This is a genomic window from Stenotrophomonas geniculata, assembly GCF_034508895.1.
Classification (GTDB): Bacteria; Pseudomonadota; Gammaproteobacteria; order Xanthomonadales; family Xanthomonadaceae; genus Stenotrophomonas; species Stenotrophomonas geniculata.
In genome coordinates this window covers 2,020,172-2,475,021 of record NZ_CP140571.1, presented here as the reverse complement: position 1 = coordinate 2,475,021, position 454,850 = coordinate 2,020,172, and the positions used below count along the sequence as shown (strand labels likewise).

The 454,850-nt window shown below is 66.9% G+C and carries 416 protein-coding genes, 5 tRNA genes, 1 pseudogene and 2 riboswitches (2 of these 424 running past the window's edge); of the genes and pseudogenes, 187 read left to right on the top strand and 235 right to left on the bottom strand.

Features of this window, described 5'->3' with window-relative positions; translation table 11 throughout:
- Positions 1–370, bottom strand: partial view of a helix-turn-helix transcriptional regulator gene (locus RI032_RS11470; protein ID WP_010481302.1) — the start only. 602 nt of this gene lie to the left of the window's left edge; the window shows 370 of its 972 coding nt (coding positions 1–370); the start codon lies at positions 368–370; its stop codon lies beyond the left edge, outside the window.
- 81 nt (positions 371–451) lie between these two features.
- Here RI032_RS11470 and RI032_RS11465 point away from each other — a divergent pair, with 81 nt between their 5' ends.
- Complete coding sequence (locus RI032_RS11465) at positions 452–1,054, top strand: LolA family protein (RefSeq protein WP_010481299.1); 603 nt, start codon at positions 452–454, stop codon at positions 1,052–1,054.
- Positions 1,055–1,161: 107 nt separating this feature from the next.
- The gene (locus RI032_RS11460; protein WP_010481298.1) at positions 1,162–1,938 is read left to right on the top strand and encodes a DUF481 domain-containing protein; all 777 of its coding nucleotides are present in this window, start codon (positions 1,162–1,164) and stop codon (positions 1,936–1,938) included.
- Positions 1,939–2,010: 72 nt separating this feature from the next.
- Here the strand turns inward: RI032_RS11460 and hemC are convergent, their stop codons facing one another.
- The 5 genes from hemC to mdoH form a co-directional block, all read right to left on the bottom strand.
- On the bottom strand, positions 2,011–2,922 hold the full coding sequence (hemC, locus tag RI032_RS11455; protein WP_197656861.1) for a hydroxymethylbilane synthase: 912 nt from the start codon (positions 2,920–2,922) through the stop codon (positions 2,011–2,013).
- Between the two features lie 577 nt (positions 2,923–3,499).
- Complete coding sequence (locus RI032_RS11450) at positions 3,500–4,231, bottom strand: LytR/AlgR family response regulator transcription factor (protein ID WP_010481294.1); 732 nt, start codon at positions 4,229–4,231, stop codon at positions 3,500–3,502.
- 10 nt (positions 4,232–4,241) lie between these two features.
- Positions 4,242–5,285: a sensor histidine kinase gene (locus RI032_RS11445; protein ID WP_053443558.1), complete on the bottom strand. Its 1,044-nt coding sequence runs from the start codon at positions 5,283–5,285 to the stop codon at positions 4,242–4,244.
- Positions 5,286–5,288: 3 nt separating this feature from the next.
- The gene (locus tag RI032_RS11440) at positions 5,289–5,948 is read right to left on the bottom strand and encodes an alpha/beta hydrolase (protein WP_099527326.1); all 660 of its coding nucleotides are present in this window, start codon (positions 5,946–5,948) and stop codon (positions 5,289–5,291) included.
- A 50-nt stretch (positions 5,949–5,998) separates the two neighbouring features.
- The gene (mdoH, locus tag RI032_RS11435; protein WP_197656522.1) at positions 5,999–7,924 is read right to left on the bottom strand and encodes a glucans biosynthesis glucosyltransferase MdoH; all 1,926 of its coding nucleotides are present in this window, start codon (positions 7,922–7,924) and stop codon (positions 5,999–6,001) included.
- A gap of 493 nt (positions 7,925–8,417) precedes the next feature.
- Here mdoH and RI032_RS11430 point away from each other — a divergent pair, with 493 nt between their 5' ends.
- Positions 8,418–10,463: a TonB-dependent receptor domain-containing protein gene (locus tag RI032_RS11430; RefSeq protein WP_197656521.1), complete on the top strand. Its 2,046-nt coding sequence runs from the start codon at positions 8,418–8,420 to the stop codon at positions 10,461–10,463.
- A 60-nt stretch (positions 10,464–10,523) separates the two neighbouring features.
- On the opposite strand, the gene RI032_RS11425 is transcribed toward RI032_RS11430, so the two are convergent.
- Positions 10,524–10,694, bottom strand: a complete 171-nt coding sequence (locus RI032_RS11425; protein WP_167345305.1) for a hypothetical protein — start codon at positions 10,692–10,694, stop codon at positions 10,524–10,526.
- Positions 10,695–10,907: 213 nt separating this feature from the next.
- On the opposite strand from RI032_RS11425, the gene RI032_RS11420 reads away from it, so the two are divergent.
- Entirely contained in the window at positions 10,908–11,294 is a 387-nt protein-coding gene (locus RI032_RS11420; RefSeq protein ID WP_010481288.1) for a DUF2628 domain-containing protein, read from the top strand.
- Positions 11,295–11,372: 78 nt separating this feature from the next.
- Here RI032_RS11420 and RI032_RS11415 read toward each other — a convergent pair whose 3' ends face one another.
- The 3 genes from RI032_RS11415 to RI032_RS11405 form a co-directional block, all read right to left on the bottom strand.
- Positions 11,373–13,904 carry a methyl-accepting chemotaxis protein gene (locus RI032_RS11415; RefSeq protein ID WP_049480184.1) on the bottom strand — a complete coding sequence of 844 codons (2,532 nt, stop codon included), beginning with the start codon at positions 13,902–13,904 and terminating at the stop codon, positions 11,373–11,375.
- A gap of 209 nt (positions 13,905–14,113) precedes the next feature.
- Positions 14,114–15,007 (bottom strand): NAD-dependent epimerase/dehydratase family protein, encoded by an 894-nt coding sequence (locus tag RI032_RS11410; RefSeq protein ID WP_049480185.1) that lies wholly within the window; start codon positions 15,005–15,007, stop codon positions 14,114–14,116.
- Positions 15,008–15,105: 98 nt separating this feature from the next.
- Entirely contained in the window at positions 15,106–16,017 is a 912-nt protein-coding gene (locus tag RI032_RS11405; protein WP_197656520.1) for a S41 family peptidase, read from the bottom strand.
- A 50-nt stretch (positions 16,018–16,067) separates the two neighbouring features.
- On the opposite strand from RI032_RS11405, the gene RI032_RS11400 reads away from it, so the two are divergent.
- Positions 16,068–16,532 (top strand): MarR family winged helix-turn-helix transcriptional regulator, encoded by a 465-nt coding sequence (locus tag RI032_RS11400; RefSeq protein WP_049452889.1) that lies wholly within the window; start codon positions 16,068–16,070, stop codon positions 16,530–16,532.
- A gap of 5 nt (positions 16,533–16,537) precedes the next feature.
- On the opposite strand, the gene RI032_RS11395 is transcribed toward RI032_RS11400, so the two are convergent.
- The gene (locus RI032_RS11395; RefSeq protein WP_322547027.1) at positions 16,538–18,022 is read right to left on the bottom strand and encodes a DUF4434 domain-containing protein; all 1,485 of its coding nucleotides are present in this window, start codon (positions 18,020–18,022) and stop codon (positions 16,538–16,540) included.
- 207 nt (positions 18,023–18,229) lie between these two features.
- On the opposite strand from RI032_RS11395, the gene RI032_RS11390 reads away from it, so the two are divergent.
- The 3 genes from RI032_RS11390 to RI032_RS11380 all read left to right on the top strand — a co-directional run bounded on the left by RI032_RS11390 (position 18,230) and on the right by RI032_RS11380 (position 20,594).
- Positions 18,230–19,486, top strand: a complete 1,257-nt coding sequence (locus tag RI032_RS11390; protein ID WP_010481275.1) for a M24 family metallopeptidase — start codon at positions 18,230–18,232, stop codon at positions 19,484–19,486.
- A complete protein-coding gene (locus RI032_RS11385; protein WP_010481273.1) occupies positions 19,479–20,153 on the top strand; it encodes a CerR family C-terminal domain-containing protein in 675 nt (224 codons plus the stop codon). Before RI032_RS11390 ends, RI032_RS11385 begins: the two co-directional genes overlap by 8 nt.
- 135 nt (positions 20,154–20,288) lie before the next feature.
- Positions 20,289–20,594, top strand: a complete 306-nt coding sequence (locus RI032_RS11380; protein WP_049480191.1) for a KGG domain-containing protein — start codon at positions 20,289–20,291, stop codon at positions 20,592–20,594.
- 10 nt (positions 20,595–20,604) lie between these two features.
- Here RI032_RS11380 and RI032_RS11375 read toward each other — a convergent pair whose 3' ends face one another.
- A complete protein-coding gene (locus tag RI032_RS11375) occupies positions 20,605–22,077 on the bottom strand; it encodes an MFS transporter (RefSeq protein ID WP_197656517.1) in 1,473 nt (490 codons plus the stop codon).
- A gap of 126 nt (positions 22,078–22,203) precedes the next feature.
- Between RI032_RS11375 and RI032_RS11370 the strand changes: the two genes are divergently transcribed.
- Entirely contained in the window at positions 22,204–22,824 is a 621-nt protein-coding gene (locus tag RI032_RS11370) for a TetR family transcriptional regulator (protein WP_197656516.1), read from the top strand.
- A 15-nt stretch (positions 22,825–22,839) separates the two neighbouring features.
- On the opposite strand, the gene RI032_RS11365 is transcribed toward RI032_RS11370, so the two are convergent.
- On the bottom strand, positions 22,840–23,190 hold the full coding sequence (locus RI032_RS11365) for a VOC family protein (RefSeq protein ID WP_010481265.1): 351 nt from the start codon (positions 23,188–23,190) through the stop codon (positions 22,840–22,842).
- Positions 23,191–23,314: 124 nt separating this feature from the next.
- Complete coding sequence (locus RI032_RS20655) at positions 23,315–23,515, bottom strand: hypothetical protein (protein ID WP_029550896.1); 201 nt, start codon at positions 23,513–23,515, stop codon at positions 23,315–23,317.
- Positions 23,516–23,703: 188 nt separating this feature from the next.
- Here RI032_RS20655 and RI032_RS11360 point away from each other — a divergent pair, with 188 nt between their 5' ends.
- Positions 23,704–27,060, top strand: coding sequence for an autotransporter domain-containing protein (locus RI032_RS11360; RefSeq protein WP_197656515.1), 3,357 nt, complete (start codon positions 23,704–23,706; stop codon positions 27,058–27,060).
- A gap of 66 nt (positions 27,061–27,126) precedes the next feature.
- On the opposite strand, the gene cml is transcribed toward RI032_RS11360, so the two are convergent.
- Positions 27,127–28,314, bottom strand: a complete 1,188-nt coding sequence (gene cml, locus RI032_RS11355) for a CmlA/FloR family chloramphenicol efflux MFS transporter (protein WP_099559933.1) — start codon at positions 28,312–28,314, stop codon at positions 27,127–27,129.
- 198 nt (positions 28,315–28,512) lie between these two features.
- A complete protein-coding gene (locus tag RI032_RS11350; protein ID WP_049413095.1) occupies positions 28,513–29,418 on the bottom strand; it encodes a LysR family transcriptional regulator in 906 nt (301 codons plus the stop codon).
- 106 nt (positions 29,419–29,524) lie between these two features.
- Here RI032_RS11350 and RI032_RS11345 point away from each other — a divergent pair, with 106 nt between their 5' ends.
- A complete protein-coding gene (locus tag RI032_RS11345; RefSeq protein ID WP_322547026.1) occupies positions 29,525–31,015 on the top strand; it encodes an MFS transporter in 1,491 nt (496 codons plus the stop codon).
- 85 nt (positions 31,016–31,100) lie between these two features.
- On the opposite strand, the gene RI032_RS11340 is transcribed toward RI032_RS11345, so the two are convergent.
- Positions 31,101–31,553, bottom strand: a complete 453-nt coding sequence (locus tag RI032_RS11340) for a PA2169 family four-helix-bundle protein (protein ID WP_197656514.1) — start codon at positions 31,551–31,553, stop codon at positions 31,101–31,103.
- Positions 31,554–32,107: 554 nt separating this feature from the next.
- Between RI032_RS11340 and RI032_RS11335 the strand changes: the two genes are divergently transcribed.
- Positions 32,108–34,942 (top strand): TonB-dependent receptor domain-containing protein, encoded by a 2,835-nt coding sequence (locus RI032_RS11335; RefSeq protein WP_049480196.1) that lies wholly within the window; start codon positions 32,108–32,110, stop codon positions 34,940–34,942.
- A gap of 258 nt (positions 34,943–35,200) precedes the next feature.
- On the top strand, positions 35,201–36,229 hold the full coding sequence (locus RI032_RS11330) for an IclR family transcriptional regulator (protein WP_049453022.1): 1,029 nt from the start codon (positions 35,201–35,203) through the stop codon (positions 36,227–36,229).
- Between the two features lie 8 nt (positions 36,230–36,237).
- Here the strand turns inward: RI032_RS11330 and RI032_RS11325 are convergent, their stop codons facing one another.
- Entirely contained in the window at positions 36,238–37,188 is a 951-nt protein-coding gene (locus tag RI032_RS11325; protein WP_197656513.1) for a DMT family transporter, read from the bottom strand.
- A 7-nt stretch (positions 37,189–37,195) separates the two neighbouring features.
- Between RI032_RS11325 and RI032_RS11320 the strand changes: the two genes are divergently transcribed.
- Positions 37,196–37,999: an AraC family transcriptional regulator gene (locus RI032_RS11320; protein ID WP_322547025.1), complete on the top strand. Its 804-nt coding sequence runs from the start codon at positions 37,196–37,198 to the stop codon at positions 37,997–37,999.
- Between the two features lie 7 nt (positions 38,000–38,006).
- On the opposite strand, the gene RI032_RS11315 is transcribed toward RI032_RS11320, so the two are convergent.
- Positions 38,007–38,423: a hypothetical protein gene (locus RI032_RS11315; RefSeq protein ID WP_322547024.1), complete on the bottom strand. Its 417-nt coding sequence runs from the start codon at positions 38,421–38,423 to the stop codon at positions 38,007–38,009.
- A gap of 127 nt (positions 38,424–38,550) precedes the next feature.
- Between RI032_RS11315 and RI032_RS11310 the strand changes: the two genes are divergently transcribed.
- Positions 38,551–39,219: a glutathione S-transferase family protein gene (locus RI032_RS11310; protein ID WP_010481249.1), complete on the top strand. Its 669-nt coding sequence runs from the start codon at positions 38,551–38,553 to the stop codon at positions 39,217–39,219.
- 131 nt (positions 39,220–39,350) lie between these two features.
- A complete protein-coding gene (locus RI032_RS11305) occupies positions 39,351–39,743 on the top strand; it encodes a DoxX family protein (protein ID WP_019336340.1) in 393 nt (130 codons plus the stop codon).
- A 24-nt stretch (positions 39,744–39,767) separates the two neighbouring features.
- On the opposite strand, the gene RI032_RS11300 is transcribed toward RI032_RS11305, so the two are convergent.
- From RI032_RS11300 to RI032_RS11280, 5 genes are all read right to left on the bottom strand, one after another.
- Positions 39,768–40,454, bottom strand: coding sequence for a hypothetical protein (locus tag RI032_RS11300; RefSeq protein ID WP_322548268.1), 687 nt, complete (start codon positions 40,452–40,454; stop codon positions 39,768–39,770).
- Entirely contained in the window at positions 40,454–40,879 is a 426-nt protein-coding gene (locus RI032_RS11295; RefSeq protein ID WP_322547023.1) for a hypothetical protein, read from the bottom strand. Before RI032_RS11295 ends, RI032_RS11300 begins: the two co-directional genes overlap by 1 nt.
- 79 nt (positions 40,880–40,958) lie before the next feature.
- On the bottom strand, positions 40,959–41,378 hold the full coding sequence (locus RI032_RS11290) for an H-NS histone family protein (protein ID WP_010481241.1): 420 nt from the start codon (positions 41,376–41,378) through the stop codon (positions 40,959–40,961).
- 68 nt (positions 41,379–41,446) lie between these two features.
- Positions 41,447–41,857 (bottom strand): hypothetical protein, encoded by a 411-nt coding sequence (locus RI032_RS11285; RefSeq protein ID WP_322547022.1) that lies wholly within the window; start codon positions 41,855–41,857, stop codon positions 41,447–41,449.
- A gap of 62 nt (positions 41,858–41,919) precedes the next feature.
- Complete coding sequence (locus tag RI032_RS11280) at positions 41,920–42,918, bottom strand: GlxA family transcriptional regulator (protein ID WP_322547021.1); 999 nt, start codon at positions 42,916–42,918, stop codon at positions 41,920–41,922.
- A gap of 200 nt (positions 42,919–43,118) precedes the next feature.
- Here RI032_RS11280 and RI032_RS11275 point away from each other — a divergent pair, with 200 nt between their 5' ends.
- Positions 43,119–43,949, top strand: coding sequence for an alpha/beta fold hydrolase (locus RI032_RS11275; RefSeq protein ID WP_049413071.1), 831 nt, complete (start codon positions 43,119–43,121; stop codon positions 43,947–43,949).
- Between the two features lie 23 nt (positions 43,950–43,972).
- Here RI032_RS11275 and RI032_RS11270 read toward each other — a convergent pair whose 3' ends face one another.
- The 4 genes from RI032_RS11270 to dtd all read right to left on the bottom strand — a co-directional run bounded on the left by RI032_RS11270 (position 43,973) and on the right by dtd (position 47,330).
- Positions 43,973–44,620 (bottom strand): hypothetical protein, encoded by a 648-nt coding sequence (locus RI032_RS11270; RefSeq protein WP_228354834.1) that lies wholly within the window; start codon positions 44,618–44,620, stop codon positions 43,973–43,975.
- A gap of 88 nt (positions 44,621–44,708) precedes the next feature.
- Positions 44,709–44,784, bottom strand: a tRNA-Ile gene (locus RI032_RS11265).
- Between the two features lie 161 nt (positions 44,785–44,945).
- Positions 44,946–46,799, bottom strand: a complete 1,854-nt coding sequence (gene rpoD / locus RI032_RS11260) for an RNA polymerase sigma factor RpoD (RefSeq protein WP_010481200.1) — start codon at positions 46,797–46,799, stop codon at positions 44,946–44,948.
- 90 nt (positions 46,800–46,889) lie between these two features.
- Positions 46,890–47,330 carry a D-aminoacyl-tRNA deacylase gene (gene dtd / locus RI032_RS11255; RefSeq protein ID WP_049436896.1) on the bottom strand — a complete coding sequence of 147 codons (441 nt, stop codon included), beginning with the start codon at positions 47,328–47,330 and terminating at the stop codon, positions 46,890–46,892.
- A gap of 62 nt (positions 47,331–47,392) precedes the next feature.
- On the opposite strand from dtd, the gene RI032_RS11250 reads away from it, so the two are divergent.
- The 4 genes from RI032_RS11250 to RI032_RS11235 all read left to right on the top strand — a co-directional run bounded on the left by RI032_RS11250 (position 47,393) and on the right by RI032_RS11235 (position 51,655).
- Positions 47,393–48,313 carry a lauroyl acyltransferase gene (locus RI032_RS11250; protein WP_071305909.1) on the top strand — a complete coding sequence of 307 codons (921 nt, stop codon included), beginning with the start codon at positions 47,393–47,395 and terminating at the stop codon, positions 48,311–48,313.
- Between the two features lie 85 nt (positions 48,314–48,398).
- Positions 48,399–49,535 (top strand): GTP cyclohydrolase II RibA, encoded by a 1,137-nt coding sequence (gene ribA / locus RI032_RS11245; RefSeq protein ID WP_057503141.1) that lies wholly within the window; start codon positions 48,399–48,401, stop codon positions 49,533–49,535.
- Between the two features lie 84 nt (positions 49,536–49,619).
- Complete coding sequence (locus RI032_RS11240; protein WP_043397520.1) at positions 49,620–50,120, top strand: PH domain-containing protein; 501 nt, start codon at positions 49,620–49,622, stop codon at positions 50,118–50,120.
- Positions 50,117–51,655 carry a PH domain-containing protein gene (locus RI032_RS11235; protein WP_057503139.1) on the top strand — a complete coding sequence of 513 codons (1,539 nt, stop codon included), beginning with the start codon at positions 50,117–50,119 and terminating at the stop codon, positions 51,653–51,655. Before RI032_RS11240 ends, RI032_RS11235 begins: the two co-directional genes overlap by 4 nt.
- A gap of 113 nt (positions 51,656–51,768) precedes the next feature.
- Here RI032_RS11235 and RI032_RS11230 read toward each other — a convergent pair whose 3' ends face one another.
- A complete protein-coding gene (locus tag RI032_RS11230; protein ID WP_043397515.1) occupies positions 51,769–52,827 on the bottom strand; it encodes a CDP-glycerol glycerophosphotransferase family protein in 1,059 nt (352 codons plus the stop codon).
- On the opposite strand from RI032_RS11230, the gene RI032_RS11225 reads away from it, so the two are divergent.
- The gene (locus tag RI032_RS11225) at positions 52,826–53,644 is read left to right on the top strand and encodes a glycosyltransferase family 2 protein (RefSeq protein WP_100446813.1); all 819 of its coding nucleotides are present in this window, start codon (positions 52,826–52,828) and stop codon (positions 53,642–53,644) included. The two genes, RI032_RS11230 and RI032_RS11225, sit on opposite strands and share 2 nt — an antisense overlap.
- A gap of 43 nt (positions 53,645–53,687) precedes the next feature.
- On the top strand, positions 53,688–54,809 hold the full coding sequence (locus RI032_RS11220; RefSeq protein WP_322547020.1) for a glycosyltransferase family 4 protein: 1,122 nt from the start codon (positions 53,688–53,690) through the stop codon (positions 54,807–54,809).
- 18 nt (positions 54,810–54,827) lie between these two features.
- Here the strand turns inward: RI032_RS11220 and RI032_RS11215 are convergent, their stop codons facing one another.
- From RI032_RS11215 to def, 4 genes are all read right to left on the bottom strand, one after another.
- Positions 54,828–56,549 (bottom strand): glycosyltransferase family 39 protein, encoded by a 1,722-nt coding sequence (locus RI032_RS11215; protein WP_043397509.1) that lies wholly within the window; start codon positions 56,547–56,549, stop codon positions 54,828–54,830.
- A gap of 23 nt (positions 56,550–56,572) precedes the next feature.
- Positions 56,573–57,904, bottom strand: a complete 1,332-nt coding sequence (rsmB, locus tag RI032_RS11210; RefSeq protein WP_322547019.1) for a 16S rRNA (cytosine(967)-C(5))-methyltransferase RsmB — start codon at positions 57,902–57,904, stop codon at positions 56,573–56,575.
- 3 nt (positions 57,905–57,907) lie between these two features.
- Positions 57,908–58,831, bottom strand: a complete 924-nt coding sequence (gene fmt, locus RI032_RS11205; RefSeq protein ID WP_322547018.1) for a methionyl-tRNA formyltransferase — start codon at positions 58,829–58,831, stop codon at positions 57,908–57,910.
- A gap of 120 nt (positions 58,832–58,951) precedes the next feature.
- Positions 58,952–59,464, bottom strand: a complete 513-nt coding sequence (gene def, locus RI032_RS11200) for a peptide deformylase (RefSeq protein WP_010481177.1) — start codon at positions 59,462–59,464, stop codon at positions 58,952–58,954.
- A 126-nt stretch (positions 59,465–59,590) separates the two neighbouring features.
- On the opposite strand from def, the gene RI032_RS11195 reads away from it, so the two are divergent.
- The 9 genes from RI032_RS11195 (at position 59,591) to RI032_RS11155 (ending at position 69,156) form a co-directional block, all read left to right on the top strand.
- Positions 59,591–60,724 carry a LysM peptidoglycan-binding domain-containing protein gene (locus RI032_RS11195; RefSeq protein WP_010481176.1) on the top strand — a complete coding sequence of 378 codons (1,134 nt, stop codon included), beginning with the start codon at positions 59,591–59,593 and terminating at the stop codon, positions 60,722–60,724.
- 130 nt (positions 60,725–60,854) lie between these two features.
- Complete coding sequence (gene dprA, locus RI032_RS11190) at positions 60,855–61,982, top strand: DNA-processing protein DprA (protein ID WP_322547017.1); 1,128 nt, start codon at positions 60,855–60,857, stop codon at positions 61,980–61,982.
- A 43-nt stretch (positions 61,983–62,025) separates the two neighbouring features.
- Entirely contained in the window at positions 62,026–62,499 is a 474-nt protein-coding gene (locus RI032_RS11185; protein ID WP_005411195.1) for a DUF494 family protein, read from the top strand.
- A gap of 39 nt (positions 62,500–62,538) precedes the next feature.
- Complete coding sequence (locus tag RI032_RS11180) at positions 62,539–63,297, top strand: pilin (protein WP_019338922.1); 759 nt, start codon at positions 62,539–62,541, stop codon at positions 63,295–63,297.
- 49 nt (positions 63,298–63,346) lie between these two features.
- Positions 63,347–64,279: an RDD family protein gene (locus RI032_RS11175; RefSeq protein WP_197656509.1), complete on the top strand. Its 933-nt coding sequence runs from the start codon at positions 63,347–63,349 to the stop codon at positions 64,277–64,279.
- Positions 64,280–64,472: 193 nt separating this feature from the next.
- Positions 64,473–66,959, top strand: a complete 2,487-nt coding sequence (locus RI032_RS11170) for a DNA topoisomerase I (RefSeq protein ID WP_019338924.1) — start codon at positions 64,473–64,475, stop codon at positions 66,957–66,959.
- Positions 66,960–67,056: 97 nt separating this feature from the next.
- Entirely contained in the window at positions 67,057–67,647 is a 591-nt protein-coding gene (gene tsaC / locus RI032_RS11165; RefSeq protein ID WP_019338925.1) for an L-threonylcarbamoyladenylate synthase type 1 TsaC, read from the top strand.
- 43 nt (positions 67,648–67,690) lie between these two features.
- Positions 67,691–68,374, top strand: a complete 684-nt coding sequence (locus tag RI032_RS11160) for a DUF4124 domain-containing protein (protein ID WP_049413061.1) — start codon at positions 67,691–67,693, stop codon at positions 68,372–68,374.
- Between the two features lie 35 nt (positions 68,375–68,409).
- Positions 68,410–69,156, top strand: coding sequence for a hypothetical protein (locus tag RI032_RS11155; protein WP_057504207.1), 747 nt, complete (start codon positions 68,410–68,412; stop codon positions 69,154–69,156).
- A 115-nt stretch (positions 69,157–69,271) separates the two neighbouring features.
- On the opposite strand, the gene RI032_RS11150 is transcribed toward RI032_RS11155, so the two are convergent.
- On the bottom strand, positions 69,272–70,048 hold the full coding sequence (locus tag RI032_RS11150) for an SDR family oxidoreductase (RefSeq protein ID WP_010481164.1): 777 nt from the start codon (positions 70,046–70,048) through the stop codon (positions 69,272–69,274).
- A 111-nt stretch (positions 70,049–70,159) separates the two neighbouring features.
- On the opposite strand from RI032_RS11150, the gene RI032_RS11145 reads away from it, so the two are divergent.
- The gene (locus tag RI032_RS11145; RefSeq protein ID WP_322547016.1) at positions 70,160–70,372 is read left to right on the top strand and encodes a hypothetical protein; all 213 of its coding nucleotides are present in this window, start codon (positions 70,160–70,162) and stop codon (positions 70,370–70,372) included.
- 73 nt (positions 70,373–70,445) lie between these two features.
- Here RI032_RS11145 and sppA read toward each other — a convergent pair whose 3' ends face one another.
- From sppA to RI032_RS11125, 4 genes are all read right to left on the bottom strand, one after another.
- On the bottom strand, positions 70,446–72,368 hold the full coding sequence (gene sppA / locus RI032_RS11140) for a signal peptide peptidase SppA (RefSeq protein ID WP_019338929.1): 1,923 nt from the start codon (positions 72,366–72,368) through the stop codon (positions 70,446–70,448).
- 116 nt (positions 72,369–72,484) lie between these two features.
- Entirely contained in the window at positions 72,485–73,849 is a 1,365-nt protein-coding gene (locus tag RI032_RS11135) for an MATE family efflux transporter (RefSeq protein WP_010481157.1), read from the bottom strand.
- 235 nt (positions 73,850–74,084) lie between these two features.
- Positions 74,085–74,669 carry a DUF3106 domain-containing protein gene (locus RI032_RS11130; RefSeq protein WP_322547015.1) on the bottom strand — a complete coding sequence of 195 codons (585 nt, stop codon included), beginning with the start codon at positions 74,667–74,669 and terminating at the stop codon, positions 74,085–74,087.
- Entirely contained in the window at positions 74,662–75,666 is a 1,005-nt protein-coding gene (locus RI032_RS11125) for a hypothetical protein (protein ID WP_010481153.1), read from the bottom strand. The genes RI032_RS11130 and RI032_RS11125 overlap by 8 nt, the downstream gene beginning before the upstream one ends.
- 412 nt (positions 75,667–76,078) lie before the next feature.
- On the opposite strand from RI032_RS11125, the gene RI032_RS11120 reads away from it, so the two are divergent.
- A complete protein-coding gene (locus RI032_RS11120; protein WP_134959049.1) occupies positions 76,079–78,256 on the top strand; it encodes a primosomal protein N' in 2,178 nt (725 codons plus the stop codon).
- 91 nt (positions 78,257–78,347) lie between these two features.
- Here RI032_RS11120 and RI032_RS11115 read toward each other — a convergent pair whose 3' ends face one another.
- On the bottom strand, positions 78,348–78,968 hold the full coding sequence (locus RI032_RS11115; protein ID WP_010481150.1) for a glutathione S-transferase family protein: 621 nt from the start codon (positions 78,966–78,968) through the stop codon (positions 78,348–78,350).
- Between the two features lie 111 nt (positions 78,969–79,079).
- Complete coding sequence (locus RI032_RS11110) at positions 79,080–79,859, bottom strand: NYN domain-containing protein (protein ID WP_010481148.1); 780 nt, start codon at positions 79,857–79,859, stop codon at positions 79,080–79,082.
- A gap of 123 nt (positions 79,860–79,982) precedes the next feature.
- On the opposite strand from RI032_RS11110, the gene RI032_RS11105 reads away from it, so the two are divergent.
- Positions 79,983–81,263 (top strand): NAD(P)/FAD-dependent oxidoreductase, encoded by a 1,281-nt coding sequence (locus RI032_RS11105; RefSeq protein WP_322547014.1) that lies wholly within the window; start codon positions 79,983–79,985, stop codon positions 81,261–81,263.
- A gap of 82 nt (positions 81,264–81,345) precedes the next feature.
- Here the strand turns inward: RI032_RS11105 and RI032_RS11100 are convergent.
- Positions 81,346–81,441 (bottom strand): annotated as a pseudogene (locus tag RI032_RS11100) (nuclear transport factor 2 family protein); the annotation flags it as partial.
- Positions 81,442–81,611: 170 nt separating this feature from the next.
- Positions 81,612–81,887, bottom strand: a complete 276-nt coding sequence (locus RI032_RS11095) for a GIY-YIG nuclease family protein (RefSeq protein ID WP_010481145.1) — start codon at positions 81,885–81,887, stop codon at positions 81,612–81,614.
- Between the two features lie 40 nt (positions 81,888–81,927).
- Positions 81,928–82,017: riboswitch (glycine riboswitch) on the top strand.
- Between the two features lie 13 nt (positions 82,018–82,030).
- A riboswitch (glycine riboswitch) is annotated at positions 82,031–82,134 on the top strand.
- Between the two features lie 84 nt (positions 82,135–82,218).
- Here RI032_RS11095 and RI032_RS11090 point away from each other — a divergent pair.
- Complete coding sequence (locus tag RI032_RS11090; RefSeq protein WP_019338935.1) at positions 82,219–82,836, top strand: trimeric intracellular cation channel family protein; 618 nt, start codon at positions 82,219–82,221, stop codon at positions 82,834–82,836.
- 197 nt (positions 82,837–83,033) lie between these two features.
- On the opposite strand, the gene RI032_RS11085 is transcribed toward RI032_RS11090, so the two are convergent.
- The 5 genes from RI032_RS11085 to RI032_RS11065 all read right to left on the bottom strand — a co-directional run bounded on the left by RI032_RS11085 (position 83,034) and on the right by RI032_RS11065 (position 86,404).
- Positions 83,034–84,107 (bottom strand): 3-deoxy-7-phosphoheptulonate synthase, encoded by a 1,074-nt coding sequence (locus tag RI032_RS11085; protein WP_010481143.1) that lies wholly within the window; start codon positions 84,105–84,107, stop codon positions 83,034–83,036.
- Between the two features lie 295 nt (positions 84,108–84,402).
- Positions 84,403–84,660: a hypothetical protein gene (locus RI032_RS11080; RefSeq protein WP_005411217.1), complete on the bottom strand. Its 258-nt coding sequence runs from the start codon at positions 84,658–84,660 to the stop codon at positions 84,403–84,405.
- Positions 84,661–84,772: 112 nt separating this feature from the next.
- Complete coding sequence (locus tag RI032_RS11075; RefSeq protein ID WP_010481139.1) at positions 84,773–85,111, bottom strand: DUF6616 family protein; 339 nt, start codon at positions 85,109–85,111, stop codon at positions 84,773–84,775.
- Between the two features lie 55 nt (positions 85,112–85,166).
- On the bottom strand, positions 85,167–85,907 hold the full coding sequence (locus RI032_RS11070; protein ID WP_322547013.1) for a DNA alkylation repair protein: 741 nt from the start codon (positions 85,905–85,907) through the stop codon (positions 85,167–85,169).
- The gene (locus RI032_RS11065) at positions 85,904–86,404 is read right to left on the bottom strand and encodes a MarR family winged helix-turn-helix transcriptional regulator (RefSeq protein WP_260363689.1); all 501 of its coding nucleotides are present in this window, start codon (positions 86,402–86,404) and stop codon (positions 85,904–85,906) included. Before RI032_RS11065 ends, RI032_RS11070 begins: the two co-directional genes overlap by 4 nt.
- Positions 86,405–86,570: 166 nt before the next feature.
- On the opposite strand from RI032_RS11065, the gene RI032_RS11060 reads away from it, so the two are divergent.
- Both RI032_RS11060 and RI032_RS11055 read left to right on the top strand, forming a co-directional pair.
- The gene (locus RI032_RS11060; protein ID WP_322547012.1) at positions 86,571–87,734 is read left to right on the top strand and encodes a serine hydrolase domain-containing protein; all 1,164 of its coding nucleotides are present in this window, start codon (positions 86,571–86,573) and stop codon (positions 87,732–87,734) included.
- Positions 87,735–87,807: 73 nt separating this feature from the next.
- A complete protein-coding gene (locus tag RI032_RS11055) occupies positions 87,808–88,074 on the top strand; it encodes a hypothetical protein (RefSeq protein WP_049413040.1) in 267 nt (88 codons plus the stop codon).
- Positions 88,075–88,190: 116 nt separating this feature from the next.
- Here the strand turns inward: RI032_RS11055 and groL are convergent, their stop codons facing one another.
- The gene (groL, locus tag RI032_RS11050; protein ID WP_005411226.1) at positions 88,191–89,840 is read right to left on the bottom strand and encodes a chaperonin GroEL; all 1,650 of its coding nucleotides are present in this window, start codon (positions 89,838–89,840) and stop codon (positions 88,191–88,193) included.
- A gap of 81 nt (positions 89,841–89,921) precedes the next feature.
- Positions 89,922–90,209: a co-chaperone GroES gene (locus RI032_RS11045; RefSeq protein WP_019338944.1), complete on the bottom strand. Its 288-nt coding sequence runs from the start codon at positions 90,207–90,209 to the stop codon at positions 89,922–89,924.
- Between the two features lie 351 nt (positions 90,210–90,560).
- On the opposite strand from RI032_RS11045, the gene RI032_RS11040 reads away from it, so the two are divergent.
- The 5 genes from RI032_RS11040 to RI032_RS11020 all read left to right on the top strand — a co-directional run bounded on the left by RI032_RS11040 (position 90,561) and on the right by RI032_RS11020 (position 98,800).
- Positions 90,561–92,351, top strand: a complete 1,791-nt coding sequence (locus RI032_RS11040) for an endonuclease (protein ID WP_322547011.1) — start codon at positions 90,561–90,563, stop codon at positions 92,349–92,351.
- A 68-nt stretch (positions 92,352–92,419) separates the two neighbouring features.
- Positions 92,420–92,758 (top strand): divalent-cation tolerance protein CutA, encoded by a 339-nt coding sequence (cutA, locus tag RI032_RS11035; protein ID WP_010481118.1) that lies wholly within the window; start codon positions 92,420–92,422, stop codon positions 92,756–92,758.
- Entirely contained in the window at positions 92,755–95,136 is a 2,382-nt protein-coding gene (locus RI032_RS11030; protein ID WP_322547010.1) for a protein-disulfide reductase DsbD domain-containing protein, read from the top strand. The genes cutA and RI032_RS11030 overlap by 4 nt, the downstream gene beginning before the upstream one ends.
- The gene (locus tag RI032_RS11025) at positions 95,133–95,696 is read left to right on the top strand and encodes a TlpA family protein disulfide reductase (protein WP_322547009.1); all 564 of its coding nucleotides are present in this window, start codon (positions 95,133–95,135) and stop codon (positions 95,694–95,696) included. The genes RI032_RS11030 and RI032_RS11025 overlap by 4 nt, the downstream gene beginning before the upstream one ends.
- Before the next feature lie 581 nt (positions 95,697–96,277).
- Complete coding sequence (locus tag RI032_RS11020; protein WP_049408957.1) at positions 96,278–98,800, top strand: PepSY domain-containing protein; 2,523 nt, start codon at positions 96,278–96,280, stop codon at positions 98,798–98,800.
- Between the two features lie 121 nt (positions 98,801–98,921).
- On the opposite strand, the gene RI032_RS11015 is transcribed toward RI032_RS11020, so the two are convergent.
- Positions 98,922–101,462, bottom strand: a complete 2,541-nt coding sequence (locus RI032_RS11015; RefSeq protein WP_322547008.1) for a methyl-accepting chemotaxis protein — start codon at positions 101,460–101,462, stop codon at positions 98,922–98,924.
- Positions 101,463–101,664: 202 nt separating this feature from the next.
- On the opposite strand from RI032_RS11015, the gene RI032_RS11010 reads away from it, so the two are divergent.
- Entirely contained in the window at positions 101,665–102,504 is an 840-nt protein-coding gene (locus tag RI032_RS11010) for an arylamine N-acetyltransferase family protein (RefSeq protein ID WP_019338949.1), read from the top strand.
- 64 nt (positions 102,505–102,568) lie between these two features.
- Here the strand turns inward: RI032_RS11010 and RI032_RS11005 are convergent, their stop codons facing one another.
- From RI032_RS11005 to RI032_RS10995, 3 genes are read right to left on the bottom strand one after another with little or no spacing between them, the layout of a single operon-like run.
- A complete protein-coding gene (locus tag RI032_RS11005) occupies positions 102,569–102,940 on the bottom strand; it encodes a VOC family protein (protein WP_019338950.1) in 372 nt (123 codons plus the stop codon).
- Between the two features lie 22 nt (positions 102,941–102,962).
- Positions 102,963–103,601: a response regulator transcription factor gene (locus RI032_RS11000; RefSeq protein ID WP_029550907.1), complete on the bottom strand. Its 639-nt coding sequence runs from the start codon at positions 103,599–103,601 to the stop codon at positions 102,963–102,965.
- On the bottom strand, positions 103,598–104,698 hold the full coding sequence (locus RI032_RS10995) for a sensor histidine kinase (RefSeq protein WP_322547007.1): 1,101 nt from the start codon (positions 104,696–104,698) through the stop codon (positions 103,598–103,600). Before RI032_RS10995 ends, RI032_RS11000 begins: the two co-directional genes overlap by 4 nt.
- A gap of 156 nt (positions 104,699–104,854) precedes the next feature.
- On the opposite strand from RI032_RS10995, the gene RI032_RS10990 reads away from it, so the two are divergent.
- The 3 genes from RI032_RS10990 to RI032_RS10980 all read left to right on the top strand — a co-directional run bounded on the left by RI032_RS10990 (position 104,855) and on the right by RI032_RS10980 (position 107,605).
- On the top strand, positions 104,855–105,277 hold the full coding sequence (locus RI032_RS10990) for a DUF2141 domain-containing protein (RefSeq protein ID WP_322547006.1): 423 nt from the start codon (positions 104,855–104,857) through the stop codon (positions 105,275–105,277).
- A 25-nt stretch (positions 105,278–105,302) separates the two neighbouring features.
- On the top strand, positions 105,303–106,826 hold the full coding sequence (locus tag RI032_RS10985) for a carotenoid oxygenase family protein (protein WP_322547005.1): 1,524 nt from the start codon (positions 105,303–105,305) through the stop codon (positions 106,824–106,826).
- 62 nt (positions 106,827–106,888) lie between these two features.
- The gene (locus RI032_RS10980) at positions 106,889–107,605 is read left to right on the top strand and encodes an ABC transporter substrate-binding protein (RefSeq protein WP_322547004.1); all 717 of its coding nucleotides are present in this window, start codon (positions 106,889–106,891) and stop codon (positions 107,603–107,605) included.
- A gap of 91 nt (positions 107,606–107,696) precedes the next feature.
- On the opposite strand, the gene RI032_RS10975 is transcribed toward RI032_RS10980, so the two are convergent.
- Positions 107,697–108,596: a LysR substrate-binding domain-containing protein gene (locus tag RI032_RS10975; RefSeq protein WP_010481100.1), complete on the bottom strand. Its 900-nt coding sequence runs from the start codon at positions 108,594–108,596 to the stop codon at positions 107,697–107,699.
- 98 nt (positions 108,597–108,694) lie between these two features.
- Between RI032_RS10975 and RI032_RS10970 the strand changes: the two genes are divergently transcribed.
- A complete protein-coding gene (locus RI032_RS10970) occupies positions 108,695–108,838 on the top strand; it encodes a hypothetical protein (RefSeq protein WP_010481098.1) in 144 nt (47 codons plus the stop codon).
- 7 nt (positions 108,839–108,845) lie between these two features.
- On the opposite strand, the gene RI032_RS10965 is transcribed toward RI032_RS10970, so the two are convergent.
- Both RI032_RS10965 and RI032_RS10960 read right to left on the bottom strand, forming a co-directional pair.
- On the bottom strand, positions 108,846–109,412 hold the full coding sequence (locus RI032_RS10965) for a GIY-YIG nuclease family protein (RefSeq protein ID WP_322547003.1): 567 nt from the start codon (positions 109,410–109,412) through the stop codon (positions 108,846–108,848).
- A 42-nt stretch (positions 109,413–109,454) separates the two neighbouring features.
- The gene (locus tag RI032_RS10960; protein WP_322547002.1) at positions 109,455–111,008 is read right to left on the bottom strand and encodes an alkaline phosphatase; all 1,554 of its coding nucleotides are present in this window, start codon (positions 111,006–111,008) and stop codon (positions 109,455–109,457) included.
- A 121-nt stretch (positions 111,009–111,129) separates the two neighbouring features.
- Here RI032_RS10960 and RI032_RS10955 point away from each other — a divergent pair, with 121 nt between their 5' ends.
- Positions 111,130–111,924 (top strand): D-alanyl-D-alanine carboxypeptidase family protein, encoded by a 795-nt coding sequence (locus tag RI032_RS10955; RefSeq protein WP_322547001.1) that lies wholly within the window; start codon positions 111,130–111,132, stop codon positions 111,922–111,924.
- Positions 111,925–111,937: 13 nt separating this feature from the next.
- On the opposite strand, the gene RI032_RS10950 is transcribed toward RI032_RS10955, so the two are convergent.
- Together RI032_RS10950 and RI032_RS10945 are read right to left on the bottom strand one after the other, a co-directional pair.
- Positions 111,938–112,531 carry a TetR/AcrR family transcriptional regulator gene (locus RI032_RS10950; protein ID WP_322547000.1) on the bottom strand — a complete coding sequence of 198 codons (594 nt, stop codon included), beginning with the start codon at positions 112,529–112,531 and terminating at the stop codon, positions 111,938–111,940.
- Positions 112,532–112,547: 16 nt separating this feature from the next.
- On the bottom strand, positions 112,548–113,144 hold the full coding sequence (locus RI032_RS10945) for an NAD(P)H-dependent oxidoreductase (protein WP_057502407.1): 597 nt from the start codon (positions 113,142–113,144) through the stop codon (positions 112,548–112,550).
- Between the two features lie 127 nt (positions 113,145–113,271).
- Here RI032_RS10945 and RI032_RS10940 point away from each other — a divergent pair, with 127 nt between their 5' ends.
- Positions 113,272–113,805, top strand: a complete 534-nt coding sequence (locus tag RI032_RS10940; RefSeq protein ID WP_010481085.1) for a hypothetical protein — start codon at positions 113,272–113,274, stop codon at positions 113,803–113,805.
- 69 nt (positions 113,806–113,874) lie between these two features.
- Here the strand turns inward: RI032_RS10940 and RI032_RS10935 are convergent, their stop codons facing one another.
- Entirely contained in the window at positions 113,875–114,702 is an 828-nt protein-coding gene (locus RI032_RS10935) for an isocitrate lyase/PEP mutase family protein (RefSeq protein WP_322546999.1), read from the bottom strand.
- A gap of 168 nt (positions 114,703–114,870) precedes the next feature.
- Between RI032_RS10935 and RI032_RS10930 the strand changes: the two genes are divergently transcribed.
- The 5 genes from RI032_RS10930 to accC all read left to right on the top strand — a co-directional run bounded on the left by RI032_RS10930 (position 114,871) and on the right by accC (position 118,885).
- Complete coding sequence (locus tag RI032_RS10930; protein WP_257471171.1) at positions 114,871–115,599, top strand: DOPA 4,5-dioxygenase family protein; 729 nt, start codon at positions 114,871–114,873, stop codon at positions 115,597–115,599.
- 503 nt (positions 115,600–116,102) lie between these two features.
- The gene (gene aroQ, locus RI032_RS10925; protein WP_010481082.1) at positions 116,103–116,552 is read left to right on the top strand and encodes a type II 3-dehydroquinate dehydratase; all 450 of its coding nucleotides are present in this window, start codon (positions 116,103–116,105) and stop codon (positions 116,550–116,552) included.
- The gene (locus tag RI032_RS10920) at positions 116,549–116,974 is read left to right on the top strand and encodes a lysozyme inhibitor LprI family protein (protein ID WP_322546998.1); all 426 of its coding nucleotides are present in this window, start codon (positions 116,549–116,551) and stop codon (positions 116,972–116,974) included. Before aroQ ends, RI032_RS10920 begins: the two co-directional genes overlap by 4 nt.
- 53 nt (positions 116,975–117,027) lie before the next feature.
- Positions 117,028–117,507, top strand: a complete 480-nt coding sequence (gene accB / locus RI032_RS10915) for an acetyl-CoA carboxylase biotin carboxyl carrier protein (protein WP_010481080.1) — start codon at positions 117,028–117,030, stop codon at positions 117,505–117,507.
- A gap of 10 nt (positions 117,508–117,517) precedes the next feature.
- Positions 117,518–118,885 carry an acetyl-CoA carboxylase biotin carboxylase subunit gene (gene accC / locus RI032_RS10910; RefSeq protein WP_010481079.1) on the top strand — a complete coding sequence of 456 codons (1,368 nt, stop codon included), beginning with the start codon at positions 117,518–117,520 and terminating at the stop codon, positions 118,883–118,885.
- Between the two features lie 129 nt (positions 118,886–119,014).
- Here the strand turns inward: accC and RI032_RS10905 are convergent, their stop codons facing one another.
- Positions 119,015–119,389 carry a hypothetical protein gene (locus tag RI032_RS10905; RefSeq protein WP_010481078.1) on the bottom strand — a complete coding sequence of 125 codons (375 nt, stop codon included), beginning with the start codon at positions 119,387–119,389 and terminating at the stop codon, positions 119,015–119,017.
- Positions 119,386–120,351, bottom strand: a complete 966-nt coding sequence (locus RI032_RS10900) for a hypothetical protein (protein WP_010481077.1) — start codon at positions 120,349–120,351, stop codon at positions 119,386–119,388. The genes RI032_RS10905 and RI032_RS10900 overlap by 4 nt, the downstream gene beginning before the upstream one ends.
- A gap of 163 nt (positions 120,352–120,514) precedes the next feature.
- Here RI032_RS10900 and prmA point away from each other — a divergent pair, with 163 nt between their 5' ends.
- From prmA to fis, 3 genes are all read left to right on the top strand, one after another.
- Positions 120,515–121,435: a 50S ribosomal protein L11 methyltransferase gene (gene prmA, locus RI032_RS10895; RefSeq protein ID WP_049452982.1), complete on the top strand. Its 921-nt coding sequence runs from the start codon at positions 120,515–120,517 to the stop codon at positions 121,433–121,435.
- 42 nt (positions 121,436–121,477) lie between these two features.
- Positions 121,478–122,248, top strand: a complete 771-nt coding sequence (locus RI032_RS10890; protein ID WP_010481072.1) for a DUF3426 domain-containing protein — start codon at positions 121,478–121,480, stop codon at positions 122,246–122,248.
- Between the two features lie 114 nt (positions 122,249–122,362).
- Entirely contained in the window at positions 122,363–122,638 is a 276-nt protein-coding gene (fis, locus tag RI032_RS10885) for a DNA-binding transcriptional regulator Fis (protein WP_005419706.1), read from the top strand.
- A gap of 148 nt (positions 122,639–122,786) precedes the next feature.
- On the opposite strand, the gene RI032_RS10880 is transcribed toward fis, so the two are convergent.
- Genes RI032_RS10880 through RI032_RS10855 form a run of 6 tightly spaced genes read right to left on the bottom strand, consistent with a single transcriptional unit; the run spans position 122,787 to position 128,587 of the window.
- The gene (locus RI032_RS10880; RefSeq protein WP_010481069.1) at positions 122,787–123,782 is read right to left on the bottom strand and encodes a phosphatidate cytidylyltransferase; all 996 of its coding nucleotides are present in this window, start codon (positions 123,780–123,782) and stop codon (positions 122,787–122,789) included.
- Complete coding sequence (locus RI032_RS10875; protein ID WP_010481067.1) at positions 123,779–124,408, bottom strand: lysophospholipid acyltransferase family protein; 630 nt, start codon at positions 124,406–124,408, stop codon at positions 123,779–123,781. The genes RI032_RS10880 and RI032_RS10875 overlap by 4 nt, the downstream gene beginning before the upstream one ends.
- A 13-nt stretch (positions 124,409–124,421) precedes the next feature.
- Positions 124,422–124,859 carry a hypothetical protein gene (locus RI032_RS10870; protein WP_010481064.1) on the bottom strand — a complete coding sequence of 146 codons (438 nt, stop codon included), beginning with the start codon at positions 124,857–124,859 and terminating at the stop codon, positions 124,422–124,424.
- Positions 124,856–126,184: a phosphatase PAP2/dual specificity phosphatase family protein gene (locus RI032_RS10865; protein WP_322546997.1), complete on the bottom strand. Its 1,329-nt coding sequence runs from the start codon at positions 126,182–126,184 to the stop codon at positions 124,856–124,858. The genes RI032_RS10870 and RI032_RS10865 overlap by 4 nt, the downstream gene beginning before the upstream one ends.
- Positions 126,184–127,935 (bottom strand): bifunctional alpha/beta hydrolase/class I SAM-dependent methyltransferase, encoded by a 1,752-nt coding sequence (locus RI032_RS10860; protein ID WP_322546996.1) that lies wholly within the window; start codon positions 127,933–127,935, stop codon positions 126,184–126,186. Before RI032_RS10860 ends, RI032_RS10865 begins: the two co-directional genes overlap by 1 nt.
- 34 nt (positions 127,936–127,969) lie before the next feature.
- Complete coding sequence (locus RI032_RS10855) at positions 127,970–128,587, bottom strand: CDP-alcohol phosphatidyltransferase family protein (protein ID WP_010481057.1); 618 nt, start codon at positions 128,585–128,587, stop codon at positions 127,970–127,972.
- 223 nt (positions 128,588–128,810) lie between these two features.
- On the opposite strand from RI032_RS10855, the gene purH reads away from it, so the two are divergent.
- The 3 genes from purH to purD are packed head-to-tail and all read left to right on the top strand — an operon-like array spanning position 128,811 to position 132,631.
- Entirely contained in the window at positions 128,811–130,394 is a 1,584-nt protein-coding gene (purH, locus tag RI032_RS10850; protein ID WP_010481055.1) for a bifunctional phosphoribosylaminoimidazolecarboxamide formyltransferase/IMP cyclohydrolase, read from the top strand.
- 16 nt (positions 130,395–130,410) lie between these two features.
- A complete protein-coding gene (locus RI032_RS10845) occupies positions 130,411–131,289 on the top strand; it encodes a hypothetical protein (RefSeq protein WP_322546995.1) in 879 nt (292 codons plus the stop codon).
- 58 nt (positions 131,290–131,347) lie between these two features.
- Positions 131,348–132,631, top strand: coding sequence for a phosphoribosylamine--glycine ligase (purD, locus tag RI032_RS10840; protein ID WP_010481051.1), 1,284 nt, complete (start codon positions 131,348–131,350; stop codon positions 132,629–132,631).
- A 76-nt stretch (positions 132,632–132,707) separates the two neighbouring features.
- Here purD and RI032_RS10835 read toward each other — a convergent pair whose 3' ends face one another.
- From RI032_RS10835 to rhlB, 8 genes are all read right to left on the bottom strand, one after another.
- Positions 132,708–133,040 carry a helix-turn-helix domain-containing protein gene (locus RI032_RS10835; protein WP_019338970.1) on the bottom strand — a complete coding sequence of 111 codons (333 nt, stop codon included), beginning with the start codon at positions 133,038–133,040 and terminating at the stop codon, positions 132,708–132,710.
- Positions 133,024–133,368 carry a type II toxin-antitoxin system RelE/ParE family toxin gene (locus RI032_RS10830; RefSeq protein WP_322546994.1) on the bottom strand — a complete coding sequence of 115 codons (345 nt, stop codon included), beginning with the start codon at positions 133,366–133,368 and terminating at the stop codon, positions 133,024–133,026. The genes RI032_RS10835 and RI032_RS10830 overlap by 17 nt, the downstream gene beginning before the upstream one ends.
- A gap of 210 nt (positions 133,369–133,578) precedes the next feature.
- The gene (gene rpoH, locus RI032_RS10825; RefSeq protein ID WP_006473441.1) at positions 133,579–134,454 is read right to left on the bottom strand and encodes an RNA polymerase sigma factor RpoH; all 876 of its coding nucleotides are present in this window, start codon (positions 134,452–134,454) and stop codon (positions 133,579–133,581) included.
- Between the two features lie 278 nt (positions 134,455–134,732).
- Positions 134,733–135,446: a uracil-DNA glycosylase gene (gene ung, locus RI032_RS10820; RefSeq protein WP_053443597.1), complete on the bottom strand. Its 714-nt coding sequence runs from the start codon at positions 135,444–135,446 to the stop codon at positions 134,733–134,735.
- Positions 135,443–136,285: a response regulator gene (locus RI032_RS10815; RefSeq protein WP_019338974.1), complete on the bottom strand. Its 843-nt coding sequence runs from the start codon at positions 136,283–136,285 to the stop codon at positions 135,443–135,445. Before RI032_RS10815 ends, ung begins: the two co-directional genes overlap by 4 nt.
- 7 nt (positions 136,286–136,292) lie before the next feature.
- Positions 136,293–137,240: a permease-like cell division protein FtsX gene (gene ftsX, locus RI032_RS10810; RefSeq protein ID WP_010481047.1), complete on the bottom strand. Its 948-nt coding sequence runs from the start codon at positions 137,238–137,240 to the stop codon at positions 136,293–136,295.
- 3 nt (positions 137,241–137,243) lie between these two features.
- Positions 137,244–137,930: a cell division ATP-binding protein FtsE gene (gene ftsE, locus RI032_RS10805; RefSeq protein ID WP_005419728.1), complete on the bottom strand. Its 687-nt coding sequence runs from the start codon at positions 137,928–137,930 to the stop codon at positions 137,244–137,246.
- Positions 137,931–138,099: 169 nt separating this feature from the next.
- The gene (rhlB, locus tag RI032_RS10800; protein ID WP_010481045.1) at positions 138,100–139,821 is read right to left on the bottom strand and encodes an ATP-dependent RNA helicase RhlB; all 1,722 of its coding nucleotides are present in this window, start codon (positions 139,819–139,821) and stop codon (positions 138,100–138,102) included.
- Positions 139,822–140,331: 510 nt separating this feature from the next.
- Here rhlB and trxA point away from each other — a divergent pair.
- From trxA to RI032_RS10785, 3 genes are all read left to right on the top strand, one after another.
- Positions 140,332–140,661 carry a thioredoxin gene (gene trxA / locus RI032_RS10795; RefSeq protein WP_005411275.1) on the top strand — a complete coding sequence of 110 codons (330 nt, stop codon included), beginning with the start codon at positions 140,332–140,334 and terminating at the stop codon, positions 140,659–140,661.
- A 229-nt stretch (positions 140,662–140,890) separates the two neighbouring features.
- Complete coding sequence (gene rho, locus RI032_RS10790) at positions 140,891–142,633, top strand: transcription termination factor Rho (RefSeq protein ID WP_322546993.1); 1,743 nt, start codon at positions 140,891–140,893, stop codon at positions 142,631–142,633.
- A gap of 209 nt (positions 142,634–142,842) precedes the next feature.
- Positions 142,843–144,417, top strand: coding sequence for a sensor domain-containing diguanylate cyclase (locus tag RI032_RS10785; protein ID WP_322546992.1), 1,575 nt, complete (start codon positions 142,843–142,845; stop codon positions 144,415–144,417).
- Positions 144,418–144,451: 34 nt separating this feature from the next.
- On the opposite strand, the gene RI032_RS10780 is transcribed toward RI032_RS10785, so the two are convergent.
- From RI032_RS10780 to RI032_RS10730, 11 genes are all read right to left on the bottom strand, one after another.
- Complete coding sequence (locus RI032_RS10780) at positions 144,452–145,342, bottom strand: energy transducer TonB (protein WP_322546991.1); 891 nt, start codon at positions 145,340–145,342, stop codon at positions 144,452–144,454.
- A gap of 61 nt (positions 145,343–145,403) precedes the next feature.
- The gene (gene aceK / locus RI032_RS10775) at positions 145,404–147,134 is read right to left on the bottom strand and encodes a bifunctional isocitrate dehydrogenase kinase/phosphatase (protein WP_322546990.1); all 1,731 of its coding nucleotides are present in this window, start codon (positions 147,132–147,134) and stop codon (positions 145,404–145,406) included.
- Positions 147,135–147,299: 165 nt separating this feature from the next.
- On the bottom strand, positions 147,300–147,659 hold the full coding sequence (locus RI032_RS10770; protein WP_005419760.1) for a hypothetical protein: 360 nt from the start codon (positions 147,657–147,659) through the stop codon (positions 147,300–147,302).
- 53 nt (positions 147,660–147,712) lie between these two features.
- Entirely contained in the window at positions 147,713–148,129 is a 417-nt protein-coding gene (locus tag RI032_RS10765; protein WP_057502417.1) for a roadblock/LC7 domain-containing protein, read from the bottom strand.
- Positions 148,122–148,670, bottom strand: coding sequence for a GTP-binding protein (locus RI032_RS10760; protein ID WP_010481027.1), 549 nt, complete (start codon positions 148,668–148,670; stop codon positions 148,122–148,124). Before RI032_RS10760 ends, RI032_RS10765 begins: the two co-directional genes overlap by 8 nt.
- On the bottom strand, positions 148,663–149,628 hold the full coding sequence (locus tag RI032_RS10755; protein ID WP_322546989.1) for a hypothetical protein: 966 nt from the start codon (positions 149,626–149,628) through the stop codon (positions 148,663–148,665). Before RI032_RS10755 ends, RI032_RS10760 begins: the two co-directional genes overlap by 8 nt.
- Before the next feature lie 277 nt (positions 149,629–149,905).
- Complete coding sequence (locus tag RI032_RS10750; RefSeq protein WP_322546988.1) at positions 149,906–152,128, bottom strand: NADP-dependent isocitrate dehydrogenase; 2,223 nt, start codon at positions 152,126–152,128, stop codon at positions 149,906–149,908.
- 342 nt (positions 152,129–152,470) lie between these two features.
- The gene (locus RI032_RS10745; protein ID WP_019336714.1) at positions 152,471–152,983 is read right to left on the bottom strand and encodes a hypothetical protein; all 513 of its coding nucleotides are present in this window, start codon (positions 152,981–152,983) and stop codon (positions 152,471–152,473) included.
- A 42-nt stretch (positions 152,984–153,025) separates the two neighbouring features.
- Complete coding sequence (locus tag RI032_RS10740) at positions 153,026–153,319, bottom strand: LysM peptidoglycan-binding domain-containing protein (RefSeq protein ID WP_005419771.1); 294 nt, start codon at positions 153,317–153,319, stop codon at positions 153,026–153,028.
- Between the two features lie 171 nt (positions 153,320–153,490).
- Positions 153,491–154,309, bottom strand: a complete 819-nt coding sequence (gene queF, locus RI032_RS10735) for an NADPH-dependent 7-cyano-7-deazaguanine reductase QueF (RefSeq protein ID WP_057502420.1) — start codon at positions 154,307–154,309, stop codon at positions 153,491–153,493.
- Positions 154,310–154,833: 524 nt separating this feature from the next.
- Positions 154,834–156,153: a M20 family metallopeptidase gene (locus RI032_RS10730; protein ID WP_053443604.1), complete on the bottom strand. Its 1,320-nt coding sequence runs from the start codon at positions 156,151–156,153 to the stop codon at positions 154,834–154,836.
- Positions 156,154–156,341: 188 nt separating this feature from the next.
- Here RI032_RS10730 and RI032_RS10725 point away from each other — a divergent pair, with 188 nt between their 5' ends.
- The 10 genes from RI032_RS10725 to RI032_RS10680 all read left to right on the top strand — a co-directional run bounded on the left by RI032_RS10725 (position 156,342) and on the right by RI032_RS10680 (position 172,803).
- Positions 156,342–157,583, top strand: a complete 1,242-nt coding sequence (locus RI032_RS10725; protein ID WP_010481017.1) for an efflux RND transporter periplasmic adaptor subunit — start codon at positions 156,342–156,344, stop codon at positions 157,581–157,583.
- 73 nt (positions 157,584–157,656) lie between these two features.
- Complete coding sequence (locus tag RI032_RS10720; protein WP_322546987.1) at positions 157,657–160,890, top strand: efflux RND transporter permease subunit; 3,234 nt, start codon at positions 157,657–157,659, stop codon at positions 160,888–160,890.
- Between the two features lie 31 nt (positions 160,891–160,921).
- Entirely contained in the window at positions 160,922–164,044 is a 3,123-nt protein-coding gene (locus tag RI032_RS10715; RefSeq protein ID WP_322546986.1) for an efflux RND transporter permease subunit, read from the top strand.
- Positions 164,045–164,294: 250 nt separating this feature from the next.
- Positions 164,295–166,355 carry a TonB-dependent siderophore receptor gene (locus RI032_RS10710; protein WP_322546985.1) on the top strand — a complete coding sequence of 687 codons (2,061 nt, stop codon included), beginning with the start codon at positions 164,295–164,297 and terminating at the stop codon, positions 166,353–166,355.
- Between the two features lie 95 nt (positions 166,356–166,450).
- On the top strand, positions 166,451–168,628 hold the full coding sequence (gene yccS, locus RI032_RS10705) for a YccS family putative transporter (RefSeq protein WP_043397338.1): 2,178 nt from the start codon (positions 166,451–166,453) through the stop codon (positions 168,626–168,628).
- 141 nt (positions 168,629–168,769) lie between these two features.
- Positions 168,770–169,564 (top strand): SDR family NAD(P)-dependent oxidoreductase, encoded by a 795-nt coding sequence (locus RI032_RS10700; protein WP_322546984.1) that lies wholly within the window; start codon positions 168,770–168,772, stop codon positions 169,562–169,564.
- Between the two features lie 97 nt (positions 169,565–169,661).
- A complete protein-coding gene (locus RI032_RS10695; RefSeq protein WP_019336617.1) occupies positions 169,662–171,551 on the top strand; it encodes an MFS transporter in 1,890 nt (629 codons plus the stop codon).
- A gap of 182 nt (positions 171,552–171,733) precedes the next feature.
- Positions 171,734–172,021 (top strand): CD225/dispanin family protein, encoded by a 288-nt coding sequence (locus tag RI032_RS10690; RefSeq protein WP_005419784.1) that lies wholly within the window; start codon positions 171,734–171,736, stop codon positions 172,019–172,021.
- Between the two features lie 34 nt (positions 172,022–172,055).
- Complete coding sequence (locus RI032_RS10685; RefSeq protein WP_010481000.1) at positions 172,056–172,334, top strand: CD225/dispanin family protein; 279 nt, start codon at positions 172,056–172,058, stop codon at positions 172,332–172,334.
- Positions 172,335–172,377: 43 nt separating this feature from the next.
- Positions 172,378–172,803 carry a DUF2752 domain-containing protein gene (locus tag RI032_RS10680; RefSeq protein WP_134958336.1) on the top strand — a complete coding sequence of 142 codons (426 nt, stop codon included), beginning with the start codon at positions 172,378–172,380 and terminating at the stop codon, positions 172,801–172,803.
- A gap of 202 nt (positions 172,804–173,005) precedes the next feature.
- Here the strand turns inward: RI032_RS10680 and RI032_RS10675 are convergent, their stop codons facing one another.
- The 6 genes from RI032_RS10675 to RI032_RS10650 all read right to left on the bottom strand — a co-directional run bounded on the left by RI032_RS10675 (position 173,006) and on the right by RI032_RS10650 (position 178,353).
- Positions 173,006–173,920 carry an IS110 family RNA-guided transposase gene (locus RI032_RS10675; protein WP_010480741.1) on the bottom strand — a complete coding sequence of 305 codons (915 nt, stop codon included), beginning with the start codon at positions 173,918–173,920 and terminating at the stop codon, positions 173,006–173,008.
- Between the two features lie 696 nt (positions 173,921–174,616).
- Positions 174,617–175,504: a regulatory signaling modulator protein AmpE gene (gene ampE / locus RI032_RS10670; protein ID WP_049411816.1), complete on the bottom strand. Its 888-nt coding sequence runs from the start codon at positions 175,502–175,504 to the stop codon at positions 174,617–174,619.
- A gap of 146 nt (positions 175,505–175,650) precedes the next feature.
- Positions 175,651–176,556: an NAD(+) diphosphatase gene (gene nudC, locus RI032_RS10665; RefSeq protein WP_019336614.1), complete on the bottom strand. Its 906-nt coding sequence runs from the start codon at positions 176,554–176,556 to the stop codon at positions 175,651–175,653.
- A gap of 160 nt (positions 176,557–176,716) precedes the next feature.
- Entirely contained in the window at positions 176,717–177,109 is a 393-nt protein-coding gene (gene erpA / locus RI032_RS10660) for an iron-sulfur cluster insertion protein ErpA (RefSeq protein ID WP_005419789.1), read from the bottom strand.
- Between the two features lie 31 nt (positions 177,110–177,140).
- On the bottom strand, positions 177,141–177,605 hold the full coding sequence (locus RI032_RS10655; protein ID WP_010482635.1) for a bactofilin family protein: 465 nt from the start codon (positions 177,603–177,605) through the stop codon (positions 177,141–177,143).
- Between the two features lie 4 nt (positions 177,606–177,609).
- A complete protein-coding gene (locus RI032_RS10650) occupies positions 177,610–178,353 on the bottom strand; it encodes a DUF6776 family protein (protein WP_019336613.1) in 744 nt (247 codons plus the stop codon).
- Between the two features lie 179 nt (positions 178,354–178,532).
- Here RI032_RS10650 and RI032_RS10645 point away from each other — a divergent pair, with 179 nt between their 5' ends.
- From RI032_RS10645 to RI032_RS10635, 3 genes are read left to right on the top strand one after another with little or no spacing between them, the layout of a single operon-like run.
- Positions 178,533–179,150, top strand: a complete 618-nt coding sequence (locus tag RI032_RS10645) for a DUF4126 domain-containing protein (protein WP_010482636.1) — start codon at positions 178,533–178,535, stop codon at positions 179,148–179,150.
- Positions 179,151–179,194: 44 nt separating this feature from the next.
- The gene (locus tag RI032_RS10640) at positions 179,195–181,081 is read left to right on the top strand and encodes an EAL domain-containing protein (RefSeq protein WP_322546983.1); all 1,887 of its coding nucleotides are present in this window, start codon (positions 179,195–179,197) and stop codon (positions 181,079–181,081) included.
- A 1-nt stretch (position 181,082) separates the two neighbouring features.
- The gene (locus RI032_RS10635) at positions 181,083–183,314 is read left to right on the top strand and encodes an ATP-binding protein (RefSeq protein WP_322546982.1); all 2,232 of its coding nucleotides are present in this window, start codon (positions 181,083–181,085) and stop codon (positions 183,312–183,314) included.
- A 1-nt stretch (position 183,315) separates the two neighbouring features.
- On the opposite strand, the gene bfr is transcribed toward RI032_RS10635, so the two are convergent.
- The 3 genes from bfr to RI032_RS10620 form a co-directional block, all read right to left on the bottom strand.
- Complete coding sequence (gene bfr / locus RI032_RS10630; RefSeq protein WP_005419804.1) at positions 183,316–183,786, bottom strand: bacterioferritin; 471 nt, start codon at positions 183,784–183,786, stop codon at positions 183,316–183,318.
- 142 nt (positions 183,787–183,928) lie between these two features.
- Positions 183,929–184,138 carry a (2Fe-2S)-binding protein gene (locus RI032_RS10625; RefSeq protein WP_005411309.1) on the bottom strand — a complete coding sequence of 70 codons (210 nt, stop codon included), beginning with the start codon at positions 184,136–184,138 and terminating at the stop codon, positions 183,929–183,931.
- 401 nt (positions 184,139–184,539) lie between these two features.
- On the bottom strand, positions 184,540–185,163 hold the full coding sequence (locus RI032_RS10620) for an RNA pyrophosphohydrolase (RefSeq protein WP_010482644.1): 624 nt from the start codon (positions 185,161–185,163) through the stop codon (positions 184,540–184,542).
- Positions 185,164–185,284: 121 nt separating this feature from the next.
- Between RI032_RS10620 and RI032_RS10615 the strand changes: the two genes are divergently transcribed.
- Together RI032_RS10615 and RI032_RS10610 are read left to right on the top strand one after the other, a co-directional pair.
- A tRNA-Met gene (locus tag RI032_RS10615) sits at positions 185,285–185,361 on the top strand.
- Positions 185,362–185,416: 55 nt separating this feature from the next.
- Positions 185,417–185,491 (top strand) — tRNA-Gln (locus RI032_RS10610).
- Positions 185,492–185,814: 323 nt separating this feature from the next.
- Here RI032_RS10610 and rpsI read toward each other — a convergent pair.
- Both rpsI and rplM read right to left on the bottom strand, forming a co-directional pair.
- Positions 185,815–186,207, bottom strand: coding sequence for a 30S ribosomal protein S9 (gene rpsI, locus RI032_RS10605; RefSeq protein WP_005411311.1), 393 nt, complete (start codon positions 186,205–186,207; stop codon positions 185,815–185,817).
- A 2-nt stretch (positions 186,208–186,209) separates the two neighbouring features.
- On the bottom strand, positions 186,210–186,638 hold the full coding sequence (gene rplM / locus RI032_RS10600) for a 50S ribosomal protein L13 (RefSeq protein ID WP_005414692.1): 429 nt from the start codon (positions 186,636–186,638) through the stop codon (positions 186,210–186,212).
- Between the two features lie 197 nt (positions 186,639–186,835).
- On the opposite strand from rplM, the gene coq7 reads away from it, so the two are divergent.
- Positions 186,836–187,480, top strand: a complete 645-nt coding sequence (coq7, locus tag RI032_RS10595) for a 2-polyprenyl-3-methyl-6-methoxy-1,4-benzoquinone monooxygenase (RefSeq protein ID WP_010482647.1) — start codon at positions 186,836–186,838, stop codon at positions 187,478–187,480.
- A gap of 84 nt (positions 187,481–187,564) precedes the next feature.
- On the opposite strand, the gene RI032_RS10590 is transcribed toward coq7, so the two are convergent.
- Together RI032_RS10590 and speD are read right to left on the bottom strand one after the other, a co-directional pair.
- The gene (locus RI032_RS10590; protein WP_005411314.1) at positions 187,565–187,885 is read right to left on the bottom strand and encodes a DMT family transporter; all 321 of its coding nucleotides are present in this window, start codon (positions 187,883–187,885) and stop codon (positions 187,565–187,567) included.
- 167 nt (positions 187,886–188,052) lie between these two features.
- Positions 188,053–188,847, bottom strand: coding sequence for an adenosylmethionine decarboxylase (gene speD / locus RI032_RS10585; protein ID WP_006473908.1), 795 nt, complete (start codon positions 188,845–188,847; stop codon positions 188,053–188,055).
- 149 nt (positions 188,848–188,996) lie between these two features.
- Here speD and crp point away from each other — a divergent pair, with 149 nt between their 5' ends.
- Entirely contained in the window at positions 188,997–189,686 is a 690-nt protein-coding gene (crp, locus tag RI032_RS10580) for a cAMP-activated global transcriptional regulator CRP (protein WP_010482649.1), read from the top strand.
- Between the two features lie 62 nt (positions 189,687–189,748).
- On the top strand, positions 189,749–190,510 hold the full coding sequence (locus RI032_RS10575) for a sulfite exporter TauE/SafE family protein (RefSeq protein WP_010482650.1): 762 nt from the start codon (positions 189,749–189,751) through the stop codon (positions 190,508–190,510).
- 97 nt (positions 190,511–190,607) lie between these two features.
- Here RI032_RS10575 and RI032_RS10570 read toward each other — a convergent pair whose 3' ends face one another.
- The 7 genes from RI032_RS10570 to RI032_RS10540 form a co-directional block, all read right to left on the bottom strand.
- The gene (locus RI032_RS10570) at positions 190,608–191,324 is read right to left on the bottom strand and encodes a haloacid dehalogenase-like hydrolase (protein WP_010482651.1); all 717 of its coding nucleotides are present in this window, start codon (positions 191,322–191,324) and stop codon (positions 190,608–190,610) included.
- Positions 191,321–192,115, bottom strand: a complete 795-nt coding sequence (gene trpC, locus RI032_RS10565; protein ID WP_322546981.1) for an indole-3-glycerol phosphate synthase TrpC — start codon at positions 192,113–192,115, stop codon at positions 191,321–191,323. The genes RI032_RS10570 and trpC overlap by 4 nt, the downstream gene beginning before the upstream one ends.
- A gap of 74 nt (positions 192,116–192,189) precedes the next feature.
- The gene (gene trpD, locus RI032_RS10560) at positions 192,190–193,221 is read right to left on the bottom strand and encodes an anthranilate phosphoribosyltransferase (protein ID WP_010482653.1); all 1,032 of its coding nucleotides are present in this window, start codon (positions 193,219–193,221) and stop codon (positions 192,190–192,192) included.
- Positions 193,222–193,237: 16 nt separating this feature from the next.
- Positions 193,238–193,825, bottom strand: a complete 588-nt coding sequence (locus RI032_RS10555; protein ID WP_010482655.1) for an anthranilate synthase component II — start codon at positions 193,823–193,825, stop codon at positions 193,238–193,240.
- Positions 193,826–193,827: 2 nt separating this feature from the next.
- Positions 193,828–194,607: an SIMPL domain-containing protein gene (locus tag RI032_RS10550; protein WP_164193358.1), complete on the bottom strand. Its 780-nt coding sequence runs from the start codon at positions 194,605–194,607 to the stop codon at positions 193,828–193,830.
- Between the two features lie 67 nt (positions 194,608–194,674).
- Positions 194,675–196,150 carry an anthranilate synthase component I gene (gene trpE, locus RI032_RS10545; protein WP_049411792.1) on the bottom strand — a complete coding sequence of 492 codons (1,476 nt, stop codon included), beginning with the start codon at positions 196,148–196,150 and terminating at the stop codon, positions 194,675–194,677.
- 178 nt (positions 196,151–196,328) lie between these two features.
- Complete coding sequence (locus RI032_RS10540; protein WP_322546980.1) at positions 196,329–198,686, bottom strand: Tle-like phospholipase domain-containing protein; 2,358 nt, start codon at positions 198,684–198,686, stop codon at positions 196,329–196,331.
- A gap of 105 nt (positions 198,687–198,791) precedes the next feature.
- Between RI032_RS10540 and RI032_RS10535 the strand changes: the two genes are divergently transcribed.
- Positions 198,792–199,655, top strand: coding sequence for an ankyrin repeat domain-containing protein (locus RI032_RS10535; protein WP_322546979.1), 864 nt, complete (start codon positions 198,792–198,794; stop codon positions 199,653–199,655).
- A gap of 15 nt (positions 199,656–199,670) precedes the next feature.
- Here RI032_RS10535 and yegS read toward each other — a convergent pair whose 3' ends face one another.
- From yegS to RI032_RS10515, 4 genes are all read right to left on the bottom strand, one after another.
- The gene (gene yegS / locus RI032_RS10530; protein WP_010482660.1) at positions 199,671–200,606 is read right to left on the bottom strand and encodes a lipid kinase YegS; all 936 of its coding nucleotides are present in this window, start codon (positions 200,604–200,606) and stop codon (positions 199,671–199,673) included.
- A 281-nt stretch (positions 200,607–200,887) separates the two neighbouring features.
- Entirely contained in the window at positions 200,888–201,370 is a 483-nt protein-coding gene (locus tag RI032_RS10525) for a GNAT family N-acetyltransferase (RefSeq protein ID WP_065178874.1), read from the bottom strand.
- A 12-nt stretch (positions 201,371–201,382) separates the two neighbouring features.
- Positions 201,383–202,060, bottom strand: coding sequence for a ribulose-phosphate 3-epimerase (gene rpe / locus RI032_RS10520; protein ID WP_010482664.1), 678 nt, complete (start codon positions 202,058–202,060; stop codon positions 201,383–201,385).
- A 57-nt stretch (positions 202,061–202,117) separates the two neighbouring features.
- Positions 202,118–202,447, bottom strand: a complete 330-nt coding sequence (locus RI032_RS10515; protein WP_005411327.1) for a J domain-containing protein — start codon at positions 202,445–202,447, stop codon at positions 202,118–202,120.
- Positions 202,448–202,588: 141 nt separating this feature from the next.
- Here RI032_RS10515 and RI032_RS10510 point away from each other — a divergent pair, with 141 nt between their 5' ends.
- From RI032_RS10510 to RI032_RS10475, 8 genes are all read left to right on the top strand, one after another.
- Positions 202,589–203,515, top strand: coding sequence for a phosphoribosylaminoimidazolesuccinocarboxamide synthase (locus RI032_RS10510; RefSeq protein ID WP_029379835.1), 927 nt, complete (start codon positions 202,589–202,591; stop codon positions 203,513–203,515).
- 136 nt (positions 203,516–203,651) lie between these two features.
- Positions 203,652–204,137, top strand: a complete 486-nt coding sequence (locus RI032_RS10505; protein WP_010482667.1) for an Mpo1 family 2-hydroxy fatty acid dioxygenase — start codon at positions 203,652–203,654, stop codon at positions 204,135–204,137.
- A gap of 332 nt (positions 204,138–204,469) precedes the next feature.
- A complete protein-coding gene (locus RI032_RS10500) occupies positions 204,470–207,301 on the top strand; it encodes a monovalent cation/H+ antiporter subunit A (RefSeq protein WP_228354869.1) in 2,832 nt (943 codons plus the stop codon).
- Positions 207,301–207,693 (top strand): Na+/H+ antiporter subunit C, encoded by a 393-nt coding sequence (locus tag RI032_RS10495; protein WP_010482669.1) that lies wholly within the window; start codon positions 207,301–207,303, stop codon positions 207,691–207,693. The genes RI032_RS10500 and RI032_RS10495 overlap by 1 nt, the downstream gene beginning before the upstream one ends.
- A complete protein-coding gene (locus RI032_RS10490) occupies positions 207,690–209,225 on the top strand; it encodes a monovalent cation/H+ antiporter subunit D (protein ID WP_010482670.1) in 1,536 nt (511 codons plus the stop codon). The genes RI032_RS10495 and RI032_RS10490 overlap by 4 nt, the downstream gene beginning before the upstream one ends.
- A complete protein-coding gene (locus tag RI032_RS10485; protein WP_010482671.1) occupies positions 209,222–209,728 on the top strand; it encodes a Na+/H+ antiporter subunit E in 507 nt (168 codons plus the stop codon). Before RI032_RS10490 ends, RI032_RS10485 begins: the two co-directional genes overlap by 4 nt.
- Entirely contained in the window at positions 209,725–210,009 is a 285-nt protein-coding gene (locus RI032_RS10480; protein ID WP_005411334.1) for a K+/H+ antiporter subunit F, read from the top strand. The genes RI032_RS10485 and RI032_RS10480 overlap by 4 nt, the downstream gene beginning before the upstream one ends.
- Positions 210,006–210,395: a Na+/H+ antiporter subunit G gene (locus RI032_RS10475; protein WP_010482673.1), complete on the top strand. Its 390-nt coding sequence runs from the start codon at positions 210,006–210,008 to the stop codon at positions 210,393–210,395. The genes RI032_RS10480 and RI032_RS10475 overlap by 4 nt, the downstream gene beginning before the upstream one ends.
- Positions 210,396–210,530: 135 nt before the next feature.
- On the opposite strand, the gene RI032_RS10470 is transcribed toward RI032_RS10475, so the two are convergent.
- A complete protein-coding gene (locus tag RI032_RS10470; protein WP_049480629.1) occupies positions 210,531–211,496 on the bottom strand; it encodes a sodium:calcium antiporter in 966 nt (321 codons plus the stop codon).
- Between the two features lie 74 nt (positions 211,497–211,570).
- Positions 211,571–212,227, bottom strand: coding sequence for a hypothetical protein (locus RI032_RS10465; protein ID WP_228354871.1), 657 nt, complete (start codon positions 212,225–212,227; stop codon positions 211,571–211,573).
- Between the two features lie 124 nt (positions 212,228–212,351).
- On the opposite strand from RI032_RS10465, the gene RI032_RS10460 reads away from it, so the two are divergent.
- Positions 212,352–212,888: a hypothetical protein gene (locus RI032_RS10460; RefSeq protein WP_049411771.1), complete on the top strand. Its 537-nt coding sequence runs from the start codon at positions 212,352–212,354 to the stop codon at positions 212,886–212,888.
- 128 nt (positions 212,889–213,016) lie between these two features.
- Here RI032_RS10460 and hmgA read toward each other — a convergent pair whose 3' ends face one another.
- Positions 213,017–214,324: a homogentisate 1,2-dioxygenase gene (gene hmgA, locus RI032_RS10455; RefSeq protein ID WP_125437413.1), complete on the bottom strand. Its 1,308-nt coding sequence runs from the start codon at positions 214,322–214,324 to the stop codon at positions 213,017–213,019.
- 102 nt (positions 214,325–214,426) lie between these two features.
- Positions 214,427–215,539: a 4-hydroxyphenylpyruvate dioxygenase gene (gene hppD / locus RI032_RS10450; RefSeq protein ID WP_181390027.1), complete on the bottom strand. Its 1,113-nt coding sequence runs from the start codon at positions 215,537–215,539 to the stop codon at positions 214,427–214,429.
- 129 nt (positions 215,540–215,668) lie between these two features.
- On the opposite strand from hppD, the gene RI032_RS10445 reads away from it, so the two are divergent.
- Positions 215,669–216,163 carry a MarR family winged helix-turn-helix transcriptional regulator gene (locus RI032_RS10445; RefSeq protein ID WP_010482680.1) on the top strand — a complete coding sequence of 165 codons (495 nt, stop codon included), beginning with the start codon at positions 215,669–215,671 and terminating at the stop codon, positions 216,161–216,163.
- A gap of 81 nt (positions 216,164–216,244) precedes the next feature.
- Here RI032_RS10445 and RI032_RS10440 read toward each other — a convergent pair whose 3' ends face one another.
- The 4 genes from RI032_RS10440 to RI032_RS10425 all read right to left on the bottom strand — a co-directional run bounded on the left by RI032_RS10440 (position 216,245) and on the right by RI032_RS10425 (position 220,768).
- A complete protein-coding gene (locus RI032_RS10440) occupies positions 216,245–217,384 on the bottom strand; it encodes a hypothetical protein (RefSeq protein ID WP_057503644.1) in 1,140 nt (379 codons plus the stop codon).
- A 202-nt stretch (positions 217,385–217,586) separates the two neighbouring features.
- The gene (locus RI032_RS10435; protein ID WP_057503643.1) at positions 217,587–218,192 is read right to left on the bottom strand and encodes a thioredoxin family protein; all 606 of its coding nucleotides are present in this window, start codon (positions 218,190–218,192) and stop codon (positions 217,587–217,589) included.
- Between the two features lie 19 nt (positions 218,193–218,211).
- Positions 218,212–219,711 (bottom strand): peptide MFS transporter, encoded by a 1,500-nt coding sequence (locus tag RI032_RS10430; protein WP_322546978.1) that lies wholly within the window; start codon positions 219,709–219,711, stop codon positions 218,212–218,214.
- A 181-nt stretch (positions 219,712–219,892) separates the two neighbouring features.
- Entirely contained in the window at positions 219,893–220,768 is an 876-nt protein-coding gene (locus RI032_RS10425; RefSeq protein ID WP_019338596.1) for a tryptophan 2,3-dioxygenase, read from the bottom strand.
- Positions 220,769–221,104: 336 nt separating this feature from the next.
- Between RI032_RS10425 and pdhA the strand changes: the two genes are divergently transcribed.
- From pdhA to RI032_RS10405, 4 genes are read left to right on the top strand one after another with little or no spacing between them, the layout of a single operon-like run.
- A complete protein-coding gene (pdhA, locus tag RI032_RS10420) occupies positions 221,105–222,187 on the top strand; it encodes a pyruvate dehydrogenase (acetyl-transferring) E1 component subunit alpha (protein ID WP_019338597.1) in 1,083 nt (360 codons plus the stop codon).
- A complete protein-coding gene (locus RI032_RS10415) occupies positions 222,180–223,247 on the top strand; it encodes an alpha-ketoacid dehydrogenase subunit beta (protein ID WP_010482686.1) in 1,068 nt (355 codons plus the stop codon). Before pdhA ends, RI032_RS10415 begins: the two co-directional genes overlap by 8 nt.
- Position 223,248: 1 nt before the next feature.
- On the top strand, positions 223,249–223,602 hold the full coding sequence (locus RI032_RS10410; RefSeq protein WP_005411349.1) for an SH3 domain-containing protein: 354 nt from the start codon (positions 223,249–223,251) through the stop codon (positions 223,600–223,602).
- Positions 223,599–224,990: a dihydrolipoamide acetyltransferase family protein gene (locus tag RI032_RS10405; protein WP_322546977.1), complete on the top strand. Its 1,392-nt coding sequence runs from the start codon at positions 223,599–223,601 to the stop codon at positions 224,988–224,990. The genes RI032_RS10410 and RI032_RS10405 overlap by 4 nt, the downstream gene beginning before the upstream one ends.
- Before the next feature lie 110 nt (positions 224,991–225,100).
- On the opposite strand, the gene RI032_RS10400 is transcribed toward RI032_RS10405, so the two are convergent.
- The 3 genes from RI032_RS10400 to RI032_RS10390 all read right to left on the bottom strand — a co-directional run bounded on the left by RI032_RS10400 (position 225,101) and on the right by RI032_RS10390 (position 227,020).
- Complete coding sequence (locus RI032_RS10400; RefSeq protein WP_322546976.1) at positions 225,101–225,487, bottom strand: VOC family protein; 387 nt, start codon at positions 225,485–225,487, stop codon at positions 225,101–225,103.
- 190 nt (positions 225,488–225,677) lie between these two features.
- Positions 225,678–226,385 (bottom strand): helix-turn-helix transcriptional regulator, encoded by a 708-nt coding sequence (locus tag RI032_RS10395; RefSeq protein WP_197618747.1) that lies wholly within the window; start codon positions 226,383–226,385, stop codon positions 225,678–225,680.
- Entirely contained in the window at positions 226,385–227,020 is a 636-nt protein-coding gene (locus RI032_RS10390) for a Rossmann-fold NAD(P)-binding domain-containing protein (protein ID WP_322546975.1), read from the bottom strand. The genes RI032_RS10395 and RI032_RS10390 overlap by 1 nt, the downstream gene beginning before the upstream one ends.
- 107 nt (positions 227,021–227,127) lie before the next feature.
- Here RI032_RS10390 and RI032_RS10385 point away from each other — a divergent pair, with 107 nt between their 5' ends.
- Positions 227,128–228,666, top strand: a complete 1,539-nt coding sequence (locus RI032_RS10385; RefSeq protein ID WP_049453972.1) for a GGDEF domain-containing protein — start codon at positions 227,128–227,130, stop codon at positions 228,664–228,666.
- A gap of 95 nt (positions 228,667–228,761) precedes the next feature.
- On the opposite strand, the gene RI032_RS10380 is transcribed toward RI032_RS10385, so the two are convergent.
- Entirely contained in the window at positions 228,762–229,688 is a 927-nt protein-coding gene (locus tag RI032_RS10380; protein WP_043399421.1) for a DUF808 domain-containing protein, read from the bottom strand.
- 209 nt (positions 229,689–229,897) lie between these two features.
- Here RI032_RS10380 and RI032_RS10375 point away from each other — a divergent pair, with 209 nt between their 5' ends.
- Entirely contained in the window at positions 229,898–231,541 is a 1,644-nt protein-coding gene (locus tag RI032_RS10375; protein ID WP_224329419.1) for an ABC1 kinase family protein, read from the top strand.
- A 240-nt stretch (positions 231,542–231,781) separates the two neighbouring features.
- Complete coding sequence (locus tag RI032_RS10370; protein WP_322548250.1) at positions 231,782–233,887, top strand: phosphoglycerol transferase I; 2,106 nt, start codon at positions 231,782–231,784, stop codon at positions 233,885–233,887.
- A 535-nt stretch (positions 233,888–234,422) separates the two neighbouring features.
- Here RI032_RS10370 and RI032_RS10365 read toward each other — a convergent pair.
- Together RI032_RS10365 and RI032_RS10360 are read right to left on the bottom strand one after the other, a co-directional pair.
- The gene (locus tag RI032_RS10365; RefSeq protein ID WP_322548249.1) at positions 234,423–236,792 is read right to left on the bottom strand and encodes a DUF3772 domain-containing protein; all 2,370 of its coding nucleotides are present in this window, start codon (positions 236,790–236,792) and stop codon (positions 234,423–234,425) included.
- Between the two features lie 141 nt (positions 236,793–236,933).
- The gene (locus RI032_RS10360) at positions 236,934–237,182 is read right to left on the bottom strand and encodes a hypothetical protein (RefSeq protein WP_006474562.1); all 249 of its coding nucleotides are present in this window, start codon (positions 237,180–237,182) and stop codon (positions 236,934–236,936) included.
- Between the two features lie 182 nt (positions 237,183–237,364).
- On the opposite strand from RI032_RS10360, the gene RI032_RS10355 reads away from it, so the two are divergent.
- The 3 genes from RI032_RS10355 (at position 237,365) to RI032_RS10345 (ending at position 239,690) form a co-directional block, all read left to right on the top strand.
- Complete coding sequence (locus RI032_RS10355) at positions 237,365–237,859, top strand: lipocalin family protein (RefSeq protein ID WP_010482059.1); 495 nt, start codon at positions 237,365–237,367, stop codon at positions 237,857–237,859.
- A 13-nt stretch (positions 237,860–237,872) separates the two neighbouring features.
- Positions 237,873–239,081, top strand: coding sequence for an FAD-dependent oxidoreductase (locus RI032_RS10350; protein ID WP_164191536.1), 1,209 nt, complete (start codon positions 237,873–237,875; stop codon positions 239,079–239,081).
- Between the two features lie 126 nt (positions 239,082–239,207).
- On the top strand, positions 239,208–239,690 hold the full coding sequence (locus RI032_RS10345) for a hypothetical protein (protein WP_019661543.1): 483 nt from the start codon (positions 239,208–239,210) through the stop codon (positions 239,688–239,690).
- 83 nt (positions 239,691–239,773) lie between these two features.
- Here the strand turns inward: RI032_RS10345 and RI032_RS10340 are convergent, their stop codons facing one another.
- Complete coding sequence (locus tag RI032_RS10340; RefSeq protein WP_043401290.1) at positions 239,774–240,208, bottom strand: PepSY domain-containing protein; 435 nt, start codon at positions 240,206–240,208, stop codon at positions 239,774–239,776.
- Positions 240,209–240,359: 151 nt separating this feature from the next.
- On the opposite strand from RI032_RS10340, the gene RI032_RS10335 reads away from it, so the two are divergent.
- Genes RI032_RS10335 through RI032_RS10325 form a run of 3 tightly spaced genes read left to right on the top strand, consistent with a single transcriptional unit; the run spans position 240,360 to position 242,625 of the window.
- Positions 240,360–240,650, top strand: a complete 291-nt coding sequence (locus RI032_RS10335; RefSeq protein WP_010482069.1) for a PepSY domain-containing protein — start codon at positions 240,360–240,362, stop codon at positions 240,648–240,650.
- On the top strand, positions 240,650–241,309 hold the full coding sequence (locus tag RI032_RS10330) for a response regulator transcription factor (RefSeq protein ID WP_322548248.1): 660 nt from the start codon (positions 240,650–240,652) through the stop codon (positions 241,307–241,309). Before RI032_RS10335 ends, RI032_RS10330 begins: the two co-directional genes overlap by 1 nt.
- Positions 241,306–242,625: a sensor histidine kinase gene (locus tag RI032_RS10325; protein ID WP_053443629.1), complete on the top strand. Its 1,320-nt coding sequence runs from the start codon at positions 241,306–241,308 to the stop codon at positions 242,623–242,625. Before RI032_RS10330 ends, RI032_RS10325 begins: the two co-directional genes overlap by 4 nt.
- A gap of 88 nt (positions 242,626–242,713) precedes the next feature.
- Here RI032_RS10325 and RI032_RS10320 read toward each other — a convergent pair whose 3' ends face one another.
- Positions 242,714–243,034, bottom strand: a complete 321-nt coding sequence (locus tag RI032_RS10320) for a DUF6122 family protein (RefSeq protein WP_005411369.1) — start codon at positions 243,032–243,034, stop codon at positions 242,714–242,716.
- A 36-nt stretch (positions 243,035–243,070) separates the two neighbouring features.
- Positions 243,071–244,960: an arginine decarboxylase gene (gene speA, locus RI032_RS10315; protein WP_005411370.1), complete on the bottom strand. Its 1,890-nt coding sequence runs from the start codon at positions 244,958–244,960 to the stop codon at positions 243,071–243,073.
- 191 nt (positions 244,961–245,151) lie between these two features.
- Between speA and speE the strand changes: the two genes are divergently transcribed.
- Positions 245,152–246,006, top strand: coding sequence for a polyamine aminopropyltransferase (gene speE, locus RI032_RS10310; RefSeq protein ID WP_010482074.1), 855 nt, complete (start codon positions 245,152–245,154; stop codon positions 246,004–246,006).
- A gap of 144 nt (positions 246,007–246,150) precedes the next feature.
- Here speE and RI032_RS10305 read toward each other — a convergent pair whose 3' ends face one another.
- Positions 246,151–247,056, bottom strand: coding sequence for an aspartyl/asparaginyl beta-hydroxylase domain-containing protein (locus RI032_RS10305; RefSeq protein ID WP_176433094.1), 906 nt, complete (start codon positions 247,054–247,056; stop codon positions 246,151–246,153).
- 436 nt (positions 247,057–247,492) lie between these two features.
- Here RI032_RS10305 and RI032_RS10300 point away from each other — a divergent pair, with 436 nt between their 5' ends.
- Complete coding sequence (locus RI032_RS10300) at positions 247,493–248,152, top strand: RIO1 family regulatory kinase/ATPase domain-containing protein (protein WP_322548247.1); 660 nt, start codon at positions 247,493–247,495, stop codon at positions 248,150–248,152.
- Between the two features lie 125 nt (positions 248,153–248,277).
- On the opposite strand, the gene RI032_RS10295 is transcribed toward RI032_RS10300, so the two are convergent.
- Positions 248,278–248,616 carry a P-II family nitrogen regulator gene (locus RI032_RS10295; protein ID WP_005411374.1) on the bottom strand — a complete coding sequence of 113 codons (339 nt, stop codon included), beginning with the start codon at positions 248,614–248,616 and terminating at the stop codon, positions 248,278–248,280.
- A gap of 155 nt (positions 248,617–248,771) precedes the next feature.
- On the opposite strand from RI032_RS10295, the gene ubiK reads away from it, so the two are divergent.
- Both ubiK and arr read left to right on the top strand, forming a co-directional pair.
- A complete protein-coding gene (ubiK, locus tag RI032_RS10290) occupies positions 248,772–249,023 on the top strand; it encodes a ubiquinone biosynthesis accessory factor UbiK (protein ID WP_005411375.1) in 252 nt (83 codons plus the stop codon).
- A 126-nt stretch (positions 249,024–249,149) separates the two neighbouring features.
- Positions 249,150–249,584, top strand: coding sequence for an NAD(+)--rifampin ADP-ribosyltransferase (gene arr, locus RI032_RS10285; protein WP_322548246.1), 435 nt, complete (start codon positions 249,150–249,152; stop codon positions 249,582–249,584).
- Between the two features lie 151 nt (positions 249,585–249,735).
- Here the strand turns inward: arr and RI032_RS10280 are convergent, their stop codons facing one another.
- Positions 249,736–250,101: a hypothetical protein gene (locus tag RI032_RS10280; protein WP_322548245.1), complete on the bottom strand. Its 366-nt coding sequence runs from the start codon at positions 250,099–250,101 to the stop codon at positions 249,736–249,738.
- 55 nt (positions 250,102–250,156) lie between these two features.
- Positions 250,157–250,759: a DUF998 domain-containing protein gene (locus tag RI032_RS10275; protein WP_322548244.1), complete on the bottom strand. Its 603-nt coding sequence runs from the start codon at positions 250,757–250,759 to the stop codon at positions 250,157–250,159.
- Positions 250,760–251,405: 646 nt separating this feature from the next.
- On the opposite strand from RI032_RS10275, the gene RI032_RS10270 reads away from it, so the two are divergent.
- Both RI032_RS10270 and RI032_RS10265 read left to right on the top strand, forming a co-directional pair.
- Positions 251,406–251,762, top strand: a complete 357-nt coding sequence (locus RI032_RS10270) for a hypothetical protein (protein ID WP_322548243.1) — start codon at positions 251,406–251,408, stop codon at positions 251,760–251,762.
- A 46-nt stretch (positions 251,763–251,808) separates the two neighbouring features.
- Positions 251,809–252,351, top strand: coding sequence for a cold-shock protein (locus tag RI032_RS10265; protein WP_322548242.1), 543 nt, complete (start codon positions 251,809–251,811; stop codon positions 252,349–252,351).
- A 378-nt stretch (positions 252,352–252,729) separates the two neighbouring features.
- On the opposite strand, the gene RI032_RS10260 is transcribed toward RI032_RS10265, so the two are convergent.
- Together RI032_RS10260 and RI032_RS10255 are read right to left on the bottom strand one after the other, a co-directional pair.
- Positions 252,730–253,503 (bottom strand): carbon-nitrogen hydrolase family protein, encoded by a 774-nt coding sequence (locus RI032_RS10260; protein ID WP_322548241.1) that lies wholly within the window; start codon positions 253,501–253,503, stop codon positions 252,730–252,732.
- Positions 253,504–253,680: 177 nt separating this feature from the next.
- A complete protein-coding gene (locus RI032_RS10255; protein ID WP_322548240.1) occupies positions 253,681–254,010 on the bottom strand; it encodes a serine hydrolase domain-containing protein in 330 nt (109 codons plus the stop codon).
- Between the two features lie 484 nt (positions 254,011–254,494).
- Between RI032_RS10255 and RI032_RS10250 the strand changes: the two genes are divergently transcribed.
- Positions 254,495–255,415 (top strand): hypothetical protein, encoded by a 921-nt coding sequence (locus RI032_RS10250; RefSeq protein WP_157999900.1) that lies wholly within the window; start codon positions 254,495–254,497, stop codon positions 255,413–255,415.
- 176 nt (positions 255,416–255,591) lie between these two features.
- On the opposite strand, the gene RI032_RS10245 is transcribed toward RI032_RS10250, so the two are convergent.
- Positions 255,592–256,380, bottom strand: coding sequence for a Fic family protein (locus tag RI032_RS10245; protein ID WP_171954928.1), 789 nt, complete (start codon positions 256,378–256,380; stop codon positions 255,592–255,594).
- A 940-nt stretch (positions 256,381–257,320) separates the two neighbouring features.
- On the opposite strand from RI032_RS10245, the gene RI032_RS10240 reads away from it, so the two are divergent.
- Entirely contained in the window at positions 257,321–259,480 is a 2,160-nt protein-coding gene (locus tag RI032_RS10240) for an ATP-binding cassette domain-containing protein (protein ID WP_019337324.1), read from the top strand.
- Here the strand turns inward: RI032_RS10240 and RI032_RS10235 are convergent.
- Positions 259,407–260,744: an HlyD family secretion protein gene (locus RI032_RS10235; RefSeq protein WP_322548239.1), complete on the bottom strand. Its 1,338-nt coding sequence runs from the start codon at positions 260,742–260,744 to the stop codon at positions 259,407–259,409. The two genes, RI032_RS10240 and RI032_RS10235, sit on opposite strands and share 74 nt — an antisense overlap.
- 274 nt (positions 260,745–261,018) lie before the next feature.
- Here RI032_RS10235 and RI032_RS10230 point away from each other — a divergent pair, with 274 nt between their 5' ends.
- On the top strand, positions 261,019–262,524 hold the full coding sequence (locus tag RI032_RS10230) for a YifB family Mg chelatase-like AAA ATPase (RefSeq protein ID WP_191850162.1): 1,506 nt from the start codon (positions 261,019–261,021) through the stop codon (positions 262,522–262,524).
- Between the two features lie 7 nt (positions 262,525–262,531).
- Here the strand turns inward: RI032_RS10230 and RI032_RS10225 are convergent, their stop codons facing one another.
- The 4 genes from RI032_RS10225 to yidA form a co-directional block, all read right to left on the bottom strand.
- Positions 262,532–262,828, bottom strand: coding sequence for a hypothetical protein (locus RI032_RS10225; RefSeq protein WP_031269210.1), 297 nt, complete (start codon positions 262,826–262,828; stop codon positions 262,532–262,534).
- A gap of 24 nt (positions 262,829–262,852) precedes the next feature.
- Positions 262,853–263,242, bottom strand: coding sequence for a hypothetical protein (locus RI032_RS10220; RefSeq protein ID WP_322548238.1), 390 nt, complete (start codon positions 263,240–263,242; stop codon positions 262,853–262,855).
- 95 nt (positions 263,243–263,337) lie between these two features.
- A complete protein-coding gene (locus RI032_RS10215; RefSeq protein WP_322548237.1) occupies positions 263,338–265,656 on the bottom strand; it encodes a TonB-dependent receptor in 2,319 nt (772 codons plus the stop codon).
- Between the two features lie 387 nt (positions 265,657–266,043).
- On the bottom strand, positions 266,044–266,877 hold the full coding sequence (gene yidA / locus RI032_RS10210) for a sugar-phosphatase (protein WP_322548236.1): 834 nt from the start codon (positions 266,875–266,877) through the stop codon (positions 266,044–266,046).
- A 150-nt stretch (positions 266,878–267,027) separates the two neighbouring features.
- Between yidA and RI032_RS10205 the strand changes: the two genes are divergently transcribed.
- Positions 267,028–267,690 carry an exopolysaccharide biosynthesis protein gene (locus RI032_RS10205; RefSeq protein WP_322548235.1) on the top strand — a complete coding sequence of 221 codons (663 nt, stop codon included), beginning with the start codon at positions 267,028–267,030 and terminating at the stop codon, positions 267,688–267,690.
- Positions 267,691–267,780: 90 nt separating this feature from the next.
- Here RI032_RS10205 and RI032_RS10200 read toward each other — a convergent pair whose 3' ends face one another.
- Positions 267,781–269,091 (bottom strand): PQQ-dependent sugar dehydrogenase, encoded by a 1,311-nt coding sequence (locus tag RI032_RS10200; protein WP_134958791.1) that lies wholly within the window; start codon positions 269,089–269,091, stop codon positions 267,781–267,783.
- The gene (locus tag RI032_RS10195) at positions 269,084–269,524 is read right to left on the bottom strand and encodes a DUF2231 domain-containing protein (RefSeq protein ID WP_100446963.1); all 441 of its coding nucleotides are present in this window, start codon (positions 269,522–269,524) and stop codon (positions 269,084–269,086) included. Before RI032_RS10195 ends, RI032_RS10200 begins: the two co-directional genes overlap by 8 nt.
- Positions 269,525–269,834: 310 nt before the next feature.
- Between RI032_RS10195 and RI032_RS10190 the strand changes: the two genes are divergently transcribed.
- On the top strand, positions 269,835–271,601 hold the full coding sequence (locus RI032_RS10190; RefSeq protein ID WP_010482107.1) for a S8 family serine peptidase: 1,767 nt from the start codon (positions 269,835–269,837) through the stop codon (positions 271,599–271,601).
- A complete protein-coding gene (locus RI032_RS10185; protein WP_010482108.1) occupies positions 271,601–272,194 on the top strand; it encodes a S8 family serine peptidase in 594 nt (197 codons plus the stop codon). Before RI032_RS10190 ends, RI032_RS10185 begins: the two co-directional genes overlap by 1 nt.
- Positions 272,195–272,329: 135 nt before the next feature.
- Here RI032_RS10185 and RI032_RS10180 read toward each other — a convergent pair whose 3' ends face one another.
- The 5 genes from RI032_RS10180 to cyoA form a co-directional block, all read right to left on the bottom strand.
- On the bottom strand, positions 272,330–273,001 hold the full coding sequence (locus tag RI032_RS10180; protein ID WP_010482109.1) for an SCO family protein: 672 nt from the start codon (positions 272,999–273,001) through the stop codon (positions 272,330–272,332).
- Between the two features lie 143 nt (positions 273,002–273,144).
- Positions 273,145–273,477 (bottom strand): cytochrome o ubiquinol oxidase subunit IV, encoded by a 333-nt coding sequence (gene cyoD / locus RI032_RS10175; RefSeq protein WP_005411473.1) that lies wholly within the window; start codon positions 273,475–273,477, stop codon positions 273,145–273,147.
- Position 273,478: 1 nt separating this feature from the next.
- A complete protein-coding gene (gene cyoC, locus RI032_RS10170; protein WP_010482111.1) occupies positions 273,479–274,114 on the bottom strand; it encodes a cytochrome o ubiquinol oxidase subunit III in 636 nt (211 codons plus the stop codon).
- Positions 274,111–276,087: a cytochrome o ubiquinol oxidase subunit I gene (cyoB, locus tag RI032_RS10165; RefSeq protein WP_010482112.1), complete on the bottom strand. Its 1,977-nt coding sequence runs from the start codon at positions 276,085–276,087 to the stop codon at positions 274,111–274,113. The genes cyoC and cyoB overlap by 4 nt, the downstream gene beginning before the upstream one ends.
- 5 nt (positions 276,088–276,092) lie before the next feature.
- Positions 276,093–276,998 carry a ubiquinol oxidase subunit II gene (gene cyoA, locus RI032_RS10160; protein ID WP_109814804.1) on the bottom strand — a complete coding sequence of 302 codons (906 nt, stop codon included), beginning with the start codon at positions 276,996–276,998 and terminating at the stop codon, positions 276,093–276,095.
- 183 nt (positions 276,999–277,181) lie between these two features.
- Between cyoA and RI032_RS10155 the strand changes: the two genes are divergently transcribed.
- From RI032_RS10155 to RI032_RS10140, 4 genes are read left to right on the top strand one after another with little or no spacing between them, the layout of a single operon-like run.
- A complete protein-coding gene (locus RI032_RS10155) occupies positions 277,182–278,597 on the top strand; it encodes an aminotransferase-like domain-containing protein (protein WP_322548234.1) in 1,416 nt (471 codons plus the stop codon).
- A 55-nt stretch (positions 278,598–278,652) separates the two neighbouring features.
- Positions 278,653–278,931: a hypothetical protein gene (locus RI032_RS10150; protein ID WP_019336318.1), complete on the top strand. Its 279-nt coding sequence runs from the start codon at positions 278,653–278,655 to the stop codon at positions 278,929–278,931.
- Positions 278,931–279,530 carry a DUF6436 domain-containing protein gene (locus tag RI032_RS10145; RefSeq protein WP_322548233.1) on the top strand — a complete coding sequence of 200 codons (600 nt, stop codon included), beginning with the start codon at positions 278,931–278,933 and terminating at the stop codon, positions 279,528–279,530. The genes RI032_RS10150 and RI032_RS10145 overlap by 1 nt, the downstream gene beginning before the upstream one ends.
- A gap of 9 nt (positions 279,531–279,539) precedes the next feature.
- Positions 279,540–281,054 (top strand): aminotransferase-like domain-containing protein, encoded by a 1,515-nt coding sequence (locus RI032_RS10140; RefSeq protein ID WP_322548232.1) that lies wholly within the window; start codon positions 279,540–279,542, stop codon positions 281,052–281,054.
- 222 nt (positions 281,055–281,276) lie between these two features.
- Here the strand turns inward: RI032_RS10140 and RI032_RS10135 are convergent, their stop codons facing one another.
- Together RI032_RS10135 and RI032_RS10130 are read right to left on the bottom strand one after the other, a co-directional pair.
- Positions 281,277–282,578, bottom strand: a complete 1,302-nt coding sequence (locus tag RI032_RS10135; RefSeq protein WP_322548231.1) for an aminotransferase class V-fold PLP-dependent enzyme — start codon at positions 282,576–282,578, stop codon at positions 281,277–281,279.
- Positions 282,578–284,980 carry a TonB-dependent receptor plug domain-containing protein gene (locus tag RI032_RS10130; RefSeq protein WP_322548230.1) on the bottom strand — a complete coding sequence of 801 codons (2,403 nt, stop codon included), beginning with the start codon at positions 284,978–284,980 and terminating at the stop codon, positions 282,578–282,580. The genes RI032_RS10135 and RI032_RS10130 overlap by 1 nt, the downstream gene beginning before the upstream one ends.
- Before the next feature lie 199 nt (positions 284,981–285,179).
- Here RI032_RS10130 and RI032_RS10125 point away from each other — a divergent pair, with 199 nt between their 5' ends.
- Genes RI032_RS10125 through RI032_RS10115 form a run of 3 tightly spaced genes read left to right on the top strand, consistent with a single transcriptional unit; the run spans position 285,180 to position 287,826 of the window.
- Complete coding sequence (locus tag RI032_RS10125) at positions 285,180–286,007, top strand: AraC family transcriptional regulator (protein WP_010482125.1); 828 nt, start codon at positions 285,180–285,182, stop codon at positions 286,005–286,007.
- Between the two features lie 13 nt (positions 286,008–286,020).
- Positions 286,021–287,100: an alpha/beta hydrolase family protein gene (locus tag RI032_RS10120; protein WP_322548229.1), complete on the top strand. Its 1,080-nt coding sequence runs from the start codon at positions 286,021–286,023 to the stop codon at positions 287,098–287,100.
- Between the two features lie 54 nt (positions 287,101–287,154).
- The gene (locus RI032_RS10115) at positions 287,155–287,826 is read left to right on the top strand and encodes a VOC family protein (RefSeq protein ID WP_322548228.1); all 672 of its coding nucleotides are present in this window, start codon (positions 287,155–287,157) and stop codon (positions 287,824–287,826) included.
- A gap of 1 nt (position 287,827) precedes the next feature.
- Here RI032_RS10115 and RI032_RS10110 read toward each other — a convergent pair whose 3' ends face one another.
- The 3 genes from RI032_RS10110 to RI032_RS10100 form a co-directional block, all read right to left on the bottom strand.
- The gene (locus tag RI032_RS10110) at positions 287,828–289,231 is read right to left on the bottom strand and encodes a TPM domain-containing protein (RefSeq protein ID WP_425603857.1); all 1,404 of its coding nucleotides are present in this window, start codon (positions 289,229–289,231) and stop codon (positions 287,828–287,830) included.
- A 2-nt stretch (positions 289,232–289,233) separates the two neighbouring features.
- The gene (locus RI032_RS10105) at positions 289,234–291,069 is read right to left on the bottom strand and encodes a M3 family metallopeptidase (RefSeq protein WP_322548226.1); all 1,836 of its coding nucleotides are present in this window, start codon (positions 291,067–291,069) and stop codon (positions 289,234–289,236) included.
- Between the two features lie 73 nt (positions 291,070–291,142).
- Positions 291,143–291,655 carry a hypothetical protein gene (locus RI032_RS10100; RefSeq protein ID WP_071305531.1) on the bottom strand — a complete coding sequence of 171 codons (513 nt, stop codon included), beginning with the start codon at positions 291,653–291,655 and terminating at the stop codon, positions 291,143–291,145.
- Positions 291,656–291,737: 82 nt separating this feature from the next.
- Between RI032_RS10100 and RI032_RS10095 the strand changes: the two genes are divergently transcribed.
- A complete protein-coding gene (locus RI032_RS10095; protein ID WP_322548225.1) occupies positions 291,738–292,364 on the top strand; it encodes a YiiX/YebB-like N1pC/P60 family cysteine hydrolase in 627 nt (208 codons plus the stop codon).
- Positions 292,365–292,418: 54 nt separating this feature from the next.
- On the opposite strand, the gene RI032_RS10090 is transcribed toward RI032_RS10095, so the two are convergent.
- From RI032_RS10090 to ubiA, 3 genes are all read right to left on the bottom strand, one after another.
- On the bottom strand, positions 292,419–292,580 hold the full coding sequence (locus RI032_RS10090; protein ID WP_010482135.1) for a hypothetical protein: 162 nt from the start codon (positions 292,578–292,580) through the stop codon (positions 292,419–292,421).
- A 273-nt stretch (positions 292,581–292,853) separates the two neighbouring features.
- Positions 292,854–294,278, bottom strand: a complete 1,425-nt coding sequence (locus RI032_RS10085) for a short-chain fatty acid transporter (protein WP_029379800.1) — start codon at positions 294,276–294,278, stop codon at positions 292,854–292,856.
- A 176-nt stretch (positions 294,279–294,454) separates the two neighbouring features.
- Positions 294,455–295,348, bottom strand: coding sequence for a 4-hydroxybenzoate octaprenyltransferase (gene ubiA / locus RI032_RS10080; protein WP_197575423.1), 894 nt, complete (start codon positions 295,346–295,348; stop codon positions 294,455–294,457).
- Between the two features lie 149 nt (positions 295,349–295,497).
- On the opposite strand from ubiA, the gene RI032_RS10075 reads away from it, so the two are divergent.
- A tRNA-Arg gene (locus tag RI032_RS10075) sits at positions 295,498–295,574 on the top strand.
- Positions 295,575–295,656: 82 nt separating this feature from the next.
- On the opposite strand, the gene RI032_RS10070 is transcribed toward RI032_RS10075, so the two are convergent.
- The 6 genes from RI032_RS10070 to RI032_RS10045 form a co-directional block, all read right to left on the bottom strand.
- Positions 295,657–296,094, bottom strand: coding sequence for an adhesin (locus RI032_RS10070; RefSeq protein WP_191863463.1), 438 nt, complete (start codon positions 296,092–296,094; stop codon positions 295,657–295,659).
- Positions 296,091–296,585, bottom strand: a complete 495-nt coding sequence (locus tag RI032_RS10065) for a hypothetical protein (RefSeq protein ID WP_322548224.1) — start codon at positions 296,583–296,585, stop codon at positions 296,091–296,093. Before RI032_RS10065 ends, RI032_RS10070 begins: the two co-directional genes overlap by 4 nt.
- 1,127 nt (positions 296,586–297,712) lie before the next feature.
- On the bottom strand, positions 297,713–302,419 hold the full coding sequence (locus RI032_RS10060; RefSeq protein ID WP_322548223.1) for an RHS repeat-associated core domain-containing protein: 4,707 nt from the start codon (positions 302,417–302,419) through the stop codon (positions 297,713–297,715).
- A gap of 313 nt (positions 302,420–302,732) precedes the next feature.
- Positions 302,733–304,088, bottom strand: coding sequence for a Gfo/Idh/MocA family protein (locus tag RI032_RS10055; protein ID WP_322548222.1), 1,356 nt, complete (start codon positions 304,086–304,088; stop codon positions 302,733–302,735).
- A gap of 65 nt (positions 304,089–304,153) precedes the next feature.
- Entirely contained in the window at positions 304,154–307,129 is a 2,976-nt protein-coding gene (locus RI032_RS10050) for a TonB-dependent receptor domain-containing protein (RefSeq protein WP_322548221.1), read from the bottom strand.
- Between the two features lie 133 nt (positions 307,130–307,262).
- Entirely contained in the window at positions 307,263–310,622 is a 3,360-nt protein-coding gene (locus tag RI032_RS10045; protein WP_322548220.1) for a TIM-barrel domain-containing protein, read from the bottom strand.
- A 322-nt stretch (positions 310,623–310,944) separates the two neighbouring features.
- Between RI032_RS10045 and RI032_RS10040 the strand changes: the two genes are divergently transcribed.
- The 6 genes from RI032_RS10040 (at position 310,945) to RI032_RS10015 (ending at position 318,275) form a co-directional block, all read left to right on the top strand.
- A complete protein-coding gene (locus RI032_RS10040; RefSeq protein ID WP_260363748.1) occupies positions 310,945–312,099 on the top strand; it encodes an SIS domain-containing protein in 1,155 nt (384 codons plus the stop codon).
- Positions 312,092–313,030 carry an ROK family protein gene (locus RI032_RS10035; protein ID WP_322548219.1) on the top strand — a complete coding sequence of 313 codons (939 nt, stop codon included), beginning with the start codon at positions 312,092–312,094 and terminating at the stop codon, positions 313,028–313,030. Before RI032_RS10040 ends, RI032_RS10035 begins: the two co-directional genes overlap by 8 nt.
- A 17-nt stretch (positions 313,031–313,047) precedes the next feature.
- Positions 313,048–314,382, top strand: coding sequence for a D-tagatose-bisphosphate aldolase, class II, non-catalytic subunit (locus RI032_RS10030; protein ID WP_057502358.1), 1,335 nt, complete (start codon positions 313,048–313,050; stop codon positions 314,380–314,382).
- Positions 314,383–314,415: 33 nt separating this feature from the next.
- Positions 314,416–315,192: a DeoR family transcriptional regulator gene (locus RI032_RS10025; RefSeq protein ID WP_010482152.1), complete on the top strand. Its 777-nt coding sequence runs from the start codon at positions 314,416–314,418 to the stop codon at positions 315,190–315,192.
- Entirely contained in the window at positions 315,189–316,304 is a 1,116-nt protein-coding gene (locus tag RI032_RS10020; RefSeq protein ID WP_322548218.1) for an N-acetylglucosamine-6-phosphate deacetylase, read from the top strand. The genes RI032_RS10025 and RI032_RS10020 overlap by 4 nt, the downstream gene beginning before the upstream one ends.
- A gap of 192 nt (positions 316,305–316,496) precedes the next feature.
- Positions 316,497–318,275: an MFS transporter gene (locus RI032_RS10015; protein WP_322548217.1), complete on the top strand. Its 1,779-nt coding sequence runs from the start codon at positions 316,497–316,499 to the stop codon at positions 318,273–318,275.
- A gap of 52 nt (positions 318,276–318,327) precedes the next feature.
- Here the strand turns inward: RI032_RS10015 and RI032_RS10010 are convergent, their stop codons facing one another.
- The 7 genes from RI032_RS10010 to RI032_RS09980 all read right to left on the bottom strand — a co-directional run bounded on the left by RI032_RS10010 (position 318,328) and on the right by RI032_RS09980 (position 323,291).
- The gene (locus RI032_RS10010) at positions 318,328–318,798 is read right to left on the bottom strand and encodes a SecDF P1 head subdomain-containing protein (RefSeq protein ID WP_126560473.1); all 471 of its coding nucleotides are present in this window, start codon (positions 318,796–318,798) and stop codon (positions 318,328–318,330) included.
- Entirely contained in the window at positions 318,795–319,346 is a 552-nt protein-coding gene (locus tag RI032_RS10005; protein ID WP_021203354.1) for an HdeD family acid-resistance protein, read from the bottom strand. Before RI032_RS10005 ends, RI032_RS10010 begins: the two co-directional genes overlap by 4 nt.
- 58 nt (positions 319,347–319,404) lie before the next feature.
- Positions 319,405–320,094 (bottom strand): ComF family protein, encoded by a 690-nt coding sequence (locus tag RI032_RS10000; RefSeq protein ID WP_322548216.1) that lies wholly within the window; start codon positions 320,092–320,094, stop codon positions 319,405–319,407.
- Positions 320,095–320,189: 95 nt separating this feature from the next.
- Positions 320,190–320,579, bottom strand: coding sequence for an SMP-30/gluconolactonase/LRE family protein (locus tag RI032_RS09995; protein ID WP_322548267.1), 390 nt, complete (start codon positions 320,577–320,579; stop codon positions 320,190–320,192).
- Positions 320,522–321,358 carry an L-dopachrome tautomerase-related protein gene (locus RI032_RS09990; protein ID WP_322548215.1) on the bottom strand — a complete coding sequence of 279 codons (837 nt, stop codon included), beginning with the start codon at positions 321,356–321,358 and terminating at the stop codon, positions 320,522–320,524. Before RI032_RS09990 ends, RI032_RS09995 begins: the two co-directional genes overlap by 58 nt.
- A gap of 147 nt (positions 321,359–321,505) precedes the next feature.
- On the bottom strand, positions 321,506–322,831 hold the full coding sequence (locus RI032_RS09985; protein WP_322548214.1) for a chloride channel protein: 1,326 nt from the start codon (positions 322,829–322,831) through the stop codon (positions 321,506–321,508).
- Between the two features lie 142 nt (positions 322,832–322,973).
- The gene (locus tag RI032_RS09980; RefSeq protein WP_109814779.1) at positions 322,974–323,291 is read right to left on the bottom strand and encodes a hypothetical protein; all 318 of its coding nucleotides are present in this window, start codon (positions 323,289–323,291) and stop codon (positions 322,974–322,976) included.
- Positions 323,292–323,589: 298 nt separating this feature from the next.
- Here RI032_RS09980 and bioB point away from each other — a divergent pair, with 298 nt between their 5' ends.
- From bioB to bioC, 5 genes are all read left to right on the top strand, one after another.
- On the top strand, positions 323,590–324,633 hold the full coding sequence (bioB, locus tag RI032_RS09975) for a biotin synthase BioB (RefSeq protein WP_049412416.1): 1,044 nt from the start codon (positions 323,590–323,592) through the stop codon (positions 324,631–324,633).
- 67 nt (positions 324,634–324,700) lie between these two features.
- On the top strand, positions 324,701–325,924 hold the full coding sequence (gene bioF / locus RI032_RS09970) for an 8-amino-7-oxononanoate synthase (RefSeq protein WP_109814778.1): 1,224 nt from the start codon (positions 324,701–324,703) through the stop codon (positions 325,922–325,924).
- A gap of 17 nt (positions 325,925–325,941) precedes the next feature.
- Positions 325,942–326,721 (top strand): pimeloyl-ACP methyl ester esterase BioH, encoded by a 780-nt coding sequence (gene bioH, locus RI032_RS09965; protein WP_010482172.1) that lies wholly within the window; start codon positions 325,942–325,944, stop codon positions 326,719–326,721.
- 29 nt (positions 326,722–326,750) lie between these two features.
- Entirely contained in the window at positions 326,751–327,530 is a 780-nt protein-coding gene (locus tag RI032_RS09960) for an SDR family oxidoreductase (protein WP_010482173.1), read from the top strand.
- A 12-nt stretch (positions 327,531–327,542) separates the two neighbouring features.
- A complete protein-coding gene (bioC, locus tag RI032_RS09955) occupies positions 327,543–328,427 on the top strand; it encodes a malonyl-ACP O-methyltransferase BioC (RefSeq protein WP_322548213.1) in 885 nt (294 codons plus the stop codon).
- Positions 328,428–328,591: 164 nt separating this feature from the next.
- Here the strand turns inward: bioC and RI032_RS09950 are convergent, their stop codons facing one another.
- Positions 328,592–329,236: a YdcF family protein gene (locus RI032_RS09950; protein ID WP_049480113.1), complete on the bottom strand. Its 645-nt coding sequence runs from the start codon at positions 329,234–329,236 to the stop codon at positions 328,592–328,594.
- Entirely contained in the window at positions 329,221–330,183 is a 963-nt protein-coding gene (locus RI032_RS09945) for a pyridoxal-phosphate dependent enzyme (RefSeq protein ID WP_322548212.1), read from the bottom strand. Before RI032_RS09945 ends, RI032_RS09950 begins: the two co-directional genes overlap by 16 nt.
- Before the next feature lie 159 nt (positions 330,184–330,342).
- On the opposite strand from RI032_RS09945, the gene RI032_RS09940 reads away from it, so the two are divergent.
- Positions 330,343–330,828 carry a hypothetical protein gene (locus tag RI032_RS09940; RefSeq protein ID WP_019337023.1) on the top strand — a complete coding sequence of 162 codons (486 nt, stop codon included), beginning with the start codon at positions 330,343–330,345 and terminating at the stop codon, positions 330,826–330,828.
- Between the two features lie 547 nt (positions 330,829–331,375).
- A complete protein-coding gene (gene mnmG, locus RI032_RS09935) occupies positions 331,376–333,265 on the top strand; it encodes a tRNA uridine-5-carboxymethylaminomethyl(34) synthesis enzyme MnmG (protein WP_134958957.1) in 1,890 nt (629 codons plus the stop codon).
- A 150-nt stretch (positions 333,266–333,415) separates the two neighbouring features.
- On the opposite strand, the gene smeC is transcribed toward mnmG, so the two are convergent.
- Genes smeC through smeA form a run of 3 tightly spaced genes read right to left on the bottom strand, consistent with a single transcriptional unit; the run spans position 333,416 to position 339,186 of the window.
- A complete protein-coding gene (gene smeC, locus RI032_RS09930) occupies positions 333,416–334,831 on the bottom strand; it encodes a multidrug efflux transporter outer membrane subunit SmeC (RefSeq protein ID WP_322548211.1) in 1,416 nt (471 codons plus the stop codon).
- Positions 334,828–337,977 carry a multidrug efflux RND transporter permease subunit SmeB gene (gene smeB, locus RI032_RS09925; protein ID WP_197602198.1) on the bottom strand — a complete coding sequence of 1,050 codons (3,150 nt, stop codon included), beginning with the start codon at positions 337,975–337,977 and terminating at the stop codon, positions 334,828–334,830. Before smeB ends, smeC begins: the two co-directional genes overlap by 4 nt.
- Positions 337,978–337,989: 12 nt before the next feature.
- Positions 337,990–339,186 (bottom strand): multidrug efflux RND transporter periplasmic adaptor subunit SmeA, encoded by a 1,197-nt coding sequence (gene smeA / locus RI032_RS09920; protein WP_322548210.1) that lies wholly within the window; start codon positions 339,184–339,186, stop codon positions 337,990–337,992.
- Positions 339,187–339,303: 117 nt separating this feature from the next.
- On the opposite strand from smeA, the gene baeS reads away from it, so the two are divergent.
- The 10 genes from baeS (at position 339,304) to RI032_RS09870 (ending at position 349,932) form a co-directional block, all read left to right on the top strand.
- Positions 339,304–340,707, top strand: coding sequence for a sensor histidine kinase efflux regulator BaeS (baeS, locus tag RI032_RS09915; RefSeq protein ID WP_019337018.1), 1,404 nt, complete (start codon positions 339,304–339,306; stop codon positions 340,705–340,707).
- Complete coding sequence (locus RI032_RS09910; protein ID WP_322548209.1) at positions 340,704–341,393, top strand: response regulator; 690 nt, start codon at positions 340,704–340,706, stop codon at positions 341,391–341,393. Before baeS ends, RI032_RS09910 begins: the two co-directional genes overlap by 4 nt.
- Before the next feature lie 149 nt (positions 341,394–341,542).
- The gene (locus RI032_RS09905) at positions 341,543–342,364 is read left to right on the top strand and encodes a nucleotidyltransferase domain-containing protein (protein ID WP_322548208.1); all 822 of its coding nucleotides are present in this window, start codon (positions 341,543–341,545) and stop codon (positions 342,362–342,364) included.
- 164 nt (positions 342,365–342,528) lie between these two features.
- Entirely contained in the window at positions 342,529–343,059 is a 531-nt protein-coding gene (locus RI032_RS09900; protein ID WP_010482194.1) for a gamma carbonic anhydrase family protein, read from the top strand.
- Between the two features lie 123 nt (positions 343,060–343,182).
- Positions 343,183–343,872 carry an RDD family protein gene (locus RI032_RS09895; RefSeq protein ID WP_010482196.1) on the top strand — a complete coding sequence of 230 codons (690 nt, stop codon included), beginning with the start codon at positions 343,183–343,185 and terminating at the stop codon, positions 343,870–343,872.
- Complete coding sequence (locus tag RI032_RS09890) at positions 343,869–344,861, top strand: stage II sporulation protein M (protein WP_019337015.1); 993 nt, start codon at positions 343,869–343,871, stop codon at positions 344,859–344,861. Before RI032_RS09895 ends, RI032_RS09890 begins: the two co-directional genes overlap by 4 nt.
- The gene (locus RI032_RS09885; protein WP_322548207.1) at positions 344,851–346,473 is read left to right on the top strand and encodes a DUF4129 domain-containing protein; all 1,623 of its coding nucleotides are present in this window, start codon (positions 344,851–344,853) and stop codon (positions 346,471–346,473) included. The genes RI032_RS09890 and RI032_RS09885 overlap by 11 nt, the downstream gene beginning before the upstream one ends.
- Positions 346,470–347,654 (top strand): DUF4350 domain-containing protein, encoded by a 1,185-nt coding sequence (locus RI032_RS09880; RefSeq protein ID WP_126560493.1) that lies wholly within the window; start codon positions 346,470–346,472, stop codon positions 347,652–347,654. The genes RI032_RS09885 and RI032_RS09880 overlap by 4 nt, the downstream gene beginning before the upstream one ends.
- Positions 347,651–348,637: an AAA family ATPase gene (locus RI032_RS09875; protein ID WP_322548206.1), complete on the top strand. Its 987-nt coding sequence runs from the start codon at positions 347,651–347,653 to the stop codon at positions 348,635–348,637. Before RI032_RS09880 ends, RI032_RS09875 begins: the two co-directional genes overlap by 4 nt.
- A complete protein-coding gene (locus RI032_RS09870) occupies positions 348,634–349,932 on the top strand; it encodes a DUF58 domain-containing protein (RefSeq protein WP_322548205.1) in 1,299 nt (432 codons plus the stop codon). The genes RI032_RS09875 and RI032_RS09870 overlap by 4 nt, the downstream gene beginning before the upstream one ends.
- A 71-nt stretch (positions 349,933–350,003) precedes the next feature.
- Here RI032_RS09870 and RI032_RS09865 read toward each other — a convergent pair whose 3' ends face one another.
- Genes RI032_RS09865 through RI032_RS09855 form a run of 3 tightly spaced genes read right to left on the bottom strand, consistent with a single transcriptional unit; the run spans position 350,004 to position 352,409 of the window.
- The gene (locus RI032_RS09865) at positions 350,004–350,651 is read right to left on the bottom strand and encodes a hypothetical protein (RefSeq protein WP_164191645.1); all 648 of its coding nucleotides are present in this window, start codon (positions 350,649–350,651) and stop codon (positions 350,004–350,006) included.
- Positions 350,651–351,829, bottom strand: a complete 1,179-nt coding sequence (locus tag RI032_RS09860) for a glutathionylspermidine synthase family protein (RefSeq protein ID WP_322548204.1) — start codon at positions 351,827–351,829, stop codon at positions 350,651–350,653. Before RI032_RS09860 ends, RI032_RS09865 begins: the two co-directional genes overlap by 1 nt.
- Before the next feature lie 7 nt (positions 351,830–351,836).
- Entirely contained in the window at positions 351,837–352,409 is a 573-nt protein-coding gene (locus RI032_RS09855; RefSeq protein WP_043402788.1) for a DUF1190 domain-containing protein, read from the bottom strand.
- A gap of 526 nt (positions 352,410–352,935) precedes the next feature.
- On the opposite strand from RI032_RS09855, the gene ilvD reads away from it, so the two are divergent.
- Entirely contained in the window at positions 352,936–354,774 is a 1,839-nt protein-coding gene (ilvD, locus tag RI032_RS09850) for a dihydroxy-acid dehydratase (RefSeq protein WP_191862686.1), read from the top strand.
- 145 nt (positions 354,775–354,919) lie between these two features.
- Positions 354,920–355,531, top strand: a complete 612-nt coding sequence (locus RI032_RS09845) for a hypothetical protein (RefSeq protein ID WP_322548203.1) — start codon at positions 354,920–354,922, stop codon at positions 355,529–355,531.
- 57 nt (positions 355,532–355,588) lie between these two features.
- Here RI032_RS09845 and dinG read toward each other — a convergent pair whose 3' ends face one another.
- From dinG to aroE, 3 genes are all read right to left on the bottom strand, one after another.
- Entirely contained in the window at positions 355,589–357,691 is a 2,103-nt protein-coding gene (dinG, locus tag RI032_RS09840; RefSeq protein ID WP_057504157.1) for an ATP-dependent DNA helicase DinG, read from the bottom strand.
- A 167-nt stretch (positions 357,692–357,858) separates the two neighbouring features.
- Entirely contained in the window at positions 357,859–358,212 is a 354-nt protein-coding gene (locus RI032_RS09835) for a hypothetical protein (RefSeq protein WP_029379808.1), read from the bottom strand.
- 3 nt (positions 358,213–358,215) lie between these two features.
- Positions 358,216–359,061, bottom strand: coding sequence for a shikimate dehydrogenase (aroE, locus tag RI032_RS09830; protein ID WP_010482212.1), 846 nt, complete (start codon positions 359,059–359,061; stop codon positions 358,216–358,218).
- A gap of 48 nt (positions 359,062–359,109) precedes the next feature.
- Between aroE and RI032_RS09825 the strand changes: the two genes are divergently transcribed.
- Positions 359,110–359,982, top strand: a complete 873-nt coding sequence (locus RI032_RS09825) for a PD40 domain-containing protein (protein WP_049480085.1) — start codon at positions 359,110–359,112, stop codon at positions 359,980–359,982.
- A gap of 55 nt (positions 359,983–360,037) precedes the next feature.
- On the opposite strand, the gene RI032_RS09820 is transcribed toward RI032_RS09825, so the two are convergent.
- The 4 genes from RI032_RS09820 to RI032_RS09805 all read right to left on the bottom strand — a co-directional run bounded on the left by RI032_RS09820 (position 360,038) and on the right by RI032_RS09805 (position 362,637).
- On the bottom strand, positions 360,038–360,307 hold the full coding sequence (locus RI032_RS09820) for a gas vesicle protein GvpG (RefSeq protein ID WP_010482214.1): 270 nt from the start codon (positions 360,305–360,307) through the stop codon (positions 360,038–360,040).
- Between the two features lie 32 nt (positions 360,308–360,339).
- Positions 360,340–361,329 (bottom strand): porphobilinogen synthase, encoded by a 990-nt coding sequence (gene hemB / locus RI032_RS09815; RefSeq protein WP_010482215.1) that lies wholly within the window; start codon positions 361,327–361,329, stop codon positions 360,340–360,342.
- Positions 361,330–361,348: 19 nt separating this feature from the next.
- Entirely contained in the window at positions 361,349–362,266 is a 918-nt protein-coding gene (locus RI032_RS09810) for a bestrophin family protein (RefSeq protein WP_010482217.1), read from the bottom strand.
- 122 nt (positions 362,267–362,388) lie between these two features.
- Positions 362,389–362,637: a hypothetical protein gene (locus tag RI032_RS09805; RefSeq protein WP_006475755.1), complete on the bottom strand. Its 249-nt coding sequence runs from the start codon at positions 362,635–362,637 to the stop codon at positions 362,389–362,391.
- 184 nt (positions 362,638–362,821) lie between these two features.
- Here RI032_RS09805 and RI032_RS09800 point away from each other — a divergent pair, with 184 nt between their 5' ends.
- Complete coding sequence (locus RI032_RS09800; RefSeq protein WP_010482223.1) at positions 362,822–363,280, top strand: hypothetical protein; 459 nt, start codon at positions 362,822–362,824, stop codon at positions 363,278–363,280.
- Between the two features lie 84 nt (positions 363,281–363,364).
- Here the strand turns inward: RI032_RS09800 and RI032_RS09795 are convergent, their stop codons facing one another.
- The 4 genes from RI032_RS09795 to RI032_RS09780 all read right to left on the bottom strand — a co-directional run bounded on the left by RI032_RS09795 (position 363,365) and on the right by RI032_RS09780 (position 368,845).
- Positions 363,365–365,167: a DUF885 domain-containing protein gene (locus tag RI032_RS09795; RefSeq protein ID WP_322548202.1), complete on the bottom strand. Its 1,803-nt coding sequence runs from the start codon at positions 365,165–365,167 to the stop codon at positions 363,365–363,367.
- A 67-nt stretch (positions 365,168–365,234) separates the two neighbouring features.
- Positions 365,235–365,750 (bottom strand): cytochrome c oxidase assembly factor Coa1 family protein, encoded by a 516-nt coding sequence (locus tag RI032_RS09790; RefSeq protein WP_322548201.1) that lies wholly within the window; start codon positions 365,748–365,750, stop codon positions 365,235–365,237.
- A gap of 25 nt (positions 365,751–365,775) precedes the next feature.
- Complete coding sequence (locus tag RI032_RS09785; protein WP_322548200.1) at positions 365,776–368,001, bottom strand: S9 family peptidase; 2,226 nt, start codon at positions 367,999–368,001, stop codon at positions 365,776–365,778.
- Positions 368,002–368,155: 154 nt separating this feature from the next.
- Entirely contained in the window at positions 368,156–368,845 is a 690-nt protein-coding gene (locus tag RI032_RS09780; protein WP_010482229.1) for a glutathione binding-like protein, read from the bottom strand.
- Positions 368,846–368,955: 110 nt separating this feature from the next.
- On the opposite strand from RI032_RS09780, the gene RI032_RS09775 reads away from it, so the two are divergent.
- Both RI032_RS09775 and RI032_RS09770 read left to right on the top strand, forming a co-directional pair.
- A complete protein-coding gene (locus tag RI032_RS09775; RefSeq protein ID WP_019661669.1) occupies positions 368,956–369,597 on the top strand; it encodes a TIGR00645 family protein in 642 nt (213 codons plus the stop codon).
- 200 nt (positions 369,598–369,797) lie between these two features.
- Complete coding sequence (locus tag RI032_RS09770) at positions 369,798–370,799, top strand: energy transducer TonB (RefSeq protein WP_322548199.1); 1,002 nt, start codon at positions 369,798–369,800, stop codon at positions 370,797–370,799.
- Positions 370,800–370,883: 84 nt separating this feature from the next.
- Here the strand turns inward: RI032_RS09770 and RI032_RS09765 are convergent, their stop codons facing one another.
- Entirely contained in the window at positions 370,884–371,138 is a 255-nt protein-coding gene (locus tag RI032_RS09765) for a hypothetical protein (RefSeq protein ID WP_010482232.1), read from the bottom strand.
- Positions 371,139–371,215: 77 nt separating this feature from the next.
- On the opposite strand from RI032_RS09765, the gene RI032_RS09760 reads away from it, so the two are divergent.
- The gene (locus tag RI032_RS09760) at positions 371,216–372,001 is read left to right on the top strand and encodes an AraC family transcriptional regulator (RefSeq protein WP_322548198.1); all 786 of its coding nucleotides are present in this window, start codon (positions 371,216–371,218) and stop codon (positions 371,999–372,001) included.
- A 67-nt stretch (positions 372,002–372,068) separates the two neighbouring features.
- Complete coding sequence (locus RI032_RS09755; RefSeq protein ID WP_322548197.1) at positions 372,069–372,497, top strand: DUF7832 domain-containing protein; 429 nt, start codon at positions 372,069–372,071, stop codon at positions 372,495–372,497.
- Between the two features lie 72 nt (positions 372,498–372,569).
- Here RI032_RS09755 and RI032_RS09750 read toward each other — a convergent pair whose 3' ends face one another.
- From RI032_RS09750 to RI032_RS09735, 4 genes are all read right to left on the bottom strand, one after another.
- Positions 372,570–373,754, bottom strand: coding sequence for an ABC transporter permease (locus tag RI032_RS09750; protein ID WP_019336744.1), 1,185 nt, complete (start codon positions 373,752–373,754; stop codon positions 372,570–372,572).
- On the bottom strand, positions 373,751–374,497 hold the full coding sequence (locus RI032_RS09745) for an ABC transporter ATP-binding protein (RefSeq protein WP_322548196.1): 747 nt from the start codon (positions 374,495–374,497) through the stop codon (positions 373,751–373,753). Before RI032_RS09745 ends, RI032_RS09750 begins: the two co-directional genes overlap by 4 nt.
- Complete coding sequence (locus tag RI032_RS09740) at positions 374,494–376,020, bottom strand: alpha/beta hydrolase (RefSeq protein ID WP_235652271.1); 1,527 nt, start codon at positions 376,018–376,020, stop codon at positions 374,494–374,496. Before RI032_RS09740 ends, RI032_RS09745 begins: the two co-directional genes overlap by 4 nt.
- Positions 376,021–376,088: 68 nt before the next feature.
- Positions 376,089–377,291, bottom strand: a complete 1,203-nt coding sequence (locus tag RI032_RS09735) for a GGDEF domain-containing protein (protein ID WP_279939578.1) — start codon at positions 377,289–377,291, stop codon at positions 376,089–376,091.
- A 153-nt stretch (positions 377,292–377,444) separates the two neighbouring features.
- Between RI032_RS09735 and RI032_RS09730 the strand changes: the two genes are divergently transcribed.
- Complete coding sequence (locus RI032_RS09730) at positions 377,445–377,930, top strand: DUF1203 domain-containing protein (protein ID WP_279939577.1); 486 nt, start codon at positions 377,445–377,447, stop codon at positions 377,928–377,930.
- 233 nt (positions 377,931–378,163) lie between these two features.
- Positions 378,164–379,336 (top strand): lytic polysaccharide monooxygenase, encoded by a 1,173-nt coding sequence (locus tag RI032_RS09725; protein WP_164191666.1) that lies wholly within the window; start codon positions 378,164–378,166, stop codon positions 379,334–379,336.
- A gap of 72 nt (positions 379,337–379,408) precedes the next feature.
- On the opposite strand, the gene RI032_RS09720 is transcribed toward RI032_RS09725, so the two are convergent.
- Entirely contained in the window at positions 379,409–380,158 is a 750-nt protein-coding gene (locus tag RI032_RS09720; RefSeq protein ID WP_100051388.1) for a ferredoxin--NADP reductase, read from the bottom strand.
- An 84-nt stretch (positions 380,159–380,242) separates the two neighbouring features.
- On the opposite strand from RI032_RS09720, the gene RI032_RS09715 reads away from it, so the two are divergent.
- The 6 genes from RI032_RS09715 to RI032_RS09690 all read left to right on the top strand — a co-directional run bounded on the left by RI032_RS09715 (position 380,243) and on the right by RI032_RS09690 (position 386,385).
- Positions 380,243–381,211 carry an ABC transporter ATP-binding protein gene (locus RI032_RS09715; protein ID WP_019336751.1) on the top strand — a complete coding sequence of 323 codons (969 nt, stop codon included), beginning with the start codon at positions 380,243–380,245 and terminating at the stop codon, positions 381,209–381,211.
- Positions 381,208–381,999, top strand: a complete 792-nt coding sequence (locus tag RI032_RS09710) for an ABC transporter permease (protein WP_019336752.1) — start codon at positions 381,208–381,210, stop codon at positions 381,997–381,999. The genes RI032_RS09715 and RI032_RS09710 overlap by 4 nt, the downstream gene beginning before the upstream one ends.
- Positions 382,000–382,319: 320 nt before the next feature.
- Positions 382,320–383,087: a hypothetical protein gene (locus RI032_RS09705; protein WP_322548195.1), complete on the top strand. Its 768-nt coding sequence runs from the start codon at positions 382,320–382,322 to the stop codon at positions 383,085–383,087.
- 187 nt (positions 383,088–383,274) lie between these two features.
- Positions 383,275–384,213, top strand: a complete 939-nt coding sequence (panE, locus tag RI032_RS09700) for a 2-dehydropantoate 2-reductase (RefSeq protein WP_191862672.1) — start codon at positions 383,275–383,277, stop codon at positions 384,211–384,213.
- Positions 384,210–385,136: an NAD-dependent epimerase/dehydratase family protein gene (locus tag RI032_RS09695; RefSeq protein WP_322548194.1), complete on the top strand. Its 927-nt coding sequence runs from the start codon at positions 384,210–384,212 to the stop codon at positions 385,134–385,136. The genes panE and RI032_RS09695 overlap by 4 nt, the downstream gene beginning before the upstream one ends.
- 286 nt (positions 385,137–385,422) lie before the next feature.
- Positions 385,423–386,385, top strand: a complete 963-nt coding sequence (locus RI032_RS09690) for an IS110 family transposase (protein ID WP_019336818.1) — start codon at positions 385,423–385,425, stop codon at positions 386,383–386,385.
- A gap of 29 nt (positions 386,386–386,414) precedes the next feature.
- On the opposite strand, the gene RI032_RS09685 is transcribed toward RI032_RS09690, so the two are convergent.
- Complete coding sequence (locus RI032_RS09685; protein WP_322548193.1) at positions 386,415–387,212, bottom strand: TatD family hydrolase; 798 nt, start codon at positions 387,210–387,212, stop codon at positions 386,415–386,417.
- 67 nt (positions 387,213–387,279) lie between these two features.
- Here RI032_RS09685 and hrpB point away from each other — a divergent pair, with 67 nt between their 5' ends.
- The gene (gene hrpB, locus RI032_RS09680) at positions 387,280–389,784 is read left to right on the top strand and encodes an ATP-dependent helicase HrpB (protein ID WP_322548192.1); all 2,505 of its coding nucleotides are present in this window, start codon (positions 387,280–387,282) and stop codon (positions 389,782–389,784) included.
- Positions 389,785–389,928: 144 nt separating this feature from the next.
- Positions 389,929–390,303 (top strand): hypothetical protein, encoded by a 375-nt coding sequence (locus tag RI032_RS09675; protein WP_049413103.1) that lies wholly within the window; start codon positions 389,929–389,931, stop codon positions 390,301–390,303.
- A gap of 60 nt (positions 390,304–390,363) precedes the next feature.
- On the opposite strand, the gene RI032_RS09670 is transcribed toward RI032_RS09675, so the two are convergent.
- The 3 genes from RI032_RS09670 to RI032_RS09660 form a co-directional block, all read right to left on the bottom strand.
- Positions 390,364–390,903 (bottom strand): pseudouridine synthase, encoded by a 540-nt coding sequence (locus tag RI032_RS09670; protein WP_164192964.1) that lies wholly within the window; start codon positions 390,901–390,903, stop codon positions 390,364–390,366.
- 88 nt (positions 390,904–390,991) lie between these two features.
- On the bottom strand, positions 390,992–391,243 hold the full coding sequence (locus RI032_RS09665; RefSeq protein ID WP_224329425.1) for a hypothetical protein: 252 nt from the start codon (positions 391,241–391,243) through the stop codon (positions 390,992–390,994).
- A 112-nt stretch (positions 391,244–391,355) separates the two neighbouring features.
- On the bottom strand, positions 391,356–392,213 hold the full coding sequence (locus tag RI032_RS09660) for a class I SAM-dependent methyltransferase (RefSeq protein ID WP_322548191.1): 858 nt from the start codon (positions 392,211–392,213) through the stop codon (positions 391,356–391,358).
- A 169-nt stretch (positions 392,214–392,382) separates the two neighbouring features.
- Between RI032_RS09660 and RI032_RS09655 the strand changes: the two genes are divergently transcribed.
- The 4 genes from RI032_RS09655 to RI032_RS09640 all read left to right on the top strand — a co-directional run bounded on the left by RI032_RS09655 (position 392,383) and on the right by RI032_RS09640 (position 396,816).
- Entirely contained in the window at positions 392,383–393,339 is a 957-nt protein-coding gene (locus tag RI032_RS09655) for an aldo/keto reductase (protein ID WP_057504411.1), read from the top strand.
- Between the two features lie 643 nt (positions 393,340–393,982).
- Positions 393,983–394,056 (top strand) — tRNA-Thr (locus RI032_RS09650).
- A 357-nt stretch (positions 394,057–394,413) separates the two neighbouring features.
- Positions 394,414–395,538, top strand: a complete 1,125-nt coding sequence (locus tag RI032_RS09645) for a slipin family protein (RefSeq protein ID WP_071305572.1) — start codon at positions 394,414–394,416, stop codon at positions 395,536–395,538.
- 57 nt (positions 395,539–395,595) lie between these two features.
- Positions 395,596–396,816: an RtcB family protein gene (locus RI032_RS09640; protein ID WP_322548190.1), complete on the top strand. Its 1,221-nt coding sequence runs from the start codon at positions 395,596–395,598 to the stop codon at positions 396,814–396,816.
- 41 nt (positions 396,817–396,857) lie between these two features.
- Here RI032_RS09640 and RI032_RS09635 read toward each other — a convergent pair whose 3' ends face one another.
- Together RI032_RS09635 and RI032_RS09630 are read right to left on the bottom strand one after the other, a co-directional pair.
- Positions 396,858–397,763: an NAD(P)/FAD-dependent oxidoreductase gene (locus RI032_RS09635; protein ID WP_228354928.1), complete on the bottom strand. Its 906-nt coding sequence runs from the start codon at positions 397,761–397,763 to the stop codon at positions 396,858–396,860.
- Positions 397,753–398,208, bottom strand: a complete 456-nt coding sequence (locus RI032_RS09630) for an Rrf2 family transcriptional regulator (RefSeq protein WP_322548189.1) — start codon at positions 398,206–398,208, stop codon at positions 397,753–397,755. Before RI032_RS09630 ends, RI032_RS09635 begins: the two co-directional genes overlap by 11 nt.
- A 183-nt stretch (positions 398,209–398,391) precedes the next feature.
- On the opposite strand from RI032_RS09630, the gene RI032_RS09625 reads away from it, so the two are divergent.
- On the top strand, positions 398,392–400,512 hold the full coding sequence (locus RI032_RS09625) for a methyl-accepting chemotaxis protein (protein ID WP_322548188.1): 2,121 nt from the start codon (positions 398,392–398,394) through the stop codon (positions 400,510–400,512).
- 102 nt (positions 400,513–400,614) lie between these two features.
- Here RI032_RS09625 and RI032_RS09620 read toward each other — a convergent pair whose 3' ends face one another.
- Positions 400,615–401,517, bottom strand: a complete 903-nt coding sequence (locus RI032_RS09620; protein WP_049454144.1) for a LysR family transcriptional regulator — start codon at positions 401,515–401,517, stop codon at positions 400,615–400,617.
- Between the two features lie 105 nt (positions 401,518–401,622).
- Between RI032_RS09620 and RI032_RS09615 the strand changes: the two genes are divergently transcribed.
- Both RI032_RS09615 and dkgB read left to right on the top strand, forming a co-directional pair.
- A complete protein-coding gene (locus tag RI032_RS09615) occupies positions 401,623–402,837 on the top strand; it encodes an MFS transporter (RefSeq protein ID WP_322548187.1) in 1,215 nt (404 codons plus the stop codon).
- A gap of 125 nt (positions 402,838–402,962) precedes the next feature.
- Positions 402,963–403,772: a 2,5-didehydrogluconate reductase DkgB gene (dkgB, locus tag RI032_RS09610; RefSeq protein ID WP_019336772.1), complete on the top strand. Its 810-nt coding sequence runs from the start codon at positions 402,963–402,965 to the stop codon at positions 403,770–403,772.
- Positions 403,773–403,878: 106 nt separating this feature from the next.
- On the opposite strand, the gene RI032_RS09605 is transcribed toward dkgB, so the two are convergent.
- Positions 403,879–404,586 (bottom strand): alpha/beta fold hydrolase, encoded by a 708-nt coding sequence (locus RI032_RS09605; RefSeq protein WP_197576867.1) that lies wholly within the window; start codon positions 404,584–404,586, stop codon positions 403,879–403,881.
- A gap of 98 nt (positions 404,587–404,684) precedes the next feature.
- Between RI032_RS09605 and RI032_RS09600 the strand changes: the two genes are divergently transcribed.
- On the top strand, positions 404,685–405,065 hold the full coding sequence (locus RI032_RS09600) for a YbjQ family protein (RefSeq protein ID WP_010482286.1): 381 nt from the start codon (positions 404,685–404,687) through the stop codon (positions 405,063–405,065).
- 73 nt (positions 405,066–405,138) lie between these two features.
- Here the strand turns inward: RI032_RS09600 and RI032_RS09595 are convergent, their stop codons facing one another.
- Complete coding sequence (locus tag RI032_RS09595) at positions 405,139–407,859, bottom strand: bifunctional acetate--CoA ligase family protein/GNAT family N-acetyltransferase (RefSeq protein WP_322548186.1); 2,721 nt, start codon at positions 407,857–407,859, stop codon at positions 405,139–405,141.
- Between the two features lie 134 nt (positions 407,860–407,993).
- On the bottom strand, positions 407,994–409,364 hold the full coding sequence (gene mgtE / locus RI032_RS09590; protein ID WP_010482288.1) for a magnesium transporter: 1,371 nt from the start codon (positions 409,362–409,364) through the stop codon (positions 407,994–407,996).
- A 346-nt stretch (positions 409,365–409,710) separates the two neighbouring features.
- Here mgtE and RI032_RS09585 point away from each other — a divergent pair, with 346 nt between their 5' ends.
- Positions 409,711–411,489, top strand: a complete 1,779-nt coding sequence (locus RI032_RS09585; RefSeq protein ID WP_019336775.1) for a monovalent cation:proton antiporter-2 (CPA2) family protein — start codon at positions 409,711–409,713, stop codon at positions 411,487–411,489.
- Between the two features lie 76 nt (positions 411,490–411,565).
- Here the strand turns inward: RI032_RS09585 and RI032_RS09580 are convergent, their stop codons facing one another.
- From RI032_RS09580 to RI032_RS09455, 26 genes are all read right to left on the bottom strand, one after another.
- Positions 411,566–414,904 (bottom strand): ankyrin repeat domain-containing protein, encoded by a 3,339-nt coding sequence (locus RI032_RS09580; protein ID WP_322548185.1) that lies wholly within the window; start codon positions 414,902–414,904, stop codon positions 411,566–411,568.
- On the bottom strand, positions 414,897–415,157 hold the full coding sequence (locus tag RI032_RS09575) for a YcgL domain-containing protein (RefSeq protein ID WP_010482302.1): 261 nt from the start codon (positions 415,155–415,157) through the stop codon (positions 414,897–414,899). The genes RI032_RS09580 and RI032_RS09575 overlap by 8 nt, the downstream gene beginning before the upstream one ends.
- A gap of 160 nt (positions 415,158–415,317) precedes the next feature.
- Positions 415,318–415,758: a hypothetical protein gene (locus RI032_RS09570; RefSeq protein ID WP_010482305.1), complete on the bottom strand. Its 441-nt coding sequence runs from the start codon at positions 415,756–415,758 to the stop codon at positions 415,318–415,320.
- A 62-nt stretch (positions 415,759–415,820) separates the two neighbouring features.
- The gene (locus RI032_RS09565; protein ID WP_049413131.1) at positions 415,821–417,059 is read right to left on the bottom strand and encodes a beta-ketoacyl-ACP synthase; all 1,239 of its coding nucleotides are present in this window, start codon (positions 417,057–417,059) and stop codon (positions 415,821–415,823) included.
- Positions 417,059–417,790 (bottom strand): 3-ketoacyl-ACP reductase FabG2, encoded by a 732-nt coding sequence (locus RI032_RS09560; protein WP_029379816.1) that lies wholly within the window; start codon positions 417,788–417,790, stop codon positions 417,059–417,061. The genes RI032_RS09565 and RI032_RS09560 overlap by 1 nt, the downstream gene beginning before the upstream one ends.
- Positions 417,787–418,242, bottom strand: a complete 456-nt coding sequence (locus RI032_RS09555; protein WP_010482310.1) for a hotdog family protein — start codon at positions 418,240–418,242, stop codon at positions 417,787–417,789. Before RI032_RS09555 ends, RI032_RS09560 begins: the two co-directional genes overlap by 4 nt.
- A complete protein-coding gene (locus tag RI032_RS09550; protein WP_019336778.1) occupies positions 418,239–419,423 on the bottom strand; it encodes a beta-ketoacyl-[acyl-carrier-protein] synthase family protein in 1,185 nt (394 codons plus the stop codon). Before RI032_RS09550 ends, RI032_RS09555 begins: the two co-directional genes overlap by 4 nt.
- Complete coding sequence (locus RI032_RS09545; RefSeq protein ID WP_134959301.1) at positions 419,420–419,977, bottom strand: DUF3261 domain-containing protein; 558 nt, start codon at positions 419,975–419,977, stop codon at positions 419,420–419,422. The genes RI032_RS09550 and RI032_RS09545 overlap by 4 nt, the downstream gene beginning before the upstream one ends.
- On the bottom strand, positions 419,965–421,215 hold the full coding sequence (locus RI032_RS09540; protein ID WP_019336780.1) for an NAD(P)/FAD-dependent oxidoreductase: 1,251 nt from the start codon (positions 421,213–421,215) through the stop codon (positions 419,965–419,967). Before RI032_RS09540 ends, RI032_RS09545 begins: the two co-directional genes overlap by 13 nt.
- Positions 421,216–421,268: 53 nt before the next feature.
- Positions 421,269–423,623: an MMPL family transporter gene (locus tag RI032_RS09535; protein WP_322548184.1), complete on the bottom strand. Its 2,355-nt coding sequence runs from the start codon at positions 423,621–423,623 to the stop codon at positions 421,269–421,271.
- Positions 423,616–424,239, bottom strand: a complete 624-nt coding sequence (locus RI032_RS09530) for a LolA family protein (RefSeq protein WP_322548266.1) — start codon at positions 424,237–424,239, stop codon at positions 423,616–423,618. The genes RI032_RS09535 and RI032_RS09530 overlap by 8 nt, the downstream gene beginning before the upstream one ends.
- Before the next feature lie 2 nt (positions 424,240–424,241).
- Positions 424,242–424,673: an acyl-CoA thioesterase gene (locus tag RI032_RS09525; RefSeq protein WP_019336783.1), complete on the bottom strand. Its 432-nt coding sequence runs from the start codon at positions 424,671–424,673 to the stop codon at positions 424,242–424,244.
- Positions 424,660–426,210, bottom strand: coding sequence for an HAL/PAL/TAL family ammonia-lyase (locus RI032_RS09520; protein ID WP_322548183.1), 1,551 nt, complete (start codon positions 426,208–426,210; stop codon positions 424,660–424,662). Before RI032_RS09520 ends, RI032_RS09525 begins: the two co-directional genes overlap by 14 nt.
- Positions 426,200–427,141, bottom strand: a complete 942-nt coding sequence (locus tag RI032_RS09515; RefSeq protein WP_322548182.1) for a lysophospholipid acyltransferase family protein — start codon at positions 427,139–427,141, stop codon at positions 426,200–426,202. Before RI032_RS09515 ends, RI032_RS09520 begins: the two co-directional genes overlap by 11 nt.
- A 1-nt stretch (position 427,142) precedes the next feature.
- Positions 427,143–427,913 (bottom strand): glycosyltransferase family 2 protein, encoded by a 771-nt coding sequence (locus RI032_RS09510; protein ID WP_043399560.1) that lies wholly within the window; start codon positions 427,911–427,913, stop codon positions 427,143–427,145.
- Positions 427,903–429,588: an ApeI family dehydratase gene (locus RI032_RS09505; RefSeq protein WP_322548181.1), complete on the bottom strand. Its 1,686-nt coding sequence runs from the start codon at positions 429,586–429,588 to the stop codon at positions 427,903–427,905. Before RI032_RS09505 ends, RI032_RS09510 begins: the two co-directional genes overlap by 11 nt.
- Positions 429,581–430,132, bottom strand: a complete 552-nt coding sequence (locus RI032_RS09500; RefSeq protein ID WP_010482325.1) for a COG4648 family protein — start codon at positions 430,130–430,132, stop codon at positions 429,581–429,583. Before RI032_RS09500 ends, RI032_RS09505 begins: the two co-directional genes overlap by 8 nt.
- Positions 430,133–430,154: 22 nt before the next feature.
- The gene (locus RI032_RS09495) at positions 430,155–430,412 is read right to left on the bottom strand and encodes an acyl carrier protein (protein WP_006402206.1); all 258 of its coding nucleotides are present in this window, start codon (positions 430,410–430,412) and stop codon (positions 430,155–430,157) included.
- Between the two features lie 17 nt (positions 430,413–430,429).
- Positions 430,430–430,687: a phosphopantetheine-binding protein gene (locus RI032_RS09490; protein ID WP_005411610.1), complete on the bottom strand. Its 258-nt coding sequence runs from the start codon at positions 430,685–430,687 to the stop codon at positions 430,430–430,432.
- Entirely contained in the window at positions 430,674–431,471 is a 798-nt protein-coding gene (locus RI032_RS09485) for a lysophospholipid acyltransferase family protein (protein WP_010482327.1), read from the bottom strand. The genes RI032_RS09490 and RI032_RS09485 overlap by 14 nt, the downstream gene beginning before the upstream one ends.
- Complete coding sequence (locus RI032_RS09480) at positions 431,464–432,207, bottom strand: beta-ketoacyl synthase chain length factor (protein WP_043399566.1); 744 nt, start codon at positions 432,205–432,207, stop codon at positions 431,464–431,466. The genes RI032_RS09485 and RI032_RS09480 overlap by 8 nt, the downstream gene beginning before the upstream one ends.
- 217 nt (positions 432,208–432,424) lie before the next feature.
- Positions 432,425–433,438: a cytochrome d ubiquinol oxidase subunit II gene (gene cydB / locus RI032_RS09475; protein WP_010482330.1), complete on the bottom strand. Its 1,014-nt coding sequence runs from the start codon at positions 433,436–433,438 to the stop codon at positions 432,425–432,427.
- A gap of 1 nt (position 433,439) precedes the next feature.
- A complete protein-coding gene (locus RI032_RS09470) occupies positions 433,440–434,837 on the bottom strand; it encodes a cytochrome ubiquinol oxidase subunit I (RefSeq protein ID WP_049413148.1) in 1,398 nt (465 codons plus the stop codon).
- A 250-nt stretch (positions 434,838–435,087) separates the two neighbouring features.
- Positions 435,088–435,303 carry a hypothetical protein gene (locus RI032_RS09465; protein WP_057502999.1) on the bottom strand — a complete coding sequence of 72 codons (216 nt, stop codon included), beginning with the start codon at positions 435,301–435,303 and terminating at the stop codon, positions 435,088–435,090.
- Positions 435,300–435,953, bottom strand: a complete 654-nt coding sequence (locus tag RI032_RS09460; protein ID WP_043399577.1) for an RNA polymerase sigma factor — start codon at positions 435,951–435,953, stop codon at positions 435,300–435,302. Before RI032_RS09460 ends, RI032_RS09465 begins: the two co-directional genes overlap by 4 nt.
- Positions 435,954–435,990: 37 nt before the next feature.
- Positions 435,991–436,320, bottom strand: a complete 330-nt coding sequence (locus RI032_RS09455) for a hypothetical protein (protein WP_010482336.1) — start codon at positions 436,318–436,320, stop codon at positions 435,991–435,993.
- Between the two features lie 167 nt (positions 436,321–436,487).
- Between RI032_RS09455 and RI032_RS09450 the strand changes: the two genes are divergently transcribed.
- The 7 genes from RI032_RS09450 to RI032_RS09420 all read left to right on the top strand — a co-directional run bounded on the left by RI032_RS09450 (position 436,488) and on the right by RI032_RS09420 (position 445,239).
- A complete protein-coding gene (locus RI032_RS09450; protein ID WP_010482338.1) occupies positions 436,488–438,857 on the top strand; it encodes a S9 family peptidase in 2,370 nt (789 codons plus the stop codon).
- Positions 438,854–439,273: an NUDIX hydrolase gene (locus RI032_RS09445; RefSeq protein WP_228354935.1), complete on the top strand. Its 420-nt coding sequence runs from the start codon at positions 438,854–438,856 to the stop codon at positions 439,271–439,273. The genes RI032_RS09450 and RI032_RS09445 overlap by 4 nt, the downstream gene beginning before the upstream one ends.
- Positions 439,274–439,303: 30 nt before the next feature.
- Complete coding sequence (locus RI032_RS09440; RefSeq protein WP_019661728.1) at positions 439,304–439,864, top strand: hypothetical protein; 561 nt, start codon at positions 439,304–439,306, stop codon at positions 439,862–439,864.
- A 32-nt stretch (positions 439,865–439,896) separates the two neighbouring features.
- On the top strand, positions 439,897–441,015 hold the full coding sequence (locus RI032_RS09435; protein ID WP_322548180.1) for a hypothetical protein: 1,119 nt from the start codon (positions 439,897–439,899) through the stop codon (positions 441,013–441,015).
- 37 nt (positions 441,016–441,052) lie between these two features.
- A complete protein-coding gene (locus tag RI032_RS09430; protein ID WP_322548179.1) occupies positions 441,053–442,669 on the top strand; it encodes a hypothetical protein in 1,617 nt (538 codons plus the stop codon).
- Between the two features lie 54 nt (positions 442,670–442,723).
- Entirely contained in the window at positions 442,724–443,620 is an 897-nt protein-coding gene (gene hemF, locus RI032_RS09425) for an oxygen-dependent coproporphyrinogen oxidase (protein WP_107433471.1), read from the top strand.
- Between the two features lie 98 nt (positions 443,621–443,718).
- The gene (locus RI032_RS09420) at positions 443,719–445,239 is read left to right on the top strand and encodes a hypothetical protein (RefSeq protein WP_322548178.1); all 1,521 of its coding nucleotides are present in this window, start codon (positions 443,719–443,721) and stop codon (positions 445,237–445,239) included.
- A 78-nt stretch (positions 445,240–445,317) separates the two neighbouring features.
- Here RI032_RS09420 and RI032_RS09415 read toward each other — a convergent pair whose 3' ends face one another.
- Positions 445,318–445,797: a DUF421 domain-containing protein gene (locus RI032_RS09415; RefSeq protein WP_010482347.1), complete on the bottom strand. Its 480-nt coding sequence runs from the start codon at positions 445,795–445,797 to the stop codon at positions 445,318–445,320.
- A 328-nt stretch (positions 445,798–446,125) separates the two neighbouring features.
- Positions 446,126–448,900: a DNA polymerase I gene (polA, locus tag RI032_RS09410; protein WP_279938688.1), complete on the bottom strand. Its 2,775-nt coding sequence runs from the start codon at positions 448,898–448,900 to the stop codon at positions 446,126–446,128.
- A gap of 98 nt (positions 448,901–448,998) precedes the next feature.
- Here polA and RI032_RS09405 point away from each other — a divergent pair, with 98 nt between their 5' ends.
- Positions 448,999–449,283, top strand: coding sequence for a DUF2782 domain-containing protein (locus tag RI032_RS09405; protein ID WP_005411628.1), 285 nt, complete (start codon positions 448,999–449,001; stop codon positions 449,281–449,283).
- A 133-nt stretch (positions 449,284–449,416) separates the two neighbouring features.
- Here the strand turns inward: RI032_RS09405 and RI032_RS09400 are convergent, their stop codons facing one another.
- Positions 449,417–449,863: a universal stress protein gene (locus RI032_RS09400; RefSeq protein ID WP_005411629.1), complete on the bottom strand. Its 447-nt coding sequence runs from the start codon at positions 449,861–449,863 to the stop codon at positions 449,417–449,419.
- Between the two features lie 185 nt (positions 449,864–450,048).
- Here RI032_RS09400 and RI032_RS09395 point away from each other — a divergent pair, with 185 nt between their 5' ends.
- Positions 450,049–450,195 (top strand): hypothetical protein, encoded by a 147-nt coding sequence (locus RI032_RS09395; RefSeq protein ID WP_010482354.1) that lies wholly within the window; start codon positions 450,049–450,051, stop codon positions 450,193–450,195.
- An 81-nt stretch (positions 450,196–450,276) separates the two neighbouring features.
- On the opposite strand, the gene RI032_RS09390 is transcribed toward RI032_RS09395, so the two are convergent.
- On the bottom strand, positions 450,277–450,831 hold the full coding sequence (locus RI032_RS09390; protein ID WP_053443736.1) for a hypothetical protein: 555 nt from the start codon (positions 450,829–450,831) through the stop codon (positions 450,277–450,279).
- A 106-nt stretch (positions 450,832–450,937) separates the two neighbouring features.
- The gene (locus RI032_RS09385; RefSeq protein ID WP_164192960.1) at positions 450,938–451,264 is read right to left on the bottom strand and encodes a low molecular weight protein tyrosine phosphatase family protein; all 327 of its coding nucleotides are present in this window, start codon (positions 451,262–451,264) and stop codon (positions 450,938–450,940) included.
- A gap of 138 nt (positions 451,265–451,402) precedes the next feature.
- Between RI032_RS09385 and RI032_RS09380 the strand changes: the two genes are divergently transcribed.
- Entirely contained in the window at positions 451,403–452,113 is a 711-nt protein-coding gene (locus RI032_RS09380; protein ID WP_279914242.1) for a hypothetical protein, read from the top strand.
- A 108-nt stretch (positions 452,114–452,221) separates the two neighbouring features.
- Here the strand turns inward: RI032_RS09380 and uvrD are convergent, their stop codons facing one another.
- Positions 452,222–454,414: a DNA helicase II gene (gene uvrD, locus RI032_RS09375; RefSeq protein ID WP_134959033.1), complete on the bottom strand. Its 2,193-nt coding sequence runs from the start codon at positions 454,412–454,414 to the stop codon at positions 452,222–452,224.
- A gap of 10 nt (positions 454,415–454,424) precedes the next feature.
- A protein-coding gene (locus tag RI032_RS09370) for an FAD/NAD(P)-binding protein (protein ID WP_322548177.1) crosses the window boundary here: on the bottom strand, positions 454,425–454,850 show its end. 999 nt of this gene lie beyond the right edge of the window; only the last 426 of its 1,425 coding nucleotides appear in the window; its start codon lies off the right edge, out of view; it ends in the stop codon at positions 454,425–454,427.

The following is a 454,850-nucleotide window of genomic DNA, read 5'->3' as shown; positions in this document are numbered from 1 at the left end:
AGCTGGAAACACCAGCCTGGGCTGCCAGCAGGCTCTCGATGCGCTGCTGCAGAGGTGCCAGCACCGAGGACAGCACGCCGCCGCCGGTCCGCGCCAGCAGGTGCTGCGAGGCCAGCAGGGCATGCAGTTCCTCCGAGCTCAGCCACAGGCCGGGCAGCTCGAAGCGGTCGCTCTCGTCGGCCTGGTAACGGAAGCCGGCCTCGCCGTCGCCCTCGATCGGTGCCATCAGCGCGTCGCGCAGGAAGGCCAGATCGCGGTAGACGGTGGCACGGGAGCAACCGAGCTTGTCCTGCAGGGTCGCCACCGTCACCGGATAGCGTGCGGACTTGAGCAGACGATGCAGGGCGGTGATGCGTTCGTATCGGTCCATACCCCCGATTATGTCCGAGTCGCGGGTCTTGTGTGGGACGTTTGGGCTATCGTGGTCGCCCCCACCCCTCTGGAACACCCGATGCGCCGGTTGCCTGCCCTGTCCCTGCTGGCCTGCCTGCTGCTGGCCGCCTGTGATCGCGCGCCCGCGCCGGCCAGCACCGACGCGCCCGTGCCTGCGGCGGATCCGGCGCAGGCGGTACTGGGCGCCAGCCAGCGCTTCTCGGCCCTGCGCAGCTTCCACGCCGAACTGGAGGTGCTGGGTGCACCGCAGCCGGTGCGCAGCGCCATGGACTTCGTCGCCCCCGACCGCTTCCGGGTGCAGACCCCGGCCGGTCCGCAGACGATCATCGGCGACACCATGTTCCTGCAGGCCGACGACGCGATCCGGCAGGTGCCGACCCCACCGGGCCTGCTCGAGCAATGGCGCAACCCGCTGCCGGCCGATGCCCTGCCCGCCGATCTGCAGGCCGAAGACCTAGGCAGCCAGTCGCTGGACGGGGTCGAGACGCGTCACTACCGCCTGCGTGGCGCGCAGCCCGGCGAACGCCTGGAGTACTGGGTGGACGCGCAGGGCCTGCCGCGGCAGATCGTCCGCAGCGGCAGCAGCAATGGCCGCAGCTTCCAGCTGCGCCTGCGCTATTCGCGCTTCAACGACCCGGCATTGCGCGTCGATCTGCCCTGAATAGGCGATCGCGGCAACGTCTGCTGAAGAAACCGTTTGGATCGATTCGGACCGCCATCACGCTTCCAGTATCATCACCGGCTGTCAACCGCTTCGGAGAAGCCCCGATGTCCCTGCGCGTGTCCCTGCTGATCCCCCTGCTGCTGTGCGCACCGCTCGCGTATGCGCAGGATGCCTCCGAACTGGCGGCGATGTCCTCGCCGTGGAGCGGCAGTGGCGGCGAGCTCGGCTTCGCTTCGGCACGCGGCAACAGCAGCACCGAGAGCTTCAACGGCCGCCTGCGCCTGCGCTACACCGATGGCGACTGGGTGCACAGCATGGACTTGGCCGGCCTGCGTTCCAGCTCCAAGGTGATCGAGACCCGCGACGACGGCTCCACCAGCCGCCGCAACAACACCACCGCCAACCGCTACACCGGCAGTGCCGGCAGCGCGCTGCAGCTGGGCGAGCACCGCCAGCTGACGGCCACGGTGCGTACCGAGCGCGATGACTTCGCCACCTACGACCGCCAGAGCTCGTTCGGTCTGGGTTACGGCACCCGCCTGTGGAACACCGAGCGTTTCTCGTTCGACGCACAGATCGGCCCCGGTGTGCGCCGCACCCACAGCACCGAGGACGACCGCACCCGCACCGGCATGATCGGCCGCGGCCTGTTCGACATGAAGTACTCGCTGACCGACAACACCGACCTGGTCAACACCCTGCTGGTCGAATCGGGTTCCTACAACACCTTCGGCCAGAACGACTTCGGGGTTTCGGTGAGCATGAACGAGCATCTGGCGCTGAAGGCCGGCTGGCAGGCGCGTTACAACAGTGACGTGGCCGAGGACAAGCGCAAGACCGATACGCTGACCACGATGAACGTGGTCTACAAGTTCAAATAAGCAGAACGGGCGCCGAGGGCGCCCGTTCTCTTTCGGTAGTGCCGGCCAGCGGCCGGCACTACCTGCGATGGTTTAGACGTTCAGCAGTTCGCCGGCACCGGCATCCAGCAGCATGTTCGCCACGCGCCGGCCCAGCGCTTCCGGGGCATTGGCCGGGCCCACCGCCTCGGCACGCACCGCACGGCCATCGCTGGCGCTGCCAACCAGCCCCTGCAGGTGCAGGTCGTCGCGCTGCCACTGCGCGATGGCCGCAACCGGTACATGGCAACTGCCATGCAACGCACGGTTCATCGCCCGCTCGGCTTCCACGCAGGCACGCGTGGCCGTGTCATCAAGCGGGGCGAACAACGCCATCAGGCGCGCATTGCCGCCATCGCACTCCACTGCCACCGCGCCCTGCGCCGGGGCCGGCAGCCACTGCGGCGGTTGCAGGCGCGCGACGATGCGCCCGCCCAGGCCCAGACGCTCCAGGCCGGCCACGGCCAGCACGATGGCGTCGTAGCCGCCGTTGTCGAGCTTGGCCAGGCGGGTGTTGACGTTGCCGCGCAGGTCCAGCAGCTCCAGGTCCGGGCGCAGCGCGCGCAGCTGGGCCTGACGACGCAGCGACGAGGTACCGACCCGCGCGCCGATCGGCAGCGCGTCCAGCGAGGCGTACAGATTGGAGACGAAGCCATCGGCGGGATCGTGGCGGGTCAGCATTGCCGGCAACGCGAACGGCGCGTCCAGTTCCATCGGCACATCCTTCAGCGAATGCACGGCGCAGTCGGCCTCGCCACGCAGCATGGCCAGCTCCAGTTCCTTCAGGAACAGGCCCTTGCCACCAATCGCGGCCAGCGAACGGTCGAGCACCTCGTCGCCGCGGGTGCTCATCGGCACCAGTTCCACATGCAGGCCGGGGTGGGCCTGGCGCAGGCGGTCGGCGACGTGTTCGCTCTGCCAGAGGGCGAGCGGGCTCTTGCGAGTGGCGATGCGGACGGTTTCCATCCGGTCATTATCGCGCCTATCGGCGGGATACGGCCAACGGCGGAGCCCCTCGTGGCTTGAAGCAGCAGCTGGGCTTGGCCGGTCGGGGTGGGCTGCGCAGGGGTCGCTGCAAGTACGTCCATGTAAGCTCGGTCGCCGCATCCATGCGGCTCACGCCCCTGCGCAGCCCACCCCGACCGGCCTCTGACAGTTTCCGTGTGCGTCAGCCACGGAAGATCAAAAGAAAAAAGAAAAAAGCAGGAGCAGAAGCAGAAGCAACAGCCGTCGGCTTCCGGGGTCAGATCCCTTTTCCGCAGGAAAAGGGATCTGACCCCTCTTCCCCCCACCCGATAACAACAATGCCTTTGCCGTCCGACACGGGAAAAGCGAGAGGGTTGGGCCGGGGTGGGGTGGCGGGACCGTTGGCGCCATGGATGGCGCCATCGAGCTTACAGGGATGTACTTGCAGCGTGTCCCGCCACCCCACCCCGGCCCGACCCCGCACGTAGAAACACCGAGCCATGACCCGCTGTTGCTGTTACCGTTGCTGTTGCTGTTGATCTCGAAGCAGTCGCGGCCGCAGGCCGCGCGGGAACACTCACAGATGCCGCAATTCCTGCTTCAACGTCGCCACGCAGCGGCGGCTGACTTCCAGCGGCTGCTTGCCATGGCGCAGCATCGCCTGCACCTGGCCGCCCGTGCCTCGTCGCAGCTCCACCAGCTCATGGCGTGCCACCAGGCAGTTGCGATGGATGCGGATGAAGCGGCTGGCGAACTCCTCCTCCAGCGACTTCAGCGACTCCTCGATCAGGTCTTCGCCGCGTGCGTGGTGCACCACCACGTACTTCTCTTCGGCCTGCAGGTAGTGGATGTCGTCCAGCGGAATCAGGCGCAGGCTGCCGCGCAGGCGCGCGCACAGCATGCTGCGGGCCTGCTGCCCGCGGTGGTCCTGCGGCTGGCCGTCGCGGCCGGCCAGGAACGTGCGTGCGCGTGCGATCGCTGCAGCCAGGCGCTCGGCACGCACCGGCTTCATCAGGTAATCGATCGCTGCCGCTTCGAAGGCCGACAGTGCATGCGCGTCGTAGGCAGTGCAGAACACCACCGCCGGGCGTGGCTCGAAGCTGGCCAGGTGGCGGGCCGCTTCCAGGCCATCCAGCCCGGGCATGGCGATATCCAGCAGGACCAGGTCCGGCTGCAGCTCCGCGCACGCGTGCAGGGCCTGCTCGCCGTTGCCGGCCTCGGCCACCACATCCACGCCGTCCTGCGCGGCCAACAGGCTGCGCAGGCGCTCGCGCGCCAGCGGTTCGTCATCGGCGATGACTACCCTCACGATCGCTCCCTCACTGGATCGGCACTGTCACCTGGCAGGCATAGTAGCCCTCGCTCCAGCCAGCCGTCATCCGCGCGGCGCTGCCGAAGCGCCAGGCCAGCCGATGGCCGATGCTGTGCTGGGCATGGCCGGCACCGCGCGCCAGGGCCAGCCCGGGGGCCTGCGGATCGGGCGCCGGATTACGCACGCGGATCTGCAGCTCATTGCCCTCGCGCGCCAGCTGCAGCTCGATGGTGCCACCCTCGGGCAGCCGCGAGATGCCATGCAGCACGGCGTTCTCCACCAGCGGCTGCAGTACCAGGCGAGGCAGGGGAAGATCCCAGGGCAGTGGCTCGTCGCGCTGCCAGCGCACCTGCAGGCGCTCACCCAGTCGAAGTGATTCGATCGACAGATAGCGCTCGGCCAGCTCGCATTCGTCACGCAGGGTGGAATCGCCCTCGCCCGCCCCCAGCGCGGCACGGAACAGATCGGACAGGTCCAGCACCGCCCGCTCGGCCACCACCGGGTCGCGATGCAGCAGGCTGGCGATCAGGTTCATGCTGTTGAACAGGAAATGCGGGCGGATCCGCGCCTGCAGCGCGTCGGCCTGTGCGCGTGCGTTGGCCTGCACCTGCGCGGCCCAGCGATCACTCACATAGAAGTAGCGCAGTGCCAACGCCGTGATCAGCGCCGTCGTCGCGGCGCTGCCCAGCGTGAAGCGCCAGAAGCTGATGCCGCGGGCGAAGTTGTCGCCAAGCACCGCGTACAGGGCATGCACGATGCCCGCGCAGACCACCGCGATCAGCGTCGCCAGTGCGATGGCCGAGACTGCCCCCAGGACCTGGGGCAACCGCGACAACGCGTTCCGCAGCAGGCACAGGCTGGCCGTCACGGCCAGCGCCAGCCACAGCGCGAAACCACTGGCCGACAGCAGTTCGCCCACGGTCCAGTGGCGGCTGCCATCCGGGGCCAGGGCCAGCACCACCACCACCAGTTCGGCCAGGCCGAGCATCGCCGCCAGCCGCGGCAGGCGGCACAGTTCCGGCATCCAGGGCGGGGCGCTGGCCGGTGACATGGCTCAGGCGGCGCCCAGGCGTTCCTGCAACCAGTCACCCAGCGCCTGGATCTCTTCGGCGCAGACCTGGTGGGCCATCGGGTAGCTGTGCCATTCCACCTCCAGGCCCATCGCCTGCAGGGCCTGCGCGCTGTGTACGGCCACCGCCTGCGGAATCACCGGGTCGCTGCTGCCATGGGCCATGAACACCGGCACCTGCACCGCTCCGTCAACGCGCTTGGCGCTCTCGGCTTCCGGCAGGTAGGTGGACAGTGCGATCAGGCCAGCCAGTGGCGCGGTGCGCGACAGCGCGGCGGTCAGGATGATCGCGCCCCCCTGCGAGAAGCCGGCCAGGAAGATCTTCTCCGGTGCGATGCCGCGCTCGATCTCGCGCGCGATCAGCGCATCCAGCTGCACCACCGATTCCTGCACGCCAGCCATGTCGGCGCGCGAACGGAAGTCCATGCCGACGATGTCGTACCAGCCACGCATTGGTACGCCGTTGTTGATCGTGATCGGCCGCACCGGCGCATGCGGGAACACGAAGCGCAGCGCCGGCCAATGCGGGCGCACCAGCTCCGGCACGATCGGCGCGAAGTCATGGCCGTCGGCGCCGAGGCCGTGCAGCCAGATCACCGACCACTGCGGCGAGACGCCGGTTTCCTGTTCCACCGTTTGCAGCATGATGCGGCTCCTTCAAGTTCGAGCCGCATTATGCCGCTGCCGCGGGACGATCAGTACAGCGGCGGTTGTTCGGCGGCTTCCCGGCGCAGCTGCGCAGCACGTACCAGCACCGGCGGCGGAATGTTCTCCTCGGGAATGTCGAGCAGGCCGAGGCGATGCAGGAAGGCACCCGGGCCGCGCGAAGACGTCAGCGCCACCACCGGTACCGCCAGCACCATGCCGATCACCACCGGCGCCATCCACGCGGCCAGCGAGGGCGATACCGCCCAGGCCAGCAAGCCCATGAAGGCACCGAACACGCCCAGGCCGCCGTAGCCGCGGATCAGCGCCAACCACGAGATGCCGCCATCGTCGCGCTGCTGTGCGTCCCAGCCGGAATCGCGGCCGGACAGCACTTCGGCCACGCCGCGCGACTGCACGTACATCACCACCGGTGCCATCAGTGCCGCCAATACGGTTTCCACCAGCATCGAGACGAACGCGCGCAGCGCGCCGCCACACCCGCGGCGGTCGACCGGGTCCAGCAGCATCGCCAGGTAACCCAGCACCTTGGGCAGCAGCAGCACCGCCATGGTCGCCGCGAACAGGCGCACCACCTGTTCCTCGTCCTGGGCCCGCCAGTACACGCTCGGCGACAGGTGCAGCAGGGCGTTGAAATCGATGCCTTCCTGGAACAGCGGGATGGCGATGCCGATCAGCATCAGCATCGCCCACATCGGCGCGGTGAAGTAATGACCGATGCCGATCAGCATGTGCATGCGGCTGATCCAGTGCAGGCCGCGGCTGCCGACCACCTTGCCGTGCTGCAGGTTGCCCTGGCACCAGCGGCGGTCGCGCACCAGCAGATCGGTCAGCGTCGGCGGACCTTCTTCATAGCTGCCCCCCAGGTACGGCACCATGTGCGCGGCCCAGCCGCCACGACGCATCAGCGCCGCTTCGACGAAGTCATGGCTGAGGACGTGGCCACCGAACGGCTTGCGCCCCGGCAGCGCCGGCAGCCCGGCCTGATCGGCAAAGGCGCGGGTGCGGATGATGGCGTTGTGGCCCCAGTAATTGCTCTCGGCACCGTGCCACCAGGCCACGCCGCGGGCGATCACCGGACCGTACACGCGGCCGCCGAACTGCTGCATGCGCGCGAACAGGGTGCGCCCACCGATCACCGACGGCAGGGTCTGGATCAGGCCGACATCGGCGTTGTGTTCCATGCCCGCGACCAGGCGCACGATGCTGTCACCGGTCATCAGGCTGTCGGCGTCGAGGATCAGCATCTGCGGGTAGGCGCCGCCGAAGCGGCGGACCCAGTCGGCGATGTTGCCGGCCTTGCGCCCGCTGTTGTCGCCACGGCGGCGGTAGAACAGCCGCGCCGGGCCATCGGGCACGCGCTCGCGCAGTTCGGCGAACACCTGCTCCTCGGCGCGTGCGATGTCTTCGCGGCGGGTATCACTGAGCACGAAGAAGTCGAACCGGTCGAGCTGGCCGGTGGCGGCCACCGACTCGTAGATCGCCTGCAGGCCGGCCAGCAGCCGGCGCGGGTCTTCGTTGTAGGTCGGCATCAGCAGCGCGGTGCGGCTGTGCACCGCCGGCAGCGGCTTGTCCGGGTCGATGCCGAGGCGGTAACCCCGGTCGAACACGGCAGTCAGGAAGCCGGCCACTGCACTGGCGAAAGACAGCGCGATCCAGGCAAACAGGCCGACAAACAGGACCAGCAGGCAGGCTTCGAGCACGCTGATGCCATTGGCCGACAGCACCCGCCACATCATCCGGGTGGCGATGGCGGTCATCGCCAGCGTGCCGCCGAAGATGTAGAACCGGCGCAGGCCGATCAGTCGCGGCGAGGTGCGGTGGCGGCGAACCTTCAGTTGGCCTTCGCGCAGGGTCTGCTCGGGCATCTGCAACGGCGATTCGGCCGGCAGCAGCGTCCAGCCGGCATCACGCCGGGACGTATCTGCTTCCGCATGGATGGTCTGCACCCCCATTGCCGCCTACTCCGCGCAGTCGGCACGGCCGGCCATCCCGGCCGGGCTGCATGCACCAAGGTTCCCGGCGCGCTTTCCCGGCGCCCGCACTTGTCCTGGCTGCGTCGGCCTCACGCCACGCAGTCGCTGTCTGTCACTACCGGAACCCACACGATCTCCAACGGGGCGGAATCGAAAATGCGGCTCAGTCTAGGGCGCCGGATGTAAGCCGAGTGCGAAGGTCTACGCCGGGATTTATCCCCATTCAGCAAACAGCAGGCGAGTGCCGGGGCATGGGTACGTATGTCACTTGGTCGCCCCAGGTACTGGATCGTAACAAACGCGAACGGTTATCATTTCATTAACCAGGCAGGTCACCGTCTTCCGCACGGCCGAGACCCACCCAGCTGCGCCGGTTCCAACCCAGCGCCCAACGACCCATGGAAGGGGGCTGCCTGCTGTCTGCGTGCGCCTGCTGCTTCCACCGGGTCCCCCTCCTCCGATGGAAGCCGTCATGTCCCTGCCGTTCCGTACCCGTTCCGCGCGCCTGCCGCGCACCCGCCTGTCCCGCGCTCTGGCCACCGCCTGCCTGCTTGCCCTGCCCGGCCTGGCCGCTGCAGAGGCCAGCGCCGATGCCTCCACCAAGGATCTGGATACCGTGGTGGTCACCGCCTCGGGCAACCAGCAATGGATCAAGGACGCGCCGGCCAGTATCAGCGTGATCAGCCGCGAGGACATCGAGCGCCAGCCGGTGCACGACCTGGCCACCCTGCTCAGCCGCGTGCCGGGCGTGACCGGTGGCCTCAGTGCGGTCGGCGAGCAGTCCAAGATCAAGCTGCGCGGCATGCCGTCCAATTACACGCTGGTGCTGGTGGACGGCAAGCGCATGGGCAGCTCGGCCTCGACCAACTACCGCCCCGACCTCGGCCGCCAGGATCTGAACTGGATCTCGCCCGACCAGATCGAACGCATCGAGGTGGTGCGCGGACCGATGTCATCGCTTTACGGCTCCGATGCCATGGGCGGCGTGATCAACATCATCACCAAGCGCATCGGTGATGACTGGAACGGCAGTGCCACGCACAGCTATACCCGCCCGGGCGATGGCAAGCGCGGTGATACCCAGCAGATCGGTGCGACCTTCTCCGGCCCGCTCGGCGAGCGCTTCGGCCTGCGCATCGGTGCCAACAGCATGCGCCGCGACTCGGACCGCTCCAACGGCGGTGTCTACGGCAACGCCTACGCCGGCGAGAAGGACCGCAACGTCGACGCGCTGCTGCAGTGGAAGCTCAGCGATGCGCAGGAACTGTCGCTGGAAGCCGGCCATGGCGTGCAGCAGGCCTTCATCGATGCCTCTCTGGAGAAGCAGGACGAAGGCGCCTGGGGTGCCAGCGAACTCAAGCGCAGTTCGCTGGCGCTCAACCACGACGGCAAGTGGAGCTTCGGCAACTCGAAGATCAGTGCGTACTGGACCGAGTACAAGAACGACATCGGTGCCACAGGCCGCTCCGAAGCCACCGATACGATCATCGAGGGCAGCCTGACCACGCCCTTCACCCTGGGGGTTGAACACCAGTTCGCCGTGGGCGGCCAATGGAAGCGCCAGGAACTGACCAACACCGACACCATCGGCCGCGCGCCGATCGACTATGCCGGCAATGCCGTCAGCGGCTCCGATCTGGAAGTGGATACCTGGGCCCTGTTCGTCGAAGACGAACTGAAGCTGCACCGCACCTTGGCGCTGACCCTCGGCGCACGTCTGGATCACCATGAGAAGTTCGGCGGCCACGTCAGCCCGCGTGCCTACCTGGTCTGGCATCCGGCCGAGCAATGGACCATCCGCGGTGGCGTTTCCAAAGGCTTCCGCGCACCCAGCCTGACCGAGAATTCGGCCACCGCCGCCACCCAGTCCGGCGGCCGAGGCTGCACCTCGCTGATCCCGCTGGGCTATACCCGCGGCGGCTGCTACATGGCCGGCAACCCGGACCTGGACCCGGAAACCAGCACCAACCGCGAGATCGGCATCAGCTTCGACAACGACCTGGTCGATGCGGGCCTGACCTACTTCCATACCGACTTCAGGAACAAGATCGAGTACGCACCGCTGGGCAGGTTCAACGGCATCTGGTGGACGCGCATGAGCAACGTGCAGCGCGCACGCACCAGCGGCATGGAAGGCAACCTCAATTTCCGCTTCGGCGAGCACTGGCGCTGGCGCACCTCGGCGACCTGGATGAAGGAAGCCAAGAACCTGACCACCGGCCGCAACCTGATCGATACTCCGGAATTCTCTGGCTATTCGTCGCTGGACTGGACGCCCAGTACGGTGTTTTCCAGCAGCCTGTCGGCGCAGTACACCGGCAAGCAGACCGGCACGGCGACGACCTTCCTCAAGGCCTACACGTTGTATGACCTGACCGCGGCCTGGAACGTCAACGAGGTACTGACCCTGCGTGGCGGCGTCAGCAACCTGGCCGACAAGAAGCTGTATGCCGAAGGCTCCACCGACTACTTCGTGGCCGGGCGCAGCTACTTCATGAGCATGACCGCGCGGTTCTGACCGGCCGCGCGCGCCGCGATCGCGCTGGCAGCACGCCAGCGCGATCGGCGGTGTTGCGGATTACTCGCTTTCCAGCGCGGCCGCGGCCGCGTTCTGCGTAGCGGCCGTGCGTGCACGGTCCATCGCTACCGCCAGTTGCTGGCGTGCGAGCAGTTGTTGTGCCTGCACCACTTCAGGTGTCGGCAGGAGCACCGGTCCCGGTGCGTTTTCCGGTGTAGCAGGTGTGGTCATGCAACCTCCATGGACATCCCGCCGCCACCCGGGTTCAGCTGGGGCAGCAGCGGAACTGCGCACCCTATCCTAAAAACAAGGCGGATGGGTGACGGTGCGGCGCCCCGCCGCACCACAAGGAACAAGGCGGGCGTCACATTTTTGACGCCGAAGCTTGGATCCTGAATAGGACTTGTCCTATCATGAAAACGTTTTCCAACAGGGATGTTTCCCATGAATACCACTGACCTGTCCCAGTTCAGCCCGAAGTGGCAGTTCCGCTTCAACTTCTTCCGCCAGCACGGCGCCCCCAAGAATCCCGGCTTCAAGCAGGCCTGGAAGGCGCTGTCCTTCGGTGACCGCCTGAAGATCAACCTGAACTTCTTTGCGTTGTTCTTCGGCGCCATCTACCTGTTGATCCTGGGCATGTGGCGCAAGGCACTGGTGTTGATCGGCATCAACATCGTGCTCGCCATCATCACCATGTTCCTTCCGGACGTGGTGGGGCGCATGCTGTTCATCGCCATGAACCTGCTCGTCGCCTCCAGCACCAACTACAGCTACTACCTGGAGAAGGTGGAAGGACGCACCAGCTGGAACCCGTTTGAAGGCATGTTCTGAGCCCTCAGAACTGCGCAGGGATGCGCGGCAAGGATGCAATCGACGCCCGGCCCCCGCCGGGCGTCTTCGTTTGCGGGATCAGGCCGCGCGGCGAGCCGTGGCCACCGGCTCGGCCTGCAGGCGGAAGCGCGAGACCGCCACCGCCAGTTGCTCGGCCTGTTCTTCCATCGCACGCGCGGCGGCACTGGCTTCCTCCACCAGCGCGGCGTTCTGCTGGGTGGTCTCGTCCATCTGCACCACGGTCTGGTTGACCTGCTCGATGCCCGCCGACTGCTCGCGAGAGGCCGCCGAGATCTCGGCCATGATCTCGTTCACTCGACCGACCTGGCCGACGATTTCCTGCATGGTGCGGCCCGCGCCGTGCACCAGCTGCGCACCGGCACCGACCTGCGCCACCGAGGCGTCGATCAGCTCCTTGATCTCCTTCGCCGCACCTGCCGAGCGCTGGGCCAGCGCGCGCACTTCGCTGGCGACCACGGCGAATCCACGCCCCTGTTCGCCGGCACGCGCCGCTTCCACCGCCGCGTTCAACGCCAGGATGTTGGTCTGGAACGCGATGCCGTCGATCACCGAAATGATCTCCGCAATGCGCTGCGACGAGGCTTCGATCTGCTCCATGGTCTGCACCACCTGGCTGACCACCTGCCCGCCTTCGCTGGCCACACCCGCTGCGGAGCCGGCCAGGGTGTTGGCCTGCAGCGCGTGGTCGGCATTCTGGCGCACCGTGGAGGTCAGCTCCTCCATCGAGGCCGCGGTCTCTTCCAGGTTCGCTGCCTGCTGCTCGGTACGGCGCGACAGGTCACTGTTGCCCGCGGCAATCTCACCCGCCGCCAGGCGGATGCTGGCCGCCGACTGCTGGATCTGGCCGACGATCTGGGTCAGCTGCTGCACGGTGCTGTTGGCATCGTCGCGCATCACCGCGAACACACCGTGGAAGTCGCCGTGCATGCGCGCGCTGAGATCGCCTGCGGCGATCGCGCGCAGCAGCGTCGACAGCTCGGCCAGGTTGTGGTCGCTGACCTGCATCATGGTGTTGAGGGTTTCCACCATGCGGCGGAAGTCGTGGTCGAAGCGCAGCGTGTCGCCGCGCACCGCGAAGTCGCCGGCGGCGGCGGCGGCGGCCAGCTGCTGGATCTGATCGTTGATCGCCGCCAGGTTGCTCTTGGTGGTGGCCATCGCAGCGGTGAACACCGCCTTCTCGCCCGGCAGCGCTTCCATGTCCACGCTCAGGTCACCCACCGCATAACGCTGCATCACCTCGACCAGGCGCTGGGTGACGGCGTTGCTGGAGGCCACCAGCTGATTGCTGTCGGCCACCATCCGGCCGTACTCGCCCGGGAACGCCGCGGCGTCCATGCGGTAGCTGAGTTCGCCGGCGTCATGGCGACGCGCCATCTCCGCCTGCGCCGCCATCACCGACTGCAGCTGACCCCGCATGCCCTGCATCGCATCCAGCAGGCGGCCCACTTCGTCGTTGCTGCGTGCCGGCAGGGTGCTGTCCAGCTTGCCTGCGGCGACGTCGCCGGCCACGCGCACGGCTTCGGCCAGTGGGCGGATCGCCAACCGGCGCAGCAGCACATAGACACCCACACTCAGCGTCAGCGCGGCCACCACACCAACCAGCAGGGTCAGCCACAGCAGCTGGCGCGCCTCGGCCACGATCACCGCGTGTGGCATCACCACGCCCAGCGCGAAGCGCTGCGGCGCATCGCCCACGCGCAGCGGCACGTACACGCGCACGTTGCCTGCCGCATCCGGAGTGAAGGCTTCGAACCGGCGGTCGGCGGCGATGTCGGCCAGCATGCTGCGGGTCAATGCGTCGTTGCGCGGCTTGCCGATCTCGGCGGCGTTCGCCGACGCCAGCACCACGCCGTTCGGCGAGAGCAGTTCAACGCGCCCGGCGCCCATCGGCTTCAGCGTGGCCAGGTGCTTCTGCAGCGCCGCCAGCGAGAAGTCCACGGTGAACACACCGAGGAACGTGCCGTTTTCGATGATCGGCGTGCTCAGCGTGCTCATCAGCACCTGCTGGCCGGCGATGTCGTAGGCATAAGGTTCACTGACCTTGGGCAGCTTGTCGCGGCTGGGCACCACGTACCAGTCGGCCGAGCCGTCAGCGGCTTCGGTGTAGTCGGTCATGGTCGACTGCTGTGGCTTGCCGTCATGCCAGGCCCAGTAGCTCATGTAGCGGCCGCTGGCATCGTGCATCTCGGCATTGGCGAACTCGGCATCCTTGCCATCGAAGGCGTCGGCTTCCCACATGGTGCTCTTGCCCAGCCATTCTGGATGGCTGCGCAGCTGCTCGCCCAGCACGGCCGCCAGGCTGGCGCGATCAGGCGCGTCACCCCGCGCACGCTGGGCGAGCACGGCCTCGACCATGGCGTCGTTGCTTGCAAAGGCGGTGCCCAGATCCGCCGCGACCTGGCGGGCTTCGGCGGTGGCTTCGCTGGCCATGGTCTGGCGCGAGGCATCGATCAGGCTGGCGCTGGCCTGGCGGTAGATCAGGAACGCGGTCAGGCCGAAGCACAGCAGCGCGATCGCAGCGGTGCCCAGCATCAGCTTGTGGGCGATGCTGCCCGGGCGGCGGGCAGCGGCGGAACGGGGAGAATGCATGGAAGGGTCCGCAAGGCAGTTCAGGACGACCGGCACCGCGAGGGCACCGCGCAGGTGCGCGATCCGTCGCGCAGGCCACCTGCCGCCGGGACCCGCCCGGCGCAGGAAGCGCACCGGGTTAGCGGCCGCCTGCGAACGAGGTTGAGGCGCTCCGCCTGCACATTCCTGAACCTGCTCAGGGTCGGGTCAGGAACCCGCCCCGTTCCGTCCTATTCGGCAACCCGATCCTTGATCCACTGCGCCCGAGGCAGCACCTCGATGCTGCCAGCCGCGTACTGCTGCAGCACGTCGTCCGGGCCGAAGCGCGGCTGCCAGCCCAGTGTGCTGCGCATCAGCGCACTGTCGTAGACGCGGTCGATGCTCAACGGCAGCGGCCAGCCGCGGCGCTCGAACTCGGCCAGCAGCAGCGGGGCGCGGCGGGCCAGCACCCGGCGGGGCTGGGTCGCCAGTTCCAGGCAATCCTCGCGCAGGAACGGTGTCGGTGCGCAGGCAATATAGCGTGCGAAGGCAGCGCCCTCATCGTGCAGCAGCGCGGCATGTGCACTGGCCACGTCGCGCGCGTCGATGCCGCGGTGCAGGCGGAACATCGCCATCCGCTCCGGTGGCTCGGGGAAGCAGCGGGCCATGCGCAGCACGCGCACGCTGAAGCCCGGTGCCGCAGCGGCTTCGGCCAACGCCTCTGCCTGCAGCTTGCTGCGATGGTAGATCGTGCGCGGCAACGGCTCGGTATCTTCATCGATCCAGCGGCATCCGCCCGCCACTACCGCATGGCCATACAGCGCCGTGGTGCTGGTCAGCACGAAGCGGCGTGCACCGGCCTCGCGGGCAGCCTGCAACAGGTGTGCGGTCGCCTCCACATTGATCTGCTGGAATACCGCATCCGGCACCAGGCCGACATGAGGTGCGTGCAGGGCGGCGGTATGGATCACCGCATCGACCCCCTGCACCGCCCGCGTCACGGCCTGACGATCGGTGACATCGGCAATGATGCGGGTGGTGGCAAATGGGCTGCGATCCAGCCCCACCACTTCGTGGGCCGCCGCCAGCGCGCCGAAGATCGCACGCCCGATCCGCCCGGAACTGCCGGTCAACAGAATCTTCATTGAGTCCATTCACTCGAAGCGCCCGGGAACTACCGGGATGCTTCGATTCTAGGCACGCTGCATGTCGTCTGCGATAGGGCGCGGTTGCAATTGTGCGTTCATTCTGGCGATGCCGATCGGGCCAGCAGCTGCCGGGCGACGAACAGCGGATCGTCACCGCCTGCCGCATCAGGCGTGACCCCGGTACGTTCCCAGTTGGTTCCGGTACGAAGGTTGATCGGCTGCCGGTCGGGAATGCTTATCTGATAGCCATCCGGCAGCAGCACAGGATCATCGAACATATGTGCCGCGCCGCCACTTCGACTCCCAACGACACGTGCCCGCCCCTGCGCCTGCAGCGAGTACGCGACGAATTCGGCGGCCGAGCCGGTGCGGCGGTCGATCAGCACCACCAGCGGCTTCAGGTACAGCCCCAGGCTCGCCGGTGGCAACGGTACCGGACTGCGTTGGCCACGTTGTTGCAGTGACTGCACCTGGTTGATCTCCGCCGCCAGCAGGGTCCGCACCAGCAGGTCCGCACTGCCGTCATCACCTCCCCCGTTCTGGCGCAGATCGAGCACCAGGCCATCGGTGTCGGCCAGCAGGGTGAAGGCCGCGGCCAGCTTCGGCCGGGCCAGATCGAGCGGATAGAAGGTGCTCAGGCGCAGGTAGCCGATGTTGCCTTCCAGCACCCGCACCTCGCGCACGCCCGCACCATTGCTGCGTGCATCCGCGCGCCAGGCCATCAGCCAGTCGTCCTGGCCGGCGCTGGCATCCACCCGCTCGACATGGAAGTGGCCATCGAACACGTCCAGGTCCTGGTTCAGGCGTGCGCTGAACACCTTCGGGTCCGCGCAGCTGTCCGCATAGCGCTGCTGGGCGGACCAGCCGCGCACCACCTCGGCAATGCGCGCGCCTTCGGCCACGTCCAGGTACTGCGCCTGTATCGCCGTGGCCGCCGCCTGCAGCACCGCGTCCTGGGCCGGGCAGGACGCCGCCAGCAGCGCGCCCAGCATCCACGAAACCACCATGACCGCACTCCACGTTGATGATATGTAATTGCTTATATATCATCGCGACCATGGATCTCCAACATGCCTCCCTGGGAACGCTGCTGCGGGCCCTGCTCGACCAGCTCGACCCGGCGGTCGAGCAGGCCTACCGCGACCTGAAGCTGGACTACCGGCCGCGCTACACCCCGGTGCTGCGCACGCTGATGGCGCAGGGCCCCTGCCGCATCAAGGACCTCGCACTGGCCTGCGGGCTCAGCCATTCGGCACTCAGCCAGACGGTTTCAGCGATGGTGCGCGACGGTTGGCTGCACGCTGCGGTCGGTGAAGACAGCCGTGAGCGCATCCTGCAGTTGAGCCCGCGCGCACTGCAGGCGCTGCCGGCGCTGCAGACGCAGTGGCAGGCCACGGCTCGCGCGGCGCGCAGCCTCGATGCCGATCTTGGACAGTCGTTGGAGCAGGTGCTGCGCGACGCACTGCAGGCGCTTGAGCAGCGGCCGTTCGCGCAGCGACTGCGCGACACACCCCAGCGCTGAGGCACCTACTGTTCGGCTGCCATCTCGATTTCACTGAGGAAGGTCCAGCTGCCATTGGCCAACCGCAGCTCGAGCGTGCGGCACTGCGCGGCCAGCGGCGCGGCATTGCCCAGCACGTATTCCTCTTCGGTCGAACCGCTCAGCCCGGCCTGGGTGAATGGCGCCGACAGCACGCCGATGCGGGTTGCGGCAGAGCCCGGCTCAGCGCACATCACCTCCACCGACGTCGGCGTGACGATACCCCAGGCCGGGCGGGTCATCGTGTGCAGGCCGATCCAGTCCACCCGCCGGCGCTGGCCGAGGTCGATGGTGATGCTGACATTGCCGTGCACGCCCACCCAGCCGGCATCCATCGGGTTGCGCGGATCCCCCACCCGGCGATCGAACAGTTCATGCCCGGTGCTGTCGGGATAGTTTGCGTCCGGCGCCGTGCTGTAGCTGTAGGTGGTCTGCACCGGATCGACACTGTAGGACGCACCGAGGCCATACAACCCGCGATAGGTGTTCATCAGCCGCGGCGATTCGCCATACCCCTGGCCGGGGCCGACCACCTCGGACATGTGGTACTGGTTGAGCCAGGCAACGCGCTTGCCGGCCGAACGCGCACTCCACAACTGCTGGTTGATGCGCTGCACCGACGCGGAGCGATAGGCACCGGACAGCCCGTTGCCGGTCTCCAGGAACAAGGGGCTGCCATGGTTGAACAGTTCGATGTCGGCCCACAGGCCGCTGGCACCCAGCGCCGCCGACAGCGCCTCGTAGTACGCCTCGGTGGAATGACCCGCGCGATCCCACTGGAACAATCGGGCATGCGAGGCAGCACCGATGCCGTCCTGCCAGATCTGCACGTCCACGCCGGTGGCTGTACGGAACTGTGCAGCAGCCCGGCCCACGCTGGCCGGATCCACGCTGGATGACGCCAGGTAGGGTGCCACCATCACCGGCCGCGAGGGTGTACTGCCTTTGAGCGCCGTCACGATCGCGCGATAGAACGACGCGCGATCAATCGGCACCTGTGCCGGCTCGTCGGTGATGTACCAGCCGGCGAACGCCGGATGCGATCCGTACTGCTGGCCAAGCTGCGCCAGCGACTGCGCCGCATCCTGTGCCACGGCCGTTGCATTCTGGCCCTGCCAGAAGGTGGCGCACTGCCCCGAACTGTAGGTGATGCCCACCACGACCTTCATGCCGCGCGCGGCTGCCGCATCGAGCACGGTGCCGAGCTTGCCGGGAAAGCCGGCAATCCATTCGAAATCCTGCACACCGCTGGCGCATCCCACGCCGGCACGGGTGGCACGCACCTGACCGAGGATGATCGTGTCGTTGCCGAGGTCCTGCAGTTCATCCAGGAACAGCGGCAATTGCGCGGCTGGCAGCTGTTCGTCGGTGGCCGAATAGCCGACGTGAACAAAGCTGCCGGACAACAGGGGGCTGGCTGCATGGACGGGGGCGATACAGGCCAGCAATGCGATCACTCCAATCCTGTTCATGTTCTACGTCCCTGTGGTGGCCAGGCAAGTGGCGTTGTCGCGCATGCTATCAACAGCGGCGGTGGCCCCATCACCATCATCGGCAGCGCTGCGCGATCGCCGACATCAGCTGCCGCTGCAGCAGCGCACATGCAAAGTCGATTCAAGTGGTTGATTCATTCATCTGCGTGATCGAGCCTGCGCGCTCCTTCCCCTGGAGTACCTCTCATGCGCACGCCGCCCGCACCGCTCAGCCTGATGGAACGCGACCGCCGCTGGGCGCTGGCCCGCGACATCATGGCCGGTGAGTGCCTCGATGCCCTGGTTGTACATGGCGACCGGGAAGCCGCCGCGCCCGCCGGCTTCTCGCCAGACTGCTACTTCACCAATGACCGGCCCGGCTCGATCGTGGTGTTCGTCGGCGACCAGCCCCCCCGGGTGTTCACCTTTGCCTCGCTGATGATTGCCGACCACCTGCAGGCCGGCCTGCGCGGCGATCTGCAATGGATCGCACCCGAACAGCTGTGGGTGGGCAAATCCGGGCAGGAGGTGGGCCGCTGGCTGCAGCAGTGTGGCCTGCACTCGGCACGTATCGGCGTGCTGGGGCTGGAGCCGTATCCGCCGTTCTACTTCGACGGCGCGATGCCTGCGCGCACCCTGCAGGGCATGCAGGCGGCAGTGCCGGGCGCGGAATTCGTACCGGTGTATCGTGCGTTCTTCCAGCGCGCCTCGGTCAAGAGTCAGGAGGAACTGGCGCTGATCGCGCATGCCGCCTGGATCGGTGAATCCATGAGCGAGGCGCTGCGTGCCACCGCTCGCCCCGGTGTTTCCGAAGCCGAACTGGTTGCCGCAGTGACCGCCACTTGTTTCTCGCTGGGAGGCTATACCGCCGAGGTGCTGCTCGGCTCGGGTCCCGAGTATGTAGGCTGGGGACCGCCCGCCTGGCAGTACCGTGCACAGCCGCCGCGCATTCTGCGCGATGGTGACCTGGTGTTGTCGGAGATCTTCGCACTGTACGGGCTGATGGAAACACAGCATCAGGCCGCGGTTGCCATCGGCGAGGTACACGACGACATCCATCGCGCCGCCGCTGTCGCCCGCAGCAGCTACGAAGCGGGCCTGTCTGCACTGCGCGTGGGCAATACCTTCGGCGACGTCGTCGACGCGATGGAAGCGCCCCTGCTGGAGGCGGGGGGTTGGCACGTGCATCCGTTGGTCCACAGCCTCAACCCCTATGGACCGGTTGGCTTTGGCCGTGCGCCGGGCATCGAAGCGCTGCCGGAGGCCGCGCGCTATGCGCACATCGCGCCGCTGCCGACTGTCGGGCGCGAACTGCCCCTGCAGGCCGGCATGTGCTTCGCCTTCGAACCGAACTGTGCATTCGGCCGGCACATGGCCAACATCGGCGGTACGGTCATCGTCGGCACGGATGCGGGTACCGCGCTGAATGAAAACTCGACACGGTTGATGCAGGCCGATGCCTGAGTTCATCGCCCACCTGCAGACACCGGCACGGCGGCGCGCGGCCGAGACGCGCAGCGGGCAGACCCGAGCCCGACTGCTGCACGCGGGGCTGCAGCTGTTCAGCGCGTTCGGCGTGGAGGGCGTGCGTACCCGCCAGCTGGTGGACATGGCTGGCTGCAGCCAATCGGCCATCCCATATCACTTCGGCGGCAAGCAGGAACTGTATGCCGCAGTGCTGCAGCGCTGTGCCCAATCCATTGCCGAACGACTGCCGCTGCCGGCAGCACCGCCGACTGGCGTGCGGCAGGCCGCGCAGCAGCTGCAGCAATTGATGCAGGTATTTGTCCATGCCTTGCTGTCGGCACCGGATGCGGGGCCACGCACGCTGCTGTTGGCGCGCGAACAGATCCAACCGACGGCCGCGTTCGCCAGCGCCCACCGTACGCTGTTCGAACCCCTGCACACCACGTTGGCCGCGTGCGTGGCGTGCCTGCGTGGCAGCGAACCAACCAGCGTCGAGACGCTGCTGCGTACCCACGCCCTGCTCGGTCAGGCGATCGTCTTCGCCGTCTCCCATGGGGCTCTGCAGGCCAGATTGAACCAGGGAGCCCCCTTGGCAGACGTAGAGACGATCGCGGCGGTGGTCGGTGGCATGGCATTGGCTGCAGCGAAGGCAGCGCCCACCTGAATGGCTGCGTGATCGGTCCCGTGCGCAGGGCGCGTGAAAACCGTGGCGAAGATGGCGACCTGGACTTAGCGTGCGATGGCCAAGCATGGAGGCCGTCGTCTACGAAGGCGGCGTCCACACTGCAGGAGATTTCACATGACTGAGCAGAACCCGCGCAGCTCCAACCGGGGCTTCGCATCAATGGACCAGGACAAGCAGCGCGCGATCGCTGCCAAGGGCGGGCGGGCCGCGCACGCCTCCGGCAACGCGCACGAATTCAGTCCGGCCGAAGCACGTGTCGCAGGCCGCAAGGGCGGCGAGGCGATCAGCCGCAACCGCCAGCACATGGCCGCGATCGGTCGTGAAGGTGGACACGCTCGCCACGCCAATGCGCGCCAGCAGCAACAGCAGCCACACGAGATCGAACGCACGGCAGAGGGCCCGCAACGCCAGCAGGGCTGACCGCTGCGCGTCAGGCCGGTGCGCGCTGGCGATACAGACCCAGCGCAGCAAGCAGGACCAGCGCACCGGCCACAGCCATCGCCCAGCCGAAACCACTGGCCATCGCACTGCGATACCACGCCAGTGTCTGCGGCGTGGCGTGCATCGAGCTTGGTTGCAGGATCAGTTCGCGCGCCTGTGCCACCAGCCCCCGCTGCCCGGCCGCCTGCGCGGAAACGGCGAAGTGCTGCACGGCGCGCTGGCCCATCAAGCTGCCCAGCAGCGCGATGCCCAGGCTCATGCCTGCCTGGCGTAACGCGTTCATCGTGGCTGAGGCGATACCCGCGCGCTCGACCGGCGCGCTGGCCATGACCGCCATGCCGGTTGCCGGCACTGCCAGCCCCATGCCAATGCCAAGCAGCACCAGCACAGCGCTGGCAAAAGCACGCGACGTAGCCGGTTCGAACGTGGCCATCGCGCACAGCGCTATTCCGGCCAGGGCGTAGCCCAGCACCAGCGCGGCATGCAGCCCGAGGTGGGCGACCAGACGACCGAACAACAGCGAGACGACCCCCATCAACAGGAACTGCGGGGCCAGCTGGGAGCCGGCCTGCGCAGCGCTGTGGCCCTGCGCCTGCTGGAAGAACAGCGACAGGAAGAACAGGCTGGCATAGGCAGTGAAGCCCAGCACGAACGATGCCAGGTTGAACATGCCGAAGCGGCGGTCGGCAAACAGGTCCAGCGGCAGCAATGGGCGTACAACCCGGCGTTCAACGATGCCGAACAGGATCAGTCCGGCGGCTGCGACGCCCAGCGCCAGCAGGGTCACCGGCGCCAGCAGGCCATGCTCGCCGATCGCGATCAGGCCATAGCTCAGCGCACCCAGCGCGACGATGCTGAGCAGCTGCCCGGCGGGGTCCAGTGCGGCGTGCTGCGGATGCCGCCGCTCCGGAATTCCCCAGGCGCCCAGTGCCAACGCGAGCAGGCCCAGCGGCAGGTTGATCAGGAAGATGCTGGGCCATCCGGCACGCTGCACCAGCACGCCGCCCAGCAGCGGGCCCAGCACCAGGGCCAGCGCACTGAACGCGGACCAGCCACCGATCGCACGTGCACGTTGGCGCGCATCGGGGAAGGCGTGGCTGAGGATCGGCATGGCGCTGGGAATCAACAATGCGCCCGCGATGCCCTGCACTGCGCGTCCAGCCACCAGGGTCGCAAGAGTGTTGGCACAGGCGCACAGCAGGGACCCCAGCGTGAAGGTGGCGACGCTGAGCAGCCACATCCGCCGATGACCGTAACGATCCCCAAGCGGCCCCGCCGACAGCATCAACGCCGACAACGCGATCGCGTAGGCGTTGATCACCCATTGCAGGCCGGCCATGTCGGTGTGCAACGCCTGCTGCAGGGCCGGCAGGGCGACGTTGACGATGCTGATGTCCAGCGAGGCGAGGAATGTGCCGAGGTAGGCGGCCAACACCAGGGCCGGACGTTGGAAACGCTGCATGTGTGGATCCCGGGGGAGGACGTGCGCGCATCGTAGCCACTGACTGACCGTCGGTCAATGACCGACGGTCAGTCAATGCCGAAGGACAGCTAGAATGGCCACCGTCGCACCCGGACCTTGCCCACCATGCAGACCCCAGCTGTCGCCAGGCCTCGCACCAAGCCTGCGGAAACCCGCCAGGAAGAACTGATGGACGCCGCGCAGGCACTGTTCCTGTCAAAGGGAGTGGACGCCACCACCATCAGCGACATCGTCGCCGCGGCTGATGTGGCCAAGGGCACCTTCTATACCTACTTCGCCTCGCGCACCGAGATCCTGCAGGCGCTGGCGCAGCGCTACACGCGGCAGTTCATGGAAGCGGTTGACCAGGCCGTGCAGCAGCACCCCGTCGGCGATGGCGTAGCACGCTTGCGCGCCTGGATCCGCGCCAACATCGAACTTTACGTGCGCACCCATGCACTGCACGACGTGGTCTACGCCAACCATCATCACCACCAGCGCGGCAACGCCGAACGCAATGCAATCCAGCAGCAGCTGCTGGGCATCCTCGAAGCGGGCAACGCCGCCGGTCTGTGGCAGCTTTCGGCGCCGCAGGTTACCGCCTCGTTGATCTACGCCGGCGTGCACGGCGCTACCGACGACCTGATCGCCACACCGGCACAGGATGCCGATGCGTTCATCGAAGCCGTGCAGGCCGATTGCCTGCGCATGGTCGGCGTGCCACCGGCCGGTGCCAAGCGGCGCTGACGAACCGTCTGTCGCTCAGGTATGGGCGAGGATGTTCAACAACCGCCCGAACGGGTCACGGACGAAGAAGCGACGCACGCCCCAGGGCTCATCGGCCGGGCCATATTCCAGCGGGATGCCGGCCGCGCGCATGCGCTCCAGTACCTGCTGCAGATTGTCCACTTCGATCGACAGATCCGGCACTGCGGTGCCGGACCCCCCTTCACTGGCAAAGCTGACCTGCGCCAGCGCGCTGCCCTCGCCGCCGTGGGTGACGATCCAGCCGTGGTCCATCACCACCGGCATGCCCAGCAGCTCGCCATAGAACACTGCGGCACGCGCAGGATCAGGCGTGGCGATGTTGGCGACGACACGTTTGACGGCCATGTGCAGCGGCTCCGATGCGATTCCCCATCCTCGCCGCTGCGTGCATGGCCTGCAAGCGGGCTGCGCTGAAACAGAAGAGCCCCGTCGGTGACGGGGCTCGTCATCAGTCCTGCATTGCCACTGCTTACACAGCGCCGCAGCGATCCATGACGCAACGATCGTATTCGTACTGGCATTCCATCGCATCACCGCCACCGGACAAACAGGCCTGGTAAGCCTTCCAACAGGGAAGATCGCATGGCGGAATCGGCCCGGCCACAGCAACCGAACCGCTGCAGGCCAAGGCGAACACGGCACCTACGATCATTTTCCTGAAAGTACGCATCGACATCACTCCTTGATAAGCCTGGTGAGCCCAGGCCGGGCCACGGTAGCGGGGTTTCCCGGAGATGGAGTGAACACGCGCGTCACGAAACATTAACCTGTTCATTAAATTTCCTTCACACCACTGGGGGTGATCGGCTCGCTGCGGGGTTAACGGCCTTGTTGTCCGTCAATCAAGGAAGTTGTCCGATGAATCACCCGCTGCACGGCCGGTCGTCCCGCTCCCGTTCTCCGATGCACAGCCGCCTCGCACTGGCGGTCACCAGCACATTGCTGCTTGCCAGCACGTTGCCCGCGATGGCCAACGACTCATTCGAGGTCTGGCAACAACAGCGCCAACTGCAGGCGGCGTGGGCGCAACCAGGCGTCGGCGCGTCCGCAGCACCGACGGCCACCACGCCAGCGGCGGCCAACACGTCCGTGCTCGGCAACCCCGGCGATGCAGCCAGTTGGCGCAGCGATGAATTCAACGCTGACTGGGGGCTGGGTGCGATGGGGGCCGATTACGCCTATGCACGTGGACTGACCGGCCAGGGCGTACGTCTTGCCCTGTTCGATTCGGGCTCGGCACTGGCCCATCAGGAATTTGCGGGGCGCAATACGTCCAGCATCACCATCGGCGCGGACTGCGCCACGCCAGGCGTGGTGGCCGGTACCGGTGCCTGCGAACAAACCCGTGGCGAGCAGCCAGGCTACAACTACTACGGCCTTGGCCCCGGCGTTCCCGCCGCACTGGCCGCACGCCTGATCGCGGCAGGCCAGCCCTATGGCTTCAGCTACGCCGACCACGGCACCCACGTGCTGGGTACCATCGGTGCCAACCGCGATGGCAAAGGCATGCATGGCGTAGCATTCGGTTCGAACCTGACCGCAGCCCGTGTGTTTGGTGATACCTACTATGAGTGGCGCCTGGATCCGGACAACTTCTATCGTCCGCGCGCGCTATATCGCACCGATCCCGATGACACCGCTACCTTGGATATGTATGCGCAGATCCAGGCGCAGGGCGTGCGCGCCATCAACCACAGCTGGGGTATCTCTACCCGCAACATGACTGCTGCCGCGCTGGATGCACAGTATGCAGCGATCGGTGACGGCTACGGCGTGTATGGCAGCATCTACGCCAACGATGGCGATGCCCCCTCCTCCACCCTCATCCAGGTGTGGTCGGCTGGTAACGGCAGTGGCGCCGTCGCCGGAATCACGGCCGCCATGCCGCGCTGGAAGCCGGAACTTGAACCGTACTGGCTGGCCGTGGCCAACGTCCGCCGGCCCAACGCTGCTGCGGGCGAAACCGACTACGTGATCGATGGCAGTTCCAGCATCTGCGGCGTTGCCGCCAACTGGTGCATCTCGGCACCCGGCACCGACATCCTGAGCACCATTGTGTCCGGTGATATCCAGGGTCGCGTCGAGAACACTTCCGCCTATGTCCGCCTGATCATCGACAGCGAGAACACCCAGTACGTCTATGGCACCAAGACGGGCACGTCGATGGCGGCGCCACACATCACCGGTGCGCTCGGCCTGCTGATGGAGCGCTTCCCCTATCTGGACAACGCCCAGGTCCGCGACGTGTTGCTGACCACCGCACGCGACCTGGGTGCAGCAGGCATCGATCCGATCTACGGCTGGGGCATGGTCGACCTGCGCAAGGCCATCGAAGGCTACGGCTCGCTGCGCGTGGATACCAACGTGGTGATGAACCAGAAGGCCGGTGGCCTGAAGGTCTGGGAAGGCGATGCCTGGGACGACTGGACCAACGACATCGGTGGCCCCGGCAAGCTGACCAAGTCCGGCATCGGCTGGCTGCGCCTGAGCGGTGACAACACTTTCAACGGCGCGGTACTGCAGGACGGTACGCTGGAATTGAATGGCGCCAACACGCTCACGTCTGCGGTCGAGGTCCAGGGTGGCCAGTTCCTGCTCAATGGCAGCCTGGTCTCCACCGCGCTGAACACCACCGGGGGCGTGAGCACGGTCAGCAGCAGCGGCCTGCTGAAGGACAGCAACCTGACCGTCAACGGTGGCGTGGTGTCCTTCAACGGCACGCAGACCGGCGGCACCACCACGGTCGGTGCCAACGGCCTGCTGAAGGGTGTCGGTACGCTCGGCAGCACCCACGTCGACGGCATCATCGCGCCCGGCAATTCGATCGGCACGCTGACCATCAACGGCAACTACGTACAGGGTGCAACCGGCGTCTATGCCGCCGAACTTGCTCCGGGCGGCCGCAGTGACCAGTTGCACGTGACCGGCACCGCCACCCTCGGCGGCACCCTGGTCGCACTGCCGGAGCCGGGCACCTACTACCTCGGCGAGCAGTTCAATTTCATCCGCGCCGACGGCGGTGTCAGCGGCCAGTTCGCGAAAACCGACTTCAGCGCGTTCTCGCCGTTCCTCCAGTTCAGCCTGGCTTACGGTGCCAATGGCACCCGCATCGACGTGGCCCGGGGTGCGTCGCTCGCCAGTGCCGCCACCACGCCGAACCAGCGTGCGGCCGCAGCGGCTGCCGATGGACTGGCGATCAACCAGGGCCTGCCCAAGCCGCTGACCCAACTGTTCCCGCAGCAGGTCGGTGGCGTGCTCGATGGCCTCAGCGGCGAGCTGCATCCGGCCACGGCGCTGGCCCTGGTCGAGGGCAGCCGCCATGTGCGCGATGCCGCACTGTCACGCCGTGCCGGTGCAGCCGCACCGGGATCCGATACGGGTGATGCCACCGGTGCCTGGGTGCAGGCGCTGGGCGGCAACAGCAAGCTGGATGGCAACAGCAACACCGCGCGCACTGACGCCAACAGCAATGGCCTGCTGGTCGGCATCGACCGCGAGTTCGGTGGCTGGCAGATCGGCGTGCTGGCCGGTACCGGCCGCACCGACGTGAAGCAGCAGGAGCGTCGTGCCAAGTCGAAGATCGACAACACGCACTTCGGCGCCTACGCCAGCCACACCTGGGGCGGGTTCGGCCTGCGCGGTGGCGTGGCATGGAGCCGCAATGAAGTGAAGAGCACGCGTGATGTTGCCTTCGCAGGCTTCAGCGACAGCCTGAGCGCGCGCTACAACGCACATACACGCCAGGCCTTCATCGAAGCGGGCTACCGTTTCGGCAATGCGGAAGGTGGGCTGGAGCCGTACCTGCAGGTCGCCCGCGTGGAAGTGGACCTGAAGCAGATCAACGAGCGTGGCGGCGCGGCGGCACTGCACGGCAAGGTGGACGACACCGGCACCACCATCGCCACCGCTGGTCTCCGCTTCGACAAGGGTCTGAAGGCATCGTTCCAGCAGGACAGCTGGTTGCACCTGCGTGGCGGTGTCGGCTACCGCCGTGCCTCCGGCGACCGCAGCCAGGTGGCCAACCTCGCCTTTGCCAACAGCAGCACCACGTTCGCGGTCGAGGGTGCTCCGATTGCCGACAACGCCGTCGTGGCCGAGCTGGGCCTGGCGGCGTGGCTGACCCCGCGGCAGCAGCTGGAGCTGGGCTACAGCGGTCAGTTCGGCAGTGAAAGCCGCGACCATGGCGCCACTGCACGCTGGTCCGTCCGCTTCTAAACACGTGTTCTCTTGACGGGTTGGGGCGGCCTCGCGGCCGCCCCTTTTTTTGCCCGCCATCCAGCGCTATGTGCGGTGCCGCAGCGCGGCGGTACCTGCCAGGCTGGCAAGTGGCAGCAGCAACCCGTAGGCCACCAGCGGCCACACGGTGTCGCCGGGCAGCACCAGGGTAACCAGCGTGCCGATGCCTGCCACGATCAGGCTCTGCACCGCGTAGTACAGAGCCACCGCCGTACCCGACGCATCGGCGAAATCACGCAGCGCGCCGCTTGCGGCCACCGAAACCACCATCACCAGCCCCACCGCGATGCCCCACATGGGCAGCACCACCGCGATGAACGAGGGAGGCCACGCTGCGGCCAACGCCATCAGCAGCACCCCGGCCACCATCACCCACAGGCCGCGCAGGAAGGTACCGCGCACGTTCCAGCGGGCAATGCACACGTGCGCCATCCGCGCCGTGACGATCATCACCAGCGCCACCGTGGCGAAGGCAAGGCTGAACGACAGGGGCGAGTACTGCATGCGCCCGACCAGCAGCCGGGGCGCGACCGAGAAGAACACGAAGAACGTGCCCATGCCCGCACTGAAGCCCAGCGTGTAGACCCAGAACGCGCCGCTGCCGAGGATGCGTCGTACCGCCGGTCGCGACGCGTCATGGCACCGCGGGCGGGTTTCCTGCCAATGCCGTACCGCGCGCATGCCGGCGATCATGCCCAGTGCGCCGAGCAGAACGAAGATCGCGCGCCAGCCAACCGCGCCTGCCAGCAGTGCGCCGAGGATCGGTCCCAGTGCCGGCACGAAGGCCAGCATCGAGGCGAACAGCCCATACAGCGACGCACCTTCGGGTGTATCGGCATACACGTCACGGACCGTGGCAAAGGTCGCCACCAATGCCGCCGACGCCCCCACCGCCTGTACGGTTCGCCAGGCCAGGAATGCTGCGCCGCTGCTGGACATGGCCAGCGCAAATGACGAAAGCGCGAACAGCAACGCCCCCAGCAACAGGACCGGCCGCCGCCCGATGCGGTCGGACAACGGGCCGAACAGCAACTGGCCCAGGCCGAGCACCAGCAGGTAGATGCTCAACGTCAGCTGCACCACCGTCGGTGATGTCTGCAGTGCCCGCGGCATCACCGGCACCACAGGAAGATAGATATCCATGGCCAGCGAGGCCAGGAGGTCGAACGGCGCCATCAGCACAATGGCCGATGGCAGCGGGTGGGCCCAACGCGGGGCCTGTCGATTGAACATGGGGAGTCTCCGCCCAGAGTGAATCCGGCGGTGATCCATCCACTTCGCGTGCATCGCAGGGATGATCACCGCAACAACGTCTGCATCGTTGTTGCGGCTCAGCGAACTGTCTGCGGACCGTTCCCGTTGTTCATGATGTCCATCGAATGCAAATGCAGGTGGCGCAAGTGTAGCAATCGTCCACCTGCCGCGCGGCGCTCAGGCCAGGGGCAACATGTCGATGCGCCGGCACGGCGTCTCCTTCACCTGCTCGATCAGCCGTCGCACCACAGGCGAGGTCTCCGCCCGCCGGTACTGCACAGCGATGGTCGAGACGATGGTGGGGCCGGCCAGTGGCAGATAGATCATTCCGGGCAGCACCAGCGTGCGTTGCAGTACCGATGGCACGATCGCCACCGAACCAACGCCGACCGACACCTCGGCCAACACCGCCGCCAGATGCCCGGGCTGGGAACGGATACGTGGAATGAACCCGCCGCGGCGCCCGACTTCCATTGCGCCCACCGGCTGCTCCGGCATGACGAAGCTTTCCCGGGCCAATGACGCCGGCTGTACCGGCGCGCGGGCCTGCGCCAGCGGATGGGTTTCCGGCAGGGCCACGCAGAACTGGTCTTCGACCAGGGTGTGTTCGCCGAAACTGTCGGGTACATCCATCGGAGGCCGGCAGAACACCACATCCACCCGGCCTTCCTGCAGCAGCTGCGGGAGCTCGCCCATCGGCCATTCGCTCACCTGCAGTTCCACGCCCGGGTAGCGGCTGCGGAACCGGCTGAGCTGATCCTGCAACGCACCGGCATACAGCGCCGAGCCGACGTAGCCGATCTCGATCTTGCCGATCTCACCCCGCCCGGCGCGCCGCCCCAGGGTTTCGGCCTGTTCGAACCGGCGCAGCACATCGCGGGCTTCCGCCAGGAACACCTCGCCTGCGGAGGTCAGCAGCACTTCGCGCCGGCCGCGGTCGAACAGGCGCGTGCCGAGGCGACGCTCGATGTCCTGGATCTGCACGCTCAGCGTGGGAGTGGCGATCCCCAGCCGCAGGGCCGCGCGACCGAAGTGCAGTTCCTCGGCCAAGGTGACGAAGTACTCCAGGTGACGGCGTTCCATGGGCGGCATTTCGTTAGGTTCAAGCTAACGTAACCAGAAAACACCGAGAATGAAACAAACACCGATCATTGCTGGAATGGCGGTCCTCCCTTCCTGCGAGTGACCGGTGCCGCCCTCCCCTCCCTCTTCGCCTGCACGGCACACGCTGCCTGACGCGATCCTGCTGGTGGCCTCGCTGGGCTGCACGATGACCGTGCTGGAGACCAATGCCGTCGCGGTCGCACTGCCCAGCATCGCGCGTGACCTTCACGCCGGATTCGCCGATATCGAGTGGGTGATCAGTGCCTACATCCTGTCCTTCACCTCACTGCTGCTGCCCGCCGGTGCTGTCGCCGACCGCTACGGCCGCCGCCGGGTGCTGCTGATCGGCATCAGCCTGTTCGCCCTCACTTCTCTGCTCTGTGCACTGGCGCCCGGTGCCACCCTGCTCTACCTGGCGCGGGCACTGCAGGGCATCGGTGCTGCTTTCCTGCTGGCGCCCTCGCTGTCGATCATCGGCCACACCTACCACCAGGGGGCCGCCAAAGACACTGCATGGGCGTTCTGGGGCACAGCCATGGGCGTGATGATGGTGCTCTCGCCACTGATCGGCGGCCTGCTGTCCGCGCTCTGGGGCTGGCGCGCGGTGTTCATTGCGATCCTGCCGTTCCTGGGCCTGCTCGGCTACGGCACGCTGCGCTGGATACCCGAGTCGTCCGACAGCGCGGTCCGCCCGCTCGACCCGCCCGGCATCATCACCTTCAGCGTTGCCATCTTCGGCATCGTGTTCTTCCTGGTCGAAGGACTGGCAAAAGGATGGTCATCGGCGCCGGCGCTGGGCGGGCTGGGCCTGGCCATCATCATGGCCGCCGCCTTCGTCCTCGTTGAACGGGCACGGTCACATCCCATGGTCGATCTCGGGCTGCTGGCCAGTCCACGTTTCGTCGGCGCACTCATTGCCATGGTCGGCTATTCGGTCAGCGCACAGGTGATGGCGTCGATGCTGCCGCAGTACCTGCAGAACGGCATCGGCCTGGGCGTACTGGCTGCGGGTGCCGGCATGCTCCCGTTCGCTGCGGCGATGCTGCTGTTTCCCAGCGTGGGCCGCCGGCTCGGTCGCCATCTGAACAGTCCAGCGGTGCTGGCGATCGGGCTGTCGATCACGGCCGCGGGCAATGCCGTGGCCGGACTGGCCGCGTCGCAGCATCTCCCCTGGCTGGCATTCGTCGCAATGGTGGTGATCGGTGCCGGCGGCGGCATCCTCAATGGCGAGACATCCAAAGCCATCATCGGCGCAGCACCGCGCGAGCGGGCCGGCATGGCCTCCGGCATCAGCGCGACCACGCGCTTTGTCGGCATCCTGCTCGGATTCACCGTGCTGTCCAGCGCCTTGAGCCTGGGCATCCGCAACGCACTGTCGGCTGTGGGTCCCGCGCGCGATGTACTGTCGATGGCCGATGCGATCGCTACCGGCACCTTCACCGGTGCGCGCAACATGGCCTTCGCACAGGCGATCTACAGCCACGGATTTGCCAGTGCACTGTGGACATCGGCCATTGCCGCGCTGCTGGCCAGCCTTGCGGTGTTGCTGCTGGGCCGTAGTCCCGCACAGCGATGACGCTGGAGCGCGGATTACGAAGTTGGCCGGGGCAGCCACGCTGCCCCGACCGTGGCGGCCCCGGGGAGAAGGCCGCCGATGATCGTCAGGCCGCCTTCATGGCGTGCTTGCGCGCCCGCATCACGTTGTGGCATTCCTGCACTTCGGGCAGCAGCTGGGTGACTTCCTGGCGCACGGCCGGCGGCAGTTCGTTGTCCTTCAGCACGTCCTTGAACGCGCCAAGCAGCCGGTCTTCCGACTCTTCCAGTTCGGCCACGTAACCATAGTTGGTGTCGCCGAATGCAGCGCGCACCTTGCCGTAGAACTGCTGCATCGACCCGACCATGGTGCCGTGCTCGGCGGGCTTGCCGCCGCTGGCGGTGACCGAACTGCTCAACGCGGCGACGATGCGGCCCTTGACGCCGGCAATGCGGGTGAACAGGGCCGACAGTTCGGCATCCTTCACCTTGGTCGCAGCTTCTTCGTAGAACGACTTTCCGTCCCGGGCAATCTCGATCAGGTCGTTGAGGCGATGTTCGATGGTGGACTGGGTGCTCATGGAATCGCTCCTGTGTGCTCGATGGTCTATTGAGAATGACAGCGCGAGTGCGTTGCCTTCGGGATCACTGTGGAGGTTTGAATGTGCCGGTTGGGTGAGTACGAATTGATGCATGCATCACCACCCTCAACGCGTCCTGACTCCTTCATCCCATCGCATTTCCGCGTTCACGGCATCTGAGCAGAACGCCCACGATTCACCAGGGCGCGATGACGATGATCAGCGCCACCAGCAGTGCGATGGCAAGCACCAGCAACAGCACATGCCACTGCTTCCACGTGGGTTTTGGTTTACCGGGGGTATTCATCGGATGTCTCCTGGAGTCTGTCATCGGCCCGCAGCCAGACTGAAGCAGGGCACCCCCCGTGCGCGTCGCGGTTTCGTGCATGGCTTGTGCATGAACGCTGTATCCAGCGCGCGACGATAACGCGTCCATAACGTAATCGAGTTGTAAACGGAATGTTAGGTTCCTTCCGATTCCGCACAGCGGAGTTTCAGATCGGTTTCCACGCAGCTATGCGGAAACCCATTCAACTGGATTTGGAGAGAGCCAAATGCATTACAAGTACACCCTGCTTTCCCTGGCAGTGGGCACGGCCCTGGCCGCCGCCTGGTCACCGGCCGCGCATGCGCAGGACGACGGCGACAAGACGCCGAAGAACCTCGATCGCATCCAGGTTACCGGCTCTGCCATCCGCAGCGTGGATATCGAAACGCAGCAGCCGATCATCGCCATCACCCGCACGATGATCGAGCAGCAGGGCTTCACCACGATCGCCGACCTGCTGCAGAACCTGACGTCTACGGGCGCGCCGGCGATCTCCCGCGCACGCGCATTGTCGTCCGGTGAAAATGTCGGCGGTTACTACGTCGACATCCGTAATCTGGGCGCCACGCGCACGCTGGTGCTGGTCAATGGCAAGCGCCTCGGTGCGACCACCAGCGGCCTGCAGGATCTCAGCCAGATTCCGATGAGCGCGGTGGAACGCATCGATGTCCTGAAGGACGGCGCCTCCTCGCTGTACGGTTCGGATGCGATCGCTGGCGTGGTCAACATCATCACCCGCAAGAACTACGAAGGGCTGGAAGTGTCCATGCAGCACGGGCAGTTCAGCCAGGGCGATGGCAAGGACAGCACGTTCTCGCTGGTGACCGGCGCCCGTGGAGAACGTGGCGGATACACCCTCGCACTGGAATACCAGAAGTCGGATCCGGTATTTGCCCGCGACCGCGAGTTCTCCCGGTACGGCGGCGCCGGCCCCAATTACCCGGGCGCGGACTGGAGCAACATCAGCCAGAACGGTTCGTGGTGCGACCCGGCGCTCTACAAGTGCAACACCGGTGACGCGGTGTTCAAGACGCTCAACCGTGGCGGCGACCCGAAGAATCCGAACGACTACCACCCGATCACGCCGGCCGAGTTCGCCAACGGCAACGACCAGATGCACCTGCAGACCGGCATCGAGCGTCGCTCGCTGTTCCTCAGCACGGACTACGCGCTGAGCGACCAGATCAAGTTCGCCGCCGACATCGGCTACAACGAGCGCACCACCGACCAGCAGATCGCGGGCTACCCGTACCAGTCGACCAAGTTCGGCACGCCCCTGGACGCAGCCAGCGTATTCAATCCGCTCGACCACGGCATCGCGTTCAATCGCCGCCTGTGGGAAGTGCCGCGCACGACCGAAAGCAAGCTGAAGTCGCTGCGCATTGCACCAAGCCTGTCCGGCTACTTCGAACTGGGCGCCAAGACGTACGACTGGGAAGTCGGTGCGCTGTTCAACCGCAATGAAGTCACAAAAACAGGCCGTGGCGACATGAGCCTGATCGCTTCCCGGCAGGCATTGGGGCCCTCCTACCTCGATGCCAACGGTGTGGCCCGGTGTGGCACGGCGGCATCGCCGGTCACGGGCTGCCTGGCCTGGAATCCTTTGCTGCCATACGGTGTCGCGGGGGCTGGCTCTCTCTCCGATCCCGAACTGCAGCGCTTCTTGTTCCCGACGTTCAACGATACCGGCATCACCAAGACCCGCAGCTATTTCGCCAATATTTCCGGGCCAGTGATCGAACTGCCTGCCGGTGACCTGTCCGTCGCTCTGGGTTACCAATACCGCAAGGAAGAAGGCCGCTTCGTGCCCGACGCCTTTGCCCAGTCGCGCCAGAGCACGGCGCTGGGCGCGTCCACCACCTCGGGTGAGTACAGCCTCAATGAGTTCTTCGCCGAAGTGAACGTGCCGGTGCTGCGTGACCTGCCGTTCGCCAAGGAACTGACCGTGAACCTGGCCACGCGCTATTCCGACTACAGCAATTTCGGCAATACCACCAATTCCAAGGCCAGCTTCGCCTGGCGCCCGATCGAGGAATTGATGATCCGCGGCACCTTCGCCGAAGGCTTCCGCGCACCGAGCATCTCCGACCTGTATGGTGGAATGGGGACCAGCTTCGAAACCTATGTCGATCCCTGCGGCACCGGCGCCACCAACAGCGTCAACGGCAACGCTGCCTGCAACGCTGCCGGCGTCCCGCTGGGCTACCAGCAGCTGAACCAGAGCCTGAAGCCCTGTGCCAGCTATCCGTGTGCCACGCCCGACGAATTCACCACCGGCTCCAACGCGAAGCTGCGACCGGAAGAGTCCAAGAGCAAGACCGTGGGCGTGGTCTGGAGCCCGCGCTGGGTCGATGGCCTGGACATCAACCTCGACTGGTACAGCTACAAGATCACCAACATGATCATCGAGGACAGCGTCGACCGCATCCTGCGTGACTGCTACGTGCTGGGCAATTCCTCGCGCTGTGGCAGCATCAAGCGCGCTGGCGATGGCCACATCACCAGCATGTTCTACGGCCTGGCCAACCTGGGCTCGATGGAAACCGAAGGCTGGGACCTGGGCATCCACTACCGCCTGCCCGAGTTCTCGTTCGGCCGCTTCACCATCGACCTGCAGAACAGCTATGTCTCCAAGTACGACGAGGAGAACCAGAACTCGGCCGGCGACACCATCATGATGGGCCGGATCGGCCGGCCGGGCATCTTCCGCCTGCGCTCGAACCTGGGTGTGAACTGGCAGCTTGGCAACTTCAGCACGCAGTACACGGTGCGCTACTACTCCGGCATGGCCGAAAGCTGCGTGCCGAACCGACCGTGCTCGCTGCCCGATCGCTACGCCTACGGAGAACCGGATGCCCTGCGCAAGGTGGGCTCCAATGCCTTCCATGACATCCAGGTCAGCTACAAGCTGCCGTGGGACGGTACCGTGGCGCTGGGTTCGAACAACGTGTTCAACCACCAGGGCCCGATCATGTTCTCCAAGCCGTCCAGCTCCTTCCCCTACTACGGCGGCTTCGATATCGGCCGCACCGTGTACGTGAAGTACTCCCAGCGCTTCTGACGGGCATGTCCGTGCTCGTGGCCGGCGGAAGGGGAGTCCGCCGGCCACGATGCACACCACCTCCACCCAATCTCCATCGTTTTTCGACGGAATCTCCAAGGTTCCCGGCAACACTTGATGTCATGACGGCTAAGGAGCAGGACCGCATGGATCGCCACGCGCCCCGACGCTGCACACCCGTCTCCAGGTTCACCACTGAATGTGGCGATGTGGCCGGGTTCCGACCCTCCGGACGTGCCGCCGCAAGGGAAGTACGAGATGACGACGGCAGTTCGCACCGGCCTGACCGACCTGGTCGCTGACGCGCAGCGGTACCTGCGCAGGATTCTCCCCGGGCTGGCCTCGGCAGTGCATCCACTTGCTTCATTGCACGCCATTCCCCACGCAATGGCATCGCGCTACCACCTCGCCGGACTGATGCTGTACGGGGAAACCCCCGCCATGCTCGCCGTGGCCCGCGAGCCCGGCGAATCCAGCACCCGTGTGATCCAGGATGTACGCTGCCTGCGCTCTGCTGCGAATGCACTGGTGCTGTACGTCTCGCCCTATCTCACGCCGACCCAGCGCCGCTTCCTGGTCGAGAACCACATCGACTTCGTCGTCCCGCACACCCAGTTGTTCGCGCCCAGCCTGGCCATTGAGTTCCGCGACGACCCTGATCATGAGAAGAAGGCCATCTCGCTGCTGCCTTCGGCGCAGGCCGTGCTGATCCACGTGCTGCTGAGCGGCCAGTCGCGCTGGTGGTCGCCGCGCGAGATCAGTGCTGCCGCCGGCTACACCTCGATGACGGCGTCGCGCCTGTCTGCCGAACTGGTTGGTCGCGGCCTGGTTGAACGCTCCACCGGTGGCCGCGAGCGCTTCCTGAAGCTGGCCGGCAACCGCGACGAGGTCTGGGCCAGGGCGCAGCCGTTCCTGCGTTCCCCCATCCTGAAGGAAGTGGATGTCTGCTGGGGCCCGACCGCCGAGGCGCTCCGCGATGCCGGGCACCCGGCGCCGACGGCGGGCCTCGATGCGCTTGCTGACACGTCACCGCCCGCGATCGGCGGCACCCGCGCGCTGCACATCGATGCGTGGCGGTTGCTGGGTGCACTTCCCATGCCCGGCCCGGACTGCGTCCAGAGCGCACGGCTGCAGATCTGGGCCTATCCGCCGGCATTCACCAGCATCGGCGATGTGGTTGACCCGCTTTCGCTGTATCTCAGCCTGCAGGGCAAACGCGGCCATGATGCAGACGCGCTGGAACAGCGGGTGGAACAGGCGCTGAGCGGGAACACATACCCCGCATGACCGAAGCCCTAGGCGGGCTGCTCGCTCGGCACCGCAGCAGCGCGCCTGGCGCTGTACTCGGCGAATACCACGCCGGACACCGCCAGCAGGCCACCGCCCAGTACCCAGCCACTGAGCGATTCGCCCAACAGCAGCACGGCCAGCGCGGCGGTCACGATCGGCACCAGGTTGAAGAAGCCAGAGACGCGCGCAGCGCCCAGACGTGAAAGTCCGGTCATCCAGGTCAGCGGCGCCAGGATCGAGGCACAGACCGCCGCGAAGCCGATGCAACCGACGGCGGTCAGATTGCTCACCCCGGTACCGACCAGCAACTGCAGTGGCAGCAGGATCAGCGAGGCCGCCGTGGCCTGCAGGAACAGCGACTCCAGCACCGACAGCGGAATCTTCCAGCGCTGCATCAGCACGTTGTAGGCGGCGAAGGCCAATGCGCCGATCAGCATGATCGCGTCTCCGCGGTTCAGGCCCTGCGCCGCCAACCGTGCCAGGTCGCCCTGCGATACCACCGCCACTACGCCGGCGGTGGAGATCACCGCGCCAAGAATGGAAGTACCACGCACCGGATGGCCCATGAACACGCGTGACAGCGCCAGCGCGATCAACGGAATCAGCGCCTGGATCACCCCCATGTTGATGGCCGAGGTGAAGTGCGCCGCATGGTAGGCCAGGCACTGGTACATCACCCCACCCAGGCAGCCCAGCACCAGGAAGCGCCCGAGGTTGGCGCGCACGGTCGGCAGATTGCCGCGCAGCCGCGGCAACGCGAATGGCAGCAGGACCACCGCCGCGACCAGCCAGCGGAAGAAGCCGATATCGATGGGACCGACCGAGCCCGAAGCAAGCTTGGTCACGATGGTGTTCGCGCCCCACAGCAGGCAGGCGAAGATCGGGAAGAGATAGTTCACGCGTGCAGGTGTACGTGTGGGAATGGCCAGCGTACGCTTGGCGTATATTGAGGACATCCCGAAAATGCGCCACCCCGACCACGGCTTGCGGCAATCGATGGAGCCGATCCCCACCTTCCGCCAGCTGCCCGGCCCGATCTACTTCCGGCAGGGCGCGATGGAGCCCACGGACTGGGGCACGCACAGCCATCCGTGGGGTCAGTTCAACTTCGTCGCGCAGGGGGTGATGGAGATGAAGATCGACGGCGAGTGGATGGTGTCGCCGCCGCACTACGCGATCTGGATTCCACCAGGAATGGCGCACTATTCACGCAACCGCTCGCAGCTGGCCTACCGCTCGGCCTATCTGTCGGCGGCGCTTTCACGCCGGCTGCCCACGCGTTGCAGTGCGCTGGAAGTCAGCCCGCTGCTGCGCGAACTGCTGCATGAACTGGCACGACAGGGCGTGACCGATCCGCAGACACCGGTCCAGCGGCGCATGGCCGCCGTGGTGATCGACCAGATCGTCAATGCCGCTGTGCTGCCCAGTTTCCTTCCGATCGCCAGCAGCGATGCCTTGAAGCAGGTGATGGCGTACATGGAGGAACACCTGTCGGCGGCCGAATCGGTTGCCGAGATCGCGCGGCGGCACCACATGAGCGTGCGCAAGCTGGAGCGCCTGGCACGCAGCGAACTGGGCATGTCGCTGGGCGACTGGCGTGGGCGGGTGAAGTTCGTGCGCGCCACCGAGGCGCTGTGTACACGCCGGCCGATCAGCCGGATCGCCGAAGAGCTGGGCTATTCCGGCGTCAGCGCCTTCGCCGAAATGTTCAAGCGGCACGCGCAGTGCACGCCGGATCAGTACAGGAAGCTGCATCGGGCGGGGTGAGCGCGGCCTAGAGAGCGACCAGCAGGTCCACAAGCAGCCCCGGCAGGAACAAGGCGGCCAGAACGCTGGCCAACAGGATCAGCAGGACCTTCGCCGTCAAGGGGCGACGGCGCGGATTGCTGAAGTACAGGTGCAGATCGCGCAGTTCATCTTCCCGCTCCTTCCGCACGCCTGCGCTCTGTGCACCGGGTTCGAGCAGCTGTCGCTCAAGCGCCTTCAGGCGCTTCATCAGTTCACGCGGCGGTGTAGCCCGCAGGATCAGCTGATTGAGCTCCTGGAGCCGGTGCGCCTGCGGCATCAGCGCTGCCACGAGATCATCCGGCGCAAGCCGTGAGACCCGTCGCTGGGCGTCCGCATCCATCTCAGCCTGCAGCACATCGCGTTGCCGCTGCAGTTCGGCCAGGGAGGTGCGGCGCTGCCACATGAGGAGGCACAGGATTGATGGGTGGCGGGCAGTGTATCGCCCGGCGCCCCGGGAAGGTTGTCGATTTCCCGCCCCATCGTTCGTCGGAGAAGGAAAGGCGGGTCTTTCAGCCTGCAGGAGTGCCCCGATGTGCCCGATCCTCACCGCCTTCGCCACCTCTCCCGACCGCGGCCAGGGCCTGGCCCGTGACATGCGCGTACGCTGGGCGCTGGAGGAACTGGCCGTGCCCTATGACGTGCAGCTGCTCAGCTTTGCCGAGCTGAAGCAGCCCGTCCACCTGGCGCGCAACCCCTTCGGGCAGATCCCCACCTGGCAGGACGGCGACCAGGTCCTGTTCGAATCCGGCGCAATCGTCCTGCACCTGGCCGAACAGCATGCCGGCCTGCTCCCCGCTGATCCGGACGCACGCATGCGCGCGATCATGTGGGTTTTCGCTGCGTTGAACACGGTGGAACCGCCCATCGTGGAACGCTCGATGGCCTGGGTGCTGGAACGCGAACTGCCTTGGTATTCACAGCGGCTGGTGATGCTGGACGAGCGCGTGCGGATGCGTCTCTCGCAGCTGTCTGCGTGGTTGGGCACGGCGGCGTGGCTGGATGGCGACTTCAGCGTGGGCGACCTGATGATGGTCTCGGTGCTGCTGCGCCTGAAGAGCAGCGGCCTCCTCGACGAATACCCGAAGGTGGCTGCCTATGTGGGCCGTGCAACGCAACGCCCCGCCTACCAGCGTGCGTTTGCCGCGCAGCTGCAGGTGTTCCGGCAAAGCACAGACGCACCATCACCAAAGGATGACTGAGGCAGCCTCCTTCGGCATTCGAAGGTCCCCCGGCCGCGCGGGAAACCGGAAGGCAGCCGTGTCGTGTATACACGGGCTTCACTGCCTGTGGGCTCCGATCGCGGGGGTCGGACACCCTCAAGGACTTCACTGTGAGCACTTCCTCGCACTCGCTTGCTTTCCTGCTTGCGCGCATCCTGCTGATGGCACTGTTCCTCGTCTCCGGCCTGGGCAAGCTTGGCGACCTCAGTGGTACCCAGGGCTACATGGAAGCAATGGGAGTGCCCGGCATCCTGCTGTGGCCGACCATCGCCTTCGAGATCGGCAGCGGCCTGTGCATCCTGCTCGGCTTCCAGACCCGGCTGGTATCGATCGTCCTGGTGGGCTTCAGCCTGGTCACCGCCTTCATCTTCCACCACAACTTCGGCGACCAGACCCAGCAGATCATGTTCCTGAAGAATCTGGGCCTGGCCGGTGGCTTCCTGTTGCTGGCCTGCACTGGAGCCGGGCGCTACAGCATCGACGGCCGGGGACGCGGCGCATAGGTACCGGCCAGCAGGCTCGCCACGCTAGCGACGGAGCTCCGCCTCCGGCGCCAGCGTGTGGACCACCTTGCCCTGCGCATCGAGGAACTCGATTGCCCCGTAGCCCTCCGGCGTGACGGTCAACCGCAGTCGCGGCCGATCCGCCTTGTCATTCAGTGCGATGGCCGGCGTTCCATCGGCGCCGACCACCAGGCCGATGCGGGTCGGCGCCTGCACACCGGGAATCAACGCATTCCCGAGCGCGGGTTCGCGTATCAGCTTCGGTGCCTGGTTGATCGAGAAGCTCACTTGGCCATCGGGAGACACCCGCCATCCGATCGCATCCATCGCCGGATGATCCAGCGCCAGCACCGCCATGCCGCCGTCGACATCAGCGGTGCCGAAACCACCGCGCTCGCTGCCCTTGTCGTCGTACAGCACCATGCCGGCCACGTTGAAGGCGCGCTTGTACTGGATGCCATCGATGATCGGCGCCGGCGTCTTCCCGGACAGCGTCATGCGGATCACGCCCTGGTCATCGACGATATCGATGCGACGCGCGGTGATGCGCTCGTTGTCGGGCGTCCCGATCTGCGTCTGCGGAGCCTTGTCCACGATCAGGCGCTGCAGGGTTTCCACCGAAGGCCGCTTGGGCGCTCCGGCATCTTCGGCCGCACGCGCCGGAATGCTGTGGAATGCAATCAGCAGGACCAGCGCGCAGGCAGGGCGCATCATGCGGCCTCCAGAGCGGCGTGCACCGGGCGCCGGCAGGCGGCCTGCACCAGCATCAGCTGTGCCACCAGGATCAGCATCGCGCAGCCGGACAGCAGCCATGGGTCGATGTACCACTGGGCATTGAAGCTGAATTCGCCGGCGGAGATTCGCTTCCAGCCGTTGAAGTGCTGCATCGCCGCGACCACGAACGCGAAACCACCCATCGCGTTCGAAAGCCACGGCACGACGATGCCACCCGACCGTGCAGACATCATCAGTAGACCCAGCACGCCGATGACGGTGCGCTGCACGCGGCAGTAAGGGCAGACATAGGCCAGCCCACTCCATTCCACCGACCAGGCCAACAGGCTGATCAGCACCGCTGCCGCCCCCGCGACGTACAGGACCCTCGGCGCGATCGCCGTGCTGCCGTTATGTGCCATTGCGTGCCTCCCTCCAGTGCGGACCCATGCAGGGTAGCGTGAAGCGGACACGGGCGCGGCAGGCGTCGCCCTGCGGGCCTCAGTCCTTCTTGAACACGGTGCGCTGGCCGATCGGGCTTCCCTTGCGGGCGGTTGGACGGGCCAGGCCGGGAATCAGGAAATCCGTCACCTTGTGGCCCTTCTGGACCTTGGCGGCCAGCCAGCGCGGCATGCGCCCGCGGCCGGACCAGGTCAGGCGCTTGTATTCCGGGTCGCGGTATTTGGCAGCAACCTTGCCGGCTTTGCGGCGGCTGGATTTCCGCGGCGTCGCGGGTTCTTCGACGGACGCATCGCCAAAGAGTTCTTCGAGCGTATAGCCCGCTTCGGCGGCCGCCGCCTTCAGCATGCGGCGCACCGCACTGGCCGGACGACGGCTGGAAATGAGCTGCCTGCGCTGTTCAGCGGCAACCACCAAGGCGCCCAGCTCCCGCAGGCTGAGCGATTCGATATCGATAGTCATGCCGGGAAAGGTCCACTCCGGCAGGGTGGTCTGTCAAGAGCAATGAGCGCGCGGGTGGCAAGCCGCCATTATCGTGTCAGGTCCTTCAGCAGCTGATTCATGTGTGTTGACCAGTGCGTTGCAGACGCAACTTCATCGAGCAGTTTGTTGCGCAACTCAATCAGGTGCATTGGAAGATCCATTACTGGAATCCTGAGATCCTCCTGTAGGAGTTCTTCCGAAAATGCGCCAGCCTGTTCATTCCAAAACAGGATGGTCTCGCGCGCCTGCTCGATTTTCTCATCATACGTGTGAGATGCCTTCATCCAGATTCGCGCTATCAGCACACCCTGCGCCAATGCTCCCGAAATAACTCTAAAATGCCTCCATCTCGTCGCGAGCAGCCTTGTTCGCACGCTTGGCTTCATCAATCCAGCTCGCAATATCTCTTTCCAGACACTTTCCAGGTGCGAAACGTGTAGTGGCAGTTGAAATGCCAAGCGCCACCTCCTGAAAGTGCCGGAAACTGACAAGAGACACATTGCACCAACACTGGCGTGACTCAGCGTTGCCCGCCCCGCCTGATCCGGAAGTGATCGCGATACGCGGACGGTGACATGCCGACAACGCTCTGGAATGCCTTGCGGAATGAAGCCGCGTCGTCATAACCCAGGCGCGAGGCCACCTGTGCGATGGGAAGATCGCCGAGCTGCAGCGCATCCTTGGCCTTGGCCATCCTGGCCTGACGGATGTAGTCGGCGGGATTGCGTTCCGTGGCCTTCTGGAAGCGCCGGATGAATGTTCGTTCGGTCAAATGGGCACGTTGGGCAAGCCCGGCCACGGTGTGGCGCAGCCCAGGTTCTGCAAGGATCAGATGCTGGGTCGCCAGGATGGCGGCATCATCGTGATCGAGCCGGGGCAGGAATCCCTGCAAGGGACGCTGGTCCTGCCGGATGCCGTCACTGAGCATGAAGCGGGCCGTGGCCAGCATGACACTGGAACCCATGACGCGATCGACGATCAGCAGGCCGAGATCATTCCACGCGAGGATCGCCCCGGAGGTAATGACGTCACCGTCATCGATGACGACATTCTCGGTCGTCACCTGGACATCGGGATGCGCGCTGGCGAGCAGCCCTGCAAAGGCCCAGTGGGTGGTAACCCGCCGTCGCGCAAGCAGGCCGGTCTGGGCGAGCACGAACGCCCCTGCGCAGACCGAGCACATGATTGCGCCACCGGCATGGAGTTCCTTGAGCCACTGCGCCTCACGCGGCATCGCCGACATCCGCTCGGGCATCGCGACGCTGGGCGGCGAGATCACGAACGCGGGGGCGTTCACCTCGCCTAGATCGCTGTCCCAGCAACATTCCATTTGCGCCGACACCGGGTCCAGCTGCCAATGCGTTACCCGCAGGGAACACCGCCGGTCATCTTCGTGGGGATACGCCGCCCACTCATTTGCAATCCGGAACAGATCCGTCAGGCCATGGATCGCCGCCATCTGGCAATCCGGATAGATCAGCAGGGCCACTTCGATCCGCTTGTCAGTTTCGATACCCATGAATGTCACCTCCGCCAATTTCAATTGATGCAGCGCTTCCTAGAATGGATTCGGACGGAGTGATGGCCGCCTCAGGATAGAAGGAAATGCCGCCCTGGGGCCACTTCTGCAACACGCACTGACAGCGTCCTTCCTCCTGCACCGATGCAAGGTTGCCGGTAGGCAGGACGCCCCCAACCCCAACTGCGAGGAACCCGGAAATGGCTACGGTTACTACGAAAGACGGCGTCGAAATCTTCTACAAGGATTGGGGCCCGCGCGACGCCAAGGTCATTCATTTCCATCATGGCTGGCCCCTCAGCGCCGACGACTGGGACGCGCAGATGCTGTTCTTCGTCAACAAGGGCTATCGCGTGGTTGCCCACGACCGCCGCGGGCATGGCCGCTCCAGCCAGGTGTGGGACGGCCACGACATGGACCACTACGCGGACGATGTTGCGGCGGTAGTCGAGCAGCTGGGTACCCACGGCGCGATGCACGTGGGTCATTCCACCGGCGGTGGACAGGTGGTCCGCTACATCGCTCGCCACGGCGAGAAGAACGTGTCCAAAGCGGTGCTGATCAGCTCGGTGCCGCCGCTGATGGTCAAGACCGCGGCAAACCCGCAGGGCACGCCCAAGGAGGTCTTCGACGATTTCCAGGCGCAGCTGGCGGCCAACCGCGCGCAGTTCTACCACGACGTGCCCGCAGGTCCCTTCTACGGTTACAACCGGCCCGGCGCGCAGCCTTCAGATGCGGTCATCTGGAACTGGTGGCGGCAGGGCATGCAGGGTTCGGCCAAGGCGCACTACGATGGCATCGTGGCGTTCTCCCAGACCGACTTCACCGAAGACCTGAAGGGCATTTCCATTCCTGTGCTGGTGATCCATGGCGATGACGACCAGGTGGTCCCGTATGCCGACTCGGGCGTCCTTTCCGCGAAGCTGGTAAAGAACGGCACGCTGATCACCTACGAAGGTGCGCCGCACGGCATTCCGACCACGCATGCCGACCGGATCAACGCCGACCTTCTGGCGTTCCTGGAAAGCTGATCGTGAAGGATCCGGGAAGTGCCTCAGGCACTTCCCGGACCACCCGGCAGGCGAATTCCATTTGCGGCAACGAATGCACGCGACGCATGCCAATAGGCCTGTGGTGGCGTATGCAGCTCCGGCTGCGACCAGTAGTCATCGAGGTGCAGCGCACCCATCACGCCGCCCCATGCAGCACGCGCATCGTGGACGCGCATCCGCCAACGATGATGCGGCGGAAAGTAGGCGTAGTGTTCGAGCGCCTGCTGCTGCGCCTGCTCTTCAGCAATGCCTGCCTGATGGATCAGCGTCCACGCATGCATATGGCGGGCGTGGGCAAGCGCACCGAGATACTCATTCTCATCCAGCAAGGGAACCGACTCACCGCGAGCCAGGCACAACGCATCCGACTCGGTGTCGTACGCCAGCGACGGCTGCGCCAGTTCCGGGTTCTGGTGCCAGTACCCTTCACCCAACACGTGCAGCATCGCCCAGTGCCAAGGCTCGTCGTGGAAGATCAGTGCATGCTCGTACTCGCAGCCGGGAGCCTGGTCGGGATAGCGTTGGCGTGCCTGTTCGATTGCCAGCGCTTCAGGAACCTGGCCGTAGCGCACCAGGCACCAGGCGAACAGATGCCGGCTGTCTTCGATTTCAGTGGCGAAGTCTTCCACCGGGGCGTGGGTGCCGGGCATGTTTGATCCTTGCGTTCGGACCAGATGTTGCCCTAAAGGGCAAACGCGCGGGGAGGAGGAGACCGGCAGTCGATCATGCGAACTGGGTTGGTGGGCCCACCAGGATTCGAACCTGGAACCAAGGGATTATGAGTCCCCTGCTCTAACCGTTGAGCTATAGGCCCGGCGCAGCGTCACAGTGTAGTAGAGCCTGTGCTTGATCGGCTACCCGGTAATCGCAAACGGCAGCCGAGCATGGTTCGGCTCTACAGAAAGCACACACACCCCAAAAAGAAAAACCCCGCCTAAGCGGGGTTTCTCTCAACGCTTCAACAGCCGCTGGAAATCAATCGATATCCAGGAAGCTGCGCAGCTGCTCCGAGCGGCTCGGGTGACGCAGCTTGCGCAGGGCCTTCGCTTCGATCTGGCGGATGCGCTCGCGGGTCACGTCGAACTGCTTGCCGACTTCCTCAAGGGTGTGGTCGGTGTTCATGTCGATGCCGAAGCGCATGCGCAGCACCTTGGCTTCCCTCGGGGTGAGGCCGGCCAGCACGTCGCGCACGGTTTCAGACAAGTTGATGTTGGTGGTGTTCTCGATCGGGGACTCCACGTTGGTGTCCTCGATGAAGTCGCCCAGATGGGAATCCTCGTCGTCGCCGATCGGGGTTTCCATCGAGATCGGCTCCTTGGCGATCTTCATCACCTTGCGGATCTTGTCTTCCGGCATGTCCATTTCCTTGGCCAGCTCCTCCGGCGTAGCCTCGCGGCCGTACTGCTGGAGCATCTGGCGGGAAATGCGGTTCAACTTGTTGATCGTCTCGATCATGTGCACCGGAATACGGATGGTGCGCGCCTGGTCGGCAATCGAGCGGGTGATCGCCTGGCGGATCCACCAGGTGGCGTAGGTCGAGAACTTGTAACCGCGGCGGTACTCGAACTTGTCCACGGCCTTCATCAGGCCGATGTTGCCTTCCTGGATCAGGTCCAGGAACTGCAGGCCGCGGTTGGTGTACTTCTTGGCGATCGAGATCACCAGGCGCAGGTTGGCCTCGACCATTTCCTTCTTGGCCTTGCGCGCCTTGGCTTCACCGTAGGCCATGGCACGGCTGATTTCCTTCAGCTCTTCCAGGTCCAGCTGGGTCAGCTTCTCGATGTCGATCGTCGCCTGCTGTTCGGCGATGATCTGGTCCTTCACTTCGCGCAGGGCCGACGACCACTTCTGCTTGCGCTTCAGTGCGTCTTCCACCCACTCCAGGTTGGTCTGGTTGCCTTCCCAGGAACGGATGAAGTCCTTGCGCGGCATGCGTGCAGTGACGGTGGCCAGGTTCAGCACGCGGCGCTCATGGGCCTTGATCGACGCCATGGTGTCGCGCAGCTGCTTGGTCAGCACATCGGTCAGCGGCAGCGGCAGCTTCAGGGTGACGAACACCGCCGACATTTCTTCGCGCAGGCGCGGCAGGTTCTTCTTGTCGCCCTTGGTCGCGGCCTTCTTGAAAGCGTTGAAGGCATCGCTCAGCGCCTGCATGCGCGCGGCGACTTCCTCCGGATCCGGACCGGTCGGTGCGGCTTCTTCATCGCCACCGTCGACATCGTCGTCCTCGTCCTCGTCGCCTTCGGCGTCGGCATCGGCGCTGTCATCGGCAGCGGCCGCCGGCGGTGCCGGCTCTTCATCGGTCAGATCGTTGAAGCCGACGATCACTTCGGCCAGGCGCTTCTTGCCTTCCTTGTGGGCTTCGTAGTCGGTCAGCAGCGACTCGACCGAGACCGGGAACTGGCCCAGGGCCGCCTGGACCTGCGAAAGGCCTTCCTCGATGCGCTTGGCGATGGCGATTTCGCCTTCGCGGGTCAGCAGCTCGACGGTGCCCATTTCGCGCATGTACATGCGCACCGGGTCGGTGGTACGGCCACCTTCGGTGTCGAGCGCGCTCAGTGCGGCGGCGGCTTCTTCGGCCGCGGTGTCATCGACTTCGCGGTTACCGGTGTTGCCGTCGTTGAGAAGCAGGGTTTCCACATCCGGCGCAACTTCATGGACATCGATGCCCATGCCGTTGATCATGCCGATGATGTCTTCGATCTGTTCCGGGTCGACCATGTCGTCCGGCAGATGGTCATTGACTTCGGCGTAGGTCAGGTAGCCCTGTTCCAGGCCCTTGCTGATCAGTTGCTTGATTTCGGATTGGGCAGGACGTTCGTTGGCCATGTAGTGCTCGCGCCACCGGCTAGGGAGAAATAGGGAACGTAGCATTATACCAGCCCGGGGCCCGGCCTGCCGGGCGGTGGTCCCGGCGGCCTAGGGCCTGAGAAGGAAGGTCACGGGACCGTCATTGACCAGGCTGACGACCATATGGGCACCAAATCGGCCCGTTTCCACCCCTGGCGCGTGATTTTCACGACAGATCTCGACAAATCGATTGAACCCGCGTTCAGCCTCGGCCGGCGGCGCGGCGCTGGTGAAGCTGGGCCGCATGCCCGACCGGGTGTCGGCGGCTAGGGTGAACTGGCTGACCAGCAGCAGGCCGCCGCCGGTGTCGCGCAGCGAACGGTTCATCTTCCCGGCCTCGTCGGCGAACACCCGGTAGCCCAGCAGGCGCTCGGCCATTCGCTGCAGCTGGGCCTCGCTGTCGCCCGGCTCCATGCCGACCAGCGCCAGCAGGCCGGGGCCGATCTGCCCCACCGCTTCGCCCTCGACGTGGACGGCGGCCTGGCTGACGCGCTGGATCAGGACGAGCATGCGGGGGCTTCCAATGAACACGGCCGGCCACGATAGCAGCGCCCTTGGCTAAACTGGCGCCGATGAATCCGCAACGCAAAGCCCGGCTGGTCTACCGCGCCACCACCCTGTTCGCCCGCCTGCCCTGGCCGCTGCTGCGGGGAGTCGCCCGTGCCCTGTCCTGGACCTGGATCAGTCTCAACGCCCGTGAGAGCCGCGTCACCCGGCGCAACCTGGAGCTGGCCTACCCGGACCTGGAGGGCGCCGCGCGCGACCGCCTGCACCGGGAGCTGCTGCGCTCCACCGCCCTGCAGGCCATCGAAACCCTGCGACTGTGGAGCCAGGCGCCGGCCGACAACCTGCGCCTGCACCTGAAGCAGCGCCACGGCGAGGCCCTGTACGACGCGGCGCTGGCCAGCGGCAAGGGCGTGATCGTGGCGGCGCCGCACTTCGGCAACTGGGAGCTGCTGAACCAGTGGCTGGCCTCGCGCGGGCAGATCGCCATCGTCTACAAGCCACCGGAGGACGAGGCCAGCGATGCCTTCCTGCAGCTGGTGCGGGGCGGCCAGAACGTACAGCAGGTGCGTGCCGAAGGCCCGGCCGTGCGCCAGCTGTTCAAGGTGCTCAAGGACGGCGGTGCCACCGGCATCCTGCCCGACCAGCAGCCCAAGGCCGGCGATGGGGTGTTCGTGCCGTTCTTCGGCGTGCAGGCGCTGACCATGACCCTGGTCAACCGGCTGGCCGAGCGTACCGGCGCCACCGTGCTGTATGGCTGGTGCGAGCGCATCGGGCCGGACATGGAGTTCGCCCTGCACATCGAACCGACCGACCCCGCCGTGGCCGACCCGGACCCGCTGGTGGCCGCTACCGCGCTCAATGCAGGCATCGAGCGCATCGCCCGCCGCGACCCTGCGCAGTACCAGTGGACCTACAAGCGCTATACGCTGCGACCATCGGGCAGTGGCGAGGAAGACCCCTACGCGACCGAGGAACACCCGCACTGACGGCCGCTCCACTCAGGCCACCGCCCCCTGCGACCGGCGGCCGCACCACGTTGAATACGACGCCGGCGCCCCCATAGAGACTGCGATGTCCGCCTCCCCCGGTCCTGCCATGCCTGCTGCTTCTTCCCTGTTCGGCGATCCGGCCGCGATCCGCTGCGAGCGCGCGGTTTCCGAACTGCGTGCCGGTCGCCCGGTGCTGCTCCACGATGGCCAGGGCCAGCGCCTGGCGGTGATCGCGCTGGACAGCGCCACGGCCAGCAGCTTCGCTGCCTTCGCCAATGCCGCCCACGAGCGGCATTACCTGTTCCTGACCGCCACCCGCGCCCGCGTGCTTGGCGTGGAGGCCCCGCAAGGTGCGCGCCTGCCGCTGGCCGGTGTTGCCTTCGACGCCCTGCCCTCGCTGGGCTATCTGCGCGAACCGGGCCCGATGCCGCACGGCTGGAGTGCCGGTGACGCATTCGATGCAGGCGCCGTGGAACTGGCCCGCCTTGGCCTGTTGCTGCCGGCCATGGTGGCGGTGCGCTTGGACGCCGAAGACCGCACCTTCGATGGCGCTTCCGAGGTGGCGCTGTGCGACCTCGCCGAAGGCGCAGCACATGCGGCCCACGACTACGAACTGGTGGCGCGTTCACCGGTGCCGTTGCGCGACGTCGGCATGACCACGTTCGCGGTGTTCCGCGGCGGCGTCGCCCAGCGTGACCAGGTCGCGATCATCGTCGGCGAACCCGACCTGTCGGCGGTGGTGCCGGTGCGCGTGCACTCCTCGTGCCTGACCGGTGACCTGTTCGGCTCGCTCAAGTGCGACTGCGGCGACCAGCTGCGGCGCGGCCTGCGCAAGCTGAAGGAACTGGGGGGCGGCGTGCTGCTGTACCTGGACCAGGAAGGCCGTGGCACCGGCATCGCGGCCAAGATGCGCGCCTACGGCTACCAGCACGACGGCCTGGACACCATCGACGCCGACGCACAGCTGGGCTTCGGTGCCGACGAGCGCCGCTACGGCAGCGCGGTGGCCATGCTGCGTGGCCTGGGCATTTCGCGCGTGGCCCTGCTCAGCAACAACCCGACCAAGGCGCAGCGCCTGCGCAATGCCGGCATCGAAGTGCTGGACTGCATTCCGGTCACCGGCGAAATCACCGCCGAGAACGAACACTACCTGCGCACCAAGGCCGATCGTGCCGGCCACCTGCTGGATGTGGACGCGCTGATCCAGGCTGCCCAGTAACGCAGCCGACCTGCTACCGTCTGCGCGGTGCGGCCACGGCGGCCACGGCCGCCACCGCCCGCCCTGCCACCTGACGGAGCCCGCGTGACCGACGTTCCCCTTACTGCTCCGCCCACCGATGCCTGGCAGTCGCTGCCGCGCCGCGCCTCGCGGCTGGCCGCACTGGAAGGTGCCTTCGGTGGCCTGTTTGTGCCAGGCCTGCCGCTGGCCGCTGCATGGTGGTTCTTCGATCTGCCCGGTGGCGTATGGGTCGCAGCCCTCGGGCTGCTGGTGGGGGCTGCATGTGGTGCGTGGCTCGGCCACCGCCGCCTGGTCCGCACCCGTTGGCGGCTGGACGCACAGGGCCTGGGCCTGCGACGAGACCTGATGTGGCAGCTGGAAACGCGCATTCCCCTGTCGCGCGTGCAGCACCTGGACCTGCGCCGCGGGCCACTGGAACGCCGCGCCGGTCTGGCCACGCTGATCGTGCACACCGCCGGCACCCGCATGAGCGCGGTGACCGTGAGCGGCCTGGACGAGGCGGATGCCGAGCGCCTGCGCGACACCCTGTCCCATCAGCTCGACCAGGACGCCGACGCCCTGTGAGCCTGCCACCGCCTCTGCCTGCAGCACTGCCCGCCGGTGGCGAGGACCACCGCCTGCATCCGTGGTCATGGTTGTTCGTACTGTTGATGCAGCTGCGCCATTACTTCCTGCCGCTGGTCGCGCTGCTGGTGTTCGGCCAGCGGGGTGACCGCGACCCGATGTGGGCGCAGCTGATTCCGCTGACGGCAATTGCCGCACTGGTACTGGTGTCGGTGCTGCAGTACCTCAGCTACCGCTACCGTATCGGCGGTGATGCGATTACCGTGCGCAGCGGTCTGCTGGCGCGCAACCGGCGCGAGATTCCGTTTGCGCGCATCCACAACGTGGAGGTCCGGCAGAACCCGCTGCACCGCCTGTTCGGTGTGGCCGAGCTGCGCCTGGAATCGGCCGGCGGCGTGCGTCCAGAAGCCGAAATGCGGGTGCTGCAGCTGGACCAGGCGCTGGCGCTGGAACGACTGGTGCGCCAGCGCGGGCAGGCGCCGCAGGCCGCCGACGTTGTCGCCGCCGCCTCGATCACCGAGGCCGACACCGAACAGGTACTGCTGCGCCTGTCGAGCTGGGACGTGGTGCGCATGGGGCTGCTCTCCAACCGTGGCTGGGCGCTGGCGATCGCCGCGTTCGGTGTCCTGTTCCAGACCGTGCCGCGGCCGGTGATGGACGATGCCCTCCAGCGCGGTGGCCGCGAGGCATTCGGCTACGCCAGCCACCTGCACCCCGGCGTGGCCGGCGCGTTCCTGCTGCTGGCTGCGGCTCTGTTGCTGGGCTGGCTGGCGCTGCGCGTGTTGTCGGTGGTGCTGACCCTGCTGCGCTACCACGGCTTCACCCTCAGCGAGCAGGATCGCCGCCTGACCGTTTCGGCTGGCCTGCTCAGCCGCACCCGCAGCAGCGTGGCGCGCCGGCGCATCCAGGCCTGGACGCTGCGCGAAGGTACGTTGCAGCGCTGGTTCGGACTGCGCCAGCTGCGCATCGACAGCGCCGCCGGTGGCCCTGCGCGCGATGAGGACCGCGCCCTGCGCGAACTGGCACCGCTGGCGTCAAGTACGCGCTGCGAGCAGCTGGTGCAGCACCTGCTGCCACAGTTGCAGTGGCCACCCGCGCAGTGGCAGTCCATTCCGCAGCGCGGCTGGTGGCGGCTGTGCCTGGGCGCGCTGCTGCTGGTGCCGCTGCTGGCTGCGGCTGCGTACTGGCGCTGGGGCCCATGGGGCCTGCTGGTGCTTGCGTGGCTGCCGGTGGCGCTGCTGGTCGCGCACCGGCAGATGGCGCGCATGGGCTGGTACCTGGACGAGCACTATGTGGCGGTGCGCGGCGGCTGGTGGAAGCGCTGGTGGCGCTGGGCCGAGCTGGACAAGGTGCAGGGCCTGCGCCTGCAGCGCTCGCCGCTGGACAGGCTGCTGGGCACCAGCAGCCTGCAGCTGGATACCGCCGGCGCGCATGGCGATGTGGCGCTGACCCTGCACCATCTGCCGCAGGCACAGGCGCAACAGGTGATGGAGCAGCTGGCCGCAGCACTCGCGCGGCGCAAGCTGCGCTGGTGACGGCGGGGCCGGATCCCGGCCGCGCATCCACGCATGGCGTGGATCTACTGTAGCGCCGAGCCCACGCTCGGCTTGACGCAGCCGAGCATGGGCTCGGCGCTACATCACCCCCGCTACCGCTGCGAGGGGCCCCAATAGCCCAGGTCCTTGCGGATCTGCAGATCGCGCACCCAGCTGCCGAACGGCTTGCGCCGCAGCGCGCCCATTTCACCCGACAGGAAATCCTCGGTGGCCGCGATCACGCGCTCGCTGGACAGGCCATCGCGGTACGGGTGGATGGCATCGGCGTAGCGCACGATTTCCGCCTGCAGCGCCGCGTCCGGGTGCAGCGCGCGCTGCAGCATCGCCTGCAGCTGCGCAGGATCATCGAAGTCGATCATGTGCGGCTTGGGCACGCGGTTGCGGAAAGTCACCACTGGCTTGTGCTGGACAATGAACTCCGAAACGATCGACGAGGTATCCGATACCAGCACATCGGCGGCGCGCTGCGCGGCCATCACCTGCTCGGGCTCGATGAAGCGGGCATTGGCACCGGCCAGCGCGCGGTAGCGTTCGAACAGTTCCGGCGGGCACTTCGGGTGCAGGGTCAGCAGCCAGTAGTGATCACCGGCAGCGATATCGGCGGCGATCTGCGCGTGCAGGTGCGGGGCCGCGCTCAACCGTTCAGTGAAGGTCGAGCCGAACAGGATCACCGGGCGCTCGCCGGCCGGAGCACGCAACGCGGCGCTCTCGCCACCGTCATCGCGGAACAGCGGGTCCAGCTTCGGCCAGCCGGTCTCTGCCACCGCGAAATGGCCCTGCAGGGCAGCGATCTCGCGGAACGGCGCAGTGGTGGCCGGCCCCTGCGTGCAGTACAGGTCGAACATGCCGCGCACCCGGAAGTGGCCGCGCGCACTGTCGCGCTTTTCCACGTTGAAGCCATGGAACAGCTGCACCTTGGCCCCCGAAAGGAACGTCGGCACCCAGTTGGCCGCGCTGAATACCGCCCGCGGACGCATTGCCAGGGCCTGCTTCAGGCCCAGGTTGGGCACCCCCGGCAGGCTGCTGCCGGCCGCGCCATCCTCGAACCAGGCTGCTACCTCCTGCCCGGACGCGTGCAAGGCCTGCGCCAACGGGGCGAGAATAGGCAGCGCATAGCGCTCCGTCGCAAACAACAGGTACCCGGCCATCATGTCCTCCACGACCGCTCCCATCGAACGGCCTTGCATCTCGGCGTGCATTATCGCGTTCAACGAGGCCGGGCGCATCGGCGACTGCCTGGCCTCGCTGGCCTTCTGCGATGAGATTGTGGTGGTGGACTCGCAGTCCACTGACGCCACCGTAGCCATCGCCGAGGCCGCCGGTGCCCGCGTGCTGCAGCGCCGGTTCGAGGGTTTCCGCAGCCAGAAGGCGTTCTGCGTCGAGCAGGCCAGCCATGACTGGGTGCTGTGCCTGGATGCCGATGAACGGATCAGCCCGGAACTGCGCGCGGCCATCGAACAGGCCCGCGACGGCGGCTTCAGCGGCCACGCCGGCTACCGATTCGCCCGCCTCTCGGAGTATTTCGGCAGGTTCCTGCGCCACGGCAACGCCTATCCGGACCGGGTGATGCGGCTGTTCGACCGCCGCCAGGGCGGCTGGCGCGGCAAGCGCGAGATCCACGAGGCGGCCAGCGTCGACGGCAGCGTCGGTACGCTGCGCGGCGACCTGATCCACTACCCGTACCGGTCATTGCAGCAGCAGCTGGCCAAGACCGAGAAGTATGCGCGGATGATGGCCGAGCACGAGTTCGCACGGGGCAAGCGGGCCACCCTGGGCAAGCTGGTACTGGCGCCGGCCTGGCGGTTCTGGCGCGGCTTCCTGTTCCGTGGCGGCTTCCGCGATGGCTGGCATGGCCTGGTCTACGCCTACGTACGCGCCAACTACGTGCGGCAGAAGACCATCATGCTGTGGATGCTGGGCAATGGACAGGCGGTGGCCGACCCGGCGCCTTCCGCGGACCGGCCGTGACCACGCTGTGTCACACTTCGCGGGCGTTGCCTGAAGATCCCCCATGAAAATCCTGTACACCAACTTCCACTATGGCGACGGTGGCGGCCACACCACGTACATCGTCTCGTTGGCGCGTGCGTTGCACGGCCAGCACACGCTCCATGTCGCCGCGCCGGCCGACAGCCGGCTGCTGCGGACCATGGCCGATGAAGGCCTTGCCCGCACACTGCCGATTGCGTTCGGCAGCGGCCTGCCAACGCTACCCCGGCAGCTGGCCGAACAGCGTGCGCTGCGCAGGCTGGTGCGCGATGAAGGCATCGACCTGATCCACGTCAACGGTGCGCGCGACCACCGCTTCGTGATGCAGGGGCTGCTTGGCATGCGCCGCCCGCCGATCGTGCTGACCAAGCACAACAGCAAACCCACCGACACCTTCGGCAATGTGCTGCGCGCGCGCTGGGCCACCGATCGGCTGATCGCAGTCTCGGCCGACACCAAGCGCCTGCTGGAACAGGGCCCATACCGTCGCTGCCCGATCGACGTGGTCCGCAACGGCGTGGACCTGGAGCGCTACTCGCCACAGCCGGCCGGCACCGGCAGCGCGCTGCGGCAGCAATGGACGCAGGATCCACAGGCGCTGGTGCTGGTCAGCAATGCCGGCACCGACGATTACAAGGGCTGGATCGACCTGGCCCAGGCCATCGCGCGGCTGCCCGATGCGGTACGCCCGCACGTGCACATGGCCGTGGCCGGCCACCTGCCCACCGCGCAGCAGCGCGAACAGGTGCAGGCGCTGGGCGAGGTGGCCGCGCAGGTGCACTTCACCGGCCTGCTGGCCGATACCCGCATACTGATCGCGGCCGGCGATGCTGGCTTCGTGCTGTCCCATGACGTCGAGACGATCTCCTTCGCCTGCCGCGAGATGATGGCCAGCGCCAAGCCGATGCTGGTCAGCGATTACGCGGGCCTGCCGGAAAACATCGAACAAGGCGTCGATGGCTGGGTCGTTGCCACCCGCGACATCGACGCCATCGCCGCACAGGTGCAGGCGCTGTACGCACAGCGCGATGCGCTGCCGGAACATGGCCGGGCAGCACGCCGCCATGCACAGCGGGAGTTCGGCCTGCAGACATTCGCCGACGCCACGCTGGCCAGCTACCACGCCGCCCTGGCCAGCCCCTGAGCCAGGTTGCCCGAACGCTCAATCGGTGATGCCGGGCCCCTGCAGGCGGCGCTCGTGCTCGAGTTCCGCCGCCGACGGCCGGCAGGTGCCGGCGACCGCGTCGGCAGGCACCAGCCACCAGCGGCGACGATTGGAAATGCCCGCCATTTCGGCCTGCGCACGATCAATGCAGGCCTGCATCGCATCTTCGTTCACCAGCAGCCAGCGGTGCTGCGGAACCAGCCGCTGCCAGCGCACGGCTGCCTGCAGCTGTTGATGCCAACGCGCTTCGAATCCAAAGGTGGCCGCAGGACGATCGGCCATCAGCAGGTTCTGCTCTTTCCATGCCACCAGTCCCAGCTCGGCCTGCGGGCCGATGCGTGCGCTGACCTCGCGCATCAGGCCACGGGCCGAGCTGGAATCGTTCAACACCGGATAACCGACCAGGCTGTACAGCACCCAGACCCCGGCCAGAGTAGCGACCAGGGCAACGTGCCTGCGCCGGCGCCCGCACACCCACAGGCTCAAGGCCGACCAGACCGCCATCGCCAGCGCCGCCCAGGCCAGCGCATCGGTGGCACCGGGAAGCAACCCGCGGCCATGGGTAAGGCGCACTTCGAAATCCGGATCACCCAGCAGCGCAAGCGCACCGACCAGGCCCAGCGCCAGTGCCAGCAACGCGGTGAATGCGCCCAGCACACGCTGCACATCGCGCCGCCTCAGCAGCCCCGGCAGCAACGGCGCCAACGCCAGGCAGAACATCGGCAATGCCGGCAGGATGTAGACGTCGCGCTTGCCGTGCGGAATGGAGAAGAACAGCACGACCAGCAGCCACCAGGCCAACGGCAGCAGGTAGCGCGCATCGCGCCGGCGCAGCCGCCGGAACCAGGCCGGAAGCGCCCACGGCAGCAGCAGGAACGCGGGGATCCACATCGACGGCATGATCGCCAGGAAGTACCACCACGGCTGGTGATGGTCCCAGGACTGCGTATAGCGCCGTGCGGTCTGCCGGAACAGGATGTCGTCCATGTAGGCGCGATACGGCTCCGAGCCGGTGGCCAGGCCGGCCAGCAGCATCGGCACCAGCCACAACGACACCGCCAGCAGGAAGGCCAGCGGTGCCAGCCAGAAGCGCAGGTCACGCACGTGCAGGCTCACCCGCGGCCAATGCAGCATGGATGCGACTGCGGCCGGCACGATCATCATCAGCGCCAGCACGCCTACGCCCTTGGTGATCACCCCGATGCCGGCGAAGAACCAGCCCATCCACCACCAGCGCCAGGCCGGGCCCAGCAGCAGATGGCGCAGCAGGCCGTAGTTGGCCAGGGTGATGAACAGCACCACCAGCGGATCGATCTGCGCCTTCTTCGCCTGGAAGGTGAAGTGCAGCGCGAACAGCAGTGCCCAACCCGCGTACAGCCCCACCTGCCGCGTCCACAGGCGGCGGCCGAGATCGACCACGCACCACAGCGTGCCCAGCGCGGCCAGCAGCGAGGGCAGCAGGAACGCCACCCGCCAGTGGCCGACCAGGCTGTACAGCGCGGCCTGCCACCACATCAGCATCGGTGGCTTGTCCGAATACAGTTCGGGGCCGCGATGCGGGAACAACCAGTAACCACTGTCGACCATCTGCTTGGCCACCAGCGCGAAACGTGGCTCATCCGATGGCCACGGATCTCGGAGGCCCAGGCCGGCCCCCAGCACCAGCAGGGCCATCACCACCAACAACCACGTCTGGCGCGACGCGTGGGTTTTCAGCATGGGACTCGAAACGGCAGCGGGGGTCAGGCTGCTTTTAACAGACGCGCGTAGAAGAAACCGTCAGCATCGTTTTCACCCGGCAGCCGCTGGCGTGCCACCCCTTCGCAATCGACGCCGAACGCGTCGCCCAGTGGCTGCGCAACGGCATCCGGATGCCACTTCAGGAACGCGCGCACCTGATCGATGTTCTCGGCGCGCAGGATCGAACAGGTGGCATACAGCAGCACGCCACCCGGGCGCAGCATCGACCAGCAGGCTTCCAGCAGGCGCGCCTGCACGCCAACCAGTGCATCGATATCTTCAGCGCGACGGTGGAACATCACATCCGGCTGGCGGCGGATCACGCCAGTCGCCGAGCACGGCGCATCCAGCAGGATCGCGTCGAACGGCACGCCATCCCACCAGGCACCGGGATCACTGGCATCGGCAGCCAGGGTCTGCGCATGTTCGCCCACGCCGGTGCGGCTGTAGGTATCGCGTGCGCGGGCCAGGCGGCGCGCGTCGATATCCAGCGCCAGCAGGCGCAGGCTGGGGTCGCGCTCCAGCAGGTGCGCCGACTTGCCGCCGGGTGCCGCGCAGGCGTCCAGCACGCGGGCACCGGCCACCGGGGCCAGCGCATCGGCCGCACACTGCGCCGACACGTCCTGCACCGAGATCGCACCCTCGGCGAAGCCGGGCAGCTGATTCACGGCAACCGGAGAGGCCAGGCGCAACGCGTCGGCGCTGAGCGGACTGGCTTCCGCGGCGATGCCGGCTTCGGCCAGCGCTGCCAGTGCCTTGTCACGGCCGCCCTGCTGGCGGTTGGCGCGCAACCACAGTGGCGCCGGTTGCAGGCTGGCGCTGAAGATCGCGTCGGCCTGCGCCGGCCAATCGCGTTCCACTGCATCGGCCAGCCATTCCGGGAAGGCATCGCGCGCGGGCTGTTCCGGGAAACCTTCGCGCTGCGCGCGGCGCAGGATCGCATTGACCAGGCCTGCCTGGCGCTCACGGCCCAGTGCACGCGCGGCATCGACCGTGGCCGACAGCGCCGCGTGCGCCGGCAGCTCGAGCACGTCCAGCTGGGCGAACCCGACCATCAGCAGCGTGCGCAGGTCGGCATCACGCGCCGACAGCGGCTTCTGCATCCACGACTGCAGCGCCGCGTCATAGGTGCTGCGACGACGCAGGACGGCAAAACACAGGGCTTCCAGCAGCGCGCGGTCGCGGCTGTCGGCCAGCTTCGGCAGCGCCCAGGCCAGCTCGGCCTTCAGCGAACGGCCACGGGTGAACACCTGTGCCAGCACACGTGCGGCCAGCATGCGCGTGGCCGCGCCCGGCGCCGCCTTGGCGACGGAGAAATCGTTCTGCTTCGACACCGCTTATGCCCCCACGCGCAGATCGCGGCGGGCGTTGAGGTAGTCGGCCGCAGTAATCGCCTTGCCACCTTCCCGCTGCAGCACTCGCAGGCGCAGCGCGCCCTGGCCACAGGCGATGTCGATGCCATCGCGGCTGGCGGCCAGTACGGTGCCCGGTGCCTGGCCGTGGTCCGCCTCCAACGCCACCGCACCATGGATGCGCACGCGTTCACCGGCCAGCGTCGCCTCGGCGATCGGCCACGGATTGAACGCGCGCACGGTACGCGCCAGCGCGCCGGCGTCCTGCGCCCAATCCAGCTTCGCTTCGGCCTTGTCCAGCTTGTGCGCGTAGGTCACGCCCTGCTCCGGCTGCGGCCGCGCGATCGGCTTGATGCCGGCACGCAGCAGGCCCAGGCCATCGGACAGCACCTGTGCGCCCAGCTCGGCCAGCTTGTCATGCATCTGGCCACCGGTATCGGTGGCCGCGATCGGCAGTTCCTGGTGCAGCAGCACCGGGCCGGTATCCAGGCCGGCCTCCATCTGCATCAGGCAGACGCCGGTCTTGGCGTCGCCGGCCTGGATCGCGCGCTGGATCGGCGCGGCACCGCGCCAGCGCGGCAGCAGCGAGGCATGCACGTTCCAGCAGCCGTGGGTCGGAATGGCCAGCACCGCCTTGGGCAGGATCAGGCCATAGGCCACTACCACCATCAGATCCGGCTGCAGGTCGCGCAGCTGCTGCTGGGCGGCCGCGTCCTTCAGCGACTCCGGCTGGTAGACCGGAATGCCACGGGCCACGGCTTCCAGCTTGACCGGCGACGGCGCCAGGCCACGGCCACGGCCGGCCGGACGATCAGGCTGGGTGTAGACGGCCACGACCTCATGATGGCGCGCAGCCGCGCGCAGCGATGACACCGCGAATTCCGGCGTACCGGCAAAGACAATCCTCATGGCTACCCCACTTGCAGGATGGATTCGTGCAGGAAAGAAAACGGCGCCGTCGGCCGGCGCCGTACAGCCCGCGCGTGCCGCGCAGGCGCGGGCCACCCGAAGGGTGGCCCGGATTGGCGATCACGCCACGTGCTTGCGCTGCTTGGCCAGCTTCTTGCGCACCATCTCGCGCTTGAGCGGCGACAGATAGTCGATGAACAGCTTGCCGTCCAGGTGATCCATCTCATGCTGGATGCAGGTGGCCAGCACTTCGCCGGCTTCCATCTGCTGTTCCTGGCCGTTGCGGTCCAGGTACTTCACGGTGATGGTATCGGCACGGGTGACGTCAGCGAAGATGCCCGGAACCGACAGGCAGCCTTCCTGGTACACCCGGCCCCCGTCCTTGGCGACGATTTCCGGGTTGATGAACACATGCGGTTCATTCTTTTCTTCGCTGACGTCGATGACCATGAAGCGCTTGTGCACGTCCACCTGGGTGGCGGCCAGGCCGATGCCCGGGGCGTCGTACATGGTCAGGAACATGTTGTCGATCAGTTCCTGGAAGGCCGGCGTGGTGACTTCGGCGGCTTCGATCAACGCAGCCTTGGTACGCAGGCGCGGATCGGGGAACTCGAGAATGGGGAGAAGGGCCATGGCTGTTTCCGGATAGGGGGCCGGCACGCCGGCATACGTCGCAGATTCTAGCTCCAACGCTTGCCTTGCGCCCCGGTTTCTGGACTATAGTGCGCGAACCTGTTGGGGAATCAGGGCTTCACACCTATGTTGCTTCGTTTTCGTACGGTCGTCGCCGCGGCGATGCTGACCGTGGCTGCCTATGCTACCGCCGTGGAAGTGAATGGCGGGCACCCGGACACCTATGTGGTCCGAAAAGGGGATACGTTGTGGGATATCGCCGCACGTTTCCTGCAGAAGCCGTGGCTGTGGCCGGAGATCTGGCAGGCCAATCCGCAGATCGCCAATCCGCACCTGATCTATCCCGGTGACGTGCTCAGCCTGGCCTATCTGGACCGGGTGACCGTCGCTGCCAAGCCCGGCCCGCGCCAGGAAGCCCCGATCGATGCCATTCCGCTGGCCCAGGTCGAGCCGTTCCTGAAGCAGCTGAGCGTGGTCGACAGCATCGAGCAGCTGCCCTACGTGGCCGGCCTGGAGGAAGAACGCCTGCGCGTCACCAGCGGCAGCGCGGTGTACGTACGCCTGGCCGACGCCCAGCTGGGCCAGCGCTGGGCCGTGGTCCGCCCGACCGTGCGCTATGCCCAGCCCAAGCCGACCGAGGACCTGACCGCCAACGGCGACGTCACCCCGGGCAGCGGCAACCTGTGGCGGGCCTACAACGCCCCCAACCACCGCCGCGGCGTGCTCGGCTATGAGCTGGCCCAGGTCGCCACCGGCACCATCACCCATGTCGCCGGCGGCAAGGTCGAGGCGTCCACCCTGGTGCTGGACAAGAACGAGGGCGGCCGCGAGGTGCGTGCCGGCGACCGCCTGGTCCCGGTCGAGGCCAAGCCGTACGACCTGCAGTTCATTCCCCATGTCCCGGCCGCCGGTGTGGAGGGCGTCGACGTGCGCGTGCTGGCCGTCACCGACATGTTCACCGCCGCCGGCCCGCGCGATGTGATCGCGATCTCGGCAGGCCGCGCGCAGGGCGTGGACAACGGCACCGTGTTCTCGTTGTGGCGCCCAGGCCGCCACGTGGCGCACCGCATGAAGTACCCGACCTCGTCGCGCATGGACGATTCGCTCAGCACCGGCGCAGGCCGGGTCTCGCTGCCGGACGAATACGCCGCGCACGCCATGGTGTTCCGTACCTTCGACAACGTCAGCTACGCGCTGGTGATGCAGGGCGTGAAGCCGGTGCGCGTGGGGTTCAACGCACTGCACCCGGACGCGAAGTAGCCATCGCCAGGCGGCCCGGCCACTGCGTGTAGTGCCGGCCTCTGGCGGGCAGGCACCTCCGGCAAAGTCTGACAGCCACATGCGAAGGCGCCCTAGGGCGCCTTTGTTGTATGCGCTCGATAGTGGGGGGATGACCAACCCAACTGACGAGGCGCTGCTGCGCCTGTTGATGGCAGGCGGCGCGCTGGCACCACGTCGGGCGCTGCTGGAGGCCGCAGGCAATGCGGAAATCGCGATCGCGCAGGGCACCGCGAACTGGCGCGCCCACGGCTGCACGCCAGAGCAGTGCGTCGCACTGGAACGCCCGGACGCCCGGGCCTCGGCCGTGGCACGGCGCTGGCTGGAAGACGACAACCAGCACCTGCTGGCCTTCACCGATCCGGCATTCCCCCCGGCCCTGCTGGATGTCCCCAACCCACCCCTTGCGCTGTTCATCGCCGGTGACCCCAGCCTGGCCTGGCGCCCGTCGGTGGCGCTGGTCGGCAGCCGCTCGCCAACGCCGGGCGGACGCGCGCTGGCAGCCCGCTTTGCCGGCTGTTTCGTCGAAGCCGGACTGACGGTGACCAGCGGCCTGGCGGCGGGCATCGACGCCGCCGCCCACCAGGCGACACTCGACGCCGGTGGTTGCACCGTGGCGGTCATCGGCACCGGCCCGGACCGGGCCTACCCGGACAGCCACGCCCGCCTGCAGGCCCGGATCGCTACCGAAGGCGCGGTGCTCAGCGAGTACCTGCCAGGCACGCCGGCACGCCCCGGCCACTTTCCCGCCCGCAACCGGCTGGTGGCCGGGCTGGCACTGGCGACGGTGGTGGTCGAGGCCGCCCAGCGCTCCGGCGCCCTGATCACCGCACGCCTGGCCGCCGAAGCCGGCCGCGAGGTCTGCGCCCTGCCCGGCTCGGTGCTCAATCCACGCGCGGCGGGCTGCCATCGGCTGATCCGTGAGGGTGCTGCATTGGTCGAGCGCCCGGAGGAGGTCCTGGAACTGCTGGCCCCCGCCCTCCGCCAGCAGCTGCCGGGCTTGCAATCACGGTTGGCCACCCCCACTGAACAGGCACCGCCGGTACTCCTGCCGGCGCGCTGGGCCGACGACCCTGACTACCAGTGCTTGTGGCGGGCCCTGGACCACAACCCAAGCAGTATGGATTCACTGATCACGCGCTGTGGATTGACGGCGCCCCAGGTGTCCTCCATGCTGCTGGCCATGGAACTGGCGGGAATCGTGGTGTGCGTACACGGCCGCTACTGTCGAACTCCCTAGTTTCTTCACCTCCACAGCGTCGCGCGACGCAGGCCGAGGGGCAATGAAAGAGAGCATCCTGGACGTACTGCTGTACCTGTTTGAACACTATTTCAGCGAAGATGCGGACCTGATCCGTGACCGCGATTCGCTCCAGAACGGCCTGATCCAGGCCGGTTTCAGCCCAACCGAGATCAACAAGGCATTCGACTGGCTCGATGCCCTGGCCGCGCAGCGGCCGAGCGTGGCCCAGGCACGGGTCGATGGCCCCGTGCGCGTCTACCACGGTCCCGAGCTGGACAAGCTGGACGTGGAATGCCGCGGCTTCCTGCTGTACCTGGAACAGCACGGCATCCTCGACGCCGACCAGCGCGAGCTGGTGCTGGACCGGGCGATGGCCCTGGACCAGGACGAACTGGACCTGGACGACCTGAAGTGGGTCGTACTGATGGTGCTGTTCAACCAGCCTGGCTCCGAGGCGGCGTATGCCTGGATGGAGACGCAGATGTTCATGGACGAGCCAGAACCCCTGCACTGACCGTACACTTGGGGGCATAGCGCATTCAGGAGCGTCCCCGTGAGCGAGTGGTTCCATGCAGAAGGCAACCGGCAGCAGGGTCCGCTGCCAGCGGAACAGTTGGTCGAGTTGTTCCGCAACAACCAGATCTCCCTGGACACCCTGGTCTGGCGCGACGGCCTGCCGCAATGGCAGCCGTTGCGCACCGTGGTCGACGAACTCGGCCTGATCGTGCCGGCGCTGGACGCTGCCACGCCACCCGTGGAACCCGAGCCCGAACCGGAACCGGTGGCACCGCCTCCGCCGCAGCCGCCGGTACTGCCGCCGTCCACCCCCTACACCACCAGTGCATCGGCCACCGCCCTGCCAGCGCCGAAGAAGAAGCTGTCCGGTTGCGCACTGACCGCCATCATCGGCGGCGGCCTGCTGCTGGTGCTGGTACCGATCGTGGCCATCCTGGCCGCCATCGCGCTGCCTGCCTACAACGACTACACCGTGCGCGCCAAGGTCGCCGGCGCAGTGACCGCACTGCAGCCGTTGAAGGACCAGGTGCAGCATTTCGCCGATGACGAAGGCCGTTGCCCCGGTGCCAACGACGCCGGCTTCCCGGCCCCGGGTGACTTCGCCCATGCAGGGCTGTCGGCGGTGAACATCGGTCGCTTCAACAATGGCCACTGTGGCATCGAAGCCACCCTGGCGCTGCCCGGCAAGAGCCTCGATGGCGACCTGCTGTGGCTGGAATACGATCGCGACAGCGGCCGCTGGGAATGCAGTGGCGAAAGCAACGACAAGTACCTGCCGCCGTCGTGCCGCGGCTGAGCCACGCGCACGCCAGCACCTCCAAGGATGATTCAACAGGGAACATGCAATGACTGAGTGGTACTACGCCGAAGGACAGCAACGCCAGGGCCCGCTGCCGGTCCAGGAGATCCGCCAGCGCTTCCAGCGTGGCCAGCTCAACCTGGACACCCTGGTCTGGCGCGAGGGCATGGCCCAGTGGGCTGCACTGCGCCAGGTGGTCGACGAGCTCGGCCTGCAGACGCTGGCCGATGCCAGCACTGCCACCAGCAGCGGCGGCTTCGACCTGCGTGGCGACTATGCCGCCATCGACAACGGCAGCGCCCCGCTGCCCGGCACCGGCGCACTCAGCAGCTCGCCATACAGCGCTCCAGCCGCCGCCGGCAGCGGTGGCCACGCACAGCCGGTGGTTGGCGGTGAAGTGGTCTACGCAGGCTTCTGGAAGCGTGTGGCGGCCTACATGATCGACTACTTCGTGCTGGTCATCCCCGGCAGCATCATCGGTGCCATCCTCGGTGCGATCCTCGGCGCCAGCATGGGCGCGGTGGGCAGTGGCGAATCGGCCATCGAGATCGTGGCGCAGCTGGCCAGTGCCCTGATCAACCTCTGCATCGGCATGGCCTACTACACCTGGTTCCACGCCTCGCAGGGCGGCGCCACGCTGGGCAAGATGGCGGTCGGCATCAAGGTCGTGCGTGGCAACGGCGAGCGCCTGACCAAGGCGCGCGCATTTGGCCGCTACTGGGCCATGCTGCTGAGCAGCTTCACCCTCGGCATCGGTTTCCTGATGGCGGCCTTCACCGAGCGCAAGCAGGGCCTGCACGACATGATCTGCGACACCCTGGTGGTCGACCGCTGGGCCTACACCGACCAGCCGCAGCTGCAGCGCCGCGAGCTGGGCACGGTGACCGTGCTGGTGCTCGTGCTGACCGGCCTGCTGTCGCTGGCGGGCGTGGTCCTGCTGGTGTTCGCGGTCGGCTTCATCGCCAAGATGGCCTCATGAACGGCCATCCTCACGCCTGGCTGCTTGACATGGGCTGGCCGGGCGTGATTCCTCTAATAAGGTGAAACCTGAACGCCCGGCACATTACCGGGCGTTCAGTTTATGGATTTGCCCGTGGCCGCTTCACTAATGCGGCCGTTTGCTCCACCCTAGCGGCCCCTCTCCCCCGGTCCGCCCACAGACCTTTCCTGACATGCCCAAGCACCTGCTCATCGTCGAATCGCCGGCCAAGGCCAAGACGATCAACAAATACCTCGGCAAGGACTACACGGTCCTGGCCTCGTATGGGCACGTGCGCGACCTGATCCCGAAGGAAGGCGCGGTCGACCCGGACAACGGGTTCGCCATGCACTACGACGTGATCGACAAGAACGAGAAGCACGTCGATGCGATCGCCAAGGCCGCCAAGGGCGCCGACGACATCCTGCTGGCCACCGACCCGGATCGCGAGGGTGAGGCGATCAGCTGGCACATCGCCGAAATCCTGAAGGAACGCGGGCTGGTCAAGGACAAGCCGATGCAGCGCGTGGTGTTCACCGAGATCACGCCGCGCGCCATCAAGGAGGCCATCAGCCAGCCGCGCGCGATTGCCAGCGATCTGGTCGATGCCCAGCAGGCGCGCCGCGCGCTGGACTACCTGGTCGGCTTCAACCTGTCGCCGGTGCTGTGGCGCAAGGTCCAGCGTGGCCTGTCCGCCGGCCGCGTGCAGAGCCCGGCGCTGCGCATGATCGTCGAGCGCGAGGAAGAGATCGAAGCCTTCATCGCCCGCGAATACTGGTCGATCGCCGCCGAGTGCGCACACCCGTCGCAGCACTTCAACGCCAAGCTGATCAAGCTGGACGGGCAGAAGTTCGAGCAGTTCACCATCACCGATGGCGACACCGCTGAAGCAGCGCGCATGCGCATCCAGCAGGCCGCGCAGGGCTCGCTGCATGTCACCGATGTGGCCAGCAAGGAGCGCAAGCGCCGCCCGGCGCCGCCGTTCACCACCTCCACCCTGCAGCAGGAAGCCTCACGCAAGCTCGGCTTCACCACCCGCAAGACCATGCAGGTGGCGCAGAAGTTGTATGAAGGCGTGGCCATCGGCGACGAAGGCACCGTCGGCCTGATCTCGTACATGCGTACCGACTCGGTGAACCTGTCGCAGGACGCGCTGGCCGAGATCCGCGATGTGATCGCCCGCGACTACGGCATCGCCTCGCTGCCGGACCAGCCGAACACCTACCAGACCAAGTCCAAGAACGCCCAGGAAGCGCACGAAGCGGTGCGCCCGACCTCGGCGCTGCGCACGCCGGCCCAGGTCGCACGCTTCCTCACCGACGACGAGCGCCGCCTGTACGAACTGATCTGGAAGCGCGCCGTCGCCTGCCAGATGATCCCGGCCACGCTCAATACCGTCAGCGTCGACCTCTCGGCCGGCAGCGAGCACGTGTTCCGTGCCAGCGGTACCACCGTGGTGGTGCCCGGCTTCCTGGCCGTGTACGAAGAAGGCAAGGACAACAAGAGCGCCGAGGACGAGGACGAAGGCCGCAAGCTGCCGGCGATGAAGCCCGGCGACCGCGTGCCGCTGGAACGCATCCAGGCCGAACAGCATTTCACCCAGCCGCCGCCGCGCTACACCGAAGCGGCGCTGGTGAAGGCGCTGGAAGAGTACGGCATCGGCCGTCCCTCGACCTACGCTTCGATCATCCAGACCCTGCTGTTCCGCAAGTACGTGGAAATGGAAGGCCGCAGCTTCCGCCCGTCCGACGTCGGCCGCGCAGTGTCCAAGTTCCTGTCCAGCCACTTCACCCGGTACGTGGACTACGACTTCACCGCCAAGCTCGAAGACGAGCTCGACGCCGTCTCGCGTGGCGAAGAAGAGTGGATCCCGCTGATGGCCCGCTTCTGGGAGCCGTTCAAGGAGCTGGTGGAAGACAAGAAGGAATCGGTCGACCGTGCCGAGGCCAGTGGCGCGCGCGAGCTCGGCACCGACCCGAAGACCGGCAAGCCGGTCAGCGTGCGCCTGGGCCGCTTCGGGCCATACGCCGCCATCGGCAGCACCGCCGAAGATGCCGAAGAAAAGCCCAAGTTCGCCTCGCTGCGCCCCGGCCAGTCGATGCACACCATCTCCCTGGAAGACGCGCTGGAGCTGTTCCTGATGCCGCGCGCGCTGGGTGAGGACAAGGGCGAGCCGGTCAGCGTCGGCATCGGCCGCTTCGGCCCGTTTGCCAAGCGCGGCAGCACCTATGCCTCGCTGAAGAAGGAAGACGACCCGTACACCATCGACCTGGCCCGCGCCGTGTTCCTGATCGAAGAGAAGGAAGAGATCGCGCGCAACCGGATCATCAAGGAGTTCGAGGGCAGCGACATCCAGGTGCTGAACGGCCGTTTCGGCCCGTACATCAGCGACGGCAAGATGAACGGCAAGATCCCCAAGGATCGCGAGCCGGCATCGCTGACCCTGGCCGAAGTGCAGCAGCTGATGGAAGAAACCGGCAAGCCGGTGCGCAAGGGCTTTGGCGCCAAGAAGGCCGCCGCGAAGAAGGCCCCGGCCAAGAAAGCAGCGGTGAAGAAGGAAGCGGCGCCAAAGAAGGCCGCTGCAAAGAAAGCGCCTGCCAAGAAGGCCCCGGCCAAGAAAGCGGTAAAGAAGGCCGCCGCCAAGAAGGCCCCGGCGAAGAAGGCCGCTGCAAAGAAGTAGATCCACGCCATGCGTGGATGAGGGGCAAGGTGTGCGGACCAGCGGTCCGCACCTACCGTCCGCGCCGACCACCCCTTCTGCACGCAGCCGGGGGATAATGAAGGCCCACGCCGGGCCGGTCGCCGCCATGAAAGAACTCACCCTGGACTCTGCTGTCGCCACGCTCCGCGCGGGCGGCGTGATCGCCTACCCGACCGAAGCGGTCTGGGGCCTGGGCTGTGATCCCTCGCACGAAGCTGCGGTGCACATGGTGCTGCGGCTGAAGCAGCGCCCGATCGAAAAAGGCATGATCCTGGTCGCGGCCGAGCTGGCGCAGCTGGAAGGCTGGGTGCGCCTGCAGGCGCTGCCCGACGCCCGCCAGCGCGCAGTACTGGCCAGCTGGCCCGGCGCCAACACCTGGATCCTGCCCGCCGGCCCGCGCGCGCAGCCCTGGGTCACCGGCGAACACAGCGGGATTGCGGTGCGCATCAGCGCACACCCGCTGGTGGCCGAACTCTGCCGCGCCTGGGGTGGCCCGCTGGTCTCCACCAGCGCCAATCTGGCCGGCGAACCACCGGCGCGCAGCCGCGAAGAGCTGGATCCGCGCCTGCTGCGCCTGCTCGACGGCATCCTTGACGGACAGACCGGTGGCCTGGCCCAACCCACCCCCATACGCGACGCGCTCAGCGGCAACGTGCTGCGCTCCTGAGCTGCCGATTGCACTGCCGCGGACAATCACGCACGCTGCCGCCATGAGCCTGCTGCGCGCCACCTTCAGCCTGTGCCTGCTGCTGCCGTGGACGGCGTCCGCCGCCGGGGCCGAGGACGTGCGGGTGTACCGCTGCGTTGCCAGCAACGGCGCCGTTGCCCTGCAGGACACGCCCTGCAACAGCGGCCGCCAGCAGGTACGCGACCTGCAGCGCCCGCGCGATCCCGCTCCACGGGTGGTACGCAGTGATGCCACGCCTCCGCCGCCCAGCGAACCCCCGGTCATCCGCGAGCGCGAAGTCCGCCACGTCTACATCCAGCCGCCGCAACCGATGTACGAATGCGTGAGCGAGGATGGACGCCGCTATACCAGCGACAACAACGAAGGCAATCCGCGCTGGGTGCCGCTGTGGACCAGTGTCTGGCTGCCACACGGCCATCGGGGCCCGGCCTACCCGGGTCCGCGCCCGGCCATCGGCACGCCGATCGGCGAAGGCGCGGGTTATCGCCCTCCCTCGATCGGCATGGGCGTGCAGGTCCCGGCCGGCAGCGTGCTGGTTCGCGACAGCTGCCATGCGTTGCCGCCGCAGGAAGTCTGCGCGCGACTGAGTGACCGCCGCTGGGAGCTGGATCGCCGTTACAACAGCGCACTGCAGAGTGAACGCACCGCCATCAGCAACGAACAGCGCGGCATCGATGCGCGCCTGTCGCGCGATTGCGAACGCTGAGCGCAGCAGGCCGTCGCAGCCTGTACGCTGTGCGCATGAACCGAGTGATCTGGCTGCTTCTGGTGCTGCTGCCTGGAAGCGCGTTGGCCGAAGAGGGCGTGATCTACCGCTGTACCTCCAGCAGCAGTGACGTCCCTACCCTGCAGCGCACGCCGTGCCCCACCGGCAGCAAGCAGCAGGTGCTGCGCATACCCGACCCGGCCAACTCGCAGCCGGCCGCCGCTGCACCTGTGGCGGCCGAACCTGCACCCGCCCCTGTCGAAACACCCGCGCCGGTGCCGGCCGGAGCGGCCGTTGCCCCTGCGGCCCCAGCGAAACCACGACGCGCGGATGAAGGACGCACGATCATGGAAGCAGGCATGGTCGAACACGAAGGAGACGACCAGATCCTCGACAGCGCGACGCTGCGCCGCGATGCCGAGGCCCGCGCCGCCGCAGGTGATGGTCCACCGAAGCCGCCACTTCCTCCGATCTTCCAGTGCACCGACAGCCAGGGCGGCGGCTACCTGTACGAGTACGAGGCCGCGCCCGGCCGCTGCGAGCTGATGACGGTACAGGGCCTTGGCGGAGTGACGCCGGTGAACGCCGCCAGCTGTGAAGTGGTGCGCGACCACTGCGAAGCGCTTCCCGAAGCGCAGCGCTGCGGTGGTTGGCAGCAGCGCTTCCGCGATGCCCGCGGCCGTGAGCGCTTCGCCGCGCCGGAGAACCGCGATACCGCGCGCGGTGAACGCAAGCGGCTGCAGGACGTGCTGGAAGCCAGCAACTGCCCGGTACCGGGGTGACAGCGGCGGCATGGCCGCACCTGCCCATGGGGTGGATCTGTTGTAGAGCCGAGCCATGCTCGGCTGCCGTTGGCGGAGTGCAGCCGAGCAAGGGCTCGGCTCTACAGCAGAGCGATCAGAACCCGTAGCGCAGGAATCCACCATCCACCGCGATGCACTCGCCGGTGACATAGCTGGCCGCCGGCAGGCACAGGAAGCCCACGGCTGCAGCCACTTCCTCCGGCTCGCCGATGCGGCGCATGGGCGTGCGGTTGATCACTTCCTCGTAGTAGTCCGGGTCCGCCAACGGCCCGGACGTGCGCCGCGTGCGGATGTACCACGGCGCCACCGCGTTGACCCGGATGCCATCCTCGGCCCACTCGACGGCCAGGTTGCGGGTCATCTGGTGCATCGCCGCCTTGGTCATGCCGTAGACCACGCCGCTGCGCACATGGGTCAGGCCGGACACGCTGCCGACGTTGACGATGGACGACGACGCGTGGCGGGCCAGCAACGGATGCGCGTAGCGCGACAGCTCGAATGCCGAGAACAGGTTGGTCTCGAAGATCTTCCGCCATTCATCCTCGGAATACTCGGTGGCCGCCTTGGTGACGTTGCCGCCGGCGTTGTTGACCAGGATGTGCAGGCCATCGCTGTGGTCCTCCACCCAGTCCAGGATCTGGCGGCGGTCCTCGTCGTCGGAGACATCGGCAGCCAGTGCATGCACTTGCATCTGCGGATACACGTCCAGCAGTTCGTCACGCGCCGTCTCCAGCATGTCGATATCACGGCCGACGATCATCAGATCGGCGCCGAAGCCGGCCAGTTCATGCGCGATGGCAAGGCCGATGCCGGCGCTGGCGCCGGTGATCAGGGCGGTCTGGCCGTCCAGGCGCCACCGTTGCTGGGTCATGTGCTCTCCGGGGCCGCGCCCGCTGTGTTTCGATGCGGCAAGGATACGCGCTCACGGCCGCCCCCTGCCGAGGATGCGACACTGCCCGCACGCCCATCACGGAGTGCCGCCATGCGCATCCTGATCCTGTCCACGTCCCTGCTGGTCACCGTGCTGCTGTCCGCTTGCCAGCGCCCGCCCACGCCGAATCCGGAGAAGCCGCCGGAACCGCAGGCCATGGCCCGTGCGATCCAGCAGCCACTGGACCGCGCCAAGCGCGTGCAGAAAACCGTCGATGACGCCGCTGCGAGCGAGCGCAAGGCCGAGGCTGACGCCACGCAGTAACCCCGCAAACGAAAACGCCCGGCCAAGGCCGGGCGTTTCCAGTAGATCCACGCCATGCGTGGATGGCTTCTGGTCAGAACCCGCAGAAGCAGTACGCCAGCGCCTTCACCGGCGTGCCGTTGCCCTTCTCGCGGGCCGCGTTCTCGACAAAGCGCAGCTGCGTATCCACTTCCGGCATCGTGCGCGCCAGCACCATCCGTGCCATGCCCGAGTCGGACAGCATCCAGGCACCGGCACGGCTGCCGGCGAAACCGCTGACGAACTGCGCGAACGGCGTTGCCGCCTTCTCGATGTAGCGCACGCGATAGGCATCGGCCTTGCCCAGCTTGGCGCGGCTGGCGGCATCGGCCACGGCATCCTTCAAGCCACCGAAGGCATCGACCAGGCCTCGTTCCTTTGCCTGCGCACCGCTCCACACGCGGCCACGGGCCACTTCGTCGACGGCCTCGACCGGCTTCTTGCGGGCGTCGGCGACGCGACCGGTGAAGTCGGCGTAACCCTTGTTGATTACCGACTGGATGACCTGGCCCACAGCCGGATCCATCGGGCGGGTGACATCGAACGCCCCGGCGAAACGGGTGGTGCCGACACCATCGGTGTGCACGCCGATCTTGTCCAGCGCGCGGCTGAAGTTCGGCACCATGCCGAAGATGCCGATCGAACCGGTGATGGTCGACGGATCGGCATAGATGCGATCGGCGTTCATGCTGATCCAGTAGCCACCGGAGGCGGCCAGGTCGCCCATCGACACCACCACCGGCTTGCCGGCGGCCTGCAGGGCCACCACTTCACGGCGGATCTGCTCGGAGGCGAACACTTCACCACCCGGCGAATTGACACGCAGCACCACGGACTTCACGTTCTCATCGTCACGCGCGGCACGCAGCAGCGCCGAGGTCGATTCGCCACCGATGCGGCCGGCCGGGAGATCGCCGCCGCTGATTTCGCCGGCGGCCACCACCACCGCCACCTGCGGACGGTTGTCGACCGGGTTGCGGCGCGCATCGAGCTGGCCCAGGTAGGTGCCGAAGTCGACGTTGCGGAAACCACCGTCGGCATCGTCGTCGGCCACGCCGCGCTCGATCATCAGATCCTCGAATTCCTCGCGGGTCTTCAGTGAAGTCACCAGCTTCTGCTGCAGGGCGAACTTGGCCAGGTCACCACCGGCAGCGGCGATGCCTTCCGGCAGCGTGTCGATGCCGGCGGCCAGCTGTGCCGGGTCCAGGCGACGGGCCTTGGCGATGTCGCCCAGGTAGCGCTGCCACACGTCGTTCATCCAGAACAGGTCGGCTTCCTTGGAGGCCGGCGACGCAGCATCGAGCACGTACGGCTCGGCCGCGGACTTGTACTCGCCCACCTTGAACAGGTGCACGTCCACGCCGAGCTTGTCCTGCAGGCCGGAGCGGAAATACTGCCGGTAGCGGCCCAGGCCCTCGAGCACCACCGACCCCATCGGATCCAGGTAGACCTCGTCGGCCTGCGCGGCCAGCAGGTACTGCGACTGGCCCATGCTCTCGCTGTAAGCCACCAGCTGCTTGCCGGAGGCGCGCAGGTCCTGCAGTGCGGCGGCGACTTCACGCAGCGAGGCGAAGCCCGACGGCTGCAGCTTGTCCAGCTCCAGCACCACGCGTTCGATCTTCTTGTCTTCCTTGGCCGACTCGATCACCCGCAGCAGGTCGCGCAGCTGGATCTCTTCGGCACCGTTGTCGCCCACCGCCTTGGCCAGCGCACGGCTGACCGGATCAGCGCTGAACTGCTCGACCAGGCGGCCTTCCGGCGCGATCACCAGGGTGGTGCGGTCCTGCAGCGATTTGCTGGCACCGGCGCCCATGCCGGCAGCGATGACGAACATCACCAGCAGCAGGAACAGCAGGCCGAAGAACACCAGGTTGAGGATCAACCGGCGGGTGAAGTTCATGACGTCCCACAGCCCGATGAAGAAACTGGCGACGGGGTTGCGACGCGCCGGGGGCAACGGGGGCACGGGTTGATTCATGGAACGCTCCGGATGGCTTCTTGCCGTGGTGCCAGCATAGCCGGTGCCGCGTGATGCGGCATCGGACACAAGTCAGGGGATCGCCCGCCACGGGTCATCGCGGCGGGCGGGGCAAATCAGGACAGTACGGACTGGCCGATGCGCAGGCTGCTGCGCCGCAGGCGCCAGCCCATCAGGATGGCGGCGGCGGTCAGGCCGACGATCAGGCCGATCCACATGCCCTGCGGGCCCATGCCCAGCCCCAGGCCGAGCCCGGCGCCGAGCGGCATGCCCAGGCCCCAGTACGCGAACATGGCGATGAACATCGGCACGCGGGTGTCCTTCAGGCCGCGCAGTGCGCCGGCGGACAGTACCTGGATGCCATCCGGGAACTGGAAGGTGGCCGCGTACAGCAGCAGGGTGGAGGCCAGGCCGGCCACCGCCAGGTCGTTGGTGTAGACACCGACGATGGCATCGTGGCCGAACAGCAGCACCGCCGCCGACAACGTCTGCGTGCCCATGATGATCGCGTAGCCAGCCCACGCCGCACGGCGCACGCCGAAGCCATCGCCACGGCCGACTGCATGGCCGACCCGCACGGTGGTGGCTTCGGCCACGCCCATCGGGATCATGAAGCACAGCTGCGCCACGTTGATCGCGATCTGGTGCGCGGCCGCTTCATTGGCACCGAGGCGGCCGATCAGCAGCGCGGTGACGATGAACAGGCCGCCCTCCATCAGCACGGTGATGCCGATCGGCAGGCCGGTGCGCAGCAGATCCCAGATCGCCTTCCAGCGCGGCCCTTCGAAGTGCGAGAACAGCTGCAGGTGGGCGAAGCGCTTGGTGAACCACAGGTAGGTGGCGAAGGCGATCGCCTGCAGCCACATCATCACCGCCGAGGCGATGCCCAGGCCCTCGGCACCCATTTCCGGGAAGCCCAGCTTGCCGTTGGCCAGCACGTAGCCCATCGGCGCCAGCACCAGCAGGCCGCCGAAGCCGAGCAGCATGGTCGGCAACGTCCAGTGCATGCCCTCGCTCAGATAGCGCATGCAGAAATACAGGGTCAGCGCCGGGCCGCCCCAACGCACCGCATGCAGGAACGCGGTGGCGCCCGGCACGATGTCCGGCGCGATGCCGAAGGCCGGCAGCAGCGGCGGCACCACGGTGAGGAAGGTGAACATGATCAGGCCCAGGCCCAACGCCAGCCACAGTGCCTGGCGGAACAGCGGGCCGATCTCGCGCTCGCGGCCGGCGCCATGCAGCTGCGACACCGAGGCCGTGAGCGAGATCAGGGTGCCGATCGGGATCAGCATCGGCAGCCACAACAGCGCCGTGCCGATGGTCACCGCGGCCAGGGTCGCGGTGGCGTGGTGGCCGGCAATGACGTTGTCGACGAAGGAGATCAGACCGGTGGATACATGCCCGAGCACAAGCGGCAGGGCGAGCAGACCGGTGGCGCCGACTTCCTTGCTGAAGCGCGGCGTGGAGGTTGCAGTAGACATAAGGTGCTTGACGCGAACTGCGGTTGCGCGCGAAGGGCACAGGCACCGGGTTGCGGCCGGTCATCTTACGCGTGCAGCGCGCGCATTCCCATGACATGGCGTGGATGCTGGGTTCCGGCAGGCCCCAGCATCACGCGTTGCGATCGCGTTACGAACAGGAAAGGGGACGGAGGGGATTAAGTCGTTTCCAGCCCGACTGTGCCGAACACGACTTAATCCCCTCCGTCCCCTTTGTTTACTGACCCGCCTGGCGCTTGAGCCAGGTGTCGCGCTCGGCGGCCGGCACCGCGAGGAACGCGCTGCGAACCGTGTCGCGCTCCTGCGGCGGCGTGCGCTGCGCGACCAGGGTGAGCTGGGCCAGCTGCGCCGGGCTGAGCTGGCGCAGCACGGCCAGCGCGGCCTCACGCTGTTGCGGCGGCACGAACCCGAACAGGCCGTGCAGCTTGGGGAACTCCAGGCCCAGCTGCGGGCCCAACCGCCAGCCTTCGCGGAACGCCTGGTCCTGCGCCTGGAACTGCTGGCGCAGGCGCTGCTGCTGGTCGGCTGGCAGTGCATTGAATCGCGCAGCGGCCTGACGGATCCGCTCGCGCTCGCCCTCCGGCAGGGCGCGCCAGGCCGCGTAATCGGCCCGACGCTGGCGCTGCTGCGGGGCGTCAAGCTGGGCGAACGCGGCGGGTGTCGTGCTTGTGATGGCCGGGGCCGTAGCCGCCGGTGAACTGCCAGGCACTGGCGGCGGCAGCGGCACGTTCAAGGTCTGCGGCGCGGCGGACAGCGACAACGGCAGGGCCAGCAGCAGGCTGGCGAGCAGGGTCTTATTCATCGGCGGCAGCGGTTTCCAGCGTGGCACTGGCCGGCTCGGGCCGGCTCGGCTTGGATTGTGATTCGTCCACCGGCAACGGGCCGCCAGCAGCGGTCCACGCATACAGATCAGCATCGGCCACCAGCGGATAGTCGCGGTCGGCCAGCATGGTGGCGTCGTCCGTAGCCTGCGCAGGGGTCGCGTCCGGCGTGGCGTTGACCTTGCTTGGCGGCAGTGCTTCCACCGTGACGGGGCCCGCCTCACCGACCACGCCTTCCGGCAGCGGTGCGTCGCTGCCAGACGAATGGCCCTGCCAATAGCGCCAGCCCAGCGCGGCTGCCAACAGCACAACCACGGTCACCAGCAGGATCAATGGACCGCGCCAGCGCGGCTTTGCGTTCGAACGGCGGCGCTTGCCATTGGCAGCCGTGCGATCTTCACGCTGCGGCGCACGCCAGCCGGAGGTCGGGGCTTCATTGTTGGCCGCCGGCGCGGCCGGCTGCTGCAGCTGCTGCAGGCGTTTGGCGGGCAGGTCGCGGATGCGCAACTGCACCTGTTCGGCCAGCTGGCGCCAGGCCGAGGCATCGGGTTGGCCGTGCGCGTCACGCGGGCAGGCCTCGGCCAGCAGGTGCTGGTAGCCGGCTTCATCCTGGTCAAGCACGCGCATGGCGATACCTTCATCCAGGCTGCCGCCCACCCGCAGCAACAGCGCCAGGCGCGGCAACGGTCCCATCTCGCCCAGCGCGGCCAGCGGCGGTTCCCACTGGCCGCCCACCGGCTCGCGCAGCGCCTGGCGCTGGCCCAGCAGGGTCCAGAAGCGGGTCGGCCACTGCGCCATCGGCAGGTCACTGGCGACCGCGGCAAAGGCACGCATCACCGCCACCAGGGTCTGCTCGGCACGCGCGGCATCGCCGCACTGCAGCTCAGCCACCACCAAGGCGCGGCGCTCGACGCCACGCAGGAACGCCGACAGCGCGCCGGCCGCGGTCGAGGAAACAGGGGCGGGCACAGCCGTCATCGGTCACTCCAAAGGTCTGGGGGAATGATAGCGGCAGGCAATCGACGCCCGTAGGACTTGCGCCCACGGATACTTCGTGCTGCAGGTTGTGCACAGCACCACGCTCCCGGCGCGGGAAACTGCGGCATGCAGCTGAATTCACTCTGTTTCAGCAATGTTTCACACTTAAGCCCTTGATTTTGAATTCTTTTTAAGTATGGCGATTTTTTGACCAACCCAAGCGTGAGCTCGTCGCCATCGGCCTCCTGCGTTCCCGTCGACCGGTAACGCACAACGTTATCCACAGAACATGTGGATAAGCCTGAATCTCCAATGGACACCGATATTTAGGTGACATTTATGATTCAACGGGCGCCGCTCCGCCGTCTCCCACCCCGCCATTCGCGCGCGCATGGCCCGGTACACTGGCCCGATGCTTTCACCGATTCCGACCCTGCAGGTCGCCCTGCCCGTCCCCCTGCCCCGCCTGTTCGACTACCTGTCGCCGGAGGGCGATGGCCCCACGGTTGCGGTCGGCTGCCGCCTGAAGGTGCCGTTCGGCAACCGCGAGCTGGTCGGGGTGGTGGTGGGGCACGGCCAGACCGACGACGGCCAGGGACTGCGCCAGGCGTTGGCCTGGTGCGACCCGCAGCCGCTGCTGCAGGGGGAGCTGTGGCAGAGCCTGCAATGGCTGGCGCGTTACACCCACGCACCGCTGGGCGAAGTCCTCAGCACCGCCCTGCCCGGCCCACTGCGCCATGGCGACACCCTGCCTGACACCCATCACTGGGGCTGGCAGCTGACCCCCGAAGGCCATGCCCAGCGCGGGAAGCTGCGCGCCGGCAGCCGCCCGCGACAGTTGGCAGAACTGCTGGCCGAAGCCGTCGTGGACGAGGACGTGCTGGGCGAACGCATGGAGGACTGGCGGACCGCCGCGCGCAGCCTGGCCAAGCGTGCGCTGGCCGAGCGCGTGGCGATGACGGTGGCACCGCAGCATGCGCAGCCACTGCCCGGCCCCACGCTCAACCCGGACCAGGCCGAGGCCGTGGCCGCGATCAACGCTGCCGAAGGCTTCCAACCCTTCCTGCTGGATGGCGTGACCGGCAGCGGCAAGACCGAGGTCTACCTGCAGGCCATCATCCACTGCCTGGCACAGGGCAGGCAGGCGCTGGTGCTGGTGCCGGAAATTGGCCTGACCCCGCAGACCCTGGCACGCTTCCGCGGCCGCCTCGGCATCGCCGTGCATGCACTGCATTCGGGGTTGAACGACAACGAGCGCGCGCGCGTCTGGGCTGCGGCTTCGCGTGGCGAGGCACGGGTCATCGTCGGCACCCGCTCGGCGGTGTTCACGCCATTGCCGCAGGCCGGGCTGCTGATCATCGACGAGGAACACGACGGCAGCTACAAGCAGCAGGACGGCATCCGCTATCACGCGCGCGATTTCGCTCTGGTGCGCGCCAAGGCGCTGGGCATTCCGGTGCTGCTCGGCAGTGCCACCCCTTCGCTGGAAACGCTGCACAACGCCTATGCCGGGCGCTACACCCACCTGCGCCTGAAGCAGCGTGCCGGTGATGCGCGGCCACCGCGCGTGCGCATCCTCGATGTGCGCAAGCGGCCGCTCCACGATGGCCTCTCGGCTGATGTGCTGGCCGGCATCGGCGAGCACCTGCAGCGCGGCCAGCAGGTGCTGGTGTTCAAGAACCGCCGTGGCTACGCGCCGGTACTGCTGTGCCACGACTGCGGCTGGACCGCGCCGTGCAACCGCTGCGATGCACCGATGACCGTGCATGGCGGCGGCCGTCGCCTGCAGTGCCATCACTGCGGCGCGCGGCAACCGGCGCCGCTGGCATGCCCGGCCTGCGGCAGCCTGGCGCTGCAGCCGCAGGGCATCGGTACCGAACGCCTGGAAGAGCATCTCACCGCGGCCTTCGCCGATTTCCCGGTGGTGCGCATCGACCGCGGTACCACGTCGCGACGTGACGCGCTGGAACAGCAGCTGGCGAAGCTGGGCGACCAGCCCGGCATCCTGGTCGGCACGCAGATCCTGGCCAAGGGCCACGACCTGCCGAAGCTGACCCTGGTAGTGGTGGTCGGCATCGACGAGGGCCTGTTCTCGGCCGATTTCCGCGCCAGCGAGAAGCTGGCGCAGCAGCTGATCCAGGTGGCGGGCCGTGCGGGCCGTGCACGTGATCCCGGCGAGGTCTGGCTGCAGACCCATCACCCCGGGCACCCGTTGCTGGAAACCCTGGTGAGTGGTGGCTACCACCCGTTCGCGCAGGCCGAGTTGAACCAGCGACAGGCCGCCGGATTCCCGCCGTTCGCGCATCTGGCGCTGATGCGTGCCGAGGCGCAGCAGGTGGAGCATGCCAATGCATTCCTGCTGGCAGCGCGGCAGCTGCTAGGCGAGCAGGACGTGGTGGAGGCGTATGGGCCGATGCCGGCGCCGATGCCGCGCCGGGCCGGTTACCAGCGCACGCAACTGCTGCTGTCTGCCGTGCAGCGACCGCCATTGCACGGCGTGCTCGGGCAACTGGTTCCGCAGCTGTATGCGCTGCCGGAAGCACGCAAAGTGCGCTGGTCGCTGGATGTGGATCCGACGGACCTGTATTGATCCGGTAGGTGCTGCCGGGCACGGCTCGGCACTACGGTAGAGCCGAGCCATGCTCGGCTGCTTCTCTTTCCAGGAAAAGACCCGTCCCCGCTTACGTCAGCGGCGACATCACGCCGCGCTGGTAGGCCGGCCGCTCGCGCAGGCGCGCATACCAGTCGGCCAGGTGCGGCAGTTCCGGGCGCTGGATCGGCAGTTCGAACCAGGCATAGATCAGCGAGCCCAGCGGGATGTCACCCATCGCGAATTTCTCACCCGACAGCCACGGCTGTTTGGCCAGCGTGGCATCGGCCATCGCCAGGTAGTCACCGGCACGCACGATGGCGGCATTGATGCGCGATTCGTCACGGTCGGCCGGGGCGGTGCGCATGATGCCCCAGATCAGGTCGGTGTACAGCGGCGCCATCCGCGAGGTGCTCCAGTCCATCCACTTCTCGGCCTGGGCACGCTCCATCGGGTCTTCGGCGTACAGGGTGCCCAGCGCGTAGCGGGCGCTCAGGTAGCGCACGATGGCGTTCGATTCCCACAGCGGCAGGCCGTGGTCTTCGATCACCGGCACCAGGCTGTTGGGATTCATCGCCTGGTACTCCGGCGTCTGCGTGCCGCCGTGGCTGCCACCGACTTCGATGGATTCATACGGCAGGCCGATCTCCTCGGCGCACCACAGCACCTTGCGGACGTTACTGGAATTGCGGCGGCCCCAGATCTTCAACATGCGGATTTTCCTTGCTGGCAATGCGAGCGGCAACGATACGCCTGATCGGGTGGGGTGTGTGCGTGCCGGATGCGGGATCTTGCATCCGGCGTTGCCGGCCAGCGGCCGGCACTACCGGTTCTTCTTCGGCAGCGCGCGCACGTAGGATGACTTGCCGTCCTTCTTCAGCTCGAACAGCCCGATCGCTGCCAGCAGGTCACTGAGCTTGCCGTAACCGTAGTTGCGCGGATCGAACGAAGCCTGGTTGCCGATCTGGCTGCCAACCGGCCCCAGGTGCGACCAGCCATCCTCGCCCTCGGCCGAGGACACCGCGCGGCGCAGCATCTTCACCAGCCGCGTGTCGCTGCGCATTTCCGCACCGCTCTTGCGCGGCCGCGCATCGTCGTTGGCTACCGGCTCGTTCGAGGCCTGTTCGCTGGAGGCCTGTTCGGTATCCGGCACGCTGGCGTGGGTCTGGCCCAGCGCTTCCAGGTAGGTGAACTTCGAGCACGCGTTGACGAATGGCTCGGGCGTCTTCTTCTCGCCGAAGCCATACACCTTCACGCCGTCGGTCAGCAGGCGCATCACCATCGGAGTGAAGTCGGCATCACTGGAGACGATGGCGAAACCATCGAGGTTGCGCGCGTACAGCAGATCCATGGCGTCGATCACCATCGCCATGTCCGAGGCATTCTTGCCCTTGCTGTAGGCGAACTGCTGGATCGGACGGATCGCGTACTCGTGCAGCACCGCCTCCCAGCCCTTCAACCGCGGACTCTTCCAGTTGCCATAGGCGCGGCGCACGTTGGCCACACCGTAGCGGGCGACTTCGGCCAGGACCTCGTCGATCTTCGAGGCCGGCGCGTTGTCGGCGTCGATCAACAGGGCGATGCGCTTTTCCGGTTCGCTCATGGGCTCCTCACGGGCCGTTGCCTGAACCCGAGTATCGCCGATTCACGCGGGCGCTGACGTGACAGGGGGCCATCATGCGAAGATGCCAAGCGCTTCCCCCAATGCCCCCACTGGAGTGAGTCGATGAGTCGCGAGCGCGTTCCCCACCTGGTTGTTGTCGGCGGCGGTTTTGCCGGTCTCTGGGCCACCCGCGCCCTGGCCCGCGAGCGCATACGCATCACCCTGGTCGACCGCCGCAACCATCACCTCTTCCAGCCGCTGCTGTACCAGGTGGCCACCGCCGGCCTGTCCGCCCCGGATATCGCCGCACCGCTGCGCCACATCCTCGGCCACCAGCGCAATGTGGAAGTCCGTCTGGGCGAAGTGGTGGCCATCGACAAGCAGGCCCGGCAGATACGCATGGCCGACGGCAGCACGCTGGACTACGACAGCCTGCTGCTGGCCACCGGCGCCACCCACGCCTACTTCGGCAACGATCAGTGGGCCGATGACGCGCCCGGCCTGAAGACACTGGACGATGCCATCGCGCTGCGCCGCAAGCTGCTGCTGGCCTTCGAACGCGCCGAGGCCGAACCGGACCCGGCAAAGAAGGCGGCGTGGCTGAGTTTCGCCATCGTCGGCGGCGGCCCTACCGGCGTCGAGCTGGCCGGCACCCTGGCTGAAATCGCGCGGCATACGCTGCGCAATGAATTCCGCCACATCGACCCGGCCAGTGCCAAGGTGCGGCTGGTCGAAGCCGGTCCGCGCGTACTGTCCTCGTTCCCGGAAGTGCTTTCGCTGAAGGCGCGCCGGCAGCTGGAAAAGCTGGGCGTGGAAGTGCTGACCGGCACTCCGGTGAGCGACATCGACAGCCAAGGCTTCAGGCTCGGCGATCAGTTCGTGCCGGCACGCACGGTGGTGTGGGCCGCCGGTGTGGCCGCTTCACCGCTGGCGCGCACGCTGGAGGTGCCGCTGGACCGCGCCGGGCGCGTGCAGGTGCAACCCGACCTCACCCTGTCTGGCCACCCGGAACTGTTCGTGGCTGGCGATCTGGCCGTATTGAACCAGGCCAACGGCAAGCCGGTGCCTGGCGTGGCGCCCGCGGCCAAGCAGATGGGCAAGTACGTGGCCGAGGTGATCCGCGCGCGCCTGCACGGCAAGCCCGAACCCGGCCCGTTCAAGTACGCAGACTTCGGCAACCTGGCCACGATCGGCCGCATGGCTGCGATCGTGCACCTGGGCCGGCTGCAGCTGTCCGGTGTGCTGGCGTGGTGGTTCTGGCTGGCCGCGCACGTGTTCTTCCTGATCGGCTTCCGCAACCGCATCGTGGTGCTGCTGAACTGGGCCGTGGCGTACTGGAGCTACCAGCGCAGCGCGCGCATCATCTTCGGTGATGACCAGGACGACCGGCGACCGAAGCGCTAGGGCCGCACGCATGCTCCTGTAGCGCCGAGCCATGCTCGGCTGCACTTCGCGCGGTTTGCAGAAGCCGAGCATGGGCTCGGCTCTACGGCGCCTTCGGTTTCGGGTACCACAGTGCGTTGACGATTACCCAGCGCTGGTCGAAGCGCCCCATGTGGAAGTAGTCGACAAACCACGGCGTTTAGCGAACAGCAGGGCGATCGTGGACATCCGGGTCTCCAGCGCTGAGGGCTGGGCGATCATGGCATGTGCGAGCCGCATCCACGCATGGCGTGGATCTACTGTAGAACCGGGCCCATGCTCGGCTTCACCATCAGGCAGCAGCAACAACAGCCGAGCGTGGGCTCGGCTCTACAGAAGCGCGGGATCCGGCGCCTGCAGCCAGGCCAGCTTGCGTTCGCGCGGCTGCTGCTTGAGCTGCCATTCGGCCCGTGACGCGGCGGCCCGGTCCGGGTACTCGCGCACGGCCAGCACGCGCAGCGGTGGCCGCGCCCGGGTGTAGCGCGCGCCCTTGCCGGCCTGGTGGGCAGCGAAACGCGCGCCCACGTCGGTGCTGATGCCGGCGTAATAGCTGCCATCCCGGCATTCGAGCAGGTACAGGAACCAGGGGCGGAGGGACGGGGCCATGCCCGGATTATGCCGTGCTGCACTGCAGCGGATATACTGGCGGCCGAATGCAGGAGAGAGGCGCCGCGCTGGCGCCCGCCGAAGGCGCAGGCTCCCATGATCGCTCAGGCCGGTGGGCTGGAATCCCACCAACCATGCATTCGACTCGCCGAGCTGGAGAGAGGTCACCGGGCACGCCCGGGACGATCCGCCGAAGGGGCACGCGGCCCATGCCGCTGAACTCTCAGGCAAAAGGACAGCGGGAGCGGCACCGGTCATCGTCATCCCGTCATTGCGCAGGCAGTGGCGGTAGTCGCGCATGGCCGGCCCCACCGCGCCCGGAGCCTGTCCCATGCTGCTGTCCGTCATCTACCTGATCGCCATTTCCGCCGAAGCCATGACCGGCGCACTGTCCGCCGGCCGCCGCCGCATGGACCTGTTCGGCGTGGTCATGATCGCCTGCGTCACTGCCCTCGGTGGTGGTTCACTGCGCGACATCCTGCTCGGCCACTATCCGCTGGGCTGGGTGAAGCATCCCGAGTACCTGGGCTTCACCGTATGCGCGGCGCTGATCGCCACCTGGGTCGCACGTTGGATGCACCACTTCCGCCGCACCTTCCTGGTACTCGACGGCCTGGGCCTGATCGCCTTCACCCTGATCGGCTGCTCGATCGCGCGCGAAGCCGGCCATGCGATGCCCATCGTGCTGATTGCCGGCATGCTGACCGGCGCGTTCGGCGGCGTGCTGCGCGACATCCTCTGCAACGAGGTACCACTCATCTTCCAGAAGGAGCTGTACGCGATCATCGCGCTGCTGACCGGCGCGGCCTACCTGTTGCTGCTGCACTGGGGCGTGGCCGATGCCACCGCAATCCTGTGCTGCCTCGGCGGCGGCTTCGCGCTGCGCCTGCTGGCGATCCACTACCGCTGGGAAATGCCGAAGTTCGTGTACCACGACGAAGTGCATTGAACGATAGCGTGTTCGCCGGGCATGGCCCGGCGCTACCCTTCGCACCCTGCACCACCCCGGCGATGTACCTGGCGCTGTCGCTCATGCGCAGCGCCAGGCGCATCGCCGGTGCAGATGGGCCGGACTCCAACTCCGACCGGCCCTGATCGCGGCCGCACCCCCGCAGGCGCTGGCCGCCATCCACACACGTGCCGCACTCAAGCGGCTTCGGACACCTTTACGTCGCGACGGGCGCGCACGGCCGCGGCCAGTCGCTCCAGCACCGTCACCGTGGTATCCCAGTCGATGCAGCCATCGGTAATGCTCTGACCGTAGACCAGCGGCTGGCCTTCCACCAGTTCCTGGCGGCCACCGACCAGATGGCTCTCGATCATCACGCCAACGATGCGCTGTTCGCCGTCTTCCAGCTGAACCGCGATGTCGTCGATCACCTTCGGCTGGTTCTCCGGGTTCTTCAGGCTGTTGGCATGGCTGGCGTCGATCATCAGGCGCGCCGGCAGCTTGGCCTTGGCCAGCACCTGGCAGGCCTCGGCAACACTGCCTGCGTCGTAGTTCGGCTGCTTGCCGCCGCGCAGGATCACATGGCAGTCGGGGTTGCCGGTGGTCGACACGATGGCGGTGCCGCCCTGCTTGGTGACCGACAGGAAGTGATGCGGATTGGACGCAGCACCCACCGCGTCAGCGGCGATCTTCACGTTGCCATCGGTGCCATTCTTGAAGCCGACGGGGCACGACAACCCCGAGGCCAGCTCGCGATGCACCTGGCTTTCAGTGGTGCGTGCGCCGATCGCGCCCCATGCCACCAGGTCGGCGATGTACTGCGGCGAGATCACGTCAAGGAACTCGACACCGGCCGGCAGGCCCAGCTTGTTGATGTCGCGCAGCAGGCCGCGTGCGATGCGCAGGCCCTTGTCGATCCTGAAGCTGCCGTCCAGGTCCGGATCGTTGATCAGGCCCTTCCAGCCCACCGTGGTGCGCGGCTTCTCGAAGTACACGCGCATGACGATTTCCAGTTCACCGGCCAGCGCGTCGCGCAGCGGCTTCAGGCGCTGGGCGTACTCGATGGCGGCCTTCGGGTCGTGGATCGAGCACGGGCCTACCACCACTGCCAGGCGGTCGTCGCGGCCATGCAGGATCTGGTGCAGGGCCGCGCGCGAGGCGCTGACGGTGTCGGAGGCTTCATCGTCACAGGGCAGCATCGCCAGCAGCTGGGCAGGCGGTGTCAGCGGTTCGATGGTGCGGATACGCAGGTCGTCGGTGTGCGGGGGCATTGCGGGAGATCTCCGGAACGTTGGGGGTCCCCAGCGTGGCGGCATGAAAAAAGCCGCCAGGTTCGCTGGCGGCTTTCGGGAATGCGTCTGAAGCTTTCTTCAGGGTGAGCGCAATCCTTCCTCCGCCGGTGGCTTCGGAAAGTAATACCAGTAAAAGCTGGTGGGGGCTGCGTTCATGGGATCTATTGATAGCACAGCTTTTGCGCAGTGCAAAATGTTTCATACGCAACTGGGGACGCGGTTCAGCGAGATGCGCGCCAGCCCGGCCTACGCGGCGGTAACCACGCAACGTCGCTCATTTGCCATGCACTTCCACGTCCAGCAGCAGGCCCTCATGGATGTCGGCCCAGCGTTCCAGCACGCGATCCAGTTCCTGCCGGGCCTCGTCCAGCTGCTCGGGGTTGAGCAGGGAACGCGCGGTGTAGAGGTCGGAAACCAACCGCCGCAGGGCCGATTCCTGGATGGCCACCGACGGCCCCTCCAGCCCCGGCAACTGCAACGCCGGGCTGTCGCCAAGAGGGCCGAACAGCGTGACCTGGAGCGTGCTCTGCATGATCGACTTCCCTGCGGATGGACATGGGCAATGTCCTGTTTACCGCGTCCGGGTGACAGGCGCATGTGCCACCCATGCCGAGGACCGGGATCTGCCGGCGTCTGCCGCCCCGCTACAAGGCGGCCAGGTCGGCCAAGTGCTGGGCCATGCTGTCCATCGCGCCCACCGCATGGGTGGTGGTGAAGTACTCATGCCAGCCGGTAGCGGCAATGCCAGCCACCAGCGCATCGACCTCCTCGCGGCTCGCGCAGCGCCAGACCGCATAGAACTGTTCATCGCTGCTATGCGGTACGTCCCTGGCAATGCGGCCCATCGCCAGCGGCGTGATGCGGGCTGGATCGAACTGCTGCATGCCGGCGCCAATACGGGCGAAGAAGGCATTCCGCTGCTCGGGCGGCAGTGTGGTCCAGGCCGGCGTGGCGGTATAGAGCTCGATGAAGGTGTGCGACATGGTGGTTCTTCCTTGAGGTTGACGGGGTTGCGGGTTTGTCGGCCAGCATCCGGCACTACCGGAGCGAGCGCAGTGCGCGTTTGCGGATGTAGGCGTTGGCGTCGCTGCGGCGCTCGTGCTGCCAACGCGTGCACAGCACGCGCAGCCACTTCGGCTGAGTCTTGCCGGCATCATTGAGCCAGTTGCCGACCGAATCCTGCACGTAGCGTTCCGGGTCGTCAGCCAGTGCTTCCAGCATCGGCAATGCATGTTCAGGGTGCTGCTTGAACAGCGCGATATGTGTGGCCCAGACACCGCGCGGACGCATTGCTTCGCAGGCGAAGCGGCGCAGGTACGGCGAAGTTTCCTGTGTCCACGGTTGCAGGTACTCAAGCGCCTGCATCGGCGCGGCAACGATGTCCGTGCGTAGTGCCAGCCACGCCCATTCGCGCACACCGAAGTGTGGATCGTCGGCCAGCGTGCGCATCTGCTGCAGCTTCTCTGCCAACGTCGCGCGGGCATCGCTGCCGATCAGGTAGCAGGCCCACCCGCGCACGGTGTCGGACGCATGGTCCTGCCATTGCACGGGATCGCCCTGCCCCGCCTCACGCAGCAGTTGCGCAGCCAAGGCCATGCGCAGTGTGATGCCCTTGCCTGAAGCATCCTGCATGCGTTGCAGCGCTTCCGGTGCAAGCGCAGGCGCTACCACCTGCAGCAGCGCGGCGAAATCCACCGCCAGGCATTCAGCCAGATGGCTGGCGGCGACGCTGCCAGTGTTGAGGGCATGCAGCCGTTCCGCCGCAATCGCCGGGCTCATGCTGCAGGCTCTCGTCCGGCATCGGTGTGCTGCCAGACCTTGTGCAGCAATCGCGACAGGTGCTGCTGTTCATCGGAGTCCAGAGCATTGAACAGGCCACCGATCCACTGCGTGTGCTGGTCGAACAGCGTCTCGGCCAAGCGCTTACCCGGTCCCGTCAGTACGATCTGCAGGCGGCGGCCATCCTCGGCATCGCAGCGACGCTGCAGCAGTCCTTCGCGCTGCAGGCCATCCAACAGGCCGCTGATGGTGGCGCGGGTCACGCCTGCGCGCTCGGCCAGCACGTGGGGCGGCAACGTGCCGCCAGCCCCATGCAACAGGAACAGCACGATGAAGCGACCCTCACTGAGCCCGTGTGGTGCCAGCCGGGCGGCGCAGTCGCGATCGATTGTCGAGGACAGCGACAGCAACTGGAAGCACAGATGCAGCTGGGCGACATTGGCGTGGCCGCGCCGCCGGGCCTCGTCCAGAAGGGCGCCATGCTTTGCCTCGAGCATCATGATTTCCGTTATGTTTAGGCGCCTAATCATATTCACGCCACAACAGAATGCAAGACTGGCCGGGCCAGCCGCCGATCCACGCAGGGTGCGCTCCTGGCACAAGGGGCTGGAAGCAGCCGAAGCTGCGGTAGCATCGCGCCACGTCCCACCAGGAGGTTCACGCATGCGCCGTGCTGCCCTGTTGTTGCTGACGCTGTTCCCGCTGGCCGTGCTGGCCGCGCCGCCCCCGTTACCCACCCCGGCCCACATCGACGCCGAAGCCCAGCGCTTGATGCATGCCGCCCACGCGCGCGGCATGGCGCTGGCGGTGATCGATGGCGGCAAGGTGGTGCATGTGGCCGCCTACGGCGAGCGAAATGCCGCAGGCGAGCCGCTGCGCACCGACACCGTGATGTACGCTGCGTCACTGACCAAGATGGCTTTCGGCCACCTGGTCGCACAGCTGGCGCAGGACGCGCGGATCGATCTGGATGCGAGCATCGCTACCGCCCTGGACAAACCGCTGCCGGACTATCCACCGGAACCGAAGAAGTACGCCGACTACAGCGTGCTGGCCGGCGATGCCCGCTGGCGCCAGCTCACCCCACGCCTGCTGCTCAACCATTCCAGTGGCTTTGCCAACTTCGGCTTCCTGGAGCCCGATGGGCGCCTGAAGTTCCACTTTGATCCGGGTAGTCGATATGGGTATTCCGGGGAGGGACTGATCCTGCTGCAGTTCGTGATCGAACGCGGGCGGCTGGGCGAGGATGTGGGCGCGTTGATGCAGCAGCGGGTGTTCGACCGCTTCGGCATGACCCGCACCAGCATGATGTGGCGCGAGGATTTCGCCGCCAACCTGGCCGATGGCTGGACGGCGGAAGGTGTGGCCGAACCGCATGATGAGCGCAGCCGCGTACGTGCGGCAGGGTCCATGGATACCACCATTGCCGACATGACCCGCTTCGCCGCCGGTTACGTGCGTGGCGACGGGCTATCCGCACCGATGCGCAGGGAGCTGGTGCGGCCGCAGCTGCCCATCACCACGGCCAGCCAGTTCCCCACCCTGCAACCGGAGTTGCCGAAGGCGCAGCAACGCAAGGACCTGGCGGCAGGTCTGGGCGTGGTGACGTTTCTCGGCCCGCAGGGCGCAGGCTTCTACAAGGGCGGCCACGACGATGCAGTGGGCAACACGCTGGTATGCGTGGAGCAGCACCAGCGCTGCGTGGTGATCCTGGGCAACGATGTGCGGGCAGAGGCGGCCTTCCCGGCCCTGGTAGCGTTTGTGCTGGGCGACACCGGCGTGCCGTGGCAGTGGGAGTACGGCGCGGCGAAGGCGTTCGTCAGATGATCGAAGCGTTGCCGTTGCACACAGGTCCCGCAGTCGTGCAGCATGCAGACACGGACGCAATGCAGGAGACAGGATGAATCGCCCAGAGATCGATGCCATTGCCGAAGCGGTGTTGCAGCCGGATGCACGGCGCCTGCGCATCGCCGCACGCCATCGCCAGGCTGCACATCGGCAGCGGCGGCAGCGGGTGGGCGCCGGCGCCAGCCTGATCGGCATGGCGGCGGGCCTGCTGCTTGCGCCGATCACGGAGCTGCCGTGGGTACAGGGCATGATCGCGGGTGGCGCGCTGGCCCTGCTGGCGGCCCACCTGTGGCTGCAGCGGCGCGAGGGCCGCGCGTAGATACCCGCCTGGGAGCGGTATCCACGCATGGCGTGGATCTGATTCGATTCCGACCGGCCCCCAAAAAAAACCCCGCCTTCCGGCGGGGTTTTTCATTGCATCGGTAACGCGGGGACTTAGAAGTCCATGCCGCCCATGCCACCCATGCCGCCCATGCCACCGGCGCCGCCCATGGCCGGCTCGTCCTTCTTCGGAGCTTCGGCAACCATGGCTTCGGTCGTGATCATCAGGCCAGCGATCGAGGCTGCGTTCTGCAGCGCCGAACGGGTCACCTTGGTCGGGTCCAGGATGCCGAACTGCAGCATGTCGCCGAACTCGCCGGTGGCGGCGTTGTAGCCGAAGCTGCCGGTGCCTTCCTTGACCTTGTTGATGATGACCGACGGCTCGTCACCGGCGTTGGCAACGATCTCGCGCAGCGGGGCTTCCATCGCACGCAGGGCGATCTGGATGCCGTGGTTCTGGTCTTCGTTGGCGCCCTTCAGGCCGGCCAGCGCGGTGATCGCGCGGACCAGCGCAACGCCGCCGCCCGGAACCACGCCTTCTTCAACGGCCGCACGGGTGGCGTGCAGGGCGTCGTCGACGCGATCCTTCTTTTCCTTCATTTCGATTTCGGTCGAGGCGCCGACCTTGATCACGGCAACACCGCCGGCCAGCTTGGCCACGCGTTCCTGCAGCTTCTCGCGGTCGTAATCCGAGGAGGTGTCCTGGATCTGGGTCTTGATCTGCGCCACGCGTGCATCAACGTTGGCCTTGTCGCCGACGCCGTCGATGATGGTGGTGTTCTCCTTGGAGACCTGCACCTTCTTGGCGCGGCCCAGGTCCTTGATGGTGGCCTTCTCGAGCGACAGGCCGACTTCTTCGGAGATCACGGTGCCGCCGGTCAGCACGGCCATGTCTTCCAGCATCGCCTTGCGACGGTCGCCGAAGCCCGGCGCCTTGACGGCCACGACCTTGACGATGCCACGGATGGTGTTGACGACCAGGGTGGCCAGCGCTTCGCCTTCAACTTCCTCGGCCACGATCAGCAGCGGCTTGCCGGCCTTGGCGACGCCTTCCAGCACCGGCAGCAGGTCGCGGACGTTGGAGATCTTCTTGTCGTGCAGCAGGATGAACGGGTCATCCAGGTCAGCGGTCTGCGACTGCTGGTTGTTGATGAAGTAAGGCGACAGGTAGCCGCGGTCGAACTGCATGCCCTTGACCACGTCCAGCTCGTTGTCCAGGCCCGAGCCTTCTTCAACGGTGATGACGCCTTCCTTGCCGACTTCCTTCATCGCGTCAGCGATGATCTGGCCGATCGACTCGTCCGAGTTGGCCGAGATGGTACCGACCTGGGCGATCGCCTTGTCGTCGGCGGTCGGCTTGGAGATGTTCTTCAGCTCGGCCACGGCGGCCGAAACGGCCTTGTCGATACCGCGCTTGAGGTCCATCGGGTTCATGCCGGCGGCCACAGCCTTGGCGCCTTCGCGGATCAGGGCCTGGGCCAGCACGGTGGCGGTGGTGGTGCCGTCGCCCGCGTCGTCGTTGGTGCGGGAAGCAACTTCCTTCACCATCTGCGCGCCCATGTTTTCGAACTTGTCAGCCAGTTCGATTTCCTTGGCGACGGAGACGCCGTCCTTGGTGATGGTCGGCGCGCCGAAGCTCTTTTCCAGCACGACGTTGCGGCCCTTCGGGCCCAGGGTGGCCTTGACGGCATTGGCGAGAACGTTGACGCCGCGCACCATGCGCGAACGGGCGTCTTCACCGAAACGAATATCCTTGGCAGCCATTGCGATTACCTCGATGTTTGCGCCGGGCCGGGCCCGGCGACGAAAAGGGATGTCTTACAGAAAAGCAGGTCGCGCCGAGGCTCAGCCGATGATGGCGAGCACGTCGTCTTCGCGCAGGACCTTGTACTCGACGCCTTCGCTCTTGTACGAGCTGCCGGCGTACTGGCCGTAGATGACCTTGTCGCCAACCTTCAGCGACGGCGCGCGCACGTTGCCGTTGTCCAGCGGCTTGCCCGGGCCGACGGCCACAACTTCACCCTTGGTGGACTTTTCCTTGGCCGAGTCGGGGATGACGATGCCACCGGCGGAGATTTCGTCGGCTTCGATCGGCTTGACCACAACGCGGTCGTGCAGCGGCTTGATGCTCATGAGAGACCTCTTAAGTTATTGATTGGTCTGAAAAAGTCCGGCGATGTTAGCAGTCACACCAGGCGAGTGCCAGCAACGCGCGTGAAAAAGCCCGACAAGTCGGGAGCACGACAGAGATGGAGACCTCCACAGGCCTTTCAAGGGCCGATCCCGAAATTTTTCTCGGGACCGGGAAACCTGCCTCCCTGCGTGGACGCCTGTATAGGGATGCAGTGCGGCAAGCCAAGGGGGCAAGGGGTGCTATTTAGTGATAGATGTCCCACTGTCAGATATCTGACGTTCATTTACGACAAAGTGTCACTGGATCGGCCTTAGGCTCGGCCGCGCATTCCCAATCACAAGGAGTAGTCGATGCGATTGCTGTCCCCGCTTGCCGCCGCCTGCCTGCTGGCGCTGGCCGCCGCGCCGGCCCAGGCCGAGGTCTTCATCAACGAACTGCATTACGACGACAGCACCGCCGCCGGTGACGTCGGCGAAGCCATCGAAGTGGTCGCTACCGCGGGCGAGGACCTGTCCGGCTACCGCCTCTACCTCTACAACGGCAGCAATCCTTCGGCGGCCACGGCCTACGCCAACAACCCGGTCCCGGCCGGCACCGCCGCTGGCTGCGGCAGCGCCAGAATCGCCGTGGTCAACTACCCGACCAACGGCCTCCAGAACGGCCCGAACGACGGCATCGCCCTGGTCGATGCCAGCGGCAAGGTGGTCCAGTTCCTCAGCTACGAGGGCGCCATCACCGCCTCCGGTGGCCCTGCCGCCGGCATGACCAGCCAGAACATCCCGGTGGCCGAGACCAACAGCACCGCGCCGGGCACCTCGCTGCAGCTGACCGGCAGCGGCAGCCAATACGCCCACTTCACCTGGGCCGAATCGGCCGGGCAGACGTTTGGCAGCTGCAACAACGGCCAGACCTTCAGCGGCGGCGGCACCCCGGGCCCGAACACGCCGCCGTCGGTCTCCACCACCACCCCGGCACAGGGCAGCAGCACCTTCCCGGCCGCGGCCGATCTCGAAGTGGTGTTCAGCGAAACCGTGAACCTGGCCAGTGGCGCATTCGCGCTGAGCTGCGGCACCTCCGGCAGCGTGCCGCTGACCTTCCCGGCCAGCGGCCGCAGCGTGAAACTGTCCACCAACACCGCGCTGGTGGCCGGTGAAGCCTGCCGCTTCGATATCCGCGCCGCGCGCATCACCGACCTGCAGGGCGCGCATCCGGCGGCCGACAGCCGCATCGCGTTCACCGTGGCCAGCACCGGCGGCAACCCCGACCCGGGCAATCCGGGTGTACCGGCCGGCTATTACTCAAAGGTCAACACCAGCAGCCCCAGCCAGCTGCGCTGCTCGCTGCACGCCACCATAAAGGGCCATACCGCCTATCCGTACAGCGGCTCGGGCACCAGCACTTGGACCATCCTGGAAATCGCCGACGAGGATCCGAACAATTCCGGCAGGATCCTGGATGCGTATCGCAACCGCAGCTACGCCAAGGTGACCGACCGCGCCGGCAGCGGCAGTGGCCTGAAGTACAACCGCGAGCACACCTGGCCGAACTCGCTGGGCTTTGCCACCACCACCGGTGACAAGGGCCTGCCGTACGCGCCGTATACCGACACCCACATGCTGTACCTGACCGACGCGCAGTGGAACGCCGACCGTGGCAACAAGCCGTTCGGCAAGTGCGACGCCAACTGCGGCGAGCGCGCCACCGAGGCCAACAACGGCCAGGGCGGCGGCAGCGGCGGTTACCCGGGCAACTCCAACTGGGTACGCACGCCGGACGGCAACACCGGCACCTTCGAGGTGTGGGGCAAGCGCAAGGGCGACATGGCGCGTGCGGTGCTGTACATGGCCATCCGCTACGAGGGCGGCAAGGATGCGGCGACCGGCCAGTCCGAGCCGGACCTGGAGCTGACCGACGACCGCAGCAAGATCGTCAAGACCAGCAGTTCGCCGGCCTACATGGGCCTGCTGTCCACGCTGATCGACTGGCACCTGTCCGATCCGCCGGATGATGCCGAACGTGCGCGCAATGACGTGATCTACAGCTTCCAGGGCAACCGCAATCCGTTCATCGACCACCCCGAGTGGGCGACCCCGGGCCTGTTCACCTCGGCCAAGCCGGCTACCTGCCAGCTGGCCAACTGACCGCGCAACGCAGCGGTCCACTGCCGCCGCCGGGCCCTGACCCGGCGGCGGCCCTATACTCGACGGTCATGTCGACCGTCGATCCCGTCCTGCTGCTGTTGACCACCTGCCCGGACCGGGCCAGTGCCGAGCGCATCGCGCACGCGCTGGTCGGCGAGCGCCTGGCCGCGTGCGTGACCCGCCTCGATGGCGCGCAGTCGACCTACCGCTGGCAGGGCGAGGTGACCACCGACGCCGAGCTGCAACTGCTGGTGAAGACCACCGCAAGCCGCGTCGATGACGCGATTGCCCGGATCGTCGAACTGCATCCGTATGAACTCCCGGAGTGCATCGCGGTCGAAACCCGGGCCGGCCTGCCGGCGTATCTGGACTGGATCCGGGCACAGACCCGGGAGGACACTGATTGAAGACTCTGTTTGCGCGTGGCGCCGCCTTGTGCGCCCTGATGTGGCTCTCGCTGCCCGCCTTCGCCCTGGATGAGAAGGACCTGCTGCCGGTGGACCAGGCGTTCGCGCTGACCGCCACCGCCCCCGAACGCGGCCAGGTGCAACTGCAGTTCAAGATCGCACCCGGCTACTACCTGTATCGCCACCGCACCAGCGTCAAGGCTGATCCGGCGTTCAACGCCGGCGCGCTGCAGATGCCCAAGGGCGACAAGCACCACGACGATTTCTTCGGCGAAGTCGAAACCTATCGCGAACGCCTGCAGGCCACCCTGCCCGGCACGCCGACCGACGCCGCCGGCACCATCAGCCTGGAAGTGCGTTACCAGGGCTGCGCCGATGCCGGTGTCTGCTACCCGCCGCAGAAGCGCGTGGTGCAGGTCACCCTGCCCGGTAGCGGCGCACAGGCCGCGGCGCCGGCCACGCGTGCCGGCGCCACCAGCCCGTTCAACAACCCGCTGGCCGGTGCCGGCAACAGCGGTGGGCTGCGCCTGCCGGGTGCCGCCAGCAACAGCCAGGCGCTGCCGCTTCCTTCGGAGCAGGCGTTCGGCTTCGATGCCATCGCCAGTGACGGCAACACCCTGCTGCTGCGCTTCAGCCCGGCGCCGGGCTACTACCTGTATCGCGACCGCACTTCGGTGAAGCTGGACGGCAGCACCGGCGTGCTGGCCGACAAGCTGCGCTGGCCGGCCGCACAGTCGCATCGCGACGAGCATTTCGGCGATGTCTCGGTCTACTTCAACCAGGTGGAAGTGCCGCTGCCGCTGCGCCGCGCCGTCGCCGATGCGGTCGACAGCACCCTGGTGGTGACGTTCCAGGGCTGCCAGACCGATGGCATCTGCTACCCGCCGATGACCCGCCGGGTGAAGCTGTCGATCCCGGCCGGCAAGATCAACGCCAGCACCGATCAGTCGCCGCCGCGCAACGAGGTGATCAGTCCGCTGCCTACCGCCAGCGGCGCACCACGCGAAGCCGCCAACGGCGCCCCGTTGCGCCTGCTGCCGACGGTGCCCAATACGGATGCCAGCACCCCGGCCGTTGCAGGCGCCGAAAACGGCGATGAGTTCGCTGCCGATGCGCGCGGTGACAACGCCCTGCGCACGCGCCCACCGGCGACCACGCAGAATCCGGACCGTTCGTTCGTTTGGGTGCTGCTGCTGGCCCTGGCCGGTGGCCTGGTACTGAACCTGATGCCCTGCGTGCTGCCGATCCTCTCGCTGAAGGTGCTGAGCCTGGCGCAGAGTGGCGAAAGCCCGCAGCGCGCGCGCAGCCACGCCCTCTGGTACACGTTGGGCGTACTGGTCGCGTTCGCGGTGATCGGCGCGTTGATGGTCGGCCTGCGCGCGATCGGCAACGCCGTCGGCATCGGCTTCCAGCTGCAGCACCCGGGCGTGGTGGCGGTGCTGGCCTACATCATGTTCGCGGTGGGCCTGAGCCTGTCCGGCGTATTCACCCTCGGCGGTGGTATCGGCAACCTGGGCCAGTCGCTGGCCAGCCGCAGTGGCCCGGCCGGTGACTTCTTCACCGGTGCGCTGGCCTGCGTGGTCGGCAGTGCCTGCGTCGGCCCGTTCATGGGCGGCGCGATCGCCTACGCGTTCATTGCCCCGCCGCTGAAGGCGATGACCGTGTTCCTGTTCCTCGGCCTGGGCCTGGCGCTGCCGTTCCTGCTGATCGGCTTCGTGCCGGCACTGGCGCGCCGCCTGCCCAAGCCGGGCCCGTGGATGGAGACGCTCAAGCACGTGCTGGCCTTCCCGATGTACGCCACCGCGCTGTGGCTGATGTGGGTGCTGGGCAAGCAGCGTGGCGTGGACGGCATGGCGCTGGTGCTGGGTGGCCTGCTGCTGCTGGCCTTCGGCCTGTGGCTATTCGAGCGCAACCGCTGGACTGGTTCGCGTGCAGTGACCCTGCTCGGCGTGCTGCTGGCGATCGGTGCACTGGTTCCCGCCTGGGGCGTGACCCAGCTGGCACCGCCGGCACGCGCCGCACAGGCCGCCAGCGACAACGTGGTCGAGTACTCGCCGCAGTTGCTGGACCGCCTGCGCGCCGACAACCGCGTGGTGTTCGTGAACATGACCGCCGACTGGTGCGTGAGCTGCAAGGCCAACGAGCGCGCCGTGCTGTCGCGGCCGGAGTTCAAGGAACTGCTCAAGCGCACCAACGCGGTGTACATGCGCGGGGACTACACCAACGTCGATCCGCAGATCACCACGTTCCTGGAAGAGCACAAGGCCGTGGGCGTGCCGCTGTACGTGGTGTACGGCCCGGGCGCACCGCCGACCGTGCTGCCGACCCTGCTGACCCAGGCGGTGGTCGAGGAAGCGCTGCTGCGCACCGCACGATGAAGTGGCAACGGCCAGCGCTGCTGTGGACAGCGGTGCTGGCCGCCGGCCTTGGACTGTGGGCCGGGCATCGATTGGCTCCTGCGCCGGCTGCGCCTGAGGCCATGCCAGCGGCGCCCGCCGTTGCGGCTGCGGCACCCGCCTTGCAGGTTGGCGACAGCCTGCCCGCATTGTCGCTGCCCGATCTTGATGGACGGCCGCTGGACCTGCGCCAGCACGCTGCCGGTCGCCCGCTGTTGATCAATGTCTGGGCCAGCTGGTGCGCTCCGTGCGTGGAAGAAATGCCGGAGCTTGCCCGCTTCGCCCATGCCCAGGGCGACAACGGCGTGCAGGTGCTGGGCCTGGCACTGGATACCCCGGAAGACGTGCGCGGTTTCCTGCAGCGTGTCCCGGTGGATTACCCGATCGTGATCGAGACCCCGGGGCCGCGCGATGCCAGCGTGCAGCTGGGCAATACACAGGGCCTGCTTCCCCACAGCGTGCTGTTCGATGCACAAGGGCGGCTGGTGAAGGCAAAGCTGGGACCATTCGCCCACGGCGAGATCGACAGCTGGGTGAAGTGAGGGGGGTTTTTGCAGGGCTTGCAGCCCTGCACCCGGCTCAATGCAACGCCAACAGCCAAAGCGGGCGTTCCGCGGGTTGGCGGGGCGATGTCGGAGTGCGGGGACGCTGCAAGTACGTCCCTGTAAGCTTGGCAGCCGCATCCATGCGGCTGACACCCCGCACTCCGACACCGCCCCACCTCTGACAGATCTTCGCGGCTGTTGGTAGGTGTCGACCTTGGTCGACACATCTGTCAGATATCGATATTCAGAACGGAGTCAGACCCCGTTCCGACAGATCGCGGAAAACTGTCGAAGGCGGGGTGGGTCCGGTTGCGGGGGTGTCCGCGGCATGGATGCCGTGGCCAAGGCTACAGGGACGTACTTGCGCCGTCCCCCTCAACCGGACCCACCCCGCCAACCCACGGAAAGCCAGCTTTTGACGTTGACGTTGCTCCGGCTTGTAGCGGGTGCAGGGCTGCAAAGCCCTGCAACAAAACCCTCCTTGACCGTAGCCCGTCCGCCACGGAGAATTCCGCGACTAATTCTCATTTGCTGTTGCGCAGGATGCGGGCGGCAGCCTTCCTGGCCCTCCTCCTTCGATGTTCAAGAACGTCCTGTTCCAACTGCACTGGCTGCTGGGCATCACCGCCGGCGCCGTACTGGCCGTGATGGGCCTCAGCGGCGCCGTGCTGTCCTTCGAGGATGAACTGCTGCGGGCGGCCAATCCCGGTTTCGCCGAGATTGCCGAGCACCATGCCGACGGTCAGCTTCCGCTTGAACTGAGCGAGCTGGTGCCGCTGCTGCAGGCCGACAGTAATCGCCCCCTGCAGCGCCTGCGCGTGGATGCCACCGGGCTGCGGCCCTCGGTGGCACGCTTCGCCGGTGGCAAGGAACACTGGGTCTACTTCGATCCGTACAGCGGCGAGCGATTCAGCGCCCTGCGCGGGCAGGCGTTCTTCGATTTCGTCGAGGACCTGCATCGCCACCTCGCCGCCGGCGAGCGCGGCAAATGGATCACCGGCAGCTGTGCGATCGCCCTGCTGTTCTTCACCCTGTCCGGCCTCTATCTGCGCTGGCCGCGGCGCTGGTGGCACTGGCGCAGCTGGTTGGCGGTGGAATGGAAGCGCAGCGGCCGTGGCTTCCTGTGGAGCCTGCACTCGGTGGTCGGCACGTGGGTGCTGCTGATCTACCTGATGAGTGCGCTGACCGGCCTGTGGTGGTCCTTCGACTGGTATCGCAGCGCCGCCAACACCCTGCTTGGCGTCGCACCGGCCGCCAAGCACAAGATCGCCACCGGCGCCGCCCTGAACCTGGAACGCGTCGAAGCCACGCTGTACGCACTGCCCGGCGTGCGCACCGGCTACATCGACCTGCGCCTGCCGGAGAAGCCCGGGCAGGCACTGAATGTACGCGTGATGGCCGGTGATCCGTCGCAGCGCGGCGGCCAGCATGACCGCGCGCATGATCTGCTGCAGCTCGACCCAGGCACGGGTGCCACGCTCGATGCCCGCCCCTATGCACGCCAGGGCGTCGGCGCGCAGCTGGCCACCAGCGTGTTCGCGCTCCACTCGGGCAGCTACTTCGGCGTGCCCGGGCGTGTCGTGGTGATGCTCAGCAGTTTGGGCATGAGCCTGTTCTTCATCACCGGCTGGATGCTCTATCTGGACCGCCGACGCAGCCAGCGCGCTGCGCGTGGCCTGCGCCAGTCGCTGCCAGCAACGCCTGCCGATGGCGGTGGCACGCCGTGGCTGGTGGTGCATGCCAGCCAGAGCGGACTGGGCGAACAACTCGCATGGCGCGCAGCCGCGCAGCTGCAGGCATCCGGTCATGCGGTGCAGGTGCTGCCGCTGGCCCGCGTCGATGCCGTGCAGCTGGCACGCACCGCGCAGGCGCTGTTGGTACTGAGCACCTTCGGCGATGGCGAACCACCGGATGCGGCGCGAGGTGCTGCACGACGGCTGATGGCACAGACACTCGACCTGTCAGGCCTGCAGTTTGGACTGCTGGCGCTGGGTGATCGACAGTACCCGCACTACTGCGGCTTCGGCCGCCAGGTTGATGGCTGGCTGCTCGGCAACGGCGCGCGCCCGTTGTTCGACCGCATCGAAGTCGATGCCGCCTCGGTCGCGGCGCTGCGCCAATGGCAGCTGCAGCTGGGCGCGCTGACCGGCATCGCCACCGATGACAGCGTGCTGCCGGCGGCCACGCAGATGCATGAGTGGCGGCTGCTCGGCCGCGACCGGCTCAACCCGGGCAGCGTGGGCGGCGCCATCTGGCGCATCTGTCTTGCGCCACCGGCCGAGGTGCAGTGGCAGGCGGGCGACATCCTGCATATCGCGCCCCGGCACAACGCGCGGCATGCCAGCGCGGTGTTGAAGGCACAGGGGCTGGATCCGCTACAGCCGCTGCTGGTGGACGGCCACCCACGCACCCTGCTGGCGCTGGCCAGTGAACGCGAGCTGCCCGAGGCCGACGCCGCGCTGGCGGTGCAGGATCCGTGCCTATGGCTGGCCGGCCTGCCGATGCTGCCCGGACGCGAATATTCAATCGCCTCGTGCACCGAGGATGGCGCGGTGGAACTGGTGGTACGACTGGTGCACGACGACACGGGCCGCGCCGGGCTCGGCTCGGGCTGGCTGTCGCTGCATGCACCGATCGGTGCCAGTCTCGTCGCCCGCGTGCACCGCAATCCCGGGTTCCACCGCGTCGCCGGTGCACCGATGGTGCTGATCGGCAACGGCACCGGCATCGCGGGCCTGCGCAGCCTGTTGCGCGAAGCCGCGCATGCGGGCGAGCACGGGCACTGGCTGCTGTTCGGCGAACGCCAGCGCGCGCATGACTTCCTGTTCGCCGACGAGATCGAGGCCTGGCAGGCCAATGGTCATCTTGCGCGGGTGGACCTGGCGTTCTCGCGCGATGGCGACGGTGGCTATGTACAGGATCGCCTGCGTGCGGCGGCCGATGCCCTGCGCAACTGGATGCAGCGTGGTGCAGTCATCCACGTGTGCGGTTCGCTGCAGGGCATGGCCGAAGGCGTGGACCAGGTGCTGCGTGAAGCACTCGGTGATGAGGCGGTGGAAACACTGCTGGAGAACGGCCGCTACCGTCGCGACGTGTATTGATTCCTGCCAGCGCGCATTGGCCTGAGCCGAGCATGGGCTCGGCTCTACAGTGTGCCTGCAGCCGATGTAGAGCCGAGCCGACGCTCGGCTGATTCCCGGCCAGCCGACAAGGAACCGCAGGCTAGGCCGCCGCAGCGCGCGCCTGTGGCATCGACTGCAGACGGAACGCGCCCACCGCTTCCGCCAGCGCATGCACCTGCGCCTGCATCTGCGCTGTCGAAGCACCCGCCTCTTCCACCAGGCTGGCGTTGCGCTGGGTACTGGCTTCCATCTGCACGATGGTCTGGTTCACCTGGGCGATGCCGGCATGCTGGTCCTGCGACGCGCTGCGGATACCGGCCAGCAGATCCGCCAGTTGCTGCACGCTGCCGACAATCTCGCCCATCGTGGTGCCGGCCTGTTCGGCCTGCTGGTTGCCCTGGCCCACACGCGCCACCGAATCCTCGATCAGGCCCTTGATCTGTTTGGCCGCCTCCGCGCTGCGTTGTGCCAGCAGGCGCACTTCTGCGGCCACCACGGCGAAGCTGCGGCCCTGCTCACCCGCGCGCGCGGCTTCCACCGCAGCATTCAACGCGAGGATGTTGGTCTGGAAAGCGATGCCATCGATCAGCTGGGTGATGTCGCCGATCCGTCGCGAGGCCTCGCTGATGCCCTGCATGGTCGCGACCACCTGGCCAACGGCCTCGCCACCGCGCTGGGCCACTGCCGCCGCGCCCTTGACCAGCACGTCGGCACGGCCCGCGGCATCAGCATTGCGGCCAACGGTATCGGTCAGCTCGTGCATCGACGCCGCCGTCTCTTCCAGGTTGGCCGCCTGCTGTTCGGTACGCTGCGACAGGTCATGGTGACCGGCAACGATCTCGCCAACGCCGGCATCCAGGCTGGACGTGGCGTGCTGGATGCGGGTGACGATGCGGCCCAGTTGCGCGACGGTGGCGTTGGCATCGTCGCGCATGCGTGCGAACACGCCCTGCAGCTCACCTTCCATGCGCACGCTGAGGTCGCCGCGGGCCAGCGCGGCCAGAAGCGCCTGCAGATCGCCGAGGTTGGTCTCGAAGGTGGTCAACAGGCGATTGATGCTGGTCGACAACGTACGCACAAAGCCCTGCTTTCCCTCCAGCGCGATGCGCCCGTGCAGGTCGCCGTGCGCGGCGGCGTCGACCAGTGCGGCCACTTCGGTTTCCAACAGGGTTTCCAGCGCACGGCTGCGCCACTCCACCGCCACACCAAGGAAGTGACCTTCGTCGATGATGGCGTTGGCAATCAGCTGGTAGCGCACCCCTGCATGGCCGATCTCGCGCTCCTCGCGCTGGCGCACACCGGCCAGGCTGGCCAGTGCCGGATGCAGGCGCACCGCATCGCTCGCCACCAGATCTTCAACCTGGAGGTCAAGCTGCTCCAGCAGCGCCGGATTGGCGTAGGCGACCTGCCCTTCCGCATCAATCACCATCAGCCCGGTCTGCGCGCTGTCCAATGCCTGGCGCACCCGGGTATTGCCGCGCGCCACGGCACGCTCAGTCTCGATGCGCGCACGCAGGCGCTGCTGCATGTCGACCAGGCGCTGGGCCAGCTGGCCGATCTCATCATTGGCGTTGTAGACGCGCAGGGTGGTGTCGAGGCGGTCGTCAGCGATATCGCTGGCGAAACGCAGGGTGTCCTGGATCGGCTGGCGCACCGCACGCAGCACCAGCATCAGGCTGGTGATCAGCACGCCGGCCACCAGCAGCAGGGTCAGTGCGAACAGCACGCTCATCGTGCGTGCGCCGGCCTGCTGGCGCGCCTGCGCCGTGGCCAGCGCCGCCACCTGCGCCTGCTGGAAGGCGGCCAGCGCCGGTGCTACGCCCGCGGCGGTATCCAGCAGCGACTGCGCTTCCACATCCAGGCCGACGCGGGCAGCGGTATACCCCAGCAATGCGGCCTGATACGCCTCCATCCCGGTGCGCAGGGTGTCCTGCGCATCTGCGGGAAGGCCCGCCAGCGCGAGGTCGAACGGCAGCTTTTCCTCGCTGGCGCGGTCGGCGTGAGTGGAGTCACCGTCGACCAGCAGCAGTGCCTCCTGCCTTCGCATCTTCTGCAGTGACAACGCCAACGACGGCCGCTGCAGCGCATCCACCTGTACCTGCAGGGTATCGGCGGCCTGCTGCAGCTGCGCGGCGAGGCCGGCATCACCACGACCCATCTCGTCGACACGTTCGAACAGGGCGGCCACACCCTGCGAGAACGCGTCGGCGGCTTCGGTCAGCGCCTGCAGGGCCTTGCGCCGGCCAGTATCCATCGGCGTCGCGCGCAGCGCCTGCAGATCGACCTGCAGTGCCTTCTGCGTGGCCAGCAGCTGCGCGCGGTCGGCATCATCGAAACTGCGTGCATACTGGGTCTGCAGGCGACGCGCTTCGGCCACCCGCGTGGACAGGCTGGCGGCCAGATCGCTGCCGCGCTGGTAGCTGGCCTGGCTGCGCGCAGCCAGTGCGTTGGCATGGCCGGTCCAGGCGTAGACAGCGGCGATCGCGACCAGGCCCAGGCCACAGACCCACAGGGTCGCCTTGAGCTTGTTGGCCACGCTGAGCCGATGCGGCTGCAGCCAGCGCAGCAGGCCGGGGGACGCCGAGTGCAACGCGGCAAGGCGCGTGCGCAGGGACCGGAGGTGGGGGACAACGGCCGACATGACAGACTCCAGGCGGAAAGACGCACCTGTATCGGCCGGATTCAGGGCAACTTTAGCGCCTTCTTCGTCCGGGTCCCCCCGTCGCGGGTGGACGCGGCCTTTGTACAGGGTGCAAGCGACGGGGGCATGACGCGGGCGCCGCGCTTGACCTCAACCCCGGTTGGGGGAGCACAGTGGACGTTCCTCCCCGCCCGGTGCCTCCATGACGACGCTCGATGTCCCCCGCTACCTGCAACGCCTGCAGCTGGATGCGCCGCCACCGCGGACCCTGGCCGGCCTGACCCTGCTGCAGCAGCGCCACAACGCACTGCTGCCCTTCGAGACCCTCAGCTGCCTGCTGCGCGACGCGGTGCCGATCGACCTGGACAGCGTGCAACGCAAGCTGCTTGACGACCGCCGCGGTGGGTACTGCTTCGAACTCAATGGCGGCCTGCTGGCCCTGCTGCAGGCACTGGGCTTTGATGCGCAGCCGCTGAGTGCGCGCGTGCTGCTGGCAGCGCATGACGGCGAACTGACCGCGCGTACCCATCTGCTGCTGCGCGTGCATGTGGATGGGGACGACTGGCTGGTGGATGCCGGTTTCGGCAGCCTGACCCCGACCGTGCCGCTGCGGCTGCACGATGCGCAGCCGCAGGCCACGCCGCATGAGCGCTATCTGCTGCAGCGTCTGCCTGACGAGGGCGACTTCGTGCTGTCAGCCGAATCCAGCGACGGCTGGCGGGCGATGTACCGCTTCGATCTGCAGGCGCCTGCACCGATCGACAACGTGGTGGGCAACTGGTACGTATGCACCCACCCCGATTCCAGCTTCCCGGGCCAGCTACGCGTGTCGCTGACCGGACCGGACTGGCGCCGCACCATCGGCAGCGGCAACTACACCGAGTACCGCCCCGGGCAGGCGCCGGACAAGCGCCCGCTGCATGATGTGGGTGATGTGCGTGACGTGCTGCAGCAGCGCTTCGGCATGCAGCTGCCGGACGACCCGCGACTGGACCCGGCCATCAATGACTGGCTGCAGCGCTCGCGCGCCGCGACCTTGTAGGGCCGAGCCCATGCTCGGCTGAGCTGGAGCGGCTGGGCCAACAGCAGCCGAGCGTGGGCGGGCTCTACAGAGCTGCGCGTGCCTGCAGCGCAATGCGGTTGCCTTCGCTGTCGCGGATCTCGGCCACACGCCAGTCACCCGCGTCGGCCGGGCCGAAGCGCAGCTCAGCTCCCGATTGCAGTGCACGGTCGAGGCTCGCATCCAGGTCATCGACGCCGATGTAGATGCGGGCGCCCTGCTCGGAGGGCCGGTAGTCCGCGCCGTGCACCAGCGCAATGCTGGCACCGGCGGCGTCATCGGAGAACGGCAGGTAGGCCATCCGGCAGTCGTGCAGCACGATAGGTTCGTCCACCGCGACCTGCAGCCACCGCTGGTAGAACGTGATGGCCCGGTCCAGGTCACTGGCCGGGATTTCCACATGCAGGATCGGGTTCACTGGCACGCCTTGCTCGGTCCACTCAGATGATGCGCAGGGTAATCGCCTTCAGCACTGCACGGGTGCGATCGCGGGTGCCCAGCTTGTCGAGTATGGCCGACACGTAGTTCTTCACCGTGCCTTCGGCCAGGAACAGGCTGCGCGCGATTTCCTTGTTGCTGTATCCACCAGCCAGCAGGCGCAGAATCGCCACTTCGCGTTCCCCGAAGGTATCGGTGGGCGGTGCTTCGTCGTGGAAGCGGTAACGGGCGCGCACCGGCTCGGTGCTGACCGGCAACAGCAGGGTTTCACCCGCGGCGACGCGCTCGATCGCTTCACGCAGGTCTGCGGGCACGGCGTCCTTGAGCAGGAAGCCCTGTGCGCCGGCCTCGCTGGCACGCAGCAGCAGATCACTTTCATCGAAGGTGGTCAGCAGCAGGCACGGCGTGGCATCACCGCGCGCGCGCAGCTGGCGCAGTGCCTCGATGCCGTCCATCCCGGGCATGCGGATGTCACTGAGCACCACATCCACGCGCTGGGCAGCCAACGCGTCCAGCAGCGCCTGGCCCTCTTCGGCCTCCAGCACCACGTCTACCCCCAGGCCCTGCAGCAGCGCGCGCAGACCCGCACGCACCAGCGCCTGGTCATCGGCCAGGGCAACGCGGATCGCGGCGCCACTCATGCCGGCAACCATGCGGTCAGGTGCATGCCGCCCTGTGCGGTTCGCGCCAGCTCCAATCGCCCCTGTACGGCCGCCAGGCGCTCGCGCATGCCGGCGATGCCATTGCCCTCGCGGATGCGTTCGGCGCGCTGGCCGTCATCGCGGATATCGATACGCAACCGGGAATCCTCTTCACTGATCGTCAGCCAGACGGTGTCTGCATTGCCGTGGCGGGCGGCGTTGGTCAGGGCTTCCTGCACCAGCCGCAGCACGGTCTCGGCCATCAACGGGTCAGCCACGCGCACCCCGTCGCCGATCTGCAGCTGCAGCTTTGGTCGTGGGAAGGGTGCGGCCAGCGCATGCAGTGCGGTGGCCAGATCGAGGCCGCGATCATCGCGCATCGATTGCACCACCTGGCGGATGTCGGCCAGCAACTCGCCGGACAACCGTTCCACCAGCACCAGTCCCTCGCGGCCGGCCAGTGCTGGGTCAGCGGCCAGGGCGCGCAGGTTGAGCCGCATCGCGGTGAGCTTGTGCCCAGCCACATCGTGCAGCTCACGCGCCAGGCGCAGGCGCTCGGCATCGCGTGCGCTGTCGGCCAGCAGCGCGCGGGTAGCCAGCAGGTCGGCGTTGACCCGGGCCAGGTCATCGCGGGCCAGCGCCGTGCTGCGGGCATAGTGGGCGGTCAGTGCGGCGAAGGCCTGGAAGCCGCCATAGAGCAGAACGACCAGCAGCGGCTGGCTGAAGCCGCTGTGGCGCAGCGCGGCATACACCGCCAGGTTGGCCAGCAGCGCAACGCCCAGCACGAAGCGCGGCGACCAGTGCTCGGCCAGCTGTGCGACCAGCACCACCAGCAGCACCGGAGCAGTTCCGGTACGCGGCTGCAGCGCAACCAGCGCAACCGCCAGCAGCGCCTGCAACACCGCAGCGACGGCGCGCACGCGGGATGGCATCGACGCCCAGCCGTGCACCACGAACAGCAACAGGAACACGGCAAGCAGCAGCAGGCTCAGCCCGGCACCGTTGCGCTGTACAGCGAACGACAGGCCCACCGCCAGCACGGTAACCAGGCCGGCAAGGCTGAGAGGACGCAAGAGATGGCGGAACAGGCTGGGCATGGCCAGATGCTGACCGCCGCACACGCCGGCGGCAATGGGTCCGGCGCAGAAAGTGACTTCTGGCACGTCGAATCGATGACCACTGGCCCTGAACCCCGTGCACCGCGCCACGCAGACTGGCGCCACACCGCCACACACACTTCCGGAGCCACTGCCATGATCCGCACCGCCCTGCTCAGCACCGCCCTGACTGCACTGGCCCTGGCCGCCAGTGCCCACGCCGCCGACCTGTCCGTGACCGTGCACGACGTCCGCGTGCAGACCGGTACCCTGCGCGTTGCGCTGGTCGACAGCGCTGCCGCCTGGGACGGCAAGGCCAAGCCCGTGCAGGCCCAGCAGGCGGCGCCCAGCGGCGACAGCGCTCACTTCACGTTCAAGGGTATACCGGCCGGCAGCTATGCCGTGCTGCTCACCCACGACGAGAACGACAACGGCAAGCTCGACACCAACCTGGTCGGCATGCCGGTGGAAGGCTACGGCTTCAGCAACAACCCGCAGGTGATGCGCAAGCCGACCTTCGACGAAGCACGCGTCAACGTGCCAGCCGCTGGCGCCGCCATCGACATCACCCTGCGCTGATTCCGCATCCAGACCCGAGGCCACCATGGACCGTCGCCGCTTCCTTCGTACCTTGCTCAGCAGCAGTGCCTGCCTGGCCCTGGGCGCCACCGCGCTGCGCAGCGCTCCCGCCTTCGCCGGCGACCCGGCGCGGTTCGCGCAGGGTATGCAGGAACACCCCTGGCTGCTCGGCTGGCGCAGCGTCGGCAGCGAAAGCCTCGGCCCGGCCACCGTGCAGCTGCAGGGAAAGCTGCCGTCAGGCCTGGCCGGTACGCTGTACCGCAACGGCCCGGCGTGGACCGAGCGCGATGGCTTCCGCTACGACCACTGGTTCGACGGCGACGGCATGGTGCATGGCTGGCGTTTCAATGGTGATGGCAGCCTGACCCATCACGGGCGCATGGTCGCCACGCCGAAATTCACCCGTGAACAGAAGGCCGGCCGCTTCCAGTATCCGGCTGCCGGCACCAGCGTTCCCGGTGCGCTGGCGGTACGCAACAACGATGATGCCAACGTGGCCAACACCTCGGTGACGATGATCAATGGCCGCCTGTTCGCGCTGTGCGAATCCGGTTCTGCGTTCGAAGTGGACCCCGATTCGCTGCAGACGCTCGGCCCGGTCACCTGGCGCCCGGACCTGGCCGCGCTGCCGTTCTCGGCGCACCCGCTGACCGATCGCGACGGCAGCCTCTGGAACTTCGGCTCGATCAGCCTGATGGGGGGCCATGGCCTGCTGGTCTGGCACATCGGTGCGGACGGCCAGCTGCGCAGCGCCAATGTGATCGAAACACCCGAGCATGGCTACCTGCATGCCTTCGCGATGACCGACCAGCACCTGGTGTTCGTGATGATGCCGTTCGATTTCACCGGCGCAGGTGGCAGCTTCTTCGAGCGCATGCAGTTCGCACCGCAGCGTCCTGTGCGTATCGCGGTGGTCGCCAAGGATGCGCCGGACAAGGCGCAATGGTTCGAGGCCCCGTTCGCGGCGATCTATCACTTCGGCGACGCGTTCACCCGCGATGGCGGCATCGTGCTGCGCGCAGTACGCCATGACGACATCAACGAGGCGCGCTCGCCGATGAAGGAAGCGATGGCCGGTGACGGTGCACATGCGGCCAACAGTGGCGCCAGCCTGGTCGAGCTGCATCTGGACCTGCGTCGTGGACAGGCCCGCTGGGAGACGTTGGGCATCAGCGCGGTGGAGTTCCCGTTGTTCGACCCGCGCTCGACGAACACACGTGGCGCACGGCTGTATGCGCCGACCATCGACGGCCCGGCCACCGCACCGTACTTCAACGCCGTGGCTGCGTTCGACATCGATCGCGGGCGCCGCCAGCGGTGGAACTACGGGCCGGACATCATGGCCGAAGAGCATGTGTTCGTACCGCGCCCGGGCAGCCGCGACGCTGATGATGGCTGGCTGATCGGCACCCTGCTTGACCCGGTCAACAAGCGCAGTGGCCTGGCGGTGCTGGATGCGCGCCATGTGGATGACGGCCCGCTGGCACAGGCCTGGCTGCCGTATGCGGTGCCACTGGGCTTCCACGGCACTTTCGCCGCGCACGGCTGAGTCCACGCTACGCGGACACCGTTGTTGGCATGCTGGGTCTCCCCTGCCCCGTGGAGTCCTGCATGTCCTTGGCCGACCATCGAAGTACGCTGGCACCGCACGGTTTCCTGCGCGTGGCGATCAACCTGGGCAACCCGGTGCTGGCACAGGGCGATGCGCGCTCACCGCGCGGCCCCTCGCTGGAACTGGCTACCGCATTGGCGCAACGGATGGGGGTGCAGGCACGCTTCACCTGCCACGATGCCGCAGCCTCGGTGGTTGCCGCAGCGGGCGAAGACGGCTGGGACCTGGCTTTCCTGGCCATCGATCCGGCACGCACCGACCGCATCGCCTTCAGTGCCCCGTACGTGGAGATCGAAGGCACCTATCTGGTTCGCGAGGACAGCCCTGCGCGGCAGGTGGCCGACCTCGACCGCGAGGGGCTGCGCATCGCGGTGGGGCGTGGCGCGGCCTATGACCTGTTCCTGAGCCGTGAACTGCGCAACGCCACGATCGAGCGGGCGGAGACCTCGGCGGCGGCCATCACCCTGTTCGATCAGCAGCGTCTGGATGCCGCCGCCGGCGTGCGCCAGCCGCTGGAGGCCTGGGCACAGGCGCATCCCGGCCATCGCGTGCTGGCCGACCGTTTCACCGCGATCCAGCAGGCCGTGGCGGCGCCAGCGTCGCGCCCAGCCGAGGCACTGCAGACGCTGTTCGACGAGGTGGAAGCGATCAAGACCGGTCCCTTGCTGGGCGAAGCGTTCGCCCGTGCAGGGCAGGCAGTCACGCTGGTGCGGTGACTGTAGAGTCGGGCCATGCTCGACTGCTTCTTCGAAAGACCAGTCGAGCATGGTTCGACTCTACAGATGCGAGATCAAGCACCGCGCCACGCTACAGATGCGCGTCTGCCATGTGCCGCACGTGCTCGGCGGCCTGCGCATGCAGCCAGTCGCGGAACGCGAGGAAGCCACGATGGCTGGCCGAGCGCTGCGGGTACACCAGCCAATGTGGCCAGTCGGTCTTCAGGCGCTGGCTGGACAGCGCGACCAACTGGCCCGAATCCAGCAGCAGCCGCGCCCGCGTCACCCGCCCGAGGGCCACGCCCACGCCATCCAGAGCGGCGCGATGGTGCGCCTCCGAATCATCCAGCACCGCCACGAAGCGCGACGGCGGGCTCTGCCCGCTCAACGCGAACCAGGCGCCCCATGCCCCGTCCGGATCACCCAGCAGCGGCCACTGGGTCAACGGCACACGGTCGACGCCTCCCATGCGTTCGATCAGCGCCGGGCTCGCCATTGGCAGCAGCCATTCGTCGAACAGCGGCTCCACCACCAGACCTGGCCATTGCCCGCTGCCCAGCCGCAGCGCGGCGTCGAACTGGCGCTGCCGCTCGAAATCAATCAGGCGTTCACTCGACTGCAGGTTGATCTCGATCTGCGGGTGCTCTGCCACGAAGTGACCCAGGCGCGGCACCAGCCAGGCCGAGGCCATCGACGGTACTGCGCTGATCGTCAGCACGTGCTCGGCACGTGCGGCATAGGGCTGGAAGGCTTCGTTGATCGCATCCAGATGCGGACCCACCTGGTCGAGCAGGCGCTGGCCCTCCAGGGTGAGGGTGACACCACGCGGCTGGCGGATCAGCAGCGGCTGCCCGAGCCGTTCTTCCAGCTGCCGCATCTGATGGCTGAGCGCGCTGACGGTCAGGTTCATCGACGCCGCCGCGCGCGACAGGTTGCCGAGCCGGGCGGCGGCCACGAAACCCTGCAGGGCATGGAGCGGTGGGCGGGACATCAGGCTTGAATTCCTCTCAAGGCACGCTTGCGGAAATGTCGCTTTTTGCCCGCCCATGCTGCCCGTATCGTGCAATCCACTCAAGTGGAGGCACGCTCATGAACATCTTCGGCGGCTTGTTGTTCCTGCAGGGCCACGTGGCCAGCACCGAGCTGGCACGCCAGCTGGCCAGCCCTTCCACACCTGCCCCGCAGTGCGCGCAGCAACCGGCTGCGCCTGTTCAGCCGCCGAGAACCCGTTGAACGCTCCTCACCCTGCGTACCAGCGTTGGACGTGTTCAGGCAGCCACGGGATCGGATCGATATCCAATGCCCGACAACCGTCGAGGGTGTCACGCAGCGCGCGCTCGCCGGGGCCACTGGGCAGCCGCAGGCCTTCCTCCTCCGGAAGTTGCACCGCAGCCCAGTCGTGCAGCTGGTCCATGCGCAGGCACAGGGCGGCCCGCAGCCACGCCTTCAGTGGATAGCAGCGATAGCCTTGTTCGCCCAACGCGATAATTGCACGCGACAAGGCCTGGTTGGCACCACGTACCCATTCGGTGCGACCTCCAGCCTTGTCCTGGACCGTCATCGGCGCCGGCGCGCGGTGCGCCTTGAACGGCGAACGCAGCTGCAGCTCCAGATCTCGCGCATCGCGCTCGCTTTCCGCTTCCACCAGTGCACCGGCGTCGAGGTCGAAGAACTCGAACCAATGCCGGTGCAATGCGCTGATGCGTCCGAGCGGATCACGTGAGAAACCGATCTTCGCGTAGTCTTCCCACGCACAGGGGAAGACGTAGGCGAAGACACGACCGTCGATGCGGATATCCGACTGCATGTGCGCAGGCTGCCTCGACAACAGCCCGGGTGCAACCGGGCGTTACCGTGGACGCTGCAGCGCCTCCTGCACCGCCGCAGCCACGTCGGTGTTGTCGATGTAACTGCCGTCGTTCCAGCGCACGTGCTGACGGTAGCCGGCATCAACGCCGCGCACGCGCTTGCCCAGCAGTTCCGACCCCGCGCCCTTGGCCCACAATGGCACCAGTGCATTGGAATGGTTGCCGGTGGGACGGAAACTGATCCCGGGCATGCGGCCGCGGCCGTTGTTGCGTACCGGAGAGAAGGCAACGGCCTGTGCATCCGGGCCCATCGGCATGCTGTTGTCGTGGTCGGTGGTAACGATCAGCAGGTTGCGCTCCCAGCCACCGTTACGCTCGATCCAGTCGACCACCGCCGTCACCGCGTTATTGAACTCCATGGTCTCTTCGATCAACCGGCCATACTGCGGCTGATCGCTGCACTGGCCGTAATGCCATTCGGTGCCGCAGGCACTGGTGTGTGCGGCCCAGTCGGTGGCGCCACCTTCCACCATCAGGTACAGCCCCTTGGACGAGCGCTGCTGCAGGAACTGCAGCGCGCCGCGGGTCATGGTCGCCAGATCGGGGACGCTGTCGATCTTCCTCACTCCCGAAGGCGTGGCTGCATCCTTGCCCAGCACCTGCAGGCGGCGCGCCTGCTGCAGGGTGTTGGCCACGCGCGGTACACCGATCAGCGGCCTGTCGGCCGGCAACCGTCCCTGCGCCAGTGCGGCGAACGCTTCCTTGCTGCGGATCAGGCGCCACGGTCCCGCCGGATTGCCGGCGATGGTGCTGCCCGCTTCCAGCTGCTGCCAATCCTGCTGCGACACCCACTCCCATGGATTCGCGCAGCCCTCTGCGTTTGCGGCGTCCGTGCCTTCGTTGCAGGCGCGGCCGTCGACGCTGTAGCCCGGGCCTCCGGTGCCCATCACCAGGTCCATGTGGCCCTGCGCCAGCATCTGGTGCGCAATGGCGTGATAGCTGCTACGCGATTCGTTCTGCGCTGCGAATGCGGCCGGTGTGGCGTGCGCGAACGGTACCGAAGTCACTACACCGGTCGCCATGCCCAGGCGCTTGGCGCGCAGCGTATTGAACTCGACCGGCTGGCCATCGTTGTTGTAGTTGATGGCGTTGTTGTAGGTCTTGATGCCCGAGGACAACGCGGTGCCCGCCGCCGCACTGTCGGTAGCCACCGCGGCCAGGTACTGGTAGCCGGCAAACGGCAGGTCCTGCGCAGGAACCGGCGTGTCATCCCAAGCCTTGCCCGGGTCGTAGCCAAGCGTCTGTGCGTTGTCGCGGGTCGGCTGGCTGCTGGCATTCAACGGGAAGCTGGTTACCGCCAGGCGCAGCGGGAAATCCGCATAGGGTGCGCCTTCGCGGCGGCCATACTGCCAGTAGGCCGCCGCGTCCCAGGTACCCCAGCCGGCACCGTCGTTGATCATCACGATCACATTGAGCGGACCGGCTTCGGCGGAGGAAACAGCCTCGGTGCGCAGGTTGGGCTGGCAGCCTCCAAGTGCGGCCAGCGCGAGCAGCAACGAAGAATGAAGCCAGTGGCGTGGAATGCGTGCAGTCATCGGATGTCCCGTCGGGCCATCGGCGGCCCGCAATGATGCTACGTTATATCGTTGCAATATTTCAGCTTCGTGCAGCCGCCGCACACTATCCTCCAGGGCCCCCACTGTCATCGTCGTTTCCATGCCGCTTCCTGCTCCTGCGCGTGCACCGCTGTCGTCCATCACCCTCGATGCGGCAACCTTCGCAGTGATTCACCAGCACAACGCGGACATCGCCAGGCAACCGGCCTCGCTGACCAAGCTGATGACCGCCTACGCGGCTTACGAGTGTGTCGAGGAGCGCGGGCGCTCGTGGGAGGACGAAGTCACCATCGCCGCCGACGACGTGCATGCGGTCGCCGACGATGAAACGCGCATGGGCCTGGTGCCCGGCGAAACGGTCACTCTCGCGCGCCTGCTGGAAGGCTTGATGATCGTCTCCGGCAATGACGCGGCGCTGGCGGTCGCGCGCCACCTGGACGGATCGCAGCCTGCGTTCCTGGAGCGCATGAACCGGCACGCGCGCCAGCTCGGCCTGCGTAGCACCTGGTTCGCCAGCGTCTCCGGCATCACCACGCCGCATCATGCGTCCAGCGCGCGCGACATGGCGGTGCTGGCCGCGTGCCTGTTGAACGATCATCCGCAGATCCTGGCGGTCACCGCGCAGCGCGCGTTCGCGCACGGCAGCTTCAACCGCAACAACCAGAACGCCCTGCTTGGCGATGACGGCGTGGATGGCTTGAAGACCGGCTACACCCAGGCCGCAGGCTTCTGCCTGGCCGCCACCGCATGCCGGGTGGTACACGGGCGGGACGAGCCGATACGCCTGATCACCGTGGTATTGGGTTCTGAGAGCCGCGACGCGCGCGACGCATGGGTGCGCGATCAGCTGGCGGCAGGATTCGCCACGCTGGCCGGCAGTACCGCCGGGGCCTGACCTTCGAAGCGGCTCAGCGACGCTTGACCGTCGCCACGATCAGCCGCTGCAGCTCGGCCTCGGCGTCGGTCTTGTCCAGCGCGCCCGCGGCCACACCCTCGGACAGGATTTCAGCCGCACCCAGGATCGCCCAGCGTCCCGCCAGCGGCACCGAGCCGTCGCTGGCGAACGGGCCCAGCCAGGCGTCGCAGTTGTCGATGAAGTCCTGCTGGTAACGCCGCCGCACCTCGTGCAGTTCCGGCGCACCCACCAGCGCGGCGAGGATGCCCTGCACTTCACTGCCCTGGCTGAGGATGCAGTCGATGTAGCCGGAGGCGATGGCTGCCGCACGGTCGGCCAGCTGCGCCCGGGCGCGGCCGATACGCTCGTGGAAGACCACCGTCTGCCGCCCGTCATAGTCATCGTAGAGCGCGGCCAGCAGGCCGTTGCGGGTCACGAAGTGATCGTAGGCCACCGGCTTGGTCACGCCCGCCGCCTCGGCCAGCCGTCCCAGCGTCAACGCGTCGGTGCCCTCTTCGCCAACCAGCGCCCAGGCCACGTCCAGCAACTGGCGGGCGCGTTGCTCGCGGGTCAATCGGCGGCGCGTGGGAGCGGCGTTGGCAGGCATCGGCGGAACACGGTGATCAACTCATCGGAGTACCGATTTTACGGCCGATTTCCATGGCGGTCTGCAGATGCGCCTGCGCGGCACCGCTGTCGGCGTCGAGCAGCAGTTCGGACGACAGCACGCGCGCGCCACAGTAGTCGAAGATGCCCATGTCGATCTGGGTCTTCATCGCCGTGCCATAGCCGCGCCGTTCGATCATTTCCGCGCCCGCACCGCCAACGCCGACCAGATGCACGCGCAGGCGCTGCAGCTTCTTCTGCACCTTGCCATCGGCACCGTCCTGGTACGCCCAGCCCTGGGTGAACACGCGATCGATCCATCCCTTCAGCAAGGCAGGGAACGACCACCAGTACAGCGGGTAGACCAGCACCAGCGTATCGATGGCGTCCAGCCGCGCATGCTCGGCCGCCACATCGGGCGGAACCGGGCCGGTCCCGCGGAACAGTGCCTGGTCATCGCGGTTGAAGCGCGGATCGAAGCCTTCGGCGACCAGGTCGGCGTGGGTTACGGTGTTGCCGGCGCCGATGGCCCGGATGGCGTCGCCGATGCGCTGGGCGATGGCATGGGTGAGCGATCCGGTTTCCGGGTGGGTGGTGACGATGAGACTGTGCATGGGTGAATCTCCAGAAATCATTACCTACCAATGGTAAGTAATGATTCCCGGATCACCAGCGCCACCGATGGGACGCTGTTTTTGCGTTCACCGTATAGTGCGCCGCATCCCGTGGAGGTCTCCGACGATGCACCGACGCCTGCTTGCTCCCCTGCTGTTCCTGCTGCTGGCCACGATGGCGCCGACGGCCGTAGCCGGCGAGCTCACCCCATCCGAATCGGCCGCCCTGCGCCAGGACGTGCAGGGGATGCTGGCCGCGTTCGCCCGCGGCGATGCCGAGCTGATCATCGCCCGCACGCATCCCAGCCTGAAACGCCTGGCCGGCGGTGATGAGGTATACGCCCGATCAACCCGCGACACGGTCAAGGCGCTGCACGAGGCCGGCGTCACCATCATCAGCGACGAAGCTGGGGTACCGACCCGTACCTATGCCGCCGGCGACGAGGAGGTCTGCTTCGTCCCGCGCTACTCGTTGCTGCGCGTACGTGAATCCCCGATCCGCAGCACCTCGTTCATGGTCGCCGTGCGCCGCGTCGGCGCCGCGCAATGGAGCTATCTGGATGGCGCGGGGTTGCTCGACAACCCTGAGCTGCTCTGGCAACTGCTGCCAGCGCTGGAGCCTGGCGTGACGCTGCCCAGGGGTGGAGTGGAAACGCTGTAGCGCGATTGCTGGGCGTCGGTACGCTCCGGCGCATCCATCTTCGCATGGCATGGATCTACCGGCTGTCCGTTAGCGGAACAACGCGTTCAACGCGGCCCCCGAAGCCGCCTGCTGCAGCCCATCGAAACGCCCCTCCTGCACGATCGGCTGTGTGGCCTGTATCAGCCCACCCCATGCCGCACGCGCAAGCGCACCGCCCAGGCTGACCCGGCGAACGCCAAGTGCTGCGATGTCCTGCAGGCTCAGCGGTGTCGGTCCACCAACCAGCAGGTTCACCGGTTTTGACCCTGCAGCGGCAACCACCGCGCTGATCTGCTCGCGCGTGCTGATGCCAGGCGCATACAGCACATCGGCACCGGCCTCGGCATAGGCCCGCAGGCGCTGCAGGGTGTCCTGCAGATCCGGCACGCCGACGAAGAAATTCTCCGCACGCCCGACCAGCAGCACGTCACCGCCTGCGCGGTCGATGGCTGCACGGGCAGCGCGCAGGCGCTCGACCGCCTGGTCGATCGAACGCAGCGGTGCATCGGCGACGCCGCTGGCATCCTCGATCGACAACGCCGCGATGCCGGTGTCGATCGCTGCAGCCACCGCCTCCTCCACCGCCTGCGGCGTCGCGCCGAAACCATCACCGAAGTCGGCATTCAACGGCAACGAGGTCGCCGCCGCCATCAGGCGCAGATGCGCCAGCGTGGCCGGCAACGAAACCGCGCCATCCGGCCGCCCTTCGCTCCAGGCGCAGCCGGCACTGGTGGTGGCCAACGCCAGGAAGCCTTGCCGCTGCAGGTAGCGCGCACTGCCCACGTCCCACGGGTTGGGCAGCACGAAGCACCCCTGCGCGTGCAGTTGGCGGAAAGACGCGCGCTTGTGCTGTGTGTCGGCATCGGGCGAGGTCATGGCAGGGCTCCGGGGCGGCAGACCTGCACCCTAGCCCGCCGTGCGGTCGCGCTCAATGGCATCGAAGCCGGCCATGCATGAAGTGATGCCCCCTGCTTATTGGACGCCACCGGCAGCCCTGCCCGAGCGTACGTGGTTGTCCACACCAGTGCCGCCACGGAGCCCTTCATGCAGCCTGACCCGCAGCCCCTCATCGACGCCGGCGATGATGACGCCCAGTGGGCCGACCTGCTCTCGCCGGCACGGCGCCGCCTGATCGCTTCGGCGGGTCTGGCCGCCGGTGGCCTGGCCAGTGCGTCGACCGGCACCGCAGCACCGCGCGGCAACGACGCGGTGAATACCACCGAGCCTGGCCGCCCCGGCTTCCGTGTCATCGTGCCGCCAGCGCCGGAAGGGCGCAGCCCCTGGGGCCAGGCCACAGCCAGCGAACCGACCCTGCGCCCGGCCAGCGTGCGTCCCGGCGAAGCCACCCTGCCCGCGACCCCACGCGCCTACACCGACATCAAGAGCTATCACGCGCATATCTACTTCGACGAGGACAGCTTCGAGAAGGCTGCGCTGCTGCGGCGCTGGGCGGCCGAGCGCTTCCCGGTGGAGCTGGGCAACTGGAACCTGGAGCCACGCGGACCACACGTCACCCCGTCGTTCTATTTCGGCTTCACCAACGACCTGCTGCCGGTGCTGGTGCCCTGGCTGCAGCTCAACAGCCTGGGCCTGACCATCCTGATCCACCCCAATACCGGTGATGGCCGTGCCGACCACCTGTATTACGCGTTGTGGGTGAACCGCGCGCAGCCGGTGAACGCCTACAACTGGCCGGCACCGAAGCCGGGGGAACGGGAGCCGCTGGAGGAGGTGTTCCCGAACGTGGTGCCGACGGTGCCGCTGGAGACCTGACCCGCCTTTCCGGTGGGTGCGTAGCTTGCTGCGCACCTTGGGACGCCCTTCGGTGGGTGCGTAGCTTGCTGCGCACCTTGAGCCCCCCTCCGGTGGGTGCGTAGCTTGCTGCGCACCTTGGGCTGCCTCTCGGTGGGTGTGTAGCTTGCTGCGCACCTTGGGCTGCGTCTCGGTGGGTGCGTAGCTTGCTGCGCACCGAACTTCCCTCATCCACGCATGGCGTGGATCTACTGATCGGTGGCCTCATCCGCGCATGGCGTGGATCTACCGCATCACCGCCCATGGCAGCATCAGCCCTGCCCCTGCCTGCCGCTATCGTCGCCCTACGTGCACGCATCCCCCGCCCGCACGGCGTTCAGCGCGCCTTGATCCGCCGCCCCGCGTAGGGCCGCAAGCGCTTCGGCAGGTTTCAAACAAACGATTGAAACGCGGCAAACTTCGCCGAACTGGACAGCATCCGCCGGTTCCGCCAGACTGCCGCCCTTTCCCGTCTTCCGGATCCCATGGCGAAGCTGCTGGTCCTGCACGGCCCCAACCTCAACCTGCTCGGCACCCGCGAGCCGGAGGTCTACGGCCACACCACGCTGGCCGACATCGACCAGGCGCTGGCGGCCCAGGCCTCGGCCGCCGGGCACGCGATGGAGAGCCTGCAGTCCAATGCCGAGCACGTACTGGTGGACCGCGTGCAGGCCGCGCGCGACGACGGAACCGCTTTCATCCTGATCAACCCCGCCGCCTTCACCCATACCTCGGTGGCCCTGCGCGATGCGCTGGCGGCGGTGGCGGTGCCGTTCATCGAGATCCACCTGTCCAATCCGCATACCCGCGAACCGTTCCGCCAGCACAGCTACTTCAGTGACAAGGCCGTGGGCGTGGTCTGCGGCTTCGGCGCCGACAGCTACCGCTACGCGATGGACGCGGCGCTGCTGCGCGTGCAGGCGGCCCGCGCGTGAACGTGCTGCCGCGCGTGCTTGCCGGCGTTCTGGCGTGGGCCGGTCTCTGCGGTGCGGCCACGGCGTTCGACCGCGAGGACGAAGGCATCGACTGCGCACGTCCGACCACCACGATGGAGAGCGACCTGTGCGCCTCGGACGTGGCCGCAGCCGCTGATGTCGAACTCAATGCGGTGTATGCACAAGCCCGGCGCCAGCTGCGCACACCCGCCAACGGTGGCGGCTGCAGCTATTGCGGCGATGCCGAGCAGCAGCTGGTCCTGGCCCAGCGTGCCTGGATGCAGCTGCGCGACCACGACTGCAACGCCGTCTATGCCCTCAATTCCGATGGCACGGCGCGCAACGGCGCACAGATGCGCTGTCTGATCACCCTCGCGCGCGACCGCACACGGCAGCTGCGCGAGTTCTACGAACTGCTTTGACCCGAGCGCGATGCGCTTCCCACCACACTGACATCAAGAGCAAAGAGGCCACCATGGATCTCCGCAAAATCAAGAAGCTGATCGACCTGCTGGAAGAGTCGAACCTGGCTGAAATCGAAATCAAGGAAGGCGAAGAGTCGGTGCGCCTGTCGCGCGCCCCGGTGGCCGGCTATGCCGCCCCGGTCGCCGCCCCGGTGTATGCCGCTCCGGCTGCTCCGGCGCCGCAGGCGATGCCGATGCAGTCGCCGACCGAAGCTTCCACCGGCGGCACCGCCAAGCCGGGCCCGGCACTGCCGGAAGGCCACGTGCTGCGCTCGCCGATGGTCGGCACCTTCTACGCCTCGTCCGCTCCGGACAAGCCGGCCTTCGTCACCGTGGGCCAGCAGGTCAAGGAAGGCGAGACCCTGGCCATCATCGAAGCGATGAAGATGTTCAACCCGATCGAAGCCGACAAGTCCGGCACCATCGTCGCCATCCTCGGCGAGAACGGCCAGCCGGTGGAATTCGACCAGCCGCTGTTCGTGATCGGCTGAGGGGCACGCCATGCTCGACAAAGTCGTCATCGCCAACCGAGGGGAAATCGCGCTGCGCATCCTGCGCGCGTGCCACACCCTCGGCATCCGCACGGTGGCCGTGCACTCCACGGTCGACCGCAACCTCAAGCACGTGGCCATGGCCGACGAGTCGGTCTGCATCGGCCCGGCGCCGTCGCCGCAGAGCTACCTCAACATCCCGGCACTGATCGCCGCAGCGGAAGTCACCGACGCCCAGGCCATCCACCCGGGCTACGGCTTCCTGTCGGAGAACGCCGACTTCGCCGAGCGGGTGGAAGAGTCCGGCTTCATCTTCATCGGCCCCAAGGCCGACACCATCCGCATGATGGGTGACAAGGTCGAAGCCATCCGCGCGATGAAGTCCGCCGGCGTGCCGTGCGTGCCCGGCTCGGGCGGCCCGCTGGGCGAGGACATCGTCGCCAACACCAAGATCGCCCGTGAGATCGGCTACCCGGTCATCATCAAGGCAGCCGGTGGCGGCGGTGGCCGCGGCATGCGCGTGGTGCACGCCGAAGCCTCGCTGAAGACCTCGATCGAAACCACCAAGAGCGAGGCCAAGGCCGCGTTCGGCAATGGCGAGGTCTACATGGAGAAGTTCCTGGAGAATCCGCGCCACGTGGAGATCCAGGTGCTGGCCGACGGCCAGGGCAACGCCATCCACCTGGGTGAGCGCGACTGCTCGATGCAGCGCCGCCACCAGAAGGTGGTGGAAGAAGCGCCGGCGCCGGGCATCACCGCCGAGCAGCGCGAGCAGATCGGCAAGGTGTGCGTGGAAGCCTGCATCCGCATTGGTTATCGCGGCGCCGGCACTTTCGAGTTCCTGTACGAGGACGGCCGCTTCTACTTCATCGAAATGAACACCCGCATCCAGGTGGAACATCCGGTCACCGAAATGGTCACCGGCATCGACCTGGTGGCCGAGCAGCTGAAGATCGCCGCCGGCCAGAAGCTGTCGATCAAGCAGAGTGACGTGGTGCTGACCGGCCATGCCATCGAATGCCGCATCAACGCCGAAGATGCAGAAACGTTCGTGCCGAGCCCGGGCACCATCACCGGCTTCCATCCGCCGGGCGGCCCCGGCGTGCGCGTGGACACCCACATCTACAGTGGCTACCGCGTGCCGTCGAACTACGACTCGATGATCGGCAAGCTGATCGTGCACGGCCCGGACCGCGAAACCGCCATTGCCCGCATGCGCGTGGCACTGAGCGAAATGGTGGTCGATGGCATCAAGACCAACGTCGCCCTGCAGCAGCGGATCATGCGCGACAAGGGCTTCCAGGCCGGTGGCCAGAACATCCACTACCTGGAAAAGCGTTTGGCCGAACGCAAGAACAAGCCGATCGCGCTGACCTGATCGGTGCCCGGTGCTGGACATGAAAAGGGCGGGGATATTCCCGCCCTTTTCTGTTGCTGCAGGGCCGAGTCCCTGCCCGGCTTGCCAGAAGCCCGGCCGAGCGTGGGCTCGGGCTCTACAGCAGACGCATCAGCGCTTGTCGGCCGCTTCGGCCGGAATCTGCGAGTTCGCCAGCGGACGCACGCCATTGGGCGAGGTCGGGTCGACGATCACCATGGTCTCGGTCGAACCATCCGGCCACACCACCTGGAAGGTGCTGCCCGCCGGCAGCGACGCGAACGGCATGCCGCTCTGCGCGCGATAGACCGCGGCCACCTGGCTGGCACCGGCACGGCGCACGTCTTCCTGCGCCTTCACCGTGGTCAGTTCCACCTTCGACAGATGCCGGTAGCGATCTTCATAGGTATCGATCATCAACAGGCCAACCGCGCCGGCCGAGTAGGCCACGAACAGGGCCACCCAGAACCAGAACTTGGCCCCGTGCAGGAATCGGCGGTAGTTCATTGCTCGTTCCTCTTTCCAACCAATCGCTTGATCCATTCCTTCATCTTCCCAGCGCCCTGCCGCGATACCGCAGCGTCATACACGAAATCCCGGAAATCCTGCGTACCATCCTGCGAACAGATCCCTCCGTTCGCACAAAAACTGTTGACCAGCACACTGTCTGCCCCACACGGTAGACCGAGTTCGCAGGCCGCAAGCCGCCAAGCGAGTTCACTGAGCTGCTCGCCCGCCACCAGGCCGTTGAGCGCACGGTCCCCCGAGGCGCGCACGCCCATGCCCGGTGCGATCGCCATGAAGGCCTCCGGGTCGCGCGAGGTGCGCACCCGTTCAACCAGGTCACGGCGGTACTCGGGGCTGTCCTGCAGCGGCTCTCCCTCGGCGAACAACGCAGCCTCTGCAGCCAGATTGCCTTGTGCGGCCGCCTTGCGACGTTCGGACAGCACCAGGGCCGTGCCCAGCTTGTCGCCCGGCACGAAACCACCACAACGCTGCGCGACGCGTTCGCGCGCCTGCACCATCGCCGGCGCGGCGGTCAGGCCCAGCCCGGCCAGCACGTTGTTGTCCAGGCGGTAGCCACCCGGATCGACCGCGTACTGCGCGCAATAGTCATAGACACGGCTGAGCATCCAGCGCGCCTCGTGGTTGCCTTCGTCCGCCTGCACACGCAACCGCTGTGCATAGGCATACAGGTCGGTGGCGTCTTCGATATCGGCGCGGAGATCCAGGGGCAGCCCGGACGGCAATGCATTGCCACGCTCGAAGGGTGCCAGGCGGCGCGCGAGCGCCTCCGGCATCACCGGCAGCGGCGCCGCACTGTCAGTGGCTGCCACCCCACCTGCCAGATCCGCCGACGCCAGCGAAGAGGTCGCGGCATGGCCGCTGGCCCGATAACCGGCCACGCCCAGCACGGCCACGGCCGGCAGTACGAGCAACCAGGTTTTCAGGGTCGGAGCGAAGGCCATCGGCGGCGGTGAGCGATGCGGCGGACAGGAAAGCACGAAGTTTAGCAAGGCCCGACGGGCCTGTCTGAACGGGCTTCGTTCATCTCGGAGCGGCATCTCAGGCGATACGGAGACGCCCCGATGGTCTAGCATGGCCCCCTTTCCCGCGATTGCCCCCACCGCCATGCCGTTTCTGGAACTGACCCTGCGTTGCACCGAAGCTACCCAGCCCCGCTATGAGAATGCGCTGGAGGACGTCGGCGCACTGGCCGTCACGCTGCTTGATGCCGAGGCCGATACCAGTAACGAACAGGCCATCCTCGAGCCGGGCGTGGGCGAGACCCCGCTGTGGGACACGCTGGTGCTGAGCGCGCTGTTCCCCGCCGACAGCAACGCGCTGTTGCTGCTGGCCGCACTGGAATCCTTCGATCCGGAACTGGACTGGAGCAGCGGCAGCTTCCGCGCGGTCGAGGATGAAGACTGGGAACGCGCCTGGATCGACCAGTTCCAGCCGATGGACTTCGGCAGCCGTACCTGGATCGTGCCGTGGAACCATGAACTGCCCGATGCCGCACAGGCCGCCGATGCCGCCGTGGTGCGGCTGGACCCGGGCCTGGCGTTCGGTTCGGGCACCCACCCGACCACCGCACTGTGCCTGCGCTGGCTGGACCAGTTGGCAGGCGATGGCCTGCTGCAGGGCCAGCGCGTGCTCGACTTCGGTTGCGGCTCGGGCATCCTCGCACTGGCCGCGCTGAAGCTGGGCGCCGCTGAAGCCATCGGCGTGGACAACGATCCGCAGGCCCTGGTCGCCACCGCCGACAATGCCGAACGCAACGGCGAACAGGCCCGCATGCACGTGTACCTGCCGCAGGACGAACCGGTCGCGACCTATCCGATCGTGGTCGCCAACATCCTCGCCTCGGCGCTGGATGCGCTGGCCGAACTGCTGGCCGCGCGCGTCGCTGCCGGTGGCCGCATCGCCCTGTCCGGCATCCTGCATGGCCAGGAAGGTGAACTGCTGCAGCGCTATGCGGCCTGGTTCGACGATCTGCAGGCCACCCAGGATGGCGACTGGATGCGCATCACCGGCGTGCGCCGCGCCTGATCGTGGTTGAATGACCGCTGGATCCGAGCCCGCGCCCTGAGCATGTCCGAGCCGAACCCACCGCGCCGTCCCCTGGCCACCTTCCTGCGCACCGCGCCGGAAGGTGAGCCCGCGCCTGCGACTGATGCGCGCACGCAGGACGAAGCCGGGCACACAGCGCCTGTGGAGCAGATGCCCGTCGAGCCCATCGACCTGGCCCCCCCCTCGGCGACAGGGATGCGACACGACGATGACGTTGTCATCGTTGATGAAGCAGCGGCCATCGAACCGGCGCCGCTCGCGGTGCAGGCAGCAGCGGCCGCCAGTGATGCCCCCAGCTTCCTGGGCAGCACGCGCGCACGCACGCTGCCAGCACCCCGTTGGCACTGGCTGCTGGTCGCAGGGCTGGCATTGCTGCTGCTACTGCAGAGCGTGCTGGCCGACCGCGCGCGGCTGGCCGCCGACGCCGGCAACCGCGCGTGGCTGGGCACGCTGTGCGGCGTACTGCACTGCAGCCTGCCGGCCTGGCACGAACCCACCGCCTTTACCATGACCAGCCGCGAGATCCGGCCGCTGCCCGGGCAGGCCGGCGTGCTGCAGGTGCAGGCCAGCATCCGTAACGACGCACGTTGGGCACAGGCGTGGCCAGACCTGCGCCTCTCACTGTCCGATGCCGATGGCCGGGTGATCGGCAGCGGCGTGTTCACGCCCGCGCAGTACCTGGGTGAGAACCCCGGCGCAGCCCTGCTGGAACCGGGCCAGAGCGCGCGCGTCGCGTTCCGGGTACAGGAGCCTGCTGCATCCACCGTCGCATTCACCTTCGACTTCCTCTGACCGGGGTGAGGCGACCAGCCGTGGCAGGCCGGGCACGCTCGCGCTAGACTGGCCGCCACCACCTCGTCCGGCCGCGCGCTCCGCGCGCACGGGCCAACCGAATCGGGAACCCCCTTGAACGCTGTCCTTTCTCGTCCTGACAACAGTCGTGGCGCTCCCCGGCCACCGCTGCGTGAACACGTCGCCCAGTCCGTGCGCCGCTACCTGCGTGACCTTGATGGCTGCGATGCGGACGATGTCTACGAGATCGTGCTGCGCGAGATGGAGATCCCGCTGTTCGTGGAAGTGCTCAACCACTGCGAAGGCAACCAGAGCCGCGCCGCGGCGATGCTGGGCATCCACCGTGCCACCCTGCGCAAGAAGCTGAAGGAATACGGCATCAGCGCCTGAGCGCACCGATGTGTAGAGTCGAGCCATGCTCGACTGCTCCTGCGCCGGGCAACACGTGAAAGGCAGTCGAGCATGGCTCGACGCTACAGAAGCGGGTCAATGCCGTTCCAGTAGAGCCACGCCATGCGTGGGTGGACGCCCGGCGGAATCAGCCACCCCCGCCCGCCTTCCAGTAATACCGCACCACGTGGAAGAACACCGGCGCGGCGAAGCACACCGAATCCAGCCGGTCGAGCATGCCACCATGGCCCTCGATCATGTGGCCCCAGTCCTTGATGCCACGATCACGCTTGATCGCCGACATCACCAGGCCGCCCCAGAACCCCATCAGGTTGATCAGCAGCGACAGGCCGAACGCCTGCAGCGGCGTGAACGGGGTGATCCACCACAGCGCCGCACCCAGCGCGCTGGCACTCAGCACGCCGCCCACGAAGCCCTCCACCGTCTTCGACGGCGACAGCTTCGGCGCGATCAGGTGCTTGCCCAGCAGCTTGCCCCAGATGTACTGCAGCACGTCCGAGGACTGCACCACGATCACCAGGAAGGCGAACAGCAACACGTTGCGCGACGGATCATGGCCGGGCACGTGCAGGTTCAGCAGCAGCGGCACATGCGAGATGCAGAACACGCAGATCATCAGCCCCCACTGGACCTTCGCGGTCCGCTCCAGGTAATGCGTGGTATCACCACCGATGGTCGACAGGATCGGCAGGAACAGGAACGCATAGACCGGAATCAGCAGCGTGTACATGCCGTACCAGTCGATCCACACCAGGTAGTACTGCCACGGCAGGACGATGTAGAACGCGGCCAGCAGCGCGTAGTAGTCGCCCGAGCGGGTCGGCGCCAGGGTGATGAACTCGCGCAACGCGAACAGGGAGATGATCGCGAACAGCACGATCACCCCGGCACGTCCAAAGAACAGCGCCAGCCCGACCACGATCGCCATCACCCACCAGGCGCGGATGCGTGACACCAGGTTGGCGATGACTGCACTGGGCTGGCCGCGCTGGCGCCAGCGCAGGGTCTCGGCCACCAGCGTGGCCAGTACCAGCACCGCGCCGACACCAGCAAACAGCAGGCCGGTCTGCTGGCCGACACTCTGCGTTGCCAGATCGCCAGATACATCCAACACGAAACTCATGCACGACCTCCATTCGGCGCCAGGTCCAGCAGCGCCTGCCGGCTGCGGGCCAGGAAGGCGGCCTTGTCCTCGTCGGCCTGCAGTCGCAACGGCGTACCGAAGGTAGCCGTGCACAACAAGGGCAGCGGCAGGAAGCGGCCCTTGGGCATCACCCGCTTCAGGTTGTCGATCCACACCGGCACGAACTCCAGTTCCGGCCGCTGCCGCGCCAGATGGTAGATGCCGCTCTTGAACGGCAGCAGCGGCTCGTCGCCGACATTGCGCGTGCCTTCCGGGAACAGGATCAGCGAACAGCCTTCATCGACCGCTTCGCGCAGCACCTGCAACGGGTCCTGCTGGCGATGCCCGGCCTCGCGCTCGACCAGCACGCCGTTGAACACCGCGTCGATCAGGTAGCGGCGCAGGCCGTCGCGCTGCCAGTACTCCGCCGCCGCCACCGGACGCACCTGGCGGCGCAGGGCCAGTGGCATCGACGACCAGATCAGCACGAAGTCACCGTGGCTGGCGTGGTTGCCGTAGTAGACGCGGTGCTCGCTGGACGGCGCGCAGCCGATCCACAGCGCGCGCGCGCCGGTCACCACATGGATCGCGCCACTGCAGGCGCGGGCAATCAGTTCGGCGAACATCCATCCCTCCCGTTCACGTCTGCGGCCACAGCACGGCCAGCAGCACCAGCACCAGCTGCACCGCCGTCAGCAGGTACTGACGCAGCAGCAGGCGGCGCATGCCGGCCCATCGCAGATCCCATCCCCGCGACGGTTCCGCGCCCGGTGTGCGGCGCAGGCCACTGTCATGCAGCAGCCGGTCGATGCGTTGCGCCGCGGCCTCATCATTCAAGCCTTCATCGCGCAGCAGCTGCAGCAGGCTGGCATCGAGTGCCACCCGCCACGCGTGATAGGCCTGGGCGACGCCTGCCACCACGCTGAGCAGCATCAGTCCGGCGGCAAGCATCGCCAGCCCGGGCTCGATGCCGAGCAGCAGCAACGCCACCAGCAGCAGCCCCAGCGACAGGCCTGCCGGCCAACGCCCCTGCCGCAGCAGCAGCTGCATGGTCGAAATATCAGGCGTGGTGCTCATGCAGGGTCTCCGGCGGCAACGGTGATCGCACGCAGGTGCGCCTTGCCCAGCACGATGCCCGGACGCGCGGCACGCACGATCGCCACCGCCGCATCGGCACCCGCCGCACGACCGCTGTGCAGCAGCCAGGTCGCCACGCTGGCCGCACTGCGCGAGTAACCCAGCGCGCAGCACACCAGCACCGGCCCGTGCGTGCGAAGGCGCTCGATGGCCTCGGCTGCCTCGCGCAGCTGCTCCGGTTCTGGCACCACCAGGTCCAGCATCGGCACACCGGCGTACGCCGCATCCGGCGCGCAGCAGGACAGCTCGGCACAGGCATCGACCACGCCCACCAAAGGTGTCGGCAATGCCGTGCAGGGAATCCGGCCCAGCCACACGCCGTCCAGCACCGGCAACGGCTGCGGCACGCGTCGCGTCCACAACCGCGAATTGATCCAGGCCGCGCCCAGGTACGGCGCCAGCAGCCAGCGTGCCGCCATGGTCAGGCGACCATCGGCACGCTTCTGGAACACCGCCGTACCCAGCCCGGCATAGGCCAGCGCCACCAGCAGCAACGACACCCCCGGCCACAGCAGCCACAACGCCGCGCCACGCAGAAGCACCACCGGCACCAGCAATACGGCGGCCGCCAGCAGGTACAGCGCGGCCAATCGCCAACGTTTGGCATCACCCGCAGTACGCCAGGCGCGCAGCGGCGGCGTGCCCTGCTCCGGCCACAGCCATACGCACAGCCAGCCGGCCAGCAGCCCGGTCGGGATGTCGATGAAATGGTGCTGGAACGTGGTCAGCACCGAGACACCGATCAGCAGTGCCCACACATGCAGCACCCAACGCCACACGCCGTGCAGGTACTGCGCGAACTTCACCCACAGCACGATCAGCAGCACGATGTGCAGCGATGGCGCCTGGTTGAACGGCTTGTCGAAGCCCAGCAGCACATCGAACAGCCAACCGAACACGCCGCCGATCTCCGGCCGCTCGAAACTGAAGCGCAGCGGCCACAGCAGGAAGCAGGTGACCGCGATCAGCTGTGCACTGAACAGCCGCAGCGCATGCCGGTCCAGTTCCAGACGTTGCCGGCACAGGAAGAAGGAGACCGCGTAGAACAGGTCGATCGACCAGTACGGCACGATCGTCCACGGCACGAAGGGAATGCGCGTCTCCCAGGCGAACGCCATCACCGGCAGTTCGGGATGGCGACCAGCCATCCAGTTGGCGAAGCCGTAGCTGGCGAAGAAGAACGGACCCAGCAGGGCCAGCCACAGCAGGGCGCGCCGCCAGGGGCGCCCTTCCGCGGCCAGTGGGGTTGCGGCCAGCGTCGCCATCACGCGGTCCGGCGCGCCAGCGACACGGTGAAGATGCCGAAGTCATCGATACGCTGCGCCACCTTCTCGAACCCGGCCAGGCGCACCAGCTCATCCATCTCCTGCTGGGTACGGCGGCGCATCACCCACGCGGCGCCGCCTCGATGGCTGGTCAGCGCGCGGGCGATGAATTCCAGCTGCGGGTGCCAGGGCTGGCCGGTGTAGGCTAGGTAGCCGCCCACCGGTACGGTTGCGGCGATGCCCTGCAGCGAGCGCAGCACGGCGTCGTTGTCGGGGAATAGTTCGTACAGGCCCGATACCACCGCCAGCGTAGGCGCCGGGTCCACCGCCGCCAGTTGCGCGGGATCGAACGCATCGCCCTGCTCGAAGTGGGCGATGTCGGCTGCGCCGAGGCGCTCGATCAAGGCCTGGCCCTGGGTCACGTTCAGATCGCTGAAATCACGCAGCACGATGCGGTCGGCGCGCTGTTCGCCCTGGCCCAGCGCTTCCAGCACATAGCGGCCATGGCCAGCGGCCACGTCCAGTACGCGCACCGGCCTGCCCTGCCCGCGCAGGCGCTGGGCGGCGTCACGCAGCAGTTCCTGCAGGTGCTGGCCGCGCACGCGGATGCCACGCCAGCCGATCGCATCCAGATAGTTGCGATCGACCATGCGGCCCAATGGGCCCTTGCCGCGCGCTTGGTCGCGATAGATGTAGTCCAGCGTGCTGCCGGAATCGAAACCGGTCTGCAGGCCCAGCGCGATGCCTTCGGACAACGTGCCACCGAAACGCAGGCCGCCACGCACCACGCGCCAGCGCAGGTCGGCCAGGCTGTTGCGTTCCGGTGGCCAGGCCAGGATCTCCGATTCCTCGAAGGTCGGACCATGCCGGTGTGCGTCACGACGCGACAACTCGCGCAGGGGTTCGGCGAAGCGCGCCTGGATGAAACTGCGGATGCGCGCCAGTGCCGGCGCGCGATCACGTTCGCCCAGCGTGTCGTGGAAGAAGCCCGGCAGGTGCACGCGCTCCTTGATCGGGCTGGACAGGCGCTCGTAGAAGCGGTCCTGCGGGCCACGATGCACGACGAAGTCCGAGCCGGACACCAACAGCTGCACCGGCACGCTGATCGCCTGCGCATCGGCGACGATGCGGTCGGCCGCTTCGTACAGGCCCAGCAGCACGCGCACCGAGATCGGGCGGGTGATCAGCGGATCGGTACGATAGCTTTCCACCCGTGCCGGGTCGTGGGTCAGCCACTGCGGCTTGACGTAGCTGTTGACGAAGAAATTGCCGCGCAGCTTCTGCATCAGCGCCAACCCAGCGCGTGCGAACGGCACGTACAGCTTCACCTTGAAGGCGGGCGAAGCCATCACCAGCGCACGCAGGCGCGGCGCGTAATCGTGCACCCAGGTCGCGGCGACCACCGCCCCCACGCTCTGCGCGATCACCACGATGTCTTCCACCGCGATACCGTGCTCGGCGCCGATGTGGGCAATGAAGCTGTCCAGGTCACGCACCAGCGCCGGGAAGCCCGGTGCATCGCCACGTGCGCCCGGCGAACGGCCATTGCCGCGCGCATCCCAGGCGAAGAAGGCGGTGTCGGGCAGGTCCAGCTCATCGACCAGGTGGGTGACCCGGCCGGAGTGCTCGTGGCCGCGGTGCAGCAGCACGATGGCCTTGGTGGCCGGGGTTGCGGTGGTGCCCGCCCAGTACCGGTAGAACAGCGGTACCTGGTCGAAGCTGTGGAATTCCCGTTCCTGCGCCTGACGCATGCAATCTCCTGATTGTCTTTTTGTATCTGCTTGATTAATTCGGCGAAACCGCCGCTTCCCGCAGTCCGCGACGGACGCGGTTGATCATCGTCAGCACGCACAACACTGCCATGGCTGCAGCCACGCCGCTGACCGTCAGTGCACCGCCCCAGCCGAAGGCCAGCAGCAAGCCCAGCGCACCGATCACGAAGGCGCGGTCGCTCTTGCCCATCGGGCCGTCATAGCGGCGGCTGGCACCGACCATCAGCCCCAGCACGCCGGCGTACTCGCTCAGCGCCGCCGTCCAGGCCAGCAGCCACAGCGCCTCCGGGCGCACGCCGGGTACGCTGAGCAGGCTCAGGTACAGCGCCGCATCGGCGATCACATCGCACAATTCGTTCAGATAGGCGCCCAGCCGCGATTGCTGGCCGAATTCGCGCGCCAGCATGCCGTCCACCGCGTTGAGCGCCATGCGCAGCAGCATCCACAACGGCAGCAGCAGGTACAGCAGAGGCTGGGCAGGCGCGCAGCACCACACGGCCGCGGCCACCAGCAGCGAGACCACGGCAGCGGCCACGGTCACCGTATTGGCAGTGATCCCCATGCGGAACAGACCGCGTACGGCTGGACGCAACAGGTCCTGGAAACGTCCCTTCAATGCATAGATCGACATGATCCGTACCCGCTGATCCTTGGCAGTGCGGGCACAGCCTACCCCATCGTTGGCAGATTCCGACAACCCGGCTCTGGTCCGCAGCCCAGACTCCGGATCGGGCCGGATCGGTGTGCCCGACCCGGCCTTACGCCGATTGCCACGGCAAATTACCCCTTCCAGCGCCCGCCACGGGCCCCCACCGCCTACAATATCGACCCCGCTCCGCTGCCGATTCTGTCCCATGACTGCTGATCTGTTGCCCGTCCGCCGGGCCCTCCTCTCCGTTTCCGACAAGACCGGTCTGGTCGAGCTGGCCACTGCGCTGGCGGCACGCGGCGTGGAGCTGCTGTCCACCGGCGGCACCGCCAAGGCGATCCGCGATGCGGGCCTGGCCGTGAAGGACGTGGCCGAGGTCACCGGTTTCCCGGAAATGATGGACGGCCGCGTCAAGACCCTGCACCCGATGGTGCACGGTGGCCTGCTGGGCCGTTCGGGCCTGGATGATGCGGTGATGGCCGAGCATGGCATCGGCGCCATCGACCTGCTGGTGCTGAACCTGTACCCGTTCGAGTCGGTCACCGCCAAGGCCGACTGCACCCTGGCCGACGCGGTCGAGAACATCGACATCGGCGGCCCGGCCATGCTGCGCTCGGCGGCCAAGAACTTCGCCCGCGTGGCGGTGGCCACCGATCCGTCGCAGTACGCCGAACTGCTGGCCTCGCTGGCGGCCAACGACGGCCAGCTGTCGGCCGCCACCCGCTTCGCGTTCTCGGTGGCCGCGTTCAACCGCGTCGCCCAGTACGACGCGGCGATCAGCAACTACCTGTCGGCGGTCACCGCCACCGACGCCGCCGTGCCGGCCCGTGCCGAGTACCCGGCGCAGATGAACTCCACCTTCGTGAAGGTGATGGACCTGCGCTACGGCGAGAACCCGCACCAGAGCGGCGCGTTCTACCGAGACCTGTACCCGGTGCCGGGCACCCTGGCCACGTTCCAGCAGCTGCAGGGCAAGGAACTGAGCTACAACAACCTGGCCGACGCCGATGCGGCGTGGGAGTGCGTGCGCCAGTTCGACGCGCCGGCCTGCGTCATCGTCAAGCACGCCAACCCGTGCGGCGTGGCCGTCGGTGCCGGCAACGGCGATGCCTACGAGCTGGCCTACGCCACCGACCCGACCAGCGCCTTCGGCGGCATCATCGCCTTCAACACGCCGCTGGACGCTGCCACCGCCAAGGTCATCCTGGACCGCCAGTTCGTGGAAGTGCTGATCGCCCCGGATTACGAGCCGGCCGCGCTGGAATACGCGCAGAAGAAGGCCAACGTGCGCGTGCTGCGCATCCCGCATGGTGATGGCCTGAACAACTTCGACAGCAAGCGCGTCGGCTCGGGCCTCCTGCTGCAGTCCTCGGACAACCGCGGCATGACCCGCGACGAGCTGAAGGTGGTCAGCAAGCTGGCACCGACCGACAAGCAGTTCGCCGACCTGCTGTTTGCCTGGAAGGTGGCCAAGTTCGTGAAGTCCAACGCGATCGTCTATGCGAAGGACAACCGCACCATCGGTGTCGGCGCCGGCCAGATGAGCCGCGTGTACTCGGCGCGCATCGCCGGCATCAAGGCCGCCGATGCAAACCTGGTGGTCGAGGGTTCGGTGATGGCTTCCGATGCGTTCTTCCCGTTCCGCGACGGCATCGATGCCGCTGCTGCCGCCGGCATCAAGGCGGTCATCCAGCCGGGCGGTTCGATGCGCGATGCCGAAGTGATCGCCGCCGCCGACGAACACGGCCTGGCCATGGTGTTCACCGGCGTGCGCCACTTCCGCCACTGATACTGGAGCGACACGGATGTCCGCAGTCTCACTGAAATCGCTGGCCTTGCTCGCCCTCGCAGGCGCGGCCGCGCTGGCCGGCTGCAAGCCTGCGGCCGCCCCGGTGCCTGCGTCGTCGCCGCAGGCCGCCACGTCGGCCCCTGCCGAGCCGACGGCGCACGTGAGCCGCACCGCGCGACTGCAGGCCTTCCTGGTCCAGCGCTACGGCAAGAACGCCAGGCTCTCCGGTGAATGGCACGGCAGCTGGAACGACGACGGCGAAACCCGCCCGATGGACTGGCACGTCTGCGCCGAGCAACCGGTGGTGAGCGGTGACAGCTGGCAGCAGTTGCTGGCGGTCTGCGGTGCTTTGTCCGAAGGCGCGCACATCGACGCAGGCATGATCGACTTCTTCGTGCTGCATCCGAAGGGCGAGGGCTTCGACGTGACCAGTGAACTGACTGGCGAACGCTTTGGCAGCGGCGGCCAGCCCGGCACCGCCAGCATCATCCGCGCAGGCAGCGACTTCTATGGTTTCCGCGTCGAGGACGGCTGGTTCGGGCAGGGCTTCTCGCTGCTCTCGCAGTCGCTGATCCTGCCAGGCCCGAACGGCCTGGTGTCCAGTGGCAGCGTGCGCAGCCATATCGACAATGACGCCCAGTACGAGTGCGACAACCTGGGCGCCAGCAGCGACCCGGAGACTGTCGAGGACTGCCGTACCCGTCGCTTCAGCATCGATTTCGCCCTGCGTTTCGACGACAGCGATCGCAGCGCGCGCATCTGGCCGCTGCTGATCGAGGAAACCGGCACCACCTGTGGTGGCAAGCAGGTCCGGCAGGAACACCGCTTTACCCTGGACCCGAAGACCTGGGCCTATTCCTTCCCCGAATCACTGCAACGCGAAGGCTGCGAGTGAGCCACGCGCGCCGCCGGGGATATCGATCTTCCCTTCCCACGCAATCTGGAATCTCGTGATGAACGTACTTGTCATCGGCTCTGGCGGCCGCGAACACGCCCTGGCATGGAAGCTGGCCCAGTCCTCCCGTGTCACCGAAGTGATCGTTGCGCCCGGCAACGCCGGCACCGCCAGCGAAGACAAGTGCCGCAACGTGGCGGTGAAAGTGACCGACATCGACGGCCTGCTGGCGCTGGCCCAGGCCGAAGGCGTGGCGCTGACCGTGGTCGGCCCGGAAGTACCGCTGGTGGCCGGCGTGGTCGACCGCTTCCGCGCCGCCGGCCTGCGCATCTTCGGGCCGACTGCCGCCGCCGCGCAGCTGGAAGGCAGCAAGGCCTACGCCAAGGACTTCCTGGCCCGCCACAACATCCCCACCGCGTTCTATGCCGTGCACACCGAGGTGGATGCCGCCCTGGCCTACATCCGCGAGAAGGGCGCGCCGATCGTGGTCAAGGCCGATGGTCTGGCCGCCGGCAAGGGCGTGATCGTGGCGATGACCCTGGCCGAAGCCGAAGATGCCGTGCGTGACATGCTGTCGGGCAACGCGTTCGGCGATGCCGGTGCGCGCGTGGTGATCGAAGAGTTCCTCGATGGTGAGGAAGCCAGCTTCATTTCGATGGTGGACGGCGTGCATGCGCTGCCGATGGCCACATCGCAGGACCACAAGCGCGTCGGCGACGGCGACACCGGCCCGAACACCGGTGGCATGGGCGCCTACTCGCCCGCGCCGGTAGTGACGCCGGAGGTGCATGCACGCGTGATGCGCGAGGTGGTGAACCCGACCGTGCAGGGCATGATCGCCGACGGTATCCCGTTCACTGGTTTCCTCTACGCGGGCCTGATGATCGACGCCAGCGGCGCGCCGAAGGTGATCGAATTCAACGTGCGCTTCGGCGACCCGGAAACCCAGCCGGTGATGTTGCGCCTGCAGTCGGATCTGGTCGAGCTGGTGGAAGCCGCCATCGATGGCCGCCTGGACCAGGTGCAGGCGCAGTGGGACGCACGCCCGTCGCTGGGCGTGGTGCTGGCCGCGAAGCCCTACCCGGAAGCGCCGATCACCGGTGACGTGATTTCCGGCCTGGACGACGTGCCGGCCAGTGCCAAGGTGTTCCATGCGGGGACTGCATTGGACGCGCAGGGCCAGGTGGTCAGCGCCGGCGGCCGCGTGCTGTGCGTGGCGGCGCTGGGTGACAGCGTGCGCGACGCGCAGGCCAACGCCTATGCCGGCGTGGCCAAGGTGACCTGGGCCAACGAATTCCACCGCAACGACATTGGTTGGCGCGCGATCGCACGCGAGGGGTGAGGCTCCCCCGCTCCCATGCATGGCGCGGATTGAATACCACGGTAAAGCAAAGGCCCGGCATTGCCGGGCCTTTGCTTTACAGGACTGCTTCGAGACCCTTCCGATCAATCAGGTTAAGCAACTTCAGTGACGGTCCGCTGGGTTTCTTTTCGCCCTGCTCCCAGCTGCGTACGGTGGAAACGCTGGTATTGAGAACCCCCGCAAAGACCGGCTGACTGAGCTGCAGTGACGTACGCAGGGCACGGATCTGGGCACTGCTGTACTCAGGGACCGGCTCAAGGCAAAGTGCTTCGTAGCTGCTCAACCGACGTTTATCGATGAAGCCATGCGCGTGCAGACTCACAGCAGCATCATGCACCGCTTCAAGAAGCGCACTTTTCGCGCGCCGTCGCTCAGGGGTCTTCGTCATGGCCGATCTCCTGTAGATCCCCGTACTCCACGGCGCGATTCATCTGCGCCGTACTCATTCTCAGGAACTCCGATGCGTACAACTGCAGCGCATCCCGTTCCGCATTCGTGATCGCAGCACGTTCATTCTTCTCGTAGCCGAAAAGGAAGAACCAATGCCCGCCTCGCTGTGTGGCGACGATGATTCGAACGCTCCCACGCTTTCCTCGCCCCGGCAACGGAACGCGCTTCTTGAAGATTCCGCCGCCAAGATCAGCATCCACCAGACCCGCTTCCATTTCACGTACCGACCGGTACAGCGCAGCGTCGGACAGGGTGGTCCTACGCATACTGCGAAACTTCGTGTGCGGAAGACGCGTGGCATGATCATACCGTGCCACTGCGTGGTATGGCGTGAACATCAGCATCCAGCACATGACCCGGTCGGCACAATCACCGCTCTGGCGTCAGAGTAGAGCCACGCCATGCGTGGCTAAACCCCACAAACGAAAAAGGCCCGGCAGTGCCGGGCCTTTTGATTGCTTCAACGCCATCCCGCCTTACGCGGTGAACAGCGCCTTCATCTTCTTCAGCGCGTTCGCCTCGACCTGGCGGATGCGCTCAGCCGACACGCCGTACTCGTCGGCCAGTTCCTGCAGCGTCACCTTGCTGTCGGCATCCAGCCAGCGGCGGCGGATGATGTCGCGCGAACGCGCATCCAGCTCGGCCAGGCCTTCGCGCAGCAGCTGCATCTGGTTGTCTTCGCTGTCGGCACGTTCGTAGGCCATCGACGGATCTTCGTCGTTGGCAACCAGGAACGCGGCCGGCGACGGCGGCGCGTGTTCGTTGTCCTCGTCGGTCGGTGCATCGAAACCGATATCGCGACCGGACAGGCGCGATTCCATTTCCATGACCTCGCGCTCGGACACGTTCAGGTCCTTGGCGACGGCGCTGACTTCCGCCGCGTTCATCCAGCCCAGGCGCGTCTTCGACTTGCGCAGGTTGAAGAACAGCTTGCGCTGCGCCTTGGTGGTGGCGACCTTCACGATGCGCCAGTTCTTCAGGATGAACTCGTGCATCTCGGCACGGATCCAGTGCACGGCGAAGGAGACCAGGCGCACGCCCATATCCGGGTCGAAGCGCTTGACCGCCTTCATCAGGCCGATGTTGCCTTCCTGGATCAGGTCGCCCAGTGCAAGGCCGTAGCCGTTGTAGCCGCGGGCCACGTGCACCACGAAGCGCAGGTGCGAATGCACCAGCTCGCGGGCGGCGTCCAGATCGTTGCCGTCGCGGAAGCGACGGGCCAGGTCCTGTTCGTCATCGACCGACAGCACCGGGATCTGGTGCACGGCACCGATGTAGGCGTCCAGCGAACCGAGCGCACTGGGAATCGGGAGATTGTTTGCCACAAGGGCAGTAGAGGTGTTCTGGCTCATAGGCACCCATCTTAGCAGTCCGGGATTTGGACTGCTAAAGGAGGAAAAAGTTCCAGCATCCTATTGATGCAACACTGGTCCCAAACAGAGCCCTACCGTAGCGCGATTTGATGACAGTGGCGAGCGCGCTTTTCGGGATTCACAATCCCTTGGAATTCAAGCAATTACCTGCCGGAAACCGGCCGATTCCGGTCAAGGTTAGCTGAACAGGCCGTCCCCGGACGCCCATTCAGGCCGGAAACGTTGCCCGGCGTTCAGCCCCGGACCGGCACCGCCGCTCAGAGCGCCGAATGGGGCGGCAGCGACCAGTCGACCGGGGCCTGGCCGCGACGCTGCAGGTACTCGTTGGCCATCGAGAAATGCCGGCAACCCAGGAAGCCACGGTGGGCCGACAACGGCGACGGGTGCGGCGACTTCAGCACGCGATGGCGACGGGTATCGATGACCTTGCCCTTCTGCTGCGCATAGGCGCCCCAGAGCATGAACACCAGGCCTTCGCGCTCGCGGTTGAGCACGTCCACCACGTGGTCGGTGAAGCCCTCCCAGCCACGGCCCTGGTGCGCACCGGCCTTGCCCTCTTCCACGGTCAGCACGGCATTGAGCAGCAGCACGCCGCGCTGCGCCCACGGGATCAGGCAGCCGTGGTCCGGGCGCGGGATACCGAGATCGCTCTCGATTTCCTTGTAGATGTTCAGCAGCGACGGCGGCACCGGCACGCCCGGCGGCACCGAGAAACTCAGGCCATGCGCCTGGCCACGGCCGTGGTACGGGTCCTGGCCGAGGATCACCACCTTCACCTGCTCGAATGGCGTGGCATCGAACGCGGCGAAGATCTGCGGACCGGGCGGGAACACCGCCGCACCACTGGCCTTGCGCTGGCGCAGGAAGCTGGACAGCTCACGCATCTGCGGCTGCATCAGGTAATCGCCGACATGCTGTTTCCAGCTCGGTTCCAGCTGGATCGTCGGGGTGCCGGCTACTTCATCCATCATCGAATCAGGGGTCCATCGTTCAATCGGGCCAGGCGCAGCTGGAACAGCACCTTGGTGACCAGCAGCCGTTCTTCAATCGGCTTGAGCACCAGGTCGTTGGCGCCGGACTGCAGCAGCCCGGTCTGGTTGTGCGGGTTGCCATCGCCGGTCATCACCAGCACCGGCAGGCGGCGCTTGCCGTAGCCGAAGTCCACGCGCACGCGCTGCACCACGTCGCGGCCGCTCAGCTCGCCCTTCAGGGTGACGTCGGTCAGCACCAGGTCGATGCGATGGCGGCTGCGGCCCAGCGACTCGGCGGTGAGCAGGGTGAACGCCTCTTCGGCGCTGACCACGTGCAGCACGTTCAACTGCTGTCGCTCAAGCATGCGCTTGGTGGCCTCGGCGACCACGCGGCTGTCCTCGATATAGAGGATGGTGGCGCCGGGAATGGTCTGCGGCTGCACATAGCCACGGACGAAGGTCGCCAGTGCCTCGTGGCCCAGCGCCTTGTCGAAATAGTCGGTGACGTACTCGGTGAAGCGGCGCTGCTCCAGGTGCTGCTGAGCATCGCCGGAGACCACGATCACCGGCACATAGGCCTGGCCCGCCGCTTCGCGCACCATCCGCGCCAGCGCCAGGCCGTCGCCATCGCGCAGGGTCAGCGAGGTCGTCACCAGGTCGACCGGGCCCTGCGCCAGCGCCTGCTGCGCGTCTTCGATGCTGTCGCAGCCGATCACCTCCACGCCAGGCAGGTCACGCTGCAGGACGTCGGCGATCAGCTTGCGGACCAGCTTCGACCCGTCGACCACCATCACCCGCGTCGCGGGCCCTTCAAGGTGCTTCAGCGCTTGCGGTTGCATGCCGGTCTCAGGTGTCGGTCGGGCGGGTCTGGCGCAGGAAATGGCCGGTCACCAGCCACGCGCCCAGCCAACCCAGCAGCAGCGTGCCGAGCAGGACCAGGCTGCCATGCAGCAGGTCCAGGCCATGCAGCACGAACGGGCTGCCGTAGCTGCGCGAGAGTTCGGCCAGCGGCACGCGCAGGGCGGCGCCGGCCGCAGCAATCAGGGCCAGCGCCACCGCGCCGGCACCCAGTCCATACCACGCGCCCAGGTACAGGAACGGGCGGCGAATGAAGCCATCACTGGCGCCGAGCAGCTGCAGCACGCCGATCTCTTCGCGACGCGCCTGGATATCCAGGCGCACGGTGTTGCCGACCACCAGCGCGGCGCCCACGCCGAGCAGTACCGACAGCACCTGCACCAGCCGTGCGCCGAACGCCAGCCAGGCATCCAGACGCTGGCGCCACAGTGCGTCGTGCTGCACCAGGTCGGCCTCGGGCAGGCTCTCCAGCGCGCGCGCCAGGCGTGCGTCGTCCTTGCCCTGGCCCGGGGTGATCACCAGCAGCGAGGGCAATGGATTGTCGTTGAGTGCGTCGATCGCCTCACCGAGGCCGGCATCGCGCAGTTCCTGCAGGCCCTGCTCGGGCGTGCGCACGTTCACTTCGGCCACGTCGTCGCGGTCGCGCAGCTGGCCGGCCAGGCGCAGTGCGCCGGGACCATCGACGTTGCCCTTCAGGAACACGTTGATGTCGCGCGACTGCTGCACGCTGCCGGCGAACTGCTTGAGGTTGTCCAGCGCGATCGACAGGCCAAGCGGCAGGGCCAGTGCCAGCGCCATGACCATCACCGTCAGCAGGGTCGCCCACGGCTTGCGGCAGGCGCGGCCAAGGCTGAACACCACGCTGTGCACGTGGTGCTGGAACCAGACGCCCACGCGCGAGGGCGCGGCGGCTTCGCTGTTTTCGTTCTTCGCCATGCGTTACTCCGCCAGGTCCTGCGGCGAGATGTCATCCACCAGCCGGCCGTGGTCGAGGATCAGCACGCGCTTGCGCATGCGACGCAGCAGCGGCAGATCGTGGCTGACCACCAGCACGCTGGTGCCGCGCGAGGGCAGCTCGGCGAACAGGGCCATGATCTCCGCGGCCAGGGTCGGGTCGAGGTTGCCGGTCGGCTCATCGGCCACCAGCAGCTTGGGTTCGCCGACGATGGCGCGGGCGATGCCGACGCGCTGCTGCTCGCCGGCCGACAGCTGCGAGGGCAGCGCCTTCTCGCGATGGCCCAGGCCCATCCGCTCCAGCACCGAGCGCACGCGCTTGTTGATGTCGCCACGGCGGGTGCCGCGCAGGATCAGCGGCAACGCCACGTTCTCGGCGATCGAGCGGTCCATCAGCAGGCGATGGTCCTGGTAGACCGCACCCACCGCGCGACGGTGGCGGGGCACGTCGCCGCCACGCACCTTCAGCAGGTTGCGCTCGTCGAACACCACCGCACCGCGGCTGGGCCGCTCGTCCAGGTGGATCAACTTGAGCAGGGTGCTTTTGCCCGCACCGGAATGGCCGGTGACGAACAGCATCTCGCCCGGCGCGACCTCGAAGCTGACATCGGTCAGTGCCTCGTGGCCACCGGCGTACTGTTTGCTGACATTGTCGAAGCGCAGGACACTCATGCCCCGATTATGCAGGACCGGCGCGACGTCGTGGAGATGGTGGCGCGATTGGTGATAGCCGCGGGAGCAGCCGAGCGTAGGCTCGGCTCTACAGGGCGGCATGGGGGCTGTAGAGCCGAGCCCATGCTCGGCTCAGTGCGGACCAAGGTCCGCACCCACCATCGGCGGCTTAGTTGCCCGACAGCATCCGGCGGATCTTGCGGCCAATGCGGGTCAGGAACGAATCACCGGTATCAGCGGCGGTACGCACCGGCTTGGCCACCACCTGCACCGGGGTGACCGGGCTGGCGCCATTGCCGGCAGCGCTCTGCACGCCCTCGGCACCTTCGACCGGACGGCCGTGGCGACGACGACGGCGCTTGCGCGGCTTGTGCTCGCCGTCCACCGCACCTTCCGGTGCGCCTTCGGCGCGCGGCGGGCGCGGCGGACGCGGGGCCTGGGCAACGGCGCCTTCGGCACCGGCGGCCGGGGCGGCAGCGCCCTGTTCGCCCTCCACGCGCGGCTTGCGCGGGCCACGCGAACGGCGCTCGCCGCTGCGCTCACCGTCGCGACCACCACGGCCACCACCGCCTGAACGGCCGCCACTACGGCCACCGCCCCGACGCTCTTCCTCGGCGGCGCGGGCTTCGCGCGCTTCGCGGAAGATCTGGCCGACGCTTTCGTTGTCCTCGCCTTCCTCGCCTGCTGCGGGGGCCGGGCGTTCCGGGCGCGGCAGCGGGGTCAACAGTTCCTTGGTCACCGGCTCGGACGGAATCTTCTGCTCGATATAGGCCTCGATGTCCGGCAGGCCCATTGCATAGCGCTCACAGGCGAAGCTGATCGCATCACCCTCTTCGCCCAGGCGCGCGGTGCGGCCGATGCGGTGCACGTAGTCTTCGGCATCGAACGGCAGGTCGTAGTTGTAGACGTACTTGATGCCGTCGATGTGCAGGCCGCGCGCAGCCACGTCGGTGGCCACCAGGATTTCCAGCTGGCCCTTCTGGAAGCGGTTGAGCAGGCTCTCACGCTTCTTCTGCGGCACGTCGCCGGACAGCACGCCCACGCGGTAGCCGGCCTTTTCCAGCGAACGCGCCACACGCTCGACGAACACCTTGGTGTTGACGAAGACCATGGTGCGCGCGCCTTCGCTGCGCGACAGCAGGCCCAGCAGCAGCGGGATCTTCTCGTCGTCGGCCGGGAAGTAGATGCGCTGGCGCACGCGCGCGGCGGTGATGGTCTCGGCTTCGACCACCAGCTTCTGCGGCTCGTTCATGTGCTCGTAGGCCAGCTCCAGCACGCGATGGCTGAGGGTGGCACTGAACAGCAGGGTCTGGCGGGTGGTGCGCTCGGGCATGCGGCGCAGCAGGAAGCGGATGTCCTTGATGAAGCCCAGGTCGAACATGCGGTCGGCTTCGTCCAGCACGCAGATCTCGCAGGCGTGCAGCGACACCACCTTGTGCTGTTTCACGTAGTCGATCAGGCGGCCCGGGGTGGCGATGATCACGTCCACGCCCTGCTGCAGCAGTTCGCGCTGCTTGTCGTAATCCACGCCGCCGTAGACCAGCGCGAAACGCAGGCCCAGATCGGAACCGAACTTGACCGCATCCTTGTGGATCTGGATGGCCAGTTCGCGGGTCGGGGCGAGGATCAGCGCGCGCGGATCTTCCGGCTTGCGGTCGGCCAGGGCCGGACGCGTCAGCAGGCGGTTCACGACAGCGACCAGGAAGGCCAGGGTCTTGCCGGTGCCGGTCTGAGCCTGGCCGGCAACATCACCACCGGGCAGCGCGACGGGCAGGGTCAGCGCCTGGATCGGGGTGCAACGGGTGAATCCGGCTCCTTCAAGACCGGCCTGCAGGGCCGGGTGCAGCTCGAAGGAGGAAAAGGTCAAATCGGTCAGCGGTTTGTCGCTCATGAGTCCGTCTTGGTATGGCCGCCGGCCCGTGGGGCGGCTGGCACTTCAGCGTCTAGGGGCACCGTCGCAAACTGCGGCCCCTGCGGCGGGTTGGCAGGCTGGGACCACCCGGTCCGTGCGCCGCACAATGCCCCAGTTTAACGCACTCGGGCCAGCAAACCGGAATGACCTGTCTCATAAAGTCAAGAGACGACGCCCTTCACCCAGCCACACCGGACTTGAACGGCCCTGCCAGGCCCGCTGGTGTCGCCCACTGCCAGCCCCATGTACAGGAAGACAGTGAAATCCGACACATACCAGGCATCGAAGCGATCACGATACGCTGGGTTCCAGCCGGCGCCTGTCCCTGCCCTGCGATAGGGGTACACTGCCGGCCGTGAGCGTCCAGGCATCCCGCCGAACGCACCGCGGCAGTGCGCCGCGAGGCAACGACGAGGGTCGCGCCACCGGGCATGGCCCAGTTCACCCACCTCCGGCATGGCCGGGTGCAATCCAAGACGAGAAACCAAGATGAGCGACAAGGTTGTACATGTCGGCGACGCCGACTTTGATAGTGCAGTGCTGAATTCCAAGGAACCGGTGCTGGTCGATTTCTGGGCCGAGTGGTGTGGCCCGTGCAAGATGATCGCCCCGGCGCTGGACGAGCTGGCCGATGCCTACCAGGGCCGCGCCAAGATCGCCAAGGTCAACGTCGACCACAACCGTGCGCTGGCCGCCAAGTACCACGTGCGTTCGATTCCGTACCTGGTCGTGTTCAAGGACGGCGAGAAGGTTGGCGAGCAGATCGGTGCGGTGGGCAAGGCCCAGCTGGCCGGCCTGCTGGACAAGGCCCTGGCCTGATTCCTGCTGTTCTCCGGCAGCCGCCGACCGCGGCTGCCGGCGGGCGTCCCGCGCCCATGATGAATGCTGTTCCCGGCAGCCCTTGCACGGCGCCGCAGGCCGATGATAGTGTCGGCATATCCGGCCGCGTTCGCGTGCCGCACCCTCTGGACGCAGTTTCCTCCAGACCCATTCCCAACGTTCGCCGCCCCAGCCGGGCGCTCGCACCTTCAAGCGAGGAATAACGCTCTTGTCCGATAACACTTCCGAAACCGGCAGCGCCGATGCGCCCGCCGAAAAGCGCGTGCGCAAGCCCCGCGTGAGCAAGGCCGCCGCCCCGGCAGCCGCCGAAACCAGCGCCGCTCCGGCGCAGCCGACCCTGCCGCTGGCCGCCGCGCCCGAGGCACCGGCTGCTGCCCCCGCACCGAGCGCGCCCGCCGCCGAGGCCCCTGCCAGCAGTGGCGGCGGCGAAGGCGGTGAGGGTCGCGAATTCGGCCAGCCGCGCCAGCAGAACCACCAGGGGGGCGGCCAGAACCAGGGCCAGAACCCGTACAACCAGAACGGCCAGCAGGGCCAGGGGCAAGGCCAGGGCAACCGCCGCGACCGCTTCCGCAACCGCCGCGACCGTGACCGCAACAACCGCTTCCGCGACGATGGCCTGCCCAACGACGGCGGCGAGCAGCAGCCGTTCGTGCCGCGCCCGCACGCCAACGTGCCCGAGGGCTTCCCGGTCTACTCGCTGAGCGACCTCAAGCGCATGCCGGCACAGAAGCTGCTGGAAATCGCCGAGCAGCTGCAGATCTCCGAAGGCGTGGCCCGCGCCCGCAAGCAGGATGTGATCTTCGCCCTGCTGAAGGTGCTGACCCGCCACGGTGACGGCGTCGCCGCCGACGGCGTGCTGGAAATCCTGCCGGACGGCTTCGGCTTCCTGCGCGCGGCCGAAGCCAGCTACCTGGCCGGCCCGGACGACACCTACATCTCGCCCAGCCAGATCCGCCGCTTCAACCTGCGCACCGGCGACCACATCTCCGGCCGCATCCGCTTCCCGAAGGACGGCGAGCGCTACTTCGCGCTGAACATCGTCGACACCATCAACGGTGAGCCGATCGAAGCGTCGAAGAACAAGGTGCTGTTCGAGAACCTGACCGCCCTGTTCCCGCGCCGCCGCTTCACCCTGGAGCGTGGCAACGGTTCGTCGGAAGACATCACCGGCCGCATCCTCGACCTGATGGCCCCGCAGGGCAAGGGCCAGCGCTCGCTCATCGTGTCGCAGCCGAAGGCCGGCAAGACCATGATGATGCAGCAGGTCGCTACTGCCATCACCACCAACCACCCGGACGTGCACCTGATCGTGCTGCTGATCGACGAGCGCCCGGAAGAAGTGACCGAAATGCAGCGCACCGTGCGCGGCGAGGTCATCAGCTCGACCTTCGACGAGCCGGCCGCGCGCCACGTGCAGGTGGCCGAAATGGTCATCGAGCGCGCCAAGCGCCTGGTCGAGCACAAGAAGGACGTGGTGATCCTGCTCGACTCGATCACCCGCCTGGCCCGTGCCTACAACAACGTGGTGCCGAGCTCGGGCAAGGTGCTGACCGGTGGCGTGGACGCCAACGCCCTGCACCGCCCGAAGCGCTTCTTCGGTGCCGCGCGTAACGTGGAAGAAGGCGGCAGCCTGACCATCATCGCCACCGCGCTGGTCGACACCGGCTCGAAGATGGACGAGGTGATCTACGAAGAGTTCAAGGGCACCGGCAACAGCGAAGTGCACCTGAGCCGCCGTATCGCTGAAAAGCGCGTGTTCCCGGCCATCGACATCAACCGTTCGGGCACCCGCCGCGAAGACCTGCTGATCGAGCCGGAACTGCTGCAGAAGATCTGGATCCTGCGCAAGCTGCTGCATCCGATGGATGAAATGGCTGCGATGGAGTTCCTGCTCGACAAGATGAAGAACACCAAGTCCAACGACGAGTTCTTCGGTTCGATGAAGCGCTGATCCACGGCGCTGCATCGGAAGAAACCTGCCGCTCGCTGCGGCAGGTTTTTTTTTTTGCCTGCAGGGCGACGCACTTCACTTCGCCGCCGCCCACTTTTGGCGATAATCCGCCGGCCCCTGCCCGGCCCTGACGGCCTGGCCACCGATTCCCGCTGTCGCCCCTTCCGGAGAACCGGTCGGGTCCAGCCTCCTGCCGGATCCGTCGACGCATGCGAACGCTGTCTCCCCGCCTCAACCTGGGCAAGCTGATCCTCGCCCTGGCCCTGCTCAGTGCCATCATCGCCCTGGCCAACACCCTGCTGGCCAGCTACCGGGTGCAGCGCGACCAGCTGGTCGGCAACACCCTGGAAGCCAACCGCGTCTATGCCACCAAGCTGGCCGAGACCACCCAGAACTTCCTGCTGGCTGCGCAGCAGCAGCTGGCCTATGCCGCGACCCGCCTGGGCGAGCACGACCTCGATCCGAAGCAGGCCCAGGATGAAGCCAGCCGCCTGCAACTGCAGTCCAGCAGCTTCAACTCCTCGCTGGTGGTGGACGCCGACGGCCTGGTGATCGCCACCTCGCCGCAGACCCTGCAGCTGCAGGGTGAGGTGCTGCACAGTGTCGGCAACAACGCGGCACTGGCGGCGCGCCAGCCGATGATCAGCGATCCCTACCAGTCGGCCACGGGCAAGCTGCTGGTGTCGCTGTCGCACCCGATCTTCGACCGCCAGGGTCGCTATCGCGGCTATGTAAGCGGCACCCTGTACCTGCGCCAGCGCAGCGCACTGCACACGCTGCTGGGCAAGCACTACTACCGCGACGGCTCCTACCTGTACGTGGTGGACCGCAATGGCCGCCTGCTGTACCACGCCGATGGCAAGCGGGTGGGTGACTACGTGGTCGGCAACCCGGCGGTGAAGGCCGTGGTGCGCGGGGAGCGTGGCGCACAGCAGGTACGCAACAACCGTGGTGTGTCGATGCTGGCCGGCTATGCGCCGGTGGCGGCCACTGGCTGGGGCATCATTGCCCAGCGCCCGACCGAGGCCACCCTGCAGCCGCTGTCACGGTTGATGACCGCGGTGATCTGGAATGCGATTCCGCTCGGCCTGCTGTCGCTGCTGGTTACCTGGTGGTTTGCGCGCCGCATTTCGATGCCGCTGTGGCAGCTGGCGCGCAATGTGCAGGGCGGCGAGGACACCGGCAATGCGATCAACCATGTCAGCGGCATCCGCGCCTGGTACTTCGAGGTCGCCCAGCTCAAGCAGGCCGTGCTGCACAGCTTCAATGCCCTGCAGGATCGTATCGGCACGCTCAACCGTGCCAGCCGCACCGACCCGCTGACCGGCCTGCTCAACCGCCGCGGGCTGCAGCAGGCGCTGGACGCGCTGCAGGTGCAGGGCATTCCGTTTGCGATCCTGGCGCTGGACATCGATTGCTTCAAGTCGATCAACGACAGTTACGGGCATGACGTCGGCGACAACGCCATCGTCCACATCGCCGACCAGATGCGCCGCTACTCGCGCGACAGCGATATCCTCTGCCGCGCTGGTGGCGAGGAATTCCTGCTGCTGCTGCCGGGCATCAGTACTGAATCGGCCCGTCAGGCCGGTGAACGCCTGCGCCAGCACATCGCCGACCATCGGTTCGAACCGGTCGGCACCATCACCGTATCGCTGGGCGTGGCCCACTTCCCCAGCTTCCATGTCGACGCCGAGCAGGCATTGCGGCTGGCCGACAAGGCGCTGTACATGGCCAAGGAACAGGGCCGCAACCGGGTGGTGGTCTACCCGTACGCCGACTGACGCGGAGCCGGGCTGCCCGGCTCCGCAGCGGGTCTCAGCTCTGTTGCAGCGGGGTCAGCAGGCGCAGGCCGCGCTTGGCGCCGTCCACCATGTAGACGCCGCCTTCCGGCAGCAGATCGCTGCCGGCCTGCTCGACCGGGTCGGCCTCGTGCCACGGCACGCTCTGCCGCGGCCCCGGAATGAAAGCGCGCCAGCGGCCATAGCGTTCCGCCTCTGCATTGGGATCATGGTTCAGGGCGAAGTTCACCGGGATGCGAACCGTCCAGCTGTCCCGGGTGCTGTCCTCGCCGGTGGTCGGTGGCTTGAAGGTCCAGGTGCGGGCGGTGCTGACGCTGGCTCTGGCCAGGATGTCGCGCATCTTGGCCAGGGTCCGCTCGGACGCGACCACAGCCATGTTCACCTGCTCGGCGGCCACGTCGGCCACTGTTCCGTCACGCGCCACCTTGACCAGCAGCAGCACCTCACCCTGGCCACCGTTACGGTAGGCCGCCTCCGGGTAGCGCGGCGGTGTCATGTGCAGCGGGGTCACCGAACCAGTGGCCTTCGGATCGTACTCGCTGAAGTCGACACTGGTCATGCTGATTTCATAACCGCCGTCGGCCGCAGCCTTGCCGCGCAGGCGAACGCGCAAAGGGGCCCGCGTGGCCACCGCCTGGCCATCACGCAGCGTGGGCTCGAAGCGCCAGCCACCGATGGTGCCTTCGACGAAGGAGGCGATGCCCGGGGCGACCATGGCTTTCTGGTCCAGCACCAGCGAACTGACCGCGCCCTCCGGCGTGACCTCGATATGACCGGACAGCACCATGCTCATTTCCGCAGTCGCACGTACAGCGCGTGCGGTCTGCGCAGTGGCGTCACCTGCAAGCAGGGGGGCGCCGGCACCGACGGCCAGCGCGAGGGCGAGAAACAGTGGGGAACGCATCATTGCCGGATCCTTGGTGATGAACAGCGAGCGTACCTCAGTCCCAATACCCATGACAGCCGGCTCAGGCCAGCCGGTGTGCACCCGCATAGGGCGGCGTATCCGGATAGTCCCCTCGTGCGAAGCGTTCCTGCAGGCCCTGCCACCAGCCCAGGTCGAACAGGTGCCGGTAGTGCTCGCGCACGGCTGCCAGCTCCGCAGCCGGCAGGCCCATGAACGGACCGAAGCGCTCGGGAAACACATCGCGCGGGCCAACATGGAACCAGGGCTCGTCGGCCATGGCCTCCTCCGGCGTACGCGGCTGCGGCCACGCACGGAACACGCAGTCGCTGACCAGGCACAGCTCGTCATAGTCGTAGAACACGGCCCGGCCGTGCCGTGATACACCGAAGTTCTTCGGCAGCATGTCACCGGGGAAGATGTTGTTGCGCGCCATGTCGGTGATCGCCTGCGCGTAGTCGAGCACCGCTGCACGTACCGCCTCCCCGCCCTGCTCGCGCAGGTACAGGTTCAATGGACGGAAACGGCGCTGCACGTAGCACAGTGCGATCTCCACCTCATCGCCATCAACGCGTACGCTCTGCGCGCACTGCTGCAGCAGTTCGTCCAGCAGGGCCGGCGCGAAACGCGCGCGCGGAAAGCGCAGATGACGATAGGGCTGCGCATCGAGCAGGCGGCCGACACGATCGAGATTGAACACCAGCGCGTACTTCTCTTCCACCTGCTGCCGCGACATCGCCTTGGGCCACGCGAAACGGTCGCGGATCAGCTTGAACACCAGCGGATAGCTGGGCAGGGTGAACACCGCCATGACCATGCCCGGCGTGCCTTCGGCATGCACCAGCCGCTCCTGCGGGTGCTCGTTGAAGTGGCGGAAGAACGTGCGGTAGCGCTCGGTCTTGCCCTGCTTGGCACGTCCCAGCACCGTGTAGATCTCATCGATGGGCTTGCCCGGCAGCAGGCTGCGCAGGAACACCACGGCATCGCCCACCGTACCCAGATCGGCCTGGAAGTAGCTGCGCGATACGCCAAACAGATGGGCAACATCACGGCGCCGGGTCAGCACCGCATCGGCACGCAGGCCGCGCGCGTCGTTGACCAGGGCAATCACGCAGGGTGAGAAGCGGTGCTCGCCGAATACACGTCCAACCAGATAGGCGCGGCGCTCGCGGTAGAACACGGTATCGAGCAGCTCGATGCTGCGCACCGGCGTGTCACCCCAGTGGGCCAGATCATCCTGCAGGCGCACGGCGATGGCCGCCGCGCAGCGCAGCTGGTGCGCGTACGGAATGTCGAAACGATAGTCGGCCAACACGCGTTGCAGGGCCTCCACCGGCCGCGTCGGCGAGACGGCATAGGTATGCCGCGCGACGGGATGGGTGATCGCATCGGACGGCTCGACGTCGAAAGCAATGAATTCCAGCGCCGGGTCCACGCCGCGGGTAGCGAACAGGCGCCGCGACAGCGTGTTGTAGAAGGTCTTGTACAGCTCGGCGTCGATCAGGCCCTGCAGTAACGCGCTGTAGCCGGCGTGCACCTGCAGCCACAGCGCGCGCTCGCCGATCGCGTCACCGGCGAGGCGGCGCAACGCATCCATCTGCTCGGCGATGCACAGATCGTAGAGGGCGATGCGCTCAACCGCATCCTGTCGCGCACCGGCCCAGTCGCGCTGCTCGAAGCGCTGCCGCGCCCGCGCGGTGATCGCCGCGAAGCGGGCATGGTACTGCTCGAAACCATCGCGGATGGCACCGGCGATACGCGGCGCCAGCTCGGTAGCGATGTCAGGCTTGGACATGCATGGCTCACCCGGGAAGACCGGCTTTACCATACGCTGGCGTGGGGTTGCTTGTGTAGAGCCGAGCCCATGCTCGGCTGATCCAGGCAGAAGCAGCCGAGCATGGCTCGGCTCTACAGTTGCAAAGAGCAGTCGGGCGGGCTCGACTCTACCGAAGCCAATGGCTCAGATCGCCAGTTCGGCCTCCACGTCCTGCACCTTGCGCCGGGCCAGCGCCAGGTTGGACTTGGTACGGTCCAGCACGATGTAGAAGAACAAGCCCTTCTTCTTCGCCACCGGGCGCATGATGTGGTACGCCTTGCCCAGCGAGATCAGGATGTCCTCGATGCTGTCGTTGAGGTTCAGCGACGCGGCGGTCTTCATCTTGGCGCGGATCACTTCGGTGTTGCCGGCGGCGGCCACTTCCATGTCCATGCCGGCACCGGCCTCGCCCAGCAGCATGCCGCTTTCGTAGTCGACCAGCGCCACTGCCTGCGCGCCGTCGATGCCCATCAGTGCGTTCAACGATTCATTCAATCCAGCCACGTCGCACCCCTTGTCGATGTTGGTTCGAGCCCCTCGTTCCCCTGCGGCCGGGCTCACGATCCGCCGAGTTCGGCCAGGATCGCCTGGCCACATTCCCTGCTCTGCCACAGCACCTGGCCGATCACGCTGCGCTGGTCGCAGGCCGCCATCAGCAGCAGCGGTGCACGTCCCTCGGCCTGGATCGCCAGCATCAGCACCTTGCCGCCGGCCGCCTCCAGCATCAGCGTCTGCAGATCCCCCAGCAGCAGTTCGCGCCCGACCGCCGCGGCCAGCGCCAGCATCGCGCTGGTCATTGCCGCCAGCCGTTCGCCGCGCCCTTCGGCACCAGCGCTGACCAGGGCAAAGCCATCGACACTGGCCAGCACTACCGTGCGCACGCCTTCCACCCGCTGCTGCAGGTCCTGCAGCAGCGGCTGCAGGCGCGCACGCTGGCCGGCATCGGGCAGCACCGCCATCTGCCCGTCAGCCATGCGCGGCCACCAGTGCGTGCGCTTCCATTTCGCTCATCAGTACATCCATCAGCAGCAATCCCTGTTCGCGGTCGCGGGCATCCACCGCCAGCAAAGGCAGCGGTTGATCATCCAGGCTGGCGCGTGCAGCCCAGTCGTCCAGCGCAGCGTGCGGCGCCTGGTCGAGATGGGTGACCGCCACCACCAGCGCCAATGACGCTGCGAACGGCTGCAGCACCTGCAGGTAGTCCTCCAGCTCGCCGGCCAACCCGGCACGGCGCGCGTCCAGCAGCAGCACCGCACCACGTGCACCCTGCAGCAGGATCGGCCACAGGAAATCAAAGCGCTGCTGGCCGGGTGTCCCGTAGAGCCGCAGGCGTTCGCCGTTGGGCAGGTCGATGTCTGCGTAGTCCAGCGCGACGGTGGTGGAGGCCTTGTCGGCACCGAGGCGATCACTGTTGGCCACATCGGTGTCGATCACCGCCCCGGCCGCGATGCTGCGCACGAGTGTCGACTTGCCGCTGCCCATGCCACCGAGCACGACCACCTTGTGCTCACGCATTGCGCTCGCTCCCACGCAGGTGGCGCCACAGGCGGGCAAGCAGGCCGTTGTCGGTGCCATTGCCGCGTAGTGCCGTCATCGGTGCCGCCGGGGCGCTCTGCAACTGTGCGTAACCGCAGAGATAGGCGGCATGGATGAAATCACGCACCGCCGCAGCCGGCAACTCGAGCAGCATCGCGCATTCTTCAACCGTGCACGCGCGCTTGAGCAGCAGCGAACACAGGCGGAAGCCATCGTGGTCGTGACCCAGCACGCGGAAATCCGGCCAGCGCAGCACCTTCACCGAGGCGCCACGCAGGCGTTCGTCCAGTGCCTGCCAATGTCGGCTGCGCTGTGCCCACTGCCACAGCAGGGGCCGCAGTGGCTGGCGCGGCCGCTCACCGGCCAGGGCCTGCAGGCGAGCCGGCGTGAGCGCATCCAGCTGCAGGCGCTCGAAGGCATCGGCCAAACGCTCCACCAGCGCGCTCGCGGGCTCCTGCAGCAGCACGGCCTGGTCATGCTCGAGGTCCATCAGCAGGACGGGGTCACCCGCGTCACTCAGCAGTGCCTTCCCCTGTCGCAGCGGCAGCCGCTCGCGCAGCAGACGGGTGATGGCATGCGCACCATCAGCCAGGCGGATCGGTGCGGGTGCGTGCATGGTCAGGGGCTCCACTGCCAACTGCATCCCGCGCAGGGCGCGGCCGATGGCACCGTCATCAAGTATGTCCTGATGGCCATCGCCGTCGCGCAGCTGGCCCCCCAGATCCTCGATCCAGCACTGCAGTCGCGGGCGTTGCTGGCGCATGCGCAAGGCCGCGTTGCGCAGTGCCGGCGTATCGCGGATGACCAGCAGGTCGCAATCGTCCAGATCCTGGCTGCGGCGGATCTGGCCGTCCGGCAGCGCCGATGCTACGCGTAGCCGCTGCAGCAGGGCCTGCTCGCCCTGGATGTCGGTTCCCACTACCAGCACGCGTGCCATCCGTGTTCCCCGTGCGGCCACCTCCCCGGTGGCCTCGCGTCGCCAAGGCTAGGACATCGCCAGCGGCAGCCGTCGTGATCGACTGCTCAGATCGGAAGCGGTTGCAGACGGTGTCCGATCGGTTCTGCGACAGCCATCGCGGGCAAGTTTCATGCCGCTTTGACGGCATTCCGACAGCCAACGGATGTCACGATTCTGGACGCGGGTCGAATGGGGCCGCCAAAAAGAAACCCGCGCCGAAGCGCGGGTTCCGGGGTCACGACCGAACGGCGACGGATCAGCCGCGCAGCTGCTCCAGCGCGGCGTTGAAGGTCGCGCTCGGGCGCATCGCCTTGCTGGCCTTGGCCACGTCCGGGCGGTAGTAGCCGCCGATGTCCACGGCCTTGCCCTGCACCGCGATCAGCTCTTCAACGATCTTCTGCTCGTTGTCGGTCAGTGCCTTGGCCAGCGGAGCGAAGCGCGCCTTCAGTGCAGCATCTTCGTCCTGCGCGGCCAGGGCCTGGGCCCAGTACAGCGCGATGTAGAAGTGGCTGCCACGGTTGTCGATGCCACCCAGCTTGCGCGACGGCGACTTGTCGTTGTCCAGGAACTGGCCGTTGGCTTCGTCCAGCGCCTTGGCCAGCACACGGGCGGCAGCGTTGTCGTAGCGGTTGCCCAGGTGTTCCAGCGAGGCGGCCAGGGCCAGGAACTCACCCAGCGAATCCCAGCGCAGGTAGTCCTCTTCGACGAACTGCTGCACGTGCTTCGGCGCCGAACCACCGGCACCGGTCTCGAACAGGCCACCACCGGCCATCAGCGGCACGATCGACAGCATCTTGGCGCTGGTGCCCAGCTCCATGATCGGGAACAGGTCGGTGAGGTAGTCGCGCAGCACGTTGCCCGTCACCGAGATGGTGTCCTCGCCCTTGCGGATGCGGGCCAGCGAGAACGAGGTCGCTTCCACCGGTGGCAGAATGCGGATGTCCAGGCCGTTGGTGTCGTGGTTCTTCAGGTACTGCTCGACCTTGGCGATGACCTGCGCGTCGTGGGCGCGGGCGGCATCCAGCCAGAACACGGCCGGGGTGCTGCTCAGGCGGGCGCGCTCGACGGCCAGCTTGACCCAGTCCTGGATCGGCGCGTCCTTGGTCTGGCACATGCGCCAGATGTCACCGGCTTCCACAGCGTGCTCGAACACCACGGTGCCAGCGTCGTCGGTGACCTTGACCACGCCATCGGCGGCGATCTGGAAGGTCTTGTCGTGCGAGCCGTACTCTTCGGCCTTCTGCGCCATCAGGCCGACGTTCGGCACCGAGCCCATGGTGGCCGGGTCGAAGGCCCCGTGCGCCTTGCAGTCGTCGATGACGGCCTGGTACATGCCGGCATAGCAGCGGTCCGGAATGACGGCCTTGGTGTCCTGCAGCTTGCCTTCGGCATTCCACATCTTGCCGGAGTCGCGGATCATCGCCGGCATCGAGGCGTCGACGATCACGTCGCTCGGCACGTGCAGGTTGGTGATGCCCTTGTCCGAGTTGACCATGGCCACGCCCGGACGCTGTGCGTACTCGGCAGCCAGGTCGGCTTCGATCGCAGCGCGGGTGGCTTCGGGCAGCGACGGCAGGCGCGCAGCCAGGTCACCGATGCCGTTGTTGGCATCGAAACCGGCCTGCTTCAGCACGTCGGCATGCTTGGCCAGGACGTCCTTGTAGAACTCGTTGACCGCCACGCCGAACATGATCGGGTCGGAGACCTTCATCATGGTCGCCTTCAGGTGCAGCGAGAACAGCACGCCCTGGGCCTTGGCATCGGCGATCTGCTCAGCGATGAACGCGGCCAGCGCCTTGCGGCTCATCACCGCGGCATCAACGATCTCGCCGGCCTTGACCGCGGTCTTTTCCTTCAGCACGACGGTGCTGCCGTCCTTGCCGTGGAAAGTGATCTTCAGCGCACCGGCGTTGGCCAGGGTGGCCGACTTCTCGCTGCCGTAGAAATCACCGGCGGCCATGTGCGCGACGTGCGACTTCGAATCCGACGCCCAGGCGCCCATGCGGTGCGGATGCTTGCGCGCGTAGTTCTTCACCGACAGCGGTGCGCGGCGGTCGGAGTTGCCTTCGCGCAGCACCGGGTTCACCGCACTGCCCTTGACCTTGTCGTAGCGCGCCTTGTAGTCGCGCTGCTGGTCGTCGGCCGGGGTTTCCGGGTAATCCGGCAGCGGATAGCCCTGGTCCTGCAGTTCCTTGATGGCCGCCTTCAGCTGCGGCACCGAGGCGGAGATGTTCGGCAGCTTGATGATGTTGGCGTCCGGGGTGGTCGCCAGCTGGCCCAGCTCGGCCAGGTCGTCGCTGACCTTCTGCGCGTTACTGAGCAGTTCCGGGAACAGCGACAGGATGCGGCCGGACAGCGAGATGTCACGGGTTTCCACCACGATGCCTGCGGTGGCGGTGTAGGCGCCGACGATCGGCAGCAGCGACTGGGTGGCCAGGAACGGGGCTTCGTCGGTCAGCGTGTAGAGGATCTTGGACATGGGGGACTTGGACTCTGTAGCAATGCTCAGGGGAAGGCCGGCGCCAGCGCCGGGCCACGTGCAACCGTGTCGCTTTCCCCCGTCGCCGTCAGGGTGGGCGCGCGGCGGGGAAACCCCTGCATTGTCGCGTTTTCAGCCGCGCGGGGCAAAGCCGCGCCATACGCAGTGGTACTGCATGCCGGCAACGCTGTGATCCATCCGCACACCGTGTGGATGAAGCGCGGCCCGGTTGTCAGTAGCTCCACGCCATGCGTGGATGGGGCCAATCGTCGCCCAATAAAAAAGGACGCAGCCTCGCGGCTGCGTCCATCGTGAGCCCTGCCGGGAGAGAGTCGGCAGGACTTACTTGACCTCGAACTCCTGCGGCGTTCCGGCCGCCTTGCCATCGACGGTGACCTCGGCGCGGTACTTGCCGGCCGGCCAGCCCTTTGCATTCTTGAACGTGACGTTGGTGGTTTCCGCACCGCTGGTGTTCAGGGTGGCGTTCTGTTCGCCGGCCACCTGGCCGTCCTGGTAGGTCAGCTTCGCGCCAACGGTGACGTTGTTGGCGGCACCGTCGGTCTTGACCGAAACGATGATGTCGTCCTTCGGTGCGAACAACGCCGTGGTCGCAACCGACTTGTCGGCGGCTGCGGTCTTGCCGACGGTGACCGCCGAGACGCTCACTGCAGCAGCTTCGGCCATCGGCGGCGGCGCGCCGGTCATCGGTGCGGGTGCTGCCGGTTCGGCCGGAGCGGTCGCTGCCGGAGCGGCATTGTTGTCGGTCGACTCTTCTTTCTTCTTGCAACCGACCAAGGCGACGCTGCCCAGCAGGGCGGCGATCAGGGCGGTCTGGAGCGGGGTGGTCTTGATCATTCGGGGTTCCTCCCAGGGATTGTCGGACGACGTTCGGCCGGCTTACTTCGGCGGCAATTTCAGGGTCTGGCCCGGGAAGATCTTGTCCGGGTCATCAAGCACATCGCGGTTGGCTTCGAAGATCTTCTTCCAGGCATTGGCGTCGCCCAGATGCTGCTTGGCGATCTTCGACAGCGAGTCCCCCTTCTGCACGGTATAGGTGCCGCCGCTGACAACGTCTGCGGTGCTGTCCACCGAGGCGCTGACGCCGGAGAAGTCCGCCTTCGGCACCTGCTCGGCGGTACTGTCGACGCTGCCACTGACGCCGGAGAAATCGGCTTTCTTCTCGGTACTCATCCACAACTCCCGTCTGCATGACTACGTGGTTCGCACGGTGCCATGGAGGTTGTTAAATGGGGATGGTGCAGATGTGAAGCCGCCCCCGGGGGCGGCTGAACAATCGGGGCGGAAGGTGGCCGCTGCGCTCGCCGGGCGTGGCCCGGCGCTACCCGTAACCGCCTGCGACGGTTACTGGCGCAGTTCGCGGTAGGTCGCAGCCGGGGCGGCGATGCCGGGACTGGCGCGCCAGGGATTGATGTCCAGGCCACCACGGCGGGTATAGCGGGCCTCCACTTCCAGCCACTGCGGCTGGCAGCGCGAAGTCACCTCGCTGAAGATCCGCTCAACGCACTGCTCGTGGAACTCGGCGTGCTCGCGGTAGCTGACCAGATAGCGCAGCAGGCCGGCACGGTCGATCTTCGGCCCGCGGTAACGCAGGCTGACCGTGGCCCAGTCCGGCTGGCCGGTGACCGGGCAGTTGGACTTCAGCAGCGACGAGACCAGGGTCTCTTCCACCACCTCACCCGCATCGGCGGCGAGGAAGTCCGCCTGCGGTGGACCGTAGCAGTCGATCTCCACGTCCAGTCCGTCGATGGATTCACCGAGCGGCGTCTCACGCAGGCCCGGCAGGCCGAACTCGACCTGGACCGGCGCACCGGCGCAGGCCGACAGATCCGCCACGATGCGCGCGCGCAGAGCCTCGGCGCTGTCGATGCGGGTGCTGTTGAGGGAATTGAGGTACAGCTTGAACGACTTCGATTCGATCAACCGCGGCGAGGTGCATGGCACCTGCACGGTGGCGACGGCGACCTGCGGCTTGCCACGCGGGTCGAGCCAGCTCAGCTCGAAGGCGTGCCAGCGGTCGTGGCCGACGAACGGCAGCGCGGCGTCATCGAGGCCGATCTCGGCGCGGGCGCCGCTGCGGGGGATGGGGAACAGCAGGCCGGGATCGTACTGCGACGGGTAACTGACCTCGCGACCGAGGCTGGAATCCTGTGGGGTGTTCATGGGCGTCATTGTATCGCGCGGACGGCGGGCCTTCGGCCGGGCCGGCCAACGGCGGAGCCCCTCCGTGGTGGTTCAGGGCAGGATCTCGGGGTCGGCCGGGAGGGTGGGTTGGCTGGGGGCCGCTGCAAGTACGTCCATGTAAGCTCGGTCGCCGCATCCATGCGGCTCACGCCCCCAGCCAACCCACCCTCCCGGCCACGGACAGTTTCCTGCGCCACCACGGGAAGGATCAGAAAAATCAAAATCAAAAGCCGATCCTTCAGACGTTCATGACGTCCACCGTGTCGACCAAGGTCGACACCTACCAAAGCAGGATGTCGTTCTGACAGCAGCAGGAAACTGTCGAAGGCGGGGTGGGTCCGGTTGAGGGGGTGTCCGCGGCATGGATGCCGCGGCCAAGCCCCCAGGGACGGGTTTACGGCGTCCCCCTCAACCGGACCCACCCCGCCATCCCACGGAATGCACGCTTTTGACGTTGACGTTGATTTGAGCGGGTGCAGGGCTGCAAGCCCTGCCGGTAACCCTTACCCCGCCGGAGTGCCGGTACCGTGCAGGTAATCCAGGCTCACCTGCAGCAACGCGCGCAATCCCACATCCAGCGCCTTCTCATCCAGCAGGAACTTCGGCGAATGATTGGCCGGCGCCGTCGCCGGGTCGATGCCCACGCTGGTGGACCCGACGAAGAAGAACATGCCCGGCACTTCCTTCGCGTACAGCGAGAAATCCTCCGCACCCATCTGCAGCGGCGGCTCGTACACGTTGTCCTTGCCCACCACCGCCTGCAGGCTCGGCAGCATCTTCGCGGTCAGTGCCGGGTCGTTCACCGTGGCCGGGTTGCCCTCCGATTCGTAGATGTCGGTCACCGCCTTGGCGCCATGCGCGGCCGCCGTGTGTTCGGCCACGTTGCGCAGATCGGCGAAGATCTGCTGGCGCATGCCTTCGTCGAAGGTGCGGATGGTGCCGACCATCTCCACTTCGTCGGGAATGATGTTGTAGCGGATGCCGCCGTTGATCGCGCCGAAGGTCAGCACGGCAGGCTGCTTGGACAGGTTGGCGCGGCGGCTGACGATGGTCTGCGCGGTCCCCACCAGGTCGGCGGTGGCGACGATCGGATCAACCCCGTTCCACGGCGCCGAGCCGTGCGTCTGGCGGCCGATCACCTTGATGCCGAAACGGTCCGAGGCCGCCATCAGCGGGCCACCGCGCACCGCGATCTGTCCGGCCTGCACACTGGAGAACACGTGCAGGCCGAATACCGCCTCCGGCTTGAAGTCGGCGAACAGGCCTTCCTTCAGCATCAGTGCGGCACCGCCCTCTTCCGGCGGCGGCGCGCCTTCTTCGGCCGGCTGGAAGATCAGCATCACCTGACCCGGCAGGTCCTTCTTCATCGCGACCAATGCTTCGGCCACGCCCAGCAGGGTGGCGGTGTGCGCGTCATGGCCGCAGGCATGCATCACGCCCACGGTCTGCCCGCGGTACTGGTCGGTGGCCTTGGAGGCGAACGGCAGGCCGGTCTGTTCGGTCACCGGCAGCGCGTCCATGTCCGCGCGCAGGGCGATCTTCGGGCCGGGCTTGCCGCCTTCGATGATCGCCACCACGCCGTGGTGGGCGATGCCGGTCTTCGGCTTCAGGCCCATCGCACGCAGGCGCTTGGCGACCTCGGCCGAGGTTCGCACCTCGCGGTTGGACAGCTCCGGGTGCTGATGGAAGTCACGGCGCCATTCGACCACCTTGGCCTGCAGGCGCTGGGCGGCGGCGGTCACTTCGGGGCGTTGCCCGTCCTGGGCATGGGCAAGGACCGGCAGGGCCAGCAGCAGGGCGGACAGCAGCAGCGAACGGCGCATCGCAATCTCCACGGCAAAGGGGGTTCCAGCTGAATGTAGGGCAACGCCGCCGCCACGGGAACCTCCGCGGCCAGATCCGGTCATAGCGCCCGTCCCATCCGTCATGCAGGAAACGTGATGTGGCGCAGGTATGCTTTGCGCATTGCCCACCGGGGCCGCGCCCCGTCCAGCCCTCTTGGAGTCCTTGAATGTCACGTGTTTGGAAGATCGTGCTGCTGGTCGTGGCGGTACTGGTGCTGGCCGTGGTCGGCCTGCGCGTACTTGGCGGCGGCAAGGAAAAGGCCGGTGGCGCGGCAGCAGCTGCGCGCCAGGGCGGTGAAGACCCGGATGCCGGCCCGGTGCCGGTCACCGTGGTGGATGCGGCACGCCAGGACGTGCCGGTCTATGCCAGCGCGCTGGGCACGGTGACGGCAATGAACACCGTCACCGTCAGCCCGCAGGTGGGCGGACAGCTGATGAGCCTGAACTTCCGCGAAGGCCAGGAAGTGAAGAAGGGCGATGTGCTGGCGGTGATCGACCCGCGCACCGCCCAGGCCAGCTATGACCAGGCGGTGGCATCCAAGCGCCAGAACGAGGCGCTGCTGGCCACCGCGCGTTCCAACTACCAGCGCTCGAACGCGCCGGAGTATCGCCAGTTCGTCGCCAAGACCGATCTGGATACACAGCGAAACCAAGTGGCACAGTACGAAAGCGCAGTCGCGGCGAACGAGGCCAGCATGCGCTCGGCGCAGGTGCAGCTGCAGTACACCAAGGTCACCGCGCCGATCACCGGCATCGCCGGCATCCGTGCGGTCGACGCCGGCAACGTGGTCAACGCCGGCACCGCGCTGGTCACCCTGACCCAGATCCATCCGATCCACGTGCTGTTCAACCTGCCCGAGCGCCAGCTCGGCGACGTGCGCCAGGCACAGGCCGCCGGTGCGGTGCCGGTGGCAGCGCTGGACCGCGCCGATTCGCACGTGCTGTCCGGTGACGGCAAGCTGGACGTGGTCGACAACCTGATCAGTGCCGACAGCGGCACGTTCAAGGCACGCGCGATCTTCGACAATACCGACAACGGCCTGTGGCCGGGCCAGTTCGTCAACGTGCGCATGCAGCTGCGCACGATTGCCGGCGGCGTGGTCATTCCGACCCAGGCCGTACTGCGCGGGCCGGATGGCGAGTACGTCTATGTCGTGCAGGGCGACAACACGGTGAAGATGCAGACCGTGCGCAGCGGCGTGGAAGTGGGTGACAGCCAGGTGCAGATCGCCGAAGGCCTGAAGGGCGGCGAGCGCGTGGTCAGCGAAGGCCAGTTCCGCCTGAAGCCGGGCAGCAAGGTCACCGCGCTGAAGCCGGGCGAGACCCCGGTCGCACCGACCGAGGCCGAACTGAAGGCCGCCGAGCAGAAGAACGGCGGCGGTGGCCGTCGCGGTGGTGGCCCGCGCTGAGCGCAGGCTACTGACCTTCCCGCGCCGGCAAGCCTGCCGGCGCTGCCATTGAAGTGCCAGCAAGGATCAGTCCGTGGGCTTTTCGACGATCTTCATCCGCCGCCCCATCGCCACCTCGCTGTTGATGGCGGGCCTGTTGCTGCTGGGCATCCTCGGTTACCGCAAGCTGCCGGTGTCGGCGCTGCCGGAAATCGATGCGCCCAGCCTGGTGGTCACCACCCAGTACCCTGGCGCCAACGCCACCACCATGGCCTCGCTGGTCACCACGCCGCTGGAGCGCCAGTTCGGTCAGATCTCCGGGCTGGAGCTGATGACCTCCGACTCGTCGGCCGGGTTGTCCACGATCATCCTGCAGTTCTCGATGGACCGGAACATCGACATCGCCGCGCAGGACGTACAGGCGGCGATCCGCCAGGCCACCCTGCCCTCGTCGCTGCCCTACCAGCCGGTCTACAACCGGGTGAACCCGGCCGACGCGGCCATCGTCACCCTCAAGCTGACCTCCGATACGCGGCCGCTGCGCGACGTCAACAACTACGCTGACTCGATCCTCGCCCAGCGCCTGTCGCAGGTACAGGGCGTGGGCCTGGTCTCGATCGCCGGCAACGTGCGTCCGGCCGTGCGCATCCAGGTCAATCCGGCGCAGCTGTCGAACATGGGCCTGACCCTGGAAGAGCTGCGCAGCGCGCTGACCCAGGCCAACGTCAATGCACCCAAGGGTTCACTGAACGGCAAGACCCAGTCCTACAGCATCGGTACCAACGACCAGCTCACCAGTGCCGCCGAGTACCGCGACACCATCATCAGCTACAAGAACGGCCGTCCGGTGCGTTTGTCCGACGTGGCCGAAGTGGTTGATGGCGTGGAGAACGACCAGCTGGCCGCCTGGGCCGATGGCAAGCCGGCGGTGCTGCTGGAAGTGCGGCGCCAGCCCGGCGCCAACATCGTGCAGACCGTCGAGCGCATCCGCGCGATCCTGCCGCAGCTGCAGGGCGTGCTGCCAGCCGACGTGCACCTGGAGATCTTCAACGACCGTACCGAGACCATCCGCGCCTCGGTGCATGAAGTGCAGTTCACCCTGATCCTCACCATCGGCCTGGTGGTCGCAGTGATCTTCGTGTTCCTGCGCCGGCTGTGGGCCACGATCATTCCCTCGGTGGCCGTGCCACTGTCATTGGCGGGCACTTTCGCGGTGATGGCCTTCACCGGCATGTCGCTGGACAACCTCTCGCTGATGGCGCTGGTGGTGGCCACCGGCTTCGTGGTCGACGATGCGATCGTGATGATCGAGAACATCGTGCGTTACATCGAGCAGGGCAAGAGTGGCAAGGAAGCGGCCGAGATCGGTGCGCGCCAGATCGGCTTCACTGTGCTGTCGCTGACCGTGTCGCTGGTGGCAGTGTTCCTGCCGCTGCTGCTGATGCCCGGCGTCACCGGCCGCCTGTTCCATGAGTTCGCGTGGGTGCTGAGCATCGCCGTCGTCCTGTCGATGCTGATCTCGCTGACGCTGACCCCGATGATGTGCGCCTACCTGCTCAAGCCCGACGCCCTGCCCGAGGGCGAGGACGCGCATGAGCGTGCGGCGGCGGCCGGCACGCAGAACCTGTGGACGCGCACCGTCGGCCTGTACGAGCGCAGCCTGGACTGGGTGCTGGGCCACCAGCGCCTGACCCTGGCCGTGGCCGGCGGCGCACTGGTGCTGACCGTGCTGCTGTACGTGCTGATTCCCAAGGGCCTGCTGCCCGAACAGGACACCGGCCTGATCACCGGCGTGGTGCAGGCCGACCAGAACATCGCCTTCCCGCAGATGGAGCAGCGCACCAGGCAGGTCGCCGAAGCGCTGCGCCAGGATCCGGATGTGACCGGCGTGTCGGCCTTCATTGGCGCGGGCAGCATGAATCCCACGCTCAACCAGGGCCAGCTGTCGATCGTGCTGAAGGAACGCGGCGAGCGCGATGGCCTGGATGAGATCCTGCCGCGCCTGCAGAAGGCGGTGGCCGGTGTTCCGGGCGTGGCGCTGTACCTGAAGCCGGTACAGGACGTAACCCTGGACACCCGCGTGGCCGCCACCGAGTACCAGTACTCGTTGTCGGACGTCGATCCGGCGACGGTGGCCACCCAGGCCACGCGCCTGACCGAAGCGCTGCGCAAGCGCCCGGAACTGGCTGACGTCGACAACAACCTGTCCAACCAGGGCCGCGCCCTCGAGCTGAACATCGACCGCGACAAGGCCAGCGTGCTGGGCGTGCCGATGCAGACCATCGACGACACGCTCTACGATGCGTTCGGCCAGCGCCAGATCTCGACCATCTTCACCGAACTCAACCAGTATCGGGTTGTACTGGAAGTGGCGCCGGAGTTCCGCACCAGCACCGCGCTGATGGAACAGCTGGCCGTTGCCTCCAATGGTGCCGGTGCGCTGACCGGTACCAATGCCACCAGCTTCGGCCAGGTCACCTCGTCGAATTCATCGACGGCTACCGGCATCGGCGCGCAGAACACCGGCATCACCGTCGGCGCCGGCAGCATCATTCCGCTCTCGGCACTGGCCGAAGGCAAGGTCAGCAGTGCGCCGCTGGTGGTCAGCCACCAGCAGCAGCTGCCAGCGGTGACGGTCTCGTTCAACGTGGCGCCGGGCTATTCGCTGTCCGACGCCGTGCGTGCGATCCAGGAGACCAAGGACAGCCTGGACATGCCGGCACACCTGCATGCCGAATTCATCGGCAAGGCCGCCGAATTCACCGGCAGCCAGACCGATGTGGTGTGGCTGCTGCTGGCCTCGCTGGTGGTGATCTACATCGTGCTGGGCGTGCTCTACGAGAGCTACATCCACCCGATCACGATCATCTCCACGCTGCCGCCGGCCGGTGTCGGCGCGCTGCTGGCGCTGATGCTGTGCGGGTTGAGCCTGTCGGTGGATGGCATCGTCGGCATCGTGCTGCTGATCGGCATCGTCAAGAAGAACGGCATCATGATGGTGGACTTCGCGATCGAGGCGCGCCGCGCCGGTGCCAATGCGCATGAAGCGATCCGCCGGGCCTGCCTGCTGCGCTTCCGTCCGATCATGATGACCACCGCCGCGGCAATGCTCGGCGCGCTGCCGCTGGCGCTGGGCACCGGCATCGGCTCGGAGCTGCGCCGCCCGCTGGGCATCGCCATCGTCGGCGGCCTGCTGCTGTCGCAGCTGGTGACCCTGTACACCACGCCGGTGATCTACCTGTACATGGAGCGCTTCTCCGAATGGCTTGCCCGCCGCCGCGAGCAGCGCGCACTGCGCGACGGATCGCTTCAGGAGCCGCAGGCATGATCCACGCCCCGCTGCCGCGGGGGGCCGCACGATGAACCTGTCCGGCCCCTTCATCCGCCGCCCGATCGGCACCGCGCTGCTGGCCATCGGCCTGTTCATGGTCGGCCTGATCTGCTACCTGCGCCTGGGCGTGTCGGCACTGCCGAACATCGAGATTCCGGTGATCTTCGTGCACGCCAGCCAATCTGGTGCCGATGCGGCAACCATGGCGTCCACGGTCACCGCGCCGCTGGAACGCCATCTCGGCCAGCTGCCGGGCATCGACCGCATGCGCTCGTCGAGCTCGGAAGGCAGCTCGTTGGTGTTCATGATCTTCCAGAGCGGCCACGACATCGATTCGGCCGCGCTGGACGTACAGACCGCGATCAACTCGGCACAGGCCGACCTGCCCTCGGGCATGGGATCGCCGATGTACCAGAAGGCGAACCCGAACGACGACCCGGTCATCGCCATCGCACTGACCTCGCAGACGCAGTCGGCCGATGAGCTGTACAACGTCGCCGACTCGCTGCTGGCGCAGCGCATCCGCCAGATCAGCGGCGTTGCCTCGGTCGACATTGCCGGTGCTTCGACGCCGGCGGTACGCGTGGACGTCAACCTGCGCCTGATGAACGCGCTGGGCCTGACTGCCGATGATCTGCGCAACGCCGTACGCGCGGCCAACGTGACCTCGCCCACCGGCTTCCTCAGCGATGGAAATACCACCACCGCGATCATCGCCAACGATTCGGTCGCGCGTGCGGCCGACTTCGCCGACCTGGTGGTGAAGACCCAGGGCGATGGCCGGGTGATCCGCCTGAAGGACATCGCCAACGTCTACGACGGCCAGCAGGATGCCTACCAGGCCGCGTGGTTCGACCACAAACCCGCCGTGGTGATGTACGTGTTCACCCGCGCCGGCGCCAACATCGTGGAAACCGTGGACCGGGTGAAGGCGCAGATTCCCGCGCTGCGCGACTACCTGCAGCCCGGCACCACGATGACGCCGTACTTCGACCGTACACCGACCATCCGCTCGTCGCTGCATGAAGTGCAGATCACCCTGCTGATCAGCCTGGCAATGGTGGTGCTGACCATGGCGCTGTTCCTGCGCCGGCTGGCGCCGACGCTGATCGCCGCCGTAACCGTGCCGCTGTCGCTGGCCGGTGCCGCGCTGGTGATGTACGTGATGGGCTTCACCCTGAACAACCTGAGCCTGCTGGCGCTGGTGATCGCGATCGGCTTCGTGGTCGACGATGCGATCGTGGTGATCGAGAACATCATGCGTCACCTCGACGAAGGCATGCCGCGGATGCAGGCGGCACTGACCGGCGCGCGCGAGATCGGCTTCACCATCGTCTCGATCACTGCCTCGCTGGTGGCGGTGTTCATTCCGCTGCTGTTCGCCAGCGGCATGATGGGCGCGTTCTTCCGCGAGTTCACCGTCACCCTGGTGGCAGCGATCGTGGTCTCGATGATCGTCTCGCTGACGCTGACCCCGGCGCTGTGCAGCCGCTTCCTCAGCGCCCACGACCACACGGCGCCGCCGTCACGCTTCGGCCGCTGGCTGGACGCCGGCCACGAGCGCATGCTGCGCATCTACACCATGTTCCTGGACTTCTCGCTGCGCCATGCGCTGCTGCTGTCGCTGACACCGCTGCTGCTGATCGGTGCAACCATCTTCCTGTTCGGTGCAGTGAAGAAGGGCGCGTTCCCGCCGCAGGACACCGGCCTGATCTGGGGCCGCGCCAACTCCAGCGCTACGGTCTCCTTCGAGGACATGGTCAGCCGCCAGCGCCGCATCACCGACATGCTGATGGCCGACCCGGCGGTGAAGACCGTGGGCGTGCGCCTGGGCAGCGGCCGCCAGGGCTCCAGCGCACAGTTCAACGTCGAGCTGAAGTCGCGAAAGGAAGGCCGCCGCGAAACCACCGCGCATGTCCTGGCGCGTCTGAGTGCGAAGGCCGACCGCTACCCCGACCTGCAACTGCGCCTGCGCGCGATCCAGGATCTGCCCAGCAACGATGGCGGTGGCTCCAGCCAGGGCGCGCAGTACCGCATCTCGCTGCAGGGCAATGACCTGGCGTCACTGCAGGAATGGCTGCCCAAACTGCAGGCGGAGCTGAAGAAGAACCCGAAGCTGCGCGACGTCGGCACCGACGTGGACAATGCCGGCCTGCGCCAGAACATCGAGATCGACCGTGCCAAGGCAGCCCGCCTGGGTGTCTCGGTCGGCGCCATCGACGGCGCCCTGTACGGCGCGTTCGGCCAGCGCCAGATCTCGACCATCTATTCAGACATCAACCAGTACAGCGTGGTGGTCAACGCCCTGCCTTCGCAGACCGCTACGCCGGCGGCGCTCGACGAGGTGCATGTGCGTGCGCGCAACGGCGACATGGTGCCGCTCACTGCGGTGGCCAAGCAGGTGCCGGGGCTGGCGCCTTCGCAGATCACCCATGAGAACCAGTACACGACGATGGACCTCAGCTACAACCTGGCGCCGAACGTGAGCATGGGCGAAGCCAAGGCGATCATCGACGCCACCGTGGCCGGCATGCGCATGCCCGGCGACATCCGCCTGGCCGATGATGCGGGGTTCGGGTTCAACTCCGATCCCAGCGACATGCTGATCCTGGTGTTTGCCGCGATCCTGACCGTGTACCTGGTGCTGGGCATGCTCTACGAGAGCCTGATCCATCCGGTCACCATCCTGTCCACGCTGCCGGCGGCGGGCGTGGGTGCGCTGCTGGCGTTGTTCGGCACCAACACCGAACTGTCGGTGATCTCGATGATCGCGCTGGTGCTGTTGATCGGCATCGTCAAGAAGAACGCGATCATGATGATCGACTTCGCGCTGGTGGCGCAGCGAGAGCATGGACTGGCACCGCGCGAGGCTGCACGCGAGGCCAGCATCGTACGCTTCCGTCCGATCATGATGACCACGATGGTGGCGATCCTGGCGGCGGTTCCGCTGGCGATCGGCCTGGGCGAAGGGTCCGAGCTGCGTCGTCCGCTGGGTATCGCGATGATCGGCGGCCTGCTGTTCTCGCAGAGCCTGACCCTGCTCAGCACCCCGGCGCTGTACGTGATCTTCTCCTGCCTGGCCGAGCGCTGGCGGGCACGTCGCGCGCGCAGGCGCGAAGCGAAGCTGCTCAAGCGCGCGCAGCGGGTGTAGAAGGGCCCATCCACGCACGGCGTGGATCTACTGCAACACCTGCCTCTGGTGGGTGCGGACCGTTGGTCCGCACGCCGCTTTGGATTTGACGTGCCGTAACGAAAAGAGAACAATTCTCATCCAGCCATGGTCCTGCGCCCCTTCGCGGCGCCCCGCTGCCATCTCCGGCCAGCCTGCGTGATCCCAGCCACTGCCCCTTCCCCCACCCGTGGGCGGATGGCCTGTGGCCGTCCGTCGAGGATCACCATCGATGCTGCCTTCCCGTCTCCCCCGCCTGGCCCTGCTGGCCTCCGCCCTGTCCGCCGCCTGCGCTGCCCATGCCGAAGCGCCGGCCGTCAGCCGTAATGCCATCGATCTGGATGCGGTGAAGGTCACCGCCGAACGCACCCATACCGACGCCGGCGCACTGGGCGACCGCGCCCTGCGCGACACTCCGTTTGCGATCACCGCTGTTGGCCGCGAGCAGATCGAGCAGCGCCAGGTGGTCTCGCTGGGCGAAGCCTTCCTGCTCGACCCCTCGGTCACCACCCAGGTCAGCGCCTACGCCAGCGGCTGGAGCTCGCCCATCCGCAATCGCGGTATCGAACTGAATTTCGACAGCTATCGCGTCAATGGCCTGCAGGTCTCTTCCTGGGGTACCGAATGGCCGCTGGAAGTGATGGAACAGGTCGATCTGCTGAAAGGCCCGGGCGGTTTCCTGTACGGGTTCGGTGCACCCGGCGGCATCGTCAACTACATCACCAGGAAGCCGACGGACACGCCCACCTTCTCCGCCCAGCTGGGCTGGCGTGAACAGGGCATCGTCAGCGGCGGCATCGACGTTGGCGGACGTTTCGGCAACGAGCAGATGTTCGGCTACCGTTTCAACGCCTTCCAGGAAAAGGGCGAGACCTTCAATGGTGGGCACGTCGATCGCAAGGTTGGCGCACTGTCGCTGGATGCGCGCCTGAGCGATGTACTGACCTGGACCTTCGACGGCGTGTTCCAGTCACGCGATCTGCGCGAAGAGTCGCCGCAGTACTACTTCCGTGGCCTGACATCGCTGCCGCGACCGATTGCCGGGGATACCGACAACAGCGTACCCGGCACCTACTACGACACCCGATCCAGCCTGCTGTCGACCGGCTTGAACTGGCAGATCAACAGCAACTGGAAAGCCAGCCTGAGTTACGGCGTCACCACCTCGTGGAATGACGTCAACAAGATCTTCGCCTACATCGACAGTCCCAACGGCGACTACGACGTCAACGTCTACGAACTGGGTGGCAAGAGCGAGTGGAAGCTGGCCCAGGCGATGCTGCAGGGCAGCTTCCGCACCGGCCCCCTGCAGCATCAGGTGGTGGCGGGCATCAGCCACCAGACCGGGCTGGGCTGGGACCGCCCCTACGAATGGAGCCTGATCGGCCGCGCCAACCTGTACCAGCGCCACGCGATCCGCCATGACGCCGTGGGTTTACGGGTGATGACCCGCGGCGACGAGACCGTGCAGCAGGCGGTGTTCGCGAGCGATACCGTCGATCTCGGCAGCGGCTGGTCGGTCCTGGCGGGCTGGCGCTACAATGACTACGAGACCAAGGGCCGCTACCACACCTACCCGGTCACACCGACCTACGCCGTGATGTTCAAGCCCAGCGAGGCGGTCACACTCTACGCCAGCTACATCGAATCGCTGGAAGCGGGCAGCCGCGTGGGCAACAGCTACGCCAACGCCGGCGACGTGCTCGACCCGACCATCAGCAAGCAGTACGAGATCGGCGCGAAGGTCGACGCGGCACGCTGGAATGCGAATCTGGCGGCGTTCCGGCTGGAACGTGGCGCCAACATCGACCAGCTGATCGCCGGCAGCCTGCCTCGCCTGGTGCAGGACGGCATCACGCTGTACGAAGGCATCGAAGCCAATGGCGACCTGCACGTGACAGACGCGCTGACGGTGGGGGGCGGCGTGACCTGGCTGGACCCGACCTACGACAAGTTGTCTCCGGGCAGCGCCTCGCAGGAAGGCAAGCGCACCGCAGGTGCTGCGCGCTGGAGCGGAGTACTGCATGCCACCTACCAGCTGCCATGGGTGGATGGGCTGGAGACCTACGCCGCCGTGCGCTATTACGGCGATGTCTGGTACGACGCCGACAACACCCTGAAGCTGCCCGACTACACGCTGGTCAATGCAGGCATCGGCTATCGCCTGCTCGCCTCCGGCCACCCGGTGACCGTGCGCGCCAGCGTCGAGAACCTGGCCAACCGGAAATACTGGTCCAACGCCGGCGTCGGCCTGCCGCGTACGTTCGCTGTGAGCGTGCGGTTCGACATGTAAGGCCCGGCACCGCCGGGGGTGCGGACCGTTGGTCCGCACTCCATATTTCACGCGCAGCCCGCAATAATGGTGGGAGACCCTTCCACCGAGCCTGCATGTCCGCCCGCGAATCCCGCCTCAGCCGCCTGTGGGCCCACGAAAAGGCCAGCTACGGCCTGCGCGTGTTCATCGCCCTGACCGCAGCGCTTGCCGTGTGCTGGCAACTGGATGCGCTCACCGCCCTGCCCGGCGTGTTCCTCGGCATCATCGCCAGCGCCATCGCCGAGACCGATGACAACTGGTGGGGACGTACCAAGGCGGTACTGCTGTCGCTGCTGTGCTTCTGCCTTGCCGCCGCGTCGGTGATCTGGCTGTTCCCCTGGCCATGGATCTTCATCGGGGCGCTGGCGCTGTCCACGTTCGGGCTGACCCTGCTGGGTGCGCTCGGCGAACGCTACGCGTCGATCGCCCAAGCCACGGTAACGCTGGCGATCTACACCATGATCGGCCTGGAACAACACGGTGCCAGCGACCTGCACAGCGCGTTGGAAGCGGTCAGCCACCTGCTGGCCGGTGCGGTCTGGTACGGCCTGCTGTCGATCCTGTGGACCGCGCTGTTCGCCAACCGTCCGGTCCGCGAACGCGTGGCGCGCCTGTACGTTGAACTGGGCCGCTACCTGCAGTTGAAGGCAACACTGTTCGAGCCGGTGCGCGAGGCCGACCTGCAACGTCGCCAGCTCGACCTGGCCGAGCAGAACCGGCGCGTGGTCGGTGCGTTGAACGAGGCCAAGACCGCGATCCTCGCCCGCTTCGGCCGTTCCGGGCGGCCAGGCGTGAACTCCGGCCTGTACCTGCGCCTCTATTACATGGCACAGGATTTCCACGAGCGCGCCAGTTCCTCGCACTACCCGTACGGTGCGCTGGTCGATGCTTTCTTCCATAGCGATGTGCTGTACCGCTGCCAGCGCCTGCTCGACCTGCAGGGGCAGGCCTGCGCGCGGCTGGGCGAGGCGATCCGCCTGCGCCGTCCATTCGTGTATGGCGAAAGCAACCAGCAGGCCGGACGCGATCTGGCCGATGCGCTGGCCTACCTGCGCGACCAGCAGCGGCCGCAGTGGCAGCGACTGCTCGGCTCGCTCGACCTGCTCGTGCACAACCTGCGCAGCATCGAGCGCCGCCTGCTGGATGCGGAGCGTTCCGAGGCCAGCCTGGACAACGTCGATACCCGCCTGCGCGACAGCAACCCGCACACCCTTCGCGAGATGGGCGTGCGCGTGCGCCAGCAGCTCACGCCCGGTTCGGTCCTGTTCCGCCACGGCCTGCGCATGGCATTGGCACTGATCGCCGGTTTCGCAGCGATCCGCCTGTTCAATGCCCAGAACGGCTCATGGGTGCTGCTGACCATCGTGTTCGTATGCCGCCCCAACTTCGGTGCCACCCGCCAGCGCCTGGCGCAACGCATCGTCGGCACCGTGGCCGGCCTGGTGCTGACCTGGGCGCTGCTGCAGCTGTTCCCGCAGCTGCACGTGCAGCTGCTGATCGCGCTGCTGTCGGCGCTGTTGTTCTTCTTCACCCGCACCGACCGCTACCTGGTGGCATCGGCGGCGATCACGGTGATGGCCCTGACCTGCTTCAACCTGATCGGCGATGGCTTCGTGCTGATCGTGCCGCGCATGGTCGATACGCTGCTGGGCTGCGCAATTGCCGCCGCCGCCGCGTTCCTGATCCTGCCCGACTGGCAGGGCCGCCAACTGCACCTCGTGCTGGCGCGCGTGCTGGACACCGCCGCACGCTACCTGGATTCGGTACTGGGCCAGTACCGCAGCGGCATGCGCGATGACCTGGCCTACCGCATCGCCCGCCGCGACATGCACAACGCCGATGCCGCGCTGTCCACCGCGCTGTCGAACATGCTGCGCGAGCCGGGCCACGTGCGCCGCAACCTCGATGCCGGTTTCCATTTCCTGGCGTTGTCCAACATGCTGCTCGGCCATCTCTCGGCGCTGGGTGCGCACCGCGACCAGGTGGACAGTTACGCCGGTGATCCGCTGGCGCTGGCCGCCGGTGAGCGCGTGCGAAAGGCGCTGCAGCAGCTGTCCTCGGCCTTGGCCGCACGGCAGCCGGTCAGCGAGGACGACAATGACGCCGACCGCGCGGTGGCCGCCGAGCTGGAGCAGATCGATGAAGCGATGCCGCCGAAGCTGCAGCTGATCCGCACGCAGATGGCGCTGGTGCTGCGGATGCTGCCGAAGGTGCGGGCGGCGGCGAATGAGGCGGTAACCAGCCTGACCTGATCCCTCATCGCTGGTCGGACATCCCATCCACGCGTGGCGTGGATCTACTGCACCGTGAGCAACCGTGTGTTGCGCCTTGCGATGCATCCCGATCACGTTTCCGCGCGGATACTGGGTGATCCCCTGGTCCTGGACTCCCCCATGAAGATCGAACTCGCCGGCCGTACCGCGCTGGTTACCGCCTCCACCGCCGGCATCGGCCTGGCGATCGCCCAGGGCCTGGCCACAGCGGGTGCGCGGGTCATTCTCAACGGCCGCAGCACCGACAGCGTCGAACGCGCCCGCCAGCGCCTGCTCGCCGCCGTTCCGGGTGCCGACGTGCTCGGCGTGGCCGCCGACCTCTCCGATGCGGCCGGCGTCGACACGCTGCTGGCGGGCCTGCCCAAGGTCGACATCCTGGTCAACAATGCCGGCATTTTCGGCCCCGAGGACTTCTTCGAGACCGAAGACGCCACCTGGGAGCGTTACTGGCAGACCAACGTGATGTCCGGCGTGCGCCTGTCGCGGGCACTGCTGCCGGCGATGGTCGATGCCGGCTGGGGTCGCGTGCTGTTCATCTCCTCCGAATCGGCACGCAACATTCCCGCCGACATGATCCATTACGGGGTCAGCAAGACCGCGCAGCTGTCGCTGTCGCGCGGCCTGGCCAAGCGTGTAGCCGGCAGCGGCGTCACCGTCAACGCAGTGCTGCCCGGCCCGACCCTGTCCGACGGCTTCGCGGCGATGTTCGAAGGTGAACGCCAGCGCAGTGGCAAGCCACTGGAGCAGATCGGCCGCGAGTTCGTGATGGCACAGCGGCCGTCTTCGGTGATCCAGCGCACCGCCACGGTCGAGGAAGTGGCCAACATGGTGGTGTACCTGGCCTCGCCGCAGGCCTCCGCCACCTCCGGTGCGGCACTGCGCGTGGATGGCGGCGTGGTCGACGATATCGTCTGAGATCTTTCAAAGTGTGCGGACCAACGGTCCGCACCCACAGGTCCGCACCCACAGCGGATGGGCAGGAATGCTAGGCTGCGCCGGTCAAGGAGGCTCCATGTCCGGTCACAACCAGTTCGCCCTGCTGCGCCAGCGCCGTTTCCTGCCGTTCTTCGTCGTCCAGGCGCTCGGAGCGTTCAACGACAACGTGTACCGGCAGGCGATCATCAGCATGTTGCTGTTCATGGCCGTACCGGAGGAAGAACTGGGGCTGTATGCCACGCTGGCACCTGCCATCTTCATCCTGCCGTACTTCCTGTTCTCGGCACTGGCCGGGCAGATCGCCGACAAACTGGAAAAATCGCGACTGATCGTGATCACCACCACCATGGAGATCGTGATCATGTCGCTGGCGGCCACGGGCTTCCTCACCCAGAGCCTGCCGGTACTGCTGGTCGCGCTGTTCTGTACCGGCATGCAGTCAACCCTGTTCGGACCGGTGAAGTACTCGGTACTGCCCTCGGTACTCAAGCCCGAAGAGTTGACCGGTGGCAACGGTCTGGTTGAAATGGGCACCTCGATGTCGATCCTGTCCGGCATGATCGTCGGCGGCCTGGTGTTCACCGTGGCCGGCAGCCACGGCACCGTAGTGGCAGCGTGCGCGATCATCGCGCTGGCCATCTGCGGCAACATCGCCGCGCGCCTGATTCCCAAGGTCGATGCCGGCGACCCGAACCTGAAGATCAACTGGAACCCGCTGCCGGAGTCGCTTGCGGTGCTGCGCATGGCGCGCCAGCAGAAGGCGGTGCGCAATTCGATCCTGGGTGTGTCCTGGTTCTGGTTCGTCGGCACCGTGCTGACCTCGCAGCTGCCGGCCTATGCCGTGACCAACCTCGGCGGTGAGCCGACCCTGTACATCTTCGCGCTGGCCCTGTTCTCGGTCGGCACCGGCATCGGCTCGCTGCTGTGCGAGAAGCTGTCGGCACGCACGGTGGAAATCGGCCTGGTGCCGCTGGGTGCGTTCGGCATGACCGCGTTCCTGCTCGACCTGTACTTCGCCCGCAGTGGCGAAGCAACGGTGCACGGGCTGACCATCGGGACGTTCCTGCAGCAGCCGGGCAGCATCCGCATCGTCATCGACCTGATCGGCATCGGCCTGTTCACCGGCATCTTCGTGGTGCCACTGTTCGCGCTGATCCAGAGCCGCACACCGAAGGCCCAGATGTCGCGCGTGTTCGCCGCGCTGAACATCCAGAATTCCGGCTTCATCGTCGGCGCAGCCCTGCTGTCGCTGGCCGCGCACAAGCTGCTGCACTGGACCATTCCGCAGCAGTTCCTGGCGCTGGCCATCGCCAACGCGCTGGTGGCGATCTACATCTTCACCATCGTCCCCGAATTCCTGATGCGCTTCCTCAGCTGGCTGATGGTGCGCACCCTGTACCGGCTGCGCCCGCACGGCATCGAAGCGAACGTGCCCGACGAAGGCGCCGCGCTGCTGGTCTGCAACCATGTCAGCTACATGGACGCGCTGATCCTGTCGGCGACGATTCCGCGCCCGGTGCGCTTCGTCATGTACTACAGGATCTTCAACATCCCGGTGATGCGCTGGATCTTCCGCACCGCCAAGGCGATCCCGATTGCCGGCGCGCGCGAAGACCCGGCGCTGATGCAGCGCGCGTTCGATGACATAGACGCCGCGCTGGCCGAAGGCGAGCTGGTCTGCATCTTCCCCGAAGGTGCGTTGACCAAGGATGGTGCGATGGCGCCGTTCAAGTCCGGCGTCGAGAAGATCCTCGAACGGCGGCCGGTGCCGGTGGTGCCGATGGCGCTGCGCGGCATGTGGTCGAGCATGTGGAGCCGTCGCGACAGCCGCCTTGGCCGGATGCGCGTGCCACGCCGTTTCCGTGCCACCGTCGAGGTGGTGGCCGCACCGGCCGTGGATGGCCACAGCACCAGCGCACCGGTGTTGGAGGCCCAGGTGCGGGCCTTGCGCGGCGATCACGCCTGACGGTACCGGCCCGCCAGTCGGGCCCGGCGACCTCCCCCACATACGTCACCGTCCAGTGGCGTACGCGACATGTCGTGACTGTAAACGCATACATGCAACGTCGGTTGCGGTAGATTACGCACCCACAGGGGGGAGGTCCGGTCGATACATCACGGCCGGCCACCAAGGAATGGAGTCTTGCTTTGAATCAACCACCACCGCTCAGCCGTCCGGTCTACATCCCCAACCATCTGGTCTGGGCGATCCTGACGACGCTGTTCTGCTGCCTGCCGTTGGGCGTGGTGTCGATCGTCTATGCCTCCCAGGTCGATGGCCGCCGCGCGGCCGGCGACCTGCCGGGGGCCTACAGCGCGTCGCGCAAGGCGGGCTGGTGGGCGGTGGCTTCGGCCGTGGCCCTGCCAGTCCTGTTGCTGTTGTGGTTCGGGCTGTTCGGCGGCTTGGCCGTACTGGGCGCTCTTTCCGACCAATGATTCACCACCACCACCCATCAAGGAGCTTGAACCCATGAATACCGCTACTCCGCAGGTCCCGAACAACCTGGTCTGGGCGATCCTGACCACCCTGTTCTGCTGCCTGCCGGCCGGCATCGTGTCGATCGTCTACGCCGCCCAGGTCAATGGCAAGCTGGCCGCTGGCGACATCGCCGGCGCCCAGGATTCGGCTGCCAAGGCCAAGAAGTGGGCCATCTGGTCGGCCATCGCCTGGGTCGTCGTGGTCGTGCTGTACGTGCTGTTCTTCGTTGTGCTCGGCGGCATGGGCGCGATGAGCAACAGCAGCTACTGATACGCCTGGACGGATCCGGCGCCTGCGCCGGATCCGTTGTTGCATGTCCGCGCTTCCCGCTCCTTCCCGACTCGCCCGCTGGGCACCGCTGCTGGTTTCCGCCGGCCTGGCCGTGGGTGCCACGGTGGTCCTGCGCAACGTCAATCCGTATGTCGCCGGCAATCCGTTGCCGAGCTGCCCGCTCTACGCCCTGACCGGCCTGTACTGCCCGGGCTGTGGCAGCACGCGCTGCCTGTATTCCCTGGTCCACTTCGACCTGCCCGGCGCGATGGCGATGAACCCGCTGCTGGTCATCAGCCTGCCGTTCCTGTTGCTGATGCTGCTGAACATCGCCGGCATCCGCCCACGCGCGCTCGACCCGCTGATGCGGGTACTGGCCAATCCCGTGTTCTGGCTCTGGGTGCTGCCCGGGTATGCGCTGCTGCGCAACCTGCCGTGGGCACCGTTCACTGCACTGGCACCGGTCTAGATTTCCAGCCAACGGCGCAGCCCCTCGTGGTGGGCGGCGTTCGTCGATCATGGGGTTGGCCGGGCGGGATGGGTTTGCGGGGGACGCCGTGAATCCGTCCGTGGAGCAACTGTGTTGATGGAGGAGCTTGGCCCCTCCATGAGACGGGCACGGTAGTGCCGGCCGCTGGCCGGCAGCCTTTGGTCTTGCGCCCTGCCTGGCCTTAGGCTGGGACCAACCCGTTTTCAGCGTCGCGCACCCGGGCGTTGAGGATCACCAGCATCTTCCGCATCACCGCCACGATGGCTACTTTTCCTTCTTTGCCTCGGGCTCGCAGCGACTGGTAGAAATCGCGCAGTTGAGGTTCATGCCGCATGGCCGACATGCTGGCCATGTAGAGCACCTGGCGGATCTCGGCTCTGCCGCCATGGATGCTGCGTTTCCCTCGCATGGTTCCGCTGTCGTGGGACATCGGAGCCACACCGACGAGGCTGGCGATGGCCTTGCCGCTGATCTTTCCCAACTCGGGAAGATAGCTTGCCAATACCGCCTGCAGGCCAGGGCCAACGCCCTTCATCGACTTCAGGACAGCCAGTTGAGGCTGCTGGGTGACCTGCTCGGCAATTTGCTTTCCCAGACGTTCAACCAGCGTCTGCAAGCGGGTGATGTTGGCCTGCAGTAGCCGGCGCAATTCACGATCACCGACCATTTCCAGCTGCTGCCGCGCGATGGTCAGCGCGTGCATCGCCTGTCGACGTGCCCGCACGAATTCCCGCATTTTCTGCTGCCAAGGCTCCAGCGGTTGGTAGGCCGGAAGTTTCACCAAGGCCGCCATCTGCGCCAATGCATAGGCATCCAACCGGTCGGTCTTGGCCATCTGCCCCATCCCCTGAGCCAGCCTGCGGGCCCGCAGGGCATTGGCGCGGACCACCGGATGGCCCACTGCGTGCAGAAAATCCAGCACCGGTCGTTCGTAGCCGCCGGTGGCTTCCAGCACGATCTGGCTGACCGGACGCTTCTTCAGCCAAACATCCAATTCAGAAAAGCCGGAGCGGTTATTGCAGACCTGCAGGGTCTCTCCGTCCGTCGTGCCGACATCCAGTTGGCGCTTGCTGACATCAATCCCGATCCCGTTCATCACCGGACTCCGTATAGTCTGGAAGGGTCGAGAGCTCCCCCGCTTGCCCAGTCTTATCACTGCGAGTGTCAGCTCCAGCAACTGTTCGGGCGGATCAAGGGAGATTCCGGCGTGGGCGCCAAGCTCCAAGGCGATCGTCGAGATCCAGGCTTACACGGCGGCCCACGCCGGCTCTCGGCACCTACGCTGCCAGATTTCCATCAGATAAGGCTTGGCCGCGGCTTGCTCGTGTGCGCTGTCCTGCGCGCACGGCAAGACCAGGGTTGGGCGTCCTGCCCAACCCGCCCGAGGCATGCCTCGGACCCATGCCGCGGACACCCCCGCAAACCCATCCCGCCCGGCCACGGACAGTTTCCGTGTCCGTCCACCACGGAAAAGAAAGAGAAGATCAAAAGCGGATCGCTTCGCTCCGCATCCACGCATGGCGTGGATCTACCGTGTCGACCAAGGTCGACACCCACCGGCAGTCGCAGTTGACCCACCGTCACCGGGAACTGTCGGGGGTGGGGCGGTGTGGGGCTGCAGGACCGTTGGCGCCATGGATGGCGCCATCGAGCCCCCAGGGACGGGTTTACGGCGTGTCCTGCAGCCCCACACCGCCCCGCCCAACCCTCAGCAACCCAGAGCCGCTTTGGCTTTGGCTTTGGCTTTGGCGTTGGCCTCTGCAGGTGCAGGGCTGCAAGCCCTGCAAAGCAACTACGTCACCCAGCCTGCAATCACCAGCAGGGCGAGGATCGCCAGCCACAGCAGCAGCATCCGCCACACCAGGCTCATCGCATCACGCAGGTCCGGCAACCGCTGCCACACCGGCAACAGCCCCGCCTCGGTGTAATCGTGCGCGTCCTCGCGCAGTTCGGCGTTGACGCTGGCCCGCGCCACCGCGCCCAGGAACCCGATGTTGCCGGCCAAGCGCTCGCCATGGGCCTGGCGCCAGGCCTTCCACGCCGTATCGAAGTTGCCCACCAGCGCCATCGAGAACGCCATCAACTGCGCCACCGGCCATTCGATCCAGCCCAGCAGGCGCTGCGCCAGCGCCAGCGGCTCCACCGGCACGCGGGCACGCATCGGGCTTTCCGCCATCAATGCCAGCAGGCGATAGCCCAGCGCACCGGCCGGGCCCAGCAGCAGGAACCAGAACAGCACCGCGAACCAGCGCCGCAGTGCATTGAGCACGGTCGCCTCGACCAGCGAGGGCACGTCCTCCCGCAGGCTGCCCCCGGCCGACTGCAGGTTGCGCACGGCCGCCTGTCGTGTCGCCGCATCATCCGCGTCGATGATCGCTTCGATATCCCGATCCAGGTCGCGTGGCCCCCAGCACCAGGCCAGCACGCCCACGCCCAGCAACAGCGACGGCAGACCGAACAGCACCCCGCGCAGCAACCACGCCAGCAGCACCATCAGCAGCAGCGGCGGCAGCAATGCCAGGGCCACGCCTGCCGGACCCTGCCAGGCCTTGCCGCCGCGCGCGTCCAGCCAGCCCAGCCAGCGCCGGAAGCCGTCGAAACGGCGCAGCGAGGCGGCAGCGGCCGGGGCAACATGGCCCAGGGCCAGTGCCACCAGCACGGCGGCCAGAGTGGTGAACATGGCAGGTCTCCCTACGAAACAGAACGCTCGGCGCCGCTACCTTACCTGTCGCAGCGGCGCCCTCAGCGGTGAACCGGACTGTAACCCGGGCCGTGTTCAGGTGGCGGCAATACAGCTGCCACGACCGGACCGGCAGAGGATCGGGTTCAGCCCTTCTGCTGGCGGTACCAGTGTTCGATCAGGCCGCGCGAAATCGAGATCGGCGGCGACAGGCGGATGCCCTGGCCATCGTCCTCCACATCGCGTGCCAGTGCCGCGCCCACCTCGTCGGCACTGAACCAGCGCGCGTCTTCCAGCTCGCCATCCACCGTCGGCAGGTCATCCTGCGCCTGTGCACGGAAGCCGATCATCAGCGCGCCCGGGAACGGCCACGGCTGCGAGCCGAGGTACTGGCACGCGGTCACCCGCACCTTGCTCTCCTCATGCACTTCACGCACCACGGTCTGCTCGAAGGTCTCGCCGGGTTCGACGAAGCCGGCCAGCACCGAGTAACGCCGCGGTGCCCAGTTGGACTGCCGGCCCAGCAGCAGCCGGCCCTGGTTTTCCACGGCGACGATCACGGCGGGGTCGACGCGCGGGTAGTGCTCGGTGGAACACTGCGCGCAACGACCGACGAAGCCGCCGCGGGCAAACGCCACGGCGCCGCCACACACACCGCAGAAGCGGGTGCGCGAGTGCCAGTAGGACATGCCGCGGGCATAGCTGAAGGCGGTCGCATCGGCCATCGACCACAGCAGAGCGGCCTGGCGCAGGTCGAGGCGACGTGGTGCGGTGACGGTGACGCTGGCGGCTTCAACCGAGAACCACGCTTGTTCCCCGCGCAGGCCGAGGAAGATCGCGGAGCCGGGACCACCCCCGATGTCGGCGCCGGTCAGCGCCAGCGGCTGGTCGTCATCGCCGGTGAAGGCGCTGCCGTCCTGATCGAGCACGAGAATGCGCGCGCCCGGCCACAGGCGCGCCAGTGCATCGGCATCGTCGCGCAGGGCATCGGCGCGCTCCAGCGGTTCGCCAACGAAGGCAAAACCGGAAAGCGGCGAAGAAGTATTGGGCATCCGGCAAGCGTGCCGCCAATCGATGCGGGTGGCAAGGTCGGCGCTGTGCGCAATCTGCTGTTGTGGGCTGGAGGGCGCAGAGCATCCACGCATGGCGTGGATCTACGGATCCGCTCTGGCAGGTGCCAACCTTGGTTGGCACATCCTGGCCACAGGGCTCTTACATGCTGAAGCTGCTGCCGCAGCCGCAGGTGGTCTTTGCGTTCGGGTTGCGGATCACGAACTGCGCACCGGTCAGGCTCTCGGTGTAATCCACCTCGGCGCCCATCAGGTACTGCAGGCTCAGCGGGTCGACCAGCAGGGTCACCCCGCTGGTCTGTACCGCCAGGTCGTCCTCGGCACGGTTCTCGTCGAACTCGAACCCGTACTGGAAGCCCGAACAGCCACCGCCTTCGATGTACACGCGCAGGGCCAGGTCGGGGTTGCCCTCTTCCTGGATCAGGGATTTGACCTTGGCGGCCGCCGACTCGGTGAAGTTCAGCGGGCGCTCCAGCGACTGGTAATCGGGCGCGGCAACCGGGGTGGCGCCGGGCAGGGAGACTAGCGTACTCATGCCGTCAGCATGGGGGTGCCGACGATGGCTTTCAAGCCATCGCCTCGGCCAGCTTGCGGCGTGCGGCGGTGTCACCCTTGCCACCATTGGCCTCTTCGCCTTCCGGAGCCGGCAGGGCGGCCATCGGGGCGCTGGCATGGATCAGGCGACCGTTCAGCTGGGCGCCCGCATTCATCTCCACCACCTGGTAATGGACGTTGCCATTGACCCGTGCGCTCGGGGTCAGTTCGACCTTCTCGGTGGCATGCACGTCGCCGTCCAGGCGGCCACTGATGACCACCACCTGGGCACGGATCTCGCCCTCGATCACGCCATGCTCGGCGACCGTCAGGGTCGCGCCACTGGCGCCTTCGGCGGCGATCACCTTGCCATGGATGCGACCTTCCACATACAGGCCCCCACTGAATTCCACATCACCGCGGATCACCACCTGGTTGCCGATCAGGGCATCCACCACCAGCTGGCCTTCACGGTTGGATTTGCTGCTTCCGAACATCTGCCTACTCCCCTTTGGCGGCCGGCGCACCGGCCTGTTTCCAGTCGAATACCTGGGTGGTACCCCCCGTACCACTCCCCAATGTCACCCGCACGCGTTGCGGGGTGAAGTCAGCCGGCAGCATCACGCTGCCGGTGAGCTGCTGGAAGTACCGGAACGAGTAATCCTGTCCCGGCACCTTGCTGCGCTGGTGCAGATCATCCCAGCTGATCGTGGCCAGCTTGCCGTTCTTGACGCCTTCCACGGTGAAGCGCATCTGCCCCTGACTGATGGCGCCACGGTTGAGGTTCTGGGTCAGCACCGCGGTGTACTGCCAGGTGCCGGCCGCTTCCGGGCTGAACTCGATCGAATGGGTGTTCAGGCCCTTGCGCTGGCTGGTGGAGCCCACCAGGCGCTCATAGAAGGCGACGTCGGCACGCAGGCCGGCGATTTCCTCATCGCGCTCGGCCAGCGAGGACTGCACCTCGGTGTTGGCGGCGCGGCTGATGCGGTCGGAGGCTTCCAGCGTGGCCTGCTTCTGGCGCAATTCGGTCAGCTGCGCCTGCAACGTCTCGGCACGCTTCTCGGCAGCCTGCAGGCGCTGGCCCTGGGCGTCGCGCGGCGTGGCCATCCAGCAGCCACCCAGCACGGCCAGTACCAGGCTGAGCAGCCAGATGCCGCCGATCACCAGCAGGCGGCGACGGTCGGCCGGCGGTTGTGGCGCGCCGGGCAGGCGGACCTGCACGCGCATGGGAGGACGGTTGGTCATGGGTGGATTCCGGGGCATCGCGAGGGCGACACCGGTACGGCCCCTGTGGCAAACGACGCGCTAGTGTATGACAGGACGGGTGGGTTTCCTGCGCAGTGGCGAGCCACGGTCTGTGGCGTTCAGGCATGCCATCGTCGATAGTGTGGTCCCCTGCACAGTTCCGTCGCCGGAGCATCGCCATGACCGAAGCCCACCTGTTCGTGATCGGCATCCTGCTGGCCTGGCTGGCCGGCATCCGCGTCTACCTCACGGTGTTCGGTGTCGGCCTGGCCGGCCTGCTCGGCTGGGTCGACCTGCCGCCGGCCCTGCAGGCCACTGAATCGTGGTGGGTGCTGGGCACCTCGGCGGCGCTGGCGGTGACCGAATTCTTCGCCGACAAGATTCCCGGCGTCGACTCGGCGTGGGATCTGGTGCAGACCCTGGCACGTGTGCCAGCGGGGGCTTTCCTCGCCGCCGCCACGCTGTCGCCGGATGGGCAGCTGGGCACCGGTGCGCTTGCCGCCGGCGCCGGTGTGGCGCTGGCCAGTCATGGCCTGAAGGCCGGCACCCGCGCTCTGCTCAATACCTCGCCCGAGCCTGCCAGCAACTGGGTGGCCTCCGCCGCCGAGGACACCGTGGTGGTCGGTGGCCTGGCCCTGGCCCTGGCACACCCGTGGATCGCGCTGATCGTGGTGCTGGCCTGCAGCCTGGCCGGTGCGCTGCTGGTGTGGCTGGTCTGGCGCGCACTGTGGAAGGGCGTGCGCTGGCTGGCACGCGGTGCGTCGCCCGACAGTCCACGCCAGCCCGGTACCGGTTGATCGCCGGGCTTGTCGCATAATGGACGCGAACACCAGGAGCACCGATGGCCGCAAACGAATCCCCCGCGGGCGCCCGCCCGGGACGCGCTGAATCCCCTCCGGCCGATCATTGGCAACGCTGGACGGCTGAATCGGCGAGCGCCGTCGCCGCAGCGCCGGCAGCAGTTCCGCCGCTGGCAGCCTCCGACGCACCCGCATCGATCGGCAGCGCACCACCGCCGCTGCCGGGTCCGGGCATGCTGGCCGAGGCTGGCAACAACGACCAGGCACCGCCGACCTCCGATTCGCCCTACCGCGTGCTGATCGTCGAGGACGACCGCGCGCAGGCCCTGTTCGCACAGAGCGTGCTGCATGGCGCCGGCATGCAGGCCATCGTGCACAGCGATGCCGATGGTGCGCTGCAGGCGATCAAGGAGCATCGCCCCGACCTGATCCTGATGGACCTGCACCTGCCCGGCCTGGACGGCATGCGCCTGACCGCGCTGATCCGCCAGCAGCCTGGCCTGCAGTTGCTGCCGATCGTGTTCCTGAGCGGCGATCCGGACCCGGAGCGCCAGTTCGAAGTGCTCGACAGCGGCGCCGACGATTACCTGAGCAAGCCGATCCGGCCGCGCCACCTGATCGCCGCCGTGGCCAACCGCATCCGTCGCGCACGTGCGCAGGCAGCAACCCTGCCCGGTGCAACCGGCGCACCGGCCACCAGCAATCCGGAAACCGGCCTGCCGACGCGTCACCACGTGCTGCAGCAGCTCAATGCCGCCCTCGCCCATGGCGACCGGGGTGGCGTGTTCTTCGTTGAAGTGGCCAGCGCGCTGGGCCTGCGCGAACGCTATGGCTACGCCGCCTTCGAGCGCCTGATGGTGCAGGCCGGGCAGCGCCTGGCCGAGGCCGGCCATCCGCACCTGCTGGCACGCCTGAACGACAACAGCTTCCTGCTGCTGGCCCGCAATACTGATGAAGACAGCCTGGAAAGCATCGCCGCGACCCTGCGTGAGCAGCTCTCGGCACGCGCCTTCGTGATCCGCGACGATGAATCGGTGCACCTGCGCGGCGTGGTGGGTTACGCGCCGCTGTCGCCGGGCTTCGACGATGCCAACGCTGCACTGGAAGCGGTCGAGCGCACCACCCTGCAGGCACGCCTGCTCAGCGCCGGCGTGGCGGGCCACGTGCACCGCCAGGCCGTCACCGAACAGGAACACCTGGCACTGCTGGAAGGCCAGCTGGAGCTGGCCTATCAGCCGATCGTCGCCGTCGCCGGTGGCAACACCGCGCAGTACCAGCTGCTGCTGCGCCTGCGCCAGGCCGATGGCACGGTGCTGGCGGCCGGCCAGGTGATTCCCGCCGCCGAGGCGGCAGGCCGCATCGCCGACCTCGACCAGCAGGTGATGGACCATGCGCTGGGCCTGCTGGACCTGTACCGGCACGCAACGCAGCCGCTGAACCTGTTCGTCTCGCAGTCGCTGCGCACGCTGCAGCGCGATGCTTTTGGCGACTGGCTGCTGGAATCACTGCAGCAGCGTGACCTGCCCGGCAGTGCGCTGGTGATCGACGTGCGCCTGCCCGACGCGCTGATCCACACCGTGCCGCTGCAGCAGTTCTGCCAGCGCATGGCCGGCGCCGGCGTGCGCTTCTGCCTGAGCCAGTTCGAGCCCAGCGGCGAAGCCGATGCACTGCTGACCCAGCTGCCGCTGTCATTCGTGCGCATGGCCGCGCGCTTCTCCAGCAGCCATTCCAACCCAGCCACGCGCGAGGAACTGCGCAAGGCGATCGAACAGGCGCATGCGGCCGGGCTGCAGATCATCGGCCAGCAGATCGAAGACCCGCAGGCCGCGGCCGCGATGTGGGTCGGCGGCGTCGATTACATCCAGGGCAACATGGTGCAGTCGGCCGGCAGCGACCTGAACTTCGACTTCCACAACGCGGTGCTCTGACGTGCCGCTGTGGGGCGTGCTGCTGGTTGCCCTTGCCGCGGCCGCCATGGCGCTGCTGTTGGGCCTGCGCCTGCGCACGCGCAGCCGGGCACTGGCCCGGCTGCAGCGCGAGCACAGCGCGCTGGCCGCCGACCGCGACCAGCTGCGCCATACCACCGAACGCCAGGGCCAGCTGGAACAGCAGCTGCTGCAGGCCAAGCAGGCCGCCGAAGCGGCCGTGCTGGCCAAGGGCGAGTTCCTGGCCACGATGAGCCACGAGATCCGCACCCCGCTCAACGGCATCCTGCCGATGCTGGAGCTGATCGCGCGCGGGCCGCTGGGCGAGGACCAGCGGCAGATGCTGGCCACCGCTTCGGCCAGTTCACAGCAGCTGCTGCGCATCGTCGACGACATCCTCGACTACTCCCGGCTGGAAGCACAGGCGCTGGAACTGGAGATCACCAGCTTCAACCTGCGCGACCTGCTCGATGGCGTGGTGCAGCTGATGCAGCGCGCCGCCGACGCCAAGGGCCTGGCCCTGGGCCTGCAACTGGATCCTTCGGTGCGCCTGCCGGTGCGCGGCGACCCGGTGCGCCTGCGCCAGGTGCTGAGCAACCTGCTGGCCAACGCAATCAAGTTCACAGCCCGTGGCCAGGTGCAGCTGCGCGTGCTGCGGCTGGGCGAAGGTGCCGCGCAGCACCAGCTGCGCTTCGAGATCATCGATACCGGCATCGGCATCGACGACACGCTGCAGGCACGCCTGTTCCAGTCCTTCAGCCAAGCCGACGCATCCACCACCCGCATCTACGGCGGCACCGGCCTGGGCCTGGCCATCTGCAAGCGCATCATCGACCTGATGCACGGGCAGATCGGCGTGCAGTCCACGCCTGGCCAGGGCGCTACGTTCTGGTTCGAGATCCCGCTGCTGAAGGTTCCTGGCGACCTGCCGGCGATGGCGCGCGCGCCAGCACCGCTGCTGCTGTTCAGTGCCGATGCAACGCTGCAGGCACGCATCGAGCGCATCGCGGCCCATCATGGCCTGCTGGTGCACGCCATGGCGCAGCTCGATGCCGTGGTCGAGCGCCTGCGCGCGGTGCCGAGGCCGGGGCAACCGGCGCCGGCCTGGCTGCTGGTCGATGCACGTGCGCGCCGCATCGGTGAAGCGACGCTGCAACAGGCGTTGGCCGAACGTGGCGAGGACGATGCCCTGCAGGTGCTGTGGCTGCAGGACGATACCCTTCCGGCACGCCCGCACCAGCGGCAGCTACCCTCGCATTTCGACGACGCTGCGCTGCATGCACTGCTGGCTGCACCGGTCGCGCATGCGCGCCCTGCCGCGCTGCTGGCCAACGCCGAACAGGGGCAGCCCACGCCCACGCTGCCGCCGTTGCACCTGCGCGTGCTGCTGGTGGAAGACAACACGGTCAACCGGATGGTGGCCGAGCATCTGCTGCGCGTATTCCAGTGCGAGGTGCGCAATGCCGCCGATGGCGAGCAGGCGCTGGCCGCCCTTCGCGAAGGCGGCGTGGACGTGGTGCTGATGGATTGCCAGATGCCGGTGCTGGACGGCTACGCCGCCACGCGCCACTGGCGTGCGGAAGAAGCGGAAACCGGGCGCACGCGGTTGCCGATCATCGCGATGACGGCCAACGCCATGGCCGGTGATCGCGAGCGCTGCCTGCAGGCCGGCATGGACGACTACCTGTCCAAGCCGATCGCACGTGCCACGCTGCATGCGCTGTTGCAGCGCTGGGGTGGCGGGAAAGCTGCATCACCTGGACAGCCTTCCGTAGAGCCGAGCCATGCTCGGCTGACGGCCAATTGCAGTCGCACGCCGTCAGCCGAGCATGGCTCGGCGCTACAAAATCCGGAAAAGCAGGTGGCGCCAGCACCGCAACCGGTACTGGACCGCGACGTGCTGGACGAACTGCACGCGGTAATCGGCGATACCGCCCTCCAGATCGTCTCGGTGTTCCTGGAGGATGCGCCGGCGATGGTGCAGCAGCTGCAGCAGGCCGCGCAGAACGGCGACGAGCCCCGCCTGCAGGCGGTCGCGCACAGCCTGAAATCATCAAGCGCGAACGTGGGGGCCTTGTCGCTGTCGGCGGTGGCGCAGCGGATCGAACATGAGGCCCGCAGCGGCAGCCTGCAGCGCCCCGCCGTAGCGGTAGCGCTGCTGGTTGCCGAATTCGCCCGTGCGCGCGTGGCACTGACGGGCTACCTGGCACAGCATCGCGCCGGCCAGGCCGGCTGAGTCACTCTTCCAGCTTGCTCAGCAGGTACTTCGGCTCGCCGATGCGCTCGATCAGGTCGAGCTGGGTTTCCAGCCAGTCGATGTGCTCCTCTTCCGAGTCGAGGATCTTCACGAACAGCTGGCGGCTGACGTAGTCACCCACCGAATCGGAATAGGCCACGGCCTCGCGCAGGGTGACCACGCCATCGCGTTCCAGCGACAGGTCGCACTGCAGGATCTCGGTCGGGTTCTCGCCGATGCGCAGCTTGCCCAGCGCCTGGAAGTTCGGCAGGCCTTCAAGGAACAGGATGCGGTCGGCGAGCATGTCGGCATGCTTCATCTCGTCGATCGATTCCTTGTACTCATGTTCGGCCAGTTCCTTGATGCCCCAGTTCTTCAGCATCTTGGCGTGCAGGAAGTACTGGTTGATCGCGGTCAGCTCGTTGTAGAGGACCTTGTTGAGGAATTCGATGACCTTGGTGTCGCCCTTCATGGGGATGCTCCTGCACGCTGAAAACGCACGCACTCTAACGCCTTGCGTGCGGTCGTGAAGGAACGCGAATCGTGCGCATTGGCCTATGCGGCCACGCGTGAAGGATCCGGAAGCGCGGCGTCAACGCGCCGCGAAAGAGACGTCAGGCGACCTGGGCCAGACCGAGGACCGGCAGCGGCAGATCGTGGGTGGCACGTGCCTTGGCCAGCAGGTCGCCGGCCATGTCCAGGCAGGAACCGCAGGTCGCGCCACAACCGGTACGCATGGTCAGCTCGGCCACCGTGCTGACGCCATGGCTGGCGGCTTCGCGGATCTGGTGGTCGGTGACTCCGTTGCAGATGCAGACGTACACAGGCGTGAACCGGGCTGACAGGCCAAGAGTGGCCTGTTGGCTATTCCAATGGAAACGAGAATGGTTGTCAATCAGAGACCTGAACCATTCTCGATACGGTTCAGAGTGCGATCGAATACAACAGGGCCAGCACCGGCGTACTGAAGAACATGGTCAGCCAGTGCAGGCCACCGCCTGCGCCCTCAGGCGCAGCAGGTAGTCCGCCAGATACAGGGCACCGGCACAGTTCACCAGGATGAGGACCATGCCCAGCCCAAGCGGGATCGTTGCGCTGCCGCCAAGCACCACCACGCCCAACGCCATCCAGGGCAGGCTGGCCAGCCGGACAACCAGGCCCTGCTGGAGATACCCGGCGGGGACGCGTTGTGACGGATCGACCCGCGGCCTGCGCGGCCTCCCCATCAAACCGCCCCCGGCTCACCCTTGGCCTTGCGCGGCCAGTAGCCACCGCGCTTGGGCGTGCGCTTGCGGGGCCTGTCGTGGCCGGCAGCGTGACCCGGCATCCAGGCCTCCGCAGCGCTCTTGGGCATGGCGGTGACGCCCTGCCCGGCCACCCCGCGCGCCAACGGCGCCAGATGTCGCAGAGCGCGCGCATAGACGCCACGCTTGAACATCACCACGTGCTCCACCGGGTACCAGAAGTCCACCCAGCGCCAGTGGTCGAACTCGGGCGAATCGGTATGGTCCAGCTGCACATGCGATTCGTCGCCAGTCAGGCGCAGCAGGAACCAGACCTGCTTCTGGCCGATGCAGACCTGCCGCTCATTGCGGCGGATGGCCCGCGCCGGCAGCTTGTAGCGCAGCCAGCCGGGCGTCGCCCCGAGCACTTCCACGTGCTCAGGTAGCAGGCCGGTCTCTTCCTGCAGTTCACGATACATGGCCTCGACAGGCGTCTCGTCGGTGTTCATGCCACCCTGCGGGAACTGCCAGCCGTCCCGGCGCACACGTCGTGCCCAGAACACCTGGCCGTCCTGCCGCATCAGCACAATGCCGACGTTCGGTCGATAGCCGTCCGGATCGATCACGATGCGGACTCCTAAGAAAATCTACTGGTCGGGACTATCCCATGCCCTCTGTCGACCCACAAGCACGACACAAAAGTGTTGACAGGGTCGATACACATCCGCAGAATAGCGGGCTCACCAAGGCTATGTAGCTCAGCCGGTTAGAGCACAGCACTCATAATGCTGGGGTCGGTGGTTCGAGTCCACCCATAGCCACCACACTGAAAATCAAGTTGTTTTTCAGTGTGAAAAGTGAGAAAATAGTTGCACGTTTTGCCCCGTCGCCAAGCGGTAAGGCACCTGACTCTGACTCAGGCATTCGGTGGTTCGAATCCATCCGGGGCAGCCAAATTAAAAGCAAAAGGCCAGATCGAAAGATCTGGCCTTTTGCTTTTAATTTGGTCGCGCATTCCACCTGATCCCCGCGCCTGTCGGCGCGCCCCCTTGAACATCAAGGGGGCTCTCCTCCAGAGAGGGGTCCGGGGTCGGATCCTTTTCAGAGAAAAGGGCTCCGACCCCACCCCCTTCTGACATGTGAAGCCACGGGTAGTACCGACCGCTGGCCGGCAACCCGGGAATGCATGACACCGAAACGACAAAAGCCCGGCCGAAGCCGGGCTTTTGCTTTTCCATCCAGCGGGCTCCCGAAGGAGCCCAACCAGGCGCGGTAGATCAGCGCTTGGAGAACTGGGTGGCGCGGCGGGCCTTGTGCAGACCGACCTTCTTACGCTCGACTTCACGGGCGTCACGGGTCATGAAGCCGGCCTTGCGCAGCTCGGACTTCAGGGTTTCGTCGTACTCGACCAGAGCACGGGCGATGCCCAGACGGATCGCACCGGCCTGGCCGGTGGTGCCGCCGCCAGCGGCGGTGACCAGGATGTCGAAGCTTTCGGTGTTCTTGGTCAGCTCGAGCGGCTGGCGCACGATCATGCGCGCAGTCTCACGACCGAAGAACTCGTCCAGCGGACGGCCGTTGACGGTGATGTTGCCCGAACCCTTGCGCAGGAACACGCGAGCGGTGGAGGACTTGCGGCGGCCAGTGCCGTAGTTTTGAGTGATAGCCATGATTAGATATCCAGAACCTGCGGCTGCTGTGCGGCGTGCGGATGCTCAGTGCCGGCGTAGACCTTGAGCTTGCGGTACATCTGGCGACCCAGCGGGCCCTTCGGCAGCATGCCCTTCACGGCGATCTCGATCACGCGCTCCGGGTGGCGCTCCAGCGCCTGTGCCAGGGATTCGGTCTTCAGGTTGCCGATGTAACCGGTGAAACGGTGATACATCTTGTCCTGCAGCTTCTTGCCGGTGACGGCAATCTTTTCTGCATTGATGACGACCAGGTAGTCGCCGGTATCAACGTGCGGGGTGTAGACCGGCTTGTGCTTGCCGCGCAGACGGCGGGCCAGCTCGGTGGCGAGACGGCCCAGGGTCTTGCCCTCGGCGTCGACGAGGTACCAGTCGCGCTGGACGGTCTCGTTCTTGGCAGTGAAAGTGCTCATGAAGAACTCTAGGTTAGGTCGGGCTCATTGCGGCGAAAGGCTCACCGGAACTCTGCCACGCGTTGTGAAAAGGTGAAGCGTAAGAGGCGGGATTGTACGCAGGTCAGACCCCCGTTGCAAGCCGGCCCCTGACCGGGTTGGCAGGGGGACGGGGCCGGGCGAGAATCGCGGGGTCTTCCGCCCCACCGTGTACCGCCATGACCGTGCTCCGCCAGATCACCCCGCTGGACCACCTGCTGACCGAGGCGCAGCGCGCCCTGGACACGGTGTTCGGCAACCCGCCGGCGGCCCGTCCCTACCCGGCTGCGGACACCGACGAGCCGGGCATGGACAGCACTGAACGCCGCCATGCGGCCGGGCTGATGCGGATCAACCATGTCGGCGAGGTCTGCGCGCAGGGCCTGTACTTCGGCCAGGCCGCCGTGGCCCGCGACCCGGCCACGCGTGAACACCTGCTGGAAGCGGCCCAGGAAGAGACCGACCACCTGGCCTGGTGCGCCACCCGCCTGGGCGAACTGGACAGCCGTCCGAGCCTGTTCAACCCGCTCTGGTATGCCGGCAGCTACACCATCGGCACCCTGGCCGGGCTGCGTGGCGACGGCTGGAACCTGGGCTTCGTGGTCGAAACCGAGCGCCAGGTGGAAGCCCATCTGGACGAGCACCTGGTCGACCTGCCGGCCAGCGACCTGCGCAGCCGCGCGGTCATCCAGGTGATGAAGGAAGACGAGGCCCGCCATGCGGAGCACGCCGAGCAGGCCGGCGCACGGCGCCTGCCGTTCCCGATCCCGGGCGCGATGGCGCTGGCCTCCAGGGTGATGAAGACCATCGCCTACCGCATCTGAAGGGTTGTCCGCACCAACGGCGTGGGCCTACCAAGAGGTGCGGCGGGGCCTGACGGTGGGCCCGACCGTTGGTCGGGCCATCAATCAGTTCGGCGACACCAGCTTCAGGCCGATCACACCGGCCACGATCAGGCCCACGCAGGCCAGGCGGGCCGGCGATGCGCTGTCGTTGAACAGGTAGATGCCCAGCACCGCCACGCCCATGGCGCCGATACCGGTCCAGATCGCGTAGGCCGTGCCGACCGGGATGCTCTTCATCGCCTGGCTCATCAGGTACAGGCTGATCAGCGCGGACACGACCGTGGCAGCAGTGGGAAGGGGTTTGCTGAAGCCTTCGGAGTACTTCATCCCGAGGGCGAAACCGATCTCGAACAGGCCGGCCAGCAGCAGGTAGATCCAGGGCATGGGTGGGGGCTCCTTACCTTTTTGAGAAAAACGAAACGGCCCGGTGTTTTCACACCGGGCCGTGGGTCGGTACATCACCGTGGAACCACGTCGCTTGCGCGACACCAGTTCCACGGGGCGGGTCGTCCCGCCTGGGCGGCGATGCCTGCGGGCATCGCGCATGGGGCTTACTCGGACAGGTTCCGGCCGTGGAACAGCTCTTCGATCTCGCGCTTGAGCAGCGCTTCGATCTTCATGCGTTCCTTGAACGACAGGTTCTTGGCCTTTTCCTCGAACAGGTACTGGTCCAGGTCGAAGTCCTTCAGGTGCATCTTCGTGTGGAAGATGTTTTCCTGGTAGACGTTGACGTCGAACATCTCGTAACGCGACTTGATGTTCTTGGCCAGGAAGTTCTGGATCGAGTTGATCTTGTGATCGATGTAGTGCTTCTTGCCCTTCACATCGCGGGTGAAGCCACGGACGCGGTAGTCCATGATCACGATGTCCGACTCGAGGCTTTCGATCAGGTAGTTCAACGCCTTCAACGGCGAAATGACGCCGCAGGTGGCCACGTCGATGTCGGCGCGGAAGGTGGCGATACCTTCCTGCGGGTGCGTTTCCGGATAGGTGTGCACGGTGATGTGCGACTTGTCCATGTGCGCGACCACGGCGTCGGAGATCAGCTCCTTGCCGGCCTGCTTCTTGTCGATCACCGGTTCTTCGGAGATCAGGATGGTCACCGAGGCACCCTGCGGGTCGTAGTCCTGGCGGGCCACGTTCAGGATGTTGGCGCCGATGATTTCGGCGACATCGGTCAAGATTTGAGTCAGCCTGTCGGCGTTGTACTCTTCATCGATGTATTCAATGTAACGCTGACGCTCCTCTTCGGTGCGCGCGTAACACACGTCATAGATGTTGAAGCTCAGCGCCTTGGTGAGGTTGTTGAAACCCTGCAGCCTCAGGCGAGGCAACGGCTTGACCACGGCGGTCGATTCCTGTGTAAGAAGGGAAAGGGGGAATTATGGGGCAAACTGTCCCCGGGGGGAACGTGAAGATCGCTCACATCTGGCACACTGTTTGCCCTTAACAATTGCGCTGGTTAAGCTCCGCTATCGACCCCGTGAATCCGTTCATGCGCAGAGGGAGCGCTCCTATCGTGTCAACCGTGCGCCTAGCTAGCAGTCCACTGGCCCTGGATATCGCCACAATCGATCGTTTCCTGGCGCACAGCCACAGGCGGCGATACCCCACCCGTACCGACGTCTTCCGACCCGGTGACCCGGCGGGAACCCTGTATTACGTCATCAGCGGCTCGGTTTCGATCATGGCCGAGGAAGATGACGATCGCGAGCTCGTGCTGGGCTACTTCGGTGCTGGCGAGTTCGTCGGCGAGATGGGCCTGTTCGTTGAATCGGACCGCCGCGAGGTGATCCTGCGGACCCGCACCGCCTGTGAGCTGGCCGAAATCAGCTACGAGCGCCTGCATCAGCTGTTCCTCGGCCCGCTGTCGGCCGATGCCCCGCGCCTGCTGTACGCGCTGGGCCAGCAGATCTCCAAGCGCCTGCTCGACACCAGCCGCAAGGCCAGCCGACTGGCATTCCTGGACGTCACCGACCGGATCGTGCGCACCCTGCACGACCTGGCGCAGGAACCGGAAGCAATGAGCCACCCGCAGGGCAGCCAGCTGCGCGTCTCGCGCCAGGAACTGGCGCGCCTGGTCGGCTGTTCGCGCGAAATGGCCGGCCGCGTGCTGAAGAAGCTGCAGACCGACGGCCTGCTGCATGCCCGCGGCAAGACCGTGGTGCTGTACGGCACCCGTTGACCGTTGAGCACCCGGTGGGTGCGGACCTTGGTCCGCACTCCTTCGCGCGCTAGGCTCGGGGCATGGAGCTGAGCAGCGAATTCTGGTGGTTCATCCTCATCGGCCTCGGCGCGCAGCTGGTCGACGGCGCGCTGGGCATGGCTTTCGGCCTGGTCTCATCGTCGGTGATGCTGAGCATGGGCCTGCCGCCGGCGCAGGTCAGCGCCAGCATCCACACCGCGGAAGTGTTCACCACCGGCGCCTCGGGTGTGTCGCACCTCGCCGCCGGGAATGTCGATAAACGCCTGTTCCTGCGCCTGGCCCTGCCCGGCGCGGTGGGCGGCGCGGTGGGCGCCTACGTGCTCACCCAGATCCCGGGCGAGATCATCCGGCCACTGATCTACCTGTACCTGCTGGTGCTGGCGATCATCATCCTGGCCCGCGCGGCCGGACGCTGGATGCCCAAAGGCGAAATCCGCCGGGTACCGGTGCTGGGCTTCTTCGCGGGCCTGCTCGACGCCAGCGGCGGTGGCGGCTGGGGGCCGATCGCCACGTCCACCCTGCTCGCTCGTGGTGGCCAGGCGCGCACCACCATCGGTACGGTCAATGCGGCGGAGTTCGTGGTCACGCTGACGGTGTCGGCGACCTTCCTGCTGTCGATGGGGGTGCAGCACCTGCAGATCGTCGCCGGCCTGCTGATCGGCGGCATGATGGCCGCGCCGGTGGCGGCGATCCTGGTCAAGCGGGTGAAGGAGCGCTGGGTGCTGGTGGCCGTTGGCGTGCTGGTGCTGGGCATCAGCCTGTTCCAGATCGGCCACGCGGTGTACGGGCACCTGTATCGCTGAGGCATTCCCTGTAGAGCCGGGCCATGCTCGGCTGATCGCGCACGGATACCGCAACGAAGAGCAGCCGAGCATGGCTCGGCTCTACAACAGGCTCGGATCAGGCCTTGTCGCCACCACGGTCCACGCAGCCCCAGTTGAGGATGCGGGTGCCGGCCGGCAGCACGCGGCGGAAGAAGTCCACCCTGCCCGGCTTCGGGTTCACCACCACCGGCGCCTTGGCCGCCAGCAGCAATGGCAGGTCGGCGGTGCTGTCGGAGTAGGCGATATCGATATCGCCGTAGCCGCGCTCGCGCAGCATGCGCATCTTCTCTTCGTTGTGGCAGTGGCGGGTCGGGCCGACGCCGCCCAGCCGTGGGCCAACCTCGGTGCCGATCACCGGTACGTCCTGGTGGGCGACGAAGGCCAGGATCGCCCGTGCCAGCTCTGGCGGCGCGCCGGTGGCAACCACCACGCGGTCGCCCTTGGCGCGGTGCGCGGCGAACACCTCCAGCGCCTGCGGCAGCAGCTTGGCGCGCATCTGCGCCTCGTTGCGCAGCACATAGGCGTCGATGACCTTGTTGAAATCGCGCGCACGGTGCAGGCCGAAGCTGCCGATCCACACATAGACCGAAATACCGGCACGACGGGTCGGCAGCAGCGCCACCATCGGCCCGGCGATCGGCGTGACCAGCAGCGCCGCCAGCATCCGCAACGGGTTGCGCTTGATCAGCGAGGCGAACAGGTGGGTGCCCGAATCGCCGTCGTAGAGGGTGTGGTCGAAATCGAAGACCACCAGCGGCGCATCGTCGCGCGGCGTCGGATAGTGCGTTTTCATGCCGCGAAGAATAGCTGACGCAGGCCCTCGCCCGGCTCTTCCACGCGCATGAAGGCCTCGCCGACCAGGAACGCATGGATGCCGGCATCGCGCATCAGCGCCACGTCCTGTGGGCCCAGGATGCCGCTCTCGGTCACCAGCAGGCGGTCACGCGGCACCGCCTTCTGCATGTCCAGCGTGGTCTGCAGCGACACTTCGAAGGTGCGCAGGTTGCGGTTGTTGATGCCGATCATCGGTGCCGGCACCTGCAGCGCACGCTCCAGTTCGTCGATGTCATGCACTTCCACCAGCACGTCCATGCCCAGCGACAGTGCCAGTTCGGACAGGGTGGCCAGCTGGGTGTCGTCCAGCGCGGCGACGATCAGCAGGATGCAGTCGGCGCCCAGCACGCGCGCCTCGTACACCTGGTAGGCGTCAATCACGAAGTCCTTGCGCAGCACCGGCAGCGTGCAGGCCTCGCGGGCCTGCTGCAGGTAGGCGTCGGCACCCTGGAAGAAATCCGCGTCGGTCAGCACCGACAGGCAACTGGCGCCACCGAACTCGTAGCTGACGGCGATATCGGCCGGGCGGAAATCCGGGCGGATCACGCCCTTGGACGGGCTGGCCTTCTTCACCTCGGCGATGACTGCGGGGTCGCCATTGGCCGCCGCCGCCTGCAGCGCGCGCACGAAGCCACGTACTGGCGGGGCGCTGGCCAGGGCGGCCTGAAGCGCCTCGAGCGGGCGCTGGGCGCGGCGCTGGGCCACTTCTTCGGCCTTGCGGGCCAGGATCGTCTGCAGGATGTCGCTCATCGTCGTCGGTTCGGTGCGGGGGCGGTGAGGACGGCCATTATCGGCCATCGAGAGGGTCAGGCTGAACCGCGCGCTCAGGCAACCAGCGCGCGGGTGGTCTCCACATACTGCTGCAGGCGCTGGCGGGCGCTGCCGTTGGCGATGGCGGCACGTGCGCGGGCCAGGCCATCGCCGATGTCGCTGGCCACGCCGGCCACGTACAGGGCGGCGCCGGCGTTCAGCGCGACGATGTCCAGTGCCGGGCCCGGCTCGTTGTCCAGCACGGCGCGCAGCATCTGGATGGACTGCTCCGGGCTGTCCACGCGCAGGTTGCGGCTGGCCGACATGGCGATGCCGAAGTCCTCCGGGTGGATCTCGTACTCGCGCACCTTGCCGTCGCGCAGCTCGCCCACCAGGGTGCCGGCGCCCAGCGAGATCTCATCCATGTTGTCGCGGCCCCAGACCACCATGGCGCGCTCGGTACCCAGCTCGCGCAGCACGCGCGCCTGGATGCCCACCAGATCGGGGTGGAACACGCCCATCAGCACCGACGGCGCGCTGGCCGGGTTGGTCAGCGGGCCGAGGATGTTGAAGATGGTGCGCACGCCCATCTCGCGGCGGACCGGCGCGACCACCTTCATCGACGGATGATGGATCGGCGCGAACATGAAGCCGATGCCGGTCTGCTCGATGGCCGCGGCCACTTGGGCCGGCTGCAGCTCGATGGCCGCACCCAGTGCTTCGACCGCATCGGCGCTGCCGGACTTGGACGACACGCTGCGGTTGCCATGCTTGGCCACGCGCGCACCGGCTGCGGCCGCCACGAACATCGCGCAGGTGGAGATGTTGAAGGTATGCGAGCCATCGCCACCGGTACCGACGATGTCGACCAGGTGGGTGGTATCGGCCACCGGCACCGCCAGCGCGAATTCGCGCATGACCGTGGCCGCGGCCGCGATCTCGTCGATGGTTTCCTTCTTCACCCGCAGGCCGGTGAGGATGGCGGCGGTCATCATCGGCGAGACATCGCCGCGCATGATCTGCCGCATCAGGTCGACCATTTCGTCGAAGAAGATTTCGCGGTGCTCGATGGTGCGTTGCAGGGCTTCCTGGGGGGAGAAGCTCATGGGAATGCTCCTTGGATCAGGCCGCCGGGCGCTGCAGGAAATTGCGCAGCAGGGCGTGGCCGTGTTCGGTGAGGATGGATTCGGGGTGGAACTGCACGCCCTCCACCGGGAACTGGCGGTGACGCAGGCCCATGATCTCTTCGATCGAGCCGTCCTCGTTCTCGGTCCAGGCGGTCACTTCCAGCACATCGGGCAGGCTGTGCTTGTCCACCACCAGCGAGTGGTAGCGGGTGGCCTGGTAACGATCCGGCAGGCCGGCGAACACGCCCTTGCCTTCATGGCGGATGGGCGAGGTCTTGCCGTGCATGATGTTGCCCGCGCGGATGACCGTGCCACCGTAGACCTGGCCGATGCCCTGGTGGCCCAGGCAGACGCCGAGGATGGGCGTGGTCGGGCCGAGGCGCTCGATCAGTTCCAGCGACACGCCCGCCTCGTTGGGCGTGCACGGGCCGGGCGAGATGACGATGCGCTCGGGTTTCTGCGCGGCGATCTCGTCCACGCTCATCGCATCGTTGCGCACCACCTTCACTTCGGCGCCCAGCGTCTGCAGGTACTGCACGAGGTTGTAGGTGAAGCTGTCGTAGTTGTCGATCATCCACAACATGGTCAGGTTCCGTCGCTTATCAGGAAAATGGCGTATACGTTTTCGGTGTAGGTGATGGGGCCGGCTTCAATGGACTCCGGTGCACCGGGCGCAGGTGCCGAGGCCGGTGCATAGCTGCCGGTCACCGAGATCCTGTCCAGATACTCACCATCCTCGCCCGGCTGCGGCCATTGCCCGGCCTGGATGCCGTAGGCGAAGTCCGGCGCCACGTCGGAGATGCTGTACAGGCCACGCACTTTCGTTCCATAGGCCTTGGCCAGGCCCTGCGCGGACTCGCGGGTCTTGGCCGCTGCTTCGCCCTTGAGTTCGCGTCGCAGCGCCACTTCGCCCGAGTAGGTCGGGGCCACGCTGCTGACCTGCACGTTCTCGTTGGCCTTCAGCGCACCCAGCACGTCCTGCATCGCCTTCACGCTGGCGAAGCTGGCACGCAGCTGGCGCGACACGCGGGTGCCAATGAAGACCTGCCGGTTCTGCTCATAGCGCGTCGCCGGACCGATACGCAGGTTGTCCGCGCGCACGCTGCCTTCCACCGCCTTGTGCTGCTTGAACAGCGCCAGCACGCGCGCGACGTTGTCCTGCACGCGGTGGCGCGCGGCGTCGGCATCCATGTCGGCCTCTTCGATGTTCAACTGCAGGCCGAACCGGTCCGGCATCACCACGCGGCGCGCCTCGCCCTTCACCAGCAGGTGCGGCTGCGAGGGAATGGTATTGGCCTGCGCCCACGCAGACGGGGCCATCGTGGCCAGCAGTGACGACCACAGCAATGCGCTCAGCAGCTTCATGCGGTACTCCTTGTCTTGAACGGGAACAGCGGAACGACCACGGCGCAACGGCCGTGGCGAGGCAGGCTTACAGGCCCTTGGCAGCCTGGGCGACGGCGCGGAACAGCGCGCGGCCCTTGTTCATCGTCTCGTCCCATTCCTTGTCCGGGTCCGAGTCGTAGACGATGCCGGCGCCGGCCTGCACGTACAGGCGGCCGTCCTTGATCACCGCGGTGCGGATCGCGATCGCGGTATCTGCATCGCCGTGCCAGCCGATGTAGCCGATGCTGCCGGCATAGACATTGCGCTTGATCGGTTCCAGCTCGCGGATCACCTCCAGCGCGCGGATCTTCGGCGCGCCGCTGACCGTGCCGGCCGGGAAGGTGGCGCGCAGCACATCGGCATAGCTCAGCCCCGGCTGCAGCTGCCCGGTCACTTCGCTGACGATGTGCATGACGTGGCTGTAGCGTTCGATCACGAACTGCTCGCCCACTTCCACGGTGCCGGCCTTGGACACGCGACCGGCATCGTTGCGGCCGAGGTCGATCAGCATCAGGTGCTCGGCGCGTTCCTTCGGATCGGCCAGCAGTTCGGCTTCCAGCGCCAGATCCTGCTCGACGGTGGCACCGCGCGGACGGGTACCGGCGATCGGGCGCACGGTGACTTCGCCATCCTGCAGACGCACCAGGATTTCCGGCGACGAGCCGACCACCTGCAGGTCGCCGACATCCAGGAAGTACATGTACGGCGACGGGTTCAGTGCACGCAGCGCGCGGTACACATCCACCGGGCGCGCCTTGAACGGCACGCTCAGGCGCTGGCTGAGCACCACCTGGAAGATGTCACCGGCGCGGATGTATTCCTTGCTGCGCTGGACCGCATCGACGAAGCCTTCGCGGGTAAAACCGGAGACGAAATCGGACTCGTCCAGCACATCACTGTTGAGCGGGGCGGGATAACCGGCGCCCGGTGCGCGCAGCTTGGCGGTCAGGGCATCCAGGCGGGCCTGGGCCTGCTCGAAGGCGCCCTCGACCCGGGGGTCGGCATGCACGATCAGGTACAGCCGGCCCTTGAGATTGTCGAACACCGCCAGCTCATTGGAATCCAGCAGCAGGATGTCCGGGGTGCCCAGTTCATCACGGCCGGCCGGCGGCGCCAGGCGCGGTTCGATGTAGCCGATGCATTCGAAACCGAACCAGCCGACCAGGCCACCGGTGAAGCCCGGCAGGCCGTCCAGCTTGGGCACCGAGTGAGCGCTGCGCAGCGCCTCGACCTCGGCGAACGGGTCGGCCACCTCGCGGGTTTCCACCATCTGGCCGTCTTCGCGCACGGTCAGCGTATGGCCGTGGAAGGCGTACACGCGGCGCGCCGGCAGGCCGATGATCGAGTAACGACCAAAGCGCTCGCCGCCTTCGACGGATTCAAACAGGTAGGTATTGGGGCCGTCGGCGAGCTTCAGATAGACCGAAAGCGGCGTGTCCAGGTCGGACAGCACTTCACGGACGACGGGAATATGGGTGTGGCCTTCAGCGGCCTGCTGCTGAAACTGAGCGTGCGAGTTCAAGACGACTTTCCTTCCGGGACACAGCGTTATGGGGGCGGACGACGGCAACGGGCCACCATCGCCACCAACGGCGTGCGGAAGAAAGGGTATGCGGGGTCGTCAGGCTGGACACCCCTTGACTGTATCGCAGCCGGGGCGGGAGGGGAACCCCGCCGCCGCGGCGCGGTTCATTCGGCCATTAGCCCATCCGCCGGGCGTTCTCCTGGGCCTCCAGCCCCTGTTGCTGGGCCAGTCCAGCCGCCGTCGCCTGTTCGCGACCGGTGTTCAGGGCGTCAACCTGCGCCGTGCTCACGGCCAGCGGCTGGGCCATGCCGGCCGCCACGTCCACGTGCGCATGTCGGCGGTGGGCCGCCTGCAGATCCGGGGTGTCGACCGCGAATGCCCGCGTGCGGTCGTCACTGAGCAGCACATGGGAAATGGCCTGCAGCCCATCGCGCTTGGCCTGCGCAGCCAACGCCCCGGCCAGCTGGTCGCTCTGCAGGTTCGGGATGCGGCCATGTGCCACATCGAGGCCGTGCACGCCGGTCTGCGCGCCCTTGAACAGATGGAAGTCGATGTGCCCCGGATCGTTCAGCGCTGGCATCTTCGCGGCCCCCTCCTGCAGCTGCGCATGCGGCCGTCCAAGCAGCTTGCGCGCGGCCGCCTCCTGGCTCGCGATTGCCGCGTCGAGACTGGGGTTCATCGTCTCGCTCATGCCATGCCGGTCCACCGACTCCCCCATGGTCGCACTGCCGCGCCCGATCACCCACGACGTCTTGGCAAGGTTGACCAGGTTCTGCGGCAGTGCCGGCGTGGGCAGGTGCGTGGCAATGCCCTTGTTGGCCATCGCACCCAGCCCGACGGTGCCGGCCAGCACGGCCGGCGCCTGCGAGGTCAGCCCGGTGATCTGATGGCTGCTCCAGTTCATGCCCATGTGGAAAGTCGCGCCGTACACGGCATAGCCATTGCGCAGCCCATTGGCCACGCCATGCACGCCCTGCTGCAGCTGGCCGCCCAGATGATGGCCGCCGGCGCGGATGCGGCCGGCATCCGCCGCTGCTTCACGGGTGGCTTCACGGGCCTTGGTTTCGTGTTGATTGCGGGCCGCGTCACCGTGCTCGCGCATCTGCCTGGCCATGTCGTCGGCACCGAGCGCACCCAGCACGCTGGCCCCGATGTTCCAGCCGTAACTGCCCTTGGCCTGCACGCGGTGGCTGACCGATTCGACCAGGCCCTGCAGCTCGCGTCCCTTGGCAATGACCGTCGCACCGCCTTCGATGCCGACCCGCATGCTCTTTCCACCGTAGTCGACCACGGTGCCGATCGCATTTCCCTGCAGGGTCGACGCACGCTCGACGGCCACGCCGGACAGGCTCATGCCCCGGCCCGCCAGCGCGCCGACCTGCTCGACATGTTCACCGGCAACCCGTCCGGCACGCATGCCACGCGCACCTGCGATCAGCACCTCGGCCAACGGGCCACCGTATTCGGCAAGCTGGCTTGGCGCTTCTCGATGGCGGCGGTCCACCACCTTTCCATTCACTTCGGTCTTGGCATCCAGCAACAGTTCCATCCTGCCCGCGGCCACCGGAACATTGCGCAATGCCTCCGCCCCGGATTTCGACGCCAGCTGGTCAACCAGCTGGGCGGTGGCCGTCTGCGCACCGGCCGGCATCATCTCCTGCAGCTTGCGGGTAACCATCTGCTGCACGCCGGGCTGGCGCAGCAGCTGGCTGGTCTCGCTGGCCAGCAGGCCAAAGCCCTGCCGGTGATGCTCGTTGAGCCGCTTCAATCCGTTCTGCACATCGTTGAGCACTTCACCCGAGGTCTGGTAGGTGTGCACCGTGTCGCGCGTGTTGAACACCGGCAATCCGTGGGATTTCGCGTAGCGATCGGCGGTGGCCGGATGCAGGCCCGCCGAATTGAAGGTGGTCGCACGTACACCGGTCACCGCCGAAGCGGCAGAGGCCATGCCGCCGCCAAGCGAATGACCGGCGAGTTCAAAGTGGGTACCGGAGGTCTTCAAGCGACTCGCCAGTGCCATGGCCCGATCGTAGTAGTCACTCTGCATGCCCATGCCCTGGCGTCCGTTGTTGAGGAAATCCTCGCCTCCGGACTCACGCCGCCCGCCTTTCGCCCGGGGATCGATGATTTCGCCCGTGGATCCCTTGAACACCAGCACCGGCTTGGCGTCATCACCGAACACCCTTTTGTCCGGAATGTAGATCTCTGCGCGGAAACCCGAGTCGTTCGGCCGCATCAGCTTCTTCAGGTCGGCTGCCCCCAGGCTGATGCCCGCTGCTTTGAGCGTGTCCGGGTCGGTCACGGCACTGGCTCGCGTCCACCCGACCGGCGGCTCTCCTTTGCCCTTTGCCGAGGCATACACATCATCAGCAAGCGAACCCAGCTCGCGGGCGTGATAGGTCTCGCGCAGGCGCGCCGCTTCGGTGGCGTGTCCGCCGCCCTGCAGTTGCTCGACCAGGTGCTGCTGCGCCTGGACGCTCCTGGCGCGGGCCTGCAGCAGGCGCTCCTGCTGCTCGGGATCGTGACCGCTCATGGCAGACTCCATTGCTCATCAGTGAAGACGTGGTCATCCAGGACCTGCTGGAATGACCACGGCCAACGCTATCATCCCCCGAACGCGTCCATGTCAAGGAATCACATGCACCGTCACCCTCACAGTTCCTTTACGCCATTCTCCTGGCTGGCGCTGATGCTGCTGATACTGCTGAGCGCCTGCGCGCGCACGTCTTCACATGACGCGGAGCGCTATTTCGAAGGCAAAGCCCTGGAGCTGGCCATTGCCGCCGAACAGGGAGATGCGGCGACGATCACGCGCCTGATCAAGACCGAAGGCGTGAACCCCGACAAGGAGTTCTCGAAGCAGGATGGCATTCCGCTCATCGCGTGGCCGTTGCGCGCGCGGAACCTGGAAGGCCTGCGCGCGATGCTCGACAACGGCGCCAATCCGAATGCACGGCGTATTGAAACGCTGGACGGCGAGACGTTCCGCCACAACAACGCCATGGTCTATGCCGCGAAGATGGACGATCCGCGCTACCTGGCCCTCCTGCTGGATCATGGCGGCGACCCGGACACGCGCACCTCCAATACCGAAACGCTGCTGTTCCAGGCCTTCATTTCCGGCAACCTGTGGAAGAACATCCAGCTGCTGGTGGAGCGCGGCGCACACGTCAACGAATCCAACATCGGCCAGGCCGATACGGTCCTGAGCTGGTACACCGGCCGTGGCGGCTTCGAGCAGGCCTACTGGCTGCTTGAACATGGTGCGGACCCCACGATTGCATCGCCGTCATCGGCGCAATCGGGCGCGCCCGATCGGATGGCCATGGTCGAAGCGATCTACTGGGAAATCACCACACCGGACCTGCTGCCGTGGCAGAAGAAGTGCCAGCAGTGGCTGATCGATCACGGCATTGCCCGGCCGCCGCTGCCGCAGTACATCCGCGAGAAGCGTGAAGCATTCGGGTTCCCGGCGAAGGAGCAGGACATACCGCCGTTGTAGGACTTCCGGTCCGGCTCAGCGCGGCTCGGACAACAGTGCACAGCCCACGGGCAGGTGCATCCGCACCCTGCCCGGCACGCACGCGATGCGGAACTGGCGCGCCTGTACCGGTTCACCGTCCAGGTTGAGCGTCAGCGGGCGCTCGGACTCCACCTGCAACCATGGCAGCCGCGCGCGCGTTGCCAGCTGTTCCAGCGCGGCCTGGGTGCCGGACTTCAGCATCTGGCCGAGCGTGGCGGTGACTTCCCCCTCCAGCTCCGGAAGCACCGTCACGTCCAGCTGCCCATCATCGATCAGTGCCTGCGGGCACAATTGCTGGCCACCGCCTGCCTGGCGGCCATTGCCGATGCCGAGCGCGATGAAGTCGCCTTCCCACGCGAAGTCCGGGCCGGACAGCCGCGCGGTGATCGGCTCGATGCGACCCAGCTTGGCGATGCCGGTGATCACGTAGGCCAGCCCGCCCAGCATCTTCTTCAAGCCGGCATCGGTCTCCACCGTTACCTGCGTGCCAAAACCACCGCTGGCAAGGTTGGCGCACCACCAGTGGGTGCCATCGGCGTCCACGCGCAGGAGATCGATCGCATGCGGCGTCGCCTGCCCGATCAAGCCGAAGGCCTCCTTCGGCTCGGTGGGAATGCCGGCAGCAGTCGCGAAGTCGTTGGCGGTCCCCATCGGAATCAGCGCCAGTGATGGCAGCGCATCCGCCGGTTCCTCACGGTGGGCCAGGGTCTCGGCCACCGCGCTGAGCGTGCCATCGCCACCGGCGGCCACGATCACGTCCACACCATGATCGATCGCCTCGGCCACGTAGCGTTCGGCGTCACCGTCCTCCCAGGTCACCCGCACTTCCAGCTGCACGCCCTGCCCGCGCCAATGGCCGACGGCGTCGCGCAACTCATCGTTGCCAGCGGATTTGCCATTGAGGATCAGGCGCCAGCGCGGTGCGGCCATGTGGTGCTTCCAGGACGGGGGCGCACAGGCTAGCAATGCGCTGTTTGTCCGCGGTGAATGTCACGCAGATGTCATTCAGCAACCGGAGAATGGAAGGCCATAGCAGGGACGACGGATGGAGGCAGGATCAGCCTCCCACGCATGCAGCGAGGCCACGCCAGTGATTGGCGTGGCTTTTTTTTCGGCGTTCGCAGGGAGTGCGAACCAAGGTTCGCACCTACCTGGTTGCGGTTCGCCCCATCGGGTTGGTAGATCCACGCCATGCGTGGATGCATTTCATTTCAACCGTTGGCGAAATCGTGCAGCGCCTGGCCCTGCAGCCGATACACGGTCCACTCGTCCTGGGGCTTGGCACCAGCGGCGGTGTAGAACTCGATGGCCGGGGTGTTCCAGTCCAGCACCGACCATTCGAAACGTCCGCAGCCCTCGGCCACGGCCTGGCGTGCGATGTACTTCAGCAGCGCTTTGCCGGCGCCTGCCCCGCGCTTTTCCTGGCTGACGTACAGGTCTTCCAGGTAGATGCCCTTGCGGCCCAGCCAGGTGGAGTAGTTGTAGAAGTACACCGCATAGCCGATCGCTTCGCCGTCGGCTTCGCAGATCAGCGCACGCGCCGTGGCGTCGGCACCGAACAGGCTCTCGGCGATGCCGATCTCATCGGTCTGCACCGAATGCTCGGCCTTCTCGTAGATGGCCAGCTCACGGATGAAGTGCAGGATCAGGCCGGCATCGGCCACGGTGGCCGGACGGATGTTCAACACGGCCACTGTACCCATGGCTCAGCCCCTTGCCGCAGCAACGTTCGCGCGCATCTGCGCGATCACGTCCTGGTAGCTGGTCTTGGCGTTGAAGATGGCCGAGCCGGCGACGAAGGTGTCAGCGCCAGCGGCGGCGATCTCACCGATGTTGTCGGCCTTCACGCCACCGTCGATCTCCAGGCGGATGTCCTTGCCGCTGGCGTCGATCATCTTGCGCACCACGCGCAGCTTGTCCAGCGCCGAGGGGATGAAGGCCTGGCCACCGAAACCCGGGTTGACCGACATCAGCAGCACCAGGTCCAGGTCATCCAGCACCCAGTCGAGGATGTCCACCGGGGTGGCCGGATTGAGCACAATGCCCGGCTTGCAGCCCAGCGAGCGGATCAGCTGGATGGTGCGGTGCACGTGGCGACTGGCCTCCGGGTGGAAGCTGATGTAGGTGGCACCGGCTTCGGCGAAGTCCGGGATGATGCGGTCCACCGGCTCAACCATCAGGTGCACGTCGATCGGCGCGGTGACGCCGTGCTTGCGCAAGGCCTGGCAGACCATCGGGCCGATGGTCAGGTTCGGCACGTAGTGGTTGTCCATCACGTCGAAGTGAACCCAGTCCGCACCGGCGGCGAGGACGTTGTCGACTTCCTCGCCGAGGCGGGCGAAGTTGGCGGAGAGAATGGACGGGGCGATGAGGCAGTTGGACATGGCCGGGGCCTTCGGAACGGGGAAAGGATTCTCCCGCCCGCAGGCGGGACTGTCGGGTCAGCGCTTGCGCAGGGTCTTGATGCGGTCGTAGGCGGCGTTGATCCGCCGCGACTTCTGCTCGGCCTGCTGCTGCAGCTCGGGGGCGGCACCGCCCAGCTTGTCGGGGTGGTACTGCGAGATCAGCTTGCGATAGGCGCGCTCTACCTCGGCATCGGTGGCCTCGGAGGTCAGCCCCAGCTCCCGGTACGGGTTCTCCTTGTTCAGGCGGAACCAGTCCGAGTCGAAGGCATGGCCGATCAACAGGCCGACCACCGCGCCAAACAGCGGATTGGGCCGGAACAGCAGGGCGCCGGCGATGAATCCGAGCAGTTTTCCGTACCAGCGCATGGCGCTCCGGGGTCGACCGACGAAATGGACGCTCATTTTACGTCACAGCGGGCCCGGACGGCTTTACACTAGGCCGCCCGCTGGTCAGCGGGCCCGCCGGGTCCGTTGGGCAGCCGTATCGACAACGCCCCAGGAGTGCCCGTGCCAACCACGCTGTTGCAATCCGATCTCCCCGGCCTGCCCTTGCGCCATCGCGGCAAGGTGCGTGATGTGTTCGATATCCCGCGCGAGCGGCTGCCTGCAGGGACCCCGCCGGGCGACTACCTGCTGATGGTGGCCACCGATCGCCTGTCGGCGTTCGACGTGGTCCTGCCCGACCCGATCCCGGGCAAGGGCGAGATGCTCTGCCAGGTGTCCAACTTCTGGTTCGCCAAGACCGCGCACCTGATGCCCAACCACCTGACCGGCATCGACGTGGCCAGCGTGCTGCCCGAGGGCGTGGATCCGGCCCTGTACGCCAAGCGTGCGGTGGTCACCCGCAAGCTGAAGCCGGTGCCGGTGGAAGCGATCGCCCGCGGCTACCTGATCGGCAGCGGCTGGAAGGACTACCAGCGCACCGGGAAGGTCAGCGGCATCGACCTGCCCGATGGCCTGCGCCAGGCCGAGCAGCTGCCGGAGCCGATCTTCACCCCGTCCACCAAGGCCGCCGTCGGCGACCATGACGAGAACATCGATTTCGATGCGATGGTGAAGCAGGTCGGTGCGGACCTGGCCGAGCGCGTGCGCGACGCCACCCTGCGCATCTACAAGTTCGCCGCCGACTACGCCCGCGAGCGCGGCATCATCCTGGCCGATACCAAATTCGAGTTCGGTACCGACGCCGATGGCCGCCTGTACATCATGGACGAGATGCTGACGCCGGATTCCTCGCGTTACTGGCCGGCCGACGAGTACGAAGTGGGTACCAGCCCGCCGAGCTACGACAAGCAATTCGTGCGCGATTACCTGGAGACGCTGGACTGGGGCAAGACCGCCCCGGGACCGACCATCCCGGCCGAGATCATCGAGCGCACCCGCGCCAAGTACGCCGAGGCGCTGCAGCGCCTGGCCGGGATCAGCGTCGACTGATCCGCCTGCGCCCCCGGCCGGAAAGGCGGGGGCACTCTGAAGGGGTAGTGCCGGCCGCTGGCCGGCAACCTCGGCGAATCCGCAGCCAGGCATGGCCTGGCTCTACTGTCGGCTCTGGCGGGAGTATGCTGGCCGCATGCAGACATCCACCGAGCTTGCGCGGCCGATCGACCGCTATTTCGCCAGCTACTCCGACGACCACCGCAATGTGATCAACCAGCGCATCCACGTGGTGGCGGTACCGGCGATCCTGTGGTCGGTGGTGGCCCTGCTGTGGTGCCTGCCGCCGCTGATCACCTGGTTCCAGTACGGCATCTGGTCGGCGTTCGCGATGTTCAGCGCCTGGTGCTTCTACAACAAGCTGTCGCGCCCGCTGGGCATCGGCATGCTCATCCAGTTCTTCGTGTTCGGCTGCCTGTGCCGCCTGCTGGAAGCCGAAATCGGCCTGCAGGCCCTGCGCTGGCTGGCGGTGGGGGTGTTCGTGGTGGCCTGGATTGCGCAGTTCATCGGCCACACGTTCGAGGGCCGCAAGCCCAGCTTCCTGACTGACCTGACCTACCTGCTGATCGGCCCGGCCTGGGTGATGGCCAAGTTCTACCGCAAGCTCGACTGGCGCTATTGAACTGCGGGCGGCCGACGGCGGCCGTCGTTTCCTGAACGGGCAGATTCCGTCACCCACACTCCACGACAGCCCTGCCAGCCTGCCCCGGTGACTCGCTCCCCACTTCCCGCCCGTCGACGGCAGCCCCTGTGCGACAGGGCCTGCGGTCTCCCTGCGTGGGCGTAGGGTGTCCCCGAGGGCAACCGGGGAAGGACTGCAGGAACGTGATGCTGCACCGCAGAAAAAATGAATCAGCGAACGTTACATGCAATTGATCGCTGTTCGATGGGTTTCGGCGACATTTCGCGGCCTGTTATCCTCCCTGACCTGCTCGTGAATCATGGATTCCCTGCATGCTCCCCAGCCTGCCCCTGCTGCTGGCCCTGCCGTTCCTGATGGCAGCGGCTGTTGCGGCCTTCCCCCGTAGTTCGCGCTCGACTGCTGCCTGGCTGGCGGCGCTGGCGCCGTTGGGCGGGCTGGCCATCCTCGGCTGGCTGACCCCGTCCGTACTCGGCGGCCAGGTGATGCGGACGATGGTCCCTTGGCTGCCTCAGATCGGCCTGGACTTCACCCTGCGCCTGGACGGGCTGGCCTGGATGTTCGCCGGGCTGGTGCTGGGCATCGGCGCGCTGGTGGTGCTGTATGCGCGCTACTACCTGAGCCAGCAGGACAACGCGCACCGCTTCTACTCCTACCTGCTGCTGTTCATGGGCGCCATGCTGGGCATGGTGCTGTCGGGCAACCTGCTGTTGCTGATGATCTTCTGGGAAATGACCAGCATCAGCTCGTTCCTGCTGATCGGCTTCTGGTCGCACCGCCAGGACGCCCGCGAAGGCGCGCGCATGGCGCTGGTGATCACCGGCGGCGGCGGCCTGGCCCTGCTCGGCGGCGTGCTGCTGATCGGCCGCATCGTCGGCAGCTTCGACCTGGACGTGGTACTGGCCGCCGGCGAGCAGATCCGCGCCAGCGCGCTGTATCCGTATGCCCTGTTCCTGATGCTGGCCGGCATCTTCACCAAGAGCGCGCAGTTCCCGTTCCACTTCTGGCTGCCGCACGCGATGGCGGCGCCGACCCCGGTCTCGGCCTACCTGCACTCGGCCACCATGGTGAAGGCCGGCGTGTTCCTGCTGGCGCGGCTGCATCCGGCGCTGGCCGGCAGCGACCTGTTCTTCTACACGGTCAGCGGCATCGGCGCGATCACCCTGTTGATCGGGGCCTGGAACGCGATCTTCCAGCACGACCTGAAGGGCCTGCTTGCGTACTCCACGATCTCGCATCTGGGCCTGATCACCCTGCTGTTCGGCCTGTCCACGCCAATGGCGGTGGTGGCCGGCGTGTTCCACATCCTCAACCACGCCACCTTCAAGGCCTCGCTGTTCATGGCCGCCGGCATCATCGACCACGAAACCGGCACCCGTGACATGCGCAAGCTCGGAGGCCTGCGTAAGCTGATGCCGTTCACCAGCGCGCTGGCGATCATCGCCTCGCTGGCGATGGCCGGCATCCCGCTGCTCAACGGCTTCCTGTCCAAGGAAATGCTGTTCGCCGAGGCACTGACCGCCGGTGGCGGCCCGGGCGCGATGCGCACGGCGGTGTCGATCGCCGCGCTGCTGGCCGGCGTGCTGGGCGTGGCCTACAGCCTGCGCTTCGTGCACGACACTTTCTTCGGCCCCGGCCCGCACGACCTGGACCGCGTGCCGCATGAACCGCCGCGCTGGATGAAGGTGCCGGTGGAACTGCTGGTGGTGATCTGCGTGGCGGTAGGCATCGCCCCGGCACTGACCGTGGCGCCGGTGCTGCATGCTGCTGCGGCCTCGATCCTCGGCAACGCCATGCCCGAGTACAGCCTGGCGGTGTGGCACGGTTTCAACCTGCCGCTGGCGATGAGCGCGATCGGCGTAGTCGGTGGCGTGGCGCTGTACTTCGGCCTGCGCAGGCTGATCAACCTGCACGGCGTGGAAACCCGCACCACCGGGCGCAACGTGTTCCATGCACAGCTGGATGCGATCTCCGCGCTGGCCATGCGCCTGACCAACGGCATCGCCAATGGCAGCCTGCAGCGCATGCTGCTGGGCCTGGTGCTGGTGGCCATCACCGTGGCCGCCGCGCCCTACATCGCCAACCCGGCCTCGCCGAACTGGACCAAACCGCAGCCGATCCCGCTGCTGGGCTGGGCGCTGTGGCTGGTGATGATGGCCTGTGCGGTGGCCACCCTGCGTGTCTACAAGCAGCGCCTGCTGGCGGTGCTGCTGGTGGGCGGTGTCGGCCTGATGGTGGCGCTGACCTTCGTGTTCCTGTCCGCGCCCGACCTGGCCCTCACCCAGCTGCTGGTGGAGATGGTGACCCTGGTGCTGATGCTGCTGGGCATGAACTACCTGCCCGCGCAGTCCGGACCGGAGCGGCCGCGCTGGCGCAAGCGGCGCGATGCGGTGATCGCCATCATCGCCGGTGCCGGGCTTGGCGCGCTGGCCTATTCGGCGATGACCCTGCCGCCCAACACCATGGCCGGCGAGCTGCTCGCCCGCGCCCTGCCCGAGGCGTACGGCCAGAACGTGGTCAACGTGATCCTGGTCGACTTCCGCGGCTTCGATACCTTCGGCGAGATCACCGTGTTCGGCATCGCCGCACTGGTGGTACATGCCCTGCTGCGGCGCACACGGATGGCGCCGGAACAGATCATGCCTGGCCCGCCGATCAAGCTGCCGGTGCCGGCTGACCTGGCGCAGATCATGTTCCCGCTGACCCTGACCGTATCGATCTTCCTGTTCCTGCGGGGCCACAACGCGCCGGGCGGTGGCTTCATCGCCGGCCTGGTGCTGGCGGTACCGCTGCTGATCCAGTACGTGATCCAGGGCACCGCGTCGGTGGAATCGCGCTTCGGCTTCGACTACATCCGCTGTATCGGCATGGGCCTGCTGATCGCCCTGCTCAGCGGCAGTGCCTCGATGCTGTTCGGCGTACCGTTCCTGACCAGCGGGCACCTGGACCTGCACCTGCCGCTGATCGGCGACGTGCCACTGGCCAGTGCCATCGGCTTCGACATCGGCGTCTACCTGGTGGTGTTCGGCGGCGCCATGCTGATGCTGTCGATGATGGGCACGATCAAGCCGTCGCGTACCCGCACTGCCCGCAAGGGTGAGATCGACCTGCAACGCCGTTCGGCCCGCACCGGGGAGATGCACTGATGGAACTGGCCCTGGCTACCGCGATCGGCGTGCTGACCGCCATCGGCATCTACCTGCTGCTGCGTGCGCGCAGCTTCGATGTGATCCTCGGCATGACCTTCCTGTCCTACGCCACCAACCTGCTGATCTTTGCCGGTGGCCGCGTGGTGCTGGGCAAGGCGCCGGTGCTGCAGGAGGGTGTGGACAGCCATCTCGGCAACTACACCGACCCGTTGCCGCAGGCACTGGTGCTGACCGCGATCGTGATCGCCTTCGCGATGACTGCCGTGAGCATCGTGCTGGCCATGCGCAGCCGCAGCGACAACCACAGCGACCACGTGGACGCCCACGAACCGGATGACGACCTGCAGGATGAGCGCGTGCCGCCGCGCCAGGACGAGGACCGCGCATGAATCATCTGGTGATCCTGCCTATCCTGATTCCGCTGCTGGGTGCTGCACTGTCGCTGTTCGTCGAACACCGCCGCTATGGCCCCAGAGTGCAGCGCGCGGTGGCCTGGACCGCGCTGTCGGCGCTGGCCCTGGCGGTGGGCCTGCTGTTTGCCAGCACGGCCAGCGGTGACATCAACGTCTACCTGCTGGGAGACTGGCCGTCGCGGCTGGGCATCGCGCTGGTGGCCGACCGGCTGTCGGCGTGGATGCTGCTGACCACCCTGCTGCTGGCCATTCCCTGCCTGCTGCATGCCTGCTCGGGCTGGGACCGCCGCGCACCGCACTTCCATGCACTGTTCCAGTTCCAGCTGGTGGGCCTCAACGGTGCGTTCCTGACCGGCGACATCTTCAACCTGTTCGTGTTCTTCGAGGTGATGCTGATCGCCTCCTACGGCCTGCTGCTCAGCGGTGGCCGCGGCCTGCGCATGCGCATCGGCCTGCACTACGTGGTGTTCAACGTCACCGCCTCGACCCTGTTCCTTATCGCGCTGGGCCTGCTGTACGCCTCGCTGGGCTCGCTGAACATGGCCGAGCTGTCGCAGCGCATCGCCGAGGTGCCAGCGGCGCAGCTGACCCTGGTGAAGGCGACGATGGGCCTGTTGCTGCTGGTGTTCTGCGCCAAGGCCGCACTGATGCCGCTGTACCTGTGGCTGCCGGAAGCCTATTCGCGCGCGCCGGCCGCTGTGGCTGCGCTGTTCGCGATCATGACCAAGGTCGGCCTGTACTCGGTGCTGCGCATCCAGATGCTGTGGTTCGGCGACGATGCCGGCGCGATGACCGGCTATGGCCGCGACTGGCTGCTGTGGGCCGGCGTGGCAACGCTGGTGCTCGGTGGCCTGGGTGCGCTGGCCGCAACCCGCCTGCGCGTGCTGATCTCCTACCTGGTGATCGTGTCGGCAGCCACGCTGTTCATCGCCTTCTCGGTAGGCACGCCGCAGGTGCTGTCAGCCGGCCTGTACTACTTGCCACACAGCAGCTTCGTCGCCGCCGCGCTGTTCCTGATTGCCGACCTGATCCGCCGCCGACGTGGTGGCGCCAGCGACCGCAAGGAAGTGGTGGCACCGATGCCGGGCAAGGAAACCCCAGCGGTGCTGTTCCTGATCGGCGCGGTATCGGTGGCCGGCCTGCCGCCGCTGTCCGGCTTCCTGGCCAAGGCCGCGCTGCTGGCTGGCATGCCGGCACAGTACACCGCCCCCGTCTGGACCGCGGTGCTGGTCAGCAGCCTGCTGGTGATCATGGGCCTGACCCGCGGCGGCATCCGCCTGTTCTGGCGCGTGCCACCGGTCGATCCCGAGGCACCGAAGCCGCGCAAGGCACGCCTGCGCCGGGTCGAGCTCTACGCCGCCTGCCTGCTGCTGGGTTACGGCATCGGCATGACCCTGGCCGCCGCCCCACTGATGCGCTACACCGACGCCACCGCCGCACAGCTGCTGCACCCCAGCGAGTACGTGCAGCAGCTGCGCGCGACCACGCCGGAGATCCGCCAGCCATGACCGCCCAGCGCTCCCTGTTCCGCCGCGTCATTCCCTCGCCGATGCTCAGCATCATGGTGGTGGCATTCTGGCTGCTGATGTCCGACAGCTTCACCCTCGGCCAGATCGTGCTGGGGCTGGTGCTGGGCGTGGTGGTGCCGCTGTTCGCCGCGCGCCTGGATCGCGAGTTCGCTCGCATCGGCACTCTGCGCCCGTTGCCGAAACTGCTGTGCGTGACCCTGTGGGACATCCTGATGTCCAACATCCGCGTTGCCCTGCAGGTGCTGGGCCCGGAGAAGAACATCCACCCGGGTTTCATCTGGTTGCCGCTGGACATCGCCAACATCCACGGCATCGCCGCGCTGACCAGCATGATCACTCTGACCCCGGGCACGGTCTCGGCCGCGCTCAGCGACGACCGCAAGTTCCTGCTGGTGCATGTGCTGCACCTGGAGGACCCACAGGACCTGATCGATACGATCAAGCGCCGTTACGAGGCGCCGTTGATGGAGATCTTCCCATGACCGGTTTTGAAGTCATCCAGACCACCCTGGTGGTGTGCATGCACGTGGTCGGCCTGGCGATGCTGCTGGCCACCTGGCGCCTGCTGCGCGGGCCGACCGTGCCCGACCGCATCCTCGCGCTGGACACCCTGTCGGTGACCGCGATCGCCGAGCTGATGCTGTTCGGCATGTACCTCAACTCGCCGATCTATTTCGAGGCCGCGCTGATCATCGCCATGCTCGGCTTCGGCAGCACCGTGGTGCTGAGCAAGTTCGTGCTGCGCCGGGACATCGTCGAATGATCACCGCGATCCAGATCGGCCTGTCGATCCTGCTGCTGTTCGGCTGCTTCTTCATCCTGGTCGGCGCACTGGGCCTGGTGAAGCTGTCCACCTTCTTCAAGCGCCTGCACGCACCGACCAAGGCCAGCACGCTGGGCGTGGGCTGCGTGCTGGTGTGCTCGGTCTGCTACCACATCTTCCTGGGCCAGGACCCGCAGCCGCGCGAGCTGCTGATCACCGTGTTCCTGTTCATCACCGCGCCGATCAGCGCACACATGATGGCCAAGGCCGCGCTGTCGCTGCTGATGGAAACCCGCCCCAGCCTGCCGGGCAACGAGCCGGCCGCCGAAGAGCAGCTGCCGCCGCCGGAACCGGTGCGGGAAGAAGAGACCACGCAGGGCCGGTAAATCCGGTAGCGGCCGACCTTGGTCGGCGCATTGTTTGCGCGAGTGCCAACCAAGGTTGGCACCCACCGGGTGATCGGTGGTGGGTGCCGACCGTTGGTCGGCACGAAATCAACCGCATCCACGCATGGCGTGGATCTACAACGCTGGTGCGCCCACCAGCAGCAGCTCCAGCACGAGCCAGCCGACGAACGCGACCAGCAGGATCACGCCTTCGCCACGGCTGATCTTCAGATCGCCACGCAGCATCGGGTACAGCACCAGCGCGAACGCCAGCAGCGCCGGCAGCTCCAGGCGCACGAACGAGGCCGGCAACGCCAGCGGCTGCAGCACTGCCATCGCACCAATCACCAGCAGCAGGTTGACCACGCTGGAACCCAGCACGTGGCCCAGCACCATGTCGCCATGCCCGCGACGCGCGGCGGCGATGGCGGTGGCCACCTCCGGCAGTGCGGTGCCGATTGCCACCGGCAGCAGGCCGACCAGCAGGGGCGTCCAGCCCAGGGCTACGCCGAAGTCCGCGGCGGCGCCCACCACCAGGCGCGCGCCCCAGTACAGGGCCAGCACGGCGATCAGCACCCGCAGCACGTTCAACGGCAGGCTGGTGCGGCTCAGTGCGGATTCGGCGATGGCCGCCTGCACCTCGGCGCTCTCGCTACGGCCACGGCGCAGCAGCAGCACCTGCACCACGATGAAGCCGGCCAGCAGTATGCCGCCCTCCCAACGTGCGAGGCCGCCATCAAGCCCGAACAGGATCAGCAGCACACCCGCCGCCAGCAGCGACCACCACAGCACCGTCTGCAGGCGGGCGCGCAGCAGCAGGGGCGCAGCCATGGCCGCCACGGCGAGGGTCAGGCCCAGGTTGACGATGCTGCTGCCCACCGCGTTGCCCAGGGCCAGCTCCGGTTGGCCCACCGCCAGCGCGCGCGCATTGACCGCCAGTTCCGGCAACGAGGTGGTTACCCCGAGCAGCAGCAGCCCGGCAGTGAACGGGCTGGCCCCGAAACGTTGGGCCAGGCCGGACACGGCCTTGACGATGGAGTCCCCGCCCAGCGCCAGCAGCAGCAGGCCGAGCAGGAACCAGGCAATGGCAATGGCGATCATCGAGCACTCCCCCCAGCAGTGGTGGCGCGATTCTACGCTTGGCCCGCACGTGCGGCTGGGCCGTGGATCAAGGATCAGCCACACCCTTCCGCATAATCGACCTGCGGGGTCTGCCCGACGCGCCAGGCACCCACCCGGCCATCGGCACCGAGCGCGAAGTCGATCACCGCCCCGCCCTCCTGCGCCGGGCGAACGCGCAGGTGCTGGGCCTTCTCGTCGTACTTGTCAGGGCCGACATCGGCCCGCTCCGGGTACAGCACCTGCAGCTCACCGAGGGTCATGCCGACCTTGCCGCCGCCTGGTGCGGTGATGGCGGCGCTGCGCACGTCGTAGCGCACCAGCTTGCGGCCTTCGATCATCAGGCGCGGGCCCTCGGCATCCTGCGGGCGCAGGAAGTAACAGCCATCGTTGCCATCGTCAGCCGGCAGCGGCTTGCCGGCGGCATCGGTGCCCAGCCCCTGCAGCGGCGTGCCGAAGCCGGCGCGCACGTCGGCGATGCCGGCCCCCAGCTTCGCACCAGCGAAGCCGTCCAGGCGGGCTGGACTGTCCTTGCGAAGGTCGTTCGCCGGGCGGGCCGCCAGATCAGGATCCGTCGACTGGGCGGGGCCGGTCGCCGAGGCGGTTTCCGCCGGAGTGTCGCTGCCGCTGCCGGCCGCCCCCTGCTTGTCGGGGCCGCCACTGCAGGCGGCGAGCGAAAGGAGCAACAGACCAGCAATCGGGAGGTGCTTCATCGGTGCGGTTCCCTGGCACGAAGATGGCTGCACGCTAGCCCATCCGGTGTGCAGGCGCTGCATTGTCATCGCGGTTTCATCGCCTTCGTTCAGGCTCGGCGAGCACCGACATGCCGTCCCTTCCATGCAACCGCGCAAGACCGATCTCGCCCGAACCGCGCTGCAGGCCCACCGCGCGCCGCTGGACATGCGCCAGCGCCGGCTGCTGATCCTGTGCGACGGCCAGCGCACCGTTGCTGACCTGACCGGTCTGCTCGGCCAGGAAGCACCGGCGATGGTCATCCAGCTGGTACAGGCGGGGTACCTGAGCACCGGCACGGGCGCCACGACCCCGGCACCGTCGACCGCAGCCGCAGCAACGCCGGTGCCCACGCCGCCGGCAGCCACACCTGCTGCCCCCGCGATCGAACGTCGCCGCTCGCTGGTGGCCGCGCGCATCTACGTGCTGGGCATATTGGAGATGCAGCGCCACCCGCAGGCGGCAGCACTGTTCCGTGACCTGCAGCAGGCGCGTGCGGAAGAAGAGGTGCTGCAGCGGCTGCAGTCAGCGATGCAGATGCTGCCCGGGCTGACCTCGGAGGGCTATTGCCAACGCGTGCGACAGCGCCTGCTGGAGGCGTTGCCGCTGGAGCATTGCGAGGCGTTCGCCGAAGTGGCGTAAGCGCAAGTTCCGGCGGAGAGCATCCACGCATGGCGTGGACCTACTGCATCACGACCGCCTTTCGCTAGATCCACGCCATGCGTGGATGCGATCAGGATCCGTGCCGACCAAGGTCGGCACCCACCACGCTAGCGGGACGACCGGAAGTTGTTACGCAGGCCGTTCCAGCACTGCTGGTAATCGCCCTGGCGGTGGCCGGCGGCCAGCGCCTGTGCGGTCGGGCGGATCACCGCACGGGTCTCGAACATGAAGGCCATCGTGTCCTTGATCACATCGGCCTTGGACAGATCGGCATTGGACGCCTTGTCAAAGGTCGGCGCGTCCGGGCCGTGACCGCTCATGCAGTTGTGCAGCGACGCGCCACCCGGCACGAAGCCTTCGGCCTTGGCATCGTAGGCGCCATGCACCAGGCCCATGAATTCGCTGGCGATGTTGCGGTGGAACCACGGCGGGCGGAACGTGTTCTGCGCCACCAGCCAACGCGGCGGGAAGATCGCGAAGTCCATGTTGCTGGTTCCCGGCGTGTCGCTGGGCGAATGCAGCACCAGGAAGATCGACGGGTCCGGGTGGTCGTAGCTGATCGATCCGATGGTGTTGAAGCGACGCAGGTCATAGCGGTACGGCGCGTAATTGCCGTGCCAGGCCACCACGTCCAGCGGCGAATGGTCGATCGGCGCACGCCACAGGCGGCCTTCGAACTTGGCGATCAGTTCGAAGTCGCCATCCACATCCTCGAACGCCGCATGCGGGGTCTCGAAGTCGCGCGGATTGGCCAGGCCGTTGGAACCGATCGGTCCCAGGTCGGGCAGCTTCAGCAGCGCACCGTAGTTCTCGCAGATGTAGCCGCGGCTCGGGCCATCGGGCAGTTCGACGCGGAAGCGCACGCCGCGCGGGATCACCGCGATCTGCTGCGGCTCGATCTCGATCACGCCCAGCTCGGTCAGCAGGCGCAACGCGCCCAGCTGCGGCACGATCAGCAGCTCGCCGTCGGCGTTGTAGAAGTAGCGGCCGACCATGTCGCGGTTCGCGGCGTAGAGGTGGATGCCAACACCCGCGTGTGCATCGGGCGAGCCGTTGCCGCCCATCGTGTACAGGCCCTCGACGAAGTCGGTCGGCAGTTCCGGCAGCGGCAGCGGGCTCCAGCGCAGCTGGTTCGGCGAGGCCGGCTGTGCGCCGAAATCACACTGCAACTGCGACTGCGCGAACGGAGTGAACTCGCCATGGGTCACCGCCGGGCGGATCCGGTACAGCCAGCTGCGGCGATTGCTGCCACGCGGCGCGGTGAAGGCGGTGCCGGTCAACTGTTCGGCGTACAGGCCGTGGGCCACCTTCTGGGGCGAGTTCTGCCCGACCGGCAGCGCGCCGGCGACGGCCTCGGTGGCGAATTCGTTGCCGAAGCCGGACTGGTAGCCGCGGGCGGTGATGGCGGGGGACATGGGGGCTCCTGGGTACGGCGAGACCGGAACGGAAAGCAGCCGAGCATGGCCCGGCTCTACAGATGGGCAGGCGCCGGGACTGGCCCGGCGCTACCGATGACCTTACAGCACGCCGCGGCGGATCTGGTCGCGTTCGATGCTCTCGAACAGCGCGGTGAAGTTGCCTTCGCCGAAGCCTTCGTTGCCCTTGCGCTGGATGATCTCGAAGAAGATCGGGCCGATGCAGTTCTGGGTGAAGATCTGCAGCAGCTTGCGCTGGTGGGTTTCCGGATCGGCATCGATGAGGATCTTGTTCTTCGCCAGGCGCGGCACGTCTTCACCGTGGTTCGGCACGCGCTGGTCGATCACATCGAAGTAGGTCTCCGGCGTGTCGAGGAAATCCACGCCCTGCGCGCGCATCGCTTCGACGGTCTCGTAGATGTTCTCGGTGAAGCAGGCGATGTGCTGGATGCCTTCGCCCTTGTACGCGTCCAGGTACTCGTTGATCTGGCTCTTCGGGTCGGACGATTCGTTCAGCGGAATGCGCACGATGCCGTCCGGCGCGGTCATCGCCTTGGACACCAGGCCGGTCTTCAGGCCCTTGATGTCGAAGTAGCGGATCTCGCGGAAGTTGAACAGGCGCTCGTAGTAGTCCGACCACTGCTGCATGTTGCCGAAGTACAGGTTGTGGGTCAGGTGGTCGATGAAGGTCAGGCCGAAGCCCACCGGGTGCAGGTCGGCACCGGCGATCGGCTCGTAGTCGCCGTCGTAGATGCTGCCGGCCGCGCCGTAGCGGTCGACCAGATACAGCATGCAATCGCCGATGCCCTTGATGACCGGGGCGCTGACCGCCTTGCTGTCCGGCTTGAAGGCGATGGCTTCGGCACCGTTGCCCAGCGCGGTCTGGTAGACCTCCTGGCCCGGCTTCTTGAAGCGGATGGCGAAGCCGCAGGCGCACGGACCGTGCTTCTCGGCGAAGTCGGCGGCGAACGAATCGGGGTCTTCATTGACCAGGAAGTTGACGTCGCCCTGACGATAGACGGTAATCGAACGCTGCTTGTGCTTGAGCACCGCGCTGAAGCCCATCTTCCGGAAGTACTCGTGCAGCTCCTGGCCACGGCCGGCCGGGGCGGCGAATTCGACGAACTCGAAGCCGTCGATGCCCATCGGGTTCTCGAAGGTGGTGACCTGCATGCCGGGGTTGGGGTGCGAGGCGGTCGGGACTGCGGTATTCATGGCGTGGCTCCGAATCGGTACCGCATCGGTACAAACCAGGTGCGGGCAGGTAGGGACCCGGCGAGAATGCAGGGTCTGGACCTACCCCTTATAGTTACACTTGAAACCACCAGCAAGGTGCACCGCAACATGAGCCCCGCCGATCCCGCCTCGACCCGCCTGCGTGCCTCGCACGTCCTGCTCGACCTGGAACAGTTCCTGCCGTACCGGCTGAGCGTGCTGTCCAACCGGGTCAGCGGCAACATCGCCAAGCTATACGGTGATCGTTACGGTCTGGCGATTCCCGAATGGCGGGTCATCACCATCCTGGCGCTGTACCCGGGCTCCTCGGCCAGCGAGGTCTCCGACCGCACGGCGATGGACAAGGTGGCGGTCAGCCGCGCCGTGGCCCGCCTGCTGGAGCGCGGCTTCATCAAGCGCGAGACCCACGGCGACGACCGCCGCCGCTCGGTGCTGGCGCTGTCCGCAGCCGGCTTCGAGGTCTACGAGACCATCGCGCCGATGGTGATCGAGATCACCCGCAAGCTGATGTCGGTGCTGAGCGAGGAGGAGGAGCAGCTGCTGGAAAAGCTGATCCTGCGCCTGGCCGGTGACGGCCTGGAGCGGATGGGCGAAGGGGTCTGAAAGAAAAAGGGGACGGAGGGGATTAAGTCGTTTCAGGCACACGAGTGCTGATTACGGCTTAATCCCCTCCGTCCCCTTATTTCAGCTCAGATGCTTGCGGCGCGCATGGATCCACGGCACCGCCAGTGCGGCAATGGCACCGCCGGCGAAGCCGAGCGAGGCGGCAACCGTAGCCGCTTCGACCGCCCCCGGCAGCGCCAGCGCGGCAGCTACAAGCAGCAGCGACGGCAGGCCGACGAAGGTGCCCAGGAAGAAATGCCAGCGCGGCGACCAGGTGTTGAGCTGCAGCAGGCTGACCGGCTGCCAGGCGTCGGATGCGGCATCTTCGGCGATCTTCGCCACCGCCTTGGCCAGGTCCACTTCCGGCAGCGCGCGCCCCAGGCGAGCGGTCGCCAGCAGTTCGGCCACGGCCTCCACCGGCGGGAAGCTGGACGGCCACGCCACCGGCGCCGGCACGCCATAGGCGGTCAGCAGCGGCACGCTCAACCACGGCGCCACCAGCGGACGCATGCGGCGGCGGCCCTGCACGCACCAGATCTGCGGCTGGCCGTGCGCGGTGACGCTGTACAGCGCCAGTTCGTTGGCCGGCGGATAGCCGAGCATGGTCACCCGTGCCGCCAGGCTGTCCTGGCCCATCGCGCGCAGGAAACCGGGGCGGCTGCGCCCTTCCTGCATCCACGCCAAGCCGAGTGCACCCACCAGATAGGCCTCGGCCACGTCCTTGCTGCCGGCGGAGGCGCGTTCGTCGCTGGCCAGGTACCAGGCCAGCGATTTCGGTTCGGACACATCGTCCAGGCCCCAACGGCTGTCGTCCCCCAGCACATGGCGCACTGGCAGGCGCGCGGGCGCGGTTTCGCCACGCTCGCCTGGCTGCAGGAACGGCAGCACGCCCTGGATGAAGGTGGACAGTTCGATCGCACGCACGCCATGGCCCTGCCATTCCGGCGGCAGCAACCCGGCCAGCTGGCCGTCGGCGGCCAATGCATCGAGCCGGGACTTCTGCTCGACCAGCTTCTGCACCGCGCCCTTCAGCACCACGTTGTCGGGCAACGCGATCTGCGGCAGGCGGTGGCGTGGCGGCGCCAGTTCAACACTGTCCTCGCCGGTACCAGCGTCATCCAGCAGCGCCTCCTGCGGCGGCAGGGTCACGCCCTCGCCTGCTTCGCCTTCGACCAGAGTGCTGGCAGGTTCAGGCAGTCGTTCGGCGTGGTCGCTGTGCATGGGCGTTCCGGTAGGTTGCATCGACGGGGCGTCGACTGAGGTCCTTGCCGGTAACGGCGAGCGCGTTGCGATATTGAGATGCCGATTCCGGGAATGTGACCGCAACCACAGTAGATCCACGCCATGCGTGGATGCGACCCGACATCAGTGCCGGCCAACGGTCGGCACCTGCCGAGCATGCCGGCCAGCAACCGGCACTACCCTATTCCGGTTTGTCAGGTGCCCACTGCTTGAGGAACGCGGTCACGCGCGCGGGCTGGAAGGCTTCGCCCTTGCGCAGCTCGCCGGTGGCCTGCGACACCAGCAGTCCGCCATCGGCATCGAGCACCAGCAGGTACGGGTAGTCGCGCTCCATCATCGGGAACTGGGCGAAGAAAGCGGTATTGGGTTGTTCGTCGCTGGCGTTGACCTTTACCCACACGTAGTGGGCATCGCGGAAGCGGCGCAGATCACCGTTACCTTCCACCAGCTCGTCCAGCGCCCGGCAGCGATCGCAGGCGGCATTGCCGACCTCGAGCAGGATGCGCTTCTTGCCGCGCTGGGCTTCCACCTTGGCAGTGGCCAGATCGTCGGCGGGGTTGCGGGCCGGGTCGAACTGCGCGCCGAGCCCGGCGATGGCGGCAATATCCGCCGCCACCGGGGTGTTGCCCGAGGCCACCGGTTCGCTGGGGTCAGCGACCGGTGGCTCGGTGGGTCGGGTATCCAGCGGCTGCGTAGGCTCGGCGACGGCAGGCGGTTGCGGTTGGGAACAGGCGCCGATCAGCGCCGCACAGACCACCACTACCGCAGTACCGAGCTTGCTACGCATGCCTTCTACCCTCTCATCATTACTTGACGCCGTGCATCAGCTTGTTGATCAGCGGGGCGATCAGGAACAGCACCACGCCGGAGCCGATCAGGGCCCAGAACCCGAAGGTATACCCCTTCAGGGCCGACTCGACCGTCATGCCGCCTTCACCACTGACCACGCCGGCGAAGATGCCCGACAGGTTGTTGCCGATGCCGGTGGACAGGAACCAGCCACCCATGCCGAAGCCGACCAGGCGCACCGGGGCCAGCTTGGTCACCATCGACAGGCCGATCGGCGACAGGCACAGCTCACCCACGGACTGGATGACGTAGACCATGAACAGGGTCCAGAACGGGATCTTGCCGTCCACGACCATCTGCGACAGCGCGTACATCAGCAGGGCGAAGGCGGCGCCATTGAACAGCAGGCCCAGGCCGAACTTGCGCGGGATGGACGGATTGGCGCGGCCCATGGCCACCCAGATCCAGGCGATGATCGGGGCCAGGGTGATGATGGCCACCGAGTTGACCGACTGGAACCACGCGGTCGGGAACGTCCATTCACCGAACTGGCGGTTGACGATGTTCTCGGCCAGGAAGGTAAACGAGCTGCCGGCCTGTTCGAAGAACATCCAGAACATCACGTTGAAGGCGAAGATGATCAGCATGGCGATCACGCGGTCGCGCTGCACCTTGCCCCCGCGGATGCCCTCGACCAGCAGCAGGATGGCCAGCGCGGTGAACATCGCACCCAGGATCCAGGCCAGCGCGGTGGCGCCGGTGGCCAGCAGGAAGTACGCGACCGGGATGGCGACCACGGCACCGGCCAGCACCATGATGATGCGGCCGAAGCCTTCAGCGCCGGCCGGCGGTGCACCGATGCCCTTCAGGCCGGCGCGACCGATGTAGAACCACACCAGCGAGATCAGCATGCCCACGCCTGAAGCGATGAACACGACCTTGTAGGACGGCATGGCATCGGTACCGAAGACCTTGCGGGCCAGGTACTCGGTCAGCACCGGGGCGATCATCGCGCCAATGTTGATGCCCATGTAGAAGATGGTGAAGCCCGAATCGCGGCGCTCGTCCTTCAGGCCGTACAGCTTGCCGACCATGGTCGAGATGTTCGGCTTGAACAGGCCATTGCCGACGATGATCGTGGCCAGGCCGAGCTTGAAGATGTGCTCCTGCGGCAGCGAGATCATGAACAGGCCGGCGGCCATGATGATCGCGCCGGTCAGGATCGATCGCTGATAGCCCAGTACCCGGTCAGCCACGTAGCCACCGAAGATGGCTGCGGCATACACCAGGGCCAGGTAGGCCCCGTAGATGCGGCTGGCGTCGCCTTCACCGGCAGCGCTGCCGTTGTAGAACTGGGCAACGATGTACAGCACCAAGGCCCAGCGGATGCCATAGAACGCAAAGCGTTCCCAGAACTCGGTCATGAACAGCATCCACAACGGGCGCGGGTGGCCCAGCGTGGTCTTGAAGTCCGGCAGCGCCGGCTCTGGGGTGTTCGCAGTGGCGTTTACGCTCATGCGGGTTTCCTGGTTCGGTGGATGACGAGCACGTCCGCTGTGCAGTTGGAGCAACGCGCGAGGATCACCGACTTCTGGCGTTCACGTCAAATACACGCCGTTTGAGGCAGGTGCCAGCCTGCTCGCTGAACTTGCATCTGAAACGATCCAGCCAGTGGCCGGGATCCAAGCTGAATACGGATCAGCCCTGCGCTGACGGGGGCCCGGCCTGCAGGCTGGTGCGCACCTGGAACAGCTCGGGGAAGAAGGTCAGTTCCAGCGCCTTGGCCAGGAAGCCCACCCCGGACGAGCCGCCGGTGCCGCGCTTGAAGCCGATCACCCGCATCACGGTGCGCATGTGTCGGAATCGCCATAGCTGGAAGGCGGTCTCCAGGTCCACCAGGTCCTCGCACAGCGCGTACTCGCGCCAGTAGCGGTCGGTGTCCTGGTAGATGCGTTCGAAGACCGGCTGCAGTGCGTCGTCGGCCACATGCGGCTGGGTCCAGTCGTGGTTTTCATACACGGCCGGTACGGCGTGGCCGAAGCGGGCCAGGTACTTCAGGAACTCCTCGTACAGGCTGGGCGCCTCCAGCACGGTGCGCAGCTGCGCCTGTCCGGCCGCATCGTGCTCGAACACCTGCAGCATCTGCGCGTTCTTGTTGCCCAGCAGGAACTCGATGTAGCGGTACTGCAGCGACTGGAAACCCGACGACGGGCCCAGCACGTCGCGGAAGCCCATGTATTCGGACGGGGTCAGCGTTTCCAGCACCGACCACTGCTCGGTCAGCTGGCGCAGCACCTGCTTGCTGCGCGCCAGTACCTTGCGGCACTGCCAGACTTCATCGCGCTGCAGGAAGCCGATTGCGGCGCGCAGCTCATGGCCCAGCAGCTTCAGCCACAGCTCCGAGGTCTGGTGCTGGATGATGAAGAGCATCTCGTCATGGTGCGGCGGGTTGGACAGCGGCTGCTGCGCGCTGAGCAGCTGGTCCAGCCGCAGGTAGCCGCCGTAGGTCAGGCGCCCCTGCAGGTCGGTGTGGATGCCGGCTTCGAGATCGCGTTGGTTGTTGTCGACGGACATGGGTGCGGCCAGATCGGGGGCGGCAAGGGTAGCGCGTTGCCAGCCGCGCGGGCAGCCGCGCCGTCCATACCGGGGCGTGCGGTGCCCCGTGGAGCATTGGCCAATGCGGGGCCTGCGCGTGGAACCGATCGGGTCGTTGCGCCAGCAGTCAGCCAGAGGCGTATTCTGATGCTTTGCAGCAACGACTGAATACGTTGTTGTTATTGGCCCCCCACCCGCCGGCAGGGGTAAAACAGGGCGTTGCCGTGTTGCGGCGCAGGAAGGCTATTCCGTACGCGTTCCTTAACATGGCGATTCATATCATTTGTAACTTCTCTGTCGAAGGTGCAGTACGCAATGACGGTTGCCGCTGAATTCAAGATCGAATACCTGCAGTACCTGGACGCGGACGGCAAGCTCGTCCGCGATGACCTGCCCGCGTCGCTGCGCGACCCCAAGGTCCTGGTACCGCTGTTCAAGCAGATGCTGTTCGTACGTACGTTCGACAGCAAATCCATCGCGCTGCAGCGCACCGGCAAGCTGGGCACCTATGCCGCCTGCCTGGGCCACGAAGCGGCGCACGTGGGCATCGGCGCAGCGATGCAGAAGGACGACGTATTCGCGCCTTCGTACCGCGAGTATGGCGCGATGTTCATGCGTGGCGTGCGCCCGCACGACGTGCTGATGTACTGGGGCGGCGACGAACGCGGCAACGATTACGGCGGCAACGCGGCCAAGGACTTCCCGTTCTGCGTGCCGATCTCCACCCAGTGCCTGCATGCCGCCGGTGCCGCGCTGAAGTTCAAGCTCAACAAGGAACCGCAGATCGCGGTGGCCGTGTGCGGCGACGGTGGCAGCTCCAAGACCGACTTCTACGCGGCACTGAATTCGGCCGGCGCCTACAAGCTGCCGCTGATCCTGTGCATCGTCAACAACGGCTGGGCCATCTCGGTCCCGCGTTCGGCCCAGACCGGTGCCGAAACGCTGGCGCAGAAGGGCCTGGCCGGCGGCCTGCACTGCCTGCAGGTGGACGGCAACGACCTGATCGCCGTGCTGGCGGCGATGGAGCAGGCACGCGAGCGTGCGCTGGCCGGCGACGGTGGCACCGTGCTGGAACTGATGACCTACCGCCTGTCCGACCACACCACCGCCGATGACGCGCGCCGCTACCGCGACGACGCCGAGGTGAAGGATGCCTGGCAGCGCGAGCCGATGCTGCGCCTGCGCAAGTACCTGATCAACGCCGGTGTGTGGAGCGAAGAAGAGGAAACCGCCTGGGTTGCCGAGTGCGGCACGCGCGTGGACGAGGAAGTGAACCTGTACCTCAACACGCCGGTGCAGCCGGTCGAGGCGATGTTCGACTTCCTGTATGCCGATCCGCCGCCGGACCTGCTGGCCCAGCGTGCCCAGGCGATCGCCCTGGAGAAGCGCCATGGATGAGATCAAGAACGGCGCGCCCGGCGCGCACACCAACGCCGCCGACAGCGCTGCTATCGCGCGCGGAGAAGAGAGCATGACCACCACGCCGATCACCCTCATCGAAGCCATCACCCAGGCGCTGGCCTGGGAGCTGGAGCACGACCCGTCGGTGTTGGTGCTGGGCGAGGACGTGGGCGTCAACGGCGGCGTGTTCCGCGCCACCGCCGGCCTGCAGCAGCGCTTCGGTTCCGAACGCATCCTCGACACCCCGCTGGATGAAACCACCATCGCCGGCCTGACCATTGGCCTGGCCGCGCAGGGTATGAAGCCGGTGGCAGAAGCCCAGTTCGATGGCTTCATGTACCCGATGGTCGACCATATCGTCTGCCACGCCGCACGCCTGCGCTACCGTACCCGTGGCCGCCTGCACTGCCCGATGGTGCTGCGCGTGCCGTGGGGCGGTGGCATCCGCGCGCCGGAACACCACAGCGAAGCCAACGAGGCGATCTTCACCAACGTGCCGGGCCTGCGCGTGGTGCTGCCGTCGTCGCCGCAGCGTGCGTACGGCCTGCTGCTGGCCGCGATCCGCGAACCGGATCCGGTGATCTACATGGAGCCCAAACGCATCTACCGCCAGTACAAGGAAGTGGTCGTCAACGACGGCGAAGCCTTGCCGCTGGACGTCTGCTTCGTGCTGCGCGATGGCACCGACGTGACCCTGGTGACCTGGGGTGCGCAGGTGAAGGAAGCACTGGAAGCGGCTGACAAGCTGGCCGGCGAAGGCATCAGTGCCGAAGTCATCGACGTGGCCACGCTGCGCCCGCTGGACTTCGCCACCATCGCCGAATCGGTGGCCAAGACCGGCCGCTGCGTGATCGTGCAGGAGGCCCCTAAGACCGCGGGCTTCGGCGCCGAGATCGCCGCGCGCCTGGCCGAGGAATCGATCTACGACCTGCTGGCGCCGGTCGAACGCGTCACTGGCTACGACACCCACATTCCGCTGTTCCGCCTCGAAATGAAGTACCTGCCGAGCGTTGAGCGGATCGTGGCTGCAGCCAAGCGCGCGGTGGCGGCCGGCTGACATGCGGGCCCGCCTTTTGGGGGCTTACCGCAGCCAGTATCCCAACCCGCTCCGGTTCCATACCGGCCAGATCGTCGAAGTAGGTGTCCGTGACGAGGAATGGCCGGCGTTTGCCTGGGTACGCACCAACGATGGGCGCGCTGGATGGGCGCCCATCGCCTGGTTGCAGCTGCTGGACGAGGGTCGCGCCGAAGCCCTGTGCGACTACGACGCCCGCGAGCTGGATGTGGAAAGCGGCGAGATGGTGAAGCTTCATCACGAACACGGTGGGTGGTGGTGGTCCGAGCGCGCCAATGGCGCGACGGGCTGGCTGCCGGCCCGCGAACTGGAACTGCTGGAAGAGAACTGCAAATGAGCCAGACCAAGAACTTCAACCTGCCCGACCTGGGCGAAGGCCTGCCGGACGCGACCATCGTCGAGTGGTTCGTCAAGGAAGGCGATGTGATCAAGCTGGACGAGCCGCTGGTGTCGATGGAGACCGCCAAGGCCGTGGTGGAAGTGCCCTCGCCGTTCTCCGGCAAGGTGCTGAAACTGTCCGGCGGCGCCGGCGACATCATCCCGACCGGCTCGGTGCTGGCCAGCTTCGAACTGGACCCGAACCTGCCGCAGCGCGCCGATGGCCAGGACACCGGCCACAGCCATGGCCACGCTGCACCGGCCGCGCCGGCTGCCGCGCCGACCCCGCCGCCGCTGCCGGCTGCACCGGTCGTTGCGGAAGAAGCCAAGCCCGCCGCTGCCGAGCGTGATGACGCCGGTACCGTGGTCGGCGCGATGCAGAGCTCCAACACCGTGCATGCCGAACAGGCGCTGGCCGTCGGCGGCGTCAAGGCCGTGCCGGCCGTGCGTGCGATGGCGCGCAAGCTGGGCGTGGACCTGAGCCGCGTGGCCGCTACCGGCACCGATGGCGCCGTGACCATGGCCGACGTCAAGCAGGCCGCAGCCAACGGCACCGCCAAGCTCGGCGCTGCTCCGGCACCGGTGGCTGCCGCCGCGTATGCCGCGCCAGCCCCGGCGCAGGTGTCTGCCCCGGTGCAGAGCGAAGCCCGCACCCCGCTGTCCGCCGCCGGCAAGCCGATGCGCACCCAGCCGCCGGGCGTGGTCGCCAAGGGCCAGCCGGAACCGCTGAAGGGCGTGCGCCGCAACATGGCGCGCGTCATGGCCGACGCGCACAGCAAGGTCGTGCCGACCACGCTGAACGATGACGCCGACATCCACGCCTGGCTGCCGGGCAACGACGTCACCGCGCGCCTGGTGCGTTCGATCGTGGTCGCCGCGCAGAAGGTGCCGGCGATGAACGCCTGGTTCGATGGCGAAGCGCTGACCCGTACCCTGCACGCGCAGGTGGACATCGGCATTGCCGTAGACACCGACGACGGCCTGTTCGTGCCGGCCCTGCGCAATGCCGACATGCTCGACGCGCGTGGCATCCGCGAGGGCGTCAACCGCCTGCGCGAGCAGGTGGAATCGCGTTCGATCGCCGCCTCGGAACTGAGCGGCTACACCATCTCGCTGTCCAACTTCGGCATGTTCGCCGGCCGCTATGCGACCCCGGTCGTGGTGCCGCCGTGCGTGGCCATCGTCGGTGCCGGCCGTGCCCGCCACCAGATGACCCCGGTGATGGGCGGTGTGGAAGCGCACAAGGTGATCCCGCTGTCGGTCACCTTCGACCACCGCGCAGCCACGGGTGGTGAAGCCGCCCGCTTCCTGCGCGCGATGATGGACGACCTGGCGCTGGCCAGCTGATCGGTGGGTGCCAACCTTGGTTGGCACATGAATTGGAGAAACGCCGGGCACTGCCCGGCGTTTTTTTTGCCCGCATCCACGCATGGCGTGGATCTACCAAATGCGTGCGATCAATCGCGCGCGACCATACCCTCGGCACGGCTGTACACACGCAGGCGATGGCCATCCGGATCCGCACCGACGAAGGTGTGGCCAAACTCCAGCGTCACCGGCGCCTGCAGAATCTGCACGCCGAGCGCGCGCCACGCATCATGCGTCTGCTGCACCGTCTCGGGGTCGGCGACCACCATCGCCAGTTCCGCGGCGCCGGCCTGCGCGGACACCGGCGGTTGCACGTCGTCGCGCTGCCACAGGCCCAGTGCAGCGCCATCGCTGAGCAGGAACAGCGCAAAGCCGGGCGACTGCTCGACCGGCGGCTTGCCGAGGATGCCGCTGTAGAAGGTGGCGCTGGTGGCGACGTCGCGCACGTACTGCAGCAGGGTGCTGGGCTTGAACATGGGGAGGCTCCGTTGTTGGGAGCAATCATGGTGGTACGGGCCTGCTGACAGATTCTGTCAGCAGATTCGTCTGTCGGTAGAGTCGACTGTCAGTCGACTGCTCTTCCTTCAGCCTGCTTGCCCCCCGCTGCGCGCGATAGTCGACTAACAGTCGACTCTCCCCCCCGCCCGCTTCCCGCTGTTGCTGTGGTTATGAGCGGTCCAACCAGTCCGGTGCGATGCCCTGTGCCTTCTGCCACCGCCGCAGCAGGGTGGCGCGTGGCACGAGGTAGTGATCCTCCAGCACACGCACCTGGCGGATGCGGTCCAGCCGGAAATGACGGAAATCCTCGCGGCGCTCACACCACGCCGCCAGCATCGGCACTTCATCGAAGTAGCCCAGCGCGAATGGCCAGACGGTGCGCTCGGTACGCTGGCCCTGCGCGTCCTCGTAGCCGAACTTCAATCGCTGCTGCGAACCCACAGCTTCACGCACGGCCTGCAGGCGCGCGGGGGGAACCTTGCTCCCAGCGCGCGAAGGGCCCACGCGCAGGCCACTGTCACGCAAGGCCTCGCGGCGCGCCGCAGGCAACACATGGGCGATACGCGCCAGGGCGTCACGTGCTGCCTCGGCCAGCGCAGGCTCGGTGCGGGCCGCGACCCAGCGCAGGCCCAGCACCAGCGCATCGATCTCGGCCGGTGGCAGGGTCATCGGCGGCAGGGTATCGCTCGGCGCCAGCTGGTAGCCGACGCCGGCCTCGCCACGCAGGTCGGCGCCCTGCTCGCGCAGGGTCTCGATATCGCGGTACAGCGTGCGCAGGCTGATACCCAGCGCATCGGCCAGCACCTGCCCCGCGACCGGCCGTCGATGACGACGCAGCAGCTGCAGCAGCTGGGTCAGGCGCAGCGCTCGCGACATCAGCCGACCAGCGCGCGCGACGCCACCACGTGCTCGCCCGGTTGCGGGGCCAGCGCGGCCTCGACCAGTGCCTTGGCGATCTCGCTGGCCGGGTTGATCCGCCACGCCCGCGGCAGTACCGGCCCCAACGCGCCGAGTACCGTCAGTGCGAAACGCTCGCCGCGACGCACCTCGTTGCGCTCGCCCCCGATCAGGCCGGGACGGACCAGGGTCAACGAGTTGAAGCCCAGCGCGCGCAGGTCACGCTCCAGCTCGCCCTTCACCCGGCTGTAGAAGATCGACGACTGCGGGTTGGCGCCGGCCGCGGAATTCAGCACATAGGTACTGGCCCCCTGTGCCTGTGCGAGCCGTGCGAACGCCAGCGGATAGTCGTGGTCAATGCGATGGAAGGCCTCGCGGCTGCCGGCCTGGGCAATGGTGCTGCCCAGCGCGCAGATGACCGCGTCCACGCGCGCCCATTCGGGCGAAGCGGGCAACGCATCGAAGGCCAGCACCGGGTTCTCCAGCTTCCCGTGAGCTACACCCAACGGGCGGCGGGTGGGCGCCACCACGGCGCTGCAGCGCGGGTCGTCCAGCAGCCTGGGCAGGGTCAGCCCACCGACCAGGCCGGTCGCCCCCAGCAACATCACGCGCATCAGCACCTCCACTGCGGCATCCTGTCGCCCATCCTAGCCGTTCAAGCCGTCGGCGGCCGCGCCGATATGCTGGAACCAGTCCCTGCCAGCCCCCCAGGATTCGCTCCATGACGGACCAGCCCGACCACCGCCCTGCCCCCGGTACCGCCCTTGGGCCGCCGGCACGCGTGCGCGCGGTGGTGGACGATGGGCTGGGTGACCGCGTGGTGCTGCAGGGCGGCGGTGGCGTGGCCCTGCAGCAGCTGTTCGCAGGCGCCGACGCGCCGGAACCGCTGCTGGCGGCGTTCGCCAACGGCATGGCCACCCTGCCGGGCGAGCTGGGCGACATGGGCGACCGCCTGCAGTCGGCGCAGGCCAGCGCCGATTGGCCGCGCTACGGCCGCGCGATGCGGCAACTGATCGACAAGTACATCCGCACCATCGAACAGCATTCGCCGGACGGGCAGCCGGAAAGCCTGCGCCTGTCCGAGCAGCTGCGGCTGCTGCTGGGCGGTGCGGTGGTGGCCCTGCTGCAGCACGACCCGGATCTGCGCGAACAGGCGCAAGCTCTGGCCACGCGCCTCCGCCAGTGGCAGCCGGGTACCGCACTGGAGCCGATCGAACAAGGAGTGCGCGAACTCGGCCACCAGGTCGGCGTGCGCGCCGAGAGCTGGCAGGAGCAACAGGCGCTGCTGCTGGAGCTGTTCGCCTTGCTGCTGGAGAACGTGAGCGAGCTGCTGGATGACCGCAGCTGGCTGCAGGGCCAGATCGCGGCAGTGCGCCAGTTGCTGGACGGTCCGTTGGAAGCCGAAGCGGTCGAGCGCACCCGCGCCGAGTTGCGCGAAGTGATCTACAAGCAGGGCCTGCTGCGCCAGGGCATTGATGATTCGAAGGCCGCGATGCGCGGACTGATGGGCGAGTTCATCGAGCGCATGGATGGCATGGCCACCAGCACCGGTGAATACCACGACCGCATCGGCAGCTACGCCCTGCAGCTGCGCGAGGCACGCAGCATCGCCGACCTCAACCAGCTGCTGCAGGAGGTGATGCGCGATACCGGCAAGGTGCAGCAGCAGGCTGCGCAGGCCCGCGATCACCTGGCCAGCGCGCGGCAGGAAGTGGAACGCGCAGAGCAGCGCATTGCCGAGCTGGAGCAGGAACTGCGTGCTGCCGGTGACCTGGCGCGTATCGATCCGCTGACCCAGGCACTGAATCGCCGCGGCCTGGACGAACTGCTGCAGCGTGAACTGGCGCGTGCCATGCGCAACAACTCGCCGCTGGGCGTGGCGGTGATCGATCTGGATGATTTCCACCTGACCAACGAGGCGCACGGTCACGCTGGTGGCGATGCTTTGCTGCAGCACCTGGTGGCCGTGTGCAAGCTGCTGCTGCGCGCCACCGACGGCATCGCACGGTTGGGCGGCGACGAGTTCGTTCTGGTACTGCCGGAAACCCAGGGCGCAGACAGCATGGCCACCGTGCAGCGCCTGCAACGTTCACTGGCGCACCGCGTGCTGACCGTGCAGGACCGGCGCGTGCCGGTGCATTTCAGCGCCGGGCTGGCGCAATGGCAGCCCGGTGACGATACCGAGACCCTGTTGCGCCGCGCCGATGACGCGCTGTATGCGGCCAAGCGGCAAGGCAAGAACCGGGTGCAGGCGGGCTGATGATCCAGCGTGCAGACGCTGTAGCGCCCGAGCCCATGCTCGGGCGGCGGCGCGCAGCGCCGTAGAGCAGCCGAGCGTGGGCTCGGCTCTACAGATCATTTCCCGCGCAGCTTCTGGAACCCGGTCACCGCCGCCAGCACGATGGCACCGGCGATGATGCCGACCACCATGTTGGCCGCAGCACTGATCAGCCAGCCCCACTGCCCTTCACCGCCCAGCGCCTGCACCGCGTGGTGCAGCGCCGGCACGTTGTGCACCAGGATGCCGCCGCCGACCAGGAACATGGCGATGGTGCCAGCCACCGACAGGAACTTCATCAGCCACGGCGCCGACGCCACCAGACCGCGACCGAAAGCGGCAATGGCTCCGCCCTTGCGCGACAGGTACAGGCCGACGTCATCAAGCTTCACGATGCCCGCGACCAGCCCATAGACGAACACCGTCATCGCCAATGCAACCACGGCCAGCGTGACCACCTGGTTGGTGAACGGCGCGGTGGCCACCACGCCCAGGGTCAGCACGATGATCTCGGCCGAGAGGATGAAGTCGGTGCGGATCGCGCCCTTCACCTTGTCCTTCTCCCACGCCACCATGTCCACCTGCGTATCGGCCAGCGCCTTGCGCCGTTCGGCCTGATGCTCGGCGTCGTCCTCGGCTGAGTGCAGGAAGCGGTGCGCCAGCTTCTCCACGCCTTCGAAACAGAGGAAGGCACCACCGATCATCATCAGCGGCACGATCAGCGGCACGTTCCAGCCGCGGCTGTGCAGCCAGGCCTCCAGGGCGCTGATCGCCAGTGCTGCCGGTACCAGGATCACCTTGTTGACCAGCGAGCCCTTGGCCACCGCCCACACCACAGGCAGCTCGCGGTTGGCGTTGACCCCGGTCACCTGCTGCGCGTTCAGCGCCAGGTCGTCGCCCAGCACACCGGCGGTTTTCTTCGCCGCGACCTTGGTCAGGACCGAGACATCGTCGAGGAGGGTGGCGATATCGTCGAGCAGGGCGAACAGGCTGGCACCGGCCATGGGAAGTCCAGAGAGGGAATGAGCGGATTCTGACCGATACCGGGGCGGCTGCGGAAGCGGTCGGATTCACCGCGTGCCTACCGCCCCCCGGCGACACTGCGGAATCCGGACATTGCTGGCCAGCGGCCGGCACGACCGTCTTTGCCGCATGGGAGTTCCGCTTGAGCAATCCGCCCACCGCCAATGGCAATCCCCCGCTGGTCAAAGGCATGAACCGGCGCAGCCAGATCCTGCGCCTGTTGATGCGCTACCGCCATTCAGGCGTATTTTCCGGCATGAACCTGGATGCCGCGGGCAATCCGGCCGACGTACCGGCAGATGGCAACCCGGAACAGTTCGTCAGTGACCTGGAAGCCTTGGGGCCCACCTTCGTCAAGCTGGGCCAGATGCTCTCTACCCGCCCGGACATGGTGCCGGTGGAGTTCGCCACGGCGCTGGAGCGCATGCAGGAGAAGGTGGCCGAGATTCCGGTCGAGCGCATCCATGCCATCGTCGAGCAGGAACTGGGCGCCCCGGTGAACAAGCTGTTCGCTGCGTTCGATCCCGAGCCACTGGGCTGCGCGTCAATCGCGCAGGTGCACCGCGCGGTGCTGCACGATGGCCGCCAGGTAGCAGTGAAGGTGCAGAAGCCTGAAGTCGCCGCGCAGCTGCGCTCGGACCTGGAGGCGCTGCGCAGCTTCGCGCTGGCCGCCGACCATCTGACCCAGGTGGGCCGCCGCGTGCGCCTGCGGGATTGGCTCAACGAGTTCGCCAAGACCCTGATGCAGGAGCTGGACTACCACGCCGAGGCCGAGAACCTGGCCCGCTTCGGCCGGCACCTGAAGCCGTTCCGCCGCCTGTGGATACCGCAGCCGCTGTGGGACTACAGCAGCCAGCGCGTGCTGACCATGGAACTGGCCACCGGCGTGCGCGTGGATGCGATCCCCGATGTGCGCCGCACCGAACAATCGATGGACCCGTTGGCGGCGGCGCTGATCCGCGGCTACCTCGACCAGATCTTCGTGCACGGCGAGATCCACGCCGACCCGCACCCCGGCAACCTGCGGGTGATGCCCGATGGCCGGCTGGCGATCTTCGACCTGGGCATGGTCGCGCACATGCCGCCGCGCCTGCGCGAGCGCCTGCTGAAGATCCTGTTCGCCGCGGTCGACGGCCGTGGCGAGGAAGTGGCCGACGACCTGATCAGCATCAGCACGCGGCTGGAGGCGTTCGACGAGGAACGTTATCTGCGCGAGACCGGCCAGTTGATCGCGCGTTACGCCGCCAGCGGCACGTTCTCCGAAGGCCGCGTGGTGCTGGACATGGTGCGCATCGCCACCGCCTGCGGGCTGCGCACGCCGCCGGAACTGAGCCTGCTGGGCAAGGCACTGCTCAACCTGGAAACCGTGTGCCGGCTGCTGGCACCAGAGCTGGAAACACGTCGCATCGTCGAGCGCCAGCTGCAGCACGTGATGCGCGCACGCCTGAAGAAATCGCTGTCTGCCGCCAACCTCGCCAGCGAGGCGATGGAGCTGCAGCAGCTGCTGCGCGATGGGCCGCGCAAGCTGTCGGACATCATGGCCCTGCTGGCCGAAAACCGCCTGCAGATGAAGGTGACCGGCCTGGAAGAATCGCGGTTGATGGAGAACCTGCAGAAGATCGCCAACCGCGTCGCGGCCGGCATCATCAGCGCCGCGTTGATCATGGCCGCCGCGATGATGATGAAGATCGACACCGGCTGGCATCTGTTCGGCTACCCGCTGATTGCGCTGATTCTGTTGTTCATCGGCGTGGTGCTCGGCCTTGGCATCGTGACCAGTGCATTGCTGTTCGACCGTCGCGCACGGGCACGCGAAGAACGCGGGCATCGCTAGCACATCAACGAAAACGCCGTATTCATGCGGCTTTTAATGCAATCCAACGTAGCCTTTCACGCTCGTTTTACCTTCTGAGCGCGATTTCGCGCGCGTCATTCCAACAAACATTTCAGTCAGGTTCGTGCATGCACTATCGGGTCATCGGCCTGTCATGTGCATGTGCTTGCGACAGCGCCGGTCGGATGGACACGCGTCGGTACGACGTCCATCAACATCCCGTCACTGCCGAAGCTGCCTATGCTCTGGATACTGTTGTTGTCGTTGTTGCTGCTGTGCTGGCTGTTCCTCGCGTCCGACAAGTGGGTGTGGTGGAAGGCCAGCGCATTCTCGCTGCTGCTGCTCATGCTCAGCGCATGGTGGCTGATCGACAAGCTGTCCGGTGATGGACTCAACGCTGCAACCCTGTACCACCTCGGCGCCGACATGGAAGGCGCCGGTGTCTCCGACTTCAAGGGCTACATCGCCGGCTTCATCGTGCTGGCGCTGGTCTCGCTGCTGCCGCTGTTCGCCACGCGTGTGAAGCGCTGGCGCCGGCCCGGCCACGGTGGCGCGTTGTTCGCCGGTTTCGCGGCCGTGTGGGTGGCCACGATCATGATCAGCCCACTGGCCCGCGACGGCCAGCGCCTCTACCAGCAGCTGCGCCCGGTCGACTTCGCGCGCATCGCCCCCGAGTACCAGGTTCCGACGAAGCCGCTGCAGCGCCCGCGCAACATCGTCTGGATCTACGGCGAAAGCCTGGAGCGCACCTACCTGGATGAGAACGTGTTCCCGGGCCTGATGCCCAATCTCAACCGGCTGGCCACAAAGTCGCTGGACGTGCGCGGGCTGGCCTCGGCCGAAGGCAGCGGCTGGACCATCGCCGGCCTGGTGTCGTCGATGTGCGGCGTGCCGTTGACCACCTCGCAGGGCGATGAGAACAGCATGGACCGCATGGGCAGCTTCCTGCCCAAGGCGGTATGCCTGGGCGACTACCTGAAGCAGCAGGGCTACACCAACCACTATCTGGGCGGTGCCAACGGCCAGTTCGCCGGCAAGGGCCAGTTCCTGGCCAGCCACGGTTTCGATGAAGTGCATGACCTGGCCTGGTTCAAGCAGCAGAAGAAGATCGGCCGCATCCACTACTCGGCCTGGGGCGTGCACGACGACGTGCTGCTGGACACCGCCTACCAGCGCTTCGAGCAGCTCTCGCGCGCCGGCTCGCCGTTCATGCTGACCACGCTGACCATGGATACCCATCACCCAGCCGGCCATCTGCCGGTGTCGTGCAAGGGCGAGCGCTACCAGAGCCAGTACGGCAACATCAACATGCTCAACGCGCTCAAGTGCAGTGACCGGCTGATCTCGCAGCTGGTGCAGCGCATCCAGGCCAGCCCCTACGGCAAGGACACACTGATCGTGATCGCCTCCGATCACCTGGCGATGCCCAACGATCTGACCCACATTCTGACCCGGCAGAAACGCGAGAACCTGCTGCTGTTCCTGGGCGATGGCATTGCCCCGCAGCAGCTCAGCGCCGACGCCGGCACCACCCTGGATTCGGGTGCGACCCTGCTCAGCCTGCTGGACCCGAACCTGAAGACGATGGGCTTTGGCCGTTCGCTGATCGATACCCAGCGCGCGCCCAGCGCCAGCGTGGCCACCCAGCGCGATGGCGGCCGCGACTACCCGCAGTATCTGGCCTTCGCCCGTTCACTGTGGCTGGGTGAACCGACCCGCGAGCTGAAGATCGACGGCGACGACCAGGTGGTGGTCGGCCTGCAGCACGTGCAGCCACCGGTGCTGCTGGAGTACGACAAGGACTGGGGTTTGAAGTCCGTGTATCTGGAAAACACCTCGCGCCAGTTCGATGATGCCAACCCGGACAACACCCTGGCCTATGTCGACCGTTGCACCGCGTTCGAGGACGGCTCGGCCGACGGTGACTGGTGCGCCCTGCTCGTCAACCGCGACAACGGCATCAAGCTGTACCGCGACAACGACCTGCGTGGCGGCATTGCCGTGGATGCGCCGCTGGACGCCTTCCAGGGCCCGCGCCCGAGCGTGCGCCAGGCACACATGATCACCCAGAAGGGCCGCCGTACCCGCGCCGGCCAGTACATGCTGCAGCTGGTGGCGAGTACGCGCCCGGATCGTGGTTTCTGGATCGAAGCGGTGTCGTCGCAGCGCAAGGTGGTGCTGGCCCAGCAGTGGGTGCAGCCCGATGCTGACGGCAAGATCAACGTGTCGTTCGGGCTGGATCACGAAGTGGACGATCTGGAGATCCGCGCGTGGTTGAACCACGCCGAGAAGCTGGCGGTGGATACGTTCGCACTGGTGCCCTCGCGCAGCCGACCGCGGGGGTAGGGTTCTTTGCAGGGCTGCGCCCTGCACCCGCTACAAACCGGGGCAACGGCAACAGCAACAGCGTGCATTCCGTGGGATGGCGGGGCGGTGTCGGAGTGCGGGGACGCCGTAAATCCGTCCCTGGAGGCTTGGCAGCCGCATCCATGCGGCTGACACCCCGCACTCCGGCACCGCCCCACCTCTGACAGATTCCTGCGGCTGTCGGTAGGTGTCGACCTTGGTCGACACTTCTGTCAGATATCGAAATCAATCTGGGGTCAGATCCGTTTTCCGGAGGAAAACGGATCTGACCCCAATAGTATTTCCAACAGATCGCGGAAAACTGTCGAAGGCGGGGTGGGTCCGGTTGCGGGAGTGTCCGCGGCATGGATGCCGCGGCCAAGCCCCCATGGATGGGTTTACGGCGTCTCCCGCAACCGGACCCACCCCGCCATCCCACGGAATGCACGCTGTTGCTGTTGCCGTTGCTGTTGCTTCGGCTGTTGCTTCGGCCGTTACTTCGGCGGGTGCAGGGCGCAGCCCTGCAAATAAACCCCTACTCCTGCGGATCGCGGGTGATGTGGATATCCGTCGGGGTCGACAGCGGAATGTTCCGCTCCGCCAGGATCTGCAGCAGGCTGAAGTACAGATCGCTGCGGGTCGCATACACCTGCCGCGGGCTGGCCACGTACGCGAAGCTGTTGATGGTGATCTGGCCACCGGCAATGCTGTCGATGTAGACCGTCGGTGCCGGCTGATTCAGCACGTTGGTGTGCGCGGTGTACGCATCCAGCAGCGCCTGCCGCAGGTTGCCGACATCGGTGCTGGGCGGCACCGCGAACTGGATCTGGATGCGGCCCTGGTTGTTGCCCATCGTCATGTTGCGCACGGTCTTGGTGACCAGCTCGGAGTTGGGCACGATCAGGGTCGATTTGTCCCCCACCTGGATCTCGGTCGAACGCAGGCTGATGCGGCGGATGTCGCCTTCCTGATCACCCAGCTTCACCCAGTCACCGATCTTCACCGGGCGCTCGGCCAGCAGGATCAGGCCGGAGACGAAGTTCTGGGTGATCACCTGCAGGCCGAAACCAATACCCACCGACAGCGCGCTGACCAGCAGTGCCAGCTTGCTCAGCTGCAGTCCCATCGCGCTCAGGGCCCAGATCACCGCGATGATGATGCCCACATAGCGGGCAACGGTACTCACCGAATTGCGCGCGCCCAGATCCAGCTCGGTCTTGGGCAGGTAGGTGTCGGTCAGCCAGCGCTGTACCAGCTGGGTAACGGCCAGGCCAGCCAGCAGCACCAGCACCGCCAGCACGATGCGCACCGGCTCCAGCTTGGTCCCGCCAATGTCGAATCCAGACGTGAACAGCGAGGAGAAGCGCTCCACCACCGCGCCGATGTTGCCGAACGGTGCCACCAGCGCCAGCAGCGCGATCAGTACGACGATGGTGCGCAACGCCGCCGACAGCAGCACGCCCGCCTGTTCCAGCCGCGATACGCTCAGGCCGGTGCTGAGCAGGATGGTCTGGCCCACCTTGCTGTCCGCGTTGAGCATCCACGTGCTCAGGTCATCAACGAACTTGAACAGCAGGGTCGCTGCCAGCACCACGATGCTGCCGCCGATCAGCTGCTGGTTCACGAACTTGGCGAAGTTCAGGTAGCCCAGCAACGTCGCGACGATGGCGGCCACCACCGCGACGTTGCCCGCCACGCGTGCCAATACCAGCCAGCTGCTGCGGCGCACCGGCGTGGCCGCGCCCACGCCATCGGCCTGTGCCTCCAGCTTGGCCTCGGCCTCGGCGGTCTGCCGGCGATGCAGGCGTGCCAGGGTCACCAACATGGCCATGATCAGGCCCAGGTAGGTCAGGGCAATCAGGCCATCCAGCGCCACCGTGGTGACATCGCTGGTGCGCGTGGCCTGGTCGAGGGCCATCAGCACCGTGCTCAGCCAGGCCAGCGCCGCAGCGCCCCACGCGTACTTGCGCAGCTTCAGCGCGGCGGTGTCGTCCAGGTTCAACAGCCGCCATGACGGGCGCTTGGGCACCAGCATGCAGGCGCTGAGTGCAGCGATGAAGGCGGCGCGGAAGGTGGCCGTCTCCAGGCCGTCGGCCACCACCTGCAGGCGCGGCGCGATGGCATCGATGGCGTCCAGCGCCGCCATCAGCACCACCACGGCATAGCCGGGCAGCAACGTGCCGACCAGCAACAACCACATGGCCAGGCCGGAACGGCGCAGGCGACCATCGGGCGCACGCTCCGACGCCGCAAAGCGCCGCCCCAGCCTACGCAGCCACAGCCGTAGCGGGAACATCATCACCAGCGCGGCGATCAGGCCCAGCAACGGCGTGCCCCAGCCATTGGCCCGGACGCCGGCAACGAACGTATCGCGCCCCTGCTCGGCCAACGGCGCGACGCGTGCGATATCGATCGGCAGGCGCTCGGCCACCTTGCTCCACAACGCAGGCGACAACGGCGAGGCGACCTTCTGGCCCAGTTCTTCGGTGCGTTGTGCGGTGCGCTGCTGCTCGATGTCCGCCGCCAGCTGCTGCGCACGCACGGCACTGGTCTTGGCCTGCGCCACCGATGCGGCCAGGCCGTCGCGCTGCTTGTTGATCGTGCGCCGTTGCGCCGCCAGTTCGGGCGGCTCGGTGGTGCCCTCGGCAGGCGTGCCCAGCTGCGCCAGCTGTTCGTCGAGGCGGTCCTTTTGCGGCTGCAGCGCCTTTTCCAGCGCCTCGGCGTCACGCCGTACCTGCGAGGCATTCTCCGACAGCATCGCCAGCGTCTCGATGGCTTCAGCATCGCCACGCTTGCGATCGATCTCCTTCAGGCTGGACTCGATCTGCGCCAGCTGCTGCTTTGGCGTAGGGTCTTCATCCTGTGCCAGCACCGGCACGGACAGCAGGAGGGCGGTGCACAGCATCAGGACCCACCAGGGGCCCCGTGCACGGATCGATCGCAGGAAAGAAGACACGCCAGCCACACCGGTTCGCGCGGACCACCGCGCCTGCGCGCGACTATACGGCACAGGCGGTAAAGGGCGGATGGGCGACGCGCAGCAGTATCAGTACTTCAGGCGCAGCTCTTCCACGGTCGGCTGCTGCAGCGCGTACCAGTCCTGGAACTCTTCCTCGGTGATCTCATCGGGCGCGTACACCGCCACCGGATGCCAGTCGTGGTCGGTCGGCAGCGGCTGGCGCGGGCCGGCACGCAGGCTGTAGCTGACGCCCTCGTAGTCGACCAGGTCATCGACCTGCGGCCACTGTTCGCGTGCGAACGCGGATTCACTCTTCAACAGGATCACCTGGTACATCGGCACCTCCACTTCGGTTGGATCAGGAAAACACGGCGCTGGCGGCAGCATACCGCCGCACCGGTGACAACGGGCACGCCGCAGCAGCGACGGAACGTTCTGGACACGGCCATCGCCCAGGCTTCACCCGCCCATGGCAAGCCCATCGGCATCGTGGAGGTCCCCCCCTGCCACGACCGCCGATGACCGAGCACCCGCCGCTGAAGACCGTTGCCGACCTCAAGCTGCCCCGCTACCTGGGCACCTGGTACGAGATCGCGCGCCTGCCGATGCGCCATGAACCGGAAGGCTGCACCGACGTGTCGGCGCACTACACCCTGCTCGACAACGGCAACGTCGGCGTCACCAACCGCTGCCGCATGGACGGCGAGGTCGAGGAAGCCACCGGCGAGGCCTGTGCCGTCGACAACGACAGCGCGCGCCTGGAGGTCAGCTTCCTGCCCAAGGGCCTGCGCTGGCTGCCGTTCGCCAAGGGCGACTACTGGGTGATCCAGGTCGCCCCGGACTACAGCGTGTCACTGGTCGGCAGCCCCGATCGCAAGTACCTGTGGCTGCTGGCGCGAGAGCCGCGTCTGGACGCCACCGTGCAGGACCATTATCTGGCGGCCGCGCGCCTGCAGGGCTTCGATCTGTCCGAACTGATCCAGACCCCGCATACCGGCCATCCCACGGCCTGAGCCGCACACAACCATGGACCTGAAAAGTGGCTACCCGTGGTGGGCGGTTCGCAACGGCCTGATCCACGCCTTCCCGCCGCTGCAGCAGGACCTGCGCTGCGACGTACTGGTGGTGGGCGGCGGCATCACCGGCGCGCTGATTGCCGACGAGCTGTCCCGGCATGGCCACGACGTGGCGGTGATCGAGCAGCGCGACATCGGCTGGGGCAGCACCGCTGCCAGCACCGCGCTGCTGCAGTACGAGATCGATACCCATCTGCTGGAACTGGCCCAGCGCTACGGCCAGGACGCCGCCGCGCTTGCCTACCGTGCGTGTGCCGAGGCCATTCCGGCCCTGGGCGACGTGGCGCGCGGGTTGAAGGATGTGGATTTCCAGCGCATGGACAGCCTCTATCTGGCCAGCCGCCACCGCGACGTGCCGCGCCTGATGGCCGAGGGCGATGCCCGTCGCGGCATCGGCCTGGATGCCCGCTGGCTGGGCCCGGAGGCACTGCGGGAACGTTTCGACGTTGAGGCCGGCGGCGCCCTGCTGACCCGGCAGGCGGCCCGGGTTGATCCGTATCGGCTGACCTATGCGCTACTGCAGCGCGTGCGTCGGCGCGGCGGCCATGTGCATGACCGCACCGTACTGCACAGCCTCGATGCTACCGCGCGCGGGGTGGCCGCCCGTACCGAAGCCGGTGCCACCATCCGCGCACGCCACGTGGTGCTGGCCATGGGCTATGCCAACCAACGCTGGCTCAAGCAACGGGTCGCACGCAACCGCAGCAGCTACGCCTTCATCACCGATCCCATCGATGCGGACGTGCTCGGCCGGCTGCGCACCACGATGGTCTGGGAGAGCGCCCGCCCCTACCTGTACCTGCGCGCCACCGGCGACCGTCGCCTGCTGGTCGGCGGGCTGGACGACGCCATCGACATCCCCGCCCGCCGCGACCGGCGCGTTCAGAGCAAGGCCGACCAGCTGATGAAGCAGCTGCGGCGCTGGTTCCCACGGCTGGACCCGGTGCCGGCGTTCTCCTGGGGCGGCACCTTCGCCGAGACCGCTGATGGCCTGCCGTTCTTCGGCCCGCACGAACAATGGGGCCCGCGGGTGCACTTCGCCATGGCCTACGGTGGCAACGGCATCACCTATTCGATGATCGGCGCGCAGCTGCTGCGCGCCCGGATCGAGCGGCGCACGCATGCGCTGGAGGGGCTGTTCGGGTTCGGCCGGTTGTAGCCTGCAGCCAGGCATGGCCTGGCTCTACCGTAAGCGGGCGCCGACAGGCATCATTCAAGCAACCCCTGCTAGCGTCGGCCTGTACCGCCGCGTGTTGCGTGGCCACCTGTCCGCTGGAGCGCCGTCATGATCCGCCCCCTGACCCTGCTGCTGTGCCTGGCCCTGCCGGGAACCGTGCTGGCCCAGTCCGCCGCAGGTGCCACCGCGCCGCAGGCGGCCGGCCTGGACCTGACGCTGCCGCAGGCGCCGATGCGCTACCTCAACGACCCGGCCCTGCAGCAGGACCCGCCGGGCACGTACTACGGCGACAAGAGCGGCCCGCGCGTGCACGACGACGCGAAGATCGCCGACGTGACCGACGACAAGGTCAAGGTGTCCGGCAGCTTCACCACCGGCATCGGCTATTCCAAGAACGGTGGCAACAGCCACTACAACGCCGCCACGCTGAACCTGAGCAAGAACTACACCACCGATGAAGGCAAGACCCACGGGGTCAACGTCAACATCCACGTGAGCGAAGGCAAGGGACCGGGCTTCTTCGGTCCGTATGGCGGCTATTACGGCCGCGGCCCGGGCTATTGGGACTACCCGCCGCCGTACGGCTGGTAAGCCAGCTCCTGTAGAGCCGAGCCCATGCTCGGCTACGGTTGGCCGCAAAGCCGAGCATGGGCTCGGCTCTACATGGGCAAACGTCAATCCAGCCAGCCATCGCGCTCGCTGTGCAGGATGCGGCCGTCATAACCGCTCAGGCGCACGTCCACCTTCTGGTTGCGTGCATTGCGGGCCTCCAGCGACCAGGTCGCACCATCGCGTTCCAGCGAATGGATCTCGCGCAGGCCATGCGCCTGTGCCCGTGCCAGCACCTGCTCGGTGGTCAGCAGCGCGCGGCCGCTGTGCTCGTCGAAGATCTCGCCGGTCTTCGGGTCCACGTAGACCTCGCTGAAGCGGCCATCGGCGCGGCTCACGTCGGCCTCCCACAGGCCATCATCGCGTTCGATCTCGTGGATCTGGGTGTAGCCGGCCTTGCGCAGGGTCTGTTCAACCTGGGCCATGCCCAGCGGCGCGGCCTGTACGGCCGGCGCGACGGTCAGCAGGGCAACAGTGGCGAGGGTGAGCGACTTCAACATGGGGGTTCTCCTGTTCGTGTTCGTGGCCGGACCATCCCGGCAACGCCACAATGCACCCCGTGGTTAACAGCGCCTTAGCCGGCACTGTTAGCCAGCTGTTAGTCACCCCCGGCACACTCACGCCTGTTCCTACAGCCCTCCCTGCGCCCCGATGCTCTCCACCCTGCCCCTGCTGCTGGCCCTGGCCAACGCTCCTACCGCCGCCGCGCCCGTCCAGGACCCGGCACAGCAGGTCGCGCGCCGTGCCGTGCAGCAGGGCCGCTACGTGCCATTGGAAAGCGTGGTGCGCGATGCACTCAAGCGCTTTCCGGGGCAGCTGCTGGAAGTGGAGCTGGACGATGGTGTCTACGAAGTGGAGATCCTGCGCGGCGACGGCGTGGTGGTGGAGCTGGACTATGATGCGCGCAGCGGAAAGCTGCTGAAGACGGAGCTCGACGACTGATGCGCATCCTGTTGGCCGAAGACGATGCCGCACTGGCACAGCGCCTGGTGCCCCTGCTGGAGCAGGCCGGCTACGTGGTGCATGTGGTTGCCGATGGCCGCCAGGCCGAGGAGATCGGCCAGATCGAGGACCTGCAGGCGGCCATCGTTGATCTGGGCCTGCCCGGGCTTGACGGATTGAGCGTGATCGAGCGCTGGCGCGGCAATGGCCGCAGCTTTCCGGTGCTGGTGCTGACCGCACGCGGGCGCTGGCACGACAAGCTGGCCGGCTTTGATGCCGGTGCCGACGACTACCTGACCAAACCGTTCCAGGCCGACGAACTGGTGCTGCGCATGCGCGCCCTGATCCGCCGCAGCCATGGCCATGCCAGCCCGCGCCTGCACTGCGGGCCGCTGCAGCTGGACGTCAACGCCGGCCGCTTCGAACTGGACGGACAGCCGCTGGCGCTGAGCCCGCAGGAGTTCCGCCTGCTCAGTTACTTCATCCACCACAGCGGCCAGGTGATCGGCCGTGATCGTCTGGGCGAGCAGGTGTTCGAAGGCGGCCACGACCCGGACTCCAACGCGCTGGACGTGCTGCTGGGTCGGGTCCGCCGCAAGCTCGGCATCGATCTGATCCAGACCGTGCGCGGCCAGGGCTGGCGGCTGGCCGCACCGTGAGCCGGCAATCCTCGCTGCGGCGGCGCCTGCTGCTGGCTGGCGGCGTCGGCCTGCTGCTGGTTTCGCTGCTGGCCAGCGCACTACTGGGCGAACTGTTCAAGCGCAGCGCGCGTGATCGGCTGGACCACGAACTGCAGCAGGACATGCTGACCCTGCTGGCGCAGGCCGAAGTGAACCCCGAAGGACAGCTGCGCCTGCGCCAGCAACCGAATGACGCGCGCTTCCAGCGGGTGTTCTCCGGTTCCTACTGGCAGATCGCCGGTGCCGATGGCCGCGTGCTGCTGCAGTCACGCTCGTTGTGGGATGAAACGCTTCCCACCACCGTCACTGGCCCGGCCACGCGCAACCTGGCCGGGCCGCTGCAGCAATCCTTGCGCGCACGTGTGCAGCAGGTGCGCCTGCCACGTGCCAGTGAACCGTTCGTGGCCGTGGTCGCCACCGACCGCAGCGCGCTGGATGCCGATGTTGCCGCATTCCGGCAGCGCACCGCCATCGCGTTGGGTGTACTGGTCGCAGCGTGGCTGGCGGTGCTGGCCAGCCAGGTGCACTTCGGCCTGCGTCCGCTACACCGCCTCGGTGCACAGCTGGAACGGGTGCGGCGCGGCGACGCGCAACGCATCGACACGCAGGGACTGGGGGCAGAGGTCGCGCCACTGGGCGAAGAACTCAACGCGCTGCTGGAGCACCAGCAACGCATGGTCGCGCGCGCGCGCACCAGTGCACAGGACCTGGCGCATGCATTGAAAACCCCATTGAGCGTGCTGGCCACCGAGGCTGACGGCGACGGCGCGGACTGGCGGACCACCGTGCGCGAGCAGAGCGCCCGCATGCAGGCCAGTGTTGACCGTTACCTGGCGGCAGGGTTGGCCGCAGACCATCGCCAGCGCAGCGACGTTGCGACTGTCGCGCAGGCGCTATGCCGGTTGATGGCACGCGTGCATGGCGAACGCGGCATTGCGTTCACGGCCGCAGGTATCGATCCAGCGTTGCAGTTCGCCGGTGCCAGTGCGGATCTGGAAGAGATGCTGGGCAACCTGCTGGACAACGCCGGGCGGTGGGCGCGACAGCAGGTAGACATCACTGCGGACATCAGCGACGGACAGCTACGCATCGAAGTACGCGACGACGGCCCGGGCTTGGCCGCGGAGTCACTGTCACAGGTCACCCAGCGCGGTGTGCGGCTGGATGAGCGCGAGGGCAGCAGCGGGCTGGGCCTGGCAATCGTGGGCGATATCGCCGCCAGTTATGGCGGGCGCGTGGCGCTGGAGAATGCGCAGCCGGGGTTGCGTGCGACGTTGTGGTTGCCCGTGGCGTGACGCACCGCTGCGCTCGCCAGGCGCCGCCCGGCGCTACCGGTTCACCCGCACCCGGTAGGTGTCGACCTTGGTCGACACGCATCAAGCATCAACGGTGGTGCATCCACCAGCAATCAATCGCGTCCAGCACGATGTGGATGATCAAACCGATGCCGAACAACCTGGTCTTCTTCGGCACGCACAGCCCAGCATAGACGGCGATGGCCGGGGCCGTATGCAGCGGGTGGAAACCGATGCTGCAGCGGTTCGGTGCGTAGATCGGGTCGGCTAGCAGGTGGTCCAGATCGATGATCCAGCCCAGCAGCATCAGCAACCACGCCGAGGCGAAGCGCTTGCGCCAGAACAGCCATGCCAGCAGGGCTGGCACGGCGGCATGCAGGAACAGGTGGAAGATCGCGCGCGCGCTCATCGCAACGGTAGCGCCGGGCAAGCCCGGCGCTGTCCATCAGACCAGAGGTTCGTCGGACAGGTAGGTGTAACCGGTCAGGCCGGCTTCCAGTGCCTCCGACAGCTCCTGCGCGCGTTCCGGCGACAGCTGGGCCTCGGCCACGCGCTGCGCGTAGGTCGCGCGCAGCTCATCCAGGCGGTAGCCCACGTAGTCCAGCATCACGTCGGTGGTGTCGCCGCGGCGCTGCTGGGTGATGGCGTAGCCATCGGCGTCGGCCAGCACTTCCACCGCGTCGGTATCGCCGAACAGGTTGTGGATGTCGCCCAGGATTTCCTGGTAGGCGCCGACCATGAAGAAGCCGATGCGGTAGCTCTCACCCGGCTTCATCTTGTGCAGCGGCAGCGAGCTGTCCAGGCTCTCGTTCTCGACATAGGTTTCCACCATGCCGTCCGAGTCGCAGGTCATGTCGGCGATGATGCCGCGGCGGTCCGGGGTTTCGTCCAGGCGCTCGATCGGCACGATCGGGAACACCTGGTCGATCGCCCACACGTCCGGGATCGATTCGAACACGCTGAAGTTGACGAAGTACTTGTCGACCAGGCGCTCGTTCAGTTCGTCCAGCACCGGGCGATGGCTCTTCTCGTCATAGCTCAGGCGCGCACGCACGCCGTGGGCAATGGCGTAGAACAGATCGTCGATGCGCGCACGCTGCGGCAGGTCGATCTGGCCCAGCGCGTAGCTGGCCAGGCCTTCGGCATGGAAATGCTGCGCTTCCTGGAACAGCTCCACCGCCGGGCGCACGTCCAGTTCGTCGTGGATCTCGCGCAGGTGGCGGATCGCCGCCGGCTCGTCATCGTGCTGGTCCGGCACGCGGCCTTCCTGCGCCTCTTCCACTTCCGACACGTTGGCGATCAGCACCGCGTGGTGCGCGGTCATCGCGCGGCCGCACTCGGTCACGATGCGCGGCGGGGTCAGGCCGAACTCTTCGCAGGCATTGGCCAGCGGCTGCACGATGTTGCTGGCGTAGGAATGCAGGCCGTAGTTGATCGAGCAGAAGCTGCGCGAGCGGGTGCCTTCATAGTCCACGCCCAGGCCACCACCCACGTCGACGTGGGTGATCTTCGCGCCCAGGCGCGACAGCTCCACGAAGTAGCGGGTGGCTTCGCGCATGCCGTTGGCGATGTCGCGCACGTTGGAGATCTGCGAGCCCATATGGAAGTGCAGCAGGTTCAGGCAGTCGGCGTACTCGGTGTCACGCAGCGACTTCCACAGGTCCAGCAGCTGGCGCGGCGACAGGCCGAACTTGGCCTTGTCGCCACCGCTGTTCTGCCACTTGCCGGCGCCCAGCGAGGCCAGGCGCATGCGCACGCCCAGGCCCGGCTTCACGTCCAGCGCCTTGGACTCTTCCAGCACCAGCTTCAGCTCGGACGGCTTCTCGATGACGATGAAGGTCTGCAGGCCCAGCTTGCGGCCAATCAGGGCCAGGCGGATGTACTCGCGGTCCTTGTAGCCATTGCAGACGATCAGGCCACCCGGACGCGACAGCGCCAGCACGGCCATCAGCTCGGGCTTGCTGCCCGCTTCCAGGCCGAAGCCCTCGCCGTGGTGGCTGGCCAAGGTGCCGGCCACGCCGCGGGTCTGGTTGACCTTGATCGGGTACACGGCGGTGTAGCCGCCGCTGTACTCCCAGTCCTGCTGGGCCTGGGCGAAGGCCGCCTGCAGCTTGCCCAGGCGCTGGCCGAGGATGTCCGGGAAGCGCACCAGCAGCGGCAGCTTGGCACCGGCCGCGCGCGCCGCATCGACCACCTTGGGCAGCGACACCACCGGGCCGTCCGCCCCGGTCGGTCTCACCACCATGTGCCCGGCCTGATCCACGTCGAAGTAACCGTCCGCCCAATGCGGGATCGAGTAGGTCTTGCGGGCTTGGTCGAGGGACCAATCGGTCATTTCAGTCGGCCTTGTTGGCAATAAAAGGGGGGGCATGATAACGCCTATATGCCCACAGGTTCGTTATCATGCGCGCCCGCGCCCGTGACAGGTTTCAACCTGAACGGGCCGATCCGTCCGGATGTGGCATCTGTGCCACGCGGCCCCGCCCGCCAGCCCGGCTCCACCCCTCCGAACAGGACTGTTTTCCAATGACTGACAGCAACAACTGGTACATCGAACACTTCGAGCGCACCGGCTCGGCCATCGGCTACCGCATCACCGGCAAGCTGGACGAGGTGCAGTCGCCGTTCCAGAAGATCGAGATCTTCCAGACCACCGACTGGGGCAACCTGATGACCATCGACGGGGCCATCATGCTGACCAGCAAGGACAACTTCTTCTACCACGAGATGATCAGCCACCCGGTGCTGTTCACCCACGCCGCGCCCAAGCGCGTGGTGATCATCGGTGGCGGCGACTGCGGCACCCTGCGCGAAGTGCTCAAGCACACCGGCGTGGAGAGCGTGACCCAGTGCGATATCGACGAGCAGGTCACCGTGATGGCGCGCAAGCACTTCCCGGAACTGTGCGACTCCAACGACGACGCCCGCGCCGAGCTGCTGTTCGACGACGGCGTGGCCTACATGGCCAACTGCCCGGCCGGCAGCGTGGACGTGGTGATCGTGGACTCGACCGACCCGGTCGGCCCCGGCGAAGGCCTGTTCAACAAGGCCTTCTACGAGAGCTGCTTCAAGGCCCTGAAGGACGACGGCATCCTGGTGCAGCAGTCCGAGTCGCCGCTGATGCAGCTCGAGCTGATCAACGAAATGCGCACCGAGATGGGCAAGGCCGGCTTCGGTTCGTTCAAGACCCTGCCGTTCCCGCAGCCGTGCTACCCCACCGGCTGGTGGAGCGTGACCATGGCGCGCAAGGGCGACAGCAGCTTCGACTTCCGCCAGGCCGACTCGGCCGCCAAGACCTTCAACACCCTGTACTACACCGCCGCGCTGCACACCGGCGTGCTGGTGACCCCGCCGTTCGTGCAGGCGGCACTGAAAGGTTGATCCAAACAAAAACCCGCGCTGTCGCCAGCGCGGGTTTTTGCTTTCTGTAGAGCCGGGCCATGCTCGGCTGCATTTCGCGCAGAAGCAGCCGAGCATGGGCTCGGCTCTACAACATCCCCCGCGCGCGACCCGGCCGCGGTTCGCTCACAGCGCCCAGATACCCGCGATCACCGCCACCACCAGGCCCCACTTGATCAGCTGGTAGGCCACCACGCTGCGCTCGCGCAGTGCCTTGGCCTTCAGGCGCACCTTGTAGACGCTGCCAAAGGCCTTGTTGACGCCACCGGTCGGGTCACCCGGCAGGTTCGGCGAGGCACCACCGGCCAGCAGCGTGGCCGCCACCGCGCGGTTGAACAGGCCCGGCAGGCCGAAGCGCAGCGGGCGGGCGATGTCGCAGAACAGGATCACGCGGTCATCGGGCGTCTCGTTGTGCGCATGGTGGATGTAGGTCTCGTCGAACATCATCCACTCGCCGTCGCGCCAGCTCTTCTTGATGCCGTCCACTTCGATGTAGCAGCCGTCGTTGTTCGGCGTCGCCAGGCCCAGGTGCAGGCGCAGCGAACCGGCGAACGGGTCGCGGTGCGGACGCAGCTCGCTGCCCGACGGCAGCTGCGCGAACATCGCCGCACGCACGTCCGGCAGCGACTCCAGCAACGCCGTGGTCTTGGGGCACATCGCCTTCGCCGACGGGTGCGACGGGCCGTACCACTTAAGGTAGAAGCGCTTCCAGCCACGGCGGAAGAACGAATTGAAGCCGGCATCGTTGAACGTGCTGGAGGCGGCGATCGCCTGCGCATCACGCAGCGCCAGCGCCTCGTCGCGGATCATCTGCCAGTTCTGGCGCAGCGGCTCCAGCTGCGGGAACTCCTTGGCCGGGTCCAGGAACGGCGTGGTCGGCACCTTCGAGAACATGTACATGACCACGTTGATCGGGGCCATGAAACTGGAATGGTCCAGCAGCTGGCGCGACCAGCGCGCGCGCACCTTGCCACGGAAGTGGATGTACAGCACGCAGGCGACGAACAGCGCTGCAATGACGATTTTGATGATCAAAACACTTTCCTCCAGCCGCAGCCGGAACGGGAAACAGGGCGATGCACGGCCAAGCGGCCAGCACCGGTGGGGACCGCGGCAGGGAACGGGGACGTGCCAGGAAGGGGCGGCCGCCGATGTCGCGAATTAACAGCTTATGGTCGGCAGGCCGTGCGTCGGGGTCAAGCCGGACGTGCGTGACGTTCAGCGGGCCGCGGATGAACGAGGCGATGCGACGCCCAACCTATTGATTCTGAAAGAACCAAAGACGAAGTGAGACGGAATTGTCCGATCGGGTGCGACGAACTGTTCCAGCCACGACCCCGACATTTCTCCGACAAATCGTGGAATAGCGAACTGGCGAGTACTAAAATTAACGAAAACTTAGTAACTCCCTGTAACACCGGTTCGCTTGACGCTTTGCGCCACCCACCGGGTCGACCGAGACCCCGACATGCATCTCCCTGCCCTGCCCCCCTCCCCCTGCGGCGAAGACGCCGCCACCCCGCTGCTGCTCAAGCGCGGCGAACGCTTCCTGGCCCCCGACGTCTATCGCACCTGCCTGGACGGGCGCGAGGCGGTCATCAAGGACTACTCCCGCTACCGCGGCACCCCCGTTTCACTGATCGCGCGGCTGATGGTGCGCCGTGAGGCCCGCATGCTGCAGCGCCTGGGCGGCTGGAAGCATGCCCCCGCGCTGCTTGGCACCCTGGGTGGCCTGGCACTGGGCATGGAGTTCATTCCCGGCCAGACCCTGAGCACCGCGCAGGCCGTGGGCAATGAAGTGTTCGAGCAGCTGCAGCACGCGCTCAGCCGTTTGCATGCCGCCGGCATCACCCACAACGACCTGCATGGCACCAACGTGGTGGTCAGCGGCGGCGTGCCGGTGCTGCTGGACTTCACCTCCGCCTGGCGCGCCCCGCGCTGGCTGCGCCGCAACCCGCTCAGCCGGCAGATGCGCCGCAGCGACATGAAGAACCTGCTGAAGATCCGCCAGCGCATGACCGGCCAGGCCCCGAGTGCCGCGCAGGCCGCACTGGTGGCCGACCCGGGCTGGGTCGCCGCCGTGCGCCAGGGCTGGAAGCGGTTCTACACGTGGGCGAAGCGGCGGTAGGGGTCGAGCTCGCTCGACCGCTTTACCGCTCTTTGTAGAGCCGAGCCCGCGCTCGGCTGCTGTTCCTGCATCGCGCGAAATGCAGCCGAGCATAGGCTCGGCTCTACAACATCCCGCCGAACGGGTTACAACGCGTCCGCGTCCAACTCACCGGTACGGATACGCACCACGCTGCCCAGGTCGTACACGAACACCTTGCCGTCGCCAATCTTGCCGGTGCCGGCGGCCTTAACTATGGCCTCAACCACGGCCTCCACTTGGTCATCGGTCACCGCCACTTCCAGCTTCACCTTTGGCAGGAAATCGACCACATACTCGGCACCGCGGTACAGCTCGGTATGGCCCTTCTGGCGACCAAAGCCCTTCACTTCCGTCACCGTGATGCCGGTAACCCCACGCTCGGCCAGCGCTTCGCGCACGTCGTCGAGCTTGAACGGCTTGATCACCGCCATGACCATCTTCATCGTCTATCTCCTGTCTTCCGGCGTGGAGGATAGCGCCTGAACGTGGCCCGTGCGAAGCCGCTGCGGCCTGTCCGGGCAATGGGTGCCGGCAGTATCCTTGTGCCCGATCGGCCTGCCCGCGCCGGATGCACGGGCCCTACCCCACGGAGCACCCCATGATCGACCTGAATCAAATCGATGACCTCGCCCGTCGCCTCAGCGACCTGGTGCCGCCGGGCCTGCGCGAATCGCGCGAGGAACTGCAGGCCACCTTCAAGAGCGCGTTGCAGGCGGGTCTGGCCAAGCTGGACCTGGTCACCCGCGAGGAGTTCGAAGTGCAGCGCGCCGTGCTGCTGAAGACCCGCGAAAAGCTGGATGCGCTGGAAACGGCCGTGCGCGAGCTGGAAGGGCGCGGCGCCGCAGAATGAAAAAAGGAGGCGCACTGCGCCTCCCGTTTACAGATTATTTCCCGGATGGGGCCTTGCAGCAAGGCCCACCGGGCGCCCTAGACTCGCCGGCCTGTCGATCCGGCAGGACACGCAGGGGCAGTGCCGATGGCGCAGGACACCGAATGGACACCCGTTTCGCATGACACCTGCGACCAGGTCGCCGGGCCGTTCTATCACGGCACCCGCGCTGATCTGGCGGTGGGCGATCTGCTGAGTGCGGGCTTCCGCTCCAACTATCGCGACAGCGTGGTGATGAACCACATCTACTTCACCACGATTGCCAAGGGCGCTGGGCTGGCTGCGGAGATGGCCCGCGGTGAGGGGCGGCCGCGCGTGTATGTGGTGGAGCCGACCGGGCCGTTTGAGGACGATCCGAATGTGACCAACAAGAAGTTTCCCGGGAACCCGACGCGGTCGTATCGGAGTGCGCAGCCGTTGCGGATTGTGGGGGAGATTGTGGAGTGGGAGCTGTATGACGCGGAGTTCGTCCGGCAGTTGAAGGCGTTTGTTGCTTCGGGGAGTGGGGAGATCATCAATTGAGGGAAGGAGAGACACGTGCTTTGGCCGACGGAGGATCAACGCAGCAGGTCGTCGAACGATGTCCGCTCCCGGCCAAGAGCGGACTCTCGCAGTACCTTGAACAGACCCAACCACGAATTTGCCTGGCCTGGAACGAAGTATCGGGCCGGCACTACTTGAACATCTCCAACAGATCCTTGTCTTCATGCCGCTGCTCCCACGTGGAGAGAAAACAGAAGCTCACACCACTTCGCATGGCAGCCTTCTGGAACCCGGCCAGTTCTTCCTTCGTGACCGGGTACTCAACCGGATCAAAGTGCAGAATCCCCCACGGCTTGACGAGAGAGAATCCAGGCATGAGTTCCGCGAAGATCGCCTTGAGCAGGGGCCGGATACTCGAAAAGTCCTTGATCGGGCCCGCGCGATTGCCAAGGGCATGACACTGACGACGGATGGTCCTGTCTCCACCCACCACGCGCGCAATGAAGTGGTCCTGGTGCACTCGAACGTAGATCAGCTGACGGCGAAAAATCCTCATCCCCTTCTCAGCCCCACACACTCAATGGTCGCCCATGTGCCTGCACGCCCGCCCATCAATACGTCGGCTCCGCCTTCAGCACGCTTGAATCCCTTCGCAGCAGATACAGCGCAACCAGGAATGGCCACAGCGAGTTGATCGACGAGAACACGCGCTGGGTCAGCCCCCGGTAACCCTCCGGGTCCGCGCCCACCACGTTCAACCATAGATAGACGATGCTCGCGATGCTCACCATAGCGGTCACGGCGTACGTCCTTCGGTTGGCAGACCACGCACTCAGTTCGATGTGCGACATCGCCGGTGCAATGATGTTTGCGATGCCGATGGTATAGAAGCCGTGCATCGGATGGCCCATGGGCCAGAGACCGTTGGTCAGCATGGAGATGCCAAAGATCATCCAGCAGATCGCGCCTACGGCAATCCGGCGGCCGGACTCCCGCCATACCCCGATGGCAAACGCCACGAAGCCCACGCCGCAGCCGATGGGGGCAATCCTGGCGCAGATGCTTGCAAGCGTTGGTGCCTGCAGCAGTTCGCTGGCGTGCTGTGCAAGCGGGTTGTAGCCCGGCGCGAACAGGGCGGCAACGCTGGTCCAGAACAGGAACCACGGAAGCGGGACCAGACCCGCAGACAGAAGAAGTCGATTGCGGCGTAACACGTACAGTGATCCTTGTATTGGCCTGCGCCAGTGGGTGAAATCCGTTCAAACGCTACAAGACCGTCCTGCTGCGGGCAGGGCAGCCCCGCGTGACTACAGCGGTAGTCAGATTGCGTGCGGCACTCGGTAGGTTCAATAGGCAAGAAGTCATTTAAACCATCCAGCCGGTGTCGCAGCGGTTCGGTTGCATGAGCGATCACACATGCCCGATGGGCGAGTGCTGTCGCATTTGCCGCGCCTTACATCTCTGGCAGAAGGTTCTGACGACTCCGTTCCAGAAGCGCCGCTGCGCCAAGCACGCCAAGGCTCTCGCCGCTTTCCTCGCTATGCGACAATGCCAAAAGCGTCTCGGGTTTTGGCGGCATTGACCCCATCCCCTTGGCATTCCCAACTACATCAGGCAACTCTGGTATCGCCACCGAAAACGGGTGGCCGGGCCTCGAAAACCCGTTTTGCTAGATGTAGTTTGCGCTTGCCAGCCGGCATCACCTCGCGTGATGCCGGCTGGCAATCCGTCTGCCGGCTATGGCGGGCGGGGCGTGGGGGTCTTGTACCCGCCGGCTTTGTCTAGCAACCGGTTTTCGAGCCACGCTCTGCCCGCCACCTTTATCGGTGGCGGCTTCCGCCTGCATGCACGGAGCCAGCCATGACCACACCGCACTCCCCTCCCCCGCGCCCCATCCAGGAAGCGCCGTTATCCGCGCCTGCCCTTGACCCCAACAGCCTCATCGCCATCCTGCACGCCATCGGCGCGGGCGCTGCGGCCGACGGCCAGCCCTGGCCCGAGCGGCACCATCTACGCAGCCGGCAGATGGCGTTGTCCGACGCCGACTGCGCGCTCACCGGCCAGCGCATCGTGCAGGAGATCCTGCTGGCGGCCGAGCGCACGCGCCAGAACGGCGAGCCGGAGCAGTACGTGGGCGACCGGGTGATGGAGGGGCTGGTGATGGCCGATCTGGCGCTGACCGCCTTCATCCACGAGCGGATGCGACCCAAGGACTGAGCGCGCTTATGGCGCTGGGTTTTCTGCCTGTGTGCGGGGGTGACGAATGAAGATGCACGGCCTGGCCGCTGCGGTGTGCATCGCGGTGATGGCTGCAGTGTGGGCCGCGTGGCCCGAGCCAGCGGGTGATCAGGTCTGGGCCTACCAGAAGCTGCAACCGGCCAACTACCGGCTGCTGTACAGCGATGCGCTCGGCTTCGTGAGCGCGAAGGCGCACGAAGGCTTTGAACTGCATGCGCGCCATGCCGGGGCGACGTCCTTCGAGATTCGATGCAAGGGCGTGCCGGTGATGGATGTGGAGAACGCGCCCTCGCGCGTGCTGATCCGCATGCCTGCCGATGCCCGCTGGCGTTCGCCGGGTATCGAACGGCTGCGTATCAGCTTCGAGCGGTGGCTGCTTGTCCAGCAGATCGAGGGGCGGTTGCTGGTGGAGCGAGCGGGGCCATCGTGGGTTGAGGCGCGGTTTGGGCGCTTCGACAGGTCCGCACTTGATGAGCAGCGCTGTGTATTCAAGGACCCAGGCCACCCTTGGCCGAAATCTCCCTCGTCGCTTCGTCCACCCAGCAAGCCATTGCAGGCAGTCGAATGAATCGCAGCACCCTCTTCTGCGTTGCTCCGAACCTTCCCAAGATACACGCGATTCGAGCGCCCCAGGCAACGCCTCGGCGCAACCCGAGCATTCCCGCCTGGTCATGTACCCGAGAAGGGCGTCCCACGCGATCTGGAAGAGCTCGCTGGCATATGAATTGTGTTGGAGCTGTTGAAACAGCTGTTTGAGCAGATGGACACCGAGGCCTTTGCTTCTCTGGCGTACTGTTGCGCGATGTAGCCGACATCCAAGGCAGGCTCGTTCAAACGGATTCTTGAACGAAGTCGCGCGCATGGCCGGCACACCAGTTCCTCAGGGACGCCATCTGATCGAACAGACTCTGTTCGAACAAGGCCAGCTGCAGAAGTCGCTTGCCAGTCAAGTTTCCCCGGCGTTGGCCTGTGCTCCCGCCATGCTCATTACCGGGACTGCCACGGTACTACCGCTCTGTTCTGCGAGGTCATACACCACCAATGCCTCGTCTCCAGTTCCGGCGCTGCACCTGAGCGCACCACTGTTGTCCCAGGCTGCAGACCCTCCCGTCATCTCGAATCCATCGGCATTGCCCACGCCATTGCATGCCAACACGATCATCCCAAGCTCCCGCGCGACTGTTGCGTAGTGGCGGTGAGCGCGCTCCATACCAATCATGTTCTTTGCAACACTGGCAACGTAGACCGTTGCTCCCACGTCCTTGGCCCGCAATGCACTTTCCATCTTTAGCGATTCGAAGCAGATGGCGGGGACCAAAATTTCCTCTCCAAGGGTTACTGACAGGGGCGTGGTTCCTGCCTTGAAATAAGGCAGTTCGTCGGCGTGCAGCATCTGCTTGGTGTAGACAGCCAGTGCCTGACCGCTGCGGAAGACGAACATGCCGATCTCCGGACCATCTTTGCCGCGATATGGCCCGCCGACTGCGACCAGAATCTGGTGCCGTTCGCTCAGAGACTGGAACACCTTCAGGCGTGCATCATCTGCCGTCATTGCCAGCTGTTCGGCCAACCGCGGCTCATAGCCGGTGAGCGACATCTCTGGAAAGAAGACCGCTGCACCGCCACATGAGGCGGCCCGTTCAATGAAGTGCACGTGCCGTTCGATATTGCCATCGATGTCGCCAGGAGCTGATTGCATCTGTGCTGCAACTATCTTCATTCCCATCCTCTCTGCTCAGACGCAAGCCGAAGCAAGAACCGCCTCGTACGCCGATTATGCAGCCGCCTGCTGGGTGCATCCAGCAGGCTCCATTGATCCAATATCCGGTTGCTCCGTGGGGCAGTCAGCGCGATCGAGGGAAAAGGATCTCCCCTGACCAGAGTCCCCTTAGCCGTTTCACCCGCAATGACCGATGGCGCCCTGCGGAACGCCTGCCGGAGCAGTCCTCGAAGTGGTTGCCTGCTCATCGCGCATCGGCAGATCCAACATGAACCGGCTCCAGTCGCTGATCTGCCTCATCTGCGAGAGGGTTGCTTCGCCCTGGCTGGCGTCGAGATCCAGCGCGGAAGTCATACTCAGCAGATGCTCGATGGTCAGCTTCCTCTTCCGTTCGTCCATGTTCGCGATGCCCTTGGGAGCGAAGACGGGCATCGAGGACTGGTGCAGCTCCAATTCGCGCCTGCCGATGGCGATGCCGGCGAGCGTGGAGGTGACACTACTGGTCACTGACGCAACATCGTGGAACTGCCTTCTGGAACGGCCAATTGTAGGCATCCACCACGACATAGCCGTTGCAAACGATGGTCAGGCTATGGATGGGCGTCTTGTGTTCGCGCACGTAGTCGAACGTGTGGGCCAGCATTGCTGAATCCATCTCTTGGGCTTCCTAGGAGGGTTAGCGCCATCCGAGTTCCCACTTGGCTGAACAAGAGGTCTGCACGCGAGCAGCCAGCATCTGAAGCTGCACGACTGAAGACCCAAACGAACTGCTCCGACTCAGTGTTTTTCCTCCGAAATCGGTCAGCGCGCATTCTGAGGTCTGCCCAGAACCGCCTGGCAACTATCTCGAAAGCTGGAACTGCCATCCCTAACGACACTCGAGCGGTTGCGCTCTCAGAGGGTACTGTTGACTTCAGTTCAAGCTGCTCCCAACATCGTCCGCCGCGCTTCGCATCGCGCTGGATAAACGAACGAATTGAAAGGAAGAAACATGGCAACAGGAATGCGTGCCGTACGCGAACTCACCGCCGAAGAACTGCTGCTGGTTTCAGGCGGCAGTCAGACGGATTTCCAAGCAGCCTCAAGCGGCCTTTGGGACGGGGAGATCGACCAAGGAATGGTAGGGCACTACTTTGACGAGAGTCACTGGGATGGACCGGAGAACGTCCAATTTGATATCAGCGCTACTGGCATGTACGCGCTCGCTGCAACGAGCAAGTTCTCTTCGGGCATATCAAGTGAGCTGGATGAAGTCCTTAGTAACGTACCCAATGTGCAGCAGTCGCTGAAGAACTATATGGACAGCGGAAGGTCTATTCAGTTCCGCGAGTTGGGTTCGGCCAACGGATACGTTGAGCTCGGCTCCATCTACTTGAACCCTAACATCAAGGGTGATGCTCTGCAGATGGCGAGGACCATCGCCCATGAGTTGGCCCACGTGGAGAATCGGGTGACTTGGGACCACAAACCAACCAGGGAAGAGTACCTCGCCACCTATCTCAAGGAAGAGGGGCGCGGAGTGCTCGCAGCAATGGATGCCAACGCTGCCCTGGCAGCAAAATACCCGGAAGCTGCCAACTACACCTGGGACTCTCGATTCATCGAGATAAGGAACCAGATTGGGTCTGGGTACACGGTCGAACAGGCAATCAAGGCTATGGGCGACATCTACGGCAGCATGAAGCATCCCTCCGATCCGAATAAGACCCAGGCTGACTATCTGGCCGAGCCGTGGGACGAAACATTCGGCGCGAAGGGCGGCTCAGGCCACGGAAGCTGGGGAGGCACCGGGGGAACCGGGGGCGTTCCTTGGACCGCTGGCAGTTGGACGTGGGGTAGCGGTGGCTGGACCATTGGCATGGGCGGCACCGGCGGCAGTAACGGAGGCCGTGAAACATGGGAAGAAGAGTGACCTCATCAACCCTTTGACACACGTGGTCGCTACGTTTCGGCAAAGCTGACGATCAAGCCAGAGACAATGGCGCTCCTCCTGAAGGCCAGCCAGAAGATCAGGTGGAATACACCGCCTGATCTTCCTGTCGATTCTCAGATCGAAGCGCTCGATCAAGCCCTGTTGCTTCCAACATCCTACTGCGCTCGTGGAAATTGCATACGAAGCATCAATGCATTCAACTGAGCACTCAGGAGATTGTGTAGAAATCTAATGATGTCTGACCAGTCATTTCCGTTGGCCGCTCGACGCAGACAGATTTCCAAGCTTGAGCCTAGAGAGTCGCTGGCCTCATGGATTGGAAGATAGACATCTTCGCGCTGCCAGAGCAATGCGTTGAAAAGCACCCTGGCGACCCGACCATTTCCATCTCGAAGTGGGTGGCAGTTGAGTAGTCCGACATAGAACCAGGTCGCACGTACGAAGGGTGGCCAGCCCTTATCAAAGGCACAAGCAACCAGCCAGTCAAGCCTCTTGGCAAGCAGTGTGTGTGGCATGTAGCCCCAACGATTCCCGGCTTCATCGGCCGACGTGACATTGGGACCATCGCGCAGCCCCCCATCCAGCCCCAGACGATCCGCAATCAACTTGATAACCGACTGCAAAGCCGCTGGCGCTGGATTACCCAGAAGTGCCCTGCACTGGGCAGCCACCTCGCAGAGCGCGGCGTGTTCGACACTCGAGCTGTGAGGGCGTTTCAGCACCTGTCGGAGCGTGACATGTTCTGAAAGTGGATGAACGAGCTCGGATTCGTGTGCCCCCCAGAACTGCAGCAATCCGTGGCATAGATCATGCGTGTTGAGGCATGATCCAAGTTGTAGAAGTGCCGATCGCTTTTCCTCGACTGCAACAATGTCCCGAGCATGGTTGGCCATTCCCGCAACGAACGTACTGAACGATACCGGCGGGACCAGATGGATCGCCATGGATTTCCTTGACTTTCATTCGGCACATGACGAACATTCCAACCCGACCTTACAGGCCGGCTTAGTTCTAGATCAAGCGCAAGGAGATCGGATGTCGAATGGAGTTCGCGTACCCAATTCTGGAAGGCATACCATTGCCGCCGCGTGCGCTCTCGCATGCTTGTTGGGAGTCGTGCTGACTGCGCAGGCACATCAATCCGCTCAGCCTTACCCCTCTACCCTCACTGTCGAGGATCTGATTCAGTTCCGGCAACGACCTGATGACGCGAGCATTGCGCGCACGTTCGATGTGACTGCAAACAGGATTGGCGCTACGGGCAACGTGCGGTTCTCTGAGCTTGAGCCGAGGCCCGACTCTGCCATGGGTCCGGCTGTACTTATCCGCGATCGATTCTCGGGACGAGTAAGACAGTTGACGGTGACGCAGAGATCGACCATCGATGATGCTCACTGCCTGAAGCTAGCTGAGGCAAGTGATGCACTCGGTCTGTTTGTGCAGCCGCCAGAACCGACTCCACTATGGAAGACCGAAGGGCAGCGAACGCGCGCTTTTCATGAGGATTCTCAAGTGAGCGTCGATGCCATCAGCAGAGCTCCTGGAAGCGATTGCTTGGGAAGCGTTGAGTTCAAGTACAAGAACTAGCCGACTGCTGCAAAGACGAGGTGTGCGCCCATCACCGCGTATGAGGACTCTCTCCTGACGACGCCTTGTCCCCTATCCTGATCACGCGGAATTCCCCCAGGGAAGTCGACTCTTGATCAGCCTGTGCGTGCGAGCGTTCCGGGCACACGCCAAAGCCTTGATCAGGCGTCAACACTGCGCATCTACATGTAGCAGTTGGAATGGCTATCGGTCAGCGATCCGATAGCAGCGGCGTGGCAATGAACTCCGCTGCCGTACGTCGAACAACGCGCCAGAAGATAGAACGAGCAAGCAGCAATGTCACGGCAGCACTTCCAGTATCAAAGCGAGTACTCCGAGTGTGGACTGGCGTGTGTGGCCACATGCGCCTCTCTGATGGGTAGAGAGACAAGCCTATCCTCTCTTCGGATACGACACCCCTCGTCGTCTCAAGGGACGAATGCTGCGGGGCTGATCTCGGCGTTCACGAGCCTCGGCATCCATGCCCGTGCGATCCGGTGTGAGGTGGACGATCTCCAGCACATTTCGTTGCCGGCAGTGCTGCACTGGAAGCTATCTCACTTCGTTGTGCTTAGTAGGTACTCACGCGGGCGCTTCAGCATCTTTGATCCCGCATGCGGCCACACGAGCCTAAGTCGTGCGGATGTCTCGGAGTCCTTTACTGGAGTCGCGCTCGAGCTGACTCGGCTTCCAGGCTTCGTCGCAAGCAGGAGTGATCGTCAGTTCAGCATTCGGCGCTTTGCGACAATCACGCCCGAAGTGAAGCAGGCTCTGGGACTTGGATCCATCTACTCCGTATTCCTTCAGCTCTTCCTCGTCAGTTCGCCGTTCTTCATCCAGATATCGGTAGATGAGGCGGCAACCCATACAGACACAGACTTGCTTGTCCTCTTGGGGCTCGGCTTTGCTCTGCTTGCGATCTTCAACTTCTTGGCTGAGATACTTCGTTCGCAGGCAATGACCAAGGCTGCAAGCGCGTTGTCCTGGAATGCAACGCGCCGACTTTTCCGGCATATGATTCTCCTCCCCCTATCGTGGTTCGAGCGGAGGCGCCTTGCCGACGTTTCGTCGCGATTCGACACCATGGACTCTCTCAAGCAGGCGCTAACGGGAGGCTTAGTGTCCGCAGTAATGGATGGAATGCTGTCATTGCTACTCGTGACGACAATGTTCTTCGTCTCCCCTTTGCTTGCTCTTATCGGCAGCTCTGCCTCGGCAATCTACCTGGTCCTTTCCTGGGCTTCGTCGCCAGCCCGAAACAAGCTGGGTGGGGAGGCCTTCCAGGCATCACTGCGTGAGAAGACGGCTAGGATCGAAACAATTCGTTCAATCGCATCCATAAAGTCTGCAGGCGCCGAACTGAACCGTGAGGCGGAATGGTCCGCCCGACTTGCAGACGCCACCAACGCAGGAAATCGACTGAACTCATTGCTGGCGTCCCTGTCTGCTAGCCGCACCTTGCTGGACAATCTCGCAACGGCAGGTGCCGTGTACCTGGGCGTTCATCTGTTGTTGGACCAAGCGCTGACAGTTGGTGCGCTTTTTGCCTTCTTCGCACTCAAGCGCCAGTTGTCCGCACGAATCCATACATTCGTCCAGCAGATCACCGCCTTCCGTCAGACCGTCCTTCACTCAGATCGATTGGCAGATATTGTTCTAAGTGAGAGCGAGTTGATGGGACCCGAGGCAATGGATCACCCTCCGCTAGAGGGACGCGTGTACGCCCATAATGTGTACTATCGCTACGGTCAATCAGACGAATTTTCGGTAAAGGCACTCAATATCGCGGTGAATCCAGGAGACTTTGTTCTCCTCAATGGCCCGTCCGGTTGTGGCAAGAGCACCATCATGAAGCTGCTCGCTGGCTTGTATCTCCCGCAGCAAGGTGAGATCCGGTATGACGGTACGGCATTGTCTACGCCATTCTCGCGCTCCATAAGGGCGCAGATTGGTGTAGTCATGCAGGGGGACGAATTGCTTGGAGGGAGTATCGCCGAGAACGTAGCGTTCTTTGCTGAGGATGCTGAGCCAGAGAGGATCTGGCGATGCCTGGTACTTGCTGGACTCGCGACAGAGGTCAAAGCAATGCCACTTCAGCTGCAGACGCGCATTGGTGAGATTGGAAGCTCATTGTCTGCCGGCCAACGTCAGCGGCTCCTGATTGCTCGCGCGCTGTACCGCCGACCCTGCGTTCTTCTTCTTGACGAGGCGACAGCGAACGTTGATCTGGATAAGGAACGGGAGATTTTCCTATCGCTGCGATCGATCGGAATCACCATCATCGCCGTTACTCATCGACCGCAGATCGCGAGCCTGGCGACGCTACTTGCTACATGTGCCGGAGGTTCAATAACTAGCGTAAAGCGTGTAACGCCTGAGCAGGTCATTCCAGGCCGGAGAGCGCCGTTCTTGCGGGGTCAAGCAGCATCTCCAGAAGTGTTCTCCGCTCCATCATAAGATCCACATCAAACTTCATTCCGTCTCCGAGCATGGATGGATCAATGGTCCGATTACGGGACGACCCGTGATGGTTGGACGATAGGGAGATGGTGATTGCATACATGGCTTCGGATGCATTCAGATCTCTGGGTAGATCTGCCACTGGCGTGGGCGCCTTGGCCACTTCCCGTACCGTTCCCGAGATCGTGCCAAACTTGCGGTACGGGAACGCCGAGACCTTCAAACGTGCTTCGCTTCCAGGCTTCAGGAATCCGATGGCCGATGACCTCACCCATGCGCGCCCAATCGCGGGCTCGTCCGTTGCTGCGATGATCATGAGTGATGCACCTGGTTGGACGGACTCGCCCAAAGATGCAATCCGACTCGAAACGCGGCCATCCATTGGAGCCGTCAGTGTCTCCGCGCTGCTGGCTCGCAATGAGATCTCCTTCTCATCGAACGCGGCCGTCTCAGCCGTGATCATCGACTCGGATGAAGATGCTTGGTGCTCCAACTGGCGCCTGGAGCTTTCCGTCGTTCCTATTTTGGACAGCATCTGGCCACGCTCTCGTTTGAGACCAACAAGCTGCTGCTGCTGGTCCAGAAGTTCACCACGAGCAGCGCGGAACTGCAGCTCCGACACGATCTTCTCCCGAGTGAGCTGCCCCATAGCCTCAACTGTCCGCTGCTTGTCCGAAATCTGCATCTCTTTCAGGGCGATAAGCTCGTTGAGATAGCGAACTTGCTCGCGGTTCTCTGCCGACTCAAGTTCCACCTCATGGATCTTCTGCCGAATGACCTCTGCAGTGTCACCCAGTGAGTCCACGCGTGACACCATCTGCCTACGGGCAGCTTCGAGGCTGCGATTTCCGATACTTATGCCGTCGACCGTCCGGTCGTAGGAAAGGCTCAGCAGACTCTGCCCTTTCCGAACAACTTCATCCGGCTTGACGTGTATTGCCGAGACCACGCCCTGTCGAGTCGCAGTTACTCGCTTTGTTCCCAGTTCGGTGGATATCTCGCCCTGGGCGCGTTCTTTCCTTGGAAAGCGTGCAGTTGCTGCAACCGCTACGACAACGCCAGTCAGCAGGAGAAAGAACAGGGCGGTCGAGCGCCAGCCAAAGCCCAAGCCGTCAAGCGGCACGTCGTGTCGACGCTGATCATCTGGCCTGAGTGCCTCGCGAAACAGCGCTGGAGATTGCTTTGAGGTGCGGCCAACGTCCATGTGGGCATTTTTACTTGGAAGCAGAAAATTATGATATCTGGCGGCTCCGTCAGCCATCAAGCGACGGCTGCGGATAGCCTCTCACAGCGTTGACCACCCGCGGCTCTCTGATCTTGGCATGTAGGCGCACTGAGCCAGGCAGGAAAAACCCCACTACGGTGGCGCTCATGCTCCCTCGCTTCAGTGAGCGACACCTGATGCACAGCGATATCTAGTCAGGGCAAAGGATCGTCGTTGACCAGAATCCCCTAGCCGATTCGCCGCCAATTCCCGATAGCGCCCTGCGGAACACCTACCGCACCATCAAGCGCCTCTCTACAGGAAACCACACATGAGTCTGGCGCTGGTTCACAGCCGCGCCCGCGCCGGGGTTGATGCCCCGCTGGTGCGGGTGGAAGTGCATCTCTCTGGCGGCCTGCCTGTCACTCAGATCGTGGGCTTGGCCGAGACCAGTGTGCGCGAATCGCGCGAGCGCGTGCGTGCCGCCCTGCTCTGCGCGCGCTTCGACTTCCCGCAGCGGCGAATCACGTTGAACCTCGCGCCCGCCGACCTGCCCAAGGAAGGCGGCCGCTACGACCTGGCGATTGCCCTGGGCATTCTTGCGGCCAGCGGCCAGGTCGATCCGCAGTCGCTTCTGCAGTACGAATTCCTTGGCGAGCTGGGGCTGACCGGCGAGCTGCGGCCGGTGGCCGGTGCACTACCGGCTGCGATCGCGGCCGCTGAAGCCGGGCGCATCCTGGTGGTGCCGCCAGGGAATGCCGCAGAGGCTGCGTTGGCCGAGCACGCGGATGTGCGTGTGGCACGCACGCTGCTGGAATGCTGCGCCGGGTTGGGCAACCCGCGCCTGTTGCCGCCTGTGGAGCGCGTGGACACGACGCCGTTGCCGCTGCCGGATCTGGCTGACGTGCGCGGGCAGGCGCATGCACGGCGCGCGTTGGAAGTGGCCGCTGCCGGTGGGCACCATCTGTTGTTGATCGGTAGTCCTGGCTGCGGCAAGACTCTGTTGGCCTCGCGCCTGCCCAGCCTGTTGCCGGATACCGAAGAGACTGAGGCGCTGCAGCTTGCCGCGATTGCGTCGGTGAGTGGCGAAGGGCTGGACCCAAGACGATGGCGGCAGCGGCCCTTTCGGGCGCCACATCACAGCGCCAGTGCGGCGGCGCTGGTGGGTGGGGGCAACCCGCCCTGCCCCGGTGAAATATCACTGGCCCACCATGGAGTCCTCTTCCTTGATGAGCTCCCAGAATGGAACCGCAGCGCGCTGGAGACCCTGCGCGAGCCACTGGAATCCGGCCACATCCGCATCGCCCGCGCGGCGCGCAGCGTGCAGTACCCCGCGCGGTTCCAACTGGTGGCTGCGATGAATCCCTGCCCGTGCGGCTGGGCCGGTGACCGCAGCAACCGTTGCCTGTGCAGCGACGAGCGCATCAACCGCTATCGTGCGCGAGTGTCCGGCCCGCTGCTGGACCGCATCGATCTGCATATCGGCGTAACGCGAATGGACGCGGTGGAGCTGCGGGAGAGCACGCCGCTGGGTGAGCCCAGTGCTGCGGTACGTGCACGGGTGGAAGCCGCCCATGCCCGGCAGCAGGCACGTGGCGGGCTCAATGCACATCTGCCGCCGGCGGCGCTGCGGGCGTGCACGAAGCTGAGCGAGGCCGATCAGGATCTACTTGAGCAGGCGATTGAACGTCTGCAGCTTTCCGCACGGGCGATGCACCGGATTCTGCGCGTGGCGCGCACGATTGCGGATCTGGCGGGTTGCGAGGTGATCCGGACGGCGCATCTGGCTGAGGCGATTGGCTATCGGCAGCTGGATCGGGGAAAGCCGGGAGTATGACGAAAGATCACATCAGGATGAAGGAGGCGCGCCGCGTCTCGTCAAACTGCAGGCTATTCACTGAAAGGGCGCCAATGTCGGGCAGTAGCCCAAGAGTGTGACGCTCCCATACCTCCGAAGGCCCCGCGATATCAGTATCCACGGCATGAATGCGATACACCGGCGCGTAGTCATCCCGTTCGTCCTCGAACGGACAGTCAAGCACCCAGCGCTTTGATGCGCTATCGGTTACCAGCATCATTCGCGGCAGGTCATGGAATCCGCGATACGCCAGGATGCGGTACTGCCCAGGAAGAAGAACCATCGGAACTCTCGGCAAATTCGCGGTTCAGCGGCCGCGTCCGAACAGTACACCCCGCTTCGCCAGCGACGCCACCCGACGGCTGACCAGCGCGTGCAGCTCCGCCAGTTCCGACGCCCGGCCAGCCGTCATGTTGTCGCCGAACAGCACCCGTGACAACGCCGCCTCGTCGCTGTCGTCCGGGTGCTGCCACCGGTCCCGGTACACCTTCTGGCACACCAGCCAGGCCAGCCGCAGCCCCCCACCGGGCAACGGACGGACCACGCGCTCGTAGACGTGCCAGAACTGGTACTCGGCCTGCAGGTCGATCACAGGCGTCACGGACGGCGCCTGCCGGGGCCGTCCCGGGCTTTGGATGTCGAACAACGGTGATCGCGGGTTGTACTGAGCCATGCCGACAGGATGACCCAGCAACATTGTGGGAACCTTGCGTCGCCGCCAGAAAATCCCTGTTGATTGCGCAAGGCGTGCCTCTGGCAGGGGTCAGCTATCCACGCATGGCGTGGATCCACTCAGAAGGTCATCGAGGTACTGAACATCAGCTGTCGTGGCGCGCTGCGCTGCAGGGTCTGGTAATCCCCAGAGAACGACGAGCCGGCGATGGTGGCGGTGCCGATGTTGTGGCGGTTGAACAGGTTGCTCACGTCCAGCCGCAGCTCCAGGCCGGGCACCGCGCTGTCCGCACCGAAGCGGTAGGCGGCATAGGTGTTGACCTGCCAGAAGGTCGGCACGCGGATGTCGTTCTCGTAGGTGAACGGCTGGCGCAGGTAGGAGGTGCTGGTGGCACCAAAGCGCCAGTCGCCGAAGTGGGCGGACAGGTCGCTGACCAGCGAGATCTGCGGGTAGCCCGGCTGGGCGTTGCCCTTGATCGGGTACACCGTGTCGCCCACGACGAAATCACTGTCGTAGTACGAACGGGCCACGGCCACGCCCTGGTAGAACTGCAGGTGGTCGGTTAGGTCGGCGGTGATGCCGAGGTCGGCGCCGATCACATGCATCTTCGGCATCAGCCGAACCGTGTTGATCTGCGCGAACTGGGTACCGATGGCGGCCGACAGCAGGCGGTTGCGGATGTCGTTGTAGAACACGTCGCCGGTGATCGTCAGCCGGTCGAAGCGATGCGACGCGCCTACGGTGAGGTTCCAGTTCTTCTCCGGGCGCAGCGTGCCGGCCACGCGGTCGAACTCTTCCTGGTCGGTGATGGTCCATGCGGAGGCGGTGTAGCCGATGTTGCCGCGCTGGGCCACGCGGTAGCCGTTCATGGTGTTGGCCAGGTCGATGAAGGCGTCGGTGGATTCGGTCGGGCTCCAGAACAGCGAGACATGTGGCAGGAAGTTGCTCTTCGCGCGCAGCGTACCGTTCACCGGCCGGTCCTTGGCATCACCCAGGCCGCCACCGCGGGTGCGGAAGTCCACGGCCTTGAAGCCGACACCCAGCTTCAGCGTGTCGTTCAGCACGATGTCGTCCTGCAGGTAGAACTGGCGCGAGCGGGTCACCCAGCTCGATGCGTTGTCGGTCTTGAACGCGGGGCCGTACACGTCGAACGGGCCGGTGGCCTTCAGCGGCGGGCCCTCGCCCAGCAGTGGCTGCTGGTACCACTCGGTCTTGGCCGCGGCCTTGCTCTTCTCCTGCCAGAAACCGGCAGTGAAGGTGTGCGCGCCGGTCTCGAACTGCAGGTTGACCATGCCGCCCAGGCGGTTGAGGCGCGGCGTCTGTACCTGTTCGGAGAACGGTGCGCCGTTGGGCGACGGTACGGTCGGGTCGGTCAGCGTGGCCTGGGTGTGGCTGTTGGCGTTGTACAGCTGCACGTTGCCGCTCAGCGCCGGCGTGATCTGGAAGCGGTGGTTGATCGAGGACACGCGGTCGCGGGTGGTCTGGCCGGTGTCGTACGGAATCAGCTCGGAAAGTTCACCACAGGTATAGGCGCCGCAGGACTTGTCCGCATTTTCCGGCGAGGCCACGTAATACGCCCAGGCGTAGTCAGGGTAGAAGATGTCGGCCTTCCAGCCCAGCTTGCGGATCATGTCGAAGGAGATGTTGTTGTAGCCCCAGACCTTGGCCTTGCTGTCAGAGAGGAACACAGTGAAATCGCCCCAGGCCACATCCTGCTGCAGCTTCAGGTCGCCGCGCAGAAAGTGTTGGGTGCCGCCCCCCTGGTACTTGTCGGCGGACACGCGCTGCAGGTCGACCAGCACTTTCGGGCCATGCTCGCCGAGCTGGCCGCTCTGCCCGGATACGGTGGTGACCAACGTGCTGTTGCTGCCCACGCCCTGCTTCACGCGCAGGCTGGGCGTGTCCTGCAGGTCGCGCAGGCGGTATTCCAGGCTGCCTCCATTGACGCTGCTGGAGAACACGCTGACGGGTGCGCCACCGGGGCTGACCGTGATCGCACCGATGCCATCGGGCACGCCCACGTTCACCACGCTGGTGCCGGTGAGCGAGAGGAAGCCGTTGTCGTTCAGCGGCACGCCTTCGAAGGTGATGCCCATTTCATTCATGCGGAAGCCGCGCACGAACAGGCTGGTGGCGGAGATATCCAGGCCCAGTCCGTCGGTGGCGGTGTAGCTGGCGCCCGGTACCTGCTTCAGCATGGCCAGGCCGTTGTTGCCGGTGACCATCGCGTCGAGGTCTTCGGCCTTGATGATGTAGCGGTTGGGACCGACCACCTGGGTCGGTGCCACGGCCGCACCGCGCGGCGTTGCGATGACCTGCAGGGCATTGAGCGTGGTGGGCGTGTCGAGCGCGGCGTCGTGCGTTTCTGCGGCGTACGCAGGTGCGGTGATGGCCGCGATGATGGCCAGGGCGAGGCGCGTCGTGGGTGGGGTGTTCATGGGCAGATCCAGGGTGCAGGGAGAGAGCGGCGCAGGCGCACGCCCAGCGCGTTGCAGCGCCGGTGTCGGCGCCCTGGCTGGCGATGCGATTGCGTTGAGGGTGACGGCGCAGTGCGCGCCGGTCAGTGGCAGAGGAGGACGATCCTCTGCCTCAGAATTCGATGGCGTGATTTCGACGTGCGAAATTCTTGCATCGCGCTGCCGCATTCGCCATTGCGCGGTGGTACAGCACGAATGGCGATAGGGATGGGTGGGTTATACGTGGGTATAGCCCCGGCGTGGTCGGGGCCGACCTTGGTCGGCGCTTGCCGTCTGCGTGTGCCAACCAAGGTTGGCACCCACCGGGGCGGATGAGGTTGGCAGCTACCTCGACAGCTGACCGCGCGGTTACTGCAGGACGAAGCGCTCGATCGCGCGCGCCACGCCTTCATCGGCATTGCTGGTGGTTTCAAACCGCGCAACCGCCTTCACAGCGTCAATGGCATTGCCCATCGCCACGCTGGTACCGGCGTACTGCAGCATGGTCAGGTCGTTTTCCTGGTCGCCGATGGCCATCACGTTGGCGCGGTCGATGCCCAGGTGCGCGGCCAGCTTCTGCAGGCTCGGTCCCTTCCCGGCGCGGCGGTCGAACACTTCCAGGAAGAACGGTGCGCTCTTCAGTACCGCGAAGCGCTCGGTCAGTTCGCTGGGCAGGCGCGCGATGGCGGCATCCAGCACGTCGGGCGCGTCGATCATCATCAGCTTGATGAAGGACATCGACGGGTCCATGTCTTCCACGCGGCGATAGGACAGCGGCATCCGCGAGAGATGCGAATCGGCCACGGTGTAGTAGCTGATGTCCTGGTTGGGCGTGTACATGCGCTGGCTGTCCAGCGCCTGGAAGTGCACGCCCAGGTCGCGGGCCACCTGCTCGCAGAACAGGAAGTCGTCGAAGCTGAGCGGATACTCGACCACGGTTTCGCGCGTGCCGATGCGCTGCACCAGGCCGCCGTTGCAGGCGATGCAGTAGTCGTCGTCGCCGGTGATGCCCAGCTCGTGCAGGAACGGTGCCAGGCCCGGAACCGGGCGCCCACTGGTCAGCACGATGTGCACCCCCAGCGCGCGCGCCTGTGCGATGGCCTGCTTGGCCCGCCCGGTGAGCGTGTGGGTGGGGTCCAGCAGGGTGCCATCCATATCAATGGCGACCAGTTCGATGGTCGATTGCCTGCGGCCCATGTCCATTGCGTTCAACTCGTGCGGGGCACACCAGTTTACCGCCTCATGCCCGGTTCACCTCTTTGCCCACGTTGGCCGGGATACTGCAGGGGCCTGTGCGTCCCCCCACCGCAGGACGGCCCGCTGACCGCCCTTCCCTGGAGAACCTTGCGACGCATGACCTACCGTGCCCCCGAAACCAACGACAGTGCGCCTCTGGCCCAGCAGATCGAGCAGATGATCGACGAGCTGCCCGGCGAGCAGGTCAGCGTCGGCACCCTGCTCAGTGCGCTGGGCGATGAAGGCCTGCTGCTGATCGTGATCCTGCTCTCGGCCATCTTCATCATTCCGGTGTCGATTCCGGGGCTGAGCACCGTGTTCGGCGCCTCGATCCTGCTCATCGGCCTGAGCCGGGTGCGCAACCGCCCGCTGTGGGTACCGCAGAAGCTGGCGCGCCGCGAGATCGCCACCGACAAGCTGAAGGCCAACCTGGGCCGTGCGCTGAAGTGGGTGTACCGCATGGAGCGGCTGTCGCGGCCGATGCGGCTGGCGGTGATGGTGCGCTCGAAGAAGATGATGCGCCTGAACAACCTGATGCTGGTGTTCGCGACCCTGCTGCTGATGGCGCCCGCCGGACCGATTCCTTTCAGCAACACGCTGCCGGCGCTGGCGCTGATGGCCTTTGCAATCGGCTTCATCCAGCGCGATGGCGCGGCGGTGGCGGCCGGTTACGGCTTCGTGGTGGCCACGGTGGTGTATTTCGGCGTGCTGCTGGGCGGCGTCGGGTTTGCTGCCGAGTCGGTGTTCAGCGGGTTCCGCAGCAGTACTGCGGAACTGTAGAGCCGAGCCCATGCTCGGCTTAGGCGCGCACCGCGCGGGTTTCCGTGCACCGAACGAAGAGCAGCCGAGCATGGGCTCGGCTCTACAGAACTACTTGGCCGACACCCGCCACACCACGTCGCCCACGTCGTCGGCGACCAGCAGCGCGCCCTCTGCATCCATGGCCATCCCCACCGGCGCACCCATCAGCGTCTTCTCGTCCTTCGAGGCGAAGCCACTGACCACAGTCTGTGGCCGCCCGGTCGGCTTGCCGTCCTTGAACGGTACGTACACCACTTCGTAGCCACTTAGTGGCGAACGGTCCCAGCTGCCGTGTTCGCCGATGAAGGCACCGCCGTGGTACTGCGCCGGCAGTGCCTGGCCGGTGTAGAACAGCAGGCCCAGCGGTGCCACGTGCGAGCCGATGGCGTAGTCCGGCACGATCGCCTTGGCCACCAGGTCCGGCCGCTGCGGCTGCACGCGCTCGTCCACGTGCTGGCCGTAGTAGCTGTAGGGCCAACCGTAGAAACCATCTTCTTTCACCGAGGTGAGGTAGTCCGGCACCAGGTCGGCACCGATCTCATCGCGTTCGTTCGCAACCGCCCACAACTTTCCGGTGCTCGGCTCCCAGTCCAGGCCGGTCGGGTTGCGGATGCCCGAGGCGAAGATGCGGCTGCCACGGGTGGCCACGTCCACTTCCAGCACCACCGCGCGGCGGTATTCGACGGCCAGGCCATTTTCGGTGATGTTGCTGTTGGAGCCGACGCCCACGTACAGCTTGCGGCCGTCGCGGCTGGCCAGCAGTTCCTTGGTCCAGTGGTGGTTGATGGTGCTGGGCAGGTCGGTGAACTCGCGGCCCTTGTCGGACATGCGGGTTTCGCCGGGCACGTAGTGGTACTGCATGATGTTGCCGGTGTTGGCCACGTACAGCGTGTCACCGATCAGCTGGATGCCGAACGGCGAGTGCAGGCCTTCGATGTAGACGTGCTGGCTCCAGGTGTTCGTTCCCGGCGAGCGGCGCAGCAGGGTGACCCGGTTGCCGCCCTTGCCGGCCTTGCCCGAGCGCGCCTTCACCTTGCCGGCAATCCACTGCTTGGGCGTGGTGACCGGTTCTTCGCCGGGGCCGTTGCCTTCCACCACCAGCACATCGCCGTTGGGCAGGGTCAACAGCCGCCGCGGATGCAGCAGGTTGGCGGCGATGCGCTCGATCTTCAGGCCCTCTGCCACCGAGGGCGACTGGCCGTCGGCCCAGCCGACGCCCTTGGGCACCTGCATCGGCGGCATCAGGAAGTTCTTCGGTGCCGGCAACGGCGGCTGTGCGCCGGACTGGTCAGCGGGGTGGTATTCGGCCTTGCCCGCGCAGGCCGACAGGGTGACCGCCAGTGCCAGCGCGGCGACGGTGGGCAGGATGTGCTTAGCCATGACGACCTCCCTGCAGCACCGGCGGCTGCAGTGACAGCAGGATCAGGCCCAGGGCGATCAGGGCCACGGTCAGCGCCGACAGGATCGTACCCGGCACGGCAGCGGCATACGCATCGCGGCTGTGCACGAACGCGTTCCAGATGGCCAGCACCACCGCGACCAGGTTGAGGAAGAAGTCGATGCGGTCGATGCGGGTGGCGGTACCGCTGCGGCGCCAGACCGCGAACAGGTTGATCAGGCGCGGAATGATGGCGATCAGCAGGCCGAAGGTGATCAGCCAGGCAGCGGCCTTGCCCCACATCACCTCGGCGCTGTTGAGATAGATCGCGTCGAAGATCAATGCACCGACGAAGAAGCCGAAGGGTATCGGGTTCAACAGGCTGAACAGCGTGGTGCCGAGGCCGCGATGGGCCTGGGCGAGCGGATTGACCATCATCGTGCTCCGACGCGGAAGGGTGCACGGGCTGTAGTAGCACAGCCGCGTGTGAAGCCACGCGATGACACCTGGTAGATCCACGCCATGCGTGGATGCAGGTGCCAATCAGGATTGGCGTCCACCAGATGCGGGGCACGGCAGTCGTCATTACCCCGCGGGATAAGCGTTTGTGACGCAATCGGCACATCTGCAGATTGGGTGTGTGAAGAGGTAGGGGGTTGTTCGTTGTGTCGCGTTTGGCTCGTTGCGATGGGGCAGATCCGCCCCGCCGTCCTGCCATGCCGATTCACAACAGAAGGATTCGTGTATGAAGCGACACACGCAACGCTCCGCGCCACCACGCTCCGCGCGCCTGGCCCTTGCCACTGCCCTGGTGCTGGGCAGCCTGGCCGTCACCGCCCAGGCCCAGCAGGCCGATCCGCTGGCCGGGCGTCAGTGGCATCTGCTCAACACCGGGCAGGCCGTACTGGGCGATACCCTGCCGGTGGCCGGCAACGATCTCAACGTGGACGGCCTGTTCCGCAATGGCATCCGTGGCCAGGGCGTCACCATCGCCATCGTCGATGATGGCCTGCAGATTGCCCACCCGGACCTGGCCGCCAACGTGGCGGCGGTCGCGGGCAAGAACTTCGCCAACCAGAGCAACAACCCTTCACCGTCCAATCCGGACCGCGACAATCACGGCACCATGGTCGGCGGCATCGCCGGTGCGGTGGGCGCCAACAACCTGGGCGTGCGCGGCGTGGCCTCGGCGGCCACACTCAAGGGCTTCAATTTCCTGGCATCCAATGCCCAGGGCAATTCGAACTCCAACATCGAGTACTCGTGGTGGGACGGCGCCGAAGTGGCCGACGTGGGGGTCTTCAACAACAGCTGGGGCTCCAGCCCGGGCAACCCCAACCTGCCGTTGGCCTACAGCCAGAACGACATCACCGCCTATGAGCAGGCCATGTCCGGCACCCGTGGCGGGCGCGGTGGCATCTACGTGAAAGCCGCCGGCAACAACCACAACAACGGCGCACGCTCGGATGGCACCGACATCTGCTCGGCAGACACCAAGAACCGCAACACGGGCTGCATTCCGGCCGGCCGCGATCCGCGCAACAACCTGTTCAACGTGATCACTGTTGCCGCCGTGCGCGCCGATGGCGTGCGCTCCTCGTACTCGTCCACCGGCTCGGCGCTGTGGGTGTCCGGCTTCGGTGGCGAGAACGGCTGGCAGCGGCAGGTCGTGCCGGGGCAGCTGGCGATCCGCTACGATCCGGCCATCCTCACCACCGACGTCACCGGCTGCGCGCAGGGCAGCAACAAGAATACGAGCCTGCGCAACACATTGGACGGCGACCAGTCCGCCATCGACAGCACCTGCAACTACACCGGCAAGATGAACGGTACCTCGGCGGCCACGCCGATGGTGTCGGGCGTGGCGGCATTGCTGCTGGAAACCAATCCAAACCTGTCCTACCGCGATGTGAAGTACATCCTGGCCACCACGGCCACCCGCAATGACCCGAACCGGGCGGCGGTCACGCACTCCGATGGCCGCGTGCTGGTGCCGGGTTGGACGGTGAATGCCGCCGGCCGCGCCTACAGCAACTGGTACGGCTTCGGCGTGGTCAACGCCGCCCGTGCAGTAGAGGTCGCCGAGAACTTCCAGTCGCTGGGTGCATTGGTGGACAGCGGCTGGCGCAACACGACGCGCACCGTAGCCATCGGCAATACCTCGGCCGCTGCTGCTCGCCTGACCTTCCAGCTGGCCAATGGCGCGCGCAACATCGAAAGCGTGCAGCTCGGCTTCCGGGTCAATCACAGCAACACCCGCCAGCTGCAGTTCGTGCTGGTCTCGCCCAGTGGCACGCGCAGCGTGGTGCAGCCGGCATTCACCGCGATCGGCTCTGGCCTCAATGGTGTCCAGCGCAACTTCACCAACTGGGACCTGCTGTCCAGCAATGCCTTCCTGGATGAGAACGCCACGGGCACCTGGACGCTGGAAGTCACCGACCTGGGGCAGGCCGCGAACGCTGCATCGCGTGGCAACCTCGAATTCTTCAAGATCCGCGTTCTGGGGCACTGATGATGAAGACGACCATTCTGTTGAGCACCCTCGCCCTCGCGGCGATGACCACCACCGCCTGGGCACAGAGTTCGGGCCAGACACCTCCGGCGAAGACCTTGTCGACCGTAGACACGCAGCAGTTGAAGGCGGAGGCCACCGGCCGTTCGTTCAATGTGGGCGGCGCGCGCTTCCAGCTGGCGCCGTCGGCAACCGTGCAGCCGGCCAGCGGCGGCCAGTTCCGGATCACGACCGGGGCTGATGCCAGGGCGGCGGCCGTCGGTACCCGCAGCAAGCGGTCCACCGATGCGTCTACCGGTGTGGTCGCACGTGCAGATGCCGGCGCCAGCAAGTTTGCGGCCGCTGTCTCCAACGATGGCGCGCCGGTAGTGGCGACCTCGCGGGTCAAGGTGTTCTTCACCGATGCGGCCTCGGCCCAGCGTGCGGCCACCGCCACCGGCGGCACCGTGGTGAAGGTATCCAAGGCCTCGGGCCGCGCGATTGTGGAGTACCCGTCGGTGAACGCGGCGCTGGATGCGACCACCAAGCTGCTGTCGACCGCCGGCATCAAGGCGGCCGAGCCGGACGTGGTGCAGTGGGAAGAAACCAAGTAAGGCGTTGAGTGGTGCCCCCGGCCGGTTGGCTCTCCTGGCCGGCCGGGGGATGGGTGTGGGGGATGTGCCGACCAACGGTCGGCACCCACCCACAGCAGATCCAGAAGTGCCAACCAAGGTTGGCAGCCACCAGCGTCAGCGGGCGGCGAGTGTGTCGCTGTGTTTGCGGCTGCAGCTGGCCAGTGCGTCGTTGCCGGCGGCTGGATGAGCGGGCTCCAGCAGCAGGCGCTGCACGTCGGAGAACAGCTTGTCCACCGGCATGCCATAGGGCGCGAACAGGCGCAGGCGGCCCTGGCGGTCGAACACGTAGCCGCCCGCGATGTGGCTCATGGTGTAGGTCTCCGGCACCTGGCCGGGTTCCTTCTCATAGAACGCCTTGAAGTCGCTGGCCATCGCGGCCAACTGCGCTTCGTTGCCAACCAGTGCGATCGCCTTGGGGTCGAAGGCTTCCACATAGGTGCGCGCCACCTCCGGCGTATCGCGCGCCGGGTCGACGCTGACGAACACCACCTGCAGCTGGTCGGCATCCTTGCCCATCAGGTGCTTGACCTGACTCAGCTCGACCATGGTGGTCGGGCACACATCCGGGCAGCTGGTGAAACCGAAGAACAGATAGGTCACCTGCCCCTGCAGGTCCTTCGGGCCACGCACGGTGCCGTGGCTGTCGGGCATCGACCACTGCTGGCCAAGTTCTTCGCAGGCGATGTCCTTGGAGTAGAAGTCCATGCGCGACTGCGCACTGCAGCCGGCCAGCAGGCCGATGGCCAGGCCGGCCAGCAGCGGCAGGCGGAAACGGGGAGAGAACAACGAACGGACAACAGCAGCAGGACGCTTCACGGGTACCACCAACGCAGATGCGGGCGGGGTCTCGGTCAGGCCTGCCCTTGGGGGAAAAGAGGGCTGAGGTGCCGGGGTGATCGCGCGATCCGTGCCGATCACCCCGGCCACGGTCAGTTGATCATCATGTGGTAGTGCATGCTCCAGATGATCCATACCGACAGCGCGACGATGATGAACAGGATCACCAGGGTGAACACGAAGCTGGCCAGGTTCCAGCCACCTTCGGACTTGCGGTCCATGTGCAGGAAATAGACCAGCTGCACCAGGATCTGCGCCACCGCGAAGCCGACCAGCAGGAACAGCGTGAGCGGCCGCGACAGCACCGGGTTCATCACCAGCGCGAACGGCACCACGGTCAGCAGCGCGCACAGCACGAAGCCGATCAGGTAGGACTTGGTGGAGCCGTGCGCATTGCCGGCGCGCGAGGTTTCGACGTGGGCCATGTCAGAAGGCTCCGATCAGGTAGACGAAGGTAAAGACGCAGATCCACACCAGGTCCAGGAAGTGCCAGAACAGGCTCAGGCACGACACGCGGGTGATGTTGGTCGGGGTCAGGCCACGGCGGTAGACCTGGTGCATGACCACCGCCATCCAGATCAGGCCGCTGGCCACGTGCAGGCCGTGGGTGGCGACCAGCGCGAAGAACGCCGACAGGTAGGCACTGGTGCTGGGGCCTGCGCCTTCGTGGATCAGGTGCGAGAACTCATAGATCTCCATGCCGATGAACGAGGCACCGAGCACGAAGGTCACGCCCAGCCAGCGCAGCACCGCCGAGGTGTCGTGGCGGTGCATCGCCAGTACGGCCTGGCCGTAGGTGATGCTGGAGACCAGCAGCAGGAAGGTCTCGGCCATCACGAACGGCAGCGAGAACAGCTCCTTGCCGGTGGGGCCGCCGGCGTAGGCGGTGCTGAGCACCGCGTACGAGGCGAACAGCGAACCGAACAGCACCAGGTCGGACATGAGGTAGACCCACATGCCGAACACCTTCATGCCGCCCTGCTCGTGGCTGTGGTCGTGTTCGTGGTGGTCCTCGTGTGCCTGCGTGCCGGTGGCCAGCTCGGGGCGGGTCAACAGGTTCATGCGCGTACCTCCTTCAGCTTGGCAAGGTTGGCCGCTTCAGTGCGCGCCACCTCTTCGGAACTGACGTAGTAGTCCACGTCCTCGTCGTAGGACCGCACGATCAGGGTGACGATCATCGCGATGAAGCTGGCCGCGGCCATCCACCAGATGTGCCAGACCAGGGCGAAGCACAGCACCAGGATCCAGATGTTGAGGATCAGCGGCACGCCGGTGTTCTTCGGCATGTGGATCGGCGCGTACGTCTTCGGCGGCGGCGGCAGGCCGCGCTTCTTCGCTTCGTGGAAGGCGTCCAGCTCATCGGCCTTGGGCACCACCGCGAAGTTGTAGAACGGCGGCGGCGACGGCGTGGCCCATTCCAGCGTGCGCGCATTCCACGGGTCGCCGGTCAGGTCCAGGTTGCGCTTGCGGTCGCGAACGCTCACGTAGATCTGCACCAGCATCAGGATGATGCCCGCGAACACGAACAGCGCGCCGATGAAGGCAGCGATCAGGTACGGCGTCCACGCCGGGTTGTCGTACTGGTTCATGCGACGGGTCATGCCCATGAAGCCCAGCATGTACAGCGGCATGAAGGCCAGGTAGAAGCCGATCACCCAGCAGGCGAACGACCACTTGCCCAGGCGCTCGTTGAGGGTGAAGCCGAACACCTTCGGGAACCAGTAGGCGAAGCCGGCCAGGTAGCCGAACAGCGCGCCGCCGATGATGGTGTTATGGAAGTGCGCGACCAGGAACAGGCTGTTGTGCAGCAGGAAGTCCGCGCCCGGGATGGCCAGCAGCACGCCGGTCATGCCACCGATGGTGAAGGTGACCAGGAAGGCGATGGTCCACAGCATCGGCACGCTGAACTCGACGCGGCCGCCATACATGGTGAACAGCCAGGTGAAGATCTTCACCCCGGTGGGGATGGCGATGATCATCGTCATGATGCCGAAGAAGGCATTGACGCTGGCACCGGAGCCCATGGTGAAGAAGTGGTGCAGCCAGACGATGAACGACAGGATGCCGATCGCCAGCGTGGCGCCCACCATCGACTTGTAACCGAACAGCTTCTTGCGCGCGAACGTGGCAGTGACTTCAGAGAAGATGCCGAACGCCGGCAGCACCAGGATGTACACCTCCGGATGGCCCCAGGCCCACACCAGGTTCACGTACATCATCGGGTTGCCACCCAATGTGTTGGTGTAGAAGTTGAAGTCCAGGTAGCGATCCAGGGTGAGCGCGCCCAGCGCCACGGTCAGGATCGGGAAGGCGGCGATGATGATCACGCTGGTGACCAGCACGGTCCAGGTGAACACCGGCATCTTCATCAGGGTCATGCCCGGCGCACGCATGCGCAGGATGGTGATGAACAGGTTGACGCCGGTCAGCAAGGTGCCGATACCGGATGCCTGCAACGCCCAGATGTAGTAATCAACACCCACGCCTGGGCTGAACTCGATGCCCGACAGCGGCGGATAGGCCACCCAGCCGGTCATGGCGAATTCGCCAACGCCCAGCGAGATCATCATCAGCGCTGCGCCGACCACGAAGATCCAGAAGCTGAAGGCGTTGAGGAACGGGAACGCCATGTCGCGCGCACCAATCTGCAGCGGCACGATGATGTTCATCAGGCCGACCACGAACGGGGTGGCTACGAAGAAGATCATGATCACGCCGTGCGCGGTGAAGATCTGGTCGTAGTGCTCCGGTGGCAGGAAACCGTCACTGCCCGGCCCCGCCGCGGCCAGCTGCGCGCGCATCATCAGCGCATCGGCGAAGCCGCGCACCAGCATGACCAGCGCCACCACCACGTACATGATGCCGATCTTCTTGTGGTCCACGGTGGTGAACCAGTCGCGCCACAGCGGGCCCCACAGCTTGAAGTACGTCACTGCGCCAAGCAGCGCGAGGCCACCCAGCACCATGGCCGCCAATGTGACCACGACGATCGGCTCGTGCAGCGGCACGGCCTCCCACGTCAATTTACCCAACATGTTCGTTACTCCTGGGAAACCTGAGCACCGCCGGCAGCGCCCGCCGGGGTAGCAGCAGTGGTGTTCTCACCGACGCCGATGAACTGGTCGATGACCTTCTTGAACAGCAGCGGTTCGACACTGGAGAAGTGCTGCACCGGTGCGTTCTTCGACGGCGCGGCCAGCGCCTTGAACTGCGTGAAGCTGAGCGCGTCGGGCGCGCTGCGCACTTCGGCCACCCAGCGCTCGAAGTCTTCGTTGCTGCTGGCAGTGGCGATGAACTTCATGTTCGAGAAGCCATGCCCGCTGTAGTTGCCGGACATGCCACGGAACTGGCCGGGTTCGTTGGCGATCAGGTGCAGCTGCGTGCGCATGCCGGCCATCGCGTAGATCTGCCCACCCAGCTGCGGGATGAAGAAGGTATTCATCGTCGAGTTGGAGGTGATGTTGAATGCCAGCGGACGATTGGCCGGGAAGTTGAGCTGGTTGACCGTGGCGATGCCCAGGTCCGGGTACACGAACACCCACTTCCAGTCGGTGGCGATCACGTCCACGTGCAGCGGTTCGCCAGCCACGTCCAGCGGCTTGTAGGGGTCCAGCTCGTGGGTCGACTTCCACACGATCACCGCCAGCACCGCGATGATGATCAGCGGCACGCCCCAGACCACGATCTCCACCTTGGTGGAGTGCGACCAGTCCGGCGTGTATTTCGCTTTGGTGTTGCCAGCGCGGTAGCGCCACGCGAACACGAAGGTCAGCACGATGGCCGGTATCACCACGATCAGCATCAGGCCGATGCAGATCAGGATCAGGTCGCGCTGGGCGAGCCCGACCATGCCCTTCGAATCCAGCAGCACCCAGTCACAGCCCGACAGGCCGACGCAGGCCAGGGCGACCAGCGCCAGGCGGATGCGGTTCCAGCAGATATTCATTGGAGGTCAACCCTGTTGAAGAAGCGCGCTTGACCGGCTCGCCTGCGCGCAGCGCCCGGGCGTGGAGCGGCTACACTGTGGGTACGAGGTCGCCTACAAGCAGGCGAACCACTCCAATCAAGCCCATACAAAATACAACATTGTATGGACTTATGCATCTGCACGTATGGAAAAATCTGACCGATGACGCCACCTGCCGCCGGCCGCCGCCTGAAACACCCCAATCGCACCTGGGTCCGCCCCTTCCGCGAGGGCGCCGGCCCGCTGTACCTGCAGATTGCCCAGCAGGTGCGCGAGGCGGTGGATGACGGCGTGCTGCGCCCGGGCGACCGCCTGCCGCCGCAGCGCGACCTGGCCCAGCAGGTGGGCGTGGACCTGACCACGGTCACCCGCGCCTTTGCCGAACTGCGCCAGGCCGGCCTGCTCGACGCGCAGGGCGCGGGCGGCACCTTCATCGCGCTGTCGGCCGGCAACCGCAGCACCTCGGTCGACCTGAGCATGAACATCCCGCCGCTGCTGGGCAGCGCGCCGTTCGCGCAGGGCATGGAAGCCGGCTTCCAGCACGTGGGCCAGCAGCTGGGCCAGGGTGAACTGATGAGCTACCACGTCGGCGCCGGTACCCGCGAGGACCGCGCCGCCGCCGTACAGTGGCTGGCACCGATGCTGGGGACGGTCGGCACCGACCAGGTAGTGATCTGCCCCGGTGCGCAGACCGCGCTGTGCGCGCTGATCCTGGCTCGCACCCAGCCAGGCGAGCTGATCGCCGCCGAGCAGCTGACCTACCCGGGCCTGCTGGCCGCCGCGCGTGTGCTGCAGCGGGGCGTAGTGCCGGTGGCGATGGACGCCGAGGGCATGCTGCCCGATGCGCTGGAAGAAGCCTGCCAGCTGCGCCGCCCGCGCCTGCTGTACCTGGTGCCGACCATCCAGAACCCGACCACGGCGACGATGTCGGCGCAGCGCCGGCAGGCCCTGCTGGCGGTCGCCAAGCGCCACGATCTGACCGTGATCGAAGACGATCCCTACTGGTTGCTGGCCGGTGACGCCGCGCCACCGCTGGCCGCCCACCGCGACGCCGGCTGCCCGGTCTACTACATCTCCACCCTGTCCAAGTGCCTGGCGCCGGGCCTGCGCACCGCCTACCTGGTGGTGCCGGCCGGCGAGCCGATGGAACCGGTGCTGGATGCGCTGCGCGCAATCGCGCTGATGCCGACCCAGTCGATGGTGGCGGTGGCCTCGCAGTGGATCCGCAGCGGCCAGGCCCAGGACATGGTGCAGCGCTTCCAGCAGGAACTGCGCGAGCGCCAGGCGATTGCCGCGCAGTACCTGCCGTCCCGTGCCCAGGCGCATCCGGCCGGCCTGCACGTGTGGCTGCCGCTGCCGCCGCGGCTGGACCAGTACCGGCTGATCCAGGCCGCGCAGGAACAGGGGCTGGGCATCGCCAGCTCGGACGCCTTCAGCGTGGAAGAACCGCCACCGGGCAACGCGATCCGCCTGTCGCTGGGCGGCGCAGTCGACCAGGGCGCGCTGGCCGGGGCGCTGGCCAAGCTGAACGAGATCCTGTCCGAAGCCCCCGAGGCCCGGCACAACGCCATCGTCTGAGTCGTCCACGTGGCACGGCATCCATACAAGATGATATTTTGTATGCAATGTATGGATGAAGGGACGTGCATCGATGCGCGCCGAGAAACTGAAGTTCCACCTGGTGATGGCCGGTTGCGGCGGCTTTGTCGTGCTGATGCTGGCCGCGCTGGCCTGGGTCTGCCTGCAGCCACAGACCGTGGACGTACAGGCCGCCGAACGCCATGCCATCGAGCAGTGCCTGCAGCGCAGCGAGGATCCGTCGCGTAGCGAGATCCAGCGTCGCGCGCAGGCCGATTCCTGCCGCGAGATGCGCAAGCAGTACGTGCACAAGTTCGGCCGGGAAGACTCCTGATGGGCGCAGCCGCGCCGCGCCGCCGCTGGCTGCTGCCGACGATGATCGCCCTCGCCTGCCTGTTCATGGCAGGCGTGGCGGCTGCACTGTGGCAGTACTTTGGTTACAGCGCGCAGTCCACGTTCACCGAACAGGCCATCGTCTTCGACGACTCGCAGCTGCGCCTGCCGGCCGATCTGGACGGAGATACCGGCCGCATCCGCGTGGTGCATTTCTGGGACCCGGCCTGCGGGGTGTGCAACCGCGAGACCGGTGCCCACCTGAGCTACCTGATCAGCATGTACCGCCGCGCCGGCATCGACTTCTACGCGATCCGTCGCCCTGGCACGCAGGGCGAACTGCCCGAGCCGCTGCGCAACAAGGTGATCAACCTGCCGTCCATCGACGGCATCGAGCACATCCCGGCCAGCCCTGCGGTGGCGATCTGGGACCGGCAGGGCCATCTGGCCTACGCCGGCCCGTACAGCATCGGCATGGTCTGCAACTCGGCCAACAGTTTCGTCGAACCGCTGCTGGACAGACTGGTGCGCGGCGAAACCGTGCGCCCCAAGGGACTGCTTGCCGTGGGCTGCTACTGCCCCTGGCAGGCCAAGCGCTGAGGACGCGCAATGACATCACTGGCTCTGGGTGACGCGACCGCCGCAAACAACAACGGCGGTCACCTGTCCGAACCGACCGATGGTTATGGACAGGCTCCCGCCGTTGGAAGCAACGATACGCCCCGACATGCTCCGTACATGCCGCGACCGGATGTCGCAGCGCGCGAGTGGGTGCAGGACGTCCTCGCGCACAGCGGCCCGATCTACCTGCGCATCGTCAATTCGCTGGAACGCACGGTGCGCCGTGGTGGTCTGGCACCGGGACAGCGCCTGCCCTCGCAGCGCGCGTTGGCGCAGCAGCTGGGCATCGACCTGACCACGGTCACCCGCGCCTTCGATGAAGCACGCAAGCGTGGCCTGATCGAAGCGCGTGGACCACAGGGCAGCTTCATCGCACCGCCCAAGGCCGGCTTCGACCAGGTGGTGGACCTGAGCATGAACGTGCCGCCGGTGCCTGATGCCGATGCATTGGCCGAGACGCTGCGCCGCGGTGCCGCCGCCGTGCTTGCGCGCAGCAACGCACCGAACCTGATGACCTATCACCTGGGCGGCGGCAACCCGACCGACCGCCATGCGGCAGCGCGCTGGCTGCAACCGATGCTGGGCACGGTGGACGATGCCTGCCTGCTACTGACCGAAGGCGCCCAGGTGGCGCTGGCCGCGATCCTGCTCAGCCAGGGCCGCGATGGCGACGCGATCCTGTGCGATGCGCTGGTCTATCCGGGCCTGCTGCAGGCCGCAGCGGCGCTTGGCCGGCGGCTGTTGCCGGTGGACTGCGACGAACACGGCATGTGCCCTGAAGCGCTGGTGCGGCAGGCACGCGGGAGTGGCGCGCGGCTGCTCTATCTCAACCCCACCTGCCAGAACCCGACCGCGCTGACGTTGCCGTTGCAGCGGCGCGAAGCGCTGGCGCGTGTGCTGGAGAGTGAAGGCCTGCTGGCGATCGAGGATGATCCGTACTGGCACCTTGCCGAAGAGGCGCCGGTACCCCTGGCAACGCTGGCACCGCGCCATGTGTTCTATGTGGCGACGCTGTCGAAGGTGATCAGCCCTGGCCTGCGCACCGCGTTCGTGCAGTGCCCGAGCGCTGCGCACGCCGAGGCGATGACGGCTGCGTTGCGGGCGACGCGGCTGATGGGCCATCCGCTGGTCTCGGCATTGGCCAGCCAACTGCTGCTGGATGGTTCGGCGCAGTCACTGCTGGCCCAGGTACGCGCCGAGGCACGCGAGCGCATGCGCATGGCACGTTACCTGCTCGCGCCGTCGCTGCTGCAGCGCGCGGAGGGCCTGCATGCCTGGTGCCGGATACCGGCACCCTGGACCGACGCCACGCTGGTGCGTACCGCACAGCTGCAGGGGCTGGCGATTGCGCCGTCATCGGCGTTCTGTCCGCCGGGGGTCTCGCACCAGTACGGCGTGCGGTTGTCGCTGGGGCTGGCGGCGGACCGACGGCAGCTGGAGAGTGCGTTGCGGCGGATTGACCGGTTGTTGTTGTCCGATGCGTTGCCGGCGATCGAGCGGTAGGCGGAGAGCATCCACGCAGGGCGTGGATCTGCGGGATCCGCTTCGGTAGATGCCAACCTTGGTTGGCAATGTCCGTGCACGCCATGCGTGGATAGGGTGTGCCGACCAACGGTCGGCACCCACCAGGCTGGAGAAGAGCGGTAGCGCCGGGCCCTGCCCGGCGGACGATTCCCCGGCACGCTCGAAATGTGCCAACCAAGGTTGGCACCTACCCAAGCAGGGTCAGGCCAGGGCGGAGAGCGCCTGCACCAGCGCATCCATCTGCTGCGGCCGGGTGAACACCGACGGCGTCACCCGCACGCAGGCGCCGGAGTCCAACCCGTCGCGATGCGTGGTGAACACGCGATGCTCGTCCAGCAGGCGCTTCTGCAGCGCCATGTTGTCTGCCACGTTGGTGCGCCCACGCAGACGGAAGCTGGCCAAGGCGCTGGCCAGCGCCGGATCGGGCGAAGACAGCACTTCGATGTGCGCCATCTGCCGCGCTGGCAGCGTCCAGCGCTCACGCAGGTAGCGCAGGCGCGCCTGCTTGTTGGCCACGCCGATGCGCTGGTGCAGCGCGATCGCTTCCGGCAGTGCCAGGTAGGCGGCGAAGTTGACCGTGCCGGTGTGTACGCGGCTGCCCACGCGGCCGTCGTCGGTCTCGCCCATGTACGGGTCGAGGTCCGCAACGCGGCCCCTGCGCACGTACATTGCGCCGACGCCGACCGGCGCACCGATCCATTTGTGCAGGTTGATGCCAACGAAATCGGCCTTCAGCTGTGGCACCGCGTAGTCGATCTGGCCAAAGCCATGCGCCGCATCGACGATCACGTCGATACCCCGTGCGCGTGCACGCTCGGCGATCTCGGCCACAGGCAGCACCAGCCCATGGCGATGGCTGACCTGGGTCAGCAGCACCAGCTTCAGGCGCGGAAACTGCGCGAATGCGTCCTCATACGCCTGCAGGATCTGCGCGTGGTCGGGCACCGCCGGCAGCGCGATGCGCTCGACCTGCACGCCGCGACGCTGCTGCAGCCAGCGCATCGCCCCGATCATGCTGTCGTAGTCGATGTCGGCATACAGCACCTGGTCGCCGGGCTGCAGGCGGTTGTAGCCGCCAATCAACGCCAGCATCGCCTCGGTGGCGCCCCGAGTCAGTGCGATCTCATCCGCATCCACACCCAGCAGCTCGGCCACCTGCCGCTGTACTGCCAGGTACTGCGCCGGGAATTCACGGCGGCCGTACCAGGCGTTGCCACGGTTCACTTCAGCGGTGTGGCGCTGGTAACTGGCCAGCGTCTCAAGCCCCATCGCGCCCCAGTAGCCGTTCTCCAGATGGTTCACTTCGTCGGTGATGTCGAAGTGGCTGGCCACGGCGGTCCAGTAGTTTTCATCGCGGGCCAGCACGTCCGGCGCCACGGTCGTTGCGGGAATCTGCATGGGTGCAGCGTAACGCGCGGCAGCCGTGGCGGGCAGTGAAGACAGTGCAGCTGCAGCCGGCAGCAAGGTACCTGCACGCAGCAGGGAACGGCGGGCCGGGTCCATCAGAAGCTCAGCCGGTACTGCGCGTACAGATTGGCACCGTCGGTGTCATAGGGCGCGTTGCGCGAGTAGACCAGGCCGCGGCTGGCCTGGAAAGTCGCCTCGTCCGGATAACTGTCCAGCACATTGTCGGCACCCACGCGCAGGCTGTGATGTTCGTTGATGCGATAGCCAACGGCCAGGTCGAGGAAGCTCATCGCCCCGAAGCGCTGGTAGATGTCGCCCACCGCGTTGCCGCTGGAATCGGTCCAGGCGCCGTAGTAGCGCATGCGCGCCATCAGCGACCAGGCACCGATGTCCCAGCTGCCGGTCAGACTTCCCTTGTGCTCGGGCAGGCGGTCTTCGAACAGCACGCGCTGGGTTTCGTTGGTCGCCACCGAGGTGCTGCCGTTGTCCACGCGGGTGCGGTTGTAGTTGTAGGCCAGGGTCAGCGTCATGCGGCCTGCGCCGAGGTCGCGCAGGTAATTGCCGACCACGTCCACGCCGGTGGTGGTGGTGTCGAAGTCGTTGGTGAAGTAGTTCACCGAGGTATAGCCCAGCGGATTGGGCGTACCGGCCGGAATGGCGAAGCTGGCCGACTGGCTGAAGCGGTCGGTGAGCCTGATCTGGTAGACATCCACCGAACCGGACAGGCCCAGGTCGGTGCGCCAGGTCAGGCCCAGCGAGGCGGTGCGCGATTCTTCGGGCTTCAGCGGCCTGGCACCGAGCAGCTGCGCCAGTGGATCGTTCGGCGACAGGCGGCCACTGGTGAAGATCTGCAGGGTGCGCGTGTCCAGGCCCTGGGTGGTACTGGTGGTGTTGAGCTGCGCCGGCGTCGGTGCACGGAAGCCGGTGGACACGGTACCGCGCAGGGCTACGTCCGGCGTGATCGCGAAGCGCGCCGACAGCTTGCCGTCCAGCGTGCTGCCGAAGCTGGAGAAGTCCTCGTAGCGGCTGGCCGCACCGATGCTCCAGCGCTCGCCCAGCGGCACTTCCATATCCACGTAGGCGGCCTTGCTGCGCTGGCTCCACTGCCCGGCCTGGCTGGCGGAGAAGCCCGGTGCGCCATTGGAATTGGCTTCCAGGCCCGCGACCGCGCCCGGGCCCACCGCGTACGAGGCCGGATCACCGGCGCGCACCTGGTAGGTCTCCTGGCGGAACTCGCCGCCGAAGGCGACGTTGATCGGCTTGGACAGCGCGCCCACCTCCCACTCGTAGTTGACGTCGGCGTTGGCGTTCTTCTCGGTCTGGGCCAGGCGGCCGAGGTCAAACGCGGTCGGGCTGGCCGGACCCAGCGAGGCATTGATCGAGTTCTTCAGGCTGTAGTCGATGGCGTTGCGACCATACGAAGCACTGACATCCCAGCGCAGCTTCGGCGTGATCTCGCCACGCAGGCCGCCGACCAGCTGCAGATCGTTCTGGACGTTGCCGTACCGCGGGCTGAAGCCCACCGGGTACAGCGAACGCAGGTTCCAGCCCGGGAAGATCGACGTGGTGCGGTAGGCACCGGTGGTGGTGTCCGGGTTGCGCCAGTTGAAATCGCTGACGCCATCACTGTGGCTGTAAACACCGAACGCGTACAGCTCCAGCGTCTCGCTGGCGTTGGCCTTCACGTTGAAGCCAACGCGGCGGCTTTCCAGGTCCGGCTGGCCCCAGCGCTGCACCGGGTTGGGCACGTCCAGCTCCGGATGGGCCGCCTGGAAGGCGATGGCATCGGGGCGCTGGCGGGTGCGCGAGGTGGCGTCGGAGTTGGACGACTCAGCGAACAGCACCAGGCTGCCATAGTCGCCCAGCGACCAGCCGGTGCGCGCACTGAAGTCGCGCGAGGCACCGTCGCCCTGCGCGTACTGCGAATAGCCGGCGGTGATCTCGGTGCCCGGACCATCCTCGAGGATGATGTTGATGACACCGGCGATGGCGTCCGAGCCGTACTGCGCAGACGCACCATCACGCAGTACCTCGATGCGCTTGATTGCACTGGTCGGAATCTGCGCCAGGTCGGCGGCCTGCGCGCCACGGTTGCCGAGCAGCGCGCTGCGGTGGAAGCGACGACCGTTGACCAGCACCAGGGTCTGGTCCGGCGACAGGCCGCGCAGGGTGGCCGGGCGCACGAACACTTGGCCGTCCGCCATCGGCAGGCGCTGCACCACGAACGACGGCACCAGCTGGGCCAGCACATCCTTCAGGTCGGTTGATTCAACGGACGTGATGTCTTCCTTGGTGAACACGTCTACCGGCGCCAGCGTTTCGAACTGGGTGCGGTTGGAGGCACGGGTACCGGTGACCAGCATCGCATCGAGCTGGGTGGGCACGGCACGGCTACCGCCTGCGGCGTCGATCGCATCGGCCTCCGCTGCGATCGCGCCTCCTGCGCTGGCCATGGAAAGGGCAAGGAGGATGGAACGCGAAAGCTTCGAACGATGCACAGCAGGGCTCCGGGAGGACGCGACAGGGCCAGCACCTGTGCGGACACAACAGGCCTGGACAAGGCGCGCAGTCTCGGCCCGATGTGTGAAGGAGGCATGACGTCAGTACGACAGCTTGAGGCCGCACAGGCGCAAGAACTGCTAAGCGCCGCGCCTGCCGATCCGCTACTGTGCCGGCATTGGATTCGGGGAAAGGCCGATGAGCGCGGCGGGCAAGGCGTTGTGGTACATCGAAACCCATGCGGACCGGCCATTGGCGCTGGCCGATATCGCCGCTGCGGCGGGACTGTCACCCTTCCATCTTTCACGCCTGTTCCAGGCCCGCACCGGTACCTCGGTGGTGCGCTACCTGCGGGGACGGCGCCTGACCGCCGCCGCGCAACGATTGGCCAACGGTGCGGGCGACATCCTGCAGGTCGCGCTGGGGGCCGGCTATACCACCCATGCCGCGTTCACCCGCGCCTTCAGTGAACAGTTCGGGCAGACGCCGGAGCGCGTACGCGAACAGGGCACCGATGGGCTGGCGCTGGTACAGGCGATCCGCGTGGATGATGCGCCGGCGCCCTGCGGTGAAGCGCCGCGGCTGCTCGACACGCCCGCTTTCCAGGTGGTGGGCATCGGCATGCGGCATACCCGCGACAGTGGCGGCGCGATTCCCGGCCAATGGGCGCAGCTCAACCGCGAATGGCCGACGCCCGCGCCGATCAGCTTCGGTGTGTGCTGCAACAGCGACAACGATGGCGGCTTCGATTACATCGCCGCACTGCCGGCAAGCGTGGTGCCGAGCGTGCCTGCACACTGGCAAAGTGTGCACATTCCGCCGCGTCGCTATCTGGTGGCCTGGCACGGCGCGCACATCTCGACCATCCGCTCGACCTGGTTCTGGCTGCTGGATCATTATCTTCCTGCGTCCAACCTCAGCCTTGCCGATGCACCGGATCTGGAATGCTACGACGCCCGATTCGATGAGCACACCGGCAACGGCGGCGTGGAGATCTGGCTGCCAGTCGACGAACGTCCCAACTGACAAGGAACTGAAGATGCGCATGACGGTTGCTGTGCTGGGAATGATCCTCATGGTCTCCGCTGCCGTGGCCGATGCCAGCGAGACGCAGGCAGCCGGCGAGCGCCACGGCGCCACCACGGTGGCCAGCGCGGCTGTGCGCGATGCGCAGCACCACGACGCGCTGCGCTACACGGTCTGGTACCCAGCGCTGGCCGGCAGCCGGGAAACCGCCCTGACCATCGGCCCACCCGACGCGCCGCTGTTCGACGTCGGACGTGCCGCGATGGAGGCTCCCGTCGCAGGTGATCGCCTGCCAACGCTGCTGCTCTCGCATGGCAACGGCGGCAGTGCGCGCATGATGGGCTGGCTGGGCACCGCGCTGGCGCGGGCCGGGTATCTGGTGATCGCGGTCGATCATCCGGGCAACAACGGCATTGACACGATGACCCTGCCCGGCAGCATCCTGAGCTGGTTGCGTGCGGATGACCTGCGCGCCGCTCTGGCGGCCGTGCAGGCCGATCCAGTGCTGGGCCCGCACGTCGATCCTGAACGCCTGGGGGTTGCCGGGTTCTCGGCCGGTGGCTACACGGCGCTGCTGGCAGCCGGTGCACGACCGGACCTGCAGCGACTGCTGGCCTTCTGCACCGCACATCCGGATGACGGCGTCTGCCGGCCTCAACAGGAGGCCGCAACGCACTCAATGGAAGCGCGCGTTGCCGCTGCGGCCTCTCCAGCACTGGCGCCATGGATCTCCCAGGCCAACGACGCGCGCGCGATTCCCGGCGTGCGGGCGGCATTCCTGCTGGCTCCGGCGATCATCCAGGCCTTCGCGCCCGAGCAGCTGTCCTCGTTGCGGCTGCCCGTGTCGATCGTGCTGGGTGAGGCTGACACGGTTGCGCCGCCACAGACCAATGGCGCGGCCGCCGGGGTCCTGATTCCGGGCGCGGAACTGCAGCGCTTGGCCGATGTGGGCCACTATGATTTCCTGGCCGCGTGCACCGCGACCGGGCAGCAGCGGCTGCAGGACCTGTGCACTACGTCGGTGCCAAAGGCACAGACCCACGCGCAGGCAGTGGATGCAGCGATACGGTTCTTTGACCATTCACTGCGCTAGTGGCCGCCGGGCATGGCCTGGCGCTACAGTGGACGCGTACACGGAGAACCGATCATGCGCCTGCTGCACCTCACTCTGCCGGTATCTGACGTGGGTGCCGTGGCCAGCTACTTCCACGATGTGCTGCAGCAGCGCGTGGTCGGTACCCACGTGCACATCGGCTGGAGCACCATCGCACTGCAGCCCGCTGAAGGACGCCCGCTCGGTGGTGTGCACCTGGCGTTCAACGTGCCGGACAACCGCTTCGGCGAGGCGATGACCTGGTTGCGCGAACGCACGCCACTGCAGCGCAATCCGGCGGGACTGGACTACTTCGCGCTGGAGAGCAGCTGGCAGTCGCAGTCGGTGTACTTCACCGGCCCCGATGGCTTGATCCTGGAACTGATCGGTCGCCGTCGCTTGTCGGCCAGTACGCATCAGGGTGCCTTCCACGGCAGCGAACTGACCTGCCTGAGCGAGGTCGGCCTGCCCAGTCACGATGTCGACGCGGTACGCGAGCAGTCCAGCCTGCGGTTCGGCCTGCAACCGATCAGCCCGCCTTCGCCGCAGTTCGCGCCGATGGGCGACGACGAGGGCCTGCTGATCGTGGTCGCTGCGGACCGGCGCTGGTTCCCCGAGCAGAAGGACCTGCCCAATGCACAGGGCCTGTTGCTGCAGGTCGGCGACGTGGCCGGCCCGGGCGTTGTGGAGGACGCTGCACTCGGCTGGCGGGTGCAGGCGACCTGATCTACCAGCTGCCCGACGCACCGCCTCCGCCGCTGCGGCCGCCGCCTCCGGACCAGCTGCTGGAGCTGCTCGATGACGAACTGCTGGATGACGAACTGGACGCGCTGCGCTCACGGCGTGACGAAACCCGGCCACGTGCGCGCTCGCCCGGCAACATGGTGAACAACCCTACGAAGTACAGCAGCACGCCACACACACCTGACACGATCATCGCCAGCAGCCGTGGATCGTCACCTTCGGCACGATGGATCGCCAGCAACGCGCCCGCGGCATAGCCGAGGGTCAACAGCACCAGCACCGTCATGCGCACGACGAAGCTGCTGCGGTTCTTCTTCCAGCGTGCGCGACAGGCCTGCACCAGCAGGAACACCATCAAGGTGACAACACCCGCGGCGGCCTGCAGCAGCAGGTGCCGGGCCAGGCTCGGTGGCAGCTGGCCACGAAGCAGCGCCTGTACCAGCAAGACCATGCTGAGCACCAGCATGCCGCACAGGACGATGCGCACCCCGCGGCTGCGACGCCAGCACCAGCCGAGCAGGGCCGCCACCGGCACGCCCAGCGCCATCACGAAGCACAGGCCCGCCAGCAGGTGGCGTGGCAGCAGCAACGCCACGGACAGCGCGCCTGCGGCAACCACCGCTGTCAGCAGCATCGGACGCCCCCAGGCCGGCAAGGTCGGCCAGCTCGGCCTCGGTGCCGACGCATTGGCGGCCAGTGCCTTGCGCCGCCGCTCCCGACGGCTGCCGCTGAAATCGTCCTCGGTCTTCGCTGGCGGGAGGGGCGGCGGCGAGCGCCACAGCCCGGCCAGGAAGCCGGCCAGCAGGGTCAACGCCACCACCGAGTCTGCGCGACGCCAGTCCGCAGGCAGCACATTGCTGGCCGACGGCGCTTCCCATGCAGGCAGGTCCTCGCCTTCGATCAGCGCCACCATGATCGTCGTGCCATCAAGCACGCCCTGGTCGACATCACCCTCACGGAAGCGCGGCACGATCGCGTTGTCGATGATGCGAGCGGCGTACGCGTCTGGTAGCGCACCTTCCAGGCCATAGCCGGTCTGGATGCGTACGCGGCGATCCTGCACCGCCACCAGCAACAGCACACCGTCGTCGACACCGGCGCGACCCAGCTGCCATTGATCAAATACCCGCTGTGCGTAGGGCTCGATGCCCTCGTTGCCCACGCTGGGTACCACCAGCACCTGCAGCTGTGCACCTTTCCGCACCTGCAGCTGCAGCGCCTGCCTGCGCAGGGTGGCGCGGGTTTCAGTGGACAGCGCGTTGGCCGTGTCCACCACGGGATCGTCCAGCGCCGGCACCGGGATTGCCGCCAGCGCCGCCATCGGCAGCAGGCACAGCAGCAACAACAGGCATGTCATGGCTGCGGCCTGCTGTCCTGCCCGCAGCATGCTCACGTACCCTGCCCTGCCTCGATCCGCGCATGCAGCGCCTGCAGCTGTGCCACCGTCTGGTTGAACACCTGCAGATCGGCGTCCACCAGGGCCGCCCAGTCTGGCGCGTGCCCCAGCAGTTGCGCCACCTGCTCGTCCGGCGCGCGATCGAAGCCCTCGCCAAGCACAGCAAGATAACGCTCACGGAACCCGTCGGGGTCGCGCTGGTCCTGCACATACAGCTGCACGGCCAGCAGCCCCGCATACAGGTAGTTCACCAGATAGTTCGGGTCTTCATACATCAGGCGCTTGCCGATCCAGGTGTTGCGCAGCTGCGGGTAGCGCTCCGGTTGCTGGCCGAAGCGCGCCAGCACCTGCCCGGTCAGCGCGTCCAGATCATCGGCGGTGCCCAGCGTACCGGCGGCAACGCCCTGGTAGATCGACTGCTCCAGCTGCGCTTCCTCGGAAGAGGTGAACAGCTGCAGCACCATGTCGTCCAGCAGCGACTTCAGGTAATAGGCCTTGGCACGCGGGTCCTGTGCCTGCTGGTACAGCTGGTCGCGGAAGCGCAGCTCGTTGTAGATCGCGAACGCCTCGGTCAGCCACTGGCTGCCATTGCGCTGCAGCGGCGACGCATGACCGCGCTGCATCCACTCGCCATGCATGGCATGACCCGCTTCATGCGCGATTTCGACATCGCTTTCCAGATCGCCACGGCGCACGCCAACGAACAGCATTGCCGGCACACCGGGAGCGCTCACCGGGAACGCGTCCTGGCTGCGGTCACCGCGTTCGGTGGCCAGATCCATACGCTGGTTGGCCGGATCGAGCAGCGCGCGCAGTTCAGCGACGTACGCCGGCCCCAGGTGCTGCATGGCATCGGCGGCGTTGTCGCGCAGCTGCGCCAGCGTCAGCACCGGTGGCGTGTAGCCGGCATCGGGCACGGTGGTATCCCAGATCTGCGGCGCGTCAATGCCGGATCGCGCAGCGTGGTGCAGCAGCATCTCCTGGTAGGCGCGGCGGTCCTCCGCGTGCTGTTCGACCGCCACCAGCGTTGCATTCACTACGGCGGTATCCAGACCCATGCGCTGGTAGCCATGTGCCGGCGCCGAGCCATCGCCCTGCAGGCGTGCGGCCGCGTCATTCACCTGCACCAGCCCCAGCAGCACCGATGCCATCGGCTCACGGCGCGAGTGCAGCCCCTGCCAGTAACCCTTCCAGCCTGCCTCGCGCAGGGCACGGTCGGGCTGCTGGGCCAGCGCCTGCTTGTCGCGCCCCGTGTCCCAGTGCCGGCCGCCGTGCTCGATCTGCGGGTACTCGGCGCTGCGCAGGATCTGCCCGCGCAGGCGCGCGAAGCTGTCCAGCGCCGGATCGGCCAGTGCCTCCACGGCCTCATCCAGCGCGGCGTTGGCCGGGGTGGCAGCCTCCTTCAGCGCGCGTGCGCGCAGGAAGCCATACGGTGCTGCCCACGCTGCATCTGCGGGTGCCTCGCGCAGTGCGGCGCGACCACTGCGGGCGATGCGGCTGCACAGCCCCGTCACCTGATCCAGCGCCTGGGCCGGACGCCGATCACGCGCATTGCGGGCGGCCTGCAGGTGCAGGTAGCCGTGATGTCGCAGGCACTGCGCCTCCAGTATCTCGGCCTGCCGGAAGCGTTCCGCCGGTGCAAGGGCGGTTGCCTGCTGCAGGGCCTCGACGCGCCTGCCCAGGGCGACACGCGCGGCCTGTTCGGCGGTGGCATTGGCGAAGTAGGCGCGGTCATCGGCATGCACCGACTGTGCCTGGGCGCCGCTGAAGGGAGCTATCGCCAATACGGCGACGACGGCGGCGGTGGTGCGCTTCCTGAAAGCCTGCATCGGCGTCTCCCTGCCTGGACCTGGGGTCGAGACTAGCAGTCACTGGCCCGCCGCGCCTGTGCCGGATCAGGCTTCAGATCGACTCGTCCTCACGCTTGACCAGTGTCCAGCAAGGCGCCTGCGCGAAGGTATAGGTCTGCTGGTCGCTGCTGTCCGGCGTACGGATCTGCACCTGCCGCTGCCCATCGGCCAGGGGGCTGACCTGCATTTCACGGCCCTGCCCGGCCAACGCGGCAGGATCGGGCATCACCGGCCACTCGACATCGGCCAGCGCCACCCGGCTTTCCACCTTGCGCGGTTCCGGCTCGGCCTCCGCATCGATGTAGCTGTCCAGCAGCGGATCGGCCGTGGCCTTTTCCTGCAGCGTGATCTCGTTGCCGAAATGCTTCAGGAACGTATCGAATTCCGGGTAGGGGCATTCACTGGCTGCAGCCACAGGTGTGGGCTCGGTGGCGCTGGTCGCCGGCGCCGCTGCGGCAGTCACGGCTTCGGCCGCTGTCTGTGGTGGCTGCGGCGCTGGCGTGCAGGCAACCAGCACCGCGCCGCAGGCAAGCACCAGCAGTGCAGGAGAAGGGTATCGACGCATGGGCTCATCCTGAATCCGGTCCGGTCGCTCCATGCTACCGCGCACCCTACAATTCCGGCATTCCGCCTGTCCGAGAGTCCTCATGCATCGCCTCCTGCTCCTGATCGGCCTGCTGCTGCCCGCCCTGTGGCCGGCCGTGGCGTTGGCCGTCGATGTCCACGAAGGCGACCTGCTGTTCGTCACTGCCGGCCGCAGCGGCCTGAGCGCGGCCATCGACGATGCCACCGGCACGCAGGGCGCACCCAGCTTCGATCACGTCGCCCTGGTCGCCTCGGCGTCGAAGGGCTGGGAGGTGCTGCACGCCGACGAGAAGGGATCACGCCGGCAATCGCTGACCGAGTTCCAGCAGGACGCCCAAGCCAAGCAGCGGCAGATCGTGGTCTATCGCCTGCGCGCGCCGCAGCAGGCGGCCATCAAGGATGCGGTCGCCACCGCGCGCACGATGCTGGGCAAGCCCTACAACACGTCGTATGTATTGAACGAGGACAGCTATTACTGCTCGGACTTCATCGAGCGTGCGTTCCGTGCGCACCGCGTGTTCGCATTGCAGCCGATGAACTTCCGCAACCCGCAGACCGGGCAGATCGCCCAGCATTGGGTCGATCTTTACCGCGGCATGGGCATGGACGTGCCGCAGGATCAGCCGGGCACCAATCCGAACGACATGTCGGCGGCGCCGGTGCTGCAGCGTATCGGCGTGCTGGAATAAGCAAAGCCCCGCACGGGGCGGGGCTTCGCCGGTCACGTTGCACGCGCAACGCGATCATTCTTCTTCGTCGTGGCCGCCCTGCTGCTGGTTCTGGTTGCGCTTCTGCTGTTCCTGCTGCTGTTGCTGCTGCTGGTCGCGGCCACGGCCCTGCTGCTGATCCTGCTGGTTCTGCTGGCCCTGCTGCTTCTGGTTCGGGTTCTGGTTCTGCTGTGCCATGTCCGATCTCCAAAGCCACTCGCGGAATGCGGTGGACGTGGCCATCGTCTGCAGCGAATGGTTAATCACGCGTGGGTGGGCGGCTACATCTGTGTGTACGCATGTGAATGAACGCGCAGAAGCCCTTGTGGCACAAGCGGCTGAAGGATTCATGCGGGTTCGGCATGTGCTCATGCCGTCATCGGCGTTGCACGCATTCATGGCGCTCGCAGCCGGAAACACGCGCGGAAGGAGGCTGGCTTCCCAACTCGCGCAGGCAAGCCAGCCCAGCATTCAGGGCATCACCGGCGGCACGTACGCCAGGGTCATCCCCAGCAGCCACAACAGGCCCAGCACCAGCGGAATGTGCACCAGCAGCTGGATGAAGGTGAAGCCGACGATGTCGCGTGCCTTCAGCCCCAGCACGCCCAGCAGCGGCAGCATCCAGAACGGATTGATCAGGTTCGGCAGCGCTTCGGCGGCGTTGTAGACCTGCACCGCCCAGCCAAGGTGCGCCTTCAGTTCGTTGGCGGCCTGCATCACGTACGGCGCCTCGATGATCCACTTGCCACCACCGGAGGGCACGAAGAAGCCCAGCACGGCCGAATAGACACCCATCACCAGCGCGAAGGTATCGGTGCTGGCCACGTGCACGAACAGGCTCGACAGCCGGTGCGCCAGCGTCTGCCCATCGCCGCCAGCGGCGTGGGTGAGGATCATCGCGATGCCGCCGTACAGCGGGAACTGGATCAGCACGCCGGTGGTGCTGGGCACCGCCTTGGCCACCGCGTTGAGGAAACTGCGCGGGCGCCAGTGCAGCAGCAGGCCCAGCGAAATGAACAGGAAGTTGTAGGTGTTGAGGTTGGCGATGGCGGTGACCACCGGCTTGTTGGCGAACTCGTTGAACAGCCAGCCGAACGCCAGCAGCGAGAGCAGCACGGTCAGCAGCGGGCTGTATTCCAGCCATTCGCCCGGGCGCGTGCGGCGCTGCAGCGGCTCCGGCTCGGCCTGCGCGGCACCGGGGAAGTCTTCAGCGGTGCGGGCACTGCCTGCGGCCGGTGCGGTCAGCCAGGCGATCAGCAGCGAAACCAGGATCAGCACTGAGGTCAGCGCGATCGACTGCCACAGGAAGATGGTTTCGGTGAACGGCAGTACGCCGGTGATCTCGACCAGCCCCGGCGGCATGCTGGCCGGGTTGGCCTGCAGCTGTGCGGCCGACGAACTCAGCCCCATCGCCCACACCGCGCCCAGCCCCAGGTAGGCCGAAGCACCGGCCGCGCGGTAGTCCATGCGCAGCTCGGTGCGGCGTGCCAGCGCACGCACCAGCAGGCCGCCGAACACCAGCGAGAACCCCCAGCTGAGCAGCGAGGCCAGCATGCTGACCAGGCCCACGTACACCACCGCACCACGTCCGGTGCGCGGCACCCGGGCCAGGAAATCGATGAAGCGAGCGACCACCGGTGCCGTCGCCACGGCGTAGCCACCGATGACCACGAAGGCCATCTGCATGGTGAAGGGAATCAGGCTCCAGAAGCCGTCGCCGAAGGCGCTGGCGGTGGCCTGCGGGGTCGAGCCGAAGCCCATCGCCGCCAGCGCGACGATGACCACGCCCAGCACCGCGAACACGTACGCATCGGGGAACCACTTTTCCGCCCAGGCGGCCGAGCGCAACGCTGCGCGCGCCATCCAGCCGTCCTGTACTGCTGCCGTCGAGGCCATCGCCTACCCTCCCAGGTTCGATGCTTCGATTCTGGGCGGTGGGGTGCGGGCTGTCAGCCACCTATTGGTCGTAGGTGGCGGAAGGCCCGGCGCTGTGCGCCGCCGCCCGAGCATGGGCTCGGGCGCTACGGAAGCACTGTCAGCTGTAGAGCCGAGCCCACGCTCGGCTGCGCTTCTCAATGCAGCGCCAGGTCCACAGCGATGCCGGCAAACAGCGCGGCACCCACCCAGTTGTTGTGCAGGAACGCCTTGAAGCACGGGCCGCGCTCGCGGTTGCGGCAGATCCAGAACTCGTACACCACCAGCACCGTGGCCACGGCCACGCCGGCCAGGTAGTAGCCGCCCAGCCCGCCGCGCACGCCAACCAGCGCCATGGTGGCCAGGAACAGCGCGTACAGCACGCCCTGGATGACCAGGTCCAGGTCGCCGAACAGGATCGCGGTGGAGTGCGAGCCCATCTTCAGGTCGTCTTCGCGGTCGACCATGGCGTACCAGGTGTCGTAAGCGGTGGACCACAGGATGTTGCCGGCATACAGCAGCCAGCCCAACATCGGCACTTCGCCCTGCACGGCGGCGAACGCCATCGGGATGCCCCAGCCGAACGACATGCCCAGGTAGACCTGTGGCAGATGGGTGTAGCGCTTCAGGTAGGGGTAGCTGGCGGCCAGGAACACGCCGATGAAGCTCAGGCCGATGGTCAGCCCGTTCATCGTCAGCACCAGGCCGAACGCAACCAGCATCAGCACCGCAAACAGCGCCAGCGCGGCACGGCCACTGATCGCACCGGTGGCCAGCGGGCGCGCCTTGGTGCGCTCTACATGCGGGTCGAGCCAGCGGTCGGCGTAGTCGTTGATGACGCAGCCGGCCGAGCGGGTCAGCCACACACCGGCGGTGAACACGAACAGGGTCCACAGCGGCGGCAGGCCACCTGCGGCCAGCCACAGCGCCCACCAGGTGGGCCACAGCAGCAGCAGCGTGCCGATCGGGCGATCAGCGCGCATCAGACTCCAGTAATGCCGCCAACGCGGCGTCGCCGGCGACTGCGGCGAAGTGAGGGGGGTATCAGCCATGGCGATAGGATACTCCTGCGCCTCCGGCAGGGCTTTGCCCGTGGGGGGAGATTTGTTCGGCGAAACTGGATAGAATGCCGGTCCCGCACCGCCTCATGGCGCTGCGATGCCCGCCCCGGCACTGGCCGGTGGCGCGGCGGTTCTACAACGCGCCCGTAGCTCAGCCGGATAGAGTAGTGGCTTCCGAAGCCATTGGTCGGGGGTTCGAATCCCTCCGGGCGCGCCATTTTCCCTTCATTGCCTGTCCGCAGTATCCCAACCGGGCAATGCTGCGATGTCGCGAGGTATCCGGCACGCCGCCAGGAATGTCAGGGAATGAACGTTGCCGAGCGATGCTCGCAACCTGCAGTGTCCTGTACCACGATGGAGTAATTCGCGCCCGCGCTGGATGCGCCGGGCAGAAACAGGCCATCACCATCGAACAGAACGCTCTGCTGTTCACCCTGCCCGATCGCTCCCGGTGTGATCTCCTCAAGGATCACGTTGTAAGGCCGCCAGGCATCCTCGCCTGTGCGCCTCATCTCTGCGCGAGCGGTCCTTGAGTTCAACCTGCGTCTTTCATCCACCCACAGCTGAAGCGGCTGATCAGCATTGTGGGTGATCTGGAAGCGCCCGTAGGTCAGTCCGCCGACTCTCTCGGTGCCGACGTAGGTGAAATGGGCCGGCGGACACTTCGTGGTGCGGTTCGGATGCGCCGCGCAGGATGTCAGTGCAACCACGAGGCAAAAGGCAGTCAGGCGCTTCATGGGTTCGAGGCCTGTGAGTTGTTGTCGCGGCGGCATGCAGCGGTGAGGGCAACCAGCACTACGCCCCAGAGCGGCGTGAGCAGCACGACGCTCATCACCGTCAGCGAAACCGGTACCTGCCAAAGCAGCGATGGCCTGAACCCGCTGAATCTATAGACTTCCAGTACAAGCACCACGACCTGGGCCAGAAGGCCCGCGAGCAGCCCCAAGCCAGCCCCCTTGGCAAGCCGCCTGATGGTCAGGCGGCCGCCGGCGGCAACCCGTGCGCCAATTCCCAGCAACAGAAGGCTGACGGCATACAGCCAGAAGAAAACTTGATGTGAGTCGAAGGCGTAAAGCGTCCTGCCCACAAAGTTCAGGAACAGCCAGAGTGCTCCACACGACACCGCGTAGGCCAACCCATACCGAAAAATCCGCCTGGCTTTCATCTTGTACCTCTCCGAGGCGTGCAGGCCGATCGCGTTCTGTTGTGGAGGAGCGCGGGAGCTCATGCACCTTGCCTCCTGCTTGGCGGCCTACTCACGCAGCCCATCGCGCAGCGCTCGAGAGTACCTGCCTGCCCGAAGTCACTGTCGACACCGAGCCGGGAAAGCAGTTCGCTGAGTACAGGATCCATGATGTTCATCGAGCTGCACGCACGGTAGAGCCCATTGCGTTGGCCCGATGGTGGTCCGTCCTGTAATCCATCCCTTCGTCAGCTCCCTGCCGGCCTACATGCCCCGCAACCTGCCCCAGCTCAAGCCAAGCGGTGCCTGCGCCGTGGGGTGATGCCCTCAATCGATCAATGCGCCACAACGGCCAATCGCTCCGCACCCACGATGGATTCGCATGAAAAAGAACAGCCCGTCCCCATCTGGCCTAGCGGTCTACTGTTACGCCTGTGATCGATAGCTCGATCGTCCCGGGAAGCTCTGCTCAAGAATCATGATTTGACAGGAATCAACCGGCCTTCCCAAGCGCCCTCTACTTGAAGTGCAATCTTCTGCGCCGACAGAGGCCTCAATGAAGACCACGGTGTCGCCAAGCCGCTCAACAGCTGCAATCTATGCCCCCGCCCGCAAACACACCAACAGAGCGCTCGCAAATGAAATTCCCACTTTCCTATTCGCACCTCAGACCCACACACATAAGAATCTTCAAAGCGCTCCTGAGCACCCTCCGAAGACCTTGGCAGGCCTCTTACTCAGGCTCACAGCAACCACTCGATGCACCTGCTCCCCACAACTTCCCATTACCCCATACAAGATGAGAATCCCACTGTCATTTACGTAGCCGACAAAATTTCCGCCTCCTGCATCCGAGGCCGCTCTGACGAGATAAATAGTCTCCCCCTCTGCCGGCACTAACCCATTCAACTGTAGAGGCGCGAATTTCTCAGCAGCATCCGATGCGTGAACGATGCTCAAGTTTTGAGCGAGCATCCACTGAGCAATCGAATTTTCACTCTGCGGATTCAAGGTGGCCAAGCGATCACTCCGAAGTGTCGTGGAGTTCCCAGGAATGATCTCATCCGATGAAACATCCACCCAATCTGAACTCCATTCAGCGTGTTTGAACTGACTAGTGCTACAGCCTCCTAGCAATGGAAGAAGGAGCGCAGCCACGCGTAGATTCCCTATCATTTGCACCTCAATCTCTTCTTGATAGCGTCCCGAACCCTATCGTCTGGAACGCCCAGATGCTCTGCCATGATGTTCCCCTCCCACCCCGGAACGGGCTTAGTAGAACGAGAGGGCGCCTGTGACACCACATCGTACATATCAAAACGACCGTCGTACTTGAATTTCATCAAGTGCCCTGCCTCGTGCGCAGCTGTCCACTCAGTGTTTCCTGCATACCATTTACCGACACTGCCTCCGGTTACAGTCGATACCCCCTTCCCCAGCGGAACCTCAACACGGTTTAACCGCCCTTTCTCCGGCTGGCTAACAGTGACTGTAAATCCGGGCGCAGACCAGGTCGATTCAATTGCATTTATCATTTTACTCAGAGTCTCAGGAGTAGCTCCCTCACCACTGAAACGAATAGGGATGTCGATCTGAACTCCGCCGTCCACACAAGTGCAATTGGCCAGCAGTCCGAGCGGATCAGCTGCCCGCACTGGATCAGCTGATACATAGGAGAAGGTGGACACTCCCCCATCCAACCCAATCGGATCACTCTGCGAATAACGGCCCACCGCCGGGTCGTATTCCCGCTGGTAGTTGTAGAACAACCCACTCGCATCCGTCGCCTGCTGGCCCGGGAATCGCAGCGCCAGTTCAAACGCCACGCCATCGCCGTCCGGATCGGCACTCGGAATCTGGTTGCCGAACACCTCGCTCCTGTTGCTCCACTCCCAGATCGAGACATTCCGTACCGGATCGATCACCACGCGCGGCGTACCTAGGTGATCCGGCTGGACGTAGGCCAGTTCAGGCACGCCGGTAGCCGGCACATTGATCAGCGCCACCGGATAGTTGTCCAGCCAGATGGCCTGCTGCTGCGCCTGGCCCGTGGCCGAGTAGTTGCCCAGCCACTGCCCAGCCTCGTCGTACAACGTGATCTGCGCTGCGCCACCGGCCGGGGTACGCAGCACGCGTTCGCCGCGGTGGTTGTAACCGTAGCTCTCCAGTGGGGCGTTACCCTGCTTCACCGCGTTCATGCGATTGGCATCGCTGTAGGTGAACGTCTTGCTGCCGATGCTGGTGGTATTGCCCGTTGCGTCATGGGTGCGCGCCTCGCCATCCACTGCGGTCAGCCGGTGGCTGGTTGTGGGATAGGTATAGCTGGCGGTGCCTGCCGAGGTGGTCAGCGCAGTGCGATTGCCGGTGGCGTCATACGCATAGGTTTCAATCGGTGTACCGGTCGTACCGTCCTGGGTCTGGGTCAGGCGGCCCAGCGTGTCGTAGGCGTACTTGGCGAGCACCGTTGAGCCTGCGCCGTTCTTCAGCTCGGTGATCGAACCGACCGGGTCATAGCCATAGCCCAGCGAGAGGCCACCTGCGGCCGTGTCATGCACCGCCTGTGGGCGATAGTTCAGATCCAGCGGACGCCGCAGCTGGCGGCCATTGCCGTAAATCCAGCTTGTCGCCGGGCCGAAGGCCGCATAGGTCACGTTGTTCACCACGATCTGGCGGGCCTGGCCGGGGCGGGTCAGGCCGATCTGGCTGATGCGGCCCTGCGTATCGCGGACGTAGTCGGCCACGCTGCCGTCGGGGTAGGTCAACGCAGTCAGGCGACCCGACTTGCTGTAGGCATAGCGCAGCGTGCTGGCGACACCGTTGACGGTCTGCACCTTGCGGGTGACCTGGCCGAAGCGGTCATGGCAGTACTGGGTGCTGCCATTGGCGTGCAGCACCTGCCCCAGACGCCCCTTGGCAAAGCGCTCGTCGGCGGCACAGACCGCTGGCGCTACGTCATAGCTGTAGCCCACATCCAGATTGGGGTCCGGGTAGGCGATGCCGATCAGGCGGTTAAGTGCATCGTAGTGATAGGTGGCGGTGACGCCACGCGCATCGGTGGCCGTCTTGCGGTTGCCGGCGGCGTCCACGGTGAAGCTGCTGGCGCCACTGTCCGGGCTGACCTGCCCAGTCAGGTCACCGAATCCGTTGTAGGCGTAGGTGGTATGCAGGCCCTTCGGGTCAGTGACCTGGGTGACCTGGTCCAGCGCGTTGTACTGGCTGCGGATCTCGGCGGCCACGCCACCCACGTCCTGCAGGGTCCGGGCCAGGCGGTTCAGCGGGTCGTACTGCTGGCTGGTCACGCGCTGCAGGGCGTCGGTCACGGTCTGCGGGTTGCCGTTGGCATCGTAGGCAAAGCCGGTAGCGTGATTGCCTGCGTCCTTCAGCGCGGTCAGCTGGCCGAGCGTGTTGAACGTCCGTGCCAAGGTGCGGCGCAGGGTGCCGCCGGTATCCAGCGTGTCTTCCTTGAGGCGGTTGCCGGCGTTGTCCAGCACATAGTGAATGGTGCTGCCCGCACTGTCCGCGATGTCCGTCAGCCGCTGGGCGGCGTCATAGACATAGGTGACACTGCTGCCGTCCGGCTCGGTGACCTGTTGCACCTGGCCGGTCGGCCAGTAGCTGATCTGGGTTACCCTGTCCTCGGCTGTGGTGGCACCGCGCACGGTGACCGAGGTCGGCCAGCCACGGGCATGGTAGGTGTAGTCGGTGACCACGCCGTTGGCATCCTTCGTCGACAACGGCCGTCCTAGTGCGTCGTAGGCCAAGGTCTCGACCGTCTGGCCCAGCGCATTGGTCACGCTGCGCAGGTCGCCCTTGCGATAACCGCATGCACCATTGGTCGCGCATCCCGCGTCGTCCGCAGTGTAGTAGGCATAGGTGGAGACATCCACCACATCACTGCGCGGGCCATCCACGCTGCGCAGCAGACCCACCAACGGGCACTCTGCGCCTTCGGCCTCACAATAGGTCTGCGTGGTGACGCGGGTATCACCGGTCAGCGTGTCGCGCACGGTGATGGTGGTCGGCTGAAGGCGCGCGTTGCGCGCGATGCGGATCTCACGGTTGCCAACGGTCTGCTGCACCAGCCGATTGCTGTCCATGGCCACGCGCGTTTCGCTGATGCGCTGATCCGGAGTACCGGTCGCTTCGGTGGTGGTGGTCACGCTGACGGCGCCTGCGGTAGCGTCGCTGGCCTCGGCATAGGCGTAGTTGGTAACGACGCCACGGCGGTCGGTCACCGACTGCAGCCGGCGCCGGAAATCGGTGCCCTCGGGCAGATAGGTGCGGCTTATGCTGCCGTTGCTCTCGGTGATGCCATTGACCTTGCGCGGAAGGCCACTGGAGCCGATGGCGGTCAAGGCGTAGGTGCTCTGCTTGCCCAGTGCGTCGGTGACGATGGTGGTTCCTGCCGGGGTGTACTCCAGGCGCACGCCATCAATGCCTACGTCGGCCTGACTGCAGTCGCCGGAGTGACGGCTGCAGGTGACCCGTCCCTTGGCGTCGTAGCCGTACCAACTGTAGCGCTGGCTGCCTTCAGCGGTAATGCCGGTCAGGTAGCCGGGGAAACGGGCGTCTTCATAGTGGTATGTACGGCTGGTGCCGTCTGCATAGGTCGCAGTGGTCAGCTCGCCAGCAGGAGAGTACGTGTAGCTGACCACAGGCTGGCCGGCAACCACCAAGGCCGAGATCAGCGAATCGTCGCCCGGCGCGAGGTACTGGACATCAACGCGTCGACCGGTTGAATGGGTGATACTGAGCAGACGACCACGGCTGTCATGTGCATAGGTCAGCGAGGTTCCGTCTTCGAAATCGCGGCGCTGCATCAAGCCAGCGGCATCAAAATGAATGCGCTCTCCGGCACGTGAAAGTTGCCAGTTGGTGCCCTGCTGGACAGCGCGATCACCGCTTCCGTCCATGGCTTCGTAGCTTGCCCCCACTTTCTGGAACGCGGTCTGCCCGCCATCGGCGCCGATCAACCCAACTTTCAGTTCGGGGCTGGGAGGGAAGGTAGAATCGTCTACGCCTGCGGTAAGCCGCAGATTGTGGGAATGGGTCCAGCCCGTACCCAACGCGCCGCCCGCCGTGCTTGTCAGGGAATGATAGTGGCGTTGGAAGCTCACCCATCCAAAGTTGAAATCCGGCTCAGGCTGGGATTTATCGCCAGTGGTCGGATCACATGGGTTGCCAACAGGACATTGCTGCGGCGGCAGCGGCGTGCTTGTATAGGACAGCATGGGCGCCATGTGCGGCTCGTCCTGCTGGACCAGTGAGCACATCTGCAAGGCGTCATTCCACGTCAGGGACGGTCGATTCGGGCAAAGCGCCGTTCTGGCCCGGCGCACATGCTCCCACCCCACTATCGACGAGCATTGTTGAGTGCTCTGATGATAGAAGTTCAAGGTGTAATGGAAATCCTTCTCCTCGTTGGTGACACTACCGTCGTCGCCCCTTCCAAGCCCAAGGAGCTCGACCCACGGATCCTCCGTGAGGGAAGTCGCCGGGCACTGCGGGTCGCTGACGCGGGTGGCGAGGATCACGCTCCGAATCTGATCTTCGGAAGAATACTCCTGCCCTGAGTGGGTGTAGACCCAGTCGGTAGTAACGATCTTCTCGGGTTTCACCCGGTAATCGTAGATGACCTTCTTTCCAAGGACGCGTTGGCGTTTGACATGCCAATCGAAGGGTTTGTCCTCCTCGTACTGGGAAAAGAGCGACTTGATGTCCTTCTGCACCGCCGCTTCCGTGGCTCGCGGCTGGCCCATCGACAGGTAGCTTTCCCACTTCTTCTGCACCTCCTGCGCCTGCGCAGCCCCGGGAGCCAAGCTCGCCAGCGCAATCATCGCCAGTGCGACACACGAAATGGACTTCAGTCGTTCCAACATCCCTGTTCTCCTTCCTGGACGAACACAGCGCCGGTGGGGAACGAGAACGTGGGGCGGTTGCCTAACCACGTCATGCTTCGGATCGTCCCTGGTCCGGAATGCGGCTTGGCCACATGGGACGTTATCTCCGATGTCGTTTACACATTCAAGTCAGAAACTGTGGAATGGGTCGAATTTCAGAGTTTTCTGATACCGGGTGGACCATCAGATAGGCAGCCGAGCGTGGACTCGGCTCTACAAGGCGAATGCCCCCAGAAACAGAAACACCGGGCAGTGCCCGGCGTCTCCGTCACAGCGTGGAAGGGTGTAAACCTCAATACTTACCGTCGAACGCAAAAATCGGCTTGCGCTGCTTCCACGCACCCGCAGTAAAGTCCGGGAACTCCAGCGTCTGGAAATTGTTGGCAATCGACTGCTCGCTCAACGGGGTGATCGCACTCCAGGTCACCGCGTCGTAGATGTCGATCGGCATCGGTGCCTTGGCTTTGAGCGCTTCAACAAATGCATGGATGACGAACCAGTCCATGCCACCGTGGCCAGCACTGGCGGCGGTGTCGGCGTTCTGCTTCCACAGCGGGTGCTCGTACTCGTCCTGGTACTTCTTGAACTCTTCCCACTGGTGCGGCGGACTGCGGCCTTCGATGTGGATCGAATGGTTCACGTCCATCCACAGGCCCTTGGTGCCCTGCACACGGAAGCCCATCGAGTACGGGCGCGGCAGCGAAGTGTCGTGCTGCAGCAGGATGGTCTCGCCGTTCTCGCAGGCCAGCGTGGTGGTGACGATATCGCCGAGCTTGAACTTGACCTTGGTGCTGGGGTGGGTGGTGCCACCACTCTTGGCCACGGTGTATTCGTGCAGGCCGCGTGCCTTGGTCGCGAACGCATTGATGTGAGTGAAGCGGTTGCCACGGTTGATGCCGGTGTACATCGCGCACGGGCCGATGCCGTGGCTGGGGTACAGCTCGCCGTTGCGCTCCACCGAATGCTCGGTGCGCCAGCGTGCTTCGCTCCAGCCCTTGGGGCCGAATTCCACGCCACTGTCATAGGGCTGGTTCGGGTCGCCGGAATTGAACTTCACGCCGCGCAGGTCATGCTGGTAACCGGCCTGCAGGTGCACCAGTTCGCCAAACAGGCCCTGGCGCACCATCTGCAGCGCGGCCATCACGTCGCGGCGGTAGCAGACATTCTCCAGCAGCATGTACGGGGTGCCGGTACTCAGCTGGGTCTTCAGCACGTCCCAGTGGTCCTGCAGGGTGATGCCGGCCACCACTTCGCAGCCCACGGCCACGCCGGCCTGCATCGCGGCAATCGCCATCGGCGCGTGGTATTCCCACGGCGTGGCGATGATCACGCCATCGATGCCCTTCTGTTCCAGCAGGCGCTTCCAGGCGTTGCTGTCGCGTTCCTGGCCATAGGTCTTCGGGGCCGGCTTGCCAGCCTTGGTCACCATCTCCACGGCGCGACCGAGCATGATCGGCTCGATGTCGCACAGCGCGACCACCTCGACGTCGTCGCGGCGCACCAGTTCCTTCAGCAGCACCAGCCCGCGCATGCCGGTACCGATCATGGCCAGGCGCACCTTGCGCCCGCGTGCCCATGCCGGGGTCTGCGGCAGCAGGCTGCTGGCGGCGACAGCGGCACTGGCCGCGATGAATTCCCTACGCTTCATGGCAAACATCTCTCCTCTTGGCAGCGAGCCGGCCGTAGCCGGCTCGCCGGGTCACGCAAACGGAATTACTTGAAACGGTAGCCGATGGTCACACTGTAACCACGGCCGAAGATGGTCGCGTAGTCACTGGAGTCACCCAGGAAGCTGTTCGGATCGTAGAACGGCAGGCGGTTGAACAGGTTCTTGACGGTGAAGCTCAGGTTCCAGGCATCATCCGGGCGCCAGGTGACGCTCATGTTGGCGGTCCACCACGACGGTGCGCCGTCGCACTTGCTCTTCTGCAGGGCCAGGTAGCCGCCGGTGCAGGTTTCCTTGTTGTTGCTCTCTTCGTCGATCTGGTCGGTGGCCCACTTGGTGCCACCCACATAGTTGACGAACATGCTGGTGGTGACCTGCTTGTAGGTCCAGTCGGCATTGAGCGTGGCACGCAGGCGCGGGTTGTTGTAGTAGCCCACCACGTCGCCGTAGTACCAGCCGTTGGCTTCATCCATGTAGAAGCGGTTGCGGTTGGCGATGGTGGCGGCCAGACCGATGTTCAGGTTGCCCCAGTCACCCAGCGAGAAGCGGCTGCGTGCATCGATGTCGAACCCGTCGATCAGCGTCTTGCCACGGTTCTTGTACTGGCCCACCACGCTGGCCACGTTGCCGGCGGAGTAGCCCGGCAGCACCGACGGGCAGCTCACGCCACTGGCCGGGTCGGCACACATCGCCGCCAGCTGCGCCAGGTTGGCGCGGTCACTGTCGGTGATCGGCGAGCGCGACGAGGAGATGATGTCTTCCATGCGGCGGTAGTCCGGCGCGACGATTTCATTGTCGCGATAGATGAACCAGTAGTCGGCCGACACCGACAGCCAGGTCGCCGGCTCGTAGACGAAGCCGAGAGTGGCGATCTTGGCCTTCTCCGGCTTCAGGTTCTTGTTCGGCTGGGTCATGCGCGCCACGGTGCGGCTGCAATCCACGTTCAGCAGGTTCTTGCCCAGGTCGACATCGCCCGGACGCTGCGAGCGCAGCAGCAGGTTGGCGATGGCGTTGGTCTCGTTGCAGCGCAGCTCGTCGCGGTAGCCACCCAGCTGCGCGAACACGCCGCCGTTGCCGGATTCGGCCAGGCTCGGTGCACGGAAACCGGTCGAGTAGGTACCGCGCAGCATCAGCTGGTCGAACGCCTGGTACTTGAAGCCGATCTTCGGCGCCACATTGGCGCTGAAGTTCGGATACTTGTCCACGCGCACCGCCGCATCCAGTTCCAGCTTGTCGGTGATCGGCGCCACGGTCTCGGCGAACAGCGCGTAGGTGTTGCGCTTGCCGTCGAACCAGGAACCACCCTGCTGGGTGATCAGACCGTTGGCTGCATCGGCGTTGCCCGGAGTGTAGAAGGTTTCGCGGCTGGCGTTGAAGCCGAATGCCGCACGCATCTCACCGGCCGGCAGCTGGAACAGCGGGCCTTCGATCTTGCCGTCCAGGGTGTGCAGACGGGTCCACGACTGGATGTCGAAGGTCGGGAACGCTTCACGGATCAATGCAGCGTTGGCTTCGCTGATCTCACCGAACTTGTATGCCGGGTGGTCGGAGATGATCACGCGGCCGGTGGTCGGATCGACCGAGTACGGGCCGAACGCCTTCTCGAAGCCCTTGATGTTGACGTTGATCGTCTGGTACGTGGTGGAGTGGGTGCCGGCACTGGCGAAGGCGGTCTCCCAGTTCCAGTCACCCCGGTTGCCACGCGCACCGGCCAGCACGCGGTAGCTCTTGTCGGTATTGCGCTGGCCAAAGTAGTTCGGGCCGGCATCCTGCAGCAGGTAGTTCAGGCCGACCACGCCGCCCATCATTGCCTTCATCTGCGGGCTGGCGTGGTTGTACTCGTTGTTCGGGCCCAGGAACGGGTACAGGAACTGGTTGACAGTGTTGCCGGTGTTGCGCGAGAACCAGCTGGTCGGGTTGCCGGTGGTGGTGCCGTAGGTGCGCGGCGTGCCGCCGTTGGCGCGCAGGTCGATGTCGGTGTAGGTCGCCTCGGCGAAGATCTCGGTGCTGTCACCCACCAGGAAAGTGCCGTTGAGGTAGGCGGTATTGCGCTCGGACTTGGCGCCGGCATCGATCTCGTTGTTCATCCAGGTTTCCCAGACGCAACGCGGACCGGCCGCTTCACTGGTCAGCACGTTCTTGCAGCCCGGCGCGGCTTCCTGCACGCGGCGGCCGGTGACCGGATCGAAGGCGAAGTAAGTGCCCGGATTGAATTCACCCGGCTTGCTGCCCACGCCCAGGCGCAGGTTGTTGAGGTAGTTCGGATTGTTGACGTAGTACTGGTCGGGCCGCTTGTCGTAGAAATCGCTCAGCGGAATCGCGTCGCGGCGGTACATGTTGACCGCACCGTAGATGTTGAAGCGGTTCTCGGCCAGGTCACCGAAGCCGGCGGTGATGCTGGCCTGGCGCTCGCCGTAGGAGTCGATGCGCGAGGAGGTGTCGTTGGTGAAGCTGACCTCGGCGCCCTGGAAGTTGCGCTTGGTGATCACGTTGATCACCCCGGCCACCGCGTCGGTGCCGTACACCGCCGACGCGCCGTCGGTCAGCACTTCCATGCGTTCGATGGCCGCAGCCGGGATCGCGTCGATGTTGACGAACTGGGTCTGGAAGCCGGCCGGTGCACCGTAGTACGACAGGCGACGACCATTCAGCAGCACCAGCGTTCCCTGGGCACCGAGGCCGCGCAGGTTGGCCTGCGAGGCACCGTCGGAACCGGTGAACAACGAACGCGCATCCTGCTGCGCCGGACGTGCGGCAGGCAGGTTGTCGAGCACCTGCAACAGCGTGCGCGCACCCATGTTCTGGATGTCCTGCTTGCTGATCACCTGCACCGGCGACGCGGTTTCAACGTCGGTGCGGCGGATGTTGGAGCCAGTGACCTCGATGCGGGCCAGGTCGGTGGCCTTGTCCTTGCTCTCCTGGGCGAAGGCAGGAACGGCGACCGACAGCAGCACGCCGGCGATGGCCAGCGACAGCGGAGCGATCGAACGACAGGGGGGGCGGTGGTGGCGGGCGGGCAACATCGGGGTTCTCTCCTGGCAGGGGTGCGGCGCGAATGGTGAGCGCGTGGGCGTTCGGCGGGCAAAACGCTCCCGGGCCACGGCCATGGGGGCCGTAGTCGGAATGGGCGGGGGGAGGAGCGGTGTTACGAGGGGGTCATGGGGCGACGATGCTGGCGGAGTCGCCCTCCTGGCCGATCAGTACGGCATTGGCCCAGTTGGCGCAGACCTGGGCGGGTTGACTGCCCTGCGCACCCAGCGTGCGCAGGCTCAGGGTGGAAAGGCCACGGATGTCCAGCTCCGGCTTGACCACGCCGGGCGCCTTCACCAGGCCGCTGTCGTACAGCAGGCGGTTGTCGCCCCATACCTGGAACTGCAGGCCGCCGGCGTTGCGGCAGGCGTCGTCGATGCCGAGGTCGGCACGCAGCAGGTGCCAGCCGCCCTGCAGGCGCAGGTCGATGCGGCTGTTGGCGCCGACCCCCAGGCCACGGCGGAACTGCAGGCCGTTCATGCGCATGCCGGCGTCGCCACGGAAGGACTGGTCGGTACGCAGCTGGCTGGCCAGCGCGGCCGGCACCGGCAGCTCGGAGAGATAGCGCTGCCGGGCCGGTCGCTCCGGTTCCTGGTGTTCGAGGATGTGGAAGGTGGACAGTGCGATCGGGCCGACGTCGCGCGGCTGCAACGCATCGAAGGCGCGGGCACTGCCCTGTGCGGCGGTGACCATCGGGTCGGTGCTGCTGGCGCCGTCGCCTTCAGGGTTCTGCACGCTCAGTACGCGGAAGCGCAGCAGGCGGCCGGCATGGGCCGGGAAGTCGATGCGTTGCACGCCTTCCTTCAGCTGCAGGCGGCCACGGGCGATCGGCTCGCCCCACTCGCCATTGCTGTCGCCCAGGTACACCTCGTAATCGCGCACCTGGCCGTGCTTCCAGTTCTTGTCGTTGCGCGGCGCGATGTCGATGCCATCGATCATCCTGCGCTCGCCGAAGCCGATCACCCACTCGTGCGCGCCAGTGCGCACGGCCTGGTTGCGCACACTGCGGAACCAGGTACCCGGGTCATCATCGAAGGCGTTTTCCAGCGCGTGGCCGGGCTCTTCGGCCGGGCGGTTGACCACCAGCAGGCTGTCGGCCGGCAGTTCGCGGCCAAGTACCGGTGCCGCCGGATACGCATCGTCGGCAGCGGCGGCGGCGACCGCGAAGTCCAGCTGCAGTTGCAGGGGCTGGCGGATGTCCTGGCTGGCGGTGCGCACATGCAGCGTGCCGCGTCGTTCGGCGGCATCGAAGTACCAGCCTTCAGCAGCAGCGTTGAACGCAGCGGCATCAGCCAGCGCCGGCAGCGCGCGGCCAGCGGCCTGCACCGCACGCGGCGCCTGGCGGCTGAGCACGCGCAGGCCGTAGCGGCGCTGCGGCAGCTGGCCGTTGTACTGGCCCTGCACCGCATCGATCTGCACCTGCACCGGGCCACTGCCCTGCGCTGGCGCCTGCACGCGGATCACCTGCGTGCTCGACTCGCCCTGCTGGTAGCGGCGCGTGTTGCCATCGTCTTCGTACAGCGTGTAGTGCGACTCGCCCTGCGGGTACAGGTCGAAGGTCACTTCATCGAGCGGCTTCTCACCGTCGAACAGCATCGACGGGTACATCGGCAGGATCGCTCCGGCACGCACGAACACCGGCAGCGTGGCCAGGTCCACCTGGCGGTCGAGCTGGCGACCGTCGGCGCCGGCCTGCACGCGGCGGCCGTCCCAGTAGTCGATCCAGCCGCCGGCCGGCAGGTGGATATCGCGGCGCCAGCCACGGCTGGCCGCCTGGCTGCGGTACACCGGCGCCACCAGCAGATCGCGGCCAAGCAGGAACTGGTACTTGTAGGTTTCATCCTGCGCGTGCGGGTCGCGCGGGTTGTCCCACATCAGGCCACGTACCGGTGGTGCGCCGGTCTGCGCGGCCTCGTGCACCAGGCCGTACATGTACGGGGTCAGGCGCATCTTCAACTTCAGGTAATCGCGGTTGATGCTGCGGTAGGGCTCGTCGTACCACCACGGATGCTTGCGTGCGTTCGACGACCAGCCGCTCATGCCCATCAGTACCGGCGTGAACGCCTTCCACTGCAGGTCGCGGGTGAAGGTCTCGGCGCTGCCGCCGAAGATCGCATCGACGTCGCCGCTGGCATAGGCCATGCCGGACAGGCCGGAACCGACCAGGGTCGGCACGTGCCAGCGGATGTAGTCCCAGCTGCTGCTCTGGTCGCCGGTCCAGGCCACGGCGTAGCGCTGGATGCCGGCCCAGCCCATCACCGTCCACAGGAACGGGCGCGAATCGGAATTGTCGAGGATGCCGTTGAACGCCTGGCGGTTGGCGTCCATCGCGAACTGGTAGCCCTTGCCGGTCCAGGCCACGTCCAGCTTCTGCACGCGGCTGCCGGCCTTGCCCACTTCCCAGGCGATCTTGTCGACGCCGTTCTCGGTCCACAGTCCGGTGCGGAAACCGTAGCCGGCCAGCCCCTTCACGGTTTCCGGCAACTGCTTGTAACCGCAGCCGTAGCCGTCGTTGGGCAGGATCCAGCCACCGGGCATGTCGTGGGCGCGGTACTGCTTGGCCACGCTGTCGATCACATCGGGGGTGGTGCCGGTCGGGCCGTCGCTCCAGCCTTCGGGCACGGTGCCGGGCTTCTTGCTGTTGTCGCCATCGTTGTAGCAATCGGCGTCGCCGTAGGACAGCGCCCAGCGCGCGACCATGTTCGGGCGGCCAGTCAGCTGGGTGTAGCGCTCGATCAGTTTCGGCAGGTCGGCGCCGACGAAGTAATAGGCATCGAAGCGGTCTTCGCGATGCAGCAGCGTGGCCTGGTCGGCCTCGCGCAGATCGTAGTTGCCATCGCTCCAGGTATTGCGCAGCATGCCCCAGCCACGGCTGCTCAGCAGCATCGGTGCAGGGCTGGGGCGGTCGCCCTCTTCCCAGCCGCCGGAATAGGACACCTCCAGCTCGCGACCCTTGAACTGGTAGCGGCCGTTCTGCTGGCCGCCACCGAAGTAGCCCTCATCGGCCTGCGAGGACAGCACCTGCACGCTCTGCGTGGCATCCAGGTCCAGCGGCTGCAGTTCCTGCCACAGCGCGGTGGGCTGGCCGTTGTCCAGCCGTTCCAGGCGCATGCGCAGCGGCTGCCGCTGTACATGCAGCACCAGGGACTCGGTCCGCACGCGGATTTCCTGCGCGTCTTCTTCCAGCTTCGCCTGCACGTTGGCCTTGGGCTGCGGCAGTACGATCGGCGCGGCCTTGTCGCCGGCGCCGGTCAGCGTGCCGTTGCGGCCGGCCTGCACGCGGATGATGTCGGTGGCCGGCAGTTCGATGCGGAGGCGCGCGCCCTTGTCGGTCTGCAGGTCCCAGCCCTGCACGCCGTCGCGGCTGGCGCTGGCGGCAACCGAACGCAGGTTGCCGACCGGCTCGGCCTGGGCCGGCATGGACGCCAACATCAATGCCGGCAACAGAGCCAGCATCAGCGGCGAGCGACGAACGCAGATTTCCACACGGACTCCCAACCCGTTCACCGGGCGTTTCGAAAGCGGTTGGGCCGACTCTAGGGCAGCGATTCGAAAGATGTCAACAAATTGAAAGGAAAAAGGAAGATATATTCCGTTGAAACGAAAGTTGTTGCGTCGCAATACTTTGTGTAATCGATTGCAGCAGCCTGTTAAGCATTGTGCGATACGGCATTCGCCCCGTTCTTTCGTTTTCCCGAGCGCCCGGCAGCGGGAAAAGTCATCGCGTCATTTTCTTTCTTTTTACTTTCGATGTTTGACATTTCGAAAGAAAACGCAGATGGTGCGCTGGCCCAACTGGAACCTCCGAATGGACGTCACCCTGCTTTCCGATGTGTCCGCCTGGCAGCGCCTTGGCGGAGCCGATACCGCTACCGAAATCGCCCAGCAGCCAGCGCTGTGGGAAGCCCTCGCCCAGGATCTGTCGCGTGCCCGCGACCGCCTGCAGGCCTTCCTCGGCGGCAGCCTCAACGATCCCAACCAGCGCGTGCTGTTCACCGGCGCCGGCAGCTCCGGCTTCATCGCCGAGATGGTGGCCGATGCGATCAACGCGCAGTGGCCGGCCGAGGTGCGCGTGGTGCACACCACCAGCCTGCTGACCCATCCGGCGCTGTACCTGCAGCGCGACCGCCCCACCCTGCTGGTCTCGTTTGGCCGCAGTGGTTCCAGTCCGGAAAGCGTGGCCGCGGTGGACCGCGTGCGTGCCGATGTGGATGAGGCACGCTTCCTCGACATCACCTGCAACGCCGATGGCGAACTCGCCCGTCGTGGTGCCGGCCGTGCCGATACCTGCACGCTGCTGATGCCGTCGGCCAGCTGCGATCGCGCCTTCGCCATGACCAGCAGCCTGACCTGCATGCTGCTGGCCGCACTGACCGTGTTCGATCGTTCGCCGTGGGATGCGCGCGTGGCGCGCCTGAAGCAGATCGCCGCGCTGGCCCGCGAAGGCCAGGCGCAGTGGGATGCACCGGTGGCGGTGCTGGCGCAGCGCCCGTTCAACCGCATCATCTACCTCGGCAGCGGCCCGCTGGAAGCGCTGGCGCGCGAATGCGCGCTGAAGGTGCTGGAGCTGACCGCCGGCCGCGTGCTGGCGCTGGCCAACACACCGCTGGGCTTCCGCCATGGCCCGAAGTCGACGCTGGACCGCAACACCCTGGTGGTGGTGCTGCGCAGCGTGCAGCCGCTGGCGCGCCGCTACGAGCAGGACCTGCTGGAAGAACTGCGCCGCGACGGCGTGGCCGGCCAGGTGCTGGCGATCGGCCCGCATTCGGACATCGGCGCCGATGACGAATACACCCTCACCGTGCCGGCACTGGACGATCCGTGGCTGGCACCGGTGTGGCTGGGCTTCGCGCAGCTGTTCGCGCTGCAGCGCTCGGCCGCGCTGGGCCTGACCCCGGACAACCCGTTCCCGGACGGCACCGTCAACCGCGTCGTCAAGGGCGTCACCATCCACCATGGCTGAGCTGATCGCCCACGCCTGCTATGGCATCGACATCGGCGGCACCAAGATCGAGCTGGTGGCGTGCGATGCGGCGATGCAGGTCACCTGGCGCCGCCGCGTGGCCACCCCACAGGGTGACTACGACGGCTTCCTGCAGGCGGTGGTGGCGCTGGTCGCCGAGGCGGACGCTGCCCTCGGCCGCAGCGATGCGGCCATCGGCATCGCCCTGCCCGGCGTGCGCGACCGACGCAGTGGCCGCCAGCTCAGCGCGAACGTGCCCGCACTGACCGGCCAATGCGTGGCGCAGGATCTGCAGGCGCGGCTGCAACGCCCGTTGCATTTCGGCAACGACCTGCAGTGTTTTGCGTTGTCTGAAGCGCACGGCGGCGCGGCTGACGGTTACCCCAGCATGTTCGGCGCCATCCTCGGCACCGGTGCCGGTGGCGGCTTCTGCCTGCAGGGCCGGCTGCTGTCCGGCTTCAACGGTCTGGCCGGCGAATGGGGCCACTGGAGCGTGCCCGGCCACCTGCTGCAGCGCCACGGCCTGCCGCTGCTGGACTGCGGTTGCGGCCTGCAGGGCTGCGTGGAGCGCTACGTGTCCGGCAGCGGGCTGGCAATGATCGAGCGCCACCTCGGTGGCAGTGCCGCGGACGCCAGCGCCGTGATCGCCCTGGCCGAAGCCGGCGATGTACATGCGCGCAAGGCGCTGGACATCCACCGCGATCTGCTTGGCCACAGCCTGGCCGCGCTGGTGCTGGCGCTGGACCCGCACGTGATCGTGCTCGGCGGTGGCCTCTCGCAGTACGCGCCGCTGTACCAGCAGCTGCCGGCAGCCATCGCCGCTCATCTGTTCAACGGCGTGCAGGTTCCGCCGATCGTGCCGCCGCGCTTCGGCGATGCCGGTGGCGCACGTGGTGCCGCCCTGCTCGCCTGCCAACCCTCGTTTTCCTGATTGACCGGAGCCTGACCATGTCCCCGTTGCAGACCCTGCTTGCCTCCCACCGCGCCGGTGCCAACGTCGGCCTGTACAGCGTCTGCTGCAGCAACGAGCAGGTGCTGCGTGCGGCCATGCACGTGGCGCTGGCGCACGGCACCGTGCTGCTGATCGAGGCCACCTCCAACCAGGTCGACCAGTTCGGCGGCTACACCGGGATGACTCCGCCGCAGTACCGCGATTACGTCAGCACGCTGGCCGATGAAGAAGGTTTCCCGCGCGAGCGGCTGATCCTGGGTGGCGACCACCTCGGCCCGAATGCCTGGCAGAAGCGCCCGGCTGCCGAAGCGATGACCCACGCGCGCGTGCTGATCGAAGCCTACGTCGCCGCCGGTTTCCACAAGATCCACCTCGATTGCAGCATGTCCTGCGCCGATGATCCGGTGCCGCTGCCCGACGCCATCGTCGCCGCGCGCTCGGCCGAGCTCGCCGAGATCGCCGAACGCACCGCCGCCGATCATGGCCTGCCGCCGCCGGTCTACGTGATCGGTACCGAAGTGCCGATTCCCGGTGGCGAAGCCTCGCTGGCCGAAGGCCTGCAGGTGACCACGCCCGCTGCTGCCGCGCAGACCCTGGCGATTCATCAGCAGGCGTTCGATACGCCGCAGCTGCGCGATGCGTGGCAGCGCGTGATCGCCATGGTGGTGCAACCGGGCGTGGACTTCGACCACAGCAGTGTGCACGAGTACGACCCGGCCGCCGCCAGCACGCTGGCCGACTTCCTCGAACAGCAGCCGCGCATCGTGTTCGAAGCGCATTCCACCGACTACCAGCGCGAAAGTGGCCTGCACGCCTTGGTGCGCGACCACTTCGCCATCCTCAAGGTCGGCCCGGCGGCGACCTTCGCCTACCGCGAAGCGCTGTTCGCGCTGGCCGCGATCGAGGCCGAACTGCTGCCGGCCGCACAGTGCTCGCGCCTGCCGCAGGTGCTGGATGAAGTGATGGTGGCGCAGCCGAAGTACTGGCAGTCCTACTACCAGGGCGATGAGGCAGCGCTGCGCCTGCTGCGCAGCTATTCCTTCAGCGACCGCTGCCGCTACTACTGGGGCGAGCCCGCGCTGGTGCAGGCGGTGCAGACCCTGTTCGCCAACCTGGAACAGCACGCGCCGCCGCTGGTACTGCTCAGCCAGTACCTGCCGGAGCAGTACCGCGCCGTGCGCGAGGGCACCCTGGCCAATACGCCTACCGCGCTGGCACGGCATCGCGTCGGCCTGTGCCTGGGCGAGTACGCCCGTGCGTGCAGCGCCAACCAGGCCGGAACCCGCACGCATCACGCAGACGCGGCTGCCGCCGTTGCTGCGAACGGCTAATCTCTACCTTTCCCCGCGACACCGAGAATGGCCATGCGCAACACCCGCTCCCGCCGGCAACAGATCCTGCAGCTGCTGATCGAGCACGGCTCGGTGCAGGTGGCCGATCTGGTCGAGCGCTTCGGCGTGTCGGCGGTGACCATCCGTGCCGACCTGACCCACTTCGAATCGCAAGGCCTGGCCAACCGTACCCACGGTGGCGCCACGCTGGTACGCACGCCGCCGCAGGAACAGGACATCCACGAAAAGGACGCACTGAACCTGCCGCTGAAGGAATCGATCGGCGCGTGTGCCGCGCGCCTGGTGCGGCCCGGTGACAACATCATCATCGACTCCGGCTCAACCACGATGACCCTGGCCCGTCACTTGCGCACCCAGCGCGACGTGACGGTGATGACCAATGGGTTGAACATCGCCTGGGAACTGGCCAACGCGCCCGGCATCAACGTGCTGCTGACCGGTGGACTGCTGCGCCAGCAGTCGTTGTCGCTGCAGGGCAGCCAGGCCGAAGCCAGCCTCAACTCCTACAGCTTCGACACCCTGTTCCTGGGCGTGGACGGCCTGGACCTGCAGTTCGGACTGACCACCCACGATGAAGCCGAAGCCCGCCTCAACCACCGCATGGTCGAGCGCGCGCGCCGCATCGTGGTGCTGACCGACGCCTCCAAGTTCGGCCGCGTCAGCCTGCACCGCATCGCACTTCTCGATCAGATCCACGCCATCATCACCGACGCCGGCATCGACGACGCAACCCGTGAAGGGCTGCAGCGGCTGGGCATCGAGGTGATCATCGCCGAGCCCACTGCATGACCGACACCCGCACCCTGCATGGCCGCATCCTCACGCCGCTGGGTTGGCGGCGTGGCCACGTCCACTTCGATTCGCACATCCGCCAGCTGCAGGTGGACGACCACAGCGGCGCTGACGACCTGCAGCTGCCGGTGATCCTGCCCGGCTTCATCGACCTGCACGTGCATGGTGCGGCCGGCGTCGACCTGATGCAGGGCGGCGACGTGGCCCGCACCATTGCCCGCACCCACCTGCGCTTCGGTACCACCACACTGCTGGCGACCACCATGACCGCCGGCCTGGATGAGATCGAGCACGCGCTGCACGGCGTGGCCGCGTCCATGGCAGCGCCCGATGCCGACGCCGCCTGCATTGCCGGCGTACATCTGGAAGGGCCGTTCATCAGCCCGCAGCGCCTGGGCGCGCAACCCAACCGCACCATCGAGGCGACGCTGGCGCTGGTGCAGCAACTGCATGCACTTGCACCGATCCGGGTGATGACACTGGCGCCGGAAATCGGCGAGCACACCGCGCTGATTCCCGCGCTTTCGGCAATGGGCATCCGTGTGCAGCTTGGCCACAGCGCCGGCACTTACGAAGAAGGTGTTGCTGCGCTGCAGGCCGGGGCTTCCGGCTTCACCCATCTGTTCAACGGCATGACCGGCGTCGACCACTACCGGCCTGGCATCGCCGCGGCGGCGCTGGCACATGCGCAGTACGCCGAGATCATTCCCGACCTGCAGCACATCCATCCCGGCGTGATCCGCCTGGCCGCGCGCGCGATCCCGCGCTTGTACGCTGTGACCGACGCCACCGCCGCCACCGGCATGCCCGATGGCGAGTACGCCCTGGGCGAACAGCGCGTGCACAAGTGCGGCGGCTGCGTGCGCCTGGCCACCGGTTCGCTGGCCGGCAGCGCACTGACCATGGACCAGGCGCTGCGCAACCTGGTGCGCGTGGGACTGGAACTGGCCGATGCCTCGCATCGCGTGTCCACCTTCCCCGCCGATTACCTGGGCCTGGATGATCGCGGTCGCATTGCGCCCGACGCCCGTGCCGACCTGGTGGTACTGGATGCCGGATTGCGCCTGCAGCAGGTGGTGATCGGCGGGCGCGTCGTCGATCTGACCTGACGCAAGCGATGCGGCCCGGATGCCGCGCGGGCTCCCTGTAGAGCCGAGCCAGGCTCGGCTCGCCGCGCGAAGCGCGGCATGGGGAACCTCGATATCGGAACGGAAAGCAGCCGAGCATGGCTCGGCTCTACAGAATGCACTCTGCGACGAACCGCCGCCGGGCCTGGCCCGGCGCTACCACAGGAACTGCCGATGACTGCAAGCACCGCCCCGCGCTGGCCCGTACGCTACCTGCTCTTCATCGGCGGCCTGGGGGGCCTGCTGTACGGCATCGACATCGGCATCATCGCCGGTGCCCTGCCCTATCTTGAAGCGACCGCCAGTCACGCCTGGCAGCTCAGCAGCCAGCAGCTCGGCTTCGTGGTGGCGGCCGTACTGCTGGGCAGCGTGCTGTCCTCGCTGTTCGCCGGCATGATCGCCGACCTGATTGGCCGCCGCGGCGCGATGCTGCTGGCCGGCCTGCTGTTCACCGCCTCGATTCCGATCATGGCACTGGCCTCCGGCTACACGCCGCTGCTGCTGGGACGCCTGCTGCAGGGCATCAGTGGCGGTTTGATCGGCGTCGTGATTCCGCTGTACCTGGCCGAAGTGCTCAGCCCCGAACGGCGCGGGCGCGGCGCGGCCATGTTCCAGCTGCTGCTGACCGTTGGCCTGGTGCTGGCAGCCCTGATCGGCCTGTACCACGCCCATGCCGTGGATGCCGCCGCCGAGGCCGTGCGCTCGCTGCCGGTCGCGCAGCAGGCGCAGGAACTGTTCACGGTGAAGGACCACGCCTGGCGCACCATCTTCTGGACCTGCCTGGCACCCGGCCTGCTGTTCTGCGCCGGTATCTTCTGGCTGTCCGAATCACCACGCTGGCTGGTGCGCCGCGGCCGCATCGATGAAGCCCGCCGCAGCCTTCAGCGCGTCCTCCCCGCCGCAGACGTCGAGCCCACGCTGACCCAGATCCAGGCGCCGGAATCGAGCAGCAGCGACGGCAAGCGCGATCCGCTGCTCAGCCGCCGCTACGTGGTGCCGTTCGTGCTCGCGTGCGTGGTGCTGGCCTGCACCCAGGCCACCGGCATCAACTCGGTGCTGGCCTACGCGGTCAACATCCTCAACCAGGCCGGCCTGTCCGGTTCGGTGGCCAACGGTGCCGACGTGGTGATCAAGCTGCTCAACGCGGTGATGACCGTGGTCGCGCTGCTGCTGGTCGACCGCAAGGGCCGCAAGTTCCTGCTGATGCTGGGCAGCGGTGGCATCTGCGTGGCCCTGCTGGCGGCGGCCACGCTGTTCTTCCAGGCCGAGCGCGGACGCGCCGATGTGCAGCCTCAGCTGCAGGCGGCGGTCAGCGGCGAAGGCCTGCAGCTGGTGCTGGATGACGCGCAGTGGCAACGCCTGAGCAATGGCATCGACAGCCAGGGCCGACCGATGCAGCTGACCGTGTCGTACGCCTATGGTGATTTCACCAATGTGCGCGCCCTGCGCAGCGACAACCTGATTGATCGCGAACTGCGCATCGAGCGCACCGGCACCGTGCAGCCGGACAGCGTGATCGGTGCGTTCTTCCGCAAACTCCACCTGAATCCATTTGCCGACCCGGCCAACGCCAGCCAGGCGCCATTGCGCATCGAGCAGGCCCGCATTGGCCCGGTGCCGCCACCGGCACACGGCTGGGCCGTGGCCACCTGCATCCTGGTGTTCGTCGCGTTCTTCGCCGTCGGCCCCGGCGTGTGCGTGTGGCTGGCACTGTCGGAGCTGATGCCGAACCGCATCCGTTCCAATGGCATGAGCATCGCGCTGCTGATCAACCAGTTCGTGTCCACCACCATCGCCGCCATCTTCCTGCCCACGGTGGGCCACTACGGCTACGCCAGCATGTTCGTGTTCTGGGCGGCGTGCACCTTTGTGTTCTTCCTGGTGGCCGCGTTCTGGCTACCGGAGACCAAGGGCAAGTCGCTGGAAGAGATCGAGGCACGGTTCGCCCGGTAGCGGTCGACCTTGGTCGACCTCCATGCGCAGCGTGGGGGTGTTGGCACGTCCGTCAGTCGCCCGTGATGTGCTTGGCCAGCGCCTGCGCCTCGGCAACGCTGGGCAGCCCGCTCAGCATCATCGATTCGCCGAACGGTCCCTGCACCGTCGCCACCAACAGCACGCGGCCATCCACGCTGATCGCCGCTCGCTGACCGACCAGTGCTGCCGTGCCATCGTGGATGCGCTGGTGCGCTTCGTGTCGAAACCGGATCTGCAGGCCCGGCTGCTTGGCCTCGTCCAGCACGTAGCGCACATCGGCGATGTCGGCGCTGCCAGCGATCGGCGGCTCGCGCAGGGCGAGCGTTTCGCCCTGCCACTGCGCCTGCCTGCCCTTGCCGTCCGCATCGACCGCGCTCAGGCGTACATCCACACCCGCGCGCGGCGCATGATCCTTGCCTGCCAGCGCACCGGGCGTGGCACCCGGCATGCATCCGGCCAGCACCAGCGCTGCGCCCAGCAGGAACGGAAACGCGCCCCTCACTTCAGCTTCCGCAGCTTGAACGCCACCAGCACCTGCAGCAGCCCGTACAGCAGGCTGCCGATGCCGATCCACAGCGTGGTCACCGCCACGCCTGCATACGGATTGGCCGCAAACAGCAGGCCCAGCACCACCGCCAGCACGCCACTGAGGATCAGCAGCCACTCGCCCTGGATCTGCTTGCGCACGCGGATCGCGAACACGATGCGATAGATGCCGGCCACCAGCAGCCATGCCGCCAGGAACAGTACCAGCACGCTGGCGGTGGCCAGCGGATTGATCACCGCCAGGATGCCGAAGCCCAGCGAGGCGATGGCATACAGCGCCAACCAGCCACGCGAGGCACCACTGCCGCCGCTGATCAGTGCGAACAGGCTGATGACGCCTTCAACGATGGCCATCACGCCCAGTGTCCAGGCCAGTGCCATCGCTGCGGACAGCGGCCAGCCAATGGCAACGATGCCGAAACCCAGTGCGACGAGCCCGTACAGCAGCAGGATCCACCAGCTGCGCCCAACCGCCGACAACAAGGGAGACAAGGGGGAATTCATGGCCACTCCTCCGATCCGGAACCGGCCTCATCCTAGCCCCTGTGGATGAAGAGGGCGATCACGGCGCCCGCGCACAGACCCACACGCGCACCTCCGCTGCGCCGGCCAGGCGCAGCGTCTCGGCGACCTCCATCACCGTGCTGCCAGTCGTCATCACGTCATCGACCACGGTCAGCCGCGAGGGCACGGAACCACGCACGTCGAACGCATCGAACAGGTTTTCCCTGCGCTGTTCGGCCGTGCGTTCAGACTGCGGTGCGGTATGCCGCTGCCGGTACACCCCCTGCCAGACCGGCATCGGCAGCAACCGGCACAGCTCGCCGGCCTGGTTGTAGCCGCGCTGGCGCAAGCGTCGCCTGTGCAGCGGCACCGGCACCAGCGGCGTGCACGACCACGGCGGCGGTGCGCGCTGCATCAGCTGCGCGAGCAGGCGTCCGGCGGCGAGATCCTGATGGAACTTGTAGCGGACCAGCAACTGGTCGACCGGCGGCAGGTACAGCAGGCTGGCATGCGTGGCGGCCTGTGGCGGCACCTCTTCGCGGCAGGTGCCGCAGACGATCAACGCTGTGCCCGGCAACGGCAGCGCGCAGCGCAGGCAGGCCCGGCCGGCCCAGGGCAGTCCGGCCAGGCAGGCATCGCAAAGATCGAGTCCATCGTGGCCCGGGCCACCGCAGACCAGGCAACGGAGCGGTAGCAGCACACGAAGTGCGGCCTGCACGTGGCGGCCCGGGTCGAAGAAGGCAGACATGCGCTTCAGCCTGACGGCGCCGTCAGTGCGTTGCCATCGGGGGGGCCCTCAACGAGCCGTAGGGGTTTTGTCGCCCACCCGCTGCCCCGATCACCTCACCGCGTTGGCGCAGGCTTCGCATCCACCCGGGTGCGATACACCATGTACGGCGTCTGCCGGCGATCAACGCCGCCATTGAATCCGGCCTGCCGATGCAGCTGGTTGGCAGTGAAGTACAGGTAGCCATCCGGCCCCATCGACAAGGTATCCGGCCACAGGATGCGCGGGTCGTGCACCACGGTCGTCCAGCGCCCCTGCGCATCACGGGCATGAATGGCGTTGTGCTCGTAGTCGCTGGCGTACAGCCGCCCGTTGGCATCCATCTCCATGCCATCGGAGGCGCCCTTCTCGCCGAGGTCAACGACCGCAGCAGCCAGCGCCGCCTCGCTCACCTTCGGGTCGCGCAACAGTGCGGTGGGCACGCTGTACAGATGGCGGCTGGACAGTGGCGTGTAGAACAGCGTACTTCCATCCGGCGAAAGCGCGATGCCATCGGCGGCAACGCTGAACGTGCCGACGAACCGTCGGCCTTGCGCAACCGCATCTGCCGGCCCTCCACAATCGGCACGAACGCGGGATCGGCCGAGGTGGATACATGACCGATCAGACGCTTGGATGCCGCCCCCGTAGCGAGGTCGATGACGATGATGCCGCCAATGCCGCTCAGTGACGAGTCGGTCACGTAGGCCACGCCCTCGCGGCCGACACGGAAATCGAAGCGCACATCGTTGACATAGGTGCGCGCATCGATGACGTTGGCCGGGAACACCAGGGTCTTGGCCACGGTATTGGTGGCCAGATCGATCGCCACCAGCTTGGCGCCGCCGGCCTGCGGCGCTGAAAAGCCCGGTGCGGCGGTGTCCAGTACCCACAGCCGGCCCTGGCCATCGGCCACCACGCTCTGCACGCTGATGAAGTGTGCTGCCGGGTCGGGATCGTCCTTGCGGTTGATGCGCGCATCCGGATAGGGCACGGCACGGCCATCGCGCCACTCGGCCACACTGTAGGCCACTTCATCGCCCCAGCGCGGGAAGTTGACGAAGATCCGCCCGGTCCCGGACACCGCCACGCTGGTGGGCATCGCACCTTCGAAACGCGCCACCGGCTCGATGACACCGATGCTGCGTTCGCTGGGAAGCACAGGCGTGCCTGCCAGCGCCAGCGCGGGGGAACTGGCCAGGGCCAGGACGGCAGCCGCCAGGCTGCGGATACGGCAGTTGATCATGGTTGCTCTCGATGCAGGTCCGGGTACAGCCCCGGTGTCGACGCATCTTCAGCGGCGCACCCGGCATCGGGTAGACGGTGCAACGGGGAATCAGCTTCACTGCAAAAGTGAAGATTTCGACCTGATTGATCCTGTTGATCAAGGTAATCAGTGATGCCTATCCGCTGGCTCTGCTTTCGGCACCATCAACAACTCCGCCAACCCACGGTAGATCGGCACCCGGCAGACCAGCCCGGACACGCCACGCGCGATCAGCACCGTGGCCAGGATCGGCAGCAGCAGATCACCACTGTCGGTCAGCTCCAGCGAGATCACCGCCGAAGTCAGTGGCGCCTGAGTGACGCCGGTGAGGTACGCACACATGCCCAGCAGCACGAACGCGCGCGGGTCCACGCCGGGCATCAGCACCGCCAGGTTGTGCCCCAGTCCCGCACCGACCGCCAGCGCGGGCGAGAACAAGCCTCCGGGAATACCGGCCACGTACGATGCGAGGTTGGCCAGCAGCTTCATCAACCCGAACTCGTGGCCGACCACCGCCTGCCCCTGCACCAGGCTGCGCGCCTGCTCATAGCCGGTGCCGAACGCGCCTTCACCGAAGACCAGGGCGAGCAGTACCACCACCAGGCCGCAGCCTGCGGCCAACAGAACCGGATGCCGCTGCCGCAGTTGCCCGAGCCAGCGCGGGCGGCCCGCCGCACTGGCCAGCACCGCACGCGCGAACAGGCCGCCCAGCAGGCCCGCCACCACGCCGCACAGCAGGATTGCCAGCCAGCCCTGGCCGAGCGGCAGGCGTGCGCTCACATGGCCGAAATAGGTGTAGTTGCCCAGCAGGCCCAGCGACACCACGCCACCGACGATCACCGCGGTCAGCAGGGTGCCTGAGAAGCGATGCTCGAAACGACCGCTGAGCTCCTCGATGGCGAAAACGATGCCGGCCAGCGGCGTGTTGAACGCCGCCGCGATACCCGCCGCACCTCCGGCCAGCAGGAAGTGCGAGAGCTCGCGGGGATCCTTGAAACTGAACCAGCGGCCGAACAGGTACATCAAGCTGGCGCCTACGTGCACAGTCGGGCCCTCGCGGCCCACCGAGGCGCCACCCAGCAGTGACAGCGAGGTCAGCAGCAGCTTGCCGGCCGAAACCGCGGGTGAAAGGTTGGTCTTCCGGAACGGCTCATCGGCCTTGTCCAACGCGGCGATGACCTGCGGAATGCCGCTGCCGCGCGTGGGCTTGAGCACACCGGCGGTCAACCAGGCCAGCAGCGCGAAGATGCCCGGCGTCAGCAGCAGGGCCCACCACGGCGAGTGCGACGTGATGCGCTGGAACAGATGGAACGCCGCGTCGCTGGCCTTGGCGAACAGGATCGCCACCAGCGCCACGGCCACGGCGCCGCCCCAGAGCGCGGCGCGGCGGCGCCAGGCTTCGCTGAGAACTAGCGCGGTGATGCGGCCGCGGAGGCGATGGAGATCGGTCATGAGTCAAAGTCTGCGCGCCAGCGCTTTGATTAGACAGCGGCCACTGTGGCCGAAGGCCTTGCAGGATGCGGTGAAATGCACGTATGCCGCCAGAAGAGCGTCCTGAACTCGGGCAGATGCAGCGATCTGCGAGATCTGATGCTCAGATCACCAAACGATGGAGAATGTGGGTCAGCGTCAGCTGAGAACAACCTTGGTTCGGCAACACACCATCCTCTCCCGGCGTGCCCACCTCGAATCCTTCCTCAACGTCCTCGTAGTACAGCAACCCGTCGGGCAGTTGTGCGACCGCCCAGACCCACTCAATCATGCCCAGCCTGTGCAACCGAACCGCATGGAATGGCACGCGCAGGGATTCGAAGGTGGCTCGTTGGACAGGTGAGCAATCCTGCAACTGCCGTGCGACCAGGGTTTCCAGTTCTTCCCGGGTGATCGGCTGCCAGTTGTCCGGATTGTCCATTGCAGCGCTGCCCGATTGAACGTGTGTGCTTGAGGTTACGTCCAACGCGCTGCGCGGGTCGATCCTGACGATGTTCGGGCCAAGCTCACCGCGCAGGCTGCCCCCGCTCCCGGCCCGAGGACGTGGTTCGCCGCGGCAGCAGCGATGCCCGCAATCGATGCAGCGCCATGGCCATCGCTTGTATGGGATTCCATTCCAGTCACGGCAAAGTAAACCAAAACATCAAACTAAAAGTTGACAGCCCGTACCCCCCCACCCACACTGCCGCCCTCGCTCCACTCGTACCCAAGGTCCCGCCATGGCTGCTGCCATCCGCCACGACTGGCAACACGACGAACTGCAGGCGCTGTTCGATCTGCCGTTCCCCGAGCTGCTGTTTCGCGCCGCAGCGGTCCATCGCGAGCACTTCGACCCGTCGCAGGTGCAGGTGTCCACGCTGCTGTCGGTGAAGACCGGCGGCTGCCCGGAAGACTGCGCGTACTGCCCGCAGGCGCAGCGCTACAGCACCGGGGTGAACGCGCAGAAGCTGATGGAGACCGACGCGGTGCTGGCCAAGGCACGCCAGGCCAAGGCCGCCGGTGCATCGCGCTTCTGCATGGGTGCCGCATGGCGTTCGCCGAAGGATCGAGACATTCCGAAGGTCGCGGCGATGATCGCCGGGGTGAAGGCACTGGGTCTGGAGACCTGCGCCACGCTGGGCATGCTCAGCGGCGAGCAGGCGCGTGCGCTGAAGGACGCCGGCCTGGACTACTACAACCACAACCTCGACACCGCGCCGGACTACTACGATTCGATCATCCACACGCGCCAGTACCAGGACCGCCTGGATACGCTGGAACACGTGCGCGATGCCGGCCTGAAGACCTGCTGCGGCGGCATCGTCGGCATGGGCGAGACGCGCGCGCAGCGCGTCGGCCTGCTGCTGGCGCTGGCCACGCTGCCGGCGCATCCGGATTCGGTGCCGATCAACAAGCTGGTGCAGGTGGCGGGTACGCCGCTGCATGGCAGCGCCGAACTGGACCCATTCGAGTTCGTGCGCATGATCGCGGTGGCCCGCATCGCCATGCCGCGCTCGATGGTGCGGCTGTCGGCCGGGCGCGAGGCGATGAGTGACGAACTGCAGGCGCTGTGTTTCCTGGCCGGCGCCAACTCCATCTTCTACGGCGACAAGCTGCTGACCACCGGCAACCCGGAAAGCGAGCGCGACCTGGCCCTGTTCGCTCGGCTGGGGTTGCAGCCGATGGCGGTGCAGGTGGATGCCGAAGGCCACGACCACGGCGGTACCGTGCACGCCGATATCAGTGCCGATACGCCCGGCTGTGGCTGCGCTCACGCGGCCTGAGACGGGCCGCAAGCAGGCGCCGCGGCAACGCGCTACCCTAGCCGCCCCGTCGACGCATTCAGCCACCATGGCCCGCCCCGACCTGACCGCCCGCCTCCACGCCCAGCGCGCTCTGCGCGATGCCCAAGGCCGTCGCCGCCCGCGACGCACGGTCACCCGTCGTGATGGCGTGCGCCTGGAAGTGGACGGCCAGTGGCTGACCGGCTTCTGCAGCAACGACTACCTGGGCCTGGCCCAGCAGTTCAGCGTGGTCAACGCGCTGCAGGACGCCGCCGCACGCGAAGGCGCTGGCGCCGGTGCCTCGCACCTGGTCTGCGGCCATCATGCCTTGCATGAGGCGCTGGAACGCGAGGTGGCCGAGTGGCTTGGCTATCCACGTGCGCTGCTGTTCGGCAGTGGCTTCGCCGCCAATCTGGCGGTGCAGCAGGCACTGCTGAGCGAAGAGAACGACGTGTGCGTGCAGGACAAGCTCAACCACGCCAGCCTGCTCGATGCGACCCGGTTGGCCGGTGCACGTCTGCGCCGCTATCCGCACCTGGATCCGGAAGGCGCAATGCGTCAGCTCAAGCACGCGCCCGATGGCGCGGCCATGCTGGCCACCGATGGTGTCTTCAGCATGGATGGCGACATCGCACCGCTGCGTGCATTGTCGCTTGTGGCACGCCTGCAGCAGGCGCTGTTCTATGTGGATGATGCGCACGGTGTCGGCGTGGTCGGTGATGGCCGTGGTGCCGTGGCCGCCGCCGGGCTGGGCGTGGACGACGTACCGCTGCAGCTGGTCACACTGGGCAAGGCACTGGGCGGTTCCGGTGCGCTGGTGCTGGGCCGCGACGACCTGATCGAGCATCTGGCCGAAACCGCGCGCCCGTACATCTACACCACTGCCGTGCCACCGGCGATGGCCGCTGCTGCGCTTGAAGCAGTGCGCCTGGCGCGCCGCGACCACTGGCGTCGCACAAAGCTGACCGACCTGATCGCGCTGTTCCGCACTGAAGCGCGTCGCCATGGCCTGGACCTGATGGCTTCGGAAACACCGATCCAGCCGCTGCTGTTCGGCGATGACCGCACCGCCGTGGCGATGTCCACGGCGCTGGAACAGGCCGGCTGGCTGGTCGGTGCAATCCGCCCGCCGACGGTGCCGGAAGGCAAGGCACGCCTGCGCGTGACACTGTCCGCGCTGCATACGCCGGAACAGGTGGGTGGCCTGGTGGAGGCCATCGCCAGCGCGCGCGATCGCGTGACCCTGGCCGTGCGTGAAGCCGCGCCACCGCCGCTGCCCGCTTTTGCCTGAGTTCCGTGTCGTTGCCCATGCATATTGACGTCACCGGCCGTGGGCCGGACCTGGTACTGATCCACGGCTGGGCCCTGCAGGGCGGTGTATTCGCGCCGCTGGTGCAGCGCCTGGCAGACCAGTTCACCCTGCACCTGGTCGACCTGCCCGGCCATGGCCACAGCCGCGACGACACCACGCCGCTGCGCCTGCCGTTCGTGGTCAGTGCCATTGCCGCGGCCACACCCCCGGCGGTGTGGTGCGGCTGGTCGCTGGGCGGCCTGTTCGCACTGCATGCGGCGGCCACGCTGCCGAAGGTCCGCGGTCTCGCGATGATCGCCGCCACGCCGCGTTTCGTGCGTGGCGAGGATTGGCCGCACGCGGTGGAGCCGGCGGTGTTCGAGCAGTTCGGGCGTGAGCTGGCGACCGACTTCGGCGGCACGCTGGAACGCTTCCTCGCGCTGGACGTGATGGGCTCGGCGCATGCCCGCGAGGAACTGCGCACCCTGCGCCAGCGCCTGGTCGAGCGCGGTGCGCCCACCGAACGCGCCCTGCTGGAAGGCCTGCGCCTGCTGGAGAGCACCGACCTGCGCGGGGCACTGCCGACGCTGGGCAAGCCCAGCCTGTGGATCGCCGGCCAGCGCGACCGCCTGGTGTCACCGGTCGCCATGCAGGCCGCTGCGGCGCTGGCCCCGGGTGCGCAGGCGCTGACCATCGCCCACGGCGGCCATGCGCCCTTCCTCGGCCATGCCGACGAAGTGGCCGCCGCCCTGCAACACTTCGTTGCCGGCCTGTCGCCGGCCGATGGCGGACAATGAGCCCCCTCCGAATTCCGCAGGATTGACGCATGGATCTGGGTATCAACGGCCGCTGGGCACTGGTCTGCGGCGCGAGCAAGGGGCTGGGCCTGGGCTGCGCGCGTGCGCTCGTACGCGAGGGCGTGAACGTGGTGATCGTGGCGCGTGGCGAGGCTGCACTGAAGGTCGCCGCCGACGAACTGCGTGCACTGCCCGGTGCCGGTGAGGTGCGCGCCGTCGCCGCCGACGTCACCACCGAGGCCGGCCGCACTGCGGCGCTGGCCGCCTGCCCGCAGGTGGACATCCTGGTCAACAATGCCGGTGGTCCGCCGCCCGGTGATTTCCGCAATTTCGAACGCGACGACTGGATTGCCGCGCTGGACGCCAACATGCTGGCGCCGATCGCACTGATCCGCGCCACCGTCGACGCGATGATCGAGCGCGGCTTCGGCCGCATCGTCAACATCACCTCGTCGGCGGTGAAAGCCCCGATCGACATCCTGGCGTTGTCCAACGGCGCGCGCAGTGGCCTGACCGGTTTCGTCGCCGGCCTGGCGCGCCGCACGGTGGCCCACAACGTCACCATCAACAATCTGCTGCCCGGCCAGTTCGACACCGACCGCCTGCGCGCCAACTTCGCCCACAGTGCGGGCAAGGACGGCGATGCCGGCGAAGTCGCCGAACGCCGCCGCCAGCAGATTCCCGCCGGCCGCTTCGGCACGCCTGACGAATTCGGCGCCGCCTGCGCCTTCCTGTGCAGTGCACAGGCCGGTTACCTCACCGGACAGAACCTGCTGATCGACGGCGGCGCCTACCCCGGTACGTTCTAAGAGACTTTCGCAATGCCGTCCCACTTCGATGCCCGCCATGTCCGCCGCGCGTTCGCGCGTGCCGCCAGCAGCTATGACGCCGCCGCCGCCCTGCAGCGCGAGGTGCAGTCGCGGCTGATCGAATCGCTGGACTACCTGGAGGCACGCAAGCCCGAGGTGATGCTGGACATCGGTGCCGGCACCGGCCACGCCAGCGCGTTGATGAAGAAGCGCTGGCCGAAGGCGCAGGTGATCGCGCTGGACGTGGCGCTGCCGATGCTGGACCAGGCCAAGCGCCAGGCCGGCTGGTGGAAGCCGTTCCAGCGCCTGTGCGGCGACGCCGCCGCATTGCCGTTGGCGGACAACAGCGTGGATGTGATCTTCAGCAACCTGTGCCTGCAGTGGGTGGACGACCTGCCGGCGGTGTTCGCAGGCTTCCGTCGCGTGCTCAAGCCCGGTGGCCTGCTGCTGTGTTCCACCTTCGGCCCGGAAACCCTGATCGAACTCAACGAAGCCTTCGCGGCCGCCGATGACCGCCCGCACGTGAGCCGCTTCGCGCAGATCGCCCAGTTCGGCGACGCGCTGATGATGGCCGGCTTCCGCGACCCGGTGCTGGACCGCGATCTGTTCACCCTGACCTACGACGACCTGCCCTCGTTGATGCGCGAACTGCGCGCGATGGGCGCGACCAACGCGCGGGTAGACCGCCGCCATACCCTGACCGGGCGTGGCCGTTTCGCGGCGGCGGCAGCGGCGTATGAACCGATGCGGCGCGCCGACGGCAAGCTGCCCAGCAGCTGGGAAGTGATCTATGCCCATGCCTGGGCACCGGACCCCGGCGCACCAATCCGCGAAGGCGGGCATGACGTGGCCGCGGTGCCGGTGTCGGCGATTCCGATCCGACGCAAGCAGACCTGATCGAGCGACCGCAGGTCATGCGCCAACCACGGTCGGCGACTACCGATTCATGCACGGAACCCGCTCCGGTAGGTGCCGACCTTGGTCGGCACAGTGCCGGCGGCATCGCGATCTGACAGATTGTGCCGACCAAGGTCGGCACCCACCCAATGCAGGCTTCCGCCTCAGGTATTGGCCGGCGAACTCAGCGGCGGGCGCACCAGGTCGCGGTGGAAGAAGTAGATCTCCTGCACCAGGAAGCGCCAGCTGGTGTGGAAGCTGCGGAAGCGCGTGCTGGGCGTGGACGAGGCCAGCGCATCGATGCCCAGTGCCTTGCTCAGTCGCAGCGCGCGCGCCATGTGCAGCGGGTCGCTGACGATGATCACCCGGTGCAGGTCGCGCTGGTCCATCAGTCGCTTGGCTTCGACCAGGTTCTGCACGGTGTTGCGCGAAGCGGTCTCGATCAGGATCGCATCGTCCGGCACGCCATGCTTGAGCGCATAACGCCGCGCCACCTGCGATTCGGAGAAGCGCGCACCGGTGCCGCCATAGCCGCCGGTGAAGATCAGCAGCGGCGCGTACTGGGCCTCGTACAGGTCCAGTCCATGCCGGATACGTTCTTCGAACACCGGAGATGGCTTGGCGTCATAGGCGGCCGCACCCAGCACGATGATGGCATCGGCCTTGGCGGCCTGGTCGCGCTCGCCGACCCAGACGATCCAGGCAGTCACACCCAGCAGCCAGATCACCAGCAGGACAAACAGCCGCCACAGCCAGCCCAGCAAGCCGGTGCGAGGCCGATGCCGGTCGCGGCTCATGGCGCCCCCCAGCGCAACGCGGGCAGGTCGACGTTGCCGCCGGACAGCACCAGGCCCACGCGCAGGCCGGCAAAACGTTGCGGCTGTGCCAGCACCGCGGCCAGTACGGTGGCCGAGGATGGCTCGACCACCTGCTTGAGCACCTCCCACAGCAGGCGCATTGCGGCCGTGGTCGCAATGTCATCGACCACGATTACCTCGGCACCGGCCGCGCGCAGCAGTTCGAAATTCGGCGCGCCGATCAGGGTACGCAGTCCATCGCAGATCGTGTCCGGGGTGAACGCGCCCTGCCGCTCGCCAGCGGCCAGCGAGCGCGCGGTATCGTCGGCTCCGGCTGGCTCGGCCAGCACCAGGCGGGTCTGCGGGCTGGCGTGCTGCAGCGCCAGCGCGGTACCGCTGGCCAGGCCACCGCCGCCCACCGGCACCACCAGCACATCGAACGGGCCGTCGCTGTGCAGCAGTTCCAGGGCCGCAGTGCCCTGCCCGGCCATCACCGCCGGGTCCGTATACGGATGGACCAGGGTCGCGCCGGTATCGGCCTGCACCCTGGCACAGGTGGCCTCGCGGTCGGCGATGGTCGGCGGACAGCGCCAGAGCGTGGCGCCGTGGCGGGCGATGTTCGCCAGCTTGGCGGCCACCGCCCCTTCCGGCACCACCACATGGCAGGGGATGCCCCGGGTGCGTGCGGCCAGGGCCAACGCGGCACCGTGGTTGCCGGAGGAATGGGTCACCACGCCAGCACTGGCGCGATCGGCCTCCAGCGACCACACCGCATTGCAGGCACCACGGAACTTGAATGCGCCACCGCGCTGCAGGTGCTCGGCCTTGAACGCCAGCTGTGCGCCGGCCAGCGCATCGAGCGTGCGCGAGCGCAGCACCGGCGTCACGCTGGCGTGCGGGGCGATCCTCGCTGCAGCAAGCAGGACGTCATCGGCGCGGGGCAACAGTGAATCGCTCATGACGCAAGATTAACGTATGGCTTCGCGCTGGCGACCGGGACACAGGTCATGCCAGCATGCAGCCCTACGCCTCCATTCATCCTGGCCGGCGGAATTAAGGGCCGATTCAACGCTGGCGCCCGAAGCTGACTGCACACCCGTCCTCTGGGGGGACCCACCATGAAAATGCGCCTGATGCTTGCCGGTGGCCTGCTGCTGGCCCTGACCGGCTGCACCACCTACGACTATGTCGGCGGCGGCCGCAGCGGCAGCTACTACCACGGTGCGCCGTCGGTGGAGTACCGCTACCCGGCCGGCTATCCCTACAACTACGGCCCCTACTACGGTGGCTATGGCGGCTACTACGGCGGCTACGGCAATCCGTATTACTCGCGCCCGATCTACCGCCCGCCGCACAACCATCGCCCGCCGCCGCGCCCGGGCAATGGTGGCGAGCACCGTCCGCCGCCGCCGTCGCGACCGTCGTACAACGGTGGTTCGCCGTGGCGGAACATGGACTCCATGCGCCGCCCGCCGCAGTCGAACGCGCAGCCGTCGGCGCCCCCGCCGCAGGCCCGTCCGGCACCGGCACCGAGTGCGCCGAGGATGAACGGTTCCCCCTGGCGCAACATGGATCGTGCGACGCAGCGCACAGTTGAGCGCTGAACCGTCTTGCATTTCACACGGTCTAAGCCGCACTCTACGCGGACAGTGACGGCCCGCGTCACAAAGTGACAAAAACGACACGGGCCGCCGCAAAAAGCTCTACGTCGATATCCGACAGGAACATCTGGATCCCCCCTGTTCCGGCCCTGTCGGATGTCGGCACCTCTGAAGGCAGACGGCCCCGCAATGCGGGGCCGTTTGTTTTGTCAGGTCGCCAACCGGCGAAAGCCCAGCTTCAGTAGATCCACGCCATGCGTGGATGGCGCCTTCCCGACAGCCCCAAAAAAACAGGGCCGGACAGTCCCCCGACTGCCGGCCCTCTGCTCCCCCACCGTGCGCCTGTACCGGCCCCTGTTCCAATTCCGGTCACGGGCGCCTACGGCGCCAGCCACGATGGGTGCTATTGGGTTATCTGCAAAAATCCTGCCAACTTTAGGGCCGATTTCGCCGCCAACTGGCCGGCGCCGGCGTCCGCACCCCGAATGGCGCTAAAATCGCCACCCCGGCGGCGCCCCCGGCCGCGCCTGCCCCAAGCTGAACAGCCCCCATGAACCCGTCCTTCCATCGTTACGACGTCATCGTCATCGGCGGTGGCCACGCCGGCACCGAAGCCGCGCTGGCCGCGGCCCGCACCGGCGTGCGCACCCTGTTGCTGACCCACAACATCGAAACGGTGGGCGCGATGAGCTGCAACCCGGCCATCGGCGGCATCGGCAAGGGCCACCTGGTCAAGGAGATCGACGCCCTGGGCGGTGCGATGGCGCATGCCGCCGACCGCGCCGGCATCCAGTGGCGCACGCTCAACGCATCGAAGGGCCCGGCCGTGCGTGCCACCCGTTGCCAGGCCGACCGCAACCTGTACCGCATGGCGATCCGCGCCATCGTCGAAGGCCAAGCCAACCTGACGGTGTTCCAGGCCGCGGTCGATGACCTGGTCATCGAAGGCGATGCCGTGCGTGGGGTCATCACCCAGACCGGCCTGCGCTTCGACGCCGAGGCGGTGGTGCTGACCGCCGGCACCTTCCTGGCCGGCAAGATCCACGTCGGCCCGACCCAGTATGCCGCCGGCCGCATGGGCGACCCGCCGGCCACCACGCTGGCCGCGCGCCTGCGCGAGCGCCCGTTCCAGGTCGACCGCCTGAAGACCGGCACGCCGCCGCGCATCGATGGCCGCTCGCTGGACTACAGCGTGATGGACGAGCAGCCGGGCGACACGCCGCGCCCGGTGATGTCCTTCCTCGGCTCGGTGGACGAGCATCCGCAGCAGGTCAGCTGCTGGATCACCCACACCACCGAGCAGACCCACCAGATCATCCGCGACGCGCTGCACCGCTCGCCGCTGTACAGCGGCCAGATCGAAGGCATCGGCCCGCGCTACTGCCCCTCCATCGAAGACAAGGTGGTGCGCTTCGCCGAGAAGGCCAGCCACCAGATCTTCGTCGAACCCGAAGGCCTGGGCATCGTCGAGATCTACCCCAATGGCATCTCCACCTCGCTGCCGTTCGACGTGCAGCTGGAGATGGTGCGCAGCATCGTCGGTTTCGAAAACGCGCACATCACCCGCCCCGGCTATGCGATCGAGTACGACTTCTTCGACCCGCGCGGGCTGAAAGCCTCGCTGGAAACCAAGCTGGTCAACGGCCTGTTCTTCGCCGGCCAGATCAACGGTACCACCGGTTATGAAGAAGCCGCCGCGCAGGGCCTGCTGGCCGGCCTCAACGCCGCACGCCAGGTGCGCGGGCTGGACGGCTGGTGCCCGCGCCGCGACGAGGCGTACCTGGGCGTGCTGGTGGATGACCTGATCACCCACGGCACCAACGAGCCGTACCGCATGTTCACCAGCCGCGCCGAGTACCGCCTGCAGCTGCGCGAAGACAACGCCGACCAGCGCCTGACCCCGGCCGGCCGCGAGATGGGTCTGGTGGATGACCGCCGCTGGAACGCGTTCGAGACCAAGCAGGCCGCCGTCGCCGCCGAGCGCGCACGCCTGGGTGCACTGTGGGCAACCCCGGCCAATGCGCTGGGCCGCGAAGTGCAGGACACGCTGGGCGTGGCGGTCAGCCGCGAAACCAACGTGCTGGACCTGATCAAGCGCCCGGAGCTGGACTACGCGCAGCTGATGCAGGTGCCGTCGCTGGGCCCGGCGGTAGCCGACGCCAAAGTGGCCGAGCAGGTGGAAATCGGCGTGAAGTACGCCGGCTATCTGGATCGCCAGCGCGAGGAAATCGAGCGCCAGCAGCGGCACGAAGCCACGCCGATCGCTGAAGCCTTCGATTACGCGACGGTGCGCGGGCTGTCGGCCGAAGCACTGCAGAAGCTGGAGCGCGTACGCCCGCAGACCATCGGCCAGGCACAGCGGATTCCCGGCATGACGCCGGCGGCGATCTCGCTGCTGCTGGTGCATCTGGAACGCGCACGCCGCGGCCGCGTGGCGTAAGCGGTCGCACCTGCCTCTGGTGGGTGCCGACCTTGGTCGGCACATGAGTCTGCCTTGGTGGGTGCCGACCTTGGTCGGCACGGAAGCATGGAGTGTCGCGATCTGATGATCCGTGCCGACCAAGGTCGGCACCTACCAGAGCAGTTCGCGTTACCGCGCGTCCGCGCCACCACCCAGCACCTTGAACAAGGTCACCCGGTTGCCCGCCTCCTGCTGCTGCAACGCGATCAGGTCCTGCTGCGCGGCATACAGGTTGCGCTGCGCATCCAACGACTGCAGGTAGCCATCCAGTCCAGTGCGGTAGCGCGCATCGGCCAAGATGTAGTTGCGCTGGCTGTCAGCCACCAGCGCGCGTTGCGCGTCCATCTGCGCGGTCAGGTGATCACGCGTGGCCAGCGCATCGGCCACTTCGCTGAAAGCCTGCTGGATCGCCTTCTCGTACTGCGCGACGCCGATGTCCTTGCCGATCTTCGAGGCATCCAGCGACGCCTTCAGTGCGCCGGCATGGAAGATCGGAGCGGTGATACTGGGCGCGAACGACCAGCCACGGGTACCAGCCGAGAACAGCGTCGACAACGCGGTGGAGCTGTGTCCGTAGTTGGCAGTCAATGTCAGCGTCGGGAAGAACGCGGCGCGCGCGGCGCCTATATCGGCATTGGCCGCCTGCAGCGCGTGTTCGGCGGACAACACGTCCGGGCGCTGCAGCAGCACGCTTGAGGGCAGGTCGGCCGGCAACGGCGCCAGTGCCACGCTGCCCTCCAGCGCCTGCGCGGTCGGCAGCAGGGCCGGATCCAGCGGCGCCCCCACCAACAGCTGCAATGCATCGCGATCCTGCGCCTGCTGCGTCTGCAGCTTGGCCAGCGCGCCGCGCGCGGCTTCCACGCTGGTCTGCACCTGCGACAGGTCCAACCCCGAGGCCAGCCCCTGCGCATGGCGGGCCTCGGTGCGCTGCAGGGTCTGCTGCTGGCTGTCCAGGGTCTGTTGCGTGAATGCCAGCGACTGCCCATCGGCGGCCAGCGCCAGCCACGCCGTCGCCACTTCGGCGACCAGGCTGGTGCGCGCCGCACGCTGGTTCTCGGCACTGGCCAGCCAGTTCTGCAGGGCTTCGCTCTTCAGGCTGCGGATGCGCCCGAACAGGTCCAGCTCCCAGCTGCTGATGCCGACCTGCAGCGCGTCGGACTCGGTCACCTGGGTGGCCCCGGTCTCACTGTTGGCGTCACTGACCCGCGAACGGGTGACGCTGCCGCTGGCATCCACCGACGGCAGCAGCGCCGCACGCTGGATGCGGTACTGCGCCCGCTCCTTCTCCACCTGCAGCACGGCCACGCGCAGGTCGCGGTTGTTCTGCAGCGCCAGCGCGATCACCTGCTGCAGGCGTGGTTCCAGGAACACCTCACGCCATGCCGGCATCGCCAGCGCAGGATCAGCCTCGCCGGTGGCCGCATTGCCGAACTGCACCGGCACCGGTGCCCCGGGCCGCTGGTAATGCGGCGCCATGCCCACGCAGCCACCGAGCACGGTGGTCATCGTCGCGGCCGCCAGGGCGCGCAGCAGCATCGGCTTCATGGGTGTGCCTCCGGGACAGTGGCTTCGGTCGGTGCGCGGCCCGGGAACATGCGGCGAACCAACAGGTAGAACAACGGCACGAAGAACATGCCCAGCACCATCGAGGCGACCGTGCCGCCGGCCACGCCGGTACCCAGCGATCGGCGCGCGGCTGAACCGGCACCGGTGGCGAACACCAGCGGCAGCACGCCCATCAGGAAGGCCAGCGAGGTCATCACGATCGGCCGCAGCCGCAGGTAGACCGCCTGCAGGATCGCCTCGCGGGTGCTCTTGCCCTGCTGTTCGAGGATGCGCGCGAACTCGACGATCAGGATGCCGTTCTTGGCCGCCAGGCCAATCGTGGTCAACAGGCCGACCTGGAAGTACACGTCGTTGTTGAGGCCGCGCAGATTCATCATCAGCACCGCACCGAACACGCCTACCGGCACCGCCAGCATCACCGCGAACGGCACCGCCCAGCTTTCATACAGCGCGGCCAGGCACAGGAACACGAACAGCAGCGAGATGGCGTACAGCATCGGCGCCTGGTTGCCCGACAGCTGTTCCTGGTAGGCCATGTCCGACCACGCGTGGCTGAAGCCTTCCGGCAGCGTATCGGCCAGGCGCGCGATCTCGGCCATCGCCTCGCCGGAGCTGACGCCCGGCGCCGGCTGGCCGGTGATCTCCATCGCCGAGATGCCGTTGTAGCGCTGCAGCGCGGCCGGTGCGCTGGACCAGTGCGCGCTGACCAGCGATGACAGCGGCACCATCTGCCCAGCCTGGTTGCGCACGCTCCAGCGCTCGATGTCCTGCGGCTGCATGCGTGCTTCGGCAGCGCCTTGGATGAACACCTTCTTGATGCGGCCCTTGTAGATGAAGTTGTTGACGAAGTCGCCGCCCAGCGCCGCGTTCAAGGTGTCATTGATGTCCTGCGGATTCACGCCCATCGCCTGCGCCTTGGCGTCGTCCACCTTGACCGCATACACCGGTGCATCTTCCAGGCTGGCATAGCGCACGTTGACCAGCTTCGGATCCTTGGCAGCTTCCTTCAGCAATGTGTTGCGTGCAGCCACGGCGGCGGCATGGCCGGCACCGCCTTCGTCCTGCAGTTCCAGGGTGAATCCGCCCGCATCACCCAGGCCGAGGATGGCCGGCGGCGAGGTGATGAACACCTGCGCATCGGGCACGCTGGCCATGGCCTTGGTCAACCGTGCGGCGATGGTATCGGCATCATCCTTGCGGTCATCCCAGTCCTTCAGGCGGATGAAGGCCTGGCCGACATTCTGGCCGCTGCCGGTCACGCTGAAGCCGGCGGTGGCCTGGATCGACAGCACGCTGTCGTCTTTTACTGCGGCGGCACTGAGGCGATCCATCACAGCACGGGTCTGTTCCAGCGTGGCGCCGGCCGGCAGCTTCACCAGCGCGTTGAGCATGCCCTGGTCCTCGTCGGGCAGGAACGCGCCGGGCAGGTGCCACAGCAGCAGGCCGGTGACCACGCTCAGCACCAGGTAGAACACTACGCCGAGCGTGCGCCGACCGAGGAAGCCATCCACCCGACGACGCAGGCCGTTGGAGGTGCGCTCGAAACGGTGGTTGAACCAGATGAAGAACTTGCCCAGCAGGCTGGGTTCGCCGCCGTGGTCGCCGTGCGGATGGCCGCCCTTGGGAATCTGGTGCAGGATGCTGCCGCACAGCGCCGGGGTGATGGTCATCGCCACCAGCACCGACAGGATCATCGCTGCCGCAATCGTCACCGAGAACTGGCGGTAGATCACGCCGGTGACACCGCTGAAGAACGCCATCGGCAGGAACACTGCGGTCAGCACCAGCACGATACCGACCAGCGCGCCGGTGATCTGGCCCATCGCCTTCAGCGTCGCCGGCTTCGGCGCCAGCCCTTCGAAGGTCATCACCCGTTCCACGTTCTCCACCACCACGATGGCATCGTCCACCAGCAGGCCGATGGCCAATACCAGCGCGAACATGGTCAGCGTGTTGATCGAATAACCGAACGCGGCCAGAACGCCGAACGTGCCCAGCAGCACCACCGGCACTGCGATGGTCGGGATCAGGGTGGCGCGCCAGTTCTGCAGGAACAGGTACATCACCAGCACCACCAGGATGATCGCCTCGATCAGGGTGATCACCACTTCCTTCAGCGAGATGGTCACGAACGGCGTGGTGGTGAACGCCACGTGGGCGGTGTAGCCATGCGGCCAGTACTTCTGCAGCTGCTGAAGCCGTGCATCGATGGCCTTGGACACGGCGATGGCGTTGGCACCGGCATTGAGTTCGATACCCAGCGATGCAGACGGCTTGCCGTTGAAGGTGCTGATGCTGTCGTAGCTCTCCGGGCCCAGGCCGATCTTCGCCACCTCACCCAGATGCACCACGCTGCCGTTGGCATCGGCCTTCAGCACCACCTGCGCGAACTGTTCGGGCGTGTGCAGGCGGCTGCGCGCGGTCACCGTGGCGTCGAGCTGCTGGCCCTTCAGCGCCGGCTGGCCGCCGAGTTCACCGGCCGAGACGTCGGTGTTCTGTGCCTGCAGCGCGGTCTCGATGTCCGACGGCATCAGCGCGTACTGGCGCATCTTCTCCGGGTCCAGCCAGATGCGCATGGCGTACTCCTGGCCGATCGGCTGGATGTTGCCGACACCGCTGACGCGGCTGATCTGGTCATCGATGCGCGCTTCCATGAAGTTGGCGACATCGAAGTTGTCCATGCTGCCGTCTTCGCTGGTGAACGACAGCACCTCGAAGATCGAACCACTGGACTTGGTGATGGTCAGGCCGTTCTGCTGCACCGCCTGCGGCAGCGTGGCCATGGCCGCCTGCAGCTGGTTCTGCACCTGCACCTGCGCGGTGTCCGGATTGGTGCCGGTGGCGAACACCAGGTTGACCTGCGCCGAGCCGTCGGAGGCACTGGTCGAGGTCATGTACATCAGGTGATCGAGGCTCTGCTGCGACTGCTCGATGACCTGGGTGACCGCATTTTCCACGGTCTGCGACGAGGCACCGGTGTAGGTGGCACGGATGGTGATGGTGGGCGGGGCGATCTGCGGGTAGCGGTCCACCGGCAGGATCAGGATCGCAAGCAGGCCGAGCAGGCTGACCGCAATGGCGATCACCCAGGCGAAGATCGGCCGGTCGATGAAGAAACGAACCATGCGCGGCAGGCCTCAGTGCGACTTTTCGTCGGTGTTGCCGTTCGGGTCGATCGCCGGCATCGCCGCCAGCTGCACCGTGGTGGCCGCCACCGCCTTGACCTGCTGGCCCAGTGATACCGCACTGCCGTTGCTGACGATCACCCGTTCGCCGGTCTTGAGACCATCGGTGATCTGCCACTGGTTGCCGACCACCTGGCCGGTGCTGACCCGGCGCTCGACCACATGATCCTTGGCGTCGAGCAGGCGCAGCAGCGGCTCGCCGCGTTCGTTGCGCGTCACCGCCTTCTGCGGCACCAGCAGCGCGCGCGCGTCGGTGGCCATCGGCAGCACCGCCTTCAGGTACATGCCGGGCAGCAACAGGCCGTCCGGGTTCGGGATGACCGCACGCAGCACCACATTGCCGGTACCCGGATCGACCGCGCTGCCGACGAACTCCAGCGTGCCTTCGTGCGCATAGGTGCTGCCGTCCTCCAGCAGCACCTTCACCTGTGCCTTGCCATCGATGGCCTTCACCAGGCCGGCATCGAGCTGCTTGCGCAGCGCCAGCATCTGCGTGCTGGACTGGGTGACATCCAGGTACACCGGGTCCAGCCGCTGGATGGTGGTCAGCGCGGCGTCCTGCCCGGCCGCTACCAGCGCACCAGCGGTCACGCTGGAGGTGCCGATGCGACCGTCGATGGGCGCGGTCACCCGGGTGTAGTCGAGGTTGATGCGGGCGGCCTGCAATGCAGCGCGCGCGGCAATCACGTTGGCCTGCGCCTGCTTCAGCGCCGAGGTGGCGTCGTCGGCATCCTGCTTGCTGGCCGCATCCATGCTCACCAGCGCGCGGGTGCGCTCGGCCTTCGGCTGTGCCGACAACACGGTGGCCTCGGCCTGCGCCAGCTGCCCGCGGGCGGTATCGAAGGCCGCCTGGTATGGCGCCGGATCGACCTGGTACAGCAGCTGCCCCGCCTTGACCTGCTGGCCTTCGGTGAACAACCGCTGGCGGATCAGGCCGCCGATCTGTGGCCGCACCTCGGAGATCTCGAACGGCACGGCGCGGCCGGGCAGCGTCTGCTGTAGTGCCAGCGGCTGCGCGCTGGCCGTGATGACGCCCACTTCGGGCATGGCCGGTGCTTCAGTCCTGCCCGCCGAACAGGCCGCCAGGGCCAACAGCAGGGGCAGCAGCAGGGGACGCGGGGAACAGGACAGCGGGCGCAGGAGTGACATGGGGGCGTCGGGGGCCTTGCGTTGACCCGTGCACGCTGCCGTGGAACTGTGCAGAGAATATGGAGATTGTGCGACCGGCTCAGCTGGCGCTTGCTTTCGGCGCCGCATGCGCCGCTAATGGCCTCCGCGATGGCGAAGATTCGACTCAAATTCGGCCTGACCGCGAAGACCTTCCTCGCGATCTTCACCGCCTGCCTGCTGGTGCTGGCAGTGAACGGTATTGCCAGCCGCGTGGCCTTCCAGACCGGATTCCTGGACTACCTCAACGACCAGGGCGACCTGCGCATGCAGCGGCTGATGCCCCACCTGCAGCGCGAGTACCGCGAGCACGGTGGCTGGGGACATCTGCATGGTGATGGCGACCGCTGGGCGCGGTTGCTGCGCCCGGATCTGGCCCATGGGCACGAAGGACCGGTGCCGCCGCTGTCCGACCAGACCGGCGTGCCGTCGCGTCTGGGCCTGTTCGATGCGCAGCACCACTTCGTGGCCGGCAACCCCGACGCCACCAGCGATGACGAGCCGCATGCGGTGCAGGTGGACGGGCAGACCGTAGGTTGGCTGGGCATGGTGCCGTTCCAGACCGTCATCGCCACCAACGACCTGAATTTCTACAACACCCAGGTGCGCGCCTGGTGGGTGATCGGCATCGCCCTACTGCTGGTGACGGTACTGCTGGCCTGGCTGGTATCGCGGGCGCTGCGCCAGCGCCTGGCCAAGCTGGCCGCGGCCACGCACCGGCTGGCGGCCGGTGACTACGCCACCCGCATCGAGCGCACCAGCGACGATGAGCTGGACGCACTGGTCAACGACTTCAACCGGATGGCGCAGGCGCTGGACGATACCGAGCGCAACCGCCGCGCCTTCATCGCCGACATCTCGCATGAGCTGCGCACGCCATTGGCGGTGGTGCGCGCCGAGCTGGAGGCGATCGAAGATGGCATCCGTCCGCTGGACCGCGCCAACCTGGTGGGCCTGCAGGGCGAGATCCGCCAGCTGGGCAAGCTGATCGACGACCTGCACGACTTGTCGATGACCCAGTCTGGCGGCCTGGCGTACCGCTTCGCGCCACTGGACTTGGCGGCACTGCTGCGCAGCGAACTCAACGGCATGCGCGTGCGCTTCGCCAATGCAGGCCTGGCGCTGGAGGAAGATCTGCCCGCCATGCCGTTGCAGGTGTCCGGTGACGAACGGCGCCTGCAGCAGGTGCTGGCCAACCTGCTGGAGAATGCACTGCGCTACACCCACGCCGGTGGCCGCGTACTCGTGCAGGCAGCGCACGTGCCTGCCGGCGTGCAGCTGATCGTGGAAGACACCGCGCCGGGCGTGCCGGCCGACAAGTGCGCGCTGTTGTTCGAACGCTTCTACCGCGTGGAGAGTTCGCGCAATCGTGCCAGTGGTGGCAGCGGGCTGGGCCTGGCCATCAGCCACAACATCATCCTCGCCCACCACGGCGTCATCCACGCCGAGCCCTCGCCACTGGGCGGGCTGCGCGTGGTCATCACCCTGCCGGAGCCTGCATGAGCACGTCGCTCGCCACGTCCGCGAAGATCCTGATCGTCGAGGACGAGCCACGCCTGGCCTCGGTACTGCGCGACTACCTGGCCGCTGCCGGCATGGCCAGCGAGTGGGTGGACGACGGTGGCCAGGTGATCGACGCGTTCGCGCGCTACCAGCCCGATCTGGTGCTGCTGGACCTGATGCTGCCGCAGCGCGACGGCGTGGACCTGTGCCGCGAACTGCGCGCCAGCAGCGATGTGCCGGTCATCATGGTCACCGCACGGGTGGAAGAGATCGACCGCCTGCTGGGCCTGGAGATCGGTGCCGACGACTACATCTGCAAGCCGTTCAGTCCGCGCGAAGTGGTCGCTCGGGTAATGGCGGTGCTGCGCCGCTACCGCCCAGACCCCGGTGCGCGCGCCAACGGCGGCCTGCACATCGACGAGCCGGCCGCACGCGCCACCTGGAACGGCAAGGGCCTGGACCTGACGCCGGTGGAATACCGCCTGCTGCGCACGCTGCTGGCCACGCCAGGCCGGATCTGGGCGCGCGATGAACTGCTCGACCGGCTGTACCTGGACCATCGCGTGGTGGTCGACCGCACCGTCGACAGCCATGTGCGCAACCTGCGCCGCAAGCTGGCCGACGCCGGCATGGAAGGCGAGCCGATCCGTTCGGTGTACGGCATGGGCTACAGCTACGAGCCGTGATCGCGTTCGCCGGGCTTGGCCCGGCGCTACCCCGTCATGCCTCGTCGACGAACGTCACCCCCTGGTAGCGCCGGGCCATGCCCGGCGAGCGCAGCGATGCAGACCTGCGCTACAGTCGAGAACGCTCGACATCAACGAATCACGACTGCATGGACGACATCCACCCGATCGCGCCGGACAAGCGCGCCGCCATCCTTTCGACCCTGGCCGACATCGAACAACGCTACGACGTACGCGTGCTGCTGGCCTGCGAGTCGGGCAGCCGCGGCTGGGGCTTTTCCTCGCCGGACAGTGACTACGACGCGCGCTTCATCTACGTGCATCGCCAGCCGTGGTATCTCAGCGTCAACGAGAGCACCGGTCCCGGCGAAGCGCAGCGCGATGTGATCGAACTGCCGATCGACGATGAGCTCGATGTCAGCGGCTGGGACCTGCGCAAGGCACTGCGGCTGGTCTCAAAATCCAATCCGACACTGATCGAATGGCTGCGTTCGCCGATCATCTACCAGCAGGATCACGCTGCGATGTCGCAGTTGTGGAAGGCAGCTGAGTCGTTCTATTCACCACTGGGAACGTGGTGGCACTACTTCAACATGGCGCGCTCGAACCATCGCGGTTACCTGCGTGGCGAAACGGTACGCACGAAGAAATACCTGTACGTGCTGCGCCCACTGCTGGCCTGCCAGTGGATCGAACACGAACAGACACCCCCGCCGATGGCCTTCGAGGATCTGCTGGACCGGCTGCTGCCGCTTGGCCCGGTGCGTGAAGCCACCGATGCCCTGCTGGCCGTGAAACGCGCCAGTGCCGAGTTCAGTGCCGGACCACGCATCGCGGCGATCAGCGATTTCATCGATCGTGAACTAGCCGCCCGCGCCAAGCAGGCCCCACGGCTGCCTGCTGGCCAGGGCGACAGCGCCTGGCTGGACGCGCTGTTCCGGCAGATGCTGGCCGAGCACGCGCCGTCCTGAGCGGTTGCACCCGTTTCTGGTAGCGGCCGACCTTGGTCGGCACCGAGATCACCATCCACGCATGGCGTGGATCTACTGTGTATCCGCGCGGCCCCAGGGCGGTACCTCCCCCAGCGTTCGCACGCGTATCATCGTCGCGAACGCCCTGATTTCCGGAGACTTCGATGAACCCGCTGCGCCCCTTCCGCGACAAGATGCCCGTCCTCGGCGAGCGCGTGTACATCGACCCGGCCTGCACCGTCATCGGTGACGTGGAGCTGGCCGACGACGTGTCGGTGTGGCCGGGCACGGTCATCCGCGGCGATGTCAACTACGTGCGCATCGGTGCGCGCACCAACGTGCAGGACGGCACCATCATCCATGTCAGCCATCACAGCCCGTACAACAAGGCCGGCTACCCGACCCTGATCGGCGAAGGCGTGACCGTCGGCCACGGCTGCATCATCCACGCCTGCACGATCGGCGATTACAGCCTGATCGGCATGGGCGCCTGCATCCTCGACGGCGCCCGCGTGGAGCGCCATGGCTTCGTCGGCGCCGGTGCGGTGGTCGGCCCGGGCAAGGTGGTGGGCGAAGGCGAGCTGTGGGTCGGCAACCCGGCCCGGCCGGCGCGCACGCTGAGCGACAAGGAGATCGAGTCGCTGCACTATTCGGCCGACCACTACGTGCGGTTGAAGGACGAATACCGGGGCTGAGCAGCCAACGCCGCCACGCGGCTCTGCTAAAGTCTGGGCCCGACCAGGACCTGTCGAGACCCCCATGCCTGTGGCTGCCTGCCGGAGAGGACTCCGGCGCCCACAACGAAGGCCATCGCGCTGATGGCCGCACCGATGCTCGATACCTACCGCGAGGTGGTGACGCCAGAGGGTGTGCCGCTGCAGTTGCCTGCCGCCGGCCCGGTACCGCGGGCGATGGCCTGGCTGGTCGATCTCGGCGTGCGCATCGCGGCACTGGTGTTGGTGTCCATTCCGCTGGCGCTGCTGGACAAGTTCGGCTCCGGCCTCTACCTGGTGCTGATGTTCCTGGTCTACTGGGCCTACCCGATCGTCTGCGAAGCAGTGTGGGGACGCACCCTGGGCAAGCGTGCGCTGGGGCTGCGCGTGCTGTCCCGCGATGGCGCGCCGGTAGGCTGGATGGCGGCGATCACCCGCAACCTGCTGCGCACGGTGGACATGCTGCCCTTCGGCTATGCGCTGGGCCTGATCAGCAGCCTGTTCGATCCGCATGGCCGCCGCCTGGGCGACCTGGTGGCCGGCACCGTGGTGGTGCATGCACCCGCACTGTACCTGCCACCGCCGCCGACCATCGACAGCGTGCTGGCCCCGCCGCAGCCCCTGCGACCAGAGGAACAGGCCGCGCTGATGGCCTTCGCCGAGCGCGCGCCACGCTTGTCGGCGGCGCGCCAGCAGGAGCTGGCCGGTATTGCCGAGCCACTGACCGGCACCCACGGCCAGGTCGGCGTTCTGCGCCTGTATGCGATGGCCAACTGGCTGCTGGGGCGGCGATGAAACAGGAGCAGTTCGTCGCCCGCTACCAGCAGGAATGGCAGGACCTGGAGCAGTGGCTGCTGCTGCGTGCCGGCGCCTCACGCCGCACGCGCCGCAAGGCCAGCGGCCTGGCACTGGACGACACGACCTTCCCGCAGCGCTACCGGCGGCTGTGCCAGCAGCTGGCGCTGGCCCGCGAGCGCGGCTACAGCCCGCAGCTGGTGCAGCGCCTGCAGCAGCTGATGCAGCAGGGCCACAGCGTGCTGTACCGCACGCCGCCGACACGTTGGCGGGGTGCCCTGGAGTTCCTGGTGGCCGACTTCCCGCTGCTGGTGCGCAGCCAGGCGCGCAGCATGTGGGTAGCGCTGGCGATGTTCGCGCTGCCGGCGGTGGCCTGCTTCGTGCTGGTGCAGGTCTATCCGGACCTGATCCACATGCTGATGGACAACCGCCAGATCGCAGAGATGGAGCGCATGTACGATCCCGCCGCCGAGCGCCTGGGGCGTGACAGCGGCACCGACTGGATGATGTTCGGCCACTACATCATGAACAACATCAGCATCGCCCTGCGCACCTTCGCCAGCGGACTGCTGGCCGGGCTGGGCACGCTGCTGGTGCTGCTGTTCAACGGCGTGATCATCGGTTCAGTGGCAGGCCACCTGCAGCACATCGGCCATGGCGACCCGTTCTGGCGCTTCGTGGTCGGCCACGGCGCCTTCGAGCTGACTGCGATCGTGATCGCTGGCGGTGCCGGCCTGCAGCTGGGCATGAAGCTGCTGGCGCCGGGCCGGCGCAGCCGCCTGGATGCACTGGTCGACGGCGGCCGCATCGGCGCGCGGCTGTGCCTCGGCGTTGCCTTCATGCTGTTGGTGGCCGCCTTCATCGAAGCCTTCTGGTCATCGATCGCCGAAGTACCTGCATGGGGCAAGTTCAGCGTGGCCGGTGTGTTGTGGGCCGGCGTGCTGCTGTGGCTGTGGCGCGGCGGACGTGGAGCTGGCCATGCGCATTGACCACCTGGACGTGGCGCTGCGTGCCCGCAGTGGCTGGGAAGCGATGGAGCTGGGCACCGCGCTGTCCCGCCGTCACGCGCGCGCGCTGTGGGGCAGCTGGCTGCTGGCCAGTGCACCGCTGTTCGTGATCTTCAACGCGCTGGGCTGGTGGCTGGATGCCTTCGGCTGGGCCTGGCTGGCGATGTGGTGGTGCAAACCGCTGTTCGAACGTGCGCCGCTGTATGTGCTGTCGCGCGGCATCTTCGGTGAACCAGTCGGCACGCTGGCCGCGCTGCGTGCGCAACGTCACTGGGGCAACAGCGGCTTCTGGGGCTACCTGGGTTGGCGTCGTTTCAGCGTGCTGCGCAGCCTGTGCCTGCCGGTGAACCTGCTGGAAGGCAACACACCGGGCCAGCGCGGCCCACGTCGTCGTGCAGTGGCAGCCGGCGCAGTGGGCGCGGCACTGGTACTGACCGTGACCTGCATGGCGTTCGAAGCCGTGCTGGTGTCCGGCGCGATCGGTGCGGTGTTCATGTTCATGCCACTGGAGCTGATGTCCGAATCATGGCGCGCCGCATGGGACATGATCGGCCAGGACACACCCGCATGGGCACGGCTGGGCTTCAACCTGGCGTGCTGGCTGGCCTCGGTGCTGATCGGCCCGTTCTTCGTCGGTGCGGGCTTTGGCCTGTACTTGAACCGGCGCACGCAGATGGAAGCCTGGGATGTGGAGATCGCCCTGCGCCGCCTGCGCGAGCGGCTGCTGCCGGCGGCATCGACGCTGGCCCTGCTGCTGTGCCTGGCACTGCCGCTGGTCTCCGCACCGGTGCATGCGCAGGACACAGACGCCGAGCCCGAACGCGCCATGGGCAAGCCCAACGACCGTGGCATCGACGCCGAGGAAAGCGACGAAGCACCGACCATCGACCCGGCCAACACCCCGGCAACGATCTTCGGCGGTACGCCGGTGGACACCGCCGGTTTCCGTCAGGCAGTGAACCGCGCCTATGAAGACCCGCTGCAGCGCCCGACCCGCCAGGTCACCCGCTGGAAGCCGATCGAACAGGCCGAGGAAGAGAAGAAGGAAGACAAGCAGCTGCAGCGTGACACCAACAGCAACGGTGAACGCAAAGCGCGCAAGGACGGCATCGCCTGGCTGGCGCGGCTGGCCGAATGGGGCCTGTGGGGGCTGCTCGGCGTCCTGCTGCTGGTGCTGCTGCTGACCGCACGGCTGTGGCTGCCGTGGCTGCGGGGCAGTGGCCGACGCAAGGCCGGGGCCGCACCGCCGGTGGTGGAGGAACAGGTGGAGTTGCCGGTGGTGCTGCCGCCGGACGTGGCCACCCAGGCCGGCCTGCTCTGGGACCAGGGCCGGCCGCGGCAGGCGCTGGCCCTTCTGTACCGCGCCAGCGTGCGCACGGTGGGCGAGCGCAGCGGTATCGCGCTTCCACCCGGTGCCACCGAAGCGCAATGCCTGCGCGCGTCGCGGCGCATGCCCGAGGCCAGCGACCGTGACCTGTTCGCGCGCATCGTGCGCATGTGGCAGTACGCCGCCTACGGTGGCCGCCTGCCCAGCCGCGCCGATTTCGATGCATTGGCCGATACGCTGCGCCAGCAGTACGGGTGGCAGGCATGAGCCCGCGCCTGTTCTGGTCGCTGCTGCTCGGTGCATTGGTGCTGTTCGGTGTACCGCTGACGATCCTTTACCTGCGCACGCATGAGCGGGTGACCGAGACCGTGCAGCTGCCGCCGCAGGGCGAAGCTGGCTACAACCCGCTGTACGTGCTCGGCCAGGCCCTGCGCGCTGACGGCATTGACGTGCACTCGCGGCCACGGCTGGAACTGCGGCAAATGACGCTGGGGCCGCACGACACGGTGGTGCTGCTGCAGGACAGCAGCGAACTGCCGCCGCCCGTCGCCAGCGCGCTGCTGGACTGGGTCGACGGGGGCGGCCACCTGCTGGTGCGGACGCCGCCACCGGCCGAGGACGATGCCGGCAGCACGCAGGGGCCCCTGCTGGATCAGCTGGGCGTGGACAGCCTGTTCCAGCGCAGCGACTGCCAGCCGTTCCATGTCGACGACGATCCTGGTCACGTTGAGTTCTGTGGAGGCCGCCGCTTCACCCTGGGTTTTGCCGCCAGTGCACAGGCCGAACGTCGCTGGGGCACGGATCGCGACCTGGTGTTTGCGCGCCTGCGCCATGGCCAGGGCAAGGTGAGCGTGCTGGCCGACATGGAGTTCATGCGCAGCGAGGTGGACTCACCGGCAGCGCGCCTGGCATCGGCAGGGGGCAAGGCCAGCGACGGCCTGCACGACGCGGCGCACCGCGACCTGACCCGCTATCTGCTCGATCCGAACTACGGCAAGGGTGCGGTCTGGCTGATCTACGCCAGCCGCCCGCCGTCGCTGTGGTCGCGCATGTTCTACCAGGGCTGGCCACTGTGGGCGCCACTGCTGCTGGCCCTGCTGGGTTGGTTGTGGGGCCGCTCGCAGCGCTTCGGCAGCCTGCTGCCGTCACCGGTACTGGAACGCCGTTCGCTGCTGGAACACGTGCGTGCCAGTGGTGAACTGCTGCTGCGTTTCGGCCACGGTACGCGCCTGTACGAGGCCGTACTCGCCCTGTTCCTGCACCGCCTGCGCCTGCGCGCACCGGTTGCGGCCGCACTGGAGGGTGCGCCACGCGATCAGGCCATCGCCGAGCTGCTGAAGTGGCCTCAAGGCCGCGTTGCCAGCGCGCTCACGCCCCCTCCGCCGCACGATTCCTCCGCCCTGCGCGAGCGCATCCGCTTGCTGCTCCAGATGAGATCCCTGCTATGACCGAAGTCCCCGAGCTGCCGGCGACCGCCAACGCCCGCCTGATCGAACGCGTCGATGCCATCCGCACCGCCGTCGGACACGCCTTCATCGGCCAGGCCGATGTGCTGGACCAGATTCTGGTGGCCTTGCTGGCCGGCGGCCACGTGCTGATCGAAGGCGTGCCCGGGCTGGGCAAGACGCTGCTGGTGCGCGCGCTGGCCCAGGCCCTGGAGCTGGACTACGGTCGCGTGCAGTTCACCCCCGACCTGATGCCCAGCGATGTCAGCGGCCACGCGGTGTACGACCCGAAGAGCGAGAGCTTCAAGATCCGCCGCGGCCCGGTGTTCACCAATCTGCTGCTGGCCGATGAGATCAACCGTGCACCGGCCAAGACCCAGTCGGCGCTGCTGGAAGTGATGCAGGAAGGCCAGGTGACCATCGAAGGCAAGGCCTTCACCCTGGCGCCGCCGTTCATGGCGCTGGCCACGCAGAACCCGCTGGAGCAGGAGGGCACCTACCCGCTGCCGGAAGCGCAGCTGGACCGTTTCCTGCTGAAGGTGCTGATCGACTATCCGCAGCTGGAGGACGAGAAGCGCATGGTGACCGCGATCACCAGTGGTCGTGCTGCCAGCGATTTCGACCTGAGCCAGGTGCCGCGCGTGCTCGGTGCCGGCGAGTTGCTGGAACTGCAGCGTGCCACTGCGGCGATCACCGTCGATGACGAAGTGATCGACTACGCGGTGCGCATCGTTGCCGCCACCCGGCAGTGGCCGGGTATCGCGGTCGGTGCCGGCCCCCGTGGCAGCATCGCGCTGGTGCGTGCTTCGCGCGCGCAGGCGGTGATGGCCGGCCGTGATTTCGTCACTCCGGATGATGTGCGCGACATCGCACGCCCGGCGCTGCGCCACCGCATCGCGCTGGCCCCGGAACTGCAGATCGAAGGCCAGGACGCCGACGACGTGCTGGGCGCGCTGCTGGCCAAGGTGGAAGCGCCGCGCCGATGAGGCCGGCCCCGCTGCTGCTGGCGCTGCTGCTGGCCTGGGCCGCCTTGGGTGGCCTGGTGCTGGGCGGGTTGCTGCCGCGCTGGAGCTGGGCGCTGGCGGCACTGGCGATTGCCGTGCCGGCGTTGATGGATCTGTGGCGGCAGTCGCGGCGTCCGTCGCCGCAGGTGCAACGCGAACTGCCCGAAGCGCTGGCACTGGGCGTGCGCCGCGAGGCCGCGCTGCGGCTGCAGGCAGACACGTCGATGACGGTGCAGGTGTTCGACCTGGTGCCCGGCGGCTGGCCGCTGGAATCGCTGCCGCAGCGCGTACGCCTGCAGGCCGGCAACGCCTCCACCCTGCACTATCACCTGCAGCCGCTGCAGCGTGGGCACTTCCGCTTTGAAGGCGTGCACCTGCGCATGCGCTCGCCGTGGCGCCTGTGGTGGCAGCAACGCACGCTGCCTCCCGTGCTGGACGTGCGGGTCTATCCGAACTTCGTGCCGCTCACCCGCTTCGCATTGTTCAGTGCCGACCAGGCCTCGCGGCTGGTCGGTGCGCACGTGAAGCGCCGCCGCGGTGAGGGCACCGACTTCCACCAGATGCGCGAGTACCGCATCGGCGACAGCCTGCGCCAGCTCGACTGGAAGGCCACCGCGCGTGCACGCAAGCTGATCTCGCGCGAGTACCAGGACGAGAAGAACCAGCAGCTGCTGCTGATGCTCGACAGTGGCCGGCGCATGCTGGCCAGCGAAGGCGGGCTCTCGCACTTCGACCACGCATTGAACGCTTCGCTGGTGGTGGCGTACCTGGCGCTGCGCCAGGGTGACGCCGCCGGCCTGTTTGCTGCCGGTGGTGAACGCCGCTGGGTGGCACCGCAGCGTGGCATGGGCACGGTCGAGCACCTGCTACGTGCCAGCTACGACCTGCAGCCGCGCGCGGTGGCCACCGACTACCTGGCTGCGGCCACCGAGGTATCGCTGTGCCAGCGCCGGCGCGCGCTGGTGATGCTGGTCAGCAACGTGCGCGACGAGGACATCGAAGACCTGCTGGCGGCAGTGCGCCTGCTGCAGCGGCGCCACCTGGTATGCGTGGCCAGCCTGCGCGAGCGCGAGCTGGACGGCGTGCTGGACAGCGAAGTGCAGACACTGGAAGACGCCACCCAGGCCGGTGCCGCCGCACTCTACCTGCAGCAGCGCGCGGAGGCGCACGACGCACTGCGCAGCGAGAAGGTGATGGTGCTGGACGTGACCGCCGATGCCCTGCCCGGCGCGCTGGTGGAGCGCTACCTGGCGGTGAAGCGCGAAGGATTGCTCTGATACCAACGATCGCGCTGGTGGGTGCCAACCTTGGTTGGCACGAAACCCACAGCGCCGGCCAGCGGCCGGCACTACCCCTGCAGCAATCGCCGCTGCAACCGCTCCACCGCACGCTGCAGCAACACCCGGTTGCGGGCCAGCTTCATCCACTGCGGCAGGCGCGAGAACATGGATCGGTGATGGCCGCGGCTTTCCCGCAACGTCGCGCTCGCGTACTCGTGCAGTGCCTGCAGATGTTCAGTGTTATAGGCCCAGAGCAGGCCCGCGCGGGTCGGTTCGACCAGGCGCAGCGGCAATCCGAAGTGCGGATCGGCAGGCTCGGCGTCACGCAACGGACGCACCACGACCGAAACATCGGTACTGCGATCACATTGCGCACATAGAGCAGCGAAGGACGCCGGTGCAGGCACGCCAGCGGGAACCCGGCGGCGCACATGCAGCCACTGATGCCCACAGAATCCACAAGGTTGGCGGCCCAGGATGTAGACCGCACCGACCCAGTCACCACTGTCCAGCGCTGAACTGCAGCCTGTGCAGCGGAATCGCGCCGTCCACCGGTAGGGTTTCCAGCTGGCGATCACCCAACCGGGGGTGTCGCAGCGATGGCAACGCACAGCGACGCGGTCCGCGAAGGCCTGCAGGCTGCGCCCGTCATCGAAATGCCGGCCCGGCACGGGCGTGGGACGCCCATGCCGGCCAGGCCAACGCCGCACCGTCATCAGACGTAGATCCGCGTCGGCGCCTCATCAACGATCGCGTGCGGCACGAAGCGCGCACTGTCGCGGGTGATCGCGCTGTCGTCCTCGCGGATACCGATGCCGCAGGCGTGGTCACCCACCACCCAGCTGCCGATCAGCGGGTAGCCACCTTCGAAGCGGGTCAGCGGATGCGCGCGCTGGATGATCGCCGGGCCGTCGTAGGGACCGTCGCTGCGCTGGGTGCTGCCATCGGCGAGGTGCATCTCGATGTTGGCGCCCTCGCGCGAGAACAGCGGCTTGCGCACCCAGCCCGAGGCCAGCGTGCTGCCGTCATCGAAGTGCGCTTCCAGCAGGTTCGGATGGCCCACGTTGCGCTGCCACAGCAGCGGCAGGATGCCCTTGTTGCTCAGCACCGCCTTCCACGCCGGTTCCAGCAGCTGCATGCCCGAACCGGGCAGCGCGCGACCGAATTCCTCGGCCATCAGGTCTTCCAGCGGGTACAGCTTGAACAGCGTGCCGATCACCGAATCATCCAGCGCGGTGAAGCGGCCGTCCTCGGACAGACCGATGTCCTCGACGGCGATGGCCTGGCCATGCAGGCCGGCCTGCGAAGCGCAGTCGCGCAGGTAATCGACGGTGCCACGGTCTTCTTCGGAACTGCCCACCGCGCTGAAGTACAGCGGCGGCGGCAGCTGTGAAGCCAGTTCGCCGAAACGCTCGACCAGCGCCTCGTGGATCGCATTGAACTGGTCGGCGTGCTGCGGCAGGCGACCGGCGTTGCGCTGGTCTTCCAGCCACTGCCACTGGAAGAAGCTGGCCTCGAACAGCGAGGTCGGCGTGTCGTAGTTCAGTTCGTACAGCTTGGCCGGGCCGGTACCGTCGTAGGCCAGGTCCAGGCGCCCGTACAGGTGTGGCTGGCGCTGGCGCCAGCTGTCGGCGATCCAGTCGCGGTAGTGCGACGGAATCGCCAGCTGGTCCATCAACCGTTCACTGGCGACGACATCGCCCACCAGGTCCAGCGCCATCTGGTGCAGCTCGGCGCTGGGGTCTTCGATGTCCTGTTCGATCTGGCGCAGGGTGAAGGCGTAGTACGCGCTTTCATCCCAGTACGGCTGGCCGTCGATGGTGTGGAAGCGGAAACCCGCCTCTTCCGCGCGTACCCGCCACTGGGCACGCTCGGCAATCCGGATGCGCTGCATGGGTCGATCAGCCGCCGTAGCTGCCGCTGGTGCTGCGGCGCGCGCTGGTGTTGCCGAAGCCACCACGGCTGGCAGTGACCGCACGGTTCGGCTCGCTGGTGACCGGCGCCAGGCCAGCCTTGCCGGCACCGATACCGCTGGCGGTGTTCAGGCCACCGGTGCCGCCCGGTGCCGGGCGCGCCCAGCCAGCGTTCTTGTCCTGGTAAGCCGGTGCCGACGCCGGCGCCTGCGGGGCGAGGCCGCCGCGGTTGCTCAGCATCTGCGACATGAAGAAGCCCATCATCATCGGGCCGATGAACGAGGTACCCGCCGAAGTGTGCTGCTGCACGCACTGTTCCGGCTTGTAGTCCTTCTCACAGGCTTCCTTGCTGGCGTACTTCGGCGCCGCATCGGCGGCCTGCTTCTGCGCTTCGGCGAAGGCATTGCGGCACGCCGACGGATCGCCGGTGGCCTCGGTGCAGGCTTCCACCGAGGTGTACAGGCCTTCCTGCACCTTCACCTCCGGCTCCTTCTGGCAGGCGGTGAACAGCAGCGGCGCGGCGCTCATCAGCAGCAGCGCGGTGGTGCGGGAACGTTTCATGGCCTCATGCCCTGTCGACGGATCAATGCCCCAATGATGCCAAATCCGGGCCAGCAACCGGAATCGGCAAAGTGGGAAAGATGAACGGCCTTTCATTTTCGTCGTTCCCCATCGTCCACGCATGGCGTGGATCCATCGTGTCGACCAAGGTCGACACCTACCAAGAGCAACGCAGAGCGCCGGCCCCGACAGATCGCGGGAAACTGTCGAAGGCGGGGTGGGTCCGCTGGCGGGGGTGTCCGCGGCATGGATGCCGCGGCCAAGCCCCCAAGGAAGGGTTTACGGCGTCCCCCGCCAGCGGACCCACCCCGCCTCCCGCAGGAAGCCCGCTGTTGCTTCGGCTGTTGCTTCGGCTGTTGCTTCGGCAGTTGCTTCGGCTGTTGCTTCGGCTGTTGCTTCGGCTGTTGCTTCGGCGGGTGCCGGGCGCAGCCCGGCCGGACCACCTCCGGTGGTTGCAGCAGCAACCGAAAAAATTGGCCATGATCGGCTGACTCCCACGTCGTACGGCCCGCCCGTTCCGCCAGCCATGCCCGAATACCGTTCCCGCACCTCCACCGCCGGCCGCAACATGGCCGGCGCCCGCGCCCTGTGGCGTGCCACCGGCATGAAGGACGGCGACTTCCACAAGCCGATCATCGCCATCGCCAACTCCTTCACCCAGTTCGTGCCCGGCCACGTGCACCTGAAGGACCTCGGCCAGCTGGTCGCGCGCGAGATCGAACAGGTCGGCGGCGTCGCCAAGGAATTCAACACCATCGCCGTGGACGACGGCATCGCGATGGGCCACGACGGCATGCTGTATTCGCTGCCCAGCCGCGAGATCATCGCCGACGCCGTGGAGTACATGGTCAACGCGCATTGCGCCGACGCACTGGTGTGCATCAGCAACTGCGACAAGATCACCCCCGGCATGCTGATGGCCGCGCTGCGCTTGAACATCCCGGTGGTGTTCGTGTCCGGCGGGCCGATGGAAGCGGGCAAGACCAAGCTGTCCGAGCACAAGCTGGACCTGGTCGATGCAATGGTGGTGGCCGCCGATGACAGCGCCTCCGACGAGAAGGTGGCCGCATTCGAGCGCAGCGCCTGCCCCACCTGCGGCTCCTGCTCGGGCATGTTCACCGCCAACTCGATGAACTGCCTGACCGAAGCACTGGGCCTGTCGCTGCCCGGCAACGGCACCACGCTGGCCACCCACGCCGACCGTGAGGCGCTGTTCCGCCGTGCCGGGCGCCTGATCGTCGAACTCTGCCATCGCTGGTATGGCGGCGAAGACCCGAGCGCGCTGCCGCGCGGCATCGCCACCCAGGCCGCGTTCGCCAATGCAATGACCCTGGATATCGCCATGGGCGGTTCCACCAACACCATCCTGCACTTGCTGGCCGCCGCGCAGGAAGCGGAGGTCGACTTCGACCTGACCCACATCGACGCGCTGTCGCGGCGCGTACCGCAGCTGTGCAAGGTGGCGCCGAATACGCCGAAGTACCACATCGAGGACGTGCACCGCGCCGGCGGCGTGTTCGGCATCCTCGGTGAACTGGAGCGCGCCGGCCTGCTCGAAACCACGGTGCCGACCGTACACAGCACCAGCCTAGCCGAAGCGCTGGAACGCTGGGACGTGGTGCGCAGTGACAACGACACCCTGCACACCTTCTTCAAGGCGGGCCCGGCCGGCATTCCCACCCAGGAAGCCTTCAGCCAGGCCACGCGCTGGCCGACGCTGGACATCGACCGCGCTGAAGGCTGCATCCGCTCGCTGCAGCACGCGTACTCACTGGAAGGCGGCCTCGCCGTGCTGCGCGGCAACCTGGCCGTGGATGGCTGCGTGGTGAAGACCGCCGGCGTGGACGAGTCGATCCACGTGTTCGAAGGCCCTGCGCGCGTCTATGAAAGCCAGGACGCGGCCGTCGCCGGCATCCTCGCGGACGAAGTGCAACCCGGCGAGGTGGTGGTGATCCGCTACGAAGGCCCGAAGGGTGGCCCGGGCATGCAGGAAATGCTGTACCCGACCAGCTATCTGAAGTCGAAGGGGCTGGGCAAACAGTGCGCGCTGCTCACGGATGGCCGCTTCTCCGGCGGCACCTCGGGCCTGTCGATCGGCCACGTCTCGCCGGAAGCGGCCAGCGGCGGCGCGATCGGCCTGGTGGAAGACGGCGACCGCATCCGCATCGACATTCCGGCCCGCCGCATCGATCTGCTGCTGGATGAGGCCACCCTGGCCCAACGCCGCGCCGACGCCGATGCCCGCGGCTGGAAGCCGCGTGCGCCGCGCCCGCGCAAGGTCACCAGCGCCCTGAAGGCGTACGCCCTGCTCGCCACCAGCGCAGACAAGGGTGCCGTGCGCAACACCGCGCTTCTGGGCGATTGACCGCCATACGGTAGTGCCGGCCGCTGGCCGGCATCTGTACTGCGACGCTCCACATCAATGAGGTTGCCGGCCGGCGGCCGGCGGCCGGCGCTACCCATCCTGATCCGTTATGGTGGTCCAGGAAGTCACCAACACGGAGGTTGAGATGATGTTGCTTTCCTTTGCGCTGGCCGCTGCCATGGGTGCAGCAGCCGAACCGCCAAAAGCACCCGACTGCAGCTACGACCGTGCAGCGATGCTGGCGATGGAACCTGGCCGGTTCGATCAGGACCTGGAAGGTGGCTGGCGCCCGTTGGCCGACCGCGGCTGTACCCGCGAAGCGGCCGACCTGCTGTCCGCCTACGGCGCACTGCCCAAAGCGGAAGGCAATGTCATCATCACGTGGCACGAGGGCCAGCTGCGCGCGGAGCTGGGGCAGACCGCGCAGGCGATTGCGCTGATGGAACGCAGCCACAAGCCAGTAAACGGGAGCGACCCGGGTTACTGGAATGCCTACGTGGACGGCATGGTCGCGTTCCTGCGCCAGGACCGCAGCGCCCTGGAGAAGGCTCGTGCGAGGCTGGTCGCGATATCGACGCCCACCGCGATGGCGGAGAACATCAAGGACGGCCGCTACCACTTCACCACCGAGGGCGGGCAGCAGGTGCAGATGCCGTGGCCGCCGAACCTGGACGTGCTTGATGGACTGCTGCGCTGCTTCGGCAAACCCTACGTGGAGGCCTATGGGCCAGGCTGCCGGAAGCCGGAGGGCGGTTGAGCGCCAGCGCGCGCGCTGGGGTCAGAGCCCTTCCTGCGGAAGGGATCCGACCCCGCCTCAGCCGATCACGCGCTTGAACGGCGGCAGGGCGTCGATGATGCGCTTGCCGTAGCGACGGGTCAGCAGCCGCGAATCAAGAATGACCACGCGGCCGGTGTCGGTGGAGGTGCGGATCAGGCGGCCGGCGAACTGGGTCAACGTGCGCAGCGCATGCGGAATGGCGATCAGGTTGAACGCATTGAGCCCGCGCCCCTCGAACCATTCGCTGAGGGTGGCGGTCTGCGGGTCGGTCGGCACCGCGAACGGCACCTGGGTGATCACCACCGTGGTGCAGGCTTCACCTGGCAGGTCGAGGCCTTCGCCGAACGAATTCAGCCCGAACAGCACCGAGCCCTCACCCGCCGCGACACGGCGCAGGTGCTCGTCGATCAGACGGGTCTTGGACATCTCGCCCTGCACCAGCACCTGCTTGCGGCGCGCGGCCGACATCAGGCCAGCCACCTTCTCCATCTTCCAGCGCGAGGTGAACAGCACCATCGAGCCCTTGGCCCAATCCAGCTCGGTGTCGAGGTAGCGTGCCACTTCGCGCGGATGGCCTTCGCGGTCATCCGGCGTGACCGGGAACTTCGGCACGATCAGCTCGGCCTGGTTGGGCAGGTCGAACGGCGACGACAGCGAAACCATCTCGGCCTCTTCGGGAATGCCGTTGTCGATCGCCAGCGATTGGAAATCGCCACCGCCGGTCAGCGTCGCCGAAGTCATCACCACCGAATCCACTTCATCCCACAGCAGCTTGCGCAGCACGTGCGCGGCCGACACCGGCGAGCCGTGCAGCACCAGGTCGCCGTCGCGGGTGGCGGTGACCCAGCGCGCCATCGGCGGCGCGCCGTCCTTGTCCTCGCGGCGCCAGGCCTGCCACAGGTTGTACTGCTGCTCGATCATTTCCAGCGCCATGCCCAGGTTGCGCTGCAGGCGCTCGCGCGCGGCATCGTCCGGCTTGCCCTTGGCGACCTGCGCGGTGGCGGCATGCGCCCAGTTGTAGAGGCTGCGGGTATCGTCAGCCAGCGCCTCGATCGGCTCGCGCCAGGCGTCGGGCAGTCGCCCATTGGCCGCGCGCCACATCGGCTCTTCGTCCGCCGGCGCCGGCATCCACACGCGCTCGATATGATCGCGGAACGCGCGCAACTGCTTGGCCACGTTGCTGGCCACTTCGATCGCTTCGTTCGGCAGCAGGTTGCCGAGGCGGTCCTTGTCGACCGCGCGGTAGGCACCGGCGATCAGGATCTGCAGGCGGCCGGTGCGCTTGGCCATTTCATCCAGCGCCAGGCTGGCCGCGCCCTGGTCGATCGCCACGTTGCCGATGTGATGGCCTTCGTCCAGCACCAGCAGCATGTCCGACGGCGGCGCGATCAACGGCTGGCCGTTGTCGCTGTCGCCGATCGACAGCGCCGACAGCAGCAGCGCGTGGTTGGTAACGACGATCTGCGCATCACGCACGGTGTTGCGCGAACGCAGCACCGCACACTGCGCCGAATAGGCACAGCGGCGCCCGGCGCAGCCCGAGGCCGGCGTGGTGATGCGGCTGCGCAGGCCGGGGCTGATGGTCTCCGGTGCGTTGTCGATGTCGCCATCCCAGCTGCCGCTGGTGAAGGCGTCGGTCAGGCGCTTGGCGATGTCCATTTCGATCGGCGCCAGCGGCCGATCAAACAGCGGCGCGTCATCCTCGAACATGCCGCCCTGCGAGCCCTCACCCTGTGCCTCGGCAGCATTGCGCGTGCACAGATAGCGGGTGCGGCCTTTGGCCAGCGCCACGGTCGCTTCCAGGCCGGTGGCCTTGAGGAAATTCGGGATATCGCGCTCCACCAGCTGCGACTGCAGCGCCACGGTACCGGTGCTGATCACCAGCTTCTTCTTGCTGGCCAGCGCGATCGGTACACCTGCGGTGAGGTAGCCCAGGCTCTTGCCGACGCCGGTGGGCGCCTCGACCACGCCGACGCCGCCGCTTTTCGACAGCGCGCGCGACACCACGCCGATCATCTGGCTCTGCGAACGGCGGGTGGAGAAGCCGGGGGTATTGGCCTGCAGCGTCGTGTACGCCTTGCGGATCGCATCCTTCAAGGTGTCATCGAGCGTGCGCGGAGCGGCAACGGTTTCGGTCACGCCGGGAAGTACCGTGGCTGGATCAGGCCGGTCATTGTCGCATGGCCGGCCACGTTCACCGCCGCTGGCACCCTGAACGGGCCAGCGACGACGCCTGGCGGCGGTCACGGTCCGGTGGCCGGACCTCTCAGGGGCCAGATACGCCGGGCATGGCCCGGCGCGACCGGTCAGGCCGCCGGGATCGTACGGCTACGCAGCAGGCGCACCAGTGCCCACACCAGCAGCACCACGCCGATGGCCTCGACCATCGCCAGCGCGAAATGCAGCACGCCGAGGATGGCGCCCATGCCCGAGATGGCGCTGAAGTTTCCACTGCTGACCAGCCACATGGGCAGGATGCCCGCCGCCAGGCCACCCAGGCTGGACAGCAGCAACAGCCCCAGGCCGACCAGGGCGCCGGTGCGGGTGGCATCGCGCGGTGCGCCGATCACCCAGACCAGGCCGATGCACAGCGCGATCAGTACCGGCAGGCGCACGCCGACCATGCTCAGCACGGTCACCATCAACGTTGTGCTGTCCATCGATCAGTCCTCGCCGGCCAGCACGGCCGAGCCCTGGCGCAGCGACTGGTAGACCTCGTCGGTCTGCGGGCGCACGCCATGCCACTGCAGGAAGCTCTCGGCCGCCTGTTCGACCAGCATGCCCAGGCCATCCACGGTATTGCGGCAGTTCGCCGCACGCGCCCAGGCCAGGAAGGCGATGGCGGCCTCGCCGTAGTTCAGGTCGACGGCGGTGGTCATCGAATTGACCAGCGACAGCGGCAGCTTGAACTCGACGTCGCGGTCGCGGCCGGCCGAGGTGGCATTGACGATCAGTTCGAAGTCGCCCAGATCACGCAGGTCTTCCCAGTAGCGGCTGATCGCGCGGCCCGGTTCGCCCATCGCGTCGATCAGTTCATCGGCGCGTTCCGGCGTGCGGTTGACCACCACCAGCTCGGTGATGCCGGCATCGAGGAAGGCCGGGGCGACGCTGCGCGCGGAGCCACCGGCACCGATCAGCAGCATGCGGCGGCCACGCAGGTCCAGGCCATGACGGTCGGTCAGGTCACGCACCAGGCCGATGCCATCGGTGGTGTCGCCATGCCAGCGGTCGCCCTTGCGCAGCAGCGTGTTCACCGAGCCGGCGCGGCGCGCACGTGCGGTCAGGGTGGAGCACACCGAGAACGCAGCCTCCTTGTGCGGCGAGGTGACGTTGGCGCCGACACCGCCTTCGGCGGCGAAGGCTTCCAGGCCGGCCAGGAACGCATCCGGCGCCAGGTCGATCGCGCGGTAATCCACCGCGATGCCTTCCTGGCGACCGAACGTCGCGTGGATCTGCGGCGACTTCGAGTGGGCAACGGGGTGTCCGAAGACGGCGTAACGGTCGGTCATGGAATCCTCAAGCTGGCTAGACTGATGCTCTTTCGTGCACGGACCCGGATGATGCGCATCACCCCGCCCCTGCTGGTGCTTGCCGCCAGTCTACTCTCTGCCCCCGTGGCGATGGCGTTGAACGAGTACGGCATCGAAGGCATGGGCGTGGTCTCGACCCGTGCCGACGAGGGCCGCGCCACGATCAGCGCCGATGGCCAGCGCATCGTGTTCGCACGCCGCGGCGAGGCGGGCTGGGGCCTGTGGCAGGCACGCATGGTCGAGGGCCGCTGGCAGCAGGCGCAGGCGCTGCCGGTGGGCGTGGCCGGCGAGGCCCGCGATCCCTACTTCAGCCGTGATGGCCGCTGGCTGCTGTTCGCGGCCGGCCGCGAGGGCGCGCTGGCGCTGTACCGGGCCACGGTGGAAGCCGACGGCCAGCTCGGGAAGGCGCAGCCCTTGGCGGGCGATGGTGGGCGCCGGGAAGAGCGCGGGCCGGCCCTGAGTGCGGACGGCAAGCGGCTGTTGTTCGCCCGCGAGCAGGGTCGCGGCGCGGGCTGGGACCTGTTCGTGGCGTCATTGGACGCGCAGGGCGTGCGTGGCCCAGCCACCGCGTTGGCCGCGTTGAACAGCGCCGACGACGAGACCGACGGCGACTGGCTGGGCAACGACGGCGCCGTGGTGTTCAGTCGTGGCAGCGGCGCGACCGCGCAGGTGTGGAGCAGCGGCTGTGCGTGGACCGGCGCGGCGCTGCAGCCATTGGGGCTGTCATTCAACCAGGCCGGCGGCTGGACCGGCGCGCCGGTGATCGACAACGCCAAGCCGGGCGAGATGATGGTTGCCAGCAGTGCGGCGAAGGCGCCACGTGCCGGTGGCGTGGATGTGTACCGGTTGGCGGTGCCGAAGGTGGCGGCGGTTGCGGGGTGCGTGCCTGCCGCCCGGTAGATGCCAACCTTGGTTGGCATGCGGGAAAGTGCCAACCAAGGTTGGCACCCACCCGTCAGCGCGACAACACCTTCGCGCGCTGCTGCTCGTACTCGACTTCGCTCAACTGGCCGTTGTCCTTGCGCTGGTTCAGCGCGGCCAGCTCGGCCTGCACGCTCTCCGGCAGGGCCTGCTCACGGGCCACGTGGCGGGCGGCGGAGAGCTGCTCCGGCGGGCGCTTGCCCGCGCGCCATGCGGCGATGAAGACACCGACGATGATGGCGCCGAACACCAGCGTACCGATGCCCCAGATCAACCATTGCATCCATCCCAGTTCGGGTCCCATCGCGCAGTCCTCCGTCTATCGTGGCGCTATTGTCAGCGCTCGCGCAGCCATCGCGCCACCTGCGGCGCGAAATAGGTCAGCACGCCGTCGGCACCGGCCCGCTTGAAGCCCAGCAGCGACTCCAGCACGCAGGCGCGCTCGTCCAGCCAGCCGTTGGCGAAGGCGGCCTTCATCATCGCGTACTCGCCACTCACCTGATAGGCGAAGGTCGGCACGCCGAACGTCTCCTTCACCCGGCGCACCAGGTCCAGGTACGGCATGCCCGGCTTGACCATCACCATGTCGGCGCCCTCTTCCAGGTCCAGCGCGATCTCGCGCAGGGCCTCGTCGCCGTTGGCCGGGTCCATCTGGTAGGTCTTCTTGTCGGCCTTGCCGAGGCTGGCCGCGCTGCCCACTGCATCACGGAACGGACCGTAGAACGCCGAGGCGTACTTGGCCGAGTACGCCATGATGCGCACATTGATGTGGTTGCCGGCATCCAGCGCACGGCGGATCGCGCCGATGCGGCCGTCCATCATGTCCGACGGCGAGACGATGTCCACACCGGCCTCGGCGTGCGACACCGACTGCTTGACCAGCGCTTCGACCGTGATGTCGTTCAGCACATAGCCCTTGTCATCGATGATGCCGTCCTGGCCGTGGGTGGTGTACGGGTCCAGCGCCACGTCGGTCATCACTCCCAGCTCCGGGAAGCGCGACTTCAGCGCGCGGATCGCACGCTGCGCCAGACCGTCCTCGGCCCACGCCGCCGACGCATCCAGCGACTTCAGCGACGGGTCGATCACCGGGAACAGGTCGATCACCGGAATGCCCAGCTCCAGCGCTTCTTCGGCCACCTTCAGCAGCTCTTCGATCGACAGCCGCTCCACGCCCGGCATCGACGGAACTGCGGTGCGGCCGGCCAGTTCGTGCACGAACACCGGGTAGATCAGGTCGTCGGTGGTCAGCGTGTTCTCGCGCATCAGGCGGCGCGAGAACTCGTCATGGCGCATGCGGCGCGGGCGGTAAAGCGGGTGGGACATGGCAGGCTCCGAGGAGTGGCTATTGCAACAGGTAGCCCTGCGGCAGCAGGGGTTCGGGCAATGGGCGTTCGCCGAGCGCGTCGAGCTGGTCGATCTCGATCGTGCGCACCAGCGCGTCCAGCGGCAGGTCGTTCGGCTCCAGGCCGAACGGGTCTTCCATTTCTTCGCCCAGCTGGTCCAGGCCGAAGAAGGCGTAGGCCAGCACCGCCGACAGCACCGGCGTGCCCCAGCCCAGCGAACTGGCCAGGCCGAACGGCAGCAGCACGCAGAACATCCACGCGCAGCGGTGCAGCAGCAGGGTGTAGGCGAACGGCAGCGGGGTGGTGAGGATGCGCTCGCAGCCGGCCTGGATCGACGACATCGCGTGCAGGCGCTCTTCCAGCTGGGTGTAGAGGATCGGGTCGAGGTCACCGGCGCGCAGGGCCTGGGCCAACTCGGCCGCGATCATCGACAGCAGCGCGTCGGGCACGTTCTCACGCTGCCCGAGTTGTTCGCGCTGGCGCTTGTCCAGCCACGGCAGGGCCATCAGCGCCACGATGCGCCCGCGCAGGCGACCGGCCAATGCATGGGCGAAGGCGGTGGTGAGATAGGCGATGCGGCGGCGACGGCCGGTGTCATCGGCCAGCAGCAGGTTCACCTGGCGGGCCAGCGAGCGCGATTCGTAGACCAGCTGGCCCCACAGCTTGCGGCCTTCCCACCAGCGCTCGTAGCAGGCGCTGTTGCGGAAGCTGAGGAAGATCGACAGCACCAGGCCAAGCAGGGTGAACGGCGTGACCGACACGCGTTCGATGCCGGTGGGCGGCGCCAGCTCGACCACCGCGGCCACGGCGATGGACAGGATCAGGATGGCCAGCACCTTGGGCGCGATCGCTTTGACGATCGAACCGCGCAGGATGTACAGCAGTTGCCAGCCGTGGGGACGGGGTCGGATGATCATGGGGCAGCCGCGCCGGGCGCGGATTCACAGGCACGCGGGGGGCTCGCGCAGCCATTCATTGTACGCCCCTGCCCGGCCATCGGCCGTGCGCCTGCGACGCCCTGTCGCACCCGGGCGCGGGCTCAGATCACGCCGCCACCCAGGCCGAGGCGGAGGATGCCCACCACCACCACGATGCCGTTCAGGACCAGGCCGGCCCAAGCCCGGCCACGCTTGCTCGGGTGGGTGAACAGGATGCCCAGCGCGGCGATGACCGCGCCCACCGCAGCGAACGGGATCAGGAACCAGTTGCCCCAGCCGAGCAGCGGAATCAGCGCCAGGATCATCCACAACAGCGCCAGTACGCCCCACAACAGACTGATCACACCCATGCCGCTCTCCCGCAGTTGGTTCCTGCCCCAACCATAGACGTTCCCGCTGCCGCCGCCTACTGCCATTGGCGGGGCTGTCACCCGCACCGTGCTAGCGTGCTGCCGTGCGTGCCCTGGCCCGGGTGTTGGCGCCGATTCAGAGTGGCCCGCCGATGATCGCAACCAGTCCTACAGGGGTCGTGCCATGAACATCCGTTGGGCCGCGTTGGCGGCCATCCTGCTGGTCGCCGCTGGCTGTGCCAGCACCTCCAAGGTGATGCTGGGCCGCGCCCGCGCACCGATCGATCCGGCGCTGGTGCAGATCTACTCGACGCCACCGGCCGGCTCCCAGGAAATCGCCCAGCTGGAATCGGCCTCCGCCGTCGGCTTCGGCACCCAGGGCCAGACCGATGCCGCCGTGGCCCGCCTGAAGCGCGAGGCCGCCGCGCTCGGCGCCAATGGCGTGGTGCTGATGGGCGTGGGCAGCAGCGGCTCGCCGGTGGGCATGTCGGTGGGCGCCGGCACGTTCGGTTCGCACGTCGGTGGCGGCGTCGGCATCGGTATTCCGACGACGCAGAAGCGCGCCGCCGGCGTCGCCATCTGGGTGCCGAATCCGGCACCGCCAGCGCGGTTGCCGACACAGGTGATCACCCCGCAGCGGTGACGCGGCAGCGTCACCGCGGGTAGTGCCGGCCAGCGGCCGGCGTCTCTCCCGCTGCGCTCGCCGGGCATGGCCCGGCGCTACCGATTATTTCTGCCGGTACTTCGGCACGAACACCTTGTTCACCGCATCGGCCAGCTGGTCCGGCGGCAGCAGGCCCTGGTCGAGCAGGAAGTTGTTGAACGCCAGGCGATCGAACTTCGCGCCCAGTGCCAGCTCGGTCTGCATGCGCAGCTCCAGGATGCGGGTGTAGCCGTAGAAGTAGCTGCCGGCCTGGCCCGGCATGCGCACCATGTAGCGGTCCAGTTCCTGGGTGGCCATCGCCTTGGACAGGCCGACCTGCTCCATCAGCACGCGCTCGCCGTTGGCGCGATCGGTCAGGCCGAGGTTGAGCATCGGGTCCAGCATCGCGCGCGCGGCACGAAGCAGGCGGAACTGCAGGGCGATCATCTGACCGTCCAGCGGTTCGTAGGGCACCATCTCGGCCTCGGCATACAGTGCCCAGCCTTCCACGTTCACCGAATTGAACGCGAACATGGTGCGTGCCAGCGACACGCCACGCTCGACCATGGCGGTGAACTGCAGCTCGTGACCGGGGCGGCCTTCATGCGCGCTCAGCGTCCATGCCGCCGCACCGAAATTGAAGTCGTCGTACTGCGCACCCGGGCCCGCAGCCGGGTTGCCCAGCGGCAGCACGAAGGTGCCCTGCTGCCCGGTATTGTTGACCAGCGGCGCCGGCAGGAAGTGCGGCGCCGGGCTGGCCGCGCTCTCGGCAGCCGAACCCAGGCGCATCTGCATGGCGCGCTTGGGCACGTCGACGATGGCGTGCTCACGGATCAGCGGGTCGATCGCATCGATCACCTTGCGGTAGTGGCCTTCCAGATGATCGTCGGCGATCTTGTCGGCCTTCAGTGCGCGGATCACCGCTACCGGGTCGCTCGGGTCGGCCACCTTCAGGCCCTTGTCCTTCACCACCAGCGGCGCCAGCTGCTGCATCGCCGAGCGGGTTTCCATGAACTCCAGCTGCGCGCGCTGCATCAGCAGCTTCGGATCGATGTCAATGCCGACCTGCTTGAGCTGGTAGGCGTACAACGGCGCCGGCAGGCGCGCATCGGTGCGTGCCTTCGGCAGCACTTCCTTGCGGGTCCAGGCGGCGTAGTCCTTCATCTGCCCGGCCAGCGCCTTCATCGCTTCATCGGCGCCGGCAATCTGGTACTTCTTCAGCAGCGACTCGATGCCGGTGATGTAGGTCTCAACGTTGTCCAGCGACTGCTGCACTTCGATCTTGGTCGGCTGCAGCAGGCTGCTGTCCTTCAGGCGTTCTTCGTAGCGCTGGCGGGCCAGCGTGGTGAACGCGGTGCCGCCCGGCTGCAGGCCGGCATAGGCCTTGAGGCGGTCAAGCGCCTTGGCCCGGCGCTCGGCCGGCACCTGGTCGGACAGCAGCAGGTTGAGGCCGCTGAACACGGTCTGCGGCGCATCACTCCACGGCAGCAGGTATTTCTCGTTGAGCTCGCTGCCTTCGATGTTCTGGCTGGCGGCGTGGATCATGATCTCCAGGTCCTGGCGGACGTTGGGATCCTTCTCGGTGACCAGCTTTGCCTTGAGTTCATCGCGGGCTTTGGCCATCGCGGCGCGATAGCGCTTGCCGTTGTCCGGGCCAAGGTCTGCGACCTTGTCGTCGTAGCCGGGAACGCCGAAGAAGCCGGTTTCCTCCGGCTGGAACGGGCCTTGTGCATCAAGCAGGATCTGCGCCAGTGCATTGCTGCGGGCAACCCAGGCCGGGCTGGCCGGAGTAGTGGCCTTGGCAGCCGGCGCGGCCAGGGCTGGCGGTGCGGACAGCAACGGGGCGGCGGTCAGGGCCAGGGCAACGGCCAATGCAATCGGCTTCATGGTGCACTCCAGGACAGGGTTGCCCGCACCCTACGCGCTCACGGCGATGGCGACAATCGGCTGGAGGTCACAACGCCGCGGTCAGCGGGCATTCGCCGCGATCACGGCAGGCCTGCAACTCGCACTCTCCCGCAGCCTCGTCGTCATCCAGCGCGGTCAGATCGAAGGTCTGCTTGTCTTCGGCCAGTACATACATCACCGGGTAATCCCAGACTTCCTCGCGACGGCTGCCCTGCACGAACAATCGCCCGTGCGCATGCGGTCCTTCCAGGGCCACGGTCAGGCCGACATCGCGCTGGCCATTGATCGCGGTCTGCATGCTGCCCAGCGGCATCGATTCGATATGCAGCGGCTCGCCGAAGGCTTCCACCAGTTCGATGCTGCAGCCCGCGCGACGCAGCGCTTCGCGCATCGGCGGGCTCTCGCGTGCCGCCTCGCTCCAGCGCAGCACGCTCCAGGTCACCACGCCACCTGCGCCGCCCAGCACCAGCACCACCGTCAGCGGCATCGCCCAGCGCCAATGACGGCACCACCAACCGGCGGACGTCTGTCGATGGGCGGGAATCGGTGGTGGCAGGGTCATCGGCGGGCTCCTTCCCGGCTGCGGATCAGGGCTTCAGGCAACGTCCCAGGAAGGCTTCGGCCACGCGGTAGCGATGCAGGGCATCGGCGCCGGACAGGCCATGCTTGGCACCCGGGTAGGTCATCAGCTCGAACGGCTGTGCACGCTTCTGCAACGCGCTCATCAGGCTGGTCGAATTGGTGAACAGCACGTTGTCGTCGGCCATGCCGTGGATCAGCAGCAGCGGCGAGCGCAGGCCGTCGATATGGGTCAGCACGCGCGCTTCGCGGTAACCCGCTTCATTGCGCGCCGGCAGATCCATGTAGCGTTCGGTGTAATGGCTGTCATACAGGCCCCAGTCGGTCACCGGCGCACCGGCCACGCCACAGGCGTACTGGTTCGAGGCCTTGGCCAGCAGCATCAGGGTCATGTAGCCACCGTTGGACCAGCCCTGCACGCCGATGCGCGCCGGGTCCACCCACGGTTGCTGCTTCAGCCAGGTCACGCCGCGCAGCTGGTCGGTCACTTCCACCGTGCCCTGCTTGCCATACAGCGCACCACCGAAGTCGCGGCCACGTCGCGGGGTGCCACGATTGTCCAGCGAGAACACCACGTAGCCCTGCTGGGCCAGATACTGGTTGAACAGGTGGTCGCCACGGCCGGGCCAGCTGTCGGTGACGGTCTGGCTGGCCGGGCCGCCGTAGACGTACACCGCCACCGGGTAGCGCTTGGACGGATCGAAGCCGGCCGGCTTGATCAGGCTGTAGTTCAGCGGGGTCTTGCCATCGGCCGCCGTCAACGTGCCGAACTCGACCGGGCGCTGCGCATCGCGGTAGCGCGCATACGGATGCTTGGGATCGGCCAGGTCGTTCTCCACCAGCGTAGCGATCTTCTCGCCGTTGGCGCGGAACAGTTCAATCTGCGGCGGCGTAGTGCTGTTGGACCAGCTGTCAACGTAGACGCTGGCATTGCGGGCGAACGTGGCGCTGTGCATGCCCGGTGCCTTCGACAGGCGCTGCGGCTCGCCGCCCTGCAGCGACACCGCGTAGATCTGGCTTTCGCGCGAGGTCTCGATACCGGCACGGAAGTAGGCCTTGCCGGCCTTTTCATCGACCGCCAGCAGTTCGTCCACCGGCCAGTTGCCGTGGGTCAGCGCGGTGCTCTTGCCCTTGCTGTCGATGCGGTACAGGTGCTGGAAGCCGGTGCGCTCGGACGACCACAGCACGCTGCCGTCGTCGAGGAAGCGCAGGCTGTTGTGCAGCGGCACCCAGGTCGGGCTGGTCTCGTGGGCGAGCACGCGCTGGCGGTTGGAATCGAGCGCCACTTCCACCAGGTCCAGCTGCTTCTGGTCGCGCGACTGGCGCTGGAAGCTCAGGTGCTGCGCATCGCGCCAATCGACGCGGGCCAGGTAGATGTCCTGCTCCTTGCCCAGGTCGACCCAGCGCGGCTGCGCGTCGGCGGCCGGTGCGATCACGCCCAGCTGCACGCGCACGTTGGCATCGCCGGCGGCCGGATAACGCTGCTCGATCACGTCGGTGCGGTCGGCGTAGACCTCGTAGCGCTTCTGCACCGGCACCGGTGCCTCGTCGATGCGGGCAAAGGCAATGGCCGAATCATCCGGCGCCCACCAGTAGCCCGTGTGGCGGTCCATCTCCTCATCGGCGACGAACTCGGCCACGCCGTTGCCGATGGTGGTGCTGCCATCACGGGTCAGCTGCAGCTGCTTGCCACTGGCCAGGTCGATCACCCACAGGTTGCGGCCGCGGATGAAGCTGACGAAGCCGCCCTCGGGCGACAGCTTGGCGTCGGTGGCGAATCCTTCACCGTGGGTCAGCTGGCGTACCGCGGCTTGGCCCTGCTGCTTGAGGTCGTACAGGTACAGCTCGCCGCCCAACGGGAACAGCAGGCGCTGCGCGTCCGGCGACCACTGGTAATCGACGATGCCGGTCATCGCGGCGATGCGCTGGCGTTCGCGGCGTGCCTTTTCCTCATCGCTGAGGGTTTCGGTGCCGGGCAGCACCACCTTGGAATCGACCAGCAGCCGGGTCTGGCCGCTGCCGATGTCGTAGGTCCACAGGTCCAGCTGGTTGCGGTCGCTGTCCTTGCCGCGCAGGAAACTGACCTGCGAACCGTCCGGCGCCACCTTCGGCTTCATCAGGGTCGGGCCGGACAACGGCAACGGGCCGGTGATGGCTTCCAGGGTCAGCTTTTCAGCGTGGGCGGCGGTTGTGGTGGCGAGCATGAGGGCGAGCGAAGCGAACAGGTGGCGCATGGAGGATCCCGGCAAACGGCAGGTCCACCCCGTCTCGGAGCACGGGGCGGTCGTTCCCCATCCTAACCAAGCCCGTGCAGGAAGGCAGCATGACCTTTTGCCCATAAGGAATGCTGACGAGTGCCGACCAACGGCCGGCACCCACCGTCCTGGGTCAGCGCTGGCCGAACAGGTGCTTGCGCTCTTCGTCGCTGAGCGGCTTGCCGGCGTTGGGGTTCACCTGCTGGCGCAGGGCATAGGCGCGCTGGGTGGCCGGGCGTGCGGCGATGGCGTCGTGCCAGCGCTTGAGGTTCGGGAACGCGGCGAAATCCACCGGCAGCTTGTCGTAGGCGCCGATCCACGGATAGCTGGCCATGTCGGCGATGCTGTACGCGTCGCCGGCAAGGAAGGCGTGCTGGGCCAGGCGCTTGTCCATCACCCCGTGCAGTCGGCGCACCTCGTTGTCGTAGCGCTCGATGGCATACGGGATCTTGTCCGGCGCATACACGTTGAAGTGGCCCATCTGGCCGCTCATCGGGCCCAGGCCGGCCATCTGCCAGAACAGCCATTCCAGGGTGGTGACGCGGCCGCGCGGGTCGCTGGGCAGGAACTGGCCGGTCTTTTCGGCCAGGTACAGCAGGATCGCGCCGGACTCGAACACGCTCAGCGGGGCGCCGCCATCGGCCGGGGCGTGGTCGACGATGGCCGGCATCTTGTTGTTCGGCGAGATCGCGAGGAATTCCGGCTTGAACTGGTCGCCCGAGCCGATGTTGACCGGGTGGATGCGGTACTCCAGGCCGGCTTCTTCCAGCAGCAGGGTCACTTTGTGGCCGTTCGGGGTGGGCCAGTAATACAGGTCGATCATGGCGGCGGCTCGGGGTGCGGAAAGGAACCTGAAGTCTAGTGCGTGAGTTGGGTTGGCACCGTCATGGCGGGCCGGTAACCTCGCGGCTCCCCCGAAACGCACTGTCCTGCATGAGCCACAGTCCTCGCCCCCTGTCCCCGCTGTCCTCGCTGATCTTCGCCTCGCGCTGGCTGCAGCTGCCGCTGTACCTGGGCCTGATCCTTGCCCAGTGCGTCTACGTGTTCCTGTTCGGCAAGGAACTCTGGCACCTGCTGTCCCACTCGGTCTCGATGGGCGAACAGCAGATCATGCTGATCGTGCTGGGCCTGATCGACGTGGTGATGATCTCCAACCTGCTGGTGATGGTGATCGTCGGCGGCTACGAGACCTTCGTCTCGCGCCTGCGCCTGGAAGGCCACCCGGACCAGCCGGAATGGCTGAGCCACGTCAACGCCAGCGTGCTGAAGGTGAAGCTGGCGATGGCGATCATCGGCATCTCCTCGATCCACCTGCTGAAGACCTTCATCGCCACCAGCGCGCTGAAGGGACTACCGCTGTGCAAACCGGAACAATGGGCCGCTGCAGTGTCGTCGGCTTCGACCAGCTTCTACAACGCTGGCGTCGATACCTGCACGACCATGACCCAGGAAGGCGTGCTGTGGCAGACCATCATCCACTGCGTGTTCATCCTGTCGGCGATCGGCATCGCCTGGACCGACAAGCTGATGTCCAACGGCCACAGCAAGTCGCACGACAAGGCGCACGACCACTGAGGTCGTTGCCAGCAGCGACGTGACGCCGTTGCCCCGTCCCGGCCACCGCCCTTGTACGCGGCGGTGGCCGGGATGCTAGATTGCACCCTCGCCGTTGCCGGCGGTGGCGTCGGGAAACGTCACCCTGCCGCGCCCGGACCCCAAGTCCCGGCCATGCGTATCAATGATTTACGTCACGTCGTCTTCTAGAGGGGAGCAGGATGTCGCACGTCTCAACGATCACCGCCGCGCGCCGGTGGCTGCCGGTTGCCCTGGCACTGGCACTGGCCGCCTGCTCGGGCAAGGAAGAATCCGCAGCGCCTGCTGCCGCCACGGCGCCTGCCGCTGCCGCACCCGCCGCACCGGTGGTCGCTGCCAAGGTGCAGTCGATGGGTACCGAGCAGCTGCGCGAGTCGGCCAGCCAGGCGCTGCGCGAGAACCGCATGTATGCACCGGCCGGCGACAACGCCATCGAGTACTACCTCGCCCTGCGTGACAAGACGCCGGACGACGCCTCGGTGAAGAGCGCGCTGACCGATCTGCTGCCCTACACCCTGATCGCCGCCGAGCAGCACCTGGGCCGCGAGGACTACACCGAGGCGCAGCGCCTGATGGCACTGATCGAGAAGGTGGATGCCTCCGCCCCCGCACTTCCGCGCCTGAAGGAAGGCCTGGCCAAGGGCGTGGAAAACGCCGCCAAGCGCACCGAGACCGAAGCCGAGAAGGCAAAGAAGGACGCCGAGGACCGCAGCAAGCAGCAGATCGAACAGCAGCGCCTGGCCGAACAGCGCACCAAGGAAGCCGACGCGGCCAAGCAGATCGCCGCGCAGCAGGATGCCGCACGCCGCGACAGCGAGCGCCAGGAGGCCGAGCGCCAAGCCGCGGCCCGTCGCGATGCCGAACAGAAGCAGCAGCAGGCCGCCGCCCAGCAGGCCAGCGCCGCGCGCCAGGCAGCCGCCGCCGCAGCTCCCACCCTGCGCCCGGTCAGTACGCCAGCGCCGCGCTATCCGGCCGAAGCCCTGCGTTCGGGAACGTCGGGGGAAGTACTGGTGGAGATCACCGTGGGCACCGACGGCTCAGTGGTCAGCGCCCGCGTGCTGCGCGCAACGTCCGGACGGACCTTCGACCGCGAAGCCCTGAACGCGGTCAAGCGCTGGCGCTTCGAGCCCGTCAACGCGCCGGTCACCACCCGCCGCACCCTGGTGTTCGCGCCGGGCGGCTGACCGCAGAAAAGGGGACGGACGGGATCAAGTCGTTTCTGCCGCCTCCATGACGCCAAGGCCCGGTCCGTCCGGGCCTTGTCCGTTTCAGGCCGCGCCATCAATCAGGTGCTGCAGGGCAGGATCGCGCGCGACCAGCACCTGGAACAGACCCAGCGCATGCAGGCCCGGCAGCAACGCACGCAGGTCAGCTTCGGCAGTGGCGCGGAAGGCGGGATCGCTGGACGGATCCTGCCAGTCACGAACGCTGGCCAGGAAAGCACCTACGCTGCCCTTGCGCACGGTGACGCCGTTCACCTGCACGTCGTTCTGATGGTCGGGAAGAATGTCCTGTGGCTGCATGGGGAAGCGCTCCGTTGAAGTAGGCTCCAGTGTCGGGACGCGGACGCGACGTTTCTGCCGTATAACTGCCAATTGATATGGCAGATCAGACAACCACCGGATTACTCGACCCCGCGTTGGCCGATACCGCCGACGGACCGGTGGTGCTGGCGGCCGGGCTGCGCCAACGCGGTATGCGTCTCACAGCGCGCCACCGGCATGCCCGTGGGCAGCTGCTGGGTGCACACCAAGGGCTGCTGCGGATCGCCGCCGACGACCTGCACTGGCTGCTGCCCGCAGGTCACGTCGCCTGGATACCGCCCTTGCTGCCCCACGCGCTGCTGAGCGCAGACGGGTTCGATGGCTGGAGCCTGTACTTCAACGCCGAGGCCTGCCTGGGCCTGCCCGCCACACCGCGCATTTTCCAGCCCAATGCACTGCTGCGGGCGGCGACGACACGTGCGCTGCGATGGCCCCACCAGCCACTGGATGCTGCGCAGGCACGACTGGCCGGTGTGATCGCCGATGAGATCGCCGCCAGCACGCCTCTGCCGCTTGCCCTGCCACAACCGCGTGACCGGCGACTGCAGAAGATCGCCGCCGCACTGGCGCGCGCACCCGAAGACGGCCGCAGCATCGAGGACTGGGCCGCCAGCAGCGGCCTGTCCGGCCGCAGCCTTGCCCGCCGTTGGCAGGCCGAAACAGGCATGACCTTGAGCCAGTGGCGGCAGCGCCTGCGCGTGCTGCTGTCGCTGCCACGCCTGCTGGCGGGCGAACCGGTGATCAGCGTCGCGCTGTCGATGGGCTACGACACGCCCAGTGCGTTCATCGCCGTGTTCAAGCGCGAGATGGGAGTGACGCCTGCGCGGTACGGGGAGGACTGACGTATCCAGCACTCCCTCTAGCCTTCCTTGCGACCTAAGCTGCTTGCTGATTTCAGGAGCGCAACAGATGAAGTACGACGACGCCAGCTGGCATTCCGGGGGTGACTTCCCTTCGGATCTTCCTGCAGAGGCCGGTGCTACTCACATTGGCATGTACCTGGCGTGGCTGCTGCTACAGGGAATGGCAAGCGCGGAACTCGCCGAGGACGCAGAAGAAGACCTGCAGGCGTTGCTGGAACGCAGAACGACGCCAGGCCTGTTCCTGCTGGAGTGCAGCGACGGCAAATTCGTCGACGATCTGATCAGTGATGAAGCCAACACGTTCACCGCTGCGTACCACGACCTCGAGAATGGCCAGTACCTGGACGACTATGAGGGACAGCTGGGCGCCAATGTCCCGGATCTGTACCACGTCGCCGATACCTGGGAGAACTTCGATCGACTGGCACCGGTGATTGCCCAGCGTTTCGCCATTTGGCAGGCAACGCAGTCCTGAAATCAACGAGGCCCGGAATGACCGGGCCTCGTTTCAGATCCGCCGGGCATGGCCCGGCGCTACCACCCGCACTTAGCCGGAGATGGCCAGGCGCTCGTTGTGGTACCGGCGCACTGCGGCGAACCACAGCAGTGCGGCCAGGCCGAGGCTGGCGCCCAGGTAGATGGCCCAGACTGCCGGCGTGATCGGCTCGTGGCGGATCACCTTCAGCAGCATCTGGTTCTGCGACAGGAACGGCACGGCGTACTGCCACAGCTCGCTCTTCAACGGGTAGGCCACCAGCGCGTAACCGGGCATCATCGGCAGCAGCATCAGCCAGGTCATGTGGCTCTGCGCCTCCTTCATGCTCTTGGCTGCGGCCGACAGGAAGGTCAGCAGCGAGGTGCCGATCATCAGCATCGGCAACATCACCAGCAGCATCTGCAGCATCGAACCGACATTCATGTTGAACTGGCGGCCGATGTTGCCGGGCGCGATCTGTGCGCTCACCTTGAACGCCACCAGGGTCAGCAGCAGCGACACGAACCCGACCACGCAGGCGGCGGCGATCTTGCCGCTTACGATCGCGCTGCGCGAACCCGGCGTGGCCAGCAGCGGCTCCAGCGACTGCCGCTCGCGCTCACCAGCGGTAGCGTCCATCACCAGGTAGGCGCCACCGATGAACGAGGTGAGTGTGAGAAGCACCGGCAGCAGCATCGACAGGATCATGCCGCGCTTGGCTTCGGCACTGGCCAGATCCTGGCGCGCCACGTCCAGCGGCCGCGCGACCTGTGCGTCGATGCCACGCGCCATCAGGCGCAGCGCACCGATCTGGCCATTGTAGGTCGCCAGTGCCGCCTCCAGGCGTGCGCTGGGCACTTCTGCGGCGCGACGGGTACTGTCCTTGATCACCTCCACCAGCGCCGGCTTGCCATCGGCCCAGTCCTTGCCGAAGTCATCGCTGATGCGCAGTGCCACGTCGATCTGCTGGCTGCGGATGGCCTCGGCCAGGTCCTTCGGTGCCGGCGCGGCGTTCAGCCCCTGCGCGGCGAGGAAACGCACCAGATTGGGGGCGTTGTCCGCACCGATGGTCGGAATCTGCAGCGGTTGTTCAATCTGGGTGCGCACCCGGCTCTCGGCCAGCTTGCCCATGCCCAGCAGCAGCACCGGGTACAGCAGCGGCCCGAACAGCAGGGTCAGCAGCAGCGTGCGGCGATCACGGGAAAGGTCGCGCAGTTCCTTGCGCATCACCGTCATCAGGGTCGACATCATGCTCATGCGTGCAGGCCCTCTTCGCTGCCGATCAGTTTCACGAACGCATCTTCCAGGTTGGATTCGCCGGCCTGCGCACGCAGTTCATCGGCGCTGCCGGCAGCCATCACCGTGCCCTTGGCAATGATCACGATGTGATCGCACAGCGCGGCCACCTCCTGCATGATGTGGCTGGACAGGATCACGCAGCGGCCCTCTTCGCGCAGACCCAGCAGGAAGCGGCGCAGTGCGCGCGTGGTCATCACGTCCAGGCCATTGGTCGGCTCATCGAGAATGACGTTGCGTGGGTCGTGCACCAGCGCGCGGGCAATCGCGGTCTTGGTGCGCTGGCCCTGCGAGAAGCCATCGGTCTGGCGGTCGAGGATATCGCCCATGTCGAGTGCATGTGACAGCACCTCGATGCGCTCGCGGATGCGCTCGGCCGAGAGACCATGCAGTTCGCCGAAGTAGGCGATGTTCTCGCGCGCGGTCAGGCGCTTGTAGACACCGCGCGCGTCGGGCAGCACGCCAAGGTGGCGGCGTACGTCCACCGGATTGCGCGCAGCATCGACACCATCGACGCTGATGCTGCCCTGGTCGGGGGTCATCAGCGTGTACAGCATGCGCATGGTGGTGGTCTTGCCGGCACCATTGGGGCCGAGCAGGCCGGTGATGCGGCCATCCTCGGCGCGGAAGCCGACGTTGGAGACCGCCTCGATGCGGCCCGTGCGGGTGTCGAAAGCCTTGTGCAGGTTGTCGGCGACGATCATGGTTCCCATCCGTTGAACGAGGTGAACGCCGGCACGTAGCTCAGCGTGTCCAGGCAGCCGGCATCCAGCGCCTTGGCATCGGTCTTGTCGATGAACTGGCCGAGCAGGCGCGGCATGCAGCCGGCGGTCAGCGTGCCGTGGCCCTGGCCGCGGGCGACCAGCGCGCGGCCATTGGGCAGGCCCTTGAGCACCTGCTCGGCATAGCGCGGCGGCGTTACCGGGTCCAGCTCACCGGACAGCAGCAGCGCCGGTACGTCACTGCGCAGCGGCACGGCATTGCCTGCCGGTGCCGGCCGGTGCGGCCATACCGGGCAGGCGGCGAAGAAGGCACTGGCCACGTCGTTGCCGAACAGGCGCTCGGGATCTTCGGCCGGTGCGTGGTAGCGCGGCGCATCTTCGCTGCAGATCACCGACCACTGCATGCCACGATTGATCTGGAAATCCATGCTGCGGTTCGCACCACGTGCCAGCGACGCCAGCGGTGCATAGCGGCCATGCGCGGCTTCATCGAGAACCAGCGGCAGCAGCGAGGAATACTGCGGCACATAGGAGAAGGCGAACGCCAGGCCGATCACGCTGTCCGGACTCAGTACATCCTGCCGGGTCTGGTTGGTGCCGGGGTCGCGATACTCCACCGAGACCGGCGCACGGCGCAGGGTCTCGACCACGCTGCGCAGCTGCGCGCGGGTGTCGGTCGGGAAGCGCTTGCTGCAGGCGGCATCCTTGCGGCACTGCGCCGATTGCAGGGCGATCGCATCCTCGAACGTCGTGGCGAAATCACCGCCCACCACCAGCTCATTCGGCACTACGCCATCGATGACGATGCTGCGCGTGTGCTGTGGATAGGCACCTGCATAGCGCTGGGCCACGCGCGTACCGTAGGAGCCGCCGACCAGGTTGATGCGCTCGACGCCCAGCGCCTGACGCACCGCATCCAGATCAGCAATGGCCTCGGTGGTGGTGTAGAAGCGCGCATCGGCCCGCCCCTGCAGCGAAGCGGCGCAGCGCTCGGCGTAATCGCGCAGCGATGCTTCAGTGGGTGCGGCATCCTCGTCCATGGCCAGTTCCTTGCCATCCGCGCCACGGCAGTTGAGCGGGTTGGAGCCGCCGGTACCGCGCTGGTCGACGAGGAAGATGTCGCGCTGCTTGCGCACCTGACGCAGGGCGGTATCGACAATGACGGCCACCTCGCTGGCTGCCTGGCCAGGACCACCGGCCAGGAAGAACACCGGATCGGGCTGGCTGCTGCCGCCATCGCCCGATTCCAGCCAGGCGATGCGCAGGCCGACGCGTCGGCCATCGGGCCGGGCCCGGTCCTCAGGCACCTGCAGGGTGGCGCACTGCGCTTCCACGTTGGCGCTGGCGCCTTCGGTGGACAGCGTGCAGGGCTGGAAATCGATGCTGCCGAAGCGGCGGCTGGGTGCATCGCTGGCGCCTTCGGCGCCGGGTGACGGTGACTGGCTGCAACCGGCAAGCATCAGGCTGGCCAACGCTGCGGCCAGCGCGAGGTGGTGACTTTGCATCGTGCTCGTTTCCCCTGGAGGACGTTCCTGGCAACCACGACGGGCTGCCGCGGAAGATGTGACTCAACTTACACGGGCACGGCGTCGTCGGCGATGGGCAGACGCGAAATCTCCGCCGGCGTGGCGCAGGCCAGGCGATCGCGGCCGGCGGCCTTGGCCCGGTACAGCGCCGCGTCTGCCGCTGCCAGCAGCGTGGACAGGTCGCCGTGGCCGTCGTCCATGGCCAGGCCGATGCTGGCGGTGACCGTCACCGGCCCGGTGGTCAGCCGCGCCGGCTTCTGCTGCAGAGCGGTACGGATCGCCGCAGCCCCCGCCATCGCTACACCCTGCGTGCTGCCGGCCAGCACCAGCACGAACTCCTCGCCACCGTAGCGGCCCAGCAGCGTGTCGTGGCCCTGCAAACCGTGCTGCAGCAGCGCAGCGAAGTGGCGCAGTACCTGGTCTCCGGCCAGATGACCCCAGCGGTCGTTGATCTGCTTGAAGTGATCGACGTCGACCAGCAACAGGGCCAGTGGCCGGCCCTGCCGACGCATCCGCTGCAACTGTGCCTGTCCATCGGCCAGCACCGCGCTGCGGTTGAGCAGCCCGGTCAGCCCATCGGTGCGCGCCGCACGCCGCAGATCGACCAGCATGCGCTCGACCAGCAGCAGCACCATCGCAAAGCACCGCGCCAGTTCCAGCATCACGCCGGCAAGGTAGGTGACGAACATCGGTGTACCGGTGCGCATGATGTCCTCGCCGGCATCGGGTGCCACCGGCAGGAACAGGCGCACCGCGTACAGGGCCGCCTCGGCCAGGAACACCGCCGCCGCCAGACGGCAGCTGGTGCGCTGCTGCACGGGGGCATGCCGCAGCAGCAGCCACGCGATCCAGCCATCGACCAGCAGCGTGAACACACTGAACACCTGCAGGCGCACGCCCAGGTCCGGCCACAGCACCAGGAAGGCGAAGATGCAGGCCATGAAGGCGGCCGCCATCAACAATGGACGCCACAGCGGCAGCGGCTGTTCCAGATGCAGCGCCACGCCGCGCAGCATCAGCACCGCGCAGCCGGCCATCGCCGCATTCCCGGCCAGTATGGCCGGCGCCAACGGCAGGTAGGGTCGCAGCGCCAGCAGGGTCACACCCAGGGTCAGCAGCCACAGGCTGGCGGTCCACAGGCGCAGCACCGGTTGCCCGCGCAGCACCACCAGCAGCAATGAGAACCCCACGGCAATGCCGATGCAGAGCAGGAAGCCAAGCACGGTAATGGTCGGGAAATCCAGGGACATGCGGCGCTCATCGGCCGGGGGGCGCGCGCATCTTAGCGCCTTGTGGTGCGATCCCTCCGGCGCTTCCCGCCCCGATGGCGATGCGGGGTCTGAAAACGGCGAGCATGGCGGCCGGCGCATGCGCAGAATCCGCGGAAAACCAAGGAGACGCCCATGCATGCGTGGTACCTCGGTGGCATCGACCACCGCCCGTTCCTGCACCTGTTCGAGAAGAGCGACACCGCGTTGGCTGCGCTGGGCATCCAGCGTCGCTGGGCCGGCGAAACAGGAGGACACCCCTGCCGGATCAGCCTGAGCGATCCAACCGGTGGCAGCGAGCTGCTGCTGTTGTCCCATGTGCACCTGCCCCTGCATTCGCCCTATCACGCCTCGGGCCCGATCTTCGTGCAGCGTGGCGTGACCCGATGCGTGCTGCCGCCAGGTGAAGTACCGCCGTACGTACAGCGCCGGATGATCTCGTTGCGCGCCTATGACCAGGCTGCATGGATGCTGGCCGCAGAGATCAGCGCGGGCACGGACGTCTCCGCTCGGCTGGACGCGCTGTTTGCCGATCCTGCCGTGGCCTTCGTGCAGCTGCACAACGCGGCGCACGGCTGCTTCTCATGCCAGGCGGATCGCGTGGGTATGCCGCCGACGTAGCAGGATCTCCACGACGTGATCGTTGCCACGCCGAAGACGTGATCGTCAGCGCATCCGTTCAGTCCCGCGTGAAGCCTGCGGGAAGGGCTTCACACCCACAGTCACGGATCGGCATTTCCATGGTTCCGCACCCTGCGCTGCGACTCGATACTCGCCCTGGTGCCGCCGAAAGTCCGCCGTGCAGCGCAGCTCCTGCGGTCACCGCTCTCTTTCGACGACCACAAGGAAGCGCCATGTCATTCCGATCCATACCGTTGCTGATGGCCACCTCGTTCGCGGCTGCGGGCCTATGCCTGGCCGGGAATGCATCCGCCCACGGCACCATGACCACGCCGATCAGCCGCGTCTATGCCTGTTTCCAGGGCAATCCCGAGAATCCGACCAACCCCGCCTGTGCCGCCGCCAAGGCGGTCGGGGGATCGCAGGCGTTCTACGACTGGAACGGCATCAACCAGGCCAACGCCAACGGCAACCACCAGGCCGTGGTGCCCGACGGCAAGCTGTGCAGCGGCAACAATCCCACCTTCCGCGGCCTGGACGTGAACCGCAGCGACTGGCAGACCACGCCCATCCACGCCGATGCCAATGGCAAGTTCACCTTCGTGTTCAAGGCGACCGCGCCACATGCCACGCGTGACTGGCGCTTCTACGTCACCCGCGAAGGCTGGCAGCCGGGCAGCCCGCTGGGCTGGGCCGATCTGCAGGAGTTCTGCACCCTGGGCAATACGCCGCTGTCGGCCGATGGCACCTACAAGCTGCAGTGCACGCTGCCGCAGCGCACCGGCCAGCATGTGATCTACAACACCTGGCAGCGCTCGGATTCGACCGAAGCGTTCTACACCTGCATGGACGTGCGCTTTGAAGGCGGCGGCGGAGGTACGACGCCGGCACCGCAATGGCAGGATGCTGGCCCGGTGACCGCACGCGGTGAGTTGCCGGTGGGTACCACACTGGCACTGCGGGTGTTCAACGCCAGCGGCAACGATGTCGAACGTGTGGAAACGACCTTGGCCAGCGGCCAGACGTCTGCCTCGCAGTGGCCCTTGGCGCTGGCGCGCAAGGTCAATGGCAGTGCACAACATGCGCGCGTGGGCGTGCTTGCCAATGGCGTGATCACGCCGTCGGCGTCGGCCACCGACAATCGCGTGTACCTGAAGGACGGCAACCGCTTCCAGCTCGATACCAGGGTGCCGGACCCGGGTACGCCGTCGCCGGGCGGTGATTTCGACCACGTGTACCCGGCGGGCATCGGCAGCTATGTACCGGGCCAGACCGTGGTGAAGAGCAGCGACGGCAAGCTGTATGCCTGCCGCCCGTTCCCGGAAGGTGCGTGGTGCAACGTCAATGCCGAGGCGTACCGGCCGGGCGTGGGTGCGGCCTGGCGCGATGCGTGGATCGCGTACTGACGCAGGCGACCGGGGGCGGCGTGATGCCGCCTCCGGTTCAGGGAATGCCGGCCAGCGGCCGGCACGCCCCGCCTACTTGCTGCTGACGTACTTCTCGCGGCGGATCTGCGGGTTGCCCAGGCCGGCGGCCTTCAGCAGCTCGGCGCAGGCATCGACCATGTCCGGGTTGCCGCACAGGTAGGCGATGTCGGTGGCCGGGTCCGGCGTGAAGCCGGCCAGCGCCTGCTGCACGTAGCCGTGCTGCACGTCCGGGTGAGGATCAGCCGGCAGTTCGCGCGACAGGCACGGAACATAACGGAAGTTCGGGTGCTTTTCGGCGAAGCTGTAGAAATCTTCGCTGTACAGCAGCTCACCCGGGCTGCGCGCGCCCTGCAGCAGCACGATCTGCACGCCCCGTTCGGCCATCGCCGTTTCCAGCAGCGGCAGCATCGAGCGGTACGGGGTGACGCCGGTGCCGGTGGCGATCAGCAGGTAGCGGGCGTTGTGGTCGCCGGGATTCAGGCAGAACCGGCCATAGGGGCCGGACGCACTGATCTGGCCGCCCGGCTCCAGCGCCTCGAACAGGGCCGTGGCGGCGCCACCGGGCACGAAACTGACCGCGATATCCACCGCCTCGCCCGGGCCCAGCGCATGGTCGTGGATGGTCGCCAGCGAGTAGCTGCGCTTGGTTTCAGTGCCGTCGGCGTAGCTGAAATGGACCTGGATGAACTGCCCGGGCTGGAAATCCAGCGGCTGCCCATCGTCACGCACGAACTGGTAGTGGCCGACGGTCGGGGCCAGCATGCGGCAGCCGACCAGCTTGAGGGGGAATTGAACAGGCACGACTTTTCGGGACAGTGTGTAGCCGGGGCAAGCCCTCGGGGTCTTCTATAATAGCCCCTCCCCGCCCCTCTCCAGCGCCAGCCCATGGGCGCGAAGGCTTCGAGCTTGGCATCCCAGAACGATATGGCGCCCGCCCTGCGCGTGCGCGACCTGCGCAAGACCTACGACAACGGCACCCAGGCCCTGAAGGGGGTTTCCCTGGAAGTGGCCCCGGGCGATTTCTTCGCCCTGCTCGGCCCCAACGGCGCCGGCAAGTCGACCCTGATCGGCATCATCAGCTCCCTGGTCAACCTCAGCGAGGGCCAGGTGGAAGTGTTCGGCAGCGACCTGGTGCGCAACCGCAGCGCCACCATGCGCCTGATCGGGCTGGTGCCGCAGGAAATCAACTTCAACCTGTTCGAGAAGCCCTTCGACATCCTGGTGAACTACGCCGGCTTCTATGGCGTGCCGCGCGAGGAAGCGGAACAGCGCGCCGAAGAGGAGCTGAAGCGCGCGCACCTGTGGGAGAAGGCCCAGGTGATGAGCCGCACGCTGTCCGGCGGCATGAAGCGCCGGCTGATGATCGCCCGCGCGATGATGACCCGCCCGCGCCTGCTGATCCTGGACGAGCCAACCGCCGGCGTGGACATCGAGATCCGTCGCGACATGTGGCGGGTGCTGAAGGAGATCAATGCGGCCGGCACCACGATCATCCTCACCACCCATTACCTGGAAGAAGCCGAGTACCTGTGCCGCCACCTGGCGATCATCAACCATGGGCAGATCGTCGAGCAGGGGCCGATGCGCGCCCTGCTGGCCAAGCTGGACGTGGAAGGCTTCCTGCTGGACATCGACGGTGAGCTGCCGGCGCAGCTGCCGGTGATCGAAGGCGCGACGCTGACCGCGCCGGACCCGCACACGCTGGACATCGACATGCCACGCGCAATGGACCTCAACCGCGTGTTCGCCACGCTCAACGAGGCCGGCATCCGCGTGCGTTCGATGCGTACCAAGAGCAACCGCCTGGAGGAGCTGTTCGTGCGCCTCACTGGCAACCTGGAGACTTCCGCATGAGCACCACCGAGCTGACCGACGGCCAGCGCAACCGCGTCGCGCTGCTGACCATCGTGCGCCGCGAAGTCGCCCGCATCATGCGCATCTGGGGCCAGACCCTGGTGCCGCCGGCGATCACCATGACCCTGTACTTCCTGATCTTCGGCAACCTGATCGGGTCGCGCGTGGGTGACATGGGTGGCTACACCTATATGCAGTTCATCGTGCCGGGCCTGGTGATGATGAGCGTGATCCAGAACAGCTACGGCAACATCAGCTCCTCGTTCTTCGGCGCCAAGTTCGGTCGCCACGTGGAAGAACTGCTGGTCAGCCCGATGCCGAACTGGGTGATCCTGTGGGGCTACGTGGCCGGCGCCGTGCTGCGCGGCCTGATGGTGGGCGTGATCGTGCTGATCATCGCGATGTTCTTCACCCCGGTGCGCATCCCGCACCCGCTGGTGATGCTGACCACAGTGATTCTGGGCGCGACGATCTTCTCGCTGGCCGGTTTCATCAATGCGGTGTATGCGAAGAAGTTCGACGACGTGGCGATCGTGCCGACCTTCATCCTGACCCCGCTGACCTACCTGGGTGGCGTGTTCTATTCGGTGAAGCTGCTGCCGGGCTGGGCCGAAGCAGCCACGCATGCGAACCCGATCTTCTACATGGTCAATGCGTTCCGCTATGGCCTGCTGGGCAGCAGCGATGTGCCGCTGCCGGTGGCGTACGGCCTGATGATCGGCTTCGTGGTGGTGCTGACGGCGCTGGCGCTGTGGCTGCTGCGCCGTGGCGTGGGCATGCGCAGCTGAGTTTTGCGTGCAGGGCCTGCGGCCCTGCACCCGCTGAGTAGTGCCGGCCGCTGGCCGCCGACAGACAAGGCGGAAGCAGCATGAGTTGGGCGGGACGGTGTGGGGATGCAGGACACGCCGTAAACCCGTCCGTGGGGGCTCGATGGCGCCATCCATGGCGCCAACGGTCCTGCATCCCCACACCGTCTCACCCCTGATAGTTTCCTTCCGTCGGTAGGTGTCGACCTTGGTCGACACGATGGATCCACGCCATGCGTGGATGAAGCGTTCCAAGCCGATGCTCGGCGCTTTTCGTCTGGGATTGCGGCTAGGCTGTGGCGATGAAGATCACTTCCATTCCGTTGGACAAGGCCGTGTCGGACGGCCCCATCGATGCCTTCAGCCATGTGGTGCTGGGCGATTCGCCCACATTGGATGAGGTACTGGATTGCCTGGCGTCGCTGCACGTGGCCAATCCCCGCCATCGCTATCTGTGCACGCTCGACGATGTCGGTCAGTGCCGTTACACCAGCATGCACGCGTCCGACGACGCGCGCATCGCACTGTACGAGGACGAAGACCCGGCGCCCCCCGAAGATGCGTTGGCGGCACGCGAGCGGTTGCTGGCGCATGTCATCGCGCAGCTGGAGCACTCCTTCCATCGGCTGGAATGGACCACCCTGCCGGGTACCTTGCTGTGCAATGACGCAGACATCGAGACGCTGGTCACGGCCAATGCCGCACCCGACCTCATCGTCGACGAAGCGGTCTGCGTACAGCAGGTGCCGGTGGACCGCGATGACCTGCTGATCGCCGCCCTGCCCAACGGCTACTTCAGCGCGGACTGGGACATCTTCCAGAACCACGCCCTGATACGGCACCTGCAGGAGCGCTACGACTACCGCCTGTTCGGACTCGGCGCATCGTGGCTGGGCTTCCAGCGCGACAGCGCGCCATCGCCAGCAGAGGCAAACGCGTTGGTCGCTGACCTGCAGCGTGTCTACGCTGCCGGAACGCACGACATCTGGTCACAACTGGCTGCAACGCTGGCCACCCGAACCACGCTTCTATTGGGATACACCGAGGACTTCAGCGAACAGCTGCCCTGAGCACCGCTCTACACGAACGAGCGCAGCGAACGACCCGCTTCCGCTCTTGATCTGCTTCCCGTGGTGGCCGCGCCCGGCCAACCCCGATGAACAGTGCTTTCCGCGAACCACCACGGGGGCACCGCCGTTGGCCGCATTCTCCGGCACAATCGGACTCATGATTCCCCCAGAACACGGTGAACCTGCAATGCGCATCCTGATCCTTGGCGCCGGCGGTACCGGCGGTTACTTCGGTGGTCGCCTGGCCCAGGCCGGCGTGGACGTGACCTTCCTCGTCCGCCCCGCACGCGCCGCCCAGCTGGACCGCGACGGCCTGGTCATCCGCAGCCCGCTCGGCGACGCCCGCTTCCCGGTGCAGCACGTCACCGCCGATACGCTGCCCGCATTGGCCGCGCAGAAGCCGTTCGATCTGGTCATCCTCAGCTGCAAGGCCTACGACCTGGACAGCTCGATCGACGCCATTGCTCCGGCCGTGGGCGCGAACACCACCGTACTGCCGATCCTCAACGGCCTGCATCACTACGACGCGCTGGATCTGCGCTTCGGCCGCGAGGCGGTGCTCGGCGGCCTGTGCTTCATCAGCGCCACCAAGGCCGCTGACGGCGCCGTGCTGCATCTGGGCAAGCCAGCCAAGCTCACCTTCGGCGAGCGCGATGGTGGCGCGATCTCCGCGCGAGTGCGTGCCTTCGCTGCTGCCTGCGCACAGGCCAACCTCGACCACCTGGCCAGCGAGCGCATCGGTCAGGAGCAGTGGATCAAGTACACCTTCCTGACCGCACTGGCCGCCGCCACCTGCCTGCTGCGCGCGGACATCGGCACCATCGTCGCCACCGATGATGGCGAGGCGATCGTGCGCGGCCTGTACGACGAATGCCTGGCCGTGGCCGAAGCGGCCGGTGAGCCGATTCCCGATGCCGCGCAGGACACCGCACGCGGCACCCTCACCCAGGCGGGCTCGGCGTTGAAGGCATCGATGCTGCGTGATCTGGAGGCTGGCCAGCAGGTGGAGGCCGAACAGATCGTCGGCGACATGCTGGTGCGTGCGCGCAAAGCCGACCAGGAAGGCCTGCTGCTGCAGGTGGCGTACAGCAGCCTGCAGGCCTATCAGGCCCAGCGCGGCGCGTGAGCCTCGCGCTGCAGGCGGGCGCGCTGCCGGCGCGGGTGCTGATCCTCGGCCTGGGCTGGAGTGGCCGCGTGTTGGCCGCGCAGCTGCGGGCGCGCGGCGTGCAGGTTGCGGGAACAGTACGCGATCCGGCAGCGGCCCCCGGCGATGGCCTGCGTCGGCACCGGTTGCAGGCTGACGCCTCGCCTTCGCCGGCCCTGCTCGAGGAGATCGCACACGCCGAGGCCGTGCTGTGCAGCGTGCCGCCCGATGCCGAGGGCGATCCTGCCTTGCGCCTGCTGCTGCCCGCGCTGTTGGCCAGCCCGGCACTGCGCTGGGTCGGTTATCTGTCGTCCACCTCGGTGTATGCCGACCGCGCTGGCGGTTGGATCGACGAAACCAGCGACGCAGATGCCACCGGGGCCGTCGGTGTGCAGCGCCTGCTCGCGGAAGCCCAGTGGCGCGCGCTGGCCGGACAACGCGGCATCGCCTCGGCGGTGTTCCGCCTGCCTGGCCTGTACGGGCCGGGGCGCAATGTGCTGCTGCAGCTGGCGCAGGCACGCGCCCGCCACGTAGTGCGCCCTGGGCTGGTGTTCAACCGGCTGCACGTGGATGACCTGGCAACGGTCGTTATCGCGTCGATGCAGCGGCCGTGCGTGGAGGGGCTATACCTGCCGGCCGACGACGAACCGGCACCACCACAGGATGTGCTGGCCTTCGCCGCGCAGCTGGGCGGGCTTGCGATGCCGCCGGCCGTGGCCTGGGACGATCCAGCGCTGAGCCCGACGCTGCAGCGCTTCTACCAGAGCAACAAGCGCATCGACAGTCGTGGCACGCGTGCGGCGCTGGGGTGGGCACCGCGGTTTCCGACGTATCGGGAAGGACTGCAGGCGCTGGCCGCTTCGCTCGCCGGGCATGGCCCGGCGCTACCGGACAGCGTTTTGTAGAGCCGAGCCCATGCTCGGCTGCTCTTTGCGTCTTTCGCGCTGCGCGCGATAAGCCGAGCATGGGCTTGTATGTTCCTCCCGGCTCCTACGAGGTATGTAGGAGCTAGGGTGGAGGGACCGTCAACATGATATCTGCGGGTACCAGCCGACAGACGAGCCGAGCGATCCCCATCCCGCACCTTAACGTCGATAAGGGATCTAGCGGCCTTTGAGGACCGCCGATGTAGGCAAGCCAACGTGGTGCGGTACCACCCCAGCCCCTCAACAATAGCTGGGAGTTGCGCAGATGTCAGATCGTTTGGCCTTCGGCATCGATGCCGATTCAAAGACCCTTGTGGTGGCCCATCACGGCACCAAGGGCAGCGCCCGCATCACCAATTCAGCGTCGGCCATCACTAAGTGGGTGTCCGCCCTGCCGGCCAGATCTCGCATTGGAGTGGAGGCAACCAATCGCTACCACGAGCTTGTGGTTCAGGCTGCCCAGAAGGCCGGTCACGCCGTCTTTGTGCTCAATCCGCGCGACATCAAACATTACGCCAAGGGCGTGGCCTGCCGCGGCAAAACCGACTCAGGTGACGCGCAGGTTATCGCCCGTTACATCGCTAAGGAGGCCGACAATCTGCATGAGCATGTCGCCCGTTCACCTGCGCAGGAGCAGCTGCATGTGCTACTCCAGCAACGCGACAGCCTGGTCCGGAGCAAGGCGAAGTTGAATCTCTCGCTAGGCGCGGGAGCGTCGGAGTCGGCCATCTTTGGGCGCATCTTCGGTGGTCTGAAAGAGGCCATTGCCATGCTCGACCAACAGATTCAGCAACTGTGCCGCAGCGGCGAACAGCGCGACCTGTATCGGCGGATCATGACCATCCCGGGGATCGGACCGACGGTTGCGGCCTTTATCACCCATCACATCACGCGCTGGCCCTTGACCAGCTCAGACGCTTGGATTGCCTGCAGCGGTCTGGATCCGCGACCCAACGAATCCGGTGCGCGGATCGGCAGACGGCGCCTGTCCAAGCGTGGCAACGCCAGCCTGCGCCAGATCCTCTACATGGCGGCCATGGGCCTGACCCGATCCAAAGGCGGTAAAGCCCTTTATACGGCCATCCGCGAACGTGGTCACAGCAGTACCGCCAGCTTTAACATCCTGGCCAGAAAGCTGGCCAGGATCGCCTGGGGGGTCTTTAAAAGCGGTCGGGACTTTGACCCCGCCATGCTGAAAGTGGGTCAAGCCTGCTTCCAGCAGGCTTGACCGCGAACATAGGATCTCGGCTCTACGGATCAACCCGCGTCGGGCAGCCGGAAGAAAGTGCGCGTGGCCGCCGTGGCATTGACCGCCGTCACCGCCACGTCCTCGCCACGGTCGCGCGCCAGCTCTTCCACGATGTGCGAGAGGAACATCGGCTCGTTGCGGCGATCCTTCGGCATCGGCTTCAGGGTGCGCGGCAGCAGGTACGGCGCGTCGGTCTCGATCATCAGGCGGTTGGCCGGGATGTTCTTCACCAGTTCGCGCAGGTGCGCGCCACGGCGCTCGTCACACAGCCAGCCGGTGATGCCGATGTACCAGTCCTGGTCCAGGTAGTCGAACAGTTCGTCGCGTTCGCCGGTGAAGCAATGCACCACCGCCGGGCCGATGCGGCCTTCGAAGTTCTTCATCTGTGCCATGAAATCGGCATGCGCATCGCGCTGGTGCAGGAACAGCGGCTTTCCATTCTCAGCGGCCAGCTGCAGCTGTCGCTCGAAGGCGCGGTGCTGGGCCGGGCGCGGCGAGAAATCACGGAAGTAGTCCAGCCCACACTCCCCCACCGCCACTACTTCCGGGTGGGCATGCAGCGCGCGCATCTCGGCATCGCATTCCTCGGTGTACTCCACCGCGTGATGCGGGTGCACGCCGGCCGTTGCGTACAGGAAGCCCGGATGCTGCTGGGCCAGCTGCACCGCCAACGGCGAGTGCTCGCGGCTGGCGCCGGTGATGACCATCTGCACCACGCCGGCCTGGCGCGCGCGGTCCAGCACGGCGTCACGGTCGCGGTCGAAGGAATCGTGGGTCAGGTTGGCGCCGATATCGATCAGGTGCATGGTCATCGTGGGGAAAAAGTGCCCGCGCATTGTACCTGCGCCCACCGTGGCCCCTTATCCTTTGCACATGAACGCCCCGCTCTTCCCGATTTCCCCGCTGCTGCCACAGATCCAGCAGCACCTGGCCGCGCAGCCGCGGCTGGTGCTGGAAGCCCCACCCGGCGCCGGCAAGACCACCCAGGTGCCGCTGACGCTGCTCGATGCACCGTGGCTGCAGGGCCGGAAGATCATCCTGCTGGAGCCGCGCCGGGTGGCCGCACGCAGCGCCGCGCTGTTCATGGCGCGGCAGCTCGGTGAAGAGGTGGGCGGCACTGTCGGCTATCGCATCCGCTTCGAGAACAAGGTCTCGGCGCGCACCCGCATTGAAGTCGTCACCGAAGGCATCCTGACCCGCATGCTGCAGGACGACCCGATGCTGGAAGAGGTCGGTGCGATCCTGTTCGACGAATTCCATGAGCGCCATCTCAGCGGTGATCTCGGCCTGGCACTGGCGCTGGACGTGCAGGCACAGCTGCGCGACGACCTGCGCCTGGTGGTGATGTCGGCCACGCTGGATGGCGAACGGCTGGCACGCTTCCTCGATGCGCCGCGGCTGAGCAGCGAAGGCCGCAGCTACCCGGTGACGGTCAGCCATTTCCCGGCGCGCCGCGATGAGGCGCTGGAACTGCAGGTGCGCCGCGCGGTGCAGCAGGCCCTGGCCGAACACCCCGGTGACCTGCTGGTGTTCCTGCCCGGCCAGCGCGAGATCGCGCGGGTGCAGACTGGCCTGCAGGAATCACTGGATGCCGGCGTCGAAGTGCTGGCGCTGCACGGTGAACTGCCGGTGGAACAACAGGCGCGCGTGCTGCAGGCCGCCAGCGATGGTCGCCGCCGCGTGGTGCTGGCCACCAACGTGGCCGAATCCTCGGTGACCCTGCCCGGCGTGCGCGTGGTGATCGACAGTGGCCAGGCACGCGAACCGCGCTACGACCCCAACAGCGGTTTTACCCGGCTGGACGTGGTGGCCATCGCGCAGGCGTCGGCCGACCAGCGCGCCGGCCGCGCCGGACGCGTGGCCGAGGGCGTTGCCTGGCGGTTGTGGCCGCAGTCGCAGCGGTTGGAGCCACAGCGTCGCGCCGAGATCGACCAGGTGGAACTGGCAGGACTGGCACTGGAACTGGCGGCCTGGGGCAGCAGCGACCTGCGCTTCCTCGACCCGCCACCGGCCGGCCCGATGGGCGCGGCACGCGAACTGCTGCAACGGCTCGGCGCCCTGTCCAGCAGCGGTGCGATCACCGCACTTGGCCGGCGCGTGCTGGCGTTGGGCACGCATCCGCGGATGGCGGCGATGCTGCTGGCGGCGCCCGATGCACGTGCGCAGGCGCTGGCCGCTGATCTGGCCGCCCTGCTGGAGGCGCGCGACCCATTGCGCCAGGGCGGTGACGCGCTGGCGGCACGCTGGCGCGCACTGGCCGCGTTCCGCAATGGCCGCGCACCGGGTGACGCCAACCGCAGCGGTCTGGCCGCCATCGATGCGGCCGCCAAGCAGTGGCGACGTCGCCTGCGCTGTGATGCCGCGCCGCCCGCCAGCATCGAGGCCCACGAACTGGGTGACCTGCTCGCACATGCCTTCCCCGATCGGATCGGTTTCCAGCATCCCAGCGATCCATTGCGCTACCTGCTGGCCAATGGTCGCAGCGCGCGCCTGCACGAACTGAGCGACCTGCGTGGCGAACCGTGGCTGGTGGCCAGCGAGCTTCGCTTCGAGGCACGCGATGCGCTGCTGCTGCGTGCCGCACCGGTGGACGAAGGCCAGCTGCGCAAGGCGTGGCCGGAGCGCTTCGTCACCGAGGATGTGGTCCGCTGGGACAGCGAGCGCCGCGCCCTGGTGGCCCTGCGCGAGACCCGTTTCGACCGCATCGTGCTGGACAGCCGCTCGGCCGGCCGGGTCGATCCGCAGCACGCCGCGCAGGCGCTGACTGACGCGGTGGCCGAGCTCGGCCTGCAGGCGCTGCCATGGACCGAAGGCCTGCGCCAGTGGCAGGCACGGGTGGAATCACTGCGGCGCTGGATGCCGGAGCTGGATCTACCCGACTGCAGCGACGCGGCCCTGCTGGCCAACCGTGCGCAGTGGCTGCAGCCCGCGTTCGCCGGCAAGAGCCGTCTGGATGCGCTGGACGAGTCCAGCTTCGGCGAGTCGCTGAAGTCGCCGCTGGAGTGGTCGCAGCGGCAGCTGGTCGAGCGCCATGCGCCGACCCGCATCACCGTACCTTCAGGCTTGGAACGGCCGATCACCTACGCGTTGGACAGCGAAAGTGGCGAGCCGTTGCCGCCGGTGCTGGCGGTGAAGCTGCAGGAACTGTTCGGCCTGGCTGATACGCCGCGCATCGCCGATGGGCGCGTGCCGCTGACCCTGCACCTGCTGTCGCCCGGTGGCCGGCCGCTGCAGGTCACCCAGGACCTGCGCAACTTCTGGGAAAACACCTACGCCGAAGTGAAAAAGGAGATGAAGGGCCGCTACCCGCGCCATCCGTGGCCGGATGACCCGTGGACGGCCACGGCCACGCACCGGGCCAAGCCACGCGGGACCTGACCGGCCCTGCCGGCACCACCGGTTGCGGACCCTGCCTGATCCTGAATGGCTGCGGTAAAGTCACGCCACGTGCGGCCTCGACTGACATACCGTTTACGGGCAACACGCGACACTGGACTTCGACCCGAGGCAAAGGACCCCCGCATGAGCAAGCTGACCGTAATCACCGACCGCGCTCTGGAGCGCGCCCTGGAGCTGGCCCACACCGCCGGCGATGGCCTGAAGAGCGCCGGTGGCAGCCTGCGCAATGCGGACTGGATCAAGACCGGCGCCGCCCTCGGCGCAGTGAAGACCGGCGGCAAGGCCGCGACCAAGTTCGTGCGCCGCAATCCGGCAGTGGCCGTGGCCGCAGCTGCGGTCGGTGTGGGCCTGCTCGGCTATGCGCTGTACCGCAAGCAGCAGAAGAAGAAGGCCGCCAATGGCCACGTGGTGAATGGGCAGGCGCAGCGCATCAATGCACGTGACCGCCGCAATGACACCGTGGTGGATGAGCACAGCGACATCGGCAGCGACGCCTGAGATCGTCGGCCGCTGCCAGGGCCGGGGTCCTTCCGCAGGAAGGGCTCCGGCCTTTTCATTTCAACCGATCTGCCGCCACTGGCCCGGCTGCAGGTCGTCCAGCCGGTAGGGTCCCATCGACACGCGGACCAGCCGCAGCGTCGGCAGGTTCACCGCCGCGGTCATCCGCCGCACCTGGCGGTTGCGGCCCTCGCGGATCGTGATCGCCAGCCAGGCATCGGGCACGGTCTTGCGGAAGCGTACCGGCGGATCCCGCGTCCACAGCGACGGCGCCGGATCGAGGCGCCCGATCTTCGCCGGCAGGGTCGGCCCGTCGTTCAGCTCAACGCCGTCGCGCAGCCGCTGCAGCTGCTCGTCGCTGGGGGTGCCTTCCACCTGCACCCAGTACGTCTTGTCGGCCTTGTGCTTCGGGTCGGTCAGCTTGTGCGCCAGCGCACCGTTGTCGGTCAGCAGCAGCAGGCCCTCGCTGTCATGGTCCAGGCGGCCGGCGGCATACACGCGCGGCGGCAGGCCAAACCCGGCCAGGGTCGGCCGCGGCGGCACGCTGCGGTCGGTGAACTGGCAGAGCACGTTGAAGGGCTTGTTGAAGGCAATCAGCATTGCGGGCACGGCGGGCGGCAGATGGCGCATTGTCCCACGCCGCGCTGCTCGCTCGCCGGGCACCGCTTTGGCCGAGGCTGCGGCGGGATCAGCCGAAGACCTTCCACTCCAGCAGGAACGAACCCAACACCAGTGCGATGCCGCACGCCGCGATGACATTGGCCCGGCGCCGCAGGCGGACCGGTGGCGGATTCATGGCACGCGCACGTTCCTCCAGCAGCGCACCGGCGAACAGCACGGCAAACCCCACCGTCGCCACCAGGTCGTAGGCATGGCCACCGTAGAACACGAAATCAATCAGCCGCGCCAGCACCAGCACGGCCACGGCGATGTAGAACACTTTCTTCAACAGTCCACTCCATGGATGGTAGCGCCGGGCCATGCCCGGCGGATGCACATTGCGTCGATTGCCACGCCGCTGCGCTCGCCGGGCGTGGCCCGGCCCTGCCGATTTACGGCTTGATGAAGCGCAGGGTCATGCGATCGCTCTCGCCGATCGCCTGGTACTTCGCGTCGTCGGCCTTGTCGTGCTGGTTGGTCGGCGGCAGCGTCCACACGCCGTTCGGGTGGTCCTTGGTGTCGCGCGGGTTGGCATTGACCTCGCTGCGCGCATCCAGCTTGAAACCAGCCGCCTCGGCCATCGCGATCACCTGCTGCTGGCCGACATAGCCGGTGTCATCGTCGTCGGCTACATCGGCCTTGGCGCGATGCTCGACCACGCCCAGCACGCCGCCCGGCTTGAGCACGTTGAAGAAGCCCTGGAACATGCCCTGCGCCTGGCCGGCCTTGCGCCAGTTGTGCACGTTGCGGAAGGTCAGCACCACGTCGGCTGAATTGGCCGGGCCGAACACCGGCTTGGCCGGATCGTAGGCGACCACGGCAGTCTTGCCGAACTGCGCCGGTGCGCCGGCGTACTTCTTTTCCAGGCTGTCGCGGCTGCGCTGCTGGTAGTCACGGCCGCGGCCTTCGGTTACGGCCATCGGGTCGACCACGGCGGCGACGTAATGACCCCTGTCATGCAGCAGCGGCGCCAGGATCTCCGAGTACCAGCCGTTGCCGGGGGTGATCTCGATGACGGTCTTTTCCGGAGCCACCCTGAAGAACGACAGCGTCTGCGCCGGATGACGGAAGCCATCGCGCTTGACGTTGTTGGCATCGCGGGTGGGCGCCTTCACCGCCGCGTCGATGGCCGGCGAGACCTCGATCTTCGCCGGCGCGACCGTGGCCGGTGCGGCGAACGCGGGAACAGCAGCAAGCAGGGCCGAAGCAAGCAGCAGTCGGCAACCACGCAGGGACGAAGCAGGCATCATCGGGACGACTCCAGCGGAAGATGCGGCGAGACTAGCAGTCACAGCGTCCCAGGTGTTCACAAAACGTTAGCGGCGTGCGCGCCGCGGAACACTGTTTTGTGGTCGTCGCCGCAGCACGGTCACACATCGCGTTCTATTCTGGAGCACTTCCCCCAAGGAGTCCGTGCCCATGACGGCAACCCGCGAACTGGGCCGTTCCGGCCTGCATGTACGTCCGCTCGCCTTCGGTGGCAACGTGTTCGGCTGGAGCGCCGATGAGAAGGCCAGCTTCGCCCTGCTCGATGCCTTCGTCGACGCCGGTTTCAATCTGGTCGACACCGCCGATGTGTACTCGGCCTGGGTGCCGGGCAACGCCGGCGGCGAATCGGAAACACTGATCGGCAAGTGGTTCGCGCGCAGCGGCAAGCGTGACAAGGTGGTGCTGGCGACCAAGGTGGCCAAGTGGGCCGAACGCCCCGGCCTGACCCCGGACAACATCACTGCGGCGGTCGAGGATTCGCTGCGCCGCCTGCAGACCGACGTGATCGATCTGTACCAGGCCCACGAGGATGACGAGTCGACGCCGCTGGAAGCCACGCTGGCTGCGTTCGGCCGCCTGATCGAAGCCGGCAAGGTACGTGCGATCGGTGCCTCAAACTACAGCGCCACGCGCCTGGCCGATGCGCTGAAGGTGTCCACCGACTACAAGCTGCCGCGTTACGAAACCCTGCAGCCGGAGTACAACCTGTATGACCGCGCCGGCTACGAAAAGGAACTGGAACCGCTGGTGCAGCGCGAGCAGATCGGCGTGATCGGCTACTACGCGCTGGCCAGTGGCTTCCTCAGCGGCAAGTACCGCACGCCGGCCGATGCAGCCAAGAGCCCGGCGCGTGGCGAGAACGTAGTGAAGCGCTATCTGAACCCGCGCGGCCTGCGCATCCTGCAGGCGCTGGATGACGTGGCCAGCAAGCACGGCGCCAGCGCCGCACAGATCGCGCTGGCGTGGCAGATCGCGCGGCCGTCGATCACTGCGCCGATCGTCAGCGCCACCACCGTCGAACAGCTGCACGATCTGCTGGCAGCGGCCAACCTGTCGTTGAGCGTGCAGGACGTCGCGCAGCTGGATGCCGCCAGCGCGGAAGCCTGAGTTGTAGTGCCGGCCGCTGGCCGGCATTGCACAACAGCGAAGAAAATAATTGAACAAAATAGTTGCGCGCGACTAAATCGTGGTTTATCGTGCGCACCTCGTTTCAACGACCACTGGAAAACTCCCTTGAACGCGCATTCCGTCGCCACCGCCAAACTACTGCCATGCCTGCGCATGGACGTGCTGGCGCGCGCGTTCGGCAAGGAAGACCAGCTGACAACGGCCTGATACCCGCCCTGCGGAGATCGGCCACCCCGATCTCCGAGGCCTGACGACGCCCTCGGAACGCAAGTCCCGGGGGCGTTTTCGTTTGCGTCGGCACAAGGACCCGCGATGCCAGAACTGCACCCCGCGCGGCAACCCGCCGCTCACTGACCCAGGTTTTCCGCCCCGCCGGAGGATTTACTTCGCGCGACCGGCAGCGCCTGGACATTATCTGCATCGCACCCAAACATTATCGCTCGCCGATAATGTCGGTGGCCTGCACCTTCGATTCTCCAACGGTCCCGTTTCCACCACGGGCTGGTGCGCGCGGCGTTGCCGTGGCGTATGCCGGAGGTCGCGGACATGCCATCGCCTGGATCGCCTGCTGGAGGCAGGCACCGGTTCGCCGGTACGCGGTTCGATTCCGCGCGGTCCCCAACTGGATAGCTCAGCTTGGTCAGAGCAACGGATCCGTAATCCGTCTGTCGTGGGTTCGATTCCCACTCCAAACCACATGACCTGTCACGTCATGACTTGAAGCAACACCCGGGGCGCAAGCCCCAGCGGCCATCGTCGCCGTCCATCGTCATTGCCTTCGGGCAGGAACGTGGAAGGCAACGGACCGCACGCCGGGCCTCGGCCTGTCACCACTACCTGCCCCACTCTGCTCCGGTGCTGTCTGTCGGCAGCGATGGCCGCAAGGGTGATGACGCACCGAAGGCTCCGCGCGCGGACCGTCCGCCGATGGCCGCCCTCTTCCGCCGCCTGCACGTGGTGTGCAGGCGGCCTCGCCACGACCTGATCGACCCGGGTCATGGTGATTCATCCGCATCGGGTCGGACCACCAGAGCCATACAAGGAGAGACTCCCATGTTCTGGACCATCAAGGTCGTGATCGGCGACGGCGAGCGCGGCCTGGTGTATCGCAACCGTCGTTTCCAGCAGATCCTGCTGCCGGGCGTGCACCGCCTGTCGCCGTTCGGCGGCCGGCCGCACGTGGACCTCCACAACGCATCGAAGGGCGCGGCCTACACCGGCAGCGACCAGGACAGCCTGATCGAAGCGCTGGACGCACAGCTGGACACGCACTTCGTGCTGGCCAATGTCGGCGCCGGCGAAGTCGGTCTGTTGCTGCGCAACGGCCGCATCGACGAGGTCCTGCCGCCGGGCAGCCGCCGTCTGTACTGGCGCGGTTCGGTCGACACCCAGGTACGGGTGATGGCGCTGGGTGACGAGCCGCGCATCCCGCTGGACGTGCAGCAGCGCCTGGGCCAGCTGGGCGTGCTGCCGCGTGTCGCGGTGATCAGCACCGTGCCGAGCGAGTCGGTCGGCCTGCTGTTCATCGATGGCACGCTGCGGCAGACGCTGGACGCTGGCCTGCACGCGTTCTGGAACTTCAACGGCAACGTGTCGGTGGAGCGCGTGGAGCTGCGTGCGCGTTCGCTGGACGTGTCCGGCCAGGAACTGCTCAGCCGCGACAAGGTGACCCTGCGAGTGAATCTGGCCGCGACCGTGCAGGTGGTCGACCCGGTGCGTGCACACCGCACGCTGAGCAATGCCGATGAGTTCATCTATCGGCAGCTGCAGTTCGGCCTGCGCCAGGCGATCGCCGCACGCAGCCTGGACGAGCTGCTGGGCGACAAGGCGGCACTGGACGGCGAGATCGCTGCCCATGTGCAGGCGGCGATCGAGGGCCATGGCGTGCGGCTGCTCGGCGTGGGCATCAAGGACGTGATCCTGCCGGGCGAGATGAAGGAGATCCTCAACGGCGTGGTGCTGGCCGAGAAGCAGGCCCAGGCCAGCGTGATCCGTCGCCGCGAGGAGGCCAACGCCACGCGTTCGCAGCTCAACACCGCAAAGCTGATCGAGGACAACCCGGTGCTGATGCGCTTGAAGGAGCTGGAGGCGCTGGAGAAGGTCACCGAGAAGATCGACAAGCTCACCGTGTTCGGCGGCCTGGATGGCGTGCTGAAGCAGCTGGTGACGATCAGGTAGGGGGTCGCGGCGGCGCAGGGACGCGCCGCCGGCCCATCAAGGACATTCAACAAGACAATGGACACGCAACAGAACTATCAATGGCTGCACGCCGAGGGCACCACGCCGATCAAGGGCTGGGTCAACGGTGTGCCGCTGGAGGCACAGGCCCACGAGCAGCTGCGCAACATCGCCGCGATCCCGTTCGTCGGGCCGTGGGTGGCGGTGATGCCGGACGTGCACCTGGGCAAGGGCGCGACCGTGGGCTCGGTGATTCCGACCCGTGGCGCGATCATTCCGGCCGCGGTCGGCGTCGACATCGGCTGCGGCATGGCGGCGGTGCGTACCACGCTGCGCGCCAACGACCTGCCCGATGACCTGCGGCAACTGCGCAACAGCATCGAGCGCAGCATCCCGGTCGGCAACGGGCGCGGCGGCGAGCATCGCCGCATGCCCGACAGCATCCACACCCGGTTGGTGCAGTCCGGGCTGGCCGACGGCCTGGAGAAGATCAAGGACAAGCACCGCAGGATCCGCACCGATAAGCTGGACCGCCAGCTGGGTACGCTGGGCGGCGGCAACCACTTCATCGAACTGTGCCTGGACGAGACGGATACGGTGTGGGTGATGCTGCACAGCGGCTCGCGCGGCACCGGCAACCTGATCGGCACCTACTTCATCGAGAAGGCGCGCGAGGAGCTGGCACGGCGCGTGCTGGGCTTCCACCTGCCGGACAAGGACCTGGCGTTCTTCATGGAAGGCGAGCCGCTGTTCGATGACTACGTTGAAGCGGTGTCGTGGGCGCAGGACTACGCGCGGCAGAACCGCGAGGCGATGATGTCGCGTGTGCTGGCCGAGATGAGCCACCGCTTGCCGAAGTTCCAGCTGGCGGCGATGGCGGTGAACTGCCACCACAACTACGTGCAGAAGGAAACGCATCACGGCCAGGAGCTGCTGGTGACACGCAAGGGCGCCGTCAGTGCCCGCGAGGGTGAGCTGGGCATCATTCCCGGCAGCATGGGCACGCGCAGCTACATCGTGCGTGGCAAGGGCAACGCGGACAGCTTCCACAGCTGCAGCCACGGTGCCGGCCGGGTGATGAGCCGTGGCGCCGCGCGCCAGCAGATCACGCTGGCCCAGCATCGCGAAGCCACCGCGCACGTGGAATGCCGCAAGGACAGCGGCGTGCTGGATGAGTCACCGGCCGCGTACAAGTCGATCGACGATGTGATGGCCGCGCAGCTGGACCTGGTCGAGGTGGTGCACACCCTGCGCCAGGTGCTGTGCGTGAAGGGGTAACCGAGCGGTGCCGGCCTAGGCCGGCACCCACCGGAACACGTTCAGCGCGCCACGCTGTCTTCAGTCACCAGCGCGTGGTGCACGCCGATGCCCGCACGCACGCCCTCGGCAGCAGCCAGGGTGATGTTGCCAACTGTGGTTGCATCGCCGGCGGCGTACACGTTCGGCAGCGAGGTCTGCTTCATCGCATCGACCTCGATCAGCACGCCCAGCGGGCTTTCCACCAGGGTGCAGCCCAGCTGCTGCACCAGCGGCGTCGCCATCGTCTGCGTGGCCGGCACGAACAGCGCGCGTTGCGCGATGCGGCGGCCATCAGCCAACTCCACTTCCAGCCAGGTCGGCTGGTCGCCCTGCACGCCCAGCACCGGCGCGGTCTCGATCTGCACGCCGCGCTGCTGCATGGCGGCCCGCTCCTCATCGGTGATCGGCAGGCCCTGGCTGAAGAAGGTGACATTTCCCCAATCGGCGAACAGCGGCGCCTTGCTGGCGGACATCGGGTGCCCACCAAGCAGACCGATTGCGCCACCACCCACTTCGTAGCCATGGCAGTAGGGACAATGCAGCACGGTGCTGCCCCAGCGCTCGGCCAGCCCCGGCAGTTCCGGTAGCTGGTCGGTGATACCACTGGCCAGCAGCAGCTTGCGAGCAGCCAGCACCTGGCCATCAGCGGTGTGCACTTCGACGCCCGCGGCGGTGGCGGATGCCTGCACGGCCTCGGCGTGCAGCCAGCGTACGCTGGGGTAGTCCAGCAGTTGCTGGCGCGCGGTCTTCAGCAGCTCGGCGCCACTGGTGCCATCCAGCCCCAGCACGCCATGCGAATGGCTGGCGAAGCGGTTGCGCGGCAATCCGGCGTCGATGACCGTGACCGGGCGGCGGGCGCGGGCGAGGATCAGGCCGGCGGCAATGCCGGCATAGCTGCCGCCAACGATGAGCACATCAGGATTCATGATGACCTTCCAGGGAACGGTGATGGGCGAGATGGCGGGCGAAGTCGGCGCCGAGCTGGTCCAGCGTGGTCGCCTGCAGCCGCTGTTCGAGAAGGCGCTGTGCTTCGCGCGCCCCTTCGAGCAGGGCGCTGTTGACCAGCTGCTGGATAGGGCAGCCCTGGCCGGCATTCCGCGTGCCGACCTGCACCAGCGCAGGCGCCCCGACGGCCAGATAGATGTCGTGCAGGGTGATCGTGGCGGCATCGCGTGCCAGCTGGCTGCCACCGCCATGGCCACGCGTGGTGTTCACCAACCCGGCCTTGTGCAGCTGCGCCAGCAGGCGGCGGATCACCACCGGATGGGTCGGCAGGCACGCGGCCAGCTGTTCGGAGGTGCGCGGGGCAGCGTGGCCCACCAGATGTGCCATCACGTGCAGGGCGTCGGAAAGCGGGCTTGCTGATTTCATGTAACAACAATAGTTACATTTAAACCATCTGTCGAGAGTCCGTATTCGTTCCATATGGACACATTTGTCCTATGAAACATCTCCTTCACATCGCTAAACGGAACGCGAATGTGATCGTTGTCGCACTTCAGACGTGCAGGGCACGGGTCGATACCGCATTGCCCCTTCCCGAGAGTCCCTTCCATGAAAGCGTCTGTCCGTGCTCCGCGCCTGCAGTCCAAGCTGCTCGGCGCGGTTTCTGTTGGTCTGGCCGTGGTCCTGCTGTCCGCACTGGCGGGCCTGGCCTCCGCTTGGTTGAAGCTGTCCACCGAAGTTCCACCCGAAGTCGCGCACAGCCGCGATGCAGAACGCCTGCAACGCGAGTTCCGCGGCCAGGTGCAGGAATGGAAGAACGTATTGCTGCGCGGCCGCGACGATGCGCTGCGCCAGCGCCATCTGGATGCCTTCGACAGCGAGGGCCGACTGGTCGAGCAGCTGGCCAAGGGCCTGGTGACCAGCCCGGACGCGCGCACGCGTGATCTGGCACAGGCCTTCATCGGCCTGCACGCGCAGCTGCAGAAGGACTATCACGCCGCCCTGCAGGCATTTGCGGAGGCCGGCTACGATCCCGCCGCCGGCGACAACCTCGTGCGCGGAAAGGATCGCCCCGTGGCGACCGCACTGGATGCGCTGAGCACGCACGCCACGCAGGTTGCCGAAGCGGCGGTGACGGCACGCTCGCAGCAGGCACGCCAGACCCTGCTGCTGTGTGCAGCGCTGACCGTGCTGGCCGCGGTGCTGTTGCTGATGGGCCTGGCCTGGTGGCTGCGGCGCGCGGTGGTGCAGCCGGTACTGGCGGTGGAAGCCGCTGCACGTGCAGTGGCTGCCGGCGACCTGCAACACGTGGTGCAGGTGCGCAGCCGCGACGAGATCGGCCGCCTCGCGCAGGCCATGCAGGCGGTGCAGTCCACGCTGCGCGGCGTGCTGGATGCACAGGCCACGATGGCGCAGGCGCATGAGGCCGGCACCATCAGCCACCGCATGGACGCCAGCGCCTTCCCCGGCGCGTTCGGCACCATGGTGGCCGACAGCAACACGCTGGTGGATGCGCACATCCAGGTGAAGATGCGCGCGATTGCGATCATGGGCCGCTACGCCGTCGGTGACCTCAGCCAGGACATGGAACGACTGCCCGGCGAAAAGGCCGTGATCACCAATGCATTGGATACCGCCAAGGCCAATCTCGGCGTGATCAACGGCGAGATCCGCCGCCTGGCCGAAGCCGCTGCCGCCGGTGACTTCAGCCAGCGCGGCGACAGCGCACGCTTCGAACATGATTTCCGCGCGATGGTCGACGGCCTGAACCGCCTGATGCAGACCACCGAACTGAACCTGGGCGAGGTTTCCAGCATGCTGCGCGCGATTGCCGATGGCCGTCTCGGCGCGCGCATGCACGGTGATTTCCAGGGTGTATTCGCGCGCATCGCCGGCGACGCCAATACCACCGCCGCGCAGCTGGCGACCATCGTCACCGACATCAAGCACGCCTCCGGCAGCATCCACACCGCCGCCGCGGAGATCGCCGCCGGCAACAATGATCTGTCGCGCCGCACCGAACAGCAGGCCGCCAACCTGGAAGAGACGGCGGCATCGATGGAGGAACTGACCTCCACCGTGCGCCAGAACGCCGAACACGCGCGCCAGGCCAACCAGCTCGCGATCGGCGCGCACGCGGTCGCCTCGCAGGGCGGCAGCGTGGTCGGCCAGGTGGTGACGACGATGGGCGCGATCGAAACCTCGTCACGGCAGATCGCCGAGATCATCAGTGTGATCGATGGCATCGCGTTCCAGACCAACATCCTGGCGCTGAACGCGGCGGTTGAAGCGGCACGCGCCGGTGAGCAGGGTCGCGGCTTCGCCGTGGTGGCCAGCGAGGTCCGCACGCTGGCGCAACGTTCGGCGGCGGCGGCGAAGGAGATCAAGTCGCTGATCGAAGCCTCGGTGGAACAGGTGGGGCACGGTGCACAGCGCGTGCGTGAGGCCGGTGACACCATGGCCGAGATCGTGGCCTCGGTGCAGCGCGTGACCGACATCATGGCCGAGATTTCCGCCGCCTCGCAGGAACAGAGCGCGGGCATCGAGCAGGTCAGCCAGACCGTGATCCAGATGGACGGCACCACCCAGCAGAACGCTGCGCTGGTGGAGGAAGCCAGCGCCGCGGCACGCAGCCTGGAACAGCAGGCGAACCGGTTGATCGAGGCGGTGGATGTGTTCGATCTGTCGACCACGGCGGATGCGAAGGGCGGGTTGGCGCGCGCAGCCTGATTGGTCCGGTTGCCGGCCAGCGTCAGATGGGTAGCGCCCGACCGTTGGTCGGGCGATGGCAGGTGCAGTGCGGACCCACGGTCCGCACCCACCCGAGTCCGATCAGCGCAGGTAACCGCTCTGCGCCATTGCTTCACCCAGGTAATCCAGGAACGAGCTGATCCGCGCCGACACCGCCGTGTTGCGGTAGTACACCGCGTGGATCGGCTGGTACACATCCAGCGTCTGCGCCGCCAGCACCGGCACCAGGGTGCCAGCAGCGCGGTCGCTATCGGTGACGAAGTCGGACAGGCAGGTGATGCCGACACCTTCCACCGCCAGACGGCGCAGTGTCTCGCCACTGGACACGGCGATGTCCGGCCGCACCAGCAGCAGCCCATCCGACTCTCCGGGCAACGGCCAGCGGTTGAGTGACTCCGGCTCGTTGAAGCTGAGCAGTGTGTGCTGGCCCAGTGCGGCGACGCTGGCCGGTTCGCCGTGTGCAGCCAGGTAGGCCGGGCTTGCCACCAGCCGCAGCTGGCACCGCCCCAGCGGCCGCGCATGCAACGTGGAGTCGGCCAGTGGCCCGATCCGGATCGCCAGATCGGTGCGCCGCTCCAGCAGGTCGATGTAGCGGTCGGAGCTGTTCAACTCCAGCTGCACTTCCGGGTAGCGCGCACGATAGCCGCTCACCAGCGGCGCGATCACGTGCAGCACGAACGGCATCGCCGCATCCACGCGCAGGCGCCCTGCCGGGCGCTCGCGGCGTGCCGCCATCTGTTCCTCGGCCGATTCCACCGCATCGATGATCGCCCGTGCATGGCGCAGGAACGCCTCGCCCTCGGCAGTCAGGTGCAGGCGGCGGGTGGTGCGGGTCAGCAGGGTGATCCCCAGCTTGTCCTCCAGCCGCCCCAGCGCACGGCTCACGCCCGAGGGCGTCTGCCCCAGCTGCTCGGCAGCGGCACTGATCGACCCGCTGTCGATCACCGCGAGGAAGGCCTGCATTTCATCGAGAGTAGTCTTCATCCCGCCATTATTGACTGAGCGGCAATAGTGATTGGCGTGAAGACTGGTTTTTCGGCAAAGGTGCGCCGCGCACACTGCGCGCCTTCCTTCCCTCCGGAGCCGGCCATGATCCGTGGCATTCCCCTCGCCCTGCTGGCGTTGACCCTCGGTGCCTTCGCCATCGGCACCACCGAGTTCGTCATCGTCGGCCTGATTCCCACCATTGCCGCCGATCTGCAGGTCAGCCTGCCCTCCGCAGGCCTGCTGGTCTCGCTGTATGCCCTCGGGGTGGCCATCGGTGCGCCGGTGCTGACTGCGCTGACCGGCCGCATGCCGCGCAAGTCGCTGCTGGTAGCCCTGATGGTGCTGTTCACCCTCGGCAACGTCATCGCCTTCCTGGCGCCGGGCTACACGTCGCTGATCGCCGCGCGCATCCTCACCGGCCTGGCCCACGGCGTGTTCTTCTCGATCGGTTCGATCATCGCCACCGCGGTGGTGCCGAAGGAGAAGGCCGCCGGTGCCATCGCCATCATGTTCACCGGCCTGACCGTGGCGCTGGTGACCGGTGTGCCGCTGGGCACTTTCATCGGCCAGCACCTGGGCTGGCGCGCCACCTTCCTGGCCGTGGCCGGGCTGGGCGTGATCGCATTGCTGGGTGCGCTGCTGTTCGTGCCGCGCAGCGTGCCGCAGAGTGTGCCGTCCAGCTTCCGCCAGCAGATGGCGGTGCTGGCCCAGCCGCGCCTGCTGCTGGTCTATGCGATGACCACGCTGGGGTATGGCGGGACCTTCCTGGCCTTCACCTACCTGGCGCCGATCCTGCAGGACGTCACCGGTTTCTCGGCCAATGCGGTCAGCCTGGTGCTGCTGGTGTACGGCGTGTCAGTGGCGATCGGCAACCTGTGGGGCGGCCGCATGGCCGACCGCATGGGCCCGGTGCCCGCGCTGAAGCGCATCTTCGCCCTGCTGGCCGTCGTGCTGTTCGTGCTCACCTTCACCGCCTACACCACCTGGCTGATGCTGCTGACGGTGCTGGCACTGGGCGCGGTGGCCTTCGGCAACGTGCCCGGCCTGCAGGTGTATGTGGTCAAGCAGGCGCAGCGCTATGCGCCGCAGGCCACCGACGTGGCCTCGGGGCTGAACATTGCCGCCTTCAACATCGGCATCGCGCTGGGCGCCTCGCTGGGTGGCCTGGTGGTGGAGCACATCGGCCTGATGCATACGCCGTGGCTGGGTGCGCTGGTGGTGGTGGGCGCGTATGCGCTGACCGTGCTCAGCGGCCGCCTCGACCGCCGCGACGGCATCGATGACCGCGCCGACGGCATCCCCGTGGCCGCGCATTGAGACAGGTCATGCCGTGCCGGCACCCTGCCGGTACGGTGGTGCAATGCACCGTTGCCGGCACGTATGCGGCCACTGGCCTACCCTTTGCCGGATATTCGCATCCCTCCCCTCTGCTGGAGTTCCCCATGACTGTCCCCGCCTTCGGTCTCGGCACCTTCCGCCTCAAAGACCAGACCGTGATCGACTCCGTGCGCAACGCGCTGGATGTCGGCTACCGCGCCATCGATACCGCACAGATCTACGGCAATGAAGCCGAGGTCGGCCAGGCCATTGCCGACTCCGGTGTGCCGCGCGATGAGATCTACCTGACCACCAAGGTCTGGATCACCGAGTTCAAGCGCGAAGCGCTGCTGGCCAGCCTGCGCACCAGCCTGGAGAAGCTGCGCACCGACCATGTCGACCTGGCACTGATCCACTGGCCGTCGCCGAACGACAAGGTCGACGTGCCGATGGAGGAGTACCTGACCGCACTGGCCGAGGCCAAGGCACAGGGCCTGACGAAGGAGATCGGCATCTCCAACTTCACCATCGCACAGACCCGCAAGGCGATCGAGATCCTCGGCGCCGATGCGATCACCACCAACCAGATCGAGATCCATCCGTACCTGCAGAACCGCCTGCTGGTGAAGTTCCTGCAGGACAACGGCATCCACATTACCGCCTACATGAGCCTGGCCTATGGCGAGGTGATCAAGGACCCGGTGATCCAGGCCATTGCCGGCCGTCACCAGGCCACGCCCGCGCAGATCGCACTGGCCTGGGCACTGCAGCAGGGTTACTCGGTCATTCCGTCTTCGACCAAGCGCGAGAACCTGTCGGGCAACCTGGAAGCGGCAGCAATCCGCCTCACCGACGAAGACATGGCGCAGATCGCCAAGCTGGATCGTGGGCACCGCCTGGCCAACCCGGAAGGCATTGCGCCGGCCTGGGATTGAGGCCGACCGCGGTTTCGGAACCGAATCGGTAGGTGCCGACCTGGGTCGGCACTGACCTGTGATTGATCGTTGAAACAGCGTGCCGACCCAGGTCGGCACCTACCGTTCACTCCCTACCCTGCAGCAACCACCCACGCATCGCTGCACTGACTTCTTCAGGCTTCTCCATCGGCGCCAGGTGCCCGCAATCGGACAGCACCACCAGCTGCGAATGCGGCACCAACGCATGCATTTCCTCGCTCACCGCCAGCGGCGTGATGCGGTCGTTGGCACCGCACACGATCAGCAGCGGATCGCGGTAGCCCGCCAGCACGTCATGGCCGTCGCGCCGCTCCAGCGCACTCTGGCGCAGGAATACCTCCGCCCCCAGGCGGGCGGTCATGTCGCGCACGCGCTGCACCAGCACGTAGTCGTCCAGCCGCGAGGCGTCGATGTAGCTGCGCATCAGCGCATCGCCGAAGCCGTGGAACCTGCCCGGCAGGCGCACGCTGGCGCGCTGGCTGCGGCGTTGTTCGGCACGTTCCGGTGAATCGGCGTGGATCGAGGTATCGATCAGCGCCAGCTGCAGCACGCGCTCCGGCGCAATGCGCAGGATCTGCTGGGCAACGAAGCCGCCCAGTGAGAAACCAGCCAGCGCAAAGCGCTCCGGTGCCTGTGCGAGCACGTCCTCGGCGACCGCTTGGAGGGTCTCGCCACGGGTCTGGTCGCCTACCGTGCAGTCAGCGATGTCGGCCAGGTCGGCCATCTGCGCACGCCACAGCTCGGCATCGTTGAGCAGGCCGGGCAGCAGGAGCAGGGGGGTACGGTCGGTCATGGGGATATTGTCGCGCCGGCGGGGTGACGGCACCATGCCGCAACGGGTGATTGCACTGTAGAGTCGAGCAAGCTCGACTCTACGACACGGACGCGACCATGGCAGACCCCTACAACAGCAGCCCCACGTCCCCGCCCGCGCTGCGTTTCGACGATGCGCTGGTCACCACCGCCTTCGAGCTGCCCGGCCATCGCGTGGTGCGCAACCTCGGCGTGGTGCGCGGCATCACCGTGCGATCGCGCTCGATCGTCGGCAATTTCCTCGGCGGCATCCAGACCCTGTTCGGCGGCAACATCACCATCTACACCGAACTGTGCGAACAGGCCCGCGAGGAAACCTACCGCGACATGGTCAAGCACGCGCGGCAGCTGGGCGCCAACGCGATCATCGGCATGCGCTACGACGCCACCGATGTGATGACCGGGCTGACCGAGGTGCTGTGCTATGGCACGGCGGTGGTAGTGGAGCCGGTGCGTTGATACTGTAGTGCCGAGTCCATGCTCGGCTCAGGCGCGCCCGTGCGATGCAAGGCAGCCGAGCGTGGGCTCGGCTCTACAGAGGGGTCTCAGGCACTTCGACCTGCTGCACCGGCAGGGTCACCATCATCACCGTCGGGTCGTCCGGGTCGAGTTTGGTCTTGAAGCCCAGGCTCTGGCACATCGCCAGCATGGTGCTGTTTTCGCGCAGCACCTGGCCTTCGACCACGTCCAGGCCCAGCCACTTGGCGTACTCGATCATGATCGCCATCAACCGCCAGCCGATGCCGTGGCCCTTCAGGTCCGAGCGGATCAGGATGCCGTACTCGCCGCGATGATAATCGGCATCGGCGTGCAGGCGTACCGCGCCGAGCATTTCGCCACTGCGCGGTTCGATCGCCACCAGCGCGATCGAGCGTGCGTAATCGAGCTGGGTCAGGCGCGCGATGAATTCGTGGCTGAAGTGCTTCACCGACTGGAAGAAGCGCAGGCGCAGGTCCTCGTCGCTGACACGGGCGAAGAATGCGCGGAACAGTGCATCGTCTTCCGGACGCACCGGACGCACGAAGGCGCGGCCGCCATCGGACAGTTCGATGGTGCGCTCCCACTCCTTCGGGTACGGGAACACCGAGAAGCGCGGATGACCGCGGCCCTTGTGCAGAATGCGCGACGGCGCCACCGCCACGCGTGCGTCGAGGGCAAGAATGCCCTTGCTGTCGACCAGCAGCGGGTTGATGTCCAGCGTGCGCACTTCGGGAATGTCTGCGGCCAGCTGTGCCAGCTTGACCAGCGCCAGCGCCAGTGCGCGCTCGTCGGCGGCGGGCACATCGCCATAGGCCTTGAGGATGCGCGAAGCCCGGGTCTGCCCGATCAGCTCATGGGCCAGGCGCAGGTCCAGCGGCGGCAACGCCAACGCCTTGTCATTGATCACTTCAACTGCGGTACCGCCACGACCGACTACGATCACCGGGCCGAACGTCGCGTCATCGGCGATGCCGACAATCAGTTCACGCGCCTTCGGGCGAACAATGGTCGGCTGCACCAGCAGGCCATCGATGCGGGCATCCGGCCGCAGCTGGCGTGCGCGCGACAGGATCGCGTTGGCCGCGCTCTGCACCGCCGGCAACGTGGACAGGTTCAGGCGCACGCCGTCCACTTCCGACTTGTGCGGGATGTCCGGTGACAGGATCTTCAGTGCGACCGTGGCACCGCGCTCGAGCAGCGGCTGCGCCAGGTCCATCGCCTCGTGCGCATCGCGCGCATGCATGACCGGTGCGGACGGAATGCCGTAGGCCTTGAGCAGTTCATGGGTGGCCAGCGGATCCAGCCACTGCTGGCCGTTGGCCAACGCGGCATCGACCAGCGCGCGTGCGGCCGCTGCATCGACACTGAAGTCCTGCGGCAGGCTGGGTGGCGTTTCCATCAGGGCGTTCTGCGCTTCACGGTAACGCACCAGATGCTGGAAGCCGCGTACTGCCTCCGCCTCGGTCGGATAGGTCGGCACCCGCGCCGCGTTGAGCGTGGCAGTGGCCTGGTCATCGTTGCCCAGCCACACCGCGAACACCGGCTTGTCGCGATGATGGCGCGGACGCAGGCCGAGCGTGCGGGTGAGCGCCTGCGCAGCGTCTGCGGACGAGGTGAATGCGGTCGGCACGTTGACCACCATCACCGCGTCGTTCTCGTTGTCGGCCAGCAGCGCTTCGATGGCCGCGGCATAGCGGTCACCATCGGCGTCGACCACGATGTCGACCGGATTGCTGCGCGACCAGCCCTGCGGCAGCACGGCGTCCAGCTTTTCGACCGTGGTGTCGGACAGGTTGGCCAGGGTGCCACGCAATGCGATCAGCTGGTCCACGGCGAGGCGACCGACGCCGCCGCCGTTGCTGAGAATCGCCAGGCGACGGCCCGGGAAGGTGCCCAACCGCCCCAGCGATTCGGCAGCAGTGAACAGTTCGTCCAGCGCGCCCACGCGCAGCAGGCCGGCACGGTTGAACGCGGCGCCGTACACGTCGTCGGCGCGGGCCAGGGCCTGCACATGGGTATCGCGGCTGCCCGGCTGCACGCGCTCGGCGCGGCCGGACTTCACCACCACCACCGGCTTGGCGCGGGCGGCGGCACGCGCAGCCGACATGAACTTGCGCGCGTCCTTGATCTGCTCGACATAGAGCAGGATGGCACGGGTGCGGTAGTCGGTGGCGAAGTAGTCGAGCAGGTCGCCGAAGTCGACGTCCATCGTGTCGCCCAGCGAGACCACCGCGGAGAAGCCGACCGAGCGCGCTACGCCCCACTCCACCAGCGCGGCGGCGATCGCCGAGGATTCGGAAATCAGGGCGAGGTCGCCTGCCTGCGGGAAATGTGCGGCGATACTGGCATTGAGTCGCGCGTGCGGCGCGATCACGCCCAGGCAGTGCGGCCCGAGGATGCGCAGGCCATGCTTGCGCGCCACCGCCTCTACCTGTGCGGACAACGAACCCGGGCCTTCGCCCAGGTGCGCAGTGAGGATGATCGCCGCCTGCACGCTGCGCTCGGCGGCGGTACGCACCACCTGCGGCACGATCGCCGCTGGTGCGGTGATCACCACCAGGTCGGGCACCCAGTCCAGGTCCTTCAGCCGCTTGACCGTGCGGATGCCATCGATCTCGGCATGTCGCGGGTTGATCCACGCCACCTTGCCGGGGAAGCCCGTGCCGCGCAGGTTGCGCATCACTGCGCGGCCGGCGGAACGCTCACGCGGGCTGCCGCCGATCACCGCGACCGACTGCGGACGGAACACAGACTGCAGGTGGTAGGTACTCATGCGCCTACGGTACCCAAAAAAGGGGACGGAGGGGATTAAGTCGTTTGTGCCACAAACGACTTAATCCCCTCCGTCCCCTTCTTGTTCTGCGTGCCGACCAAGGTCGGCACCTACCAGAGCACGGTGGCTCCGGCTTACAACAACGTGCCGTGCAGGATCATCGCGGCGATGCTGAAATAGATCACCAGGCCGGTGACATCCACCAGGGTGGCCACGAACGGTGCCGAGGCACTGGCCGGATCGAAGCCGAGGCGCTTGAGGATGAAGGGCAGCATCGAGCCGGACAGCGAACCGAAGGTGACGATGCCCACCAGAGCGGCACCGATGGTGATCGCCAGCAGGATCCAGTGCTCGCCGTAGTCATGCAGGCCGCCCAGCTGCCAGATCACGATGCGCACGATCGCCAGGCAGCCGAGGATGGCACCCAGTACCATGCCGGTCGGGATCTCGCGGATGGCCACCTTCCACCAGTCGCGCAGGCGCAGTTCACGCAGCGCCAGGCTGCGGATCAGCAGCGAGGTGGCCTGCGAACCGGAATTGCCGCCCGAACTCATGATCAGTGGGATGAACAGGGTCAGCACCACCGCGCGCGCCAGTTCGTCCTCGTAGTGCTGCATCGCGCTGGCGGTCAGCATCTCGCCCAGGAACAGCACGCTCAGCCAACCGGCGCGCTTGCGCAGCATCTCGAAGAAGCCGATCTGCATGTACGGCTTGTCCAGCGCTTCCATGCCACCGAACTTGTGCGCGTCTTCGGTGGATTCCTCGATCAGTGCATCGAGCACGTCGTCCACGGTGACGATGCCGAGCATCTGCAGCTGCGCATCGACCACCGGAATCGCCAGCAGGTCGTGGCGGCGGATCAGCCGCGCCACTTCTTCCTGGTCCATCAGCGCATCCACCGTCACCGGCGGATTGACCTGGGCCACGTCCAGGATCGACTCCTCCGGCAGGCCGGTGATCAGCCGGCGCATGGTCACCACCTGCTGCAGCTGCTGGCTGGCCGGGTCGAGCACGTAGATGGCGTACACGGTCTCGCGGGTGCGCTCGACCTGGCGGATGTGCTGCAGGGTCTGCGCCACGGTCCAGCTGGCGGGTACCGCCACGTACTCGGTGGTCATCAGCGCGCCGGCGGTGTTGGGCGGGTAGCTGAGCAGCTTCTGGATGGCCTGGCGGGCGTCGGTGCCCAGCAGCGGGATCAGCCGCGCGCGTTCCTCCTCGTCCAGCTCGTGGACGATGTCGGTGGCACGGTCATCGGCCATCAGCCCAAGCAGGGCGGCGGCGCGGGCCGGCGGCAGCGCAGCTACCAGTTCGCCGCTGCGGTGCAGTTCCGGTGCCTCCAGCATCTTCACCGCACGCGGCAACGGCAGCGCGGCCAGCGTTTCCGCAGCGCGCACGAGTTCCAGCGTGTTGAGGAATTCCACCGCATCGGCGGTGTTGTAGTTCGCCAATGGTGCGGCCAGTGCGGCGGCATCGGCCACCGGGCGCAGCAATTGCTTCTGGTTCATCGGGTTTGCCTTGTGGGGGTGCGACCTCGCGCAACGCCAACGCAGGCAAACCGTCCCGATGTCAGGCGGTGGCCATCGCTGGCGTCGAACGAGGTCGACTTCTACTGTCGCTGGACATGGGTAGGGGACTCCGGGATGCGTGTGCCGGCGGACGCGCCGCCAGCGGCGGGCAGTCTGGACCCGTGGGCCATGCAGGTCAACCCGGCCGCTGTGCGCAGGGCGCCTGCCCGGCAGGTTGTTCTCGTGCATACACAGGCCGGCGCGCATAATGACGCGGTGGTACTCGCCACCCCTTCCCCCACCCGAATGGACGCACAGCGGGCTCCGCCGATGACCAGGTATTCCCATGCATAGCGGTGGTCTGGAACTGGCCCTGGTGCTGCTGCTGGCGGCGGTCATCGCCGTGCCGGTGTTCAAGAAGTTCGGCTTCGGCGCGGTGCTGGGCTACCTGGCCGCCGGTGTGGTGCTGGGCCCGGACGGGCTGGGCTTCGTGCAGGACGCCGACCGCATCCTCGGTGCCGCCGAGATCGGCGTGGTGATGCTGCTGTTCGTGATCGGCCTGGAGCTGTCGCCGGCACGCCTGAAGGTGATGCGGCGCTCGGTGTTCGGCGCCGGCACGGCACAGGTGGCGTTGTCCGGGCTGGTGCTGGGCGGCCTGCTGCTGCTTGACCATTTCCAATGGAAAAGCGCGCTGGTGGTGGGCGTGGCGCTGGCGTTGTCATCCACCGCGGTGGGCCTGCAGCTGCTGTCCGAGCACAAGGCGATCAACAGCGACCATGGCCGGCTCGGGTTCGCCATCCTGCTGTTCCAGGACCTGATCGCGATTCCGCTGCTGGCGGCCATCCCGCTGCTGGGCGGGGTGAAGAACGAGACCCTTCGCTGGGAAGACGCTGCCGTGGCCCTCGGTGCGCTGGCCGTGGTGATCCTGTGCGGGCGACCGGTGCTGCGCAAGGTGTTCAGCATCATCGCGCGCACCCGCAGCCCGGAAGTATTCACCGCCACCGCACTGCTGGTGGTGCTGGGCACCGCCTGGTTCATGCAGGAAGCCGGCCTCAGCCCCAGCTTGGGCGCGTTCCTGGCCGGCGTGCTGCTGTCCGATTCGGAGTTCCGGCACGAGTTGGAAGCGCAGATCGAGCCGTTCAAGGGGCTGCTGCTGGGCCTGTTCTTCATCGCGGTGGGGATGGGCATCGATCTGGACCGCATCGCCGCCGAACCGTGGCTGATCGCTGCCGGCGTGGCGATCCTGCTGGTGGTCAAGTTCAGCCTGCTCTACGTGATCGGGCGTATCGCCAAACTCAGTTCGCGACAGTCGCTGCTGCTGGGCAGCGTACTGTGGCTGGGCGGCGAGTTCGCCTTCGTGGTGTTCAATGAAGCACAGCGCGCGCACCTGCTGGGCAACGCCAACCACGACCGGCTGGTGGCGATCGTCGGCCTGTCGATGGCGATCACGCCGCTGCTGATGATCGCGCTGCTCAAGCTGCTCGGTCAGGAGAAGGCCGCACCGCGCCAGGCCGCCGAGGCCGACAAGGTGGCGCCGGACAATCGGCCGAAGGTGCTGATCGCCGGCATGGGCCGTTTCGGCCAGGTGATCGCGCGCCTGCTGACCGCGCAGAAGGTGCCGTTCGTGGCGCTGGAAGCGAACCCGGACACCGTGGCCGACCTGCGCCGCTTCGGCAACCAGCTGTACTACGGCGACCCGACCCGGCCGGAGATGCTGCGTGCGGCGGGCGGCGAGCACATCGATGTGTTCGTGATCACCGTGGACGACCCGGAGACCAACCTGCGCGCGGTGCGCATGGTGCGTCGGCTGTACCCGGACGCGACGGTGCTGGCGCGTGCACGCAACCGCCAGCATGCGTGGCGCCTGATGGACATGTCGGCCGAGCCGTTCCGCGAAGTGTTCGGCACCAGCCTGGAGATGAGCGGCCGCGTGCTGACCGCGCTGGGCGTGGCACCGGACGTTGCCGAACGCCATGTGCAGCGCTTCCGCGAGCACGACGAACAGCTGCTGCGCGATCAGTATCTGGTGTACGACGACGAGGCGGCGGTGATCCAGACCTCGCGCGATGCACGCAACGACCTGATGCATCTGTTCGAGGCCGACGCGGAAAGCGACGGCAAGTAGGCGTGCCGACCAACGGTCGGCACCCACCACAGATTGCGGTTGCCGGCCAGCGGCCGGCACGACCCTTTTCCAGGAATCAGCCGTTGTCGCGCAGGAACCGCGCCATCGACGAAACGCCCGGCACGCGCGGTTCGAACTCACCGGCCACGTCGATGAAGCCACGCATCACCGCGATCTCGCGCGGGCTGCGGTTGAGGCTGTCGCGCACTTCCGGATCGGCACCTGCACGCAGCAGGCGCTGCACCAGCAGCGGCAGGCCATGCAGCGCGGCCAGGTGCAGCGGGCCGAAACCGCGCGGATCGCGCACGTCCAGGCTGACGTCCTCATCCAGCAGGCGCTCCACCGCCGCCATCACCACCTGCTCGTCGCAGGCGGTACCCGGCTCGGCACGCGCGCCCAGCAACAGCAGCAGCGGCGTCACCGAACCGGCAGCGGCCTGGTCCGGTTCGGCACCGGCCAGCAGCAGGGTGTCGAGCAGGGCCAGCAGGCGCGAGCGGTCGCGGGCACTGAAACCGTACAGCGCGGCGCAGTGCAGCGGGCCCAGCTGTTGCGCATCACCGGCATGCACGTCGGCACCGGCAGTGAGCAGGCGCGCGACGATGTCCGGCAGGCCCAGCGCCGAGGCCAGCATCAGCACGGTCACGCCGCCCGGCAGGCGGTGTTCCAGCTTGGCGCCGGCGTCGAGCAGGGCCGAGACGATATCCACCTGGCGCATGCTGACCGCCGCCGACAGCGGCGTGGCACCACTGGCCGCAGCGTGCTGCGGATCGGCGCCACGCGCCAGCAGCAGGTCGGTCACCGCCAGATGGCCACCACCGGCGGCGCGCAGCAGCGCGGTGCAGCCCTGCGCATCGACCGCGTCGACGGCGAAGCCCAGATCGATCAGGCGGCGCACCGCATCCACGTCACCAGCCATCGCGGCGGCCGGAAGATCGGCCTCGCGCAGGGTGCGGCGCGGCAACGGCCATACCCGCCAGTCCAGCCAGTCGGCCAGATCGCGGCGACCAATCGACAGCGCCACGCCCAGCGGCGTCTGGCCGTCGGCGGCACGGGCTTCCGGCGAGGCACCGTGCTGCACCAGCAGCTTCAGCGCGCCTTCGCGGGCCAATGCGGTGGCCAGATGCAATGCGGTCATGCCATGGCTGTCGCGCGCTTCGCGATCGACACCGGCCTTGAGCAGGGCCTGCTGCAGGCGCAGCCAGCCCAGGCGCACCGCCAGCGACAGCGGCGGATCACCGGCCGGCGAGGCGGCGAACGGATCGGCGCCACGTTCCAGCAGTTCCAGTGCCAGCTGTTCCAGGCCACGGGCGGCCTGGTCGTGCTGCGCACACGCGGCGAGGAAGCGTGCCAGGCCACCGCGTCCGGCCGGCGACAGGCCACGCTGCAGCATGACCTGCAGCGCCGGCACCGCGTCGATGCCGCGCGACAACAGCGCGAACATCGGCGTGTCGGAACAGGCGTCACGCACGTAGGGATCGGCACCGTGGGCCAGCAGCCAATCGACCGCACGCGGCTCCAGCGCCAGTTCCGGATCGAGCAGCAGGCCACCCAGTTCTTCCGGCTGGCACAGCTTGGCCAGCGCGGCCATGCCTTCGGTGTTGCCGAAGCCCAGCGCTTCACGCAGCAGGGTCAACGGCGGACGGTCCGGTAGCAGGCCACTGGCACTGGCGGCTTCGCCGCGCTCGGCCAGGCCATCACTGACCGCGGCCGGCAACGGATAGGAGGGGTCCAGCAGAGCCACGATCGCCCAGCGGCCGGCTTCGGCAGCGTAGTCCACCGCACGGCGACCGACCGGATCGGCGGCATCGGCGGCGATGCCCAGTTCGACCAGGCGCTTGATCAGCAGCGGTGAGACATCCTCGGCCATCGCCGCCAGCTGCACCGCGTTGCGGCCTTCGCCGTCCACCGCGACCAGGTCCGGCTTGTGCGGCAGCAGATGCTCGACCACGGCGGCACGACCGGCACGGGCCGCTTCCAGCCATGGCGTACGGCCCAGCGCATCGCGCGCTTCCAGATTGGCACCGGCGCCGAGCAGCACGCCGATGATCTCCACGTGGCCGGCCAGGGCCGCCTCGTGCAATGCACTGCGGCGCTGGCGATCGCGGGCGTCGGCGCGCGCCTTGTGCTTGAGCAGCAGCTGCACCCCGGCCGGATCGTCATCTTCGGTGGCAGCGGCGGCCAGCAGCACCGGCGTGCCCTCGGCCGGTTCGCTGCGCGCACCGCGTTCGAGCAGGAAGCGGGCCAGGCGCCAGTTGCCGACCTGGCAGGCCACCGCCAGCGGCGACCAGCCCTCGTTGTTCAACGCATCGACTTCGGCGGCGGCATCGCGCAGCAGCGCGGCCACGCCCGGGTCGGAACTGCGCGCGGCATGGTGCAGCGGGGTGTTGCCATCGCTGTCGATGGCACGCGAGTCGGCGCCGTTGGCGAGCAGGGTCATCACCGCTTCGGGGCGGCCGTGCCAGCTGTCGCGGGTGGCGGCCAGCAGCGGGGTCATGCCCCGGTGCGGCGCATTCACATCGACGCCGCGGGCGATCAGTTCGCGCAGCAGGCGCAGGTCCGGCAGCACCGCCGCCAGCACCGCCAGGCTGCGCTGGTCGCGCCAGTTCGGGTCCGGCAGCGCATACGGATCGGCACCGGCCTGCAGCAGCTGCAGGCCCCGGTCGATGCGGCCATGGCGGGCGGCTTCATACAGTGCCGGGGTCAGTTCCTGCGGTGCCATCGCCTCCAGCGGCGCGGTTTCGGCCGCGGCGGCGAACATCGGTTCGTGCTCGTTGCCGGCGGTGGCCAACGGGCTCGCGCGCAGCGACACCAGCGGTGCCGGCGCGACCCGCTGCAGCAGCAGGTGCAGCACTGGAGACAACAGCATCACCGCCAGTGCGGCAGGCCAGCGTGCGCTTTCCGGCAGCAGGCCCGGCCAGGCCGGCAGCACCACCAGCGCGGCCAGCGCGATCACCAGCGCGGCCACGCCGAGGCCACGCCAGGCGGTCAGGTCGCGCCCGGCCAGCGCCTGCCAGTGCTGGGCCAGGCTGCCATCGAGGCGTTCGACATCGTTCCACAGCGGCCAGGTGCGCCAGGCCGCCAGCAGGCCGGCACTGACCAGCACGCTCAGGCCCAGCACCGCCGCAAGGCTGCCGCTGTCACGCAGTGCGGCCAGCGGCCAGGCCAGCAGCAGCGCCAGCAACAACGGCGCTGCCGTCCACAACGCCAGCAGCGCCGGCAGGTCCTGGCGCGCGACCACCTTCAGCGGCAGCAGCGCGCGGCTGCGCCGCCACCACGACACACCCAGCGCGAACGCCGGCTGCGCCAGTGCAGCAAGGATGGCGCCTGGAACGCCGCCCACGGCGGCGCCCAGCGCCAGCACGGCGCCCACGGCGAAGGCGATCGACAGGGCGCGCGGACGGGACGTGTCAGTCATAGTGGCGCGGCATCAGGCTGGCCACCGACGGCGGCACCTGCAGGTAGAACCCGCGCTCGCTCATTTCGCTGCGGACCTTTTCCGGATCGGCCTGGGCCAGGCGGCGCTGGGCATCCAGGGCCACGTCCAGGACGAAGGCGAGCGTCCCCAGCGAGGTGAGCAGCGGCGCAGGCAGCGCGCTGAAATCATCGCGACGGGGAACGTAGACGTAGGTGTCCGGCTTGAGTTGGCTTTTATAGACGTAGGCGTGCATGTCCGCGGGACGATAACCCGGGAAGAGCCATGATTGTGTCGGAAAGCCGACACCGGGGAAAGCCGTCAGCCGACGATGACGGCGTGATCGACGGCGTTTCCCCGGCGGGGTTCAGCAATGTGGCGGCGGCGTTCAGCCACGGCCGGCACCACGCAGGCGCTTACTTGACCTTGGCGTAGGTACCCTTCAGCGCGACGCCGGCGAGGATCGCACCGGCGTAGCATTCGTAGTTGGTGCTGCTCTTGAACTCGTTCTTCTTGTAGTAGCTGACGATGTCGACCACGGCGTTGGCGCCGCGCGACTTGGCGCCGTCCTGCAGCGCGCGCAGCGCCGACAGTGCGACCCAGCGGCAGGCTTCGGCATCGCTCTTGTTGGCGGCGTTGGTCTTCTTGTTGGTCACGTCTTCGCCCAGGCGCTGCTGCACGCTGACCGGCTGGCCGGCGAGGTAGAAGCGGACGCTGCCGTCGATGCCGGCGTCCTTGGCAGCCTGCGAACTGACCAGTTCCTGCAGGGACTGCTCCACGCGGGTATCGCGGGCAGAAGCGGTGGAGGCCAGGGCCAGCAGTGCGGTGGCCGTGGCGATCATCAGGGTGCGGCGCATCGGAACATCTCCTTGTCGAGGGTGCGGGTAGGTTGCGGGAACAACGGCGGTGGGGCGGTGGATCACTCGCGCCAGCGGCGGAACACCAGCGAGGTGTTGATGCCGCCGAAGGCGAAGTTGTTGCTCATCACGTACTCGGCCTGCAGTTCGCGGCCTTGACCGGTGATGAAGTCGAGCTGGCCACAGCGCGGGTCGACCTCGGCCAGGTTCAGGGTCGGCGCGAACCAGCCAGCACGCATCATCTCGATGCTCATCCAGGCCTCGAACGCACCACAGGCGCCGAGCATGTGGCCGACATAGCTCTTCAGCGAGCTGATCGGCATGCGGCTGCCGAACACCTGCGCGGTGGCCTGGGTCTCGGCGATGTCGCCGTGATCGGTGGCGGTGCCGTGGGCGTTGACGTAGTCGATCTGTGCCGGCTCCAGGCCCGCATCCTCCAGCGCCAGGCGCATGGCCTGGGCCATGGTGTCGGCGCTGGGCTGGGTGACGTGCTGGCCGTCGCTGTTGGTGCCGTAGCCGACCACCTCGGCAAGAATGGTGGCACCGCGCGCCTGCGCGTGCTCCAGGTCTTCCAGGATCAGCGTACAGGCACCCTCGCCCAGCACCAGGCCATCACGGCCAGCATCGAACGGGCGCGGCGTGGTCTGCGGCGCATCGTTGCGCACGCTGGTGGCGAACAGGGTGTCGAATACCGCCGCAGCGGTGGCATCGAGCTGCTCGGCACCGCCGGCCACCATCACCGTCTGCTTGCCGCTGCGGATCGCTTCATAGGCCGCGCCCACGCCCTGGCTGCCCGAGGTGCAGGCGCTGGAGGTGGTGTAGACGCGCCCGGACAAACCGAAGAACACGCCGATGTTGACCGGCGCGGTGTGGCTCATCATCTTCAGGTAGGTGGTGGCACTGATGCCTTCGGTGGTGAATTCGTTGAGCATGCGCCCGAATTCGCCGGTGGCCTCATGGCTGCCCGAGGACGAGCCGTAGGCCACGCCGGTACGGCCGCTGCGCAGTACCGGATGCTCGTGCAGGCCGGCTTCGCGCAGCGCCACCTCGGTGGCGCGCACCGACATGACCGCGACCTTGCCCATCGAGCGGGTGGTCTTGCGGTTGTAGTTCGGCGGCAGCTCGAAGTCCTGCGCCGGCGCGGCCAGCTTGGTGTTCAGGCCGGCATAGACATCCCATTCGGGCATCGTGCGCACGGCATTGCGGCAGCTGCGCAGGTGCGCTTCGATGGTGGGCCAGTCGTGGCCAAGCGGACTGATGGCCGCAGCACCGGTAACCACCACGCGACGATCGGCGCCCATCAGAGCATGCCCCCGTTCACCGAGATCACCTGGCGGGTGATGTAGCCGGCCGGCTCGGACAGCAGGAACGACACCGTCGCCGCCACTTCGTCGGGGCGGCCGACACGGCCAGCGGGAATCAGCTTGAGCGCGTGTTCGATCACTTCATCGTTGAGCATTTCGGTCTCGATCAGGCCCGGAGCCACGCAGTTGACGGTGATCTGGCGGCTGGCCAGTTCGAGCGCCAGGGCCTTGGTGGCACCGATGATGCCGGCCTTGGCGGCACTGTAGTTGACCTGCCCGCGGTTGCCGGCCAGTCCGGACACCGACGACAGGGTGACGATGCGGCCGGGCTTGCGCCGCCGCACCATCGGCATGATCAGCGGATGCAGCACGTTGTAGAAGCCATCCAGGTTGGTGTGGATGACCTGGTCCCAATCCTCGGCCGAGAGTGCCGGGAAAGCACCATCACGGGCGATGCCGGCGTTGCAGACCACGCCGTAGTACGCGCCATGCGCCTCGACATCGGCCTCCAGCGCGGCGCGTGCGGCCTCGCGGTCAGCCACGTCGAACGCCAGCACGCGGGCCTGCTGGCCCAGTGCATGGATCTCGGCCACCACGGCCTGTGCCTCTTCCAGGCGGCTGCGGCAATGCACCACCACGTCGAAGCCATCACGCGCGATGCGCAGCGCGATGGCCCGGCCGATGCCCCGGCTGGCGCCGGTCACCAGCACGCTTCGATTCCCTGTCATGCCTGTCCACTCTCCAGATAGGCCATCGCGTCGGCCGGTTCGAACACCGACACGTTGGCTGTCGCCCATTCGTCCTCACCTGCCAGGATGCGGCAGGCGAACATCCCCAATCCATTGTCACCCAACAGCTCGCAGCGCGCCTGTACGCGCAGCCGCGAACCGGCGGGGAAGCTGCTGCGCGCGCTGCTGTAGCGGCGGCTGCCGAGCAGGAAGCCCAGCTGCGGCGGCTTGCCGGCCGCACGCGCGCGGCAGCCGGCCCAGGCCGCGATGGCCTGCGCCATGTATTCGATGCCGACCCACGCCGGCACTTCGCCGTTCTCCACGAACAGGCCGGCCTCGGGCACCACCAGTTCGGCCTCGAGGGTGTCCTGGTCCCAATGCGTGATGCGCTGCAGCAGGCACATGTCCTGGCGGTGCGGCACCACCTCTTCGATTGCATACAGCGTGTTCATCGACGCTCCAGTGCCAGCACGGCGTTGCTGCCGCCGAAAGCGAACGAATTGCTCAGCACCCGTCGCGGCGGCTGCGCCAGGCGGGTGGCCGGTGCGACCAGCGGCAACACCGGCAGCGCTGGGTCGGCCACGCCGTCCCACCAGTGCGGCGGCAGCTGCTGCTGCGGGTTCTCGGCCAGCAGGATCCAGCACAGCGCGGCCTCGATCGCGCCCGAGGCACCGAGCGTGTGCCCGGTCAGCGGCTTGGTCGAACTGGCTGGCACGCTGTTGCCCAGCACCTGCGAGACCGCCAGGCTTTCCATCGCATCGTTGTGGCCGGTGGCGGTGCCATGCAGGTTCACGTAATCCACTTCGTCGGCGCCCCAGCCTGCGCGCAGCAGCGCCTGCTGCAGCGCGTCGATGGCACCCAGCCCCTGCGGGTCGGGAGCGGACATGTGGTGCGCGTCGGCCGATTCGCCCCACCCCGCCAGGCACACCGGGCCGGGCTCGCGGGTGAGCAGGAACAGCGCGGCGCCTTCGCCGATGTTGATGCCGGCGCGGTGCTGCGAGAACGGGTTGCAGCGTGCCGCCGACACCGATTCCAGCGCGCTGAAGCCAGCCACGGTGAAGCGGCACAGCGAATCGGCGCCACCGGCGATCACCGCATCGACGATGCCGGCGCGCAGCATGCGCGCGGCTGACATCAGTGCCTTGGCACTGGACGAACACGCCGTGGACAGGGTCCACGCCGGTCCCTGTGCGCCGCTGCGCTGGCGCACGAACTGCGCAGCGGTGCCCATTTCCTGCTGGGCGTAATCGAAGCCCTGCGGCCACTGGCCCTGTTCGGCGTGGCTGCGCAGGGCCTGCTCGGATTCACCGATGCCCGAGGTGCTGGTGCCCAGCACCACCGCCACGCGCTCGGCACCATGGCGGGCAATCGCCGCGGCCACCGCCGGCGCGATCTGCGCCAGCGCCACGTCCAGCAGGGCGTTGTTGCGCCCGCGCAGGGCCACCGGCAGGTCTTCCAGCGCCGGCAGCGGCGTGCGGACCTCTCCCAGCGCCAGGGTGCGCCCCGGCAGCAGGCTGTCGTTGTCGCTGAGCCCGCCCGGCACATCGGCGAACATCGCCGACGCGACCGCAGTGCGGCCATCGCCGAGCGCGCAGACCACGCCCAGGTCGTTCAGGTAGATCGGTGCACTCATCGGTCCTGTCCGGCCATATCGATCGATTCGATGCGCAGCGCATAGCCTTCGGCACGGTTGTCCAGCTGCACGCTGCCATCGTCCAGGCGCTGCAGCAGCAGCCACACCGTGCCGTCGCGCGACAGGCTGCGCTGCTGGCCGTCGTCGATGACCTCCCAGCCGGCCGGCAGCGCTGCGGCGATGGCCGCGGTCGGCCACAGCGCGAACTGCAGGTCATCCAGCACACGCTCGGCACGCACCTGCGGCGGCAACCACGGCGCACGCTGCTGGGTCAGCTGCTGGCCGTCCCACTGCAGGCGCACGCCGGTCTGGCCCATCGCCTGCACCGCGAGCTGCACCCGCTGCGCGTCGGCCTCCAGCAGCGCATCGAGGTCGCGCTCATGGCTGCCGAAACGGAAGTGCAGCTGCTGCTGCAGCGCCAGCGGCGCCTGCAGGCTGGCCGGCGACAGGCGCAGCGGCGGCAGTTCCACCTGTGGCTTGGGCATGCGCCCGGCACAGGCGGCCAGCAGCAGGCACAGCAGCAGGGCCGCAGTACGGAAGATCAGGCGCTGCACAGTTCCTCCAGCACGCGCATGCGACGGCCGCTTTCGTCGGCCACATACGGGTTGTTGGTGTCCCAGGCGTAGCCGGCCAGGATGGAGCTGATCATGTCGCGCACTTCGGGCTGCTGCTGCGGGTGGTAGATGATCTTCTGGAAGCCGCCTTCGTACCAGCTTTCGACGAAGCGGCGGAAGGTCTTCACGCCGGCGCGCAGCGGGATCGAGAATTCAGCTTCCCAGTCGACGGTTTCACCGGCATAGCGGCGCGCCAGGCATTCGCTGGCCAGCTGCGCGGACTTGAAGGCAATGGTCACACCGGACGAGAACACCGGGTCGAGGAACTCGCCGGCGTTGCCCAGCAGGGCATAGCCGGGCCCCCACAGCGAGCTGACGTTGGCCGAGTAGCCGGTGATGCGGCGCACCGGCAGCACCGCCCATTCGGCGTTGGCCAGCAGGCGGGTCAGGTTGGGGTCCTCGCCGACGATGGCCTGCAGCTTCTGCAGGTCGTCACCCTCGTAGCGCTCGAAGAACGACGGCTCGGCGACCACGCCCAGCGAGCAGCAGCCGTTGGAGAACGGGATCGTCCAGTACCAGACGTCGACGTGCTCGGGGTGGGTTGTGATCAGGATCTTGTTGCGATCGAAGTCCGCTTCGGCCGGAATGTTGTCGCGCACGTGGCAGAAGATCGCGCCGCGCACCGGGAAGTTGGATGGCGATTCCAGCTGCAGCAGGCGCGGCAGCAGGCGTGCGAAGCCGGAGGCATCGAGGATGAAGTCGGCTTCGATGCGGTATTCGCTGCCATCCGGGCGGCGCACGTTCACCGTGGGCTGTTCACCGGGTTCGACCGACAGCACTTCATCACCAAAACGCAGCGTGGTGCCCATGCGCTCGGCACCGCGTGCCAGCACGTTGTCGAAGTCGGCGCGCTGCACCTGGTAGGTGGTGCCCCAGCCTGGCGAGAACTTCTTCCGGAAGTCGAAGGCGGTACGCGCTTCGCCGTGCACGAAAGCGGCGCCGTTCTTGTACTGGAAGCCGGCCTCGACCACATCCTGCAGCAGCCCGGCGGCTTCAATGTATTCCATGCTCTGGGGCAGCAGGCTTTCGCCGATGGAGAAGCGCGGGAACTGCTGACGCTCCAGCATCAGCACCTGGCGGCCCTGCTGGCGCAGCATCGCCGCAGCCACGGAGCCGGCCGGGCCGGCACCGATGATCAGGATCTCAGTACGTTCGACAGCATCCACAGCAGTATTCATCGGTGCGTCCTTGTTGCTCGATCAGGTGGAAAGAAGGAAGTCGGAAGACAGGTTCAGGCTGGCGGCAGTTCATGCGGCGGCGGCCGGAACAACGGCGAGATCAACCAGACCAGGCCGATGCCGAACAGCAGGGTCAGGCCGAACGCGCGCAGCGCCGGGGTCTGCGACAGGCCCAGCAGACCGAACGACAGCCAGGTACTGGCCGCACCCACGCACACCGCCAGCCAGGCACTGGCATCGCCACGGTGCTCGATCAGGAAGATGCCGTAGTCGATGCCCATGCCCAGCAGCAGCATCAACGCCAGCACGTTGAACAGCTGCAGCGGCTGGCCGAACAGGCCCAGCAGGCCCAGGGTCAGCGCGCCGGCGATCAGGGTCGGGGCGAACACGCGCCAGGCCTGGCGGCGGTAGCGCAGCCACAGCGCACCGAACACCAGTGCAATGCCGACCAGCAGCAGCCCACCCATCAGCTTGCGATAGTGGCCGAGCAGCTGCGAGAAATCGGCGGTGCGGTCGACCCAGCGCACGCCCGGCAGGCCCTCGGCCGCGCCACGCAGGGTCGTCAGTGCATCGGCGCGTGACAGGTCATCGACCATCACCACGCTGATCATCTGCCCACCCACCGCACCCACCCAAAGATGGCGGAACGGCTGCGACGCCGGCGAAGCGAGGAAGGCCTCGGCGGTAAGCGGTGCAGCCGCGAACTGCGGTCGCTGCAGCGGTTCACCCACGGCCTCGGACACGGCCGACAGCACGCCGGGTTCCACCTTCGCGGTCAGCGCGGCATCGGCTTGCTGGCGCGCCGGCGACGGCAGCCAATCGCTGATCGCGCGATAGCCACCAATGCGCTTGTCGTTGGCCAGTACACGCAGGCGCTCGGTCAGTGCTTCCTCGCGCTGCAGCAGCTGCGCGGCATCCGCGCCCTGCACCAGGTAGAACTGCGCCGGGCTGGGCATGCCCAGCAGCTGGCTCAGGCGGATCTGCTGCGCCATCAACGCTGGCGGTGATGACTGCAGGCTGCGCAGGTCGTCGTTGCTCTGCAGGCGTGCGATGCCGATTGCAGACAGTGCCAGCGTGATCACCACGAACATCGTCACCGCGCGACGACCATGCAGGCGCGGGAAGCGCTCCAGCGTGTTGCCCAGCCACTGCGAGAAGCGGGTCTGGCGGATCTCGCCGCCATCCAGCCACGGGAACCAGAAGATCACCGTGAGGAACGCAGCGGCCAGGCCCACCACCGAGAACAGCGCCATCTGGCGCAGGCCCGGGAACGGCGCCAGGCCCAACGCGAGGTAGGCCAGCGCACTGGTCAGCAGGGCCAGCCACAGGCCCGGCAGCAGGTGGCGTAGCAGCTTCCAGCGGCGATCGGCCGGTTCAGCCTGGCGCGAGGCGAACCAGTGAATGCCGTAATCCTCGGCCACACCCACCAGCGACGCACCAAATACCAGGGTCAGCACGTGTACCTTGCCGAACACCAGCACGGTCACCGCCAGCGCCACACCACAACCGATCAGCAGCGAGGCGGCGACCAGCAGGATCGGCCGCAGCGAGCGGAATGCCAGCCACACCAGCAGCAGCACCGCCGCCAGCGAACCCCAACCGATGGTGTTGATTTCCTGATTGGCCTGCACCGCGGCGGCCTCGGCATGCAGCGGCACGCCGGCATGCAGGATTTCCAGCTCCGGCGCTGCGGTCTTGGCCGCCTTTCCGACCCGCTCCAGCAGGCCATCAAGATGGCGCTCGCCATCGAGCTGGAACGCCGAACCCGGCGTATCGAACTGCAGCGCCGCCCAATGCTTGCCTTCTGCTTCCAGCAGGCCATCATCGCCCAACCGCAGGCCCGAACCCTGCGCCTGCTGCTGCCACCACTGCGGCCACAGCGACAGCGGGTCCTGTCGCCAGTCGGTCAGGCGCGGCGCGCCCATCGGGCCGTACAGTGCAGCCAGCGCCTGCTCGGCCAACGCGCCCGGTTCACTGCCCTGCAGCTGCTCGCGCTGGGCAGGGGTCAGCAGGCGGTCGCGGTACGGCGCGTAGAACGCGCGCGCCTCATCGAACCAGCCTTCGATCGAACCACTGGGCACCAACAAGGCGTGGTCGGCGTCCTTGGCCATGGCCGCCGCAAAGGCCGCCTGCGCGCGCTTGGCGGCCGCGCTGTCCTTGCTGCCGAGCAGCACCACCACCTGCCGCGAACTGCCATCGGCGATGCGCCGGGTGACGTCGCTCAACAGGCGGTCATGCGCATCCTGCGGCAGCAACGCGAGGATGTCGGTGTCGATCCGCGATTGCTGGCTCCACAAATGCCACTGCTGTGCGCCCAGCGCCAGCAGCAGCACCAGCCAGGCGATGCCCAGCCAGTGCCACCAGCGCCGCAGGCGGTCCGGTGCGTTGGATGCCACGGCCTCACTCAAAACGGCGGGCCTCGTCGGCGTTGAGCGTGGCCGGCGTCTCGCTCAACGCGCTGAACTGGATCTGCGTGCGGTCCTTGTTGGCCTCGACGATCTCGACCTGGCGCACGTAGCGATCGCCCTGCAGGGTCAGCGATTCGAAAGCCTTGGCCAGCATCGCCGACTTCGGCGTCAGGCGAAGCCGCCAGCCCTGTCCTTCACGGCTGGCCGCCACGTTGAACTGGCTGGACAGCGCCTGCGCGTCGCCACTCATCAGCGCGAACATGATGGCGTTGACCGAACGCATCGCTGGCTGCTGCCGCGCATCGAGCTCAACGCGGGTGCTGCCATCGCGCTGGCGGCTGAGGATGCGGTCGGCGGTGACCACCACCTCGGAGGGGAACGGCTTGAGCGTGGTCCAGATCACGCCGTGCTGGCGTGCGACCACGAACCGGCCCTGCGAACGCAGCGGGTTCTTGAAGCCGCTGACCTGCTTTTCCTGGCTGAACTGGCCACGCAGCACCTCCGGCCGCGCCACCGCCTGGGTAATCGCATCGACAGCGGGGTCGGCGGCCTGCACCCGCGGTACGGCCACCAGCAGCAGCGTGCACAGCAGCACGCTCGAAAGACGGGCAAGCATGGTCACGGCGCAGGCACTCCCAGGCGTTCCCACAGTACCGGCGGGCACTGGTACAGCATTTCCTTGCTGGTCGCGTCCACCGCGACCTGGATGGTCATCGCGCGGGTCAGCACCTGGCCGCTTTCCGCATCGAGGATCTCGTACTCGATCTTCAGCCGGTTCTCCCATTCCACGATGCGCGCGATCACGCGCAGGGCCTGGTTGAACAGCAGCGGGCGCACATATTTCACCCGTGCATCGACCACCGGCCACAGGTAGCCCGATTCGAGCATCTGCGGGTAGTCGTAGTCGTAGCGCCCGAGCAACGCGCAGCGCGCGATCTCGAAGTACTTGAAGTAGTTGCCATGCCAGACCACGTTCATCGGGTCGCAGTCATGGAAGGCGGGGGTCAACGCAATCTCGCCAACCCGTTCAATGGCCTCATTCACCGGCATACAGCTCCCAACGTTGCGCGCGGATCTCCACCAGCAGTTCCCGCAGTTCGCGATCCAGCGCGCGGTCTTCTTCAACCAGGGCGATGCGCTGCCCCAGGTCGGCGTACATGTCGGCCAGACTGCCATGCAGCTGCGCGTTCAGGCCAACCCGTTCGCGCAGCGCCAGGCCCTGGCGGGCGGCGATCAGCATCGCCGCCACCACCTGTTCGGTCAGTTCGATCACCCGCAGGCAGTCGCGCGCGGCGATGGTGCCCATGCTGACCTTGTCCTGGTTGTGGCATTCGGTGGAACGCGAGAACACGCTGGCCGGCATGGTCTGCTTCAGCGCTTCGGCGGTCCACGCCGAAACGCTGATCTGCAGCGCCTTCAGGCCATGGTTGATGGCCGCGCGCGGGCCGGTGGCCGCCGACAGGTTGGCCGGCAGGCCATGGTTGTAGCGGGCATCGACCACCAGTGCCAGCTGCCGGTCGAGCAGATCGGCAACATTGGCCACGGTGTTCTTCAGGGTGTCCATCGCCAGCGCGATGTGGCCGCCGTAGAAGTGGCCGCCATGCAGGATGCGCTCGCCGTCGGCGTCGATCAGCGGGTTGTCGTTGGCACTGTTCAGTTCGGTTTCGATCAGCTGGCGCAGGAACGGCAGGCTGTCTTCCAGCACGCCGATCACATGCGGCGCGCAGCGCAGCGAATAGCGGTCCTGCAGGCGCTGTTCATTGCGCGGCGGGCGCTCGCTGTGCAGGTCGCTGCGCAAGCGCGCGGCGATGCGGCCCTGGCCCGGGTGCGGCTTGGCCGCGAACAGGGTCTCGTCGAAGTGGTGCGCGTTGCCGTCGCTGGCCAGCACGTTGAACGCGGTCAGGCGCGTGGCCATGCGGGCCAGGTAATCGGCGCGCTGCCAGGCCAGGCAGGCCAGGCCGGTCATCACCGCGGTGCCGTTCATGATCGCCAGGCCTTCCTTCGGCCGCAGCTTCAGCGGGGTCATGCCGATCTTCGCCAGCACCTCGGCCGCCGGCTGCACGCGGCCGTCGAACAGTATCTCGCGCTCGCCGCACAGCACCGCCGCCACGTAGGACAGCGGGGTCAGGTCGCCACTGGCACCGACCGAGCCTTCGGCCGGAATCATCGGCAGCACGTCGTGCTGCAGCAGCGTGGCCAGGCCTTCCAGCAGCGGCACGCTGACACCGGACATGCCGCGCACCAGCGACGCCAGGCGCGCAGCCAACACCGCACGGGTCTCGACCGGGTCCAGGTAACGACCCAGGCCACAACCATGGTAGGTGTAGAGGTGGTGCGGCAGCTCGGCCACCAGCGCCGGCGGGATGTTCACCGTGCACGAGTCGCCATAGCCGGTGGTCACACCGTAGATCACGCCGTCCTCGCGCAGCAGGCGGTCGAGGAAGTCGGCACCACGCTGGATGTGCGCACGGAATGCCGGCGCGTCGCTCAGTGCGGCCTCGCACTGGCGCTGGGCCAGGGCAACCACGTCTTCGATGGTCAACGGTGCATCGCCAAAGCGGCACACGGGTACGGCGTCAGTCGTCATGCGGAGCCTGATCCCAGAAGGGGAAGAAATTGAACCAGTCCAAGGGGGACTGGATGAGCTGGAGTTCCAGCCAGCGCGCGAAGCGCTGTGCCTGTTCGGCCAGTGCCGCATCGCGTGAGCCACGCGGCAGCACGATGCGTTCGGCGAACTGTTCAAACGCCACGCGATAGCCTTCGCCCTTGTGCAGGCAGGCCATGGTGTAGACCGGGCAGCCCAGCGCGGCGGCGAGCACGTAGGCGCCGATCGGGAACGGCGCCCGGTGGCCGAGAAAATCGGCGGTGACACTGCGACCGCCCTGCACCGGCGTGCGGTCGCCGACGATGGCGACAAAGCCACCGGCGGCCACGCGCTCGGCCAGCATCACCGCCGTGGCCGGGCCCATCTCGGTGACCTGCACCAGTTCCACCGCCGCCAGCGGGTCCAAGCGCTGCAGCAGGCGGTTGAAGCGCTGCGCATGCGCGGTGTGCACCAGCACGGTGATGCGGAACCCCGGCACCTGTTCGGCCAGCACCTGGCACAGTTCCAGGCAGCCGATGTGCGCGGTAAGGATCAGCCCACCTTCGCGGCGCGCGATCTTCTCCAGCACCAGGTCACGATGCAGGTGGATGCGTTCGGCCGGATAGCGCCCGCCCAGGCCGAGGATCTTGTCCAGCATCGTGTCGGCGAAGGCGAAGAAATGGCGCAGGCTGTCACGCCGCGTTGGCGTGCGGCCGAGCACGCCGCTGTGCGCCTGCAGCCGCAGCAGGTACTGCATCGAGGCCTGGCGCCCTACACGGTTGCCCAGCCAATGGCAGGCCACCACTGGCCACACGCACAGGCGGAACGGCCAGCGCCCGAACCAGCGGTGCACCCAGCACAGGAACAGCACGCCGGCCACCGACGTCGATTCGCCGATGTCGGCCCAGTGCGGGGCACCCTGCGCGGTCGCCATCTCAGTGCTGCCCCCGCAGGCGGCGCCACAGCAGGCGTGGTGCGCGCCAGAGCATGCCGAAGAACAGGCGGGTATGCATGCGGCTGATGCGCACGTTGTCGCGCCACACATCGAAGTGCGACACGCCATCGGCGGGATAGGTCACGCGCGTGGCCAGGTGCTCGACCGGCAGCTGCCGCCAGTACAGGCGCACCATCACCTCGGTATCGAAATCCATGCGGCGGCCGATGGTCTCTTCATCGATCAGGCGCAGCACCGCCGGCAGCGGATACACGCGGAAGCCGCACATGGTGTCGCGCAGGTGCAGCGAAAGCGTGTTGATCCAGACCCAGATGTGGGTCGCGTAGCGCCCGTACAGGCGCGCCTTCGGAACACTGGCGTCGTAGGCCGGAATGCCGCAGATCACCGCCTCGGGATGGGCGCGCGCCGCTTCGATGAAGCGTGGCAGGTCAGCGGTGTCGTGCTGGCCATCGGCATCGATCTGCAGCACGTGGCTGTAGCCACGCGCACCGGCTTCGGCGAAACCGGCCAGCATTGCCCCGCCCTTGCCCTGGTTGATGTCCAGGCGCAGCAGGTCGACGCCCTGGCGCTGTGCCAGCGAGCGCAGTGCATTCGCGCACGCCTCATGCGAGCCATCATCGACCAGCAGGCACGGCAGGCCGGCGGCCTGCACGCCGTCGACCACCGCCGCGATGGCGTGCTCGTGGTCGTAGACGGGGATCACCACCAGTGGCGCGAACGCGGCACTGGCAACGGCCGGATCAGTCCGCATCGGCGAAGACCACCTTGCCGCTGGCATGCACACCGTGGCTGGAGGTGTAGCGGAAGGCCAGCACGTTGCGTGCGGCATCCCAGTTCAGCTGCAGGGTCAGCTCATCGCCCGGGCGGGCCACATGCTGGAACTTCACCGCATCCATGCGCAGGAACGCTGCCGGCATCGCGAACATCTGGCGGCCAAAACGCACTGCCCAGTCCAGCTGCGCCACGCCGGGCAGGATCGCCGCCTGCGGGAAGTGGCCCTGGAACGGCCGCAGCGCCGGGTCGAGGGTCATGCGCAGGGTGGCGCTGGCGGCGTCGCGGCGGTCCCAGACCGGCACCGGCATCAGTGGCTGGAACAGCGCTGCCAGCGCCGCCTGGGTGACCTTGCCCTGTGCGTTGATCGGCAGCGTCGGCACCAGCCGCCAGCGGCGCGGCCGGGTGACCGCGTCATGTGCCTGTGCCAGGCGCGCGCCCAGGCGCTGGCCCAGCGCGCGGCGCGCGGCGTCACCGCCCTCCAGCAGCGCCAGGTCGGCCGGCACCACCACGGCCGCCAGCTGCTCGCGCTGGCCGGGCAGGACCAGCACGCGCACGTCGTCCACTTCGGCGTCTTCGCGCAGCGCGCGTTCGAGCGCATCCAGCGAAACGCGGCGCTCTTCGATCTTGACGATGCGGTCGGCACGGCCCAGCAGGCGGAAGCGGCCGTCGGCCAAGGCTTCCACGCGGTCCTGGGTGCGCCACCAGTCGAGGGTTTCCAGATGCGCCGAGGCGACGGCCAGGCAGCCATCCTCGATGCGCCACTGCACGCCCGGCAGCGGCTGCCACGGCGGCAGGTCGGCGTCCCAGCGGCGCCAGGCGATACCACCGGTCTCGCTGCTGCCATAGACCTCGGTCGGTGCCACGCCCAGCCACTGCCGTACCTGGCGTGCAGCTTCTTCCGGCAGTGGGCCACCGGAGGAGAACACCGCACGCAGGCGGCCATGCAGGCTGGCCCAGTCGAGCTGCTCGGGCAGGCGCTTGAGGTGAGCCGGGGTCGCCACCAGCACCGTGTCGGTACCGGCCAGCGCGCCCACCAGGTCTTCATGGAAGAACCGGCGTGGATGGATCAGGCGGCCGGCGGCCAGTGGCCACAGCACGCGGAACAGCAGGCCGTAGATGTGCTGGTGGGACACCGTGCCATGTACCTGCACGCCTTCCAGCTGCGCGCCGAACGCGGCCTGCAGCGCATCCACCTCGCGCGCCAGCTGGTCCATGCGCTTGCTGATCGCGCTCGGCTGGCCGGTGCTGCCGGAGGTGAACACGCACAGTTCGCAGGCGCGCTCGTCCAGCGCCTGCAGTTCGTCGCCCAGCGCGGCGTCCAGCGCCGCCAGCGGGCGGTAATCGGCGGACACGTCGCCTGCGAAACCGCTCACCTGCGGCTGCAGCGCCTGCAGCGTGGCCGGCAGGTTGTCGGCGGCCAGGAACACCCGCTTGCCGGCATGCCAGGCGCCGAACAGCGCCGCAGCAAAGGCCACGGCATCGTCGAAATACAGGGCCCAGTCACGGCCTTCGGCGGCCGCAAAGGCCGCGCGCCAGGCCAGCACGCGCTGGCGGAAGCGAGCGTGGTCGATCACCTCGCCATCGCAGACGCCAACATTGCGCTGCGGCCGCGCCTCCAGCAGCAGCCGGTCCAGGGCAATCCACTCAGCCATGCGCGTGCGCCGCCTTCACCCGCCGCCGCACCAGCCACTCACCTGCGAACAACACGCCCATCATCACGTACGCCAACAATCCGTTGTAGAGCATCCAGACCCGGTCCGACGCGTACAGCGCGGTCAGCAGGGCCAGGCTGCCGTTGAGAACGAAGAAGCCACACCACACCTGGGTGACGCGGCGGGTATAGGCCACTGCGAACGCTGGCAGGTCCGGTTCCTGCAGCCGTGCCAGGCGTTCCACCAGCGGCGGGCCGAAACGCAGGCTGGTGCCAAACACCGCCAGCATCACTGCATTGACCAGCGCCGGGTACAGCTTCAGCGGCAGGGCCTGGTTGAGTACCGTGGCCAGCACCGCCAGCAGGCCGGTGCCCGCGGCCGCGGCCCACCACAGCGGCTGGCGCGTACTCAGCGCGCGCAGCAGGGCCAGGGTGAACAGCAGCAGCGACAGCCAGCGTGGCTCGAAACGGCCCATCGCCAGGTACACCAGTACCGGGTAGGCCAGCGAGATCGCAGCCACCACGACCGTGCGTGCGCGTGCCATGGTGGAGCCGTCGGCGCTGCGGTCAGGCGGCTGCCTGGTCCGGCAGCAGCCTGTGCACCACATCAACGATGTCCTGCACGGTACGCACGGCCTTGAACGCTTCCGGCTGCAGATTGCGGCCGAGCAGCGGCTTGAGCTGCACGATCAGGTCCACCGCATCGATGCTGTCGATGTCCAGGTCGTCGTACAGGCGGGCCTCGGGCGTGATCCGGGCGGTTTCGATCTCGAAGCTGTCGGTCAGGATGCTGACGATGCGTTCGAACAGTTCATTCTTGGTCATGGCAGGTCCTGGCACCGTTACGACTGGCGGGCGGCGACGAACTCGCCGAGCGCGCGCACGCTGGAGAAATGGCGACGGGTTTCTTCCGAATCGGCCGAGAGGCTCACACCGTACTTCTTCTGCAGCGCCAGGCCCAGCTCCAGCGCGTCGATCGAATCCAGGCCAAGGCCCTCGACGAACAGCGGCGCGGTCGGATCGATGTCCTCCGGCGTGATGTCCTCCAGCGAAAGGGAGGAAATGATCAATTCCTTGATCTCGTGCTCAAGTGCTTGCACGGTTCGGATCTCCAGACAGGTCGAAATAACGAGAAAGGTGCTCGGTGACGCGACGGGCTGCCAAGGCATCCCCCCTTGGCGAGTCGTCTTCGGCCAGAAATGGCGCGATCGGGATATCTTCGCCGATCTGCAGCCGAACGTGAAAGCGACGTGAGGGGACACGATACCACTTCTGCCCCTTGGTCAGCGTTGGCGGGCTGCAGGTGATCCGCACCGGGGTGATGTCCAGGCGGCCGCGCACGGCGATGTTGGCCGCGCCCCGCTGCAGCCGCGGCGGCTGTCCGGGCACGCTGCGGGTGCCCTCCGGGAAGATGACCAGGGTGCCTCCAGCGCGCACTGCGGCCACACAGTCATCGACCAGCCCGGCACCATCGTCGTTGGCGATGTAGCCGGCGGCCCGTACCGGACCGCGCATGAACGGGTTGCAGGCCACGGCCCGCTTGACCACGCAGTCGGCGTTGGGAAGCAGCGAGATCAGGCAGACCACGTCGATCAGGGTGGGGTGGTTGGCCAGCACCAGCAGGCCGTCGCGCTGCAGGCGCTCACCGCCCTCGATCTCGTAGGTCATCACCCCCAGCCCGCGCATCAGCCGCAGGTGGCTGGCGAACGCGACCTGGACCACGCGCCGGGCGCGGCGGCGGCGCGCCACCGGGTCACGCATCAGCAGCAGTACCGGCATCACCAGAACGCCGAGCAGCAGCCCGCCCAGGCCAAACGCGACGAAGCTGAGGCCGGTGCCAAACACACGCCAGGCATGGTCGAGGCGGCGCAGCAGCTCAGCCACGGCGGCTCCAGCACCAGCGCTGGCCGTGGGCCACGTGTTCCAGTGCCGGCGCGCCAGACAACAGGAACCGGTGCAGGTCCAGCGCATGCGGCAGCAGGCCGGGCGCAGTGCTGGCCTGGCCGTCGGCCGGCTGCCACTGCAGCGACAGCGTCGGCCGGCCCTCTGCCGGAGCGGTCAAACGCCAGCACCACGCAAAGAACGGATCGGGTTCGTCGGCGAACGTCGCGTATATTTCAGGAAGTGGCGACTCGTAGACCACTACCCGTACCTCGCGGGCGCCATCGGCCAGCAGGCCGACGGCCTCCAGGCAGGCCGTCTCCACCGTGGCCTGGCCCGCCGCCAGCGCCAGGTAGTTGCCGCGGTGACCGCGGGCGATCGAATACAGCGCGGCGATCGCGTTGTGCACGGACAGGCCGAATCCGGTCGGCGACAACGGCTGGTCGCCGACCAGCGCGCCCAGCAGGTCCATCGAACGGGCCACGTCGCCGTGGCGGCTGGCGAACACCAGCGGGACGTCACTGTCGGCGCCCTGCCCGTCCTCGCACCAGCACGCGGCCTGGATCGCCATACGACCCAGCCGCTCGATGCGACGGCGCTGCATCGCCGGCACTTCGGCCAGCGCCGGCGTGTCCCCGCCATGCGGCAGGTACGGCGTATCGGCCCAGCCCAGCCACTGGCTGCGCTCACTCAGGCCGGGCGCCCAGGCGGCCCAGTCGACGATGGAAAATTCGATCATTTGGCGATGGTGCTTCAACGGGAGAACGATAGGCACGAGCCATTACGGCGACGCGCGGCGGCCCCCCGTTCCTGCAGCCGTGCGTCCGTCCAGGACGTCGCCGGCTGCCCCCCTGGCCGCCGGAAAGGAGCGCACGCTAGCACGTCCCGCGCGGGGTGTGCAGGTTTCACATTCCCCAACACGGGGCCCGGCAAGCGCAGGCCCCGTCTTCAATCGATCAGTGGTAACCGGTGTCGGCGTGCACCTTGCCGCGGAATACCCGGTACGACCATGCCGTGTAGCCGAGGATGACCGGCAGCAGAATGACCAGCCCGACCAGGGTGAAGCCCAGCGAGGAGGCCGGCGCGGCGGCCTGCCACAGCGTCATCGACGGTGGCAGCAGGTAGGGCCACATGCCCAGCACCAGGCCGAGGAAGCCGAGCACGAACAGGGCCAGGCTGAGCAGGAACGGCGGCAGGTCACGGCGAGGGTGGGTGGCACTGCGCCACAGCGCGGCGGCTACCGCCAGGGTCAGCAGCGGCACCGGCGACAGCCACCAGAAGTTGCCGTCGCTGAACCAGCGATCCATCAACCGCGAATCGAGGAACGGCAGCCAGCTGCTGACCAGGCCCATCGCCGCGATCACCGCCACCACCAGCGGCCGCGTCATCTGCCGCGCCAGCGCCTGCACGCGCCCTTCGGTCTTCAGGATCAGCCAGGTGCTGCCCAGCAACGCGTAGCCGGCGACCAGCGCAGCGCCGGTCAGCATCGCGAACGGGCTGAACCAGGCGAACGGCCCGCCCTGATAGACACCGTCCACCAGCGGGATGCCCTGCACCAGGGTGCCGAGGATCACGCCCTGGGCGAAGGTCGCCAGCAGCGAACCGAGGCCGAACGCCACGCTCCACAGCCGGCGCGAACGATGCGCCTTGAAGCGGAACTCGAACGCCACGCCGCGGAACACCAGCGCCACCACCAGCAGCAGCACCGGCAGGTACAGCGCCGACAGCAGCACCGCATACGCCTTCGGGAACGCCGCCAGCAGGCCGGCGCCACCGAGCACCAGCCAGGTCTCGTTGCCGTCCCAGATCGGCGCGGCGGTGTTCATCATCAGGTCCAGCTGTTCCTCGTCCTCGGCGAACGGGGCGAGGATGCCGATGCCGAGCACGAAGCCGTCCAGCACCACGTACATCAGCACGCCGAAGCCGATCACCGCGAACCATGCCACCGGCAGCCAGGTCATCAGGTCCATGTCAGCGTTCCTCCAGCGGTTCGTCGGCGGCCGACAGCGGACGTGCCGGGGTATGGCTGCCGTGGTCCAGCGACGGCCCCTCGGCGTACGGCTGCGGCCCATGGCGCAGGATCTTCACCAGGTACCAGATGCCCCAGCCAAACACGAAGGCATAGCCAACAACGTAGACGCCCAGCGACAGCGCGGTCATCCACGCGCTCTGCGGGCCCACTGCATCAGCGGTGCGCAGCACGCCATACACCACCCACGGCTGGCGCCCCATCTCGGTAACGAACCAACCCGACAGCAGCGCGATGAAGCCACTGGGCAGCATCCAGTTCCAGCCGCGCAGCAGCCACGGCGAATCCAGCAGCTTCTTCCGCCACAACTGGAAGGCCGACACCCAGGCCAGCAACAGCATCAGCGTGCCCAGCCCGACCATGATGCGGAAGGCGAAGAACACCGGCGTCACCGGCGGCCGCTCGCTGGCGGGTACCGAGGTGAGAGGATCGAAGGTACCGTCCAGGCTGTGGGTGAGGATCACGCTGCCCAGCTTCGGGATGGCAACTTCGAAATCGTTGCGCTCTTCCTTCTCGTTCGGCAGCGCGAAGACCACCAGCGGCACGCCCTCGCCTTCCTTGGTTTCATGCCAGTGCGCTTCCATCGCCGCGATCTTCATCGGCTGATGCTTGAGCGTGTTCAGGCCATGCATGTCGCCGACGAAGATCTGCACCGGCACGGTCAGTGCTGCGAACCCCACCGCCGCGATCAGCATGCGTCGGCCCGCTTCCACGTGCGTTCCCTTTCGCAGGTACCACGCACCCACGCCACCGATCACGAAACAGGTGGTGATGAACGAGCCCAGCGCCATGTGCGCCAGGCGATAGGGGAACGAGGGGTTGAACACCACTTGCCACCAATCGACTGGATGCACGATGCCGTTGACCATCTCGTAGCCGGCCGGTGTATGCAGCCAGCTGTTGGACGACAGGATCCAGAACGTGGAGAACAGCGTGCCCAGCGCGACCATGCAGGTGGACAGGAAATGCAGGCGCGGCGAGACCCGGCCCCAGCCGAACATCATCACGCCGAGGAAGCTGGCTTCCAGGAAGAACGCGGTCAGCACCTCGTAGGTCAGCAGCGGGCCGATGACCGTGCCAGCCACCTCGCTCAGCCGCGGCCAGTTGGTACCGAACTGGAAGGCCATGACGATGCCGCTGACCACGCCCATGCCGAACGACACCGCGAAGATCTTCTGCCAGAAGAAATACAGCTCGCGCCACACGGGCAACTTCGTGCGCAGCCAGCGCCATTCGATGAAGGCCAGCCAGCTGGCCGTACCGATGGTGAAGGCGGGGAACAGCACGTGGAAACTGATGACGAATCCGAACTGGATCCGGGACAACAACAACGCGTCCAAGGGACGCCTCCTGCCTGTGACCGGTGGGATACCGGACCACTTTAGGAGGATTTCGTTAAGGTGGGATGCGACCGGGTGACGCGCTGCTTCACTTTGTCGCAGGGCGGCGTGAAGGCCGCCGAGCATGGCCCAGCGCTACCAATTGACCGCTCTGGTAGCTGCCAACCTTGGTTGGCACACGCACCCAGGCACCGATTACGGCCGGCATCTACCCACCGCGATGGGAGCGGCCCATCGCCCGGCAGGCGCCTCAGTGCCAGAAATACCAGCCCGCTGCAGCCAGCAGCGCGCCAAACAACAGAACCTGCACCACCACATAGCCCACGCCACTGTCGCGCGACTCAGCGGCGATGCGCTTCTGCAGCGCCTCGCTCACATCCGGTGTCTGTTCCTGCTGCGCCTGCTCACGCAACGCCTGCGCCAGCGCGCGCTTTTCCGCATCGCGAGGGTCGGTCGGTGGGTTCACAGCAGTTCTCCGGCGGTCGCATGCCGCGTCAGTTCCTGTTTCAGGACCTGGCGCGCACGGTGAAGGTGGCTCTTGATGGTACCGCGGGCCAGTCCAGTCACCTGCTCGATCTCGGCCAGATCGAAATCCTCCAGGTAATGCAGGCCGACGATCAGCCGCTGCGGTGCACTCAGCCGTTCCAACGCCGCGCCAAGATGGCGACCAGCCTGCAGCGCCTCGCTCAGTTCAGCCGGCCCCGGCCCTTCATCGCCAATACCCAGTTCCTCGGGTACTTCCACCGCCACCATCCATTGCGCCTCCAGCCGTCGCCTGCGCAGGTGCTGCAACGCCGTGGTGTAAGCCACCCGTGAAACCCAGGTACGCAGCGAGGATTCAAAGCGGAACCGGTGCAGCTGGCGGAACACGGCCAGGAAGGTTTCCTGCAGCAGGTCGGCCACCTGATCACGGTCGCCCACCATGCGCCCGATCACATGCGCGCAGGTGCGTTGATGGGTCTCGACCAGCTGCGAAAACGCCGCCTGCGAGCCGTCGATGATGGCCCGCACCAGGGCTTGGTCCGCATCCAGCGGTGCAGCGGGTGCCGCCGTCGCCGCTGCATCGTGGCGGCGACGGCCCCGAAGTGCCGACAGCGCTTCGCCGAGCAGGCTCATGCGCGGGGCGCCCCCTGTGCCCGTGGCATGTCCTGGCTCAGCCCTTGCGTGCGGCAGGACGGGTGAAGTGCCAGGCCAGCAGCTGGCCGAGGCCGGCACTGCCGACCATCGCGGCGGCGGCGCCGAAGGTCAGTTCGCGTGCACCGATCGCCTCCAGCAGGCCCATTGCCACGGCCAGGCTGACCAGGCTGATGCCCCAGCGCAGCGCGCCCTGGCGGCGGCGTTCTTCTTCCAGTACCGCCAGCGAGCGGATCACTTCCTCCGGCACGTGCGGAGCCACCAGCTTGCTGCGGGCGCGGGCATCGGCAATGGCATGGATCGCGTAGGCGATGCAGATGAAGAGGGTGATCGGGATCAGTTCCTGCATGGTCGGGCTCCTGTTCGGTGGATGATGCGGGTTCAGGAGAATGGATGCGCGACCACGGCAACCGGTTGCACCACTTTGCCAATCCCGCTGCCATGACCTGTGGCCCCTGCCCCGGGCCGGGGCGGCTGGTACCCTTGGCCGGTTTCCTCTTCTGGTGCCGTCCGCCCATGTCCCGAGTGCTGCCCCTGTCCCTCCTGCTGTCGGCCGTGCTGGCCGCACCGGCTGCGCATGCCGCGCCGACGCCGATCACCATCGAACAGGCCATGGCCGACCCGGACTGGATCGGTCCGCCGGTCGAGAAGGCCTGGTGGTCGTGGAACAGCCAGCAGGTGGAGTACCAGCTCAAGCGCAACGGCAGCCCGGTGCGCGATACCTTCCGCCAGCCGCTGGCCGGTGGCGTGGCCGCGCAGGTGGCCGATGACCAGCGCGGCACCCTGGACGTGGCCGAGCCGGTCTACGACCGCAGCCGCAGCCGCAGCGCCTTCGTACGCAATGGCGACGTGTTCGTGCGCGACCTGCGCAGCGGCGCGCTGACCCAGCTGACCCGCAGCAACGAGCGCGCGGGCAACGTGAACTTCGCCGCCGACAACGGCGTGATCTGGCGCGTCGGCCAGAACTGGTTCCACTGGACCGCCGCCAGCGGCGTGCAGCAGGTGGCCAGCCTGAAGGCCGAGAAGGATCCGCGTACGGCACCGAAGGCCGACGTGCTGCGCGACCAGCAGCTGCGCACGCTGGAAACCCTGCGCCGCGACCGTGACCAGCGCGAAGCACTGAAGGACCAGGACCAGCGCTGGCGCCAGGCCGACCCGACCCGCGCGCCGGGCCCGGTGTACCTGGGCGCCGACGTGGAGATCGCCGACAGCGTGCTGTCGCCGGACCTGACCCACCTGATCGTGGTGACCAAGCCGAAGGACTTCGATGACGGCCGTGGCGGCAAGATGCCGCTGTACGTGACCGAATCGGGCTACGAGGAAACCGAAGACACCCGCACCCGCGTCGGCCGCAACGGCTTCGAACCGCATACCCTGTGGTACGTGGACGTGCGCACCGGCAAGGCCGAGAAGGTTTCGCTGGCTGGCCTGCCGGGCATCAGCACCGATCCGCTGGCCGAGCTGCGCCGCAAGGCCGGCAAGGACGCGCTGAAGGGCGAGCGCAGCCTGCAGGTGATGAGCGACTTCATGGGCGGTGGCATCCGCTGGAGCGCCGACGGCCAGCAAGCTGCGGTGATGCTGCGTGCCAACGACAACAAGGACCGCTGGATCATCAGCGTCAACGCTGCCGACGGCCGCGTGCAGAACCGCCACCGCCTGACCGACAACGCCTGGATCAACTGGGGCTTCAACGATTTCGGCTGGATGGCCGATGGCCGCACGCTGTGGCTGCTGTCGGAGGAATCGGGCTTCTCGCACCTGTACACCCAGGCCGGTACCGCAAAGCCGCAGGCGCTGACCAGCGGCAAGTGGGAAACCTCGGCGCCGGTGCCGTCGGCCGATGGCAAGGGCTTCTACTTCCTGTGCAACCAGCAGGCGCCACATGACTACGAAGTCTGCGCGGTCGACACCGGCAGCCGCCAGGTGCGCGAGCTGACCAGCCTCAACGGCGTGGAAGACTTCTCGCTGTCGCCGGACGGCCAGCAGCTGCTTGTGCGCTACTCCGGCGCCTACCTGCCGCCGCAGCTGGCCGTGCTGCCCAGTGCCGGTGGCCAGACACGCGTGCTGACCGACACCCGCACCGCCGACTACAAGGCGCGCCAGTGGATCCAGCCGAAGCTGGTGGCAGTGCCGTCCAAGCATGGTGCCGGCGTGGTCTGGGCCAAGTACTACGAACCGGAAAACAAGGAACCGGGGAAGAAGTACCCGATCGTGATGTTCGTGCACGGCGCCGGCTACCTGCAGAACGTGCACCAGCGCTACCCGGCCTACTTCCGCGAGCAGATGTTCCACAACCTGCTGGTGCAGAAGGGCTACATCGTGCTGGATATGGATTACCGCGGCAGCGAGGGCTACGGCCGCGACTGGCGCACGGCGATCTACCGCAACATGGGCCACCCGGAACTGGAAGACTACAAGGACGGCCTGGACTGGCTGGTCGACACCCAGCAGGGTGACCGCGACCACGCCGGCATCTACGGTGGTTCCTATGGCGGCTTCATGACCTTCATGGCGCTGTTCCGCTCGCCGGGCACCTTCAAGGCCGGCGCCGCGCTGCGCCCGGTGGTGGACTGGCACCAGTACAACCACGGCTACACCAGCAACATCCTCAACACCCCGGACATCGATCCGGAGGCGTACCGCGTGTCCTCGCCGATCGAGTACGCGCAGAACCTGCAGGACAACCTGCTGATCGCCCACGGCATGATGGATGACAACGTGTTCTTCCAGGACTCGGTGAACCTCACCCAGCGCCTGATCGAACTGCACAAGGACAACTGGTCGATCGCACCGTACCCGCTGGAACGCCACGGCTACACCCGTGCCGATTCCTGGCTGGACCAGTACAAGCGCATCCTCAAGCTGTTCGAGCAGAACCTGAAGTGAGCAACGCCGCGGCCACGATCCACATCGTGGCCGCGGTCATCCTGGATGACCGCGGCCAGGCGCTGGTGGTGCGCAAGCAGGGCGCCAGCCGCTTCATCCAGCCGGGCGGCAAGCCCGAACCCGGCGAGACGCCACTGCAGGCACTGGCCCGCGAACTGGATGAAGAAATTGGTGTGCAGCTGCGCGCCGGGACCGCCATCGCGCTGGGCACGTTCGAGGACTGGGCGGTGAATGAGCCTGGCCACCGCGTACAGGCACAGGCCTGGTGGGTGCAGGTGCACGGCACGCCGCAGGCGCGCGCCGAGATCGCCGAACTGGCCTGGGTGCCGCTGCAACCACCGCATGGCCTGCCCTTGGCACCCTTGAGCGAACACCATATCCTGCCGGCGGTCGCCACCCGGGTGACGGCCCGCTGACCGCGCGGGCACCGATTGCAAGGACACCGGATGTCAATGTCGATCCCGCCGATTCCTTCGCTGGTCCAGCCGGCCTATCACGCCTGGGTGCGCCCGATCGCACAGGCCTCGTTCTGGCTGTCACTGCTGCTCACGGTCTACTTCGTGATGCAGGGACTGCTGCTGTGGCCGCTGCACAACCTTCCGATCTGGCATCTGGTTGAGAGGGAAGTGCAAGACCAGCACCTGCACAGCCTGATCTGGCTTTTGGCGCATCCGGTGGCCGCGTCGTTGATCGTCGCGCTGCTGTGCCTGGCCTCGACCCTGGCCAGCTGGGGCCTGCTGCGCGAGCGCAGCTGGGGCCTGTGGAGCTTTGTGGTGATCCTGCTGCTGAGCGCAGTGACCAACTTTGCGATCGCCGGCTGGTTGGACGTGTTCATGCGTGACGTCATCCCGTTTCTCTCCGACGACGCCCTCCTGCAGCAGGAACTCCATCTGAAACGCTGGTTGATCACGCTGACCGTGGTGGCCATGTCATTTGTGTTCCTCGGCCTGCAGGGCTGGCTGGCCTGGCGCCTGCTGCGGCCGGACATCCGCTCACGGTTCCACTGAGTCCCCCTTTTCCGCACGACAAGGACCGTCGCATGCGCTTGCAGGCTCTTCTCCCCGCACTGCTGCTGTTCGCCGCGCTGCCAGCCGGCGCCGACGCGTTGCAGTGTGGCGAATACCGCAGCGCCGATGGCGGCATGGCGCTGGTGTTCACCACCCCCAGCAGCGGCTACCACCACGATGACGGCAGCGAGCCGCAGCCGCTGTGGGTTGATCGCAGTGCGGCGCAGACGCGCCTGGTCATGCTCGACGACGGCGTGGCGGAGCCGATCCGGATCAGTGCCGATGGCCAGCGCATCGAGGACGACGGGGTGGTGACCTACACGCTGCGCCAGTCCCGTGCCTGCACCGTCGAGCCCAGCACGATGGACGGCAGCTGTCGCGCCGCCGGCAGCCACTGCATTGCGCAGCTGCCCACGGCCTCTCCCGGCCAGGCCCAGCGCGCGTGCGGCGAAGGCGTTGGCGCGGGCTGCTCGGCGCTGTTGCGACAACTGCGCGATGGCAACGCCGCAGCCGCTGGTGACACCGGCGCCGCCCTCTTCGAGCGCCCGTCCGCCTGCCGCGAACACACGCCCGAGCATGACCCGCAGGCCTGCGAGGCGCTGACCGGTGATGCGCTGGCCACCGCGATGCAGCGGGTGGGTGAACGCCTGCAACAGGAAGACGAAGACGCACTGGATTCACCGCTTCCGGCCGCTGCACGCGATCGTCTGCAGCAGCTGTGCCTGCAGCACCGCAGTGGTCGCTTCTGCGTCGAAGTGGCCGAACAGCAGTTGATCGCGCTGGAACCCGCGTTGGCGGTGCAGGCCCTGCAGGTGGTCTGCGATGCAGGCCGCATCAGTGCCTGCGAACGCGTCGCACCGCTGCGCGATCTCGGCGCGGACCTGCGCCTCGTCCCGGCCCAGCGGGTGCCGTGCGGCCGCTATCAGGCCGACGGTGGCGTGATCGACAGGCTCGACTTCGGCGATGGCGCGCGTGGCCGTCTGCATGACGGCGCGATCCACCTGCAGCAGAACGGCGAAGCCCTTGTGCTGCGTCAGCTCGGCAATGGCGACCTGCTTGGTATGGATGCGCAGACGGGATATCAGCGTTACCAGCCGGTGCCCGGCACGGCACAATGCACGCCCCCGCGCGAGGGCCGTGGTTCGCCGTAGCGCCTGGAGTTTTCCGTTCGATCGTCAAGGAGACGACATGCATTCACCCGCACCGCGCCGCCGCTGGCTGGCCTGGGCACTGCTGCTGGCCGCGCCGATGGCCGCCGCACAGTCACCGCAATGCGGCATGTTCAAGGCCGACGAAGGCAGCGGTACGCTGCGCATCAGCTCGCCAAACCGCGGCGAGCAGAAACACTTCGGCAGTGCGCCCTCTCCGGTCGCGTTCCAGCAGATCGACGGAAAGCTGCAACTGGTGAACCTGGAGTATGGCCTGCCCAACGCGCTGCAGGTGCGCGATCGCGGCCGGACGGTCGAGGTGGATGGCACGGTCTACATCCTGCAGGCCCCTGCACAGTGCGCCGCAGCCGCCGCGCCGGCTGAAGGCAGCTGCCTGGCCGATGCGGCGGCGTGCCTGGACAACCGCCGTGAAGCGAGCCCGACCGCGCTGGAGGCAGGGTGCCGGGAAGGCGTGCCCGGCATGTGCCTGCAACTGGCTGATCGTTGGCACGAGGACGCCAAACCCACGGTCGCGGCCGATCCTGCCCTGGCAAAGGCAGCGCTCGACGCCGCCCTGTCCGGCATCAAACTCCCCGCCGCCTGTGACGACGGTGGCTTCGAACAGGGAACCCCGGCGTGTGCCGCCGCACTCGAGGCCGCCCCCGCAGTGCAGGAGCAGCTGGTCAAGGCGGCGATGACGGCAGCCATGACCGAAGCCGTGGTGACGATGACGGCGCCGACCGTGCCGGTGATCATTCCAGCCGAGCGGCGCCAGCAGTTGTTGCGGCTGTGCCGCGAGGTAGCGCACGGCGGCTTCTGCACCCGCGTGGCTGAGCTGTCCTGGGAGGCGGGAGATCCCCAGCAGGCGGTGCAGGCCCTGGTTGCAGCCTGCCCCCCCGGCAATGACACCGCCACCTGCCAGCGCCTGCCGGCGTTGCAGGCGGTGGGTGCATCGTTGCAGCCGCAGCCGGCAACGGTCCTGCCCTGCGGCAGTTACCGGTCCGACGGCGGCCTGATGGACACGCTGGATTTCGGCGATGCCGGCCTGGTCGGTGTCGGCTGGAGCAGCCATCTTCGCGCGCGCGTCGAAGCGGGCGACATCCGCATCCGCCACGACCGGGACGGCGACTTCGTGCTGCGCCCGCTGCCCGGCGGGCAGCTGCTGGGCCTGGATAACTGGACCCGCTTCCAGGTGTTCGTCCCCACCGGGGAGGGCCCGACCCGGTGCAGTGCGCCGAAGCAGTTCAGGGTGCTGCCACTGCCACAGGATTGCCCGCTGGCACTGACCAACGAGGACGGTGCCGACGCCTGCTGCGCGCAGGGCAAGCTGCAGGGCTGCAACATTCTCGGCAACCGTCTTGCGTTGTCCGGGCACTGGCTGCAGGCCGTCGAGCACTACACAACGGTCTGCCGTGCCGGTGTCCGCGAGAGTTGCGAGAATCTGGTCACCGCACAAGGCAACGGTGCGGAGGTGGACGCGCGTCGAATCCTGGAACAGCTGTGCAAGGCCGACCGCAGCGGCCTGCATGTGGCCTGCGACGTGCTCGAAACCCAGAACTGGGAGCTGATCACGCTGGGCGGTGCCCTGCAGAAGGCGGTTGACGAGGCGGCGGTGGACGACACTCCGGTACCGCGCAATTCCAACCGCAAGCGCTGAGCCGGCCAGGGCCTGCCCGCAGCTTCGGCCGGGCCCTGCGGTAAAGTACGCGCCATGAACGAATTCGAGCGCGTGCGCGCCTACCTCACCGACCTGCAGGACCGCATCTGTGCGGCGATCGAGGCCGTCGATGGCCAGGCCCGCTTCCAGGAAGACCTGTGGCAGCGGGCCGAGGGCGGTGGCGGGCGCACCCGCGTGCTGCGTGACGGTGCGGTGTTCGAGCAGGCCGGCATCGGCTTCTCCGACGTGGCCGGCAGCCGCCTGCCGCCATCGGCCTCGGCCAACCGCCCAGAACTGGCCGGCGCCTCCTGGCGCGCCACCGGCGTGTCGCTGGTGTTCCACCCGCTCAATCCCTACGTGCCGACCACCCATGCCAACGTGCGCTTCTTCCAGGCGCAGCGCGACGGCGAAGTGGTGGCCAGCTGGTTCGGCGGCGGCTTCGACCTGACCCCGTTCTATCCGTTCGACGAGGACGTGCAGCATTGGCACCGGGTCGCACGCGACCTGTGCACGCCATTCGGCGAAGAACGCTATGCCGCGCACAAGCGCTGGTGCGACGAGTACTTCTTCCTGCGCCACCGCAATGAAACGCGCGGCGTCGGCGGCCTGTTCTTCGACGACCTGCATGGCGACTTCGAGCGCGATTTCGATTACCTGCGCGCGGTCGGCGATGGCTTCCTCGACGCCTACCTGCCGATCGTGCAGCAGCGCAAGGACACCGCCCATGGCGAGCGCGAACGCGAGTTCCAGCTGTACCGCCGTGGCCGCTACGTGGAATTCAACCTGGTCTATGACCGCGGCACGCTGTTCGGTCTGCAGAGCGGTGGCCGCAGCGAGAGCATCCTGATGAGCCTGCCGCCGCGGGTGCGCTGGGAATACGGCTTCAGCCCGGAGGCCGGCAGCGCCGAGGCGCGCCTGGCCGACTACCTGGTGCCGCGCGACTGGCTCTGATCTTCCGGCGCCACGCCTGACGCGTGGCGCCTTCCCCGCCTGTAGTGCGTCCAGCACCGGACAGGTCCTGCTGTACCTCCTTCAAGGATGATCCCCCAATGCCTGTCGCTGTTTCCTTCCGTCCCCGCGCTGCGGGCTGGCGCTCCCTGCTGTTGCTTGCACTGGCCTCAGCCGCGCTGCCGGCATCGGCGCAGTCAATGGCCTGTGGTACTTACACCAACAGCAGCGGCACCACCACGCTGACCCTCGAGAGCGAGGGTCACGGCCACCTGTCCGGTCCCTACCAGGCCACCGAAGAACTGCGCGTGGCCCGCGAGCAGGACGTGCTCGGCACCGGCAACCTGAGCACCGGCCGCCTGGAAAACTGGTTCTTCGAGAACGACGACCGCAACATCGTCACTCCCTATGGCGAGTTCACCCGCCAGCGCTCCGCGGCCTGCAAGGCGATGCCGGAACCGATCGAGGGCGGCTGCGTGATGAATACCTCGGACTGCCTGGAGGCGTTGCCCGAGGCCGCACCGCCGAAGCTGCACGCCTGGTGCGCCGAAGGCGTGGGCGCGGCCTGCGTGCAGTTGCTGGAAACCTACCAGCAGCAGGCCAAGGACGCGGCCCCGAAGGCCACGCGGGCAGAGCCACCGATGCCTGAACTCTGCAAGGAAGATTCCCCATCGTTCGACGCAGAAGGATGCGAGGCGATGGCCTCAGTGGTGACCTGGGAGCAGATGGGCAAGCTGGTGTTCGGGCTGGAACACGCGATGGCGCCGCTGCTGCCGGCCGCGCAGCTCGATGAATTGTCTGCGCTGTGCCGGCAGCAGCACGGTGAGACGTTCTGCAGCAAGGTAGCCGATGTACTGTGGAGTGCCGGGCGCACGCTGCAGTCCCGCGACGCGGTGCAGCTGGCCTGCGCACAGCGCCCGGAGGCATCCGAGTGCGAGACCGCCAGACGTCTCGCGGTGCTGGACACGGTGCCGGCCACGGCGCTGGCACCGGTGCCAGCCATCACCCTGCCCTGCGGGCGCTACGAAGCCGAGCACAGCGTGCTCTCGCAGCTGAACTTCCTCGATGGCGGCGTGGTCGATGTCGAGGGCCGCAGCCAGCGCCTGCGCGCCAGCCTGGAAGGCGGGCGCATCCTGATCCGCCGCGACGTCGGCAGCGACTTTGTGCTGCAGGCGCTGCAGAACGGCAACCTGATCGGAATCGACAGCGGCAACCGCTTCGCCTACTACCAGCGCAAGCCCTCTGCCGGCGGGGCCAGCTGCAAGCCACCGGTGGCCTTCGTGGAGATCCCGCTGCCGCTGGATTGCCCGACCCTGGCACGCAAGGACGGCGCCAAGGCCTGCTGTACCGATGGCAAGCTGCTGGGCTGCAAGGTTGCCGGCGAAGCGCTGTTCGAGTCCGAAAAATGGGCCGCGTCGCTGCCCTACTTCGAGACGCTGTGCGGCGCGGGCGTGCGCGAAGGCTGCCTGGCATTGGCAGCGGTGTATTCGCACACCGCAGACCCGAAGATCCCGCAAGCCATGGCTGCGATCTGCGCGAAGGATGGCAAAGGCACGCACGTGGCCTGTGATGTGGACGCCACCCGCAACTGGCCGGCACTGAAGGCCGAAGCCGCGCCCTGAGGCTCATGCACCTGTAGAGCCGAGCCCATGCTCGGCTCCGGACGCAAGGCAGCCGAGCATGGGCTCGGCTCTACAAGGTCAGGTGCTCTTCCTCGGAATGATGGTGATATGCCCGTTGATTTCCAGCAGGGCCAGCTCGACATCCTTCACGCCCAGGCCGCCCTGCTGGCGCATGGCGGCCTCGAAATCGGCACGCGTGACCTGCTCGCGACGCAGAACGGCGTCGAACAGGCGCCCATCACGCGCGATCACCACGGGTTCTCCTTCAACCAGGCGCTCGATCCGCCGGCTGCGGGTACTCACCCAGCCTACCCCATAGTTGAGCAGGATCAGGGTTGCGGCCAGCAGCAGGCCACCGCCCAGCGAGGTATCGGTGCCCAGCAGCGCGTTCTGCACCGCATTGCCCAGCAGCACGATCAACAGCACGTCGAACGGCGTGATCTGCCCTAGAGCCCGCTTGCCGCCAAGCCGGACCATGCCCAGCACCACGACATAGACCACCACCGCGCGCAGGATGAACTCCCACCACGGCATTGCCAGTGCGAACAGGTCGGGCATGGTCTTCCCCTGCGGAGCGGTGGCCCAGCGTGGCGCAGGCCATGGCGTCTGGCAACGGCGCAAATAAAAAGCCCCGCTGACCAGGGGGAGGTCAACGGGGCCGGGGAACGGGCACTTGGGGAGGAGTCCCCGTTCCGAGATCTGCTCCAGGGGATGGGAGAGATCCACAACAGGCGTTGCGCCTGTCGAGAGTTATAGAAGCACTCCGAACACTAACGGTTCGTGAAGGGGCCCAATTTAATGAACCTCGATCAGGGCAACATTCATGATCGAGTCAGAAACCTCTGACGAATGAACGAATTCACGTCGTTTTCGGCCTGAAACACCCTCAGTGTGCTTCGTCCCAGTTGTTGCCGATGCCGGTATCGACCACCAGCGGCACGCGCAGTTTGGCCGCTTGCGACATGCGCTCCACCACCTGCAAACGTAAGTCTTCAACGAAACTACTTTCGGTTTCGAAGACCAGTTCATCGTGCACCTGCAGGATCATCCGTGCCGGTGCCCCGCTGTCGCGCAGCCACCGGTCCACGTCCACCATCGCGCGCTTGATGATGTCGGCGGCGGTGCCCTGCATCGGCGCGTTGATCGCAGCACGCTCGGCACCGGCGCGCAGGCCCTGGTTACGTGCATGAATGTCGTTCAGGTACAGGCGGCGGCCGAACAGGGTCTCCACATAGCCCTGGTCGCGGGCCTGCTGGCGCATCCGCTCCATGAAGTCACGCACGCCCGGGTAGCGGCTGAAGTACAGCGCCACGTAGTCCTGCGCCTGGCCGCGGTCGATGCCCAGGTTGCGGGCCAGGCCGAAGGCGCTCATGCCGTACATCAAGCCGAAGTTGATCGCCTTGGCAGCGCGGCGCTCGTTCGGGGTCACCTCTTCCAGCGTACGCCCGAACACCTCGGCGGCGGTGGCACGGTGCACGTCGGCGCCCTGCTCGAAGGCACGCACCAGACCCGGGTCCTCGGACAGGTGCGCCATGATCCGCAGCTCGATCTGCGAGTAGTCGGCGGCCAGCAGCTGGAAGCCCTCCGGGGCGATGAACGCGCGGCGGATGCGGCGGCCATCTTCGGTGCGGATCGGGATGTTCTGCAGGTTGGGGTCCGACGAGGACAGGCGGCCGGTGGCGGCGCCGGACTGGTGGTAGCTGGTATGCACGCGGCCGGTGTCCGGGTTGACCATCTCCGGCAGCTTGTCGGTATAGGTGCTGCGCAGCTTGGCCAGCCCGCGGTACTCCAGGATCACACGCGGCAGCTCGTGCTGGTCGGCAATCGCCTCCAGTGCCTCTTCATTGGTGCTGGGCTGGCCCTTCGGGGTCTTCACCACCGCCGGCAGCTTCAGCTCGTCGAACAGCACCGCCTGCAGCTGCTTGGGCGAATCCAGGTTGAAGCTGCGCCCAGCCAGTTCGGTGGCCTTCTGCTGCGCCGCCAGCATGCGCGAGGACAGGTCCTGGCTCTGCCGGCGCAGTTCGTCGGTGTCGACCCGCACGCCGTTGGCTTCGATGCTGGTCAGCACCGGCACCAGCGGCATCTCGATGTCGCGGTACACGCTGTCCAGTGCCGGTTCGGCCAGCAGCTGCGGCTGCAGCGCGCGGTGCAGGCGCAAGGTGATGTCGGCGTCCTCGGCCGCATAGCGGCTGGCTTCGTCGATGCCCACCTGCGAGAACGGAATCTGCTTGGCGCCCTTGCCGGCCACGTCCTCGAACTTGATGGTTTTGTAGCCCAGATAGCGCAGGGCCAGCGAATCCATGTCGTGGCGGGTGGCGGTGGAATTGAGCACGAAGCTCTCGAGCATGGTGTCGTCGTGGTAGCCCTGCACGTCCACGCCGTGACGGCGCAGCACGTGCAGGTCGTACTTGCCGTGCTGGCCGAGCTTCTTCTTCGCCGGGTCCTGCAGCATCGGGCGCAGCGCATCCAGCACCTGCTGCATCGGCAGCTGGGCCGGCGCCCCCGGGTAATCGTGGCCGACCGGAATGTAGGCGGCCTTGCCCGGCTCGACCGCCAGACTGACGCCGACCAGGCGCGCACGCATCGCGTCCAGCGCATCGGTTTCGGTATCGAAGCTGATCAGGTCCGCCTGCTGCAGGCGCTCGACCCAGGCCTGCAGCTGCTCGGCGGTCAGCACGGTCTCGTATTCACCTGGCGCGGCCAGCGCCGGATCCAGCGTGCCCGCTGCCGGTGCCTCGGCGCTGCCGCGGGCAAAGCCTGCTGCCGTACCGCGCAGGCTCGGCGTTGCTTCGCTGGCGGCCGTCGGCGCCGGCAGCGGTGCACCCAGCTCCTTCAGCGCCTGGGTGAAGCCGTAGCGCGCATACAGCTCGGTCAACTCCGGCACGTCCTGCTCGCGCAGGGCCAGCATGGTCGGGCTGGCGTCCAGCTCCACGTCGGTGCGGATGGTCACCAGCTCGCGGTTCAGCGGCAGCCGCTCCAGCGCCGCCCGCAGGTTCTCGCCGATCTTGCCCTTCATGGTCGGCGCGGCCGCCATCACCCCATCCAGGTGCTGATACTCGGCCAGCCACTTGGCGGCGGTCTTCGGCCCGCACTTCTCTACGCCCGGCACGTTGTCGACGGTATCGCCCATCAGCGCCAGCAGGTCGATGATCTGGTCGGCGCGCACGCCGAACTTCTCCATCACCGCCGCGTCCGAATCCATGCGGCTGCCGGTCATGGTGTTGACCAGCTCGATGCCCGGGCGCACCAGCTGGGCAAAGTCCTTGTCGCCGGTGGAGATGGTCACCTTCAGGTCCTGCGCCACGCCCTGCAGGGCCAGCGTGCCGATCACATCGTCGGCTTCCACGCCGGGAATGCGCAGGATGCTGATGCCCAGCGCTTCGACGATGCGGCACATCGGCTCGACCTGGCTGCGCAGCTCATCGGGCATCGGCGGGCGGTTGGCCTTGTACTGGTCGTAGAGGTCATCGCGGAAGGTCTTGCCGGGCGCATCGACCACGAACGCCACGTAAGCCGGGCGTTCCTTCAGCGTCGAGCGCAGCATGTTGACCACGCCGAACAGCGCGCCGGTGGGTTCACCCTGTGCATTGGACAGGGGCGGCAGCGCGTGGAACGCGCGGTACAGGTAACTGGACCCGTCGATCAGGACTAATCTGCTCATGGGTCGATTCTACGCGCCCGTGCCTGCATCGCGGCGACACGGCAGGCGCCCGGCGATGGGGCATAATCAAGGCTCTTTCCAGGCAAAGGCCCCCGCCGATGAAGACCCTGATGCTGGCTTCCCTGCTCCTGCTCGCTGGCTGCGCCAGCATGGGTGGTGCGGGCGCTCCCCCGGTGGACGTCAAGGGCGCGGATGTATCCAAGCGCACCATGGACAACGGCGATGTCATCGAGGAATACCGCGTGTCCGGCCAGCTGCGCATGGTCAAGGTGACCCCGTCGCGCGGTGCCCCGTTCTACATGTACGACAAGAACGGCGACGGCCGTTTCGACAACGACAAGGATGGCGTGTCGCCGGTGTACTGGAAGCTGTACAGCTGGTGATCTGACCGGGGTCGGATCCCTGCGATCCAGTGGATCCACGCCATGCGTGGATTCACCCCCGGCCCCCCACAAAAAACAACGCCGGCGCGCATCCTGCGGCCGGCGTCGGGTCCCCTCCCCGGGAACGCTTGAATCAGCGGATGACCAGCACCGGCAACGTGCTGCGTGCCAGCACCTCGGCAGTCTGGCTGCCCAGCAGCACGCGGGTCACGCCACGGCGGCCATGCGAGGTCATCACGATCAAATCACTGTTGCGCTCGCCCGCCGTCTCGATGATGCCGTCGGCCGCGTAGCGGTCCAGCACATGCACCGGGTTGGCGGTAATGCCCTGCTCGGCGGCCTTGGCCAGCGCCGGCTGCAGCACCTTCTGCGCGCCTTCCTCGCGGTCGGCCTTGTACTCCGGGCTGTTCATGTAGCCCACGCTCCAGCCCATGGCGTCGTACATGCCGACGGCCCACGGCTCGGACACAGTCACGATATCGACCTCGGCATTGAGGTCCTTGGCCAGCTCCAGGCCCTTGGCCAGGCCCTTGTCGGCCAGCTCGGACCCGTCGGTGGCAATCAGGATGCGCTTGTACATGGTGGGGCTCCGTGGCGATCTGCCAGATGGGAACGACACCATTACACACCGGATGTGCAGGCTGCGCCTTGAGCAGGATCAATCCGGCGCCGCGCAGCGGCGTGTGCGCACCGTCCGCTTGCACGCACCGGTCGGGCGGCGCATGCTCGGCGGGCGGCGCACTGCCGCGCCCAAGGACGACCGACATGCAGGACAACAAGCCGCCCGTCTGGAGTTCCCAGAAATCCATCATGGTCGCCGCGATCATCGCCTTGGCGGTGCTGTTCGGCGGCTACCAGATCGGCAAGGACATGGCGCTGCGCGACAACGCCCTTCAGGCAGCGGGCAAGTAACCTGCTTCTGTAGAGCCGGGCCCATGCCCGGCTGCGGATGAAGCAGCCGAGCATTGGCCCGGCTCTACATCAGGCCCGCCCTCAGGCGATCTGCACCACGCGTGCGTTCTGGCACAGCGGATAGCTGGCCACGAATTCGGCAATCGCATCACGCATCGCCTCGAACGATTCGCCATACATGTACAGCGCGGTTTCGGTCGGGCCCTGCCACCAGCTGCAGATCTCGCCCAGGCCGTCGATGTTCTCCGACAGTTGTTCGAATACGTGGTTGGAATCGCACTGTTCGTAGACTTCGTCCGGCAGGTTCAGGCCATCCAGGTAGATGCCCAGGCCCTCGGTCACGCCGAAGCTGCGATCAGCCTCGCCAGCCCCCTGCAGCTGCGAACCCTTCGGCGCGCCCAGCTGTTCCAGCAGGTCGATCAGCTTCGGCACGCCATCCGCACCGACCAGTGCCACTTCGATGTCGCCGTATTCGACCTCACCCAGATCCGACATCGCGGTGCCGCCGCCGGTGAGCTCGCCCACCTGGGCCGCCTGCAGCAGCGCGTCGAGCGGATCCTCGAACAGCTCGTGGCGATGCTCGGGCTGCAGCCGGGCGTTCAACTTCACGGTGACGTGCAGCGTGGGTTCGGTCATGGGGGCGTTCCTGGAAGAAGTGCCGCCTATTGTAGAGCCAGGCCCATGCTCGGCTGCTTTTCGCGCCAGAAGCAGCCGAGCATGGGCTCGGCTCTACAACAGCCCGTCAGCGCAGGAACGGCGTCACCTTGCGCTTCAGCAACTCCACCAGCACCGGGGCCATGTACTCGTAGTCATCCGGGATATCCAGGCAGATCACCCGCTTGCCGTTCAGCCATGCCTTGTAGCGGCTGGACAGCCGGTTGCGGTGGGCGCGTTCCATCACGAACACCAGGTCGGCCCACTGCAGCAGCTCGGGGCTGAGCACTTCCTCGGCGTCGGCCAGCAGCCCGGCCGAGGCGGTCTCGATGCCCGGCCAATCGGCGAATACCTGCTCGGCCGTCGGGCTGCGCAGGCGGTTCTGGCTGCAGAGGAAGAGCACGTTGCGGGTCATGAGCGCAGCCTAATCGGGGTCGGATCCCTTTTCCAACGGAAATGGGCTCTGACACCAACAGGGTGCTTTCAGACAAGTTGCATGGTCGGATGACCGTTCAAGGGGCCACCATGTGCTTTTGCCACCGTCCAGATGCCCATGATCACCAAGGATGACCTGTTAACGTCGTTCGGAGAGGTGGCCGAAGTCCACGGCTGCTACTTCAGCAAGTACGTAGTCGCGACGTACGTACTCTATTGCTGCGTGAGGAATGCCAAGGGACATGACCTCGCGATCGCTTCCAGGAATGTCGATGATCCGGAATTCGCCACCAGCGTTGTGCTGAACGCACCGCACCATCTTTCACATGATGGGCCAACGATCTTCGAGATTCCTTCCAACGCCTATGGGTTCACTCATGCGATGGCGGTTCCCAGCACCTATCACGGGCTTCTGAATCGGATCGAGAAGCGCACGGGGCTGTTCCTATGCCTGCCGATCTTCCGGTGTGAGTTCAACGGCAACGAATCAGCAGAGGATTTCAGGTGGTCCACACATCACATCGTTGACGTCAACAACTGGCATAGGACCAGGCAGCCGAAGATAAGCCTGTACTTCGACAATCCCCGCACTGGCGGCGGAACGGACAAGGACGGCGCCATTGTCAGCCTGGAGACACTAATAGCCGAGATCGACAGCCTTAGCGGAGTGAGCGATGGCTTCATAGAGATCACCAACTACCGTGGCGAGGTGATCGAGGTACTGTCGCCGGCGGAAGGCCACTATGTGTTGATCCGCAACCGCCAGGATGAAGAAGCGATGGACCGCGCCGGGTTGGCGGCAGCCGTGGAGACATTCACCATCGGCTGATAGCCGACCGCTGTTGTAGAGCCGAGCCCATGCTCGGCTGCTCTTTCCCGCCAGAGGCAGCCGAGCATGGGCTCGGCTCTACAGGAATTCCTGCCCCCCCGACGGTGATCAGATCACCGTCAGGTTGGCGTAGGCCATCACCAGCCACTTGCTGCCGGCGTCGGCGAACTCGACCTGCACGCGGGCGTGAGCGCCGTTGCCTTCGTAGTCGGTCACCATGCCTTCGCCGAACTTGGGATGGGTGACCAGCGCGCCGAGCTTGATCGGCGGTGCTTCGATCGAGGCATGGCCCATCACCCGGCTGGCGCCCATCGAGGCCGGCCGCGAGACCTGCACCTTCGGGCGCACTTCATGCAGCAGCTCGCGCGGAATCTCGCGCAGGAAGCGCGAGGGCAGGCTGTAGTTGTCCTGGCCGTGGATGCGACGCGATTCGGCATAGCTCAGCACCAGCTTCTGGCGCGCGCGGGTGATGCCGACGTAGGCCAGGCGGCGCTCTTCCTCCAGCCGCCCGCTTTCTTCCAGCGAACGTGCGCTGGGGAACAGGCCGTCTTCCATGCCCGCCAGGAACACCAGCGGGAATTCCAGGCCCTTGGCCGAATGCAGGGTCATCAACTGCACACCGTCCTCGCCGGCCTGCGCCTGGCCTTCACCGGCCTCCAGCGCGGCATAGGCCAGGAACGCGACCAGCTCGTCCATGTCCTCGCCCACTTCCTCGATGTCGTCGGCGCGGCGCACGAAGCGCGACGCCACCGAGACCAGTTCGTCGAGGTTGTCGGTACGCGATTCCGAATCCAGCGCGTTGCGGCTTTCCTTGCTCCAGTGCTCGCGCAGCTGCGAGCGGGTCAGCACGTGGTCCACGCGCTCGGCCAGGGTCATGTGCACGGTCTGGGCCTGCAGCTCGTTGACCAGCCCCAGGAAGCCAGCCAGCGCATTGCGCGCGCGTGCGGCCAGCGCGTTGCCCTGGGTGACCAGCATGGTCGCTTCCCACAACGAGATGCCCTGTGCGCGCGCCTCGCGGCGCACTTCGTCGAGCGTGCGGTCGCCGATGCCCCGGGTGGGCGTGTTGACCGCGCGCTCGAAGGCGGCGTCATCGTTGCGGTTGGACAGCAGGCGCAGGTAAGCCAGCGCATCCTTGATTTCGGCACGCTCGAAGAAGCGCATGCCGCCATACACCCGGTACGGCACCTGTTCGCTCAGCAGCGCTTCTTCCAGCGCGCGCGACTGCGCGTTGCTGCGGTAGAGCACGGCCACTTCGGTGTAACTGCCACCGTCGCGCACCCATTGGCGGGCACGCTCAACGATGTAGCGCGCCTCGTCCATCTCGTTGTACGCCGCGTACAGATCGATCGGCTCGCCGTCGCCGCTGTCGGTCCACAGCTGCTTGCCGATGCGGTCGGGATTGTGCGCGATCACCGCGTTGGCGGCACCGAGGATGTTGGCGGTGGAGCGGTAGTTCTGCTCCAGGCGGATGGTCTGCGCACCCGGGAAGTCGCGCAGGAAGCCCTGCACGTTCTCGACCTTGGCACCGCGCCAGCCATAGATGGCCTGGTCATCGTCGCCGACCACGAACACGTGGCCGGAATCGCCGGCCAGCACGCGCACGAAGGCGTACTGGATGGCGTTGGTGTCCTGGAACTCGTCCACCAGGATCTCGCGGAAGCGGGCGCGGTAATGCGACAGCAGCGCCGGGTTGTCGCGCAGCAGTTCGTGCGCGCGCAGCAGCAGCTCGGCGAAGTCGACCAGGCCGGCGCGGTCGCAGCGCGCCTGGTACTCGATGTAGGCCTGGCGCATGGTTTCCAGCCACGCATCGTGCGGCTCGGGCTGGATGTGCTGCGGGCGGCGGCCCTCATCCTTCTGCGCGTTGATCCACCACGCGATCTGCTTGGCCGGGTACTTGCCGTCGTCCAGTTCCAGCGCCTGCACCACGCGCTTGACCAGCCGCAGCTGGTCGTCCGAATCCATCACCTGGAAGCCTTCAGGCAGCTTCGCGTCCTGCCAGTGCAGGCGCAGCAGGCGGTTGGCCAGGCCGTGGAAGGTGCCGATCCACATGCCGCGGCTGCCATGGGGCAGCTGGGCGTCGATGCGGTGGCGCATCTCGCCGGCCGCCTTGTTGGTGAAAGTCACCGCGAAAATGCCGTGGGTCGGCACGCCATTGACTTCATGCAGCCAGGCGATGCGGTGGGTGAGCACGCGGGTCTTGCCGGAACCGGCACCGGCCAGCACCAGGTGGTGGCCGGGAGGAGCGGAGACGGCTTCGCGCTGGGCCGGGTTCAGGCCATCAAGCAGGTGGGAGACATCCATGCCCCCCATTTTACGGCATCGCCGTCGCGGCTCCTGCGACCACCTGGGTGGCCAGTGCCTGGGCCTGCTGACGCAGTTCAGGCACCGCCAGGCTTTCCCACAGGCTGCCGATGCGCAGGCTGCCGAGCACACCCAGCCGTGCCTGCGGCTGGCCACCGGCAGCACGCAGGCGGTCGCCCGGCACGGTGCTGTCCAGGCCCAGCCCATGCGGACCGGGGCGTGCCAGGCCATCGGCCTGCAGCTGCTGCAGCAACGGATTGCGCAGCGCACTGGCACGGGTCTCCACACCGGTGGCGTTGATCACCCCGCCAATCATCGTCCACTGCTGTTCATTGCCGGTGGCATCGCGGCCAGACAACCGCAGGGCATCGCCTTCGCGGCAGACGCGCTGCAGGCGCGACCGATGGATGCGCAGTTGGCCACTGTCCTGCAGAGA

Bases quoted from the DNA above. Each gene is read 5' to 3' on its own strand.
- RI032_RS11465 (WP_010481299.1), top strand. From the start codon at position 452: ATGCGCCGGTTGCCTGCCCTGTCCCTGCTGGCCTGCCTGCTGCTGGCC.
- RI032_RS11460 (WP_010481298.1), top strand. From the start codon at position 1,162: ATGTCCCTGCGCGTGTCCCTGCTGATCCCCCTGCTGCTGTGCGCACCG.
- hemC (WP_197656861.1), bottom strand. From the start codon at position 2,922: ATGGAAACCGTCCGCATCGCCACTCGCAAGAGCCCGCTCGCCCTCTGG.
- RI032_RS11445 (WP_053443558.1), bottom strand. From the start codon at position 5,285: ATGTCACCGGCCAGCGCCCCGCCCTGGATGCCGGAACTGTGCCGCCTG.
- RI032_RS11440 (WP_099527326.1), bottom strand. From the start codon at position 5,948: ATGCTGCAAACGGTGGAACAGGAAACCGGCGTCTCGCCGCAGTGGTCG.
- mdoH (WP_197656522.1), bottom strand. From the start codon at position 7,924: ATGGGGGTGCAGACCATCCATGCGGAAGCAGATACGTCCCGGCGTGAT.
- RI032_RS11430 (WP_197656521.1), top strand. From the start codon at position 8,418: ATGTCCCTGCCGTTCCGTACCCGTTCCGCGCGCCTGCCGCGCACCCGC.
- RI032_RS11425 (WP_167345305.1), bottom strand. From the start codon at position 10,694: ATGACCACACCTGCTACACCGGAAAACGCACCGGGACCGGTGCTCCTG.
- RI032_RS11420 (WP_010481288.1), top strand. From the start codon at position 10,908: ATGAATACCACTGACCTGTCCCAGTTCAGCCCGAAGTGGCAGTTCCGC.
- RI032_RS11415 (WP_049480184.1), bottom strand. From the start codon at position 13,904: ATGCATTCTCCCCGTTCCGCCGCTGCCCGCCGCCCGGGCAGCATCGCC.
- RI032_RS11410 (WP_049480185.1), bottom strand. From the start codon at position 15,007: ATGAAGATTCTGTTGACCGGCAGTTCCGGGCGGATCGGGCGTGCGATC.
- RI032_RS11405 (WP_197656520.1), bottom strand. From the start codon at position 16,017: ATGGTGGTTTCGTGGATGCTGGGCGCGCTGCTGGCGGCGTCCTGCCCG.
- RI032_RS11400 (WP_049452889.1), top strand. From the start codon at position 16,068: ATGGATCTCCAACATGCCTCCCTGGGAACGCTGCTGCGGGCCCTGCTC.
- RI032_RS11395 (WP_322547027.1), bottom strand. From the start codon at position 18,022: ATGAACAGGATTGGAGTGATCGCATTGCTGGCCTGTATCGCCCCCGTC.
- RI032_RS11390 (WP_010481275.1), top strand. From the start codon at position 18,230: ATGCGCACGCCGCCCGCACCGCTCAGCCTGATGGAACGCGACCGCCGC.
- RI032_RS11385 (WP_010481273.1), top strand. From the start codon at position 19,479: ATGCCTGAGTTCATCGCCCACCTGCAGACACCGGCACGGCGGCGCGCG.
- RI032_RS11380 (WP_049480191.1), top strand. From the start codon at position 20,289: ATGACTGAGCAGAACCCGCGCAGCTCCAACCGGGGCTTCGCATCAATG.
- RI032_RS11375 (WP_197656517.1), bottom strand. From the start codon at position 22,077: ATGCAGCGTTTCCAACGTCCGGCCCTGGTGTTGGCCGCCTACCTCGGC.
- RI032_RS11370 (WP_197656516.1), top strand. From the start codon at position 22,204: ATGCAGACCCCAGCTGTCGCCAGGCCTCGCACCAAGCCTGCGGAAACC.
- RI032_RS11365 (WP_010481265.1), bottom strand. From the start codon at position 23,190: ATGGCCGTCAAACGTGTCGTCGCCAACATCGCCACGCCTGATCCTGCG.
- RI032_RS20655 (WP_029550896.1), bottom strand. From the start codon at position 23,515: ATGCGTACTTTCAGGAAAATGATCGTAGGTGCCGTGTTCGCCTTGGCC.
- RI032_RS11360 (WP_197656515.1), top strand. From the start codon at position 23,704: ATGAATCACCCGCTGCACGGCCGGTCGTCCCGCTCCCGTTCTCCGATG.
- cml (WP_099559933.1), bottom strand. From the start codon at position 28,314: ATGTTCAATCGACAGGCCCCGCGTTGGGCCCACCCGCTGCCATCGGCC.
- RI032_RS11350 (WP_049413095.1), bottom strand. From the start codon at position 29,418: ATGGAACGCCGTCACCTGGAGTACTTCGTCACCTTGGCCGAGGAACTG.
- RI032_RS11340 (WP_197656514.1), bottom strand. From the start codon at position 31,553: ATGAGCACCCAGTCCACCATCGAACATCGCCTCAACGACCTGATCGAG.
- RI032_RS11335 (WP_049480196.1), top strand. From the start codon at position 32,108: ATGCATTACAAGTACACCCTGCTTTCCCTGGCAGTGGGCACGGCCCTG.
- RI032_RS11330 (WP_049453022.1), top strand. From the start codon at position 35,201: ATGACGACGGCAGTTCGCACCGGCCTGACCGACCTGGTCGCTGACGCG.
- RI032_RS11325 (WP_197656513.1), bottom strand. From the start codon at position 37,188: ATGTCCTCAATATACGCCAAGCGTACGCTGGCCATTCCCACACGTACA.
- RI032_RS11320 (WP_322547025.1), top strand. From the start codon at position 37,196: ATGCGCCACCCCGACCACGGCTTGCGGCAATCGATGGAGCCGATCCCC.
- RI032_RS11315 (WP_322547024.1), bottom strand. From the start codon at position 38,423: ATGTGGCAGCGCCGCACCTCCCTGGCCGAACTGCAGCGGCAACGCGAT.
- RI032_RS11310 (WP_010481249.1), top strand. From the start codon at position 38,551: ATGTGCCCGATCCTCACCGCCTTCGCCACCTCTCCCGACCGCGGCCAG.
- RI032_RS11300 (WP_322548268.1), bottom strand. From the start codon at position 40,454: ATGCGCCCTGCCTGCGCGCTGGTCCTGCTGATTGCATTCCACAGCATT.
- RI032_RS11295 (WP_322547023.1), bottom strand. From the start codon at position 40,879: ATGGCACATAACGGCAGCACGGCGATCGCGCCGAGGGTCCTGTACGTC.
- RI032_RS11290 (WP_010481241.1), bottom strand. From the start codon at position 41,378: ATGACTATCGATATCGAATCGCTCAGCCTGCGGGAGCTGGGCGCCTTG.
- RI032_RS11280 (WP_322547021.1), bottom strand. From the start codon at position 42,918: ATGGGTATCGAAACTGACAAGCGGATCGAAGTGGCCCTGCTGATCTAT.
- RI032_RS11275 (WP_049413071.1), top strand. From the start codon at position 43,119: ATGGCTACGGTTACTACGAAAGACGGCGTCGAAATCTTCTACAAGGAT.
- RI032_RS11270 (WP_228354834.1), bottom strand. From the start codon at position 44,620: ATGCCCGGCACCCACGCCCCGGTGGAAGACTTCGCCACTGAAATCGAA.
- rpoD (WP_010481200.1), bottom strand. From the start codon at position 46,799: ATGGCCAACGAACGTCCTGCCCAATCCGAAATCAAGCAACTGATCAGC.
- dtd (WP_049436896.1), bottom strand. From the start codon at position 47,330: ATGCTCGTCCTGATCCAGCGCGTCAGCCAGGCCGCCGTCCACGTCGAG.
- RI032_RS11250 (WP_071305909.1), top strand. From the start codon at position 47,393: ATGAATCCGCAACGCAAAGCCCGGCTGGTCTACCGCGCCACCACCCTG.
- ribA (WP_057503141.1), top strand. From the start codon at position 48,399: ATGTCCGCCTCCCCCGGTCCTGCCATGCCTGCTGCTTCTTCCCTGTTC.
- RI032_RS11225 (WP_100446813.1), top strand. From the start codon at position 52,826: ATGTCCTCCACGACCGCTCCCATCGAACGGCCTTGCATCTCGGCGTGC.
- RI032_RS11230 (WP_043397515.1), bottom strand. From the start codon at position 52,827: ATGATGGCCGGGTACCTGTTGTTTGCGACGGAGCGCTATGCGCTGCCT.
- RI032_RS11220 (WP_322547020.1), top strand. From the start codon at position 53,688: ATGAAAATCCTGTACACCAACTTCCACTATGGCGACGGTGGCGGCCAC.
- RI032_RS11215 (WP_043397509.1), bottom strand. From the start codon at position 56,549: ATGCTGAAAACCCACGCGTCGCGCCAGACGTGGTTGTTGGTGGTGATG.
- fmt (WP_322547018.1), bottom strand. From the start codon at position 58,831: ATGAGGATTGTCTTTGCCGGTACGCCGGAATTCGCGGTGTCATCGCTG.
- def (WP_010481177.1), bottom strand. From the start codon at position 59,464: ATGGCCCTTCTCCCCATTCTCGAGTTCCCCGATCCGCGCCTGCGTACC.
- RI032_RS11195 (WP_010481176.1), top strand. From the start codon at position 59,591: ATGTTGCTTCGTTTTCGTACGGTCGTCGCCGCGGCGATGCTGACCGTG.
- dprA (WP_322547017.1), top strand. From the start codon at position 60,855: ATGACCAACCCAACTGACGAGGCGCTGCTGCGCCTGTTGATGGCAGGC.
- RI032_RS11185 (WP_005411195.1), top strand. From the start codon at position 62,026: ATGAAAGAGAGCATCCTGGACGTACTGCTGTACCTGTTTGAACACTAT.
- RI032_RS11175 (WP_197656509.1), top strand. From the start codon at position 63,347: ATGACTGAGTGGTACTACGCCGAAGGACAGCAACGCCAGGGCCCGCTG.
- RI032_RS11170 (WP_019338924.1), top strand. From the start codon at position 64,473: ATGCCCAAGCACCTGCTCATCGTCGAATCGCCGGCCAAGGCCAAGACG.
- tsaC (WP_019338925.1), top strand. From the start codon at position 67,057: ATGAAGGCCCACGCCGGGCCGGTCGCCGCCATGAAAGAACTCACCCTG.
- RI032_RS11160 (WP_049413061.1), top strand. From the start codon at position 67,691: ATGAGCCTGCTGCGCGCCACCTTCAGCCTGTGCCTGCTGCTGCCGTGG.
- RI032_RS11155 (WP_057504207.1), top strand. From the start codon at position 68,410: ATGAACCGAGTGATCTGGCTGCTTCTGGTGCTGCTGCCTGGAAGCGCG.
- RI032_RS11150 (WP_010481164.1), bottom strand. From the start codon at position 70,048: ATGACCCAGCAACGGTGGCGCCTGGACGGCCAGACCGCCCTGATCACC.
- RI032_RS11145 (WP_322547016.1), top strand. From the start codon at position 70,160: ATGCGCATCCTGATCCTGTCCACGTCCCTGCTGGTCACCGTGCTGCTG.
- sppA (WP_019338929.1), bottom strand. From the start codon at position 72,368: ATGAATCAACCCGTGCCCCCGTTGCCCCCGGCGCGTCGCAACCCCGTC.
- RI032_RS11135 (WP_010481157.1), bottom strand. From the start codon at position 73,849: ATGTCTACTGCAACCTCCACGCCGCGCTTCAGCAAGGAAGTCGGCGCC.
- RI032_RS11130 (WP_322547015.1), bottom strand. From the start codon at position 74,669: ATGAATAAGACCCTGCTCGCCAGCCTGCTGCTGGCCCTGCCGTTGTCG.
- RI032_RS11125 (WP_010481153.1), bottom strand. From the start codon at position 75,666: ATGACGGCTGTGCCCGCCCCTGTTTCCTCGACCGCGGCCGGCGCGCTG.
- RI032_RS11120 (WP_134959049.1), top strand. From the start codon at position 76,079: ATGCTTTCACCGATTCCGACCCTGCAGGTCGCCCTGCCCGTCCCCCTG.
- RI032_RS11115 (WP_010481150.1), bottom strand. From the start codon at position 78,968: ATGTTGAAGATCTGGGGCCGCCGCAATTCCAGTAACGTCCGCAAGGTG.
- RI032_RS11110 (WP_010481148.1), bottom strand. From the start codon at position 79,859: ATGAGCGAACCGGAAAAGCGCATCGCCCTGTTGATCGACGCCGACAAC.
- RI032_RS11105 (WP_322547014.1), top strand. From the start codon at position 79,983: ATGAGTCGCGAGCGCGTTCCCCACCTGGTTGTTGTCGGCGGCGGTTTT.
- RI032_RS11095 (WP_010481145.1), bottom strand. From the start codon at position 81,887: ATGGCCCCGTCCCTCCGCCCCTGGTTCCTGTACCTGCTCGAATGCCGG.
- RI032_RS11090 (WP_019338935.1), top strand. From the start codon at position 82,219: ATGCTGCTGTCCGTCATCTACCTGATCGCCATTTCCGCCGAAGCCATG.
- RI032_RS11085 (WP_010481143.1), bottom strand. From the start codon at position 84,107: ATGCCCCCGCACACCGACGACCTGCGTATCCGCACCATCGAACCGCTG.
- RI032_RS11080 (WP_005411217.1), bottom strand. From the start codon at position 84,660: ATGCAGAGCACGCTCCAGGTCACGCTGTTCGGCCCTCTTGGCGACAGC.
- RI032_RS11075 (WP_010481139.1), bottom strand. From the start codon at position 85,111: ATGTCGCACACCTTCATCGAGCTCTATACCGCCACGCCGGCCTGGACC.
- RI032_RS11070 (WP_322547013.1), bottom strand. From the start codon at position 85,907: ATGAGCCCGGCGATTGCGGCGGAACGGCTGCATGCCCTCAACACTGGC.
- RI032_RS11065 (WP_260363689.1), bottom strand. From the start codon at position 86,404: ATGCTCGAGGCAAAGCATGGCGCCCTTCTGGACGAGGCCCGGCGGCGC.
- RI032_RS11060 (WP_322547012.1), top strand. From the start codon at position 86,571: ATGCGCCGTGCTGCCCTGTTGTTGCTGACGCTGTTCCCGCTGGCCGTG.
- RI032_RS11055 (WP_049413040.1), top strand. From the start codon at position 87,808: ATGAATCGCCCAGAGATCGATGCCATTGCCGAAGCGGTGTTGCAGCCG.
- groL (WP_005411226.1), bottom strand. From the start codon at position 89,840: ATGGCTGCCAAGGATATTCGTTTCGGTGAAGACGCCCGTTCGCGCATG.
- RI032_RS11045 (WP_019338944.1), bottom strand. From the start codon at position 90,209: ATGAGCATCAAGCCGCTGCACGACCGCGTTGTGGTCAAGCCGATCGAA.
- RI032_RS11040 (WP_322547011.1), top strand. From the start codon at position 90,561: ATGCGATTGCTGTCCCCGCTTGCCGCCGCCTGCCTGCTGGCGCTGGCC.
- cutA (WP_010481118.1), top strand. From the start codon at position 92,420: ATGTCGACCGTCGATCCCGTCCTGCTGCTGTTGACCACCTGCCCGGAC.
- RI032_RS11025 (WP_322547009.1), top strand. From the start codon at position 95,133: ATGAAGTGGCAACGGCCAGCGCTGCTGTGGACAGCGGTGCTGGCCGCC.
- RI032_RS11020 (WP_049408957.1), top strand. From the start codon at position 96,278: ATGTTCAAGAACGTCCTGTTCCAACTGCACTGGCTGCTGGGCATCACC.
- RI032_RS11015 (WP_322547008.1), bottom strand. From the start codon at position 101,462: ATGTCGGCCGTTGTCCCCCACCTCCGGTCCCTGCGCACGCGCCTTGCC.
- RI032_RS11010 (WP_019338949.1), top strand. From the start codon at position 101,665: ATGACGACGCTCGATGTCCCCCGCTACCTGCAACGCCTGCAGCTGGAT.
- RI032_RS11000 (WP_029550907.1), bottom strand. From the start codon at position 103,601: ATGAGTGGCGCCGCGATCCGCGTTGCCCTGGCCGATGACCAGGCGCTG.
- RI032_RS10995 (WP_322547007.1), bottom strand. From the start codon at position 104,698: ATGCCCAGCCTGTTCCGCCATCTCTTGCGTCCTCTCAGCCTTGCCGGC.
- RI032_RS10990 (WP_322547006.1), top strand. From the start codon at position 104,855: ATGATCCGCACCGCCCTGCTCAGCACCGCCCTGACTGCACTGGCCCTG.
- RI032_RS10985 (WP_322547005.1), top strand. From the start codon at position 105,303: ATGGACCGTCGCCGCTTCCTTCGTACCTTGCTCAGCAGCAGTGCCTGC.
- RI032_RS10980 (WP_322547004.1), top strand. From the start codon at position 106,889: ATGTCCTTGGCCGACCATCGAAGTACGCTGGCACCGCACGGTTTCCTG.
- RI032_RS10975 (WP_010481100.1), bottom strand. From the start codon at position 108,596: ATGTCCCGCCCACCGCTCCATGCCCTGCAGGGTTTCGTGGCCGCCGCC.
- RI032_RS10970 (WP_010481098.1), top strand. From the start codon at position 108,695: ATGAACATCTTCGGCGGCTTGTTGTTCCTGCAGGGCCACGTGGCCAGC.
- RI032_RS10965 (WP_322547003.1), bottom strand. From the start codon at position 109,412: ATGCAGTCGGATATCCGCATCGACGGTCGTGTCTTCGCCTACGTCTTC.
- RI032_RS10960 (WP_322547002.1), bottom strand. From the start codon at position 111,008: ATGACTGCACGCATTCCACGCCACTGGCTTCATTCTTCGTTGCTGCTC.
- RI032_RS10955 (WP_322547001.1), top strand. From the start codon at position 111,130: ATGCCGCTTCCTGCTCCTGCGCGTGCACCGCTGTCGTCCATCACCCTC.
- RI032_RS10950 (WP_322547000.1), bottom strand. From the start codon at position 112,531: ATGCCTGCCAACGCCGCTCCCACGCGCCGCCGATTGACCCGCGAGCAA.
- RI032_RS10945 (WP_057502407.1), bottom strand. From the start codon at position 113,144: ATGCACAGTCTCATCGTCACCACCCACCCGGAAACCGGATCGCTCACC.
- RI032_RS10940 (WP_010481085.1), top strand. From the start codon at position 113,272: ATGCACCGACGCCTGCTTGCTCCCCTGCTGTTCCTGCTGCTGGCCACG.
- RI032_RS10935 (WP_322546999.1), bottom strand. From the start codon at position 114,702: ATGACCTCGCCCGATGCCGACACACAGCACAAGCGCGCGTCTTTCCGC.
- RI032_RS10930 (WP_257471171.1), top strand. From the start codon at position 114,871: ATGCAGCCTGACCCGCAGCCCCTCATCGACGCCGGCGATGATGACGCC.
- aroQ (WP_010481082.1), top strand. From the start codon at position 116,103: ATGGCGAAGCTGCTGGTCCTGCACGGCCCCAACCTCAACCTGCTCGGC.
- accB (WP_010481080.1), top strand. From the start codon at position 117,028: ATGGATCTCCGCAAAATCAAGAAGCTGATCGACCTGCTGGAAGAGTCG.
- accC (WP_010481079.1), top strand. From the start codon at position 117,518: ATGCTCGACAAAGTCGTCATCGCCAACCGAGGGGAAATCGCGCTGCGC.
- RI032_RS10905 (WP_010481078.1), bottom strand. From the start codon at position 119,389: ATGAACTACCGCCGATTCCTGCACGGGGCCAAGTTCTGGTTCTGGGTG.
- RI032_RS10900 (WP_010481077.1), bottom strand. From the start codon at position 120,351: ATGGCCTTCGCTCCGACCCTGAAAACCTGGTTGCTCGTACTGCCGGCC.
- prmA (WP_049452982.1), top strand. From the start codon at position 120,515: ATGCCGTTTCTGGAACTGACCCTGCGTTGCACCGAAGCTACCCAGCCC.
- RI032_RS10890 (WP_010481072.1), top strand. From the start codon at position 121,478: ATGTCCGAGCCGAACCCACCGCGCCGTCCCCTGGCCACCTTCCTGCGC.
- RI032_RS10880 (WP_010481069.1), bottom strand. From the start codon at position 123,782: ATGAGTTTCGTGTTGGATGTATCTGGCGATCTGGCAACGCAGAGTGTC.
- RI032_RS10875 (WP_010481067.1), bottom strand. From the start codon at position 124,408: ATGTTCGCCGAACTGATTGCCCGCGCCTGCAGTGGCGCGATCCATGTG.
- RI032_RS10870 (WP_010481064.1), bottom strand. From the start codon at position 124,859: ATGAGCACCACGCCTGATATTTCGACCATGCAGCTGCTGCTGCGGCAG.
- RI032_RS10865 (WP_322546997.1), bottom strand. From the start codon at position 126,184: ATGGCGACGCTGGCCGCAACCCCACTGGCCGCGGAAGGGCGCCCCTGG.
- RI032_RS10860 (WP_322546996.1), bottom strand. From the start codon at position 127,935: ATGCGTCAGGCGCAGGAACGGGAATTCCACAGCTTCGACCAGGTACCG.
- RI032_RS10855 (WP_010481057.1), bottom strand. From the start codon at position 128,587: ATGTCGATCTATGCATTGAAGGGACGTTTCCAGGACCTGTTGCGTCCA.
- purH (WP_010481055.1), top strand. From the start codon at position 128,811: ATGACTGCTGATCTGTTGCCCGTCCGCCGGGCCCTCCTCTCCGTTTCC.
- RI032_RS10845 (WP_322546995.1), top strand. From the start codon at position 130,411: ATGTCCGCAGTCTCACTGAAATCGCTGGCCTTGCTCGCCCTCGCAGGC.
- purD (WP_010481051.1), top strand. From the start codon at position 131,348: ATGAACGTACTTGTCATCGGCTCTGGCGGCCGCGAACACGCCCTGGCA.
- RI032_RS10835 (WP_019338970.1), bottom strand. From the start codon at position 133,040: ATGACGAAGACCCCTGAGCGACGGCGCGCGAAAAGTGCGCTTCTTGAA.
- RI032_RS10830 (WP_322546994.1), bottom strand. From the start codon at position 133,368: ATGCGTAGGACCACCCTGTCCGACGCTGCGCTGTACCGGTCGGTACGT.
- rpoH (WP_006473441.1), bottom strand. From the start codon at position 134,454: ATGAGCCAGAACACCTCTACTGCCCTTGTGGCAAACAATCTCCCGATT.
- ung (WP_053443597.1), bottom strand. From the start codon at position 135,446: ATGATGGATGAAGTAGCCGGCACCCCGACGATCCAGCTGGAACCGAGC.
- RI032_RS10815 (WP_019338974.1), bottom strand. From the start codon at position 136,285: ATGCAACCGCAAGCGCTGAAGCACCTTGAAGGGCCCGCGACGCGGGTG.
- ftsX (WP_010481047.1), bottom strand. From the start codon at position 137,240: ATGGCGAAGAACGAAAACAGCGAAGCCGCCGCGCCCTCGCGCGTGGGC.
- ftsE (WP_005419728.1), bottom strand. From the start codon at position 137,930: ATGAGTGTCCTGCGCTTCGACAATGTCAGCAAACAGTACGCCGGTGGC.
- rhlB (WP_010481045.1), bottom strand. From the start codon at position 139,821: ATGAGCGACAAACCGCTGACCGATTTGACCTTTTCCTCCTTCGAGCTG.
- trxA (WP_005411275.1), top strand. From the start codon at position 140,332: ATGAGCGACAAGGTTGTACATGTCGGCGACGCCGACTTTGATAGTGCA.
- RI032_RS10785 (WP_322546992.1), top strand. From the start codon at position 142,843: ATGCGAACGCTGTCTCCCCGCCTCAACCTGGGCAAGCTGATCCTCGCC.
- RI032_RS10780 (WP_322546991.1), bottom strand. From the start codon at position 145,342: ATGATGCGTTCCCCACTGTTTCTCGCCCTCGCGCTGGCCGTCGGTGCC.
- aceK (WP_322546990.1), bottom strand. From the start codon at position 147,134: ATGTCCAAGCCTGACATCGCTACCGAGCTGGCGCCGCGTATCGCCGGT.
- RI032_RS10765 (WP_057502417.1), bottom strand. From the start codon at position 148,129: ATGGCTGACGGGCAGATGGCGGTGCTGCCCGATGCCGGCCAGCGTGCG.
- RI032_RS10760 (WP_010481027.1), bottom strand. From the start codon at position 148,670: ATGCGTGAGCACAAGGTGGTCGTGCTCGGTGGCATGGGCAGCGGCAAG.
- RI032_RS10755 (WP_322546989.1), bottom strand. From the start codon at position 149,628: ATGGCACGCGTGCTGGTAGTGGGAACCGACATCCAGGGCGAGCAGGCC.
- RI032_RS10750 (WP_322546988.1), bottom strand. From the start codon at position 152,128: ATGTCCAAGATCCTCTACACGCTGACCGACGAAGCCCCGTTCCTGGCC.
- RI032_RS10745 (WP_019336714.1), bottom strand. From the start codon at position 152,983: ATGATCAAGACCACCCCGCTCCAGACCGCCCTGATCGCCGCCCTGCTG.
- RI032_RS10740 (WP_005419771.1), bottom strand. From the start codon at position 153,319: ATGAGTACCGAGAAGAAAGCCGATTTCTCCGGCGTCAGTGGCAGCGTC.
- queF (WP_057502420.1), bottom strand. From the start codon at position 154,309: ATGAACACCCCACAGGATTCCAGCCTCGGTCGCGAGGTCAGTTACCCG.
- RI032_RS10730 (WP_053443604.1), bottom strand. From the start codon at position 156,153: ATGCGCCGTTCGCTGCTGCTGTCCGCCCTGCTGCTGGCCCTGCCGGTC.
- RI032_RS10725 (WP_010481017.1), top strand. From the start codon at position 156,342: ATGTCACGTGTTTGGAAGATCGTGCTGCTGGTCGTGGCGGTACTGGTG.
- RI032_RS10715 (WP_322546986.1), top strand. From the start codon at position 160,922: ATGAACCTGTCCGGCCCCTTCATCCGCCGCCCGATCGGCACCGCGCTG.
- RI032_RS10710 (WP_322546985.1), top strand. From the start codon at position 164,295: ATGCTGCCTTCCCGTCTCCCCCGCCTGGCCCTGCTGGCCTCCGCCCTG.
- yccS (WP_043397338.1), top strand. From the start codon at position 166,451: ATGTCCGCCCGCGAATCCCGCCTCAGCCGCCTGTGGGCCCACGAAAAG.
- RI032_RS10700 (WP_322546984.1), top strand. From the start codon at position 168,770: ATGAAGATCGAACTCGCCGGCCGTACCGCGCTGGTTACCGCCTCCACC.
- RI032_RS10695 (WP_019336617.1), top strand. From the start codon at position 169,662: ATGTCCGGTCACAACCAGTTCGCCCTGCTGCGCCAGCGCCGTTTCCTG.
- RI032_RS10685 (WP_010481000.1), top strand. From the start codon at position 172,056: ATGAATACCGCTACTCCGCAGGTCCCGAACAACCTGGTCTGGGCGATC.
- RI032_RS10680 (WP_134958336.1), top strand. From the start codon at position 172,378: ATGTCCGCGCTTCCCGCTCCTTCCCGACTCGCCCGCTGGGCACCGCTG.
- RI032_RS10675 (WP_010480741.1), bottom strand. From the start codon at position 173,920: ATGAACGGGATCGGGATTGATGTCAGCAAGCGCCAACTGGATGTCGGC.
- ampE (WP_049411816.1), bottom strand. From the start codon at position 175,504: ATGTTCACCACTCTGGCCGCCGTGCTGGTGGCACTGGCCCTGGGCCAT.
- nudC (WP_019336614.1), bottom strand. From the start codon at position 176,556: ATGCCCAATACTTCTTCGCCGCTTTCCGGTTTTGCCTTCGTTGGCGAA.
- erpA (WP_005419789.1), bottom strand. From the start codon at position 177,109: ATGAGTACGCTAGTCTCCCTGCCCGGCGCCACCCCGGTTGCCGCGCCC.
- RI032_RS10655 (WP_010482635.1), bottom strand. From the start codon at position 177,605: ATGTTCGGAAGCAGCAAATCCAACCGTGAAGGCCAGCTGGTGGTGGAT.
- RI032_RS10650 (WP_019336613.1), bottom strand. From the start codon at position 178,353: ATGACCAACCGTCCTCCCATGCGCGTGCAGGTCCGCCTGCCCGGCGCG.
- RI032_RS10645 (WP_010482636.1), top strand. From the start codon at position 178,533: ATGACCGAAGCCCACCTGTTCGTGATCGGCATCCTGCTGGCCTGGCTG.
- RI032_RS10640 (WP_322546983.1), top strand. From the start codon at position 179,195: ATGGCCGCAAACGAATCCCCCGCGGGCGCCCGCCCGGGACGCGCTGAA.
- bfr (WP_005419804.1), bottom strand. From the start codon at position 183,786: ATGAAGGGCGACACCAAGGTCATCGAATTCCTCAACAAGGTCCTCTAC.
- rpsI (WP_005411311.1), bottom strand. From the start codon at position 186,207: ATGGCTATCACTCAAAACTACGGCACTGGCCGCCGCAAGTCCTCCACC.
- rplM (WP_005414692.1), bottom strand. From the start codon at position 186,638: ATGAGCACTTTCACTGCCAAGAACGAGACCGTCCAGCGCGACTGGTAC.
- coq7 (WP_010482647.1), top strand. From the start codon at position 186,836: ATGACCGTGCTCCGCCAGATCACCCCGCTGGACCACCTGCTGACCGAG.
- RI032_RS10590 (WP_005411314.1), bottom strand. From the start codon at position 187,885: ATGCCCTGGATCTACCTGCTGCTGGCCGGCCTGTTCGAGATCGGTTTC.
- crp (WP_010482649.1), top strand. From the start codon at position 188,997: ATGCGCAGAGGGAGCGCTCCTATCGTGTCAACCGTGCGCCTAGCTAGC.
- RI032_RS10575 (WP_010482650.1), top strand. From the start codon at position 189,749: ATGGAGCTGAGCAGCGAATTCTGGTGGTTCATCCTCATCGGCCTCGGC.
- RI032_RS10570 (WP_010482651.1), bottom strand. From the start codon at position 191,324: ATGAAAACGCACTATCCGACGCCGCGCGACGATGCGCCGCTGGTGGTC.
- trpC (WP_322546981.1), bottom strand. From the start codon at position 192,115: ATGAGCGACATCCTGCAGACGATCCTGGCCCGCAAGGCCGAAGAAGTG.
- trpD (WP_010482653.1), bottom strand. From the start codon at position 193,221: ATGAGCTTCTCCCCCCAGGAAGCCCTGCAACGCACCATCGAGCACCGC.
- RI032_RS10555 (WP_010482655.1), bottom strand. From the start codon at position 193,825: ATGTTGTGGATGATCGACAACTACGACAGCTTCACCTACAACCTCGTG.
- RI032_RS10550 (WP_164193358.1), bottom strand. From the start codon at position 194,607: ATGAAGCTGCTGAGCGCATTGCTGTGGTCGTCACTGCTGGCCACGATG.
- RI032_RS10540 (WP_322546980.1), bottom strand. From the start codon at position 198,686: ATGAGCGGTCACGATCCCGAGCAGCAGGAGCGCCTGCTGCAGGCCCGC.
- RI032_RS10535 (WP_322546979.1), top strand. From the start codon at position 198,792: ATGCACCGTCACCCTCACAGTTCCTTTACGCCATTCTCCTGGCTGGCG.
- yegS (WP_010482660.1), bottom strand. From the start codon at position 200,606: ATGGCCGCACCGCGCTGGCGCCTGATCCTCAATGGCAAATCCGCTGGC.
- rpe (WP_010482664.1), bottom strand. From the start codon at position 202,060: ATGTCCAACTGCCTCATCGCCCCGTCCATTCTCTCCGCCAACTTCGCC.
- RI032_RS10515 (WP_005411327.1), bottom strand. From the start codon at position 202,447: ATGCGCTGGTACGGAAAACTGCTCGGATTCATCGCCGGCGCCCTGCTG.
- RI032_RS10505 (WP_010482667.1), top strand. From the start codon at position 203,652: ATGCAGACATCCACCGAGCTTGCGCGGCCGATCGACCGCTATTTCGCC.
- RI032_RS10500 (WP_228354869.1), top strand. From the start codon at position 204,470: ATGCTCCCCAGCCTGCCCCTGCTGCTGGCCCTGCCGTTCCTGATGGCA.
- RI032_RS10495 (WP_010482669.1), top strand. From the start codon at position 207,301: ATGGAACTGGCCCTGGCTACCGCGATCGGCGTGCTGACCGCCATCGGC.
- RI032_RS10490 (WP_010482670.1), top strand. From the start codon at position 207,690: ATGAATCATCTGGTGATCCTGCCTATCCTGATTCCGCTGCTGGGTGCT.
- RI032_RS10485 (WP_010482671.1), top strand. From the start codon at position 209,222: ATGACCGCCCAGCGCTCCCTGTTCCGCCGCGTCATTCCCTCGCCGATG.
- RI032_RS10480 (WP_005411334.1), top strand. From the start codon at position 209,725: ATGACCGGTTTTGAAGTCATCCAGACCACCCTGGTGGTGTGCATGCAC.
- RI032_RS10475 (WP_010482673.1), top strand. From the start codon at position 210,006: ATGATCACCGCGATCCAGATCGGCCTGTCGATCCTGCTGCTGTTCGGC.
- RI032_RS10470 (WP_049480629.1), bottom strand. From the start codon at position 211,496: ATGATCGCCATTGCCATTGCCTGGTTCCTGCTCGGCCTGCTGCTGCTG.
- RI032_RS10465 (WP_228354871.1), bottom strand. From the start codon at position 212,227: ATGAAGCACCTCCCGATTGCTGGTCTGTTGCTCCTTTCGCTCGCCGCC.
- RI032_RS10460 (WP_049411771.1), top strand. From the start codon at position 212,352: ATGCAACCGCGCAAGACCGATCTCGCCCGAACCGCGCTGCAGGCCCAC.
- hmgA (WP_125437413.1), bottom strand. From the start codon at position 214,324: ATGTCCCCCGCCATCACCGCCCGCGGCTACCAGTCCGGCTTCGGCAAC.
- hppD (WP_181390027.1), bottom strand. From the start codon at position 215,539: ATGAATACCGCAGTCCCGACCGCCTCGCACCCCAACCCCGGCATGCAG.
- RI032_RS10445 (WP_010482680.1), top strand. From the start codon at position 215,669: ATGAGCCCCGCCGATCCCGCCTCGACCCGCCTGCGTGCCTCGCACGTC.
- RI032_RS10440 (WP_057503644.1), bottom strand. From the start codon at position 217,384: ATGCACAGCGACCACGCCGAACGACTGCCTGAACCTGCCAGCACTCTG.
- RI032_RS10435 (WP_057503643.1), bottom strand. From the start codon at position 218,192: ATGCGTAGCAAGCTCGGTACTGCGGTAGTGGTGGTCTGTGCGGCGCTG.
- RI032_RS10430 (WP_322546978.1), bottom strand. From the start codon at position 219,711: ATGAGCGTAAACGCCACTGCGAACACCCCAGAGCCGGCGCTGCCGGAC.
- RI032_RS10425 (WP_019338596.1), bottom strand. From the start codon at position 220,768: ATGTCCGTCGACAACAACCAACGCGATCTCGAAGCCGGCATCCACACC.
- pdhA (WP_019338597.1), top strand. From the start codon at position 221,105: ATGACGGTTGCCGCTGAATTCAAGATCGAATACCTGCAGTACCTGGAC.
- RI032_RS10415 (WP_010482686.1), top strand. From the start codon at position 222,180: ATGGATGAGATCAAGAACGGCGCGCCCGGCGCGCACACCAACGCCGCC.
- RI032_RS10410 (WP_005411349.1), top strand. From the start codon at position 223,249: ATGCGGGCCCGCCTTTTGGGGGCTTACCGCAGCCAGTATCCCAACCCG.
- RI032_RS10405 (WP_322546977.1), top strand. From the start codon at position 223,599: ATGAGCCAGACCAAGAACTTCAACCTGCCCGACCTGGGCGAAGGCCTG.
- RI032_RS10400 (WP_322546976.1), bottom strand. From the start codon at position 225,487: ATGTTCAAGCCCAGCACCCTGCTGCAGTACGTGCGCGACGTCGCCACC.
- RI032_RS10395 (WP_197618747.1), bottom strand. From the start codon at position 226,385: ATGTCGCGAGCGCTGCGCCTGACCCAGCTGCTGCAGCTGCTGCGTCGT.
- RI032_RS10390 (WP_322546975.1), bottom strand. From the start codon at position 227,020: ATGCGCGTGATGTTGCTGGGGGCGACCGGCCTGGTCGGTGGGCTGACC.
- RI032_RS10385 (WP_049453972.1), top strand. From the start codon at position 227,128: ATGACGGACCAGCCCGACCACCGCCCTGCCCCCGGTACCGCCCTTGGG.
- RI032_RS10380 (WP_043399421.1), bottom strand. From the start codon at position 229,688: ATGGCCGGTGCCAGCCTGTTCGCCCTGCTCGACGATATCGCCACCCTC.
- RI032_RS10375 (WP_224329419.1), top strand. From the start codon at position 229,898: ATGAACCGGCGCAGCCAGATCCTGCGCCTGTTGATGCGCTACCGCCAT.
- RI032_RS10370 (WP_322548250.1), top strand. From the start codon at position 231,782: ATGCTCTGGATACTGTTGTTGTCGTTGTTGCTGCTGTGCTGGCTGTTC.
- RI032_RS10365 (WP_322548249.1), bottom strand. From the start codon at position 236,792: ATGCTGTGCACCGCCCTCCTGCTGTCCGTGCCGGTGCTGGCACAGGAT.
- RI032_RS10360 (WP_006474562.1), bottom strand. From the start codon at position 237,182: ATGTACCAGGTGATCCTGTTGAAGAGTGAATCCGCGTTCGCACGCGAA.
- RI032_RS10355 (WP_010482059.1), top strand. From the start codon at position 237,365: ATGACCGAGCACCCGCCGCTGAAGACCGTTGCCGACCTCAAGCTGCCC.
- RI032_RS10350 (WP_164191536.1), top strand. From the start codon at position 237,873: ATGGACCTGAAAAGTGGCTACCCGTGGTGGGCGGTTCGCAACGGCCTG.
- RI032_RS10345 (WP_019661543.1), top strand. From the start codon at position 239,208: ATGATCCGCCCCCTGACCCTGCTGCTGTGCCTGGCCCTGCCGGGAACC.
- RI032_RS10340 (WP_043401290.1), bottom strand. From the start codon at position 240,208: ATGTTGAAGTCGCTCACCCTCGCCACTGTTGCCCTGCTGACCGTCGCG.
- RI032_RS10335 (WP_010482069.1), top strand. From the start codon at position 240,360: ATGCTCTCCACCCTGCCCCTGCTGCTGGCCCTGGCCAACGCTCCTACC.
- RI032_RS10330 (WP_322548248.1), top strand. From the start codon at position 240,650: ATGCGCATCCTGTTGGCCGAAGACGATGCCGCACTGGCACAGCGCCTG.
- RI032_RS10320 (WP_005411369.1), bottom strand. From the start codon at position 243,034: ATGAGCGCGCGCGCGATCTTCCACCTGTTCCTGCATGCCGCCGTGCCA.
- speA (WP_005411370.1), bottom strand. From the start codon at position 244,960: ATGACCGATTGGTCCCTCGACCAAGCCCGCAAGACCTACTCGATCCCG.
- speE (WP_010482074.1), top strand. From the start codon at position 245,152: ATGACTGACAGCAACAACTGGTACATCGAACACTTCGAGCGCACCGGC.
- RI032_RS10300 (WP_322548247.1), top strand. From the start codon at position 247,493: ATGCATCTCCCTGCCCTGCCCCCCTCCCCCTGCGGCGAAGACGCCGCC.
- RI032_RS10295 (WP_005411374.1), bottom strand. From the start codon at position 248,616: ATGAAGATGGTCATGGCGGTGATCAAGCCGTTCAAGCTCGACGACGTG.
- ubiK (WP_005411375.1), top strand. From the start codon at position 248,772: ATGATCGACCTGAATCAAATCGATGACCTCGCCCGTCGCCTCAGCGAC.
- arr (WP_322548246.1), top strand. From the start codon at position 249,150: ATGGCGCAGGACACCGAATGGACACCCGTTTCGCATGACACCTGCGAC.
- RI032_RS10280 (WP_322548245.1), bottom strand. From the start codon at position 250,101: ATGAGGATTTTTCGCCGTCAGCTGATCTACGTTCGAGTGCACCAGGAC.
- RI032_RS10270 (WP_322548243.1), top strand. From the start codon at position 251,406: ATGACCACACCGCACTCCCCTCCCCCGCGCCCCATCCAGGAAGCGCCG.
- RI032_RS10265 (WP_322548242.1), top strand. From the start codon at position 251,809: ATGAAGATGCACGGCCTGGCCGCTGCGGTGTGCATCGCGGTGATGGCT.
- RI032_RS10260 (WP_322548241.1), bottom strand. From the start codon at position 253,503: ATGAAGATAGTTGCAGCACAGATGCAATCAGCTCCTGGCGACATCGAT.
- RI032_RS10250 (WP_157999900.1), top strand. From the start codon at position 254,495: ATGGCAACAGGAATGCGTGCCGTACGCGAACTCACCGCCGAAGAACTG.
- RI032_RS10245 (WP_171954928.1), bottom strand. From the start codon at position 256,380: ATGGCGATCCATCTGGTCCCGCCGGTATCGTTCAGTACGTTCGTTGCG.
- RI032_RS10240 (WP_019337324.1), top strand. From the start codon at position 257,321: ATGTCACGGCAGCACTTCCAGTATCAAAGCGAGTACTCCGAGTGTGGA.
- RI032_RS10235 (WP_322548239.1), bottom strand. From the start codon at position 260,744: ATGGCTGACGGAGCCGCCAGATATCATAATTTTCTGCTTCCAAGTAAA.
- RI032_RS10230 (WP_191850162.1), top strand. From the start codon at position 261,019: ATGAGTCTGGCGCTGGTTCACAGCCGCGCCCGCGCCGGGGTTGATGCC.
- RI032_RS10225 (WP_031269210.1), bottom strand. From the start codon at position 262,828: ATGGTTCTTCTTCCTGGGCAGTACCGCATCCTGGCGTATCGCGGATTC.
- RI032_RS10220 (WP_322548238.1), bottom strand. From the start codon at position 263,242: ATGTTGCTGGGTCATCCTGTCGGCATGGCTCAGTACAACCCGCGATCA.
- RI032_RS10215 (WP_322548237.1), bottom strand. From the start codon at position 265,656: ATGAACACCCCACCCACGACGCGCCTCGCCCTGGCCATCATCGCGGCC.
- yidA (WP_322548236.1), bottom strand. From the start codon at position 266,877: ATGGACATGGGCCGCAGGCAATCGACCATCGAACTGGTCGCCATTGAT.
- RI032_RS10205 (WP_322548235.1), top strand. From the start codon at position 267,028: ATGACCTACCGTGCCCCCGAAACCAACGACAGTGCGCCTCTGGCCCAG.
- RI032_RS10200 (WP_134958791.1), bottom strand. From the start codon at position 269,091: ATGGCTAAGCACATCCTGCCCACCGTCGCCGCGCTGGCACTGGCGGTC.
- RI032_RS10195 (WP_100446963.1), bottom strand. From the start codon at position 269,524: ATGGTCAATCCGCTCGCCCAGGCCCATCGCGGCCTCGGCACCACGCTG.
- RI032_RS10190 (WP_010482107.1), top strand. From the start codon at position 269,835: ATGAAGCGACACACGCAACGCTCCGCGCCACCACGCTCCGCGCGCCTG.
- RI032_RS10185 (WP_010482108.1), top strand. From the start codon at position 271,601: ATGATGAAGACGACCATTCTGTTGAGCACCCTCGCCCTCGCGGCGATG.
- cyoD (WP_005411473.1), bottom strand. From the start codon at position 273,477: ATGGCCCACGTCGAAACCTCGCGCGCCGGCAATGCGCACGGCTCCACC.
- cyoC (WP_010482111.1), bottom strand. From the start codon at position 274,114: ATGAACCTGTTGACCCGCCCCGAGCTGGCCACCGGCACGCAGGCACAC.
- cyoB (WP_010482112.1), bottom strand. From the start codon at position 276,087: ATGTTGGGTAAATTGACGTGGGAGGCCGTGCCGCTGCACGAGCCGATC.
- cyoA (WP_109814804.1), bottom strand. From the start codon at position 276,998: ATGAATATCTGCTGGAACCGCATCCGCCTGGCGCTGGTCGCCCTGGCC.
- RI032_RS10155 (WP_322548234.1), top strand. From the start codon at position 277,182: ATGACGCCACCTGCCGCCGGCCGCCGCCTGAAACACCCCAATCGCACC.
- RI032_RS10150 (WP_019336318.1), top strand. From the start codon at position 278,653: ATGAAGGGACGTGCATCGATGCGCGCCGAGAAACTGAAGTTCCACCTG.
- RI032_RS10145 (WP_322548233.1), top strand. From the start codon at position 278,931: ATGGGCGCAGCCGCGCCGCGCCGCCGCTGGCTGCTGCCGACGATGATC.
- RI032_RS10140 (WP_322548232.1), top strand. From the start codon at position 279,540: ATGACATCACTGGCTCTGGGTGACGCGACCGCCGCAAACAACAACGGC.
- RI032_RS10135 (WP_322548231.1), bottom strand. From the start codon at position 282,578: ATGGACCCGGCCCGCCGTTCCCTGCTGCGTGCAGGTACCTTGCTGCCG.
- RI032_RS10125 (WP_010482125.1), top strand. From the start codon at position 285,180: ATGAGCGCGGCGGGCAAGGCGTTGTGGTACATCGAAACCCATGCGGAC.
- RI032_RS10120 (WP_322548229.1), top strand. From the start codon at position 286,021: ATGCGCATGACGGTTGCTGTGCTGGGAATGATCCTCATGGTCTCCGCT.
- RI032_RS10115 (WP_322548228.1), top strand. From the start codon at position 287,155: ATGCGCCTGCTGCACCTCACTCTGCCGGTATCTGACGTGGGTGCCGTG.
- RI032_RS10110 (WP_425603857.1), bottom strand. From the start codon at position 289,231: ATGCTGCGGGCAGGACAGCAGGCCGCAGCCATGACATGCCTGTTGTTG.
- RI032_RS10105 (WP_322548226.1), bottom strand. From the start codon at position 291,069: ATGCAGGCTTTCAGGAAGCGCACCACCGCCGCCGTCGTCGCCGTATTG.
- RI032_RS10100 (WP_071305531.1), bottom strand. From the start codon at position 291,655: ATGCGTCGATACCCTTCTCCTGCACTGCTGGTGCTTGCCTGCGGCGCG.
- RI032_RS10095 (WP_322548225.1), top strand. From the start codon at position 291,738: ATGCATCGCCTCCTGCTCCTGATCGGCCTGCTGCTGCCCGCCCTGTGG.
- RI032_RS10090 (WP_010482135.1), bottom strand. From the start codon at position 292,580: ATGGCACAGCAGAACCAGAACCCGAACCAGAAGCAGCAGGGCCAGCAG.
- RI032_RS10085 (WP_029379800.1), bottom strand. From the start codon at position 294,278: ATGGCCTCGACGGCAGCAGTACAGGACGGCTGGATGGCGCGCGCAGCG.
- ubiA (WP_197575423.1), bottom strand. From the start codon at position 295,348: ATGGCTGATACCCCCCTCACTTCGCCGCAGTCGCCGGCGACGCCGCGT.
- RI032_RS10070 (WP_191863463.1), bottom strand. From the start codon at position 296,094: ATGAAGCGCCTGACTGCCTTTTGCCTCGTGGTTGCACTGACATCCTGC.
- RI032_RS10065 (WP_322548224.1), bottom strand. From the start codon at position 296,585: ATGAGCTCCCGCGCTCCTCCACAACAGAACGCGATCGGCCTGCACGCC.
- RI032_RS10060 (WP_322548223.1), bottom strand. From the start codon at position 302,419: ATGTTGGAACGACTGAAGTCCATTTCGTGTGTCGCACTGGCGATGATT.
- RI032_RS10055 (WP_322548222.1), bottom strand. From the start codon at position 304,088: ATGAAGCGTAGGGAATTCATCGCGGCCAGTGCCGCTGTCGCCGCCAGC.
- RI032_RS10050 (WP_322548221.1), bottom strand. From the start codon at position 307,129: ATGTTGCCCGCCCGCCACCACCGCCCCCCCTGTCGTTCGATCGCTCCG.
- RI032_RS10040 (WP_260363748.1), top strand. From the start codon at position 310,945: ATGGACGTCACCCTGCTTTCCGATGTGTCCGCCTGGCAGCGCCTTGGC.
- RI032_RS10035 (WP_322548219.1), top strand. From the start codon at position 312,092: ATGGCTGAGCTGATCGCCCACGCCTGCTATGGCATCGACATCGGCGGC.
- RI032_RS10030 (WP_057502358.1), top strand. From the start codon at position 313,048: ATGTCCCCGTTGCAGACCCTGCTTGCCTCCCACCGCGCCGGTGCCAAC.
- RI032_RS10025 (WP_010482152.1), top strand. From the start codon at position 314,416: ATGCGCAACACCCGCTCCCGCCGGCAACAGATCCTGCAGCTGCTGATC.
- RI032_RS10020 (WP_322548218.1), top strand. From the start codon at position 315,189: ATGACCGACACCCGCACCCTGCATGGCCGCATCCTCACGCCGCTGGGT.
- RI032_RS10015 (WP_322548217.1), top strand. From the start codon at position 316,497: ATGACTGCAAGCACCGCCCCGCGCTGGCCCGTACGCTACCTGCTCTTC.
- RI032_RS10005 (WP_021203354.1), bottom strand. From the start codon at position 319,346: ATGAATTCCCCCTTGTCTCCCTTGTTGTCGGCGGTTGGGCGCAGCTGG.
- RI032_RS10000 (WP_322548216.1), bottom strand. From the start codon at position 320,094: ATGTCTGCCTTCTTCGACCCGGGCCGCCACGTGCAGGCCGCACTTCGT.
- RI032_RS09990 (WP_322548215.1), bottom strand. From the start codon at position 321,358: ATGATCAACTGCCGTATCCGCAGCCTGGCGGCTGCCGTCCTGGCCCTG.
- RI032_RS09985 (WP_322548214.1), bottom strand. From the start codon at position 322,831: ATGACCGATCTCCATCGCCTCCGCGGCCGCATCACCGCGCTAGTTCTC.
- RI032_RS09980 (WP_109814779.1), bottom strand. From the start codon at position 323,291: ATGGACAATCCGGACAACTGGCAGCCGATCACCCGGGAAGAACTGGAA.
- bioB (WP_049412416.1), top strand. From the start codon at position 323,590: ATGGCTGCTGCCATCCGCCACGACTGGCAACACGACGAACTGCAGGCG.
- bioF (WP_109814778.1), top strand. From the start codon at position 324,701: ATGGCCCGCCCCGACCTGACCGCCCGCCTCCACGCCCAGCGCGCTCTG.
- bioH (WP_010482172.1), top strand. From the start codon at position 325,942: ATGCATATTGACGTCACCGGCCGTGGGCCGGACCTGGTACTGATCCAC.
- RI032_RS09960 (WP_010482173.1), top strand. From the start codon at position 326,751: ATGGATCTGGGTATCAACGGCCGCTGGGCACTGGTCTGCGGCGCGAGC.
- bioC (WP_322548213.1), top strand. From the start codon at position 327,543: ATGCCGTCCCACTTCGATGCCCGCCATGTCCGCCGCGCGTTCGCGCGT.
- RI032_RS09945 (WP_322548212.1), bottom strand. From the start codon at position 330,183: ATGAGCGATTCACTGTTGCCCCGCGCCGATGACGTCCTGCTTGCTGCA.
- RI032_RS09940 (WP_019337023.1), top strand. From the start codon at position 330,343: ATGAAAATGCGCCTGATGCTTGCCGGTGGCCTGCTGCTGGCCCTGACC.
- mnmG (WP_134958957.1), top strand. From the start codon at position 331,376: ATGAACCCGTCCTTCCATCGTTACGACGTCATCGTCATCGGCGGTGGC.
- smeC (WP_322548211.1), bottom strand. From the start codon at position 334,831: ATGAAGCCGATGCTGCTGCGCGCCCTGGCGGCCGCGACGATGACCACC.
- smeB (WP_197602198.1), bottom strand. From the start codon at position 337,977: ATGGTTCGTTTCTTCATCGACCGGCCGATCTTCGCCTGGGTGATCGCC.
- smeA (WP_322548210.1), bottom strand. From the start codon at position 339,186: ATGTCACTCCTGCGCCCGCTGTCCTGTTCCCCGCGTCCCCTGCTGCTG.
- baeS (WP_019337018.1), top strand. From the start codon at position 339,304: ATGGCCTCCGCGATGGCGAAGATTCGACTCAAATTCGGCCTGACCGCG.
- RI032_RS09910 (WP_322548209.1), top strand. From the start codon at position 340,704: ATGAGCACGTCGCTCGCCACGTCCGCGAAGATCCTGATCGTCGAGGAC.
- RI032_RS09905 (WP_322548208.1), top strand. From the start codon at position 341,543: ATGGACGACATCCACCCGATCGCGCCGGACAAGCGCGCCGCCATCCTT.
- RI032_RS09900 (WP_010482194.1), top strand. From the start codon at position 342,529: ATGAACCCGCTGCGCCCCTTCCGCGACAAGATGCCCGTCCTCGGCGAG.
- RI032_RS09895 (WP_010482196.1), top strand. From the start codon at position 343,183: ATGGCCGCACCGATGCTCGATACCTACCGCGAGGTGGTGACGCCAGAG.
- RI032_RS09890 (WP_019337015.1), top strand. From the start codon at position 343,869: ATGAAACAGGAGCAGTTCGTCGCCCGCTACCAGCAGGAATGGCAGGAC.
- RI032_RS09885 (WP_322548207.1), top strand. From the start codon at position 344,851: ATGCGCATTGACCACCTGGACGTGGCGCTGCGTGCCCGCAGTGGCTGG.
- RI032_RS09880 (WP_126560493.1), top strand. From the start codon at position 346,470: ATGAGCCCGCGCCTGTTCTGGTCGCTGCTGCTCGGTGCATTGGTGCTG.
- RI032_RS09875 (WP_322548206.1), top strand. From the start codon at position 347,651: ATGACCGAAGTCCCCGAGCTGCCGGCGACCGCCAACGCCCGCCTGATC.
- RI032_RS09870 (WP_322548205.1), top strand. From the start codon at position 348,634: ATGAGGCCGGCCCCGCTGCTGCTGGCGCTGCTGCTGGCCTGGGCCGCC.
- RI032_RS09865 (WP_164191645.1), bottom strand. From the start codon at position 350,651: ATGACGGTGCGGCGTTGGCCTGGCCGGCATGGGCGTCCCACGCCCGTG.
- RI032_RS09860 (WP_322548204.1), bottom strand. From the start codon at position 351,829: ATGCAGCGCATCCGGATTGCCGAGCGTGCCCAGTGGCGGGTACGCGCG.
- RI032_RS09855 (WP_043402788.1), bottom strand. From the start codon at position 352,409: ATGAAACGTTCCCGCACCACCGCGCTGCTGCTGATGAGCGCCGCGCCG.
- ilvD (WP_191862686.1), top strand. From the start codon at position 352,936: ATGCCCGAATACCGTTCCCGCACCTCCACCGCCGGCCGCAACATGGCC.
- RI032_RS09845 (WP_322548203.1), top strand. From the start codon at position 354,920: ATGATGTTGCTTTCCTTTGCGCTGGCCGCTGCCATGGGTGCAGCAGCC.
- RI032_RS09835 (WP_029379808.1), bottom strand. From the start codon at position 358,212: ATGGACAGCACAACGTTGATGGTGACCGTGCTGAGCATGGTCGGCGTG.
- aroE (WP_010482212.1), bottom strand. From the start codon at position 359,061: ATGACCGACCGTTACGCCGTCTTCGGACACCCCGTTGCCCACTCGAAG.
- RI032_RS09825 (WP_049480085.1), top strand. From the start codon at position 359,110: ATGATGCGCATCACCCCGCCCCTGCTGGTGCTTGCCGCCAGTCTACTC.
- RI032_RS09820 (WP_010482214.1), bottom strand. From the start codon at position 360,307: ATGGGACCCGAACTGGGATGGATGCAATGGTTGATCTGGGGCATCGGT.
- hemB (WP_010482215.1), bottom strand. From the start codon at position 361,329: ATGTCCCACCCGCTTTACCGCCCGCGCCGCATGCGCCATGACGAGTTC.
- RI032_RS09810 (WP_010482217.1), bottom strand. From the start codon at position 362,266: ATGATCATCCGACCCCGTCCCCACGGCTGGCAACTGCTGTACATCCTG.
- RI032_RS09805 (WP_006475755.1), bottom strand. From the start codon at position 362,637: ATGGGTGTGATCAGTCTGTTGTGGGGCGTACTGGCGCTGTTGTGGATG.
- RI032_RS09800 (WP_010482223.1), top strand. From the start codon at position 362,822: ATGAACATCCGTTGGGCCGCGTTGGCGGCCATCCTGCTGGTCGCCGCT.
- RI032_RS09795 (WP_322548202.1), bottom strand. From the start codon at position 365,167: ATGAAGCCGATTGCATTGGCCGTTGCCCTGGCCCTGACCGCCGCCCCG.
- RI032_RS09790 (WP_322548201.1), bottom strand. From the start codon at position 365,750: ATGACCCTGCCACCACCGATTCCCGCCCATCGACAGACGTCCGCCGGT.
- RI032_RS09785 (WP_322548200.1), bottom strand. From the start codon at position 368,001: ATGCGCCACCTGTTCGCTTCGCTCGCCCTCATGCTCGCCACCACAACC.
- RI032_RS09780 (WP_010482229.1), bottom strand. From the start codon at position 368,845: ATGATCGACCTGTATTACTGGCCCACCCCGAACGGCCACAAAGTGACC.
- RI032_RS09775 (WP_019661669.1), top strand. From the start codon at position 368,956: ATGAGCCACAGTCCTCGCCCCCTGTCCCCGCTGTCCTCGCTGATCTTC.
- RI032_RS09770 (WP_322548199.1), top strand. From the start codon at position 369,798: ATGTCGCACGTCTCAACGATCACCGCCGCGCGCCGGTGGCTGCCGGTT.
- RI032_RS09765 (WP_010482232.1), bottom strand. From the start codon at position 371,138: ATGCAGCCACAGGACATTCTTCCCGACCATCAGAACGACGTGCAGGTG.
- RI032_RS09760 (WP_322548198.1), top strand. From the start codon at position 371,216: ATGGCAGATCAGACAACCACCGGATTACTCGACCCCGCGTTGGCCGAT.
- RI032_RS09755 (WP_322548197.1), top strand. From the start codon at position 372,069: ATGAAGTACGACGACGCCAGCTGGCATTCCGGGGGTGACTTCCCTTCG.
- RI032_RS09750 (WP_019336744.1), bottom strand. From the start codon at position 373,754: ATGAGCATGATGTCGACCCTGATGACGGTGATGCGCAAGGAACTGCGC.
- RI032_RS09745 (WP_322548196.1), bottom strand. From the start codon at position 374,497: ATGATCGTCGCCGACAACCTGCACAAGGCTTTCGACACCCGCACGGGC.
- RI032_RS09740 (WP_235652271.1), bottom strand. From the start codon at position 376,020: ATGCAAAGTCACCACCTCGCGCTGGCCGCAGCGTTGGCCAGCCTGATG.
- RI032_RS09735 (WP_279939578.1), bottom strand. From the start codon at position 377,291: ATGTCCCTGGATTTCCCGACCATTACCGTGCTTGGCTTCCTGCTCTGC.
- RI032_RS09730 (WP_279939577.1), top strand. From the start codon at position 377,445: ATGCATGCGTGGTACCTCGGTGGCATCGACCACCGCCCGTTCCTGCAC.
- RI032_RS09725 (WP_164191666.1), top strand. From the start codon at position 378,164: ATGTCATTCCGATCCATACCGTTGCTGATGGCCACCTCGTTCGCGGCT.
- RI032_RS09715 (WP_019336751.1), top strand. From the start codon at position 380,243: ATGGGCGCGAAGGCTTCGAGCTTGGCATCCCAGAACGATATGGCGCCC.
- RI032_RS09710 (WP_019336752.1), top strand. From the start codon at position 381,208: ATGAGCACCACCGAGCTGACCGACGGCCAGCGCAACCGCGTCGCGCTG.
- RI032_RS09705 (WP_322548195.1), top strand. From the start codon at position 382,320: ATGAAGATCACTTCCATTCCGTTGGACAAGGCCGTGTCGGACGGCCCC.
- panE (WP_191862672.1), top strand. From the start codon at position 383,275: ATGCGCATCCTGATCCTTGGCGCCGGCGGTACCGGCGGTTACTTCGGT.
- RI032_RS09690 (WP_019336818.1), top strand. From the start codon at position 385,423: ATGTCAGATCGTTTGGCCTTCGGCATCGATGCCGATTCAAAGACCCTT.
- RI032_RS09685 (WP_322548193.1), bottom strand. From the start codon at position 387,212: ATGCACCTGATCGATATCGGCGCCAACCTGACCCACGATTCCTTCGAC.
- hrpB (WP_322548192.1), top strand. From the start codon at position 387,280: ATGAACGCCCCGCTCTTCCCGATTTCCCCGCTGCTGCCACAGATCCAG.
- RI032_RS09675 (WP_049413103.1), top strand. From the start codon at position 389,929: ATGAGCAAGCTGACCGTAATCACCGACCGCGCTCTGGAGCGCGCCCTG.
- RI032_RS09670 (WP_164192964.1), bottom strand. From the start codon at position 390,903: ATGCTGATTGCCTTCAACAAGCCCTTCAACGTGCTCTGCCAGTTCACC.
- RI032_RS09660 (WP_322548191.1), bottom strand. From the start codon at position 392,213: ATGATGCCTGCTTCGTCCCTGCGTGGTTGCCGACTGCTGCTTGCTTCG.
- RI032_RS09655 (WP_057504411.1), top strand. From the start codon at position 392,383: ATGACGGCAACCCGCGAACTGGGCCGTTCCGGCCTGCATGTACGTCCG.
- RI032_RS09645 (WP_071305572.1), top strand. From the start codon at position 394,414: ATGTTCTGGACCATCAAGGTCGTGATCGGCGACGGCGAGCGCGGCCTG.
- RI032_RS09640 (WP_322548190.1), top strand. From the start codon at position 395,596: ATGGACACGCAACAGAACTATCAATGGCTGCACGCCGAGGGCACCACG.
- RI032_RS09635 (WP_228354928.1), bottom strand. From the start codon at position 397,763: ATGAATCCTGATGTGCTCATCGTTGGCGGCAGCTATGCCGGCATTGCC.
- RI032_RS09630 (WP_322548189.1), bottom strand. From the start codon at position 398,208: ATGAAATCAGCAAGCCCGCTTTCCGACGCCCTGCACGTGATGGCACAT.
- RI032_RS09625 (WP_322548188.1), top strand. From the start codon at position 398,392: ATGAAAGCGTCTGTCCGTGCTCCGCGCCTGCAGTCCAAGCTGCTCGGC.
- RI032_RS09620 (WP_049454144.1), bottom strand. From the start codon at position 401,517: ATGAAGACTACTCTCGATGAAATGCAGGCCTTCCTCGCGGTGATCGAC.
- RI032_RS09615 (WP_322548187.1), top strand. From the start codon at position 401,623: ATGATCCGTGGCATTCCCCTCGCCCTGCTGGCGTTGACCCTCGGTGCC.
- dkgB (WP_019336772.1), top strand. From the start codon at position 402,963: ATGACTGTCCCCGCCTTCGGTCTCGGCACCTTCCGCCTCAAAGACCAG.
- RI032_RS09605 (WP_197576867.1), bottom strand. From the start codon at position 404,586: ATGACCGACCGTACCCCCCTGCTCCTGCTGCCCGGCCTGCTCAACGAT.
- RI032_RS09600 (WP_010482286.1), top strand. From the start codon at position 404,685: ATGGCAGACCCCTACAACAGCAGCCCCACGTCCCCGCCCGCGCTGCGT.
- RI032_RS09595 (WP_322548186.1), bottom strand. From the start codon at position 407,859: ATGAGTACCTACCACCTGCAGTCTGTGTTCCGTCCGCAGTCGGTCGCG.
- mgtE (WP_010482288.1), bottom strand. From the start codon at position 409,364: ATGAACCAGAAGCAATTGCTGCGCCCGGTGGCCGATGCCGCCGCACTG.
- RI032_RS09585 (WP_019336775.1), top strand. From the start codon at position 409,711: ATGCATAGCGGTGGTCTGGAACTGGCCCTGGTGCTGCTGCTGGCGGCG.
- RI032_RS09580 (WP_322548185.1), bottom strand. From the start codon at position 414,904: ATGACTGACACGTCCCGTCCGCGCGCCCTGTCGATCGCCTTCGCCGTG.
- RI032_RS09575 (WP_010482302.1), bottom strand. From the start codon at position 415,157: ATGCACGCCTACGTCTATAAAAGCCAACTCAAGCCGGACACCTACGTC.
- RI032_RS09570 (WP_010482305.1), bottom strand. From the start codon at position 415,758: ATGCGCCGCACCCTGATGATCGCCACGGCCACCGCACTGCTGGCCCTG.
- RI032_RS09565 (WP_049413131.1), bottom strand. From the start codon at position 417,059: ATGGGCGCCGATCGTCGCGTGGTGGTTACCGGTGCTGCGGCCATCAGT.
- RI032_RS09560 (WP_029379816.1), bottom strand. From the start codon at position 417,790: ATGACAGGGAATCGAAGCGTGCTGGTGACCGGCGCCAGCCGGGGCATC.
- RI032_RS09555 (WP_010482310.1), bottom strand. From the start codon at position 418,242: ATGAACACGCTGTATGCAATCGAAGAGGTGGTGCCGCACCGCCAGGAC.
- RI032_RS09550 (WP_019336778.1), bottom strand. From the start codon at position 419,423: ATGAGTGCACCGATCTACCTGAACGACCTGGGCGTGGTCTGCGCGCTC.
- RI032_RS09540 (WP_019336780.1), bottom strand. From the start codon at position 421,215: ATGAATACTGCTGTGGATGCTGTCGAACGTACTGAGATCCTGATCATC.
- RI032_RS09530 (WP_322548266.1), bottom strand. From the start codon at position 424,239: ATGCTTGCCCGTCTTTCGAGCGTGCTGCTGTGCACGCTGCTGCTGGTG.
- RI032_RS09525 (WP_019336783.1), bottom strand. From the start codon at position 424,673: ATGCCGGTGAATGAGGCCATTGAACGGGTTGGCGAGATTGCGTTGACC.
- RI032_RS09520 (WP_322548183.1), bottom strand. From the start codon at position 426,210: ATGACGACTGACGCCGTACCCGTGTGCCGCTTTGGCGATGCACCGTTG.
- RI032_RS09515 (WP_322548182.1), bottom strand. From the start codon at position 427,141: ATGGCGACCGCGCAGGGTGCCCCGCACTGGGCCGACATCGGCGAATCG.
- RI032_RS09510 (WP_043399560.1), bottom strand. From the start codon at position 427,913: ATGCGGACTGATCCGGCCGTTGCCAGTGCCGCGTTCGCGCCACTGGTG.
- RI032_RS09505 (WP_322548181.1), bottom strand. From the start codon at position 429,588: ATGGCTGAGTGGATTGCCCTGGACCGGCTGCTGCTGGAGGCGCGGCCG.
- RI032_RS09500 (WP_010482325.1), bottom strand. From the start codon at position 430,132: ATGGCACGCGCACGCACGGTCGTGGTGGCTGCGATCTCGCTGGCCTAC.
- RI032_RS09495 (WP_006402206.1), bottom strand. From the start codon at position 430,412: ATGACCAAGAATGAACTGTTCGAACGCATCGTCAGCATCCTGACCGAC.
- RI032_RS09480 (WP_043399566.1), bottom strand. From the start codon at position 432,207: ATGATCGAATTTTCCATCGTCGACTGGGCCGCCTGGGCGCCCGGCCTG.
- cydB (WP_010482330.1), bottom strand. From the start codon at position 433,438: ATGGACCTGATGACCTGGCTGCCGGTGGCATGGTTCGCGGTGATCGGC.
- RI032_RS09460 (WP_043399577.1), bottom strand. From the start codon at position 435,953: ATGAGCCTGCTCGGCGAAGCGCTGTCGGCACTTCGGGGCCGTCGCCGC.
- RI032_RS09455 (WP_010482336.1), bottom strand. From the start codon at position 436,320: ATGCAGGAACTGATCCCGATCACCCTCTTCATCTGCATCGCCTACGCG.
- RI032_RS09450 (WP_010482338.1), top strand. From the start codon at position 436,488: ATGTCCCGAGTGCTGCCCCTGTCCCTCCTGCTGTCGGCCGTGCTGGCC.
- RI032_RS09440 (WP_019661728.1), top strand. From the start codon at position 439,304: ATGTCAATGTCGATCCCGCCGATTCCTTCGCTGGTCCAGCCGGCCTAT.
- RI032_RS09435 (WP_322548180.1), top strand. From the start codon at position 439,897: ATGCGCTTGCAGGCTCTTCTCCCCGCACTGCTGCTGTTCGCCGCGCTG.
- RI032_RS09430 (WP_322548179.1), top strand. From the start codon at position 441,053: ATGCATTCACCCGCACCGCGCCGCCGCTGGCTGGCCTGGGCACTGCTG.
- hemF (WP_107433471.1), top strand. From the start codon at position 442,724: ATGAACGAATTCGAGCGCGTGCGCGCCTACCTCACCGACCTGCAGGAC.
- RI032_RS09420 (WP_322548178.1), top strand. From the start codon at position 443,719: ATGCCTGTCGCTGTTTCCTTCCGTCCCCGCGCTGCGGGCTGGCGCTCC.
- RI032_RS09415 (WP_010482347.1), bottom strand. From the start codon at position 445,797: ATGCCCGACCTGTTCGCACTGGCAATGCCGTGGTGGGAGTTCATCCTG.
- polA (WP_279938688.1), bottom strand. From the start codon at position 448,900: ATGAGCAGATTAGTCCTGATCGACGGGTCCAGTTACCTGTACCGCGCG.
- RI032_RS09405 (WP_005411628.1), top strand. From the start codon at position 448,999: ATGAAGACCCTGATGCTGGCTTCCCTGCTCCTGCTCGCTGGCTGCGCC.
- RI032_RS09400 (WP_005411629.1), bottom strand. From the start codon at position 449,863: ATGTACAAGCGCATCCTGATTGCCACCGACGGGTCCGAGCTGGCCGAC.
- RI032_RS09395 (WP_010482354.1), top strand. From the start codon at position 450,049: ATGCAGGACAACAAGCCGCCCGTCTGGAGTTCCCAGAAATCCATCATG.
- RI032_RS09390 (WP_053443736.1), bottom strand. From the start codon at position 450,831: ATGACCGAACCCACGCTGCACGTCACCGTGAAGTTGAACGCCCGGCTG.
- RI032_RS09385 (WP_164192960.1), bottom strand. From the start codon at position 451,264: ATGACCCGCAACGTGCTCTTCCTCTGCAGCCAGAACCGCCTGCGCAGC.
- RI032_RS09380 (WP_279914242.1), top strand. From the start codon at position 451,403: ATGATCACCAAGGATGACCTGTTAACGTCGTTCGGAGAGGTGGCCGAA.
- uvrD (WP_134959033.1), bottom strand. From the start codon at position 454,414: ATGGATGTCTCCCACCTGCTTGATGGCCTGAACCCGGCCCAGCGCGAA.